Raw genomic sequence first — 461,373 nt, 5'->3', positions numbered from 1 at the left:
TTTCACCTTCTTGAAAAAAGAACCGACGGTTATTTAATCCCGTTAACATATCCGTAGAGGCTTGCTTAATAAGCCCCAATTCATGCTTCTCAATTTGTTTACTAAATAAAGTCAGCGCCAATATAATAGCGAACATATCAACTAAAAAAGCCGATTGGGACAATAAATGATTCGCAGCTTCACTAAATACATGTAACGGATTTTCATTAAGGGTATTTTCACAATATAAAAATAATGATGCGGCTACCAAACTTAAAGTAGTTTTAAGCTTTTTTTCTTTTAATTCAAATAATAATAACGCGCCAATAGGCACTAAGAAATAATAAAAATGAAAGCCACTTTCTTGAGTAAAAAAGAGATTACCACACACAAATAAATGCAGCATAATCAAGGAAAAATACCAAGTTTTAGCTGCTTTATGATGGTGTTGATAACTAAAAAAAAGTGAGAGGAAGTAACCACTGGTCAAAACAAGGTTGAACAAAGCAACCAAAGGTTCATTTAATACGTACATATAACTAACGGAATAAACTATCGCAATCAAGATGGTCAAAAGAACGAGCATATTTAGCATTCGAGTCTTTTGTACAGCGCTTGAATGTTCATTTTTAGTGCCAAGTGCCACAATAGATGAGAAAAGATCAAACATAATATTAAGCACTCTTAGGCATAAAAATCAGGCAAACATTTAGCAATAAAACCGTAATAACTTATCGTTTTTTATTCACCATCCGACATACGCTCTAGGCGATCTAATTCCTCTTCACGTGCAGCATTTATTTCATGTAAAACAGTATCAACGTCAGCACTGATTTCTGAATCGATAAATTTCCCTGTTAATACTGTTTTAGGGGTTAATTCACCCGTTTCAAATATGGCCCAAATCTCATCACCATAACGAGTAGACGCAAGGCTAGGAGCAAACTGTGAGTAATATTGAGTCATATTATTGACATCGCGTAGTAACATTTTCTTTGCATTGTTATTACCAGCAGCATCAACTGCTTGTGGTAAATCAATGATCACGGGACCTTCCTCATCAACTAATACGTTAAATTCAGATAAATCCCCATGAATAACACCAACACTTAACATGCGCACGACATAATCCATTACTTTCGCGTGATCAATTAGCGCTTTTTCTTCTGGCATAGTGACATCATTTAAACGTGGTGCAGCAAAGCCATCAGCATCAGTAATGAGTTCCATAATCAAAACACCACCAAAACATCCAAAAGGCGTTGGTACTCTTATACCTGCATCTGCAAATTTATATAAAGCATCAACTTCAGTACTTTGCCAAATTTCTTCTTGTTGCTCACGACCAAATTTAGAACCTTTTTGCATTGCTCTAGCATTTCGGCCATTACGGACCTTTCGTCCTTCATTATACAAAACAGCATTTTTAAAACTACGCTTGCTAGCTTCTTTATAAACCTTTGCACAACGTACTTCATCGCCACATTGAACAACATAAACCGTTGCTTCCTTGCCGCTCATTAATTGTCGTAAAACACTATCTACAATGCCATCGTCAACTAATGGCTGGATTCTTTTAGGTATTTTCATTTATATAATTAAGTTTTCTAATATTTGGTTGAAATAGCTGAATGCTAAGTAAATTTGTAAGCTGATTTAACAGAAACAATGATAGGCCATAATACTATAGTTAGGTAAATAGATAAGCATTGTTTCTTTTTTATTCAACTATAGTCATTAAAAATAAATTTAAGTTCATTTGAAATAGACCAAGTATATTTTTAAATCATTCATTTATGCCGTATTAGTTCATTTTATGATGTTGAACGGTATTTTATGTATTTAAATAATCATCTAGTAAAAGATCAAAATCTTACTGCTTTTTTTTACTGCCAAAAACGTTAACCAACGCTCCTAAAATGATCAATATGCCGCCTATTAATGTCCAAAAAGAAGGAACTTCATTAAAGATAATCACACCTAATATAGTTGAGAATATAATTTGAACATAAGAAAAAGCACTGACTTTAGCGGCAACTTCACTTTGCATCGCTTTGGTTAAACCGACCTGTCCCATCTGGGTAAATATCCCCACAAATAACAATAATATTAGCGCTTCTGTATCAGGCATCACAAAATTATCGCCTAACAAAATAATGGATAACGGTAATGCAATCAGAGGAAAATAAAAGATAATCACCGAACTATCTTCGCATTTACTTAATCGTTTTACGATCACATATGCGGTACCACTGCCTAATGCCCCCAATAAAGCAATAAAAACACTAAACCAAGGTAGTACAACTTCACTATTAAGCGATAGATTCGGTTTAACCATCGCAAACAAGCCTAACAGACACAATAAAATACAAATCAAGGTTGAACGTTGAATTCTTTCTTTTAAAAATAAAAACGCCAAAATAGCAGTAAATACAGGATAGAGATACTGTAATAACGTTGCTTCTACTAAAGGTAATGTTGTCACCGCGTAATACACACACAGCAAAGCAAGTGTTCCAACAACTCCACGGGCTATTAATAGAACTTTATTGTTTCCCCATATCGGTATTTTTTTTCTTTTAATATCAACATAACTAATGATTAATGATACTAAACCACGTGCAGCAACAATTTCAAAAACAGGAATATTGTGAGTACTGACTAATTTCACACAAGCCGTCATTAATGCAAAAGAAAATGCAGATAACAGCATAAATCGTAAACTAATAGGTATCGACAGGAAAAATTTTTGAAACATACTGACACTAATTTGATTAAGAACAATAGAAGTTTAGTTTATCGTATTCTTATCGTTACTAGCTATTTATTTGAGCTTTTAATTTCAATATGATGGGCCTAAATTATAGTCAAAAATCATCATGTACAGCACTAATAAACAACAACAACAACAACAACAACCAGTATTTTTAACATTTAAACATGCTCGATTTAAAGTAGAGCTTTCACTATACCAATTACATTAAATAAGTGTTCTAAATTTTGCGCAATAAAAATGGCTTAGCTTAAGGCATAAGTTAAGGCCTTTCGAAGATTAACTTCGTTAATCGTCTGTCGGAGAATTAACTAAAAGAGTTTAATGCTTTAATGGTTGCTCCCTTTACGAAACTTATAACGAAACAATCAGTTATTTTAAGCAGCAAAATAGATCTGTTAATTTGTGTGATTGGTATTAAAAACGGAAATACAAAGATGAATAAATACATAGTACTATTGTGTACAACAGTAACACTACTGCCTTTTTCAATAGCTAATGCGCAACATAATGAACATCAAGTATCTGATCAAGTAATACAGGCACAACGACTTGAACTTAAAAGTAATACTCAAGATAAAGACTTTGGGCCACAATCACCTCGTAACATTGACCATATAGCAGGTACAAACCCTCAATCTTTTAGCATTGCACCTCTTTATACAAAAATGAATTTATGTAACATTCACTTCCATAAAAATGCAGAACATAAAGGAGGTGAGTTCACACAATATGCAGGTAATGGAGACGGTAAAGGAAATAATAGTGGTTATAAATATTCAGGAACATTAACTGAAGCAGAACTTACACCAACCAGTGAAAAAATTGGAGAAAGTGAACATAGTAATTTAATACCAGGCGATACTATTGAAGTGCATTACGTACACTCAACAGCAAACGTTAAACCTGGACCTACGTTAGCCTCTTGTTTAACAGATACAACAAAAACACCTTTACTACGTGTAGAGACGCAGGTTTACGTATTAGTAAATGACCCTCATGCACTCGATTTTATAGCATTAACAGCGAATGCAGAAAAAGAAGGTTACCAACAGGCATTACACATTCCTGATAATTCAGGCAATGCGATTCAATACAGAGGTTCAACAACAGGACCAAGTTATAATGAAGTGGGATCTCCTTATCAGGTGACTTGGAACGTTCGTCCCGAGGTACTTAAGGTTGACATAAATACAGTTGGTAGATGGTTACAAGGTAATATATATGATGAAAATCATGCTCATGGAGTAAGGAATTTAGTGATTAATCCGACATTATTATCTGCAAATTAAAAATTGTTACTGAAAGTTCACCTATGCAATTTATTATAGAAAGTTCACTTTAAGAAACACAAAGCAACTTCTTTAGGTGATACAGCTAAGTTTTTAAATTTCATCATTCATTTAGAACGATAGCGATAGGTCATGGATCGCTATCGTCCAAACTATAAAACAGATATCGCCTTTTATACCCGTTACCCTTCAAGGTGCAAAATTCAGTAAGCAGTGAAGTGAACAAACAATGAAAGTGTTTACTTCACCGCTTGCCCTCTAAGTCACTAGTTTGAAAACCAACTCTACATTGCAACCTTCGACAATGACTAGTCATTGTCATCATGTTACGCCTTATACCAATCACACTAATTAACTGATCTATTTTACTTGTTAAAATAACTTATTTCTTCGTTGTAAATTTCGTAAAGGGAACAGCCATTTAGCTCAATTTACGCCTTAAACTAAGTCATTTTTCCTGCACAAAATTTAGATCACTTATTTAATGTAATCGGTATTAATTTAGAGTCGAAACTAACGACTGACCAAAGTACCTTGAACGGTAACGGACATAAGCGAGAAAACTTAGTTATTAGGTAATACAGGCGTTAATTTACTTAAAAACTCGACTAATGACTCAGCGAGTACTGACTCTTGTTTCTTACCCAAGGTTTCTAGTTGTATTTGCCCTGTTTCATTCAAAATTGAAATAACTTGCATCTCATCGCTACAAGTAGCGATAAACATCGATGCAGGTTTTTTAAGGCGTTTTTGCATCATAAAATGCGCAATCATATTTTCTTGTAAAATTAAAAAATCCTGCTCATTCCATACTTGAATGAGTTCAATAGGATGGCCTTCAAATTCACAAGCGATGTGCTCACTGTAAGCACTACAAAATAAATCTTCAATAGAAGGATGTAATGTAACTTCAAGTGCTTCCTCAATGTTATTTAAGGTTACTTTTTTATCTCGTACGAGGGCTTTCCAGGTGATCTTTTGATCGACAACATCGCCGACTTGGCATGGAGAAATCCACTCTGCGTCAAATGCTTGAGTAGGTAAAGTCTGATGTGTTGATTGCCACAATTGTTGATGACGTTGGTACAAAGCAAATAGCTCAATTTGGATATCTGTATTCATAGCTCGAATAATTCTTCTATTTAGTTACAATACTCCATATTGTAACGATTCAGGCACTGTTGTCTTGTATTTATAACAAACCTTGCCTTTTAAAAATGAGAAACACCATGTCAGATTCAAGTTTATACAGCCAAAACGATGCTTTAAAAAACCTATCATTGGGTAAAGTCACGGAATATAAATGTCATTATGATAATTCGTTATTACAGGCTGTACCTCGCAGTTTAAACCGTAACGAACTAGGATTAGAGGCAACTTCGTTGCCTTTCTATGGTGTCGATTTATGGAATATTTATGAGCTTTCTTGGTTAAATAAAAAAGGAAAGCCTGTTGTTGCAACTGGCGTGATAAAAGTCCCATTCGATAGTGAATTTTTAATTGAATCAAAATCTTTCAAATTATATTTAAATAGCTTTAATCAAAGTCATTTTGATTCAGTTGAAGCTGTACAGGAAGTATTAACTAAAGATCTTAGCGCTTGTGCAACCAAACCAGTTGAAGTAACGCTCAATGCAACATTGGATAAAATAACTGACACGCTAGGCACATTTACAGGCATTAACTTAGACGAGTTAGATATTGAAGTCTCCGAGTATCAACTTTCACCAGTGCTTTTAAAAGAGATTAGTTTAGCAGAAACGGTAACAGAGACTTTATACTCCCATCTGCTAAAATCAAATTGCTTGATCACCAGCCAACCAGATTGGGCAAGTGTTGAAATTAGCTATACTGGTAAACAGTTAGATCGCGAAAAGTTACTACGGTATTTAATTTCTTTCCGTCAACATAATGAATTTCATGAACAATGTGTAGAACGCATTTTTTGTGATTTAATGGCCTATGGTTCATTAACATCGTTAACGGTCTACGCAAGATATACTCGTCGAGGAGGATTAGATATTAACCCCCTACGAAGTACTTCTACATCATCAACTATTCAAAATGTGCGTTTAATAAGACAGTAATGTTATATTTGTTACAATAACGAACATTTAAATAGCAATAAGATTTAATATCTTAATAGGGTTTAAAGTATTAATGAATTTTTTTTCACGTGCACTTTTAAGTGGCTTACTACTTTCTATTAGTCATTCTGCCTCAGCCATCGGGCTAGTGGATACACTGATCCCTGCATCAATAAAAAAGAGTTATAAAACACGCCAACTTGAGCCGCTAACCTGTATAAAATCAGTCACTCAATTTATAGAAAAAGTAGCCGCATTACCGCCACCAGTAAATACTAGAAGCAGTGAAAACCTACTAACCAATAATAAAAGAGTGGTTAATAATGCTCCTACGCATTTACTAGCCTCTTGCTATATTGAATTAGAGGACTATGAGAAAAGCTTAGCGTTGTTAATGCCGCTGTTGAAAAACCCGAGCGTGACACCTGATGAAATTAGAACGTTAAACTTAATTTCGAGTGAAATACCAGAATCGGAGCGCCCACAATTAAGCAATAAAACACTCATTAATATGATGCAAAACTCACTTAAATTAATGAAAGAAGAAAAACGTAAGAACAAAAATAATTTAGATGAGATATTAAACTTATCGATTACCAAACTAGCGCTCGAGACACATCAATATCAACTTGCAAATGAATCGTTAAGTAAAGTTAAACAAAGCCTGAAAAACTCTAAAGAAACAGAGTTATTAGCTTGGTTAGCTTATTTTTATGGGCACTATTACGATCAGATAAATCAACAACAGCTATCAATAACTAACTTTCAAAATGCTAACTCAATGGCAGACAAACTAAAGCTGATTAAATTAAGCAGCTTGGTAAAAGAAAGTTTATCTAACCTATACCAACAAAAACATCGTTATAAACGTGCCATCGATTTCGCTAGTCAACGTGTAGAATTATTATTACCAACAGAAAACTACGTAGAACAGGCTGATAGCCTATTAAAATTTGCCATTTTGAAACGTCAAAATAAAGAATTTAACCAATCATTAATTTATTTATTTAATGCGATGGAATTAGTAGAGAGAAAAAATAAAACCTTACTAGCCTATATTTATTTAGAGCTGGGACGTACTTATGCCTCTATTCCTTACGATCTGCAAAAGAATACCGATCTTGCTCAGAAATATTTACAAAATGCGCGTCATCATTTTCAAAAGCTAAACAAGCTAGAACAGCAAACTGCAAGCATCTTATTACTGGCGCAGCTCAATATACGCAGTCAAGACACCGGCCTCGCTATCTTACAATTAGAGAATGTACTGACTCTTGCAAAAGATGAATTTCCAGAGTTACGTGTAAAAGCCTTTGAAATGTTAGCATTAAGTTATGAGCTTTCAGGTGACCATCAACAAGCGAATTTCCATTTTAAAAATTTCCACTCTTTACAAAATGCAATCAAAGAAAAACAGTTTGCCTTACAACAATTAAAAATTAACGAACAATTTCAATTGATTGAACAAACTCAACAACAGATACAATTAGAAACAAAAAATAATGAATTGCTATTAAAGAACAATCGCTTTAAGAATGTCGCTTATGTAGCGACTCTTTTGCTATTAGTTTCCTTTTTAATTATTTTTGCTGTTCTACGCCGCACTAAAAAATTGGTAATTTCTGAGCAAATAACACGTAAGAAACTACAATTACATCCAAGAACCAAATTGCCATCGCACCAAGTACAAGTTCAAAACAACGATCTTCAGTATCAAGGTAAACCACTTTTTTATGCATTAGTCTATGTCCCCTTCTTAAGTAACTTAAATGGTTCAAAGGGGCTATTTAGTTCAGAGAAAATTGAAACTGCTTTAGGCGAAGAGTTAAAAAATAATTTTCCAGAACATACAATGATTACTCAAGTTCGCGATAACCAATTATTATTTATTTCCGAACAAGCTCATCATGGCGAAGCTAAGAAGTTTGCACAGGAGATAGAAGTATTCTTTAAATCTTTTGCAGATACTTACTCACTTGATGGACAAGTTGCCAGTGGCGTTGTTGCTTTTCCTTTTTTACATAATGTTTCACGAGCAATTGCACCAGAAAGAATGCTTAACTTAACAAGCTTGGCATTATTTGGTGCTTGTAAAATACGAGAAACAGTAGGTGAAAGTAGCTGGTTAGAGTTATATGCAATTGAGAAAATACAACCCGCATTTTTTGACGGTGACTTATGGATACTGGGTCAAGCAGGTATAGATAAAGGAATTGTAAAGTTAAAATGTAGTCACCCAGGTACTACAATCAGTTGGCCAGAGCTAAATCGTTAATGATTTAAGTATTTAAATTTGACTTATCACGCTTGTACTTGTTCCTTAACTGATTGATAATTAATAAGACATTATTAAAAGGAATCAACTAATGGCATCATCTATCGCAATAGTTCGATTATTGCAGCAATTATTGAAACTAAGTCATCGTCAAAATAAAACGATTGATAAGTATCAAGTGAAGTTTTTAAAAAAATTGCAATCTACTTCAACTGTTGCAGCTGAAATAGAACTTTTTGATGAATATACCCAACAGCTTGAAAGCATTCCAAATAATTTAGATGATAAGCTTTTAGAAGGTCATTTAGTTTCTCGCCAATCTCAAGCTCAACTGCAACAGATACAGTCACTTTCAGGTTCTATTAAAAGTAGAATTGAAGAGATGAAAAGCTGCCCTGAGCCTTACACTGTTATTGAATATCATTCTGAATTAAAAGAGCTCATTAAAATTTATCAACGAGCGGTTATTGAGCTAAGCAAAAATGTAACAAAACCTGAAATTGATAATAAAGCTGACGTTGAATTTATTAATGATGAATTGCAATTACTCATTCTTGAGTTAGATGTAGGTCAAGCTTTTGTTAAAAAGCTTGACCAGGTTCGTCTTAAAATACGTAATGAAAATGACCCTTTTAGTTTACCTCATCACTGCTTAGAAGTTATTACGATCATTATTGATAGCACGCGTGAGGAACGACGATCTTCACGACACTTTTTATACACATTAAATGACAGCCTAACGCAATTTTATTTAAACTTTGCACAAACCTTAAAGATAACTGAAACTGATTTTGAAAAGCAAAAAGAAGCCTTTCTTGCGATAAAAAATAATGCTGAATTATTAAAAGAAACCAGTGAAAAAGAACAAAGTATCGAAACCTTACGTGAGCATATTTCAGAATATGTTACTGATGTACAGGAAGCGATGGCTGAACAAGAAAAACAACAAGAAGAAAAATTCCGCTGTAAATTTCAAGGAATGGTTAGGCAAATTAAAGAATTACAAAATGAAACTCAAAGTTATCAAAAAACACTTAAACAACAAAACAAACAATTACATATTGATTTTTTAACTAAAATCCCAAATCGTGCAGCGTGGAGCGAACGTTTAAAGATTGAAGTGACACGTTTTAAACGTTATAAAAATACGCTTAATATTGCCGTTATTGATATTGATAATTTTAAATCTATTAACGACAGCTTTGGCCATTTAGCTGGTGATAAAGTACTTAATGTAATTGCACAAACATTGCAAAAATCTATTCGTAATGCCGATTATATTGCCCGTTATGGTGGTGAAGAATTTGCTTTATTATTACCAGAGATATCTCCAGCACAAACAGAGTTGGCATTAAATAAGTTACGTGATCGTATTAAAAAAATCCCTTTTCAATTCAAAAAAGAAAATTTATCAATCACCATCTCTATTGGTTTTACTACATTTCTACTTTCAGATGACGCAGATGATGCTTTCGAACGTGCGGATACAGCGTTATATCAAGCTAAAAATACAGGTCGCGATAAAGTTATCTTTTTACCAAAAGATAATGAATAAGCTTTCATTAGGAATAATTAAAACACTTTAGTTTATTTTTATTTCAATTATTTATAATAAATTAATGCTTTTAGATAGCTTATCAACCTCACTAAGTTAGTCTTAACAGACAGTTAAAAGGAGAAGCTATGATTTCACATATTAGTCCCGTTGGTAGTATGGCACTACTTTCTCAATTAGAAGTAAATCAACTTAAATACAGTGCCTCTTGCGAAACTTATCAATTATTCAGACAGTGCTCTTTAGCCGTATTAAAATCAGGTAGTCATACGGATAGCAGTAAAGAGATACTAGAAAAACATAAAGATTTTGAAATTAATGTACTTCATCAAGAACGTGGCGTTATTTTAGAGCTGCTAAACCCACCTGAAGATGCTTATATAGATGGTTCTCTCATTAGGGGCATGCAAGATCACTTGTTTTCTGTATTGCGGGATCTATTGTATGTAAATACACAATTACAACCCGCTGCTTCATCAGAATTTAATAGCGAGCAAGCCACCAGTTTAGTGTTTTCAATCCTACGTAATGCCAATGTATTAAAAGCGGGTGTTGGGCCTAGTGTTGTTGTTTGCTGGGGTGGTCATTCAATCAATGATATTGAATTTGCTTACACACGAGAAGTAGGTAATCAATTAGGTCTAAGAGAGCTCAATATCTGTACAGGCTGTGGGCCTGGCGCAATGGAAGGCCCGATGAAAGGTGCGGCAGTTGGCCATGCAAAACAGCGTGTTAGCAGCGGTCGTTATATTGGTTTAACAGAGCCCGGAATTATTGCGGCTGAACCACCTAACCCGATAGTGAATGAACTGGTTATTTTACCTGATATCGAAAAACGTTTAGAAGCTTTTGTTCGTTTTACCCATAGTATTGTTATCTTCCCTGGTGGTCCAGGTACAGCAGAAGAGCTGTTATATATTTTAGGGATCATGATGCATCCTGAAAATAAACGTCAGCCCTTACCTATTGTATTAACCGGTCCAGCAAGTAGCGTAGATTATTTCAAAGCAATTGATGATTTTATTGTTAATACTTTAGGCACAGAAGCACAAGCGCATTATCAAATCATTATCGATGATGCTCCATTAGTGGCGAAACTGATTAAAAAATCAATGCATCGTGTTAAAGAGTATCGAAAAGCGATCGGTGATGCTTACTCATTCAACTGGACACTAAAGATTGCTGAAGACTTCCAAGTTCCTTTTATTCCTAACCATGAAAATATGGCTAATTTAGTTTTACATCGCGACCAACCAAAAGAGCAATTAGCATCAAACTTACGACGTGTATTTTCAGGTATTGTAGGGGGTAACGTTAAGGATGAAGGCATCAAATCAATTGAAGAAAATGGCCCATTTTTACTCACAGGTGAAAAAGATTTAATGTTACGCGTTGATAAACTATTAAAAAGCTTTATTGAACAAGGTCGCATGAAACTACCAGGCTCTGTTTACACTCCTTGTTATAAGATAAAAACATAATATGAGTGCTTCCTTATTAATCATAGATGCAATGAATTTAATTCGTCGTATCTATGCAGTCCAAGAAAAGCAAAATGCTAAACAAGAGTTTGCCTTGAGTGCTACCAACAACACCGCCTGTAATGCGTTACAAAAAATGTTGCGAGCACACCAACCGACTCATGTTATTTGTGTTTTTGATAGTCACCAAGAAAGCTGGCGCCATCAACTATTACCTGAATATAAACAAGGTCGAAAACCAATTCCCCCAGCATTAAAAGCATATTTACCGACCATCCAAGATGCTTTTTATGAAATGGGTATCGAATCTTTAGTCACAGAACAAGATGAAGCGGATGACTTAATTGCAACGCTTGCTTGCAAAATAACAGACAGACAACAACGTTGTATTATTGTCTCAACGGATAAAGGCTTCTACCAACTGCTGAATGCTTACACCAGCATTTATGATTATTTTCAGTCGTTACATATGGACAGCTATTATGTAGAGCATAAGTTAGGGCTTAAAATTAATCAGTTAACTGATTATTGGGCGATCACTGGTATTAGTAGTAGTCATATCAAAGGAGTAGAAGGTGTGGGTAATAAAGGCGCATTAGCATTGTTACAACAATATCAAAGTTTAGATACCATGTTAGCTTACACGCAAACAGAATCAGTTGATAAGCGCTTGTTAAAAGTACAACAACATCATGATGATGCTTTATTATCAAAACAATTAGTGTCATTAAAAACACAAATTAAACTTGGTTTTAATTTGAAAGACTTACGTTACCAAAAGAAATAATGTTTTAGACTTTAAGCAATGGCTAGAAGTGCAAATATTGAGTTATTTTAATGAACATTATATCAAATTAGATGACCAATAGACTTACCCCCCTGAAATACGCGATATGAGTTAGCACTATATGCATTAATATGCTCCTCGATAGCGTTATTTAACATCAGTTGGATTATAAAAGATCTTAATGTCACCAAGGGAAAATGGCTTAATTAAAGATATAGGTTGCCGTAAATAGTTACTCACTTTACTAAACTTATATCACCGAAGTAAGTTATGTTAACCAGTAAAATAGATCCGCTATTTATTCGGATTGATAGTATATTTTTATAAAGTGAAAGTGACTAATAATTAGTCACCATACTCATAAATGAATGATGGAGTTTTAACCGTGAAAAAATTATTAATCCCTATCGCTGTAGTTGCCGTTGGTGCTTCTGCTTACATATATCAACAACAACAAAGCTCAGATGATAATAATGTATTAAGCTACGTACCTTCGGATACTCCATTATTTACAGGGCAATTAACACCATTTCCTATTAAAGACTACATTGCTTCTTCTCCACATTTAATTGATCCGTCAGATCAAGCTCAAATAGAAGCTTTACATGATCAAGAAACACCATCATTGCACTTCTTAGCTAATTTAATGAAAGCTTATCAAGATGGTTTAAAAGATGCCGACTTATTAGTTAAAACTTTTGGTTTAGCAGATCAAGTACGAGGTTACTTTTATACTTTAGGTTTATTACCTGTTTTTAAACTTGAAGTTGTAAATCCACAAGCTATCTGGGATCTATTAGATAAAAATGAACAAGAAACAGGTTTCATACATAAAGAAGGCAAGCTTAAGGATGTGACTTACCGTACTTATCCGCTGACAGAAAACAATAATGGTAAATCAATCAACCTACTAGTTGCACAATCAAATGGCATATTAACCATCACTATCGAAGGTGATTTTGTATCTGAAGATCTTTTAGCAATGGCACTCGGTTTAGAAAAGCCAAGTAAATCTTTAGCTGATACAACCACTATTTCAGATATCATTGAACAACACCAATTCTCAGATGCAAGTGTTGGTTTCATTAATAATATTGAAATTATTAAGGGCTTAACCAGTAAAGATGGCAACCAACTTGCTAAACAATTAACTGAACTTAGTAAAGAAGAGGGTCAAAACCCATTTGAAATGCTACAAACAGAAGTCTGTAAAAATGAGTTAAATAGCATTGCACAAAACTGGCCTCGTACTGCCTTCGGTTATACTCAAGTAGATATCAGTAAAGATGAATCAACGTTAGGCTTTTCAGCTATAATCGAAAGCAAAAACCAAGCAATATTAGGTGCCCTTAAAGCATTACGCGGTTTTATTCCAAACTATACTCAAAACTTTGAAAATAACGTCATCGCAACGTCAATTGGATTAGATGTTAGTCAACTATCTAACTCTCTAACCACTATTTTATCCGATCTAACAACACCAAGCTTTCAATGCGCTCCGCTTGCAGATATTCAATATCAAATTAAAGCCAGTGGACAGTCTTTGGCAATGTTAGGTATGGGTGCAAATATGGCGGCAGGCGTTAAAGGGATCAGTGCGGCAATCTTTGATTACAGTATTTCTGAAAATAATGACCAAGCACAACTTGATAGTTTTGATTCATTACTAGCAATCCATCTTGATAATCCAGTCGCTACTTTTAACTCACTAAAAATGTTTGTTCCTCAATTACAACAAATTGAATTAACCGATAATGGCCCAGCTGTTTCGTTAAACAAGCTATTCCCTACACCACCGGAGTTAAACCTAGATGCAAAATTAGCGATCAAAGGTAACCATTTAGTTATTTATAATGGAAACAAAGGTTTACAGGAAGCTGAAAAATTAGCACTTGAGAAGTTATCAGCTAATGGTATTTATCAATTATCTTTTGATGCGAAGAAAATATTAACGCCAATTTCAGATGCAGCGAAATTAGCAGGTGAAATCATCCCAGAAGAGGCAATGTTCTTAATGGATTATGATGCGCGTATGAATATCACTTTAGAGATTAACGACCAAGGCATACGCTTTGACTCAACCGTTAACAATAAATCACCGCAAAAGTAGAGTCTGTATTTTTAATAATACCTTTTCCATTATTTAAAACTGGCTTCGGCCAGTTTTTTCTTTCTAACACTATTTTATTTCTACCTCTAATACCAATAGAATTAAATAAGTGATCAGAGATTGCGCAGGAAAAATTAACACTAATAAGGCGTGAGTTGTAGGAGATAGTTGTTCTCACTCCAAAATTCACAACGCAGTTAGGGGTGATTTTAACCAGCAAGAATGATCACTTTATTAATTCTTTTGGTATAGTTACTCTTGTTCATTTAATGATTACAGTGATCATTAAAATCAGTTATTCTACGCGCTTAATAAATTTACACTCTATTATACCAATCACAATAAATAGCTTATCTATTTTACTGGTTAAAACAGCCCACTTCCTCGTTGTAAACTTCGTAAAGGGAACGGCCATTAAAGTATTAACATCTTTTGGTTAATTCTCGATTAACGAAGTTAATCTTCGAAAGGCTCAATTTTCGCCTTGAATTGAACTGTTTTCTCTGCGCAAAATATAGATAAAAAATTTAATATAATCGGTATTATTAACCTCATAGGCTTCAAGGAATCAGGCCTTCAAACCAGCTAGTAACGGAAAAATTATGTTAGAAAAATTATTTAAACTAAGCGCGAACAACAGCAATGTAAAAACAGAAATTGTTGCTGGCTTTACCACTTTCTTAACCATGGCTTATATCATTTTTGTTAACCCATCAATGTTATCAGCAACCGGTATGGACTCAGGTGCCGTATTTGTAGCAACATGTTTAGCAGCCGCGTTAGGTTGTTTTATCATGGGTTTTTACGCTAATTACCCTGTCGCATTAGCACCTGGAATGGGGCTTAATGCCTTCTTCTCGTACACAGTTGTTTTACACATGGGATACACTTGGGAAGTAGCATTAGGTGCGGTATTCCTATCGGGTGTTTGCTTTACTTTATTAAGTTTATTTAAAATTCGTGAGTGGATAATCAATTCAATTCCATTACCAATGCGTAAAGGTATTGCAGCAGGTATCGGTTTATTCCTTGCTCTTATCGCACTTAAAAATGCAGGAATTGTTGTTGCTAACCCAGCCACATTAGTGAGCTTAGGTGATTTAACCGCATTACCAGCAGCATTAGCTTGTTTAGCGTTTATCGCTACGATCGCATTAGCACATTACCGTGTTAAAGGCGGTGTAATGATCGCTATTTTAGGTGTGACGATTATTGGCTTGTTAATGGGTGACGTTCAATACACTGGTATTATGTCTATGCCGCCAAGTATTGCCCCTACTTTCATGCAAATGGATATCGCTGGTGCATTTAATGTTGGCATGATTAGTATTGTTTTTGCCTTCTTGTTCGTCGATTTATTTGATACGTCAGGCACATTAATTGCCGTAGCAGATAAAGCAAAACTATTAGATAAAGACGGCAATTTACCACGCTTAAGCCGTGCTTTATTAGCCGATAGTGGTGCATCGATTGCAGGTTCAATGTTAGGTACTTCTACTACAACAAGTTACATCGAAAGCGTATCTGGTGTTGCTGAAGGTGGTCGAACTGGTTTAACTGCTGTTGTTGTCGGTGTGTTATTTTTATTAGCGTTATTTTTTGCACCATTGGCTGGTATGGTACCCGCTTATGCTACGGCAGGTGCTCTGTTATATGTTGCGGTATTAATGGTCGGTGGGCTAAAAAGTATCGATTGGGATGATATTACTGAATCTGCACCAGTAGTGATTGTTGCGTTGATGATGCCATTAACATTCTCAATCGCAAACGGTATCGCAATTGGTTTTATCGCTTACGCAGCGATTAAGGTTGCAAGCGGCAAGTCAAAAGACTTAAGTCTCAGTGTTTGGTTCTTAGCTATTTTATTCCTAGCTAAACTTATTTTCTTCCCTGGTTAAGCGAACACTAAGATTATTGATGAGCATTCATAATCTATAATTAACAATTAACAATCGACATTAAAAAGCCCCGCTTTATATCTATAAAGCGGGGCTTTTCTTTACTTACTTTTCAATGAACCGATGAGATAGCAAAAAATATCTGTATTGTTCTTCTACAAACACTGTTCTACTGGTTATCGACGAAACTGTTAATATTATCCACGACTTTACCTAGTAAACATTCACGTGCTTCTACACTTGCCCAAGCGGTATGAGGCGTTACGACTAAACGGTGTGATGCTTTTAATGATAAATAAGGATGATTTTCTGCCATAGGTTCAACGGCTAAAACGTCTGTTGCGTGATAGATATCTCGAGTCTCTAACGCCTCTGCCATCGCAACTTCATCAATAATACCACCTCGTCCTAAATTCATGATCACAGCCCCCGCTTTTAACTGTTTTAGCTGATTGGCACCAATCAGGTTTTCAGTTTGCGCATTAAATGGGGCATGAATAGAAATAACATCACACTCACTTAATAACGTTTCTAAGCTAACTTGTGAAATGCTTTGTTGTGTATTTTTACCTGACGTCGAGTAATAACAAACATCACAACCAAATGCAGCAGCAAGTTCAGCAACACGTTGTCCAATAGTACCCATTGCAATAATGCCCCAACGCTTACCTTTTAGTTCATAAAAAGGACGTTCTATATGCGTAAATATTGGACTATCACACCATTGTTTGTCTGCAATATATTGATCGTAATAACGACTTTGGTGAATTAACTGAAATAATAAAGAGAAAGTAGACTGGCTAACACTTTCAGTGGAATAACCAGATACATTTTTCACTTCTATGCCGGCTTTTTCAGCAGCCACTAAATCAACATTATTAGTGCCTGTTGCTGAAATACAAATTAGTTTTAAATCAGGATTATTCGCCATATGCTCAGCAGTAATCACCACTTTATTAGTGATCGCTATCTCTTGCCCTGCAAGTCTTTCTGATGTTTCTTCTGAACTCGTTGTTTCATAAACAGTTAACTCACCTACCCCATCAAAAACAGATAAATCACTATCACCTAACGTTAATGCATCTAATAAAACAATATTCATTTCTATTCCTTAATACAAAAAAGCTAATAAATTGAGAGTCTTAGATATACAGGATTTTTAAGTAGAAGTACAAATTGTAAATATTAAAAGGTCAGAAGAGAGAGGAGCATTAAATTATTAAAATTAACCGTAGTAGTAATAAATCAACCAAAGATAAGCGCATAGTTAAATACTTAAGTGCTTAAGTGCTTAAGTTTATAGATCGACTTTATTTATTAGCTATATCCTTACAAATAAAACAGACGCTGAATAAACACATCGATTGCTGTACTATTCGCGCATATTTTCTAAAATCATGTCAACGATAAGCTAACATAAGTCATGGTAAGCCAAAACAACGTGGTCAATAGTCAATACCATCACTAACATAATCAGTAATCACATGATTAGTAATAACATTGAATAAATGAGTAGTAAGAATGAGTGAAGATAACGAATCACATTTAGTGAAAAATCGAGAGTGTGGCGAATGTACAGCCTGTTGTGTTGAACTGCTTATTGATGATAAAAATTTCAAGAAACCAGCTAACCAAGCTTGCGAAAATTTAATGGAAGCTGGCGGTTGCAAAATTTATCAGCAACGCCCTTCTGTTTGCCAAGACTGGTACTGTGCATGGCGCTTTATGGGGCAATTAGATGACAGTTGGCGCCCAGATCTGTCAGGCATCATGTTACGTTCTGATGAAAACGGCATTATTTTTCAGCCAATACAAGATCCTAAGGTTGTTTTAATTAGAGATCGTGCAATAGAACTGATTGGTGGAGGTGTGGCACAGGGTATTCCGATGTCATTATCTATCCCAACAAAAGCGGGATACCGTAGTTATGGGCTGTCTTTAAATGAACCGTTAGAAGAAGCGGTACAGTCTAGAAATTTAGTTATCATCCAAGACAAGCTACTAGAACTGATCGACTTTGCCGCATCACAAAATACGAGTCCGATTCCCATTCTTGAAGTTTAACGTTGAAATCTAAAACTGAAGTCTAAAATTAAAGCTAAAGCATAAGGCTGAAGGTTTAGCTTTAATTATTCTTAAATAATAAAAAAGGTAATCATGCTTAATGCAGGATTACCTTTTTTAGTTTTAATTTATTAAGTGTCTTTTATAAAAAGTAAATAAATTAAGCTTCTAAATCAGCCAACATTTTTAACGCCACTGCTTCAGCTATTTTAATACCATCAATACCCGCAGATAAAATACCACCAGCATAACCAGCACCTTCACCACCAGGGTATAAACCTTGTGTGTTAATACTTTGGAAATCATCACCACGTTTAATTTGGATTGGTGATGAAGTCCGTGTTTCAACACCGGTTAGCATCGCATCTTTACTGTCAAAACCACGAATTTTCTTAGCAAAAGCAGGTAATGCTTCACGAATGGCATCAATAGCAAACTGTGGTAGTGCTTCGCTTAAATCGGTCATTTTTACGTTTGGTTTATAAGATGGTTCAACATTCTCATAAGGTTTACCGCTACCTGCAGCAAGAAAGTCGCCCACCATTTGAGCAGGTGCATCGTAATTGCTGCCACCCATGATATAAGCATGGCGTTCTAGTTTACGCTGCAGCGCAACCCCTTGCATTGGGTCGTTATTAAAATCTTCAGGTGAAATACCAACAACAATCGCACTATTCGCATTACGCTCACTACGTGAATACTGGCTCATACCATTCGTTACAACAGCATGTTCTTCAGACGTTGCTGCAACAACAACGCCACCAGGGCACATACAAAAACTATAAACACTACGGCCATTTTTACAATGATGTACAAGTTTGTAATCGGCAGCGCCTAAAATGGGATGCCCTGCATTAAGACCAAATCGAGCTTGGTCAATCATCTCTTGTTTATGCTCGATACGGAAACCAATAGAGAATGACTGTGCGTCCATGTGTACGCCTTTGTCATGTAACATTTGGAAAGTATCACGGGCACTATGACCAATCGCTGCGGTGACATAACGAGAGTGAATCACTTCGCCACCGTTTAACGTCACACCAGTAACTTGTTTATGGCCGTCAACCTCTTCCATATTAATTTCTTCAACACGTGTTTCGAAGCGGATCTCACCACCCAACTCGATGATTTGGCGACGCATTTTTTCTACCATGGTCACAAGCTTATAAGTACCAATATGTGGTTTACTTACATAGATAATTTCAGCAGGTGCGCCCGCTGCAACAAATTCTTGTTTTACCTTTAAGCCTTTGAAACCAGGATCTTTAACTTGACTATACAATTTACCGTCAGAGAAAGTACCCGCCCCACCTTCACCAAACTGTACATTTGATTCAGTATTTAACTCACTGGTACGCCAAAAACGGAATGTATCTTTTGCACGTTCATGAACAGATTTTCCGCGTTCTAATACGATCGGCTTAAAGCCCATTTGTGCCAACATTAACGCTACGAATAAACCACAAGGACCCATACCAATAACAAGTGGACGCTCAGTTAAACCGGCAGGCGCTGTCGCAACGTATTTATAATCGGTATCTGGAGAAACACGTACGTTTTGATCTGTTTCAAAATCACTCAACAATTGTGCTTCGTCAACATCAATTAACGTGATATCGAGCGTATAAATAAGCGTAATGTGATTCTTCTTACGGGCATCATAACCACGTTTAAATACATGAATATTAACCAATTGCTGTGCTGTAATATTTAGCTTTGTTAAGACAAACTGCTGCAACGCATCTTCATTGTGGTCGAGCGGTAATTTAACTTGGTTGAGACGTATCATGATTCACCTGAAAAGTGGCTTAAAAAATAAGCGCGTAGTTTACGTGATCTGTTTAGGAAATGTAATAATAGCCAGCATATTAAATAGCGATTTAATCATATTCGTTTAGTGAAATTTGAGGAAACCTTTAAACAACGACTTGCTTAACGGCTTTTATCTGACAACAGTAATAAAAAAGACCAACATCTATATTAAGCCCTCTATACAGGGCGTAAGTTAAAACAAGCAATCTAACATTTAAATAAGATCCCTTAAGATCATTAATAAATGCAAAGAGCTAGTGTGCTTGTTTATACATAGCAATAGGGATATTACAGGTAATTGTTTTTAGACGTTTAGAACAACTAGTAAGGCATAACTTAGAGACTTGTTGCTTTGACTCACTATTTAAACAACGAAAATCAGAAGCGCATAACACGCCCAGCTCGAATAAGTGCATTAACTTTTCTTCGTCTATTTCAATTTGAATCGTCATATCTGACTCCTCCATTTCCATGTGCTTTAATACTCCCTTATGAAAAAATATCTTATCGTCGCTTTAAATAAACTCGCCACACGTCATTCCCTACTCCATGTAATGATAATCACTATCATTTAAATAGTAAAGAGAGAATAATTGAAATGTGACTAAATTGTTAAGTAATTGCTGGTAAACTATTAAAAATAAGTCGTTAATAGATTAAAAATAATCAGCTAAATCATAAAGGTATAAATATAAAATGATATTTGAAACTCCTCTAAAAAAAGCAATATTAATAAAACGCTATAAACGGTTTTTAGCTGATGTAATCCTTGAAGATGGCACTGAAACCACCATTTATTGTGCAAATACAGGGGCAATGACCGGCTGTGCAGAACCAGGAGACAGTGTTTTTTACAGCACCTCTAATAATAAAAAACGTAAATACCAATACACATGGGAATTTACACTCACTCAAGCTGGCCATTGGATATGTGTGAACACCGCTAAGGCCAATGCATTGGTTGCAGAAGCGATTGAACAAAAAAAGATTCCAGAATTACTCGACTACCAACACTGTAAAGCTGAAGTGAAATATGGTGAAGAAAATAGTCGTATCGACTTTTTATTAACCGATGACCATAAAGCGAACTGTTATGTGGAAGTGAAGAGCTGCACCTTATTAGACGAGCGCAATCAAATTGGAGATGGATACTTTCCTGATGCAGTAACCACACGCGGGCAAAAGCATTTACGTGAATTAATTGAAATGAAACAACAAGGTTATCGCAGTATTCTTTTATTTGCAGTGTTACATTCAGGTATTGAACGAGTACAAGCAGCAGACTTTATTGATAAAAAATATGCAGACTTGTTTGAGCAAGCTAAAGAAGCTGGCGTGGAAGTGATTTGTTATTTCCCAGATTTAAGCGATGTTGTTAATCCATTAATCTAATTTAGATTAATGTTTTAGAGCAATGTTATAAAGGGTGATGCTATAAAGGGTGATGTTATTCACCGTTTAAAGGTAAATTATCAACGTGATTAACAGCTATGAAAACAATTAAAAGAACAACGACTGGAAACCTATTGGAGTAGCTGAAAAATCCTGCCTACCAACTGATTATTTTACCTCTATTTTTTTAAAAAAATAAAAAACAATAAAAACGGAAGCTCAGCGTCCGTTTTTAGATACTTTTTTAGAGCCGATACTGGACTTAAAATACTATAGTTAAAATAGTATCGTTAAAATCATAGCGTTAACTAAACGATTAAAGCGCAGCCAATACCGTTTCAGCAGTACTTGCTTCAAACTCACCAGCAGCTTCAACATTTAATAACGTCACTGTACCGTCTTCAATTACCATTGCGTAACGTTGTGAACGAATACCACCGAAACCTTCAGTGTCCATTGATAATCCTAATGCTTTAGTGAAGCTTGCATCACCGTCACCTAACATTAACAATTCAGAGGCATTATGTACTTCACCCCATGCTTTCATAACAAAGGCATCATTAACCGCAACACAAGCAATTAAATCAACGCCTTTTGCTTGTAACTTATCGGCAAGGACAACATAACCTGGTAAATGCGCTTCAGAACAAGTGGGGGTAAATGCACCTGGTACAGCAAATAAGACGACTTTTTTTCCAGCAAAAAGTTCTGTCACGTCATGCTTAACCATACCATCAGCAGTTAATTGGCTTAATGTTGCAGCGGGTAATTTTTGGCCTAATTCGATCATGTTATATCCTTTAATTGTGTTAACAATATTAGAGTAGAGAATATCTATTTAAATAATCATTAAACAGACGATGAAATTGTTCCTTTATAGGTCACAGTTTATCCTTAAAGTGACTCAATAAACACAGAATAAAATAAAGGCTATTATGCTCCAAACAATAAAATCATCACTAAAATAAACGCTTATTAATTCTACAGTAGAGATAGCATAGTAAAACGCCAAGGATAAGGGTAAACTCGCGCCTCAAAATAAAAATGAATCAAATAGATGGTGAAAAGTTATGAGTAGAAAAATCGAATTATTAGCCCCAGGTGGCGATGTTGACGCAATCAAAGCGGCGATAATTGCTGGCGCTAATGCCATTTATTGTGGTTTAGATATTTTTAATGCTCGTAACCGTGCTGCTAATCTTTCCTTTGATGATTTAGTCGGCATTATTAAGCTGGCACACGAATATGAATGTGAGGTTTTTCTCACACTAAACGTGGTGATTTTAGAGCATGAAATTCCAACGCTCACTAAACTATTAAACCAACTCGTGAACACCGGTATCGATGGCATCATTGTTCAGGACTTAGGCATTTTTAACTTGGTTAAAAAGTTTTTCCCAAGTTTACATATTCACGCATCAACACAGCTCACTACACACAATGAAGGGCAAATTTTATTCCTTGCTAAAATTGGGGCAACACGCGCTAATTTATCACGCGAATTGAACCTCACTGAGATCAAGATCCTCACTGCATTAGCACACGATAACGAAGTATTAACCGAAGTGTTTGTACACGGTGCATTATGTATCGCATTTTCAGGCCAATGTTACTCAAGCTCAGTAAGTGTTGGTAACTCAGGTAACCGTGGTCGCTGTAGCCAAGCTTGTCGTGATGAATATGAAGTCACTGCAGCAGGCAATAAATTCCCGCTTAATTTAAAAGATAACTCCGCGTGGTTTGATTTACCTGATTTAGTAGAAGCAGGCGTTGACTCATTAAAAATTGAAGGTCGTATTAAAGGCGCACAATACGTGCATACCGTCGTCGATAGCTGGCGCCAACAAATCAATACGTTTGTTGATACCGGTAAACTCTTAGCCGATGACTCTGCTTTATATAAAGTATTTAACCGTGATTTCACTAACTCATTTTTGAAAGGCAATTTAACTAAAGACATGTTTATCGACAATCCACGCGATAACAGCTTTACGCATGCCAATGAAAAAAATAATGCAATTTCAGTCGTACAAATTCAAGAAGTACAACAAGACTTACGTGACGATAAAAATAAAATTGTTGATGAAGTGGCCGCTAAAGTCGCCACCTTGAATATCGATAAAAGCGATTTATCATTAAGCTTCTCAGGGCAGTTGGATAAACCGTTCACCGTCACTATCGTGATTGATGAAAAAACCTTTATTGTAGAATCTAACTCAAAAATGATTGCTTCAGAGCAATCAGCAGTCACCTCAGACGCGATTGCTAAACGCTTTAAAAGCTTTAAAAATAGCCGCTATAACGTTGCTGAGTTTGATTTCTCACAACTGGCTGACAGCTTAACCATTCCATTTAAAGAATTAACAGACGTTAAAAACAAAGTGGCTTACTACCTTAATGGTGAGAAAGACGTGATTTCAGCGGTAACACTTCCACCGTTAACGTCGCACCCTAAATTAAATGAAACGCCTACGTTATCAATATTAATTAGCGATGAAAAAGATGCACACTTAGGTGACGTAACGAACGCAGATATCTACTTCAAACTACCTGAAAGCTTTAAAAAACGCTGTAACAAACAACGTGACATTTTAGCGCGTAATCCACGCTTTATTCCATGGTTTCCTGCGGTATTAATTGGTAAAGACTACATTGAAGCCGTGCGTATTTTAGAAGAACTAAAACCAGAACGCATCGTAACCAATAATACGGGTATCGCTTATAAAGCCTTTGAAATGGGTATTGAATGGATTGCAGGCCCGTTTTTAAACACCACTAACTCTTACGCATTATTAACCATGCAAGAAGAACTTAATTGTGCTGGTGCGTTTATTTCTAACGAGATAAACCGCAACCAAATCAAAAACATCAAACGCCCTGCTAACTTTAAAATGCTATACAGCATTTACCACCCAATATTGATGATGACTAGCCGTCAGTGTTTCTTCCAACAAACCGTTGGCTGTAACAAACCAAGCATTGAAGATGGTTGTATGCTGAAATGTCAAAAAGCGACAACGATTACCAACGTTAAAGGTATCTCTTTCGCCGTTGATAAGCAGTTAGGTGGTTACCCAAGCATTTACAACCACGAGCAGTTCTTGAATTTTGATGCAGTAAAAGACTTCTCTCATTTATTTGACGAGTTCTTTATCGACCTAACTGATATTGGTTCAGGCTCAAAAGAGAAACAAGATAAAGTGCAACTGATCAAACATTTTGAAGATTTCTTAGCGGGCGACCAGCAAGCAGCAGCAACGGTGACTGGCATGGTAACTGTCTCGACTAATGCGCAATATCAACAAGGTTTGTAAGCCAAGCTTAATAATATCAGCGTGCTAAACAATCTAATGAAGTTAATCGATAATAAGTCGATTAACTTCATACTTGCTTCTGTTGAGGGGTATCTGAAAGGGAAACTTGAGAGCGACGAGATTGAGTCATAAAAACTACCTCCTAGATGCAAAATAAGCATTTATAAAAGATAGTTTGAGAAGTTACATCTGCCAAAAGTTTAAGGCTGCCCAAAACTTTTTCAACTAATTAAGCGTAATAACATAAACGTCGGCCTACGTCGAAATTGCAACAGAAAATCGAACAGATAAGGCGACTGCAAAGGGCAAAGCAGCAGTTTGTGATGGAGATGTTAGATACGGACGGTGAGACCCAACAAGCGGTGTATTAAAAAGCCCGCGAATACGGGCTTTAATATCAAACGTTTAATTTACACTTATAGTTTTGAAAGTCACCAACTACATGAAGATATGAATTTGTGCCGTCTTTCAAATCAACACCTTCAAGGTACAAAATAGCGTCCCAGATCTCTTGCTCTTTTGATGCCGGCTCATATTCTAATTTGCCAACATCTTCAGCAACCTGCCGTTTCCTTGCCCAATCAGAAACATCCTCTCTTGAAAGCTTTCCACTAATCAAGTTATCTAAGACATTAATTACTTCGAGTAAACTAACTTTCATCTAAAACTTACCTATGTGATTACCGTTAGCGTCAAACTCATAATGGGTCTTAACATTATCAGCCCTTTGCGGCCTGACAATTCGAACTTTACCATTATGATCTACTGTTTCATGCCAAGTTCTTTTACTGCCTGTTGACGGTTCCCATTCTCGAACAACCCTTCGACCTGCCATCTCACCAGCTTTGTTAGCTGGAGATATATTCCCTGAGTAGCGAATTTTTCCGTTCTGTAATTCCTTAACTCCGCCTTGGCCATATTTCTTTGCTTGGTGAAGATGCTCTTTTAAATTAGATCCCTGTTTAGCACTGAAGGCTCCTCTATTTGTAACATCAGAACACCCTGACGTTCATCGTAGACAACAAAGCACATAACCCTAGTGATATCAGTATCTTAAAGCACTACACCACAGTACTTTAATTATATTATCTATTTTAAGCCCTAGGTGCACTTCTAGCTTAAAATGACGTACTTGTGCGTCTAATCAAGTATCAGTCCAGAAGCAGGGATTCTGGAAGACAAGCGGCTAAGAGATAAAGTAAAGCCCGCGACTGCGGACTCCAATAACTACAAAGTAATATCGTCAAGAATTTTTTGAAGCTTATCGGGATCAGCAGCATTACCAAAGTAATACTCTTTCCCGCCATCAGCTCTAAATTCTTCCGGAGTTTTCATCTCATAGAGGACATCATATTTTCCAGACAACAAATCCTCCAACTCATCAGCATCATTCCAAGTTGACACTCTAATGTAAGGGCCTGACTCACCGTTAATTAATACAACGATTCGCTCTCCTGTTTTTGAATCAATCATAATTTCACCAGTCAATGCTATCAAACCAATCTCGTTCTTCCTGAGTTGGTGCTCTTTTAGTACCTTTTTTATCCAAGGCATCATCAAACCGTTTTGGTCTCGTACGATCTGGCTTATAAGGATTAACTTCCGTTTCCTTAACTCGAGTTCTTGTCATATCGAACTCTGTGCCATCTCTATTTGTAATTTTCACACCAGGTTCGCCTGGCTGGCCGCCTAATCGAGTTGTATTGTTTGTTGTTCGGGTCGTGATTGTTCCAATTTTTACCTTGTTTGTAACAAATGACTAAGACATCATTTCTACATGTATACAAGCTCTAGTAAAAGCTAAGTCAATGTATTTATTGTCTAACGTATTTGCAACTATAAGTATAGTTCCCTCATCTTTGGTGATGTTTAATATCAAACTAATCACGCCCAAATTTGACTCCAATGAATTATAAGTATTTGAATCATGAAGCTTGCTTTTAGCTTGAACCCACTTTTCTATAACTAACTTGCATGGCTTCTCAACGAATTTGCCATTACAAAAACGATTCAGCAACTTCGTCAGAAAAATCGTATGTAAAAGAGTCCATTATAAAAACCTTTGTGTCATTGGATAGATATATGCGCGTCTAAACTTTTATGTGAGACTGGATTTAAATTCTTGTCAAAAGTACTTTTGTTACCACCTCGGTTAATGTGCATATGGTTGAATTTGGTTTTACCATGAGGTGGGTCAAGCCTAACTTTCCATTTCCCTCTCTGGAAATATTTCATTCCATTTCCATCAAAAATCTTTTTAAATCCTGCTCCTTCAAAACAAAAGTTTTGGCTGTCCAAAACTTTTACATTACACTCGTTAATAGTTAAAAATTTATTCAGAGTTGTTGATGTATCAACACTAACTGCGAATATTAATACATCACATCATTAGCGTTAACAAAAGCTAATAAGTTGTGACACCATCAAAACCTTCGTGATTTTGCATCCCTTCTTCAAAATCAGCGACTTTAATAAAATGAACACCCGTATATTTCATTTCACGGATATAATCAACAATACGTTGATGAAAAAAGATATGAAGTCCATCAAGCTTATCTATTTTAAATATTAACCGTTCATCTTCTGGTATTGCATTTAAAGCAGTTTCGGAAAGAGATGGTTTATCAACAGTATGATCATCGCCGTCTTCCCAATATTCTAAATCATCATCTATTACACTTTTATCAAAATCTAAACAATCTAGTCTTTTATAACAATGAATCACCGATAAATTTTCATGCCAGTTATCATCATCATCAATATAAACAGCAGGAAACACTTGGATACCAGGAATATTAAAATTTCGCAAAAATTTCATCATATCACTAGGTATAATCATTTCCCTTGAAATCAACATTATGTCAGGAATAGGCAGTTTAATTCCTTCTTTTTTATCCTCTTCCTTGTAGGCATTATGAAAAAACATCGGTCCATCAACAAGGTTTAGCTTTTTATGTCCACCACGGCGCATTGCAGATTTTTTATCCATCCCAACAAATAATTTACTGTCATCCATGGCTGCGAACGGGAGATAGTATTCTTGATCGTATTTACTCATTTTCCAGGCTCCAATTTGTAATTTTTTTTCTGTATATCTATTAACTGATCTTTAGGCGTTTTTAAGGCGTAATGATCTCGATTGCATGAACACACTTGGCCTTTACCATTATTCTTACGGTGATCGCCGACATTGCTTGCATTTGCACAACCAACATTACTTTTTGGTTTAAAAGCGACAGCTATATCTGTTAAATGAACCTCATAATCGATAACATATGAAATAACTAGACATCCATAAACTTTCACTCGCCTTGTAATGCTATTTTCATTGCTAGCAAATCAAAATACTAACTAAAATAGTTGGCGCTTTAGCGGTAAAATTTAAAATTAAATAAGGAATGAGAGTAATATTGATTTTTCAGACATGGAAAACATTGGCTGTTGCCAATAACAAATAATTGAGAGATTAACGAGGCAATGGGTTAATGCGTTCGTCGCAATTGGTTTTTACTGGCTATCCAACGTTTACCTGTATGGCTAGCAAATAAAGCTAATGCTTCCAAAGAGCCCACGGCACCTTGGTATTCCTTACCAAAGCTGCTCGCGAGTGATATCCAGGTGTCACCATCTAAACCGAGTTTGGTTAATAATCGGGGATGCTGGCTTGAAATTGCCCCCCGTTTATCTTCTCTGATAATTCGTCCACTCCAATCAACTAATTCAATATAATCCAATAATGAAAATGGCATACCTTGTGGGTTATCCTCATGTTCATCACCAACAAAACCAAATAGTGGCTTTTTATTAAATACCGGCTCAACATGTCACTCCTTTTGTGCGCGGTAATAAGAATGACAGTAACGATACACTCGCTATTTTTGAAGCCTCTTGCCGTCCATTTATTCGTTTTGTTCCTATTAAAACCATGGCACAACAAGAAGTATTAATACTGCATCGTTTACGTGAAAGATTATTGGGCACTCGAATAGCAACAAGCAATCAGTTACGCGGCGTACTCACTGATTTTGGTATTATCTTCCCAGTAGGCCATAAGGGATTTAATGAAAAACTCATTGATTTATGCTCAGATGAATCATTATCAGCGACATTGAGATGGTTAGTTAACGATGTTTATAGCGAATACCCACTGTTAAATAATCGTATTAAAACAATTGAAAAGAAATTAAAGTCAGAAATAGAGCGACATCCTTTAGGTAAGATTGTACTAAGTATACCTGGTATCGGTTATCTCAATGCCTCTGCTTTTATTGCCTCAATCGGTAACGGGCAAGCCTTTGCTAGTGCGAAAGATTTTGCCGTGTGGTTAGGTCTTACACCGAAACAATTTGCCTCTGGTAATAAAAGCATCATGACTGGCATCAGTAAACGAGGTGACCAGTATTTACGAACATTATTAATTCATGGTGCGCGTGCGATGATTAACCATGCAGGTAAAAAGCAAGATGCATTAAACCAATGGGTTTGCCAATTAAGAGAGCGAAAAAGCTTCAATTGCACAGCGGTTGCCACAGCACATAAGCTAGCACGCATTATGTGGACGTTGCTTCAAAAAAACAGTTATTACACGCCACAAATAGCAAAAGAAATAACACAATGATTCACCCGTTTTACTCTCTAGCGAAACCTGTTGTGGACAAAGGCCATGAGCCTGAATGGCTGTTTAGGTCGCTAGAGAGTGCTTAATTAAAAAGTATTAACTTCTCTAACCGTAGTTTAAAGATGAAAAGAAAAGGCTCAAGCTCGAATATATGTCAGAACGGTTTATTCAATAAACCCATTGAGTCAGTCATCGCAAGCGAGTTAATGAGAAGTATTTAAGGTTATAAAGTCTGACGAATATGAAACTATTTTCGTGTTCTGTATTAACTCGTCTTGACTACGAGAGAGCGTCCATATATGTCCAAAACTTTCTTTCAACTAATTAAGCGTAATAACATAAACGTCGGCCTGCGTCGAAATTGCAACAGCAAATCGAACAGGTAAGGCAATTGCCAAGAGCAAAGCAGCAGTTTGTGATGGAGATGCTAGATACGGTGATCCAACAAGCAGCGCATTAAAAAGCCCACTAATGCGGGCTTAGATATACTATTTAAGGCTTTTTAAGAAATCAGGATCTATCCAAGCAGATTCCACTTGGCCTTCCTTAAGCTCTACACTATCAGGGTCAAAAGGTTTCAATTTAGATAAAAAATCATAAACATCACTCCCTAGAAAGGTTTGATTTTCAGGCTCTTCGTGATCCCAAAAATAAATAGATGCATTTTTATCAAAATCAACAACCACATAGTTACCACCTTCTGCCCATGCGATTGGAAAAACATTTTCTCCAACATTATCTAAGTACTTTTGTTCCTCAATCATTTGAGAAATAGGAATCAACTTATTAACTCCTGATTCGTTTTTCTCATCAATTGAAAAAACATTCGTTTCTGGCTGAGCACCATTAAATTCTTGCAAATACTTCTTAAATTTTTCCGGCACAATAATACCGGTGCTTTGGACAAAGTAATCTATCTCACCTTGCAACAAAGCAACTGGATTCGAAAAATTAACACTCATAAATCACACTCCAACCCTATTGATTCCGCAAAATCGCTGCTCCCCCAGTATGACGAGCAGCGTTATGTATATCTTTAGATACTAATTGCATCGTCTTGGCATTTTCAACATGGTGCCAAACGTGCCCACTTGGAGTACTTTTCAGACCTACGGCTTTATTAGCCATTGCCGCATCTTTAGCGTAGTTACCAGTCAACCCTTTAATATCTACTTGAGCTTTAGCATGAGGTGAAAAATCTGGGAATCCTTGCTCATTAAATTTCACGCCAGAAGGATGAGTCTTACCAACATACTTACTATTAATTGGTTTCCGACCATTTATGAGCTTAACACCTCCACTCTTTGTAACATCGAAAAAATCACTTGGTTTAGGGGGTTTTCTTCCTATGAATCCAATGACTATACTACTAGTATACCAAGGATTAGCTTTAAATACAGCTACTCCTCTCTCTTCTTCTGGCGCAATTGATAGTCCTGGGTACTCTGTTGGGGTTGGTATACCATATTTTTCATTTATATACTTTCCGTACGGGTCATCCCCCAAAATACTTTTCAAAAAATCATTAAAAAGAGCTTTTGAATAACCTGTAAGATCATCAGTTATATTTGCACTATCAGTTTGTTCACTAGCACCTAAATTACCATTAGCGCCACCAGCCTGATTATTTTTTGAGCCTGTATTGTCACTTGCTGACGTACTTGTACCACCAAAGCTATTTTTGAATGAACTCCAAGCGCGAGAAACAGCGCTAGTAACAGCGTTAGAAAAAGACTCCCAACTGAACCCTGTCGGGTCGGTATATTTCAAGGGATTGTTCATCACATAAGAATAGCGATTAAAGCTGTTCGTCATAAACGGTGCTTGGATTTCTGGATCGGCGCTCATGAACCGCCCTAAAGTTTGGTCGTAAATACGCCCATTCATGTGGATCAACCCAACCTCTTCAATGTGTTCATGCCCTGTAAAACCACGGTTGGTAATTAAACGTAGATCCAATGCTCCTTTGTCATCCCAACGTATTGAACGTTTTTTACCCCATGGGTCAAAGCTACGCCGCTCTACTACGGCACCATAACCATCTGTGATTAAATCAACTGACCCAAGTGCATCGTAATGTAAATAACGAACTTGCTTATCTTTAAGTTTATTCGCCTTATCACGTACCTGTGTATTAAGTGCAATTAATTTACCATCGGCATAAATAAAATGCTTATGTTCTACTTCACCGTTAGTGAGATTGGTATTACGCTCATACAGTTTTTTAAAGTAGAGAGTTTCAATCGTTTCACCTTCTGTCACACTCTTTTTATAATAACGATCGTGATTGGCATCGTATTTGAATTCAACCGTGTTGTCATTACGAGTTATTTTTAGCGGTTTATTAAAATCACTCCATTCTAATTCACGCTCAATATCAGCAATTGACTCGGTACCTTGCTTTTCTTTTGTTGCAGATAATAAGTTACCTACTTTATCGTAATGATAATCTAGGTTATTGGCATTACTAACTGCATGAGGCGCCGTTCCACGATACTGGTAAGCACCAACATTACTTTTGTTCGTGATATTACCTAGTTTATCGTAACTAATTTTATTATTAACATTAAAGTCAGGATTGCTAATCCCGTGTAAATTAGGACTATCTAACACAATTTTATTATTGGTAAGCCTGTCAAGCCCATCATAATAAAAAGTATCTTGAATCCCTAACTCGCTGTCATAACGATACGTTACATTATTATGGTTATCATAACGATATTGTAACAAGCGAATGTTACTGCCTTTATTTGTTGTTTCTTTAATCCGATGATCAAAAACTTGGCTACCTTTATGTGTTGCAATATAGTCAGGACGCCCTGTTTTTTGGTTATGTTGGTAGGTATTTACTAACCCGTTCCCTAATGTTTCGGATAATGTATGGTCATAAGCATCGGTATCTTGGCGTTGCCAATAAGTGATATAAGCGGCATTGCTTTTTTCAGCATTTTTAGATTCGTTAAGTAGATTATCCAAATGCTGCCATTGACTATTTTCTTTCTTATTTGTGCACCCTTCTTGTTGTGAAGAATTCAATTCATCCCCAACAAGACGATCAGCTTGTTCGCAATATAAGCCACTAACCTTGCTTATTTCAACCAATAACGAAGTGATCTGCTCAGCTAAATCGGCATAATACTTATAACGTTCATTAGCAATAGCAGTCGCATTACTTACTTCTGTCGCAAGTGATAATAACGATGTTCGAGTTGTTTTATCTGCCTTTGCTGCAAATAACTGATTGTTAGTTATTAGTTCTTTTTGTCCGTTGTTATCACTATCAATAAACAGTGTATCATCAGCTTTCGTCAAATTAGCATTATTAAAAATGTCTAAAGAAACGGCATCGATTTCTGCATCATATAAACGTTTACCTGGTGTACTGCTATTATATTGGGTTTCAAGCCGATATACTTCATCACCAACCAGCATTTTCACAGGAACAGAGATAGGCCCATGAAGCGATAACCAAACTGATGGCCTTAAATAACAAACACCATCATCCGAACACCATTTTTGATATTGTTCATTGTTAGCCAAGAGCTGTTGACCTGTTTCATCTAACCTATGTACCTCTATTTTATCAACGTTGTATTCTTTCGCTTTATTCTTTAAAAAATTTTCTTCATTTTTATAATAGGTTGCTTTACCAACATACTCTTTTGCAACAATTAACGCATCATCCATTAACTGCTTAATACTATTGCGATATTTTGCACTCGCAAATGTGTTATCAGCCGCTGTTTTGGGACTACGTACCCGTGTCATATACCCCATTGAGTTATATGTATATTGCAAATTAAGTTGGTCATCGTCACTATCACCATTTGGACGAAGTTCACTTCTCAGGCGACCATAGTTATCATATTGGTATTCAGTTGAAAGGGTTTCACTAGAACTAGTCATGCTGACTTTATTAACAAGTTCAAATTTCCCATAGGTATATTTAGTTAAATTACCATGACCACTATGCGAACTTAATGTACCGAGAATCGGTTTATCATAACTCCAATGAGATGTTTGCTTGTCTTCATTTTGCGCAGTTTTACGTCCAAGTTTATCATAGACAATATTAGTTACTTTACCGTTAGCATCCTTTTTATATAACAACTCCCCTGCAGCATTATATTTATAAGTCCAATTCCCCATATCAGGATCAATCAATTGACTTCGATGTCCTAAATTATCGTATTTGATTTGTGTTTTGTTGTTACTTGAATCAGTACTTGTTTTAAGTTTTCCATCTGGATAATAAGAATAGGTTTGAGATGCGCCGTGTGGTTCAATCTTTGTTAAAATATAGCCTAAAACGTTTTTAATCGTTGTATGTTTGTAACCACGTGCATCAGTTATTACGGTTTTTAACCTATCGTAATTTGTTGTATAGGTTGCACTTCCGCCATTAGCCGCAGGTTCCGTTTTTTTTATTTCCCTATTACGTTCATCATATTCAAAATAAACAGTCGCTTCGATACTATTTTTTTTGAAGCTAGGTCTTGTTGTACTTAACTTGCGACCATTTCTATCCCATTGGGTATCTTGATAAATCCAACGACCATTAAATCCTTGGTGGGCATTTCTTATTTCTTTACCTTCATAATCAAACTGAGTAACCATATCACCTTGGCTAGCAGATTTTGCAATAATACAGCTAACCGTTTGTTTATGTACATTAGGGCAATTGGCACCTAATTTATAAGTGTATGTAAGTGTATTACCAAAGCCCTGTTTACTCTCTTCAATAACCCTATCAAATTTATCATACTTCCAAGTACTTACTTTTTTACCACTAGGACTGACTTGTTTGACGAGTTGACCATTACGTTGTTCGTATTCTAATAACGTTTTATGCCCTAACGCGTTAATACTTGCTCGAGGATTAACACCAGATCCAGCATAAAGGGTAGATATTGTCCGAGGTGTTAAACCAGTACCACTAAAGGTTTCTGAAATAACATTACCATATTCATCATAGCCATAACTGCTTTTAGCATATTTCCCGTTACTTCCCCCATAACTACCACCATGGTTATAAACAGAGGATAAAAGCCCATTTTTTAGGTATTCCATAGTGTTCTTAAAGGTAATATTTCCTTCACCACTATTAATTGACACAATACTACTTTTTAGTGCACCTAATTTCCAAAAATCATTCGAAGACTCTGTGATTAGCTCTTGAGTGATGAAGGAGTTTTGAGTTGACTCTAATTGTTTTGATGAATCATTTTGTAAATTAAAATTACCGCATGGATAAACATTATCATGTAGGGCATCATTTAGATTAGATTTTTGTAAATCGCCTGAAATGATGGTATTTTCGGGAAAAGTGTTATTAGAAGATATTTTCTTAAATTGGTAGTATTGAGGGTAACGCTTAACAACTATCGGTATATTGATGATGCCAGCTATAATATTGACTTTATCTTTAGCTTTTAAATAAATATTGCCACTATCTGAACAAAACTTTTCAATGCCTGCTTCAGATTGTGGAATGGTTTTAAAATTAATTACAGATGTTGGGGATAATTTTAAAATTTGATGATATGTATTTTCTCCTTTTGACTCGAAAGTATTAATTATTTTTTTAATATAAGGAGCATCAGATTTACCACCTACTATTGTCATAGTATTTTCAGTTTTATTACCAAAAATATCCATTAATATTTCTTCTGTTATTTTTTTTTCAATAGCTCCATTTAAAGCAAAAAATTCTGTGCCAACTTTATTAGGGTAAACTTGATAATAATTTGCATTAACACCTTTTTTTCTAAGAACTCGGTAGCCAATGTTTTGTCTTGAAATTAACTTATTATTTCGTCTAATACTTACTTTAGACAGTTCCCCTATTTTTGCTAGATCTAATTGTTCGAATTCACGTGTTGTCACCGTTGTCATCTCAGCTTTCTCAGTTTCAACAATGCTAGAAAAACCTAAAAAACCACCACCTTTTAAATGACTTTTTGCCCCCGTGTATTGATAATCATAAATAATGTTACTATAGCCTTTCGGTGTTTTAACAACATTGGAAACAACATATTTTTGAGGAGTGCTATTCACAAAAGGAAATTTATAATACTTAACTTGTTTATGCACAGTCTGATCGACTAACGGTTTGTAATTAATGTTGTAATGCTTACTATATTCACTAATAGTAATTATTTTGTCTTGCACACTCGCGATAGATTTACGTAATACTGTTTTACCGTTAAACGTACGAATAATATCTAACCAACCATCACTGTTGATGTCTGAAAATTGCATTGCACCTGTTTTACCTGCAGAATAATTTAAACCACTCCAAGCTTCTCTTCCATTTATAGTACCGAATTTATTCAGATAGAATTGGCCGTTATAATAAAGTTCTGGGTAACCATCATTATTCATATCTGCAAAATATGAATTAATTTTTTCAGAAGCGTTCATTTTTTTGAATGCGAAACTTTGATGTTTTACGAATTGTTTACCATTAAATAAATAAATAACTTTTGCAAGAGGGTTATTAGTTATAACATCTAGATAGCCATCGTTATTAATATCAATAAAATCCAAGTCCTTATTGATATTCGGAGATATTATAAGGCGGTTAGTACCCGCTAATTTAAGATTAATCTGACCATTTTTAATAGTTAATATATCAGCCCGCCCATCACCATTAAAGTCAACAACAGTATTTGAAGCTGATGTTGCTGTTTCTTTACCATCACCATTAAAGTCAGCATAGGCATGTAAATCACAAACAGCAGTCAGAATTCCATCATTATATTTACGATAATATTTCGCTTGACAACCGTGTCTAAAGGTTTTGTAAGAAGGGTTATTCATTACTCCTGATAATGCATGATTGCGAGTAGCAGTTTTACGCGTTCTAGATCTATTAGGGGCAATTAAGTTCATAATTACATCATTATTTCGTGATTCACGATTAATAATTCCGTATATTGAGAAAAAACCATCACCATTCCTATCAATAAAATGAGGTTCAAAAAACGATTTTTCTTCATTGATGAAAGAGCCTGCTTTTTTTGTTTTCCAATCGAAACTAATCTCTGAACTACAACCATCAGAAACACACAAGTCAATCGCACTTATTAAACTTCGATTGGTAGCATCTGAATAGATATATTTAATATTATAACTTTTAACTAATTCATTATTTTGATCTCTACTAACAATACTTTTGATTCGTTTATTACGAGTTAATTTCTGCCCTGCCAAGTATTGAGTAACCTTGTCTGCGCGTGTTTCATAGTTAAACTTAATCTCCCCACCTTCATAGGTGATGAGATCTAAATGATGGCTTTTACCTACAGTTATATTATTAAAGCTCTCGTCATAATGATAAAAAATATGATTTTCGCCACTAATATCGGTACTTTTATTAAGTGCCCATTTATAAATATTTTTCGTTGTAGGGAGCTCTACTTTAGCATCTGATGTAACGCCATATTCTAAAACCCCCCCTGTTTTAGGCCATATTTTAAAATAGCTAGGACCACTACCCGAATTACCATAAGAAACAATTTTTGCATAGCCATTCTTTTCTACTCGATATTCTGTTGAGTTGGCACCATTGTAACCTGTAATTGCAATTAAGCGCTGCCCGTCTAAACAGTATCTATCTTCTGCATCGAAGTTAACTCCACCCCACACGCCATCTTTTTCTAAATTTTGTCCACAATGAGTGATTACAGAACTAGCTTGTAATTGCCATCCCATGCCTAAGTAACCGTTGCTCATATCACTATTATAAACCAAACTAATATGAGGTGTGTGCCCTGCTCTTCCAGGAATTATTTCTATAGGTAATTCATATATTGCCTTTCCTCCTTCCACCATCAAATTTCCTGACAGTTCAAATTGAGCACTTCCCGAAGAAGTATAATTAACTGCATTTGCACTTGAGATAAAAAATACTACAGCACAGAGAGAGACAACTCTTAATAATAAAATTTTCCCAATAAAGCTCCCCAAATAATTAGAGCTAAAAGGTAACATCTGTTTATTAAAATTAAACATAATACAATCCATTGTTTATGATATTGAAGTGCTATTTAAAAGCAGTATTCGAAATATTTTTTTCTAATTTTTTTATTTCAAATAAAAGTTGCTGTAGCTTTTCATCTTCATTTGTATTGGTAAATTCTTGACGTTCTAGAGAAGTAATAAAAGTTTCATGTGAAATATTATCTTTCGGCTCTTCAATTGGTTCTAGGATAGAAAAAGACTGTGCCATTAATTGTTGTAACTTTATAACTGGCGACGGATAATTCGCTTCATCGCTTAGTTCTTTTAATTTTTCTATTTTAAGCTCTTTACTTTCATTAAGTGGCACTATTTCTTCCCTTACAACTGTATTTGAATATAGAAAACAAACTACTCCGAAAGAAATAATAATAGCGACAATAAATATATAACGTATATGTTTATTTATTTGCATATAGAGCCTAAAATATTAATTAATTAAAGCTTTAAATATTATCGAGATAAACGGATATAATCACCATCGATACGATATATAATTGAACCTTTAGCTACACCACAAACAGTAAATGCATTATCCCAGTTGCCTGAAGCTTTGATTTTAATAACACTCTCTTGCGAATAAGCCATATAGATCAATGAAGTGGCAATATTATTATCATAAGAATTCCCTGTTTTAAAATAATCAGCATAGATACCAAACCATTGATTATTCACTTTAAATTGTAATGTTTTTACCCACTTATCTCCTCCCAATTCACACAATATAATTTCATCTATAGTGCCAACTGTTTCTGCTGAGTGACTCAATGAGCTAAATGCACTGAAAGTCATTGTAATTAACGCTAATACTTTAAATTTCATCAACAATATCCTTATTATTATTAGATTTTCTAGAATATTACAAATATGCAAGAAATGTGCAAGAAATATAAATAAAACATATAAAAAAAAGACAAAGAGCCGTAAAAAAGTGACGTGAGTCACTAAAAAATTAAAATAAAAAAGGCCAAGTACGAAGTAGTTGGCCTGTTGTTAATATTAGTTACTTATTAACTCAGTAACTATAAACTAAGCTACTTCTGCAATTTTAGCGACAGGAGCAGGTGTTCTGATCAAGTGTTCAAAGGCACTTAGACTTGCTTTTGAACCTTCGCCCATTGCAATAATGATTTGCTTGTAAGGTACCGTTGTTAAGTAACCAAAAATAGCTGGACATAGAAAAAATGGACATCCATAAACTTTCACTCGCCTCATAATGCTATTTTCATTGCTAGCAAATCAAAATACTAACTAAAATAGTTGGCACTTTAGCGGTAAAACTTAAAATTAAATAAGGGGTGGGAGTAATATTGATTTTTCAGGCATGGAAAACATTGGCCGTTGCCAATAACAAATAATTGAGAGATTACCGAGGCGATTGGTTAATGTGTTCGTCGCAATTGGTTTTTACTGGCTATCCAACGTTTACCTGTATGGCTAGCAAATAAAGCTAATGCTTCCAAAGAGCCCACGGCACCTTGGTATTCCTTACCAAAGCTGCTCGCGAGTGATATCCAGGTGTCACCATCTAAACCGAGTTTGGTTAATAATCGGGGATGCTGGCTTGAAATTGCCCCCCGTTTATCTTCTCTGATAATTCGTCCACTCCAATCAACTAATTCAATATAATCCAATAATGAAAATGGCATACCTTGTGGGTTATCCTCATGTTCATCACCAACAAAACCAAATAGTGGCTTTTTCTTAACATGGTAGCTTAATAGTTCTTCTTGTTGCTGAGCAACACCAACTTTTTTGCAAGGTAATAGGCGCTCATAAGCGGATGTATATTCTGACGTTTCGACACTATCACTCATTTTGGCGCGGACAGGGTTTAAATCGACATAAGCCATACAAGCTAACAAAGCATCTTCATCAAGGAGTGCTTGAGACTTAAACCTTCCTTCCCAAAATCGACCTGAGCATGCATCTTCTTTATTCGCTTTGCGCGCAACAAATTCATTTAAACAACGCATAAACCATGAAATATCAGCTAACCGCCCTCTCCACCCATTAATAACCTCAAGTGCGGCTTTATTTTCTGCTTCTGACACCGTTAACGCATTTTGCCAACGTTCAATTAAAACGGGCTTTGAATACAGCTGACACCAACGTTCACACACATCTTCATGACTTAAATTTTCATTAAGTATTTCATCAACATGCAATACAAGATGATAGTGATTCGACATAATAGCGTAAGCACAAATATCAATATTAAAGAGTGAGGCAAGGCAATGCATTCGCTCAACAACCCACTGCCGCCTATGTTCAAATGATTTTTCGGTGTATTTATCTTCTCCGCATAAATAAGCACGACGAACACAGCGTGAAATACAGTGATAGTAAGGGGTATCTGAAAGGGAAACTTGAGAGCTGCGAGATTGAGTCATAAAACTACCTCCTAGATGCAAAATAAGCATCTATAAAAGATAGTTTGAGAAGTTACATTAGTCAAAAGTTTATGGCTGTCCAGAACTTTTGTTTCAGGTTCAAAAGAGAAGCAAGATAAAGTGCAATTAATTAAGCACTTTGAAGATTTCTTAGCGGGAGATCAGCAAGCAGCAGCAACGGTGACTGGCATGGTTACAGTCTCGACTAATGCGCAATATCAGCAAGGTTTGTAAGCTAAGCTTAATAATATCAGCGTGCTAAACAATCTAATGAAGTTAATCGATAATAAGTCGATTAACTTCATACTTGCTTCTGTTGAGGGCTATCTGAAAGGGAAACTTGAGAGCGACGAGATTGAGTCATAAAAACTAACTCCTAGATGCAAAATAAGCATCTATAAAAGATAGTTTGAGCAGTTACATCAGTCAAAAGTTTATGGCTGTCCAGAATTTTAACACAAGCCTTGCTGGTATTGCCTTTACTTCATGCCCCTGAGCTTTCGCAAAACGAGCCCAGTAATGTGTACCACCACATGACTCCATTGCAACAAGAGATTTTTTTTCTAGAGTTAAAATTTCTTTTAATCTTTTACGATTAACAGCTTTATTGTAAATAACATTTCCAAAACTATCTGTTTTACAAACTTGAAAAACTGTTTTAGCTAAATCGATCGCGAGAACACCATACTTATTCATATAAGACTCCTTTAATTGCTACAAATCAGATCACTTAAATCTTAGTAGATAAGGTTAGGGAGTCCATACATCTTGTTTGTTAACTATCGTTTCCCACCATATAAATCTAATAGCTTTTGCGCAATGTCAGAAGTGGTTTTGTCTTTTAATTCATGTTTAGAGTCATCTAATGTTTCTAGAATTTGTACTGACATACCAACAGCATTAATTCTTTCGATTATTCCCATATACTCTTGGGCTTGGGACATTGTAGATTTAAACACTACGAGAAATGTTGCTCCGATAAAATTCACAATCAATCCGCTACATGCTGTTAAAATTGATGGTGCTAACAAATCAGGGGTTTCAAAAGCTTTAAACACACCGTAACTAATTAATGCGAACCCAAATAACATAACGAAAACAGTTAACCAAAAAATTGAACGTACTTGACTCAAATTTCGGTTTATATATGTTTCGAGTTTGGTTTGTGCCAACTCCCAAGCAGCTTGTGTTTCTTTGGGATTATCTCTAAACCGCTCTTCTACAGCTTCAATCTTTTCAGCCGTTCTTGTTCTTTCTAAAGCGTTTTGATAACCAATAACTCCGAAGGTAAGAATTATTGAAATTGCAAAGAAAGTTCCAGCAACTACATCTTTGAATTGTTTTTCTAAGTCTATTAAACCGCCTAAACTAAGAGTAATAACTGCAATGCCTAGCGATGCTATGGCAAGCCCCAAAACTACCCTTAAAGACTTACTACCTTTTAGCCAGCTTTCAATTAGATCTGTTGCTATCGAGATTGGTTCAAGTAACACAATAAATCCTTAGATTAGGTTAGATAGTTAACTCCGCATTAAGCGGACTAAAATAGTGGGTTATAACGTATAGAGAAACCTAAACCACTGTTTTTGTTACGTTTAACGCCCTTGTTAGGAGTTTTCAGGCCATTCCATTGATGTTTACGAAACAATTCCCTATCTGACCGGAGTCCCCTGACGTGTGAAACCCTAAATAGCTAAGGTATGCTTTAGGTTCTTCACCTTTCACATAATTTAGAGTTGAATAAGGATGAAAGCCTGAAGAGTCACAAATACCCATTTGTATATGACCGCCTACTGTTTCATATTTATCTGTTTGCACAATTTCTTTTAGTACAGTCTGTGGCGCTCTTTGCCATAAAATATGATCCGAAGAGTAACTTGTGCGCTTATTGTTTATTTCTTCGTTAATTTCATGCTTTTTGTCTCCTAGTAATAATACGAAGTCATTATCAACTTCGCTTTCTAGGTATGTAATTATTTCTATATCAAACATACCACTGCTCAAATCTGGTTTTAAGTGATACATTTTTAATTCATTATCTACATGACAATAGCCGAACATCGAGAACTCGCACAATGCCCCTCTATCTGCACTTACGGCTAATGTACTTATATAGCTTTTAATAATGTTTTTTGAGAACTCAACAATAGAATCCATACTTGGAGCTATCCCAGTCCCACCCAAATTCGCAAATACTGTCGTTAAAGCAGCTTGAACATTTAATCCAACTAAAGAACTACCTGCGTATGCCAAACCAATTTTAGTTTCTAAAAAAGTTGAATCAAGAAAACCTGACTTACCAACCCCCTTACAAATTAGTGGAATACTAAAAATTTTTGCACCAATATCTATTAACATAGAACTAGTATTTGTAATTTTTGAGTCACCAACGACCCATATTGAATCATGCCCTTCATTATGGAACCAACTTGCTATTGATGTCATCTCATATATTCCTAACAGCGCAACTAACCCAATTTATTCCGTATTTACGGTGGAAAGGCGGAATAGTTTAATTTGATAAATTAGGTGTTACTTTAGTGTAATAAAACATTAAATCAAACGATTAAATAAAAAATATAAAAACTTACTCAGCGTGGCTACAATAAGGTCACCGTTAAGCTTTCCCAAGCAATTGATAACTTCCAGCAACAGCAGAAAGTGATTCGGTGTCAGTCTTTTTAACAGTTGTGGGCAAGAAGTTTCTTGTGACCAAGGACAAGTAAAGTCACCAACAGGGCGAAAACACTGCTAAACAATATAAAAATGAAAAGGTAAGCGCAGACGAACCTAAAACACAAAAGAGCAACCTAACCTCCCTGTACAAAAATAAAACAAAAAATAATCTGCTTTTACTCACATAATTCGACATTTTAATTGCTTAATCTGTATACTTCGCGACCTTATTATTTCTGCAACGTTGTTGACAGCCAATTGGCAAATGACCGCTTGCTCTAAACTGATGGAATCTTTACTTTGATATCTACCGCAAACATTACGATGCAATTTGGCGCAGAGCCTTTATTTGAAAATATCTCTGCTAAATTTGGTAACTTTAACCGCTACGGGTTAATTGGTGCTAATGGTTGTGGAAAATCAACGTTCATGAAGATTTTGACTGGTGCACAAGAGCCAAGCTCAGGTAACGTATCATTAGACCCAGGTGTTAAAGTCGGTACATTAAGCCAAGACCAGTTTGCTTTTGAAGAGTTCACTGTTATTGACGCGGTTATCATGGGCGACAAAGCATTATGGGAAATCAAAAAAGAGCGTGACCGTATTTACGGCTTACCAGAAATGACTGAAGAAGACGGCATGAAAGTTGGTGAGCTTGAAAGTGAGTTTGCTGAAATGGATGGTTACACTGCTGAAAGTCGTGCTGGTGACATCTTATTAGATGCAGGCATCGAAGAAGAGTTTCACTTTGGTTTGATGAAACAAGTTGCACCGGGTTGGAAGTTACGAGTGCTATTAGCACAAGCGTTATTCGCAAACCCTGACTTATTATTACTCGATGAGCCAACCAATAACTTGGATATTAATACTATCAACTGGTTATCTGATGAGCTAAACAAACGTCGTTGTACTATGGTTATTATCTCGCATGACCGTCACTTCTTAAACTCTGTTTGTACGCACATGGCAGACATTGATTACGGTGAATTACGTATTTACCCTGGTAACTACGAATATTTCCTTGAAGCATCTTCACTCATTCGTGAACAACTATTAGCAGAAAATGCAAAGAAAAGTGCTGAAATCGATGAACTACAAGACTTTGTAAACCGTTTTGGTGCTAATGCCTCTAAAGCGAAACAAGCAAGTTCACGCGCTAAGAAAATGGATAAAATAAAACTGGATGAAGTTAAATCGACCAGTCGTATGCACCCTTCTTTAGCTTTTGATGAAGGCAAGAAGATGCACCGTCAAGCATTGGTGTTAGAAGGCCTAGGCCACGGTTTTGAAGACGGCCCATTATTTAGTGGTGGTGACATCATTTTAGAAGCAGGCGCTAAACTGGCTATTATTGGTGAAAATGGTGTTGGTAAAACGACCTTCATGCGTTGTTTAGTGAATGACCTTGCTCACAATGAAGGTGTTGTTAAATGGTCTGAAAATGCATCTATCGGTTACTGCCCGCAAGACAGCACCGATGATTTTGACAACGATTTAACCTTGATGGACTGGATGGGTCAATGGCGTACTAGCAAGCACAGTGATTTAATCGTTCGTGGTATGTTAGGTCGTTTATTATTTACCGATGACGATGCAAACAAAAAAGCACGTAACTGTTCGGGTGGTGAGAAAAACCGTCTATTATTTGGTAAGTTAATGATGCAAGATATTAACGTATTAGTCATGGATGAACCAACCAACCACATGGACTTAGAAGCGATTGATGCATTAAACAATGCATTAAAAGAATTCAAAGGTACGTTAATCTTTGTGAGTCATGACCGTGAGTTTGTCTCTTCATTAGCAACGCGTATTGTTGATATTAAAGATAAAAAAGTAATTGATTTTCAAGGTACTTATAACGAGTACCTATCAAGTCAGGAAGAAGCTAAAAAATTAGCGTAACTTCTACAGAGTCAAATGTGTAACGCCTCTATCAGTGTATAAAAATATAGACGCTGATAGAGGAAAGTTTAAAATACATAAACAGTATTTTTAAAAATAAAAAATTAAATAGAATATTAAGCAACGTATAATTAACGAATGATTTAACTAACTATTTAACTAACTATTAAACTAACTATTAAACTAACTATTAAACCAGTAATGTAATTAATAACAAACCCATAAAACCTGTCACTTTTCCATTTCTGTCATACATCTCACCGTTGATTTTCAAAAGCAGTGAAATACGTTTGATACTTTACTTATGTAAAAATGTGGCCGTTTTATACCATTTTAACTTGATAAGTAGAGACAAAAAATGACATTTTCATCCCTTGGTTTAAGTGATCCAATTGTACAAGCTGTAACAGAACAAGGTTACGAAGCACCAACGCCGATCCAAGAAAAAGCGATTCCTGTTGTATTAAAAGGCAAAAACCTGATTGCCGCTGCGCAAACAGGGACAGGTAAAACCGCGAGTTTTGTATTACCTATCTTACAAAAATTAATTGATGCGCCTTTAGTTCGCCCTAAACGTGTTCATGCCATGATTTTAACGCCAACACGAGAGCTAGCCATTCAAGTTGAAGAGAATATTCAACATTATGCTAAGCACCTGAGTATTACCTCAATGGCAATGTATGGTGGTATCGATGCTGAACCACAAAAACAACGTCTTATTGAAGGGGTTGATATTTTAGTCGCAACACCAGGTCGTTTATTAGATATGTACACTAGCCGCTCTATTCACTTCGATGAAACTAGCATCCTAGTGATCGATGAAGCTGACCGTATGTTGGACATGGGCTTCATCAGCGACATCAATAAAATCGTTGAGAAGTTGCCGTTAGAGCGTCAAAATTTATTATTCTCAGCAACACTTTCTAAGCAAGTACGCTTTTTAGCAAGAACAGCGGTAACGGATGCCGTTGAGATTTCAATTACACCTGAAAATGTTACCGTACCAAAGATTGAGCAACACTTGATCACGGTAGATAAAGAATTTAAATCGGCATTATTAAGTCATTTAATTCATGAGAATAAATGGCAACAAGCGTTAATTTTCATTGAAACTAAACGTGGCGCCGCTAAATTAGTAAGCCAATTAGAGAAGCGTGAAATAGCAGCGGAATCTTTCCATAGTGGACGAAGCCAAGCAGTACGTGAACAATTAATGGCAGACTTTAAAGAAGGTAAAATTCAGTTCTTAGTAGCAACAGGTATCGCGGCACGTGGTATTGATATTGACGATCTAGAACGTGTTGTTAACTATGATTTACCTGATGAAGCTGAAGATTACGTTCACCGTATTGGTCGTACTGGCCGAGCTGGTGCTGCAGGTGAAGCGATTTCATTAGTTTCACGTGATGACTTCAGAAACCTATGTGCTATCGAACGCCATTTAGGTTATTTCATTAAACGAGATGTTGTTGAAGGTTTTGAGCCAAAGTTAGTTGTACCTGATTCAAATGCAGCGCATGCACCTAAAACGGCACAAAAAGGCCGTCGTCGCCAATCTAACAAACGTTAAATCAATAAGCATTAGTTTAGTCATTTAATAGATAAAGCGAGCCCAGTATTTACTGGGTTCCCTTCGTTTCAAGCTTTCAAGTTTAACGTCTATAAATTCAAACAGCTCAATTGAAAAGTAATTTCAAACATCCATTTAAAAATATCAGAAACGTGAATCCCCTTCACAAGGAATGCCATCATAATCCCCATCCATTTTGGTGTTTGGACAGTTATTAATAAAGAATTCAGCTTCAGATCTTGATGTCATTTGACTGCAATACATTCGCCCGTCACATTGAAATTCTGAATATTGAAACCCTGAATTAATATTGTCACTTTTTTGGTTAGATGTTTTATTACTGGTTTTCTTATCACTTGAAAGTATAACGATTGAGGCTTTAACTGATTCTCGCCTTTCACATACGACGTCGTCAGGTACCTTCCCATATAAAATACGCCCTTCTTTAGTAATGCATTTAATCTTGTCGTCAATCGAGACACTTGATGAAGATGTTTGTATAAAAGGTAATTGATTATTTTTATACAGTTCATTGCCATACCAACCAGCTGCTAGCACGATACAGATTATTAGTATTTTTCTCATTTTAGCCTTGTTTTATTAATGTCTTTTCATTATTTGACGTTATTAGCCATTATTAATCTAATTGCAATGGTTTAAGCACATTCAACATCATCTCAACTATTATCAACTTCAAATGCTCTCTTAGCAGTTTTAAGTAGCTTAGTTTATCGGTAGCCCGTGATTTATTAAAAAATAATTGAAATATTTTTTAAAAATGTGAAATAAAATGAATTTAATGACGGTCTTTGTTATCTCTGTACTAAAACCATTATATTTTATTTAAGGAAAAACCATGTCACAAGCTTTATCAACAGATACAAAGAATCGTCTTCAGTGTGCTCTTGTTGCACTGCGCTTAGGTGTTTTTATCGTTATGTTTATGTGGACTATGGATAAGTTTGTTAATCCAGGTCATACCGCTAAAGTGTTTGAAATATTTTATGGTATAGGAAGTAGTACAACGATTGTCTACATTCTCGGCGCTTTACAGCTAATCCTAGTACTTTCATTTTTGGCAGGCATTAAAAAACGCATCACTTACGGCATTATATTACTAATGCATGCCGCATCAACATTCTCTGCTTACAATCAATATATGGATGGTTTTAACAACCTACTATTCTTTGCTGCTTGGCCAATGTTAGCAGCATGTTTTGCACTTTATCTATTACGTGATGAAGATGTGAAATTCACTATCAAATAGTTAATCATGATACCCAGCTTTTTAGCTGGGTTTTTTTATTTGTATTAATAAAACTAATTTTTTTAATCCCTCTATAAAAAAACCTAAAAGGAAAATTCAATGTCTCAGTCTATTTCACCAGCTTTAACAGATCGTCTACAAAATAGTTTACTCGCACTTCGCCTAGGTGTTTTTATTGTTATGTTTATTTGGACCATGGATAAGTTTGTTAACCCTGCTCATTCAATTGGCGTACTTGATAAATTCTATGGTATTGGTGGCTCTAGCCACATGATCACCTACTTACTAGGTGCATTACAGCTATTATTAGTACTTGCTTTTGTAGCCGGTATTAAAAAACGTTTTACCTACGGTCTTATCTTTTTAATGCACGGTGGTTCAACATTATCTGCATTTGCAAAATATGCAGACCCATTTAACAGCCTATTATTTTTTGCCGCTTGGCCAATGTGGGCAGCATGTTTTGCACTTTATTTATTACGTGATGCTGACGTTAAATTTACAATAAAATAGTGTTATTTAACCCAGTGATAATAAGCTGGGTTTTACTTCTGTCACTATTCTCAAGCTTCCTATTTTATAATCTTCTAGTTATCTACTTCTTTATTTCTCTATTTCTCTATTTCTCTATTTCTCTATTTCTCTATTTGATGAAAATTAATCTTATAAAAATAATATTATTTCATTTTTATTTTTATAAGATGCTATTTTATAAAATAAAAATTTATAAGTCGTCATTTTGTCAGGTTGCAATTTTGTGAGGTAAAACATTCATTAGGTAGATTTTTTGTGATCTAAACATACTTTAATTTATTTGTATGACTATATCTTATTGAGCCATAACTAACTCAAACAAGAAGGCAGTCACCATGAAGGTTAACATTAAAATATTAGTTGCTAGTGTTGCAATTGCTTTATCAAGCCAAGTCATCGCCAGTGAATTTGTTCAAATAGATCCAGCCTCATTAGACCAGTTAAAAACAGAACTCAGCCAAAAAAAAGCCTCTGAAGAAACAACTAAAAAATATCAACAGGTAATAAAACAAGCAGACACTGATTTAAATATGAAAAATCCAACGGTAATGGATAAAACGTTCATACCACCCAGTAAAGATAAGCATGATTATTTAAGCTTGAGCCGTTACTGGTGGCCTGATCCAACTAAAGAAGATGGTCTTCCTTGGATCCGTAAAGACGGTCAAACCAATCCTAAAACACAAACTGATGATGTCGATCGCCCTAGAATAAGTGTTATGGGTAATGCTGTTTATGGACTTGCTCTTGCTTATTACCTATCAGGTGATGATAAATATGCTGAAAAATCAGCAAGCATGATAAAAACTTGGTTTTTAGATCCAGAAACAAAAATGAACCCAAATTTAAATTATGCACAAAGTGTCCCAGGTAATAATAAAGGTCGTCGAGCAGGTATTTTGGATGGTCGATTCGTACAAACAATGGTACTAGATGCTGTAAAAATGCTTGAAAAGTCAAAGGCGTGGAGCAGTGATGATGACAAACAAATGGATGAATGGTTAGCAGCTCATTTAGAATGGTTAACAAAAAGTAAAATAGGTATTGATGGCGCAACACAAGAAAATAACCATGGCACCTGGTACCGATTCCAAGTGAGCTCTATTGCTTATTATTTAGGTGATAAAACGATAGCTCAAGAAAGTATTAACGCAACCAAAGACAGCATGAACAGCCAGTTTGCAGAAGATGGTTCTCAACCTGAAGAATTAGCTCGAACACGTGCCTTCTTTTATAGCTGTTTCAACTTAGATGCACTCGGCCGTGTTGCGATTGTGGCCGATAAACTAGGAGATCCTATTTGGCAATACCAACCAAGTAAAGGTAAAGGCATTAAGGCGGGATTTGATTTCCTAAAGCCTGTGATACATGGTGCAGAGTGGGACTATCCAAACCAAGCGTTAAAATTTGAAGATTGTATTCCAGCGTTAGTGAAATATAACCAATTTAACCCCGACAATAACTATGTTGAAGAGCTACAAATTGCAACCCAATTCCAAGGTAAAGATGTCCAGAAAGTCTATAATCAAATGTTTATCTTAGAAAATAATGAAATGTGATTTGTGTATTAATTAATAATAATTGTGATGATTAATGATGACAATAATTAATAGTTAAGAGTTAAGAGTTAAGTAGCTTATCAATACAAAAAAGCCCATTCAACTTAAAAGTGAATGGGCTTTTTAATAGATCCAATATTGTCAGCGAGAGTACTATTTAGTAGTAACCCACAGCGCATGGATAATCCCCGGAACCCAAAAGAAAATACTCAATACTAAGTTAATGAGGAAATCCTTTCCTAATCCAAATTTTAAAAATACCGCTAGTGGTGGTAAAAAAATACAGATAATAATATTGATTAATTGACTCAAAACATTCTCCTATTTAAAAGTAATGATAATGAGTAAAGCACAAATAAATTGAAGTATGTATATAAAGATTTCAAATACTTATTAACAAACACAAAAAAGGCCAACTACATATGTAGTTGGCCTGCTGTTAATATTCGTTACTTATTAACTTAGTAACGATAACAAAATTGTTATGCTTGTTTATTTTTATAAACTAAGCAACCTATATAAACTAAGCTACTTCTGCAATTTTAGCGACAGGAGCAGGTGTTCTGATCAAGTGGTCAAAGGCACTTAGACTTGCTTTTGAACCTTCACCCATTGCAATGATGATTTGCTTGTAAGGTACCGTTGTTACGTCACCTGCGGCAAATACACCTGGTAATGAAGTTTCACCTTTTGCATTCACTTCGATTTCACCACGTGGTGATAAAGCAACACCACTGTCTTTTAAGAAATCACTGTTTGGTACTAAACCAATTTGAACAAAAATACCTGCAAGCTCAACTTCATTTTCTTCATTACTGACACGGTCAAGGTATTTAAGCGAAGTAACACGCGTACCATCACCAATCACTTCAGTTGTTTGCGCACTTTTGATAATAGTTACGTTACCTAGGCTGTTTGCTTTATTTACTAGTACTTGGTCAGCACGTAATGTATCTGCAAACTCTAATACTGTAACGTGCTCAACTAACCCTGCTAAGTCTATCGCAGCTTCAATACCTGAGTTACCGCCACCAATAACCGCTACTTTTTTGCCTTTAAATAATGGTCCGTCACAGTGAGGACAGTAAGCAACACCTTTGTTGCTGTATTGCTCTTCACCTGGTACGTTCATTTTTCTCCAACGAGCGCCCGTTGAAAGAATAACACTGCGACTTTTTAATATTGCGCCACTTTCAAGCTCAACATGGATGTACCCATCTTCTGTTTTTTCAGCGGCAACCACTGCGCCAGCACGTTGCTCGTTCATGATATCAACGTCGTATTCTTTAACGTGTTCTTCAAGTGCAGCAGCTAATTTAGGACCTTGTGTTTCTTTTACCGAAATAAAGTTTTCAATCGCCATGGTATCCATTACTTGTCCACCAAAACGTTCAGCAACCACACCAGTACGAATACCTTTACGTGCAGCGTAGATTGCAGCTGATGCACCAGCAGGGCCTCCACCAACAACTAATACTTCATACGGTTCTTTTTCATTTAATGCAGCCGCTTGTTTTTTCGCTGCGCCAGTATCAACTTTGCTTAAGATTTCAGTTAGTGTAATACGGCCTTGCGTAAACACTTCACCATTTAAGTAAACACTTGGTACTGCCATGATGTTACGTTCAGCGACTTCAGCTTGGAATGCGCCACCGTCAATCATCGTTGCTTTAATGTTAGGGTTAATCGCCGCCATCATGTTCAACGCTTGCACTACATCAGGGCAATTTTGACAACTTAAAGAGATGAACACTTCAAAGTTAAATTCACCTTCTAAGTTTCTGACTTGTTCAATAACTTCAGCATCAATCTTCATAGGGTGTCCACCACTATGAAGTAACGCTAATACTAATGATGTGAATTCGTGTCCCATAGGTAAACCAGCAAATCCAATAGCAGTATTTTTAGTTGGATTAACTACTTGCATAATAGGCTGACGTGCACTTGCTGATGGGTCTTCAATCACTGTCACTTTATCGTGTAATGAAGCAATATCAGTTGCTAAAGCCTGTAATTTTTTAGCGGTTTCACTATCGTCTAAGCTAAGAACAAGCTGTACTTCTGTTTTTAAGTTTTCTAAGTATGCTTTTAATTGGGCTTTCATATTTTGGTCTAACATAACGGTACCTTTATAATATTTTTTAGCTGTGTTTATTTACGCTTAGTTAAAAACGTAATGAGCAATTTGGGTTAATTTAAAAATCGACTCTCTCGTCAATAAGGCTTTATAAAAATCTATTTTTAAATGACCTCGGCTACATGGCCAAGGTCTATTTATGACTAAACAGTTAAATAATTAAGCTGCTTAGTTTTTTTAGACTTAGATTTTACCTACTAGGTCTAGTGAAGGAGCTAGTGTTTCTTCGCCTTCTTTCCATTTAGCAGGACATACTTCACCTGGGTGAGCAGCAACATATTGTGCAGCTTTAACTTTACGCATTAGGTCTTCAGCGTCACGGCCAACACCTTCAGCAGTTACTTCTAGTGCTTGTACAACACCTTCTGGATCCATCAAGAATGTACCACGGTTTGCAAGGCCTTGACCTTCACGCATCATACCGAAGTTGTTTGTGATAGCGCCTGATTGGTCACCAACCATGAAGTAGTTGATTTTACCAATTGTGTCTGAACTATCGTGCCATGCTTTATGAGTGAAGTGAGTATCAGTAGAAACTGAGAAAACTTCAACGCCACGTTTTTGTAGCTCTTCATAATGATCAGCAACATCGCCTAATTCAGTAGGACAAACAAATGTAAAGTCAGCTGGGTAGAAGAAGAAGATAGACCATTTACCTAGTACGTCTTTTTCAGAAATCTCTACGAATTCACCAGCTTTAAATGCAGTTGCGTTGAATGGTTTAAGTTTAGAATTGATCATTTTTTTATTCCTAATAAGTGAGTTAAATAATTACTATTGAGACTCTCTGCGAGTCCATGGAAAGCATTATGTAACAAATAACTTAATAGGTGAAATTGTTAGTTTCGATTGAATCAATAGCTAAATACTATAGATAGAGGTGTGTAGGTGATTAATTAATGATATAGAGATCACCGCTGAAGGCAGCTGCCAATTTAAGTAAGGTATTGTAGAGATAGTGATAGTAATAGTAATGCGACTAATTTTAACAATTCATTATGCTAATGATTAAGACTTGAAATGGTGTTAACTTGTTTTAAGTCGTTAATAATTTTGATCATTGAATAACGTAAATTGATATTACCGTATTTATTGAACACCATCTATAAAGAATATGTCACTTTAAATAAGTTTATATTCAAACTAATATGAGTAAGAATAAAGCATAGATTGCATTAAAATAAAGCACTTAATGCCTCTTTAATAATGACTGAACTTTTACAAATCAAAACAGTCTATTTTATTAGAGCAAAAAACAATCAAAATAAAAATGTAATTATGTTACACTATGTTAATCACTTGATAAATAATTGTATTTATTTATGTGATTCATCTTTAAATCAACCATCTTTAAACCAACTTAGTAAGGCAGGACGTAGAGTAATGGCTCTCATGAGAAATTATCATATATCAACAAACCTTCCCCCTCCTAGATCGACCAGTTCCCACACTTAATTAATAAAAACAGTTATTTATACAGCAAATCGCTTTTTACTCTTGCGGTTAGTGTTGTGCATAAAAAAAAGAGTAATGCAGTAAAGTTAAAAGAGAAAATATGAAAAATCATAAATGGAATCGAATTGTACTTAAAGTCGGTAGCGCCCTAATTGCACCAGAAAGAAAAGGTTGTAGTTCACGCTACTTATTACATATCGCCAAATTTATATTACAGTGCAGAGATATGGGAATAGAAGTTATTCTTGTTTCTTCAGGTTCAGTTGCGGCAGGTGCACACTTTTTTGGTAATATCGAAAATCCCACTCTCCCAATTAAAAAAGCAATGGCGGCAGCCGGACAAAATGAGATGATGGCCGCATGGGATCGATTCTTTGATTTCCCATCAGCACAAATTCTATTAACACATGGTGATTTCCAAGATAGAGAAAGATACGACAGTGTGCGTGAAACTATCTTTGCATTACTTGACCATGGTATTTTACCTGTTGTTAATGAAAATGATGTAGTGACAACAGATGCGTTAAAAGTAGGCGACAATGATAATTTATCAGCAATGGTAGCAGCGGCAGCAGATGCTGATGCGTTGATCATTTGTTCAGATATTGATGGTTTATATAATAAAAACCCACATACTAATGACGATGCAGTGATGATTAAAAACGTTAATACTATCGATCAAAGTATTTACGATATGGCGGGTGGCGCACATAGTAGTGTTGGTACTGGTGGCATGCAAACTAAAATAGAAGCTGCTGAGAAAGCGACATCGCATGGCCTTACAACTTATATTATCAATGGCTTTAAAGAAAGTTCATTTGAACAGTTAATACTTGGCAATAACCCAGGTACTGTATTTGCCCCTTATGCAAAACCAATGGAAGAAGATTTACATTGGATGACACATACGTCGAGAGCACAAGGTGAAGTGGTTATTGGAGATGGATTTGAATATCCTCTTGATGAAAACAGTGATCAATTAACCAGTAATGAAATAGTTGAAGTATTAGGCGAATTCTCTGCTGGTGATACTATTTTAATACGCAGTGATGATGGTAAACATCTCGCTAAAGCTGAAGCAAATTACAGTAGTTGTCTGCTCAACTTTATTTCAGATCACGATAACAATGATGATGATAATGAATTCCTACATCAGACAGGTCCATTAGTATCTGATAAAAATATTGCTGTTTTAGACCAAGAAGATAAGTAACATTTTAGCATCAAGTTATAACCTCAAAATAACGCTATAAACTAAAAGTAACGTTATAAAAAAGGGAGTTTACGATTAATATCGTAAACTCCCTTTTTATTATTTAGCCTTTAACTTTTAACTAGGCTTATCAAAGCTAAATCTATTATCATCAAGTTTGCTTAAATACGGATTAAGCAACAACAGCTTCTTTCATTTCTTCTTTATTTTTCAAGAAAGCATAAGTAAAACCAGTCACCGCGGTGCCAGCAGCAATTGCCACTAAGTATAGTAAGACCGGTGAGATAGCATTAGGAATCAACAATACAAATAAACCACCGTGCGGCGCAAGTAATTGGGCACCAAACAACATTGAAAGTCCCCCTGTTAATGCCCCACCTGCCATACAACTAGGGATAACACGCATTGGATCTTTTGCTGCAAATGGAATGGCACCTTCAGAAATAAAACATAAACCTAACACAAATGAGGCTTTACCGGCTTCACGTTCACTATCAATGAATTTTTTCTTCGCAAGGAACGTCGCCAATCCCATACCTAGCGCAGGTACCATACCCGCTGCCATAATCGCAGCCATCGGACCATATGATTGAGAAGCTAATAGACCTACACCAAAAGTATATGCCGCTTTATTTACTGGGCCACCTAAGTCGAAACACATCATACAACCTAATACGATACCTAACAGAACAGCATTGGTTGACCCCATATTAGTTAAGAATTCAGTTAATGCTGCCATAATACTTGCGACGGGACCGCCAACAACATAGATCATCACCAAACCAGTAAATAAACTCGCCACAAAAGGAATAATCAGAATAGGTTTAAGAGCTTCCATTGATTGTGGCAGTGAGACTTTATCCGCAATAAATTTCGCCGCGTAACCTGCAATGAAACCCGCTGCGATGCCCCCTAAGAAACCAGCGCCCAATTGACTTGCTAACATACCACCAATTAAACCAGGGGCTAAACCAGGACGGTCAGCAATCGAGAATGCAATAAAACCAGCTAATACCGGAATCATTAGTGCAAACGCAGCACCACCACCGATGTCCATTAACGCTGCTGCGAAGGTGCCTTTTTCTTTAAAGGCTTCTATACCAAATACAAAAGACAGTGCAATCAATAAACCACCAGCAATAACCACAGGCAGCATATGTGATACGCCCGTCATAAGGTGTTTATATACCCCCTTCTTCTCTTCATTTTGAGATGAGCTAGCATTGCCAGTTGCTTGAAAAACTGTCGCTTGTGCCAATGCTTTTGTCACCTCTTGTTCGGTTTTCTTAAGTGCTAATCCAGTACTGGTTTTATACAGACGCTTGCCGTTAAAACGATCTAATGACACTTCAATATCAGCGGCAATAATCACTAAATCTGCATCAGCAATATCTTGATCAGTTAATTGATTTTTTGCACCGACCGAACCACGAGTTTCAACTTTAATGCGATGCCCTTGACGCTTAGCCTCGCTTTCTAACGCTTCAGCAGCCATGAAAGTATGAGCAACACCAGTTGGACAAGCCGTGATAGCAACAATTTTCTTAGCACTAGACTCGTTAGTAACACTATTAACTGTACTTACATTGACCACAGTGCCTTTACTTGCTTTATCAGCCGTTAGTTCATGAGCACTATTAATTGCACTGTCTAACCAGGCTTGTGGGTTTTCAGTGCAATCAGAAATCGCACCTTGATACACTTTTTTACCAACAAAACGGGTCGTATCAATATCGCTATTTGTTGCAATAATAATAGCATCGGCAGCAGCAATATCAGCAGCGCTTAAGACTTCAACAGGTAATACCGTTGATTGACACTCTATTGATGCATTAATGTTTAACTTTTCACTTGCTTGCTTTAATAAACCAGCAGCAATGATGCTGTTTGCAACGCCACTTGGACATGCAGTTACAATCGCTATATTTTTCATATTCAGTCCTTAAATAAGTTATTCACGCGTTTACACGTTTGTTGAAATAGGGTTACTGTGAGTGATCTGTTTTTGTAAATCAGTTACTACTTGAACATTGGGCACACCGACACCAACTTGCGACACAGCTAAAGCGGAGAGTGATGTCGCAAAAGATAGTGTCTGTTCTGCTTGCCACTGTTTCATGTGTCCCCAACAAAAACCTGCCACTAAGGTATCGCCAGCACCTACAGTACTCACCACATTCATTTTTGGTGGCTGAGCGTAGCGCCATAACGAGTCATTTTGTTTATTTTTACCTAACCACATCACACCTTTAGAGCCCAATGAAACAACGATATTTTCAATACCTTTACTTGCTAGATCCTGCGCGGCTTGTTGGCAAGCTTCTGGTGTATCGAGTTCACGCCCAACAAATTCAGACAACTCTTCATCATTGGGTTTAATTAACCATGGATGAGCATCTAAGCCAGCTGCCAAGGCTGCTCGGCTACTATCAAAAATAACTTTTTTACCCAATTGATGCAGTTTTTCTATCCAACTTGCACACAATTCAGGTGAAATGCCTTTAGGTAAACTTCCCGCCAGTACAAAAAAGTGATGCGTTTCAGCTAACGTAAATAAACACCTTTCAAAGTCAGTGATCGCTTGTTCAGACACTTCAACACCAGGGAAATTAATATCACTAACTTGCCCATCTTTTTCGACTAATTTGACATTAATTCGGGTTGAACCGTCAACGCGGATAAACTCATCTTGAGCATTCATCTCACTAAATAATGCACAAAATAACGCATCATTATCTCGCCCTAAAAACCCTGTGACCGTGACTTCAGCACCTAAATCAGAAAGTACTTTTGCAACGTTAACGCCTTTGCCTGCAGCATGTAGTGAACCTGTATTCACTAAACTTACTGAACCAACATTTAAGGAATCTAAACTCCCTGTTAAATCTAATGCTGGGTTTAATGTAATAGTGACCACTTTATTATGAACAGTGGCATCTTGATTATGAATAATAGTCTGTTGGTCGCTCATTGTTTATCCCTCACTCAAGCCAGAAGCAATCGCTTCGCCAATGCCCACTAATGCTTCTTTAGCATCAGGTCCGTCAGCACTAAATTGTAATGAGTCGCCATGTTTAACCCCTAAACCAATGACCTTCATTAAACTTTTAGCATCAACAAATTTATTTTCGCCATCAATATTTGAAACTTTAATTGTGGATTTATATTTCTTCACGGCAGCTACCAACATCGCACTTGGACGAGCATGTAAACCATGCGTATTGTTAATTTTAAATGTCGCTACGTTATCTTCATCACCAACCATTTGTTGAGTTGAACTTGTAAACAACTCAACTAATTCCGCCGTAGTTGAAGTCAATATTTTTGTTTGTTGTTGCCCAAAGACTAACTGACTAATGGTGCTTAACAATGAGCTGTGTGTACTATTACATGCCGCAATAGCAATCAGACCTTTTACAGGCAAACCTTTAAACTCACAGGTTTCGTTAGTCGTTAAAATAGACATTGCAGAACGTTTAACGCCTTTATTTCCACTGACTAACCATAAGCCACTGCCTAAGTGTGTGGCTTCTTTAGTCACTAATTCAGCAACAAATTGATTTTCAACATTGCCACGATTTTTTAATAACCCACCAGCAACCGCGCTCATTTGGATCATGTCAGTCGCAGGGAAGTTTAATTGTATTAATGCTGGTGAAAAATCAGCTTCGAACTGCACTTCACCATTCAATAACTTAATAATGTCTTCTTTGGTTCGAGCTTGTTTTAATTTGTCTTCTACATCATCAGCAGATAACACTTTAGTTAATTGTTTTAAGATGCCTAGGTGCTCGTCAGACTTAGCAGCAATACCAATCGCAACATAAGCTATATTCCCATCACCCCAATTCACACCTTCAGGGAAATGATGTACAACAACACCGGTCTTATTCACCAAATCTCGTGTATCTGTTGTGCCATGTGGAATCGCAATGCCATTACCTAAAAACGTTGAATTTTGTTTTTCTCGGTTAAGCATACCTGTGACATATTGATCAGCTACTAAACCATTATCAGTCAGTTGCCTAGCAATCGCTTTAATTGCAGTGGTTTTATCAGCAGCACTTTGTTGTAAGGTTATATCGTTATTAGTTAGTCTCAGCATCGGTCTTAACCTCTCGCTATATTAATGAGTTATCAATTACTTAATGTTTTACTGAATCGATTCAGCAAATCATTCAAAAAAAAGTTCAGCAAGTACTCATTAAATTTATAAACCAATAATTGATAGGTTATATTGCTCTCAATTATTATAAACTTTAAGTGTTACTGAATCGTTTCAGCTTTTATAGTGAATCGATTCAGCATACAATGCAAATACTAAACAAAATAGACTTCCATTAATTTGATCTTGTCGACATAAATAAGGATCTTGACCGTGACATTAGATAACATTGCCAAATTAGCAGGCGTATCAAAAACCACTGCAAGCTATGTCATTAATGGTAAAGCTAAGAAATATAGAATCAGTGAAAAAACCCAACTGAAGGTAATGGCGGTGGTTAATGAACATAACTACAGCCCTGACCATGCAGCTTCTGCACTACGTGCTGGTAGCAGCCGGTCCTTTGGATTGATCATTCCAGATCTTGAAAATAGCAGTTATACAAAACTTGCTAAATTATTGGAATGTAATTCCCGTAAAGCCGGATATCAAATTCTTATTGGTTGTTCTGATGACGATCCTGAAACAGAGAAAAACTTAGTAAAAGCATTATTAAGTCGTCGTATCGATGCACTTTTTGTAGCCAGCGCTTTACCTGATGGCAGCGATTATTATCTAAAAATACAACAACAAGGTACGCCTATTATCGCACTCGACCGTGCATTAGATGATGAGCATTTTGGATGTGTTATTAGTGAAGATTTTGATGGTGCTTACGAGTTAACTGGCTCGGTCATTACAGAGAATATTAAATCGATTGGTTTGATTGGTGCTTTACCTACATTAAATATCTCTCGCCAACGTCATGCAGGATTTGAAGCTCAAGCTAAAAAACAAGGGATAACTTGTACTTCCATTTATGGAGAGCACTTTAATAGTGAATCCGGAAAAGCTGTTTTTAAACAATGGCTAAAAGAAGACAAGATACCCGATGCCATTATTGTCACGTCTTATACTATGTTAGAAGGTATTTTAGATGTGCTTATTGAGCAACCTGAACTGATGAAAACGGTCAAACTAGGTACCTTTGGTGATAACCGTTTATTAGACTTCTTACCGATTAAAATTAACTCATTAGCACAGCAATTCGAACTGATTGCGGATAGTGCATTAGCATTGGGTTTGAATGCGTCTGCTAAACGCTATCAAGCTGGATTAGAGCTAATACCAAGAAAAATTGTGATTAGGAAGTAAAGTATTCACAGAATATTAAATAGCTAAAAACTAAGCAATAAAAAGCACTATATTGATAGATAGTGCTTTTTAAATTTCACAGTACGGTATTAAGCTTGTTTTTTAGAACGACTATAAGCAAATCCAGCTAACGCTAAGCCGAAAATAGCCATTGTAGAAGGTGCAGGGACTGCAGTGATTGCTGTTGAAAAATAAACATGTGTCGCAGTGTCATCTTCAGACCAAATCCATTCAGCGGCAGAAGTAACATCTATAGCAGGTCTTGTATTTGCATACCAAGGATAAGCAGTATTATCTCCGTATGAACTTGTATTACCGTAATTCCCCCACCCTGTTGTACTTACACTCCAATCAATCGTATTAGTTAACAATTGAGCAATATTATTGCTAAATAAATGGTCAGCACTATCTAAACTAAAGTTACCTAAAAAACCTTCAAACCCACCGGTGTCAACTCCTTCAACATGCAAAAAATAATCCGTTCCAGCAGCTAAAGTCGCAGTAAAAACCTCAGACTCATACCAACTATTATCTGAAGATACTAAAATGCCTTGAGCATTATCATTTGTGCTTAAATAAACATTATATTCATTATCAACCGTTACATTCCCTGTCAGCACACTTGCATTTACAACACTAAGTAAGCTCACTATTGATAGTGCGCCGCCTAAAAAGACACGTCTCATTATTTTATATTTCATATTAGTACTCCTTTACATTTATTTTAAGGTACCTATAAAAACCAATTTTTTAATGGGCCTTAATATGAAAGAGCAATAACTATTCCAACAACAAAGATCACAGAGATATCAACAAGATGTAAAATTACATTTAATTAGTGGTGTTTTTATTGTAAAATAACCCGACGATAAAACTCGTTAATAAAATTAATGTACCATTATCTTTCATACGTATAAGTATTCATAACTAGCATTACCCCCTTATAAAACGGCTATATTATTTAATGCGCTTTGCTTTACCTACTTGTGCACTTAGAAAATGAGCTAAATGTTTGTTTGGATGAGACACTTTAAGTTGATCTATTGTTTCAACAGTGAGTGCTTTTCCATGATCAACAAAAATAAAGTCAGAAGCCACTGCTAATGCATCTTCAATATGATGCGTTACCATTAGTACGGTGACATTTTCTAACTTTGCTAAAGACTGGACTCTTTCCAACATTGCCACTCTTAATATGGGATCTAATGCAGAAAAAGGTTCATCGAGTAATAAAATAGGTTTATCTTGTACAAAACATCGAGCTAGTGCAACGCGTTGTTGCTCTCCACCAGAAAGTTCAGCAGGAAAACGTGCCAACAAGTCCTCTACTCCAACTTGTAAGGCGACAGTTTGTACATACTCATTTTGTTGTCCTGTTAACTTTAAGCCTGGGTGTAAGCCTAAACCGATATTGTCATAAGCAGACAGGTGAGTGAATAAGTTATTATCTTGAAATAAAATAGAGAGCGGGCGTTGATAAGGTACTTGCTTTAAAATGGACTGTTCATTTATTTTAATATCTCCTTCAATAGGCGAAATAAACCCCGCTAATAAATTCAATAAGGTACTTTTACCGGTCCCACTAGGCCCTAAAATAGCAACTAGGCTACCTTGCTTGATTTGCAAATTAAAATGAAATTGCTGCTGTTGGTAATTATAATTTACCTTCGAAAATTCAATCATGGTCTACTCTTTTACCTTAACGACTTTTTCTTTAAAGACACTTTCAACCACCATGAAAACACCAACACTTAATACTAACAAAACCAACGCAACAACGGCTGCCGATTCCATTTGATAGCTGCCTAAAAGCTGAAAAAGATATAGTGGCAAAGTACTAAAGGAATGACTACCAAATAAAGCAATGGCGCTCAAGTCCCCTATTGAAAGCACAAAGCTTAAGCATAGCGCTTGTAATATTGGTTTTCTCAATGACTTCCACTCAACCCAATAAAATCGATTTAATGAAAAGATACCTAAGCTAGCACACAATAACTCATATTTTTGAGCATTTTGTAACATAGGTTGCGCTAGACTTTTTAAAGCAAAGGGTAATGCCATCAAGGCATTTACAGCAATCACAATATACAGCGACATTGAAGAAAGACTACCAAATTCACGTAGCAACAAAAATAAGCCCGTGCTGATCACAAGCCCGGGCGTCACTAATATAATGGTCGCTAACATTTCAATTTTGTCAGCTCGCCCGTTAAGCCCTATTAAACGCCATTGGCGACTGGCTAATAAAATAAAAAAAGCACAACACACAGCAATGAGCCCTGCAAAAAAAGCAATCAATAATGAATTTTTAAATGCGTACCAAAAGTTAATATCACTTAACACAACAAAAAATTTGAAATTAATACCCGATATTAACACCATGAATAACGGTGGTAGCACTAACAATCCAGTTAAACTTATCCAGCTAAAGTCCCAACAACGAGAGAATAGTGAGTCATGTATAAATGTATTTTTAGTACCATGGAAGTTACTACTTAATAATACAGAGCCTGATATTTTCTGAATAAATACGGCTAATACGGCACATAAACAGATTTGCCAGAGTGCCAGTAAGGCCCCAACTTGAAGGTCAAAATCAAACTTTATGGCCTGATAGATAGCGAGCTCAATGGTGGTGGATTTAGGACCGCCGCCCAATGCCATTACCGTCGCAAAACTGGTAAAACAGAGCATAAAAATCAATCCTGCAATATGTGGTAATTGCCCACGAATATAAGGCCATTCTACGAAACGAAATTTATACCAATTTTTTAATCCTAAATGAATCGCTAACTGATGTTGTTTATCTGGAATGGAGCCTAGTGCTTGTAAAAATAAACGACAAGCAAAAGGTAAATTAAAAAAGACATGCGCTAACAAGATGCCGTTTAGCCCAAAAATAGAAAAAGGTAATTTAAGATCAAAATAAGCAAAAACAGAGGCTAATAAGCCACTGTTACCGTAAATAGCAAGTAACCCAAATACAGCAACTAAAATGGGCAAGACTAAGGTAGTAGCAAATAATTTCAGTAATAATGTTTTCCCCCAAAACTCGCGTCGAGATAACGCATGGCTAATGGGGATTGCTAATACAACGCTTAATAGCGTCGATAAAAAAGCCTGATAAAAACTAAATAAGGTGATGTGTCGATAATAAGCATCGGACCATATATCTTTGATATCTAAACTAGAAGAGTGTGTTAATAATGCAGTCACTGCCATCAATACAAAAGTAAAAATACCGATCGACAGTAAAATGCCAGGAATCTGGACACGTTTTATCTGTTTTATTACCACACTCAAAGTCTCTCTATATAATGATAATGGTTAATCCGTTAATGAAATTAACCATTCTCTCGTCCATGCTTTACGATTTTTAGCGACTTCTTTACTTGGAAATGAAAGCGTTTTAACAGGTAAGGTTAATTGATCAAACTCAGTAGGCAGTAACACATCAGTCACAGGATACATCCAGTTACCTGTTGCGATTTGAGATTGGAAACTATCACTCAACATAAAATTCATAAACTGTGTTGCTAGTTTTTTATGTTGACTGCTTTTAACTATCGCCGCGACTTCTGTTTGTCTGTAATGTCCTTCACTAAAACTTGCAGCAACATACTGTTCTTTGCCTTCAGCAATGATGTGATAAGCAGGAGACGTAGTATATGACAACACCATATCCGCCTCTCCATTTAAAAACATGCTATATGCTTCAGACCAGCCTTTAGTTACCGTAACAGTTTTGGCTGCTAACTTTTTCCAAGCTTCATTGGCTTTTTCACCATAGACTGACTTCATCCATAACATTAAACCTAAACCCGGTGTTGATGTACGTGGGTCTTGATAAATAACCTTAAGATCATCGCGTTGTTCAACTAACTCTTTAAGACTTTTAGGTGGATTCTTTAATTTTTCACTATTATAAATAAAAGCGAAATAACCATAATCAAAAGGAACAAATGTTTTATCTTTCCAACCATTCTCTACATTAACCGCGCTTAAATCGAGATTATGTTTATCAAGTAATCCGGTGTTACTAGCCGTTGCCATCAAGCTATCATCCAACCCAAGTAGAATATCCGCTTCACTACTTTTACCTTCTAAGCGTAAGCGATTCAATATAGTGACACCGTCATCTAAAGCAATGAACTCAAGGTCACATTGGCAAGACTTCTCGAATGCAGCCTCAATTTTAGGACCAGGTCCCCACTCCGATGCAAATGAACTATAGGTATAAATAGTTAATTTCTCAGGTGTGGTCGAAGCGGCTAAAGCAGGCATTGCGATTGCTGCAGCCAATGTCATTAAAGCAGTTATTTTCTTTTTCACTATGTCATCCATTTTATAGTTATTGAAAAGAGTATCGAACACTCAACCGATATGAATATGATCAGTTTTCGTTAAAAGTTCATAGGTGTGCATTGTGATAGATTACTTTTACATGAGCAATCTAAAGATCTATTTAAGTCGCCCTGAATGAACTGATAGAGTGTTTTTATTAAAAAAAGTTTACTTGTAGATAAAAATATCATGATAGGAAAATATATAATTAAAATTAATCGATAATAAAAAATAGCAAATAGCAAATAGCAGCAGTTAAAAGTGATGGTTAAAAGAACCATTTACAATGGTCTAATATTAACGAGGTTTAGTATCGGTTTTATCCTCTCTCAATAAAGGCCTAAATTTTTTATTCGCACAAATACAAAAAAGGACTTTACCTACTAATTTATTGGGTGTGATCCATCCCAACTCCTCTGGTTTTAAGCTACTTTCATTTTCGCCACCAATCCAAAGTAATCCATTACAATCAATCTCGAGAACTCTCTTAATAATGAATCGATATAAAGCATGATCAACAACAACGAGATCGCCCACTTTTAAGGAGCGCTGCCAATGACTAATAAAAACAAAATCTCCATGTTGTAAACGAGGAACCATACTTGTTCCTTGTACTTTAATCATGCTAAACATAACAACTCCAGTGAACTTAAATAATCCCAATTGCATTACATAAGTAATAAGGAGCCTAGATAAAGTAAAAAGACTTACAGTCCTTAATACGGTTAAACCCCTCTTAATTTAACCTTTTAAGTCAGGGTAAACAGTTTCCAACATTGGAGGGTAAGGACAAGCAGCGCTATAAGTTGCTACACCTTTAGTTAACCAAAAAGCAGCTGCAAATTCATTGACTAAACTGACTAGCTTCTCACCTTCTTCTCTATCAATGCTTTGCTTACATTTTGATGCTTGTAACATAATGCTATGAGTAAGCTGATGTGCATTAGGTAACTGTTCAAATTGTGGTGTTTTAAAGTAGTCGCCCCAAATAATACGAATCGCTTCTTTTACTTCTGTACTAGCAGATTCTTTCTCATTCACTAAACGAGCAACCTGCGCATAGTCTGCGACATTCAATATGCCTTTATCTTCAACTTCTTTTATTAAGTCCATTAAACGAACACAACTTAAGGCAGCAAGCTGCGCTGTTGATGGATCATAAATTTTACATGGAATATCACAATGTGCTTGTGCTGTTTTAAAGTTAAGCATTTTATCGAGGTTTTTAATCAGGTTATGTAACATGGTTATTCCCCTTTAGTAGAAATAGTAGAAACATTTTTACGACGACGAATAACTTGTTTATAAACGAGTCCAGCGACAATCACTGAAGCAATAGCGGCAACAGTAAGGAGATGGATAGAATTACTTGCCCAATGTGCATGGTCATGACCTGGGTGTGCTTGAGCCACTTGGCTGAAAGCCAACATTAAGCTTAAGATAATTGAATGATTAAATATTTTTTTCATATTTTCTTCCTTGGTTTTAACGTAAAACACCTTCTTTGAAGGCAGTGATAAAAATCATTTATATTTTTACAAAACTTTTAAATAGATAGGCCATTAATGATGAATTACTTTTTTAGGAGCAGAAACAACATTTGAAAATGTTTCCATTAAGGGGTGACTTTGCGAAGGTAATTCTGAGAAATGACTTTGGCTAAACAGTTGCCACTCGCAACGAATGCGAGTGAGAGTACGTATAATAATACTGTATTGTTGGTCGCTTACATCTGATCGCGTCATCGCAACTTGAAGAAAGTTAATTGCATTTTCATACTGGGCATTTGCTAATACAAACTCCCCTAATACCGTATAAGATTCAGCAAGATTTAAAAAGCTAACAGTGGCAGCTGTAATAGTTGATTCAACATCACGATTAAAATCATCGTCAAATGAAATCTCTAATAGTGATAATGCTTGTTTATTTAAATTAACGGCATCGTCAAAAGCATGGTTTGAATAAGCAGCAATCGCTTCTTTCGTTAAGCATTCCCAATTGTGATTCAGCATGATTTTCCCTATTTTAACCAAACACCAAAGTAATAGGAATCATTATCATTTAATTGAAAAGATAAATCCACTCTATTTGATAATTATTATCATTAAATGCGCGACTGGTTGAGTAATTATTTGAATGTTTGTCGGTTGCTTTAAATTTAAAGAGATAAATGAAAGTGGAGTAATGGTGGATTGATAATTAAAAAAAGATATGAAAAGAGCAGTAAGATTAGCCATTATTTTATGAACATTAAACTATCGATTAGAAGATGCGCTTTGAATTGAACCGTGCTATTAAAAAGAACCTCTATCATGAAATTCTTTCTATTTAAATTTGAAGATGGTTTATTTAGGAAATTTATCGAATGTTTTGGCGTTAATTGCTTTGTCATACCAAGTTGCTTTCTCTGAACAGAAAATATGACTATCTGGTTCTATATTAGGAGATCCATTTAAACTCCCCGCAGGGACAACCAACGCTTTCCCAGTACGCGAGATATATGGCACATTACTACCACAGTTATTACAAAAAGCACTAGAGATTGCACGACCAGGTACATCAAAGCGTTTTACTGAGTCTAAACCACTTAACCATGTAATATTATTTGGTGTTGTAAATAAGTTAGACGCATGAGCTGATCCCGTTGCTTTTTGACATTGAATACAATGACAAAGGTGAAATTTTTTAAAGTCATCTTCACTTTCAAATGACACTTTTCCACATAAACAACTACCTGAGATTGTAGACATATTAGTAACCTTAAGTTTTATATTTAATATTTATTGAACGTTAATTTGACGGTTGAAACTAGCTTCATCTCTAATACCTATACGGTTACCATCTGGATCGTAAATATTAATTGTTGAACCCCACTCACTTTCTATCAATTCAGTAGGTATTCCAAAACGCTTCATTCTTTTCATTGCGGCATTAATATCCGCCACATTAAAACGCAATTTAGATGGGCAAGACTTTATTGACTTCCCATTTGGCTCTGCAAAGCCCTCTGTTTCTATCATTAAATATCCAGCGCCAAATTCTACACAAGTGAGTTTAAAGTCACCTTCAATTTTGGAAAACATAATCCTGAGATCTAGAACATCGCGATAGAAAGCGACACACTCATTATAGTTTTCAACATTTAAAATAATACCATAACGTTGAGTATCCACTTAAGTCCTTACTGGTTAAATTACGCTAAAAGAAGTGAATTAAAAGCTTCCATTACCAAAAAACAATAGAATTTGATATTAAGGTTGAATAATAAAGTTGAGTAATAAAACTGAATAATAAAACTGAATAATAAAACTGAATAATAAAACTGAATAATAAAACTGAATAATAAAAGTCAGCAATAGAAATTGCACTTATTATGCGAATTTAGGAATGGAATTAAATAAGTGATCAGAGATCGTACAGGAAAAATTAACACTAATAAGGCGTGAGTTGTAGGAGATAGTTGTTCTCACTTCAAAACTCACAACGCAGTTAGGGGGGATTTTAACCAGCAAGAATGATCACCTTATTAATTCTTTTGCTATTAATAATAGAAGAAAACAACATAAATCGACATTGTTATTTCTAGCCCTTATCTTTATGACTTTACATTATTGATAAGTTCGACCTTGATGCTTTAACCACCCCCCAATATGATAGCCATTAGGATCCTTGTGTGTCCAATGAACCACACCCCCTCGCTTATTCCATTCATACTCACCATAAAACTCAACTCGGTCACCCTGTGATATTGAATTGAGACGAGGTGCTAAATCAATATTATGTGCAATTAAAATGGTTTGCCCAGAGCCTAGACGTAAAATAAACTTTTGATGGCGAGAACCTTTATTATCATCCTTTAATAACTTAGTAACAGTGCCTGTTCCATTGACTTGAACATCACTACGTCTATCTTGATAAGCACTTTCTGCACTTTCGCTAACTGAATTAGTAGTAACATTATTCTCAGTGACCACATTTGAATTTTTAACAAAAACGGACACATTACTGTGATTAAATGACCATTGATAAAATACAATTCCAATAATGATTCCAATAACAGTAAAAACTAATATCTTTTTCATTTTAAACTCTCATTCTTTTTAAAAAAAATCATTAAAAGCAGTTCATTAAAAACGGTTCATTAAAAACATTTTATGCTTAATCCACCAGCGAGAAATTAAACTAACATTAACGCAGTGCAAGCTAATAAGGCAGGTAAGCCCTGCACTAAAAGAATAGATTTTTTAACGGTAAACGCACCGTATAAGGCAGCAACAATAACGCATAAGACAAAGAAGATTTGAATTTGACTGCCTATGAGTGAATCAGGGTGTAGTAATCCCCATAATAAACCTGCAGATAAAAAACCGTTATAAAGGCCTTGGTTGGCTGCCATCACTTTAGTCGCTTCAATATCTTCTTTTTTAATACCAAACACTTTTTGAGTACGGGGCTTTTCCCATAAAAACATCTCTAATATTAAAATGTATAGGTGTTCAACTGCGACTAAAGTGACCAGTATAATTGATAAGGTTTCCATGATGATATCCTGTCATAAGTGAATAGAATTTAAAAATAACAATCTAGCTTATTTATGATTTTACTATATCTATTAATTAACCATCATTTTAAGACTTTTTAAAATTGAGTCATCTGCACTTTCAAGTTAAACGTTAGACAATTTCATCCTCTAAATGAAACTGATTATGGATAATATCATCCATATTAATTGGATCTATTCACTCTTTTTCTATTCGTTAACATAAAGCAAAATAATACCGATTACATTAAATAAGTGTTCTAAATTTTGTGCAGGAAAAATGACTTAGTTTAAGGCGTAAATTGAGGCCTTTCGAAGATTAACTTCGTTAATCGTCTGTCGGTGAATTAACTAAAACATGTTAATTCATTAATGGCTGTTCCCTTTACGAAATTTACAACGAAGAAATAAGTTAATTAGTGTGATTGGTATAAATATTCATTGAATGAGCAATACAACAAAAAATGACTATAGGCTATTTATGACTACAGCTCCCTTTAACAGTCTTCATAAAAATAAAGTATTCTCGCCCAAAATAGGAATTAAAATGATCGTACAAGTCATTAAGTTTGATATAAAACCAACTCATATCGCATTATTTAAAGCACTGCTTGAAGATGATAAACAAGGATCAAAAAATGAAGCCGGTTTATTGGAAATGCGCTTATATCAAGATAAGAATTTACCTAATATATTTTTTGCCTATGAACGATTCGATAATCAAAGTGCAATAGACCATCACTCAACACAACAATACACAAAAGCATTACTTGATGCATTGCCAACAATCAGCAATAAAGCGCCAGAAATATTTTACTTAAATGGTACAACACCAGCGCCTCTTTTCGAAAAAAATCCTAAAACAGTTAATACTGAAGATGAATTATTTATTATGTTCTGTATTTTAAAAATAGACACACACTATAAAGCAGAATTATTAACTCAGTTTGAAGAGCATATAACGCAAACTCGTCAACAAGAACAAGGCAACTTACTCTTTGATTTATATACAGTAGAAAACCAAGAAGATACGTTAGTAATATATGAACATTGGCGTAAAGAGTCTGACTTATGGGACATTCACTTTAGTCAGCCTTACGTAATAGAAACAGCTAAGTTAATGGAAAAAGCAGTAATAGGTGAGATTAAGCAATATATGAGTTTTGTCACTGAAATTTAAAATAATGTGAAATAACCAGAAATCCACTTCTTAAATTCAAGTGATAAGTCGACTAATGAGAAGCAGAGTGTTTAACTATCATCTGCTTCCCTAAAGTCAGTTTCCACTTAACGACTTAAAGCCTAAGTGTAAGTGTAATAAAGAATAAACTTACTTTATAAAGACTAACTACAGCTACCAGTAAGTGTCCATGATGCATCACTTCCTGGAATACTGTTTGTATACCAGTTAGCAGTATAGGCATTACCACCGTATTGCATCGAATCTCCTGATTCATTATGCGTGTACGAACCTTCTGAATAGTCTTTTTTAACCCAATCAGGATAAGTATTGATACTAGAGCAATCAACATCAGCAGTAGTCACTGTATCAGTGCTATCAAGTGTGTCGATACTGTCTACTACAGTGTTAGTATTATTTTCTATATCTGTACTGTCTGTTGTATCAATTGTTTCCTCAGCAGTGTCAGTATTCTCTGTTGTTTCTGTACTGCCTGCAGAACGAGTACTACTGTCCCAACCTTGAACGATCTCTTTTACTTTAGTGCCAGAGTCAGTTAAAGAATCCCAATCACCGCCTTCAGTAAAGGTTGATGCACCTTCATTTTTATCATTAAGTGCCCAATTAGCGTGGCTGATATTATTCGTTTGCAAGAACGTCATCCAAGCATTAGTTTCAGATGTATTGACGCTACCGTTACCATCAGAGTTTACCGTTCCCCATTCAGTTGCAAATAAAGCAATACCATTATCTAAAGCAGTTTGTGCTTTATCTCGATATGATTGCCCATGAGTACCTGCATAAAAATGTAACGTATAAGCGATATTGATACGATCGATAGGATCTTCAGAAGCAACATCTACATCTTGAGACCATGTTGGGGTCCCGACGACAATCAAATTATCAGGATCTATTTCGCGAATTTTATCGATCACTGTTTCTGCATAAGGTTTAATATCACTAGACCAAGAAACACTTAAAGGCTCGTTATAAATTTCATAAATGACATTATCGTAATTCCCATACTTAGCAGCAACTTCCTCAAAAAAGGCAATCGCAGTTGCTTGGTCTGTATGCGCATTATGGCTATGTAAATCAATAATAACGTACATATCTTCCGCGATAGCAGCATCAACAACTGTATAAAGTCGTTCCATATTGCCATCCCAATCATAATTCAAGCTGCCGCTGTAATCAGTGCCGTGACCAATAGCAGCACGAATGATATTGGCACCAAACTCTGACTTGGCATTATTAACAATATCAGCGGTATAAAAATCTTCGCCTCCCCAACCAGTATTACTCCAAAATAAGCTAAGGCCGGCAAAGCTAGTATTCTCTCCACCTGCTAACACTTGGTTCCCAGTAACGGTTAATGGTTCAACTGCAGCGCTGGCCATCGTCGTCATTCCTACTAACAAAGCTAAAGACAAGTAACTTTTCTTAAATACTCCTTTTGTTTGGTTATTTAAAACGTAATTCATAATATTTCCTTTAAATTAATTTATTATCCATTTTTAAAGTGAACTCATATAAGGTTAGTTTTCATCTTTTTTGACCAAAACCTCCTCATATTTGTCATCAATAAATACCGAAAATTCATCATTTAAAAGCACCTAATCAATAAAGTCTATGATAGGACTAAGAAGTAAAATTAAACTTTTAACAGTAAATTTCGCTTTGAATAGCTGCCTTTAAAATTCAGAGAGAAAAGTAAAACTAAGGCTTAACAACAACCAAAGCTTCTATATAACTTTTTAATGTATAAAGCTTACACATCAAAAATTGATAACGATTATCAATGTCATATAAAAGTTTAAGTCTATAAAGATCAAATAAAGTTCAATCATGATTTTTAACACAATGTTTTATAAATAAAAAAGATAGGAAAAGATTGGAAGAATAAAGAGCAAAGGGAATATAAAATGTAATCTAAGAGTCTATTATACCAAAATAATTAATAAGGAGATCATTCTTGCTGGTTAAAATCACCCCTAACTGCGTTGTGAGTTTTGAAGTGAGAACAACTATCTCCTACAACTCACGCCTTATTAGTGTTAATTTTTACTGCGCAATCTCTGATCACTTATTTAATTCCATTGGTATTACGAGTATTTTAAATAATGCCAATGACACTAATTAGCTGATCTATTTTACTTATAAAATAACTTATTACTTCATTGTTAATTCAGTAAAGAGAACAACTAAGTACAGGTGGAGATAAGTGAAACAATAAGATATTAACGCATTTGAACAACTAATTAAGTGAGCAAATTGATTAAACGGGGAAACTATCTACAGACTTAACAAAACCCGGTTAAGGTTATATCGACCCAATTCCAATCATGGAACAAGGCCGAGATTAATGGTGATTTATTAAAATGAATTGTTGCTATAAATTGTTGCTATGATCGGTTTATCACGAGGCGACTTATAACTTAAACTCACTAAAATTAACTATTGCTGGTTAACGCCACTTTTACACCAAAACCAATTAATACACTACCGACCACTTTCTCTATTTTTTGTTTATGTGTATTAAACTTCTTAACCAACGCAGGGTGGCTAAAGAATAGAGAAACAATACTAAACCAGACAACATGTGCTAAGCAGATAATTAGTCCATATAACAATTGCACCCACACAGGGGTTGACGGATTGACCACTTGTGTAAATAAACTAAGGAAAAACAATGTGGTTTTAGGGTTTAACGCATTAGTGATAAAGCCTAATTTGACAGCACCAAAACGCGATAATTTAGCTTCACTCGTCACCCCTTCTGCACTTAACTTACTTTTTGAAGTAAACGTTTTATAACCAATATAAATTAAGTACGCCGCCCCCATATATTTAATCAATGAAAACAATACGATTGATTTTGAAATAATAATCGCCAATCCAGCAATCGAATAAGCAACGTGTATCCAAATAGCTAATCCAATACCTAATGCCGAATATAATCCACTTTGTCTTCCGTGAAACATACTATTACGAGAGATCATAATGAAATCAACACCAGGACTAATCGCCATGAAAATAGCAATAACACTCACTGAGATCAATTCAGGTAAATAATTTAAAATATCCATTGTTAACGTCCTGTTTTTGGATTGCTAGTAAGGTGACGGCAGTAAGGAAAAAAGGCCTTATAAATTTTTAATGCCTACATTCAATAAGTGAATGAAGACATTTAATTCGATTCGGTTTTTATATCTGTTTCTGATATTACATTATAAAACTAAATACAACGTACAAAGTTTCAGATAAATTATGACAAAAGACATATCAATAAAAAGAAAGGATAAAAATGGCATTTCTACAAGAAGAGAATATAAGTTGTCCGTATTGCGGAGAAACAATCACTATATTACTTGATCCGTCAGATACTGACCAAGATTACATCGAGGACTGTCAAGTTTGCTGCCAACCTATTAACTTTTCAGTGGTAGCGAATGAACTAGATGAGCTTGAAGTGATCGTCAGTAGTGATTATTAGCAGCGGTGATTATTAGCAATAGTTATCGACATTAATTTACTTTAAGGGCGAACACTTCTGAACAGAGAAAATTTACACATAAAAAAAGCCACAATGAACAACTCAGTAGAGTTATTGCATGTGGCTCTCAATAAAAACGAAGCATTAAATTAAATAGGTAATACTTCATTAGTTTTCAAAAAAAAGCTTTGAAATAGAAGCTTGAAAAATTAAGCGTTTAAATGTGTCACTAATTTTTCAGCTACTAATTCAGAACTTGCAGGATTTTGACCTGAGATGATCAAGCCATCTTGTACTGCAAATGCAGCAAAATCATCTACTTTTTGGTAATCCGCACCGCGCTTAATTAACTCGTCTTCCACTAAGAAAGGTACGATATCAGTTAATTGTACTGCATCTTCTTCACTATTAGTGAAGCCAGCAACAGCTTTACCTTTAATAACAAACTCACCGCTAGCATCTTTAATATCTAATAATACTGCGCTTGCATGACATACTGCGCCAACAGGTTTATTAGCAGCTAAGAAGCTTTCAATCAATTTAATTGAATCAGCGTTATATGCAAGATCCCATAATGGTCCGTGACCACCAGGGTAGAATACTGAATCATAATCGCTTTCATTAACCGATGATAGAACAACGGTGTTAGCTAATTCTTTTTTTACAACTTCATCTTGGTCATAGCGTTTCGTTGCATCTGTTTCAAAGTCAGATAATTGACTTGTTGGATCAATCGGTGGTTGACCGCCTAATGGAGATGCTAATGTAATATCGAACCCCGCATCTTTAAATACGTAATACGGTGCAGCAAACTCTTCAACCCAAAAACCTGTTTTATGGTCTGTATCGCCTAATTTATCGTGTGATGTTAAAACCATTAATATTTTTTTGCTCATGATAATGCCCTTAATACTGAGAGTGTTTGATAGCCAACTAATGGCTGATGTAAACAGTATAGGCTCACTTAAGAATTGAACAATGCATACTTTATGAATTTCATTGTTCTAACTATTGATACAATGATCAATACAAGAGTACAAGTAACTGTTAATATACCGTTTATATTAGTGTAAATAGCCCATTCACCTTTTAAATGGACATATCGACAACACAAACTAAAAGAGGCATTAATGGAGCTGTCATTTGAGCAACTAAAAAGCATGGTCGTTTTTGCTCAGGTTATTGAACAAGGCAACTTGAGTGCAGCGGCTAAACACGTTGGGTTATCTCGAGCTGTCGTCAGCTATCATATTAAAAAGCTTGAAACACAGTTAGGCATAAAACTACTTAATCGTTCTACACGTAGCATTGCATTAACTGAAGCCGGTAGCCAATACTACGAACGTTGTAAAGTGATTGTTGAGCAAGCATTAGCGGCTAACCAACAAATCGAAAACCTTAAGAATAACCCTACTGGTTTAATTAAAATTGCTTGTCCTGTCAGTGTCGGATTGCACACCATCGTCCCAGCATTAAATTCATTTCGTCAACTTTATCCAAATATACAATTAGAAATAAACCTCAGCGATGAAGTGGTGAATATTATTAAAGATGGATTTGATATTGCCATTCGTGGGGCTGCTTTAGCCGATTCAAGCTTACAAGCCACTAAACTATCTACTTTAAGTACCTGTTTATGTGCCTCACCTGAATACTTATTAAAATACGGTCGCCCTAATACACCTGCACAATTAGCAAGTCATGATTGGGTAGTTTATAAATTAGCTGCTAGTGTATTAGAACTTAAAAAAGGTAATCGTTCTTATAGCGTTAAGTTAAAAGGTAATATTAGTACTAATAACGCAGCAGCTAGAACGGCTTTTGTTGAAGGTGGCCACGGTTTAGGACGTATTCCTACCTATGATGCAGCCCCTAAAATAAAAACAGGTAGCTTAGTGCAATTACTAGATGACTATCAATTAAACGATATTGATGTTTATGCGGTATTTCCTCCGGGCGCTGCGGAGTCTAAAAAACTGCGATTATTAATCGATTACTTAAAAGATTACTTTAAAAAAAATAAACTTACATTAAGCTAACAAAAATTTAAAAACTTTAACGTTATTTAATGAATAAGTAACAGTATTTTTATAAGATAAAACTTAAAATACAATGACTGTTCCCTATTAGTTAAATTGTTAAATGAATGACTACTAAATTAATTGTTAATTAGATTTCAAATAGCGACGAACAAAAAATTAGTTTTGAACCAACTTATCCGATGCCTTTATCTACAGAGAAGATTTTATTATGCCGAACAAACGTCCTCTATATATTCCCTTTGCTGGGCCCGCATTATTAGAAGCACCACTATTAAATAAAGGCAGCGCTTTCTCATCTGAAGAACGTGATAATTTTAATTTAACGGGTTTATTGCCTCACAATATTGAAACCATTGAGGAGCAGTCACTTCGTGCTTATCAACAATTATCATCTTTCTCTAGCGACTTAGATAAGCATATCTATTTACGTAATATTCAAGATACTAATGAAACATTATTTCATCATTTGATTGAGCAACACATCGAAGAAGTAATGCCATTAATTTATACCCCTACCGTTGGTCAGGCATGTGAGAAATTTTCTAAAATATACCGTCGTAAACGTGGCTTATTTATCTCTTACCCTGAGCGTGACAAAATTGATGACATGTTACAAAATGCCACTAAGCAAAATGTAAAAGTTATCGTAGTGACCGATGGCGAACGTATTTTAGGATTAGGCGACCAAGGTATCGGCGGCATGGGTATTCCGATTGGTAAACTAGCTTTATACACGGCTTGTGGTGGTATCAGTCCCGCGCATTGTCTTCCTATTTTGTTAGATGTAGGTACAAACAATAGCCAACTACTGAATGATCCTATGTACATGGGATGGCGTAATCCACGTATTACTGGTGAAGAATACAATGAATTTGTCGATTTATTTATTCAAGCTGTTAAACGTCGCTGGCCTGAAGTGTTATTACAATTTGAAGATTTCGCACAAACTAATGCAACGCCACTATTAAATAAATACCGTGATCAATTATGTTGTTTTAATGATGATATTCAAGGTACGGCTGCTGTTTCGGTAGGTACGTTAATTGCTGCTTGTTTGAATAAAGGGCAAAAACTTAGCCAACAAAATATTGCCTTTTTAGGTGCAGGATCTGCGGGTTGTGGTATTGCAGAACATATTATTAGACAAATGCAACGCGAAGGTTTGACTGAAGAGCAAGCTCGTAAACAAGTATTCATGGTTGACCGTTATGGTTTATTAACAGATAACATGACTGAACTACAAAGCTTCCAAGCGCCACTTGTTCAAAAAGAAACTGATATCGCAAGTTGGGATAAGACTCAGAAATTAGGGTTAGAGCAAGTTGCCAAACAAGCTAAAATTACCGTATTGTTCGGTGTAAGCGGTCAAAAAGGATTATTCACTCAAGGCGTTATTGAAGCGTTATGTGAAAATACTGAAAATCCAATCGTATTACCACTGTCAAACCCAACATCTCGTGTAGAAGCAACACCACAAGAGATAACAAACTGGAGTAAAGGTAAAGCCATTATTGCAACGGGTAGTCCTTTCCCAAATACACTTTACGAAGGTCAATCTTTTGAAGTTTCTCAATGTAATAACAGTTATATTTTCCCTGGTATTGGCTTAGGTGTATTAGCAGCACGTGCAACGGGTATAAGTGATAATATGTTAATGGTGGCAAGCCAAGCATTAGCGGATGCATCAATGGAATATGAAAAAGCACCTGGTGCATTGTTACCACCATTAAAAGTCATTAAGCAGATCAGTGAAAAGATCGCTTGTGCTGTTGCCCAACAAGCAATTGAAGATAAATTAGCACTACCGGTTACGGATGAAAACATGCATCGCCGTTTAGAGGCTAATTTCTGGTTACCTAAATACCGAAACTACCGTCGTACTTCTTTCTAATAAAATAGAAATAAATTAGGCTATAAACAATCTAAAACAGATACTTAAAATCACTGTTTTAAAGCGCAATAAAAAGCCGTGTAGTAACTTAATGAGAGCAATTTAAGTTACTACACGGCTTTTTAATACGTGATAATTATATTTCTATAGCAGATATTCTATGACGAGATGTTTTATCGCTCGTTAATTAATGCCCATTGCATAGCGCATGACACGATTTTTAACTTGCCCTGATTGTTGCGCAAGCCCCAAGAAACTTTTTCGTAATACGCGTATTAAATCAGAATCTGATTTACTGACTTTATAAAATACATCCATACCCGTTTGCATTAATAAGTTGGCAGGTCGACGTTGACATTGATAGCGCTTTAACATTTCTGGTATCGATAAGTCACTGCATTGAATTAATAGTTCAACAAGACATTGGACATCTTTAAAACCTAAATTAACGCCCTGTCCTGCTAATGGATTAATGGTATGTGCGGCATCTCCTAGCAGCACTACACGGCCTTGATAGTAATGTTTAGCATGGCGACGCGTTAATGGAAAACCACCTTTAGCATCCACTTCAAAATCAAAATCTAATTTAGGAAATTCAGCTAATATAGTTTGTTTGAGCTGTTGATTAGTTAAACTTTGTAAATGCTTTATCTTTTGTGGGCTGTGGTACCACACTAAACTGGCATTATTGCCCGCAAGTGGTAAAAAGGCACAAGGGCCAGTCTCCCTAAACTCTTGCCAAGTGACGGTTTGTTGTGGGCAATCAGTAGTAATATTAATGAGTAAACAATGTTGACGATAATCCCAACTTGTCACCGGAATATGTAAGTAATTACGTACCCCTGAGTTAGCACCATCACAGGCCAGTAGCAATTCAGCCGTAATCACTTGTTGGTCAGACAAAGTGACTGTTACTTGTTGTTCATTTTGCTCAATATCAGTTACTTCACAATTTTCATAAAAATGAACATTATTTAATTGTTTTAAACGTTTCCACAATACCGCTTGAATCCAACGATTTTCAGCAATATAACCTAATTGTTCAGCACCAATATCATCACTTGAAAACATGAGCTTTTGGCTACCTTGCTCCCAAGTATGTAATCCTTGATAAGCACAAAGTCTGTTTAATGGGATATCTTCCCATACACCAGCTTGCTCAAGTAAGTGTTTACTTTGTGCGCTGAACGCGGAAACTCGGAGATCAAAGTCATCTTCACTCAATGGCATCGTAAAACAAGACTTTTCAACTAAGTGTAATGTATCACCTTGTTTAGCAAGCAATAACGCCGACAATGCGCCTACCATTCCCCCGCCAACAACGATAATTTCTCTATTTGCCATTACACCCTCAACTATTTGTCTTATATGGAATGAATGATTGTACGTAAAAGATGCCTTGTTGGGAAAATTAACCTAATATTTTGATGTCATAAAACTAAGATATTTGGATCACCATCAATAAAAGCAAAGCGAGCAAACAAAAAGTAGCATGATTGCTTTGATGTGCGTAAAATGCGACCTCTTTTAAAGAAACAAACAAATTAGTCTCAACTAATAGCAACAATGGTAGGCAGTGAATATGAGTATGAAATTACACGTTAAAACTTGGGGTTGTCAGATGAATGAGTACGATTCATCGAAAATGGCAGACCTTTTAAATGCCAGCAATGGATATGTTTCCGTTGATGAAGCAGAAGATGCAGATGTAATTTTATTAAATACCTGTTCTATTCGTGAAAAAGCACAGGAAAAAGTATTCCACCAACTTGGTCGTTGGAGAAAACTAAAAGAAAAAAATCCTAGCATCATTATTGGTGTTGGTGGTTGTGTTGCTTCACAGGAAGGTAAAGCGATTCGACGTCGTGCACCTTATGTCGATATTGTTTTTGGACCGCAAACGTTACATCGTTTACCAAAAATGATTCAAGACGTGAAAGACAATAAAGGTAATGTGGTCGATGTCAGTTTTCCTGAAATTGAAAAATTTGACTCTATGCCAGAACCTAGAGCTGAAGGCGCAACTGCTTTCGTCTCTATTATGGAAGGTTGTTCAAAATACTGTACTTTCTGTGTTGTACCTTACACACGTGGCGAAGAAGTTAGCCGCCCATTAGATGACATTCTATTAGAAGTTGCACAACTTGCAGAACAAGGTGTACGTGAAATCAACCTATTAGGTCAAAACGTAAACTCATACATTGGTGATATGCACGATGGTGAAGAATGTAGTTTCTCTGAATTACTACGTTACGTTGCTTCTATCGATGGTATTGATCGCTTACGTTACACAACCAGTAACCCAATTGATTTCACTGATGAAATCATTGATGTTTACCGCGACACACCAGAATTAGTCGATTTCTTACACCTCCCAGTACAAGCGGGTGCAGATCGTATTTTAACCATGATGAAACGAGGCCATAATGTAGCGCAATACAAAGAAAAAATTGCAGCATTAAAATTGGTTCGTCCTAATTTAACGATCAGTTCTGACTTCATTGTTGGTTTTCCAAATGAAACAGATGAAGATTTCCAACAAACAATGGATCTGATTAACTATATTGGTTTTGATACCAGTTATAGTTTCATTTATAGCCAACGTCCTGGTACGCCAGCGGCAGATATGCCAGATGATGTCACACTAGAGACGAAGAAAAAACGCTTAGCAATATTACAAGATAGAATACATCAGCATTCTCAATTAATTGGTCGTCGTATGGTCGGCTCTGTGCAACGTATTTTAGTTGAAGGCCCTTCTCGTAAAAACATCATGGAATTATGTGGTCGTACTGAGAATAACCGAATTGTAAACTTTGAAGGAGACCATCGTTCGATTGGTGGTTTTGTTGATGTTGAAATTACTGAAGTACATACCAACTCAATTCGTGGTAAGTTTATCCGTGGTGAATCAGAAATGAATCTACGTGAATCAATTCGCCCAAGTGATATTGTAAAAAGCAAAGCAAAAAAATTAGGTGTTGAAACGTTTATTCCAGCATAAGCTTTGCTTAGAATAACTTTTTATCCAAAATAAATAAGGCGTTAAAATTTGACCACAAAATTAACTACATTACACCTTGATTTAGAGCCTGCAGATAAAGATCGCCTAGCGGTTTTATGTGGTTCTTTCGATGATAATATAAAACAAATAGAACGCCGTTTAGGTGTTGAAGTTATCTATAAAGATGCACACTTTCAAATAGTGGGTGAAGAACGTTACGCTCAAGCAGGCAGTGAATTGATCAATGATTTATACATTGAAACTCAATCTATAAAAGGTAAAGCCGCACGTTTATCTGATGAAGATGTGCATTTAGCACTGCAAAATGTAATTAGTGAACATCGCTTATTAGAAGTGAGTGTAGCCTCTGAAGAAGTTGGTTTTAAAAGCTTAACCATTAAAACTAAACGTGGTGTTATTAAACCTCGTGGTGAAAACCAAACAAAATACGTTAGCAACATTTTACGTAACGATATTAGCTTTGGCGTTGGCCCTGCTGGTACCGGTAAAACCTATTTAGCAGTTGCTTGCGCTGTAGAAGCACTAGAGCGTCAAGAAGTACGTCGTATTCTATTGACGCGCCCAGCTGTTGAAGCAGGGGAAAAGTTAGGTTTCTTACCTGGTGATTTATCACAAAAAGTAGATCCTTACTTACGTCCACTTTATGACGCTTTATTTGAAATGTTAGGTTTCGAGAAAGTTGAAAAATTAATTGAGAAAAACATTATTGAAATTGCACCACTTGCTTATATGCGTGGACGTACTTTAAATGATGCATTTATTATTTTAGATGAAAGCCAAAATACGACGACAGAACAAATGAAAATGTTCTTAACGCGTATTGGTTTTAACTCTACCGCCGTTATTACCGGTGATATTACACAAATTGATTTACCTCGCCATCAAAAGTCTGGTTTACGCCATGCAATTGAAGTATTAGGTGAAGTCGATGACGGTATCAGCTTTAACTTTTTCTTAGCAGACGACGTAGTGCGCCATCCAGTGGTCGCTCGTATTGTTAAAGCCTATGATGCTTTTGATAGAAAAGCTGAAATAGCAGAAAGCGAAGCGAGAAACGCTTAATGGAATTGTACGTTGATTTACAGCTTGCTAGTGAAAACCAGCAAGCCTTACCTGAACTCGCACAATTTGAAGCTTGGGTTAGCGCAACTATCATTGCGGCTAGCGAGCAAATCCGTGATGAAGCTGAACTGACCATCCGTATTGTAGACAGTGAAGAAAGTCAGCAATTAAATCACCAATATAGAGGAAAAGATAAATCAACAAACGTATTATCTTTTCCTTTTCAGAATCCACCGGGGATCACATTGCCTTTGTTAGGGGATCTGGTAGTCTGTAAAGAAGTGGTTGAAAAAGAAGCAACGGAACAAGAAAAACCGTTGATTTCACATTGGGCACATATGACAATTCACGGCACACTACATCTTCTCGGTTTCGACCATATTGAAGAAGATGAAGCAGAAGCGATGGAAAGTATTGAAACCAAACTCATGATTGAGTTAGGTTATAGTGACCCTTATTTAAGCGAAAAAGAGTAAATAAAATTAATGTCGGAAGATTCTCAGTCTAGTAACGAACAGCCTAAAGAAGGTCTGTTCGATAAAATCGGTAACCTATTTCAAGGTGAACCTAAAAGCCAAGATGAATTATTAGATGTGATTGATAGCGCTAAACAGCGTCAAGTTATCGATCAAAAAACCAAAGAAATGATAAAAGGTGTTATCGACGTATCTAAAATGCGCGTTCGAGACATTATGATTCCACGCTCACAAATGGTGACATTGGGGTTACACCAACCAGTTGAAGAGCTGCTACCTGAAATTATTAACTCAGCTCACTCCCGCTTCCCAGTTATTACTGAAGATAAAGACCATGTTGTTGGATTATTATTAGCAAAAGACCTTATTCAATATGGTTTTAGCTCTGATCCTGATGATTTCAAAATAGAAGATATTCTTAGAGAAGCCGTTGTTGTTCCTGAAAGTAAACGACTAGATACTTTATTAAAAGAATTTCGTAGTCAACGTTACCATATGGCGATTGTTGTTGATGAATATGGTGGTGTATCAGGTTTAGTGACTATCGAAGATATTTTAGAAGTGATTGTTGGTGAAATTGAAGATGAATTTGATTACGAAGAAGAAGATGAAATTCGTAAAATAGGTAAACGTACTTTTACCGTAAGTGCATTAACAACATTAACTGATTTTAATGAATTTTTCGAAACTGATTATAATATTGATATTCAGGATACGATTGGTGGTTTAATCTTGCATGAACTAGGGCACTTGCCTAGTCGTGGTGAGAAAATAACCATTAATGAGCATAAATTTAAAGTCACTAATGCTGATAATCGTCGTTTGGTACAACTACAAGTACGCGTTCCAAAAGAATTGAAAAAAGAGCTTAAAAAAGATTGAAAAAATACCTGAGCAAACTGCTAAATAAAACAACGTCTTCTTTATCAGCGCAATTATTAACGGCTGCCTTTTTAGGGGCGATACAAGTATTTGCTTTTGCTCCTTTTCAACAATGGTGGGTTTTATATCCATCATTTATTGGCATTTTTTTATTGCTCAAAAAAACACAACAGCAACATAAGAAGCTGTTTTTAGTCAGTTTTGTTTTCAACCTATCGATGTTTGTGGCCACCTTACATTGGATCTATGTCAGCATGGATCTTTTTGGTGGCATGCCGCTTATCATCAGCGCGTTATTAATTGTATTGTTGTGTGCTTACTTAGCGTTATTTCCTTCCCTTGCACTATGGCTGACTTACAAAATCCCAACTCAATCGTCAGTTATTCGATTATTGCTTATTATGCCTAGTGTGTGGTTAATTACCGATTGGCTGAGAGGCTGGGTATTAACTGGTTTCCCTTGGGCTTATTTAGGTTATAGCCACGCAGATACAGTACTGGTTGGTTTTGCTCCTATTGTCGGCGTTCAAGGCATCACCTTAGCCATACTACTTATTTGTGCTTGCCTTACTCTCCTCATTCTTAAAAAGTCACAAAAATTAGCGTCATTATTAATATTGGCTTTAGTAATGAGTGGTTATAGCTTAAAAAAACTTACTTTTACTGAATTACAACCTGCAATTAAAGTGGCTTTGGTACAAGGTAATATAGATCAGAACAAAAAATGGGAGCCAAACGAGCTCTACCCTTCTATATTAAAATATTTAGAATTATCAGGGGTTAAAAACAGTAAAGATAACAGCGGAAATGACCTTATTACCGCTAAAAAACCGGCAGAAACTGAACTTGTTATTTGGCCAGAATCAGCAATTGCAGGCCTTGAAGTTGATATGCAACGCTTCTTACAATCTTTGTCTTTAAAGTTTACAGAGGAAAATAAAGCATTATTAACAGGTATTATTAATTATGATGTTAATAACAAAGACTATTACAATAGCATCATCATGTTAGGAAAATTACCTCCAGGCCAAGGTTACTCGCAAACTAGCCCTAATCGCTACGCTAAACATCAATTATTACCGATTGGTGAATTTGTTCCCTTTGAAGATCTTTTACGTCCTTTAGCACCGTATTTTAATTTGCCAATGTCGAGCTTTCAGCGTGGCGGTGCAATACAGGAAAACTTGAAGTTTTCAAACAGTACACTCGCACCAGCGTTATGTTACGAAATTGCTTTTCCTGAATTATTACGTAAAAACGTTCATGAAAAAACTGGATTAATCATTACCCTAAGTAATGATGCTTGGTTTGGTGACTCAATCGGTCCAGCTCAGCATTTAGAAATAGCAAGAATGCGCGCCATTGAGCTAGGTCGTCCATTATTACGTAGTACTAACAATGGTATTACTGCTATTTATGACAGCCTTGGCAATGAACTTGGTCGCTTACCTTCTAATACCGATGCGGTATTACGACGCACAGTTCAACCCGCTTATGGGCAAACACCTTATCAACAAGTAGGTCAAACTCCCTTATTTATTTTCTGCCTATTATCATTAATATCAGCATTTATTTTAATTAAAAGAAAAGCTGCTTAATCGTAACGCCTTAGTGAACCATTACTTTCATGACTATTTATATAAATAAGTTTATTAAGGTGTTTTATGAAAAATAAAATAATAACTTTTCAAAACAAAACCTTTCAGAAAAAGCTTTGGACCATTGCTCTGCCAATTACTCTTCAATCATTACTATATTCCTTTTTAGGCTTAGTCGATATATTAATGGTTAGCCAATTAGGCGAAGCTGAAATTGCAGCGGTAGGCTTAGGTAATAAAGTATTTTTCTTCAATTTATTAATGATGGTTGGCGTTAGTCATGCAGGAGGTGTACTCGCAGCTCAATATTATGGAGCCAAAGAACTTTCTGGTTTACGCCGCAGTTTAATCACCTCTTTATTAATTAGTCTATTAGTTACCCTTCCCTTTGTTGTTTTTTATGTGCTTTCACCAAATACAGTGACAGAATTGGCGAGTAACGATGTTGAACTGTTAAATTATGCAGATCAATATTTAAAAATCACTGCTTATAGCTTTCTATTTATTGCTGTTGTATTGCCTTTAGAAACAGCCTTACGCTCAGCAGGAGACACCAAAACAGCGATGAACATTAGCTTTTTAGTGTTACCGCTTAATGCATTCTTTAATTACCTTCTTATTTTTGGACACTGGGGCATACCAGCAATGGGCGTAGAAGGAAGTGCTTGGGGAACTTTTTTAGCTCGCGCCATTCAAATGATATTATTAATGCTGTTTATTGCTAAATGGCGAACCTTTGTTATCGCAAGTATTGAAGAAATTAAAGCAGCACTTTCTATTCTTGATATACGCCGTTATTTAAAACTAGCCATTCCAATGGTATTACATGACAGTGGATGGGCATTAGGTGTTTTCGTATACACTTTAATATTTGCAATGATAGGCGTACAAGAATTAGCAGTAATAAGTATGGTGTCGACTATTGAACAAACTGTGTTTGCACTATTTATTGGTGTCGCTATTGCCAGTGGAACAATGATCGGCCATGAATTAGGTGCAAAGGCCTTTGATAGAGCATGGCAACAAGCTTGGACTTTTATTTTATTTGTTCCTGTTTTAGCGTTTATATTTGTTCCGTTAATTATCTATTTCAGAGAGCCAGTATTATCTTTTTTTCCAACACTCTCTGAATCAGCAACAACAAGTGCTTCGCAAGTTTTATTAGTACTTGCCTGTGCTTTATTTATACGAGTTATAAACTTTATTGGCATTATCGGCGTATTACGTAGCGGAGGTGATATAAATTACAGTACATTCATGGATATTTTTTGCATGTGGTGTGTCGGAATACCATTAACCTTTATCGCAGTGAAATATTATAACTTCACTTTAGTTGAGGCTTATATTATCGCGTTATCAGAAGAATTAATTAAAGTATTAATGGTATTACACCGAGTTCATAAAAAACATTGGCTTAAAAATGTTTTACCTACTTAATTAAAGGTATTTTAATTCATAAACAAACAATCATGATCATAATTTATCACTGCTATTTATAATGCAAACTGATACCATATTTTTTTAATTTTTAACGTCTATCAAAGGAACCTTCATGCTTTTTAAGAGAACGGCCATCATTACACTTTCAACCTTATTTTTGACCGTTGGATGTATTTCTATTTCAACAGATGAAGAAGCGCAAAAAGTACAAACAACGCTTCAAGAACAAGCAAATAAAATTACCGATTTAGAAACGGCTTTAATAGAATCTAAAGCAGATATTGAAGAAAAACAAAAAGCATTAGAAAAAAATAAAACAGATTTAGAGAAAGTACAACAAGAAAAATTAGAACTTGATGAAAAGTTAAAGCAGAAAGTAGCTGCAAAACCTGTAATAAGAAGGACTAACATTGCAGCTAAAAACACAACAAAACGAACTAGCTCAGATAAAACTATTTTAGGTCAAACCGAATGGATTTATGTAACAAAAGCAAAGGAAAACTTTAAAGCTCGTATCGATACTGGAGCAGCAACTTCATCTATCAACGCATTAGATATTCAAGAGTTTGAACGTGATGGAAAGAACTGGGTTAGATTCAATATTTCTCACGATCAAGACCAAAAAGAACAAATAATTGAAGCCCGTGTCCTTCGCTATGTAAGAATACTTCAATCCAGTGAGCCTGGTGAATATGACCGACGACCTGTTGTCGAATTACATGTACAAATTGGTGGTGTCGCACATCGTTCAGAATTTACCTTAACCAATCGTCAACATATGGAATATGCCGTTTTAATTGGCCGCAGTTTTATGCAAGATGTGATTATGGTAGATGTAAGTAAAGATTATATTTATCCAAAATATCAACCCCAAGATACAAAATAGGAATCATTTATGAATGCTCGTATTTTCTTTTTTACCTTAGTTGCAGGGTTGTTTTTTCTAGGGGTATTTCAAACAGTACAACGTCATTTAGCATTTGACATTCCTTGGATGCCAGGTGAAACACGTTCTGTTTGGAACATAGATGCAAAGGTTGAGTTTGAAGCAACAGGAAAGCCTGTACTAGCTTCATTAACGACACCCAATAGCCAAGCAGGTTATACACAAATAAGTCAAAATGCAGCATCACCAGGTTATGGGTTATCTTTCTTATATGAAAATAATAACCCTCAGGCGCAATGGACTATTCGAGAAATAAACGGCCCACAGACTCTTTATTATAATATTCAATTATTAGTTGATGATGGAAGCACTGATCAAACCATTAATAAAATGCCTGAACTTCATGAAGTTGAATATGGCGCAGCGGGTGTTGCAGCCGACCTAGCAGCAGGTTCAGATATCATAAAAGATGCGTTGAAAACCAGTGCCGATGCATTTAGTTTTACACGCGAAGTATTGAAGCAACTTAATGCAGATGATCCTAATCAAAACGTTAGTTTAGTATTAGCAGGTAAAGCATCAAAAACTGATATTTTAATTACGTTGTTAAATGAAGCTAAAATTCCAACAAAAAGAATTGGTGCTCTCGTTTTAGAGGATGGACGTCGCCGCCAACACTTGCAACCATTAGTCGAAGTTTTTCAGGAAAAAGACGGCAAAATTGAATCTCATTTGTTCGATGCTTCCTCAGTAAAAGATGTTGATCGTAGTGATCTATTACTATGGGATCAAAGTGGTAAAGCTTTATTAGAATTAACCGGTGGTGTTAACTCAAAAGTAAGTTTCTCAATGATCCAACAGGATCAACCAGCATTAGCTGCTATCTTACAAAAAACCGATAATGAACACTTATTTAACTTCTCAATTCATAGCTTACCTGTTGAAGATCAATCACTATTTAAAGGTATCTTAATGATCCCGCTAGGCGTATTAATTGTCGTCATCATGCGTGTTTTGATAGGTTTAAAAACATCAGGTACTTTTATGCCAGTGTTAATCGCGATGGCCTTTATACAAACTAGCTTAATCACGGGTTTAGTTGGTTTCATTTTGTTAGTAGCAGTTGGACTATTTATCCGTTCTTACCTATCACACCTCAATTTACTCTTGGTATCCCGAATATCAACCGTGATCATTATGGTTATTTTATTGATCGCACTATTTGGTGTTCTGTCTTACAAATTAGGTTTAACCGAAGGGTTAAAAGTGACTTTCTTTCCGATGATCATCCTATCTTGGACGATTGAACGTATGTCTGTTTTATGGGAAGAAGAAGGGCCAAAAGAAGTCTTTACACAAGGTGGTGGTAGTTTAGTCGTTGCAGTATTCGCTTATTTTATTATGAGTAATGAATTGGCTCGACATCTAATGTTTAACTTTATTGGCTTACAGTTTGTGGTGATGTCATTTGTCTTGGTATTAGGTAGCTATACAGGCTATCGCTTGTTAGAGCTACGTCGTTTCAAACCTCTAGCGGACAAGGAATAAAGTATGTTTTTTTCTAGTCCTTTTAAGTTAAAAAAGAAAGGCATTATGGGGATGAACCAACGTAACAGCGGATATATTGGCCGTTATAATCCCCGTCGTTTATATCCTTTAGTAGATAATAAGCTAAAAACTAAAATCATTGCACGTGAAGCAAATGTGACCACACCTGCCCTACTTGGTGTTATTTCTATGCAAGCTGAAGTGGAAACCGTTGAACAGTTTATTATAGACACGCCAGGATTTGTTATTAAACCCGCAAAAGGCAGCGGTGGTAAAGGCATTTTAGTTATTACTAAAATCAAAAATGGGCGTTACTACAAACCTAATGGCAATGAAGAAACATTAGCAGATATAAAACGTCATGTTACTGATATTTTAGCAGGCTTATTTAGTCTTGGTGGTAGTGCCGACGTAGCGGTTGTAGAAGGTTTAATTCAATTTGATAGTGCCTTTGATGGATTCAGCTTTGAAGGTGTGCCTGATGTACGAGTGATCGTGTTTAAAGGCTTCCCTGTTATGGCGATGATGCGTTTATCAACAGCGGCTTCCGATGGTAAAGCCAATTTGCATCAAGGAGCTGTTGGTGTCGGTATTGATATAGCAACAGGCAAAGCCGTTAATGCTGTTCAATTCGATTTACCTATTGAACGTCACCCAGACACAGATAAAGAGTTAAAGCTGCTTAACGTGCCTAAATGGGAGCGTTTAATCTATCTAGCAGCAAGCTGTTATGAAATGTCAGGTATGGGTTATCTGGGAACGGATATGGTACTCGATCGTGATTTAGGTCCTATGCTGTTAGAACTCAATGCTCGCCCTGGATTAGCGATTCAAATTGCAAACGGGACAGGTATTCTGCCGCGTTTAAAACTCATTGAGAGTTTAACCAATGCCGATCAAATGACAGTGGAAGAACGGGTCGCTTTTTGTAAAAAACATTTTGCAGAAACACCGTTAGTTGAAGTCGATTCTTAACTTAGCCACAACTCATTATCTTATAGAGCCCATCTTGGTTTACCCAGATGGGCTTTTTTATAAATACTGATTATGTTGTTGTAATACCAATCACAATAAATAGCTTATCTATTTTATTTGTTAAAATAACTTATTTCTTCGTTGTAAATTCGTAAAGCGAATAACCAGTTATACCAATGGAATTAAATAAATGTTCAGAGATTGCGTAGGAAAAATTAACACTAATAAGGCGTGAGTTGTAGGAGATAGTTGTTCTCACTTCAAAACTCACAACGCAGTTAGGGGGGGTTAACCAGCAAAAATGATCACCTTATTAATTCTTTTGGTATTAGCTCAATTTTCGCCTTAAACTAAGTCATTTTTCCAGCGCAAAATTTAGATAACATATTTAATGTAATCGGTATAATTATTTAATGTAATTTTAATTGCTAAAAGACAAAAACCGAGCAAAGCTCGGTTTTTTAATTAAATATTGATTGCTATTTAATGCATTATTTAACGACAGTTAACGTAGGCTTTTTACCTGAACCTTTACCACTTTGTTTTACGTCTTTATTGTCTTCAATAGACTGTAAAGGCATATCAAATTTTTCGTAAGCAGGTTCATCAGGGAAAATAGTGCCAGCGCCATTCTCGCGTGCATATATGCCTTCGATAGCATATAAAGGAATATACACTTGCATAGGTTGACCAGAGAATCTTGCATTAAAGGATAATGCTTCATCATCTAAGGAAAAAGCAACCACTGAGTTAGGCGCTATATTTAATACGATCTTACCGTTTTCTATAAACTGCTGTGGTACATCAACATGTGGTTTTGTTGCATCAACAATTACATGAGGCGTGCATTCACTATCAACTATCCAGTTGTAGAAAGCGCGCATTAAATAAGGGCGTTGTACTAACATTTCCGACATTTTAAATACCTACCAATTTAAAGAATTAACCGCCAATGCGAATTTCACGTTCAGTTTCAGTCATTGATGCTTGGAACGATTCACGCTCAAACACTTTAACCATATAACTTTTTAATCCAGTTACATTGTCATAGCCTAGATCAATTTTCAATTCAGGTAAACGCCATAATAGCGGAGCCATGTAACAATCAACAATCGTAAACTCTTCAGACATAAAGTAAGAGAAGTGATCAAACACTGGTGCAACTTCAAGAATTTTAGCACGTAATTTAATACGAGCAGCTTCAGCTTTAGCGGCATCATCAGACATCACGATAGCAACTAATGGATACCATTCACTTTCAATACGTTGCATTAATAAACGGCTTTTAGCACGTTCAACTGGGTAGACAGGCATTAATGGCGGATGAGGGAAACGCTCATCTAAATATTCCATAATGATTCGAGAGTTATACAAAACTAATTCACGATCAACTAATGTAGGAACGTCACTATTTGGTGTTAATTCAGCTAACTCCTCAGATGGGTTCTCTTCGTCAACAGTCGTAATGTCGACATTAACGCCTTTTTCAGCCAACACGATACGTGTTTGGTGACTATATAAATCAGATGGTCCTGAGAACAACGTCATTACTGAACGTTTATTTGCAGCTACAGCCATGGAATACCCCTAGTAGTTAAAAATGTGTGCTTAAAAAACACAAACGGCAATGATGTCATAATGACACCATTGCCGAGAAGATAATAGAAAAAGTGTTAGTGCTTAGTGAATATCGCGCCAGTACTCTTTCTTCAATAAGTAACTCAGTATAAATAAGATTATTAAGAAACCGATTACCCAAAAACCTAAGCTTTGACGTTCAAGTTTATTCGGCTCTCCTGAATAGACTAGGAAGTTTACCAGATCTAGTACCGCTTCGTCATACTCATCGGATGACATCTCACCTGTACCACTACTTTCAAGTCCGACAACAGTAACATGTTCTACACCTTGATCATCGACATGAGTTTCAGTAATAGCCGTTGGTATACCTTGTAACTCTTCTAACACATGTGGCATACCCACATCTTTAAAGACAACATTATTCACACCAAATGGGCGAGTAGGATCTTTATAGAAAGAACGTAAGTAAGTGTAAATCCAATCAGGTCCACGTAAACGAGCTTCTAATGTCAAATCTAATGGAGGGTTGCCAAACCATTTAGCAGCATCTTTTTTCTCCATGCTGTTAATCATTAGCTCACCAATTTTACTATCTGTAAAAATCAGATTATCTTTCATTAACTGATCTGGAATACCTAAATCAGTTGCCACACGTTGGTAGCGTTGATGTGCTGTAGAATGACAAGCTGAACAATAGTTCATGAATAATTTTGCACCATTTTGTAATGACGCTTTATCCGACAAATCATAATTAGCTTTATCTAAATGAACTGCTGCACCACTGGCAAATGCCAAACTAGGTAAAAGTGCCACTAAGGCTATCAATAATTTTTTCATTAGTGTTTCAACCTCGTTGGTAGTGGCTTAGTTTTTTCATTTTTACTGTAAATAAACAGTGCAATAAAGAAGCCGAAATATCCGACAGATGCAATTTGAGCAATCAATGTATATAAAGGCGTTGCAACTAAAGTACCTAACACACCCAATACAATGAAACAGATAATGAATTGTGTAATATTTAGTTTATGTTTCCAACTACGGTAACGTATTGATTTTACTTTACAACGATCTAACCATGGCAATAAGAACAGAATTGCAATAGAACCACCAAAGAAGACAACACCAATTAGTTTGTCAGGAATCGCACGTAAAATTGCATAGTAAGGCGTGTAATACCAAACTGGAGCAATATGATCTGGTGTTTTCAAACCATTTGCAGCTTCAAAGTTAGGCGCTTCAAGTAAGTAACCACCACCTTCTGGAATGAAGAAAAGCACAGCACAAAAACAAATCAAAAAGAATGAGACACCCATGATATCTTTCACCGTAAAATACGGATGGAAAGGAATAGCATCAACAATATCTTTCTTACCACTGTATTGCTTATGGAAAGTAAATTTACCTTTTTCTTCTTCTGTTGCTGAACCTTTTTTACGTTTAATCTCAACGCCATCGGGATTATTAGAACCCACTTCGTGTAAAGCAACAATGTGTAAAAAGACCAATGCCACTAATGCTAATGGTAACGCCACAACATGTAATGCAAAGAAACGGTTAAGTGTTGCACCAGAGATAACATAATCACCACGTATCCATAGTGTTAAGTCATCACCAATAATTGGAATAGCACCAAATAGTGAGATAATTACTTGTGCTCCCCAGAAAGACATTTGTCCCCAAGGTAGTAAGTAACCCATGAATGCTTCAGCCATTAACACTAAGAAGATCAACATACCGAAGATCCAAATAAGCTCACGTGGTTTTTGGTATGAACCGTAAATTAATCCACGGAACATATGCAAGTAAACAACAACAAAAAATGCAGAAGCACCAGTGGAATGCATATAACGTAATAACCAACCATAAGGCACATCGCGCATGATGTACTCAACAGAAGCAAATGCACCTGCAGCAGATGGGTTATAATGCATAGTTAACCAGATACCTGTTAGAAGTTGGTTAACTAGCACTAACATTGCTAAAGAACCAAAAAAGTACCAAAAGTTAAAGTTAACGGGTGTCGGATATTGTGCAAGATGTTTATTCCACGTTTCCGTCATTGGGATACGAGTATCGATCCAATCGATGCCGCCCATCACTAATTTTTTAAGCATTAGGCATCTCCTTTGTCTACGCCAATTAGGATATTTGTCTCATCCACATAATGATGCGGAGGTATCACTAAGTTTAATGGTGCTGGTACATTTTGAAATACGCGCCCTGCCATATCAAATTTTGAACCGTGACATGGGCAGAAAAATCCAGATTCAACACCTTCAACTTGCTCACTAAAAGAATCTGGCAAATAAGTTGGTGAACAACCTAAATGAGTACAGATACCAACAGCAAGAAATAAATCAGGTTTTAAAGAACGGCCTGCATTAGTCGCATATTCAGGTTGTTGGGGTTCTTTAGACTCAGGATCACGTAATTTACTATCTAATGTAGCTAGTTCTTCAATTACTTTTTGTGTGCGCGATACGACCCATACAGGTTTACCTCGCCATTCGACACGAATTAGTTGTCCTGGTTGAATTTTGCTAATATCAACACTAACTGGCGCACCAGCAGCTTTAGCTTTTTCACTTGGACTCCAAGATTTCACAAAAGGAACTGCTACTGCGGCAGCTCCTACAGCACCAACAACTCCCGTTGTTAGCGTTAGAAACTTGCGACGACCAGAATTAACAGGCACATTGCTCATTTAACCATCTCCATTGTGAGCTACTAAAAAAGCAGTTCAAAAAATACAAAACTGGGGGGTTTACATCAATCCGTTGAAACATGAATTACGAATGTACATAAAAACTGGCTGAATTTTAAAGAAATCATCCCTCATTTACAAGCCATTACCATTACTTTTGACGGGGAAATACAAAAAAAGCACGGCTTAATTGACCATGCTCTCATTAGAATTGCTTTACGTCAAAAAGACTGATTAATATTGTAGGTTTAAACTGCTGAATCCATAATTGATGTTGATCCAGATTTTGCAATTTCAGCAAGATCTTTATCAATCCAATACAGTGCTTTACCATCTTCACCAACTAAAGAAATTTTATCTAAAATACCTTTAAACAGTTTCTCTTCTTCATGCTGTTCTGCTACATACCACTGTAAGAAATTGAACGTAGAATAATCATGTGTAGTAAATGCAACATGAGTTAATTCATTAATTTCTTTAGTAATTAAACATTCATGCTCATAAGTTGCTTGAAACACATCTTTCAATGATTCAAAGTCAACAGGAGGAGCATCAATTGAACCTAGGATAGGTAATGCACCGGTTTCGCTAACATAAGTGAACAAACGATTCATGTGTTCCATTTCTTCTGTTGCATGCGTACGCAACATAGTCGCAGCGCCTTCATAGCCTTTGTCTTCACACCAAGCACTCATTTGCAAATACAAATTTGAAGAGTAAAACTCTAAATTAATTTGTTCATTCAACTTTTCAACCATGGTCTCATTCAGCATGACCTTCTCCTATTATAATTAATTTATTAACCTTAAAGCCCGCTTCACTAAAAAACAAGTAAAAAAAAGCCCAGTAAAAACTGGGCTTTTTTGCAATTCGTAAAAACGAAATTAACGTTTAGAGAACTGTGGACGTTTACGTGCTTTATGTAAACCGACTTTCTTACGTTCAACTTTACGAGCATCACGTGTTACGAAGCCTGCACCACGTAATTCAGAACGTAGTGTCTCATCAAACTGCATTAATGCACGAGTGATACCTAAACGGATTGCACCAGATTGACCAGTTGTACCACCACCTTTAACAGTGATGTTTAGGTCGAATTTTTCAGCTGAATCTACTAACACTAATGGTTGACGAACAACCATACATGCAGTTTCACGACCGAAGTATTCATCTAAGTTACGTTTGTTGATAGTGATTTGACCACTACCTGCTTTCATAAACACACGAGCTGTAGAGCTTTTGCGACGACCTGTGCCGTAGTATTGATTTGCCATTGTTTTATATTCCTATTAGATGTCTAAAACTTGTGGTTGCTGTGCAGAATGTTGATGCTCAGTACCAGCATAAACTTTCAATTTACGGTACATTGCGCGACCTAAAGGTCCACGTGGTAACATACCATTTACAGCTTTTTCAATAACACGCTCAGGAGCACGTACGATCAAGTCTTCAAAGCTAATTGCTTTAATGCCACCGATGAAACCTGTGTGGTGGTAGTAAATTTTACCTTTAGCTTTGTTACCAGTTACAGTAACTTTCTCAGCATTGATAACGATGATGTAATCACCAGTATCTACGTGAGGTGTGTATTCAGCTTTGTGTTTACCACGTAAACGTAAAGCGATTTCAGTAGCTAAACGACCTAGTGTTTTGCCTTCAGCGTCAACTACGAACCAGTCGCGTTTTACTTCAGCTGGTTTTGCAACAAAAGTTTTCATTAAGTTATACCCAAATTAATGATTTAAAAAAAATATGACTACATAAATTGTAGCCAAAAATGTATTTTTCGCCTTTCCGTATCCCTTCGAATACGTCTAGCGTAAACAGATCCACCATAACTATCTGGGGAGGTGGATAACGTGGGCGGCCAGATTATATAGAAAACTGAGCCAGAGATCACCTGTTTATTGCAACTTTATGAACAAGTTTCTCACAGCCTGTAAATAGTTGTTAACAATCAGTGTAATTAAGTGTTCCACTCATGTTAATTAACAAAATAACAGAAGATGAAGATAACTATTATATATCGAGATGATGGGCTTTACTTAAGTAAGTTTTACTTTGCATTTCTAGCAAGCGAGAAACACAACGCTGAAACTCAAAAGCAAGACGAGTGCCTTTATACAATTCCAATACACTGACTTCAGCAGACATGATTAGAACAACATTTCGGTCGTAAAATTCATCAACCATTGCAATAAAGCGCCTACTTAAATCATTATGTTGTTCAGTCATTTGTGGAATATTAGACACTAATACAGTGCGGTATAGGATGGCTAATTCAATATAGTCATGTACGCTACGCGGCCCATCACACAATTCACTGAATTCTATACTAAGTGTGTCAGTACTCTTAGCAATAATATTGAGAGGACGATCATTAATAGTAATTGTTTGATCGTATTCTTTATCACCAGAGGAAAAAGTTTCAAAACTATTTTTAATCTGCAATGTTGCTTGTTGATTAAGAGGGTAATGGTAAATTTCAGCGTCAATTAAACGACCTAAACGATAATCTTTACCACCATCTAAGTTAAATATTTCACAATGTTGATTAATAAGATCAATCGCAGGTAAAAAACGTGCTCTTTGTAAACCATTTCGATAAAGGTGATCAGGATGGATATTAGACGTTGCAACTAATACAACTCCTTCAGCAAATAATGCTTCAAACATGCCTGCTAAAATCATTGCATCTGTTATGTCTTCAACAAAAAATTCATCGAAACAAATAATGTCAGTTTCACTGGCAAATTGTTTCGCTATTTCCTTTAACGGGTCGACTTGTCCTTGTAATAAGGTTAGTTGTTTATGTACCTGTAACATGAAGTGGTGAAAATGCAGACGTTTTTTACGTTTACCTTGGATGCTATGAAAGAATAGATCAACAAGGTAGGTTTTTCCTCGTCCAACCCCACCATAAAAATAAAGACCTTTTATGGTGCTTTTAGGTTTAGGTGCTGAATTAAACAAACGCTTAAATAGAGAACTTTTTGGCGGAGTTTCAGTCTGATTTATTAACAATTCATCATATAATCGTTGTAGCATAGTAATTGCTTGCAACTGTGCGTCGTCAGCAAAAAAGGTAGGTTTTAATAAATCTGCTTGATATAAAGAAAGTGGCGTCACATTAATGTCTTAATAAATCAGTAAATTAATCTTTTATATAACATATTTACAAGTATTTTATACAGAGACATTTAAAATGTTAAATAATTTTTGAGGCATATCTCGCGAAAAACAGCAGAAATAAATACTTTAAAAAAGTTTAGCTATTATTATACAGGGCTTACTTTTATGAAGAGTAACAAATTAATACAACGAATAAATTCTGTAATAATGCATAAGGAGTTAAAATGAGTGGTTTTATACAAGCCCTACTGCTTTCAATTCTAATATTGACCAGTGTTAATGTTAGCGCAGTGTTACCAACTGCAATTGATGGAAATAATTTACCTAGCCTTGCTCCCCTTATAAAAAAGGTCAGTCCAGCAGTTGTAGATATTTCAGTTTCAGGAGGTAATAAAATATCATCTCAAAACCCAAAGAATTTATTAGATTTCTTAACGCCTAACTCTTCAGTACAAACTAAATCTCAACCTTTTTCAGGATTAGGTTCAGGTGTGATAATTGATGCCGATAAAGGTTACATCATTACTAATTACCATGTAATTGAACATGCAGATAAGATAATTATCAGCCTTATCTCTGGTCGTCAATATGAAGCGACAGTAGTTGGACAAGATCCGCAAAGTGATGTTGCATTACTGCAAATAAAAAGTAAATATCCTTTAGTCGAAATCACATTCGCAGATTCAGACAAATTACAGGTTGGCGACTTTACCATTGCGATAGGCAACCCATTTGGTTTAGGACAAACAGTGACTTCGGGTATTGTCAGCGCACTCGGTCGTAGTGGACTTAACTTACAAAACTTAGAAAATTATATCCAAACCGATGCTGCTATTAACAGCGGAAACTCAGGTGGTGCATTATTAAACTTAAAAGGCGAGCTGATCGGCATTAACACCGCTATTTTAGGTCCTAATGGTGGAAATATTGGAATTGCCTTTGCCATTCCAGCCAATATGGTAAAAAACTTATCACAACAATTATTAGAATTTGGAGAAATTCGCCGTGGAATATTAGGTATAAAAGGTGGAGAAGTAACACCTGAGTTAGCAAAAAGTTTTGAGTTAGAGATCAATCATGGCGCATTCATCTATCAAGTAACACCAAATTCAGCCGCGGATAAAGCAGGGCTAAAAGCGGGTGATGTGATCACTTCCGTTAACGGTACCAATATAAGATCGTTTGCTGCGTTGCGCGCTAAAATAGGTACGTTAAGCGCAGGGAAAAAAGTCACCTTAGATGTTATGCAAGACGATCAAGAAAAAACAATTATCGTGACTTTAGGTGGTAAAGGCTCAACATTATCAACAGTAACTCCCTCCCCTACTATCATATTTGAAGGTGCGATATTAAAAGACGCAGAAAAAGGACAGCTTATTCCTGGAGTCAATGTAGCTCGAGTCGAAATAAATTCGGAAGCAGATCGTTTAGGAATCATTAAAGGAGACGTCATTATTGCAGTAAACCGTACTAAAGTTACAAATCAGCAACAACTTATGACTGAACTTAAGAAAGCTAAAAACATGAGAGCCTTAAATATCATGCGTAATAACCGCCCCATTTACATAATACTCGACTGAGATCACATAAAAATGTAATAAATTTACACAAATATGCGTTTAATAAGCCTTTATTGATTATAAATAATTTTTTATTCGATAATTTCTTGTAAAATGCACGCCATAAATTATAAAAATGAAAGTTACAATAAAATTTGTAAGTAAAAGTAAGTAAAAAAGCACAATCACTCTTGGAGAAAAGACGGTGAGAAAAACTAAAATAGTATGTACGATAGGCCCAAAATCAGAATCTAAAGAAATGTTAACAAAACTAGTTGAGAACGGCATGAATGTAATGCGTCTTAACTTTTCACATGGTGACTTCGTTGAACATGGAACTCGTATCACGCGTATCCGCGAAGTATGTGAAGAAACAGGCAAAAATGTTGCGGTACTACTAGATACTAAAGGCCCAGAAATCCGTACTGTTAAATTAGAGAACGGTAACGATGTATTATTAACTGCAGGTCAAGAGTTCACACTTTCTACTGACCAAACAATCGTTGGTGATAACACTATCGTAGCAGTAACTTACGAAAACCTAACAAAAGATCTAGTGATTGGTAACACTGTATTATTAGACGATGGTCTAATCGAAATGACAGTTAAAAGCATCACAGATACAAACGTTGTTTGTACTGTAATGAACACGGGTGAGTTAGGTGAAAACAAAGGCGTTAACCTACCAGGTGTTAAAGTTCAACTACCTGCTTTATCTAAGAAAGATAAAGGTGATTTAATCTTTGGTTGTGAACAAGATGTCGACTTCATTGCAGCATCATTTATTCGTAAGAAAGAAGACGTATTAGAAATTCGTGAGCTATTAAAAGCAAACGGCGGTGAAAAGATTCAAATTATCTCTAAAATTGAAAACCAAGAAGGTGTTGATAACTTTGATGAAATCCTAGCGGTTTCTGACGCTATCATGGTTGCTCGTGGTGATTTAGGTGTTGAAATTCCTGTTGAAGAAGTAATCTTTGCACAGAAAATGATGATCGAAAAAGCGAATAAAGCTCGTAAGCCTGTTATTACAGCAACACAAATGCTTGATTCTATGATCAAAAATCCTCGTCCAACTCGTGCTGAAGCTGGCGATGTTGCAAATGCAATCATCGATGGTACTGATGCAGTAATGCTTTCAGGTGAATCTGCTAAAGGCAAATACCCTGCAGAAGCAGTTGAAATTATGGCTTCTATCTGTGCACGTACAGACAGTGTTTTACACTCAGTAACGGATGAGAAAGAGACTGATCTTCGTATTACAGAAGCAGTATGTAGCGGTGCAGTAAAAAATGCAGAGCAATTAGGTGCTAAATTAATTATCGTTGCAACTGGTGCAGGTAAATCTGCTCGTTCACTTCGTAAATACTTCCCATCAATGCCTATCTTAGCATTAACTAGTAACCCTAAAACACGCCAACAATTAGCGTTAACTAAAGGTGTTTCAGCTAAAGTTGTTGAGCAACAAGCTTCAATGGAAGATTTCTACAAACTAGGTATGGATGTAGCAAAAGAACAAGGCTTAGTAGTTGTAGGCGATAAAGTAGTAATGGTAACAGGTGCATTAGTTGACTCAGGTACAACTAATACTTCTTCTGTACACGTTATTTCTTAATATCTTCACCAATTACAACTGACAATAATTTTATAATTTATTGTTTTTAGCATTACAAAACATCGCTTTAGGGCGATGTTTTTTTTTGCGCGATGTTGGTAAAATAAAAAGTAATTTTCCGTCAGCGATTAGTTTTCTATATACTGAACTTCAATTTTTTTGTATCCATTACGTATAAATAAAAATATATGAAGCTGAAACTCTATTCAAATTATTTAATTAAACCTATTCTGTGTGGATTATTCCTTGCTGGAATAATTATTTATAGTCCACTTATATTTAAAAGTTTAAGTAATAAAACCAGCTATCAACCAGAGGTTATTAGCTACTCTGAAGCCGTTAAAAAATCAGCACCTTCCGTTGTAAATATTTACTCTCAGCAATATATTGATTCTAGTGTAGGGAATAAACAACAACTACAACCTACAGGCTTAGGTTCAGGTATTATTCTTGATGCGAAAGGCTACATTCTAACAAACTACCATGTTATCTCTAAAGCAGATCAAATTCTGATTGCTTTACAAGATGGACGCTTATTTACTGCAACGATTATCGGCAGTGACATCATTACTGACCTAGCCGTGTTACAAATTGATGGTGAAGATCTCCCTGTTATGCCACAAAACCCTGATTACTCTCCTGAAATAGGTGATCTAGTATTAGCGATAGGAAACCCTTATAACCTTGGTCAAACAATTACTCAAGGAGTGATCAGCGCATTGGGGAGAAGCGGCATGAGTAGCACTGGTCGTCAAGATTTTATCCAGACAGACGCTGCCATTAATGAAGGTAACTCAGGTGGTGCATTGATTAATAGTCGTGGCGAGTTAGTTGGTATTAACACCTCAGAGTTCTACACAGGCACCAGTAACGTTACTTATGGTATCAGTTTTGCTATTCCTTATCGTTTAGTGACCCATGTAATGAAAAGTATTATAAAAGATGGACGCGTTATTCGTGGCTCATTAGGTATTGAAGCTGAAAACTTAGATCCTTTAGTTGCTCGTTTATGGGGATTAGAAGCTAAAAATAGTATTATAGTTAAAAAAATAACCGAAGGTGGCCCAGCTCAAAAATCAGGTATGCAGAAAAATGATATTATTTTAAAAATAGGTGATGAAGATGCTATCAACCTAATTGTAACAATGGATAAAATAGCTAAAATCAAACCCGGAAACAATACAAAAATCACTATACTAAGGCAAGGTAAAGAACAAATACTTGATGTAGAAATAGGTGAATTACAACAATAGTGAGCTATTAGTATGATGGTGCTGCGATAAAAAACACATATCAAAAGAGACTTTTAATAATTAATAACTAAAATAATTAAGTGACTTAAAAATAGTAAAATTACTTTAATTTTACGGTATCTTTCAGCCTTATTTCCATCCTCCTAATTCCATAAAGATTAGGTTTATAGCTCTTAAACTTTTTAATATCAATCACACCGAGATTCATAAACTTCAGATACAAAAAAAGAAAGCAAAAGCTTTCTTTTTTATCTACTGATTATAAATAATCTATTCGGTAAAATTTCTTAGGCTAAGATTCTACTCGACGCATTTTAGCACCTAGTGGAATAAGCTTGTCTTCTATAGCTTCATAACCACGGTCGATATGATAAATTTCATCTACTGTTGTTTCGCCATGTGCGATTAAACCAGCAATCACTAAACTTGCAGAGGCACGTAAATCAGTTGCCATTACAGTTGCGCCACTTAACTTATCATTGTCACCACAAATAGCTAAATTACCATCCAATTCGATATTAGCACCCATACGGATTAACTCAGGGACATGCATAAAACGGTTTTCAAAGATGTTCTCTTTAATACGACCAGTTCCTGGGGCAACGGTATTCAATAAAGTAAATTGAGCTTGCATATCAGTAGGAAAAGCGGGATGTGGTGCTGTTGTAATATTAACTGACTTTAAAGTACGGCCTGTCATATCAAACTTCAATCCAATCATCTCCAGTAGTCACTAATGCACCAGCTTCTTCTAATTTAGATAATAGCAGTCAATAATAATGGATCAGTTTTAACACAACGCACTTTACCGCCACTAACAACACCAGCAACTAAAAAAGTACCTGTTTCAATACGATCAGGTTGGACTTGATAAGCACAATCACCTAATTTTTCAACACCTTCGATAATGATTGTATCAGTACCAGCGCCTGTGATTTTACCACCCATACCGTTAATAAAGTTAGCAAGATCTACTATTTCAGGCTCTTTAGCAGCATTTTCAATAGTAGTAATGCCTTCTGCAAGTGATGCAGCCATCATTAAGTTACCAGTCCCCGTAACACTTACAAGGTCCATATATAGGTGACAACCTTTTAGGCGACCATCAACACGGGCCTTAATAAAGCCATCTTCTACTTTAATAGTAGCGCCCATTTGCTCTAAACCATGAATATGTAAATTCACTGGACGCGCACCAATTGCACAACCACCAGGTAATGAGATATCAGCTTCGCCAAAACGAGCAACTAAAGGGCCTAATGCTAAAATCGAAGCACGCATACTTCTTACTAATTCATAAGAAGCGGTGTAATTTTTAACATCTTTAGCATTAATATGAACTGTATGCTGGTCTTGGCTAGCAGTAGCACCTAACTCTTTTAATAGCTCAAGTGTTGTAGATATGTCTTTTAAAAGCGGTACATTACTTAAATTGATATCACCTTCTGATAACAAAGTAGCAAATAAAATTGGTAAAGCTGCATTCTTTGCACCAGAAATAGTAACCTCACCATTTAATTGGCAGCCACCTTGAATAATAAATTGACCCATGAAAATCCCTATAAACTTACTAAATAAAATGTTTTTGTTTTTGCCATTCATCTGGTGTTAACGCTTTAATTGTTAACGCATGAATAGCATTAGTTGCTATCTCTTCAGACAAATGAGCATAGATACTTTGTTGTTTTTTAACGCGGCTCATATCAATAAACATGTCACTCACAGCAATCACTTGAAAAGTACCATTTTCGCCTTTAACAATACAAACGTCCAATGTCAGGGCTTGTTCTAATTTTTCTTTAATTATTTCAGTATTCATAATAAACCATTATTTTTCAAAAAAATTTTCTACACCATAAAGTTCAGCTAAAACAAGCAATTTTGCTGAAGCATTAACTAATTGTAATGCAGGATATTGTGTTTTAATTTGTACTAAATAAGCTACCCCAGCAGAGTCAACGTTATTTAGTTGCGATAAATCTAAGTTTTCAACTGCTTTATAAGTATCTAGAGCGGGATAGGTTTGCTCGCTTAAATTAGCAAGCAATAAGTCTTGTTCAAGCAACATGCTGTTACTCATGATTTAAACTCATCATTTTTTTGTAGTAGCAGTTTAATCACTTCATCAATTCCTTCTTTCTGAATTAATGAACCAAACTCTGATCGCTTAGTATCTAACATACTGACACCTTCTGCGATCACATCAAACACTTTCCATTCACCTGTTTTTTTATTTTTACGCAATTTAAAATCTAGTTGGGTTACTTGCCCATTATTGTCGCGCATTCTAACAGGAACACTAACAATTTTCTTATCCTTAAAATTATTATTATCGAGTATTGTGAGCGTTTGTTGATCATATTTAATCAATATATGACCATAAGCATTAATTAAGTAAGTACGAAATGCTTCTACAAAGCTATCCCGTTGTTCTGCAGTTGTATCTCTTAGGTGAGGTCCAACGACACTATAAGCTGCATATTTGTAATCAAAATAAGGAATAAGCTCCTCGTTGATGATCACTTTAATATACTCAGGATCTTTAACTAGCCTTTCTTTTTCGCTAGTTAAACGTTCAAAAGTATTAGTAGATAAAGTATGTAAGGTTTTATTCGGATCAGTTAAATCATGTTCACTTGCCATCAGTGAAAATGAAAGAGAATATAAAAAAGCAAAAATATAAATAAATAAACGCATTAGTCGTCCTTATTAATAGAATAAATAAACTGTCCGATGAGGTCTTCAAGTACTAATGCAGACTTAGTATCTTCAATGACATCACCATTACCTAACATTTCAGTCTCATCAGTAATAAAACCAGGTTTAATGCCAACATACTGCTCTCCTAATAACCCAGAGGTTAAAATAGCCAGAGAAGAGGTTTCAGGGTAAAAGCCTTGTTTTTCGAACATCGAAAGCGTAACTAAAGGGGTATAAGTTTTAGTATCTAAAGAAATAGATTCAACACGACCAACCACCACACCGCCTAATTTAACAGGAGCACGTGGTTTTAACCCACCAATATTACTAAAGTTAGCTTGTAACGTATAACTACCGCCCTCACCTTTAAAAGATAAGCCTGCAACACTAAACGCTAAAACAATAAAAGAGGCGATTGCTGCAACAACAAATAACCCAACCCAAATTTCTAATTTTTTTTGTGGCATGTTAGCCTCCAAACATAATAACAGTCAGTAAAAAGTCCATCGCTAAAACAAGTAACGAAGCTAATACCACGGTTTTGGTTGTTGCTCTGCTGATCCCTTGTGCATTAGGAATCACATGAAAACCATTATATAAAGCAACCCAAGTAACAATAAAAGCAAAGATAAGACTTTTAATCATACCATTCACAACATCTGGAACGAAATGAACACTGCCTTCCATTACAGACCAAAAAGAACCACCATCGATTCCCATCCAACTCACACCAACCAAAAATCCTCCCCAGATAGCCACTAGGTTAAATATTAAAGTTAATAGCGGTAAAGTTAGGATACCTGCAATCAAACGAGGTGCAATGACTCGCTTTAAAGGAGAAACGGCCATCATTTCCATACTGGCAATTTGCTCTGTACTTTGCATCAACCCTATTTCAGCGGTTAATGCCGAACCTGCTCGCCCAGCAAATAATAAAGCAGCAACAACAGGCCCAAGTTCACGTAAAAGTGACAAGGCAACCATACTGCCTAAACTTTCTTCCGCAGCATAGTCTACCAAAACATAATAACCTTGTAAGCTCAGTACCATACCAATAAAAAGACCAGCAGTTATAATAATAGGTAATGACAAAATCCCTAACTGATAAACTTGTGCAACACATAAATGAAATAGTTTAGGATGGGGTTTCGCGAATAAGGTGCGGTAAAACATTACCGCTGACTTCCCGATACCTTGTATGGATTGCAAAGTATAGGCACCAGTATTTTGTAATACTTGTGTAAGGTATTGATACATTATCGATTTACCTCTTCTAAATCTGCTCGGTAATCATTAGCAGGCATATGAAATGGAACTGGTCCTTGAACCGCTCCCGCTAAAAACTGTTGTAATAATGCATTATCTTTTTGTGCTAACACTTCATCTACAGTGCCTTCAGCAATAATTTTTTTATCAGCAAACACGTAAACGTTATCTGCAATCGATAAAACTTCATTAACATCATGTGAAACAATAATAGATGTTAAACCTAATGTATCGTTAAGCTGTTTAACTAACTTTAACAATACATTCATTGAGATAGGATCTTGTCCTGTAAAAGGTTCGTCATACATAATGACCTCAGGATCTAAAGCAATCGCGCGGGCTAGTGCAACACGTCGAGCCATTCCTCCTGATAACTGAGAAGGATATAAATCTTTAGCACCACGTAAACCAACTGCATTAAGCTTCATCAATACTAATGTTGATAACAGTTTCTCGTCTAGGTGGGTATGTTCACGTAATGGGAACGCCACATTTTCAAATACGCTTAAATCATTAAACAACGCGCCACTTTGAAATAACATGCCCATTTTTTTACGTGCTTGATAAAGCGCTTTTTCAGAACATTCATGAATTGAAGTGCCATTGAAGATAACTTCTCCACTATCGACAGGAATTTGCCCACCAATCAGTTTTAGTAAAGTCGTTTTACCAATGCCACTTGGTCCAAGCACAGCGGTGATTTTACCTTGTTCAAATTGCATATCGAGCTTATCAAAAATTTTCTTTTGTTGGCGCGTAAAGCTAAGTTGATTAATTACAATGTGTTGTGTTGGCATAAATACATTTTTCTCTAAGAAAAAGAAAGCTCAGTCTAATAACTCCACCATGAAAGGCAATTAATAATCGGACTAAATCGTAGTAAAATAGTAATTTAGATTGGATTTTACCTATAAAAAGGTAAATAAGCTAAATTTAGCAAGCGTCTAATGTTACTTGTGACTCTTTTCTGACAAACTATCTTTATGATAGTTTCGATAATTATGACATTAATAACGACATTAATACTGTTTAATCTATTTAATGGTAAGTAGTCTTGTTATGATTGGCACATATTTTGAATTTGAAATAAACAATGCTCGCCTTACTGTGTGTACTTTGATATTTTCATAATAAATTACTAGCATCTTAAAAAGAGTCGATAAATGATTGATACCCCTTATGGAAAAATCAGCACCGAGGTTTTTCAACAAGCGAAAAAAATAAAGCTCTTTGTCTGTGATGTTGATGGTGTATTTTCTGATGGTCGAATTTATTTAGGCAATGATGGTGAAGAACTTAAAGCATTCCATACAAAAGATGGATTTGGACTTAAAGCTATAATGCAGCAAGGTATAGAAGTAGCTATCATTACTGGTCGACAATCTAATATAGTTGAAAATAGAATGTCTGCTCTAGGTATTAAACACATTTATCAAGGCAAAGATGATAAGTTAAGTGTTTACAACTCATTATTAGAAAAACTCAATCTAACACCCGAGCAAACGGCTTACATCGGTGACGATGTTGTAGACTTACCAGTCATGGAACAGTCAGGCTTAGGAATAGCGGTTAATGACGCTCATCCATTGGTTTTACAAAAGGCGGATCTAGTGACAACCGTTAAAGGTGGATTTGGAGCAGTACGTGAAATTTGTGACTTATTTTTACAATGCCATGGACAACTTTCAATGACTCAAGGTAAAAGCGAATAAATGAACAAACGCAAGAGCATTCCTTTTATAGCCCTATTAGTTGCATTTATAGTATGGATATATGTAAAACCAGATACAGAACTTCCATCTCTTCCTGATCATCATCCTAGTTATATTGCTGACGATGTACAAAGTAACCATTACGATGAGTTTGGCTTTAATGATTATCGTGTGTTTGCAGAGAAAATGACTAATTACCCTGAAAATGACACCACTTTATTTGAATATCCTAAAGTGATTGTTTATACCAAAGATAAAAAAACAGATGTTATAACAACATGGCAATTAACCAGTAAAACAGGCACATTGACAGAAAAATATAACTTACTATTATCAGGAGACGTTTTAGTTGAGAATCTCAGTAAAGATCAATTAGTACAAACAATGTCTACAGCTCAAGCAACATTGCAACTGGATAGTAAAGAAATTAGCAGCGACCAAAAAGTCACATGGACAGGACCACAAGTTAAACAAGAAGGTGTTGGATTTTGGGCATCAATGGTCACAGAAGAAATGAAACTTAATTCTAATATAAAAGCGGTATACCTTAATGAATCTAAATAAATTAACAGTTTTACTTACTATTTCGCTGTTTAATGTAAATGCTTCAGCATTAGAGTCTGATTTCGATCAACCTATTCATGTTTCTTCTATAAAACAACATGCAAGTTTGAAAACTAACACAGTCGTTTTTACTGATGAGGTTTTACTTACGCAAGGCTCCATTAAAATTACGGCAGATAAACTAACGGTTATCCGTGGTACTAAACCCAATCATGAAATTATGATTGCAGAAGGTAATGTAGCAACATTTCATCAAATACAAGATGATGGAAAACCACTTGATGCAGAAGCAAAAAATATCAGTTATGAAGTCGCAAAAGGCAAAATAACATTATCTAAAAGCGCACAAGTGAAACAATTAGATAGTCAGGTAAATGGTGGTGAAATAGTTTATTTCTTAGAAAGCCAAGAACTGAATGTCACGACCGATCAAAGCAAAAAAGAACGTGTACAAACAGTCTTTTTGCCGGCTCAGTTTGAAAAAGACAAAAGCACAGATTCAACTAAATCTTCTACTCCAAAAACGACTGGAGAACAGTAAATATGGCAGAATTACGAGCAAGCGGATTAGTTAAAAGTTATAAAGGACGTACTGTTGTAAATGGTGTCGGCCTAACAGTTAAAACAGGCGAGATAGTTGGTTTATTAGGTCCCAATGGAGCGGGAAAAACAACCTCTTTTTATATGGTTGTTGGGCTCGTTAAACAAGACCATGGCAGTATCGTTATCGATGACGAAGATATCTCTAGCGATCCGATGCATATTCGAGCACAAAAAGGTATTGGCTACCTACCACAAGAAGCCTCTATATTCCGCCGCTTAACCGTGACTGAAAATATTATGGGGATTTTGCAGACTCGTAAAGAACTAACGCAGCCACAACGAGATGAAAAGCTAAATACACTGTTAGAAGAATTTCACATCACCCATATCCGTAACAGTAAAGGAATGAGTTTATCTGGTGGTGAACGACGACGTGTAGAAATTGCACGAGCACTAGCAACTGAGCCAAAATTTATCTTGTTAGATGAGCCCTTTGCAGGGGTTGACCCTATATCGGTCATTGATATAAAAAATATTATTCAACAATTACGTGATCGCGGTCTAGGCGTACTGATTACAGACCATAATGTAAGAGAAACATTAGATGTTTGTGAGCATTCATATATAGTGAGCCACGGAGAAATCATAGCCGTAGGCACACAAGACGAGATATTAGCAAACGACCATGTGAAGCGCGTTTATCTAGGTGAAGAGTTTAAACTTTAAATCGTAACCATACGTTCAGGAAGATATGTTTTGATGAAACAGGGTTTACAATTGAAAATGGGTCAGCAATTAGCGATGACCCCTCAATTACAGCAAGCAATAAAACTATTGCAGCTATCAACGCTCGATCTCCAACAGGAGATTCAAAACGCATTAGATTCAAATCCTCTTTTAGAGCAAGATGATCAAACGGGTACTGAAGAGTTAGTCAAAGAAGCTGATAGCAGTGAAGTTGATACTTCAGAAGCCATTTCCCAACAAGAATTTTCAGATGATCTTCCTGCAGAAAAAGAATGGGAAGAATCTTATAACTCTACGCCTATTACAGGTAACACCTCTAGTGCTGTTGCTTATGACGGTGAAAGTACAGTCTATCAGGGAGAATCTTCGACTTCTCTACAAGACCATTTATTATGGCAAATGCAATTAACGCCTTTTACTGAAACGGATCAAGTCATTGCAATGGCAATTATCGATTCTATTGATGAGTCAGGATATTTGACCACTGACTGTGAAAGTATTTTAGATAGCTTAAAAGCTGATTTAGAAGATTTGGAATTAGATGAAGTAGAGGTAGTATTAAAACGAATCCAACATTTCGATCCACTAGGTGTCGCGGCTCGTACCACTCAAGAGTGTTTACAAATTCAACTTCGCCAATTACCGAATACAACGCAATGGCGTGACGAAGCTATTCAAATACTTGAACAGTACATGGATCTTCTTGGTAACAGGGATTACAGAACACTTGCACGTAAAAGTAAATTCAAAGAAGCACAACTTGCAGAAATCATGCGCTTAATTCAAAGCTTAGAACCTCGACCAGGTAATGGTGTTGAAACAAGTGAAACACAATATATTATTCCAGATGTCTATGTTAAAAAGATTCAAGGACAATGGCGAGTTTCATTAAATCAAGATTGCGATCCTAATTTATCGATTAACCAACAATACGCAAATATGTGCTCAGGTAACATCAGTAAAACCGATTCTCAATTCATTAAAGGCCATTTGCAAGAAGCGAAATGGTTCATCAAAAGCTTAGAAAACCGCAATGAAACACTATTAAAAGTATCGAACTGTATTGTGCAACAACAACAAGCTTTCTTTGAATACGGCGATGAGTCGATGAAACCAATGGTTTTAAATGATGTTGCCTTTGAAGTCGAAATGCATGAATCAACCATTTCTCGAGTGACTACGCAGAAGTTTATGCATACTCCTCGTGGCATTTATGAATTGAAGTTTTTCTTTTCGAGTCATGTTGCAACCGATGGCGGTGGTGAATGTTCATCAACAGCTATCCGTGCTTTAATTAAAAAGCTCGTTGCCGCAGAATTAACGACTAAACCTTTAAGTGATAACAAAATAACGCAGTTATTAGAAGAAAAAGGTATTCAAGTAGCAAGACGTACTATTGCTAAGTACCGAGAATCATTAGGTATTCCACCTTCTAACCAGCGAAAGCAATTACTTTAATTAGTGAGCAACGCAAATAAAATTGGGATTAACTATAGTTATTTAATGCTAACCTGCTAAACTCGCGCGTCCATTAAGTACAGTTAAACTATATATTATGAAAATATCTACTTTATTAAATAAAGATTCAGTATTCTGCCAAACTGCCTGCACTAGTAAAAAAGGTGCTTTAGAAAAAATCAGTCTTATTGCGGCTAAAGAATTAAACTTAGATGCGCAAGAGTTATTCGAAAGCTTGATTGCACGAGAGAAAATTGGGTCGACGGGAGTAGGCTCAGGTATCGCTATTCCTCACGTCAAAATTTCTAGTGAATTACCAGCAACAGCAGTCTTTCTACAATGTGAAACAGGCATTGATTATGATTCATATGACGGTAATAAAGTCGATATATTATTTGCTATATTCGTGCCAGAAGATCTTTGTAAGCAATACCTTTCTGCCTTATCAGAAATAAGTCAAAAGTTACTAGATAAACAGTTTTTACGCCAATTACGAAGTGCGCAAAGCAACCAAGAGTTATTTGAATTACTGACGTTATAAAATCACAGGAGTAGATATGAAGTTAATTGTTATTAGCGGTCGTTCAGGATCAGGAAAAACAATTGCCCTCCATGTACTTGAAGATTTAGGTTACAACTGTATTGACGGTGTCCCGTATCAATTACTAGAACAATTAATTGATACGGTCGACCCAAAAGATAATAAAGTAGCGGTCACCTTAGATATACGTAATATGCCAACTAAAGTTGATGAAATTAAGCACCTTGTTGAATCATTGCAAAAAAAAGTAGAATTAGAAATCATCTATATAGATGCGCTAACCAGTGAATTAATTCGCCGATATAGTGAGACTCGCCGTTTACACCCTCTTTCTAAACAAAAACACTCTTTATCTCAAGCCTTAGAATTGGAAAAAGAGATGTTAGCACCACTACAAGCACTCTCTGCTTTTTCAATTGATACAACAGCCCTATCTGTTCATAATTTAAATGAACACCTAAAAATATACTTGCAAGGCTCGACTAAGAGTAATTTATTAGTTATTTTCCAATCTTTTGGTTTTAAACATATACACCCGCAAGATGCCGATTATATTTTTGATGTGCGTTTTTTGCCTAACCCATACTGGGAAAAAAACTTAAAAGAATACTCAGGCAAAGATAAACTTATTCAAGACTATTTAAGTGCCTTCCCATTAGTCAAAGAAACTATCACTAATATCGAAAACCTCTTTTTAACTTGGCTGCCGCATCTAGAGCAAAACAACCGCAACTATGTCACCATAGCTATTGGTTGTACTGGCGGTAGACATCGTTCTGTCTATGTCACAGAACAAATAGCGGCACGTTTTAAACATAAGTACCAAATACAAATTGAACATAAATGTTTAAAGGAGTAATTCCTGTTGGATAAAATTAAGCAAACAATTACAATACAAAACAAACTCGGTTTGCACACACGTGCAACAATAAAACTAGTCGAATTAGTTAATGCTTTTGATGCGCAAATCACCATCACACACAATGAAAAAAAAGCAGATGCTGGTAGCGTACTTGGTTTATTAGTGTTAGAAACTTGTTTTGGTCAAGAAATTGAAATAGAAGCGCAAGGTGCACAAGCACAAGAAGCGATGTTAGCCGTTACTGAGCTCATCGAAAATAAGTTTTTAGAAGAAGAATAATACTAGGGGCAAGTATGCTGGAAAACACTAAAGTTGATAATACCCAGCTACGACTTCAAGAAGTAAAAAAAGCACTTGAACACGGTATGTTTGTTTTAGCACGCAGCATTTTAGATAAAATGCCTGCTTGTGATGTCGCCTTTTTATTAGAATCCTCCCCTCCTGCAGATCGTAAAGTATTATGGAACTTAACAGACCATGATCAACACGGTGAAATCCTAGAAGAATTAAACGAAGATGCGAAAGATGGCATCATTAATTTAATGGGAACAGATAACCTTGTCGCAGCAACAGAAGGCATGGAAACCGATGGTTTAGCTTATGTATTAAGAGGCATCCCTGACAGTGTCTATAGAGCTGTATTAGAACAAATGGATACACAGGACAGGCAAAGAGTTGAACTGGCTTTAGCATTTCCTGAAGACACTGCTGGCTCGATGATGAATACCGATACAGTTACGGTTCGTCCTGATGTAACCATTGAAGTCGTACTGCGCTATTTACGTTTAAAAGGTTCGTTACCCGATACGACTGATGCATTATATGTCGTTGATACTGATAATAAGCTACTCGGTGACGTTTCTTTATCAACTTTATTAACAGTAGAACCCACTTCTATCATCAGTGATGTAATGAAGCATGATACAGAACCGCTTCAAGTATTAATGGAAGAAAATGAAATAGCCAAACTATTTGAACGACATGACTGGATTTCAGCCCCTGTTATTGATGATAACAAACAATTATTAGGCCGTATAACGATTGATGATGTCGTAGACATTATTCGAGAAAATGCAGAACACTCGATGATGGGTATGGCAGGTATGGATGATGACGAAGATACCTTCGCCCCTATTTTGCCTAGTGCTAAACGTCGTACGGTATGGTTATCTGTTAATTTAATTGCCGCTTTTATTGCCGCCTCTGTTTCCAATATGTTCGAAGCTACTCTAGAGCAAGTAGCAACATTAGCCGTCTTAATGACCATCGTACCGAGTATGGGCGGTATTGCCGGTAATCAAACATTAGCCTTAGTTATTCGTGGTATTGCAGTTGGCCATATCAGCAGCAGTAATACACGTTGGTTAATTGGTAAAGAAGCGGCCATTGGCCTGTTAAACGGTATGATTTGGGCTGTTTTAGTCGCCACAGCCGTCGTCTTGTGGAAAGGAGATATGCAAGTTGGTTATATCATTGCAGGTGCGATGTTCATTAACCTTTCTATTGCAGGGATTGCAGGCGTTTGTATCCCATTGTTAATGCACAAATATAAAATAGATCCTGCGCTTGCGGGTGGTATGGCATTAACAACTGTTACTGATGTTATTGGCCTATTTTCATTTTTAGGGATGGCAACACTAGTCCTACGTCATTAAACCTTACATATGAATATCATGACTAATCATCTAGTTTATATTATTACTAAAGATAGATAGATGGTTAGTTTGCTATTACCCAATGAACTCTAACCATGACTCCAATAGATTCAAGAAGTCCTCTAAACCACACTCAGCTTGAATCTCTTGATCATAAAAACTTAAATCGTTAGCATCTTCTAATTCAGATTCAGATTGATGCAAGCTATGGTTACTAATAATAGCTTCTTCGGTATTTAAGTCTAAAGCAAACTCATCGCCGACTAATTTATATTCAGTTATCTCACGTCGTTGTAACTGACCGATAACCGTAAGTAAAACTTCAACCCAGCTTTTTTTTTGACCTTCTTGCTCTAACCAAGTACCAAAAGCTTCATGTCCCATTGATAGTTTTACCGTTGCTTTATCGCTGAAATAATCTTTTTTAAAGTCAAATTCCATTACATTCATCTCTATTATTGAATTATGCCCGCAGTATAAACAGGTTTTAATATTATACCAATTCACTAGGACGAAAGAATTGAGGCACTATAGAAAAGAGACTAAAAAACAATCAGTGTTATTAAGGTGAGAAAGAATAATATTATTTTTTATTTTCAGTTGTTAGATAATACCAATCACATTAATTAACTAAAATCATTTATAGGCAGATTTACAAAAACTAAAGACGTGATAAATATCAATCATAAAAAGAAAATAACTAATAGATAACTTGGATTCAAGAAATAATAGATAGGAATGAGAATGAGATAAAAGAAAATAAAAAAGCCCTTATAAATATATAAGGGCTTTCTAATAGTCGAGCAAATTATTAATTAAGAATTAACTGCTACTTTTAGTTCAGCAGTAGCAACAACATTTGTTGGTACTAATTCATAAGCTGCTTGTGGTTTTAATACCACATTAGATTTACTTGCAACCATCAACATTTGTTTAAGACGATTTGATTCAAAAGGTTTTAGTAGCAAACCTTGAACATCTAATAAGCTATTTAAACCTAATAATTCACGTTGTACATCGTGATGAGAGTTTAAAATACTGATATCAGCTGACGCTGATGTTTGACCTGTACGGATTGATTTAATCAGCTCAATACCTGAACATTCAGGTAATAAAGCATCGACGATAATTAAGTCAAAATCTTGTAGTGCAATTGAGCGTTCCGCTTCAAGTGTTGTAGCAACACCTTCAACGTAAGAAACGTTTAACGCTTCTAATTGGTCAATTAACTGTATACGGCCTTCAGCAGAACCTTCAACAATTAACACTTTCATATTAGTGATTGCATTAGTAATGATTTCACCCTGTGCCATTGGTGAAACAGTATTTTCAGAAACAGTTAAACCTTCCATACGTGCGATGTAACCACGTTTAGGAATAGTAGATATATTTAAGCCATGAAGGCTTAATGTGCCTACGCTTTTACGTAACTGAGAGATATGTTGGTTGATTGTATGGTCTGTTACTAAACGACCCCAAACGTGTTGTGCAAGATCTTCACGTGTAACAACAGTGTTTACATTTTTGCATAAAAAGTGCAAAAGTGAAGTACGTAAAGGACCTAAATAAACTTTACGGCTGCCATGAATTAAACTATTTTGGCTCGTATCAATGTGGAATTCGCCCACAACTAAACTTTTTTCTAACATAATAATAGTACCCATTTTTGTTTTAATATAAGTGCCAGTTCCAATGGATAGGCAATTTTTTATTTTAATTTTCGGACTACTTAGGCAGTCTCTTATATATTTTCGCAATCATATTATCAAATTAACATAAAAACACAAACGTATTCCTACTCAGTCATTAATTTATAAAAATAAAATCACTATTCATTACTATAGAGTAGTTTTTTTATCATGCAAAGAAAAATCGACATAAAATATATTTAATAATAGATATTTTCATTTATTTACTTGGAATTTAGTTAAATAAATGATAACAAGTATCATTATTAAAAGTAAGCTTTATCTTTTTAAAGATCACCATCAATATTGTGCTAAGTATTTCCATATGTTTAATAACCGAAGATGCCCACTATAATAATAAGTTCTAATCAATTTTACCTACTTTAAATTTCACTACTTTATAAAGTTATATTATAAAAACAATATGAGGATTATCATTTTTACATACTAGGCAGAATCATAGTAGATTAAATATTTAATAACGCTTTATCTCCTCCCATGTCATCAATGAAAAACTCTATTCGATAATTAACCCAATGAGGAGCTATAGAGAGATAATTGAATATAATAACGGAAGAAAATAGCGATCTAGCATTGCTTATGCTACTTGATTGGCAATAGATTTTATAACGAATAAATCAATTTTAGGCAGAGTAGATACAAAAAAGGCAACTCAATGAGTTGCCTTAACATTAACAATTAACTTGTTAAATTATTTACGTTTTACCGCTTTTGCATTTGGTAAATCAGTAATTGAACCTTCATAAATCTCAGCAGCTAAGCCAACTGATTCATGTAATGTTGGATGTGCATGAATTGTTAATGCAATATCTTCAGCATCACAACCCATTTCAATTGCTAGGCCGATTTCACCTAGTAATTCACCAGCATTAGTACCAACAACAGAGCCACCAATGATACGGTGTGTATCTTTATCAAAGATCAGTTTAGTCATACCATCTGAACAATCAGATGCGATCGCACGACCAGAAGCTGCCCAAGGGAATACTGATTTTTCGTAGTTAAGACCTTGCTCTTTCGCTTCTTTCTCTGTCACACCAACCCAAGCCATTTCTGGCTCAGTGTAAGCGATTGAAGGAATTGTTTTAGGATCAAAATAATGTTTTTTACCAGCAATAACTTCAGCAGCAACATGCGCTTCATGCACACCTTTATGCGCAAGCATTGGTTGGCCAACGATATCACCTACTGCGTGAATATGCGGTACGTTAGTATGCATTTGCTTATCAACTTCGATAAAACCACGTTCAGTTACCGTAATACCTGCTTTTTCAGCATCTAACGATAAGCCATTTGGCACACGACCAACAGCCACTAAGACTGCATCGTAAGCTTTTGCTTCTGCAGGTGCATTTTTACCTTCAAAAGAAACGTATAACGCATCTTCTTTAGCTTCAACGCCAGTCACTTTAGTTTCAAGCATGATATTGAATTTGTTTTTTACTTTCTTAGTATAAACTTGCACGATATCTTTATCGGCAGCAGGTACTAATTGGTCAGCAAACTCAACAACATCAACATCTGAACCTAGAGATTTGTACACTGTACCCATTTCTAGACCGATGATACCACCACCTAATACAAGTAAACGTTTTGGTACAGATTTAAGTTCTAATGCATCTGTAGAATCCCAAACACGTGGGTCATCATGTGGAATGAATGGTAATTTGATAGGACGAGAACCAGCAGCGATAACTGCGTTGTCAAACGTAATAGTCGTTACTTCACCATCAAGATCTGTTGCTTCAATCGTATTTGGACCAGTGAAACGACCCATGCCAGTAACAGATGTTACTTTACGCATTTTAGCCATGCCTTGTAGGCCACCAGTTAACTGTGAAACTACTTTTTCTTTCCAGATACGGATTTTATCGATATCTGTAGAAGGCTCACCAAATAATACACCGTGTTCAGAAAGCGCTTTTGCTTCTTCAATTACTTTAGAAACATGTAGAAGTGCTTTTGATGGGATACAACCTACGTTTAAACAAACACCGCCTAATGTGCTGTATTTTTCGATTAGAACTGTTTCTAACCCTAAATCTGCTGCACGAAATGCTGCAGAATACCCTGCAGGGCCAGAACCTAATACAACAACCTGCGTTTTAATTTCTTTACTCATGACGACCTCTATAAATAAGAACACTCGAATAGGATTTGTAGTCTATTCAAATGTTAATAGAATGTAAATAAATGGTCGACATAACTGCCGACCTGCTTAACAAAGATTATAGGATTAACGTACGTAAATCAGATAAGTGCTTATTAACGGCAGTAATAAAGCGTGCACCGTCAGCACCATCAATTACACGATGGTCATATGAAAGAGCAAGAGGAACCATCATACGAGGTTCAAATTCTTTACCATTCCATTGTGGTTTAATTGCTGATTTAGACACACCTAAAATAGCAACTTCTGGCGCGTTCACGATTGGTGTAAATTGAGTACCACCGATACCACCAAGGCTAGAGATAGTCATACTACCACCTTGCATATCTTTAGATGTTAATTTACCAGCACGTGCTTTCTTAGAAATTTCAGCGATGTCACGACAGATATCAAAAATACCTTTGTTTAGTACATCTTTAACTACTGGCACAACTAGACCGTTTGGTGTGTCTACTGCGATACCAATATTGAAGTATTTCTTAAGGATCAAGCTTTGACCATCTTCAGATAGAGATGAGTTAAAGTTAGGGTATTGTTGTAATGCTTTAGCTACCGCTTTCATCATAAACACTAATGGGCTAATTTTAACACCCAGATCTTGTTTAAGTGCGATTGCATTTTGTTCTTTACGGAACTCTTCTAATTCAGTGATATCAGCTTCATCGAATTGCGTAACGTGTGGGATAGTTACCCAGTTACGGTGTAGAGCAGGACCAGATATTTTTTGGATGCGAGAAAGTTCTTTCACTTCCACTTCACCAAATTTAGCAAAATCTACTTTAGGTGAAGCTGCAACAGCTAAACCACCAGCACCACCAGATTTAGCAGCTTGTAGCTGTGCTTTAACGTATTTTTGTACGTCATCTTTTGTAGTGCGGCCTTTAGGTCCAGTAGAAGCAATTGCATTTAAGTCTAAATCAAACTCACGCGCAATACGACGAACTGATGGAGAAGCTTTAATATCTTTGCTTACAGCAACTTCAACTTTAGCTGCTTTTGCAGGAGCTGGAGCCGCTGCAGGTGCTGCTTTAGGTGCTTCAGCTGCAGGAGCAGCTACAGGTGCCGCAGCGCCTTGAGCTTCAACCAATAAGATTAATGTGCCTTCAGATACTTTATCGCCAGTCGCGATTTTAATTTCTTTAACAACACCACCGAATGGAGCGGGTACGTCCATTGATGCTTTGTCGCCTTCAACAGTAATAATATCTTGATCTTCAGTAATGGTATCGCCAACAGCAACTAGAATATCAGTTACTTCAACTTCATCACCGCCGATATCTGGAACGCATAGTTCTTTAACTGCAGTTGCCGCTTGTGCAACTGGCGCAGCAGCTTCAGCTGGTGCAGGCGTTTCAGCAGCAGGAGCTTCTGCAGGTGCGGCAGCTGAACCAGCTACTTCAACGATTAATACTAAGTTACCTTCAGAAACGCTGTCACCAACATTTACTTTAATTTCTTTAACAACACCAGCAACTGATGAAGGTACGTCCATTGACGCTTTATCGCCTTCAATAGTTAATACATCTTGGTCTTCAGCAATAGTATCGCCAACTGCAACTAAGATATCAGTAATATCAGCCGCATCAGCACCAATATCAGGTAGTAAAAATTCTTTTAATTCAGACATAATAATTTTCCTAATCAATAAAAGTCGGTGTTAGTTTGTACTAACACCGAGACTGATTTATGCAAATAATGGGTTGATTTTGTTTACATCGATATCAAACTTAGCAATCGCTTCAGTAACCACTTTACGTTCAACATCACCACGTTTTGCTAATTCAGTTAAGGCAGCTACAACAACGTAACCCGCATTAACTTCGAAGTGACGACGTAAGTTTTCACGGCTATCACTACGACCGAAACCATCAGTACCAAGTACTTTGTATGAATCAGCAGGAATAAACGCACGTACTTGCTCAGCATAGTTTTTCATGTAATCCGTTGCAGCAATTGTTGGCTCATCACCTAATACAGACGTAATGTATGGTGTTTTTTGCTCTGCTTCAGGGTTTAACATGTTGTAACGTTCAACGTCTTGGCCATCACGTGTTAATTCATTGAATGAAGTAACAGAGAAGATGTCAGAAGCAACGCCATATTCTTCACTTAGTATCGCCGCAGCAGCACGTACTTCGTTCATGATTGTGCCTGAACTTAGTAGTTGTACTTTGCTCTTACCTGGTAGTGAAGCAAACTTGTAAATACCTTTACGAATACCTTCTTCAACGCCTTCTGGCATTGCTGGCATTGCATAGTTTTCATTCATTACTGTTAAGTAATAGAACACATTTTCTTGTTTCTCGCCGTACATACGCTCAATACCATGTTGAACGATAACTGCTAGTTCATAAGCAAATGTAGGGTCGTAAGAAACACAGTTAGGGATAGTATTTGCTTGAATATGGCTGTGACCATCTTCGTGCTGTAGACCTTCACCATTTAGCGTAGTACGACCAGCAGTAGCGCCTAATAGGAAACCACGTGCTTGTTGGTCACCCGCCATCCATGCCATATCACCAATGCGTTGGAAACCAAACATAGAGTAATAGATATAGAATGGAATCATTGGTAAGTCATTAGTACTGTATGATGTTGCAGCAGCAACCCAAGAAGACATTGAACCTAGTTCATTAATACCTTCTTGCAATACTTGTCCCGATGTTGCTTCTTTGTAGTAAGAAACGACGCCGCGATCTTCTGGTGTGTATTCTTGACCATGTGGGTTGTAAATACCAACTTGACGGAATAAACCTTCCATACCAAACGTACGCGCTTCATCGGCAATAATTGGTACGATGTTTTTACCAATACCTTTGTCTTTCAACAATACATTTAGGATACGTACGTAAGCCATTGTTGTTGAAATTTCACGTTTCTGCTCACCTAATAGTGCTGAGAATTTATCTAATTCTGGCACGGCTAGTTTTTCAGTAAACTTTGGTAGACGTTTAGGTGTGTAACCTAATAACGCTTCACGATGCCCATGCAGATATTTGTACTCTTCAGAACCTTCTTCAAGCGTTAAGTAAGGCAGTGTTGCAGCTTGCTCATCACTTAATAGGTCTTGTAGGCCTAAACGATCGCGTAAACTTTCGATATGCTCTTCAGTCATTTTCTTCACGCCGTGAGCAATATTTTTCCCCTCAGCGGCAGCACCCATACCGTAACCTTTAACAGTTTTAGCTAGGATGACAGTCGGTTTACCCGCTGTATCTTCTGCGTTTTTGAATGCAGCGTACAGTTTAGATGAATCGTGACCACCACGTTTAAGCGCAAAGATTTCTTCATCAGTCATATCTGCAACTAGTGCAGCAGTTTCAGGGTATTTACCGAAGAAATGCTCACGAACATAAGCACCATCTTTAGATTTGAATGTTTGGTAATCACCATCAACAGTTTCTTCCATTAATTGTAATAATTTACCAGACGTATCTTTCGCGATTAATGCATCCCAGTTACCGCCCCAGATAACTTTAACAACATTCCAACCAGCACCTGTAAATAGGCCTTCTAGTTCTTGAATGATGCTACCGTTACCCATTACAGGTCCATCAAGACGTTGTAAGTTGCAGTTAACTAAGAAACATAAGTTATCTAGTTTTTCACGTGAAGCGAATGATAATGAACCACGAGATTCTGGCTCATCCATCTCACCATCACCTAAGAAAGCGTAAACACGTTGTGCAGAAGTTGGCTTTAAACCACGACCGTCAAGATATTTTAAGAAACGTGCTTGGTAAATAGCAGCGATTGGACCAAGCCCCATCGATACAGTAGGAAACTGCCAAAATTCAGGAAGTAGTTTTGGATGCGGGTAAGATGGTAAACCTTTACCGTCTACTTCTTGGCGGAAGTTATCTAACTGCTCAGCAGTTAAGCGACCTTCAAGAAATGCACGAGCATAAATACCAGGAGAAATGTGGCCTTGGTAATAAACTAAATCACCGCCATCTGTTTCATTGGGTGCACGGAAGAAGTGGTTAAAACATACTTCGTAAAATGCAGCTGCTGACTGATAAGAAGCCATGTGGCCACCCAAGTCTAAATCTTTCTTAGAAGCGCGCATAACGATCATGATCGCATTCCAACGAATAATTGAACGAATACGTTGTTCTATTTTCAGATCGCCAGGGTAAGCAGGTTGCTCACTTGTAGGAATAGTATTTACGTAGTTAGTGTTAATGCCAGTTGGCAAGTTAACACCTTCAACGCGTGCTTTTTCAATCACTTGTTCAAGGACAAATTGAGCACGTTCAGAGCCCTCATCTTCAAGAATGGTTGTTAATGCTTCAAGCCATTCAGAAGTTTCTTGTGCATCAATATCTTTTAAGATGTCAGTCATGACACTTTCCTTCTATATCACTAGATAATCTCAGCTCGAAAGCTAAGCGTTTTGTTATAATTATTTACATTAACCACTACCTGCTTTACAGCACGTTTGCATGCCATTTCGGCAATAAGTAATCTAAATAGTTATGTATATAAGTATGTTTCACATTGTTGATTGTGTCCGCCACACTATAAAACGGAGGTTACTTTTTAAAAACCACCTAACTCACGTTTAAAGGCGCTTTCTTCACGCAACATAACCAAGCGTGTTTCTTCGATATAATTAAGGTGTTTATCCGATGCTTCTTTCGCTTTCATGGGTTGCTTAGACAAAATAGCATCAACCAATTGTAAACGATGTTCATGTATTTTTTTCGCGACTTCTGGATACAAATACAACTGTTTAACATTATCAGAAATATTCTTTTGCAATAAAGGTTTGATGCCACGAGCTAAATGCAAAAAGACCACATTATGCGATGCTTCTATAACGGCTAAATAAAACTCCGCAACCGATGCTATTTCAAGTTCAATATTACCAGTTGTATTTGCCATATCAATAGCACTGAAACTTGTTTTTATTTTTTTGAAATCTTCTGAAGTACCACGTAAAGCAGCATAATAAGCAGAGAACCCTTCTATAGCATGACGAAACTCGAGTAGGTCATATTTAGATTCTGGGTGTGAATTTAATAATTCAAATAAAGGATCGGTTAACTGCTCTCGCAATTCTTCTTTAACGTATGTCCCGCCACCTTGACGACGAGTTAATAGGCCTTTTGACTCTAAACGCTGAATAGCTTCACGTAATGAAGGACGTGAAACATCAAATTGCTTAGCTAATTCCCGCTCTGGTAATAACTTTTCGCCAAGCTCTAAACTACCTTCTAAGATCATGCTTTCAAGCTGTGATTCAATCACATCGGCAAGCTTAGGTTGTTTAATTTTTGCGTAAGTCATAACAGCCTTAATTTAGTTAAACTTGATACTCTACTACAACGAGTAATTCACAGTAAATGTAAAATGGTATTACCAATTTAATATTTAACTATAGAAATTAACAAAATTAACAATTTATGTCTAGATTTTTATCGTTTTAAATGACCTCATTAAGTTGATGGTTATTGCATTAATAAGGGATAAAGACTGTTTATCTATTGATAAAAACCTTTGTTTCTTAAAAGCTATCATTTCGACTATTTAATATGTATGACTTATTGACCAATTTTTTATTTAATTAAATAAAATATTTGTTTGTTAGATGTTTTAAGATCATAAAAATAACACTAATCAATTAACAACTTTAAATAATGGTCCCAATTAAAGCCATTACCAGGGTCTGTTTTACGGCCAGGCGCAATATCACTATGCCCGACAATGCGATCCTTTGTAATTAAAGGATAACGAACTTGAATGTGCTTAGTGGTATCAGCTAACGCTAGATATTGAGCTTCAGTATAAGCCGTACAATCAGTTCCTTCCAATTCAATGCCGATAGAAAAATCATTACATCCTTCTGCACCTCGAAAAGAGGAGACACCCGCATGCCATGCACGTTGCTCAAATGGCACATACTGTTCTATTGCTCCATCTCTACGTATAACGCAATGAGCAGATACTTCTAGCCCTTGTAAATCAGCAAAACTCGGGTCTGCGCAGCAATCCAAGCACCCAGTGAATAAGTTTTGAATATGTTCTGTTGCAAAGTGCCCTTCTGGCAAACTAATACAATGAATCACCAATAAACTAATGTCCGTTGAAGTTGGTCGTTTATTATAGAAGGGACTTTTAATAAAAGTGGCGCTGCTCAGTAAGCCAAGTGTATCGATCATTAGCAATCCTTATCAAAAAATAAAATGAAAAACTAAAAACAAAAAAGGTGGCTTATAAGCCACCTTTTAATATTAAAGTACTGTCATTATTTAAACAGTAATTAACGATTAATGATTATTCCCATTCAATCGTTGCAGGCGGTTTACCTGATACATCGTACACAACACGTGAGATACCATCAATTTCATTGATAATACGGTTTGAAACGTGACCAATTAACTCATATGGTAAGTGAGACCAACGCGCCGTCATAAAGTCAATAGTTTCAACACAACGAAGTGAAACAACCCAATCATATTTACGACAATCACCCATTACACCTACAGAGCGAACCGGTAAGAACACAACAAATGCTTGGCTTACTTTATGATATAAATCAGCTTTGTGTAACTCTTCAATGAAGATAGCATCTGCACGACGTAATAAATCACAGTATTCTTTCTTCACTTCACCTAAAACACGCACACCTAGACCAGGTCCAGGAAATGGGTGACGGTATAACATGTTATATGGCAAACCAAGCTCTAAACCAATTTTACGTACTTCATCTTTAAAGAGTTCACGTAGAGGCTCAACTAACCCCATTTCCATATCGTCAGGTAACCCACCTACGTTATGGTGAGATTTAATAACATGCGCTTTACCGTTTTTAGAAGCCGCTGACTCAATAACATCAGGGTAAATAGTGCCCTGAGCAAGCCATTTTGCATTTGCTAATTTCTTAGATTCTTCATCAAATATTTCAACAAAAACACGACCAATTATTTTACGCTTAGCTTCTGGATCGTTTTCACCGGCCATTTGCTCAAGGAAGCGATGTTCAGCATTAACATGGACAATATTTAATCCAAATTTATCACCAAACATTTCCATTACTTGTGCGCCTTCATTCAAACGTAATAAACCGTTATCAACAAATACACATGTTAACTTATCGCCAATAGCACGTTGCAATAACATCGCAACAACAGATGAATCTACACCGCCAGATAAACCAAGAATAACTTCATCATCACCTACTTGCTCTTTCATTCGAGCAACCGCATCATCAATAATTGATGCTGGGGTCCATAACGTTTCACAACCACAAATATCCACAACAAAGTTGCGTAACATGCCTTCACCTTGAGTTGTGTGTGTAACTTCAGGGTGGAATTGAACACCATAAAAACGTTTTTCTTCATTTGCGATAACAGCAAATTGACAAGTAGCTGTATTAGCAACCGTCGTAAAGTCAGCAGGAATAGCTGACACTTTATCACCATGACTCATCCATACATCTAGTAATGGGTTTCCGTCTGCAGATAATGTGTCTTGGATACCTTTAAGGAATGCAGATTCAGCTTGCACTTCAACTTTAGCATAACCAAACTCGCCTTCGCCTTCACCTTTGATGACTGCACCACCTAATTGGTGAGACATCGTTTGCATGCCGTAACAAATACCTAACACTGGCACCCCAGCTGTAAATACGTATTCGGCTGCGCGTGGAGATCCTTCTGCTATAACGCTTTCAGGACCACCAGCAAGAATAATACCGTTAGGATTAAACTCTTTGATGTCCTCTTCATTAACATCCCAGCTCCAAAGTTCACAATAAACACCAATTTCACGGATACGACGCGCGATTAATTGTGTGTATTGAGAACCAAAATCTAATATTAGAATACGCTGTTCATGAATGTTCTTACTCATTATATTGTCCTTTAATTTTCTTTATTCAGTTTCTAAAAATAATAAAAGACGATATATATCGTCTTTTATTTATAACTTAAGGAAGCTGAGCTAAGTGCTTATTTACAAAAAGATTTATCAATAAAACTTTTTATTCTCAATAGATAGTTACATTTCTATTTGCACAAAAGACTCATTGCTTTACTTAACTACCGCTACGGTAATTAGGTGCTTCTTTAGTAATAGCAACGTCATGTACATGGCTTTCACCCATGCCAGCGCTTGTAATTTTCACAAACATTGCTTTTGTATTCATTTCTTTAATCGTTGCACAACCCGTTAAGCCCATAGATGAACGTACGCCACCCATTTGCTGATGGATAATTTCTTTTACTTTGCCTTTATAAGCAACACGACCTTCAATACCTTCAGGTACTAATTTGTCAGCAGCATTATCAGACTGGAAGTAACGATCCGATGATCCTTGAGACATTGCGCCTAAAGACCCCATACCACGGTATGATTTGTACGAACGACCTTGGAATAAAATAATTTCACCAGGAGACTCTTCCGTACCAGCAAACATACTCCCCATCATGACACATGATGCGCCAGCTGCTAATGCTTTTGCGATATCACCTGAGAAACGAATACCGCCATCAGCAATAACAGGAATACCTGTACCTTCTAATGCATCAACCGCATCAGAAATAGCAGTAATCTGCGGAACACCAACACCTGTTACGATACGAGTAGTACAGATTGAACCAGGGCCGATGCCTACTTTAACTGCACTACAACCAGCTGCGACTAATGCTTTAGCACCATCGCCAGTTGCAATGTTACCACCAATAATTTCTAGGTTTGGGTATGCAGCACGTGTTGCTTTAATTCGGTCTAATACACCTTGAGAATGACCATGTGATGAATCAATTAATAACACATCAACACCCGCTTCTACTAATGCATCAACACGTTCTTCATTACCAGCACCTGCGCCAACAGCGGCACCTACACGTAAACGACCTAACTCGTCTTTACATGCATTAGGTTTTTGTTCTGCTTTACGGAAATCTTTAACAGTGATCATACCTTTCAATTTAAAGTTATCATCTGTTAATAATACTTTTTCGATACGATGTTTATGCATTAATGCTTCAACTTCGTCACGAGGTGTATTTGGTTTAGCAGTCACAAGTTCAGCTTTTGGTGTCATAACAGCAGAAGCTGGACGTGTCATATCAGTTTCAAATAAAACATCACGTCCAGTAATGATACCCACTAATTCGCCTGATGCTTCAACAACAGGATAACCGGCAAAGCCATGTTGCTCAGTGAGTTCTTTGATTTCACCTAAAGTAGTAGATGGTGATACAGTCACTGGCGTAGCAACAACACCGCTTTCATGAATTTTTACTAAACGAACTTGTTCTGCTTGTACTTCAATAGACATGTTTTTATGAATAAAACCAATACCGCCTTCTTGAGCCAAAGCAATAGCAAAACGCGCCTCTGTTACTGTATCCATAGCAGCGGAAACAACAGGGATATTTAACGATATGTTTTCTGTTAATTGGGTTCTTAGATCGGCAGTGTTTGGTAGTACAGTCGAATGGGCTGGTACTAATAATACATCGTCAAATGTTAACGCATCTTTTGCGATTCTTAGCATTGCAATATCTCACTTATAGTTGGGAGCATTTTTAGATATACCCAAAATAGCTTGGGTATGATATTGCGGTGGGATTTTAATCGTAATCAGCAATAAGTACAATACAATTTATGTTTTTATACTGAGTTTTTACTGTGTTAATATTTAGGCCCTGATTTATTTGGTAAAAAACTCTGTTATGGCGACTCAAAACAAAAATATATACAGTGTAAGTTCACTTAACCGTGCTGCAAAATCCTTACTTGAAACTGGATTAGGTGTTATTTGGTTATCCGGTGAAATTTCAAATCTGACCATCGCTGTTTCAGGACATTGGTACTTCACACTCAAGGATCATAATGCACAAATCAAATGTGCTATGTTTCGTGGTAATAATAGCCGAGCAGGATTTACGCCAAAACATGGTCAACAAGTATTAGTACGTGCCAAACTCAGCTTGTATGAAGCACGTGGTGATTATCAATTAATTGTTGAGACCATGGCACCAGAAGGTGATGGTTTATTAAAGCAACAATTTGAAGAGTTAAAGTGCCAATTAGCAGCGCAAGGTTTGTTTTCTGAATCTTTAAAAAAGCCATTACCTGAAATCATCAAACGCGTTGGTATTATCACCTCTTCAACAGGTGCCGCTTTGCATGACATACTGAGTGTATTACAGCGTCGAGATCCTCGTTTACAAGTTATTATCTACCCAAGCCAAGTTCAAGGACAAGGTAGTGCTTTATCGGTTGCATCTCAGATAGCATTAGCGAATGCTCGCCATGAATGTGATGTGTTAATTGTAGGACGTGGCGGTGGTTCTTTAGAAGATTTATGGTGTTTTAACGAACCTGAAGTGGCTTATGCGATTTACCATAGTCAATTACCAGTGATCAGTGCCGTAGGCCATGAGATAGATGTGACTATTAGTGACTTTGTTGCCGACGTGCGAGCAGCAACTCCTTCAGCAGCAGCTGAATTGGTTAGCCAACACAAAACCTTTGTTTCAACTCAGTTAACAACGTTAGTTAACCGTCTTAAACAATCTATGCTTAATACCATGCAACATAAAACCCACCAGCAAAGTGTATTAAAGCAAACCTTATTACAGCACGATCCAAAACATAAGTTACAACAACAAGCACAGCACCTAGATGAATTAAGTTTGCGCTTACAATACGCAATGCAGCAAAAAATGCAGGTTCAAAATAACTTAACCTCACAGCTGAAGAATCGATTGCAACAAGCAAGCCCTACACATCACATTAATATTGAATTACAAAAACAACAGCAATTAAGTCGTCAGCTTACTCAAGCAATGGCGGCGAAGTTAACTCATTCAGAACAAAATCTACATCATCAAATACAACAACTTAATGCCTTTAGTCCATTAGCAACGCTGGCTCGTGGTTACGCAATTGTTAAAGATGAAAGTGGTAAAGTCAGCACTGACCCGGCAATGCTTAAAGTCGGCGAAACGATTCAAGTAACATTAGATAAAGGTCTGTTTAATGCGCAGGTTATTTAATAATACCGATTACATTAAATATGTTATCTAAATTTTGCGCAGGAAAAACAGTTCAATTCAAGGCGTAAATTGACGTAAATGGCTGTTCCCTTTATGAAATTTACAACGAGGAAGTGGGCTGTTTTAACAAGTAAAATAGATAAGCTATTTATTGTGATTGGTATAATAACTAATAGTAAAAATGCTTAACCATTCTCTAATGCACGGGCTATAAATTCCCCCCCTAAATTAATAAGCATAAAAAAGTAATAAACATAAAAAAGGGCTTGATACGTTATGTATCAAGCCCTTTTTAGTGTTTTAGCTTGTTAACTAAAACAATTAGTAACTAGTTAGCTTAAGAACGAATTAAGTTATCGCCTATACCAATCCATTTATAAGTCGTTAGCTCAGGTAATCCCATTGGACCACGAGCATGTAACTTCTGAGTTGATACTGCAACTTCAGCACCTAAACCAAATTGACTGCCATCAGTAAAGCGCGTACTTGTATTTACATAAACTGCAGCAGAGTTAACGGCATTGATAAATTTGTTAGCCACTGTAAAGTCATTAGTCAAAATACCGTCAGAATGCTCTGAGCTATGTTCACGTATATGCGCTAATGCTTCACTTAAATCTGCAACAACTTTTACACCTAGGTTTAAAGATAACCATTCACGAGAAAAGTCACCTTCCTGTGCAAGTTTTGCATCATCACCTAATATTGCTTTTGCTTTTTCTTCCGCTACTAACGTCACACCTAATGGTAATAAATGTGCAGCAAGTTTAGGTAAAAATGTTTCAGCAATCTCAGCATCTACTAATAATGTATCTAAAGCATTACATACACTTGGGCGTTGCACTTTAGCATTTTCAATAATCGCTAATGCTTTTTCAACATTGACTGATTTTTCAGCAAATAGATGACAAATACCTATGCCACCAATAATTACAGGAATAGTACTATTTTCTTTACAGAATTTTTGTAGGCCAGAGTTACCACGAGGAATAATCATATCCACGTACTTATCTAGTTTTAATAACTCACCAACTAAGGCACGATCTGTATTTTCTATGTACTGTACTGATGTTGTTGGTAAACCTACTTTTGCTAATGCAGCTTGAATCAATTTAACTAGCACAAGGTTAGAATTAATGGTTTCTTTACCGCCACGTAAAATACTTGCATTACCTGTTTTTAAACTTAATGCCGCGATGTCAATTGTTACATTTGGGCGAGCTTCATAAATAACACCCAATACGCCTACCGGTACACGGCGTTTACAAAGTTTTAAGCCATTTTCTAGTACTTTGCCATCGAACTCTTCGCCAACAGGATCTGCAAGACCTATTACGCTGCGTAAATCAGCAATCACACCCGCTAAACGTTCTTCATTTAATAATAGGCGATCTAATAATGCATCGGTTAATCCAGCAGCTTTACCTGCTTCGATATCTTTATTATTTGCCGCAACAATTTCTGCAACATTAGCTTCTAGTTCAATTGCAATTGCCTCAAGTGCGGCATTTTTTGTAGTCGTATCAGTGATTGCCAACTCGTAACTTGCATCTTTCGCTTGTTGACCTATTTGTTGTAAATTCATTTCTACTCCTTTGAACAGATCCTACAGTAGATAGGATCTTAATTATAAAATAACTAGGTCATCTCGATGTATTACCACCGTGCCATGTTCATAACCTAATATTTCTTCAATTTTATCTGAGTGTTGACCTTTTATTTTTTCGATATCTGTACTTTTATAACGAACGATACCACGTGCGATCTCTTTACCTTTTTGATTATTAACTGAAACCACATAACCACGTAAAAAGTGAGATTCAATAGATAGAATACCTTTCGCGAGTAAACTACTACCGCCATTAAGAATGGCTTTCTCTGCACCTTGATCAACCACTAAAACACCTGCAGAACGAGATCCTGCAAATATCCAATTTTTTCTAGCTTCTAAACGATTATTTTCAGACACAAATCGTGTGCCAACCGACATGCCATTTGCAGCATCGATGATAACATCTTTACGCTGCCCTGAAGCGATCACCACTTCAATACCTGCTCGGTTAGCTACTGTAGCAGACTCTATTTTTGTCGCCATGCCACCTGTGCCTAAACCACCAACACTTCCACCAGCAAGGTTATGAATAGCATCGGTTATCTCTGTGACTTCTGTGATTAATTTAGCATCAGGGTTATTGCGTGGATCAGCTGTAAATAAACCTTGTTGGTCGGTCAATAATATAAGCTGGTCCGCATCGGCTAATAACGCAACCAATGCCGATAAATTATCATTATCACCCACTTTTATTTCACGGGTAGCAACGGCATCATTCTCATTTATTAATGGAATAATACGATGCTTTAACAATGTATTAAGTGTGTCACGCGCATTAAGAAAACGCCCTTTATCACCTAAATCAGCTCGTGTTAATAACATTTGACCAACATGCAAACCGTATATCTTAAACAGATTTTCCCATTCTCTTATTAATTGCCCTTGACCAACAGCAGCTAACATTTGTTTATTGGCAACGGTAGGTTCAATATCTGGCATATTCAGATGTTCTTTACCAGCAGCAATTGCACCAGAGGTAACAACAATAATGGGGTGACCTTGTTTATGCAACATTGCACACTGTCTAACGATTTCGAGCATTTGAGCTCGGTCGAGCTTAGTGGTACCACTAGTTAAAACACTAGTGCCTAATTTAACTACAATTGTTTTTTTATTCGCATTCATTCGTTTATGCTTCGTTTCAAAAAATAAAAAAGGCTCAATTTATCAAGAGATGTATTAATAATAACCGCTATTGAGCTCAAAAAAAAACAGCAACTAAGTGAGTTGCTGTTTCTAGTATACCATTATTGCAGTAATGAAAGAGTCAAAATAAATATTCACCTATAATCAGGTTGAACATTATAAAATAAATAGCTAACTAGTTTTTAGTTTGCAACCGACTTCCACATCAATTAAATCAGTTAACTTTACGATAAACGCATCAAAAGATTCATCGAGCTGTTTCATTTGCTTTTTATTTATTTTTTGAGCAACCCAATTCCCTTCAATATCATATAAGCCATTAAAACGTTGGTAAGTAAATTCATTGTCGTCACGCGTTACAATCATCCACCAACCTAAAAATATTCTATTTTCAGGCTCTTCCTCTGCATCAACACATATTTCTAAACAATCGAAGAAGAATTTATTCTCATCAGATTGTAATTTACGAAAGTAAGGGCCCATATCAGTAAATAACTTAAACAAACGACCACGCGATGGCCCTTTTATTAGGGTCTCAGGCATATCAGAAGATTCCTTTCATTGTTTTTTATGAGTAGTAAATAGTTTACCTATCATTTACTCTTGTAAATGTTTTGTCAACCATTTAGCAGAGTATTCTAAAGATTCCAAGTAAGAATCAAAAATAGGCGGTTTACTAATGATCTTAGATTCGCTTTCCCAACTCGCTCTTGCTATCAACTTCAAGTCCTGTTCATTACACATAAGATCTTCTGCGTGGCCAATACTCAATAATGGTGTTTGAATACGTTTTCGTCCAAGCAACCCTTGTTTAACTAATGAAAATGGAACACAAAGTTGATATAAATTATTCACGTCTGAATTATTTAATTGCATTCGACTCGCTAAACAATCTAAGGTCATCACCGGTAGTTTTTTGAAATTATTAATATCATCAAAAATACTCCCTACGGCAGCTCCGACACTAACCCCAGCTCGGACTAATTTAGGTTCAACATAAGCAAGACGAGTAAGGGCATTCCCACCCATACGCATTCCCATCAAAGCAACGCGAGACTGATCTACCCAAGGTACTTCACTCATATACTTTAAAACGGCTTGATGTAAACGAGAGGTATCTTGCTCTAATTTTAAGTGATTAGAAAACCCTACGCCAGGCATATCAACAGTTAGCATTGCAATGTTCGCTGGTTTTAGTTGTTTTTCAAACAAAGGTAAAACATCACATTGCAAAGCATCAAGACCTGAACTAACAATCACTACAGGGTGAATTACATGATCATTAGGTAGGTGTAAATAACAACGAATGCTTTTACCTTCAAAAGGGACATGAATTTCTTTTAATAAAGCATGGTCATCATGTTCAAATGCATTTCGATAATTACTATAAGCCAACGTTTGAGCTTGAATACTATTCTCATCACCTTTTAAATGTGGATAACTCGCTACACTGTAATATTGTGATGCCAAGTAATAATATTTTTTAGCTTTTTCTTTATTGCCATTGGTCGCAAATTTATTTGCTTGCTTCTGGTATCGCATGGCTTTGCTTGACCATTCATAGCTCCAATTACCTGAACGAAATCCAATCACTGTATCTAACAACTCGGGATCACTCCGCTGGTTAGTAGAAGCGCTTATTTTTGCTAAGACTTCATAGCAGTCAATGATATCTAAACCTTGCCAAGCCCACTGCAATAATTTAAGCAATCGATACCAACCAGCTTGCTCCCCACCGTCCATTGTTGAGTTATGTAATTTTTTGTTCTTTTTAGAACAACTATTGGCAATTAGGGTAGAGGTTTCTTGAATATTATATTTTTCAGAAAAGAGAACTTCAGATAGGTTTTTCGACATAAGTTCCTCGTTTAATAATAGGGTTTAACTTATCATTTCAATCTAATCGATATAAGTCAGTTCAGTAAGGTAGAGAATAACATGATCCAGATAAGCGACAATGCTAAAGAACAACAATTAATACCTGTATTTAGATTAGGCTTTAGACCTTTTTTTTTAGCAGGAACAATTTTCAGTGTTATTAGTGCATTGTTATGGGTTTTATTATTAACAGGCAAAATGGCTTTACCTTCGCAAATATCAATCAGTTTTTGGCACGCACATGAAATGTTATTTGGTTTTACAGGGGCGATCATACTCGGTTTCTTACTAACCGCAGTGCAGAACTGGACTGGTTCACCGGGCTTAAAAGGCAAAAAATTAGCAATACTATTTACAATATGGTTACTTTCACGCTTAGCTTTATTTTTTCTTCCCCCATCATTATTTTGGATCACCTTTATACTAGAAGTAAGTTGGATGCCTCTCGCAACGATTGCCTTAGCAACATCTGTTATTTCAGCCAAGCAATGGAAAAACTTATTTTTTGTGCCACTACTGATCATGATGAGTATATTAAATGCCGTTAGCTTATTAGCCGTGCACTCTTATCAATACATAACATCACAACAAGCAATATGGTGTATGTTCTTTTTAGTGTTATTTATTATTGCAGTGATGGGTGGGCGAGTGATTCCATTTTTTACTGCAAAAGGAACCAATACTGAAAAACCTGTGGTTATACTTGGCTTAGAGTATTTATGCCTTGCTCCTTTATTATTGCTAGCAATTATAATTTGGTTTCCATCATTAACCGCCTTCTCTGTTCCGTTAACCTTAATATGTGGGCTTGCTCACTTAATGAGATTATTACGCTGGAAACCATTAACCACTTTACCAGTCCCTCTATTATGGTCATTGCATCTCAGCTACTTCCTACTTGCCATTGGTTTGATTTTTTATCCTTTAGGCATATTAGTACCCGGATTAGATAGCACGAGCATGATTCACCTATCTGCTATTGGTGGTATTGGTGGGGTAATACTAGCAATGATAAGTCGCGTTTCTTTAGGCCATACAGGTAGACCTTTAAACCCATCGAAATGGATGAACATAGCTTTTATCGCAACAGCCCTCTCTGCATTAGCACGTGGCTTTTTACCGTACTTTTTACCTAATTTCCCCTTAATGGCTTATGCAGTTAGTGCACTTTTTTGGTGTAGTGCATTTATATTATTTATTATTTTTTATGCAAAAATGTTACTTTCAGCTCGTCTTGATAAACGTCCTGGTTAAGTTACTTTATAGTTAACATCATTTTACCCTTTGATTATAGTAACAAACTGCTTTTCAAAGGGTATTGATTTACTCACTGCTTTACTCAAAAATGACTTAGAAAATTTAACTAAAATATTGTTTTTATTTCATTTAACTCCTCTGACTCAAAAGACATAAAATAAACAACAAAATTTAAGTCAAATAGAAAATTAATCAACAAAAAAAACTCAAACCATTGATTAAATTACTTAATTTTTTCTAGATAACATTCTAAGAAATTATTTCAATCTGAGTAAAACGATCTTCTTTTTTAATAACTGGCACGAATCTAGCTTAGTAATAGAGCTATCTAAGCAGATGACAAATTACTGTCATTAACGTAATAAAAAAGGAAATCATATGGAAACCATCCATAATAATAAACACAGTAATTTAGGACACCGCACACCGGTTTTCACTGTTTTTTCCAATGAACCTTTATTAAGCGTTAAAGATAAATTGCTCACACTAGAAACATTACAGCAAAGTTTAGACTTAAAAGAGATGATGGACAATTTTGCCACCCTTGTGGCAACATTTAGCCGCCCTTTTAATATTCGTTTTCAATCTGCTTTTGGATTCTTTAGCTTACCTAAATTACAACACAATAATTTCACTAAAAACTTTAATTTAGGATCTTCAGGGCAGTCGCCAAGATTGGGCACAATGACATATCAAAGCGAAACGCCATTTACAGTCAATGAAGACAAATTATTAACTGAATTACATACGTTATTGATACCTAACTTAAAGCATGCATTACGATTTTCTGAATTAAATTCCATGGTATACAAGGATCATTTAACTAATATAGGTAACCGAGCATACTATGAAGAAACCATTTTTCATGCAATCGAACAAAGTAATCGAGCTAATTTAGGCTTGTCATTAATGGTACTAGACATCAATCACTTCAAAGTGATTAATGATACTTATGGCCACTTAAAAGGCGACCAAGTGCTAAATCAGTTTGCACAAGTTTTAACAAAAAGTATTCGTACATCAGATATCGTATTTCGATTAGGCGGTGATGAATTTGTGGTTATTTTACAACCATCAGCACCTTGCTCAATTGATAAGGTTCATCAGCGTATTAAAGAAGAAATAGGCAATAATATAAGTTTAAAAGAAATTAACTTTTCAGCAAGCATTGGTTATAGCCATTGGGAAATAGGAACCAGTGCAACGCAGTTATTTGAGTTAGCAGATCAAAACCTTTATGAAAATAAAGCCTTAGCGAGAATACAACGATAACTCCATTACAGGAACATTTGATACAATAGAGGCATTAGGTTGGCAGCGCCATAAACCAAGTGCTTCAATTAACTGATTATCCATCAAGATAAATACAACTTGGTCTCGTAACCATGGCGGTACTTGGTATTCATGTAGCAACTTTTTAATACTTCTTGCTTTATTACGCCCTTCAGGCAAACACGTTAACTTTGCGTCAAGGTGTTGACGTAAACAACACTGTATTTGATGTTGTTTAGCCAAAGCAGGGTCTACCTCAGAAAAATCAACTCCTAACCGATCTTTATCTAACCATAAAAAAGACTCACCTGACCAAGTTAAAGGCTCTTCAAGTGTTTTTATCGATTGTATAGGAACAATGTAAAGTGCCTCTTGATAACGACAAATAGTATTAGATGCTAACTGTAACTTAGGTTGTTTATCGGCGTCAGCAAGCGCAACTTCTTCCCACAATACTGTCAGTTGTTTACTACTTGGATATTGTAACCCGTTAGACTTAAGCCAAAAGCGAATAATGTTATTACGTCTTACGCTACTAAATGCAGCAAGCGAAGCAATATCCAATGTTTGACAAGATAGACGCTTAACCAAACATTGACCTAAATCTTGCTGTGCAACTTCGTTTAATAACGTTTGCTGCTCTTGGCATAATTGTGCGGTTCTAGAAGCGGATTGAGCCATTGCAGGCCAACGCTGTATTAATAGAGGTGATATTTGATGACGAATAAAATTACGGTCAAAATCTATATCTTGATTACTTTCATCTTCAATCCATTGCAATTGATAAGACTCTGCATAATCGATTAATTCTTGACGAGAAAAAGTTAATAATGGCCTCACTAAATACCCATTAAAAAAGGATTGAATACTTCTAATTCCTTGTAATCCAGTACTACCCGAACCTCTTTTTAATGCCAGCAACAATGTTTCAAGCTGGTCGTCTTGATGATGTCCTGTCAAAATAACATCGTTTTCTAGCATGTTATCTTTAAAACATTGATAACGAGCATCCCGAGCAAGTGCCTCTAAACTACTTCTTGATTTTTTTTCGATCTTAACTGTAGAACTTATAAACGGAACATTTAATTTTTGACAAAGTTCATCACAAAATATCCCCCCAATGGTCTGCATTATCACTCAGTCCATGATTAACATTATGTGCTAAAACGATATAAGCAGGGTGACATTTTTTAAAGTTTGCCAGTAAATGTAATAGCACAACTGAATCAACGCCACCACTTAATGCAACGACAAGTCTTGGTGTTGAATTTGATACACATTCAGATGAGGTAGCTGAAACATTTATAGATAAGTTATTTAATAACTCATTCAAATATTGATTAAATTTAGCCTCTATCTTATTGTGCATTTTTCATTTAACCTTGATCAAAATGTAAGACTACGTTTTCTTCACCTAATAGACGCCCAAGCTCAAATAATAGATCGTCACTAGGTGTAATAGACCACTCAATACCAAGTTCAATTTCTGTCTGTGCTTGATGGTTTTGATAATTAATAAACACAGGACACAAACCACCAGAAGCAGGCGTTAAAATACTTTTTAAACGAGATTCAAATTCTGGCATTGATTGACGTTGTAAGATATTTGATGAAATATTCAACCGTAATTTACTCGCAAACCTTTCTCTTGCTTGGTCGATACTCATTACTTCACGCGCATTCATTTTCAAACCGCCATTGAAATAATCTTCACTAACTTGCCCTTGCAATACCACGATATTATCAGTAAATAATAACGCTTCATGTTGGTCCAATAAATCAGCAAAAACGGTCACATCCATTCGAGCGCTTTTATCGTCGAGAGTCAAAATTCCCATACGTTTACCGGCTTTTGTTACCATTACTCGCATCGCTAAGACGAGTCCGCAAACTCGGCTATTTTGACCTCGTCCGTTTACCGCTAAATTAACTAGCTTAAGGCAGTTAATGGCGCGTAAATGAGGCTCATATTGGTTAATAGGATGTCCCGTTAAATATAATCCAAGCGTATCTTTTTCACCTTTTAACCATTGTTTTTCAGGCCATTTTTCTACTACCGAAAATTTATTCTCAATTTCATCATCATCGGTTGTTAATACACCGAATAAATCAGTTTGACCTGATGACTCAGCTTTTTTATATTGTGCAGCAGCGGTTAATGCATCACTTAAGTTAGCCATTAAGGCAGCACGATGTGGCCCCAAATTATCTAATGCCCCCGCTAGGATGAGTTTTTCAATAATACGTTTACCACAACGTTTCAAATCAACACGCGTACAAAAATCAAATAAGTCTTTAAATTTTCCGCCTTCAGTTCTGGCCTCAATAATGGCATCTATTGGGCCTTCGCCTACCCCTTTAATCGCGCCGATACCGTAAATAATACGTAGATCTTTATCGACGTTAAATTTAAATAAGCCTTCATTCACATCAGGTGGACATAGCGTTAACCCCATGTTCTGACATTCATCGACTAAGATAACTACTTTATCAGTGTTATCCATATCGGCAGACATAACCGCAGCCATGAAGTAAGACGGATAAAAGGTTTTCATCCATAGGGTTTGGTAAGATACCAGAGCATAAGCAGCAGAGTGAGATTTGTTAAACCCATAACCGGCAAACTTCTCTACTAAGTCAAATATTTTCATGGCAAGCTCGCCATCAATACCATTCTCGATCGCACCAGATTCAAAAGTAGCACGTTGCTTTGCCATCTCTTCTGGCTTTTTCTTCCCCATTGCACGACGTAACATATCGGCACCACCTAATGTGTAGCCAGATAATACCTGTGCAATCTGCATAACTTGTTCTTGGTATAAAATAATGCCGTAGGTGGGTGACAGAATTTCTTTTAATGATTCATGCTGCCACTTTTCATCTGGATAAGATACTACCTCACGGCCATGCTTACGTTCGATGAAGTTATCTACCATGCCTGATTGAAGTGGGCCCGGACGGAACAAGGCCACTAATGCGATCATATCTTCAAAACAGTCAGGCTGTAGGCGACGGATTAGATCCTTCATACCGCGGGACTCTAACTGGAAAACAGCCGTTGTTTCATAACGCTTTAGCAGTTCAAAACAAGCCGGTTCAGTGAGATCTATTTTTTCAATATAAATAGGTTCTTCACCACGTTCATGTTTATGTGCATTAGCCATATCTAATGCCCACTGAACGATGGTCAATGTTCTTAACCCTAAGAAGTCGAACTTAACTAAACCAGCGGTTTCGACATCATTTTTATCAAATTGTGTTACTGGATTATTACCTTCATCGTCACAATATAATGGAGCAAAGTCTGTAATGGTGGTTGGTGATATAACCACACCACCAGCATGCTTACCTGCATTACGGATAGTCCCTTCAAGTGTGCGGCACATATCAATTAAAGCGCGAACATCTTCACTTGAGTCGTAACGTTCTTGTAAACGAGGCTCTTCTTCAAACGCTTTGGTTAGTGTCATGCCTGGCGTTGGCGGCACTAATTTAGAAATGCTATCAACAAAGCCATAAGCGTGACCTAACACTCGCCCTACATCTCGAATAACCGCTTTTGCAGCCATCGTACCGAAGGTAATGATTTGCGATACCGCATCACGCCCATACAATTGTGCAACGTGATCGATTACTTCATCACGTCTATCCATGCAGAAATCGATATCAAAATCGGGCATAGAAACACGCTCAGGGTTTAAAAATCGTTCAAAAAGTAATTCGAATTCTAATGGGTCTAAATCGGTAATTTTTAAAGCATAAGCTACCAGTGAACCAGCACCTGAACCACGGCCGGGTCCAACAGGAATATTGTTATCTTTACTCCATTGAATAAATTCCATTACGATCAAGAAGTAACCAGGAAAGCCCATTTTGTTAATAACGCCTAATTCAATCTCTAAACGTTCATCGTAAGGTTTTCTTATGGCAGCAAACTCTGGACTGTCTTTATCAAACAGGAATTCTAGACGTGCTTCTAGCCCCTCACGTGATGCTTCACAGAAGAACTCATCCATTGGCATGCCATTGGTTGGAAAGTCAGGTAAAAAATACTCTCCTAAGCGTAAAGTAACGTTACAACGTTTGGCTATTTCAACACTATTTTGTAGGGCTTCAGGAATATCAGAAAAGAGTTCACACATCTCTTCTTCACTACGTAAATATTGCTCTGGGCTGTAATCTTTAGGACGTTTCTCATCACCTAATGCATAACCTTGGTTAATACAGACACGAATATCATGCGCATCAAACAATGATTGTTCAGCAAAGATAACTTCATTAGTGGCAACAACAGGCAATCCTTGTTGGGCCGCCAAATCAATGGCTAAATGCAAATAATCTTCTTCTTGAGCTCGATTAGTGCGAATCAGCTCTAAATAATAACGATTTGGAAAATGTGTTTTATAAAATGCAGTAATTTCAGCAACGGCAACTTGGTTCCCTTTTAATAGCATTTTACCTAGGTCACCGTCTTTGGCTCCCGATAATAAAATAACACCTTCTTGATGATCTATTAACCAAGATTGTTCTATTACCGCTCGCCCTTTAACATGCCCGCGTAAATAAGCTTTAGAGATAAGCTCAGTCACATTTTTATAACCTTCGGCATTCATAGCTAATGCTGTTAAACGAAATTGTTGGTCGCCTAACAACTCACTTTTAACCCAAAAATCAGCACCAATAATAGGTTTAACACCAGCACCATGCGCAGCACTATAAAATTTGACCAAACCACAAAAGTTAGTTTGATCGGTTATCGCAAGCGCAGGCATTTTTAGTGCTGCCGTTTTTGCAACGAGCGGTTTAACTTTAGTTAAACCATCAACCATTGAAAAGTCACTATGTACTCGTAGATGTACAAATTTAGGTGAGTTTTCCGATGTGGTCATTATAGATACTTCATTGCTCATTTCTGGCATAACACTCTACTTTGAAGTCAAAGCTAAAATAGCTTTAACTGGTTTAAAACTTTGTCGATATTCAGCGGTAACACCATGAGCTTCTATCGCCTCAAAATGTGCTTTTGTTGGATAACCTTTATGCTTCGCAAAACCATATTGTGGGTAAAGCTTATCTAACTCAACCATTTCACGGTCACGTGTCACTTTAGCAATAATAGAAGCAGCACTTATTTCAGCAACACGTAAATCACCTTTAACAATGGCTTCACTAGGCATTGCTAAAACAGGGCAACGGTTTCCATCAATAAATACAAAATCAGGCGTTACAGAAAGACCTTCTACTGCTCTTTGCATTGCCAACATAGTGGCATGCAGAATATTTAACTGATCTATTTCTGATGGAGAAGCTCGTCCGATACTAACAGATAATGCATTTTCATTAATCGCATCAAATAATAACGCTAACTTTTTTTCACTTAATTTCTTTGAATCCGTTAAGCCTGTAATCGGTTTATTAGGATCTAAAATAACCGCTGCCGTAACAACATCGCCTACTAATGGACCGCGTCCTACTTCATCGACTCCAGCAATATACTGCAAGTCAGGATAAATAACGTCAGGAAAATCTACTTTCATTTTTAATTGTCTCAATTGTTGGAGCAAATATTTGTTAAAAGATTAACGATTTAATAGCTTAATTACAGCATTAGCAGCTTGTGTATCTGCGTCACAGCGAATTAACTGATGTAATTCAGTAAAAGTTTCAATCATCTTCTGTGCATCATGATCAATTAAACGTTGTAGCTCTTCTACAATTTTATCAACAGTACAGTCATGTTGATTAAGTTCTTTTACCACTTCTCTATCAGCAATTAAATTAGGCAGTGACGTGTATTTAATATTAGCTAATGATTTAGCGATTAAATACGTAATAGGTTTTACTTTATAAGCCACAACCATTGGCGCTTTGGCTAACATAGCTTCTAATGCTGCGGTACCAGAAGCTAATAAAACCATATCCGCAGATTGTAAAATGGCACTGGATTGTCCATCAAATAAAGTAATTGGCAATGCAGGTGTAAATTCATCTATTTGTGCTTGAAATTGCTCTTTACGACGATCGTTGACCATTGGTACTGTAAATCGATAATCAGGGTATTTTTGATGAATAATCTCAGCAGCTTGTAAAAAGATAGGGCCAAGCATTTCAATTTCGGCTTTACGGCTACCAGGTAAAATAGCTAGAACTTTATCATTTAGTGGAATATTAAGTTGCTCGCGTGCACCTGATTTATCACGAATCAGAGGTAACTGATCCGCAAGTGTATGCCCAATGAACTGACATGGTACATCGAATTTATCGTAGAAAGCTTTTTCAAAGGGCAAAAATGCTAACACTAAATCAGTCGCTTTAGCTATTTTATGAATACGCCATTGCTTCCAAGCCCAAACAGAGGGACTAACGTAATGGATAGTTTTAATGCCCTGTTGTTTTAATTTAAGCTCAACTGTTAAATTAAAATCAGGTGCATCGATACCAATAAATATATCAGGTGGATTATTAATGAAATGTTGGGTAATTGATTTTCGAATGCGTAAAATACTACGTAATTTACCTAACACTTCAACAAACCCCATCACAGACAATGCTTCGAGAGGATGTAAAGCGGTACAACCTTGCGCAATCATACGAGGCCCAGCAATGCCTTCAAAAATAGCATCAGGATATTGCTTTTTGAGTGCTTTAATTAAACCTTCACCCAGAATATCACCGGATGTTTCACCTGCTATTAATCCAATACGTAATGGTTTAGTCATTATTTTCTTCTTTTGTGTAAGTAACGCAACAGCGTATTTATTTTCATATATTAAAATAAAAATCAGATAAAAAAAAAGGCTCAAAAGAGCCTAGTTTTTTAGACGCTATAAGCAAATGCTTTAACGAACAATACCGCGATTTTCATCTGAAATAAAATCCAACAATATTTTTAACTCAGGGCAATCAGCAACATTTTCTGCTATTTCAGCTTTTGCTTCCGCTAACGTATTACCATTACGACATAGTGATTTATATGCACGTTTGATTTCCATAATCGTCGCACTACTAAATCCATGACGCTTCAAGCCAACAGAGTTAATCCCTTGAGCTTGTACGTAATTACCTGATGCCATAAAGTAAGGAGGAATATCTTTATTCACAGCAGAACAACCACCGATCATTGCATACTCGCCTACTCGAGTGAATTGATGCAAGGCAGTTAACCCACCAATAATAACATTATTAGCCAGTTTACTATGCCCCGCTAACGTTGCATTATTTGACAAGATAATGTTATTACCAAGTATGCAATCATGAGCGACATGTACGTAAGCCATTAACAAACAATTATTACCAATTTTAGTCAGACTTTCATCTTGAGCAGTACCACGATGAATAGTACAACTTTCACGAAAAACATTATTATCGCCAATTTCTAAAAAAGTTGTTTCGCCGTTATATTTTAAATCTTGGCAATCTTCGCCCACTGAAGCAAATTGGTAAATTTTATTACCTTTACCCATTTTAGTGGTGCCTTTAACGACAACATGTGGACCAATCCAGCAATCATCACCAATTTCAACATTATCGCCGATGATGCTATAAGGACCGACCTCTACGTTCTTTCCAATAATCGCATTCTCATGAATTATTGCAGTTGGATGAATTTTTGCTGTTGAATCAATCATTAAATCTCTCTTCTTGCGCACATAATCATTGCTTGGCAGACTATGTCACCGTCAACTTTTGCAACACATTCAAATTTACCCATTCCACGTCGTTCTTTAAGGTAAATAACTTCTAAGTCAAGTCTATCACCAGGTACAACTGGTTTTCTAAAGCGTACTTTATCAATAGAGGCTAAAAAATATAGTTCATTTTCAGCAGGTTTTCCATATGTAGCAAAAGCTAAAACCCCTGTTGCTTGTGCTAAAGCTTCTAAGATCATGACACCAGGAAAAACTGGCGTGCCTGGAAAATGTCCTGTGAACTGAGGTTCATTAAAAGAGACATTTTTGTAACCAGATAATGTTTCACCAGGTACATAATCAACTACACGATCGATTAATAAAAATGGGTAACGATGCGGTAGAAGATCCATGATCTCCTTAATATCAAGACTATTTAATTCGTTAGACACGATTGATTTCCTTAGTTTTTATCTTCAATTTGTTTCTCAAGCGATTTAACTCGTTTGAATAACTCTTCGATTTTTAATGTATAAGCCGCCGTTTTACGCCACGCTTTATTTTCTTGAGTAGGAATACCTGAAGAGTAAATCCCTGCTTTCTTAATACTACGCATAACCATACTGTCACCAGTAATGATAACATTATCAACAATGGAGATATGACCATTCATTGCCACACTGCCACCAATAATACAATGTTTACCAATAGTAGTACTACCTGCGATATTACTGCCGCCAGCAATAGCTGTATGTTCGCCAATTTGTACGTTATGTGCAATTTGACATTGATTATCAATTCTCACACCACTACCAATGATTGTATCTGATAATGCACCTCTATCAATGGAGGTACATGAACCAATCTCAACATCATCACCGATAATCACTTTACCAATTTGTGGAATTTTAACCCAAGTTCCTTGATACGGTGCATTACCGAAACCATCAGAACCAATTACCGTATTCGCATGGATAATAACATCGTTGCCAATTTGACTATTATGATAAATAGAAACATTAGGATAAATTTTACAAGCTTTACCTAACTCAGTCCCTTGTGCAATCACAGTATTAGCAAAGATTTGGCTGTTATCACCAACTTTAACATTCTCTCCAATCACTACATTTTCGGCAATCGCGACATTTTCACCGATAATAGCTGATTCATGTATTTGAGCTGAATCTGCAATCATAACCGAAAGGTTTGGCGTGGTATCAAATAAACGAGCTAATAACGCATACCCAACATAAGGGTTATCCATGAATAAAGCATTACCTTGATACGTCTCTTTTAATGCAGTAGGTAATACAATTGCGCTTGCTTGACACTCACTTAGGCGCGTCAGTAGTTTTTTATCCGAGACAAAAGTAATGTCTCCTTGCTTAGCACCATCAAAGGTAGCTAAACGCAGTATTTCTAATTCTCCGTCACCACCCAATTGAGCAGATAACTGAGTTGCTAAACTTGCTAATGAATAAGCCATAATTAAACCTATTTAGTACTGATTTCTTGAATAACTTTGTCTGAAATATCTAAACCTGGTTTTGAAAATACAATTTGCTCACCATTTAAAATAAGATCATATTGACCTTCTTTAGCAATAGTGTTGATAACATCACGAACGACTGCTAATGATTTTTGCTGCTCTTCACTTTGACGACGACGCTGGTCTTCTTCAAATGCTTTACGGCTTAATTTGTATTCAGATACTTTAACTTCAATTTGGCGTTGTAACCCAGTGACTTCATTCTTACCTAATAACTCACCATCTTTTTTGATTTTAGTTTGCAGATTTTTTATTTCTTTTTCTAAAGACTGAAGTTTTTCATAACGACCTTTAAATTCAGACTCTAATTTTTTAATGATACGTTCACGTTGTGGAGACTCTTGCATCACTTTTGATGGAAATACCACACCAATTTTTTGTACATCAGCAGCATTAGCCGCAGACATTGTACCCATTGCAGTTGCTAATGTAATAACTTTAAAAAAGGTCTTCATGTTGTAACTCCGTATTAATAAAATTGTTATTTAAATAAAAAAGAAGTGTGAAATAAAGCACACTATTTGAGCTTAAAGCTAGCCTATAATTTAACTAGAACGTATCACCGATATTGAATGAGAATATTTCAGTTGTATCACCTGCATAGTCTTTTAATGGAACCGCTAAAGTAAATACAAGCGGCCCTAGAGGAGAAACCCAAGTTAACTGGGTACCCAATGATGCTCGAATACGCCCAGGCTTAGAAAAATCACCTGCAAAATCACAATTGAATGAACAAATGTCTTTAAAAGCATCATAATCAAACTCTGTATCCCATACTTCACCAGCATCAACAAACAAACTACTTCTCACTTGGCGGGAATAAGCTTCATCTAAGAACGGCACTGGGAAGATAAGTTCCGCACTTAATGTATATTTTGCATTTCCGCCTATCGAGCTATCGCTATAACTTGCAGTAGCAATACCACTATCTCTGCCAGTATTAATCGCACGAGGTCCAATACTATTGCTTGCGAAACCACGTACTGTTCGATAACCACCGACATAATAGTTTTCAAAAAAGGGTAAAATTTGGTCACTACCTTCAAATTTACCATAACCATTCCCGTAGCCTAAACTACCTCTTAATAGGGTTGTCCAATCACCATCATCACTTAAACGTTGGTAATTACGAATATCGAAATTAAGTTTAAAGTATTGAAGATCAGAACCAGGTACAGTTACTTTAGCGCGTAATGTATGAGACATACCTTGCGTAGCAAGCTGACCTCTATCGAGATTATTACGGGACCAAGTTCCGGTTAAATCAAAGTTTTTAAAGTTTGCACTGCCGTCAGAGTCTTGTAATGAACCATAGATTTCCCAAAATTTATCTAATTGTGCAAAGCCATTTACTCGTGAAATCCCGTTATTTTCCCACCCGACACTAAGACCCAAGCGATTAATTTCATTGATAGGAAAGCCAGAGCTGAGACGCAGGCCATAAGTTGTATTAGTAAAGTCTACGATATTAGCGTCGGCAGCTTCAAACTTATCGTAATAAAGACGAATACCACCACTTACACCATCTTTAGTTAAGTAAGGTGTATCATAACTAAGATCGGTACTGACACTAAAGTCATTAAGTTTAGTTTGTAATGAAACCTTATCACCACTACCTAAAAAGTTACTTTGTTGAATTCCACCACTTAAACTAATGCCAGAATCAGTACCAAAACCAACACCAGCATTAAAACTACCAGAAGATTGTTCTTCAACATTTACATTAACATCCACAAGATCATCACTAACACGATCAGTTTTGATATCTACAGTTGAAAAGAAACCTAAACGATTTAAACGTGCACGAGATGTCTCAAGTGCTTCGCTAGATAACCATCCTCCTTCCATTTGACGCATTTCACGGCGTAAAACAACATCTTTTGTCGTTGTATTACCGGAAATATTAATATAACGCACGTAACCTCTTTGACCTGGGTCAACAGAAAAGTTAACCACTACCGTATTAGTTTCATCATCAATCTCAGGATAAGCATTAATTTCTGGGAAGGCGTAGCCTAAACGGCCAAAATATTTACGAATACTTTGCTCTGAAGCAGACACATCTGATGCTGCATAAATATCTCCTTTTGAGAATGCAACCAAACTCTTAATATCTTCATCATGACCAAGTAGATCACCAATAAAAGTAACATCGTTAACTTTATAAATATCACCTTCGTTAACGTTTACTGTTACATAAACACCTTTTTTATTTGGTCTTAAGGACACTTGTGTTTCATCAATTTTAAAGCGAATATAACCGCGATCTAAGTAATAACTATTAATGACTTCTAAATCACCAGCTAACTTTTGCTTTTGGTAATTATCATCTGCAAATAGATCCCACCAGCCTCCAGAATCACTTAAAGTTAATCGTTTTAATAACTGAGTATCTGAATAAACGTTATTACCAACAATATTAATTTGTTCTATTTTTGCTGTTAAACCTTCACGAAATACAAATTGCACTGAAACACGGTTTCTTGGTAAAGAGGTAATAATTGTTTCAACCTGTGCACTGTATTTACCAACACTGTGGTAGAAATCTTCTAAGCTTTTTTCAATACTGGTTAATGTTGTTCTATCGAGCGTGTCACCCACCTTAATAGAAGAAGACTTAAGTGAATCTAATATTTGTTCTTCAGATAATTTATTATTACCTGTTAATTCTATTGCGCTGATCGTTGGACGTTCTTTTACTTTAAAAATAAGAACAGAATCATCTCTAAATAATTGAATAGATTCAAAGTAACTAGTGCTATATAACTTTTTAATGGCTTGTGACAAATCATAGTCATCAACTACATCACCTTCACGTATTGGTAAGCTTAATAATGCAGCACCAATCGTCACACGTTGAAGTCCTTTGAATTGTAAATCAGAGACAGTAAATTCTTCCGCCGAAGCAAGACCCGTAAAGCACCCTGTAACAGTTAGCGTTATAGCCAATAAATATTTCTTAAACATTATCTACAAAATCCTTTAGTGCACTTCGTGCAAAAATAGTTTAAATGCACTCGTAATCGAGCTAATAACAACACAATTAAATGATAACAGCTATCATTAAAATTCTATTCGTATTTTATAATAAATTAAAGTCGTTCAATATCGCGATTGACATAAATGTCATTAATACAGCGGCACCTATTTTAAAACCAACTTCTTGTATTTTTTCAGACACAGGTTTACCCGTTATCGCTTCGATAAAGTAGTACATTAAATGTCCACCATCTAACACGGGTAATGGAATCAAATTCATTATGCCTAAATTAACGCTGATTAGGGCAATAAACCCAAGGAAGTAAGCTACCCCATAATCAGCACTCATTCCAGCACCTTTTGCAATACCAACCGGACCACTTAAATTTTTAACAGACAAATCACCTGTTACCAACTTAACGAGGGTAGAAAAAGTTAGTTCCGTTAACTGCCATGTTTTATCGAGGCCTTTAGTAAACGCTTCTACTAAACCGTATTTTAAGCTTACTCTAAACTCATCAGGATATACGTCGACCTTAGGAGCAAGACCAATATAACCTTGAATTTGACCATCAGATACTTCACGAGAGTCTGGTACGAGCGTTAATACTTTATGACTACTATTTCTTTCAATCGTCAGTTGCAGTGGATTGTTTGCATTTTTCTGAATGATTTTAACAAATTGTTGCCAGTCATTTAGTTTAATACCGTCAATTGAAATAAGTTTATCACCGACCGTTAAACCACTACGTTGTGATGCACTATCATCAGCAACAGAATCAGCGACTAGATACACTTTAGGAGAATAAGGTACAAAACCTAAGCTCCTAATAACCGATTCTTTTTTAGGATCAAACTTCCAATTGTCTAATGAGACTGTATAAGTTTGGCTTGGTTCATTAACTATTTGTGAGTTTGTACTCATAAATGGTGTAATACTTAAATCAAAATTAGACTCACCTATTTGAGCCACAAGCATTAGATTTAAAGCTTCCCAGTCGTTAACGTCTTGACCATTTACAGCTGTAATTTGGAATTTCTTTTGTTCTGAGATAACACTTGCAGGAGAGTTTTCAGCGACATCACTGATAATTGGTTTAGCACTGTTTACACCTATCGTATACATCAAGAAGAATGCAACAATCGCCAATAAGAAGTTTGCAATCGGTCCTGCAGCAACAATAGCAATACGTTGCCACACTGTTTTTTTATCAAAGGCAAATTCAGATAATTCTTCAGGTACTTCTTCAACACGACCATCAAGCATTTTAACGTAACCGCCTAACGGAATAGCAGCAATAACAAACTCAGTCCCCTGTTTATCTAACTTTTTAAAAAGTACTTTGCCGAAACCAATGGAAAAACGATGTACTTTAACGTTACAACGACGGGCTACCCAGAAATGACCATATTCATGAATGGCAACTAAAATACTTAAGGCAATAATAAATGAAGCAGTATTCCAAATAAAATCTAACAAACGATACCTCTATTAATCAATTCAACCGCTGAGTCTCTTGCCATTTTATCTATAACTAATAACTCGTCAATCGACGATACGGCTTGATGCGTTAATTGATTCAACACATGTTCAACAATCGTAGATATATTAGTAAATTTAATACGTTCATCTAAGAAAGCTTGTACTGCAATCTCATTAGCAGCATTAAGTGTGGTTGTTGCATGTTGACCTTCATAACAAGCTTGTATTGCTAACTTTAAACAAGGATAGCGATTATAATCTGGCTCCACAAAAGTAAAGTTTGCACTGTTGAAGAAATCAAAGCCTTCTGCACCACTTATAATTCGCTTTTCGCCCCCCATCACATGCGCAATAGGAATACGCATATCAGCATTACCCATTTGAGAAATAACACTACCGTCTTTGTATTGAACCATTGAATGGATAACTGATTGAGGGTGTATGATAACTTTGAGCTGTTCTTTATTGGTGTTAAATAACCATCTTGCTTCAATGTACTCAAGGCCTTTATTCATCATGGTAGCCGAGTCAATTGAGATCTTAGGTCCCATCGACCAGTTAGGATGTTTAATGGCAGCATCGGGGGTAATACTAGTAAATTCATTTAATGCTTTATTTAAGAAAGGCCCGCCAGATCCGGTTAGTAAGATTTTTGATACGCCACCAGCGTTTAAATCACAATGTCCGATATTTTCTTGCAACATTGGCGACATTGATTGATATATGGCATTGTGCTCGCTATCTACTGGCCACAATTTTGCTCCAGATTGCTTAACGGCATCAATGAATAATGCACCAGACATCACTAATGACTCTTTATTTGCTAAGAAAATTTCTTTTCCTGCATAAACCGCTGCAAGTGTCGTTTTTAAACCAGCAGCACCGACTATCGCAGCCATCACAGAATCTATTTCAGGACTTCCCAACAAAGACAGTACTTCAGTTTCAGGTAACACTTGGCAATTGAGTTTGCGATCTTGCAATTGTTGTTTTAACTGCAAAGAAGCTAGATCATTAGATAAGGCAACATAAGCTGGTTCAAATTCAATACACAGCGCTAACATCTTATCGACATTAGTTGCTGCATATAAAAATTCAACATTGTATAAGCCAGGGTTATGACGACATACACTTAACGTACTATCTCCAATAGACCCTGTCGCACCTAATACCGCTAAATTCTTCATGGTTAAATTAACCAATAGATATATATAAAGGCAAATACGGGAACAGCGGCGGTTAAACTATCAATACGGTCTAATATCCCACCATGTCCCGGTAATAAGTTACTACTGTCTTTTAAGCCAGCTTCACGCTTAAACACACTTTCAGTTAAATCACCTAAAGCCGAGACTAAAGTCGTTATTAGTGAAGCAGCAAAAAACAAGGTCATTTTGTCAGCCGATATAGCAAAGAAAGAACTGGCAAAGTAAGCAACAATCATTGCACTTAATAAACCACCAACAAGTCCTTCAATAGTCTTACCTGGGCTTACGTTAGGGGCTAATTTATGTTTACCAAACTGTTTACCAGCAAAGTAAGCGCCAGAATCAGCAGCCCACACCAATAAACAAACATACATCACCAACTGTGCTCCAAAGTAAAAGTCATGGTGCATATTCATTGAACGTAATACAACCAGCCCCCAAAAAAATGGAATTAACGTTAATAAACCAAAAATACTTTTGAGCACTTTATTTGATCGCCAAAGCGTGGCAGAAGTTGGATAACGAACTACCATCACTAAAGCAATACACCACCAGACGGCAGCAACCGAGAGGCCCGAAATAATGTATTGATTAGGTAATTCAGACACCCAAATAGCACCGGCAGGCATTAGCATTAGTGTAATACCTAGGATTAAACCAAAAATATAGAGAGTCGCTGAAGAAGGTTCTTTACTAACAAAGCCAGCCCATTCTTTACTTGCTAGTAAAAACACACCTGCAGCAAATAACATAAAGAATTTAAGTGGTAAAAAGAAAATAGCCGCAATGGCTAATGGCGCTAATACAAGCGCAGTTATAATTCGTTGCTTCACAGAAAATTCCCGTTTTTTATCTGTAGGCTAAAAGTTGTCTTCCGGTAAAATTAGCAGTTTACTTGCGCGCTAGTTTGTCCAAAACGTCGCTCTTTACCTGAAAATACATCTAATGCTAATTGGAAGGCTTCACCATCAAAATCTGGCCATAATACGTCAGTAAAATACATTTCAGCATAAGCAAGTTGCCACAATAAAAAATTACTAATACGATAATCGCCGCCAGTACGAATCATTAAATCAACATCGGGTAAGTCACCTAATGTTAATGTCTGACCGACTAACTCTTCATCGATATCATCAATATTTAATTCGCCACTTTGAACCTGAGCAGCAATTTTTCTAGTCGCATTAGTCATATCCCAACGTCCACCGTAATTCGCAGCAACATTGAGTGCTAAACCAGTATTATTTTTTGTTAACTCTTGTCCTTCATGTACTTTTTTTTGTAATCGGTCACTAAAACCAGATATATCACCAATAATGTTTAGCTTGATATTACTTTTATGCAGTTTTTTTATTTCGCGCCCTAGCACAATAAAAAACAACTCCATTAACATACTGACTTCTTGTTCAGGACGTTTCCAATTTTCACTACTAAAAGCAAAAATAGTCAATGCTTCAAGTTTATTATCTCTTGCGAAAGTAATTGTTTTACGCAGCGCTTTTACACCGTGTTTGTGACCAAAAATACGGTGTTTTCCTTGTCTTTCAGACCAACGGCCATTGCCATCCATAATGATCGCAACATGCTTAGGGAAATTATTTTCAAACGTCACAGTAATCCTTTACAAAAAATAAAATGCACCAAATACTTAGTAGGAGGTGCATTAATTGAATATGAGTTAAAATTAAACTTCTAACAATTCAGCTTCTTTAACCGCTAATACTTCATCTACTTTCTTGATGCTTTCATTAGTGACTTTTTGTACTAACTCTTCACCTTGACGCTGCTGATCTTCACTGATTTCTTTTTCTTTTTCTAGGTCTTTAAAATCGCCATTTGCATCACGACGAATATTACGAATCGCAACACGAGTACTTTCTGCTTCACCACGAACAACTTTAATAAGGTCTTTACGACGTTCTTCAGTTAACGGTGGTAAAGGAATACGAATAACGGTACCAGCAGACATCGGGTTCAAACCTAAGTTAGATCCCATGATCGCTTTTTCAACAGCTGCGATTAATGTCGCATCAAATACTGTAATTGTTAATGTACGTGCATCTTCAGTAGATACATTACCCACTTGACGTAATGGTGTATTTGAACCGTAATATGGCACCATAATACCATCAAGTAAACTCGGGTGAGCTCGGCCAGTACGTACTTTCGCTAATTGGCTTTTAAATGACTCGATGCTTTTATTCATTCGCGTTTGTGCATCATCTTTGATTTCGTTAATCATATCTACTTTCCTAACTTATTGGTTCATTATCAAACTTTGTTACTCAATATGGCAACAAGAATTATTAATAGTTACATATCTTAATTATTAGTTACTCGAATAAGAATATATTTAATTAAATATTTTCTTCAGCATGAGTGATAGTTGTACCTTCATCACCACCCAATACCACACGACTTAATGCACCCGGTTTATTCATGTTAAATACACGAATCGGTAAACTATGGTCTCTTGCTAATGTAAAGGCAGCTAAATCCATTACTTGTAATTCTTTTTCTAAAACGGTTTGGTAATCTAAAACACTGTATAATTTAGCATCTGGATTTTTAACTGGATCTGCGTCATAAACACCATCTACTTTTGTGCCTTTCAATACTGCATCAGCCTCTATCTCAATACCACGTAAACAAGCTGCTGAGTCAGTAGTAAAAAATGGGTTACCTGTACCTGCAGCAAAAATAACTACTGTACCTAACTTCAAATACTTAATCGCTTCAGCCCAGTTGTAATCATCACACACACCATTTAATGGTATTGCAGACATTAAACGAGAATTCACATGTGAACGGTGTAATGCATCACGCATTGCTAACCCATTCATTACGGTTGCTAGCATTCCCATATGGTCGCCAACAACACGGTTCATACCAGCTTGTGCTAGCCCTGCACCACGGAAGATATTACCACCACCAATTACTAAACCAACTTGTACACCAGATTCGATCAGAGATTTAATCTCTAATGCCATACGATCCAATACTTTAGGATCAATACCGAACCCCTCTTCACCAACGAGTGCTTCGCCACTCAATTTTAATAAAATACGACGATAAGCAGATTTAGGGTTAGTGCTCATAATTTCATTCCTTAAGTTGAAATAATACCGATTTTTTTAAAAAAATTATAAAAATAAATTTAAAAAATAGGTCTTAAATTGGCCATTTAACAGGCAAATTATCTTACTTTTTAATATAAAAGAACCGCAGCTAAGCCGCGGTTCTTTTTACAATGGATCAATGCTAAAAACATCACCTATTGCGCCTGAATAAAATTACTTAGCAGCAGCCATTGTTGCAGCAACTTCAGCAGCAAAATCTTCAGTTTTCTTTTCAATACCTTCACCAACTTCTAAACGGATGAAAGAGACAACGTCTGCACTCGCACCTTTAAGAAGTTTAGCAACAGAAATTGATGGGTCTTTAATGAAAGATTGACCAGTTAAACTTACTTCACCAGTAAATTTAGCCATACGACCATTAACCATCTTCTCTGCGATCTCAGCAGGTTTACCGCTTTCGATTGCAATTTGTAATTGAATTTCTTTTTCTTTAGCAACTACGTCTGCAGGTACATCTTCAGGTTTAACAAACTGAGGAGATGCAGCAGCAACGTGCATTGCGATATCTTTAGCTAGATCAGCGTCGCCGCCAGTTAGCACAGAAACAACACCGATTTTACGGCCATGTACGTAAGCGCCAAGGTTTTCACCTTCAACGATTTGTAAACGACGTACAGAAATGTTTTCACCAATTTTAGCAACTAAAAGTTCACGCGCTTCTTCAACAGTAGTGTCATCGAACGCTTGTGAGCTAAGAGCTTCAACAGTATCAATTTTGTTTGCAAGTGCGATATCAGCTACTTTTTCAGCAAATGCTAAGAAGCTTTTATCCATAGCAACGAAGTCTGTTTCACAGTTAACTTCGATGATTAGCGCAGTAGAGCCATTTGTTTTTGCAAAAATAGCACCTTCAGCAGCAATACGGCCTGCTTTTTTAGCTGCTTTGATTGCACCTGATTTACGCATGTTTTCAATTGCAAGCTCGATGTCGCCATCTGCTTCAACTAATGCTTTTTTACAATCCATCATACCCGCAGCTGTGCGGTCACGAAGTTCTTTAACTTGCTGAGCTGTAATAGCCATTGTTTGATTTCCTATTTTAATTCTATAAAAAAGGGGTCATATAGACCCCTGATAACCAACCAATGATTGGTTAATAAGAGCTTCTATTATTAGAAGGACTTATTTTTCAGCTGTTTCTTCTTCAACGAAGCCTTCAGCTACTACTACTTCTACAGTACGGCCTTCTTTAACAGCTTCAGCAGCTGCATTTAAGTAAAGCTTAACTGCACGGATAGCATCATCATTACCAGGTACGATGTAATCGATGTTATCAGGACAAGAGTTAGTATCTACAACAGCGATAACAGGAATTCCTAGGTTATTCGCTTCTTTAATTGCAATGTGCTCGTGATCAGCATCGATTACGAAGATTACATCTGGGATACCGCCCATGTTTTTGATACCACCAAGTGTTTTTTCAAGTTTCTCTAATTCACGAGTACGCATAAGCGCTTCTTTCTTAGTTAACTTGTCAAAAGTACCGTCTTGGCTTTGAACTTCAAGATCTTTCAAACGCTTGATTGATTGACGAACTGTTTTCCAGTTAGTCAACATACCACCTAACCAGCGGTGATCAACGTAGAATTGGTCACATGCGATTGCAGCTTCTTTAACAGCTTCTGAAGCTGCGCGTTTAGTACCAACAAAAAGGATTTTACCTTTTTTAGATGCTTTAGCTTCTAGGAAGTTAAGCGCTTGGTTAAACATAGGAACTGTTTTTTCAAGGTTGATGATATGAACTTTATTACGAGCACCAAAAATGAATGGTTTCATTTTTGGGTTCCAGTAACGAGTTTGGTGACCGAAGTGAACGCCTGCTTGTAGCATATCGCGCATTGATACTGTTGCCATTTGAATTTCCTTTTAGGGGGTTAGGCCTCCACACATCCCATACACTCGACCATTAATTTCTTAAACAGAAAAAGGCACCCCGAGTGACGTGTCGATGCGTGTGTGTTATTTAAGTAATAATCCTTTAAATTCAACACATTAAATATGATGAATGGATTATCCTGATTATTTAAGAAAGCGACTAAAAAATTAATCTATCAATCTCGGAGCGCTTTATACCACAGCGAAGCAAATATCTCAATAAATAGTGTATTAATTACCATATTTTTAAACATCCTTTTCTGAGATGAAATCCACGTTCGCTGTGGGGGTTTGTTAGTGTTATTTTATCTAGCACCAGAGACTAAAACTCTTTATAGTTACGGTATAAACATTTTATTCAAAGTATAGAGATATGACATGTCTGGACTAATTAAAACTGCTCAAGAAATAGAAAAAATGCGTATTGCTGGCCAACAAGCTGCAGATGTATTAACCATGATTGAACCTTATGTTAAAAAAGGGGTTACCACTAACGAACTAAATCAACTATGCCATGATTTTATTGTTAATGAGCAAGGAGGGATTCCAGCTCCATTGAATTACCACGGTTTTCCTAAATCTATTTGTACTTCATTAAACTATGTCGTATGCCATGGCATTCCCAACGATAAACCTTTAAAAGAAGGTGATGTATTAAATATTGATATCACTGTTATTAAAGATGGTTATCACGGTGACACGTCTAAAATGTTTATGGTTGGAAAACCATCTATCTTAGCTGATCGTTTAGCGCGTGTAACACAAGAATGTTTATACATCGGTATTAAAATGGTTAAGCCTGGTGCTCGTTTAGGCGATATCGGTGCGGCTATCCAAAAACACGCAGAAAATCACAACTATTCAATCGTACGTGAATATTGTGGACACGGTATTGGCGCTGGATTCCATGAAGAACCGCAAGTATTGCACTACGGTAAGAAAGGCACTGGCGAAGTATTAAAAGCGGGTCAATGTTTTACTATTGAACCAATGCTTAATGCTGGTAAACGTGATTGTAAAGTATTAAAAGATGAATGGACTGTTGTAACCAAAGATAAAAAATTATCTATGCAATGGGAGCATACATTATTAGTGACTGAAACAGGTGTTGAGATTTTGACACTGCGCCCAGAAGAAACAATTGAGCGTATCATTAACCCAGAATAAATATGAATTAAGCCTGCTTTCTTAACGTAAGTAATGCAGGCTTCAACATTGAGGCTTTAAATGGACTTTGAACACTATTCCCCGCTACATATTCAGCAACAAGATCTCACCATTTCTTTTATCAAACAACACCTACAACAATTTTCAGACTGGCAACTTGAACAATTCAAAGCTAAAAAGCACATTAATGATATCGTATCAATGCGTGCACTTTATGTGGACGAATTATTAAGCCGTTTATGGGATCTAGTTGGGTTAAATGAAAGCTTTGATTTAAGTCTACTTGCGGTTGGCGGATATGGTCGAGGTGAATTACATCCAAAGTCTGATATCGACTTATTAATTTTATCTGATCATGGTTTTAGTAAAGAGTCTGAAGAAAAAATAGGACAACTGATCACCCTACTATGGGATTTAAAACTTGATGTTGGTAATAGTGTTCGCACAATAAATGATTGCATAGAACAAGGTAAAGCAGACATTACCATCGCAACCAGCATGATCGAATCACGCTTAATTAAAGGTAATGAAAAAACCTTTGAAAAATTACAAAACGTCATTGGTGAAAGTGACTTCTGGCCATCAGCACAATTTTTTACCGTAAAAAAAGAAGAACAGTTTGGACGTCATAAAAACTGCCGAGGCGATGGTTACAATCTAGAACCTGATATTAAAAATGGCTGTGGTGGACTACGTGATATACAAACTATTGCGTGGGTTTCAAAACGTCATTTTGATGCACATAGCCTTTTAGAGTTAACGTCATATGGTTATATTACTCAGGCTGAATATCATGAAATAAGTGATTGTCAGTCGCAATTATGGACAATTCGATTTGCCCTGCATACTGTTACAAACCGCCCTGATAACCGTTTACTTTTCGATTTCCAAAGTGATGTTGCTAAACTGCTAGGTTATACCGGTCAACGTAATGAAGCCGTAGAACAAATGATGAAAATGTTCTATCAAACCATTCGCCGAGTGAAAGAGCTTAATGAAATGTTATTACAATATTTTAATGAGGCTATTTTAGGTAATGTCGCGACAGAGTTTCATGAGATAGATGAACACTTTAGAATCCGAGGTAATAAGATAGAGCTAACCTCTTCTGGTTATTTCCAGGATAACCCTGAATCTATTTTACAATTATTTGTACACATTGCCGATGATAAACGCATTAAAGGAATTTACTCGAGCACTTTACGTGAGCTTCGAGAAGCAAGACGTTGTTTAACACACTGGCTACAAAATATTCCAGAGTGTCGCACTATTTTTATGGAAATTATTAAGCATCCTCGCGGTATGGGACTGCCTTTCACATTAATGTATGAATACGGTGTATTAGCCGCTTATATCCCACAGTGGAGCCGTATTGTGGGGCAAATGCAATTTGATCTATTCCATGCTTATACCGTAGATGCGCATACACATAAACTTGTAAATTTATTTATAATTATCCAAAAAGTAAAAGCGATCACCCTTTAGCACATGAAATATTTCGATCATTAGAAAAACCTGAGTTATTGTTTTTAGCGGCTATATTTCATGATATTGCCAAAGGGCAACAAGGCGATCATTCAACTTTAGGTGCCGTCGATGCACTCGCCTTTTGTGGGTTGCATGGCCTTAGCCGTTATGAAAGTAAAGCGGTTGCTTGGTTAGTTGAACATCACTTAACCATGTCAGTGACTGCTCAACGTCGAGATATTAGTGATCCAAATGTGATCATTGAATTTGCTAAAACAGTCAGAGATGAAAAACACCTTAACTTATTATATTGCTTAACCGTTGCCGATATTTGTGCAACCAATGAAGACACATGGAATAGTTGGAAAGCTTCTCTATTAAGAGATTTATATTATAAGACACTCACCATGTTACGACGTGGTTTAGAAAACCCACCAGATATTCGCGATCGTATTCGCGATCGTCAGCTTAAGGCGCTTGGTATTTTAGCAGGGTTAGGGATTAGTGAAGATAAAGTTAAACCGTTGTGGAAACGTTTTAGATTAAACTACTTTTTCCGTTATACCTCGGCACAAATTTGCTGGCACACGCAGCACTTGTTAGAGCATAAAGATCATAGCAAGCCTATGGTATTAATAAGTACTAAAAATGCACGCGGTGGTAGCGAGATCTTTGTCTATCATAAAGATATGCCGATCTTGTTCTCTTCTGTTGTGACTGAAATCGATAATAAAAAGCTCAGTGTTCATGATGCAAAAATTCTATCCAGTCGAGATAACTATGCGCTAAGCACTTTTACAGTATTGGAAGAAGATGGCGAACATATTGATGACGATAAAATCCAACGTTTACGTGAAGCCATTATTGATACATTATTAAAACCTGATGTGATTAACTCAAACTTAATTCGATTAGAGCGTGTTAAACGTCCCTTTAAATTTGAACCTAAAATCACCTTCTTACCAACGCGTCGTAAACGTACACAAATCGAAGTTGTCGCATTTGATGCACCAGGTATTTTAGCCAATATTGGAACGGTTTTTGTAGATCATGGTTTAATGCTTGATACCGCGAAAATATCGACTATAGGTGAACGAGCAGAGGATTTATTTATTGTCTCTACAGCTGATGGCGATTCATTAACTAAAGAGCAAGAAGAAAGTTTAAAAGCGAGTTTGATGTATGAATTGAGTCCAAGCACTTAATTTTCTAAATAGCTTATTTAAATGAAAGCGTTTAGTTCAAATCACAAAAAAGCCCATTATGTTTTCCACATAACGGGCTTTTTAATGATGAATCATTTCATTAATATTATTCAGTATTAGTTTCAGACTCAAAGGTTACAAAGTCATGGTTTAAGACCGTTAAAGTGACTTTATCACCAACCTCAAACTGTAAACAATCATTACAGTGATTACTATGCCTAACAATGAAACTCTGTTGATTAAACTGAACCGTAATTTGTTGCATTGCCCCTTGAAAATCGACTTGTTTAACCATCGCTAAACCATTTAAGTCAGGCACAATATTAATATGCTCAGGACGAAGCAATAAACGCAGTTGCTTACCAATACTATGCTCAATGACACTATTACTGCCTAATAAACCAAAACAGCCCTGATAACTGAATTTATCAACGACAGTGACATCTATATAATTTGATTGCCCCATAAAGTCCGCAACGTACGCTGAATTAGGTTGGCGATATAATTTTTGTGCCGTGTCTATTTGTACAATTTTTCCCGCTTGCATTAATGCAATACGATCCGCAAAAGCAAAACCTTCTTCTTTCGAGTGGGTGACAAATAATGCACTCATTTGATGTTGTTTAAATAGTTGGCGGATTTCATTAATAAGTTGAAAACGAACATGTTGATCTAAGTTAGAAAAGGGTTCGTCTAATAACATTAATTCAGGTTGATAAGCGAGAGCTCGTGCAATAGCAATACGTTGCTGTTGCCCACCCGATAACTGATGTGGAAAGCGTTTAGCCAACTCACTCAATTGAACTAATGATAAAACACTGTCAACACGCTGCTGTTTCTCTGCTTTAGAGAGCTTATTAGTCAGTGAGAAAGCCACATTATCAAATACATTCAAATGCGGGAAAAGTGCATAATCTTGAAAGATCAGCCCTATTTTTCTTTGCTCTGGTGGTGTATAAGTTTTTTCATCGTTTAACACTTTTTGTCGAATACTAATTTTGCCTGTTAGTTCTGTTTGTAAGCCGGCAACAGCTCTTAGCAATGTTGTTTTCCCGCAGCCACTCTCACCCAGTAAACACACTATTTCATTATCATTTAAAGTTAAATCTAAGGCTTCTAAAACAGCTGTTTTTTGATATGAACAACTGAGGTTTTCAATTTTTAACGCACTCATTAACGCTTTTTCTCCAGCAAACGATTCACAACAATAAATGGAATTAAGCCTAATGCGATTATCATCAAAGCAGGCAATGCTGCGTATTCTATCATTTCGTCAGAAACAAATTGATAAACATAAGTTGCTAATGTTTCAAAATTAAATGGGCGCAAAAGTAACGCGGCAGGTAACTCTTTCATTGCTTCGATAAATACCAAAATAAATGCGGTTAACATACCTTTTTTAATTAAAGGAATATTAACTCGCCACAATGTTTTAATAGGTCCATTGCCTAATGTTCTAGAAGCCAGTTCCAGAGAAGGTGAAACCTGCACTAAACTACTATCCACACTGCCTACCGCAATTGCGCTGAAGCGTACTAAATAACCAAGTACTAAAATAACTAATGAACCTGATAGTATTAAGCCTACGGGAGGTAAATCCCAACTTAATAAGAAATCGTTTAACAATAAATCAAAACTGGTTAACGGTATCAAAACACCAATCGCAACGACCGTGCCAGGTACGGCATAACCAAGAGAAGATAAGCGTATCGCTGATTTAGCAGCAAACCCGGGGCTTAAACGTTGATAAAAATTAACAATGAGTGCAACTGCTAACGCTAAGATAGCGACGAGAAAAGCGAGCCATAAACTGTTCATCGTATAATTAATTAAGTCATCATTTAACGACTCTGTAAAATAGTGAACGGCATAATATACTAAAGTAGCAATAGGAATAAACAGCGAAAAACTGACTAAAGACCAAGTAAAACCCAATACGCCCCACTTCTTCCAACCGGTTAAGGTAAAACGAAGGTCTACACTGCCATTACTATTACGTTGATAAACTTGTTGTTTACGGCGACTATAGTTTTCTAAAGAGATAAGAACCACAATAGCTAATAACATCATTGAAGATATTTTGGCAGCCGTAGTTAAACTTCCGAGTTCCAACCAAGTGTCGTATATTGCAGTGGTTAGAGTATGCACAGCAAAATAATTCACCGTCGCAAAATCACCTAAGGTTTCCATCGCAATTAATGAAACACCGACCGCCATAGCAGAACGAGAGAGAGGAATACTGACTCGCCAAAATGCTTGGATTGGAGATAAACCCAGTGTTCTAGCCGCTTGAAACAAGCCTGCAGATTGCGTTAAAAAAGCACTACGTAATAACAAATATAAATAAGGGAAAAGTGATAACGCCAAAATGACAGAAGCACCAAAAATGGTGCGAATATCAGGAAAGTAATAATCATCAATAGACTGCCAGCTAAACAACTCCCGTAAAGCAAGTTGTACTGGTCCGGTAAAATCTAATAAATCGGTATAAACGATAGCAATAATATAAGGCGGCATCGCCAGAGGCAGCATTAACGCCCATTGGAGTTTTTCACGAGAAGGGAAATCACAACAAGCGACAAACCAAGCGCAAGGCATCGCAAATAAAATACTCAGTAAAACAACGAATAAAATAACGAGAATGGAATTGCTAATGTAGGTGAGTAAAACGGTATCAATAAGATGTGAAAAGCTACCACTTTCATCGATGACAAAAGCACTTAAAAAAATAGCAATGATTGGACATAACAAAATACAAGTTACCGCCCAAGGCAGTAACTTGTATAAATATGAAGACTTAGAGATCAAATTTCACTTCATCCATTAACTTAATAGCCGTTTTATGTTGTGCAGCTATATCAGATAATTTGATATCGTCTTGCTTAAACTCGCCCCAAGATGCAACCAATTTAGAAGGTTTTACGTCTTCTTTAACAGGATATTCATAGTTAATCTCAGCATACATTCCTTGTGCTACATCACCCGATAAAAATTCCATCAGCTTAATTGCATTTTCTTTATTAGGAGCATATTTAGCTAAAGAAATACCACTTACATTTACGTGTGTACCCGTAGTTGCTTGATTAGGGAAGTTAATGTGAACGGCTTCAGCCCAAGAAACTTGTTTAGGATCGTTTAACATTTTACCTAAGTAGTAGCTGTTAGTTAATGCGTAATCACATAAACCTTCTTTAACTGCTTTCACTTGAGCACGATCATTACCTTGTGGTTTACGTGCTAAGTTAGCTTTTAAACCTTCTAACCATGTTTTTGCTTTAGCTTCGCCTTCATGAGCGATAATTGATGCTAATAGCGAGATATTGTAAGGATGTTTACCTGAACGCATACATACCTTGCCTTTAAAAGCAGGTGTTGCTAAATCTTGGTACGTAATATTCGGTGTAGGGCCAACACGCTCAACTGAAGAGTAAATAGTACGAGCTCGGCTAGTTAATGCAAACCATTCTTTTGTCGCACCATGGAATTTACTTGGGATATTTTTATCTAACACATCGCTCTCAACTGGTTGCGCTAAGCCATCTTCAGTAAATAAAGCTAAACGACTGAAGTCTGACGTTAACATAAGGTCAGCTTTAGATAACTCTCCTTCACGTTTAATGCGTTCAATTAAGCCTTTTTTAGCGAATAAAACATTTACTTTGACGCCTGTTTCAGCAGTGAACTCTTTCATCATTGGTTCAATTAAAAACGGTTGACGGTAAGAGTAAACATTCACTTCTTCAGCAGCAAAAGACATTGAACTTGTTAGCACAGACGCACCTGCAAGTAAGATAGTTAAACCTTTTTGAATAGACATCAATTATTCCTTTAAATAGCATAATTATTAAGAACTGGCATTGTAATGATAACAATTACTATTTACAAGTTTAATTTTTATAACTATTTGCGATAAGAAATAAAATAAATCAACAGGAAATTCAAAAGGCTAAAAATCAACAGCTTGATGTCAATGTTTAGAATTTCCCTTCAGAATTTACAATCTATAATTAATGATAAAAAACTAAACAGGCAATGCGATACCTTGTTCTTTCATACGTGCAATTTTATAACGTAAAGTACGAGGGCTAATTCCTAATAATTCAGCGACATCTTTGCGTTTACCTCGGCAAGTTTGCAATGCATCTAAAATGATTTTTTGCTCTTGTTGTTTTAAGCCTTGCCCTAATACTTCCTCAATAATGGGTTGAGTTGTAGGAATAGTATTTATAGGGGTATTTTTTATGACGCTATCCACTACTGGCACACATTCAGCTGCATGCTTAATAACATCGGTAGTAAACGCAGAACTATCAGCCTCACTCTTCTCATCAAAAGAAGTATCATCACTCACTGACTGTAAAATATGCTCAAATTGCTGATCTTCTAAAATCAATGCATCACAACCAATGGTTTGACTGCTCGATAAAATCAATGCGCGCTGCATGACATTATCAAGTTCACGTACATTGCCAGGCCAAGCATAAGAGGATAAACGTTGCTTCGCTTGTTCAGATAACACAGGAATAGCCGATGATTGCTCCATCGCATGATGTGCTAACAAATGCTCTGCAAGTGGAAGAATATCGCCTTTGCGTTGTTGTAATGGTAACCACTGTAATGGGAATACATTAAGACGATAATATAAATCTTCACGAAAAGTGCCTGCCTCGACTGCTTTTTTTAGGTCACGGTTACTTGTCGCTAACACTCGTACATTTAATTTAATGGTTTTACGAGAGCCTAAACGCTCGACTTCTTTTTCTTGTAAAACACGTAATAATTTTACCTGAAGCTCTAGTGGCATTTCAGTGATTTCATCTAATAAAATAGTCCCGTTTTGTGCTTGTTCAAATTTACCAGGGCACGCTTGAATTGCACCAGTAAAGGCCCCTTTTTCATACCCAAATAAAGTAGATTCGAGCATAGTATCTGGAATTGCACCACAGTTAATGGCAACAAAAGCTTCGTCTTTTCGCGATGATTTATCATGTAAATAGCGCGACAACACTTCTTTCCCTGACCCACTTGGGCCAGTTATCATAACCGATGCATCAGTCGCAGCGACTTTATCAGCCACTTTAAATAAAGCCGCCGTACTCGAATCACCGAAAACAGGCGTGCGTGACGACACCTTATAAACAGGCGCATAACGACTAACTTGATTTAATAAAACTTCCGGTGAAAAGGGTTTAGCAAGGTAATCAATTGCCCCATCACGAATTGCTTTAACAGCGTCATCAATAGTCGCATAAGCCGTCATTAATAAAACAGGTATTTCAGGGTACTTGTTCTTAATATTTTTTAATAGCGTTAAGCCACTCATACCACCCATTTGAATATCACTAATCACTAAATCGTAGCAAGCGTTATTGACCTTCGCATTATTAAGCTCAACTAATGCAGACTCTGCACTATCAACTTCTTCACAGTCATAACCCGCTAATAATAACGTATCAATTAAAGCCTCACGTAAACCAGCATCATCTTCAACAACTAACAATTTACCCTGAGATTTAGCATTCAACATATTAAGCTCCTATCACTTTATTCATTTGAGCATTAAATTGATTAGTTTTACTACCAATACGGTGTAACGGTAATACGAGTGTAAAACAGCTACCTTTGCCCACTTCAGATTTCACCTCTACGCTACCTTTATGTGACTGGACAACCCCTTGTACAACAGCTAAACCTAATCCTGTACCCTGTGACTTGGTGGTATAAAAAGCTTCCATCACTTTGGCTAGACGTTGTTTTTCAATTCCTGGGCCATTATCCATAACAGATATTTCTAATTTATCGTGCCCTCTCTGAACCGCACTAATGTAGAGTTGAGCACCTTTACCCGTTGCTTCAACTGCATTGGATATTAAATTAGTCATCGCGCTAGTTAAGGCATTTTTATTCGCTAGAATGAATAAATCAGGATCAGGCAACTTGCATTGTAAGTTACCTTCAACATTAGAGATCATCGCATCACTTGCCTCTTGCACTTGTTCTAACAATGTGGCAACAGAGACCTCCTCAACTATTTTTTGCTCACCACTTCTAGCAAATAACAACATGTCGTTTACCTGCGTTTCTAAATCTTGCAAACGATTCATTAACTTACCCTGAAATCGTAAACGAGAACTTTCATTAAGTGTTTTATTAGCTAAGTTTGCGCCATACAACATAGCAGCAGATAATGGAGTGCGGATTTGGTGTGCTAATGAAGCCACCATTTTCCCTAAAGAAGATAAACGCTTTAAGGTTGCAACATGCTCTTGTAATTGACGGGTATGTGTTAAATCCGTTAATAAAATAAGCTGGCCAGGTTGGCCCTCTAAAGAAGAAATTGATAATTGAATACGACGGCCATTTTTTAACGATATTTCATGACCATCATCATTTTTAGGGCTAAATGAACGCTTAATGACATCACTCCAGCGCATATTTTCTAATGGCTCACCTAATAATTGCACGGCAACTCGATTTGCTTGACCAACAATACCGTTACCATCTATGACAATAAGCCCAGAAGGTAGCTCATTATACAATTGCCCCATGTAATTGGCTTGAGCACGTAACTGCTGAAGCTCACCGACATAGCTCTCTGTTTCTAATGATGGATTGTTTGTTGATTGATGAACTGTCATAGCAACACCTAAAAATGAGTATAGATATCACTACTAAGCACTTATTATGCCAACCAAAAAATACTATTACTTAACAGTAAGATAACAGAAAAATAAAAGTAACCCGCCATAAAAATGACAGCAAAAATCCGTGTAATCTATTAACATTACACGGCTTTTTAGGGGTCAAGAAAAACGAACTACCCCTCTTTGTTTAATCCATATTTTTTCATCTTTTCAACTAATGTCGTGCGGCGCATAGATAACAACTCAGCGGCATGTGACACCACACCATCTTGTGAATCAATTGCTTGGCGAATCATTTCCATTTCAAACTCAACCAATTTATTTTTTAAATTCATCCCTTCAGCAGGTAAGTTCCCTAAAAAACCTTGTGACTCTTCATCACTTTCGTCAGATAAAATAGGCGCATCTCCAAACATACCCGATAAAGCATCACGTTCCAGTAGCGCTTCTTCTTCTGGGTTATATTGAATATGCTCAACCATTTCGCCTTGTTCATCAAGGTAACGATATTTAACAGGTAACTCATTAATATCAATAATTTTATTACTATGTAATATCAACAGACGCTCTAATAAATTAGATAACTCACGTATATTACCAGGCCAGCTATGCTGCATTAATGACTCTAAAGCGCGCTGAGTAAAACGCAGTGTTGCTTTATGCTCAACTTCTAAACGAGATAAAAGCTCTTGTAATAGTAAAGGAATATCTTCTTGGCGATCGCGTAATGCAGGCTTTTCTATTGGGAATACATTTAAGCGATAGAATAAATCCTCGCGGAATGTCCCAGCGATGATCATATCTTCTAAGTGACGATGTGTAGCCGCAATAATACGCACATCAGCTTGTAATGATTTAGTACCACCAACGCGTTCGAAGGTTCTTTCTTGTAACACTCGTAATAATTTAACTTGCATTGGCATTGGCATATCACCAATTTCATCCAGAAATAGCGTACCGCCTTCTGCTAATTCAAAACGACCTTTTCTAGCAGAAAAAGCACCGGTGAAGGCCCCTTTTTCATGTCCAAATAATTCACTCTCTAAAAGTTCAGCTGGAATAGCGCCACAGTTAACGGGCACAAAAGGTCCTTTACTACGGTTAGAAACTTCATGGATAGCACGTGCGACAACTTCTTTACCCGTTCCCGATTCACCTAAGACCAACACATTGGCATTACTTTCAGCAACTTGCTCCACTAAGTAACGAATCTCTTGAATGCGCAATCCTTTACCAACTAAAGAAGAAATGAGGTATTTATTTGCTTTATTCAACTGATGTTGAGGGTTCTGAAAGGTTTGACAGTAATGCAATAATTGCGTTAATTCTGCATAAACAATAGGTAAATTAAGCATACCTATATGGTTACTATGAATATTATCAACTTCTCCTGATAAGCTAATAAATGGCACCTTCGGAAAATCGCTTGCGATTGCAGAGAGATTATTATCTTGATTACTCAAAATAACAGCCAAAGGCAATGATTGATTTACATGTGTGCTTAGATCATCAATATTAACAGTTAGATAAGATTCGCCAACAAAGTGTAAAACCGTTTGTAATATTTCTGTTTGTTGTGCTGTCATATCAACTAAATAAATCGGTGGGCGCAGTGTCATAATCAATACTCATAAAAATAAACTACGGTTATAATAGAACATTTTTTACGGTTTGCATTGAAAATTAGTCAAAAAGATGACAATGACTATAAAATGACACATTTTCTCTAACTAAAACTTTAGTGGTAGAGCATATAATAGTATTAGCTCTGTAATAAATCCCAACTGACATGCACTTCTATCGCTGCTGGACTTATTTTGGTAAAACGACCTTTAAAAGGCTCATATAAACTATCGTGAACAGCAAACGAGCTACCATCTTGCAATACAATACTTTTAAAAGCAGATAGTTCTGTTTTTTGTCGCCTGTACTTGCTGTTGCCATTCTTTCATAGCAACGCTGAGCAATGATTTTATGAAATCAACAAATTCAGGCTTGCTAAGCTGATTATGAAAGGGCTTATAGTGCACATCAGTGTCTGTTAGTTTCACAAAATAACGGTGCAAATCAGTGACGATATCTACTGATTTATCACCCAGTGACATCATTAACTCAAAGGGTTTGATAACCCTTTGACGATTGCAAAAATTAACATGCTTACCTATGTCATTAATTTTTAATTCTCCAAGGACTTTTGTTATTTGTTGTAACTCAGTATTATCTATACGCATACTCTGATTTACTATTGATATTGGTTTGGCGATTACTATCAGATCAAATTCAGAACATGTTTTCAATTTGTTTTTTTCTTAAGATCCAACCTATGAGCAGATATTAAATAATTAATTAAATTTAGAATCAAAAACATAAGTTAGCTAAAGGGACTTTATGACTCGTTCATCGATCAGACAATCTCGAAATACGGCTTGTCACAAGTTGAAAATGCAGATCCACATACGCTTATTTCATTGATAATGCAGCATGTTATAGGCTCGCAGCGGCAGATAAAGGTGCGATTGAGCGTAAAGATTTTGAAAATAAAAATCGTATGCTTAAAAAAAGTAATTGGACTTATTGGGGGGTTGCAAAATAGTTTAGATATGGAAAAAGGCGGTGAAATATTTGAAAATATTTATAACTTATACGCTTATATAATTTCACAAGTCACTCAGGTAAATATCAAAAATAATTGTGAGTCATTAACTGAAATAATAAGCTTAATCAGCGAAATAAAATCAGGTTGGGATGGTATTCCACAAGATATACGTCAGCAATATAATCGTTAATAACAGGATTTAGGCAGAGACTTAAATAACCAACACCCAACACCCAACACCCAAGTTAAGCTTGAATCTTATTTGGATTTTAAAAAAACTTAACCAACTGCTTGATGAAGAAGAATATGAATTATTTCTATAACAGCAAAACCTGTTTGGCGATCAACTTAAAAATTTTCTTAATAACCATTCAGAAGATGAACTAATTAATGTTATTGAGCATCTTAAACGCCTTAAAAGCATGGTAGAATCATTGCAACAACGAGTTGTTATTTATACTAAACTGTTGAAAGAAAAGTCTTTAAAATTACATTGTAATAAAAAAAGATACAAGCATATAAATAAAATATTTAGCTACTTAGTTATTTAAATACTTAAAATACGTGAAAAGGTCATTATGTTCAATAATCAATCAATATTGATAACCGGTGGTACGGGCTCTTTTGGCAGAAAATATGTCAAAACCTTACTCGAGCGTTACCAACCTAAAAAAATAATTATCTTTTCTCGTGATGAACTTAAACAATTTGAAATGCAGCAAGAGTTCAATGCCCCTTGCATGCGTTACTTTATTGGTGATGTACGTGATAAAGAGCGCTTAACACAAGCAATGAATGGTGTTGACTATGTTATTCATGCAGCAGCCATGAAGCATGTCCCTGCATCAGAATACAATCCGACTGAGTGCATAAAGACAAATATCAATGGTGCTGAGAATGTCATTCATGCAGCACTCACTAATAATGTGAAAAAAGTCATCGCTCTTTCTACTGACAAAGCAGCAAACCCAATCAATTTATATGGCGCGACTAAATTGGCTTCCGATAAGCTTTTTGTTGCGGCTAATAATATGTCAGGTGGCCATCAAACCCTTTTCTCTGTAGTACGTTACGGTAATGTAGCTGGTTCTCGTGGTAGTGTTGTACCTTTCTTTGATAAATTAATTAATGACGGTGTAACAGAAATCCCAATCACCCATCCTGATATGACTCGTTTCTGGATAACATTACAAGATGGCGTAGACTTTGTATTAAAGAATTTTGCACGCATGCTTGGAGGAGAAATATTTGTACCTAAAATCCCGTCTATGCGCATACTTGATCTAGCTAAAGCGATGGCTCCTAATCTAGAAATAAAAATAGTAGGTATTCGACCAGGTGAAAAACTGCATGAAATAATGTGTCCTGCTGATGACTCATACCATACCTACGAATATCAAGACCATTTCATTATTGCGCCGGCTATTAAGTTTTTTAACCGTAGCAATGACTTCACCACGAACAACCTACAAGAAGAGGGCGAGCTTGTTGAGCATGGTTATGAATATAACTCTCTTACTAATAAGCACTTTCTGACCAAAGAAGAACTATTAACATTAAATGAGTTAGCAGAGGAATGATCCCTTACGGTAAACAAGATATTAATCAGCAAGATATCGAAGCTGTGGTTAAAGTATTGCAGTCTGACTTCCTAACGCAAGGACCTCAAGTACCTCTTTTTGAAGCAGCAATTAACCGAACCGTCAACTCACAATATGCTGTAGCAGTAAATTCAGCGACGTCTGCATTACATATTGCTTGCTTAGCGTTAGGTGTAGGCAAAGGCGATATCGTCTGGACCAGTCCTATCACTTTTGTTGCAAGTGCTAACTGTGCGTTATATTGCGGCGCTTCCGTTGATTTTGTGGATATTGACTCAGAGACTTATAACCTATCCCCAATAGAACTTGAAAAAAAGTTAATCGTAGCCAAACAACAGAACAAACTACCTAAAGTCGTCATCCCCGTACACCTCGCAGGCCAATCTTGCGAAATGCAAAAAATCCATCAGCTGAGTCTAGAATACAATTTTAAAATAATCGAAGATGCAGCACATGGGATTGGCGGAAAATATCAAGATAAACCTATTGGTAATTGTCGTTATAGCGACATAACAGTCTTTAGCTTTCACCCAGTCAAAATAGTGACAACCGCAGAAGGTGGAGTAGCCACCACTAATTGTCCGAACTTATCTGCATCAATGCAGCGATTGCGCTCTCACGGCATTACAAGAGATGAATCATTGATGACAGAACCATCACATGGAGATTGGTACTACCAACAACTTGAACTCGGCTTTAATTATCGGATGAGTGACTTACATGCAGCATTAGGGATTAGTCAACTAGAGCGATTAACAGAGTTCATCTATAAAAGAAATAAGCTAGCAAAAGATTACAGCGAAGCGTTTTTAGGGCTTCCGCTGACCTTGCCACAACAGCATTTCGATACCAACTCTTCATGGCATCTTTATATCATTAGATTACAACTTTCTGATGTATCCCAAACACATCGAGAGGTATTCTCTAAATTAAGGCGGGCAGGAATACTCGTCAACCTACATTATATCCCAATATATAAACAGCCCTACTACAAAAAAATTAGCAGTGTAAATACAGCTCTTCCTCAAGCAGAACACTATTATGAAGAAGCAATTAGCATCCCGATTTATCCAGCAATGAGTACATCACAACAACAAAAAATAATCGAGGCATTAAAAAATATAATAAAGTGATTCGGATAGCTATTTTGCCACATAATTTGCTCTTTTTTAATGGTAGTGTGGAAAATAGTTATCTCGAACTGATAAAAATTAAATTGGAATAATGATGATAAATATTACTAGCCCGTACCTGCCCAACAAAGAAAAATATAAAGAATATGTTGATGAGATATATAAAAATGGCTGGATAACGAATAATGGTCCTATGGTCCAAAAGCTTGAGCGAAGATTAGCGGTATATTTAGGCGTGAAGAACATTGTTTTGGTGGCCAACGGTACAATAGCGCTAGAGATAGCTTATAGAGCTTTAAGCCTCAAAGGAGATGTAATCACTACCCCATTTAGCTTTGTTGCGACCACAAGCTCATTGGTAACTAATAATCTAAATCCTATTTTTTGTGATATTCATGAGGAAACATTAAACATAGATGAAACAAAATTAGAAGGACTTATTACCCCAAACACCTCTGCGATTGTGCCAGTTCATATTTTTGGAAATAGCTGTAATATTGAAGAAATTAAAAAGATTTCAAAAAAGCACAGCTTAAAAGTTATTTACGATGCAGCCCATGCTTTTGGTGTGACATATAAAGGTAAAAGCATATTGAATCATGGTGACATTTCAACGTTAAGCTTCCATGCAACTAAGCTATTTCAGACAATTGAAGGGGGGGCATTAGTTATTAATGATGATTCTCTGGTAAAAAAAACTCGTGAGTTAATAAATTTTGGAATAGAGAGCCAAGAGTCAATCCCTAGCTTGGGGACAAATGCAAAAATGAATGAGTTTGAAGCTGCAATGGGATTATGTGTTCTCGACGATATTGACTTTATTTTCAAACAGCGAAAAACAATCTATAAAAACTACATAAATAAACTCAATGGGTCTGTTGAGTTCCCAGTGCAAAACAAGCAAGCAACTTTAAATTATAGTTATTTCCCACTTCTGTTAGAAAATAAAGAACAAATGCAGGCGTTACAACAAGCCCTAAATAGCGAAGACATATTCCCCAGACGCTATTTTTGTCCATCTTTAGATACGTTAAATTATATTGAGCCGAAACAATATTCGCCTATTTCAAGAAGTATCTCAGCAAGGATACTCTGCTTGCCAATTTATCCGGGATTATCACTAGATATGCAAAATAAAATTATTGAAATAGTAATAAATACAATAAATATAAACACCAAGGAATAAATATAAATCATCTCAAAGCTGGTAAATTTCTTGACTAGCAAAACGAAAGCACAGTTAGATCATATGCAGTGAGCCGCCATGAAAACTTGGTTGATTCGAATAATCTTAATCGAGTTATTTTGCCGCAAACAATATTTGATAGCGTATTAATTGGTGCGGTCACTATTCCAAATAACACTTTTTTTAACAGTAATGTTGAGGAATATATCCTTTGAATTACTTCATACAACATTCGTAATTTAACGACGATTAGTTATGAAAGTTGACAAAGTCGAGTGTGCGGCTGGGGCTGACGAGAATTGGCTTACTTGCTAAAAACCGCTCCCCTGTAGCGGTTAAATGAATTAATGTGAATAAAGGTAAGTTAATCATAAACAAAAGCAACTGGTTAATACTACAACGATAGGGCTGTATTTTCGCCTGTTATTTTGTAGTAGTTGAATAACAGGGAATAAATATCAATCTTTCACTTCATCATAACAATGAAAATAGGAAATAAGAGGTGAGCATTTTTCTATCTATACACAATGTGGTATGAAATGTGCTCATGGTGATTTTATAAAGATTACTATTGGCTTAAACAACTAAGGAAAAGTAAATGTTTAAAACACTAACAAAGCGATTGTTGTTAACAGTGGGATTGAAAATTAATAGAGTACCAAGTCATCAACAAAAAATAACGGAAAGAGAGCCGCAGTTGAAAGCAGAAACTATTGCTAAGTTTATGATGAGATTAAAAAAGCACCCCCTTAACGCTAATGAACATTTAGACTATGCAAATTATTTATTTGAGATCAACAGAAATTTTCTAGCATATGCTGAGTTTAAAACAGCCAAGTATTTGGGAGCTGTTATTAATGAAGATAAATTATTTGAAGAAAAGTTACGAGATGCAATACCAGAGCATAAAAACATCCCTCACAATCAATACTTTAGGTTTAAGACCTTGTGTAATGAACTTATTTTGAGGGCTGAAAATAAAAATATATCAGTATTAGATGTTGGGGGTAGTGAAGGACAACTTGCTTCGTTTCTCCCTGAGGCCACGCATTATTGTTTGGCTGAGCCAACAACTAATTGTATTTCAGGAACAGACTTACCATTTGAAGATAAATCATTTGATTACGTTGTCGCTTGCCATGTGTTAGAACATATTCCGGTTGAGAGACGAACTCTATTTCTTAACCAACTAATGTCAAAAGCAAAGAATGGTGTTATTTTATTAAATCCATTTCATATTGATGGCACGTTTGTACGTGAAAGATTGGAGTTATTCATAGAAATAACCAACGCAGAGTGGGCAAAAGAGCATTTAGAGTGCTCACTTCCCAAGCTTGATGATATAAAAGCCTTTGCTGTAGCTCAAAATATTGACATTTCGATGAAGCCTAGCGGTACACTAACAACAGGCTTAGCTTTTGCTTTTCTTGATCATTTTTCAGGTAAAGCAGATCTTAGAGATGATAGAGATAAAGTAAGCGCTTTTTTCAACAACAATTACTTTGATATTTCAGATTCAGATGAATACCCTATAGCATACTTGGTCTATTTAAAGTGTAAAAAGTAAGCTGCTAGTGATTATTTATCTGATGAAGAGCGTTATTAAATTTTAAGTTATTACAGGAATAGACTAGGGATCCAACGGTTAGCTTGCTTTAACTCGAAGCTCTAAAAAGGTTGAGCGGTAGCTGTCATAGCGCTCCCACCTTTTTCTGGATGGCTTGACCACAAAAGGTTACAAAATACATATAAGCTATCATGATAAAAATGGAAGCCTCTTTAAACTGTCAACACACTTGCAGAAATAAAATTTTAATTGGAATTTATTGCGGAATACTATTAGTCTCAAATATATGCGATCAAATTATTAAATCAATACACTAGCAACCTTTACTTTAGGATTAATTAACATTGAAAATTGGTATAATGCAACCCTATTTTTTTCCTTATTTGGGCTATTTACAATTAATTCAACATACTGATAAATGGATTGTTTTTGACAGTATTCAGTTTTCATCAAAAAGCTGGGTTAATCGCAATAGAATACTACACCCAGAGCAAAGCAAAGATTGGCAATATGTAACTATCCCATTAAAAAAACATTCCAATTTATCCCAGATTAATGAAATAGATATAAATAATAATATTACTTGGCAAAAACAAATACTTGGGAAGTTAACGCATTATAAAAAAATTGCGCCTTTTTATAATCAAACAATTGAAATAGTAAAAGAAAGTATTCTTCCACCCCATACAAAACTTAATAATGTATTAGTTAACTCTTTAGTAAACACCTGTGATTATCTAGGAATAGATTTTCAATATAGTTTATTTTCAGAAATGAATTTTGATGACAGCATCATTACTTCACCTGGTGATTGGGCGCTGAATATTGCTAAAGCTCATCATGCTTCGGAATATGTTAACCCTCCTAGTGGTTTCAAGATATTTAATGAAGAAGCATTCATCAAGAATAATATCCAACTCTCTTTTTTAACATCTGACTTACCAACATATTCTCAAAGTAGATCCCCATTTAGCGTCGGGTTATCGATCATTGATATTATGATGTGGAATAGTCCGCACGATATAAAGCTTATGCTTAATAAATACAGAATTAACTCTTACAAAGAATTAGATCAACAGGTTATTGCCAAATAAAACCAAAAAAATAGTACTTGAAGGCAAGAAAAAAATGAAAAATCTAAAATATGGGAAAGATCTTCATCAGCAATATCCTAAAACCTGTGATCCTAAAGATTTTTGGGGACAAATATGCAGAACAGTCAACGGAGAGGCGATTAGTGAAGAACAAATTTCATTAATTTATGAACAGATATGTACACAGTTAAAGTTTATAAAAAAAGATAATATATTAGATCTAGGGTGTGGAAATGGTGCGTTATCGACATTATTTTTTGAAAAAATTGAAAGTTTCCTCGGAATAGACTTCTCTGAATATTTAATTGACATCGCAAAAGATAACTTTGAAAAAAATGAATTTGTATTTCAAGTTGAAGATGCCGTTGATTTTTGTTCCACATCATTAAGTACAGAAAAATTTAACAAAGTACTCTGTTATGGTGCTTTCGCTTATTTTGACGATACGCAAGCAATACAAGTATTAACTAGCTTAAATAAAAGATTCAATAATGTGGATCTTATTTTTATTGGTAACTTACCTGATCGTGATAAAGCTGATAGCTTTTATCATACAAAAGAATTAAAAAATAAATACTTAGATGATCCACAATCATCAATTGGTCACTGGCGAAGCAAAAATAAATTTAAAGTATTAGCAGAATCCTGCGGTTGGCATACTGAGTTTATACACATGCCTACACATTTTTATGCTGCTCATTACCGTTATGATGTTTTACTTACTAGAATAAATATAGAGAAATGAATGAAATTTGAAGATATTTTTATTAAAAGCTCAACTCCTATATTTTCTGAAATTAAGTCAACATCAAACTTAGTTAAACCTAATTTTGATAATTTCATTGAAAAAGTAAAACAAAGTTATGAAAACAAAAATTTTAAGCAGGGGAAGCAAGTACTAGATTTTGAAAACAAGCTTTCAAAAATACATGGAACCAATGAATGTATTGCATTCTGTAATGGGTTGTGGGGGATGGTACTAACTATTCAAGCCTTATGCTTACCGCATAAAACAGAAGTTATTATGCCAACAATGACTTATAGACGACTCGCAGATATTACTGCATGGCTAAATTTAACTCCTCATTTTTGTGATATCGACCCCAAAGGGTTAGGCGCGACAGTTGCAACGGTTGAGTCTTGTATCAATTCAGATACAGGCTTATTACTTATTGCACAACCTATTGTTAAAGTCTGTGATATGCACGCTTTCGAGCGTTTAGGCAAAAAGTATAGTATCCCCGTTTTATTCGATTCTGTTGAAGCGGGTGTAGGCACATTAAAAAATAAAAAAATTGGAAGTTTTGGGGCCGCTGAATGTTTTTCTATGCATGCCAGTAAACTAATTAATGGCTTTGAAGCAGGTTACATCACAACAAATGATACACAACTTGCAGAAAAATTAAGAGAGTTAAGGTGCAATGGCTTAAATAACAATAATGCAATAATATCTAATGGACTCAATACAGAGTTAAATGAAGTACATGCAGCAATGGGGTTAATCGGCCTTGCAGAACTAGGACCACAGATAGAGCGTAACAAAGCGCGATATTATTTATATAAACAATTATTAAAAACATTACCATCAGTTACACTGGTTGAATATGATGAGCAAGAAGCAAGAGGCTATAAAAACATATTAATTAAGTTAGAAGATAACTGGCCTTTAAGTCGCCAAGAAACGCTTACTTTAATGCATCAAGATAATATATTAGCCAGACCCTATTATTGGCCAGTATTGCATACAAAAGAAACAGATTACCCGACAATATCAGGCAACATTATTCATGCCAACAATGTATCTGAGCAATATATACTAATGCCAAGTGGGGAGTTTCTTTCATTAGAGGATATACATAAAGTAGTTCATTACCTTAAGATTATTCATTACAACTCACAAGAAATCAAAGAGAGATTATAAATATGAACCTTAATGATATTGACTCGCTTGGACAGAATAATTTTCCTAAATGGGAGAAATTGGAAGCTTCACTCTCCACTATTTTTTCTAATCGATACTACACCAACCATGGCCCCTTCACGCAGAAACTTGAAAGTACAGTAGAGGAGTTGCTCGAAGTGAAGCATGCTATTGCGATGACAAATGATGCTATTGCGTTAGTTATTTCAGCTAAAGCACTCAATTTATCAGGCAAAGTAATATGCTCTCCGTTTATATCACCTTCTGCGTTAAACTCATTATATTGGAATAATTTAACACCAATTGTCTGTGAAGTTGATGAACAAACTTTAGCAATAAAAACGTCAACTATTGAACATTACATTGATGATGAAGTCTCTGCGATTTTAGGTAATCATTTAATGATGGAAGCAGACGAAGCTAAAGCTCTGCAAGAAATAGCCAAAAAAAATAATATTAAATTATATTTTGATGCCAGATCCTCATTCGGAGAGAAGCTAAATAACGTGAAAATAGGATCTTTTGGTGCTTTAGAAGTATTTTCATTTTCACAAAGTGAGTTAATTAATGGGGCAGAAAGCGCTATCGTTTGTACTAATGATGACGAGCTTGCCAAAAAAATAAGAAACATCAGAAGTAGCTATGGTGCAGGAGAAGTGGTTAGCGTTCCCATAACAGGAAACGGGAGAATATCAGAAGCACAAGCAGCGATTGCATTGTTGAGCATTGAAGATATGGATAAAAATAGAGAAAGAAATATACTTCAACACGCCCATTACGCACAATGTTTTTCACAAATGAAAGGCTTCAATATAGTGAATTCAAGCGATAATGAGGATAAAAACTATAGCTCAATAGTCGTTAAAGTAGAAAATTTAACACTCTCACCCAACTTAAAAAACATAAAAATAACCTCGCCATTTAACCATGGTATAAATCATAATTTTCAGAACAAAGTCATTGAACATAACCTTAATAACTCCTTATTCATTAATGTGCCAGTAGGTAATCATATTGATAAAATAAAAATTGATGCAATATGCAATACCTTAGAAAAAGCATCGATTCAAAAGTAGCGTCTATTGGTTATCAGAAAGGTTTACACATGCAAAATTTAGCCCCTATTGCAATAGGTACTTACAATCGCCTTAGCCACCTCAAGTTGACTATTAGAGCGTTACAATCAAACCATCTAGCTCAACTAAGTACACTATATATTTTTTCTGATGCCGCTCAGGAAGGAGATGAGGAAGGGGTAAATAGATTAAGGGAATATTTAACAACAATAACAGGATTTAAAGAAGTCATAGCGTTTAAGCGCCTTGTAAATGATCGCGTTGCTAATAATCGAGGCGGTATTCAATATTTATTAAAAAAATATGGAAAAGTCATATTTTTAGAAGATGATAATATTACATCCGCACACTTCATAACATTTATGAATGAGAGTTTAAATTTCTACCAAGACTTCCCAAGTGTTCTTAGTATATGCGGATACACACCAGACTTTAAACTGACTGAAACTCAAAAACAACATGATGTCATCGCACTTCCTAGGCTAGTCGGTTGGGGAGTTGGTATGTGGGAGGATAAAGTTGAGTTAATACCTGAAATAACGAGTAATGATTATCAAAAAATAATTAACAATCCTTCTGCTATCGACCATATCAACCAAAACCATGGGCGAGACCTCATTAATCGTTTTAGAGCAGAGTCACTTGGACATATTGATGGTCTAGATAACAAAGCATGCTTTTTACAAACCCAAACCAATATGTTCAGTGTTCACCCTAAGCAATCACTGGTACAAAATATAGGTAATGATGGTAGTGGAGTTCACTCCAGTAAAAATAATAAGTATGACGTTCAACTCTGGCATAAAGAGGATGCTTTTATGTTCGATAAAAACATCAAATTGGAAAAAAACATTGTTTCACAGAGTGTGGAATTTTTCTCTCCCAACGAACAAGATATGTCCTCAGAGGTACTAGTTAATGTTTTTGCTCAATTGCAACATAAAGGTATTACAGCATGCTCACTTTGGGGTATCGATATACTGTCTAAATTATTTATTCAGTCTATGCCAGACTCATTAACAGTGAACTATATGCTCGATTCCTGGGCTAATGAAGGTACTATTTTTGAAGGACGCGATGTCATTACACCGCAACAGGCCTATGAAAAAGGTGAAAAGAATATTGTTATTATGTCTTATGCCTCTCGTTTTAAAATGCTAGATGCAGGAAAAAAAATATCGGAAGTTTTAGATTTCACTTATTACCAAGAGTGAGCGATTACTCTTAGTAATGAACTAAGAGAATTCTATCTGAACTTTGTATTTATCAAACACTAATAAATTCTGATTTATCGGTCGCGGTAGGAATGGTCATTACCGCCGCATAGTTCAGTCGGCCTGACATTATAACCTGTTGATATAAAGCGATAAGCTTCATTAAAATCATCTTGTTTCCTTTCGAATATGCAGGAGTCATCAGGTTGACCTCACGTCCAGCCATGATTACGAAGTGACAAAGCAAGCTGACAAAGTTCATCATCGTCAGTGAGCAACACTCCCTCTTCCATTGTCGAAATATGATGCCAAAAGAAAAAGCTAAAGGTACCAATATCGCCGAATGTACCAGTTTTTTGATTGTTTAACTCAGCATCAAGTGATTCACAATTATCTTCTAAAAAATATAACTATATTTATCTGCAAATCTTCGCAACACATCTAACGCAGTAGGGTTACCTAGAATACTGACGCCTACAATCATTTTGGTAACTTTAGTTAATGCTTTCTCTAATTGGTTAATATCGATATTTAAGTTGTTTAACTGCACATCTACAAATTTTAACTTTAAGTCATTTTGCTGTAGTGGATGGTAAGTATTCACCCAAGAAATAGCAGGCACAATGACTTCATCTCCAAGTTTTATGGGCTATCTTTTTTGTAACACAGCGTAGCGGTCGCAATTAAATTTGTGATGAACCAGAGTTCACCATTACTGCATATTTTTTATCATGATATTCAGCAAATTGTTTTTCGAATTCAGCGACGTATTTTCCCATAGAAAAAAAGCCACTTTCTATCACTTTGTTTAAAGCTGCATGTTCTTCATCTCCAAATGTTGGCGATGCTAACTCGTAAAACATAGGTTCTCCTGAATGTTATGATGTTAAATTTTCAATCAAATTGACACCATCCCATAGATGGGAAAATGCCAATGCCTGCCCCGCTGGGACTATCCGTTTCAGTGGTTGTAACGTCGTACTTTGCCAATGCTTACATTGTGATTTATCAAATCCTGACACGGTCATTGTTTGGCAATGTTCAAACAATTCAATATCACCTAAACTATTAATTTGTAAGCTTAATAACACCCAAAGACCACTATGTGACTTTATGCTATTAAGGCTGATGGATTCAATCTCCAACACCTGCAATAGATCATATTTTTTTAATAAACATTTATTTTTATCAACTTTATCTGCACTAAGTAACAATGGTAGTCGTTGTATATACAATAACTGCGCAATCAGTTCTGTTGCTTCTAAGCTCTTTTGTTGGCTTAATCGTTGATCTAATAACAACCAAAACTTATCTTGCAAGCTATGTGCCGTATTTAACCAATAAACCACTTTAGGCGATGAGCACGCTTGTTGGTGATAGGGTTTTATATCGCGTAATAAATTATCTACTGCGCTATTAATCTCCACTTCATCTTTAAGTTGTATAACAGCAACGGAATATCTATCAGGAAAACAAATATTGTCAGAATTCCCGTTTACGAGAGGAAACTGACAAATATGATCGATACTTTCGTTTCCGCCCCATATCACTCGGCTATCACAAGCACTGGATATTTTGGCAGTAATAATGTCATCACGTTGATATTGAATAACAGTTAATAGTGAGGCAATGACATGCTCTGTTTCTAATTGAGCATTAAATTGATTCAAGAGATCTAACAACGTTTGCGCTTCCGCACTGACATTATTACTTACTCTTAAAATAGTTTGATTACCGCATAAGACAGAGATGATCATGGAATAAAAAAACAAGGTATCCACATTGCCGGGCGCAATATGAAACACAGCCCCTTTTGCTTTTAATTGTGAGATTGGATACTCCGCTTTAATACTTAGCAAATGGCTTTTACGTAACCAATAACCTGCGGCAACAATACTCGGCTCAGCACGTCCATTCGTCATTAAAAACTCGCCCAATTGAATGAGTTGTGACATTAATGGCTCAGAAAATGGAGATCTCGTTATAGACGAATCAATTTGATAGGAGTGATTATTCGGAAATAAAACGTTAATTTCAAATTCTTTAAGATTGAGTATCACTACAGCCCCTTACTTCCGCTTTGGCTAAGCGGCCGTTGACTAAAAAATATTTACCATGACGACCACAAGTACAGTCATCCTCTCCTAGCATCACGCCGAGATCTTCCGTTAATAAACGGTGCCCTGGATAACTAGTGGGTAATAATGAGCTCACTTGAATAATACCTTCAATCCCATGTATTTCCGGCTTGAGCGTTTTTTTATTGAGAATAGTGACATCACTCCAAACAGGGCAATGTAAGTACCCCGACTCACATTCAACATAAATAGTGCCAGTTTGCTCTACCATGCCATAAAAATTATGTACTTGAACTGAACCTAGCGTTGTTTGAACTTGCTGTTTAAAAGCATCATTGGACACAGCTTGATCGAGTAGCTTTTTCCATCCTCCACTATGTAATAAAACAGCTTCATTGACTTGGAAACTAGTTTGCTGCAAAGCAAGTTGTTTAATAAAGTATTGCCAGACTACAAAGGTAAAACCAAAGATAAATACCTTTTGATCTTTATACTTGTCAAAAAATTGACTGACAGCGCCAATATTAATGGTCATGTCTTCATTAAGTGCATAAGTATGATCATGACCAAACAACGACATACCTTGTATACCAACGCCACGAGCAGAATAGGAGAATTTATCTTTAATTACATTAGGATGATCGATGATCAACATTGGTAGGCGTTTGCTACCCAACCAATGCTTAAGGATGGTCGCTAATATTTTTTGCTGACGTAATGTATTCTCTTTGTCTAATACGATTTGGGAAACTTGCTGTGACGTAGTGCCTGAGGAGGTAGTGATCCTAAATATATTCTCAATCGGAATGCTTTTAAGGAGATGGTGCTTAAATAATCCTACGTTTAAAGCAGGAACTTCACCTTGCTCAAAAACCTCTTTATATAATGAATCAATAATTAAACGGTAATCTTCGCTGTGAGTATAATGATGTTGTGATAGCGCCATTAATGCAGGCGTAAATACATTGGCTTTGTCTTGCGAATTTAAATCATAAGCAGGTAGCGTCATTAATTGTTCCCAATTCATTTTTGCTCCTTTTGGGAAGCATCACTCTCAAACCGTAATTGCTTAAGTCGGGGATAATTTATCTTGCCTGAACTGAGATAAGGGATCTCTTCAATCACTGTCCACTGGCTATAATTTGAATGCACGGAAAGGTGATTGTTTAATGACTGTTGGCACTTACTCAGTTGCAGTTTGTTTTGCAAGCTATTGATAAGATAACAAAAAATCATATCGTCTTCGCCCGTACAAATAACCGACTGACTTTTATCACTAAAAAATCGTTCTATTTCATCTAAATTAATACGATGCCCTAGCACTTTAATCATGCGTTTTAAACGCCCAACAATTTGATAATCACCTTCCTTATCAACAATGCCTACATCACCGGTTTTTAATACTGAAGTGTGCGCCGGTAATAATAAGTCTGCTTTTTCTTGTGCTATACCCATCATGACATTATCACCTTGATAGCACAGCTCTCCTTTACTATCAGTCTGTTCAATGACATTGCCTTGTCCATCTTCCAACCATAATTTACCTGCGATGGGTTGTCCGATCGACATCGGTTTTATTTTCGCTTTTTCAGGCGCTAATACGGTCATTCTGGCACTGGCTTCTGTTTGCCCATACATCACGTAAAATTCACAGTTTTTACTCAGGCAATAATCATTCACCAAGGTCACTTTATCTGCACTCAACTTCCCCCCTGCAACCGCCATAAAACGTAACGACTTAAACGGTAAGCGAGGCAACGATAGCTTTAATAACATCTCAAAAGTGTAAGGCACACCATATAAACATTTGATTGGATAGGCTTTGAATAGAGACCAAAAATCACGACTCATTAAAGAAGCGTCAGTCAATATTATTGTACTGCCCGCATTTAAGTGAGTGTTGAGAATAGAAAGCCCAAAACTATATTGCAAAGGTAAAGTGGTGACCGTCATATCAGAAGCGGTTAATGTGAGCGCTTTGCCGATAGCAACACAGTTACTATGAATATTCTGATAACTTAGTTTAACCAGTGTTGGGCTACCTGTACTACCAGAGGTCGTGATTAATAACGCTAAATCATCATGTAGTGCAACAGGTGTTGAATCTAATACTTGAATTTTCCCATTATTAATTAGTAAATTAACACCGTAGTGTGTTTGTAACGAGTGTAATCGTTCTTTTTCACTGTCTTTTTCTACCCACCAAATGGACTGCCCGAGTTGTAAAGCAGCAAGATAATAAACCACACTTTCAATAGAATTATTCGCCACCAGCATGATCAATAGTTTGTTATTTAATTCGCTGTGGTAACTAGACAGTTTTTGTTTAGCTTCGATGACTAAGTGCTCTAATTCTTGATAACTAACTGTTCGGACATTTTCTACTTCGTTTTCAATGAAAGCGATATGATTACCATAACACTTTGCTAATCGGCTAGTATTCCAAAAAGTTAATTCTCCTTGTTCCACTAAACTCACAAAGCTAATCCTCCATCTACAGCGATCACTTGCCCTGTAATATAACGTGCGCCATTTGATGATAAGAAAGTAACAACCGGAGCGATATCTTCCACTTCACCGATCCTTTTTAAACAGGTTTTTTCTGCTAATAATTGTTTTTCTTGCTCGTCATAATTGGCCACTAATTCGGAATTAATAAAACCCGGTGCTAATGCGTTAATACGAATGCCAATAGAGCCTAACTCTTTAGCGAGGGATTTAACTAAGCCCTCAATGCCTGCTTTAGAAGCTCCATAGACACTTTGCCCCGCACTACCTTGCGAAGCAATAATTGAACTTATTAAGGTGATCACGCCAGACTTGTTACGAAGCATTAATTTACTGGCTTGCTGACAAAATAAAATACTGCTGAGCAAGTTAGTATTGAGATCCTGCTGCATCTCACTGAGTCTGGTTAACATAAGAGTTTTTTGCGTTAAAATGCCTGCACAATGAACGAGTACATCTAATCTTTTTTTCTGCGTTGCAATCTGTTTAAACATGGCAGATATTTGTACTTCATCGGTCACGTCAGCCACTATCGCGATAATATTAATATCGGAGATATGTTGTAGCTCCAATAACAAGGCATCAAGCTTAATTGGATCTCGACCTGAAATAATTAACGTCGTTGCTTGCTTTAAATATGCAATACATACACTACGCCCTATACCGCCATAAGCACCCGTTACCAGAACAATCATTCAACATTTCCTATCGATTTATAACGACAAATCAGCGTTATATTTTTTCAAAATAAGTTTAGCTTGCACAAATGAACTCATATCAATGATGTCATCAATATCAAACATCACATCAAACTCACCTTCTAATTGTGCAATTAGAATCATATGAGCCATCGAATCCCAACGTTTATGTTGGTCATATTTCAAATCGTCATTGACTTCACTTTCAGGTATTTCTAACGCGGTTACAAAAACGTTCACCAATCTGTTTGTATCTGTCATAAAAATCTCAGTTTATTCTGCGAATATAAGTTACTTTAAAATCGTAATATTTTACTTAATTTATCTTTTGCACTTTCAAAGTCGATAATATTAAGCGTCATGGTTAATAGGCCTTGGTCATCCACAACACCCTCCTTATATCCAAGCATTTTATTGTAACGAATAGCACTTTCATTATGCTCAAACACCTGTGCCTCTAACTCTGTACAACAACCTTGTTTAAATAAGTATTCAATAAAAACAAGGGATGGGCTAAATGCTAAGACACTATTTTTATATTTACTATTTGGTTCAATATACAGACCTGGTGCAATTTTTTCTGCCTGTGACAGAGGTAAATTTTGTGGTTTTGAGTCAGTGCTAACATTATTTGGGGTTACAGACAAAGCGGAGATCATGCCGATATCCTCACCCTTGTAGCTGATCAATAAATATAAGCGATCGTTTTTACAGGCTAACGAGTCAAACCAAGCCAGTTGCTGAGTAGGCGTTATCTCCGTTTTATCTAACATTACACTCGCGATGTCAGGGTGATTACGCCAGAGACGTATTTTTTCAATTTTATCTTCTGTTACTTCAGATAATTCGATGCCATAGCCTTGTAACTTCATATCAGTAAGTCCTTGATCGCAGAGCAGATCCGTTTAACACCTTTCCCATCAATCAGGTTGATCGCGATCTCCAACAACTTCATTAATTCTGATGGCGCACTCCATAATTGAGAAAGATGCAATAAAGCATGCTCAATCCCCTGATTTTCTAATCCATTCTCAACTTTACACCAGCCAATATTTTGATGGGCTTGTGCGGATAACAATTGATTATCTGCCACAGTTAAAAAGATGCTCGGCACACCGCAAAAAGCTAATTCATAAACAATCGAACCGGGAGCACAAATAGCCAATTTACATTGAGGTAGTATTTCAGCCATATTTTGGCAGTTATGAATGTGTTGGAAGCCAAATTTCAACGCTAATAAATTCATTTTTTCAGGGGAAGAATAAGCGCCTCCCGTGATCACGATAATATCCTCAGGACTATCGATTAGCTCCAGATCCAACAGTTTAGTGACCAGTGAAAATGTTAAATTAGCAACATCACTGCCACCAAAGTTAACTAATAGTTTGTTTCGTTTTTTAAAAGTAATGACTTCTTGTTGTAAGAATTCTTGGCGGATAATGCTGTATTCCAGCCCTAATAAATGAGTTGCCTGAGGCGCACTTTTCTCATAACCAATCGAAGAAGCAAAAGGTAACGCGTTGATCACTAAGTCACAATATAGATTTTCTAACTCATTCGAGTCATCAAAGGCAATGACATGTAGATTTGAAGCATAAAGCGCTTGTCTATATTGAACATCAAATTGATAACCATCTAAAACAATCGCTGTCACTTGATGTTGTGAAGCGAATTTTTTTATAGAGTCTATTTCAAATGTTAATTCGACATCATTATCTAACATCAACAACTTTGCTTTTAAAGCTTCTAATTTTTTAATAATAAAGTCAGGCAATGATCGTGCAATAACAAAACAAGTAATATTGTCCTGTAAACTCAACACTTCGATAAGCGCCATACATCTGAATGCATGGCCTATTCCTATTTGGCCAGAGGCATCAAATCTAAATAAGAGGCTTACCTTGGTATTTGACTGAGTAGTAGTTATAAAGCTAGTCACTTTTAAGTAATTCCCAGCTTAATGCAGTCCCTAATGGTACATCTTTAACTAATTTCTGACCGAGTGCCATCTCATAATATTTAGGCGCTAAACCTAAACCGGGGCGGACAATTTTGATATTATCAACAGATAAAATATCGCCAGCTTTTAAATCCTGTGAAATATAGATTGAGCGACGATATTTTTTAGATGCTTGCTCGCTAGCACCTCCACCGTACACAATATTTCCACCCGCTAAAGCGGCTGAACGACTTTCAGTCACTAATAATGTTAACTCGTCAGGTTGCAATGAAAATGCGGCATCGACGCCACCAGCATCACGTGATAAAACAAAATGTTTTTCAATCACTGAAGCACCTAGGGCAACGCCCGCCAAAGCAACACCTATACCTAATGTATGGTCTGAAATACCCACTTCACATTTGAAAGTATCGCGTAAATGCTGAATAGTTTTCAAATTGGCTTGCGCAGCTGAGGCGGGATAAGCACTGGTGCACTTTAATAAAATAATTTGTGAACAGCCATTTTCACGCAGTGTATCAACAGCTTCAGAGATTTCTGTTAGAGAAGCCATACCTGTCGAAATAATGACTGGTTTTCCCGTCTGAGCGATACGTTTAATAAGCGGAATATCATTATTTTCAAAAGAAGCAATTTTATAACAAGGCACGTTTAATGTTTCTAAAAAATCCACCGCGCTAATATCAAAAGGCGAACTAAATGCAATGAGACCTAATTCGTTCGCTTTTTCAAATAGTGCTTGATGCCATTCCCATGGGGTATGGGCTTTTTCATATAATTTATAAAGCGAGTTACCTTTCCATATATTGTCATCATCTGCTATTTGAAAATCATCTAACTCACAATCTAAGGTCATTGTATCGGCAGTATAAGTTTGTAACTTAATTGCGTCAGCACCTGATTCAGCGGCGGCTTCTATCATTTTAAAGGCGAGTTCTAAAGATTGATTATGGTTTCCAGATAATTCTGCAATCACAAAAGGAGGCTGATCTAACCCGATTTTTCTATTTTGAATATGCACTTCATTATTTGATTTTTCTAACATTTTTTAAGTCCTTACACATAACGTCAGCATTCAGTTTTTCATTGTCAGCGATAAATGCCTGATACATATATTCAGCTCTTCGCCAATCATCTTGATCGTCAATATCTTGCACTAAATAATGTGGCAGAATAATAGGAATAGAGGTTTCAGAGAAAATGTTAAAGGATTGATTCAAAAAATCATCTGCTTTGGCAATATAAAATTGTCCTGCATCATGGTAGACATCCGGTAGATCTTGGGAGCGTTTAGGAAGTGATGATGCATCGACGGGAGTCACGTTACTGTCTGATGATTCAATCGTAAATGAACGTTGAATAGGATAATTAAATTTACACACAGTAAATGCTGAACGTTTAGTTGCATGTGCTTTTAAGCGATTAATTGCATCTACAATGTATTTTTTTTGTAAAAAGGGTGCAGTTGCATAAATGCAGCAAGCGAGGTTGATTTTATTACCGAGATTTTGCCACTCTGTAATAGCATGTTCAATCACATCGGTTGTACCCGTATGATCGTCCGCTAAATAATCTGGTCGGATAAAAGGAACTTCAGCGCCATATTGCTTTGCAATATTTGCAATCGCCTCACTATCTGTTGACACTAAAACAGCATCAAAAACGCCAGATTGCAACGCAGCTTCAATGCTATAAGCAATAATGGGCTTGCCACAAAATAACTTTATATTTTTGTTCGAAATCCGCTTACTACCACCGCGAGCTGGAATAATGGCAATATTGCTCATGATAACTCACTCTGTGCTGAGACTTCTGGTAGCGCTTTCAGTTCACTACAAAAATCTTCAACTACCTGTTCCCATGATTTCGCTAACTCTTTATAAAATACCCGCTGATTTTTAATCGCTAACGAATCTTGGTTTCGATTCATCTTTATACCTTTCGATTTACCTGGTAAAAACATCCACGTTTTCACCCCTAAACGAGAGGCGAGCATCAATGCTGCATTACTGGCAGAAATCACTAAATCTAAATTGGCAATTAACGAACCATATTGATTAAAGTCACCTGCCGCAGTACAGGTTTCAAGATGAGTAATCGGGATATGGTATTTTTCTTCAATATTTTTCACTTCTTTCTGCCACTCACCAAACTGTAGATTTACCCATTCAATACCTGGTATTTTTAGCATAGGTAGTAGTACTTCGAGTGGCATGGAATGCGCATTTCCATCATTTATACGCCCATGAAACCATGAAATACCGATGCGTAATTTGTTATTTGATAATTGGCGTCCAGTTTCCTCAATTACCTCTTTTGCAATAGTTAATGATCTCTGATTTGCAAACGAAGCGGGAGTATCACGATATAAATAAGGCAAAGAGCCAACGAGGATCTGTAGATCAAGCTCTGCACCAATCGTTTGAGCCTGATTAACATCATCGTACGAGTGTATAACGGCACTCGGAAAGTTATGCTGATAAAGCGTTTTTAAGCGATTATCGCAGACGATGTGACTTTGCTTTGCATCTGCAATCGCTTCAGCAAAACAAGCAGTGTAATGAAGATTATCACCAATCCCCTGCTCAGGATAAATAAGAATATTTTTGCCGACTAATGATTCGCCGCTCCACTTTGGTGCAAACCAATGTACTTGGTCTTTTATCTCTTGTCGTTCGAGGCGACTATGGAAACAAACCCAAGCATTTTTGAAGTCTTGAAAGTGTAATAAGATGGGGTATAAATTAAATTTAGCTTGATGGTTATTTGGCTCTAATTCGATTAACTTTAAATAAACATCTCGCGCATTCTCATAATCACCTAAATTAAAATACACTAATGCAATATCTAATAATATTTTACTATCACCCGTTTTGTTAAATAAAGACTCTAGTAAAGTAAGGGCTTCATTATGCTTGCCCTGACTGAGATAATTACAACCTAATAAATGTATCAGAGGGTATGATTCCTCTTCGCTAACTATTTTAATTACTTTTTTTAATGTAATTTCTACTTCTGAAAATCGATTTAACTTAATTAAATTAGTGGCAAGCAACTTATAAGCAGCAGAACTATTTTTTTCTTTATTAATAACTGATTTACATAAAGAGATAGACTTTAAATAATTCTCTTTTTTAGCTTCAGCACTTGCTTTATTTAACTTATTGATCGATTTTTGAGAGCCCATTATTTTCCCTTTAATTCCTATATTTTAGAATGATACTGTATCTGAATAACCCTATCATTATTTAGAGTTTCTTAATAAAAAGAACAATTTTTACTGATTTCCAGTAATAGCGACAAAGCAAATCAATAAGCCTATCAATTTTGAGACTGGGGCGACTAAATATTGTCGTTTATGTTACCTACACAAGTCATATATGTCATTTGATTTTATAAGAGGAATGTTATTAGATAGTTTAATTAAACAATAGGTTGCATGATAGATTCAGCAACCATTTTTAGTTTTTATTATATGAAGCATTAATTATTCTCGGTATATCCAGATAACGCATCTAATGCACTGGTTGAGTAACTCATAGTATTATTTAACGTTGAGATAGCGATATCCATCGCATTAAATTCTTTATATAAACGAGTTTCAAGTTTATCTGTACGGTATATTAGCGCTTCTTTTTGCTCTTCTAATGTGGTGATTTTTTTATAAAGAGAATCTATTTTTCCATCAATAGAGTCCTGACTTGAGCTAACATCACCACTAGATTCGGAAACATTAGTATCAATGATACTGTCTAATAAATCATTCATCACGGCTGTCAAACCGTCAGGATAAGTGGCATTACTTTCAGCAACTTGCTCTACTAAGTAACGAATCTATTGAATGCGCAATCCTTTACCAACTAAAGAAGAAATGAGGTATTTATTTGCTTTATTCAACTGATGTTGAGGGTTCTGAAAGGTTTGACAGTAATGCAATAATTGCGTTAATTCTGCATAAACAATAGGTAAATTAAGTATACCTATATGGCTACTAGGAATATTATCAACTTCTCCTGACAAGTTAATAAATGGCACCTTCGAAAAATCGATTGCGATTGCAGAGAGATTATTATCTTGATTACTGAGAAAATAACAGCCAAAGGCAATTATTAATCTATATATACGCTTAGATCATCAATATTAACAGTTAGATAAGATTCGCCAACAAAGTGTAAAACCGTTTGTAATATTTCTGTTTGTTGCGCTGTCATATCAACTAAATAAATCGGTGGTCTCTGCTGCATAATCAATATCCATAAAAATTAAACTAACTTGAGTGTAGAGTGTTTTTTTATATTTGCATTTAAAATCGTCAAAAATATGACAATGACTATAAAGTGGCACTTTAATTTTAGCATTTAACAAAATACTTCTAAAGTAATAGGAGAAATAACCGATAAAAAATAGTAGGCTCAAATATTGCTTAGTTATTAATATTGCTATTTATATAGCCATAAAAATGACGATGTTGAGTTATTAAATAAGCTAGAGACAAAGAATCTCAATAAGACAAAAAGCAATAACAAATAAAAGTGCATTTACAAACTGTAAAAGCATGCTGATAACAATAGATTCAATTTTTGCAAGGAAAGTACTATGCGCGGCTCGGTCCAAAAATACCAAAACTCAAACCTGAATAATATCGAACAAGCAGATCCACATACTTTAATTTCCTTAATAATGCAGCATATACAAGGAAATTTAGCAGGTGCTAAAGGTGCTATTGAGCGTAAAGATATAGAAAGTAGAAATAAGATGTTAACGAGGGTTATCGGCTTAATTGGTGAGCTACAAAACAGTTTAGACATGAAAAAAGGTGGCGACATATCCACTAATCTTTATGATCTATACGCTTATATGATACGTCAAGTTAACCAAGCAACGCGAAAAAACAGCGCAGAGCCTTTAACCGAAGTACTTAAACTCATTACAGAAATAAAATCGGGTTGGGACGGTATTCCTCTAGATGTACGTCAACAGTATAGTCGTTAATAGACAGTCGCATCGTTAAAAGATCATCGCTAACAAAGCGCGTTAGCAGAGGTAACAATGACTAATATCCAAGCTAAAATTGAAATCTTATTCGAGTTTGATAAAAAGCTAAATCAACTACTTGATGATGAAGAGCATGAACGTTTTTTGCAACAGCAAAATCTTTTTGGAGATCAAGTTAAAGACTGTTTAAATAGCTACTCAGAAGAGGACTTATTAACCGTCATTGAGTCATTGAAACGTTTGAAAGTAATGGTAAAAAAGTTACAAAATAGAGCAGACCAATACACCAAGCAACTTAAAGAAAAATCATTAACGTTGCAACGTAACAAAAAGAAGATAAAAGCTTATAAATAGCATTGTTTTACTATATTTTGAATATATTAAAAATATTAAAAATCCAATGCTAGCTTTAATATTTAATACGAGTAGAGGGATTGAATCAATATTTATTACCCCTATCAATAATTATCTTTACTCGTTTTATCAAATTCGCCAAAAAGATGATTAGTTATTATTTGTATAGCCAGGTAATGAGTCTAAGGCAGAATCTAAGTAATCCATTAACGAGTTCAAGTTAGACACCGCAATATCCATGGCATTAAACTGCGTATATAAACGTTCTTCTAAGTTATCCATTCTATAATTTAAGGTGACCTCTTGCTCTTCCAATGAGGTAATTTCTTTGTATAACGAATCTAACTTACTATCAATAGTCGACCCACTATTACTGATATCACCATCGGTTGCACTAACATTAGAGTCAATAATGCCATCTAACGTATTGTCTAATAATGAACTTATTCCTTGAGAATAAGAGACAGTCCCTCTATCACCTAAGCCGCCACCAGTAATAACGGCTTGCAGGCCTTTTGAATCCCCTATATCAGATAACAGCGACTGCCCATCACCTAATGCAACATTTCCATCAATTAACCCTTCTACATCCTCACCATTAATGCCTCCAGCAACGGATAAACCTAATGCTGAAGCAAAAAAGCTAGCGTCTTCAATTTCGGTTATTGCAACTGTTGAAGAGGAGCCGTAACTATTAGAGGTCATTGACAACATACCTGCACTTTCAAGAATGCTCGCATTGAGCCCATTCTCTACAAAATTAGTATCTGAATTAATTTTAGACTGAAGCTCAGTGGTAAACTCTTCAATGGTGTTATACGTTTTCGACGTTAATATAATATCATCAGATAAAAAGCCATCTAAACGCATTTTAAAAGTATCATTACTTGAATCTATCGTTAATGGCACAGAAAAAGAAGATGACCCCGTTAATGCACCTTGAGTCGCTAATTTAGTAACCTCGATATCGTAGGCGCCTGGTATCGTAAAGCTACTTTTACTTTCATAATCAATAAATGAATCTGATGCGCCACCTGACGCAGTAAAGAATTCGGCAAGGCTTTCCATATCAGAAGCCATCACATTACTTAATGTTTCCGAATCGATTGATAACGTTCCATCTCGATTGGTTAGCATGCCGATATCAGCAAAACTACGCACTGCACCATCAAGATGAGATATAGAAGTATTTAAAATACCACGCATTTGATTTTTAATATTACGTACCGTTGAATCGCCACTTAGTATGCCATTGCTTTCTGAGTCCGCACCATAGGCGCTCAAGGTATTCATTTGTGCGATCGTGCTATTATAGTTTTCAACAAATGCATTAATTTGCTCTTCAACGGTACTGTTATCTGGGCTAATAGTTAAAGAAACAGTGCTTCCCACTTCAGTTTTACCGCCAACATTGAGGGTCACCCCTTCGATCACGTTTGCTATATCATTGGTTGGTCGAGTAATTTCAATGCCATTCATCATGATTTTAGCATCTTGAGCGACAGTGGTTTCGTCCATATGCTTGACACTACTAGAGTAAGTCAACGAAGAAAGACCTGAGGCATCTACATTATCACCATCATCATCAGCAACGGTTATTTGTAAAGCGTTCTCTGCGCCGGTTTCTTTATTGGTTAATATTAAACGGTAATTAGTACCATCATTAATAATAGAAGCTGACACACTATAATCCCCCTCGTTAATCGCATCTCGCATTTTATCAAGCGAGTTATTAGCGGGATCAATGGTTAAGGTTTCAACCGCTTTATCAGGGTTAATTGAGAAAGAACCATCATCTTCATAAGTGCCGTAGCTAAAACTAATGGTGCCAGTGCCAATTTCAGACGTTGCTTCAGAATAAGAATTGGCAGACGAGGAAACAATACTTTGTGCTTGAGCTTGTTGTTCAACCTCAAAACTCCAGCTACCCGTTGCAGCACCGATACCGAGTGTTGCACTTATAATAGACTCATCACTACTCGTTGAACTAGTAGCAGAAAAAGTGGACGCTCGAGACAGGTCTGAATAGGAATCTTGAAAATCAGACAACGCACTGTTAATAGTACCAAAAGCTGAAATCATTTCGGTCGCTTCAGTGGCATCCGCTAATAAAGAAGCGGCAGCGGGATCTTGCTCGGCGGCAACAATGGCTGTGACAATACTATTGATATCAAGTCCAGAGCCTAAACCTGTTGATGTAATTGAAGTCATTGTTGTTCCTTAATCATTCATTGAATCTAATGTATTATTTCTTTGTGCGTTATTGATGTTATTAACTTTTTATTATTTATGCTTATAAAGCAGTTAAGTTATTAACTTGATATGAAATGCAAAAAACAAGCCACCTTACTAACTGTAAAGTCAATTTAACTTAGTTCAGTAACCTCATTAACGAATTAATATGAACGCTTAATGTAGTGGTTAATATAGCTACTAATATAGCTACTTAATATAGCGCTGTAATATCAAACCAAGGTAAAAACTAAAATCTATCGCATAAAATAACTAAGAGAAATGAAAGCTAAAACGTAATGCTAAAAGTCAAACCTTAGTATCAAATAAAATACCGGCAACATCATCCATTTTTTTACGTAATACCATTAAATCTTCTGATGGAATCTGGCGAATAACTTCATCATTTTCAGTGTCTTTAACCGTAATAACATTTTTACCTAAATCCTCATCCACCGAAAAAGATAAGTTTCGCTTCATTTCCTGTAAAAAACTATTCATCTCTTCTACTGTTTCAGATATTTCATCTGCAGTGAGCACCTTGGTTTCTTCATTATTTTCACGCTGATCAGAAGCAGCAGTCGCTTTTTCTATTTTATCTACATCATTACCTATTGTTAAAACGGAAGATGCAGCAGATTCTTTTGTCGATGATGCTGTTGATTGTATTGTAGCGTCTATTGGTTTTTCGGTGTTTACCGTTTGATTTCCCATGACAGGATTAGTGATATTGAGTTCTGACATAATCAACCTCTTTCAGTATCTCTATTAAGCAAAAAAGCCCCCTATCACTAGGGGGCTTTAAATCAATTACTTAGCTTACCCTAGTGGCTTAACCAAGTAGTGAAAGTACACTTTGTGCAGATGAGTTAGCTTGTGAAAGGATTGACGTACCCGCTTGTTGTAAGATTTGTGCTTTACTCATATTAGAGGTTTCAGCAGCAAAATCGGCATCTTGAATACGAGAGTTAGAGGCAGATAGATTTTGAGAAACATTCTCTAAGTTAGAAATCGTTGAATCTAAACGGTTTTGTATCGCACCTAAGCCTGCACGTGACGCACTGATTTGAGCTAACGCATCATCAACTTTAGTGATCGTACTTGAAGCACCAGCCATCGTTGATACGTTTGTGCCTAGTGAATCGATAACTTTACCACCCATTTCACTATCCATACCTAGTTTTTTTAAAGCTCCTGAAGTCCCCGTTCTTGCTGTTTCAGTTGCTGCATTTGATGTTATTTCCACGCCTCTTCCAGGTTCAGCAGAAAATTGGTATCCTGCTGCTGCACTTCCTGTTACAGTCACTCCAGTTTGATCTGAATATGAATTAAGATGTTCAAGCATTTTTATATCAGTCGTCGTATCTGCAGCGGCTATAGATACACCATTAATCTCTAATTTATCTGCATCTGTAATTCCAGCTGTAATTGTTGCAACACCACCAGTTACTGAATCAGCACCATTAGATATTAAAAACCCTGCACTTGCAGGCGCTGTACCACCAGTTTTAATCGGTGAATCATCTGCACTGTCTAGCGCAACATAACCACCATTTGCGCCCAAAGTTAAACCAGAGTTCGTAACAGCCCCACCTATAGTGATTGTTTCACCTGTATCGTTAGTCAATAATAATTCACCATCATCACCTTGAGAAGCTGTTACACCTTCTACATCACGATTGATAGTTTCAACAAGATTACCCATTGAAGATGTTGCACCTAAAGTAACAGCAGCACCAGTTCCAACAGTAATTTGAAGACCAGAAGTTACGCCTGTGGCGTCATGATCACCTTGAACTACGTTATATGCACTGGCTGTTACACCAGTTTCATCTGTTTTTAGATTGATAGCATCAACTAACGCAGGGGCACCTGCAGCGGAAGCCGCCCCAATATCTGTACCATTTAAAGAAAGAGCTTTATCGACAACAGCAGTCGTAGCATTAACTCGGCCACCATTTAATTCTTCTTTATTTAAACCGCCGTTCAAACCTAGGTCATTAGTGGTTACAGAATCAATTGAAAAGCTTAATGTTTGCCCTTCGTTAGCACCAATTTGTAAGGTAGTTGATCCCATAGAGCCATCTAATAATTTTTTACCATTAAACTCTGTTGTATCTGCGATACGGTCAAGCTCACTGCTTAATTGATCGACTTCTTCTTGAATTGCACTACGGTTTTCTGCAGAGTTTGTATCATTGGCAGATTGAACCGATAGTTCACGCATACGTTGCAGGATATTGGTCATTTCATCCATCGCACCCTCGGCAGTTTGCGCCATTGATATACCATCATTTGAGTTACGTACTGCTTGGTTCAAACCTGTGATTTGAGAATTCATACTAGTTGAAATCGCAAGGCCGGCTGCATCATCTTTTGCGCTGTTAATACGCAAACCAGAAGATAGACGTTCCATTGCTTCGTTAGACGCCATTTGTGTTTTGCCTAATTGACGTTGTGCATTAAGCGACATTACATTTGTGTTTACTACTGATGCCATGATGAGCTCCTTGGTTTATTTGTTACCTAACTTCTCTTAATAAAGTTAGGATTAAGTATTTGTTGGTGCATATATTCTTTATCGACCGCTTAAAAAATAACTTTAATGTTTTTCAACTATTTTTTTAAACTATGCTTTTAAACTATGTTTTTAAATTATTGTTTATTTTGCTTACTTTCTGTTGTTGATATTAATGAAGTAAAGCAACGGTTCATTTTTAAAACAGTCGATGTTCAGACTTAATAACTATATCGACCGCTAAAAAAATAGCTTTAGGGCTTTTTGGAAATAAAGTGGTATTTTTTAAAAGAAATAAAAAAGGCGTTAGATCTTTTTAAATCTAACGCCTTTTTCAAGTTCAGTGGTTTATCAAAAATAAAACACTAACTTATTGAATTTAAAAATAAACTCGGACAACGGAAACAGCAACACAACCCGGGCGGCGTGTTCCTTGGATTTCTACGGAGATCTCTTTTTCAATCTCTAAACCACGTTTGATAGGTGAAACTTTAATTAGACGACTGTGCGCACGTATCACACTACCCGTTTTAACAGGATACGGAAAACGTACTTGGTTAAGACCATAGTTAACAGTCATTTTAGCATTCGCATAAGCGGGACGGCTTGCATCAACGCTGTCAGTTAAGTAAGGCAACAAGGACAATGTTAAAAAGCCATGTGCAATGGTGGTTTTAAAAGGCGATTCTTTTTCAGCACGCTCAACATCGTTGTGTAACCATTGGTGGTCTCGAGTGACATTGGCAAACTGGTCAACACAATTCTGGCTGATCGTTAACCACTCACCTACGTGCACTTCATCACCAATTCTTGATTGAAGACATAAATAGAGTTCACGCGCTTCCGATGAAACTTGAATAGGTTTTTGAGCAACTTTAACTGAGCGACCATTTTCTAAAACTGAATATTCTTTCACCCATGACAATAAATGAGCACGTTTGTAATGCGCATTTTTAAGAAAAAGAGAGTAATAGTCACGAATAGCAGGAGACATCCACTGCTTAAAATCAAAAGCAAACTTTTGCATAAAGTCCGCTTTGTATTTAGTAATATCTAGTTTTTTCATAAAAAAAGATCTTTCCTTAACTCACTAGCATTAACTGAGTGATGCGTTAATGTCGTTTAATACTGTAACAGGATCTGCTGCTTGTGTTATAGGGCGACCAATCACTAAATAATCAGAACCACTATCGATTGCTTGTTTTGGTGTTTTAATACGACGTTGGTCTCCTGCATCTGATCCTGCAGGTCGAATACCTGGTGTAATCAATTTAAATGAGGAACCTAACAGTGCTTTAAGCTCCTCAGCCTCATGTGAAGAGCAAACTACACCATCTAAGCCTGATGACTTAGTTAATATAGCAAGACGCTTGACTTGCTCTGCAGGAGTTAGATTGATACCTAATTCCGTTAAGTCACTTTGGTCCATACTCGTTAAAACAGTGACTGCAATTAGTAAAGGTGCTTTATCACCATAGGGTTCTAAAATTGCTTTAGCGGCTTCCATCATACGTCGCCCACCACTGGCATGTACGTTAACCATCCACACACCGAGATCAGCAGCCGCTTTAACCGCTTTAGCCACTGTATTTGGAATATCATGAAATTTTAAATCTAAAAATACGTCAAATCCTTTTGCGACAACAAGCTGTACAAATTCAGGTCCAAAATGTGTAAACATTTCTTTACCGATTTTTAGGCGACATGTAGCAGGATCTAATTGCTCTATAAAAGCCAATGCTTGTTGTTTGTCATCATAATCTAATGCAATAACAACTTTAGGATCAGTTAGCTGATTCATTTTTTTTCCTATCTAAACAGTGTGTAAGCGATGTTAGGTTTTGTAAGTAATGTTGCTTTTTATAATAAATGTTACGTTTTATAGTAAATGTTACGTTTTATAATCGATATCACGTTAAAATATTTTATTCGCCGTCTAAGCCTCTGATCGGCTTAATTCTTCCCCAGCTTTTACAGGATGGGCATTGCCAAAATAATTTTTTAGTTGAATAACCGCATTTTTGACAACGATATTGTGGCCTCAATGTAATTTGTTCACTTACTAATTTATGTAAAAATACTAAACTTTCTTTTTCGTTATCAGACTGGGCTAGTTGCAAATGATAGGTCATTAAATGATTAAAGCCTTTCATAGTCGGATTACGACGTAATTCTTGTAACATAAAGTTTTGCGCTTTCTCGACACTATTAAACTCAGCAATTAATTTGGCTAATAGGATAACGGCGCTAGCTCCAGCTCCTAAATTAACAATACGTTGTAAATAGGCAATTAATTTTTGTTCCGTATTCAGTTGCTTATGTAACGCATATAAGTTTTCTAAAATGACTTCTGTGAAGTCAATATCTAACTCAGGCACTTGCTCTAAAATACTAAGTGCTTTTTCTGGTTGCTGGTTTTGTTCATAATATTCAGCCATCGCTAAACAGGCTCGAATACATTTAGGGAAAGTCACTAATGCTTTTTGATATAACTTAATGGCTTGTTTTTGTTGCTCTGGCTTTTTCATTTCACAAGCCAAACTACAGTACAAATAAGATAGCGTTCTGGGTTTCGCTTTTGATTTATCGATCTTATTCATTAATTCAGTGCAATTAATCGCTTCTTGCCAATCTTTTAACTGTTGGTAAATAAGCAATAAATTCTCTAATGCCGCTTGTTTATATTCAGGAGACTCTTTAAGTTGAATGAAAATTTCTTCACTGCGATCAAACAATCCAGATTGATAAAAGTCTTTACCCAATTGAAACATTGCTAAATCACGCTGCTCCAATGTTAGAGAAGGACGAGCAATAAGGTTTTGATGGATACGAATGGCACGGTCTACTTCACCGCTTTGACGAAATAGGTTACCTAATGCAAGGTGCGTTTCAATAGTTTCATCATCTACATCTAACAATGCAATAAAATGATCCACCGCTTTATCGGGTTGCTCATTTAATAAAAAGTTTAAACCTTGGACATAATCCCGGCTTAATTGATTGCCTTTTTTTTGCTTTTTTTGATAAACACTGCGCACACCCATATACCAACCATAAAAGGCTGCAACGGGCAGTAATAGGAAAAAAATCTCTTGCACTAAGAATTAATCTTTTTCGATGCTATCACGTAGATCATTAAGCTCTCTACGTTGCTTTACATTCAATTTTGTTAATTGACGAATTTTCATTTTCTGCGCTAGGTAAAAATAGCTAGCGAAGCATAATGCAATAGCAAATCCCACGGAAAATATAATCGCCATCAAAGTAGATAGACGTAGTTCATTTTGCGCAATAAGATAGTTTACTGTAACGAGTTGTTGGTTTTGTAATCCCAATACAATCACGATAATAAAAAATACTACTGTGATTAATATAGCTAGAAAACGTTTCATACTGATACCTACACAAGAATAAGAAGTGATGAGTGTATTATAAATCAATCAGGGAATAAATCATTGATATGAATCGTTTAACATTATCGACTCAGATAGTGATCAAATTAATATAGTTAACAGATAAATACTCAGAAAAGAGTAGATAGAAATTAAAATTAAAAAAATGGTGCTTTTCAGCACCATTTGTATTTAGACATTTAACGCATTAACACGTTCTCTCAATGCTTTACCCGGTTTGAAGTGAGGAACATATTTCCCGCCCAGTTCAACCTTGTCCCCTGTTTTAGGGTTACGGCCAACGCGTGGGGCACGATAATGTAGTGAAAAACTACCAAAACCTCTAACTTCAATTCTTTCGCCAGAAGCGAGTGAATTAGTCATCAGCGTTAGCGTTTCTTTCACGCTATCTTCAACTTCTTTAACCGACAATTGAAAGTGTTTGCTGGTTAGTCTTTCGATCAAATCAGACTTAGTCATAACTTACCTCGTATTATGTGAATACAAATTAAAAAGACTCCAGTTAATGCTTTAAATGTGGCTGCGACCAGCCACATTTAATTATTTGCCTTTAGCAGCGTTAAACGCGTCAAGCATTGCATTACCCATGCTTGCTTCGTCTTGTTGCTTCAAGCTATCGATAGCATCTTTCTCATCTGCTTCATCTTTAGCTTTGATAGACAGGCTAATTACGCGGTTTTTACGATCAACACCAACGTATTTAGCTTCAACAGGCTCACCAGCTTTTAGTACTGTAGATGCATCTTCGATACGATCACGTGAAATATCAGCAACACGGATGTAACCTTCAACGCCTTCAGTAAGAGTAACAGTTGCACCCTTAGCATCAACTTCAGAAATAGTACCATTAACAATAGTACCTTTCTTGAATTCTGCTAGGTAGTTGTTGAATGGGTCAGCAGCAATTTGCTTGATACCTAGAGAGATACGTTCGCGCTCTGGGTCAACTTGTAATACAACAGCTTCGATTTCGTCGCCTTTTTTGTAATCAAGTACTGCTTTTTCGCCTTCAACTTCCCAGCTAATGTCAGAAAGGTGAACTAGACCGTCGATGTTGCCATCAAGACCGATGAAGATACCGAAGTCAGTGATAGATTTAATCTTACCAGAAACTTTTTGACCTTTATCGTGTGTTGAAGAGAACTCTTCCCACGGGTTAGCTTTACACTGTTTAAGACCTAGAGAGATACGACGACGTTCTTCATCGATATCTAGAACCATAACTTCAGCCATATCACCTAAGTTAACAACTTTAGATGGGTGGATGTTTTTATTAGTCCAATCCATTTCAGAAACGTGAACAAGACCTTCTACGCCTTCTTCAATTTCTACGAAACAACCGTAATCAGTTAAGTTAGTTACTTTACCAGTTAGACGAGTTGATTCAGGGTAACGCTTAGCGATTGCAACCCATGGATCTTCACCTAATTGCTTAAGACCTAGAGATACACGAGTGCGCTCACGGTCAAACTTAAGGATTTTAACGTTGATTTCTTCGCCAACAGTTACGATTTCACTTGGGTGTTTAACACGTTTCCAAGCCATATCTGTGATATGTAGTAGGCCGTCTACGCCGCCTAAGTCTACGAACGCGCCGTAGTCAGTTAGGTTTTTAACGATACCTTTAACTTCTTGACCTTCTTGAAGATTTTCAAGAAGCTCATCACGTTCAACACTGTTTTCAGTTTCGATAACAGCACGACGAGATACAACAACATTGTTGCGTTTTTGGTCTAGCTTGATCACTTTGAATTCAATATCTTTGTTTTCAAGGTGAGCAGTGTCACGTACCGGACGTACGTCAACTAATGAGCCAGGTAGGAAAGCACGGATACCGTTTAATTCAACAGTGAAACCACCTTTAACTTTACCGTTGATAACACCGATAACAGTTTCTTGGTCTTCGTACGCTTTTTCTAACTGGATCCAAGCTTCGTGACGTTTAGCTTTTTCGCGAGAAAGTTTAGTTTCACCGAAACCATCTTCTACAGCGTCTAGAGCTACATCACAAACATCGCCAACTTCAACTTCAATTTCGCCAGCAGCGTTCTTGAATTCTTCAACTGGGATAGCAGCTTCAGATTTAAGACCAGCGTCAACGAATACTAAGTTGTTGCTAATACGTACGATTGTACCTTTAACAATTGTACCTGGGCGAGTTTCTACTTGTTGAAGAGATTCTTCAAATAGTTCAGCAAAAGATTCCATCATCTATTTATTCACACTTATTTTATACAACCACATACAATCCATTCGTACGGGAGGCAAGAAAGATTACCACTTCATCCTTGAAGCAGCTTTATTCACAACTGATTATTCAGTTGAAATTTTTAATTTAAGTTCAGTTAAAGTCAGGATTTGTTCGACCACTTCATTAATGGTTAATTCAGTAGAATCGATAACAAATGCATCATCTGCAGGCTGTAATGGAGCAATTGCTCGATTACGGTCTCGATAATCACGTTCTTTAATCTCGCTTAAAATTTGCGCGATGCTAACATTAAAGCCCTTATCTTGCAACTGATTAAAACGGCGCTGGGCGCGCTCTTCGGCGCTCGCATCTAGGAAAATTTTAACTTTAGCCTCAGGAAACACAACGGTTCCCATATCTCTGCCATCGGCAATTAAACCCGGTTTTTGCAAGAATGCTTTTTGTCTTGCCAGTAATGCAGATCGTACCAGCTCAATCGAAGCGACTTCAGATGCTGCGGTGCCAACGACTTCAGTACGCAATTTATCACCGATATTCTTCCCCGCTAATAAGGTATCAACGCCAGTGCCGTTAGAGACAAAAGAGACGTCAAGCGTTAAGGCTAAATCAGCTAACTTTTTTGAGTCATTTAACAGTATATTTTTTTGTAATGCAGCGTAAGCCAGAATACGATAAAGCGCACCACTATCTAACAGATGCCATTGTAACTTTTTAGCTAAGATATGGCATACCGTACCTTTGCCTGAACCACTTGGGCCATCGATAGTTATTAAATTTGAAACTGACATGGTCACTCCGAATCTGAGATTAAATATTTTATTGTTGTATTATAAGGTTAATGTCTTAATCAATTTCATCTAAGAAATCACTAAGGTTTTCGTCGGTTTTTTTCTGAGACTCTTGTTGTTTTAACAAAATAAACTCATCAGTGCCTTGCCCATTAGCATTAAACTTAAATGCTTCAAATTGCATGTAAGCTTCTTTAACAAAAGTATAAGGGTCTAATGATTGCTCAAGTAATATTTCTTGTCCTAATAAACCTTCACGAACATCTAAACCATTAAGTCCCATGACAACACCTGTTTGCCACAGTTCAAAATAACTGTAAGGAAAATATAAACTATCAACAACACTACCGACTAAAATACGCGTACTACGAGGCCCTATAAAAGGCACCATTAAATAAGGTCCATGTGGAACAGACCAACGACCTAATACGTTACTAAAACTTTCCCTACGTCTCTCTACACCACCATACTTTGCAACATCAAACAAACCTAACAAACCAAAGGTTGAATTAAATGTAAAACGGAAGAAAGCATCTGTTGCTCGCCCGAACTCTAGTTGTAATAGGTTATTCACAATAGTGGAAGGTTCGTCTAGATTTAACACCATGTTATTAATAGCAACTCGCCCTGCTTTAGGCACCCAATCAACATAGGTTTCTGTGACGGGTTTATAGATATAACCATCTAATACATAATAGTTAAAGTCCCAAACTAAACGATTCACAGGTTCTATTGGGTCGCTCATATAAGTTGAATCATTACCCTGAATAGTTTGGGCAGAAACACTCAAGCTAGCAAACAGTAAAAAAATAGAGAATAAATGTCGTGTAAGCATATCAAGTATCCAAATAGTGTTTTTAATAATTAATTGTCAATATTGTTTAATGTCATTATTAATTTATTTTTAACTAATATTAAAACTATAAACAAAGCTAACGTAGAATAATAAAAGTTTAAGCCAACAGTACCTATTTAACAGAAATGCTGTTGGCTATTTATTAACGAGATTTGTTAATTATCCATTAACAAATCTAAATAGAATTTAAGATTGCTGATCAATTTCAATATTAATAGCGCTCTTTTCTCCGGCGTTAATAACGGTACTTGTACCAATCCATTGGCTAGCGTTTTTATTTACTGAGCCATCTGCAGAGATACGCGCTTTAATGATAAATTGAGAATGATCACTTAATTTAATGCCTTTAACCATCTCATTGGCATCTGATAAAATCACCTTAACGGGAAATGTGCTAATAGGTAATTTAATGGCTGCAATCGGCATGGAAGACCCACTGACAGGTTGTGCATAGACAAACAAAGTACTGTTTTGTGTATAATTGACCTGATCAGATAAAGTAATATTCACTTCGTACGCTGGCCCTACAATAGCAGGTTTATCAGTGTTTTGATCAGGCGAACTTTGTTCAACCATTGCTGTTTTTGTTTCAGGTTGTTTTTGCAGTGCTAATTGTTCTTGAGCATAAGCAATACTGTTTTTTAACATGCTTGCTTTTTCACTATTTTGACCAACTAATGCTAACATTTTTTGCCAACGTTCAATTGCCCCTAAAAAGTTCTCTTGTTGCAATGCCATAAAACCATACATTGACCAACCTTCATAATTATCAGGGTACCTCTGTAAAAAACGATTTAACATCAATTCAGCTGTTGCTTGCGAGTGTTCATCACCGATTTTCATTTTTAGTTCGATATATTCGAGTTCAATTTCAGCATTATTAGGAGCTGCTTCAATCGCTTTTTGAATTGCACCTAACGCTAACTCTTTATCTTTAAATACTCGTCCTAACCGACTGTATAAAACCCAGCCTTGAGCATCACCAGGTTCACTTGCTAAATGAGTACGTAAACCTAACATCAAATCTTCCAATTCTTTTTCATTAGGCGTGGCATCATTGTCTTCAAATAATTTTTTATGGATTTCAGGATAACGTTGCAATGTTCCCTGCCAGTCATTTACTTCTTTAAATGCACCTACTGACCAATATAAAGCAATGGTTGCTAGTATTAAAAAGATAACACCAGGTATCCAAATTCGTGGTGAATTATTTTGCTTAGTTTCTGTACTTGAATTCTTATCATCAACATCGTCAATGTCATCAAGTAAGTTATATTGAAGCTCCGCAATCATGGTTTCTTTATCAAGCACCACACCTTGTTGAATATCATCCTCAACTTCTTTAACTCGAATATCATAAAGCTCGTGATTAAGCTGATTACGGCGTTCTTGAGTCGTATTTTTATTCGCTTTATCACGAATAAAATGAATGGCTACCACGACACTGAAAATAACCAACAATAACAAAGCGGCAATAACAAACTGTAAAATCATGATTTTGTATCCTTAACATGCTGCTTTAATAGTTTCTGTAATTTTTCCTGCTCTTGCGCATCTAACTGAGAGCCTTTAGCTGGTTGTTTTTTAATTTGTCTCAATAATACTAATAAGCCAAACACAATAAACAATAAAGGACCTAGCCATAAAAAAATGGTTAGAGGCGTTACAGGGGGATCATAACGAACAAAATTACCAAAGCGCGCAACCATGTAATCAATAACTTGTTCTTTGGTTTGTCCCTGAGTCACTAACTCGTAGGTTTTATTACGCAAGTCTTTTGCTAATTCGGCATTAGAGTCAGCGATATTATTGTTTTGACATTTAGGGCAACGTAATAGCTTGGTCAACTCATGAAAGGTCTGCTCTTGCTGAGCATTATCAAATTCGAAGGTCTCTATTGCTGCTTGGCTGTTATGGCTAAATAACATTAGGCTGGTAGCAATCATTAGCGCGATTAATAGATTGCTTTTATTAAAGGTTATCATTCCATCCCCTCATAAATCGCAAGTAATTTGTTATTCCAAACTTTGTCATTCAAATCACCTACATGACGATATTGAATAATACCTTTACTATCAATTAAAAACGTCTCGGGAGCACCGTAAACGCCTAGATCCATACCTAACATACCATTTTGATCAAATAAGCTGATTTGATAAGGGTCATTCAGATCATTTAGCCAACGAATGGCTTTTTTACGATCATCTTTATAATTCATACCAACAATATACAAACCTTGTTTAGCCAATTTATTAAGATACGTGTGCTCTGCATAACAAGTAGGGCACCATGTAGCCCAGACGTTCAACAACATTTTTTGACCTTTAAAAATACTTGCGTCATATTGTTTATTTTCGTCGTAAATATCTTGCAAAGTAAAAGCTGGAACCGCTTGCCCCACTAATGCAGAATCCAATTTACTTGGGTCACTGCCTTTTAATAGTGGTGTTGCCAGTAACACAGCACCAATGATAAAAATAATAAAAGGGACTAACAGTGTTAATACTCGACGTTTGTTAAGCATTCTACGCTCCTTCTTTTTCAGTCGTAGGTGCACTTTCATTACCATTTTCTTTTTTACTACGGTAACGCCTATCACAAATCATCAATAAACCACCAAAGGCCATAATTAATGGACCTAACCAAATCCAACGAATAAAGGGTTTATAATAAATTCGTACCGCCCATGCGCCATCAGGTAATTGTTCACCCATTGCAATATATAAATCACGAGTGATACCGGCATCAATCGCCGCTTCTGTCATTGGCATACGCTGTACTGTATAAATTCGTTTTTCAGCATGCATTACAGCAATTTGTTTTTGATCTTGCTTAACCGTAAAGATACCTACTGATCCCGTATAGTTTGGACCATTAAGCGGTTTAACTTGACCGAAATGGAAGTCGTAGTGCTCGAAGGTAATATGGTCTCCTACCGCTAACTTAATATCTTTTTCGATAGAAAAGTTTTGTGTCATGGTGATCCCAATGATCATTACCGCTAAACCAAGGTGACCGAAGCTCATTGCCCAATGACTATTACCTAATTTCATCACACCCTTACTAAATGCATGGCGATGCGTTGAACGTAAATAAATTTCGTAAGCAACTGCTACGATGATCCAAAAACCTAAGAAGGTGCCTAATACCGCTAACCAAGTAAGGAATGGTGCAAATATAAATAAGAAAAGTACCGTCGATAACACACTTAAAATCAAAATAAGTGTTAAAGGTTTTTTCAAATCATTTAATTGCTGACGCTTCCAACGGAACAATGAACCGACACCTAGAAATAATGCAAATGGCACAATTAAAATGGTAAACATACGATTAAAAAATGGTTCGCCAATTGAGATACTGCCTAAACCAATTTCTTTATGTACCAGTGGTAACAAAGTCCCTAGTAAAACCACAATCAAAGCAGCGATTAACAAGATATTATTAATCAGCAACATGCTTTCTCGCGACGCTAATTCATAACGACCACGGCTTTTTACTTTTGATGCTTGAATAGCATAAAGCAATAATGAGCCGCCAATCACTAAGACTAAAAATCCTAAAATAAACAAACCACGCGTAGGGTCACTAGCAAAAGCATGTACTGAAACCAATACACCTGAACGAACTAAGAAAGTGCCTAATAAACTTAAAGAAAAAGCACTAAGCGCTAGTAATACAGTCCAAGATTTAAAGACGCCACGCTTTTCACTCACCGCTAATGAATGAATTAAAGCCGTTCCTGCTAACCAAGGCATAAATGAAGCATTTTCAACGGGATCCCAGAACCACCATCCACCCCAACCTAATTCGTAATAAGCCCACCAACTACCAAGAGCAATACCAACGGTTAAGAACATCCATGCTGCCATTGTCCAAGGACGGGACCATTTAGCCCAAGCACTATCTAAACGACCTTCAAGCAATGCTGCAATAGCAAATGCAAATGCAACAGAAAAACCTACGTATCCCATGTAAAGCATAGGAGGATGAATAACCAAGCCAAAATCTTGCAATAACGGATTTAAGTCACGACCATCGATAGGGAAATACGGCAAGGTACGTTCGAAAGGATTAGATGTTAAAATAACAAATAGATAAAATCCAAAAGATAATAAACCTAATACAGCAAGCACTCGAGCCACTGATTCAATCGGCAAACGCTTACTCATTAAGGCAACGGCAATACTCCACCCTGCTAAAAGGAAAACCCACAGTAATAATGATCCTTCATGTGCTCCCCATACGGCAGACAATCGAAAATACCATGGCATCGCAGAGTTTGAGTTGGTCGCAATATAACCAACCGTGAAATCATTAATTAGAAAGGAATAAGCTAAAATTGCAAAAGAAGAAGCAACCGCTATAAACTGTAAAATCGTAAGAATTCTAGCACTACGAATAGCACCTTGGTGACCAGTTTGTACTCCATATAATGGATAAACCATTTGTAAAAATGACAGAATACACGCCAAAATCAACGTAAATTGACCAATTTCAGGAAGCATTAATCTAACCCTTTTTTATGAATTAAGTGGTATTAGCTTTATTTTGCTAATTCACTTTCTGTTTTTAAATGTTCCATACCTTTCAGTGCATCAGCAACTTCTGGTGGCATATATTCTTCATCGTGTTTAGCAAGCACTTCAAATGCATCAATGGAGTTTTCTGATTTTAAAACACCTTGCGCCACGATCCCCTGACCTTCACGAAATAAATCTGGCAAAATACCATCAAAGTAGACCGTGACTTGCCCTGCTTTATTGTCTATTAAATCAAAACTTACTTTAAGACTTTCAGGATCACGTTGAACAGAACCATTTAATACCATGCCACCGACACGTAAACGTTGACCGATTTCAGGTTTGATACCCGTTTCATTTTTACCATTGAGGATTTCATTTGGCGTGTAAAATAAATCAATATTTTGCTGTAAAGCATATAGCGTTAAACCAATTGCTAATGACAATCCTGCAATTAATGAAGAAGTGATTAATAAACGTTTTTTACGTCTTGGATTCATAAAATATCTTCTCTATTTTCAGCTGCTTTAATACGTTGTTCACGCTGTATACGTTGTTCAACTTGATGGAATATTTTTTTACGTTTAACGATGCTATTAGTGATGAGTAAAATCACACTCAGAAATGACACACCATAAGCTAACCAAACATAAAAACTATAACCGCCCATGGCGATAAAATCTGACAGTGATGTAAATGCCATATTAACCTCTCTTATTCGTTTTCAAGGATTGCTTCACTAATGCAATCACCCATGGACGATGACTTTCCCGTTGTAGTATTTCATTACGAAAACGATATAAAATCATAAAACCTAAGAAACTCGCAAAACTCACAATCATAATCAACAAAGGAATAAGCATTTCCATCGCCATTGAAGGTTGATCAAACTTAGTGATCGTTGCACCTTGATGTAAGGTATTCCACCATACAACCGAAAAGTGAATAATAGGTAAATTAATCACGCCAACTAACGTCAAAATAGAAGCTGCACGACCTGCTAATATTTTATCCGAAAAAGCATTATATAAAGCGATAATCCCTAAATAAACAAATAATAAAATCAATTCAGAGGTTAGCCGAGCATCCCAAACCCACCAAGCTCCCCACATTGGTTTTCCCCATGCAGCACCGGTAAATAAAGCAATAAAAGTATAAACAGCACCAATCGGTGCAGTCGCTGCTACCGTCATTTCAGCTAAACGAATTTGCCAAACTAAACCAATAAAAGCAGCTACAGCCATTGTTGAGTATGCTCCCATTGCCATCATTGCAGCAGGGACATGTATGTAGATAATACGAAAACTATCACCTTGCTGGTAATCAGCAGGTGCGAAAGCGAGGCCCCATACAATACCGACAAGGAATGTTGGTATTGCAATGACTAAAAACCAAGGCATTAATTTCCCAGATAACGCATAGCTTTTCTCTGCCTTTGCATAGGGGTGTAACCATTTCCACATAATTGTATCTCTATTTATATCTTTATTTTCAATAAGTAAGAATAGCTTAAACGAATTAACTGACACTAACTCGTAATGAAGCAGCAATTGCAAAAGGCGCTAACGTAATCGCGCCGACTAACATAGCGCCTAATAACGCCAATAAACCAAGGTAAGGTTGCCCAAATGAAGCTGCATCAATCGCCATGGTTGAAAAAATCAAAATCGGAATACTTAGAGGGAGCATAATTAAACTTAATAAGACACCGCCCTTACGTAAACCAATTGTCAGTGCGACGCCAATAGCACCTAACAAGCTTAATATTGGGGTGCCAATTAAAAGGGTTAAAAATAATGCCCAAAACGTATTTTCTTCAAGTGATAAAAAAACAGCTAATAAAGGAGACACTAATAAAATAGGTAAGCCTGTTAGTAACCAATGAGTGAACACTTTGGCACACACTAACCAGGTTAAAGAATGAGGAGCAAGCATCATTTGTTCTAACGAGCCATCAATATAATCATCTTTAAATAAACGCTCAAAAGATAACAATGCCGCTAGCAATGCTGCTACCCAAATAATGCCCGGGGCAATACGCGCTAATAAAGCAGGGTCAGTTCCTATCCCTAAAGGAAATAAAGTCACCACGATAACAAAAAACCAAATCGGATTTAAAATATCACTTTGTTGACGAAATGCGCCTAATAAATCTTTACGTACAATTTGCCCAAAAGCATCAAACATATTGTTCTCCAACAGCAGGCTTTTGTAGTACAAGTTTTTTATAGAGTTCAATAGGAAGTGATAAATCTTGATGAGTGGTTAAAATTATCATTCCACCATTTTGAGCATGTTTAATTAATAAATTCTCGATGACTTTGACACCGTGTTTATCGATAGCAGTAAAAGGCTCATCCAAAATCCATAAAGGACAATCACTAAACCACATTCTTGCTAATGCAACTCGTCTCTGTTGACCTGCAGAAAGTTGTGCCGTTGGTATATTTTCATAGCCAACAAGCCCAACTAAGGTAAGGATATCTAACAGATCTAATTCAACACTAGGATTATATAATTGATGAAAAAATTGTAGATTTTCAAGTGCTGTCAGCTCTGGTTTTACACCTGATTTGTGGCCAAGGTAAAGCATATTTTGATAATAAGATTCACGATCTGACATTATATTTTGTTGTTGCCAATGAATATCGCCAGAATAAGGGGAAGACAAACCAACAAGTAAGCGAAATAAACTGGTTTTTCCGATGCCATTAGGACCTTCGACATGCAAAATTTCACCAGGGGAAAGTACAAAGTTTAGATTATTGAACAAAACTCGCTCTTCACGCACACAAGTTAAGTTTTTGCACTCAAGCATTCAGACTTACCTTTACTAATAAATAACACACAACAAAGTAGAATCGTCATATTATGCCATTTAATGTCATAAAATGTGAGCGGATCCTAACATAGAAAAAGCTTATGAGTAACTATCAGAAAGAGACAACAGGTGAAAATAAAATACAAAAGTCAAAATACTTTGTTTAAGCTCAAGTTCTGTTGTCTTATTTATCTGTAAATAATGGGTATTATTTACGATGTAAATTCAGTAAAAGCTCTGCTTCAGCACGAGGTAACTCACACTCAGACATAAGCTCTTCAATACTTGCACCTAATTCGACCATTTTTGTCGCACGTGTATAAAGTCTATTTTCAGGCGCAGAAGCCACTAAATTAACTTGGTTTTCTTGCGTTTTTTTCACTTCAGTATCCAATTGCTGTAACTTTTTACTTAAGCCTACAGCACCAGAGTGAACTTCTGTGAATTGTTTTTTCGTTGTTTCTTGCTGTACCAATAATGATTTAATTAATACTTCAAGACTGTGATTTTTTTTATTCACTCTCTTTAAGAAAATAAGCGTAGTGATAAAAAAACCAATGGTTAACACTAAGGCTAACCAAGCAATATATTCTGTAAACATGTTCAACTCGATACTAATAATGAGAGTAAATTATAGTAGATTTAGTTCGTCCCATTCATCGTCACTTAATAATTTGTTTAAATCTACTAAAATTAACAAGCCATCATCACGATTACACACACCTTGGATAAATTGCGAACTTTCTTCTGTACCAACATGTGGTGCAGGCTCGATTTCTGATTTTTTCAAATAAACTACTTCAGCAACACTGTCGACTAAAATGCCAATGACTTGTTTTTCAGACTCAATGATCACAATGCGACTGCTATCTGTTATATCAGCTGGCATTAAACCAAAACGAGTGCGTGTATCTATCACTGTAACAACGTTACCACGTAAATTGATAATGCCTAATACATAGTCCGGTGCACCTGGCACAGCAGCAATTTCACTATATCGCAAAATTTCTTGAACTTGCATTACGTTAATACCGTAAGTTTCATTGTCTAATAAAAAAGTAACGCGTTGTAATATTTCATCATTAGACGCTTTTTTTGAAGAATTAGTTTCTCTATTCATTTTATCCCTACTTAAATTATTGGTTATTTTAAATTCAGCCTAATTAGCCGCGAATATCCATTCCTTGATCTAATAGCTTCACGAGTTCTTTTGCATGGATCAAAGCACACATCTTTTGCTTAACCATACCCGCTAGCCATGGGCGAGATCCTTTCTTATCACGCCACCTAATTTGATCTTTGTTGAGGTTTTCAGTACCTAACAACTTTTCACAAGACAATCCCCAAGCAGTATCACCTAGTAAAATAAAATGAGTATAATTAAGATCGGTAGCATTACGACCAAGTTGCAACCATGATGAAGTATCTACAATATTATATAACCGCTCATTGTGGCTCATTACACCACGAAACCATGCCGGTTTACCCATTAAAAAATTAAGTGAATCTGTTAAATGATAAATCCCCCCCAAATCAGTTAATGGTATGGCAAAGGTAATATGGTTGAGTTCAAAGAACAATACTTGAAACTGATCTGCTACAACCAAATTTTCCCATTCATCATCTTTTTCAACTGACTCTATTTCAGGCTCTTTTTGAATATTAATTGTCGGGCTAGAAAATACTAACTGTTCATTTAATTCACTAGGCTCTGCAAATTCAGGTGACTCTTCATTCGATTTATCATCATTACGCAGCATTGAGTCAAAATAGTTTTTCATTGCGTCGTTGTTATTATTTTTCATTTAATTGTGCTCAGTTTGTAGCAAATAATTTAACAATGTTTCATAAGCAAAGGAACCTCTAGAACTCTTAATATAAAGAGAGATAGGTAAATGAGCCAAGCTTGCATCCCTAAATTTAGTATCGATAGGAATAACGCCATTCCAAACTTTACCTTTATAAGTATTTTTTAACTCTTCTAAAGTATTAATTGAAGCTCTTGTCCTTTTATCAAACATAGTAGGGATAATGCAATAATTAAAATCATCACCTCTAGAATGCTGCATAATGCCAAGCGTTTGCACCATTCTTTGTAAGCCTTTAGAAGCTAAGAACTCTGTTTGTACTGGAATTAAAATTCGTTCGCAAGCTGCTAATGCATTAACCATCATTACACCTAGTACCGGTGGACAGTCAATAAGTACAAAATCATAATCGTCTTTTACTAATTTTAGCTGCTTATGTAAAAAAAGCCCCATGCCTTCTTGATTTCCTAATACTCTATCTAATGTTGCTAAAGACATAGAAGCGGGGATCAATGATAAATTAGCAATTTCCGTAGGTAGTATAACTTGATCTAATTCCGCTTTAGTTGTTGCAGGATCTTGAAACAAATCGTATAAACTAACAGGCAACTGGTCTGAATCGTACTGTAAGTAACTGGTTAAAGAGGCATGAGGATCTGTATCAATCAATAAAACACGAAAACCTCGATCGACTAAAAGACCCGCCATTGAAATTACAGTTGTGGTTTTTCCAACACCACCCTTCTGATTTGAAATAGTCCAAATTTTCACCGTCACTCCTGCCTTGTTGTAATGATGATTCGCCCATCTGGGTGATATATTTCGCGTATTTCATCACTATCAGGTTTTGGCGTACGCGGTACGTCCGTTGTTTCTTTTTTTATTGGTTTTATGCTACTTGAATTCTCATTAGATTGTTGAGCTTTGAACACTGCAAATTTAGAGATAGCAATAACAACTCGTCGGCTTTTTAATTTATCTTCTTTGCCATTACTATTTAGTATAGGTTGAAACTTTCCATAACCTTCTATAACCATTCGCTCGCCAGTAATGCCAAGTTTATTAAAAGCATGTAATACGCTAATAGCCCGTAATGCAGAGAGCTCCCAATTTGACTTGTATATTTCATTAGCAACCGTATCTACATCAGTATAACCGCGTAACCGGAGCATATTGTTGACTGGTTTTAAAACTGCAGCGATTTGCTCTATTTGATGCTTGGCGCCATTTAATAAAGTATGGCTCTCACCAGCAAATAATAAAGGTCCACTCATTTTAATCGTCAACCAATCACCATCTAAATCAACACTAAAAGCGCCTGTTTCTAATTCGGGCTGCAATGCAGATTGTAAAGATAATTGTATCTCTTCTAATGACTTTCCGGTGTAGCTTTGATCTGGGTCTGATAACTTTTCACTTTCTAATTCACTAACATACCCCAAGTTATGGCTCTCTCCATCACTTATTAATGCAGGCCCTGTCTCGTCTTTAATATCATTGCTACGTTTAGTTAATATACCTTTTGCATCTGAACCACTATTATTGGCTCGTACAAAATGGCTAGCGCTTTGAATGACTTCAATCACTTCTTGGTATTTTTCTTCATTATTTAGTGACACAGCATAAAGCACCACAAACAACGCAAACATCAAGGTCATATAATCAGCATAAGACACAGTCCAACGATGAACATGGTTATTATGTGGCTTATGAGCATGACGACGATTATAAATTGGCATTAAAAAGCAGCTCTAGATAAATACCCATTCAGACGTCGCTCTAATAATAAACTGTTTTCTCCATGTGCAATGGCAATAATCCCTACCATCGACATCTCTTCAAACAACGCTTGATGTTGATAATTTAAACGAATTTTGTTGGCGATAGGTAAAAAAATAAAATTAGCAAAAGCAACACCGTATATTGTTGCCACAAAGGCAATAGCAATACCTTGCCCTAATAACTCTGGTTGATCTAAAAATGCCATCGCTTGTATTAAACCTAATACGGCACCAATAATCCCGATCGTCGGGCTATAACCTCCCATCGCATCAAAAACTTGTGCACCGCGTTCATTTTGATCTATTTCTAATTCAATTTCCTGCTGTAAAATTTCTTGTAAAGTAACTGGATCGCATCCATCTACCAGCATAGATAATGACTTTTCGGTAAAACTATCTAAATTTTCTATATTTTCTTTTTCTAAGCTTAATAAACCATCTTGACGAGAGATAACAGACCATCGTTTAATCAATGATATTTGTTCTTCTAATTGATACCGAGGTTTAGCAAATAAATTGGCTAATTGCTTACATGCATGGCCAAGCTGTTTACTTGAAGACTGAATTAAAATTGCGCCAACAGTGCCACCAAAAACAATTAAAAAGGCAGAAAAATCTAATAAGCCGCTAAGAGGTGCATTATGATAAAGCTGCGCAGAAATAATGCTTACAGCAATAATAATAAAGCCGATCAGCCCAATTTTACTCATGCTTTAATTCCACCAAGATGCGTTTAGCAACTTGATCAAGAGCGATTGATTCGGTCGCAATTCCAGCTTTGGTGACTGCTTGCGGCATACCATAAACGACACAACTTGCTTCATCTTGAGCCCAAATTTCAGAGCCTTTACTTTTTAGTAAACGAGCACCATCACGGCCATCAGCCCCCATTCCTGTTAATATAATAGCCAAGACTTTATTGGTATAAGATTTAGCAAGTGATGCAAAAGTAATATCAACGCTTGGTTTATAGTTCAAGGCTTCATTACCTTCATGTATTTTTATTTGGCCATTAGCAGCAATTAACATTTGTTTACCACCAGGCGCTAAATAAGCACAACCAGGTTTTAATATATCGCCTGTTTCTGCTTCTTTAACAGTGATCTTACAATTGCTGTTTAGACGTTCAGAAAAAGCTTTAGTGAAGGTACCAGGCATATGCTGCACTAATACGATAGGTAATTTAAAGTTTTGAGGTAATGCAGTTAATATTTTTTGTAATGCAACGGGGCCACCTGTTGAAGTCCCAATTGCCAGTACATTATAAGACTTTCCAGAGGCTTTATTACGATGATTCGTAGATTTAACCGCCACTTCATGACCGTCATTTTTTGGCGGTAATCTCGATAAAGTAGGCTTTATTGTTGTTGCAACATTAGCGACAGGTTTAGCTAATCCAGATTTTTTTTCTGGTACTCTCTGTACGCGTCGTCTAGCGATCATTTGAATACGTTGTTGTAATAAAGTGATAGCTTCTTGTTTGTCACGAGCAATATCTTCAAACTTCTTAGGTAAAAAGTCACATGCTCCAGCATCTAACGCATCTAACGTTGCGCTGGCACCTTGATGAGTTAATGATGAAAACATTAAAATAGGTGTTGGCAGGAGATCCATTATCTTTTGAACCGCCGTAATGCCATCCATTACTGGCATTTCAACATCCATCGTAATCACATCAGGTTTATGTTTGACCACCATATCAATGGCTTCTTTACCATTATTTGCTGTAGCAATTACCTCTAAGTAAGGTGATGCATTGATTATTTCACTAACTCGACGACGAAAAAAATTCGAATCATCAACCACTAAGACTTTAATCGTCATCTACTTTCCTTTATGCGTAATGTTTTAATAAGCTTGGTAAATCTAAAATTAAAGCAATGCCACCATCACTTGTGATAGTCGCACCTGCCATTCCAGGTGTACCAGAAAGTAATTTATCTAATGCTTTAATAACAACTTCTTCTTGGCCAAGTAAACCATCAACAACAAAGCCGACTTGTTGCATACCAAGCTGAACAATAACAACGTGCCCTTTACCCTTACCTTTATCAGATAAAGGCGATTTAGGTGCTAGCCACTCCCGTAGATAAAATAATGGGATAGCATGGTCACGAATAACCACCGTTAATTGTCCATTAACAATATTGGTTTTAGCTAAGTCAAAATGGAATATCTCATTAACATTGGTTAGTGGTAATGCAAATGTTTGCTTAGCAACAACTATCATTAAAGTCGGTAAAATAGCTAACGTTAACGGTACTTTAATTTCTAATCGAGTTCCTTTACCAATCGCAGAATCGATTGAGATGGTACCATTTAGCTTAGTAATACTAGTTTTAACAACATCCATACCAACGCCACGACCAGATATATCAGAAATTTCAACTTTAGTTGAGAAACCAGGAGCGAAAATTAATGAGTAGGCTTCAGTATCAGTCATGCGATCTGCACCATCTTGATCTAAGATGCCTTTATTGATCGCTATCTGTTTTAATTTTTCTGCATCCATACCTGCGCCATCATCTTCAATGACTAACAAAATATGGTCTCCCTCTTGAGCTGCAGATAATAAAACACGCCCTTGTGTTTCTTTCCCAGCTTGCATTCGAATATCAGGCATTTCAATACCATGATCTACCGAATTACGGACTAAATGCACTAATGGGTCAGCTAAGGCCTCCACTAGGTTTTTATCTAAATCTGTTTCTTCACCGACCAATTCTAAACGAATATCTTTACCAAGCTGACGAGCTAAATCCCTGACTACACGAGGAAACTTACCAAAAACTTTCTTAATAGGCTGCATGCGAGTTTTCATAACAGAGCCTTGCAAGTCGCTTGTTACAATCGCTAAATTAGCAACTGCACGAGAAATTTCTTCATTTTCTGAAGTTGACTCTAAACTGACTAAACGATTACGTACTAAAACTAACTCTCCGACCATGTTCATAATTTCATCAAGCGTACTCGTGTCAACTCTGACACTTTGCTCCGCTTGATTTACTTTATTAGGTGTCGTTTTTGCTGGTGCAGTCGTAGCAGCCTTTTGTACTGGATTCGCATGTTGTTTAACAGGCTCAGCTTGAGACGACGCAGTTTTTGTAGGTTGATTACTTTTCACTTCTGCAGTACTAACTGAGGAAACTGAATTCGGTACTTTGTCTGTAGCAGCTTTTGCACTAACTTTTCCGACGCCGTGTAATTCATCTAGTAATGATTCAAATTCGTCATCTGTAATATCATCTGAAGGTTTTTTATCTTCAGAAAGGTCATTCTTATGCATGCCTTTACCATGAAGATCATCCAACAAACTTTCAAATTCGTCATCAGTTATTTCATCACTAGCAACTTCATTGCTAGCAGCCGTTGCGCCCACAGGAGATAAAGAATGCTTTCCAGCACCATGTAAGTCATCTAATAGCGATTCAAATTCATCTTCACTAATTTCATCACTAGCGATTGCATTATCTGCAACTGTCTCTTTTTCCATTACTGGCACAGAATGTTTTCCTGCACCATGTAAATCATCTAATAACGATTCAAATTCATCTTCAGTGATTTCATCACTTTCTGTTTCCGTAGAAGCGTTTTCAGTAGCTGAAAGTTTGGCAGGAGAATCTGAATTTGCATGTAGCTCATCTAATAACGCATCAAACTCAAATGCATCTATATCATCAATAGTTTTAGCTTGTGGTTCAACAACAGGCTCTGGAGGTTGTTCAATGATAGGTTCAGGAAGTTGCTCGGTAACAGGTTCATCTATAACCGCAGGTTTACTCAACCTATGTAATGCATCTAAAATATGATCAGGTGCTTTTACACCTTGCTCACCATTTTGAACTGCTGAAAATTGTTCATTAATAATATCTAATGTTGCTAAAATGGTATCCATAAGTTCAGAGTCAACGAGACGAGCCCCTTGACGCAATCCATCAAATACATTTTCTGCACCATGACACGTTTCAACAAGTTCATTTAGGGATAAAAAACCTCCACCGCCTTTAACGGTATGAAAGCCTCTAAAAATTGCATTTAGTAATTCGGAATCATTAGGATTATTCTCTAACTCTACAAGTTGTTCGGATAATAATTCTAAAATTTCTCCCGCTTCGACTAAGAAGTCCTGCAAGATTTCATCATCTATTTCAAATGTCATTCCAGGTTCCCTTTAAAATCCTAAGCTCGAAAGCAAATCATCCACTTCATCTTGTCCATTAACGACATCTAAACGGGACTCTGCGTCTATAATCGGTCCTTCTGCAACAGTACTTTGTGGTTCTTTTTTCTCTTTTTGCAGCCCAACAGAAGCATCTAATTCGGTTTGTTTACTACACACAGTCAGTATCACAACTAGTTTAGATTCAATCTCTTGCACTAAAGAAATAACTCTATTAATAATTTGCCCAGTTAAATCTTGAAACTCTTGAGCCATGAGTATTTCAGTTAATTTGTCGCGTAACTGCACCGAACTGCCTTTTGAGTAAGTTAAAAACTCATCAATGGAATGGCACAATACTTTAAATTCACCAACGTCTAAATTACGCGTCATCAAGCTTTCCCAGCTTGGCATTACGTTATCTAAATCATGGATTAATTTATCGGCAATAGGCAGGCAATGGTCAACAGCATCCATTGTTGTGTTAGCAGCTTTGTCTGTCATTTCAATAACATAATTTAAGCGATTTTTAGCATCGGGTAAATCATGACCAGCGAGATCCATCAAACGTGTATCATTATTAAAGCTTAATAAAGCCTCATGCAATTCACGTGTTAATTCACCGACTTGGCCAAAGAGAAGATGTTCCTTTGATACAGAAAAATCAACGCTCTCTACAATCTTATTAGCTTCATTAATTTGCTCGGCTTCTAAATGAGCCACTAGCGCTTTAGCTTGAGAAAGTGAGAGGTGTGGCATAACTTGATCAGCCATACTGTACTCCTTAAATTAAGCTAAACGCTCAAATATTTTGTCTAATTTTTCTTTCAATGTACCGGCGGTAAAAGGCTTAATAATATAACCGTTAACTCCAGCTTGAGCAGCTTCAATGATCTGCTCTCGTTTTGCTTCAGCTGTTACCATTAATACTGGCAAATGCTTTAATTTAGGATCTTTTCGTATCTCTTTTAATAGATCAATCCCTTCCATTATCGGCATATTCCAGTCAGTGACCACAAATTCGAAGTCGCCATTTTTTAATAGTGGCAAAGCAGTATGGCCATCATCAGCTTCAAATGTATTAGTGAAGCCTAAATCCCTTAATAAGTTCTTAATTATTCTTCTCATTGTTGAGAAATCATCAACAATTAATATTTTCATATTTTTATTCAAAACATTCCCTTAAGGCAAAAAAGTCGGCCTATTTTATATCTCTGTTATATATAGGTAAAAACTGCAAAAAAGACATTATTCTTTTACGTTATTTTATAGATTATTAGCAATATTGTGAGTCACCACAAACAATTACCCCTTATTGGTTATATTCTATCAGAATTAATTTTAGATTTCAGTCTATGTATAGCTTGGCTAAGAATTTGACTAACACGTGATTCACTCACCTCTAAAATTAGACCAATCTCCTTTAAATTCATCTCTTCGTCGTAATAAAGTGATAAAACTAAAGCTTCTCGTTGTGGTAATTGTTCAATTAATTGTGCTAATTGCTGAGTAAACTGATTATCTGCAACATCATCAAAAGTACTATCAAATGTTTTACTTGATTGCGCGAACATATCATCTGGATTTGGTAGGTCTTCATAGGCGATAAGTTTCCCGCAATTAACGTCTTGAAGCATTTTTTGATATTCAGTAAGTGAAATTTGAAGATAATTAGCAATATCAATCTCCTTTGCATCCTCTCCACTTTGTTTTTCGACTGCATCAATTGCACTAGCAATCGTTCTACTATTTTTATGTACCGAACGTGGAACCCAATCACCTTTGCGCATTTCATCTAACATTGCACCACGTATGCGAATACCTGCAAACGTTTCAAAGCTAGCGCCTTTAGAAGCATCAAAATTACGAGCCGCTTCTAATAAACCAATCATGCCAGATTGCACTAAATCATCTGCTAATACACTAGCAGGTAACCTAGCCATCAAATGATAAGCTATTTTATGTACTAGTTCTAAGTGCCGTGTTATCAGCTCTGATGTATCAGTTTGATATCCCTGCGCTTTAATCACTTATAGAGTTCCCCGCTTTATCAACACTTATAAAAGCTCTTTAATACTTTCGTCATTATCATTGAGTAATAGCTTTTCAATAAAGAACTCTAGATGGCCACCAGGTTGATGTGGAATAGGCCAATCACAAGCACGGTTAGCTAATGCTTTAAAGGCAAGTGAGGCTGGTGTTTTTGGGAACGCATCGACTACTGTTTTTTGTTTTCTCACTGCTTGGCGAACATTACCATCAAAAGGAATACACGCGACAAGCTCTAAAGAAACGTCTAAAAAACGATCCGTCACACGTGTTAACTTTGTAAATAGATCTTGTCCTTCACGTAAACTACGCACCATATTGGCGACAATTTTAAAGCGATAAACGCCATTTTGTTTACTAAGTATTTTAATTAAGGCATAAGCATCAGTAATTGATGTAGGCTCATCACACACCACCATTAATACGTCCTGTGCCGCTTGAGCGAAGCTGACTACCATATTTGAAATACCAGCAGCGGTATCAATTAATAAAATATCAATGGGAGTTTGTAATGAGCTAAAAGCTTGAATTAAACCTGCATGCTCAACGTCGGTTAATTCAACCATTGATTGAGTACCTGATGTGGCAGGAATGATCATAACGCCCTCTGGACCATGAACGATAACCTCATCCAAAGTACACTCACCAGATAAAACATGTGATAAATTTTTAATAACACGAATACCTAATAACACATCTACATTAGCAAGCCCTAAATCAGCATCAAGCACCATCACTCGTTTACCCATTTTAGCAAGCGAGACAGCCATATTAAGGGTAACATTAGTTTTACCAACACCGCCTTTACCGCCAGTGACTGCGATCACTTTGACTTGGTGATTGGTCATTTTTCTTAAACCACTTGCTTGATCTGCCATCATCTTACTTACTCATTTTTTGAATTAATTAAACTAATATAGTATGTACTATAACATCGATATTAATCGTCAGTACTGCTATACCATTGATGTTTATCTTCTTGTTCTTGGCTGTCCATCATTGCTAAAGTACTACTGATTAAATTTTCTACTTTAGCAATTTCAATATCTTCAGGTACACGTTGCCCTGTCGTAATATAACTAATCGGCAATGCATGTTTCATGGTGACACTTAATACTTCGCCTAAACCAATGCTTTCATCGATTTTAGTTAAAATACAACCCGATAACCGAATACGTTTAAAATGCTGCAATGCTTCTTCAACCACTCTACGTTGCGCAGTAGAAGGAACAACTAAATAACTTCTAATATTGACACCACTACTGCTCATCAATGTTTCTAACTGCTCAGAAAGACGAACATCTCGTTGTCCCATACCAGCGGTATCAATTAAGACTAATCGCTTTTCTCTGAACTGATATAGGATTTGTGATAATTCGTCAGCATCCTTAGCAACTCGTACAGCACAACCCATTATTTTTCCATAAGTTGCTAATTGCTCATGCGCGCCTATGCGGTAAGTATCAGTAGTAATTAAAGCAACTTGCTCGGGACCATATTTAATAGCAAATTGTGCAGCCAATTTAGCAATTGTGGTTGTTTTGCCTACTCCGGTTGGCCCTAATAATGCTATTGCTCCACCTTTTAGTAGGATTTCATTATTACCAATGGATATTTTATCTTGTAATAAAGCTTGTATGTAATGTTGCACCTCACTTGATGAGGCATCTTCAGGAACATAACTTGCTAAGTTATCGGCAATTTCATCTGAAAACCCAGCACTGTTTAGCCATTTAATAATCATTGCTCGAACCGGTTCTTTACGTTCCATTTCTTGCCACATTAAGCCTGAAACTTGATGCTCTAATAATTTACGTAAAGAGGCCACTTCCTCACTGATTTTAGCAATATCTTTATTTTCGCTATTACGATTTGCTTGTGAAGCACTTTTTAATGTTGAAGTACGACGATCTGGACCATTATTCCAGCTTTGCTGCTCAGCTAATGTCGCAGGTTGTGAAGATGCAAAAGGTTTTGGCCCCTTTTCAGCTTGCTCTTGAAATGAAAAAGCAGGCAATTCTTCACGTTTTTTTAAAGTAGGTTTTTTATTTTGGTGAGCATTAACTTTACCAAAAAATGAATTCAATGATTTAGCGAAATCTTCACCACTTTCTTTACGATTACTGCGAATACTATTAGGCAATTTTATTTTTGGTGTTTTTTCAGTACTTTTTGAAGACAACTGCACACTGTCTTCCTTAAGCTGAGACAGTGCATCAGATTTATCTGATTTTGGTTCAGTCGTTGGTTTTGATTGATAATCAACTGCCGCCACAATCTCAATGCCACCCACTACTTTTTTATTAGACATGATTACAGCATCTGGGCCTAACACCTCTTTAACTTCAACCATTGCTGTACGCATGTCTTTTGCAAAAAATCGCTTAATTTTCATTCATTACAACCGTTATTGCCCAATTGAGCTAATTATTTTAATCTGTTTATCATCTGGTATTTCTTGATAAGACAGTATGTGTAAACTCGGTATTGTATTTTTAACAAATCGAGCTAAGGTACCGCGTAATACACCTGATGTTAATAATACTGCTGGCTGACCTAGCAACTCTTGTTGTTGTGATGCTTCAATCAATGAGTTCTGAATACGCTCAGCTAACCCAGGTTCGATACCTGCTCCATCTGCTCCACCAGCCTGTATAGACTTATGCAATATCTGCTCCAACTCTGAAGATAGCGTAATAACAGGTATCTCAGGCTCATTACCAATAATTTCTTGAACAATCATACGTTTTAATGAAATTCGGCATGCTGCCGTCAAAACTTCGGCATCTTGACTACGTGGACCGTAATCGACTAGTGTTTGGACAATTGAACGAATATCTCTAATCGCAACATTTTCATTTAATAGGCTTTGCAGTACTTTCACTACGGTGCTTAACGACAAGATTTCGGGAATTAAACCTTCGACCAATTTTGGATGTTTTTTAGCCAACATGTCTAATAGATTTTGAGCTTCTTCATGCCCTAATAACTGTGCAGCATGATTACTGAGTATTTGACTGAGGTGTGTTGCAACCACTGTTGCAGTATCAACAACGGTGTAACCTAATGCTTGCGCTTGCTCTCGTTGAGCTTCTTCGATCCATACGGCTTCTAATCCAAATGCAGGATCGATACCCGTAACGCCATCAATAGGACCAAAAACTTGTCCTGGATTGATCGCCATGTCTTTATCATGATAGATATCAGCGTGACCGCAGGTAACCCCCATTAAAGAGATAGAATAATTATTCGGAGCCAGATCCAAATTATCACGAATATGAACAGGCGGAATTAAAAAACCCATTTGTTGAGAGAGCTTTTTACGTACTCCTTTAATACGATCTAATAACTGCCCACCCTGCGCTTTATCCACTAGCGGAATTAATCGATATCCCACTTCTAAGCCAATAGTGTCAACACTACGAACATCATCCCAACCTAATTCTTTGACTTCAGCAGGGCCGTCATTTGTAATACCGCCATTTTCTTTAATCGCTAATGCCGTTTCTTCTTTATTTTTTAAGCGATGTAACTGCCAATAAGCACCACCAGCAGCGATCCCACCTAACGTTAAAAAGGCAAGATGTGGCATGCCAGGAACAATACCCATGACTAATAAAATACCTGCAGTGATCATTAATGCTTTAGGGTCATCAAACATTTGTCCAAGCATGCGACTACCCATGTCTGCTGAGGTATTTTCACGCGTCACAGTGATTGCAGCAGCAATAGACAATAATAACGAAGGAATTTGTGCAACTAAGCCATCACCAATCGTTAATAAGGTATAAATTTCAGCCGCCTGTGAAAAAGGTAAATCGTATTGCACCATACCAATAACAAAACCACCAATGATATTAATGAATAGGATCATGATTCCAGCAATCGCATCACCTTTAACAAATTTACTCGCACCGTCCATTGACCCGTAAAAGTCGGCTTCCATGGTCACTTCTTGTCGACGTAAACGGGCTTCTTCTTGATTAATTAAACCTGCATTCAAATCGGCATCAATCGCCATTTGTTTACCTGGCATTGCATCCAAGGTAAAACGCGCACTCACTTCTGAAATACGTCCAGCACCTTTTGTGATAACCACAAAGTTAATAATCATTAAGATGATAAATACAATTAAACCAACGGCTAAGTTACCACCAATCACAACCGAACCAAATGCTTCGATAACGTTACCAGCAGCATCACCACCCTCATGGCCTTCCAATAGAACCACTCGAGTTGATGCTACGTTTAAAGCAAGGCGTAATAATGTGGCAATTAAAAGTACGGTAGGGAAAGCAGCAAAGTCTAATGGGCGTTTAGTATAAATAGAGACAAGTAACACAACTAATGCAAGTGCAATATTAAATGTGAATAAAATATCCAATAGCAGGGTCGGCATAGGCAAAATAACCATACCTAATGCAGCTAACACTATAATTGGCGTGCCTAAACCACCGAGTACAACGGAGCGTTTAGACCATAGCGATGTTAAAATACTGTTGATAGAGCCACCTAAAAATGAATGTGATAACGTTTATTTAGCGATAATTATATTTTTCTAATCCATATCTAATTAGTTTAACTTATTAATATAAAGATAATTGCAATCAATTACTAACCACAAAGTAATAAAAGCTAAATAATAGTAAAAAATAAACTTATCCGTTAATACTTTTGATACTTATTCAATTAATCCTTATTAATCAAACATATTAGTTGAATTTACTACTTATATTTTAGTGCTTAAACATCAACAATACTACACAGTAAATGAAAATGCCTTAGTTAGGATAAATAAACCCTTCAGGGACAGGAATCTCTGTTGGTAAGGCTTTAGGCCGCCCTGACTTACCTTTCCTAAATTGTTCTAATTGATAGATATAAGCTAATATTTTTGCAATTGCGATAAATAGTTCTTCAGGAACATCTTCGCCTATTTCAGTAGAGTGATAAACCGCACGACACAGTTGTGGTGACTGCATCACTGGGATTTCATTCTCACGGCCAACTTCACGAATTTTAAGCGCCATAAAATCGACACCTTTAGCAACAACATATGGCGGTCTATCGCCTTCTTTATCATATTTTAATGCAACGGAATAATGAGTTGGGTTTGTCACAATAACATCAGCATCTGGAACATCCTGCATCATAGTTCGTTGTGACATCTCATATTGTAATTGACGGATACGCTGTTTAACTTCGGGTTTCCCTTCAGAGTTACGATATTCATCTTTAACTTCTTGTTTTGTCATTTTCAATTCATCACTATGCTTATAGATCTGGTAAGGCACATCCACGGCCACAATAATTAATAATGATAAACACAATAAAAGAAACATCCATCTCAACATATCTAATGCTTCAAACGCACTCCCTGGCAATTGACTAACAGATAAATGTAATATGTGTTCAAAAGTTGCCGCTAAAATAGCCCAAGCACCACAAATAACCACTGCAACTTTTAAAATAGACTTTAATAACTCAACCCAGGCTTGCATCCCAAACATTCGCTTAAAACCGGCTTTAGGGCTCATGCGACTGAACTTAGGCATCATTGCTTTAGTACTAAAAATCATGCCTCCTAATAATGAACTTCCTAATATTGAAATAATAAACAACATCAATAGAATGAAGAACATTGGCATGCCTAACCCACTAAAGCCCTCCACTAAGGCGTGCCACATCTGTTCTGGGGAAAATATATCAGCACGCTCAAAAGTAAAGGCACGCTTCATCATGATAGATAATTCGTAAGCTAACCTATCACCAAATATAAAAATAGAAAGTGCAGCTGCAATTAAAACAGAAGCTGTTGCTAATTCTTTAGATCTTGCAACCTGCCCTTTATCTTTGGATTTACGTAGTTTGTCGGGTGTGGCTTCCTCAGTCTTTTCACTACCGTTTTCATTTTCAGCCATCGATTAACCTTTTAATGTCGCGTTAGCAGAAACCATTGCTATTATGGTTTTACACAAGGGTTATTGAGTACTTCACACATAGTCGTAATCCCTTTAATCCATTGGTTTTCAAAATGAAATGGTACATTTAATAACGTAATCCATAGAACAAATAAACCAAATACCATACTAATTGAAAAACCTAAGCTGAAAATATTCAACTGAGGAGCTGCTTTGGTCATGATTCCAAAAGATAAATTAACCAATAACATAGCAACCATTGAGGCGATAGAAAATGCCAAAGCAGCATGAAACATAATCGAAAACCAACCAGCCACTTTATAATAGTCTAAAGCGAGCAAACCACTTTCAGAAATCGGTAACGTTTCAAAACTATTAATAATCATTTCTATCATTAATAGATGCCCATCCACACCTAAAAACAATAAAGTCACTAACAATACATAAAATTGCCCTACAACAGGTGATGTTTGACCACTCATAGGGTCAGCCATAGAAGCAAAGCCTAAACTGGTTTGCATTGCAATGATTTGACCTGCGATTACAAATGTTTGCACCACAAAAACTGAAATAGTACCAATCGCGACACCAATTAATATTTGTTGCATCACTACGATGAAGCTTCCGAGTGAAAACAGCTCTATATTATCAGGGGCTGGCGGTAACGAAGGTAAAGCAAGAAGGGTGACACTTAACGCATAAAATAAACGGATGCGAGTAGGTACCGTATTGGAACCAACCGCGACCATAACCATTAACATCGCGGCAATACGGCTGAATGCCCATAAATAACTGGCAATAAAATCTAATATAAGATCAGCCGAAAAAAACATCACCCCACCACTTGTGGGATTTGATTAATCATGGCTATAAAAAATTCCATTAACTTACCAAATCCCCAATGGGCTCCGAAAGCTAATGCAAATAAAGTCATGATTAAACGCGGTAAAAAACTCAATGTTTGTTCATTAATAGAAGTGGCCGCTTGAAATACAGCCACGACTAGCCCAATTAATAAACTAGGAATAATAACCGCTGATACTAGAATCATCACTAGCCATAAAGCTTGTCTAAAAATATTTACAAAAACTTCCGGTTCCATAAGCCCCCTTATAACCCGAAACTATTAGCTAAACTGCCCATTACTAAATTCCAGCCATCGACTAACACAAATAACATGAGTTTAAAGGGTAATGAAATAATCATTGGCGATAACATCATCATACCCATCGCCATTAAAATACTTGCGACAACTAAATCAATAATAAGGAAAGGGATAAATAGCATGAAACCAATTTGAAAAGCAGTTTTTAACTCACTCGTGACAAAAGCAGGTATTAACACGGTAATAGGCACTTCTTCAGGCGTATCCACTTGGATATCAGCAATTTCCATGAAGGTTTCTAAGTCTTTTAAACGTGTTTGCGACAACATAAATTTCATCATCGGCTTTTTGCCCTGCTCAAGTGCTTGAACGATGGTCATTTCTTCATTCAAATACGGCTGTAATGCAGTTTCATTAACACGGTCAAATACGGGTGCCATAATAAAAAAAGTAAGAAATAAAGCGATACCATTAATCACTTGATTTGAAGGAGAACTTTGTAGGCCAAGCGCTTGTCGTAAAATTGACATAACAATCACAATACGCGTGAAAGAGGTCATTAAAATCAACATCGCAGGCAAGAAACTCAGCGCAGTCATAAACGCAAGTACTTGCAACGTCACACTGTATTCTTGATCACCAGAAGCACTGGTTGTAACAGTAACTGCTGATAAAGCGCTAGGTTCTGCAATCGCATTAGAGGCAAAAAGGAATAAGCCTGTACATAATAAAAGGAGCAGTTTATTCATCATTTTTTCTTCCCTGCTTTCGATAATACACTAGCAAAAGCAGCTGTGAATGACGGTGTACTTTGAACTTCCATGGCAGATTCATTATCTATGATAGGCGTTTCTAATTGATCGAGTAAATTAACCGACTGATCACTTACGCCTAATAAATACTGTTTACCATGTACTTCAATAATTTGAACTCTACTTTTATTAGTTAGTGGCTGCGTTGCAATGATCTTTATTGGATTTTTATGGCCACCATGACGCAATAAATTACTTTTTTTCATTAAAAATGCAAATAAGAAAATACAAGCAAGTACCAATATTAGAGAACCAAGCATGGTACCGATTTCTAGCTCAGGCCGTTTGCTGGTTTCTTCTAGCGCCATCACAGGTAGGCTTAATGTGCTGATAAACAGCAGCTTAATTAACTTAGCTATTATTTGACTCATTTTAATTTTTTAATACGTTCAGTTTGACTAATAACATCAGTTAAACGAATACCAAATTTATCATTTACAACCACGACTTCACCGTGAGCAATCAACGTACCATTAACTAATACATCTAAAGGCTCGCCAGCAATTCGCTCTAATTCAACAACTGAGCCTTGGTTAAGCTGTAATAAGTTACGAATATTAATTTTACTACGCCCCACTTCCATGGAAATGGTAACAGGGATATCTAAGATGCTGTCTAAACGAGATAACTCTTCTTCACTCATTGGTTTTGCAGTATCTTTTAACTCATCAAGATCAATTGTTTTAGCACTTGAATCTGCATCTCCTGATTCTTCTAATGCTGCGGCCCAATCATCCGCCATATCTTGTTCTGTGCTCATACTTTAATTCCTATCTATTTGGGAAACTAATAATTTAGATAACGAGTCATTTGAATAACTAATCATTTAATAATAGTAACTACTTGGTTGTTTCTTTTAAATCTTCTAAATGAATTTGTGTTTTTTGCATTTCAGGACGTTTAATTTTTTCAGTTATTTTTAATGCATAGTTATCACTGATTTTACCTAGTGTTGCTCTAAACGAAGGTAACCCCTCTACAGAAACTAATAAGCTATCAGGTAGATCAATAGGGATGATATCACCCGCTTTAAAGTCCATCATATCTCGTAGCTTGATTTCTTTTTCAACTAAGCGAGCTTCAATTTCAACTTCAACATCCATAATTTCGTCTTCAAGCGCTTGAGACCAACGCTGATCTGTATCCTCTTTATCGCTTTGAACGCCTGCATCTAATAACTCTCGAATAGGTTCTAGCATTGAATATGGCATTGCGATATGAAAATCACCACCACCACCATCAAGTTCAATATGAAAAGAATTAACTACAATAACTTCTGTTGGACTGACAATGTTAGCCATTGCAGGATTTACTTCAGAATCTAAATACTCAAATTCAGCATCCATTACTGGAGCCCAAGCATTATGGTAATCTTCAAAGACTATTTTTAATAACATTTGAATAATACGGCGCTCTGTAGGCGTGAATTCTCTACCTTCTATTTTAGAGTGATAACGGCCATCGCCGCCAAAGAAATTCTCAACAAGAATGAAAACTAAGCGAGCTTCCATAGTAATCAACGCAGTGCCTTTTAATGGGCGAAAACGTACCATGTTAAGACTAGTGGGAACAAATAAAGTATGGACGTACTCTCCAAATTTAAGCATTTGAACGCCATTGATCGAAACCTCAGCAGTATGACGTAACATATTAAATAAACTAATCCGTAAATGACGAGCGAAACGTTCATTCACCAACTCTAAAGTTGGCATACGTCCACGTACGATACGGTCTTGTGATGAAAAATCGAAATGCGCATGAGAATCGCCCGAACTCATTTCATTATTTTCAATCATCTCCTCATCAACGTCGTCAACACCATGCAATAGCGCGTCAATTTCATCTTGAGATAATAAATCCATGCTTAACCCTTATCGATTACTGTAATACAAAGCCGGTGAATAATACCGTATGGATAAGTGCACGCTTTTCAACCATAGTGGTTGCTTTATTAAGTGCTTCAAGTGCCGTTTCTCGTAATTCATTTTTACCCTGTGGACTACGTAATTGTTCAGCAGAAGCCTCTCCAAAAACGCTAACGAGCGTACTTTCTAATAAAGGAATATGTTTTCGAACTAAGGCTTCACTACTTTTATCAATGACCATTAACTGCACTTTAATTTGAGCAGTTCTATCACGATTACCTTCTAACACATTAAAAACTAAAGGTCTTGGCATAGGAACGTAGTTCGCTGACATAGTCGGAGCATCTGCCACAACCTCTTCATTTGTTTGCATTGCATTTTCATCTGCACTTGCATCGTCACCACTAAAAAAAATAAAGAAAACAGCCGCACCAATAATGGAAAGAATAAGTACTGCAGCCACAATTATAATAATCAACTTCTTTTTACCCGCTGGTTTGGGATTGGTTCCATCTAATGATTCATTTTCTTCAGGCATTTAAATTTACCTCCTTCATTACTTTATGATTAACTCGCGGCGTATTTATTTGAATAATACACTGATTTTAATTGTTATTTTGCTGTTAGCCAGTAACTATTAAAAATTTACGCATAATAATCAATTCCTTGATCTTTAGAAGCTATTTGTGAAGGCATCCACATTGCAGTTTGGTTGTCTTCAACGGCCTCTAAATTATTAGGACCGAGCCCTGACATAGTATTTATTTGACCGTTACTATTTTGTTGATTTTGTTGCGGGGATTGCTGAGATTGTTGCTCTACATTTGCTTCGCCAAGTTGAATCCCCTGTTGAGCTAGTTGTTCACGTAAACGAGGCATATTTTGTTCAATAATGTCTTTACTCATTGCCGCTTGAGTTTGAATATTAAGTTGTACTTGATCTTGTTGAATTTGTACTTTAACAAACATAGAGCCTAATTCAGCCGGGTCTAAGCGAATTTGAACCTCTTGCTTACCCTGTGAAATCATCATCATGACTCGTTCACCCATTGCTGATGCTGCCTGTTTTGATTGGATATCTAAGGGTTGATCTAATAAGTTATTATTTGCTTGTGCTTGTTGATTAACAGCAACTAATTTATCTGTTTGCATAAAGTTCGTTTGAATCGGTTTTGCACCATTAACATCAACTACAGCTTGAGAAATAGAAGTATCGACTTTTAAGGTGTTAGGTAACCCTTCACTTTTTTCAGGCTTCAACATTTGTGTCACGTTATTATCGTTTTCATTTGCAGTTAACAACTTAAGGTCGTCACTTATATCGTCAGCATTATTGTTCGTATTATCGTTTTCCAAAATATTATTCTTTTCAATTGAATTACTTTGGTTAGCTTTATCTGTTAATACTTGCTCTGCTTTGTCTGCTAAAGCCAACGAGTTAACTTTATTTGTTTCATTATTCTTAACAAATTGTTCCGTTACTGTAGCTTTAGCGTTTATAGCGTCATTCTCTTCTGCGTTATCACTGGTATTTTTTACATTCGTATTAACTTGTTGTGCAGCTTGAATACTTGATAATAATTGCTCTTGTTGTAAGCTTGAACCTTGGTTTTTTTGGATATTAATATCGCTATTTTCAACGTCAAAACCAGCTGTTTCTAGCAAATAATCTTCACTAGTGGTTGTATTATCAATCTCATTTATTTCCTGCTCATGAGCGAGCTGTTGAGCTTCTATATTTGAACTAATATTATTGTCCGAATATGCTACTTGTTCAATTAATGGCTGTTGTAAGCTTTCCTTCGATAACTTTTCCTGATTTTCACTTAATAATGCCTGTGAGTCATCACTTTGCGCTTCCTCTACAGGTTTATTTACAAGTAAAAGATCATTTAATTCATTTTCAATACTTTCACTAGCAATGCTTTCTTCAGTGCTCATTATAAGACTTTTGGTTTGTTTAATTGATGTTTCTTCTAGCGCTGAAATTTTAGTCTTACTTTCTTTTTCAATACTTTCTTTTAATACTTCAGAAAAGTTCTGTTGTTTATCCGTAAGCTCATTTGGCTTTATTTCACCCTCACTTTTCTTCACAGTGTCGTTATCTTTGTGTGTTTTCAATTCGCTATTTTTCAAGCTTGTTGAATTATTTAGTAACAAGGACTGAACCATAAAATATTCTCTCTCATTTTTATGTTTACTTAATCATATTGATTACGTAACAAGATTAAGTAAGTAAAATGCTCATAAGCCTATTATTGAGTAACTGATAAGACTTAATATATAACTACATTTGAGATGTAAGTTATTGCCGCTTTTATAAGACTCAATGAATCACTTTAAATAAGCAATTTATAGTCCAAAAAATCAATTAAAAATTTTGTTCTGTTTGCTTTTTTCTAAAAAACTGGAAAGTGGAAAATTCATCTAATAATTGTTGTTCTTTTCTATCTGCTAATTTAATTTTTTCGTTTGCCTTTTTTTCTAATAATAACCCCATCGCTTTATGGGCTATTTGGCTATCTGTCCATTTACGTTTTGTATTGCGTACAGCATACTCAAATTTAACTAAAGCAGATTGTTGATTGGATAAGCCTTGATCTATTTGTACAATAAATTGTTGGTATTTACTTAATGTAGAAATAGTTAACCCTTGGGACCCTTTTTCACTTAATTGGGCAATATATTGACGGCGATATTGATGTAAATTTTGTAATTGATTACGCTGATCGAACAATTCTTTTTGAGCTTGCTGATAAGTATGCAAAGCTTGTTCAACCTGTTTTTCTCTTTGCTCATAAACAAGCTGTAATGCATTAACGGCCATGGTTTAATTCCTTTAACTATTTACAAACTCCTGCGTTAATACAGCAAGCTGTGTCAAACAATCGTTGTAACTAATACTGTCTTTCATTCCTTGTTGCAAGAAGTGATCCAACCTAGGCTTAATAAGAATTGCTTTGTCAATACGAGGATCACTGCCACGTGAATAAGCACCGATCGTTATTAGCTCTTTATTTTCTTCATATAAAGAATATGCCTGTTTCAGTACACGAGCTAATGTTTGGTGTTCATCAGAAGTGACCATTGGCATTACTCGGCTAATTGATTTACTAACATCAATAGCGGGGAAATGACCAGAGTCAGCTAACGGTCGAGATAATACGATATGCCCATCTAAAATAGCTCGCGATGCGTCAGCAATAGGGTCTTGAAGATCGTCTCCTTCTGTTAACACAGTAAAAAAGGCACTTATTGATCCTTGATTATCATTGCCATTACCCGCGCGTTCTACTAAAGCGGGCAATTTGGCAAACACTGAAGGTGGATATCCTTTGGTTGCCGGCGGCTCACCAATCGCTAATGCAATTTCACGTTGCGCTTGAGCAAAACGAGTTAACGAGTCCATTAGCAATAACACATTCATGCCTTGATCTCGGAAATATTCAGCGATCGTGAGTGAGGTTTCACATCCCTTTAAACGCATCAATGGTGAAGCATCAGCAGGGGCTGCAATCACTACGGCACGAGCCCGGCCTTCTTCACCTAAAATCTCTTCAATGAATTCTTTTACTTCTCGCCCACGTTCACCAATTAAACCAACCACAACCACATCGGCATTAGTACCGCGAGTCATCATACCTAACAAGACACTTTTACCCACACCAGAACCAGCAAATAAGCCCATACGCTGTCCTTGACCTACAGTGAGTAAGGCATTAATAGCTTTAATTCCTGTATCAAGTGGTTGTTTAATGGCTTTACGTGAAAGCGGGTTAATACGTGTATTACTGTAACCACTCATGGAGTTAGTTTTCACTTCTCCTTTGCCATCAATAGGATTACCCATACCATCTAAAACACGTCCTAATAATTCCATACCCACCGGAATACCTACCTCTGTTGTTTGAGGTATGACTTTAGCACCAGGTAATACACCCGTTAGACGTTCACTAGGCATTAGGAATAATCGATCATTTGAAAAGCCAACGACTTCAGCATCAATATAGCCATCGTTAGTTTCTACCTTACACATGCTGCCCACCGCCGCACTACAACCAATCGCTTCTAAAGTAAGACCAACTACACGCACCAATTTACCTGCGACAACAGGATGTGTAATGGATTCCCCAACTTGATATTGAGCAATACGTTGCGATAAGTTGTTCATATTAACGTTTCACTGTATCAGTATCGGCAATAAGCCCTGTATCAATATCCGGTTTTTCTTCTGATTGATTTAACTCAGAAGGTGTTGACTTTAAAGAGTCTACTTCAGGGTTATTTAGTCTATTTTCAGCCTTAGCCGAATCAGATTCAGAAGGTTCTGTTTTATTAGCTATATTTTCATCACTTGCAGCTTTTTCAGCTTCCAATAACGCTTGTAACTCATCTTCTGTTTTCATTTCATAATCAAGTGGTTGATCATTATTGATATCACCATCATTACTAACTTCAGGCGTATTTTGATAATTTTCTTTAAGGAAGTTTTTTAATACTTGTTCAATTCGCATTGAGAAGGTGTAATCGATACTAGAAGCTTGTGTATTTATCTGACAATCACCACGTAACAAAGTAGGCTCGGTACGTAAGTCCCAACCTCTCTTTTTACACTCTTCTTCAGAAAAAGCATTTTGTACAAAAATAAGATCGTCTGGGTTAAGTGATATGACAATGATCTGTTCATTAACAGGTAATGCCTCTACGCCTTGTTTTAATGCTTGTAGAATAATTTTAGGATTTACAGTCACTTCACATCTCGCTATTTGCTCAGCAAGATTTGTCGCTAATTTAATTAATTGAAACTCAACACTGTCATCTAATTTTTCAAGTGGATTATGTAATCGAGAAACAAGCTGCTGCCAATGTAGCGTTTGCGCCTCTACTTTTACTTTACCTTCCATTAAACCTTGTTCTACACCTTGAGCAAGTCCTTGTTCATGGCCTTCACTCAAACCTTGTAGGGTTCCATCTTCTATCCCTTTCACAAAACCAGATTCTTTACCTTCATTAAAGCCATCTTCATAGGCAGATGCTCGAATTGACTCTATATCTTCTAATGTTAACGGTTTTGGCGCTTCTTCATTTGATTCGATATTTTCTGGTTGTTGTTTGTGATACCAACTAGCAGGCCGACCAAATAAATCAATTTCACCTTGATCTTGAGAGTCATTGTTTTCAAAATCAGGTAAAACCCATTCTTGAAATTCTTTATCTGTATCAGCAGCCATTCATATACCTTATGCCATTAAAGTGATGCTTAAAAATAGTGATTCAATATTTATTTAAAGTGTTAGATTATAAAAATTCATCTCCACCGCCACCACTTAACATTAACTCTCCAGCATCAGATAACCGACGAGCAATGGTGAGGATCTCTTTTTGTGCACCTTCCACTTCACTAATTCTAATGGGTCCCATTGCTTCAATATCATCAGCCAACATTTCAGCTGCCCGTTTAGACATATTAGCCAATACTTTATTTTTAAGTAGCTCATCAGCCCCTTTCAATGCTAATTGCAATTGATCTGGTGGTACTTCTCGTAATAATGTTTGAATGCCTCGATCATCAACATCAATAAGATTATCAAATACAAACATAAGATCTTGTATTTGTTGACTCATATCTTCATCAGACTCACGTATAGAGTCCATTAAAGGTCCTTCGATAGCCGTATCTAAATAGTTCATGATATTGGCAGCAGCTTTAGCACCACCCATTTTCGCAGCTTGTGCGCCCGCTTGGCCAGCAAACTGTTTCTCCATAATTTCATTTAGTTCTTGTAACGCGGCAGGTTGTACTTCTTCTAAATCAGCAATACGCATCATTAGGTCTAAACGTACTTTTTCTGGGAATTGCGTTAAAATTTCAGCAGATTGTTCTGGATCTAAATAAGATAAAACAATGGTTTGAATCTGCGGATGCTCATTAAGAATGATGCTGGCAACTTGACGAGCGTCCATCCATTTCAACGAATCTAGACCTTTAGAGCCACTACCCAAAATAATTTGATCGACTAAGTTACCCGCTTTATCTTCACCTAAAGCCTCAATCAATGAAGTACGTACAAAGTTTTCACTGTCTAAACCAATGTTGCTGAATTTTTGAATGTCCTCGATAAAAGCACGATGGACACTGCTTACCTTAGCTTGTGATGAATCTTCCAATGAAGCCATTTTCATACCTAATTTCTGTACTTGCTTAGGCTCTAAATTCCTAAAAATTTGGGCGGCATCTGCAGGCGTTAAACTCAACATTAATAACGCAGACTTCTCTACTCCGCTTAGTTCAGTAACATCAAAAGTAACTACTTTAGTTGACTCTTTATTTTTATCGTTATCACTCATCTTCTACCAACCATTCTCTAATAACTTGTGCTGACAACCCTGGCTCATTTGCAACTAAGGCTCTAACGGCTTTTAATAAATCTTCATCTTTATGCAAATCAGGTAATTGTATTTGCCCATTACTAATCCCGAAATCAAGACTTTCATTATTTTCATCAGACAATAACTGTAAATTATCATTTCCTACTGAGCCAATTGCGCCACCTAATTCATAATCTTCAGCTTTTTCTATCGCATCTGGATATAGTAGTTTTTTCATAATTGGACGAACAATTAATAACAAGGTCAAAATAATGACAAACAAGCTACCGCCAAATCTTACGTAACCTTGAAATGTTTCCGTTTCCCAAAAAGCTTCTTCAGCCACAGCTTCCATTTCAGGGCGATTAAAGCTAACAGAAGCCAGTGCCAAAATATCGCCACGCTCTACATTAATACCTAATCCACCTAACAATAACTGTTTAATATTTTCTACTTCTTCAACACTTCTTGGCGAATAAACGACTTCACCAGCATCATTGACTGATTTAATATAATCAAGCGCCACAGAAACAGCGAGGCGATCTACCTTTCCAACTTTATGTTTTGTATGCGTAATAGTAGTATCAACTTCATAGTTTCGTGTTGACTCAGTACGAGAGCTACCATTATTGTTATTATTCGTATTTTCTTCCGCAGCTTCCAACTCTTCAGGAATGGCTCCATTAGCCGGTGGTTGGTTAGATAAAGCACCTGGAACAGAGCCAAAAGACGATGATAATGATGAGGTATCCTCAATTAGCATTTCACTACGTATTGCTTGGTTAGAAGGATTAAAGGTCTTTTTCGTTTCTTCAACAACGGTGAAATCCATGGCTAAATCAACTTCAGAGGCATAATTTGCAATGCCTAAAACAGGGATTAAAATAGCGTCTATTTTTGATTTATACTCTTCTTCACGCTCACGTTGCATACTAAATTCTTTACTTGTTTGCGCAGAGCTTCCGGTACTACTACCTGAATGCAATAAACGACCACGTTGATCGGTTACTGTTACACTATTTGGGGATAACCCTTGTACCGCTGAAGCAACTAAATCAACGATAGAATCAACTTCTTGTCCTGATAATGCATACGATCGCGCTGTAGTAACAACAACAGTCGCACTGGCTTGACGCTCTTTACGTGCAAATACACTTTCTTTTGGAATGGCTAATAAAACTTGAGCATTAGTGACATTTTTCATTTCTTTAATTGCTAATGCTAATTGGCGTTCACGACTTAGTTTTAATCTTTCTTTTTCAACACGTTGACTTACACCAAACCCCATGTCTTGCAATAAAATATCATCGCCATTTTCAGTATTATCGTTTACCAAACCAGCTCGTGTCATTAGCAGTTTAACTTTTTGATATTGATCTGACATAACTGAAACATTATTCCCTTCTAGCTTATAAGGGATTTTTTGTTGATCTAAAAAATCTAACGTAGAAATAAGCTCATCTGTTTGGTAGGTACCTAAAGGGCGATAATCTGCTTCTTTACCCCAAGACCAGATAATGACAACGATAGCTAACACAATTAATAAGCCAATAATCATACTGATTTGTCGCAACACATCCACATTAGAGAAAAATGTCGATATCGATCCTTTTTGTGGTGCTGTTGAGGCACTATCATTATTATCTAACAATAAATTTGCATTATTTTCTGTATCAGGCACAGAGCTTCCTTTTGGCGATTATGTTTAAAGTCATAGGGGATTAAACTGGCATGCTCATTACTTCTTTATAGGCTTCAACCATTTTGTTACGAACTTGTACTGTCGCATCAAATGCTAAGCCTGATTTGTTAGAAGCAATCATGACGTCTGATAAACTAACGTTCTGATCTCCCATCTCAAAACTATTACGCAGTGCTGACGAACTTTGCTGTAAGCCATTAACGTTATCAATTGCTTGTTTAAGCATGGCAGAAAAGTCAGCAGGAGCAGGATTGGTCGCTTTAGAACTTAACTCATTATTTAAGCCTTTTGCTTCTAGGCTTTGTGTTTGTAACTCTTGAAACATTGATGCAGCATTTATATTCATTGTATTTAACCTATTTTTGACACTGATAGTAATAAATAGCAATAACTATGCCAGTTGACTTTTTTAAGACTTGAATGAGTATATTACAAAAAACACATTAACACCTCTAAAGTGGTAACTTATGTTTTATATGAAAAATAATTAAAAAAAAAGACATTAACAACTGTTAATGTCTTTTGAAAAATACAGTGGTTATAAAGAATATTTATTTTGCGTTAACTTTTTCTAATTCTTTATCAAGTTGAAGATCTGCACGTTGTGCTTTGAATTCTTGATATAACAAATCTTTTTGGCCTGAATTCATAGGGCGTTCAGAAGCGTTGACTAAATTTTCAAAAATAGCTTTAGTCGACTCTTGTCCAACACCAACTAATACACATAAGTTATTTTTGTCTGCGATTTTAACGATATCTGTTTTAAGTGAACTTGTACCAATCAATGTTTGTTGTGTAATCTGCTTAGATACACTAGAAAAAGTGGAACCCGATTCAGCGGCTGAAGCCACTTCTATTTTATCTCGATACGTTTTATCCATTCCATTAACACGTGTTTCGATACGCTGTGCTAATGATGCACGTGCATTGGCAATAGCTTGTTGCTTATCAATAGACATATTACCAGACCATAAAACACACTCAGAGACTGCAATACCATCTTCGACTTGAGGGTTTAATATCCAACTTGGGATGTCACCAACAACTGTTTCTTGGATTGGTTCGCTGCTAGAACACGCACTCAACAATACGATCGCAGAAAGACTTAATAAATGAAACTTTTTAGACATAATCATTCCTTAATTAAAATAAAAGTACGCACTCAATAAAGCGAGTTTAGATTGATTCATAAAAATTTAATATAAAAAAATCCCTACCTTAATGAATAAGATAGGGATTTTTATTTGATTTACAATTAACTCATACTGTTAAGGTATGAGTTATAATTTGTAATTAGTCTTTAAATTCAGGGTAAGCTTCAACACCACAATCGTGTAAATCCATACCTGCGTCTTCTTGCTCAGCCGTAACACGAATACCCATTGTTACTTTAATTACATACCAAACAATCCAAGATGCTGCGAATACGAATCCGAAGATAACTGCTGCACCGTATAACTGAGCTGATAATGATGCACCGTCATTTGACATCGGAACAACTAACAGACCAAATAGACCACATACACCGTGTACAGATAAAGCACCTACTGGATCATCAATTTTCAATTTATCAAAAGTAATGATGCTGTAAACAACAATCACACCAGCAACTGCGCCAATCAATGCTGCAAATAGTGGCGATGGAGATAGAGGATCTGCTGTGATAGCAACTAAACCTGCTAATGCACCATTAAGAATCATTGTTAAATCTGCTTTACCCCATTTGAATTTACTTACTAACAATGCTGCGATTGCACCTGTTGCTGCTGCCGCGTTAGTGTTAAGGAAGATAAGGCCTACAGCTGATGCGTTTTCAGCGTCAGAAATTAGTAGTTGAGAACCACCGTTAAAACCAAACCAACCCATCCATAGAATAAATGTACCTAATGTAGCAAGAGGCATGTTTGAACCAGGAATTGGATGAACACTACCGTCTTTGCCGTATTTACCGCGACGTGCGCCTAGTAATAATACCGCTGCTAATGCTGCTGCTGCTCCGGCCATGTGTACGATACCTGAACCAGCGAAATCACTAAAGCCAGCTTCGCTTAAGAAACCACCACCCCAAGTCCAGTAACCTTCCATTGGGTAAATAAAGCCCGTTAGGAATACTGTAAACACTAAGAATGCCCATAGCTTCATACGTTCAGCTACTGCACCAGATACGATAGACATTGCCGTTGCAACGAATACCACTTGGAAAAAGAAATCAGACTCTAAAGAATGATCTGCACCTTCAGCTTGTGTACCGATTAAAGAACCTAAAGAAGGTAACCAACCGCCTGCACTGTTATCAACATACATAATGTTGTAACCCACTAATAAAAACATCGTACAAGCGATTGCATATAACACGATATTTTTAGTTAGAATTTCAGTGGTATTTTTAGAGCGAACTAAACCTGCTTCTAACATGGCAAAACCTGCTGCCATCCACATAACAAGGACACCTGATATTAAAAAATAAAAGGTATCCAACGCAAATCGTAGTTCTGTAACTGTTGTTTCCATAATAGTAATCCTTAACTTATTAAATTTGGTTTAAAGTGCTTCTTCGTCGAATTCGCCAGTACGAATACGAACAACTTGCTCTAATGGCTGAATGAAAATTTTACCATCACCTACTTTCCCTGTATTAGCTGCGCTGATAATAGCTTCAACTAAACGTTCGATATCGTCATCTTTAACCGCAATTTCTAATTTTACTTTTGGTAAAAAATCAACTTGGTACTCAGCACCACGGTATAACTCTGTGTGCCCTTTTTGACGACCAAAACCTTTAACTTCAGAAACCGTCACACCCGCTATGCCGATACTCATTACAGCTTCGCGTACTTCATCTAATTTAAATGGTTTAATAATTGCGGTTAACATTTTCATCATATATTCCTTCAAGGTGTAATTAACGTTAGTTTATGTGTATCTATTAACAACTAACGTGCCAAAAAATATAAACATTAAATAACAATAACTTACAATTAAATTTATAATTCACATTAATTTTATCGCACCAGTTTGGTGCAGTAATCATAATTGGAACGCACTGATATGTAACAATTAAATGATCTTCTCCAAAACCAAGATAGAACTTAATCAATATTTGTTTGCCTAAACTTGTTATGCCAATAAAAATGCCCAAACAATTATTTAAAAATATAAAAAGGCATTAAAATTAATCAACTAATCTACTTAGCCCCTTAGCAAATAAAGCTTCATCTGCTATAGTGCGTAACAATTTTTCGACTTAACAACCTTGAAGGTATGTAACATGAAAAAAATAAGCCTACTGCTTATCACTTTCCTATTTAGTATTAATGTGTTTGCCGCTCCGATGATCATCCCTAAAGCTCCATCAATTGCAGCAAAAGGATATTTACTGATCGACTTTGACTCTGGAAAAGTACTGTCTGAAAATAATAGTGAAGAAACATTAGAGCCTGCTTCATTAACTAAAATGATGACTAGCTATATCATTGGACAAGAGCTGAAATCAGGAAACCTCAAACTGACTGATAAAGTCACTATTTCTAATAATGCATGGTCAAAGAATTTCCCTGATTCTTCAAAAATGTTTATCGAGATTGGTAAAGAAGTAACAGTAGAAGATTTAAACCGTGGCATTATTATCCAGTCAGGTAATGACGCTTGTGTTGCAATGGCTGAGCATATTGCTGGTAGTGAGCCTGCTTTCGCAGATTTAATGAATTCTTGGGCATTACAGTTAGGCATGAATGATACGCACTTTGTAAATAGTCACGGTTTACACGCAGATGGACACCATACCACTGCGAAAGATATGGCTACATTAGCCAAAGCGATTATTACTGACGTCCCAAACGAGTATAAAATTTATAGCGAAAAATCATTTAAATACAATGGTATCGTACAATACAACCGTAACGGTTTATTATGGGACAAAAGTTTAAATGTAGATGGTATGAAAACAGGTCACACTAGTGCCGCGGGTTACAGTTTAGTATCATCTGCAACAAAAGATGGTATGCGTTTGATCAGTGTTGTTATGGGTACTCGTTCTGATGATTCACGTAAAGTGGAAAGTAAAAAATTACTTAACTGGGGTTTCCGTTTTTTCGAAACAATTACGCCATATAAAGCAAATGATCAATTAGCGAGTGAACGCATCTGGATGGGTACACAAGCAAATATTCGTTTAGGTGTTCCTGTAGATACACCATTAACTTTACCGCGTAATCAATCTCAAAATTTAAAAGCTGATTTCGTTATTAACAATGAACTACGTGCCCCTATTCAAAAAGGCGATAAAGTTGGCCAAGTAAATTATACTTTAGGTGATGAAGCTATCGCTACTTACGACTTAATTGCACTAGAAACAGTAGAAGAAGGTGGCATTTTCAGTCGTATTATTGATTATGTTAAATTGTTATTTATTGGTTGGTTTGGTTAAAAAAGTCCCCATATATACCTATAGTGTTGATGGTATAGCATTAACCAAATAATCTGAAGTGAGGATAAACCTCACTTTTTAGTTTCAAAGTCTATTTTGCTCAGGAGGCAAGCATGGCATTAAATACTAAATTTGATGAATTATTAGAATTTCCATGTAGTTTGTCATTTAAAGTAATGGGTGTAGCTCATCCACAACTAGTTCCTGACGTTATAAGCGTTATTCAGCTAATAGCGCCAGGTGATTACTCACCTACTGTAAAACCCAGTTCTAAAGGTACTTACCACTCTTTAGCTGTTCCGGTTATTGTAAATAGCAAAGAACATATAGAAGAGATTTATACCGAATTAAATAAACTTGAACATGTTCGTTTTATTTTATAAACCAGCATCTTTATAAGCCAACATAATGACAGCAATCCAAGATAAATTAATCATTCGCTATTTAGGGATTACTCCTTACCAAGAAACGTGGCAAGCGATGAGTAATTTCACTGAACAACGTGATCAAAATACTATCGATGAAATATGGCTAGTTGAGCATTCACCTGTATTTACTCAAGGGTTAGCAGGAAAAGCTGAACATTTACTGACTAATAGCAACATACCGGTCGTAAAAAGTGATCGTGGAGGACAAATCACCTACCACGCTCCCGGCCAATTAATTGCATACTTACTGATTAATATTCGTCGTAAAGATTTTAATGTACGTAGCCTAGTGACCATTATCGAACAAGCAATTATTGATGTTTTAGCCGATCACAATGTCAACGCAACTGCCAAGCCTGATGCGCCAGGTGTTTATGTTGATGGAAGAAAAATTGCATCATTAGGATTAAAAATCCGTAAAGGCTGTTCATTTCATGGTTTAGCGTTAAATGTGGATATGGACCTTTCACCTTTTTTACAAATTAACCCATGTGGTTATGCTGGATTAGAAATGACCCAGTGTCGCGATCTAGGAATAACATCTTCTGTCGCAGAATTATCGCCGTTATTGATTGAAAAATTAAATCAAAATTTACAATACACACAGATAGAGAGCTTCATTAATGAACACTAAGCCAAGCCAATTAACAGCCGGCAACAAACTGCGTGATGCAGATAAAATGTCTCATATTCCAATTAAAGTAATTCCATCTGATAAAGGCACTATCTTAAAGAAACCATCTTGGATGAAGATAAAGCTGGCTGCGGATAACACTCGCGTTAACGAAATTAAAGCTGCGTTACGAAAGAATAAATTACATTCGGTGTGTGAAGAAGCTTCTTGCCCTAACTTAAATGAATGCTTTAACCACGGTACAGCAACCTTTATGATTTTAGGTGACATCTGTACTCGTCGTTGTCCTTTCTGTGATGTTGGCCATGGTAAACCACTTGCTGTTGATGAAAACGAACCTAAAAAACTAGCTGAAACGATAAAAGACATGAAGCTAAAGTATGTAGTGATTACTTCTGTTGACCGTGATGATTTACGAGATGGTGGTGCACAACACTTTGCTGATTGTATTCGTGAAATTCGTCTATTGAATCCAGCTATTAAAATTGAAATTCTAGTGCCTGATTTTAAAGGCCGTATGGATAAAGCATTAGCTTGTTTTGAGAAAGACGTACCTGATGTATTTAACCATAACTTAGAGACAGCACCACACTTGTACAAACAAGTACGTCCCGGTGCTGATTACAAATGGTCATTACAACTATTACAAAAGTTTAAAGAGCAACATCCAACAATCCCGACTAAATCAGGTGTCATGATGGGCTTGGGTGAAACTAATGAACATATTGAAGTTGTGATCAAAGATTTAGCCGCTCACGGTGTGACAATGCTAACTCTAGGCCAATATTTGCAACCTAGCTTACAGCATCTTGCAGTTGAACGTTACGTTCCACCAGCAGAGTTTGATGCTTTAGGTGAAATGGCAAAGTCTGTTGGTTTTGAACATGCTGCTTGTGGTCCATTAGTACGCTCTTCATACCACGCTGACTTACAAGCATCTGGTAAAGAAGTAAAATAAGATAAATGAACGTATCATTATAGAAAGCCTGTTTTGAACAGGCTTTTTATATTAAATCCCCATGAAATATAAATGTATTAACGCAATATCTTCGAATCAAAACAACCCCTTCCAATGAAAAATTTACGCGAATAAAGTTAATACTTTAGAGACTTAACTTATGATGCTTAGAGCTCTACTATCAATTCGCCTACTAACCTAAAAAATAATAATCGAATAAAACACTTCGATTAGAATATTGAACTCAATAAATTTAATGTTCTGTATTTAACTCTTCAATATTTAATAAAAATATTTAAGAGCAATATTTAACAAAAGTTACCGAGTGATTAAGGTATCAATAAAATAGTTTATAAAACTTGTGTGTTTGTATTGTCAAATAATACCGATTACATTAAATATGTTATCTAAATTTTGCGCTGGAAAAAAGTTCAATTCAAGGCTTAAATTGAACCTTTCGAAGGTTAACTTCGTTAATCGTCTATCGGAGAATTAACCAAAAGATATTAATACTTTAATGACGGCTCCCTTTACGAAATTTACAACGAGAAAGTGGGCAGCTTTAACCAGTAAAATAGATACACTATTTATTGTGATGATATAAGTATCTAAATCGACGAAAAAAGCCGTTTAACGAGTAAGTCAACGTATGCTATAGGTTACCTATTTCTTATAAGGGTTAAGCAGATAGCGATTAAGGCGGCTATTGGTGGATATGCTTACAACTTGCTCAACGTTATAAAACGATGCTTTAAAATAGACTTTAAAATATAATAAGAAAATAGTTAATGAGAATAAATAAAGCCTCTACGAGAGAGGCTTTATGAGTTATTAATAGATTATTGTGATCATAATGGCTTATGCATTAAATGCCTTTATGCGTTAGTCAACTTCACCTTATTATTCGAAGCCATAAAAGCCGGGAAAAACAACAATTGAAGCTAATACTAATAACTGCAATCCAATAAACGGAATAACACCTTTGTAAATATCCATCGTTTTGACTTCGGGCGGGGCGACCCCTTTTAGATAAAAGAGACTGAAGCCAAAGGGGGGCGTTAAGAAGGATGTTTGTAGATTCATTGCGATTAAGATAGCAAACCACGTTAAATCAATTCCCATCATTTCAGCGATTGGGTACAGCATAGGAACGACAATAAATGAAATCTCTACAAAATCGATAAAGAAACCAAGTACTAAAATAACCAGCATGGTAATAATTAAAAAGCCCCATTTTTCACCAGGTAAACTAAACATTAACTCTTCAATTAACTCTTCACCACCCGTATAAGAAAATACCATTGAAAAAGCAGTTGCTCCAATAAAGATAGCAAATACCATCGCAGTCACTTTGACCGTTTCAATCGAGGATTCCCACAAGATCTTCCATGAGCATTGTTTATATAAAAGAGCTAATAAAATAGCCCCCACACCACCAATGGCAGATGACTCTGTCGGTGTAGCAATACCGTAAAAGATTGAACCTAATACGGAGAAAATTAACACTAGAGGTGGCGCAATAGCTTTAAACGCAACCAAATAAGGTGCAAATCCTCCAGGACCAGAAAACTCAGACTCAGGTAATGCAGGCGCGGCTTCCGGTTTAAAGTAAGCATAAATTAAAACATATAATATAAACGCACCAACCAATATTGCACCAGGTAATACCGCCGCTCTAAATAGGTCACCAACAGGTACCCCCATTACATCGCCAAGAATAATTAAGATAATAGAAGGAGGTATGATTTGTCCTAATGTACCAGACGCACAAATAACGCCCGTTGCAAGTTTCTTATCGTAGTTGTACTTGAGCATAACAGGCAGAGAAATAACGCCCATTGCAACAACGGAAGCACCAACCACACCTGTTGAAGCTGCTAGCAAACAACCTACGAGAATAGTTGAAACTGCAACACCACCTCTAACACGGCCAAATAACTGCCCCATTGCTTCTAATAATTGCTCTGCTAATTTAGTTTTTTGTAATACGTTTCCCATGAAGATAAACATAGGTACCGCCATCATGATCGAGTTTTCCATGATGCTCATAATACGGTATGGCATAAAGGCGAATAATTCAAAACCCTCAGCAAATACCCCAAAAATTAAGGCTACGCCGCCAAATACAAATGCGACGGGAAAACCCGTTAGTAGTAGCAATAACGCCACACCAAACATTATAATGCCAATCATAAAAAGTCCCTTTTAAATGTCTTGTTTAAGAATGCAGCGAAGATTTTTTATCAACATGCCTAACCCACTAAAAGTAAGTGCGAGAGCAGAAAGAGGGATCATTGCTTTAATTAGCCAGCGATGTGATAACCCACCAGGGTCTCCGCTCACTTCATTCAAACTATAAGATTCCAGTGTAAAGTCATAGCCATACCAAATAACTAGACCACAAAAAGGGAGGAGAAAGAAAATACACCCTAAGCTATTAATCCAAGCTTTGTTTTTATTACTGAGCTTTTCATAAATAATATCAACACGTACATGCCCTTCTTCTTTTAATGTATAAGCAATCCCGAGTAAAAACATTGATGCAAAAATATGCCATTCTAATTCTTGAAAAGCGATAGAACTAGATTTGAAAAAATAACGAGCAACTACATCATAAAAAACATTAATTAATAATAAAATCATCAATGCAGCAGCTATTTTGCCGATAACATCAGAAAAGCGATCGAAGACGTTTTGCAGACTTTCCATTTAAGATAATTCCTTCTAGGAGACAGGCGAGAAAAGAAAAAGGCTACGATAAGTAGCCTTAGTATTACTAGTTAGCTAGTTCTTTGGTACTTTTAATATAACCATATTCAGATATATCAGTCCAAACTCGTACTAGTTTTAAATAGTCTTCTTGTGACTTGATTATTTTGGCAGCCATTGGGTCATTACTTGCTTTCTCTTTAAGAATTTCATCATTAGCTTTTTTCATCGCACTTAATACAGCAGGCGGGAAAGTTTTAACTTGAATATCAGGGTATTCAGTTTTCATTACAGCCCAGTTTTCAGCACTTAATGCATAAGACTGTACATACATATCGTATGATGCTTTACGCATAGCCACTTTTAAAATAGCTTGTAAATCGTCAGGAAGCTTTTCTAATTTCTTTTTATTAACGATGAACATTAACTCTGTTGCAGGTTCATGCCACCCCATGTAATAAATAGGTGCAATTTTATGGAACCCCATACGTAAATCTAATGATGGACCAACCCACTCTAACGCATCAATCGTATTGCGCTCTAACGACGTGTAAAGCTCACCAGGTGGAATATTTACTGGTGTCGCACCTAGCTTAGCTAACACTTCTCCAGCAAAACCAGGAATACGCATTTTTAAGTTCTTAAGATCTTCAACAGTATTGATTTCTTTACGGAACCACCCCCCCATTTGCACACCGGTATTACCACCAGGGAAAGGTACTAAATTATGAGCACTATACACCTCATCCATTAGTTCTTGACCACCACCATATTGGAACCAAGCATATTGCTCACTCGCCGTCATACCAAATGGCATTGTTGTGAAATACAAAGTATTAGGTACTTTACCGTTATAATAATAACTAGCAGAATGACCTATATCGTACTGCCCCATTTTCACCATATCAAACACACCAAATGGTGACTTATGTTTGTTAGCTGAATCAACTCGAATTTTCAAACGGCCGTTAGACATTTCCTCTGCCATTTTGACCATATTTTTAACAGAATCGCCAAACACTGGAAAATTTGGCCCCCACGTTTCTGCTAATTTTAATCGATATACTTTATCTGCTGCAAAAGCGTTAGCGCTTGTCACTAAGACTACAGCGGCTATTAAGGTACTTTTATAAAAGGACTTCAGCATTTTAAACTCCATGTAAGGTTAGGATTGAATGATTTGTCATCTAAGCAATAAAGTAAGATATGAAACGATTAATTTAAATAGCTTAAATATGTTTCAAATATCAATATGTTGTTGCTAAGTTGTTAACAGACTGCCATTACACGCAAAAATAAGAATCTCTTTAATGATTAATTTGTAACTTGCATCACAGGCTCGCTTTTTTTTTAATCATTAAAGTGCGGTTGCGCAATAAAAAAACAGAAAGGTTGAATTCCAGCTTTAAGTTGAAAGAAACAAACATAATTTTCTAACGAGAAAAAACATAAATATGAAAGAGTGACGAATGGAAGGCCTACGAAGAATAACGAAATGATGGCTAAGGGACAGCTAAATGATAACGAGAGGGCAAAGATTTTATCAACGACAGTTTGAATAGAAACTGTAATAAAAGGTGTGTTAAAAACGCTGTTAATCGCTTTGCCTGTTATGTAAATTTTTAAAATAGAGTAAATATAGCGTTGTAATATCAATTACATTAAATCAGAGTTCTAAATTTTGCTCAGAAAAAATGACTTAGTTTAAGGCATTAAGTTGAGCCTTTCGAAGTGAGAACAACTATCTCCTACAACTCACGCCTTATTAGTGTTAATTTTTCCTGCGCAATCTCTGATCACTTATTTAATTCCATTGGTATAACTAAAAGAGGTTAATGCTTTAATGATTGTTTCCTTTACGAAACTTACAATGAAGAAGTTCACTTAAATACCATTACAACCCTTTTTCGACCATCTTTTTAATAACCTTTGCTTTCACAAAATGATCTAATTTATGGACTTGAATCCACCACGTTGCAGCTTCCATCAATAGATCAGGGTTGTCATTTTTATTGGCAAAGAAAGCATAAAAAGAAAGACCTACTTTGTCACCTTTAAGCATTATTTTTTTATCACACACTGTAATGATCTTAGCTCTTAAAGATTCTCTCATTGTTTACTCCAAATAATAATCATGAACTTTTCGGCGAAAACATAATAATTGCCATGCCAATAAGCGCAATTGATGTGCCTACCAGATCCCATAGCGTTGGTTTTACACCATCAACCGTCCAAAGCCATATCATTGCAACAAAAATGTAAACGCCACCGTATGCTGCATAAACCCGACCTGAAGCTGCTGGATGTAAGGACAATAACCAAGCAAATAAAGCGAGACTGAAGGCAGCAGGGATCAAAAGCAAAATACTTTTTTCTTGCTTAAGCCAAAGGTAAGGTAAATAACACCCTACTATTTCAGCAATGGCCGTCACTATAAATAATGCGATGGTTTTAAACTCAAACATAATATTCCTTAAGTATTGCTGAATGACATGCGGTTTAATTTTTTAATTTTAAGCATTATTATAAATCATGATCTTAGTCTTCCATCATTGTTGCAAGCTTAGCGTCTTACTTAAACAGCAATAACAAAATCTACTCTGAATAAATAAAAACTAAATATATTCAACTATAAGGTAAAATATAAGGAAAAATAGCTACTTTAAATATAGCAGGAAAAGAGATGAGTTTTATAGAAAGCACTTTATATCGAACAATGGGGCACAGCCCTTTGCAAGTACTTACTCACCCGCTACTTACTGAAAAATCTATTACCTTGTCGGTTAAACGTGATGATTTATTACATCCAGATATTTCAGGGAACAAATGGCGAAAATTAAAATATAACTTACTTTATGCAGAAGCTAATAATAAAAACCACCTAATTAGCTTTGGTGGTGCGTTCTCAAACCACATTCATGCTCTAGCTGCAGCCTGCAATCATTTTCAATTTAAAGCAACGGGTATTATTAGAGGAGAACAACACTATGCATCCAACCCTACTTTATCTCAAGTTCAAAAATGGGGGATGCAATTACAATTTGTGGATAGAAAAACCTATCGATTGAAAGAAGAAGATGAATATTTAACGATGTTACAGAAACAATATCCCAATGCTTATATTATTCCTGAAGGCGGGAGCAATAACCTAGCGATACCAGGCGTAGAAGAAGTCATAAAAGAATTAACACACCAATGTAAACAACCAATTGGTCATATTTTTACAGCAACAGGAAGCGCAGGAACTTTAGCAGGCCTTATTAGCGGGGCACTTAAATATAGCCCTACGACGGTTGTTCATGGTATTGCAGTGCTCAAGAATGGACAATATTTAGAAGAAACAGTTAAAGGTTTTGTGCAAGAAGAAAGTCAAATAAATTGGCATTTACATACCGACTTTCATGGGGGGGGGTATGGGAAAGTATCACTAACAATAGCTGAATTTTGTCGACAATTTACATTAGATACCAATATTCCTATTGAGCCAATCTATAGCGGTAAAATGTTTTATGCATTATGGAATTTAATCGAACAAGACTATTTTCCAGCTGGTACTCACATTGTTGCGTTACATACTGGTGGTTTACAAGGGTTAGCTGGGTTAAAAGAGCAAAAAAAGTTTTAACATGCCTTGAGCCATCAATGACTACTTTTTAGATAACATTTCTATTGTGCATATCCTTAGTCCGGTTTATTTACACTTTCATTTGTTTTGGTGTTGAGAACAAAGTGCCCTGCCCCCCACATACACCCAAGCGAAGTAAACACTTCCATTCCTCTTCGGTTTCAATACCAACTGCGATAACTTGAGCATGGCTATTTAAACAACTTGCCATTAAACTTTGTATTGCGACCTGGTTAGTACTGCGAATATGAATATCTCTAATTAAGCTTGCATGTAGCTTTAAATAATCAATATTAAAATCGAGTATATATTGAGTATTCACAACAGATTTACCAACATTATCGACTGCTATTTTGCAGCCTATTTTTTGTAAGGCAATCAAAGCAAAACGCATAGGTGAATAATGTTGTTCAATTAAATGTTCAGATATTTCAATGACTAAGTTATTACGAATCTTTTTAGTTTTTTGCATTAATTCAAACATCAACCATTTACGATTTTCTTTATTCATTAAAAATCGAGAACCTAAATTGACCCCAATGGGTTTACAAGACTCACCTCGAACTACTAACAATGCCAACACTTTTTCTAGCATTTGCTTATCTATTTGACCACACAATCCACACTTTTCAGCCATTGGCATAAACGTACCTGCAGCAATAACTTCTTTATCATAGCCTATAATCCGAGACCATAACTCTGAATATAAGATATTAGTAGGATCACGCTTTACAACATGTTGTCGATATAATAACAACGCGTCTTTGTTTAAAACATCTGTTAATAGCCCTCGCCAATGGACGGTTCCCTTACTGATCACATTTTTCTTTAAGTTTTCTTCAGATAAATGCCATCCACTTATTTTTTGATGTTCAGCTACCAATAAAGCACGATTCGCATCATCAATAATATGACTGACTTCTTTGCCAAAGGGGAAATTAACTACACCAATATGAAAAAAAGTCTCAATAAGAGAGGGATCTGGGAGCTGTAATTGATATAACGCTTTTGTTAATTGTTTTGCTACTACTTTTGTTTCTTCGTAGGCCATTTGTGGCAATAAAATAACAAATTCAGGCTTCTTAACACTGCCATAAAAACTATCATCATAGCGACTACAAAAACTTTTCAATAAATCAACCATTTGCTGAATGACTTTATCGGCTTGTTCAGCACCAAACTGGTACTTCAGCGTACTTAATTCAGTCAAACTGATTAATATTAATGTATTTGAGGCATAACTTTCATCGTTCGTCACCGTATCTAACATATTATCAAATGCTAAACGGTTACCAAGCCCAGTATCTTCGTCTAAAAAAGCCTTTCCTCTGATATGGATATCAAAAATACTACGCTCTTTAAGGCTGTTTTCTAATCGCTCTGATAGTACATCCAGAGCTTGGCTTGCCGCTTTAGGCCACTCTCCCTCTTGGGCAAAGCGTGCAGTCGGGTTGTTTTGTAATAAATAATGAGCACGGCGCTCTAATAGTTCGGCACCATAAAACGATTTTTTTATCCAACGTAATGCAAAATATAACAAACTTAAACTCAACAAGATGGCAGTACCAACCCCTGCGAGAGGCCAAAAGGTGAATTTAAGTTCAGAAAAAGGCTGGCGGGTATGCAATATCAAGCGAACATCGGGATATTTATCTAATTCGTAGGAGTAACGAAGCAACAATCGCATTGGATAATATTGGCGACTGGCATAATAGTTTTGATATACCGTCACATCACCACGCTTAACTTGTAAACGAACAATACCTGATGCATCAAGTAAATCGGGTAACCAAGAGTCAAATTGAGTTTCAACAGTTTGCTTATCAATTTGCTTTTCAATCACTTCAATAACACTGCCAATAAGCTGCTGGTGATGTTTTAATGATAGTGATCGCAAACTTACCATACCACCGATTAATACCAAAGTAATACAGGTCAACACAATAGCACTAGTAATAAACGTAAATTTATTAGTGAACTTCATAACATCCTTGTGACAAACTATTTTTCATGTGTAGGTGAGTAATCGCTAAAATAACAATATAATACCCATCGAAATATTAGCTCATATACTAATTACGATTGGTATAATGCTTTTCCTTGCACTTTGCATCATCATTTAAGCTTCGAATAATAAGCTGTAACAGGAATTTATAATGGCACTTAATCAAGTATTTTCAAATCCGAGCCAAGTTTTACAGCGTAATGAAGCGTTATTTACAGGAAAGTCTATCTTAGTCGCAGGTAATATCGACGACAGTTATCCAATTAACCTTGAAAGAATAGCATCATCAAGCTGCTTTTGTTTTAATGATTTTCGTTATTATGACAAATTAAAAGACAAATTAACGACATCTGATGTCCATTTTACAGCGAATTATCAAGGGAAAGAAAACCAAGAAAAATTCGACTTATTATTAGTTTATATCCCTAAAGCAAAAAACGAAATTGAATATTTACTTGCCAACCTCACCCCTCACCTTAAAGAAAATGCAGATATCATTCTAGTAGGTGAAAAAAAATGTGGCATCAAAAGCGTTGCAACATTATTAGTCCCTTACTCAGAATATAGTAATGCGATCGACTCAGCTCGACATTGCAGTGTTATTTATGCTCAATTAAGTAAACCTGTTGCAACTTTTAACCAACAACAATGGATAAAAGACTATCAGCTTAATATTAATGACATTTCACTTACAATTCGTTCCTTACCTGGTGTATTTAGTTTTGGCGAATTAGATAAAGGTAGCGAGTTGTTATTGAACAATTTACCTGATGAATTAAGCGGACAAGGTTTAGATTTTGGTTGTGGTGCAGGAGTGCTTTCTTGTTACCTCCTGAAAAAACATCAACAATTACAACTAGATTTAATTGATGTAAATGTCTATGCTTTAGAGAGCGCAAAACTCACTTTAGAAAAAAATGCACTACAGGCAAATGTGTTTGCATCGGACGTGTTCTCAAATGTAAATAAAGAATATGATTTATTGCTTTCAAATCCACCGTTTCATTCTGGTCAAAAAACAAACTATGATGCAGCAGAAGAGTTCATCAGCAAGTCTGTTAACTTTTTGAAGAAAAAAGGAAAATTAACGATTGTAGCAAATAAGTTTTTACGTTATGAGCCACTTTTAACGATTACTTATAAAAAATTCTTTGAAGATGCTCAAAACAATAAGTTTAAAGTATTGAGCTGCCTCAAATAACCATCAAGTAAACGTGTCATAATTTTCACTTTATTGTTAGGGTCAAAGGAAGATATTTAAAAATCAACTCATCAATGGAATAAAAGCTATGTAACGTAAACATAGCTTTCTAATATAAAAATGTGGAGGCTCTATGTCTGGTATTTTAGCTATGATTCTTGCGGGAGGTGAAGGGTCTCGGCTTTTTCCGTTAACCCAGAACCGAACCAAACCCGCGGTGCCTTTTGGTGGTAATTATAGATTAGTAGATTTTGCATTAAATAACTTCGTCAATGCAGACTTAATGAAAATTTATGTTCTGACCCAATTCAAATCCCAATCCCTCAATATTCATTTACGTCGCGCATGGCGTTTATCAGGCATTTCAGATCGTTTTATTGAGGCGATCCCTGCACAACAGCGTGTTAATAAAAACTGGTACTCAGGTACGGCTGATGCCATTTATCAAAATTATCGTTTTATTGAAAAAAGCAAAGCAGATCATGTATGTATTTTTGGTAGTGACCACATCTATAAAATGGATGTTCAACAAATGGTTGATTACCATAAAAAAATGGGTGGAGCATTAACAGTTGCAGCGATTAGAGTACAAAAAAGCCAAGCCCACCACTTCGGTATTATAGAAATCAATGAAACAGGTCACATGATTGGCTTTACCGAAAAACCTTCTGTTGAAGAAGCTAAAACTATTCCAGGTGACCCAGAACATGTGCTTGCTTCTATGGGGAACTACATTTTTAAAGCAGATACATTAATCGAAGAACTAGAAAAAGATGCCTTCGAAGAAAATTCTAGTCATGATTTTGGTAAAGATATTATTCCTAAGTTATTTCCTCAAGGGAAAGTGTATGTGTATAACTTTAGTGACAATAAAATACCAGGCGAACCAGAACATGCATATTGGCGTGATGTAGGGACGATTGATTCCTACTGGGAAGCCCATATGGATTTATTAAACGATGACCAACCTATTTCTTTATACAATAAACATTGGCCATTACACACCTATCACCCACCATTACCCCCAGCCACCTTTCGAGACCAAGGTGATTCTGTAACCAATGTCTCTAAATCTCATATCGGAGCAGGTTCTTATATTAATGGCGCCAATATAGAGAATTCTATTCTCGGTTTTAGAAGTCATCTATGTACCCATGTAAAAATAAAAGGGTGCGTATTTTTAGGTAATGTAAAAGTTGGTAAAGGTGCACGCTTAACCAATGTCATTCTCGACAAAAATGTTGAAATTGCACCCAATACTATTATTGGTGAAAATATAGAAGAAGATCGCAAACACTTTACCGTTTCTGAAAAAGGTATTGTTGTTATTGCAAAAGGAAGTCGAGTGGGGTTTGAGTAAACTTTTTAACGGTTACTAATGATGAGTTTTCATATTATTTAGGTGGGTTTTTATAATGGCAAAAGTTCTCTCTATGATTTTAGCAGGTGGTGAAGGTTCACGCCTTTACCCCTTAACACAATCTCGTACCAAACCTTCTGTTCCATTTGGGGGAAGTTACCGTCTTATCGACTGTGTACTTAATAACTTTGTTAACTCTGATTTATTGAGGATTTATGTATTAACACAGTTTAAATCTCAATCGCTCAACTCTCATTTACGCCAAGCTTGGGAATTAAACAGCTTCACAGATACTTTTATTGATGCTATTCCTGCACAAATGCGTACAGGGAAACATTGGTATAGTGGTACTGCTGATGCAATTTATCAAAACTTACAATTTATTGAAGTAGATGATGCTCCAATAGTGTGTATTTTTGGTAGTGATCATATCTACAAAATGGATATACGACAGAAGATTAGCTATCACAAAGAAAAAGACGCTATTTTAACCGTCTCAGCGATTCGTTTGCCTAAAGAACAAGCTTACCACTTTGGTATTATTGAAGTAGATACTGACGGGCGTATGATCAGTTTTGTTGAAAAGCCTTCAGTGGAAGACGCAAAGACGATTCCAGGTGATCCTGATAATGTATTAGCGTCAATGGGTAACTATGTTTTTAATTCTCAAGAGCTACAAAGAGAATTAATTCGAGATGCAGCCGATGAAGCATCAAGTCATGATTTCGGTAAAGATATCATTCCGCACCTAATGCCAACAGGTAAAGTGTTTGTATATGATTTCACTACTAATAAAATACTGAATGAAGATGGTGAAGCTTATTGGCGTGATGTGGGTACAATAGAGTCGTATTGGGAAGCTAATATGGATCTGATCAAATCAACTCCTCCAATCTCTTTTTATAATAGAGCATGGCCGATGCATACCCACTACCCTGCGTTACCAGCAGCAAACTTTCAGAATGATGGTGATATCACTTGTTCGATCAGACGATCTCTCATTTCCGACGGTGCTTTAATCATTGGCGCTACAATCAAAAAATCGGTGTTAGGCTTTAATTGCTTTGTTGGTCAACGTAGTAATGTTTATAAATCTGTTCTATTAGGTGACACTAAAATCGGTAAAGATTGTGAAATAATCAAAACAATTATTGATAAAGATGTTGAAATAGCCGATGGTGTAAAGATTGGCGTTAATCTAGAAAATGATAAAAAACGGTTTACTGTTTCTGATGAAGGAATAGTCGTTATACCCAAAGGTTCCAGAATCGGCTTCTAATTATTAACTTAATTTTAAAAGCTACTGCATTAAGTAGCTTTTTTGTTGCTCATATTCTTAGTCAAAGGAGTTTCCAATGGATTCTCATAAATTGAAAATTTTATTTATCTCATCTGAAGTTGAAGGTTTCTCTAAAACCGGTGGTCTTGCTGATGTAGCAAAGTCTCTTCCACTTGAGCTTCGTAATTTAGGTCACGAAATAGTTATTGTGACTCCATTTTATCGAACACTTAATCACAGAGAACATGCCCAACAAACTCATTTATTAAACTTGCATACTGATAGCTCACGCCCAGATATTCAATTTTCAGTACAAGAACTCTCATTAGATGGTATCAAAGTATTAGGCATTGATAACGCACATTATTTTGATCGTCCTGGTCTATATGGTGAAGACAACAATGCTTATCCTGATAATGGAGAACGTTTTGCATTTTTTAGTTTAGCCGCTTTACTGACCACTTTAGCTGAAGATTTTTCACCAGATATTATCCATTGTAATGATTGGCATACTGGATTAGTTCCCTATTTATTAAAAACTCGTTTCTATAACAACTCTTTCTTTACTAACAGTAAAACAGTTATCACTAGTCATAACTCAGCGTTTCAAGGCATTTTTGAAAAATCTCAATTAAACCTTATTCCAGAAGTAAGCGCATGTATGGATGAACGTGTATTAGAGAATTATAGCTATATTAACTTTTTAAAAGTAGGCGTTCTTTATGCTGATAAAGTCAATACTGTAAGTCCAAACTATGCCAGTGAGTTACTAACAACCTTAGGCTCTCACGGTATGTCAAATCACTTTATTGAACGTATTCATGACTTTCAAGGGATATTAAATGGCTGTGATTATAATGATTGGAGTCCTGAGACAGATAAATTAATCCCATTTAATTTCGATAGTAATGATCTTTCGGGTAAAGATAAATGTAAAGCAGCATTACAAAAAGAAGTTGGACTGGAAGCGATAGATGTTCCAGTGTATGGGATGGTTTGTCGTTTAACAGATCAAAAAGGCTTTGGGTTAATTATTCCTATCCTAGATCGTTTTTTGAAACATAACGTACAATTGATCATTGTTGGATCTGGAGATCCTAGCATTACAGGCCATTTAACGGCACTAGCTAGTCATTATAAAGATAAATTTAAATTTATTGATGCTTATAGCAATGAATTATCACACTTGATTGAAGCAGGCTCAGACTTCTTTATGATGCCATCTATATTCGAACCTTGTGGTTTGAACCAACTCTATAGTTTAGCTTATGGCACCTTACCTATTGTACGTGCTGTGGGAGGACTAAAAGATACCGTCATTGACTACGACCAAGACCCAGATAATGCAAATGGGTTTATGTTTTATGACCCCAATCCCAACCAGTTACTAAATATACTTCGTCGCGCTTTATTACTTTATATCGAGCAACCAGAAGAAATGTTGCGCTTACAAAAACAAGCAATGAAATCTCACTTCTATTGGTCTGACTCAGCTAAGCACTATGAACGTTTGTATCAAGATGCATTACACTTAGACCAACATTGGGAAAATTAAGCTTTCTACTTAAAAAATATATTTAAAAACTATCTTTAAAAACGACACTTAAAAATATAGTTTAAAAGCTTAAAACTAAAAAGCCTGATTATAAATCAGGCTTTTTTATTGGTGGGATATTAATTGGTTATAAATAATCTAAGATAAGTTAACTAAAAACGGGTCTCGTGATAGTTTTTTATTATTGTCAGGATTAAACCAATTAAGCTTAGAAGATAACTGTACAACCTCACCTACAATCATAAGCGTCGGCCCTTCCAAACCACCACCTAATTTAGATAGTTCTGATAAAGTTCCTGTAATAACTTGCTGTTCGTTACTGGTTCCTTTATTGATTAAGGCAACAGGTGTGTTCGCATCGCGTCCATTCACTAATAGATTAGTTTCTATTTCTTGAGCTTGTAATAAGCCCATGTAGACCACTAAGGTTTGATGTGGAATAGCTAACGCTTTCCAATCTAATGCTTTGCCATCTTTCTTTCTGTGACCAGTAACAAAAGTAACCGATTGTGCATAATCACGATGGGTTAAAGGAATACCCGCATAAGCACTACAGCCTGAAGCAGACGTGATACCCGGCACAACTTGGAAAGCAACGCCAGCTTCTACAAGCTCTTCTAATTCTTCTCCACCGCGTCCGAAGATAAAGGAATCACCACCTTTTAAACGCACTACTTTTTTACCTTGTTGCGCTAATTCAACCAACATTTGATTCGTTCGAGATTGCTCAACTTCATGCTTACCTGCCGCTTTACCAACCGAAATTAAATCCGCATCACGACGTACTAAATCTAGAATTTCTTTCGATACTAAACGGTCATATAAAACAACATCTGCTTGTTGCATCAATTGCAATGCTTTTAAAGTCAACAATGATGGGTCGCCAGGGCCTGCTCCAACTAATGCAACATCACCTTGAGCAACTTCATCAGTCAGATTGTCTTCCATAAACTGTTGCGCTTTTTCAATTTGACCTTTTTGTAATAGGCTTGCTAAATCGCCATTACCAAATAACTTTTCCCAATAACGACGGCGCAAAGACTCTTTAGTGATCACTTGTTTAACACGATGCCTAAACTCGCCTGAAATTTTTGCCAAACGCCCGAGATGCATTGGTAATAAGGCTTCTAAACGTTCACGTATTAAACGAGCTAGTACAGGTGCTTTACCGCCACTAGAGATAGCAACAACGATTGGAGAGCGATCAACAATAGAAGGCATAATGAAACTACATAACTTAGGCTCATCAACTACATTAACCAGAATCTGTTTTTGTTCAGCTAGTTGTGCAATATGTTCATTAATATGATGTTGATTGGTTGCAGCAACAACTAACCATTTACCTTCGATCAGTTCATCACTAAACGCTTCATTAATGATTGTAAGCTGATTATTTTTAGCTTTTTCTAATAATGAATCACAAATATCAGGAGCACAAATAGTGATTGATGCATTTGCTTTTAATAATAAATGTACTTTACGTGCAGCAATATCACCACCACCAACAACAAGGCAATGACGATTTTTTAATTTGGTAAAAATAGGAAGATAATCCATATATATCTCAGTTTAACTAGTCTAGGTCGACACTATAAAGAATAACAGGTGCAATATAAAAGATTTAAAGCACATTATTTATCACGTTTATGCATATCAATCCTGTCTATTTTATTCATTAAACAATCCTTTTTAACAAATAAAATGAGGCAGTAATAAAATAGGGGGCACAAAGGATAGCAATATCATCAATGTATTTAACGAAGATATTGGAGTAATTATACGCTAGTTCTTATTAAATAAGCGACCTTACTCCATCATGAATAGTAAATATACCAACAATATTATCGCCATCGAGCACAGGTAAACAACTAATATCATGCGTCAACATTAAGGTTAATGCATCTTTTACTAAAGTATTTGGCTCTATGGTAATGGGAGACCGGGTCATTATTTGATGAGCGGGTCGTTGTGCAGTTTCTGAATCACGTACAGATTCTGTTTCTGTATTTAAAAAAGGGCTTAATGTCCGTAATAAATCACGATCACTAATAACACCTTGTAACTTTCCCTCCTCCACCACCAATAAATGATGGAAACCAGCTTGTGATAAAATATTTTGAAGAACTGGCATGCGGTCATCCATATCAACGGTGACAACTCTTGAAGTCATTGCCTCTAATACTTTCATATCACTCCCTATACACAAAATGAATTCATGTTTTATTATAGACACAAAAAAGGTCAGCATAGCTGACCTTATCAATAATTTACAAAAAAACTAAAAGTAGATTAGCTATTTATAAAATCAACACCTTCTTGGATGTCTTTGTTAAGTGTTACTAACATATCGTTTTTAGCTTTTTCTTCAAAGGCTGATAATTTACCGTATGATAAAATTTCAACTACACCGTTAACACCCAAGCGTACCGGATGAGCAAAGTAAGGAGCATCGCCACCATCAATATCAACGTATGCGTAATCTACAACGTCTTCGCCTTGTAAACCTTTAACTAAAGATAAACAAAAACGAGCAGCAGCAGCACCCATAGATAAAGTAGCAGAACCGCCACCAGCTTTAGCATTTACAACTTCAGTACCCGCATTTTGGATACGTGGAGTTAATGCAGCAACTTCTTCTTCAGTGAACGTTACACCTTCAACTTGAGAAAGAAGTGGTAAAATAGTTGTACCTGAGTGACCGCCAATGACTGGCACTTTAACTTCAGCAACGTTGAGACCTTTAAGTTCAGCAACAAATGCTTCACTACGGATAACATCAAGCGTTGTTACACCAAATATACGGTTTTTATCATAAACACCCGCTTTTTTGAACACTTCAGCAACGATTGGAACAGTACCATTTACTGGGTTAGTGATAACACCAACTAATGCTTTAGGGCAGTTAGCAACAATGCCTTCAGCTAACGTTTTGATAATACCAGCATTCACTGCGAATAAATCAGCACGGTCCATACCTGGTTTACGTGGCATGCCCGCAGGGATAATAACAATATCAGCACCTGTTAATGCAGCGCCTAACGCATCAGCACCAAAACCTTCAACTTTAACTGCTGTTGGGATGTGTGATAAATCAACCGCTACACCAGGAACAACTGGAGCAACATCGTATAATGCTAGTTCAGAACCAGCTGGTAGTTGAGTTTTTAATAATAACGACAACGCTTGACCGATACCACCTGCAGCACCAAGAACAGCAACTTTCATATTTTTCTCCAATGAAATAAAATGTTTAAGTATTTAAGAATAACCGTATACATTCTAAAGTGAATAAATACGCATGTGTGAAAAATGTTAAATAATTGTGATGAATGTAAAATAGTAGCTTATTTTAAGGAATGATTACCACTACTTTGTGAGTCGTTTTAAGAACTATTTTAAGGGAAATATTCCTGAAAAATCTTTGCATAGGTACCATTTTCAACAATCTGCTTCAAACCGAGGTTTAAACGTTGGCGTAAAATGTGATTATTTTTCTTAACGGCAATACCATAGCCTTTAGAAAACTGCTCAACAAACACAGCTTCAGTTCTACTAATCACCAGTTCATTATCTTGTTCCTGTTTACTTAAAAAGTCATTTACAACAGCAAAATCAGCAAACACAGCATCAATTCTTTGCAGTTTCAAATCCTTTAAAGCCGCTTGGGATGAATAGTAAGGCACGATATAACTATTTTCTTTTGCAAATTGAATAAGATAACTTTGATTAGATGTATTTGCCTGAACGCCAATAAATTTACCTTCTAATGAAAACTCTCCTTGTAGTTGCTCTTTACTGATAAAAACTGGCGGTACTTTATAGTAGCTATCACTGAAGTCGACTTTCTCTAATCGCTCACTGGTGATATCTAATGCTGCAATGACTGCATCATAACGGCCAAAAGGTAAGGTAAGTAACAAACCATCAAAACGATGATGTTCAAAGCTACATTTTAAATTGGCTTGCTCACAGATCGCTTTAGCAATATCAATATCAAAGCCTTGAATTTCTTTATCGTCAGACAAGTATTCAAAAGGGAAATAATTAGCATCAGTCGCAAACTTAACTTGCAGTTGTTTTGAAGTGTTTGCACTCAATGAAGTTGACAATAAGAGGCAGATAAGTGCGAGTTGACGAGAAAAAGAAATCATAATGAATCATCCTGATAATATTAATTTCGTTCAAATTTTACCAGAACTGCATTAAAGAAAGTAGCGATGCTTATACAAATACACTTATTTAGAAAAAAACGAATAAATATGCAAAAAAAGTGACATTTAATCTATTAACGCAACGATGATTTAGATTAAGATACGAGCTTTATAATAATTTATCTATGGGATCACCAATGCGACAGACTTCTGAACTAATGGACTTTTTTAAATGCCTTCTTAAAGAAGAGCATTTGAGCTCACAAAGTGAGATTGTCGATGCTTTAATAGAAGCTGGATTTACGCATATCAACCAATCTAAAGTGTCACGTATGTTAAGTAAAACAGGCGCAGTTAGAACACGAAATGCCACAGGTGAAATGGTTTATTGTTTACCTGCCGAGTTAGGTATCCCAGCAACCACCAGTCCGCTTAAAAACTTAGTGGTAGATATAGATAGAAATGACAGTTTAATCGTTATACGTACTAGCCCTGGAGCTGCGCAATTGATAGCCCGCTTATTAGACTCGATGGGTAAAGCAGAAGGAATTTTAGGTACAATCGCGGGAGATGATACTATTTATATTGCACCCAGTAATACTCAAGAAATTGAAGCAACACTAGCAGTTGTGCATAAACTATTTGATTAACCTCCTTCAAGCTCCGTCCCTTCCAAATTAATCCAATATATCAGTGATATGAGAGCGAATGATAATGCTCTCTTACTGATGAACTTAATGTAATACATTACTAATGGCTATAGATCCTTCATACACATAAGCAATATCATTTAATTAGAAATAATGAAATTTAGAAATGCTTTTCTATACTTAATAACGCTCTCATTAAATAACTAATTAATCGAACAGGTTAAAGCAAGCGACCATTTCACCAATATTTGATTACATATTTAATGAGTTAAATTGAATATAAAGTTAAATAGATGAGGCTGATATGAATAAACTAGACTTTAGAGAGAATAAACTTCGCGGTTTTACTTTAATTGAATTACTTGTTTGTCTTGTGGTTATCGGAATATTAGCCGGTATTGCTTACCCTTCTTACCAAAGCTTTGTGATAACAACACGACGAGGAGATGCACAAACTGAATTAATAAAGGCTCAAATGGAGCAAAGTAGCTACCGTATTCTGCAGCCAATTTACATTAGTAATCCAGCCTCAGCAGGCTTACCGTTAAATAGCGAATATTACACATTTAGTATTGTTTCAGCGGCCGCACACACCTATGTTATGAAGGCAGTCGCTAAAATAAGTAGTTCTCAAAATAATGATAAAGCCGCATGTAAGGCACTATTTATTGATCAGAATAATGTTAAAACCAGTGATGGTAGTCAAGACAATGCTTTTTGTTGGCATCAATAGTTAGTCTTTGTAAAACAAAGCTATCTACAATGTACAACAAAAAGCTTGTCGATCATTGACTAGCATACCGATAGATATCGTCAGCAGAGCTAATCATTGTTTATTAAATAGCTTAAAGGCTTAATAATCGCCTAAAAGCTCTTCATTTTTAAGAAACTGCAAAGGTTTACCTAAAACATGCTGATAAATAACATTGTAAGCTAATACATTTTGTACATAAGCACGTGTTTCATAAAAAGGAATAGTGTCTACCCAACTATCAATTTCGATACCTTTATTACCTTTCTTCTTCTCAGCACTAACCCATCTGTCTACTCGATGAGGCCCTGCATTATAAGCAGCCGTTGCTAGAACACGATTACCATCGTAACGCTCTAATAATTCATTAAAGTAACCAGCGCCTAACTGAACATTAATTTCACCTTGGTCAAGTTGAGAAATATCTTTGTACGACGTTAACCCAATTTTTTTAGCCGTTTCTTCTGCAGTTTTAGGCATTAATTGCATATAACCACTTGCTCCCACTGGGGATTTAGCATGTTGATCAAAGCTACTTTCTCTACGCGTAATCGCATAAATATACGTTTCTTCTATATTGTATTGTTTCGCAGCACCAACAAATAATTCTTTTTTAGCATTAGGGAAACGGATACCCAGTGCATTCCAACTTTTAGAGCTAATACTTGCTAATACAGATAAATACGGCCAGTTATTATTAAAAGCATACAACCCTAATTGCTGTTGTTTTGCTACGCTTTGCTTACTAAGAATACGGTACCACTGCCCTTTAGCTTGTTTATTTAAGTTATGAAATAACATCTCATTGATAACCGCTAAATCACCTTTTAGAGCACTTAAACCATTAACTTCCTCTTTAATAACTTGTTCATTAAGTGAAAAATTAACACCTAGTTTTTGAGATGCCATAAAACCATGAAAGTTACGATTCTTCGCGACTTGTTGATATAACACTTTAGCTTTATCTGTTTCTCCAGATTGCTCTAAAACACGTGCTTGCCAGTATTTCCATGCAGATGAATTACGTTCTGATTTAGGTAATTGAGAAATCCAAAATTCGATATTTTTCCAATCTCCACGTTTAATAGCATAACGAATACGTTGTTCGATTAACGAAACATTACCTAACGCGCCTAATTCTTTATCTAACCATGAAAAATATTTGCTTTTATTACGTTGCACAACAACACTAGCAAATTGAGTTTTAATGCGTTTATTCTCAGCAGCAGTGAAAGGTACTTGTTTATCAAATTTAGCATAAGCTTGCATCGCTAAATCAATATCGATCTTCGCTAAACGTTGAATTGTTGGCACCAAGAAACCAAAACTAGCCTCTTTACGAGAAGAGAATAGTTGGCTATTTAATACATTTTTCGGATTTTGTTGAAGTTCGTATAATTCAGTAGCCACTGCTGCCGTTTTTTTATCCATTCGGGCGATTAAAAAACGCATTAAACCTTGCTTGTTTTTCACATAGGCTAATTGAAAACGCTGCCATATATGTTGTTTAGTTAATTGCTTATCATTCTGGTAAAACACAAACACATCATCACAAGCATTAGGTAGTGAAGTACTAGACAACCAATATTGTTGAGCATCAGACCAAGCTTGCTGGCTTTTGCCTGTTGCGATAGAAGCTTGTAAATAATGGCATTTCAACGTTTTATTATTTGGCATTCTAGGGAAAGCAGTTAAGAACTGTGACCAATTTTTCTGTTTAGAAAGCGAAAATAAATAACTACGTTGTAAATCATCAGTAACGACTTTACCTTTATTATTTTTGATAAAACTTAATACTTCTTGATCGCTAACTTCGTCAATATTCGCTTTTAAATAATTATATTCTGCAATATAAGCGAGTGGATAATCAGTTATTTTCTCAATATTTTGATTGGCTTTTTGCCATTCTTTTTTTTCTTGTAAATCTAAAGTATCAGTAAAAATTTCACGCTGAACATCTAAACTTAATGCACTACTCATGCCTGATGCAGAAAACAGCAAGCAGCCTAAAATTAATTTTCTCATAAGTTCCTAATGTAAATAATAGATAATTTAAACATCATTTCACAAAATGGTCGATGATAGCAACTCTTGTGTATAAGGATGTTGTGCATTTTCAAATATAGTTGAGGTAAGACCTTGTTCAACTATTTCACCCGCCTTCATTACCAACACTCTATGACTCACCGCTTTAACCACTGATAGGTCATGGCTGATAAATAAATAGCTTAATGAAAATTCTTTTTGTAATGCTTTTAATAATTCAATAATTTGTTTTTGAATACTTCTATCTAAGGCAGATGTTGGCTCATCTAATACAATAAGCTTTGGTTTTAATATCAAGGCTCTTGCAATAGCAATTCGCTGACGCTGCCCGCCTGAAAATTGGTGCGGGTATCGATTAGCGGCACTTTCATCTAAACCAACTTTAATCAGTACCTGTGAAACTTGCTCATTAATATCTTGGTCACTTAAGGCTTTATCGGTATTAAATACATGTACACCTTCTGCAATGATATCTTGCACTGACATTCTCGGGCTCAAGCTGGCGTAAGGATCTTGAAATACAATTTGCAACTCCTGACGAAGTGCTTGTAAATCATCTTTTGCTAGCCCATTAATACTTTGACCTAGATAGACAACCTGACCAGTATGCTTATTCAAATGTAATAATGCTTGGGCTAAAGTACTTTTCCCTGAGCCACTTTCACCCACCAACGCTAACGTTTCTGCTTCATGTATTTTTAATGAAACATTTTTAACCACATCTAATGATTTTGTTGTTTTCCCCCAAAAATTCTTTTTGACAGGAAAGCTTACATTCATATTTTCTGCTTCAAGAATCACTTTAGGATCAACGAGAGAAGCCATTTCCCCTGTTGGAACCGCGTTTAATAATTTCTTAGTATATGGGTGGTCAGGTGAATCAAAAAGCGCCTGTGTTGCTTGATACTCCACTTGCTGACCTTTACACATCACTAATACATGATCCGAAAATTGCTGAACAATATTAAGGTCATGAGTGATCAACAAAATCGCCATATTTAAACGTTGCTGTAATGATTTTAATAACGTTAGAATTTGTTTTTGAATCGTTGCATCTAAAGCCGTTGTTGGTTCGTCAGCAATTAATAGATTAGGTTCATTAGCAAGTGCCATCGCAATCATGACACGTTGACGTTGCCCTCCAGATAATTCATGAGGATAAGCTTTTAAACGTGAAGCAGGATTGTCTATACCCACTAACTCTAATAACTCAAGGGTACGTAATTGTGCTTTTTTACCCGTTAACCCTTTATGTAATAACAACGTCTCTTCGATCTGTTTCTCAATACTATGTAATGGATTTAACGACGTCATTGGTTCTTGAAAAATCATACTTATTTTATTACCGCGAACCGCTTCTAAGACAGCATCTGACTTCCCCATCAGAGACTCACCTTCAAAGATAATATCGCCACTAGGATGATGTGCATGTGGGTAAGGTAATAATTGCAGTATTGAGAGTGCCGTCAATGATTTTCCAGATCCACTTTCACCAACAATAGCTAATGTTTTACCTTGCTCTAAACTAAAGCTAATACCAGATAAGATATTTTGCTCTGCAAAGCTAACCGCTAAATTATCGACTTTTAAAAGACACGATTGTTCACTCATAATGTTTTCCTCGGGTCAAAAGCATCACGCGCGGCTTCACCAATAAAGACTAATAACACTAAAATACTCGATAAAGAGATAAAAGCAGTAATGGCTAACCAAGGCGCATGTAAGTTTTCTTTACCTTGGGAAATCATTTCACCTAAAGAAGCAGATCCCAGCGGTAACCCAAAGCCTAAAAAGTCCAATGACGTTAACGTGGTCAATGCTCCAGTAAATAAATAAGGCATGAAGGTTAAGGTTGCAATCATTGCGTTCGGGAGAATATGTTTGAACATAATTTTACTGTCTTTTACACCTAACGCTTTTGCCGCTTTTACATATTCTAAATGGCGCCCACGCAAAAACTCAGCACGCACCACGCTCACTAAACTAGGCCAGCTAAAGAGAATCATTAACCCTAATAACCAAGTGAAGGTAGGCTCTACAAAACTCGCTAAAATAATCAACATAAAGAGCATTGGCAACCCTTCCCATATTTCTAGTAAACGTTGACCAATTAAATCAATTTTACCGCCATAATAACCTTGTATGGCGCCGACAATAACGCCAATAATTGAGCTTACTATGGTGAGCGATAATGCAAAAAAAACTGAAATACGAAAACCATACACCAAACGAGCAACTACATCTCGCCCTTGGTCATCTGTTCCTAACCAATTCACTGCATCTGGCGCCGAAGGTGCTGCACTGGTTAATTCATAATTAATGGAGTCGTAATAAAATGGGATGAGCGGCCAAATCATCCACCCTTCTTTATTAATTTGTTGGACCATATAAGGATCACGATAATCCGTGTTGATATCAAAATCACCACCCAATTGATCTTCCGGAATATCTTGTACAATTGGAAAATACCAGTTCGATTGGTAAGACACCATAATCGGTTTGTCATTTACCCAGACTTCCCCAATCAAGCTTAATAAAAACAAAATACTAAAAATCCATAATGAATAATAACCACGTTTATTCGCTTTAAATTGTGCCCATCGTTGATGGTTGCTTGGATTTTTTTTGATGCGTTGCCAAGTGAGTAATAACGACATTATTGACCCTCGAATGTAATACGTGGATCGATTAAGGTATAGGTAACATCACTGATTAACTTAAGCACTAAACCGACTAAAGTGAAGATATAAAGAGAACCAAAAATAACCGGGTAGTCACGCGTTATTACCGATTCGAAACTCAACAAACCTAATCCATCTAATGAGAAAATAACTTCAATCAACATTGAGCCAGTAAAGAAAATACCAATTAACGCAGCAGGTAAACCCGCTAAGACTAATAACATTGCATTACGGAATATGTGCCCATATAAAACACGATTTTTAGAACAACCTTTAGCCCGAGCGGTAATGACGTATTGTTTATTGATTTCATCTAGAAAGGAGTTTTTAGTTAACATGGTGAGTGTTGCAAAGCTTGCTAATACACTTGCTAATATTGGTAAAACTAAATGCCAAAAATAATCTTTTATTTGCCCAAATAAAGTTAATTGATCAAAGTTGTCAGACGTTAAACCTCGTAATGGAAACCAACTAACGTAGGATCCACCAGCAAATAAAACCACAAGAATAATCGCAAAAATAAAGGCAGGAATAGCATAACCGACGGTAACGATGGTACTGGTCCACACATCAAATTTAGTACCGTGCGCCGTTGCTTTTTTTATACCTAGCGGAATAGAAATTAAATAAGCGAGTAACGTCGTCCATAAACCTAAAGAAATAGACACTGGCATTTTTTCGTAAATTAAATCAATTACGCTCTTATCTCGGTAAAAACTATCACCAAAATCAAAGTTAATATAACGCCATAGCATTGAAAAGTAACGTTCTACGAGGGGTTTATCAAAGCCATATAACTTTTCTAATCTTGCGATATATTCAGGGTCTACTCCCTGTGCACCACGATATTGACTACCGCTGTTTGAGCTTTGTTTTATCTCACTATTCGTACTCGACGTCACACGAGACGTTGCTTCAGAATCAATACCTTGATATTTGGCAATGGCTTGTTCAACAGGGCCGCCTGGGGCGACTTGGACAATAAAAAAGTTGAGCGTCATGATGCCAATCAAGGTTGGAATAATCAGTAACAGCCTTTTTAAAATGTATTGGTGCATTATTGACTCTCTTGTTCAGTAACTGATTTTTCTGGTTGTTTGCTCCACCAAGTATCTAAGCCGATATCATAATAAGGCGACACTTTAGGTCGAGAAAACTTATCCCAATAGGCTATGCGATAGGCAGGTAAATACCATTGAGGGATCACTATATGTTCAGATAATAAAACACGATCTAATGCTTTAGTTACATTCACTAACTGCTCTCGCGTTGATGCGGTTATTAATTGTTTTGTTAATTCATCAATAGCTGAAGAACAAATCCCAGCCCAATTTGAAGTGCCAACCTGATTGGCAGTATCACATCCCCAAAAAGAAGCTTGCTCATTGCCAGGTGAAATAGACTGACCTTTACGTAATGACAACATATCAAACTCAAAATTGTTTAATCGATTAATAAATTGAGACACATCGACTAAACGAATATCAGTTTTAATACCTATCCGTTGAAGGTTACGACGAAATGGGTGAATAACCCGTTCAAAGTCTTTGCTATACAATAAAAATTCAAAGTTTAACTGCTCACCCTGTTTGTTTTGCATTTTACTGTCTTTTAATTCGTAACCGGCCTCTGACAATAATGTAACCGCTTGTCGCATTTGTTCTCTAACATTGCCGTTTCCTGCTGTTTTATTACTTTCTATCGGCTTAAAAACAGATGCAGGAAGTTGATCTTTATAAGGTAACAATATTTTCTTTTCTGCTTCACTGATATTTATTTCAGTTGCTAATTCAGATCCAGAATAAAAACTATCTATGCGTGTATAAGCGCCATAAAACAAGGTCTTATTCGCCCATTCAAAATCAAACAATAATGAGATCGCTTCTCGTACTTTAGGATCTTTAAATTTATCTCGACGTAAATTAAACCAAAAACCTTGCATACCTTGAGGATTTTTATCCGCGATAGTTTCTAATATAATGTCATTAGTCTTAAATTGCTCACCAACATAACCAGTAGACCAGCGCTTTGAAGAGGTTTCGTATCGGTAATCAAAAGCACCCGATTTAAACGCTTCGAATGCGACAGCGTCATCACGATAATAATCAATAATGATCTGTTCGAAATTATGACGACCTTTATTCACGGCAAGATCTTTTGCCCAATAATCAGTAACCCGCTCATATATAATTTGCTTACCTGCATCAAAGTTTTTTACTTGGTAGGGCCCAGAACCTAATGGAATCACCAAACCACTTTTAGCAAAATCTTTATCTGCCCAAAAGTGCTTTGATAAAATAGGGATTTGCCCAATAATTAAAGGTAATTCACGATTACCGATTTCTTTAAAATGAAAAGTCACTTTCAATAATGAGTCTACGGTGACTCTTTCAACTCCTGAATAATATGAGCGAAAGTGCGGCGCCCCTTCATTCACTAACAAGTCAAAACTAAACTTAACATCGTCTGCCGTAATCGCTACACCATCATGAAATTTGGCATGAGGGTTAATTAAAAAACTAACTGCACTATAGTCATCTGCAACTTTTACTTTTTCAGCAACCAATGCATATAAGCTAAAAGGCTCATCGGTAGATTGCTCTAATAATGTATCGTAAATACGCGTGATACCAGCGGCTGCGTTACCTTTCACAATAAATGGATTTAACGAATCAAAACTACCGACACTCGCTTGTTTAAAAGCCCCTCCTTTAGGTGCATCTGGGTTCGCATATTCAAAATATTTAAAATTATTTTTATATTTGAGATCACCATACATACTAATAGCATCACGCCAAGATTCACTATGAGCAAAGAAACTTATTGGCAATAGAGCGCAAAATATCAAAATGCGTATACACTTAATTATATTCATAATAGTAAAACTCAAATCAGACTTAAAAAATAGAAGAGAAGTAAAGATAACAAATGCTTAAGTTAATAAAAGGTTTTTAAATATAAAAAGGAGATATAAAGAAGAAGTAATAAAAAGCACGGAACTTATCACCACTAAAATGGACTAATTAGTAGCATTCAACAAGTAAAAGTTGAAATATTTTTAAGAAAATATAGCTAGTTCAAAGAATAAATCTGTTTATCTAAAAGGCTTAATTAATGTGATCTAGATCACTTGTAAATCACTTCGAAAAGCCTAATCTATTAATGAACACGATAAAGTGTATAACAAAAAGGTGTCCTATATGAGAATTGAAATTACTAGCAAACAAATTACTATCACAGACACAATGCGCGCAAAAGTAGAAGAACGTTTCGAGAAACTACAGAAACTTCAAATTTCATTAATCAATCCCCATTTCATTATCACTAAAGAACCTAAAGGCGTAAAAATAGAAGGTACTATTGGCGTTCCAAACGGTAAAGTTTTTGCTCACGCTGAGCACGACGACTTATATGTGGGAATCAATCAGTTATTCTCAAAAATCGAACGTCAGCTAAATAAACATACCCATAAAGATGAAGCAAACCGTGCCAAAAATAATGGTAAAGACTTATGTCGTAACGGAGAAATTTCAGGAGAGGCTATTGAAGAGCCAGAAATTGAAATTGAATCAGATGCTGAGATCAAATTAAATAAAGAGTTTGTGGCTTAGTCATTTACTACTCACTAGAGCACTTAGATAACGGTTCATAAATAACTGCTCGTAAAGAAAAAAGGAGGTTAATAACCTCCTTTTTTGATCCTGCTTTTTACGAAGATCTACCTTTGAGAAAGTAGTTATAAAGTGCCCTTCACAGAGCACTAAATAAATAGATTACTTCTCTTCGTAATGGCGATTGTCATGCACTTGTTGCAACATTACTCGACTTTCATTTAAGAATAACTCCGAGTAATCTCCCATCCAATTCGTCACAGACTTAAAGCGAGCAATAAACTCTTCACGATTGTTGTTTTCTAACAGTTCAATCGCATCAGCAAAGTGTTTATGGTAACGCTTTATCATGGTTAGGTTATTTTTTTGCGATAAGATAATGTCAGCATATAAAGCTGGCTCTTGTGCAAATAAACGCCCTACCATTGCTAGTTCTAAGCGATAAATAGGCGAACTTAGGTCTAACAACTGTTCTAAGTCTGCATCGACTTCTTGTAAATGCACACCGTAAACAAAGCTCGTAAAGTGACGTAATGCTTGAATCAAAGTCATTGACTCATCATGCGTTGGTGCTGCCACAGGGTATAAATGTGCACCCCAAATTTTCATTTGATCAATTAACCATTGGTATTTTTCAGGATTACGCCCATCACAGTAAACAATGACTTGTTTTGCAAAGCTTGAGATATCAGGACCAAACATAGGGTGTAAACCGACAACAGGACCTTTATGTACTGCTAACATCTCAGTTAAAGGAGCGTCTTTGATGCTAGTGATATCGGTTAAAATACAATCGTCAGGTAAGAAAGTAAGTTGTTTGATAACATCAACAGTCACATCAATTGGCGAACCAACAATAACTAATCCCGCTTTACTACAAATTGCTTCAGCTTGATCCCAGTTTGCTCGGCCTAAAATATCAACGTCATAACCAGATAATTTAAACATTTCAACAAAACGCTGACCTAATAAACCATTACCACCAATGATAACAATACGTTTCATAGCAGGATTAACTGTTTTGAAACCCGTCTCATTTTCACTAGCATATGACTCACGCATAGTACGACGTAAGATATCTTCAATCAGGTTCGCAGGAACGCCTTTCTTTTCAGCTTCTTCACGGCGCTTAGCTAACATCGCAGCTTCACGTTCAGGCACATAAATAGGCAAGCCATGCTTAGTTTTTACTTCACCGACTTCACCTACTAGACGTAAACGCTCAGCTAATAAATCAATTATTTGCTGATCTACAGCATCAATCTGATCTCTTAATTTACTTAAAGGCATAATTTACTTCTTATTTATTCTGGACAGTATCTTTTAATAATACGGCCGCTTGCTCTAATAATTCACAGGTCGTTTGCCAATCAATACACGCATCCGTTACTGACATACCGTATTGCAGTTTATCAGCAGGTAATGACGCAGGTTGGTTACCCGCATTAATATGACTTTCTAGCATAATACCGATGATAGATGTATTGCCATCAACTACTTGGCGGAATACATTTTTTGCTACTAATGGCTGTAGTTCATGATTCTTATTAGAGTTCTCATGGCTACAATCAACAATAAGAATGCTTTCCATTTTAGCTTTAACTAAAGCTTGCTCAGCTAATGCGACATTGATTGAATCATAATTTGGTTTACCACCGCCGCCACGTAAAATAACGTGACCGTCTTTATTACCAGCAGTTTGTAATAAAGCACTTTGTCCTGCTTGATTAATGCCCATAAAACGATGTGGTGCAGAAGCTGATTGCATTGCATTAACTGCAGTAGATAGGCTACCGTCAGTACCGTTTTTAAAACCAACTGGCATTGATAAGCCACTCGCCATTTCACGGTGTGTTTGTGATTCTGTAGTACGAGCGCCGATTGCAGCCCAACTAAATAAATCACCGATGTATTGTGGGCTAATTGGATCTAATGCTTCAGTAGCAATAGGTAAACCTAGTTCAGCAATCCATAACAATAATTCACGTGCTCTTTTAAGACCTGTTTCGATATCGAATGAATCATCCATATGAGGGTCGTTAATTAAACCTTTCCAACCAACAGTGGTACGTGGTTTTTCAAAATAAACTCGCATTACAATATATAAAGTATCTTTATATTGATCACGTAACTCTTTCAAACGCGTTGCATAATCTTTAGCAGCTTCGATATCATGAATTGAACAAGGACCGCAGATCACTAAAAAACGAGGGTCTTTTTTGTGCACGATATTAGATATAGTTTGACGAGATTCGTTAATGAATTGATACACACTATCAGAAGCGGGCAAAGACGCTTTAAGCTCTGCAGGTGTGATTAAAACGGTTTCTGATTCGATGTGAATATTTTCATTTGTTTGCGTAGTCATTTTACTCTCATTGACAATTAATAGTGAAAACATAATAGCATAGCAAAATAATAGATCATGCGATTAAGCGATAGTGGTTAAATAAATGCAGTTTTAATCAAATTAACACCTAAATTATCGTACTTTGTTTTACAATAAAGCTCAGAAATCATTTATTTAGTTCTCTCTACTAACGTTCATAACCAAAGGTGTTTAATATCAATATGCAGACAATTACTCCCCATATTATGACGTCATGGTCTGAAATAGAAAAACTAAAGGAAGATTGGAACCCATTATTACAACAATCTGATGCTGATAATATTTTCTTAACATGGCAATGGATAGAGAGTTGGAAGAAGACTTGCTCACCTAACACCAAGCCATTTTTTGTAGTACTAAAACGAGCACAGCAAGTTATCGCTATTGCTCCCTTTTATATTCAACCTTATAGCTTATTCAAATTTTTCACTTATCAAGTATTAAGGTTTGCTGGAGATCAAGGTATCGGGTCTGAATATTCTAATTTTATCGTCAAACAAGAACAGACAATTGAATTAAAAACTTTGCTGTGGTCAACCTTATTAACTAGCGATCAAGCATCACACTGGGATCTTATTTGGTATAGCAATGTTGCCAGCTGGAGTAAAGGAGGGGAAACGTTACTGACTTCACTACAAAAAACGCCGCAGCTCAATATGAAATCTCGCGCTGTAGAATTTGCAAATACTGAACTCAAAAACGTGTCAGAGCAAATCTTGCCTTCGCTCTCTAAAAGTTTACGCTCCAATATAAAACAAACACAAAACTATTTAAGTCGACAAGGTGATTGGCAGGTGAGCTTTTGTGATGATCCATCATTACTTGAAAAAGAGTTAAATCGACTATTTGAATTGCATAATTTACGTTGGCAAAATGTAGGCTTACAAGGCTCATTTGAAAGACGCCCTGAGATGGCCGCTTTTTATCAAGACTTTGCAGCTAAAGCACTGCAGCAAGGTTGGTTGCGATTAGCAAAATTACAATGTGGAGGTGTCACGCAAGCAATGCAAATCGGTTACGTTTACCAAGATCAATTTTTTGCATTACAAGAAGGATTTAATGCTGATTTTCAGAATGGTGTGGGGCAGGTATTACGTTATCATGTTTTTCAACAATGTTTAAAAGAACAACTCACTGATTATGACTTTTTAGGCGTATATACTAATCATAAAAGACGTTGGTTAGCACAAAAACGAGAAGGTCAAAATTTACTTATTTGGCCAAATAAAATCAAAAACGTATTGTTTAGATTAATGACTATTTGGCCAACGGGTAAATATTTTAAACCTCAAAAGATGTAGTATTTGAAAGGCACTTTTAGCCACTTTATTAATATTTAACGTTTAAAAATGTCTAATCTTTCAAATTAGCTTTCACACTTATAAGTAAACACTAACTCCAAGAGATAGCGGTAATGAACTCTTTATCTTCACTGATATGTGCAGATAACGCTAAGGTAGTAATCGGCACTTTTTGATGATATCCACGACTCAACCACCCTAATGACGGTGTTTGTTGATCATCTGATACTTCACCTTTAATTAACGCCGCTTGCATTTTTTCAGGTAATTTAATAACCACCAAATTATCAGCTAACGTTAAAGTACAAATCCCTTCTTTGATTTCTATATTTTGACAATCTTCTGAAAAGTGGAAATAAATAACAGCGTCATGCTGACCTTGTGTTGCTAAAGAATCTACAATATTAATTTGTTTTTTCTGCACATCTAAATCGATACTACGTTGATGATTTACTGGAGAGCCTAAACGTTTGTAACCGTCATGCTCAGCGATGATTTTACCGCCAAACTCAGTAGGAGACCAAACTGAACATACAGACTGAGCATGTGACTCCCACATAAAGGGCCCTGTCATTACAGATTGGTCAAGACCATCAATCTCGATAGTATTATGTGCTCTCGTTTTTCGGAAATGGTTACGCCATTGTGGAAAGCTAAAGTAATCATAAGTGCCTGTATCAACAAATAAATCCTGTTGATTAATACGAACAACACAACTCAATGCATCAGCATGACCATGAGCAGCGATTGCTGTATAACCTAATTCAGCGACATCCATTAAAATACTGGCCTGGTTTTTATCACTCAATTTACCCGCTTGTAACAGATAATACCCAGAGTCAGTAAAGGCGACGGGGCTTAATTCTCTTTCATTTGGGTTAATCTGATTAAGAGGTTGTTGTCTGTTATTAAACAGCCAAAATGAAGACTCACTTGTTTGCTTTAAACCTTGTGTAAAGATGGTGTCATCATATAAATGACTCACGACATCACACAACGCATTGATATCATGCACATCGTCACCAAGATCTAAAACGTAACCATCATCTTGATCGCCTAACATAGGGTAATGTTGACCGCCTTCTGCAATAGTTGCAATAAAATGACTTAAACGATTAAGCGTTTGCCAATAAGCAGGCGAAAACGAATCATCACTCCATTTCCCCGTTAAACCAGTTAATAAGTAAAATTGAAATACAAAAAACTGATAGCTAAAAGCATGTTCTTTAGTACAGCCGTCAGCAAAGGTTTGTGCTTGTATTTCTTTTTCTAATACTTTCTTACTTTGCTCTTGCCATTGCTTGGCATCTTTAAGCATTGAAAAGTAACAAGCAGCAATATAAACGCCTGCCGCTTCGCCCACTAAATGATTATTTGCAGAAGTACCTTGTGAAAACTTCCCACTCACGTCACGACAATGTAAAAAAACACTTTCTAATAATCTTTGCTTAAAATCACCGATAAATAATCCAGAATCTTTGATTAAATCGATTGTCCATACCCAGCTAATTAGTCGAATAGCCAACTCTAATGGGCTACGCCAATTCATCCCTTTGCCGTATGGGTTTTCATCTAACCAATGCGCCATTTGCTCTACGGCTGCTTGTGCGTATTTAATATCACCAGATACTTTATATGCTCGCGCTAACACCACCATCTGATGATGACGATTTGGTTCCCATACTAATTTACAATCGCCATTATTTTCAAAATCTCGGTAATTAACTGACAGTATATGCCCAAGTTTTGAATAAATACCTGCACTATGATCTTTATGCCAATTAATAGGCGACTCTAAATGGTGATCTTTTAAATCAAAATAACTAAGCTTATGCTCCATAATAGACTCAGCTTGAGTGAGTAAAGGCGTTAACCACTGTTCGTCATAATGATCGACTTGCCCTTCAAAAACACTAAACCCAGGTTTAAAGCTAGATTCAGCATCATAGGAATCAACAAATTCAGCTTTAGGTACTTTATTAAGTTGAACCCGTGCTCGTTCAACCCAAGCATCACTTAAGGAAGTCACTCGCCATTTGATCTCGCTAACAGACATCATTTGAATTCGTTTAATATACCAAGTAAGAGATTGCATAATTATTTAGTCTCGCAAATTATTATTCAGATGGATGAAGGTAAGCATAAACAAATTCACTTAATTGCATTTCAGCAGCTGCTATATCTTTACCATCAAAATCAAGGCTAACGGCAACCAGTGTTGCGCCAGGTTGCCCTTGTAATGCAGATTTCACTTCAGCCAATTTAGCTATTTTTTTATCACTTGTTAGTACACCATTGATGACATACCAAGAAGCTATCATTCGATACCGGTGTGAAGATTTTTTTAAGAGTAAAAAATTAGTTTCTTGTAAGTTTTCACTATTTAACACTGCTAATTTTTTATCTTCAACTCGATCCCAAAATTGCTTATCAAAAAGATAATTTTCCACATAAATCATCTCACTTGCTTGTTCCTGTTTAATATAGTCAGCAAGATAAACTTGAAAGCCTAATGCGTCCTTAGTGTAATAAAAGAAGCGCTCTTTAGTGACTCCTTGTGAGTAAGGTTTCCAATTTGGGCTGTAGCTTTTATCGCTACTCACCATCTCATAGTTTTTTACATTAGGTACTGTTAATGCATAGTTTTCATCATATCGAGAAGGGATCCAATATGAAGCACCAACGAATAAAACTAAGATTGAAAGAGTCGTTATAATTTGAGATTTATTAACTTGCTTAATCTGAGGAGATGCCGCATCTAATGTCTCATTCGTTCGATTAGCAATGCTTTGATTCGGCTCTTTTTGAGAGCCATCAAAATACGTGCGTGCAATATAAATAAGCGGCAATAAACAAATAGCAAAAACAATCCAACCGAAGGTTAGGTGATCATGCACAATAAAGTGATTCATTTCAGTGTAAGTACCCACCACAATGATAATAATGATACGTAACCAATTGGCTATAATGGCAATAGCCAAACAAATGAACAAAAACCAAAGTGTTTTTTTAGTACTTAACTTATTGAAATAGCCAACGCAAAAAGCCAACAGAGCAGATACCATAAAAAAGCCTAAACCAGAACAAGCAGGCTCAACATCAAACATCCCACCAGCGGTAGATAATCTAAAATGATCGCGGTCTACGGCAATACCGATTAACTCAGGTCCCCATTGCCCAGCTTGTGTCGATAACTCCCTTAAAGGAAACTGTAAAACATTCCAAACAGGTAAAATAAGCAGCAACATCAATAAAGGCACAAAGAAAGACTTAACAACGCTCCAACCATAAAAACAGAAAATTAAAGAGAGCATTGAACTGAAAAAAGCTAATTGTTGCAACTGTTGAATACTAGAAAGTTGAGCAACTAATGCAATCAGGAGACTCGCCACTAAACAACATAAACCAAAACCGTATTGTTGTTTTGATAAAGTGGTAGCAGATAGATTTTTACGCTGTAAATAAAAGACATAACAAACAACGATAATGCCTAAAAAACCATGGCTGTAAGGTCCATCACTATTCCATTCATCAAAGATACTCAACAATACTGATACGTTAACCGTTGACAGTAAAATCAATGAAGCAATAAATAAAAAATGCTCTGAAATACGCTTAAACAAAATACTATCCTTTTAGCCAATTAATGACTGTAATACTACATTAATATTTCTTGATAGACTGCGACGGTTCTTTCCGCTACACGCTCTGAATGGTATAAATCAAGCGCTAATTTTTTAGATTTATCATGCATCTTTTTCGACAAGTCAGGATTTGTTAAAATACGTTCACATTTATTAGCAATATCTTGTGCATCGAAAGGGTTTATTAAAAAGCCCGTTTCACCATTTTTAACCATATACGGCATACCACAGCGATTCGAGGTAACAACAGGAACGCCTACGGCCATTGCTTCTTCAATTCCCATTGGTGAATTTTCCTCAAGAGAGGCCAGTGCATATATAGAAGCATGACATAGCTCAGCTTGCACTTCCGTTGTGGTAATACGCCCTAATAGGGTGACATTTTTTTGTAAATGATTCACTTCAATAATATCTTTAAGCTTATTAGCGTAATCTTGATCAACAATACCACCCGCAATACGTAACTCTACTTTAATTCCTTTTTTAACCATTAAAGCCACTGCATTCACTAACTGAATGATATTTTTACGAGGTGCAATAACTGCAGACGTAAAAATAGTACCTGCGACTTCTTCTCTAACTAACTTAAAAAATGCATCTGAGATTGGATTATCAATATCAAAAATATTAGCTTGAGTAATACCGCTTAATCTTTCTCTAACATAAGGACTAATCGAAATGATATTAGGTTGTTTGGCCCAACTACTCTTTTCAATAAACTCCCACACTTTAGACCGTAAAAGCTTAAACTTTCCATTCGCTAACAAAGTATCACCATAAATAAAGCCATGTACTGTAAACACTTTAGGAATAATTAAATCTTTCACCATAATACCGTAGGTATCATGGGCATGAATTAAATCGGGGGAAAGGCTTATTATTTTATTTTCAATGAGCTTTTTACTAGTACCAATTGCATTTTTAAGCTCGCTCCCTGAAGGTTTAGGTATACGATGTATGGTCACGTTATCATTGTATACAATAGTCGTTTTTTCAGTATCAGGACATAAAGTTAAAACGTGAATATCATACTCTGAATATTGCGATAACGATGAAACCAGATTAACGCTGACTGCTTCCACACCGCCATGAGGTCTATTTACATCAATTGGGAATTGAGTAACAAATGCTAATTTTATGCTCATCATTAAATCTCTTTAATTTGACAGTTCAGTAAAGATAGCTTCAAACCTTTCCATTACCTGATCAACAGAATGGTTTTCCTGATAATAGTGACGAGCATTATCTGAATATTGTTGCCATAGTACTTGGTCTGAACAAAGCTTTTTGATCCCTAAAACTAAATCGTCTTTAGTTACTGCATCAAAGCCTAATTTCCGTTTTCTTATCAAGTGATCAGGGTCAAAGGTAGAAACAATTGGTAAGCCATGGCTCCATGCTTCTAAAAATGTATTGGGAAAACCTTCATATTCGGATGTACAACAAAAAAGAGAAGCTGAACGATAAAGAGCAGGCATTTCCTCACGAGCGACCATTCCTAAATATTTAACATTACTTAATTGAGATATTTTCGTAAATAACATTTGATAATACTTATCTTCAACAACAGGGCTCCCGCCAACAATAAAATCTACTTCTGGTAATTCAGAAGCGACTTCTAATAATAGCTCAAGACGTTTACAAACATGAATACGAGCCGCCCATAAAATAGTAAATTTATTTTGTGAATATTGAGCTAATTGGCCTTCACTTTTATCAGGGCAAGGCATCGGCATGATAGAAGACTCTAATGAAAATCCACTTTTTAATAACTTTCTTTGTTGTTCAGTTTGAGCAAGAATTTGACTCGCATTGTTTAACCCATAACGGTATAGGACTCGTTCTCGCCACTTTTTCATTATTGGTAAAGATACATCAGCATCAGCGTCACTGGCTAATGAATATAGAAAACGTTTATTATTAGCCTTGCACCACATTGCGACTTGGCCAGTAATATATTCGCCGCAGTTTTGATAATAAACATCTGCATTAGCTCTTTTCATTGCTTTAATTAGCCCAGTCCAACGAGGTGTAAAAAAACGAACACCAGGCAAACCTGAATCTTGCCTACAAATTTTTATAATTTTGACACCATTTATTATTTCATCTTCAACAGAATCTTCAGACCAAGTTAATAATGAAACATTATGTCCTCTGCTAGCTAACCATTGAGCCATCAAACTAGTCTGCCTCTCAACACCACCAATTGAACCATTACTACCACCATTGATGGCTCCATATGCAAAGTGAGCAACAAGACAAACATTTAAAATCATTATTAACCTTTATTATTCTAAATTGACAACATAAAATATTAAGCCTTTAAAAGCTTATATTAATTACATCCGAGGAAGATCATAAATTACAATTTTAACGCACTACTAATATACAAAAAGCATTAGAGAGTAGTACTTTGGAATGAAAGAAGAGTATTTTTTGCTCTTTAAATAAAATATCTACATTCTATTAACAATTAATACACTTTGCTTTAGATCTAAAAAAAGAACTACGATTAAGTAAATACAACAATTCATTCTCATTTTTGTTGGCAGGAAAATTAAACCGTTTCAAAGTCATTTTTTCATCATTTACACTACACATTCCTACGTCTGTTGTAAAAGCAGCACGATAACCAGCTTCTTTAAGCTTCTTAATTGAAAGATCATTATAGCTTCCATTAGGATAACAAAAATAATTACATTTTATTTCTAACTCTTGCTCTATACGTAGTTTTGATTTTTTTAATTGGGATAAAATATTTAGTTCATCTATGCGATCTAGCCTCAAATGTTCCACTGTATGACTAGCGACATCTAAGTTGCCTTCTTTAGTCTCCTTTCTTAACATTTCCCAAGAAACGAGTGCAGACCAATCATCATTTTGACAAATATTTTGAAGTGATTTTCCAGATTTTTTTTCAATAATTTCAGCAAGTCTATTAAATAATTGATTCATTTTGATATCATCAAAAAACTTATCTTTACAATCATCCCTAAAATATTTATAGCTTTTTTGTAATGATTTTCTAGAGCGAGTATCAAATTCATATAGCTTACCTGCATAGTTTATTGAAAGTGAGTTGCCTAGATGCTGTTGTAATGCATAGTCTAAGCGATCAACCATAAAGGGTAGCCCTGAATCAACATTACCAGTCACTACAAATAGAACAGGTTTAATACCAAACGAGCCAAAAATAGGCAGAGCATAATCAAGATTATTTCTATAGCCATCATCGAGAGTAATTAACATCGCATTTTTAATTACAGGTACTTTTCCTTCAATAATACCGACAGCTTGATCTACTGTGATGAACTGATAAAACTCAGATAATATAGTTAGTGTTCGCTTTAATTCATGGGGAGATAACTGAGGTCTTAAAGGATTCCAACTTGCTTTGTGATCATTATCCATAACACCATGTAACATTAGCACACAAATTTTATGACGGTTTTTCCAATGTAGATATTTTAAAAAACCTAATTTAGAGAAAAAACTTAACAATATTTTTTTAACTAAAAACTTATTTATCATAAATAAAAAATCCAACATAAAGCATGTACTTATCATGCTTTAATTTATCATTACAGTAACCAACATTTGCTATCGACATTTAATCAGAATAACAATGTAAACGGCTAAATTTTTAAAGAAAAATTGATCACAAGCGAATATCGACTTCGTTTTTTGGGAAAATATATTTCAGGTCATAAAGCACATGATTGTCATTTCCTAATTCACGTATTTCACTTACCCCCATGACTTTGAATTGATTATGTGCAACAGCCAAAATAATTGCATCATATGTCCCTTTTTTGGGTGTTTTAGTTAAAGTTAAACCATACTCAAATTCTGCTTCTTCGCTTGAACACCAAGGGTCAAAAATATCTGGGGTAATATCGTATTCTTTTAACCCTTTAACAATATCTACAACCTTCGTATTTCGTATATCAGGACAGTTTTCTTTAAAAGTTAACCCCATTAATAAAACTTTAGCATCACGGATATGAATTCTTTTACTCAACATTTTTTTTACTAGTTGAGAAACAACAAAATCTCCCATACCATCATTAATACGACGACCAGCAAGTATCATATCAGGGTAATACCCTGCAGACTCGGCTTTGTGAGTAAGATAATATGGGTCAACACCGATGCAATGACCACCAACAAGACCAGGCCTAAATGGCAAGAAGTTCCACTTAGTACCCGCAGCTTCTAATACATCTAAAGTATCTATGCCTAGCTTATTAAAGATGATAGAAAACTCATTAATTAATGCAATATTCACATCACGTTGAGTGTTTTCAATAACTTTAGCAGCCTCTGCAACTTTAATTGAACTTGCTTTATGTGTTCCAGCCGTAATAATTGTTTTATAAATCTGATCTACTTTTTCAGCTACTTCTGGTGTAGAACCAGCCGTCACTTTTAAAATATTTGTAACACGGTGCTCTTTATCTCCTGGGTTAATGCGTTCAGGGCTATACCCAGCAAAAAAGTCTTTATTAAAAGTAAGTCCAGAAACTCTTTCAACAACTGGAATACAATCCTCTTCGGTCGCACCAGGATAAACTGTCGACTCGTAAATAATCGTATCCCCAATGTTAATAACCTTGCCTAACATCTCACTCGCTTTAATCAGAGGAGACAAATCCGGCTGTTTATCTTTATCAACAGGAGTTGGAACTGTAATTATGTAGGTATTGTATTGCTTTAAATCTTCAATCTCAGAGCTATAGTTTAAAAGTGGAGTTTCTTGTAGTTCTTCAGAGGAACACTCTAATGTAGAGTCGAAACCAGAGGATAACTCAGAGACTCGTTTCTGATTAATATCAAAACCAAGCGTACTAAATTTTTTGCCAAACTCAACTGCAAGTGGTAAGCCTACATAACCAAGACCAATAATTGCTATTTTTGTATTTGAGATGTCAAACATCTATAAAATCCCTTTCTAAAGTATCGTGTTTTATTTGATAACATATAATAATTTTTTAGCTAACAATTTAACCCTAGATTTATACTTATATTAAATAAATTAACTGCCGCGATTATCAATCAAACCCAGCAAACTCTGATAATGAGAAAATACATTATTTACATAAGTATCAATAGTGTATTTATCTAACCCTAGATGCCCAGCTTCAATAAAATCAGCTTTTAATTTTGTATCTGATAAAATTATAATAATTTTTTCAGCAAGCTCTGTTATATTTTCCCGTTCAAATAAAAAACCATTAACGCCATCTTCAATAACTTCCGGGATGCCTCCTGCATTAGTAGCTACACACGCTAATCCTGCAGCTCTTGCTTCTATCAACGCAGCCCCCACACCTTCAGAGCGAGAAGGAAAAATAAATAGGTCACTTGCTTTAAGAATATTTTCAATATCACTACGGCTTCCAGCAAAGGTAACTCGATTATCTAAACCATTATTATTAACCAATGCACAAAGTTTTTTATGGAACGAGACTGAAGTATGTTTTCCTACTAATAACAATTTTGCACGAGGTACTTGTTTAGCAACTAAAGCAAACGCTTGTATAGCAATATCCCAACCTTTGACTTCCACGCTATGCCCAACAGCGGTAATGACAATATCATCAGCTAAGAAGTTAAGCTCTTCTCTTATGTTCATGGCCTTAGCTGAAATGTATTTATCAACGGGAACAGGGGCATCAACGACTGCTATTTTATGATCAAAACCAACTTGTTTTGCTAACTCATATTTTACAGCATGACTAATTGCCAAAACCTTATCAGCAAGAAAAGTAGTTGCCCTAAGACTAGGCATTAACTTATGAAGTCCAGTAGGTTCAGTACCTAATTCATAATATGACGACATAGCAAGTTTTGACCAAAGACTAATGGGGACTCGAGCAAGCTTTGCAGCAATAATAGGGCTAGTATGGTCATTATTACAATGAAATATAGTGCAATTCATACTACGAAGAAATTTGAAATTTCGGTACATACTACTGAAATCGAAATTTCCTTTAGATCTTGGTTGGTAAATTATTTTGCAACCGGCTTCCAAAAAAGGGTTAACCAAAGTAGCATCAGCAGGCGGTTTTGATAATACTAACCAATTATTCCAACCAAACTCTGAACACTTTTCAATTAGTTTTAAAGTTCGCCACCACTTTGAATTACGAAGAATTGGCGAACCAGCCCAATAATGGACTACATTTACTATACTGTTCAACTGCAACCACCTATCATAGAACGATTTAAATATTTATATAGTATATCATTTATACATTGGCCCTCATTTTGCCACAGATATAATCACCTCCCTAATCAATCAAAAAAAAACCACAAAAAACAGCTCTTTTTAGGTACTTAAATTCAGAAAATGAAACAATATATTTATTTAAAATAACCATTTATCTCTTCAGTTAATAAAATTGCAGTGATATTGCATATAGAGACTGTAAAAGATCACTGATAAAAATTTGGTTCATCAAACAGTCCAAATTTCAAATAAAATAAAAAAGTATTATGGTTTTCATGCTCAAAACTAGGATTTATCGAAATTAGCTCTATAATCATCTAAAATAAAGCTTAGTAAATTCAGTTACCATTGATTTTTTACAGGTTAAAAATTTAATACTTTGTAAGCAATAAAAACCTATCAGTTATGGTTCTTGATCCGGTACCTACGCTTCCAGAAAACACAAAAAAATCAAATAACAATTAATTTTATATGTACATGAGGTTGTAATGACTTGGTTTAAATAGTAAATACCAGAAATCAACTTCAACATATTATTTTGCATTAAATATTACTACATGGAGTAAAGATGAACAGTTTATTAAAATACGCAACGTATTGCATATTTTCACTTTCAACAGTTAATACTGCTTGGGCGTTTGAATATCCAACAGGCATACCGGATGCATGGATTTCTCCAGATACAGAAGCTCCCTCTCCTCCCTCTCCTTGGACATCAGAGATCACTAATAAGTATTATATTGATGCATCTGATTCTAATTGCTCTACAAAAGTAACTTATGGTTCTATAACTGAACCAAGGTGTCGCTTCCCTTCGTTATTAGCAGCTGATTCCTATGTGGAAGTACATGGAGGCCCATATAACTACACAAGTACTATATACCTTCAGTCAGAAGGCACAGGAGCGGAGCCAGTATGGATAGTGGGCGCTGAAAATAACCTGTTAAATATGTCAGTTGTTCTTTATGGAACATATTTATATGTGGATGGATTAAATATAGAAGGCGATAAAGGCATGTCCGCCCGACCTTATCATGATATACAAACAGACCATATAATGGTGCGTAATACTGTCATAACAGGTACCGGTTCTTTAGCTACAGGAACAACTGGCATTTCAGCAACTGGAGGAAATGGATTACAGCTAGAAGGATTCATTGCTTACAACAATACGATATCGTATATGGGTGACTCTGAATCGGAAACTGAAAACGATCGACATGCATTGCAAACAGGCTCATATATTAATGATGTATGGCATTTATACAATACCACTCATCACAATGGTGGTGATGGAGTTCAATATTCTCATGGAGGCGTAGATGCTCACCACTTCTATTATGGTGGGAATATTAGCCATGACGAACGAGAAAACTGTGTAGATATTAAACAGGCAAATGATGTCGTTATTAGTGGAAATACTTGTTATAACATTGAGTACTCATCATCTTCTCCTGGAGAATGCATGGTCGTTCATTATAACCCTAGTAGAATTTGGTTTATTAATAACGATGTATCAGAATGTATCTACGGGATAATGTCTACAGGAGCTTTTGACTTGCATGTAATTGGTAATAATATTCATGGAATGAAAGAAAGTTCGAAAGAGTCACATGGTGACATATCAAGCTACCAAACGGGTGGAGGTATCGTTGCATACAGTACAGGAAATACATACATTAGTAATAATACAATTACTGATGCAGTACGAGGTATTGCGTATGAAGCACTTGCTGGATACGAAGCAGATATAACAGGGAATATAATAGCAAATTTACACAGTGGTGAATTCACAAGTAATAATGCATATTCAATTATGTTAAAAGGTGAAAACACTACTGTAGCAAACTCAGATATTGAAAATAACTTATTTTATAACCCTATGCAACTTCATATCGACGGAACCACCTATACAGATTTAACAACGTTAATTACATCAGGAAAATGTGATGAAAATGGTGGAAGTTGTTTAAATGCAGATCCATCATTTATTGACTCGACAAGTGATTACAGAATAGCATCAGATTCTATTGCGTTAGATACAGGCAAAGTTTCTAGTTCTTATGCTGTTTATGAAACCCTTTATGGTGAGACTTTATCAAAAGATATACTTGCGAATGATCGAACTCTTGATATGAAATGGGATATTGGTGCTTATGAGAATGTAGGTGGCTCACAAGCGGAGTTATCTGAATATAATCTTCCAGATAGCCCATCAATACTTTCAATCGAAGTAATCTCAGCTGAATAATTTACAATAATACAATCAAGCTAACAACTGCGATTTTGACTGTATTCAATGTGTTTTTATTGTTGATTATACTTACAATGAAGACTAAATATCAAAGATAAGATAGAACAAATAAAATATAGAGTAAAACGGCAACTGTAACCAATGTAAAATTATACATTGGTATTCTCTATTAATTTGAAAAGTTCTAAAAACTCTATTTTGTCAAAAATTTAAAAATTAATGAGAAAAACGAATATTTTATATCGACTATCTAACAGTGTTCCGAATTCAGATGCATCTCTCATCGAACCTACTTAACCTCAATTCTGCTTAAGGAATTGAACTAAATGCCCACCTAGCGATCAGATATTTCGACAAAGAACGATTTGAAAGCAACATAAGGTGGGTAGATGGATAACTTAGTGGAATTATTTTGTGATGTCGATGATTTTTGTCATCAATTTATACCTCAATGGGAAACACAACTCATTACTGATGGGACTCGTAAGCGAAAACGCAGTTCGGCAATGTCTTTCGGTGAGAGAATGACTATTACGATCTCACTTCATTAATAAAACAACATATATTTCAACAACTTACACAAAGATCATCTAGCGAAGCACACCTAGCATCGATATCCTGATTATCTAAAAACACCTGCTCAATAATAAATTCGGAGCAGATAATGCAAACTTACAGAACAAGCGTACAGTGGCAACAACTCTTTCAACAACGTAGCCATTTCAGCGGCACTAATGTTGAATTCTGCCAACACCATAATGTCTCTATTACCACTTACTATAAACAGCGAACTTTATTGACAGAGGGCTTGCCTAAAGCATCTTTACTAACACAAACGCCAAGACCCACAGCATCACGCTTTATCCAGGTAAAACAAACTACTGAAATCAGCGCTCAAACTCATCAAAACAACATACAATTTGATACGCGTACAGGTCAACTTACCCTGCCAGTCGATTTAGCAACAGACAACATCGTAGCCATCATTAAAGGGGTAGCAGTATGAGGATGTTTGTCGATGTGCCCACCGTTTATTTATGTGCCGATGCCGTCGATTTTCGTAAATCGATTAATGGCTTAGCGGCCTTGGTGGAAGCTGAGCTTGAATTACCTGTGCTCAGTGGGGCGCTATTTGTGTTTTGTAATAAAGTCCGTGACAAACTCAAACTACTTTATTGGGATAATACCGGCTTTGCACTCTGGTATAAGCGGTTAGATAAGCATAAGTTCAAATGGCCCAAACTTATATCTCCCACCATGACCTTAAGTCAGCAACAATTACATTGGTTATTATCGGGTTATGACGTCATCGGTCATCGCAATATTGATGTTACCGGTAAGAAAGTACTCTAATTAAAAGGATCAATTGATGATCATCAACACTTGTTCACTTAATACTGTAAAGCCTGCCGTGATGCCTTAATATAGACGTCATGAAAAATGAACTTGCCCTTAAACAGCGTATTGCTGATCTTGAAAGTCTACTCGACTATGAACGACAATTATCTTTACAGAAAGATGCCCACATTGCGGCATTGGAAGAGCGCTGGCGTTTAGCCCAACAAAAGCAATTCGGCAAAAGTGCTGAAGGCTTTGTTGGCCAAGGGGAATTATTTAATGAAGTAGAAGAGATTGTTGAAGCCGTGAAGGCTGAGCAACAATCCGTTAACGCGCCCCGCTCAAATTAAAGTGATTTGAACATATTCGTCCTAAATACGCCTGTCGTCACTGTGATAAATCGTCGACTCACACACCGATTAAACAAGCTGTCATGCCCGCGGTGCCGATAAATAAAGGGATAGCAACGGCGAGTTTGTTAGCTCAACTTATTACTAGTAAATACCAATATGGTTTACCGCTTTATCGCCAAGAAGCGATGTTCAGCAATACGGTATCGAGCTCAGTCGCCAAACCATGAGCAGTTGGATAGACAAATCAGCCACCCGCTTCGCCCCATTAGTTGAAAGACTGAAAGACGAGCAGCTAAAGCAGCCCACGCTGTTTGCCGATGAAACGCCATTAAAAGTGGTCAAATCTGATAAAGTGAATAGTTACATGTGGGTCTATTGCTCAGGGCAAGACTCACCAGTCCCGAATCATTCTATCCCTAATATCGTGCTTTACGACTTCCACAATAGTCGCGCAGCCACCTGCGTGGTCGATTATCTTAATGGTTATCGAGACTACTTGCATGTTGATGGCTATCAAGCTTATGGTAAAACACAGGCTACCCTCGTAGGTTGTTGGGCGCATGCTAGACGCAAATTCATTGAAGCGAAAAAGCTACAAGGTAAACATAAAGCAGGTAAAGCCGATGTAGTATTGAGTCTCATCCAGAAACTGTATGGCGTTGAATCCCGTATTAAAGATAAAAGTATCGATGAAAAATACACAGTAAGGCAAGCAGGTAGTTTGCCTATTCTTAATAAGCTAAACACATGGCTTGAACAGAATCAGCGGCATTTAGTCGGTAACAGCAAGCTAATAGAAGCCGCTAACTACCTAGCCAATCAATGGCACAAGCTGATACGCTATCTAGATAATGGTCAATTAAGTATTGATAACAATCGGGCTGAGCATGCAGTCAAACCGTTTGTGATAGGACGAAAGAATTGGTTATTTAGCCAAACGACCAATGGTGCCCATGCTAGTGCGACACTTTACAGTATTGTAGAAACCGCCAAGGCAAATGGTCTGATCCCATTTGATTACGTCAATGCTTGCCTCGATGAACTGTGTAAACCAGAGCCCGATATCGATAGCTTGTTATCATGGAATATTAAAATGTAGGTGTGGTTCGCTAGACGCTTACGATTTATGTAGAAATCTAACGGGTAAGTTATATGCAGATAAGGGATATATTGACAATAAGTTAACAGAAAAACTAAAGAGGTCTGATATTGATTTAGTCACTACTGTCCGTAAGAATATGAAAAGAAAAGTAATGTCAGCTTTCGATAGAGCTATGTTATCAAAGAGATACATAATAGAAACAGTTAATGACCAACTAAAAAACATATCTCAAATAGAGCATAGCCGCCACCGAAGTGAAACAGGGTTCATGCTCAATATTATTTCAGGAATAGTGGCCTATTGTTTAAAAAAGCAAAAGGCACGTATTAAGGCATCTAAAAGTGAATTAGAGACGATGGCAGTCTAATAAATGCTATTGCTCATCCAGAACTCAGATTAGATAAGGAGTGTACATTGTGTATTACTATGTATTATTCTCATTTTTATCTTCAAATTTAAGTGAAGAGTTAAGGTATCTGAGATTGAATGTTAAGGGCAGCGACTGTTAGCTAGACGCTTGCGTTTAACCTTTGATATAGATCACTCAATTAACCAGTTTATTTGAATAACTATATTTTTATAAACAATTTACTAGTGCAACCGTCTTCAGGTGAAATCAAAATACTTTGTCCACCTTTACGAATTTTGTCTCTCTCTACGTATACACGTAACATTAAAGCAATAGATACCCACATCCCTACAGCCCCCTCTCTGGGATAAAACGTTTGACTTCCTGTTGAAGCGATTAAAAAAGCCAATAATAGAGCTAATGAAAAACTTCCTGTAACTACGTATATTCTTTCTGAATTATCACGAAATAAGCTCGATGAGTACTTTAAAAATAAAATAAATAATAAAAAAACTGGAAAAGCTCCCACAAAGCCATTATCTTGAATCCATTGTAAATAAGCATTATGTGGATGCGGAAAACTTTCTCCCTTAAACGCCTGCTTTATTTGCAAAGTGATTCCAATATTTATCATCGCATCTCGTCCATAACCAAAAAAAGGGGCTTTTTTAATTGACTCCCAAACGGGAGGCCATGCTAAATTTCGCCCAGAAGTGACAGAATAAAGATCCACACTAGATTCTTCAAAGTCTATATTTTGTGTGACGCTAGAGTTTTGAATGTCGTCAGTCCCCTCACCTGAAAAACCAGAACTGAGACGCTCAATTGCAGAAGGAGCAAAAATTGTTATTGCTAAAAATATTAATGGCGCCAAAAAAATATATTTTCGCCATTTAAATAAGAGAAAAAACAATCCTAGAACTGCCCAAGTTCCATAACCAGTTCGCCCTCCTGTTAAGGCCATCGCGGTAAAAATAGTTAAACAACTTGGTAAAATAAGTAACCAATAATATTTCGTACTAACAAACTCTTTTAAAGAAAAAACCCCCCAAAAAGCACCACTCATGATCATTGATATATTTACACGATGGAAGCCTACACTATCTGAGATGATTTTTAGTGCTTTATGTTGCAGAGCATCTCCCCCCATCGTAAGCGAGCCCAATTTCATCGCTTTTACCACTTGCCATGCTAAGAATATAAGCATTAATGCCAAAGTTCCAATAGCAAAGTTGTATTGTTTGCGATTGCGGCAACCATCAAAAATAATAACTCCCGGTAAAACCCATTTAAAACAGTTAATTAATTGTTCATTGATAATGCTTAACTTCCCAGGGGGCGTACTCTCCATATACTCAAACAATTCAATAACACCACTGTTATCTAAAAAGTATCGATACACTCCAATAACAATAAATAGTGCATATAAAAAGCTTAATAAACTGATAAATTTTGGCATTTCCCAAGCTAATTTTTCTTTTTTTCTATTAGAAAGCCAAGATAATACTGTATTCAAAAACAAAAAATTCCAATGGTTTAATCCAGGAACTCCTCCAATAGCTTTTGGCATGTCAGGGTGCTGAAAAACAGACATTAACAATACCAACCAACAAGCAGTACGAAACCAATCTTTCCAAGCATAAGCACTTAAATAAGCGATGAGTAGTGTTAATAATGTGATTCTAATCATAGGTAATAAACTTTATTTTTTAATTGAATAGAGCAGTATATATTTTCTGCCAATGCAATGTTACTTGAGATACAGAAAACTTTTGACTACTTATAAGTGCGCAGTTAGAAAACTCGGTCAAATTACCTTCTGAATTAAACATCAATTGATAGGCATTAGAAAAATTTTCATTGGTTAAAGGGTGCACGAGATAACCATTTTTTCCGTTATCAATTAAATCGCCTAAATCACCTACATTAGAGTTAATAGCAGGTATGCCACACATCATTGATTGAATTAACGCTTGTGATAACCCCTCAGAATCAGAAGTCAAAACAAAACAACGAGATTGTTGGATCCAATGTTCAACATTATTCTGCCAACCAACAAGATAAACATCCTTAGCAATCCCCAATTGAACAGCCATTTTTTGTAGTTTATCTTTATCTGGGCCATCGCCTACAATCACTGCATTTAAGTTTGGGAGTTGCTTTTTTGCTTCTTGTATAGATTCTAAAAAACGGTCAACTCTTTTTACTTCCGATAAACGCCCGATTAAAATTAAATCATATTTTTTCTGAATATTGGAGTCAGGCCGAAAAACTGTCTCATCAAAGCCTCCGGGTACAATTTCGAAATGAGTAGTGACTCCCTTATTTTTAAAGTAACGGATAGCAGAGGTACCCATTGAAATAACTAAATCCATTTCATTAACAGATTTAATTAACATTTTCTCAATAAAAAGATCTGTTAGTTTAATACGATTAAATATTCTATTTTCTGTATTAACTCCTCCTCCCATAACTTCTCTAGGTCCTCCTCCACAAATGTAAACGGATTTAGCACCAATAAGTTTGGCTAATACAACAACAAATAAACCATTCACTAACAAGTGAAAACCCACTAGTACATCGGGTCTTTTAGTTATTGCTAGCCATGTGAAATATAATAAACGAGCACCAACTTGGCCAAAGAGTTTGCTCAGTAATCGAGGAGTATAAGCACCGAACACTTTATCCATTTCAGGAACTGGAATAGCAGAAACCATTGTCAATTTTTCACAATTTAATGCACTTGCCATTGGACGTAAATGTGTCACCAACCAATGGTCAGAATAAAAAGTGCCTGTCGCGAGAATTTTAAGAGATTTCACTTTCTTTTTTTTATAAGGTAAGCACTTAAATGCTTTTACCAATATATAATGAATAATTAAAATAACTCTCAAAATCCATCGATAACAATGTGTAGCAGGACTTAATTTTTTATTAACTGTCATCTGATTTACCTATCCTTGGAAATATTAAGTAGTCCCATTTTATTGAAATACTCGCTTGTTCACTTTCACTTTGATCATTAATCACGAGCTCTGTACATTTGACATTATTAATATATAAATTTGTTAACTCTGGCCTGTCCACGTACCAAGTTAAACCATTCAAATCTTTTCCAATATAAGCAGTTGTTAAATAAATATTAGTTTCACCCAACTCTTTTTTAACTTCAAAGCTTAGCTCATTAATGGTTCGATTATACCCTAGCAAGCGACGTGTTGTTGTCACTAGAATACGCTTGTTATTATTGTAATCAGCCAATAATTCAAAAGTTCGACGAGTTTCACTGGTAAAAGGTTGTGCAACTGAATGAACTTTTCCTAAATGGCTATAAAGAATACTACAACCTTGCTTTTTGACTAAAGTATCTAAGACTTCCTTGGTTAGTACAAAATGTATTCCTCGAGCTTGATCAAAGCAGGAAACACCTCCCCAAGAAGGATTACAACGCATAAATTCATTTATTTCTGTGCCATCAACCAATTCAGATTTGCGTAACACTTTATTATCTTTATGCATCGCATACTTTTTATTGCCTAACCTTGCAAACCAACCTTTAGCGAACTCTAACGCAATCGTTTTAAGAGAAGCTTTAATTTGCTTTTTATTAAGCAGTGCTTGGTAACTTCTTTTAGCATTTTGGGCAACACAGCTAGTTACGCGCCCTTTCCAAATAAAAGGCAACATGCCAGATTGTACTGTTAAGTCACTATGGTAAGCAGATTTACCGACCTCTGCTCCTTGCCCTTGCATAATATCATTGTCTAGGTTGGTTGGTGCTTGAGCATGGTCAACCCAGACCTCTATTTTTCTTTTTCCCGCTTGAATAGCATTCCAGTGTTTTTCAATTAACGCTCTATCTTTAACAAAGTCACCAAAAGAATGCAGACAATCGATATGACCTGAGTCAATCAGTTGATGAATTTTTTGTCGTCCGTCATCATCCGTATTGGTATATGAAAAATTATGTTCAGGCATATCAAAATAGATAGTATTGCCGACCTCTAACCCGACACCTTTACCTAAAGACGTTTCTTCCGTGGTATTTAAATATCGCGCGGTTTCAAAATAAATTTCTTTATTAGGCGTTTCATCTAAATCACTACAAATAGCTAACATTGCTTGGTAGGGGTAAGGGTATTTTCGTAAACTAACGCTCATGCTCAATAACCCCTTGGTAAATGAATATATTTAAACACTATCATGAAGAAATTCTCAATCGGCGGAACAAGTTTTGTTGCATTTTTATGGGTACTAAATAGACAAAGTAGATAATAATAGTGACGAGGCCAGCGCCAATAAAAGTAGCCATTGCAGTTACGGAATCATTCAACTCATAGGCATGGCGTGACCATGTAAGCAAACCTAAAAATGGCATAATATAGAGTAATGGCTTAATAAAACTACTTTGAACATAACCTATCCATGACAGCTTCAGTTGCTGGCAGGTATAAATGGGTACAATAAAACCGTATACAATATTCATCGGGACCACAAATAATAAAGCGGCTGTGGTTAACTCCCAATTATTAACGCCTAAAAACAGAATACTAATAGCAAAGATAACGAAGACAGCAATGAAAGCAAATATAGAGATTTTTCCATGTTGATTCAGGCCCATTAGTATGCGGATAGAAGTGTCTTGCGCCATTGGTAATAATTGTCCGAGTGCAAGTATCATCATTAAAGGCCATAGTGCATAGTCATTACCCATCCAATATTGCAAAACCACATCACCATAAATAAATAAGAAACCTAAACTCGGTAAGGCAAATGCAAAGCTAAGCTTGGTGGTATTAACAAAAAGAGTCTGAATAGCTTTATCATCTCCCGCCCCTTGCATCGAGCCTGTTGTCGGGGTTAACATTAATGTGAATTTAGTCATAAACGTTTTTATTTGCCGAGTCAGTGCCATCGGCCTTGCAAAGACAGCTAAGGCCGCAGGCCCAATCGCACTGACCAATATGATATTAATGCTTTGTAATAAAAGAATCGGAGGAAGGTTTGATAACATGCTTTTTATACTAAAAATCAACATTTCTTTGCAGGTTGCCAAGTTTGCCATTTTTAGATTAAATTGAAACTCTTTGCAGAGTCTAGCCACAAAAACAAACCGAATTGTTTCAAAAACGATTGTTGAAATTAAGTAACCTATCGCCATTCCTATCACGCCAAGATCGGTAAAAAAAAGTAGCGTAACCATCAGTGCCAATGAGAAAAGACTATCACCAGCATGCAATGAATTATGAATATCCCAACGGTGATAACCTGTCAATAATCCCTTGGCAGAGCCTGCTGCCATTCCAACTGACAAACTGAACCCTAAAAAAAGCACAACCCATTGTGCCATTTCAGTATTTTCTTTTAATGACTCACTAAAAAAAACCGGCAGTAAAAAGTAAAATAAAATGGTACATAGTGTAACTGCTGAAGACACAACTAACTGCACAAAGACTGCAGAATTTGCTACCTCATTCAATTTGACAAAATCACCCGCTGAGCGATATTTTGCAATATAACGGTTAAAACAAGCCCCCATTCCAAATCCAAGTAGCGCCAAATAACTAACAAAAGACCAACCAAAATCCCAAATACCTAACGCCACTTGGCCTACTTTTTCATCAACTAAACGAGGCATTATAAAACCTGAAAAAACAAGAACAAGCTGGCTTGCCCAGCTCACCATTAAATTCCATGTAAAGCGATCTTGTCCGCTTAAATCAACTTTTTTGCTTTTATCGATATTTTGAGTCACTAATATTTATTCCGTATAACCGAGCGATTTATGATATTCACCGGTGATTTGCTGGTATGTTGCAAGCTCGTTTTCACTGAGTAGTGCTTTCCAGCGATCATCTAACTTAATCACTTCAGAGTCATCTAAACGCATGCCATTACCAACTACATGATGATCAACAGTTTTAAAATCTAAGCGTTTCAGAGAAGGGTCAACCCCTATAAATTCAAACAATTTATCTAATGTCTTTTCCGTATTACTGCATATATCTTCATAGTGCACTTGCATCCAACTCTCTTTTGGCATTGTTGCAAGTACAGCTTCGGTTTCTTGATTGCAACGCACCCACTCTTCAGCGCCAACTTCAACACCTCTATTATGTTCTTGGGTCGTTCCTGCACCACCGCCACGCAGCTTTGGATCCTTAGCGTCAGCAAATTCGGAAGGGTTTTTATAAGCCAAAGAAACACCTCGACCATCACGCACAACCCAGATAACTTTGACATCTAATTCCGGGTTTTTAAGTAAGTATTTTAAACGAATGCCTATTTTTGAAGAGTCAATGACCGTTTCTACACCAGCTTGCTCGGCTATTGCACGAGCATAATCAACATTACGTTGTTGAAGAAGGGGAAGCTGCTTTCGCCATACGGGAGATAAACTTAGCAAACCGTCTCGGATCCACTCCATCATTGGTTTTCGTACCAATGGTCTTAGCAACCTCAACATATAAGGTGTGGCACCAGTGCGAATATCAGTGCCGGCATTGGAGATACAGAAATCTTGACCTTTTACCGCCATTTTAGTGGTGACACCTTGCCAAAACTCACAATCGCCAACTAATTTTTTACAGGAACATAAATAACTATTTTTATCACCCAAATTAATGGCTTTTAGTTCTCCAACACTACAAAGATCCGGATGCGCACCTAATAACATGGCGGTCATGGTTGAGCCTGAATGACTTGCAGCTGCTAGATAAACTAATTTTTGTTTTTTATTCTTCATATAAATCACTTCATATCTTTAACGGGTATGCTGTATCAATAAAAAAGTTACATGTAATATGCTCTGAAAATAGACTTATCTTAAATACTTTTAAGTAAACGATATTATGTGTATGGAACCAAAGGTTGTGAGATCACATAAGTCAAAAAATAATAAGCGTCTACGTTCCAATTAAATTCATACATTAAGAGCTTTAAAACTGAAAATATATAAATGGAGAGCTATTTAACGGTACGAACAAAAGTAAAGCCAATATTACGAAACTGATTACTAATTGCGGGTACAAACGGTCTAATTTTAATAGTGGGAATTGTAGTAAACTATTGCTCTTAACAATAAAAAGAAAATGCCAGAATATTATGCATAAAAGTACAACTAAGACATTAGGATTAATCCATGAAATACCTTCATGAGAAAATGAGAACATTCCAATAAAATAATTTAATGTAATAGTAAAATTTTCAGCCCGAAAAGGAATCCATAAAAGTAAAACAAATATGAAAGTAGAAGCCCAAGCTATTACTTTATAATAAATAGATTTTTTTATTGAATGACACCAACTCCTTGTTCTTTTTTCCCAAAACTTATGAACAATAAGAGCAAGACCATGAGCACTTCCCCAAATAACAAAGTTCCAGCTAGCACCATGCCACAATCCACCTAATATCATAGTAATTAATAAATTAAAATCTTGACGTATTTTTCCTTTTCGATTTCCACCAAGAGAGATATATAAATAATCTCGCAACCAAAAAGAAAGGGTTTTATGCCAACGCCTCCAAAATTCAGTCACCGAGAGAGAAATATAAGGCATTCTAAAATTCTCTGGCAAATGGAACCCAAGCGTTTTAGCAATACCTATAGCCATCAAAGAGTAGCCAGAAAAATCACAAAAAATTTGCATCGCATATGCAATAGCTGATAACCACAAAGTTCCTGTAGAAAACAATTCCGGTTGAGAAAAAACTGTATCAGCATACGAGCTTAAGTTATCAGAAAAGATAACTTTTTGTATTGCCCCGCCTAAAAATAATTGCCCTCCAATGAGTAGATTGGGCAAAGTAATTTTAATTTTTTCTGATAATTGAGGAATGAACTCTGTTGCTCTGACTATTGGGCCAGCAACAAGCTGAGGAAAAAAAGCAACAAAAAGCATATATTTAGGAAGACTTTTGCATACAGGAATATTTCCTCTTTTCAAATCTATACTGTAACTCATTGTTTGAAAAGTAAAAAATGAAATTCCAACAGGTAAAATAATACCTAGGTTACTTTCCCATTCATATCCTATCAAGGAGAATAAATTCTCTAACAAAAATTCAGTATATTTATAATAAACAAGCATACTAATGCTAAGAACAATGCTTATTGACAGGTAGAATATTTTCTTAGATTCCGTAGTTGCTCTATCCATCAACAAGCCTAAGTACCAACTCCACAAGCTTGATGCCACAATAAGGACAATAAAGACAGGATTCCACCAACCATAAAAGATATAGCTACTACCTAGCAATATATATAAACGCATATTATTATTTTTTATAAAATACAAAAAACATAATAATAAAAGATAAAAGACGAGAAATGTAATAGACGTAAATATCATCTAATCACGCCTTTTCAACATTGATATCAAAAGGTATGCATGTTTGTGGTATTAGATCCATGATGCCAGATGCAACTATTCGATGGCCGGAATGATTAATGTGCCCCTGTAAAATATTGTAATTAGCATATCCGATAGGAGGTTGTTTATTTTTAATATAGTATTCCGTCAGATCTTTTTTTAAAGATTTAAATGGTATATTTTTATTTTTTAACACGTTTTTAATAATCATCTCGAATTGCTCACCATTAGCTTCATATTTGACCATTCCTTTATGCATATATTTTAACCTTGGTATAAAAACTACAGATAAAGGAGTTTTAGAATTAATTTTATCAAAGACGAAGCTTAGTGTTTCACTGATTTTCTGTACTTCTTGCTCATTAAATTTTTCCTCTATACGGGTCGGCATTAATTTTTTTTTCTGAAGTGCTAATTTCAACCTGTCCTTAAGGTAAGTAGCCAATGCAGACTTTCCAACCACATAAAGCAATTTATCTTTAATCGGACTTCGTTTTTTTTCCCTCAAAGTAATTCCAATTATATCATCACTAAATTTATCTCTACTTATCTCCGCATTATTAGTCAATATATCTTTAGCATCACTACCAGTCAGAACCATTACAACAGAGTTGATAGGTGATACTTCACTAAACCTTTCAAAAACGACAGGGTATTGAACAGGAGATAAACCTGATCGGCCAGCATTTATAATGTCCAAACATGGTAAACTTGATTCAATGATAGATGTAAAATTAATTTTTTGCGGGAGCTCTAAAGCCTCAGTAAAAGAATCTCCAAGAACCAATATATGATTTTCATACCCTTCAGATGGAATATCTCTATCATTAAACCCCATTGAATTAAATTTATTTTTTGCCCACCCTTCTTTTGTATAAAAAACCATTGAATTTGGTCTATTTATCCAACCAAGATCACTATCAGAAATAGCCCCTGCGTTATAGCCAATAAAGCACATCACAACAACTTCACCACAGATCAGAGTTATGGTAATTACAATTAACCATCTCAACATAAAAAAATCACTATCATAAATTTAATACTCACAGCTCACACAATTAGTAAACACGTTAGTCTAATGAATCAATAAAACCATTTCGCTGATATTAATTATCAACTATTAAAATAATTAATAATGTCACCTTGGAGAAAAAAATTCTTTCACCAACATGCCAATGAATAAGGTATTAGTGATTAAGTAACGTTTCCATAACCTACCAGGCTCTTGTAAAACTCTATATAACCACTCCATTCCCATTTTTTGCCATAGAAGCGGAGCACGCTTTACTTTGCCAGCAAACACATCAAAAGAACCGCCAACACCGTGGACGACAGGGACACGCATGATTTCTCCCCATTTAGCCATAAATTGTTCTTTTTTAGGGGAAGTAATGGCAACAAACAATACATCAGCATGACTTGCTGCAATATTTTCTGCAACTTCGGCCTGTTGCTCTTCAGAGAAATAACCATTCTGACGTCCGGCAATGATCACACCAGGGTAATTTTTATTGATTTGACGCTCAATTTCTTCTGAGATTTCTTCCGTTGCCCCAAGGCAAAATACGCGATAACCTAATTTATTACCGCGATCTAAAATACCATGCATAAGATCAATACCAGCGACACGCTCAGGCAGTTTTTTATTGAGTATTTTACTCGCTAACACAACAGCACTACCATCAGCCAAAATCAAATTAGATGACGTAACATCTTCGCCTAATGCAGGGTTTCTTTTCATATTGACCACTTTGGCCGCATTTAGCATACCAACGTGTAAAGATTGCTTAGAAGTGATGCATTCATTAACCACATCTAATGCTGCTGACATGCCCATCGGGTGAATATCAATTCCAAACATTTTAATGGTATCTTGCTTTACTTTATATCGTTTGAAAGGTTGATTTGAAGAGTAATTTTCATCGGTCACTTAGCCTCTCCTTAGCATTGTGGTGATCATAGCCGCGTAACATAACAATAGTTTTTTAGGTTGTAAATGTTAGTATATTTTTATACCATTTTTTCCGCATAAAAATATAAAAAACTAGCCTTAATAGGTATGAAATCGCTTTAACAGGAAGTACAAATGCAAAAAGTAAATTATTTAATTAGCTTAGATTATGAGCTTTTTTTCGGTAAAAATCCTGGCTCAGTCGAAAACTGCATGTTACGTCCGACTAACTTACTCATTGACGTTTTAAATAAATATAACAGTAAAGTTTGTTTATTCGTTGATGCGGGCTTTCTCGTTAAATTAAAAGACTATTCGACTGACTTTCCAGAGTTAGCTGAACAATATCAAAAAATCCAAGAACAACTGCTGACATTATCAAAAGCAGGACACGATATACAACTTCATATTCATCCACATTGGTTTGATAGTACTTATGATGAAAACGGTTGGCAGATTAATACTGAACGTTACCGATTACATGATTTTTCAGTCGCGGAAATTGATGAAATAGTACGCTCATACAAGGCTGAGTTACAACACTGTACAGAACAACCTATTTTTGCCTATCGTGCAGGAGGATGGTGTTTACAGCCCTTTAACAAGATAAAAGAGGCACTATTAAATAATGGTATTTGGTTAGACAGTACGGTGTTTAATCAAGGTTATTCAACGGACCCCACTCGCCACTTTGACTTTAAAAGCATGCCTCAATTGCCTCATTGGCGATTTGCAACTGATCCACTAGAAACTAATGCATCAGGTGAGTTTATTGAACTGCCTATTAGCGCCTTTAAAACCTCTCCATTATTTTTCTGGAAACTTGCCTTTCATAAAAAGTTTTCAAGTCAACAATTTAAATCATTTGGTGACGGACAAGCAATGGTTGCCAACAATCAATATTATTTTGAGCGTCTAACACAAAGTACTTACGGTCCAGTGATGATTGATGGTGCAAAAGCTGGACAATTACAAAGCGCATTAGATAAACACGTAAAAGAACAAAAGACCGATGCTTTTTTTAATATTATGGGTCACCCCAAAAGCCTTGCTCCTTACTCTTTAGCTAAGCTCGATCTTTTTTTAAAAAACAACACTCAATTACACTGCAAAACATTCCAAGATTTAATGTATTTACAGCATTAGTGTATTCATTTAACTAACCTCAATTCTGGTTAATGAAAGTGGAATTATATTTAAAATCATAAGGTTATACTTTTACTAGTCAGTGCAGTTAGTTTTGCGTAGTTCAAGGCGAATTATTGAAGCAATAACAGGTTATTGAGACATAATTTAACGCAGAAATAGCGGTATTGTATCGCTTTGCTTATCCAGAGCTGGGGTTAACTAATACGATTGAACTGATATTTGAATATGTAGTGATACAGTGATTTAATGAAAAAACCTTAACTCAATGAAGCCTAAGCCGCACAGAGTCAAGGTTTATAATAAGAGACATGATTTTATATAAAGGCTTCTTGTTACCCTTTCTCGAGTATCTAATTATTTAGAAAGCTCAGACCAGTGCTTTTGTATTTCTACATCATCAGGCGAAAGTTCAAGTGCTTTCTCTATTAATGGCGTTGCTTCAGCAACTTTGCCGTTCTTAAACAAGACCCAACCATACGTATCTAAAACAGCTGCATTATTAGGGGCAACTTTATAGGCTCTTAATGCAAACTCTTCAGCTTTAGGATCGTTACTTAATAAATATAACCAAGCGATATTATTTAGGCTTCTTAATTCATTAGGTACAATAGCAAGTACCTTTTCATAGGCTAGAATCGCTTCTTTGTTATCGCCCTTAGCTTGTAAATACATTGCATCATTTAAGTTAGCATACACACTTGCTGGAGCTTGTAATAACCATTTTTCAAGAAATGCCTGAGCTTTGTCTGTATCGCTTTCTTGATAAAGTTTATAAAGCTCAACGGCCACTTCTTCCTGTGCGTTTTTATCCCACTCAACTCTTAATAATTGTTCTGCTTTTTCAACATTTTTTTGAGAAAATGCAAGTCGTGATTTTAACAATACAACTTGGTAGCTATTCGGTAGCATAGTCTCTATTTGTTTTAAGACTTTATCAGCTTCTGCATATTGACCAGAAAGTGTTTCAATTGTTGCTAAACGTATTAAGAATAAAGGTTGTGTAGGTGTTAACTGTAACTGTGCTAACACTAAATCTCGCGCAATAGAATAATCTTGAGTTCTAATCGCTGCAATAATTCTTTCGTTACTTATTTTTTCTTGTAAATTTTCGGCTTTGTCTTTTAATTCAACAGGTAAGTTTACTGCTGTTTTAATTAATTTATCAGCTTTTATGAATTGTTTATTTTGGTATTGATAATCAGCCAGCACTAGCGCTAGAACATCTGAGTTATGTTTACTTGATAAATAAGAAGCCACATTTAATGGGTCTTTATTTTGCTGTTTAAGGCTTATAACCGCACCGTAATATGCACGTAGTTCTTCTGGGTATAAATCAATTATTCGAGCATACTCATTAAATGCCTCACTCCATTTTAACTGAAGTTGCTTACTTTGCGCTAAACCAAAATAAGCTTGAATATTATCATCTGACGCTTTAATCATGTCATTAAAATGTTGTTCAGCCACAGTGAATTGTTTTCTATACAAGTAATAATTAGCAATCAATAAATGAGTACCAACCGCATTGTTTTTTTCACTTGCTTGTTTCTCTACAAATTCATCTGCTTTATTTAACTCTTTTAATTCAATGAGTTTTTTTAAATAAGCAGTTTGGAGTGATAAATCAGTGCTATGTTTAGATAAGCCTTGCTCTAAGACGGCAAGTATCTGTGAGTTATCTTCCGGTGATTTAGCACTAATGTAGCTACTTTTTAATATCGCTAATTTAGACGAATTAGGAAACAATTCTTCAATACGTTTCATTGATACATCAGCTTTATCAAATTGCTTTTCAGAAATAGCAGCAATAGTGTAAAGCGTTAATGTGTCTAAACGTTTTTCGTAATCAATTACGTTATCTAAAATAGCTAGCACATCATTACTTTGATTTAGTTTAAGCTGCGTCATTGCATAGATTTGTGTTAGTTGAGGGGCATTAGTTTCAGGATCGATCATTCCTGATAGGTATTTTTCAGCACCATTAATGTCACCTTCTGTATATAAAATAACCCCTAACATCGTTGATGCTTTTTTATTATGGGCATCGACTTTAAGTATTTTATATAACTCAGCTTTTGCTAAATCCGTTTGCTTTCTTTTGTAATACTGTTGTGCAGAGGCGTAATATTCATTAACCGTTGTTGCTGTAGGGAACTCATCACTTAATATACGAGAATATAATAAAGCCTCAGAGCTACGACCTTGTGAGGTTAATATTGAAGTAAGTGCTTTTAATATATTAATACGCTCAGGTGTGAAAATATCTGATGATGGCACTACGGTTAAGGCAAAAGATAAGGTTTTTTCAGCCTTTTCTATGTCACCTTTTTCCATTAATAAAAAGCCTTTTAGGATTAACGCTTCAACATTTTTATCATTAGTTTGTATGGCTTTATCAAGTAATACTAATGCATTTTCTTTTTCATTATTAGCAGCCGCAATTCTTGCTTCACCAATAAAGCCTTCACTTTCAAAATCAGCTACATTTTGTAATTCTTTAAAACTGGCTAATGCGCTTATTTGATTATTTTCTAATAGAAATAGCTTTGCTTGCAGTAATTTAAACTGGTTTTCATTTTTCGATAAAAGATCTGAATGTTCTGCAATTAATCGATTAGCTGAAATAGCTTTCTTGCTACGTTGATATGACTCTAATAGTAGTAGGTAATAATTTGAATCTTTAACACCTTTATATTTAATTAAAGTATCAATCGCTTGGCTAGACTGGCCTAATTTATTAAATGTCTTCGCTAAAAGCATATAACCATCAAGATGATCAGGGTAAAGTAAAACAGCATTATTAGCAGAGTTGATCGCCGCTTTAAATTGACTTTGATCTAAGTAAGTCTGCGCTTGTTGTGTGTATTGCGACAATTCAGCAACATTACTTGTTTCACTATCCCCATTACAAGCTGTTAATAATAGAGTGCTCGCTAATACTAATGAGTTGAAAATCACAGTCGTTTGTTTTTTCATGTTTTTCCCTTTTACGAAAGGTAGCTGAAAATAGTGTTACGATTATTACATATCATATTTTTTCATTAGGTCATAAAGCGTTGGCCTAGTAATACCTAATGATTTAGCCGCTGCGCTAATATTATTATCAGAGGATATTAAAGCTTGCTTCAATGCGCTAACTTCAGCATTTCGTCTAATTTCTTTTAAATTTAATGGTGCCACATCTTCATTTACAAAGCCTAAGTCAAGCGCACTTATATATTTCAAATCACACATAATAGCCGCTCGTTTGATTTTGTTTTCCATCTCACGAACGTTACCTGGCCAAGCATGTGTTTCAATACCATTAATCGCATCTTCAGAAAAACCAATAATAGGCAGCTTTTGTTTTTTGACATACTTGTTGAGCAAGTATTTAGCCAATAGAATTTTATCTGAACCACGTTCTCTCAAAGGAGGAATATCAATTTGTATTTCAGCAATTCGATAAAAAAGATCTTCTCTAAACTCGCCTGTTTCAACTAGCTTATCTAAGTCTTTATGAGTTGCACATATAATACGAGTATCGATATTTATTTGATTTCTTCCTCCGACTCGCTCAATAACGCGCTCTTGCAAGAAACGCAATAATTTAGCTTGTAAGTGCAATGGCATATCACCTATTTCATCAAGAAATAAAGTACCTTTATGCGCCATTTCAATTTTACCTACCGTACTTTTTACTGCACCAGTAAATGCCCCTTTTTCATATCCAAATAACTCACTTTCAATGAGGTTCTCAGGGATCGCTGCACAATTAATGGCAATCATTTTATTATCTTTTCGTAAACTAAGCTGGTGCAAAGAGTTAGCAATCACTTCTTTACCTGTGCCGCTCTCACCAATTAATAAACAAGATGCATCCGTTGGCGCAATTTTTTCAACCATTTTGCAAATTTTAAGCATCTTAGTATCACTAGCAATCAAACCATTCAACATTGATTCTTGTTGGCTATTAAGTTGGCGATTTTTTTCTTCTAAATGATAAATATGAAAAGCACGTTGAACAATTAAATCCAACGTATCCGCATCAACAGGTTTAGCGTAAAAATCATAAGAGCCTAACTTAACGGCTTTCATTGCATGCTCATTACCTTCGTTTCCGGTCATCACAATAATTTTCATGTGTGGACGCAAATGCAATGCTTGTTGTAATAACTCAAAACCTTCCGTCACACCATCTTCATCTGGTGGTAACCCCAAGTCTTGGATCATTACCTTAGGTTCATGTAAACGTATAGCAGATATAGCCTCTTTTTGATTAGTTGCAATGACCACATTATAATCGGCAAAATGCCACTTTAATTGGGTTTGTAAACCCAAGTCATCTTCAACGATCAGTAATGTATCTGCTTTGTTATTTTTCAATCTTTAATCCTTAATACCTGCATTTAGTACTTAAATTCAATTCTAGCTGTATAGCTTAATTCGTCATAACTTGAATCTTCATCATCATCGATAGATTGATCTTCATAGTTTGCTTGTAGTGATAAACTTAATTGAGGGCGAATTAAATATCGCCCTCCGATCGTTGCATTTATAACTTGTTTATCGAAGTCTGTAGAAATAGTTGATTCACTGTAATCTAAAGATATAAATGAACTAATTTTTTTAGTATTTTGAAAATCTAAAGAAACTGAAGCTCCCCAACGAGGATCCGTCTCATCCGTCGTAACAGATGTTTCTTGTTGATAATATAACGTATTACTATTACTTAAACGGTTAGTAATAATAAATCGGTGTTGTAAATCTACTCTATCTATCCACAATACTTCATTATCGTCAAATGAATCATCTTCGTTATCAAGGTTATCAGTTCCTAACCCTAAAGAAGAATCGCTTAACTCTCGTTGTAAGTTCACAGATAAGTTATGTCGATCAAATTGATAACCGTAAGATAACTTAAATATCCCACCTTCTTCATCACCAGCATCTAATATTACGCGGCTATAACCTAATAGCACTAAATATGTTCCTGCGAGTAACTCTCCATCAATAGAGGCATCAACGGTGACTTCTTTGTAATCAAACCCTGTGTTTCTAAAATTGACTTGACTTAAATTGGTTGATAATTCAAAGCGAGCTTTAGGCGTTAATTTGTTATACCACGTCACACCTACGCCATTTCTATCAGTTTCTTCGTCTTCGTCATCACTATAACGAGTCGCTGTATAGTCGTAACTTAGCTCAAATCCAGCTCGGCGAGAATAAGGTATATTCCATACAGGATTAATAGTAAAAACATCTCTGCTTCCACTATTTGCTGGGTTATCCACACCTGACTGGTCTAGTAAATATTGACGTCTAAAATGGTTCAAATTCAGTAATAAATTAGGGCTAAATATCTCTTGTGTAATGCTCAAGCTCCCTGACACATCACTATCATCATCAAGCTCATCACCATTAGACGTTGAGTAATACACAGAATAATCTAACGCGGTAAAGTTGGTCGCAGTTTGATTAAAATAGCCAATACCAATATCAGCACGTTGCTCAAACCCAGACTGCTCATTATCCGAGGACTGGTTAATATTATTACTCTGAATATGTTCAAGCCCAAAGGAGATATAACTTTCACTAATAGAGCCAGGCAAATCATTAGCAATAGCGGTGCTTGGCAATAATATCACCAAGCTTGCTTCTATAAATTTAAAACACTGTTTTTTTAATTTCATATTTACACTATTGATTATTAAGAATTAACCCTGCCAGTTTATCTTTGCCTATCGCATCAATTCCAGCTTCGACTTGTGAAGAGTTCGATTGACCATAACCAACAACCAATATAGCTGTATCACAAATTGAAGCTAATATTTGCGTTTCTGCATATAACCCTATTGGTGGCGTATCAATGATGATGAAACGATCAGGATAACGATTTTTAATTGAATTAATAAAGTTTTGCATTTTGTTTGAAGAAAAAAGCTCCGCTGCATGGATAGTGTTATTACCAACAGGGATAACCCTTACTCTAGGAATACCTGAAGGATAAATAATATCCGTAATAGCATCAGTATCTTTAGCTAAAAAATTAGTTAAACCAATCGTTGGTTGTTCTTTTAAATAAGAGGCAATACGTGGTTTATAGATATTACAGTCAATAACTAACGCAGTTTTACCTTGGTCTAAGGCAATACTTGTCGCTAAATTCATACTGACATGGCTAGTACCTGATTGTTGAGAAATACCCGTCACCATACAAATAAAATTATTGTGATTCATTTTATTAAGTAAATTAGTGCGTAACTCACGATAAGCATTAAGCGTTTTATAATCATCTAACCCAGGGTAAATGATTTTACGCTCATCTAGTTCTTTAGCCGATAATAAAGGTGCTTCTGTCATCTCTGTTATTTGATTAGCATTAACGGTTTCTAACATAGATGAATCATTGTTTTTTAATGCGGTATCATTTTTTAAAGTATCGTCAGATAAAGGCATATTAAAACCCTCCCAAAGCAATAATATTTTCTAAAGAAGCACCATATTTATAAGCAAGTGCAATAGCGACATAGCCAAACATACAAACAATGCAATAAAGTAATAAGAAAGTGTTATGAACACGACGCGTTCTATTCTCTGCACTAGAGGTTGCATGAGGGATCCCAGCTAATAAAGTCACTCCTTCAATTTCTTTAATTTGAGATGAAAATCTGATCTTCGAATCGACCAATATTTTAGCCACAAAGATAGCAATCACAATCAACAATGCGACAAGAGGCCCGGCTGCAAAGAAGTGAATAAAACGAGCACCTATGGGCTTGTTTGGATACGTCGCAGCTTCTTGTAATTTGTAATTAACACCTTGACCTTGAATATCCAATACCATTGAAATTCGAGCTTTCTCTTTCTTGGTCAACATCTCTTCATATTGCGTTTGAAATACACTGTAATCTCGCGTTAGTTCAGAGAGCTCCGCTTTATTATTAGCAATACGTTTACGTCGCTCATAGGCTTCATCTAATAATCGATTAAAGGCTTTAAGACGATTTAATAATGTACGATGTTCAATTTGAGCCGCTGATGACAAACTCCTTAACTCTTCGTATAAAGGGTTAAAGTCCGCATTAACCGCTTTTTGTGAACTCTTTTTAGTCCCAACTTCTGAAATCACTTTTTCTAGATCATTAATTTGATAGTTAATGTCTACGATAGCTGGATAGCTATCTTCATAGTTTATTTGTAAAGCGGCTTTTTGCTTTTTAAGCTCTCTTAATTGAGTATTATATACGGCACTTTCATAATCATTACTGGCATATTTATTTTCTCTAGAGAGCTGTTTTTTCAAACTAGCAGTACGCGTGTTACTTTCTTGTATTTGAATGTTTAGCTCTTCAATTGAAGATCTAAGAGTCGCAATTCGACTATTGACTTCAGCTTCAGTTCCATCAAAATTAGTTGATTGAAAGCTTTTTAATTTATCTTCTGCTTTTAATAATAAAGCCTTATATGAAGCCGCTTGTTGGTCAATAAAGTTAAACGCACTTCGGCTTTCTTCGCGTTTAGTATCTGCACTATCTTCTATAAAGACCGCCACCACTTTATTTAGAATTTCAAAGGTTCTTTCTGCGCTATCATCTTTATAAGAAACTTGAATATAGTTACCAGATCTCCCTTCAACACTTATATTACTGCGAACTTGGCTCATTTTAATATCTTTTGATAGCGGTGTAGAAAAAGCACTCTCCCCATAAACACTATCAACGACCTCAGACAAAATACGTGGTGAATAAATAATATCACGTACCTGGTTACTTCTATTTTGCTTTAACTCGGTGACAGCCGCTTTAGCACCTAACAAAGGCTTAATAATATTCTGATTATCAGCAAATATCGTAATTGAACTAGAATAACTAGGCGGACGTAAAATACCGACAAACATAATAGCAAAGCTTATAATCGTAACTACAAAGGCAACTTTAAACTTTCGCTGACACATTTCACGCCATACTACAGCTACGTACTTAAAAATTTCTGTAATATCCATTGTTAAAATACACTCTCAGGAATAATTAAAATATCAGATGGTCGAAGGGTATAGTTAGTATCTAAAATACCTTTGTTAAGGATATCATCGACATTCACATGATAAGGTTTGATACCATCAGGTGTTTTTCTGTATAAAATCGATTCGTCTGCATTGGCAAACTCAGTTAAACCACCCGCTTCTAACACTAGGTCGAGCACATTTAAGTCAGTGTAGTAGGGAATAGATAATTGCCCATTCACAGCGCCAGTAATACGGACTCGGCTTGAATAAGAAGCACTGTTAGCACCAAGTACAATCACTGTGACATTAGGCCCACGAATATACTTACTTAATTTATCTGCCAATTCAGATGCTAATGCTTCTGGTGATAAGCCTTGTGCTTGTGCATCACCAACAAGTGGCATAGATATTTTCCCATCAGGACGAACAGGTACATTAATTGAAAGCTCTTGATTCTTCCAAACACTGATCATTAATTGATCATTGTTACCTATTTTATATTCAGAAAATTTTACTTTTTCAGAATAAGGTTCTTCATTCAAAACAACCGTCTTTGCACAACCACTGATCATCACTGCACAGAGAAGTCCTAAAAGGTAATTATTCATATTTTTCTCTCTTTTAAAATTTAACTAAAATACTGTTTTAGAGTAAATCATTTAACAAACTATGATCACCCAAGCCAACTAAAACAAACATTATCCATGTTGTAGCCCGTTCTAAACCTTAACTTGCCATTGGTAAATAAATTGAAAATTTACTCCCTTCTTTAGGCTTACTCTCAACGATTAATTCTCCATTTAATGAATGGATAATTTCACGAATTTGGTACGCCCCTATTCCCATTCCTTCATTTTTCTTTGTACTATTAAAAGGTTGAAATAATTTATTTTTAATAAAATCTTGATCCATACCAGTTCCTGAATCAATAATCTCAAGCCAAATTTCATCGTTTTTACAGTTTAAATTTAACTGAACATTTCCATCATCATGCGTAGCATCTTGAGCATTTTTAATGAGATGATTAATCGCCATTAATAACTTATCACTATCGCCATTAATCAAAGCGTTAGAACATGAACTAGTTAATACTGGCTGTGGATATCCATTCATATTCATCTCAACCGCTTGTGTTAACAAATCACATACATCAATCGTTTTAGATTCAGTCTTGCCTTTCATTTTTTTTAATAATTGATCCATCTTACTGACTGAATTAGCAATCGTAGCAATAACATCATCAACAAACTCAGGATGATGTTTATATTTTTCAGCGTTTTTAACCACTAATCCCTGTTGAGCAATTAAGTTTTTAATATCATGAATTGCAAAGGCAGAGATTTTATTAAACATATCAAATTGTTGATTTTGAATAAGCTTTTCAGATGTTTGCTCTTTACTAATGTAACTCGCTACTTGTCGACCAGTAAGCTTAAGTAAATCAAGATCTTCCCACGTTAATTTTTCTTTCTCATTTAAATTATTTTTACACAACACAGCAAAACCAATCAAACCAGATGATGTATTCAATGGTAATACTATCCATGCGTTATCAACATAGGAAATCCATTCTGGTAAATCAAAGTTATATTGTGGATCATATTTACTTGCAGACTCGCTAACTTGAAAAACCCACTCTTCTTGTTCTAATTTCTGTATAAAATCAGTTTGATTTGATTCAATAGGTAAACGTCCAGTAAATGCTAGTTTATCCGTCGCAACCGACGTATAAAACTGCTGACCTTTAACCCATATACCGCCTCCACTGCAATTGAAAATAGTACTTAATGCATTTAAGGAAATATCGTAACAATTTTGATTTTTATGTTGTTCAGATAATAAGAGATCTAACTTGATCCATTGTTTTTTATAATCATATTTATGTGCAAAAAAATGTTTACTCGTCCACACAACAAAACTATCGCGAATTCTTTCAGAAAGTGAAAGCGCAATAATAGAAAATACTGCAAAGACATACAGCATCACTTTAGAAGCACTTAACCAACTGATATTAAAATAATCAAGTGCAGAAGCCACTAAAGCAATAACGATTAAGAAACCACCTACTAGCGTTAAACTAGTGTTAAATATAATAACACTATTAGAAAGCTTAAAACTGCTACGCTCCTTCAATTGTCCGGCATAAAAAATAATGCTAATTGCAAGAATTAATGAAGTAACAGAACTGATAACAGTTCTTGCTTCCCAAAACGATTTGTCTAAATCACTGTTTAATAGCAACAATGAAAATACAATAATATCGTAAGCAAAAATGATAAAAGCAACGAGTGCAACAAGCTTTGTCATTCGACTAGAATGATCATTTCGTATCAATTGTTCACATACAACAAAACCAAATAATCCAAGCATAATTTTAAGATATAGTGCTAAAATTGGCGACGGAAAAAGCCCTGTATTAGCGTTAAAGCTATAGATAAATAACGATAAAGTCACAAGTAATGCTGTATATAAACTATACGCCCAAATATTGGGTAATTTAGCCCCTCTAGTAAGCATTAACAAATAAAGTAAAACAATAACCCAAGATAGGTAGCGCAAGGTTTCTAATAAGAAAAAAGACCAAGATAAGGAGCTAGCAGAAATAACATCAGGAACAGAAACATGCCAAATAATGGAAATAATGGCACAAGTAAATAAGCTTATTTTTATACGCGTAATAGAAATATTAAAAAGGATAATGATCGCTAGTGCTATTTCAACACAGCTATTTAGCCAGTTTCCTTGATTTAAAATCAGGTTTAATTCCATTTATAACGTCTCTGATGTGTATAAAATAAAAACAATTAAATCAAAAATAAGTACTAAGTCATTAAATTTTATCAATTATAGCTTTTATGATAAAAGGAAAGCAAACCTTGATATGGCATAACATCGCCACACGTGAAATAAAGCTTTATTAATATTATCCTTATCATCCATTACTCATCAACAATCCCAGCCCGAATAAGTAAATCAGTACAGCACCGTTACTTTTTCTATTCATTTTTTTGAACGACATAAAACTAACTACGCCGCATGACATAAAACCATAACCAATTGATATTTGAATCTATTTTAATAAAGTCATCCAGAGTGAGGTTCAATAAGTAAAATAATCATAATTATCATAATTATCATAATTATCAATGTTTTACTATTAATTTTTCAAAATATATCTGAAACCCTCGAGAGTTGAAGTAAATAGTAAATATTCAATGTTCAATGTTCAATGTTCAATGTTCAATGTTGTAACTTATACCAACCACACTAATACCGATTATATTAAATATGTTATCTAAATTTTTTGCTGGGAAAACAGTTCAATTCAAGGCCTAAATTGAGCCATTCGAAGATTAACTTCGTTAATCGTCTACCGGAGAATTAACCAAAAGAGGTTAATGCTTTGATGGCGGTTCCCTTTACAAAATTCACAACGAGGAAGTGGCCTGTTTTAACCAGTAAAATAGATAAGCTATTTATTCTAATTGGTATAATTAACTGTTCTCTTTTACTGATAAATAAAAAGGCACTGACGGGATACCCCACTCAGTGCCTTTAAAGTTAAGCTGATGCTTATATGTTGATAGTAGAAGCCAACTGAACTAATACTTATCATTGAACAAGGTACTAAATAACAAAAACTAAGTACTCGTATTTCTCACATCAACTAACACTTTCAGTTTTTGTCCTGGTTTAATGTATTTACTGTTTTTAATATTATTCCAACGAATTAGATCTGCTGTTTTAACATTAAATTTCTGTGCAATTTCTCCAAGCGAATCACCGGAGCGAACGTGGTAAGTTACGTTACGTGTAATTTTATTTGTATCCGCAATAGCAAGCGTCGAACTTGGCTTCCAAATAATCAATTCTTGCCCTAAACGCAACATTTTTTGGGGATGAAAACCATTCCATTTAGCAATTTGTTTCGACGTTACTTTGTAATCTCGACTAATATCCCACAACGTATCTCCATCAACAACTTTATGGATAACCTTTTCATTAGCTTTGCTACTTTTAGCGGTTTCTAGTTCAAACTTTTTAGCTTGTTGGGACAGTGCTAGTTGCTGCGCCTTACTTGCAATAGGGATTAAAAGGGGCTGTCCAATTTTAATAAATGAGCTATCTAAATCGTTTATTTGTTTTAACACTTGAGTTGTTGTTTGCTTATTTTTTGCAATTACGCTCAAACTGTCCCCTGCTTTAACTAAATAACGATCCCAACGAACACGTTTACTTTTATCGATCTTATCAAGTTTATTAGTAAACTCTCCAGCAATCGTAGTCGGAAGTAAAAGCTTATGAGGGCCATTCGGTGAAGTAGCCCAATGATTGAAAGCAGGATTTAATAACTGAAGCTCAGAAAGGCTTAGATCAGCAAGTTCCGCTGCGTAGGCGAGATCCATTTGAGAACCGATATCGACATATGTTAAGGCTTTTTGGTTTGGTATATGTGGTAATTCGATATCATATTTTTCATGATTACGCAGAATATCGATGAGAGCTAAAAACTTAGGTACGTATTTTTGGGTTTCTTTAGGTAATGATAAACTCCAGTAATCAACAGCTTTACCTTCTTTTTTATTTTTTTTAATCGCTCGCTCTACTCTGCCTTCTCCTGAGTTATATGCAGCAAAAGCATACAACCAATCTTCTCCTAAATAACGATGCAAGAATTGCATATATTTAAGCGCACCACGGGTTGAGGCATAAACATCTCTTCGTCCGTCGTACCACCAGTCTTGATTTAAGCCAAAACGAAGTCCAGACGCAGGCATAAATTGCCATAAACCAGATGCGCCGGCATAAGAATAAGCAAAGGGGTCAAAAGTACTTTCTACAATAGGCAATAATGCTAATTCAAGTGGTAAATTATTAGCTTCTATTTGCTCTACAATTAACCACAAAAAAGGTTCTGCTCGTTTTGATACTCTTTTTAAGTATGCAGGATGTTTTAAGTAATAATCACGTTGTACTGCAATACGAGAGTTATCAGGTACTTCAAAGTTAAACCCTTCAGCCAACTTTAACCACAGATTGTCATAGGATTTATCAACTACGGGACCAAGTTGTTGATTAGTTTTATCTTTGGTTAAATTAACGACTCCTTCGCCATCAGCATGATTAACTGCTTTTTTATGGGGTGTAATTTCATTTGAAACTTCAATGAATTCGGGCGCTTGTGAAGTAGTACTTTGACAAGCACTCAGTAATACAATTAAAAATAAAGGCAAAAAAAGTTTCATAGTTTGACCATTTGCAAAATTAAAGTCCGTATTCTATGTTTTTTTGCCCATGCAATCAAAAATGATCTTTATGAAGACGAAGTTCTTTAAAGCATTGTAATCCCGACGTAATTTTTTTTGCTAAGATATTTTGTAAGTTATTAAGTAATGACTCGTCATTAAACCTAAGAAAAGGATTTACTAACTTCTGGCATTTAATAGTAGTAGGGATACTTGGCAATCCCTGCTGACGTAATTTACTGACTTGTTTAATATAAGCGAGTAGATCATTGTTGTGAGGGTCAACATGTAAAGCAAAAATAAGATTGTTTTGTGTATATTCGTGCGCACAATAGACGTTAATGTTTTCATCTAATGTTGCTAAACGCGATAACGCATCATACATTTGTTGATGAGTTCCTTCAAAAACTCGTCCGCACCCTGCAGAAAATAAAGTATCTCCGCAAAATAACATTTCCTCATTAAAATAAACAATATGGTCAAGTGTATGGCCTGCTACCTGCCAAATTTTGAATGTTAACTTGTCATCAAAAAAAGAAACTTCGTCTCCCTCATCAACTAAATAAGCATTTTCGAAAAGAGGATTTTTACTGAAAACTTTAATTTGTGGGTTATCTAAAATTAATGCTTTTACGCCACCAGTATGATCTTGATGATGATGGGTAATAATAATCGCTTCAATAGTGAGTTGTTGTGATTCTAATATTTCAAGGACGGGCGTTGCGTCACCAGGATCAACTACAACACAACGCTTGCTTTGACTATCTTTAATAAGCCAAATATAGTTATCATCAAAGGCTGGAATGGTTAAAACACTAAACATAATTTTTCTCAACTTTTAAAGTTTGGGGTGGAGGCATATGAAAATAGCAAAAACATCACGCATCTTAACTCCGATTACTGATTGGTTACAATTAAGTAATGGTGAACATTTACAAGCACAGACTCAACAACTTGTTAATAACGCAATATCACATTGTTTCGGCTATCATCTATTAAAGTTAGGACATTTAAGTACACAATTAAAAACCGATAAATGCCCTATTCGCCATCAAATAAACTGTGCAGAAGACGGTACCGATATCGGTTTAAAAAGTGATTTACATGACTTACCTTTTCAAGACTCTACTATCGATTTGTGTATTTTGGTACATGAACTCGATTTTTCGAGTGATCCTCATCAGCTATTACGAGAAATAGATCGCATATTAACATTGGATGGTACGTTAGTGATCAGCGGCTATAACCCTTATAGTTTCTTTGGGTTACGTTCATTATTAACGCCTCAAAACACTCAAACTGCACGCTTATTCTCACCCAACCGAGTCATTGATTGGCTACATTTATTAGGGTTCGAAATAAAAAACAAACAACACTTTGACTATATTTCAGCGCAGCCTGAAGGCCCATTATTATCGCTGATAGAAAATACAGGGCAACGCTATTTATCTTTTTTCTGTAGTGTTTATTTTATCGTAGCAAAAAAACGTACGACTCCTATGACACCTGTTAAATCTAGCTTTGAATTCAGAAGAACTATTATTAATAATCAGCCCGTCGCCACAAAACAATCTCATTCAAAAAAGCTAAATTAACTTAATAACGAGGCAACCTTAGTTCATTCTTTGAATGCTTAACCATCAAAACCTTCATCAGGTTGAGTTGGATTTGCTTCTGCAGCTTCACGAGCTAAGTCATCACAACGTTCATTTTCAGGGTGACCTGAATGGCCTTTAACCCAATGCCATCTTACAGTATGTTTCTCTTGTGCAGCATCTAACGCTTTCCATAAATCAACATTTTTCACCGGTGCTTTAGCCGCTGTCTTCCAACCACGTTTTTTCCAATTATGTATCCATTGTGTGATACCTTGGCGAACATATTGACTATCGGTGGTAACATCAACCTCACAAACTTCTGTTAAACTCTCTAAGCCTTTTACACATGCCAACATTTCCATTCTATTATTAGTGGTTCTTTCGTAACCTTCTGACAATTCACGACGATGTTCGTTAAACACTAAAATTGCGCCATAACCACCTGGCCCTGGATTACCAAGACATGAACCATCTGTATAAAGTTGAATTTTTTTCATTAATATCATCACATAAATTTTGTTAGACTAGTCAGCAGAAAATTCTGCAGCTTAAGCAGCTAAAATACGCAACAACTATAAATAGAGATATCAATGAACACAAGTAAACTCACCCGACAAGTTGTATTAGATACTGAAACAACAGGTATGAATAAAGATGGGCTCATTTATGTAGGACATCGCATTATTGAAATAGGTTGTGTTGAAGTCATTAATCGCCGTTTAACTGGTCGTCATTACCATGTGTATATTCAACCGGATATGTTGATTGATCCAGAGGCAATGGCGGTTCATGGTATTACAGATGAGTTTTTATACGACAAACCTCGCTTTGCAGAAATAGCAGATGAGTTCATTGATTTTATTAAAGGTGCAGATTTAGTCATTCATAACGCGCCCTTTGATGTTGGTTTCATGGATCAAGAGTTCCGTTTTTTAAATAAAAAGACCCAACCCACTGAAGAAATTGCGACAGTGACCGATACATTAGCAATGGCTAAAAGAATGTTCCCCGGTAAACGGAACAATCTTGATATTTTATGTGACCGTTACGGTATTGATACTAAACACCGAGTATTACACGGCGCTTTATTAGATGCGGAAATTTTGGCAGATGTTTATTTACTGATGTCAGGCGGCCAAAAGGACTTAAACTTAGCGAATAATGAATCAGGTAAAAATAATACTGGTCGACGCTTACGTCAAAATTTATCACCTTTATCAATCATTCATGCTAGCCAAGAAGAGTTAACCGAGCATGAATCACGTTTAGATTTAGTACAAAAATCAGGAAATTGTTTATGGCGATAATCAGTAAAAAGTGGATAGTATTTACATTACTCATTCTCACAACGATGAGTACAATGGCACATACCATTTATGCACCAAATGATATCCCTTTACTTGATAATCGCTTTAGAATTGATCCTAATACTCAACAAGTCACGATTATATTAAATCATCCATCTCATGCACAAAAAATCGTGCTTGTTAAACCCGATGGTAGTAAGTGGTATGCACAACGCCATCCACCAGAAACAGTGGCATGGTTTAACAATAGAAACCAAGACATTATTACAATACAGAACCCTATGCCGGGGCCATGGCAAGCAATCGCCACACTAAATGGTGAGAACCGAATTCAGTTATTAAACCCAACCACTTTAAAAGTAGAAAAACTACCACTCAAAGTTTATAACAAGGAATACCTTACTTCTTATATTTCTTTAATAAATGATGGTCAGGTAATGACTGATAAAGATTTATTAAATAACGCGCGATTAACCGTTTCACTAATTAACAGTGATAAGTTATCGAATGACACTCAAAAATCCATCGCACTTTATAAAGATGATGGTCAATCTTATGATTCATTGCCTTTCGATGGCAAGCTCAGTACTCGCTTGTTTATGGATTTAACCCCAGGGCGTTATTTAGTTAATATTAAAACCAAGAATAATATTTTTATACGTACTTTTAATGCTGATATGGTTGTTTTCCCTCAACCGCTTAGTTATAAAATAGAACAACTTAGTGATAATCAAAGCAGTGTAGAGTTTACTTTTGTTGTTGACCCATTAGAAATAGATCCAAATTCAGTGGTGATAGATAGTTTAATTACTGGAAATAATGAAAGTGATACGAAACAATTAATTGTACACCTTGCCGATCAAATATTAGAAAATGATACAACAACCATTAAAGTAAAACTGCCCTATAAAAATTACACCTATTCAGGCGAAGTATTTGCAACAGCAATAGATGGACGAGAGCTAAGCTTTCAACTACCAGAATATAAATTTGAAGTAGCGAGAGCACCGGTTAAGGTGATTGAAAGCACAATAGCAACTTCAGCAGCAGAACCAACTATAACGGACTTAGAATCAAAAACTATTGAATCAGAAGAAATCGAAATAGCACAAACATTTCAGTACTTATGGATTTTCGTTTTAATTTTAATCGTCATCATTATTATCAGTATCTTTGTCGTTTTATTTATTCTCAAAAGAAAACGAAAGAAATTACTAGAAAATGGCGAACTATCATTAGACGATTTATCTACTGAACATCTAAAACCATTAGAAATAGATGAAAATAATGCTAAAAAATAAACGCTATGAGCATAAAATGAGCAGTCAGACGCGTTAGCCTATAAATATTGTGCTTTTTTTGTTTTTCGTTATTGACTCAGTACCTGCAACTCCGTATTATCTGCGCCTCAACGGAGTTGCATATTATGTAACGTTGATTTTGCTGGAGTGGTAGTTCAGTTGGTTAGAATACCGGCCTGTCACGCCGGGGGTCGCGGGTTCGAGTCCCGTCCACTCCGCCAACACTTTTTTTATAAATTCAGTTTTATAAATTTAGAATTGGCAATACTATCTAGCAAAATCTAAAGTTGAACTGATGATTATCACGTGGAGTGGTAGTTCAGTTGGTTAGAATACCGGCCTGTCACGCCGGGGGTCGCGGGTTCGAGTCCCGTCCACTCCGCCAACTCATTTGCTTGCAAATGTAATAGATAATTATCAAAGCTTGAACTGTAATACTCCAGTGGAGTGGTAGTTCAGTTGGTTAGAATACCGGCCTGTCACGCCGGGGGTCGCGGGTTCGAGTCCCGTCCACTCCGCCAACAGTATTATATAAAAGCTAAATGGTTTATTTCACCAGTAATAATTTACAAAGAAATAACTGTAACACACTCGTGGAGTGGTAGTTCAGTTGGTTAGAATACCGGCCTGTCACGCCGGGGGTCGCGGGTTCGAGTCCCGTCCACTCCGCCAACAGTGTGTTAAATCGTTACCACAACGATCTAAAATAAAGTGGTTAAGCGGTCTGTCACACCGACGGTTATAAACCGAAAAGCGATAAAACTGTTATACACTCGGAGGAGTGGTAGTTCAGTTGGTTAGAATACCGGCCTGTCACGCCGGGGGTCGCGGGTTCGAGTCCCGTCCACTCCGCCAACAGTGTATAAAAGTTATTTTTATCTTATCTAAACTTTTTAATTCTCTGCAAAATAAAGATTAAAATATCATCTAATTCTTCTTTCTCTATATTCTCTATATTCTCTATATTCTCTATATTCTCTATATTCTCTATATTCTCTATATTCTCTATATTTTAAAATAACGAACAGCCCCCAACAGTAATTAGTTACTTAATTAAATAAATCTAAAATCGGCTATAAATTGCTAGTAATACCATTCCGCCTAATTAGTTGATCAGATTCATCCAATCCCTAGTGCACATTTTTATTACTCTTTGACTATCACTTACAAAGTCATTCCATGCATAACAAACCGCATCCACAATTGATTCATAACCATTAAAACAACGATTAGCTAAATGATGTTGACGCAACCAGCTCCACACTTGTTCTATCGGATTTAGTTCTGGAGAGTACGGAGGAAGCTTAATTACGCTAACATTATTAAAGTCTGTCGCAAGATCTTCTGTATGCCAACCAGCTCCATCCATAATAATGACTGCATGCCGATCTTCGGCGGTACTCATGGATATTTGTTTCAGGTGAGCATACATAATGTCTTTATTTACATAAGGCATTACCATCGCTTGTGATTGCCCATTAGTGACACAAACGGAGCCAAATAAATATGCATATTCAAACTGTTGCTGTTTCACAGCTAATGGTCTGCTACCTGTTTTAGCCCATAGCTTTGTTGTTGTATTTTGTTGTCCAAAACGTGCTTCATCTTGTAACCAGATATCGACTCTATCTAATGAGATATGGCCAGGGATCTTAAGGATCATTTTTATTTGGAATTTTTTTAAAATCTTCTTGAACTTCAAGGGACTGTTTTGGGTGCTTAGAGCGAGAGGTTATCCATGAAAAACCTAAACGGTGAAGTAATTTGTAGACACTTGAAAGGTGGTATTGATGGCCAAAATTATCAGCAATAAACAACTGGATATCAGTGCCTACTAATCGGCCACCCTTATCATTTTTTGTATATTCATTAATATATTGAATTAGTTGAAGTGATTGGATTTCAGATAATCGTAAGGAACGTCCAGTTGTCTTTTTATCAATTAATCCATCCAATCCATTTTGATGATATTGAGATATCCATTTATTAACACTAGTACGGCTCACTTTAAGAAATTTAGCGATATCGGTACGAGAGCTGCCTTCTTGAAAGTGCGCTAGAGCAGAATAACGCAGTCTCATACGAACACTTTTATGTGTTTTGGCCAATTCAGAAAAATCATGTTTTTTCATACGTCACCAAGAGAATATAATCAGTTAATAATTAAATACATTAGATCACATAATTAGGCGGAATGGTATAAGTATTTTATGCGCTTATTATTAAATTTTTTATAATAAAAAAGCGCCGAAGCGCTTATTTTTAGATAGATAATTAATGATAGATTATGAAAAAGTGAGATCATTTATATCAGGCATACTAGGACGTTCTTCTTCAAGGCTTAAACTACTCGCTTGTTTTTTATTATCCTCTTCGTCATCTTCGCCATTGCCTTTATCCAACTTAAATTTAAGTGCTAAGTTGGTCGGAGAGTCAGAGTTTTTAATCGCTTCTTCTTTAGTAATCAAACCTTCATTCACTAATTCAAATAATGCACCATCAAAAGTTTGCATACCTAACTCTTTAGATTTTTCCATTATTTCTTTTAGCTTTTCAAATTGACCTCTTTTGATCATATCTCGAATAGTTAATGTGCCCATCATAACTTCAATAGCAGCACATCTTTTACCGTCAATAGTTCGAACCAAACGTTGTGAAACAAAAGATCGAAGATTATTGCCTAAATCAATTAATAATTGTAAACGTCGTTCTTCAGGAAAAAAGTTAATGATGCGATCTATTGCTTGGTTTGCATTATTCGCATGCAATGTAGAAAGCACTAGATGCCCTGTTTCAGAAAAAGCTAAAGCATGCTCCATTGTTTCTTTATCACGTATTTCACCAATCAAAATAACGTCAGGTGCTTGGCGCAAAGTATTCTTTAATGCGGCATGAAAGCTGCGCGTATCGACTCCTACTTCTCTTTGATTAATAATACTTTTTTTATGTCTATGTACAAACTCAACAGGATCTTCGATAGTAATAATATGGCCAGAAGAGTTAGTATTACGATGGTCTATTAATGCAGCTAATGATGTTGATTTACCAGACCCCGTCGCACCAACAAACAAAACCAAACCGTTTTTAGACATGATCACTTCTTTTAATACTTCAGGTAATCTCAAATCTTCAAACTTCGGAATTTCAATTTTGATATTACGAGCAACAATCGAAATATCATTTCGCTGTTTGAATATGTTGACACGAAAGCGCCCTATGCCCGCGAGTGAAATGGCAAGATTCATTTCTAATGTATGGGCAAACTCTACTTTTTGTTCTTCATCCATTATTGCATTAGCGATTTCACCAACTTCACCCGGTTTAAAACAAACATCGCTTAAAGGCATAAGTGATCCCTGAAATTTAGCAGAAGGCGGTGCACCAGTAGCTAAGTAAAGATCAGATCCATCTTTACTTGCTAACTCGTTTAACATTGTCTCAAATTCCATATCTTATTTATCCATCTAAAATCTATATATGCTGTATTGCTATATGACTTTTTATTTTATTAATAATTTAATTGCTATTGATTTAATCCTAGCACGTAACCTGATTTTATATTTTTTCTGCATAACAGCCTAGTCAATCTACTACTAATTACATACATATGAATTTAAAATCAAAAATAGTGCATAAAAAATCATATTTAATAACTTTTAATAGCCCCATAAAAAAGGTGAGTTATTTATTCATCCACGTAATAAAAAATTATAGAGAAACAACCTGTGTTCACAAAAACAATATTATAGATAACTAATGTGATGAGATGCTCACTTTTTATTCAGTAAAACATGATCTAGCTCTTTGTCCCTCCATAGCAAAGTAAATAAATTAACATAGTATTAACAACACATTTACTTAGAAGATAAATAACTTTCTCAGTAAAACTAATAAGTGATTAAAAGTGAATGCTTATTTTTTGTTTAATTGATGGTTAATTAAAATACAAAATAATGTAATTAGCTTTAGTTTCTTTCTCATTAGTAAGATTAAGGAGAGTGGCAGTGAGCTTTGAAGATTCAGATAAAGCAAAGGGATATTGGAACGAAAACCTCAAACTGGTAATCAAATTATTGGTTATTTGGGCTTTTGTTTCATTTGGGTGCGGCATATTACTCGTTGATATATTAAATGAATTCAGTTTTATGGGATTTAAATTAGGATTTTGGTTCGCTCAACAAGGTTCCATTTACGTCTTTTTAATATTGATTTTTGTCTATGTAAAAAAATCAAATACCCTCGACAAAAAATATGGTGTTGACGAATAATAAGGAGTAAAAAAATGGATGTTCAAACATTAACCTATTTGGTAGTTGGGGTTACATTTGCTGTTTATATCGGCATTGCAATTAAGACACGAGCGGGTTCAACAAAAGAGTTTTATGTAGCAGGCGGAGGTGTTCCGCCAATTTTAAATGGTATGGCAACCGCGGCGGATTGGATGTCAGCCGCTTCATTTATATCACTTGCGGGGATTGTTTCTTTCGTTGGTTATGATGGTAGTGTATACATTATGGGGTGGACTGGCGGCTATGTACTGCTTGCACTCTTGATGGTTCCTTATCTTCGTAAATTTGGCAAATTTACCGTGCCAGATTTTATTGGTGATCGTTACTATTCTCAATCAGCACGTACTGTTGCTGTTATCTGTGCAATCTTCATCAGTTTTACCTATATTGCGGGTCAAATGCGCGGTGTAGGTGTTGTATTTTCTCGCTTCCTAGAAGTAGAAGTTGATACCGGCGTTTATATCGGTATGTGTGTGGTATTTTTCTATGCTGTTTTAGGTGGCATGAAAGGGATTACTTATACTCAGGTAGCGCAATACTGTGTCATGATTTTTGCTTTCATGGTACCTGCTGTTTTTCTTTCAATCATGATGACAGGCCATATCTTCCCTCAATTAGGGTTCGGTGCAGAATTACTGGATGCAACGGGTAATAGTTCAAGTATTTACTTACTAGATAAATTGGATGGTCTTTCTACAGAATTAGGGTTTGCTCAGTATACTGAAGGCTCTAAAGACATGATTGATGTACTGTTTATTACAGGTGCATTAATGTTTGGTACGGCCGGTTTACCCCATGTAATCGTTCGTTTCTTCACAGTACCAAGAGTAAGGGATGCACGTAGTTCTGCTGGTTGGACATTATTATTTATCGCGATTATGTACACCACTATTCCTGCATTAGCTTCTTTTTCACGTGTAAACATGATTCAGTCAATCAACGGTCCAGAAAGCCAAGGTGTACCACATGCCGAAGCACCACTATGGATTGAAAACTGGGAAAAAACAGGTTTAATCAAATGGGACGATAAGAATAGCGATGGTAAAATGTTCTACTCAAATGATGAAAGAAATGAGATGAATGTTGACCGTGACATCATAGTATTGGCAACACCAGAGATGGCAAACTTACCAGCATGGGTGATTGCGTTAATGGCTGCAGGTGGTCTGGCAGCGGCGTTATCAACATCCGCAGGTCTACTATTAGTTATTTCAACGTCTGTTTCTCATGATTTATTGAAAAAGAACTTAATGCCCAATATCTCTGATAATAAGGAGTTAATGTATGCACGTATGGCATCAGGTGCCGGTATTATTATGGCAGGTTACTTTGGTATTAATCCACCAGGATTTGTAGCCGCCGTCGTGGCCATCGCCTTTGGCCTTGCCGCCTCCTCTTTATTCCCAGCTATTACGATGGGTATCTTCTCAACGAAAATGAATAAAGAAGGCGCTATCGCTGGCATGCTAGCAGGTTTATCATTTACGACTATTTACATTGTTTACTTTAAATTTGTAAACCCTGCTGCAAATGTATCTGAGAATTGGTTATTTGGCGTATCGCCAGAAGGCATAGGTATGTTAGGTATGGTGATTAACTTTGTAGTCGCGATTCTAGTCTGCAGAATGACAGCACCAACACCGCAAGCCGTGGTTGATATGGTCGAATCAATTCGTTTCCCTAAAGGAGCAGGTGAAGCACAAGATCATTAAAATCGATTGAATGTTAAAAGCGCTTCGGCGCTTTTTTTTTCATTAATTTTTATAATAGTATTTTTATAGGAGCTCCTTTATAAAAGAAGATAAACGGAGCAACTATTAGCTAAATGACCATTTATAAAGTGACTTTTACCATGCACTTTTAAAGAGATACCGCTTCATCAAACATCTTTTTATTAAGTACTGTTATGAGTTAACTATCAGCCCACATAATAGGTAATTAGGTACATATGGATAATAGTGAATTACAGCCAATCTTTGATTTCATGCGTAAGTTAGCACCTTTCGATTCATTGCAAGAACAAACGCTTAAACAATGTTGCAAGGTATTAAGCATTGCCTATTACGGTCAACAACAAAAGTTGGTACATGTTGATAGTAACGAACCACAACTTTATATTGTACGCAGCGGTGCTTTTGAAGTGACCACCCAACAAGGAGAGTTAATTGATCGTATTGGTGAAGGCCAATACTTCGGATTTAGTGGGATGCTTTCTGGAGAGAAAGTCGTTAATCAAGTACATATTTTAGAGGATGGTTTGGTTTATCATCTGCCCGCAGTTATGTTCGATCAATTACGAGCTAATTGTCACTCATTTGATCGGTTCTTTAATCAAGCTTTTGCCAAGCGTCTGCGTAACCAAGGATCACTCAACCATAACCATATTAGTACCGCTCGTATAACGAGCATCATGTCACGAGAGCTAACAACTATTACACGTGAGGCAACTATCCACCAAGCTGCATTATTAATGTCAGAAAAGCGTCTTTCATCTCTGATTGTGGTTAATGAAGACAAACTCTGTGGTATTTTAACCGATAGAGATCTACGTAACCGTGTACTAGCGAAAGGTCTAACAGGTGACTTATTAGTCAAAGAAGCAATGACAAAAAACCCAACCACGATTGAACCTGAAGCATTGATTTTTGAAGCAATGCTAAAAATGAGTGAAAAAAATATTCATCATTTACCCGTCGTAAACGGTGATAAACCGATTGCTATCATTACGAGCACTGATTTAATCAGGAGCCAAAGCTCCCAACCTTTATTGTTAATTGGCCAAATAGATCGTCAAAATAGTTTAGAGTCACTGATTCAAGTCAGCCAAAAAATACCAGACTTATTATTTAACTTGATTAGTAGTGACGCTAAAGCAATGGAAATAGGCCGAGTCCTTACTTCTGTGACAGACTCCTTAACACGTCGCTTAATTGTATTAAAACAAGAGCAATTAGGACCTGCACCCATGGCATTCTGTTGGCTTGCTTTTGGTTCGCAAGGCCGTCAAGATCAAATGGCAGGATCAGATCAAGACAATGCATTAATATTAGAAAGAGAAGCAACTAAAGTAGAAAAAGACTATTTCAAACAATTATCTGAATATGTCTGTAGTGCACTCAATGAATGTGGGTTTCCATTTTGTCCAGGTAATATCATGGCACAAAACCCAAAGTGGCAATTAACATTACAACAATGGTTACAAGCATTTTCTAAATGGATTAAAACACCCGATCCCAGTGCCTTATTAAATGCAACGATCTTCTTTGATATGAGACCTGTATTTGGTGATCTAAGTTTATTTAAGCAATTACAAACAACGGTATTAAAGAATACAAAGAATAACGATATATTCATTGCGGCGCTTAGCCAAAATGCATTGCAATCAACTCCTCCGTTAGGCTTTTTCCGAAGTTTTGTACTCGAACGAGATGGTAGTGAAGTAAAAGGAATCGATCTAAAACATAAAGGTAATGCATTAATTAATGATATTGTCAGAATATATGCTTTATCCGTAGGGTTAGAGGAAGTAAATACAATCAAGCGTATTGAAGCGTTAATTACGTTGTCAGCCATAGATAAGGATATTGCAATGAACTTATTAGATGCTTGGGAGTTTATTGCCCATAAACGCCTTACGAACCAAGGACAGCAATTTAATAACACGCAACCCGTCTCTAATTATATTTTGCCTGATAGCCTTTCATCATTAGTCAGGCACCAATTAAAAGATGCCTTTAAAGTCATTCATGAAGCCCAAGGTACCGTGAAACATAAATTTTTAAGACAATTTTAATGTTGCAGCAATGGTGGTTAAATAACAAATTAAAACGACTTATTAAAAATAATAAGTTAGGGAAACCTGATCACTTACAAACCCATTATCAATATCTATTAACAAACCTTAACCAACCTATTTCCAAAACTGATTTACTCGCATTAGATATTGAAATGACAGGATTAAACCCGAAGAAAGATCAAATGGTCAGCATAGGTGTTATTCCTATTATTAATGGTCAAATACAACCTAAATTTGCACAACATAAATTCATAAAGATTCAAGGTAGTGTTGGTCAAAGTGCTGTTATTCATGGTGTTTTAGATAAAGACTTAAACAATGCTTTAACACAACAAGAGGCGCTAGAGTGGCTCTTTGAACAATGCCAACATAAAGTGTTAGTCGCACATCATGCACCTTTAGATTTGCAATTCTTACAACAATCATTACGGACAATAGGTAAGCAATCGTTTCCTTTGTTTGCAATCGATACATTGATGATTGATAAAAAAAGACAACTTCGTAAACACCAATTTTTAAATACAGGCAGCTTACGTTTAAACGCCTGTAGAGAACGCTACAATTTACCTATATATAATGCACATAATGCATTAACAGACGCATTAGCTTGCGCTGAATTACTATTGGCTCAATTAAATAAGATGGGAGGATTAAACAATATAACGTTAGCTCAATTACTTGGAAGTCATTGATCGCTTCACTTTCAAAAAAGACTTATTTAATTTAGTAACGAGTCAAAATCATCGAAAAAACGAGTCAATATTCAGTAGTATAAGACAAACCACCAGCACCAATTTATAGGCATAAAAAAAGGCTTACTTTTCAGTAAACCTTTTTTCAGAATTGAGGTTAGTTTAAATTAACCAGTCCAAGAGTCACGTAATGCAACTGTGCGGTTAAATACCAGTTTAGCAGCACTTGAATCTTTATTATCTGCACAGAAGTAACCTTCTCGCTCAAATTGATACGCCACTTCAGCTTTAGCATCGATTAAACTATTTTCTACAAAACCTTGTTTAATCACTAATGAGTCAGGGTAAATAACAGTATGAATATCTTCAACTGCCGCAGGGTTCTCTACCGTAAATAAACGATCATAAATACGGAATTCAGCAGGATGGTTTGATGCCGCACTCACCCAGTGGATAACCCCTTTTGGCTTACGGCCATCTTCAGGATTTTTACCCAATGTTGTCGGATCATATGAACAAAGGATTTCAGTAATGTTACCTGCATCATCCTTAATAACCTCTTCCGCTTTGATCATGTAAGCATTACGTAAACGTACTTCTTTACCAAGTACTAAACGCTTATACTTTTTATTTGCTTCTTCACGGAAATCAGCAGCATCAATATATAACTCACGAGAAAATGGAACAACACGTGTGCCCATGCTTTCATCTTTAGGATGAGCAGGTGCATTTAATTGCTCTAACTTGCCTTCTTCATAGTTAGTAATAGTCACTTTGATTGGATCAAGTACTGCCATCGCACGTGCGCCGTTAGCTTCTAAGTCTTCACGAACACAAGCTTCTAATGAAGCAAATTCAACCGTATTTTCCTGCTTTGTTACACCAATACGTTTTGAAAATTCACGTAGTGAAGCAGCAGGATAACCACGACGACGCATACCTGAAATAGTCGGCATACGAGGATCATCCCAACCTGTTACAATATTTTCTTCAATTAATGCATTTAGCTTACGCTTAGACGTTAATGTGTACTGTAAATTTAAACGAGAGAACTCAATTTGACGTGGTTTACACTCAATACTGATATTCGCTAAAACCCAATCATATAATGGACGATGGTCTTCAAACTCTAACGTACATAAACTGTGTGTAATGCCTTCGATTGCATCCGAAATACAATGTGTAAAATCGTACATTGGGTAAATGCACCATTTATCACCCGTTTGATGATGATGTGCAAAGCGAATACGGTAAATAACCGGATCACGCATTTTCATGTTAGGCGAAGCCATATCGATTTTAGCACGTAGCATCATCGAGCCTTCTTCAAACTCACCTGCACGCATACGATTAAATAGATCTAAATTTTCTGCAATTGAACGGTCGCGGAATGGACTATCTTTACCTGCAGACGTTAATGTGCCTCGATATTCACGTGTTTGTTCAGCATTTAACTCACAAACATACGCTTTATTATTTTCAATTAACTCAATAGCATAATCAAAAAGCTGTTCAAAGTAGTTAGACGAATAACGTACATCACCTTGCCACTCAAAACCTAACCAAGTTACGTCTTTTTCAATAGCAGCAACATAGTCAGCATCTTCTTTAACCGGGTTTGTATCATCAAAACGTAGGTTACAGGCTGCATTGGGGTAATCACGTGCTAAACCAAAGTTTAAGCAGATAGATTTAGCATGGCCAATATGTAAATAACCATTCGGTTCAGGAGGAAAGCGTGTATGGATTGTCTGGTGTTTACCACTCTCAAGATCGTTTTCAATAATAGTGCGAATAAAATTACTTGGGCGTGTTTCCAGTTCAGACATTGTGACCTCTAAAATACATGATTCATAAAGGGGCAATCATCGTATATTCTAGCGCTAAGCTCAAGTGAAATAATAACAAATGGGAGGTATCGTAGGGATATAGGGTAATAATACCAACCAGAATAAATGGCGAGTCTATTTTGAAGGTTAAAATAGCTTACTTTTGTATTGTAAGTTTAATGAAAAGAGTACGTATTCACTATATTTACGTCTCAAATTAAGGCACTTTTCTTTCGTAAAACAGCCCACTTCCTCGTTGTAAATTTCGTAAAGGGAGCAGCCATTAAAGAATTAACCTCTTTTGGTTAATTCTCCGATAGAAGATTAACGAAGTTAATTTTCAATAGGCTCAATTTATGCCTTGAATTGAACTGCTTTTCCAGCGCAAAATTTAGATAACACATTTAATGTAATCGTCATAACAGGCTTAATACAATGAGTATTACTGGCTTAGAAGCAAAAAAGACACTCAATGAGTGCCTATTGAATAAACTAGTTAACTACTACTTTGAAAGCTTCATACGATTTGCAATACTTTCCGCTTGTGGTCCGATGATAACTTGAAGATTATTTTCTCCTAGTTTCACGACACCCATTGCCCCTAAGCTTTTTAGATCGGATTCTTTAATAGTACTGCGATCTTTTAGCGTGAGACGTAAACGAGTAATACAAGCATCAATAACTTCAATATTCTGCATTCCACCTAATGCCACCACATATGCATTGGCTAAACTATCACTATCGTCACGACTCTCAGCAACGACATTGATAGCTTCATCGTCAGCATCTTCACGTCCAGGAGTTTTAAGGTTAAGCCCTTTAATTAATGCTAAGAAAACAAAATAATAAATAGCAAAGAAAGCAACACCTTGTGCAAGCAACATATACCATTGTTTGGCTAATGGATTTTGCGAAGATAGTACCATATCAACTAAACCAGCAGAGAAACCAAAACCAGCTATCCATTCCATATTAGCGGCAATAAAGACTGATACGCCTGTTAAAATTGCGTGCACAACATAGAGCAATGGCGCAACAAACATAAATGAAAACTCTAACGGTTCCGTTACGCCTGTAAAAAACGAAGCTAAAGAAGCTGCTAACATGATAGAAGCGACTTTCTGCTTATGTTCTGCTCTTGCCGTTGTGTAAATAGCTAACGCCGCGCCAGGCAAGCCAAACATCATAATAGGAAAGAAACCTGCTTGATACATCCCAACAGTACCCATCGCCGTTTTACCTTCAGCAGCAAACTTAGTAATAGTGTCCTGACCCGCTAAAAAGTTCGGGATATCATTAATACCTGCCACATCAAACCAAAATACGGAGTTTAACGCATGGTGCAGACCAACTGGAATCAATAAACGGTTAAAGAAAGCGTAAATGCCTGCACCAATATCCCCCATACCAGCAATCGTTTCACCAAAGTGTTGTAGGCCAGAGAAAATAAGTGGCCAAATAGCCATTAAGACAAATGACACTGCAATCATCACTATAGAAACGACGATAGGCACTAAACGACGACCAGAAAAGAAAGCTAATGTGTTATGCAGCTCAACATCTGAAAATCGATTATATAATTCAGCAGAAATAATACCGACTAAAATCCCAACAAATTGGTTTTCAATTTTACCGAAAGAAGCATCCGCAGCAACACCGGTAATTTGTTCAACAGCGCCAGGAGATAATAAAGTAGTCACCACTAACCAACCCACTAATCCTGAAAGAGCCGCTGCACCGTCTTTATCTTTAGACAGTCCATAGGCAACACCAACAGCAAATAACAACGCCATATTATCGATGACCGCCGCGCCTGCTTTAATTAAAAAAGCAGCAAGCTGAGAGTCACCTCCCCAACCATTAGGGTCAATCCAATAACCAATCCCCATTAAAATGGCGGCAGCAGGTAAGACGGCTACTGGTACCATCAAGGCTCTACCTACTTTCTGCATATAACCTAAAATATTCATTGTCACTCTCCCTTGAGATGTAAACTTAATTCACATTGATTATTATCCATTTTAACTGGTTAAAGAAAGCCTCTAAATACAAAGACTTTAATAATCTAGCTAAATTATGACTCTAAAGTTTTTATCAAAGCCCGCAAACTCGATGAGCTTATTATGTGACACAGATCACTCAAGGTTCAACTTGAAAAAAACCAATACAAGCATTACCATTAAACTTAACTCACAAGAAGAATTAAGCTTAAATTTTAACTATTTGGAGAAAAAATGCGTTTAATTCCACTTAAAAATTTATCCGATGTTGGTCGTTGGTCCGCTCAATATATTGTGAACAAAATTAACAAATTCTCTCCAACAAAAGATCGTCCATTTATATTAGGCTTACCGACTGGTAGTTCTCCATTAGCAACTTATGAGCATTTGATTGCATTATATAAAGCAGAAAAAGTTAGCTTTAAGCATGTAGTGACTTTTAATATGGACGAATACGTCGGTATCGAACCTTCACATTCAGAAAGCTATTACAGCTTTATGCACAATAATTTTTTCAACCATGTAAATATACAACCACACAATATTAACTTATTAAATGGCTTAGCCGACGATTTAGAAGCAGAATGCCAACGCTACGAAGATAAAATAAAAAGCTACGGTAAAATTAATCTCTTTATGGGAGGTGTAGGGAGCGATGGTCATATTGCATTTAATGAACCCGGCTCATCATTAGCTTCTCGCACACGAATTAAAACACTAACGCAAGAAACTAGGATTGCTAACTCCCGATTTTTTGATAGCGATATCGATAAAGTGCCCAAGTTAGCGTTAACCATTGGCGTTGCTACGTTATTAGATGCAACGGAAGTATTAACACTTGTCACTGGTCGCCATAAAGCACTAGCGCTACAAGCCGCAGTTGAAGGCTGTGTTAATCATTTGTGGACGGTTAGCGCCTTACAATTACATCAAAAAGCAATTATTGTCTGCGATGCGGAATCAACCATGGAGCTTAAAGTTAAAACCCTTAAGTATTTTCAGGAATTAGAAGCTGAACATATTCATGGCTTATAGCTCAACCCCATTAAATGACTTAGAACATGCCTATTTCAGTGCTTACTAAATCATTGAACATATCAATTTGCTTTATTAAACGGAGCTATTTTCCATGTATGCACTCACTAATTGCGTGATCTACACAACTGAATCCATTCTTGTTGATCATGCAGTCATTGTTGAAGATGAAGTGATCAAAGCCATCATTCCTATCAATGAACTTCCTTCCGATACTCGTTGCATAGATTTAAATGGCGACAACTTAACACCAGGCTTTATCGACTTACAGCTCAATGGTTGCGGTGGCGTTATGTTTAATGGTGCGGAAACACAACAAACATTGTTAACAATGCAGGCTGCCAATTTAAAATCTGGTACAACTAGCTACCTTCCTACTTTTATCACAGACAGCGATGAAAGAATGAAAAAGGCTTTAGATGTAGTACGCGATTATATGCAAACAACAGATAATGAAGTCTTAGGTTTACATCTTGAAGGTCCTTATATTAACTTGGTAAAAAAAGGTATTCACCGAGCAGAGTTTATTCGAAAGCCCAACACTGAAATGATTGATCTTATCTGTGATAATGCAGACATCATTAGTCAAATAACTCTTGCTCCCGAAATGACGCCTGATAATGTGATTACTCAGTTAAGCAATGCAGGTATTGTGGTTTCTTTAGGTCATAGCAACGGTACTTACCAGCAAGCAACAAACGCAATCAAACATGGTGCTTCTTGTGCTACACATTTATTCAATGCTATGTCGTCAATCACAGGTCGAGAGCCTGGCATAGTAGGTGCCGTTTATGATAACAACATCTACGCAGGTATTATCGTTGATGGATTTCATGTTGATTATGTAAATGTGCGGCTGTCTAAAAAAATCATGGGAGATAAATTAATATTAGTAACCGATGCAACTGCACCTGCAGGGGCTGATATCGATTTATTCGGCAACCAATTCGATTTTGTTGGCACCACTGTTTATTATAAAGACGGTAAATGTTTTGGTGAAGATGGCACCTTGGGTGGATCCGCGGTCACGATGATTGAATCAATACAACAATGCGTTAAGTTTGTTGGTATACCATTAGATGAGGCTATTCGAATGGCTACGCTATACCCTGCTAAAGCGATTTCAGTCGAACATAAATTAGGTAGTATCCATTCAGGTAAAATAGCTAACCTAGCTATTTTCAATAATGATTACCAAGTCACTGCTACCGTGGTAAATGGCCTATATACCCGTCACCATTCAAGATGAAAAATCAGCAAGTCGTGTGATAAACAAATTATCGACATAAAGGTAAGGTTCTAACAGGTTAAATCGAGACGTTATAACGGCGAAAGTGGTTGGCTCACGGCTTGCCCTGCAGGTCGCCAACTCGAAAAATCAATACTGCGTTGTAACACTCTATAACAACTAGCCATTGGTTTCATTACGACAAGATTTACTTTAAAAAATAAATTAAGCTAGTTTTAAAAATGGTTTGGGCTTTACTTTGCGATCTGAGATCTTTAGTCATAATTTTTAACTTAATTTTAATTTTAATTCTCATTTTCATTAACCTCAACTCTGGCTAATGAAAGCGGAACTATATTTAAAATCAGAAGGTACTATTTTTTACTATGCAGTGCCGTTAGTTTTGCGTAGTTCAAGGCGAATTATTGAAGCAATAACGGGTTATTGAGAAATAATGTAACGCAGAGATCTGCAGAAATAGTGGTGTTGTATCGCTTTGCTTATCCAGAGCTGAAGTTAGTTAACTAAAAAATTCAATACTGGATATTAGAAAGACAAAAAGGAGCTGCCTAAGCAGCTCCGATTGATAACGTCAGTCATGGTTACTTTATGACTGTACAAACACTATTTTTCCATCTTCTACATCAGCTAGAATATTATTACCTACACTTAACTCTCCTGATAATATTTTCTGCGCTAATGCATTTTCTAGTAGTTGTTGTACCGCTCTTTTTAATGGACGAGCGCCATACATAGGGTCATAACCAGCTTCGACCAACAATTCTATTGAAGCATCGTTAAATGTAAGTAAATAACCTCTTTCTTTAAGACGTGCTTGCAATGCATGAAGTTGAATCGTCGCAATAGATTTAATGTGTTTTTCACTTAAAGGATGAAAAACTACCGTTTCATCAATACGATTCAAAAACTCAGGTTTAAATTGTTTTGCTAATATCCCTAATAATGTATTTTTAACGTCATCATAAGAAGCTCGAGGGAATGCTTCTTGAATAATTTCTGATCCAATGTTCGACGTCATAATAATAACGGTATTACGAAAATCAACAGTACGACCTTTACCATCAGTTAAACGACCATCATCTAATACCTGTAATAAAATATTAAAGACATCTGGATGTGCTTTCTCTATTTCATCTAATAAAATAACCGAATAAGGTTTGCGACGAACCGCCTCAGTTAAGTAACCACCCTCTTCATAGCCTACATAACCAGGAGGGGCACCGACTAAACGAGAAACCGCATGTTTTTCCATAAATTCAGACATATCGATACGTACCATATTATCGACACTATCAAATAGGAAATTGGCCAAGGCTTTACAAGACTCTGTTTTACCAACACCGGTAGGCCCTAAGAATAAGAACGAACCAATAGGACGATCAGGGTCGCTTAAGCCAGCACGACTACGACGAATCGCATTTGAGACGGCTTCAATCGCTTCATTTTGTCCAACCACTTGAGAATGTAAATATTTTTCCATTTTCAATAGTTTATCTCGCTCTCCCTCGAGCATTTTAGACACAGGGATACCTGTCCAATGAGCAAGAATATCGGCGATTTCATTTTCTGTTACTGAATGTTTTAACAGTGTCATTTCTTGCATTTCAACTTGAGATGCAAGGTCTAATTGTTTTTCTAAGTCTGGAATTCGACCATATTGCAATTCAGACATACGCGTTAAATCAGATGCGCGACTAGCGACTTCCAAATCTAAACGGGCTTGCTCTAAAGCTTGCTTAATATTTTGGGTACCAGATAACGCCGCTTTTTCGGTTTTCCAAATTTCATCTAACTCTTTGTACTCTGTACCTTTTGATTTTAGAGTTTGCTCTAAGTCATTTAAACGCTTGATGCTCGCTTCATCAGATGAGTTTTGTAGTGATTTTTGCTCCACGGTTAATTGGATAATTTTACGTCCAAGTTTGTCTAAGCTTTCAGGTTTAGAGTCTATTTGTAAACGAATACTAGATGCAGCCTCATCAATTAAGTCAATTGCTTTATCGGGTAACTGACGGTCTGAAATATAACGATGTGATAACGTGGCCGCGGCAACAATGGCAGGGTCTGTTATTTGCACTTTATGATGTAACTCATAACGCTCTTTCAGACCACGTAATATTGCAATAGTGTCTTCTACACTCGGTTCATCAACTATTACTTTTTGAAAACGACGCTCTAATGCCGCATCTTTTTCAATATATTGGCGGTACTCATCCAATGTAGTGGCACCAACACAATGTAATTCACCACGAGCAAGTGCAGGTTTAAGCATATTGCTCGCATCCATTGCACCATCGCCTTTACCGGCGCCAACCATCGTGTGTAATTCATCAATAAAGAGAATCACTTGTCCTTCTTCTTTATTGAGCTCTGCTAAAACAGCTTTTAAACGTTCTTCGAATTCACCTCTGTACTTAGCGCCCGCAATGAGAGAGCCCATATCTAAAGATAAAACACGTTTACCTTTTAAACCTTCTGGGACTTCACCATTAATAATACGTTGTGCCAATCCTTCTACAATGGCCGTTTTACCAACGCCTGGTTCACCAATAATAACGGGGTTATTTTTAGTACGACGTTGTAATACTTGTACAATACGGCGTACTTCATCATCTCGACCAATAACAGGATCGAGCTTACCTGCAGCAGCACGTTCCGTTAAATCTATAGTGTATTTTTCTAGTGCTTGTTCAGGACCGTCACCATTTACATCAGTAACTGTTTGTCCTTGACGAATTTTCTTTAAAGAGCTTTCAACTTTACTTTTAGTTAACCCAAGTTTATTTAATACTTGGCCTAATTCGCCTTTATCTTCACATACCGCGACTAAAAATATTTCCGATGAAATAAATTTATCTTTCGCTTTTTGTGCATATTTATCACAAAGATTAAAGGTATTACCAAGCTGACTAGAAACTTGAATCTCGCCACCTATACCAGATACTTTAGGCAGCCTATCTAAAATAGTTGATAGCTGTGAACGCAGTAGATTTATATTAATTTCAAGATCAGACAAGATACTACGCATTGCGCCACCATCTTGATTAAGCATGGCCAGCAATACATGTGTCGCCTCTATATATTGGTGATCTCGACCTAATGCAATAGATTGAGCATCGGACAAAGCTAATTGAAATTTACTAGTTAATTTATCTAAACGCATACTAATTTCTCCCGAAATGATTACACCTATATAGATGGGGGTTTAGCAATAAATATCAAGGTCACAAGAAGAATATATTGAATAAATTATGAACAATTAAAAGTATTAGTTCTTCCAAGCACGAAGCACTAACAAAGGATCTAATAAGAAGTATTATAGGAAATAATTAAAGAATCTAATAGAGCATCTAAAAAAGGGTAATGATATAAAGGAAATCATCAAAAGAAAGGTTCAATCATAAAATACTAATCACAACATATTTAATACCAGCTACTTAGTTCAACATTTTTGCTTCAACAAGATGTTAATCTAACCAAATAAAAGTAGCTAAGCGGCCTGTTTTTCCATCTCTTCGATAAGAATAAAATAACCCTGGTTCATTAAAAGTACATGATTCATTTTCGGTGATAGTGACACCTTTAAAATCAGCAAGTCTTAGTTTGGCTAATAAATGTAAATTTGCTAACCATTTCTCATTAGAAGCAACAAAAGCACTGCTCGCGTTAATATCATGAGCAATAAACTCTTCGCGTACTTCATTACCCACTTCAAAAGCTGTAGGACCGATACAAGGGCCTAACCAAACTAATAATTGTTCACTTTTAATCGCTAATTCATCACTGACTTTCTGAATGCTTTTTTCAATAATACCGTCACACAAACCACGCCAACCAGCATGAATAGCAATAACAAAACTACCTTTTTTATCAGTAACTAATACAGGTAAACAATCTGCTGTCATCACCACGCAGGTTCGTTGATTAGTATCAATCCAACTAGCATCAGCATCTAGCTTTTGAATAGAGGAAGCTGATAACTTAATCAAATCATGGCTATGAATTTGATTTAACCAGCAAAAATCAGGTGCATTAGTAAACTGGTTAGATAATAACAAACGATTTTGAAACACATGTTGAGGATTATCATTAACATGTGTTCCTAAATTTAACCCTTCAAACTCACCTTCACTAACACCTTCTAAGCGTGTCGTTGAATAAGCATGAACATGGGCAGGTGCTGCCCAATTAGGTTTAATTAATTGCATATAAACAGATTATAAGTCGAGTTCATTTTCATGCGAAATAGTATCAGCACGTAATGCGGCAGCTAGCACTTTAAAGTCTTCTGGTGGTTCCGCATGCCATTCCATCTCATCACCTGTGATTGGGTGATCCAAACGCAACATAGTTGCATGTAGTGCTTGGCGTCTAAAACCACGTAATACTTCACTTAATTCTGCTGAAGCACCTTTTGGTGGACGAGGACGACCACCGTATACAGGGTCACCTGCTAATACATGTCCAACAGACATCATATGTACACGAATTTGGTGAGTACGCCCTGTTTCTAAACGTAAACGTAAACGTGTGTGAGCTCGGTATTTTTCAGCAATTCGGTAATGTGTTATTGCATCTTTACCAGACGTTGGATTAACAGCCATTTTAGTACGGTGTACTTTATCACGACCAATAGGTGCATCAACTTTACCGCCGGCAGTAAAACAACCTGAAGCAATAGCATCATATTCACGTGTCATTTGACGTGCTTGTAAACTTGTCACTAAATGCGTTTGTGCTGGTACTGTTTTAGCCACCACCATCAAACCAGATGTTTCTTTATCTAATCGATGAACGATACCTGCACGCGGTACTTCTGCAATGCTTGGGTAATGGTATAACAAGGCATTTAATAATGTGCCACTTGCGTTACCAGCACCTGGGTGAACAACTAACCCAGCAGGTTTATTGATAACTAAAATATCATCGTCTTCATAAACGATGTTAATTTCAATTTTTTGTGCAACAAAAGTTACTTCATCTTCCAATACCGCATTTACTTCTAACATTTGGCCAGTAAATACTTTTTCACGCGGCGTTAAAGAAACTGTGCCATCAATTTGTACCAGGCCCGCTAAAATCCATTCTTTTATACGTGAACGAGAATAATCAGGGAACAATGCGGCAACCGCTTGGTCTAATCGAAATCCTAACTGTTCATCTGTAACTTCTGCAGTTAGGTTTATTGCTTGGCTCATAGTGCTCTCTTCTTTGTATTTTGTGCTATTGTAATTGATTTTTAAAAAGTATTTAGTCTGACAGTATTATCTTGTCACATTTTATCTTTTTTTACTTTTATTTCTTTCGACGATAGTCGATACTGTACTTTTTAATATTGGCCGACATTATAACACTTATGAATAAGATCCTTAGACTAATAACGACCAGTTTTTTCATCGCCATTGTCATTAGTGGCTGCTCATCTAAAAAAAATAGTAAACCAAAGGTTGCAGATAAGCCTCCCGTTGCATTATATCAAGACGCATCCTTAGCATTAGAGTCAGCTAATTTTGAAAAAGCATCTGAAATCCTTGAAGCACTAGATAGCCGCTATCCATTTGGTCCACACTCAGACCAAGTGCAATTAGACTTAATTTACACTTACTATAAACGTAATGAAATGGCCTTAGCATTAGCTAATATCGATAAGTTTATTCGTTTAAACCCAACACATAAAGATTTGGATTATGTCTATTATATACGTGGTTTAACTAACTTAACCGTTGATGATCAATTCTTCCAAAATTTATTTGGTATAGATCGTTTCAACCGCGATCAAAGCTATTCTCAAAGAGCCTTTAAAGACTTCAACCACGTTTTAAAATACTACCCACAAAGTGAATATGCAAAAGATGCGCATCAACGTATGATCTACCTTAAAGATCGTGTTGCGCGTTATGAAGTAGCTATTGCAGAGTGGTATATTAAACGCGAAGCTTATATTGCGGCGATTAACCGAAGTAAAATAGTCTTAAACAACTACTCTGATACTAAATCAGTACAAGACGCATTAGAAATAATGATTCAAGCATACGATGAACTAGGTTTAGAAACACCTAAAAAGAATGCATTATCAGTGCTGAAACTAAATTACCCAGACAGTAAAGTGGTTAGAAGAAGCGAATCATTTAGCATTTTTGACTGGTAATTATACAAAATAAAAATCAACAGCAATTTTTGCTATCAATGGGCAATAAAAAAGGAGAACTCAGTTCTCCTTTTTTATTGCCCATTTAAGCGAAAAATCAATTCATAAAAGATTAAACCGCTTCACCATCTTCTTCGCCTGTACGAATACGAATAACACGTTCAACAGAAGTAACGAAGATTTTACCATCGCCAATCTTACCTGTTTGTGCTGTCTTCATAATTGCTTCAATACAGCGATCTACATATTCTTTTTTTACTACTAGCTCAATTTTCACTTTTGGTAAGAAGTCGACCATATACTCTGCACCACGATATAACTCAGTATGCCCTTTCTGACGACCAAAGCCTTTTACTTCTGAGACTGTCATACCTGTGATATCAATATCCGCAAGTGCTTCACGTACATCGTCCATTTTAAATGGTTTAATGATTGCTTCTATTTTTTTCATAATAAACTCTTAATGTTGATTTCAAAGTAAAATGATCTCAATCTCGAAAAGATCTCAATAAATCACTCTGTGCCATGATCTTCAGGCTGAATATGATCTCTAATGTTACACTATTAACAAATCAATAAAAAACAAACTTTCATCGTTAATTTAACCTACTTCATTGTATCAATCATTATTATTAAAAGTTTGTCGTATGTATCACTGACAGATAACAATATAAATAAAATACTTGTTAGAAGCTCGATTCTCTCCCTTATTTACATATTACGTAAATAACCTCTGTTCTGGATAAGCAAAGCAATACAACACCGCTATTTCCGCAGATTTTTGAGTTAAATTATCTGTCAATAACCAATTATCTGTCAATAATTCGTCTTGAACTACGCAAAACTAACAGCACTGTATAGTCAAAAATAGTACTTTTGATTTTAAATATAATTCCACTTCATTAACCAGAATTAAGGTTAAATAACAATTAAAGGCGATATCCTTAAAGAATAAAAAGAAATAAAAGTGAGTACTTACTCAAGATTAATTTTATAGAGTACAAACAAAACTTCCCAGATATAAGTACTATAGCGCCTATTAATACTCATATAGGCCCAAAATTTTGGTTACATGTTATGTTTTTTATATTTGTAATAATTGGGCTTTATGTGGTGAGAATAAAAAAGGGTGTAAGATATTACCGATTACATTAAATATGTTATCTAAATTTTGCACTGGAAAAAAAGTTCAATTCAAGGCGTAAGTTGAGCCTTTCAAAGATTAACTAAAAGATATTAATTCTTTAATGCCTGTTCTCTTTACGAAATTTACAACGAGGAAGTGGGCTGTTTTAACAAATAAAATAGATAAGCTATTTATTGTGATTGCTATAATATCCTCAGAATAAATAAAGAAATATATACACGTTACCTTTCAATGTGCTTTGTTCAGTCGTTAGCTCGGACTCCAAATCAAGGCGCAACATAATGACAATGGCTAGGCCTATCGAAGGTTGCAACGTAGAGTTGGTTTTCAAGCTAACGACCCAGAGGGCAAGCGGTGAATTTTGCACTTTGAATGGTAACCGGTATAAATACCACAATTAAACACGCAATAAACAAAAAGACAGTCTTGATTAATTTTTACATTAAACAGGAGTGTCTTTTTTAAAGTTTATATTAGTTAATAACTAATATAAATTTCTCCAGCTTTGTGGCCCCGTTATATTGAGATCATCATCGTAACAAGTTTGTTTATTTGTACTAAGCGTAATACAAGTTAAACCGATTGCACTTTCAAATATAGTAATATCTTCTGTTGTACCATCTGCATTAGTGATCGTTTCCGTACTTGTTGTTACAGAAGCAACTGATGATATCCCTGTCGCGACACCATCAATAAACTGATTGGAACTATCGGTAGGTATTTCTTCAGACTCATCTTCTGCAGTTGATGGGTCATCCTCAACTTCTGTTCCGGTATTCCAAGTTTGACCGGTATACAAATTCAACTCCATATACCATCCTGTACCGCCAGCAACACATGGATCTGTACCTGGTATTAAAGTCACAAAGCTAACCTTAGTCCCTAAAATAGTGCTAGCGACGACTTGTTTCTCACCATAGTTTTCAGTATTACCATCTTCAGTATTGACTAAGTCAATATAGAAGCCACTAATCTCATTCCAATTAAGAGGGTGACTTGAAAGTAAACGATTGGTACTACTTTCCTTGATAATAGATTGCTTTTGTAAATTACTAAAACCAGATGAATTACGTGTAGCATTAATACTAGAAGTGCCCAGTTTGTCTTCAATTACATAAAAACTCTGAGTGGCTTGATCCGTCGTAGAAATATCATGTGACTCTACATACTTACCAGTTCCGAATGCAACTAACACACCGACACCATCAGGATGACGTACTACAGTTGGTCTTGTAGTAATCGATTGGGATCTATATTCAACGCCATTCAATGTTGGACTGATTGCAGTAAATAATGGAGCCCCGCCTATTTTTTTAATTCCCCAGTCATTAGGATCATCACTAGAGATATCAAATACCCACATATTTCCAAAAAGATCACCTGCGTAGATATAATCAGCAATACCATCACTATTATTATCGATCAATAACGGTTGAGCGAGCGCATTAGGTCTATCCAAACCTGTCGGGTCAGTTTGTGCGCCGACACTAAGCTTTTTAATTAAACTACCATCACTAAGATCCGCAATATAAATCGCACCATCATCATCAATTGAGTTATAACCATTTGCAAAAACAACACTAGCTCTATCGTTAGCAAGCGTTACAATTGTTGGCGCTGAAACACTATAACCTATACCTTCAAACCCAGTGGTGTCCGAAGTAATTTCCCATCTCATCATATCGGTAGTAGGAGTAGTCAAATCTGACACATCGATAGCATAAAGCCCTTTAGCACCCAAGCCTAAACGACCGACTAGTGTTGTTCTTGCTACTTCAATAGAGGTTCCATCAAGATTAATATCAACTAAGTCATTTTCATCAGAGTAAGCATTTAGCCCACCATCAACTGAATACTCATGAATATAAGCATTATCTACTATATTGCCTAAAGCTTCATAAACAGTACTTGGAATGTAGGCGACAACTTCTGTACCGTCATCGGCATCAACAATATGAACCATGCCATCGTTAGCTGCAAATGCAACCACCTCTTTGCCTACTGTATGCCCTTTAGATATCGATACATAATAAGGCGTTGAATTAATAATATCGCCTAAAAGACTCGTTCGTTCTCTAAAGCCATCACCAATAATCGAGGTTTCATTATCACGATCACCACGAATATAACTAACTGCATTTTGTATATAAGTCGCTTTCTCTGTGTCAGATCCAGATGTGCTACCTAATAAACCTACTAATTGACTCTCTGACAGAAGAGGTGAAGAGCTAAAATTACTTAATACAAACTCAAACACGCTACCGTCAGTACTACGAGTAAAAATAAAACGGTCGTCTGGATCCATCGCATCTAATTGTGTAGCTGCACTCCATGATTCTGTCGACGAATACTCACCATCAGAATTAACCGTATAAGCAGTAACATTCCCATTCCAACTTTCTTCTTCAAATGAAGATTTATAAGCAAGTGTACCGCTAGTTAATAAGTTAGAAGAATAAACGGGAGATGATCCGGTCAACAAGCCGTCATAAGCTAAGTCAAATGCGGCTGCTATTTGATCTTTTAATTCACCTGCATTAGTTACAGGGAAGTAGTTATCTGGATCGCCGTCCGCCCCACCATCATCAGCACCACTAGTATCCCATTCACTTTCTAAGTTAGGAGTTCCACTGTCATCTGAATCGACAAATCCTCCCCACTTAGCAGCATACCAAAGTGGTGATGGTAAAAAGTCTGCAGCTTTAGTGGCACTTGGGAAGAAATTACGAGTAGATGTTAACCCTAGCTTTACATTACTATTGCTTTCTTTTCTGTTTCTATAGTCGTAACTAACAGGGGTATCTAAGTGGTATTTTACATTAGCACCACCAACATCTTTAACTTCTAAATATGTATTATCATTTGTTGTTCCAGAAATAATATAACCAGCATGTTGATTAATACTACCTGCTGCAAAAGTAGAATCGACAGTAACTTCTACACCTTTAGCTGTAGAAGTACAATTGCCATCAACATCGTATACACAAAGATTATCTTTCACTTCATAAGTATATTTAGCAATCATATCCATATCATGATCGGCACCTTGTTCAACATCTTCAAAATTAATTCTAAAAATACCTCTGGTTGAAGAAATTGATTCAACATACCAATCGACAATAGTATTTGTTGGTTGAAAATCATCTTCGCCAGAGCTAATTCCATACCCAGAAACAGACTTGGCAAAGGGAACAATTTTGATTATATCGCCATCAACATCAACTTCAATTTCAGGCAAAGTGGAAGCCAACGCAACAACCATCGTTGTCACATTTTGGTCTTCATCTTTACTAAGATGAATATCATTTTTATGTCCATAATAAGCAACCGCAGCAGAACTATAACTGCCTTTTTTAGTTGGCTCAGCTGGCGCTAGGCCACGAACATAAGCAAGGCCTGTAATCTCTTTTGCCGATGGAATTCCATCGCTCTCTGTCCCAGATTGGCCAATAAAGAATTCGCCCGAGGTTTTACCTTCTGTAGTAGAAATAATCGATAGCAAATCACTTACACTAAAGCTTGGTAAGGTTGTGCCTGAATAACTTTCATCTTGATTTGTGCTTTGAGTAAATTGACTATATGCCCCTGGTAATTGATCAGAATCATAAGAAGGACTGATATCACTGATTAAAAGTACATTCGGATTAGCACAAGTACCACGAGTATCGTATGGGTCATCCCAAGCAGGAGCGGTTAACCCGATTTCTTCATCATAATCGCCAGTAGTGGCATAACTTGGACTTGCAGATCCAGCGCCTGAAAAGTAACGCATCGCTTCATATAACATTTCGCCAGCAGGATTACCCCAAGATGCACACTCTCCATCGCTAATTGCTCGATCAACTACCCAACCACAATTAGTTTCATAAGCTTTATCTGCATAGCCAAATCCATGAATTCTTAATTTATTAATTGTTGCAACAATCCCTTCACTTGTAGAGGTGAATTGTCCAGTATTACTATTGATTTCAGTTGAAAATTCGCTAATAGCTCTTCTTAACACACCACCAGATAGATTTTTATTGTAGCTACCCGTTAGCAAACCAAACAACATTTGGTCACTTTCTCCATAATCATGTAATAACCCCGTTGGCTTATAACTTCCATTAGGGTAAGACTCACAATTAGTCCCATCGATAAAACCATCGACACAAGCTTTAACTCTAACGACAAAATCGCTACCGCCATTATTAAGTACAGGGCGCCCTGTAGATGCCCAGCTCCAGACTCCCCAATCATCTTCTGAATAGCTGACATTTTGCCTTACACGTAAAATAGGATCTTCACCGAATCCAGTGTAAGTTACCGTACCAAAAAAATGCTGTTTGCCTGAATTAGGTATAGAGTAAGGAGTGTAATCTGCAATATCATATCCATCAACGGCTTCAGATTCATAAGCTTTGGCCCAACTATGCGCATCTTGAGGGATAAAAACACGCTCTAATACAGTTTCACTATCAGTGTCAATACTACGTGTTCCGCCATAAAGTACTTTGCGTAAAACATCCATACGCGTCATGGTGAGATAATTAAGAAAGTTACCACTCCACTCATTACTCGTTGTACACGTAGATGCCGTACGCTTGGGAACAAAAACACTATTTTCTTGCTCATAACAAAGTGCTGAGTCAAAATAACCTTCGTAGGCATAATTGGGGTTAAATTTAGTATCGATAACACCATCACCATCTAGATCTGAAGCATCATTATAAGCTTCATAAAAAAGAGTATGATCTCGTCCCATAGTCAACATCATCATTGGTGCTTCTGTGGTGCCGGTATAAAGCGGTTTAGTGGCTAAATCCAAATTACCTGCATAAACAGAGACAATTGAAAACAAGTAACTTGATGACAATATAAAACTATTTAATAATATTTTTTTCACAAGAATATCCTTATTCACTACCAACAATCAGAGGTATCTGCACCAGTGCTACCAGTATGTGTTATTGTTAATGTCCCACATTCATCATCACTCTGCACGCCAGTCGTTATCGGTGTTGCTGATAATGTATAAGATGATGAGCCTGCTACCGCAACACCAGTTAACGTATATAATTCGCTAAAGTCATCATTCTCTGTAAATGAAGTAATGACTCCACCCGATATTGCACCACTATAATTTAAGTTCATTGCATAGTAACTTTCCATTAATTGTGATGCTTCTAATAACGTTCTTATTGCTTCTTGCCTTCTTGTTTTTTCTAACACACCTTTATAACTAGGATAGGCAATGGAAGCTAAAATACCAACAATCGCAATAGCAATTAACAATTCAATTAACGTAAATCCCATACTTTTTATTTTATTAAATCGAAGCATATTTACATTACTCCAAGGTCACATAATAACTTTGTAAAAAAGCAACGGAATCGCCTTTACCTTTTGCTTTCACGGTAACACGATAATAACGCTTTGAAAGCGCTCCTGTACCTACCGCAAGTCCGCCAGTACCATCGTTCTCAATTAAATAAGAAGGTGTCACACTACCTTCCGATATAGTGCTACTTAACGTCGTTGCACTACTCCAATTGGCATCACTTCGCCACCAAGTTACGTCGGTATTAATATCATTAGCCAATGATAAAAGCGTTGATGGTTCTAAAAAATTTTCCGCAATAACACTATGTGCGGCAGCCAATGTTGACTCTGCGCTATTAAAACTTAAGGTTTGATCGTAATTAGCTGTGCTAACTTTTCTTAAGGCAATAACTTGTTGGCTAACTGCCACACCTAAAATAGAAATCACTAACACCATTAGTAAGGAAGTAATTAATGCAGCTCCATGTTCTGATTTTTTATTTATTTTTATCACATCACCCTCCTTGGTTGCCAATAAGCACGGTTTCCATGACAACAGATCTATAATTAGTATCGTTAGCAGCATCAATCGTTTTATTAAAAATAGTATAACTATTACTGTTCGTTAAACCATGAGCACTTACTTCCGTTGATAACAACAAACCTATCTTAACTCTATTTACATCTGCCCAATCAGTGACTTCAGAAGCAGTAAAGTAACGATAATCATCTTCAGTACCATACAGAACCTCTAAAAACTCAACACCTTCGTCTAAAACTTCAGCGTCGTCATCATTATCTTTACACATCAATTGGTCACTAGTGTTTACATACAATGTCACTTCATTATTTGTGCTTTCATCTAAATCCTCACCAATACAGGATACAATCCCTATCTCAGCTGCACCTAAAAATCTAACAACTAAAATATCTGAGTCTATTTTTTCATCATCAATATCAACGGAATTGGTCATTCCTTGCACTACTTGACCATAATCCCAAGTGCCTCCTACATTAGAGGTTCCCGCACTAAAGGTTGTTTCATTTTTTAAAGCAGTAATATCTCTAAAACCTGCTTGTTGTATATAAAGTCTCAATGTTTGTACAGCCATGCGGCCTTTTGTGACTAGCTCTTGAGAACTTCGAGCTGACTCATAAGAGCGCATATCACCCATCACAGAATAAAATAAACCAGCCAAAATAAACAAAGACACAATCATTGCGATCATTAATTCAACTAAGCTAAAGCCTTTATTTAATTTATTTACAGAACCCATACAGACATGCTCCCACATTGATATGAGTTTAATGCTGTTGTATCACAAGTCGCACTACCCACACCGGTTTTTGCTGCATCCCAAATTAACATTAAGTTGTAAAGGTTAACGTCCGAGGAATCAACTGCAATAGAAAAGCGAGGTGAAGGTAAGTTATTTTGTAGATGATCAAACCATTCAGCTAATTCTGCTGTGGCAAACTCACTTTCAGTACAAGTGCTCGTGGAACAGTTTTTATTAGAGGTAATATCATCCCCACTAGATAAATTACTATAAATAAAGCTATCAGCTAGGTCTGAATTAGAACGTATCCGTTGTGCTAGATCTAATAAAGCGGTATTAGCAGTTTGGGCAAAAAAGTTTTGCTGTACTAAGCTCATTGACTTCGCCTGCATTTTTGCATGGCCCAGTACTCCGATCGCGACAACAATTAACGCAACTAACACTTCAATAAGACTAAAGCCTTTATCTTTATTCATTATTAACAATCCCCTGCAGCGTTTTCATGACTAACACGCCCCATTCGGTTCAATTTTATTTCATAAACAACACTGTTGTCAGTATTACTGCATATTTGAAATGTATTAGCTGATGAGTGACCTGTAGGTGTAAATTTCACCTGATTTTCTGTACTTTTAATTAAACTAGTTTTAGAACTACTATTAATAATAATAGTGTCACCGTTATTCAAACCACCATTGCTGTCACTATCTTCATAAACCAACCAATCGGTTCCCCAACTTGTCGTCGTTAAACAACTAGTACCATTTGACGAGGAGCATAGATAAACATTAACGCGTTCACTTTGAGATTGTTGTTTAGCAGCATAAATTGAACTGATCAAGCTGTCACGCGTAGTACGTGCTTTGCTGGATTCTATAAGGCTAGTAAAAGAAGGGACAACGATGCTTAATAAGATAGCAGCAATGGCAATCGTAATGAGTATTTCAATTAATGTGAAGCCATGCTTGAATTTTGTGGGTTGAAAACAATTCATAACATCCTTTGTTATAGAGAGAGTATTCTGGATAATGCTGCTTAGATTACTCCTTATACAATGATTTTTATATAAAAAAAATATCGTATTATCTATTTAAAAACATCATCGTAATTAATGAGATCATGATCAAATTATATAAACGAAGAATAATAAATATCTTTACTTTTTCTTTATAAAACAAAAGCTTTTAATAGGCATAAAAGATTAACTTTACACCTATTAAGTAGTAATGGCGGGGGATAGAGCGGTTTTTTATTTGGTTAATCTATTTGTTTAATACGCAATTCAGCAGGCACTTCAAACACAGTATTTTCTTCTACACCTGGGTTTTCAACAACAACATCACCGCCCATTTTTTGTAATTTTTTAATCACAGCTTGCACTAAAATATCAGGAGCAGAAGCTCCAGCAGTCACTCCAACACTTGCTACATTTTCAAACCATTCACTTTGAATATCAAACTCATTATCGATCAAATAAGCATTCACGCCGGCGCTATTTGCTTTCTCTCGTAAACGATTTGAGTTTGATGAATTGGTAGAACCCACGACTAAAACTAAGTCCGTTTTATCAGCAAGATCTTTAACAGCATCTTGGCGATTTTGTGTCGCATAACAAATATCGTTCTTACGTGGTCCTTCAATCATAGGAAATTTCACACGTAAAGCATCGATAACATGTGCAGTGTCATCTACCGATAAAGTCGTTTGAGAGCTATAACATAAACTTTCAGCGTTTTTAACGTCAAGCAATGCAACATCTTCCGCTGACTCAACTAAGTAAATGCCACCTTTTTTACTATCGTATTGCCCCATTGTACCCACCACTTCAGGGTGACCATGATGACCAATCAAAATACATTCTTGATCACGGCGACTAGCACGCGTCACTTCCATATGGACTTTTGTGACTAACGGACAAGTTGCATCGAATACTTTCAATTCACGACGTTTAGCTTCTTCACGTACACTCTGTGCTACGCCATGTGCACTGAAAATAACAATATTATCGTCAGGCACTTCATCAAGTTCTTCTACAAAAATAGCACCACGCGCTTTTAAATCATCAACGACATATTGGTTATGTACAACTTCATGTCGCACATAAATTGGCGTAGGAAATAGCTCTAATGCACGCTCAACAATATTGATCGCACGATGTACACCGGCACAAAAGCCACGTGGGTTAGCTAAAATAATTTTCATAACACTCTCAATATAACATTTTGATTAATAAGGTAATGGACAGATTTTATTAATAATATACCGAAGAATATGACTAGCACATCACTAGAAAATACTTAAGCACATAACGAATAACAACTACTTTTGTAAAACTTCTAACACATCAACTTCAAAAGTAACTGTTTGGCCTGCTAAAGGATGATTGAAATCAACTGTCACGCTATCAGCCACTATTTCACGAATAATACCAGGCAGTTCAGTACCGTCTGGTTGATTAAAGGTAATGATGGTGCCAATTTCTGCCGGTACGTCCGTTGAGAATTTACTGAGATCTACATAATGAAAATTATCAGGGTTAGACAAACCAAAAGCAGACTCTGGCGCTAAAGTGAAGCTTTCAGATGTACCTTCAACTAAACCTAATAAACACTCTTCAAAACCAGGCGTTAGGCTGCCGTCACCCATTACAAATTTAGCAGGCTTATTATCAACTTTAGTACTATCAACTGCAGAACCATCAGATAATTTAATTGAAAAGTGCATTAACACTTCACTATCTGCACCGATAGTTTTGCTTTCACTGTTATTAACTACTTCATTTGCCATTTTAACTGTCATTACTGCTGTCCTTAATTTTTTGTTTTTCGCGCTTTTCAGCCCAAAATAATGAGTCGATAATAATCATTGCCGCACCGATAAAAATAGCAATATCTGCAACATTAAAGGTTGGCCAACGGTAAAAACCTAAATCAAAATCTAAGAAGTCGACAACATAACCAAAGATTAAACGATCTAATACATTGCCTATAGCACCCGATAACACTAATGCATAAGCACTATTCATCCAACGTTGTTTAGCACTAGTTGTTTTCATGGAATATAATAAATAAGCTGAAACAACAAATGCAATGCCACTAAACAAGTATTTTTGCCAACCGCCTGCATCACCTAAAAAACTAAAAGCAGCACCATAATTACGCGCATAAGTGAAATTGAAAAAGGATAGCACTTCGTATGACTGGTATAAATCGAGCATTTCTACCGTCAAATATTTAGTTAATTGATCGAGCAATAAAACCACTATTGTTAGCCATAACCAAGGTAAACCTGAACGCGGTTTTAAGATAGCGGGTGATGATGTTTGAGTCATAGTATTTCCAATAAAAAGTTTAAAAAAAACGCCTTAAATCATTTTCATAACTAAGGCGTTTAATAAAAACTAATTCACAAAGTCATTACTTAATTAAGCAAACTGACGCGTTTCACCTTCGCCGTCAACGTTAGTAATACAACGTCCACATAACTCAGGGTGCTTCTCATCTTGGCCAACTTCTTCACGATGATGCCAACAACGGTCACATTTAGCGGCTTCAGTTTTCAATACGAGTACAGATAAACCTTTAAGTTCAGTTGCAATTGCTTCAGCAGGTGCATCTGCTAATGGTTTAACAGCGGCTTGTGAGGTGATTAAGACAAAACGTAACTCATCATCTAACGTACTTAATAATGTATTGATTTCTTCAGAAGCATATAAAGTAACTTCAGCTTCTAGTCCGCCACCAATCACTGTTTCTTTACGAGCAAGTTCTAGTGTTTTATTGACTTCAGCACGTACCGCAATGATTTGAGTCCATTTATCGTTATCTAAGACTTCATTCTCAGTTAAACCAAACAAACCTTCATACCATGTTTCAGTGAAAACAAACTCGTTACGCTCACCCGGTAAACGTCCCCAGATTTCATCAGCAGTAAAGCTTAAGATAGGCGCGATTAAACGCACTAATGATTCAACGATATGATAAAGCGCAGTCTGACAACTTAAGTGAGCATTGCTGCCTGTTTTCGCTGTGTATTGACGGTCTTTAATAATATCTAAGTAGAAACTACCTAAGTCAATTGAACAGAAGTGCATTAGTTTTTGGTAAACAACATGCAGATTGTAGTTATCGTAGGCTTCAATCACTTCATTTTGCATCGTTAATGCTTTCGCCACGATCCAACGATCTAGCGCAACCATTTCTTCTGGTGCCACTAAATCAGTTTGCGGATCAAAACCATTTAAGTTTGATAATAAGAAACGTGACGTATTACGAATACGACGGTAGCTATCTGCACTACGGTTTAGGATTTCATCAGAAACGGTGATTTCACCCGTATAATCCGTTGAAGCAACCCATAAACGTAAAATATCCGCACCTAGGTCATTCATCACTGTTTGTGGCGACATTACGTTACCCAGTGATTTAGACATTTTCTTGCCATCACCATCCACTACAAAACCGTGCGTTAACACTTCTTTGTAAGGAGCAACGCCATTGATTGCAGTGCTAGTTAATAGTGAAGATTGGAACCAACCGCGATGTTGATCTGAACCTTCTAAATACAAATCAGCTGTTGCTTGTGTGCCATCTTCTTTAGTGTATTCATCACGAACCGCAACAACAGAGGCGTGAGTTGTACCAGAGTCAAACCAAACATCTAATGTATCAGTTACTTTGCGGTATTGTTCTGCTTCAAAACCTAAAATAGATTCAGGCTCTAAATCGAACCAAGCTTGAATGCCTTCTTTTTCGATTTTCTGTGCAATCAGTTCCATCATTTCAATAGAGTTTTCGTGCAATTCGTCAGTTTCTTTATTCACAAATAACGTGATTGGCACACCCCATGTACGTTGGCGTGAAACACACCAGTCAGGGCGACCTTCAATCATTTTTTCAATGCGGTTTTGGCCCCAGCTTGGGATCCATTTAACATCTTTGATCTCTGCTAATGCACTGTCACGTAACCCTTTTTGATCCATAGAGATGAACCATTGTGGCGTTGCACGGAAGATGATTGGTGTTTTATGTCTCCAACAATGTGGGTAACTGTGCTTAATATTAACGTGATGGATTAATGCATTACGTTCAGTCAATACTTCTAATACTTTATCGTTTGCTTTAAATACATGTAGACCTGCAAAGAATTCAGTATCGTCACGGAACACACCATTATCGCCAACAGGGTTCGCCACTTCTAAGTCATATTTCAAACCAGCAGAATAATCGTCTTGACCATGCCCAGGAGCAGTATGTACACAACCCGTACCGGCATCGATAGTCACGTGGTCAGCAACAATCGCTGGTACTTGTAAATCTAAGAATGGATGTTGGAATAATTGTTTCTCTAACGCAGCACCTGTTGCGATAGCTAACGTCGTAAAATCTTCAATGCCGTAACGTGTCATACAATCAGCAACAAGATCAGTCGCTAAGATAAAACGACGTCCACCACCGGCTACCAGTGAGTATTCAACTTTTGCAGCTAATGCAATGGCACGGTTAGCAGGCAATGTCCAAGGCGTTGTTGTCCAAATAACAGCAGAGATAACACCTTGACCAAAGTCATCAGCTTGCTTATCGAAACAAGCAAGTAATGCATCACTATCAACTGCATTAAAGGCCACATCGATTGCTGGAGATAATTTATCTTCGTACTCAACTTCAGCTTCTGCTAATGCAGAACCACAATCGGTACACCAATGAACTGGTTTAGACCCTTTGTGTAGATGATCATTTTTAATGATATTAGCTAATGCACGAACAATATTTGCTTCCGTTTTAAAGTTCATGGTTAGGTATGGGTTATCCCACTCACCTAACACACCTAAACGTTTAAAGTCTTTGCGTTGGCCATCAACTTGACGCGCAGCGTATTCACGACACTTAACACGGAACTCAGCAGCGGTTAGCTTTTTACCCGGTTTACCGTGCTTTTGCTCAACTTTAAGTTCGATAGGTAGACCATGACAATCCCAACCTGGAATGTAAGGTGCGTCAAAATCAGATAATGTTTTAGATTTAACAATAATATCTTTTAGAATTTTATTAACCGAGTGACCGATATGAATATCGCCATTTGCATAAGGAGGACCATCATGCAGAATAAATGTTTTTTTACCTTTTTTGGCAGCACGAATCTTTCCGTAAAGATCCTGTTTGTACCAATTTTTAAGCATGTTAGGCTCACGATTAGCCAAGTTTGCACGCATCGGGAAACCAGTTTTTGGTAAATTTAATGTACTTTTGTAATCACTCATCGGTTTTATTCCATCTAACGTTCTATTAATTAAGCTGATGCCATTGTCTAGCTTGCTGAATATCTTTATCAATCTGTACTTTTAGTTCCGCGAATGAATCAAAACGAACTTCATCACGTAATTTTTTCTCAAGTAACACTTCAAGCTGACGGCCATATAAATCACCTTCGAACTCAAATATATGTACTTCTAACTGTTGTCTTTCACCATTAACGGTTGGGCGACAACCAATATTTGCAACGCCACGATAAACTTGTTTATCAATACCAGCTTCATCAACACCAAGCACTGATACCACAAACACACCCGATACAGGTGAAACGCGACGTTTTAAAAATAAATTTGCAGTCGGAACGCCTATTGTACGACCCAACTTCTTACCATGTCCAACACGACCAGCAATACTATATTTTCTACCTAGCATTTGCTCTGCTTGTTGTAATTGACCTTTTGCTAATGCACTGCGTATCCGAGTGCTACTAACACGACAAGCATCTTGCGACAGGCTTTTAGTATCAACGACTTCAAAGCCATATTTTTCACCTGCTTCTTTTAACAGAGCAAAATCACCTAAACGTTGGTAACCAAAGTGAAAATCATCTCCAATCACTAGGAACTTAACATTTAATTTTTTAATTAATAGCTGCTCAATAAAATCATTCGCACTAAGGTTGGCAAATTTATGCGTGAAAGACACACACAGTAAGCTATCCAAGCCTAGTTTTTCAAGCTGTACGAACTTATCACGCAAACGGCTTAGTCGACCAGGCGCATTTTTACCTGCAAACAATTCAGCAGGTTGAGGCTCAAAGGTCATTACCGTCGCAGGCACTTGTAAGCGTTTAGCTTCCTTTAACAGGCGAGACAAAACAGCATGATGGCCAAGATGAATGCCATCGAAATTGCCAATACTTAACACACAACCTTGAGGTTGATGTTGTAGATTATGAATTCCGCGTATTAATTCCATGATAATGTCATAAATAATTGCCAAAAATAGCGTTGAAAATATAAAAGAGCTGATTATATATTAAGGCCGCAAAGTAATCAGCTTTCATTTTAACGGTTTAACATTAATTCTAACGACTTACTTTAAATTAACGACCGACTTTAAAGTGACGTAGACGCAATCCAAAAATAAAATTACTCACCAAGTAAATAGCGGCACCACCTAAAATCAAAGCAATTAATTGCATTATTGACTCAAGTAAACCAAAACCAACCCACATAACAAGACTCGGCGTCATATATAACAACGCAGCGACCATCACTAAACCTGACGCAATAATACGTATTAATACAGCCAAGCTACCCTTTTGTACTTGATAAACACCGCTCTTATAAAGACCAAACCATAATAAGCCAGCGTTTAAAGTCGCAGATAATGAGGTTGCAATAGCTAACCCAACATAACCAAAAGGCACAGCAAAAATAACATTTAACACCATATTACTTACCATCGCGATCACACCAAATTTAACCGGTGTTTTCGTATCTTGGCGTGAGTAATAACCTGGCGCGAGTACTTTAACTAACATAAAACTTAATAAACCGCTGGCATAAGCCCATAAACTCATCGCCGACATACTGACATCTTGCATATCAAACTCGCCACGCATAAATAAAACACGCAACATTGGCTCCGCTAACACCATTAAACCGAGCATGGCAGGGAAACCTAAAAAGCATACGCTACGAATGCCCCAATCTAAGGTTTTAGAAAAACCTTCAGAAGACTTATTAACATGAGAAGAAGACAAACTTGGCAGAATAACCGTCGCAATCGCAATGCCAAACAGCCCTAACGGGAACTCTAGTAAACGGTCAGCGTAATATAACCAACTGATTGAGCCCGTTTGCAAAAAGCTGGCAATAAAAGTATCTAACAACAAGTTTATTTGACTGACTGACACACCAAACAAGGCAGGAATCATTAAGGTACGAATTTTTACGACACCAGGGTGATGCCATTGCCAGCTTGGTTTCACTAACAATTTTTCTTTTTTCAAAAAGGGAATTTGAAATAGGAACTGTATTAAACCACCAATAAAAACACCGATCGCCAAACCAATTTCAGGTTGGGCGAGTTGCGGAGAAAGAAACACAGCACAGGAAATAATGGCAATATTTAAAAATACCGGTGTAAAAGCCGCGACGGCGAATTTCCCTAATGTATTAAGAATCGCGCCAGATAAGGCAGTAAAAGTGATAAACCATAAATACGGGAAAGTGATTTTTAACATGTCTGACGCTAATACAAATTTATAGGCTTCAGGGCCGCCATTCCACCACTCTAAAAACCAACCAAAGCCAAATAATGCAGTGATCACTGAAGAACCAATAACTCCTAAAATGGTAATAATAGTGATGATGGTGCCTAAAGTACCTGAAACAGCAGAAATGAGTTCTTTTACCTTATCTCGAGACTGTGTTTTTTCATATTCGGTTAATACAGGAACAAAAGCTTGTGCAAATGCACCTTCTGCAAACAAACGACGTAAAAAGTTAGGAATTTTATTAGCAAAGAAAAATAAATCTGCAGCAGCCCCTGCTCCCATCAAATTTGCAATAACGATATCGCGAACTAATCCTAAAATACGAGATACTAAGGTCATAGAACTTACGATCATGCCTGATTTTATTAGCTTTTTACTCACACTTGATTTCCTAAAGACTAAAATGGAATAACACTCAACGCACTAAAAGATGAGATTCAGAATGACAAAATACACGCTTTAGTTAAATTTAATAGATTTAACAGGCAATATATCGTCAAAACATTCGACTCTGCATTTGCATCTGTAATGGGTTGAGTATAAAATGCGCGCAGTTTAACCATCCACCTGGTTCGTTACCAGTTATTTTATTGGTTAATAAGAAACCATTTGACAATATACGTGTTACAAGGCATATTCCACGACCTTTGATTATCCCTTGTTATACAGAATTTAGGAGTTAAGGTCTTGGCTAATATCAAGTCTGCTAAAAAACGTGCTTTATTATCTGAAAAAAGCCGTAAACATAATGCAAGTCGTCGTACAATGATGCGTACTTTCATCAAGAAAGTTGTTGTTGCAATCGAAGCTGCAAACAAAGAACTAGCTACGGCTGAGTTCGTTAAATTACAATCAGTTTTAGATGCTTACGCAACTAAAGGTCTGATCAGCAAAAATATGGCTGCTCGTAAGAAAAGCCGTCTTTCTGCTAAAATTAAAGCGCTTTAATTCTTATTTAAGAATTTGCCTTTTATTTAAAATATTAAAAAACCGACCTAGTGTCGGTTTTTTTATGTCTATATTTTCAGAATTACTTGTTTTGTATATTTAAATATTCACTTTAAATATAAAACCTTAAAGAGCTATCTTTCAAGAAAGACTTCTCAAAAGATAGATTTCAATTAAATGCCCATTCCAGATAATGCATTAATTAAATCTTTAACAACTTTACCAACAACTGGGTTTGTTTCTTCAAACATTAACAATTGTTGTGATATTTTCTTATCTCGAATCAATTGAGCGGGATCGCCAGACATGATGGCTTGTTGTAATTGGTCATGTACTTTTTGTAATTCACCTGCAGTACATTCATCTGCAACTAAACCTTCAGATAACACATCAGATAATTTCTTAAATTCAGATTGTACTTTTTTGATTGGCATACACACCTCAGTTTTAAATAATAGATAGTGATACGAAACATGGTTAAGTGATTAGCATTTTTACACTGAACACTTAAACTGCTTATTTTCATTGTAGCATCAGTCCTTTACAGGCACCTTTAAAAATCGGTCGATAAAACGAGTGAACACTAAAAAGATGATCACAAACAAAATACTGATCACTATCAATCCAACTTTAAACCAGCTTTGATCTTGATAAGCTTGCAAAAACAGGCTTGATAAATAAATCGCCATCAACCAATAAGCAATACGTAAAACATAGCTCCAAATAGGATAGCTTTTATCCGTTAGCCATAACCTTGCCATTTTAATCCCTTATCTTATCGACGGTTTTAATGTAATACGTTTACGCATTATCAACACTAAAGCTTAATACATCATTAATATGCTTTTGTTCAGTAGAGAGCATTAACAATCTATCTAAGCCTAAAGCAACACCTGCACAATCAGGTAAATGATCTAAACAAGCGACAAATTTATGATCTATCGGCATTTCCGGCAGACCCATTGTTACTCGTAATTGATTATCCGCTTGAAAACGCTTTAATTGCTCTTCACTGTTATTGAGTTCATGAAAGCCATTCGCTAACTCAACACTTTTATAATACACCTCAAAACGATCAGCAACACGATCATCTTGTGTATTAATTCTAGCGAGAGCCGCTTGTGAGGCAGGAAAATCATAAACAAAACAAGGTTCGTCTTGGCCTATTTTAGATTCTATCGCGATACAAAATAACAGTTGTAAAATCGTGTCTTTGTCCGTTTCATTATCAAGTACTTCACCTAGCTGTAAATGTGCACCTGCCAATTTTAACTCTTCGATACTTGCCGTTAATGGATCAACTTGCAAAATAGATAAAAAGGCCTCTTGGTAACTACACCGCGTTGGCGTATTACACTTCAGAATCAACATTAATAACGTCGCCATTTCGTCCATTAATTGGTGATGGTCAAAACCAACTTTATACCACTCTAATAAAGAAAACTCAGGGTTGTGAAAACGTCCCGACTCTTCATTTCGATATACTTTTGATATTTGATAAATTGAGCCGCTGCCAGCTGCTAATAGACGCTTCATCTGAAACTCTGGTGAAGTTTGTAAATATAATGGCACACCACCGTCTACTAACGGCTTATCACTAATATTACGACCAACAAACTGTGTTTTAAAACATTGAAGATGCACATCGGTCACTGCGGCTTGACTGAGAGAAGGCGTTTCAACTTCTAAAACTTGTAAGTCGCTAAAAAAATCTCGAATCGTTTTTAACATCGTCGCACGCGCACTTAATTGTGCCAGCGAAGCACTTGGTAACCAGTTCATTGGAACTCCTTTTTTAAAAGCCTAGTTTACCTAACCTTTGGCATTTCTGGAATCTATACCCGCTATCATTCAAAGTGTAAAATTTAACAATTTTATTAACGAGTTAAGCACTAAATTTATATTGTTCATAAGAGTTTTAACTTAACCTTGTTTCGATCAAAGTTTTCCCCAAGCTAACTGATAGACTAAATATTAAGCAGTTTGTCATTTTGTTGGAGAAAATTATGCAAATAATCAAAACAGACGTCGCTATTATCGGTGCAGGAGGTTCAGGGTTAAGAGCCGCTATCGAAATCGCTGAAAACTACCCACAGCTTAATATCGCGCTTATATCCAAAGTTTATCCCATGCGCAGCCACACTGTTGCAGCTGAAGGCGGAGCAGCCGGTGTAGTGCAAGATAGTGACTCATTAGATCAACATTTCGATGACACCGTATCTGGTGGCGACTGGTTGTGTGAGCAAGATGTGGTGCAATACTTTGTAGAAAATGCAGCGAAACAATTAACACAATTAGAACACTGGGGTTGCCCTTGGAGCCGTAAAGCCGACGGTAATATTAATGTACGCGCTTTTGGTGGAATGAAAAAAGAACGGACTTGGTTTGCCGCTGATAAAAGTGGCTTTCATATTCTACACACGCTTTTTCAAACATCGCTTAAACACCCTAAAATAACTCGGTTTGATGAACACTTTTGTCTTGATTTAATTGTTGAAGATAACAAAATTCAAGGCGTGGTCATTCTTGATATTGCAGAGGGTGAAGCAAAATTAATTCAAGCAAAATCAGTGATCATGGCGACCGGCGGTGCAGGGCGAGTATATACCTATAACACTAACGGCGGCATCGTCACCGGAGATGGAATGTCTCTCGCCTACCGACACGGTGTCGCATTGCGAGATATGGAATTCATACAATACCACCCTACTGGTTTACCAGGTTCAGGCATTTTAATGACGGAAGGTTGCCGTGGTGAAGGTGGTGTATTAATCAATAAAAATGGATACCGTTACTTACAAGATTACGGCTTAGGGCCTGAAACACCGCTTGGTCATCCTAAAAATAAACACATGGAATTAGGTCCAAGAGACAAAATAAGCCAATGTTTCTGGCAGGAACAACAAAAAGGTAATGTGATCAGTGGCGATCGTGGTGATGTGGTTTATCTTGATTTACGTCATTTAGGCGAAACCAAAATTGACGAGCGATTACCCTTTATTCGAGAACTCGCTAAAGCTTATGTAGGCGTTGACCCTGTGCATGAGCCAATCCCTGTTCGACCAACGGTGCATTATACGATGGGTGGTATTGCCACTAACGCTAAAACGGCCACCAGCTTAGCGGGATTATATGCCATTGGAGAATGTGCTTCAGTCGGCTTACATGGTGCAAATCGCTTAGGCTCTAACTCACTATCAGAACTAGCCGTCTTTGGCCACTTAGCAGGCCAACAAGCAGCAGAATACGCTCAACAAACAGAACATCAAGCTATCCAACCACTACAAGAAAAAGCTGAAAAGATAATCGCAACAACAGAGGCGTTATTAAACAGTAATGGAACGGAAAAAATGGCTGATATACGTCAAGAAATGGGCGATTGTATGGAAGAAGGTGTTGGTATCTATCGAACACAAGCATCAATGCAACAAACCATTGATAAATTAGCCGAATTAAAAGTGCGTTATCAACATATTAAAATCAATGATAAATCCAGCGTCTTCAATACAGAATTTTTATATGCCATTGAGTTAGGTTATTTATTAGATACCGCAGAAGCGATTGCCCATAGTGCGATTGCTCGCCAAGAATCACGTGGTTCACATCAACGTATTGATGAGTTTAATACACGCAATGATGTGCATTTTTTAAAACACTCATTAGCCTATTATCAAGCCAAACAAGCACCCATTATAAAATACTCCGATGTCACTATCACCAAAAGCAAACCTGCTGAACGAGTATACGGTGCCGCTTCTGAAACGAAGGAGAAATGATTATGTCAGCTCAAGCCAGCCCAGCGAAACAAAAAGTAGTCGATAAAGTCATCGAAATAGAGATCCTTCGTTATCGTCCAGAGCAAGATGAAAAGCCCTTTCCTCAATTGTTCGAAGTGCCTTATCACCCAGATATGTCGATCTTAGAGGCACTGCAATATATTAAAGATCATTTAGATAGCAGCATCAGCTTCAGATGGTCTTGCAGAATGGCTATCTGCGGCAGTTGCGGGTTGATGGTTAATAACATACCAAAACTAGGTTGTAAGGCGTTCCTACGAGACTATTATCCACAAAAAGTGACACTTGAAGCTTTAGCTAACTTCCCGATCGAACGTGATCTTGTTGTGGTAATGGATGATTTCATTAAAAAACTAGAAGAAATTAAACCTTACATTATTCCTGCAAGCGATGATAAATGCCTATCGGAAGGCACTTACCAACAAACCCCTGAACAAATGGAAAAATATGCAAAATTTTCCATGTGTATTAACTGTGGCCTCTGCTACTCGGCTTGCCCACAGTATGGGCTAGATAAAAAATTCATAGGCCCTGCTGCATTAGCTTTATTAGCACGATATAACCGAGATAGCAGAGATGCAGGAAGTGTTGAGCGAATGAAAATAGTAAACCAAGAGCAAGGCGTATGGTCATGTACTTTTGTTGGTTATTGCTCAGTAGTTTGCCCTAAAGGAGTTGACCCTGCTGCTGCGATCCAATTATTAAAAGTCGAAAGCAGCAAAGACTACTTAATTGGTATGTTCAAGCCTGATTAATATGACAAGCACATTGCTAATATTAGAGACAATAAAAAAGCGAATGCTTTTAACGTGAAGTTATTTTGGAGTAAATAAAATGAGTAAACGTAAACCTTATCAACGTGAAATGAACAATGACTGGTGGTTAAAAAACATATTTTACAGCAAATATATGATTCGAGAAGGCAGTAGTATTTTCATCACACTCTATAGCCTTATTTTAGCTTGGGGAGTTTTCCGTTTAAGCCAAGGAGAAATGGCTTTCAATGCATGGTTAAGTGCCTTGCAACACCCAGTTTCAATCGTTTTCCATTTGCTAGTGCTATTGATTGCTTTGTATCACACCATCACTTGGTTTTCATTAGCACCTAAAGCAGTAGATCTCTATATCAAAGGAAAATCACTGGATGGAAAACTAATTGTTACAGGTCATTACATAACATTCGCTATTGTCACTGTCTTTTGCTTAGTAATCATCATGCTCTAAAGGAGGTTTCATGAACATTCAACAAACAACAGAACCATTAAAAGAGAAAAAGTATATTCGCTCAAATGAACCTGTCTTTTGGGGATTGTTTGGTGCTGGCGGCATGCTAACAGCATTTCTAACACCAGTGATGGTATTAGTGACAGGGTTATTGATTCCATTAGGCATAATTGATGCTGAACACCTAAGTTATGATAAGTTGCATCAATTTGCTAGTAGTTGGTATGGCGCAGCTATCATCTTGGTATTAGTCGCATTACCTTTATGGCATACGCTACACCGTATCTTTCATTCATTGCATGATTTAGGCATTAAACGAGGTCGAGATTGGCAACAGGTGATTTGCTATGGATTTGCATTCGCCGTCAGTGTGTTTGTATTTACTTTGTTATTGCAGATGCTAACTCAGTAGCTTTGCATTAAAAAAGCGATCATTAAAAAACACCACACATAAAAAAACCAGCTGAATGCTGGTTTTCCTTTTTCGATGAAACATTAACAATTGTTAATGCATTCAATCGATTATTTTTTTACACGACCAACATATTCGCCGCTGCGTGTGTCAACTTTAATCGTTTCACCAATTTGAATGAATAAAGGAACACGAACAACTGCGCCTGTTGATAACGTAGCAGGTTTACCGCCAGTACCAGCAGTATCGCCTTTAAGACCTGGGTCTGTTTCAGTCACTTCTAACTCAACAAAGTTAGGTGGCATAACAGCAATCGGTGCATCGTTCCAAGTAGTGATAGTACAAATATTTTGTTCTACTAACCATTTGTCCATATCGCCTACCGCATTTGCATCAGCAGCAATCTGTTCAAATGTATCGTTATCCATAAAATGGAAGAACTCACCATCGTTATAAAGATAAGCTAAGTCAAAATCCATGACATCAGCAGATTCAACTGATTCATTTGATTTGAATGTTTTATCTACCACTTTGCCAGATATTAGCTTACGATATTTAACACGACTAAATGCTTGGCCTTTACCAGGTTTAACATACTCGTTTTCCATGATCACACATGGCTCATTATCGAGCATGAATTTTAGCCCGCCTTTAAAATCACTGGTACTATATGTTGCCATTATAACCTCTATTACTAAACTGATAAAAAATGCCTGAAATAATTAACGTGAATAATACCGCTGACTTGCCAACATGGCAAAAGGAACTCGCGAATGCGGTTAAAAATCCACTACAACTATTGGAAATATTGGAGATTGAGCAGGAAAATGACCTAATTAGTCAACTTGCGAGAAAACAATTCCCAATGTTAGTGCCTTTACCGTTCATAAAGAAAATGCAAAAAGGCAATATTAACGATCCTTTATTAAAACAAGTCCTACCGATTAACGACGAAGAATTGCTCGTATCGGGTTATACAATGGATCCGCTCGTTGAACAAAATAACAATCAACAGGGCTTATTACACAAATATAAAAGCCGTGTTTTACTTATTTTAAAAACAGGATGTGCGGTTAATTGTCGCTATTGTTTTAGACGTCACTTTCCTTACGCTGACAATAATATTAACAAATCTCAGATAATCGAGATTATAAATTACATACAAGCACATCCTGACGTCAATGAAGTGATCCTCAGTGGTGGCGATCCACTAATGAGTAAAGATAAACAGTTATTTGAATTATTAACACAACTGGAAGCATTGCCGCAATTAACACGTTTACGTATTCATACTCGACTACCTGTCGTAATTCCATCTCGCATCACTCAAGCGTTAGCCGATCGTTTACAACAAAGCCGCTTTAAGATTGTGATAGTACTGCATATTAACCATCAGCAAGAAATTGACGCTGATTTTGCACAAGCGATGCAACGTTGTCACCAAGCAGGTATCCAGTTATTAAACCAAAGTGTACTGTTAAAAGATGTTAATGATGATGTTGGCTCACTCGTCGCACTCAGTGAAGCTTTATTTTCAGTCAATATCTTGCCTTACTACCTGTTTTTACTTGATAAAGTTCAAGGTGCTGCACATTTTGATATCGCTGAAAAACAAGCACAGCAATTACACAAAGCCATGCAAAGTGAATTACCCGGTTATTTAGTACCGCGCTTAAGTAGAGAAATCGCAGGACAACAAAGCAAAACCTTAATACATTCGTTATAATGACCAGTATTATTAAATGACCAAGTTAAATGACTGAATTAAGTGGCTAAGTTAAAGGACTAAGTTAAATGACTAAGTTCAATAACTCAGTTCAATGACTAAATTGCACAGGAGACAATGATGAGCAAAGAAAGCGTGCAAGCACAGCTTCAAGAAAACATTAAAATAATTTACCACCGAGCGGTAGATGCCGACCAAGCATTAGGTGAGTTACGCAAACAAAAAACGGCAGGTTTTGCACATATTTTTGCAGACGATACACCGTTTACGAAACATGCAGATACATTTTTGCCTTATGTAGAAGAATTAGCAGCAGACTTACAAGCTATTCAAACGGACACAGAAGAGCACTATATGAAGCAACTACCCGCTATTGTCGTTAAAATTGAATTACTATTTAAAATGCTCAATGCATTTAAAGAAAACTTAAAAGAAAAATAGCGATTTGAAGTAGCCATTTAAAATGACGATTTTAAGTGGCTCATTAGATAAGGTTTATATAACCGTTACCAATCAAGATGCATTATTCAGTCGCTAAGGCCTAACATGATGGCAATGTGATGACAATGTGATGATAATGGCGAGTCCTTATCGAATGTTACAACGCAGTATTGGTTTTCGAGTTGGCGACTTGCTGATTTTTGCACCTTGAATGATGACGGTTATAGTAGAAGCATAACGATGTAAACGTCTATGCTCTTTGTGGAGTAATCAACTGCTCACTTTGATAAACATTAACCCTATTTCGTCCTGTTCTTTTCGCCTCATACAAGGCTTTATCAGCCAAAGCCAGTTGCTTCAACACATCATGCATGTCATTAATTTCTTTGACTTCAACTAACCCAATACTCACCGAATAATTAATACGAAAATTATTAACAACACACGGTATAGATTGAATATGGTTTCTAATTCGCTCCATCAGTATGACAGCATTGATCTCAGAGGTAAGTGGCATTAATAAACCAAATTCTTCCCCACCTAAACGCGCAAAAAGATCTGTTTCTCTCAATTGTTTAGTGACTCGAGCCGTAAAATCAATTAAGACTTTATCGCCTATATCATGCCCATAAGTATCATTAACTTTTTTAAAGAAATCCAAATCCAGCATGGCTAAACAATAAGGCTCTTTATATCGTAAATAACGTATATGTTCCTGTTCAAGTTTGGCATCGAAATAACGACGATTATAAATCCCCGTTAACCCATCATGCATCGCTAAGTGCTCTAATTTTTTATTTGTTTCAGAAACTTGTTGTTCTTTTTTTAATATTTCTTCGATATAGCTTTTAACTGACTTAGCCATTTCACTGATTTCATCCCTTCCCTTAATAGGAATTTGAAATTGACTTTTGGCATCACCTGCATCAATGATTTTACGAATAAGATGCACTCGACGTAAAAAGCCTATTTGTAAAAATACTAACACCAATGCAATAGCAAAAGAGATGAACATAAGCACATACAAATCAGACTTGCGTGACAATATTTTTTCTTCTACTTTATTCAAATTATTTAAAAAGTTTTTCTCTGCCATTAAAATCGCTTCACCAGTAACAGAAGCAATCGATTTACTCAGTTGTGCATGTTCTGATTTAAGTACGTTGAGCACTTCAAGTTGTTCTAAATAGCGTTGATAAGTAGAAGTTAGAGAAGGTTGCTCAAGAAATAATGCCGTTATATGTTTATATTCTTGCTCTGGAATGATGTCTTTAAGTGGTGAAATAAATTGTTTAACTTCCTCTGTATTAGGTTTTTCCTGGCTTAATAGGCTTTTTTGATCCATTGAATTAAAAAGCGACATGATATTATCAACCGCCAATGCAATATCTGAATTACCTTCTTTTATTTGTGATCGCTTATACTTTTCCACTTTTTTATATTCAATTAATAACGCATCTGATAACGCCATTTTATTAAGGATCTCATCAGAAATAACTTGTACTTGTGTATATAAACGAGACTTAAAAATAAATAATTCTTGAACATTATCGACACGATCAGCAAGCTCTTCTGATAGTTTATCTATCCAAGCCATCCTTCCATCGATATAAAAATTGAGTATTTGTAGGTCAGTTTCATGTTCAGCTAAAAACATATCTGCAGTGGCCGTTAGCACTTCATTACTTTGAACTTTTAACTTGGTCATATTAAGCAGCATTTCAAAGTTATGATCTTTTACTTTTCCATAGTCTTCCTGAAATTCTTCTAATGTAAAAATGCCAGCCCCCCCTACGATCGCAGTCATAATCGCTAATGTAATAGTAAGAGTCACTACTCTAAGGCTTAATCTATGTCGTAAGCGGGGCATATCATCCTTGAACTTGATTCTGTATCCGCTTCATTAGAGGCTAAACTTATAAAATACAAGCAAAGGGTCAATGAAGTTAAATTGAAATGGATTCATAATTAAAAGACATTATACATTAAACATCAACACAATTGATTAAATAATAAACACGAAGTGAATTTTTTCATCAGATATTTGTGATTAAAAGCCCTCTATTAATACAAAAAAGCTAAAAATATTAAGCGTTATCTATTTCAATACCAATACGAATATAAAGTTCATCACAGGCATCAACACCAATCGATATAACCTTCACAACACTTTTACCACGCAAACACTTTTCTTATCTTTGCAGTTTTTACAAAATAAGAGCAAATAATAAGCACTTAATTAAGTAAGGCTTCTCTTAAACATAAAAATAAGCAAATCAACATCATATTTGCTAATATCACGCGCTTGTTCATTATCCAATTGCGTTTTAATAATTTAAAGGGACTCGCGCAATATAATAAAAAGGTATCCTTATGTTAACGCTTCTCAATACTTTGAATGGTTTATTATGGGGGCAAATCCTCGTTTATTTATTAATCGGAACAGGGATTTATTTCACAATAAGATTAGGTTTTATTCAATTCCGTCATTTTTTTCATACTTTTACTGTCATGAAAGGAAGTCGCAAATCCGACAAAGAAGGCATTTCTTCTTTCCAAGCATTATCCACCAGCTTAGCAGCACGAGTCGGTACAGGTAACTTAGCAGGTGTAGCGATCGCGATTACCGTTGGTGGTCCCGGTGCTATTTTCTGGATGTGGTTAATTGCTTTATTAGGGATGGCAACCAGCTTCGCTGAAAGTACACTGGCTCAAGCCTATAAAGTACATGACGAAGAAGGTAACTTCCGAGGCGGTCCTGCTTATTATATGGAACGCGGTTTAAATGCACGTTGGATGGGTAGCTTATTTGCTATTTTCTTAATCATTGCATTCGGCTTAGTATTTAATGCAGTGCAAGCAAACTCAATTACAGCCGCATTACATGAGTCATTCCAATTTGATAAGTTAACTGTCGGTATTATCTTAGCACTTATTTCGGCAGCGGTTATTTTTACCGGTATTCGTGGTATTGCAAAAGTAGCTGAAAAAATTGTGCCAGCAATGGCATTAGTTTACTTACTTATCGCTGCTTATGTTGTATTAATCAACATCACTGAATTACCTGGTATTTTTGGTCTTATTTTTGACTCAGCCTTTGGTTGGCAAGAAGCGGCTGGTGGTGCATTTGGCGCAATGATCATGACCGGTGTTCAACGTGGCTTATTCTCAAATGAAGCGGGTATGGGTAGCGCAGCAAATGCAGCTGCAACCGCTTCTCCTTATCCACCTCACCCAGCATCACAAGGTTATGTACAAATGTTAGGTGTATTTATTGATACGCTTATTATCTGTACTGCAACGGCGTCGATTATCTTGTTATCAGGTGGTTTAGAGTCATTCTCTGGAATGGGCGGTGTTGAAATAACACAACGTGCACTGGATATTCAAGTTGGTGATTGGGGCGGTTCTTTTGTTGCGATTGCATTACTCTTTTTTGCCTTCACATCAATCATTGCAAATTACTCTTACGCAGAAACAAACCTCGTATTTTTACAACATAAAAATACACGCGGTCTGATCATTTTACGTATTGCAGTACTAGGTATGATTTTGTTTGGCGCAACACAAAGTAATAACGTTATCTGGTCTTTAGCTGACGTATCAATGGGTTTGATGGCGATTGTTAACTTGGTTGCTATTTTATTACTGTCTAATGAAGTGATTAAATTAGCGAAGGATTACAATCAACAACTTGCCGCAGGCAAAGTACCTACTTTCGACCGAACTAAAATACCAGAACTAGATAAAAAGATAGAGCCAGGAATATGGGAAGCTAAAAAGTAGCAACTACTCCTCCACTTTATTTTGAATACAACTAAAATCAGAGCAATGGATTCTCTGGTTTTAGTTGATAACAGACAACCTTCAACAAAAAAATCACAACAAAGCAGCCTAATTCCCAATTAAAAAATCACAATAAAACTGTATAACCTCCAATTAAAATATAGCAACAAAACTGCCTAATCCTAAATTAAAAAATCACAACAAAACTGTCTAATCTCCAATTAAAAAATCGCAATAAAACTACCTAATATCCAATTAAAAAATCACAACAAAGCAGCCTAATTTCCAATCCTAAAATCGCAACAAAACTGCCTAACCTTCAATTAAAAATACTCAACTACATTGACGTACTCTCCACAAAATAACACGATGGCTAAGCCCCCACTTTTTCCTACCAGTCCTCTACTTTCAATAGCGTTCGATTCTCTCTACCTTTCTCTGTATTGACCAAGGTTAGATATTGATTAATAACAGGGATATATTAGAAATATCACTATAAATTCTGGATTTTAGAGAATAAGAATTGATATTTTTTCGTGATAGTTCACACTAAAGACAAATAAACTACTATCGAAAATATACTTAAGGAGAAGTTATGTATCCAAATCTTAGAGACATCGGGATCCGCAATCCAGAAAATATCAAACGCTATTCGTTACGCAAAGAAGGCGATAAAGATATTTTAAAAGTATATTTCCGTAAAAGCACTGGCATGTTGATAGGCCGTAGCAGCAAATATAAATTTCAGCGTCAAATAAAAACAGTAAGTGGTGGCCAGCACAACCAACATATCCAAGGCACAGCTGAATTATCTGAAATCAACCCAACGCTGCATAAGATAATTAAAGAGTTAGACAGCTTAAGCTTACAAGTAAGTACTGAAAAAGAGCTAAAACAACAGGTTCTATCGGACTTGAAACACTTACAATCAGTGGTAGATAACAAGATCCAAGATATAGAAAACAAATTAGATAAATTATCATAAAAGAATCTTAACATTACGACTCTTTTAATATGAAAAGCGAACTTAATTGTTCGCTTGTTTGTTTTTAGTGGAATTGAGATAACGGCTAAAATACCTATCTCATTAAGATAAAACCATCAAAATACCACCATCAATATACAAATGCTCCTTTACCTACTCATCATCTTACAAACGACTGCGAATGACTTTCAAACCTCTTTCTAAGCAACTTCTAAACAACCTCTAAACAACCTCTAAACAACCTCTAAACAACTTCCAAATAGTTTCCGAACCGTTTTCAAACAAAGATCAAACAAGCTCAAATATTGAGTCTTAATGAACTGCTTTTTATATCTCTATTCCCTCCTTGTGATCGACCCCTAAAATTGCAATTGAACAACACTCACATTATTGTAATTAAGTAATACAAATGATATAAATTAGCTATCGCTAAGACCGTGATTGCTACAGGTCTTATCATTACAGCTAAAGCTTGTTGCTCTACAATAGAGCGCGTTTTAACACATAAAACCTGCTTTCCAACGCTCGTTTAGACTGTATATTTAATTTAAATACCTTTAAATACGACGTTCAAAAAACGTTATTTAAAGGCACGTAAAAGTTTATTAATTTCATAAGTAGAGGTTTTAAATGTCTAACAAGTCTTTTGACGCCATTAAAGCGATCAAACTAGAAAACGACAAGTCTGCAGGTAATCTGATTGATGTGATGCCAGTTAAAGTCGAAAAAGCTACAATTGATCTTTCTTTCCTTGATAACTTAAGCGTTGATCACCCTCGCCTATTAGTTCAAAGCAAAGATCTTCCAGCATTCAAAGCGAACCTTAAAAACGATGCAGGCTACTGCAAATTTGATGCGTTCATGAACAACTCTACGAATAAATTCTTAGACGTCGCGCCTTATCCAGAACCACAAGCTTACCCAGAAGAAACCGTTGGTAAGGCTTCATTATGGCGTCCTTACTGGCGTCAAATGTACGTTAGCTGTCAAGAAGCGTTCAATGCTACCCGTAACCTGTCAATCGCAGGTATCGTGTTAGAAGATGAAGCAATCATCGCAAAAGCAAAAGCATGGACATTAACCTTAGCGTCTTACGATCCAGAAGGCGTAACATCTCGTGGTTACAACGATGAAGCGGCTTTCCGTGTTATCGCTTCAATGGCTTGGGGTTTTGACTGGTTACACGCTTATTTTACAGATGAAGAACGTGAAACAGTAAAACAAGCACTGATCGTGCGTTTAGAAGAAATCATGCATCACCTTAAAGTGACTGTAGATTTATTAGCTAACCCACTAAACAGCCACGGCGTTCGTAGTATCAGTTCAGCGGTTATTCCAACTTGTATCGCGTTATACAACGAATACCCTAAAGCACGTGAATACATCGAATACGGTATTGAATACTATGCAACGCATTACCCACCATGGGGCGGTAAAGACGGCGCATGGGCTGAAGGTCCAGATTACTGGAACACACAAATGGCCTTCTTAGGTGAGTCTTTTGATTTATTAAAAAGCTACACCTCTATCAACATGTTTAACAAAGAGTTCTACAAAAATACAGGTGATTTCATCATGTACTGTATGCCTGTTCACTCTAAACGTGCCAGCTTCTGTGACCAATCAAGTATTGGTGATTTCCCAGGTCTAAAACTCGCTTACAACATCAAACATTTTGCGGGCATAAACAACAAACCTGAATACATTTGGTACTACAACCAATTAAAAGCACGTGATACTGAAGCACATACAAAATTCTACAACTTCGGTTGGTGGGACTTTGGTTACGATGACTTACGTTTTGATTACCTATGGAACGACATGCCTGAAGTTGCGCCTTCTAATAAGCCGTTACTAAAAGTATTCCCAATCACTGGTTGGGCAGCATTCCACAGCAACATGACAAACCGTGAAGAGCATATCCACATGGTTTACAAATGTAGCCCATTTGGTTCAATCAGCCATTCACACGGTGACCAAAACGCATACACGTTGCATGCATTTGGCGACACGTTAGCGTCTATCACAGGTTACTACGGTGGTTTCGGTGTAGACATGCACATCAAATGGCGTCGTCGTACCTTCTCTAAAAACCTACCATTATTTGATGGAAAAGGTCAGTACGCAGAGAACACAACAACGAAATTTGAAGGCGAACACCAAGATCGTTACTGTATTGAAGCTGGCGGTAAAATCACTGATTACGATACAGAATCTGACGTGTTATTTGTTGAAGGTGATGCATCTACTTCATACCAATTCCACAACCCAGATCTTGAATCTTACAAACGTAAAATCTGGTTTGCTAAAGGTAAAGTCTTTGTAATGCGTGATACTGCAACGATTAAATCAGAACAAGATCTGACTTGGTTATTGCACACCACATTCAAAACTGAAACAGCAGTGGATGCTTTCAAAATCATTGGTGAAAACGCAACATTAGACGTGTCATTCATCAACGATTGTAAAGACGACCTACTTTCAATTGAAAACGTAGAAGGTTTTGGTGAAGTTGACCCAGCTGAATACGCTGACCTTGAAGTGCACCGCCATGTTGAAGCTAAGTTTAAAGCGAAAAAAGAACACAACATTTTAACGCTGTTAGTACCAAGTAAATTGAACGGCCCTAAAACTGAAGTGTCACATAAATTAGTGGGTAATTCTTTAGAGTTAACGATTGATGGTGAAGTGGTAGTGATTGAGCTTTAAGCTAATCACTATAGAGATATAACACCATAACGTTATATTTCTGGCTTAGTTTTAATACAACTTAGTTTCAATACGACTGAGTTGTAATATGACTTAGCTTCTCTGTATTAAGAAGGCTGCTTATAGTGATATAAGCAGCCTTTTTTATTATGAAAAAACGGTGCTTTTCTGCCGTTATTAACGGTTTAATAAAGCTTATCATTAGCTTTTTAATAAACCTTAATCATCAGGTTCATCTATGCCATTGGAGCGGTATACATTTAATTAAAAAACTAAACTCAACAATCACAGCCATTTTCTCATTACGATTGTTATCAGCATGAATTATCCCACTGAATGGAACTAACTAGTCCTAAAACTCAAGATAGAACTACTCATAACCTAAGGATATAAATGACATGATAGTCAAAAAGAGAATGCAAACCGTGATACCAATGTTACTTGTTTTACTGTGTAGCTTTTTCATTAGTAAAGTCACCGCTCAAACATTACCCCTTCCCTACGTCATCAATAATATTTCAGAGTTTAGCGATGAAAAAGTCTATGTCGCCCTTGTGGGTAAAGTAGATGATACCGACGTTTGGATAGATATGGCCACTGGTGAAGTGAATGAAATGTCAGTGGAGAACAACACATTAAAAGGGCCTGTTTATAATGGTAATTATGGTCCAGGTGCAAACGCGATGTATGCAGATGTTTTCACTTTACTCAGCGAGATCCCAGATAAAACCATTAACATGCCACTTATTTCTTCAGTGCGCATTTTCATCTCATTTGAATCACCGCTTTACCTCTACTTTTTCGGTGATGGCGGCGGTTATTCAGCCCCTTCATTATCAAATGATTCAGATCCGAACCTAAACCTCAGATATGAATTAGTTGAATTAACCTATGGTGATAATGGCCTTTGGACAAATACAACGCGTGTAGATGCATATCAATACCCAATGGGCCTTGAAGTTTGGGGTACAGACGGTTTCTATAAACGTGTTGGTGAAGTATTAGCCCATGAAGATATTCTTGAAGAATGGACTTCACGTGTAGGAGAGGCTTTTCAAGGTTCGCTTGACGAAGACCTAGGCATTATTTTAAACCCATCAAAAAGCACCTCTTTCCAAGATGGAGAAAGCTACAGCGACTATTTCTCAGATTATGTTGATGCTGTATGGGCTCGTTATACCGATGAACCTATGTACTTAAGCATTGGTGATGCTGGCGTTTGGTCTGGCATTGTTGTTGATGATCAATTCATCTTTACCAATGAAAGTGATGGCACCATCGGCATGATCTCCGCAAAACCAGATACGCTTGAGATTTTAGAAGCCAGTGGCGTATTAGCTGAAGATGTAGAAAGTACTGGAGATGTTAATGCTGATTTAAATATTCAAAAACACTTTAGTGCGGCATTCAACCGTGGTGCTATCGATCTTGATGCTGAAAGTGGGGAACTATTAGAATGGTCAGATCTTAGTACTTACTTTGGCGACACCACCACGCACAACGAATATGTTGCCTTCTTCCACTCTGAAGACATTAGCTTTGAAGGTGAGACCTATGCTTTTGCTTATGATGATGTATTTGATTACTCATCAACAATACAAAGCACAACGCCTGAATCAGTAAAAATCACTATTGGTGGATTTGTTGATGACCCTTATGTCGCACCTGAATCAATTACCTTATCTGAAAGTAGCTTAAGCCTTAGCAGTGACGAAACATCACAACTAGAATCAACTTTATTACCTACTGATGTAGATAATGATGCCATCGTTTGGGAATCAAGTGATACCGCAGTGGCGACAGTAGTAGATGGTCTTGTGACAGCACTAACAACAGGCACATCGACCATCACCGTCAGTAGCTATGATGGAACTGTGTCAGCGAGTATTACCGTTGAAGTTAATGATGGTGATTACAGTAATGACACAACCGTGCGTATTCAAGCAGAAGATTACAGCGCGATGTCTGGCATTCAAACACAAACCACCACTGACAGCAGTGGTGACTTAAATGTAGGCTGGATTGACGCTGGCGATTACATGGAATACAGCCTGACGATAGACACAGCAGGTGATTACACCATTGCCTACCGTATCTCGAGTATTGATGCTGAAGGCGCTGTAGAAGTTCAAGTAGATGGCGAAACAGTGCTCACCACCACCTTTGAATCAACAGGGAGTTGGGACATTTGGACAACACAATTAGACACGCTTACCTTACCTGCAGGTAATATCACCCTTCGTTTACTTGCAACAGATGATAACTGGAACATTAACTGGATAGATCTTACCTTAGATGAAACCACTAGCAGTTCTGAAAGTAGTTTTGATGAACAAGGCTATGCACGTATTCAAGCTGAAGATTACAGCGCAATGTCTGGAATTCAAACAGAGACAACCATTGATAGTGACGGAGACCTAAATGTAGGTTGGATTGATAGCGGTGATTATATGGAATATCAAATAACCGTAGCAACAGCAGGCACCTACACTATTGAATATCGTATCGCGAGCATTGATGACAGCGCAGTCAATATTCAAGTAGATGGCGTGACAGAAATCTCAACTACCCTTCAATCAACAGGTGGTTGGGCTAATTGGGAAACCCAGTCAGACAGCATCACCTTACCAGCAGGCGAGGTAACATTACGTTTAATAGCAACAGATGATGATTGGAATCTGAACTGGATAAATTTAACGTTAAGTTAGCCCAACATAAGCTTAAACTTGAAATTGAAAATAAGATTAACGTATTGAGTTAGTTTTAGCTTTAGCTTTAGCTTTATTTTTTAACGCAAGGCCTTCTATAGCGATATAGCAGGCTTTTTTTATTGTCAGCCCAAACTTACACCTTTTTATTTTGTTCGAGTTCATTTAAAAGTGGGTTCATCTGCCTCATCTCTGTGCCATTAAGTCAGAATAATGCCATTCTTCCAACTATCTTCTATTTCAACTATCTTCCTTATTCAGTAAGCGTTAAAATCTGCCCGCTAATTTAACTTAGCAATTCTCAGGGCGGGGCGAAATTCCCCACCGGCGGTAAACCTTTTAGGTGAGCCCGCGAGCGCTTTATTGACTGTTTAACGTAATAATAAACGTAGTAATAGTAGCAATGAAGGTCAGCAGATCTGGTTTAATTCCAGAGCCGACGGTTAAAGTCCGGATGAAAGAGAAACCAAAGCACTACAGTTGTAGTGCTAATTGACATCATCTAATTGTTGGATGATGCCATTCTCAATGCCCTGATTCTGGTAACTATTCAAAGGAAATACCATGAGTCAGTCTCTATTAAGTTTATTCGGTGATGCACATTCTCGTGTATTAAATGCAATTCAATCAATCAAAAACGGCTCAGGCGTGTTAGTGGTAGATGATGAAGACAGAGAAAATGAAGGTGACTTTATTTTTGCTGCTGAAACATTAACAACCCCACAAATGGCGATGATGATCCGTGAAGGCAGTGGCATAGTGTGTTTATGCTTACCAACAAAAACCACTCAAAAGCTACAACTTCCACAAATGGTCAGCAACAACACCAGCCAAAATACCACCGCTTATACTGTCAGTATCGAAGCGAAGCACGGCGTGACAACAGGTGTTTCTGCAGCAGATCGTGTCACTACCATTAAAACCGCAGTCGCACCCAACGCAACAGCAGATGACCTATCTCGACCAGGCCATGTTTTCCCACTACAAGCAGTTGAAGGTGGCGTATTAGTACGAAGAGGACATACGGAAGCAGCCGTTGATTTAGCGACATTAGCAGGGTTTGCTCCCGCCGGTGTTATTTGTGAATTAAGTAATGAAGATGGCTCGATGGCACGTTTACCGGAAGTGGTGAAGTTTGCACAGCAGCACGATATGCCAGTGGTGAGTATTGATGATTTGGTGAATTATATTAAAGCAGAGCAGGTAGCTTAATTCATATATAGCTAGGTGTAGTTTTGGATTGCCAAAACTTTTAAAACTGAAGTGAGTTATAGCTTTGTGGGCTGTCTGTAGAAATATAGACGGTCTTTTTTTTGTCGCAACAATTGTGCTTTTGGTTTAGTTTGTATTTGAATAAAGTAAGATTCGTCTGCGCTCATGGAGGCTGTCTGATATTTATTAGCTTTGATTTCGCCCTGTCGGCGACTTTACTTTTTCTGAACAGCAGAAAAAGTAAGCAAAAAGACTGTCACCGAACCGCTTTCTTATCCAAACAATAAACGCATTTTAAACGTACCGTTTCGTACGTGCATCCATGCACTAGCCTCAACTAATCCAAACATCCTGTTTGGCTTTACTAAAATACATTGATTGCTTGGGAAAGCTCAACGGCGGGAATTTGTAGCCATGATGAGTATTGGTTCGTCTGTGCTCATTGGAGCAGCATGATTATTCTTTACTTGGTGTTTCGCCCTGTCGGCGTTTAGCGTTAGAAAAACCGAAGCACAGTTTCGCAGTATGAATAAGCAAGATTCTTTATACGAACAAAGAAAAGCTATATCTATGAAAATCGAAAAGAAATTCGCCCATATCGTTTTTTAATCTCCTCTTTTGAAAATATAGCAATAACTGCCTTCTTAACGCACCGTTCATACGCCACATCCCTGTGGCGCTCTGAACTAGCAACGGCATCCCTGCCTAACCTTGCTAAAGGCAGATATTGATTCAGAAAAACGAAAATGGAAAATTGATGCAGCCGTGTTGAGCGTCCTAGTAAGTCGATGCACCTTAAAGCCTCAACTAATCCAAACATCTAATTTGGCTTTACTAAAATGAGTTAATTGCTTGGGAAAGTTCAACGGCGAGGAGTTGTACCCATAGTGACTGTCGCATTACGAATAATCAGGGCTTAAAACTAGGCTGGCTGTAAATAAACTAACACTATTCTTCCTTTCCGTTGTTAATAAAGAATTATCCCACCTTTCCACATCATTAAATTTTGACGTTTTATTCTAAACATTTGATTTACTGTTAATTGAGCCTATTATTAATTGATTTTTAACAAATTAAACTATTCCGTATTTCCACCAGAAATATGGAATTTTTCGGTTTAATAAACTGTTATATTTTTATGGGGTCCGTATGGTGGATTTGAAAGATCTTGGTTTTATTTCTAGTGAAAATAGCGCGCAAAAACCAATAAATAATATGTTTGATGATGTTTTTGAATCTCAACAACAGAAAATGGACGATTTGGTGAGAAATACACCACCACATCCCCCAAACCCAGGTAACGAAACTAACGAAAAATTGGAAGATTTACAATTAACTATTAAAGATGGAGTATCTGAAAGTTCGAAGTCATCAAACTACTGGAATAGAGTTATGCTTTTCGTAAGTTTGATTGCACTTGCAACTTCTGCTTTATTTTCTATTTTGTCTTTTAATTCATCTAATGAAGCATCCGTCCGATTACAGAAACTGATATCAGAGCAAAATCAACTATTAAGAGCGAATATCGAAAGGAATAAAGAAATACAAAGCAATCCAGTTAAAAAAGCACTTGAAATGAATAATCTTTTAAATAAAAAAACACAAAACAGGTAGATGTAATAAATAAAATATAACAAGCTAATAAACTCGGACGCATAACTCCAATTTATAAATTTACGGTAAATTGTGATTTATAAGTCATTATTTTAAAATGTAATAAAAATACGAGAATATGTATTTTTTCTTAAAAAAAGAAAAATTCTACAGCCTCGTTATGTTTATAAGGAGGATTGTTCACTTGAGCAACGCTGAAAATAAAAATAAAGAGAAAATCTCTCCAGAAGTTCTTTTTAGGTGTACAGAGGATCTCCGAGATTCCCTTGAAAAACAATCTGACGCAACACGGAAAGTAAGTACTGCATTAGAAAACTTAAACACTAAAATAGATGGTCTAGAAAAAGCGTTTAAAGATTCATCAACAAGCTCTGGTCGTGTAACTAAAGCATTAAATTGGTTAACTTTTGCTTTGGTTTTAATTGGTGTTGCACAACTAATTATTGCATAAACAGAAATAAATATAACAAGCTAATCAACTGAAAATAGAACGGTTGTCAGCGCAGGCGAATCAACACTACAATCAATAATTATAAGGTCAGTTCTTATTTTTTATTTTTAAAATATGCCTATCAAAAAGCTACAGATAATCGATGTTCAATGTGGCTACAACTCCCCTACCGTTGAGCTTTCCCAAGCGATAAATGACTTTCAGCAACAGCAAACAGGACGTTTGCTGTAAGTTCATTCAGCACATGGACGTGCTGTATGAACTGGTGCGTTAAGAAAGGCAATTAGCGTTTGGATAAGAAAGTGATCCGGTGGCCAGTTTCTTTGCATCCTTTCTTTTCTGGTAAAAGAAAGGGTGTCGCCGACAGGGCGAAAACACTGCCAATAAAAATTAAACGGCCATGATGAGCGCAGACGAACCAAAACTCAAAACGGCTAAAAAGAGTGGGCTTAGATTTTTTGCCTTTTAAAAATTTATCCACAAAACCCCAACAAAAACAAAGCTCAATGTGGCTACAACTCCCCTACCGTTGAGCTTTCCCAAGCGATAAATGACTTTCAGCAACAGCAAACAGGACGTTTGCTGTAAGTTCATTCAGCACATGGACGTGCTGTATGAACTGGTGCGTTAAGAAAGGCTGTTAGCGTTTGGATAAGAAAGTGATCCGGTGGCCAGTTTCTTTGCATCCTTTCTTTTCTGGTAAAAGAAAGGATGTCGCCGACAGGGCGAAAACACTGCTAATAAAAGTCAAACGGCCACGATGAGCGCAGACGAACCAAAAAACAAAGACAAAGTACGGGACACCCAAACATTATTAACGCAAGGGTTAAGCCCTTAACTCAATAAATCCCTCATGTTTAGCCCTCTAATCCCATTTATGACTCAATTTAATCAATTAGTTAATAAAAGAAAAATAATCTATTTGATCTAAAGTAAATGTAAGCTACTGTCATTTTTATTTAAAATAAACAGGCTGAAAATGAGAAATTCTACAGCCTCGTTATGTTTATAAAAGAGGGGTAGCAGCAATATGAAGAAAAAGCAGGATTTACGAGATCCCACGGGTACTTTAATCCCTGAACTTAGCTCTGAGTGGACTTTAAATGTAGAGGCAAATAAATATATAAAAGAGTTTTATTTAAATGGGGAAAAATGCCCTTCATATGAAGTTTCATGGAAAAAATCTGAAATTTTAGCGCGCTACTCTTTAATTCAAAAAGATCTTAAACAATTAATTGAAATGCTTTCCATTGCAATAAATTTGGCTTCTGATATTCCAGATATCCAAGGTGAGAAAAATGGTTATATCTTTGATTCCTGTAATGAAACTGCCTTGATTAGAAAGTCCCTTTATATTTCGTTAGTTATTACATATGGTAAATGTTTCGCGTCAGCGAATGGACGTCGCCTCAAGTTGGATAAGTCTGCTGTGTTTAATAAAGAAACTGATGATCTGAAAGTACTACATGAACAGTTAATTGAGGCGCGAAATGAGTATATTGCTCATGGTGGGAATACAGACTTAGAATCATCGTCTGTTAGCTTAGTATTCCATCCAGATTTAAGAAATAAAGTTCCACCAATTATGAGTATTGATAGTTATTATGTGAACTCCTTGTCAAAGTCTTCGTTTGAAAAGTATCAAAAATTAATTGTATATTTAAATGATTTTGTCATTAACAAAATAAATGTACTTTACGAAAAAGTATACGAAGAACATATAATAAGTAACGTTGCTGATTTATATAATCAAATATAAACATACAAGTTGTTTAACAAGGACGTTATGTTCAGGTTTGATCTTTCCCGTATATTTAAAAGGAATTGAAAGAGAAATGGTTGACACGATCAAAAAATATTTAGAATTTATGATAAAGCAGAATTTCATTGTTAGATATATATTTCTATCTTTATTAGGGACACTTGGTGGGGCAACATATGTAGGAAAGTTAAGTGAATATGCTACTTATTATTATGCTTGGTCTAATGGGTTCAGAGTTCCTGCGGAGGGAGTTCCATATTTAAACTTAACTGTATTTGGTGCAAGTTTCAGTATTATTATTTTAGCAATTATTGCTTTCACTGCGATATATTTTTTTGGAAAGCTCATCTATAACTATATTCAGAATGACATCATACTTAAGGGAGCAACTTCTATTTTACAGGTCCTAGTAAAAGATAAAAAAAATCAACTGTTATTCTATTCTGTATTGTTATCGCTCTATTTTTATCAGTAATTGTATTTACTCTTCCATATTTATCTTTTGTAGTCACCATAAGTAGATGGATAATCGTCCCCTTGGTCTTTTTTGTAACATTTATTACTTTGATGGTTCTCTGGAATAGAAAAACACTTTTCATTTTGGCTGTAGTTATATCATTTTCTTTTGCAGTTATTACGCCATCTATTTTATTTAATGCTTCTCTGTACAGTAATTTATTAGGTGCTTTAGGGTACGGTGGGGGAATAAATATAACAATTGAATCAGGCAAAAAAAACTACATCAATAACAAACTCTTACTAAGAACATCAAAATATTTTATTCTTATAAAGAACAACAAAATTATTGAAATTCCAAGTAACAAAATAGACCGCATAATATACGATTGATGAGAAAATGGAGTCAACTCTTGTTTTTACCTTTTAAAAATACTTTCCCACAAACCCCCAAGCAAAACGATGCTCAATGTGGCTACAACCACCTCACCGTTGAGCTTTCCCAAGCGATAAATGACTTTCAGCAACAGCAAACAGGACGTTTGCTGTAAGTTCATTCAGCACATGGATGTGCTGTATGAACTGGTGCGTTAAGAAAGGCAGTTAGCGTTTAGATAAGAAAGTGATTCGGTGGCCAGTTTCTTTGCATCCTTTCTTTTCTGGTAAAAGAAAGGATGTCGCCGACAGGGCGAAAATACTGCCAATAAAAATCAAACTGCCACGATGAGCGCAGACGAACCAAAACTAAAATCGGTTAAAAAACGGGATTAGGTATTTTTTTGCCTTTTAAAAATACTTTTCTACAAAACCCTAAGAAAAACGATACTCAATGTGGCTACAACTCCCCTACCGTTGAGCTTTCCAAACGATAAATGACTTTCAGCAACAGCAAACAGGACGTTTGCTGTAAGTTAATTCAGCACATGGATGTGCTGTATGAACTGGTGCGTTAAGAAAGGCAATTAGCGGTTGGATAAGAAAGCGATCCGGTGGCCAGTTTCTTTGCACCCTTTCTTTTCTGGTAAAAGAAAGGGTGTTGCCGACAGGGCGAAAATACTGCTAATAAAAGTCAAACAGCCACGACGAGCGCAGACGAATCAAAAGAAAATCTAGCTTTCTCAATCAACCTTAAATATCAAAAAAAGCATAGGTTCTTGTTTCAATGCTTTGTCTTGGTTTACCACTATCGCCCTGCCCTAATAACGGGAAAGCGGTGTGCATGGCAAAGCGTGAATAAGAGGAGTCACTATCAAAGCCTTTGATTAAAACGGCTTCTGTTCCATTCATTCTTGGATAGTAATACCATTTTTGATTGTTATTCTTTTTAAGGGCAAAAATCTCGCCTTGATGCTTGTCCGTTGAATGCATATCGTTAAATGATATTTTAGCTTTGACTAAATCTTTTGAATCTAACGTTGAAAAATCTAAAAATGCTAAGGGATCTTTCTCTACTACACCGGCGATAGAACGCCATACGTTTATCTGGATCATTCTTTTCCCAGCAAAGCGTTTTAAGATGGCTTCGTCTAATACTGATTGTGCCCTTATTGGCCCTGTTTCATGTGTGTAGTCGTTATGAACATGGTAAGCAGGATGACGATTAGAGTTTTTAATGCCACGGCGTACGGTATGGTCAAAGGCGAAGACATCGGTTGCCCCGGTTTGCTTTTTAATAAGCGATTCAACCTGTGGATAATAATCTGATTTAACGATTTCTGGCGTTAAGAAGTCAACTTCGTTTGGTGTAAAGCTGGCGAGTTCAAAACCTTCTTTATTTAAACTAAAGGTTTGTGCAGGGTTGGCTAACCGAGCATCAATCACTTCTGTTTCCTGAAAGATATAATCATCACTGTATTCTTGCTGTTCATCGAAACCAGAGTAATTAATAACGGGCACCGCTGTTGATTCAGCTTTAATAAAATGAAGCTTTGTTTTTTCAGTGATGTAATTGCTCATACCTTTCTCCAGAATAATGTAAAAAACACAACCTATCATTAGATAGGTAGGTTGCGATATTAGCCGTTCACTGTCAACTTAATTTTTATAGAAAGTCTTTTCGGTTTATTCTTTAACATAAAGAATAAAAAGGTAAGCAAATGAAAGTTAAGTAAAAAAAGAAGGATGTATGATGATATTGAAAAAAGAAATATTAAATTTTTAGAATCTATTCTTAAGATGATAAGTAGATAGCTAAGTCGATAAACTTAAATAAAGGAAATGTTTAATAGTTGTTTCGATATAAGAACCTTATATAAAAGGTCTTATATAAAGAGCTTATATAAAAAGCTGGAGAAGACGTTATACAAAGAAGGAAGTTGCACTTAACGTATTAAATCGACGAATCATTAAGTGCAAATAAAAGGAGATTTATAGGTTATTGGGTCGCCAGTTTAAAGTAGCTATGGTCGTTCAGCGCTTTGCTGATCATCATTGCGCCTTCTAACAAGCTAACCGTTAAGATAGCTGCATGTGAGGGTTCACTTTCACCGTTGGCAATATGTGCTTTCTCTAACCATGCTAAGTTTAAGTCAAAGAAGCGTTTTACTTCTAAGCGCACTTTATCCGGTAAACTTTCATTTTGTGCGCCTAATAAACCACATAAACACATTTTGTTATCGGTTAATAAAGCGTTTCTAAATAATTGGGTGTAAACATCAATAGGATTTTGATTGTTAGCTTTTATTTCATCCACCTCACCTAACGCACCTAAAAAGGCATTAGTGTATTGATGAGCCAGTTCAGCACCTAAATCTGCTTTAGTAGGAAAATGGTAATGAACACTCGCACTTTTAATGCCAACTTCATTGGCAATTTCTCGAAAGCTAAAATTATTATAGCCACCAAGACGAACTTTATCTTCAGCAGCTTTTAGTAATGCTTCTTTTTTGGACATGTTTATATTTCCTATCAATGAACCTGAAATTATCAAGCAGTGCATTGTTATTTACAAGTATTATTACACATCACTGAATACCTGAAGCAATAATAATTAATGCTCAAAGTTGACTTATTATACGCTAGATAATATAACTATCTACTGATAGATACATTTTAGTTGTATACTTGAAAAATATTAAGTAAGACTTTGGGAGAACAAGATGAAAATAGCGGCGGATTTTAGTCAACGTGCAGTTGTGCACAGTCAATCACAAGAGTGGATAGCCTCACCAATGGTAGGCGTTAACCGAAAACCTCTTGATAGAGTGGGTGCAGAAGTAGCAAGGGCTACGACGATTGTAAGTTACGATCCTGGCAGTGAATTTACTGAGCATGTGCATACAGGCGGAGAAGAATTTATTGTATTAGAAGGAATATTTCAAGATGAGCATGGCAGCTTCCCAGTAGGCTCTTACATAAGAAATCCACCACAATCAAAACATCAGCCTGGTTCAGAACAAGGTTGCGTCATGTTAGTAAAACTTTGGCAGTTTCAACCAAAAGATAGAACCCACGTACGATTACAAATGAATAAGATGGGCCAAGTACCCTTACCTAATAATAAGGGAGTGTCGATAACACCTTTGTATAAAGACGATATTGAAGAAGTGAGTTTATTACATTTTGACGTAACATCAGAATACACGTTAGATGCTTTAGGTGGCGCAGAGTTATTTATACTTGAAGGTTCAATCCAAGAAGGTGATGATATTTTATTTAAACATAGTTGGTTACGTACGCCAGTAGAAACTCAGCTCACTATTAAAGCAGGTAAAAATGGCGCTAAAGTCTGGGTTAAATCAGGCCATCTAACGGATGTTGAAAATCAAATTACACGTGTACAAAATGCTTAAAACGACTGCATGCAAGTCAGTTAAACATTAATATGAATCTACATAAATAGTTGTTCTTTTTAACGACTCAACATAGCTTACTTATTGTTTGTAACTGGTAAGTTAATGACAGTTTGAGTCAATGACATTAAAGAACAACTACTTTCCTAGCTACGCTATAAAACCCAACTATCATAACAATCCAACTTCATCTACGCCGTTGACCAACAGTTATCACAACATCTCCTATAAAGACTAAAACATTCATAATGTTGGCATACATATCGGCTAGCTTTGAAATAGATTTACGTAGAGTTGAATTGATAAGGTGGAGTATTGCTTAGATTAGTAATGACTAGATTAGTAATGCTTAGGGAGTTTAATTATTTAACCTCAACTCTAGTTAATGAAAGCGGAATTATATTTAAAATCAGAAGGTACTATTTTTTACTGTTTATTTTTTACTATAAAGTGCCGTTAATTTTACGTAATTCAAGGCGAATTATCGAAGCAATAACGGGTTATTGAGAAATAATTTAACGCAGAAATCCGCAGAAATAGCGGTGTTGTATCGCTTTGCTTATCCAGAGCTGAGGTTATTTAGGGTTGAGGTATTGTTTCTAATCAGAAAGGTAAGCCGATATTGCTTTAAAATATAGTGTTAGATATTGAATAATGTAGGTTTAGAGATCGGGTAAAGGTGGATTTAAAAACACAGAAAAAGGACAAGGACGATGACGATGACGATGACGCTATAGGTTACATAAACTAATGATATAAACTAGTGACGTAAACTGTATAACTTATCGTCCTTGTACAAGGTGATTTAAAGTGACTCAAATTACTTTATATCAGCTACTTTGGCGCTGATGTTATGTCATGTGGAAGAAACAAAGTTTGTTTCCATCTAGATCATAAACATATGAACCATAGAAGAAGTCAAAACGTTGACCAGGTTCACCGGCACAAGTAGCACCTAATTCAATCGCTTTATTGTACAACGCTTGTGCACCTTCAATTGAACCACCAGGGATAGCAACTTGTTGTCCGTTACCGGCACTTTGCAGGTTATTATCATGAGGAGTACATACCGCTAGCATTGCGCCACCAGCGTCTGTTCCATAAAATTTAATTCTATCCATTTCTAATAAAATTTTACCGCCGACTAATTCAAGCAATTCATTGTAAAAAGAAACCGCTTTGTCTAAGTCTTTTGAACCAATCGTTGTATATCCAATCATTGTCTTAATCCCTGTTTTAAAAATTATAAAGTTGGTGTTTAGCCTGTAACAAATATCAGCAAAAAATAGCAGTCTATTAGAAGGTGCTTCACTTGCTAAGTGCCTATAAATTTATATACCTACCGATAGATAGTCAACAGTTATTTTAAAATAATATGACAGTCAATGACAAAAAGTCACAATAGCTCTTGAGGGAAACGATTGGAAATAGTGATATAGGAACAGATCTTAACAGGTCAACAATAATTTAATTTATTATTAATTAACAAATAGTTACACTAATTTATATGGCAATATAAAAAGACAAACTCGACATTTAAAGACATTTTTTATTGGCGATGAAGCGGGCGAACTTATTTTAAAAAATTATTTAAAAGAATAATTAAAGTGAATAATTAAAGTGGAAAATTTGAGTGAAAAATGAAGCCGATTAAATATTAAGAGAATAAAAAAGTGGGTAATAACATTATTTATAACGCTATTTTATACGTCATTTTGCACATAGATTTATGAGGGAAATAAGGTTCATTAAACAAACTAATAAACCCTATTACGCTAAAAATAAGTACTTTTTAATGTTAATTTTTTAGGCTTGTTGCACCAAGTTATAACCATAGGCTAGGATAATTAATACTAAGGCACCTAATCCTTTTAGTAAGGTTTTCTGGTTTGCTTTAACGTCTATTTTACACAATTTACTAAACCAAAAATGCCCTACTACGCCCGCTAAAAGTGCATAGATTAACGTGACTTGTTCTGTTTCTTTTACAACATCAAACGCACTATACAAATAACCGATTAACTGACTCGTCAACGAAGAGATATAACCTAATGGGGTATGGGTTAATGCCATGTAGGCAATAAAGAAAACAAAAATAGATAGCGGTAATCGGTATGGTAATAATTTAGATTGAGTCATGGTGGTCTTCTTTAATGTGTAAAGTTATATTTTGAACCTAAACTTCCTAAACAATTGTTTTTATTGTTTAAAAAATTAAGTGTTATAAGCGCTGATTAAAATAAACTGATTTTAATGATCAAATAAGTTATTGGACGATATTACAACACAAGACCTCTTTTGTATTGATTTTACCTAATTTCTGATAACCAAACTCACAATAACTTTAATGGGCAAATGAACCTTTAATTTCACAATAGCCAAATACTATCAACTTAAGAAAATAAAACGATTTAACCTATTTATTGAATTTGAGTATATTGTGCGAAACAAATAGGGAAATCTCATGAAACCAGTACAAGAAAGTAAATTACTTAATACACCAAACTGTATCGCAACATCACCGATTAAAGGCACAGCCTTAGTTGTTGAAGGTGGTGGACAACGTGGCATCTTTACAGCCGGTGTATTAGATAGCTGGTTAGCACAAGACTTTAATCCTTTTTCATTATTAATTGGGACGTCAGCTGGCGCTCAAAACCTCTCAACTTATATGACACGACAAGCGGGATACGCTAAACGTTCTATCATGCAATTATCGAGACATCCTGATTTCTTTAGTATGAAACGCTCTTTTTCAAAGCGTAATGCAATGGATTTAGATTGGTATTTTGATCGCGTAGGTGAACCTGAATACCAATTGAATATGAATTGCGCACAAAATCAATTACAGGGTCGCCAACTGCTTTTTTCTGCCACCAATATGGAAGGGTTTCGCCCTGCTTTTCTTGAACCAACGACAGACAGTTGGTTGACTATGCTTAAAGCATCCAGCGCTTTGCCTTACTTATACAAAAAAGGCGTCACTATTGGCGATGCAAATTATGTGGACGGTGGCGTGGCTATCCCTATTCCTATTCAAGAGGCTTATGATCGAGGAGCAAAGAATATCATTGTATTACGCACTGCCCCTGCTAATCGTAGTATTCGTTCTCCTTGGGCGCACAAGTTGAAATCTTGGGTATGTAAAAGCAATAATTGCCCTAAAGTGTTGGATATTATTACTGGCCATGAAAATGCTTACAATGATGCCATTAGGTTTATTCACACTCCGCCAGAAGATGCACAAATTTTCGAAATTGCACCACCACAGAAGTTAGCAAGCCGTATATTAGGCAGCAGCGATCAAGCTTTAATCGCTGACTATAAAATGGGTTATGAAATGGGCACTGCATTTTTAGAGAGCCAGTCTGCTCAACAATTTAAAATACATTAAAGTTTATTCTACTGAGTAGACAAACTTAATCATTGTTCATGGGGACAGATAGCCACTTATTAATGATTAATGAATCTGCAATGTATTTACTATCTGTGTTTGTATTGAGTAGAACAATACGCTCTGTCTATATCAGGCGATCTTAATTTTAAGTGTTTGGTTTTTCTGCCTGTCACTCTACTTCGCCATAACTTGAAGCTTCCCGACTTCAACTTATTACGCATAAAGCTAATCAAGGCTTTTTCATCTAGACCAAATTGATCGTCAATCGCTTCAAAAGGAGTCCTATCTTCCCATGCCATTTCAATCACTCTAGACTCTTCACTGTCACTCAACACCATTATCAACATCCCATTCAGTTTTCATTTAAAAAAACTAATACGTTAATAACAAGATTAGGGTTTACTACTTATTTAATTTATATGGATTGTTTATTCATAGCATTTATTTATATTAATTATGCAGATGAAAAGATAAATAAAACCACTAACAAAATCTAATAAGATCCAATTAATCAAGCGTAATAAACCTGTCATATTTCTGCTTTAGTCTAAAGCTCGTTTTTACTTATACCCATTATATTAATAAGAGTTCTATATTTTACGTAGAAAAAATAACTTAGTTTAAAGCGTAAGTTTCGTCATGGATTATGTCCTTTACGAAAATGACTGCGAAAAAATAAATTATTTTAACCTGTAAAGTAGATCGGTTAATTGGTGTGATTGGTATTGTTCCCCCCAATAAATAAGGCAATACGATGACGGATTTATTAGATAAAGAAACTGATTTTAGTAACATGATTGATGCACGCTTATCACGCCGTAGCTTCCTAATGGGCACTGCTGCTATGGGTGCAGGAGCATTTTTAGCATTGAACCCAGTCGCTAAAGCAATCGCAGCGAATATGGACAGTAAGCTATTAAACTTCATGCAAGTGCCAGCTTCTACTAGTGATACCGTCATCGTGCCTAAGGGTTACAGCACCAGTAACTTAATGTCATGGGGTGACCCAATCTTTGCTAATGCGCCTGCATTCAATGCGAATGGCAAACAAGATTCAACAGCACAGACGATGCAATTTGGTGACAATACCGATGGGATGAGTGTATTTCCTCTCTCAAAAGACCATGCCATTCTTGCTGTGAATAACGAATACACTAACTACCAATACCTATTTGATCATCAAGGTAAAGCAATGACCGCTGATGACGTTAAAAAAGCACAGGCTGCATTGGGTGTAACGGTTGTTGAGCTAGTGAGAAAAGACGGTAAATGGATAATGGATCCTAAGGGTAAAGTTAACCGTCGTATTACAGCCAATACAGAAATGCACGTAACAGGCCCAGCTGCAGGACATGACTTATTAAAAACCAAAGCGGATCCAACGGGTAAAAAAGTACTAGGCACTATTAATAACTGTTCAAACGGGCACACTCCATGGGGCACTTACTTAACTTGTGAAGAGAACTTTAATGGTTTCTTTGGTGCAGAAGAGAACGTTGCTCTGGATGACAACTACAAGCGTTACGGTATCGAAGCGACTCAAAGCAAGTACCAATGGCATAACTTTGATGAGCGTTTTGACCTTGCTAAAAACCCAAATGAACCAAACCGTTTTGGTTGGATCGTAGAGATTGATCCTAAAGATCCAACATCAACTCCATTAAAACGTACGGCACTAGGTCGCTTCAAACACGAAAATGCTGCTTTTGTTATCAATGATGATGGTCATGCTATCGTTTATTTAGGTGATGATGAACGTGGCGAGCATATCTACAAATTTGTTTCTAAAAATAAATACCAAGCAGGTAACGACAGTGCTAACCGTCAATTGCTTGATGAAGGTACTTTGTATGTGGCTAAGTTCAACATGCATGCCGACAAACTAGAGGGTGACGGTGAATGGATTGAGTTAACTTACGGTAAAAACGGCTTAACCAAAGAAAATGGCTTTAATAGCCAAGCTGAAGTAATGATTTTTGCACGTAAAGCTGCAACACAAGTGTCAGCAACCACCATGGATAGACCTGAATGGATTGCCGTTCACCCAGACAATAAACATGTTTTCTGTACACTGACTAACAATAAAAACCGTGGTGTTAAAGAAGGCCAAGATGTAGATGGACCAAACCCTCGTGCTGAAAACCACTATGGACAAATAGTACGTTGGATGCCGACTAATGGTAACCATGCAGACAATACGTTCAAGTGGGATTTATACTTGATTGCAGGTAACCCAACTGTTCATAAAGGTGATTTATACGCAGGCAGTGCCAACATCAATGAAGATAATATGTTTAACAGTCCTGACGGTATTGGCTTTGATAAAGCAGGTCGTTTATGGATTCAAACAGACGGTAACTTTTCAAATGAAGGTGATTTTGCAGGTCAAGGTAACAACCAAATGTTATGTGGCGACCCAATGACAGGTGAAGTGCGTCGTTTCTTAACTGGCCCAATAGGTTCAGAAGTAACAGGCTTAACTTTCTCTGAAGATGAAAAAACTATGTTTGTGGGTATTCAACACCCTACAGGTCACTTCCCAGCTGGTGGAGATAATAAGCCTCGCTCAACGATTATGGCAATCACAAAAGATGATGGTGGTGTGATTGGTAGTTAAGGTTAGTAAGGTCTAGTTAAAGTTGTCTCGGTTTAGTTAAAGTTAGCGAGGCTTTTTATAAATAGCAGTCAATAAAAAAAGGCATCAACAGCGTTCTGTTGATGCCTTTTATATTTTGCTACTACTTCAGAGCCTTTACGCCAATAAGTTTATGGCGATGTCTTTGTAACAAGACATTTGAACAATATTTTTATATCACTCAATTAACGCAACAATCAATAAATCAACGGGTGACGTATTAACAAGCCCACCGACTGTCGGACTTAAACGACTCCAAAAGTGATGATGATGTCCACATACGATTAAATCGATACCCGCTTCTTGCACAGGCCCTTCTAAACTATGCTTTATATCGCCATTAACCACGTATTTATGTTTCACTTTATAATCAATGCTGTCCGCTAACTTGTTTAGCCTTGCGCTTAAATCATCAACACTATAGTGTGAAGATAAATTAGCCACATCCAAATCCATCAACCCAGTGAATCCAATTTCATTAATGACTTCATTAACATGCACTAGCGACAGATCAGCATTTAAAGGTTTTGCTAATTTAACAGCCCTATCGATAACCTGTTGGTTATCTTCTTCAAAATCAACGGCAACTAAAATATGACCATAACTCATCAGTATTCTCCTTAGTTAACTCTACCTTAATCATTTTAGTCCTAAAACTGACCTCAACATCATACTAAGAGCACATTTATTGATAAATTTAGACATTTTTAAGGGTTGGATGATCTAAATCAAGAGTCCATTAAATCGCTAAGCACGTGTTAAGAATTAGGCCTAGCATTAAAGGTTAAAGTTAAATATTAGACTTAAAGCTAAGGGTTAAGCCTATTATTTATGACTAAGGTATTTATGACTCAGGTATTTATGACTAAGGTCTAACGCTAAGGTTTAGATTTAGATTTAGATTTAGATTTATTATTAACGATATTATCCAACTCTTTAGCAATGCCCTCTGCCGCTAACATACCGCGATTAAGAGACCAAAGTGCAGATGAAACTTCTACCATTTGATGGGTTTTGCTAATTTTTAATAGTTTAAATAATGGATTATGTTCCCAACTTTCGAGCACGGTGACGGGTTTACTTCTTACGTAAAACAACCAGTCTGGGTTAACGCGTAATAACACTTCTAAATTCGCTTGAACTAAGTGGCTATCTTTTAAATCAGGTAATGCCGATTTAAGTCCAAGATAATTAAATAAACTACCAGTAAAAGATAATGGTCCATGCATCCACATCCCACGTTCATTAACCGTCGTAAATTGCATCGTCTCAGCATTATTAAATCGTAGGCGATAATCATCCATTAACTGTTTATGTTGCGCTATACGCTCAAGCATTTCCTGCTCTTTGCCGACGGCTTTACCAATAATTTCAGCTGATTTAAGTGCATCCAAATAACTTTCACCTCGGCTTTTTAATAAAATAGTCGGCGCAATTTTAGAAAGATCCTCATAGCTGACTCGGTGACGATAAACATCACCAATGATCAAATCTGGTTTTAACCTAGCAATCACTTCTAAGCTAGGTTGTGAGCGCATACCAACCGACGTCCAAGGCTCTAGTAAATCTCGCACCTCTGGAATAATACGCTCAGGATCTAAATCATCAGCAACGCCGATCGGTGACATGCCAATAGCCGCTAACGCATCAATAAAAGAATATTCTAATACGACAATACGTCTAGGCGCGTCAGGTAATACCAAGGTACCTAACTCATGCTTCACTTCAATACTGGCTTGCACCGAAAATACGCTACAAGTCAGTATCAACGTTAAAATAATTCGCTGAATAGCGGCTACCAACATAACTAGAATTTACCCGATAAACTAAAGGTAATATTACGAGGATCACCTCCGTAAATACGACTATCTGAAGAACCTGCAATGTAATAGGTTTCATCAAATACATTTTCAACATTAAGCGATGCACGATATTGCTTAATTTCATAATGCAGACCAAGGTCAAAAGTAGTATAACCAGGTAGCTTAACGCGATCGGTAGAGTCCTCATCGGTATAACGAGAACTTTCATAGTTAGCACCTAATGTAGTGCCGACAGTGCCGTTAGCAATTTGGTATGGGAAGTTATATTTAGTCCAAACATACGCATCATGCAATGCACTTGCTGGAGTGCGATTACCCTCGATATTGTCATCTGGATTATCAGAGATTCGTGCATCGACGTAAGCATAACCTAGTTTAATCTGCCAATTTTCCACCGGCATCATTAACAGTTCGACTTCAACACCTGTACTTTTAATCCCACCTAATAGCTCATCTTCACCAGTCACTAAATTTTCTTCAACAACGTTGGTCTTTTTAATATCGAAATAAGCAATGGTTAGGTTCGTTTTATCATTAAATAGGTTAGTTTTAGCCCCAACTTCATATTGACGTCCTTCTTCAGGATCAAAGTTATCGCCATTTACATCTTTGTCTTCAATGCTATTTGGGTTAAAGCTTTCTCCGTAACTCGCGTACAATGAAGTCGCTTCAGTTAGGTGATAGACAATACCGCCTTGCGACACAAATGCATCACTTGAGCTAGAATCTGTAAATCCTGTATCTACTCTTTCAAAATCAACATCTTGGCGTGAATAACGTAAACCGGCCATCAACGTCCAAGATTCATTTAAATAGATAGTGTCTTGCAAGTAAGCACCGTAGTTAACAAATTCAGTCACGCGGTGGTTTAAAGTGGTGTAATTACCTGTTCGGCTGGTTAAATCATCTGGGTCAAAGAAATCAACGTCGCTTGTCGGATTCGTTTGACGTTTAAAATCTCGCTCTTCGTACCCAATATTAACACCAGCTAATAATTGATGCTCTACATCACCCCACCATAAACTACCTGTGGTTCTTGCATCAACAAAATGATATTGGCGTTCGTTTTCATTATCACGGTCACGAAGTGTGACGGTATTTGTATCGTTATCTACGCCTCTTGTTTCATACACTGAACGTGTGTCTTCATGCCACACGCTTCGCCAATCCACGGTCACATCAAAATTATCCGTGACCATCGTATTGAAAGTCGCAAAAGCCACCAACCCTTTATCTTCAGCAGTATCATCAGCGGATTGGTAATGTGTATCAAAAGATGAAATTTGGTTGATATCATTATTTAACACAGCTAAGCCATCATCAGGTACACGCGTTTCCGACTGTAGCTCTAAGCCAAAAGTTACTTCAGTGTCGGTATTCGGACGATAGGTTAATGTTGGGAATAAGTAGTAATTTTGAGTATCAACATCTTGACGGTATGAGTTAGTATCTTCAGCGCTCACAATAAAACGGTATAACCAGGTTTTTTGATCGTTAAGTGGCCCTGTTGCATCGACGGTCCCAGTAAAGCTGTTATCCTCACCGAATTCACTTACCCCAGTGCTATAACTGTTACTAGAGACATCAAAACGAAGAGAAGCAACATCTTGTGGTTTTTTAGTGATGATATTAACCAAACCACCCGGTTGAATTTGTCCGTATAAAATCGAAGCAGGACCTTTTAGTATTTCAACTTGTTCCACATTAGCAGTGGTAGGTGAACCAAAACGAGAAGCTAAACCAGGTAACCCATTCACTTGGATAGAGTTAAGATCAGAGCCAATACCACGTAGAGTAAAACTATTCGCGTTAGTCCCCGAACGACTTAAGCCAGTAGTGTAACCATAAGCATCTTCCAATGACTCAGCTCTAATATCTTCTAAAAATTGCTGATTAATAACGTTAACTGTTAGTGGTGTATCTAATGGATCAACATTGCTTTTAGTCGCCGTGCTAACTTCTGGATTTAGATAAGAATTTTGTTGACCAACAACCACTATGGGATCGAGTTCTGTTACTTCGTCAGCATAGCTGTACGACGATAATCCTAAAATCAGGACAAGACTTTGGGTGACAGGGTTAATAGCAAATTTCATTGAGGCTGCTCATTGTTATAGTGTAAGTTGAGAGAAAATCCGTTTACGGCCTTCTACATAAGATATTCGGGTTCATTTAATTTATTTCAATATGACGACCCAGTTGCGAATGATATTGATAAGCTATATCATCTGCAAGACCCAAAAGCCTTTTTGCTTGAGATAATACTTTTATTTGATATTGATTGTTATTTTCATTTAAAATAGAATGCTTAACCTATGGGTGATGCTGATTTTTATCGTTGCGCCTTAACAAATAATGACGATTAAATCTTATGTAAGGTAAACCACAGAACATGCTCCTCTCTACTCGTCATTACAGTGCATTGCTGTTTGTGCCTATCCTTTTAGTATTAACATTCAGTTATTCACTAATAGCATGGTCAAGCTTTCCGCTAAATTTCTCACATGTATACGCTTACTTATTTCACTTTGATGACACCAGCATCGAACAGCAAATACTGGCGACAACCCGTGTTCCTAGATTATTAACAGGCATGTTAATTGGCACAAATCTCGCTGTCGCGGGTGTGTTAATGCAAGGGCTAACACGCAATCCTCTCGCCTCACCTTCTGTTTTAGGCATTAATTCAGGCGCAGCTTGTTTCATTGCTTTATCGAGCATTGGTATACATATTTTAGGGGACGTTTCGAGTTTACTTGCTGCGGCAGTTGGAGGAGTGGTGAGTGGAGGTTTAGTTATTTTATTAGGTGGTTTTTTCTCTGATCGTGCGAACCCTTTAAAATTGGTATTAGCAGGTATTGCCATTAACGCATTATTAATTGGTGTCACCCGTGCCGCGGTTATTTTAGCCGATGACAGAGCTTATAGTGTGATCACTTGGTTATCAGGTTCGCTGGCTAATATAGATTGGCAAGATTGGCAGTCATTATGGCCCACCAGCTTGTTGGGTTTGTTGATTGCATTTTATGTTGCTAAAAACTTAAATCTCTTAGCGTTAGGTAATGATATTGCCGTTAGTTTAGGTATCAATATTAGGCTCACCCGCTTTTTATCCTGTATCGCTATTGTTTTACTCACTGCGTCGAGCGTTGCTGTTGTCGGGCCGATTGGATTTATTGGTCTAATAGTGCCGCATATTGCGAGACGGTTGGTTAATAATAACTTTCTATTACTCATACCTGTTAGTGCATTAATTGGAAGCTGTCTGATTGCTTGGGCTGACTCATTGGCACGTGGCATTGCTTTTCCTGCAGAAACACCCGTTGGCGTGATCACTGCTTTAATTGGCACTCCTTTCTTTGTGTACCTTACCATTCGGAATAAGATGTCATGAAAACGATAAAGTTACCGCTATTGTATTTTGTCATTTTATCTTCATTGGTTCTGTTATTTTCTATGACCAGTTTATTTGTTGGTGCATCAGATATTTCAATGGCAGATATAATTCACACCTTATTCGAGCGAGGTGAATATGACTTCATTATTAACCAATACCGTTTACCAAGAATTTTTCTCGCACTGGGTGTCGGTGCAGGATTAGGGTTATCAGGCGCATTAATTCAAGGTGTGATTAGAAACCCGCTCGCCTCTCCCGACTTAATGGGTATTAGCGCAGGTGCTGGATTAGCTGCAACGACTTTATTAGTTTTTTATGCTGCGGCGCCTGTTTATTTATTATTATTAACGGCACTGTCTGGTGGATTAATCGCCGCCGCAATCATTTTATTCATAGCCTACAAAACCCGCCCTACGCCGATGAGACTGGCACTGATTGGTATCGCGATCAGTACTTTTTTATCAAGCGGAATCGATTTTTTAATGATTGTAAATCCTATTGAAATTAATACGGCAATGGTGTGGTTAACAGGTAGTTTATGGGGACGAAACTGGACACAAGTCCCTCTTATTTGGGGAACATTAGCGGTCATTATCCCCTTTGCTTTTTGGCTCGCGTGGCGCCTTGATGTGATGGGGCTCGGTGAAGATTGTGCTACGTCTTTAGGTATTCGCCCATCAAAACTACAATTAATGGCATTGTTAACCGCGGTGATACTAGCCAGCATCAGTGTTGCTGTCGCAGGGACCATCGCCTTTATTGGTTTATTAGCACCACATCTTGCACGCATGTTATTTGGGCATCACCATAAATATCTTATCCCAAGTTCAGCGCTACTTGGTGGCTTAATGTTGATTATTGCTGATACGTTAGCGCGGGGTTTACAACCTCCTTTAGAATTACCTGCGGGTGTATTAACGTCCTTAATCGGTGCGCCCTACTTTATTTTTTTACTGCAACGCTATAAGGCCTGGTAATGATTTCAACTGAAAACCTCACGATTGCATACGCTGATAAAGTCATCATCAACGATCTTAACCTGACACTACAAAAGGGCAAGATTACGGCATTAATTGGCCCTAACGGCTGCGGTAAATCTACTTTATTAAAAGCACTAGCTCGCATTAATAAAGCCAATGCAGGGCAAGTTTTGCTCAACAACCAACCATTAAGTAGTTATGCCGATAAACAGTTGGCACAAAAGATGTCTTTATTACCGCAAATATTAATTACCCCAGAAGGCATTACGGTACAGCGTTTAGTTGAATACGGACGCTCACCTTATATCTCTCATTGGGGGAAATTAGGTGACCAAGATAAGAGTATCGTCAACGCGGCAATGCAAGAAACGCAAGTCAGTGAATTTGCCACACAAGCCGTAGAGTCACTGTCAGGTGGTCAAAGACAACGCGCATGGATAGCGATGATCCTCGCACAAGACACTGACATCATCATGCTTGATGAGCCAACCACTTATTTAGATTTATCCCATCAAATTGAATTAATGAAGTTAATGCAAGCAATGAAAAATAAAGGAAAAACCGTGATAGTGGTATTACACGACCTTAACCAAGCTTGCCGATATAGTGATCATTTAGTGGTGATGAAAGAAGGTGCCGTGATAGCAGAAGGTGAACCTGAAGAAGTATTTACAGAGCAGCTTTTACGCGATGTATTTTCACTTGAAGCAAAAGTCATTAAAGATCCCATCGCTAACACACCAATGTGTGTCGCTTATTAAGCGTTAATAGCCACTTTTAAATATCCTTAATTATTTTTAACTTCTCTTAGCTATTTTTAGGCATTCTTAATTTATTTCCACTGCTCTTAGTGCTTCTGAATAGCTGTTAAGCATGGTTTTAAAAGAGTTTAAAAATAACATTTAATTTCAACTTGATAGGCTAATGATATAGCGTAAAGTATTTATTTTAAAATCTATTCAATACCATTGGCGCTTCTCTTCAAATAAATAGAAAAGGAACATTCTGTGAATAAATTACTACTTGCCGCCTTAATATCTTCCACTTTTTCCATAGTAGGTTGTGATACCACTAATGATAGTTACTCAGCTACATTACGTATCCTTGAAACATCTGATATTCATGCCAATGTCATGGATTATGATTATTACCAAACAAAGCAAGATATCACTATCGGCCTTGCCCGAACGGCTAGCCTTATTAACATCGCTCGTACTGAAACAGACAATACATTACTAGTTGATAACGGTGATTTATTACAAGGTAGTCCAATGGGAGACTATGTTGCCAGTGAATTTAAGGAAGGCCGTGAGTTTTCGATTCACCCTAGTTATAAAGCAATGAATTTACTTAATTATGAAGTCGGTAATATAGGAAACCATGAGTTTAATTACGGGTTAGATTTTCTTAAAAAAGCGATTAGTAGCGCTAACTTCCCATACATCAATGCCAATGTTTATTGCCAATCAGACTGTTGGGAAAATAAAAAACAAGGTGATAATTTATTCACACCTTATCTGATTAAACAGACAAATATTATCGACAACCAAGGCGTAGACCGTACCATTAACATTGGTTATATCGGTTTTGTTCCTCCACAAATTTTACAATGGGATAAACAAAATCTAACAGGAAAAGTGACTGTTAAAGGAATTGTCGAAACCGCTAAGAAATTTATACCTGACATGCAAAAAGCAGGTGCTGATATTATTATCGCAATCCCTCATTCTGGCATAGGCTCAAGTGAAAACCCAAATGATATACACGCAGAAAATGCGACTTATGCGTTAACCACTGTCGATGGTATTGATGCCATTATGTTTGGTCATAGTCATTCAGTATTTCCAAGCGCACAATTTGCAAGCATCCCTAATGTTGATATCGAAAAAGGGCTAATCAATGGAGTTCCTGCCGTTATGCCTGGGCGATGGGGTGATAACCTTGGTGTGATAGATTTTGAGTTAGAACATAATGGCCAAAAGTGGACTGTCAAAAGTGCGAGGTCTGAATCTCGTCAAATATTCAAACGCGATGAAAAAGGTAGTAAAGTTGCTTTAGTCGATGCAGATGAACGTATTCATAAAGCAGTTACAGAAGATCATCAAGGTACTTTGGATTTTGTGAATGCACCGATCGGAAAAGCAAATCATGATATGTATAGCTTTTTGACCTTAGTACAAGATGATCCTACCGTACAAATTGTATCTAATGCTCAATTACAATATATCAAAGATCAAGTCGCTGCTTCTGATAATCCAGTTTTAAAAGGGTTACCAATATTGTCTGCAGCAGCCCCCTTTAAAGCAGGTGGTCGCCACAGCACCTCTTCAGATGTTGATGCTTATGTTCAAGTTGCTAAAGGTGACCTTACCTATAAAAATGCCGCTGATTTATATCTTTACCCAAACACAGTTGTTGCATTAAAAATAACCGGAGCACAGTTAAAAGATTGGTTAGAGTGCAGCGCAAATCAGTTTAACCAAATTGATAAAAACTCCTCTGAACCACAATATTTAATTAATTGGCAAGATCATCGCACTTATAATTTTGATGTCATCGATGGTGTTAGTTATAAGGTGGATGTAACACAACCGAGCAGGTTTAATAGCGACTGTGTGGCGGTTAACCCAGATGCACAACGCATTGTTGAGTTAACTTATACTGATGGTAAAAATATTACCCTTACTGGTGATGTGTTAATGAAACAAGACTTTATTATTGCCACTAATAACTACAGAGCATTCGGAGGCAAGTTCGCTGGTACAGGTTCTGAATATGTTGTGATGGAACAACCAGATACTAACCGTGACGTGTTAGCGGCTTACATTACCAATGAAACCAACGAAAAAGGTGCAGTTGATCCATCAGCCGATAATAACTGGGGTTTCTTAGGCATTAAGACTCCAACAACCTTGGATATACGTTTTGAAACGCAAGACAGTGAAATAGCAAACCGCTTTATTGCAGAAAATGCACAACGTAAGTTAACCAAACGTAATGAAAAAGATGCGCTAGGCTTTGCGGTTTATAACATTGATTTAAAAGATAAAGAGATTTAGATTTAGATTTAGATTTAGAAATAATATAAAGCCTCAATTGAGGCTTTATATTATTTAATGTTATTTTTATTTCGTATCAGAATAGGATTTAAGAATAATAGATTCTAACCGTTTAGATAATGATAGTAGATTGTTGTCATCACCATTACTAGCCGTCAACATTACGCCAATATGATCACCTTGATATTGATATGGTAAAGAGATACTACAACCGTCCAACACATTTGCTAACGTGGTGTTACGCAAACATAAAAGGTTAATGCGGTCATAATCTTCATCAGCGCTTAACTCTGCTAATTTAGGCGGTAATATCGCAACAGTAGGTAGTAATAATACAGCCCCTTTTTCTTCTGTTTTGTACCTTTCTATTAATAACTTTCTTTGTTGACAGGTAGCTAAAAATTGTTTTTCATCAATCGAATTTGCTCGCTTTAAACGACTAGCGACTCTCGGATCAAGCTCATCAAGATCGATACTATAATTTTCAGTATAATAATTCATTGCTTCGAAAGCAGAGAATTGCCACACAGGAAGTAATTTGTAACTGTCTAAAAAAGGTAAAGATCTCTCTTCAACTCGCACTCCAGGAGTCTGCTTTAAAATGTTAACGACTTCTAAAAATGCTTTTTTTACCTTCTCGTCAAGTAAATCCATACCAAAATTACTAGGTATAACAAAATAAGCCTGTTCTGCTACAGGATTATTAACGACAGCATTAGACATAACTCCCCATGCTATTTCACACTCAGATACTGTATTAGCAATCGGTCCGATACTATCTAAACTTGAAGAGAGCGGTAAACTGCCTTTTCTAGAAACACTATTTTGAGAAGGTTTAAACCCCGTTACACCACAAAAAGCTGAAGGGATTCGTAAAGAACCTCCCGTATCACTGCCTAAAGCAATATCTACAATTTTTAAAGCAACTGAAACGGCTCCTCCGCTAGTTGAGCCCCCTGCAATACGGTCCTCATCTTTATAAAGCGGTGTTATTGGCGTGCCGTAATGTGGATTTACCCCTAACCCAGAATAAGCGAGTTCGGTCATATTAGTATGGCCAAGAAAAACAGCACCCGCTTTACGTAAACTTTTTACTGCGTCCGCATCTTCACTTGCAATATCGACATCATTTAAAAAAGTAGAACCCGCTTTTGTTTTATAACCTTTCACATCAAACAAATCTTTAACCGACACTATTGCATTGTTTAAATACTGCTCATTGATTAAATGATGAGATGACTTGCGACCATTAGCATACTCAGTCACGTCAAACAGTTCGGTAAAAACATTACTAGCCTGATGCTCAATAAGCTTTTTCGATTTGGTTAATTGTTGTGCTAAATCACGTTCTTCCCAAGGGAATTTAGATAAATTTTTCATTATAAAACTCTCTGAAATAGATAATGTTAGGACAATTTATTTTACCGAAGGTAATTCAACCGTATCGTATTGCGCTTCGATCGTACGTCCCAAAATAGGATCAACAAGGGACATTTTGAACTTAGGTGTTTTGCGAACACCACCAATTGCAGCAAAAGTCCCACATAACATTGCACTATTTTCTTTCAAAGCTGCTTTTTCAATAAGCTCAATTAAAGGTCGAATAGACGCCAATGTACCAGTCTGATACAAGGCCCACCCTTTTCCTTCATCTAACCATGATTGCATCTCAAGCTTATCAATATGATCTTTGACTTCTTCAAAATCCCACAGTTGGTTAGAGACGGGTTTAGGACAAATTTGCTTAGAAAAGGCAACTGACTGTACCTCTAATTCTCTATCAGTATGATCAGAGCCGATACCTAAAAATAATTTACCACCTGATTTAATGATCAATGGTTCAACTTCTCCTGATGACCCTTCTCCAACTACTTCAACCAAATCATCCTGAGTGACTAATAAATTAGAAGCACGATAATAAAGCGGCACATTTGAAGGTGGAGCAACACCTATTTCAGCTAATTCATCAATGTGCTCCTGCACAGCTTTTTGATCTCTTGCTGTCCAACCTGCAATAACAAGATGATTAATTTTAAAGTCACTTTCAATTCCATTAATAGTAAATAACATATAAATCCTTAATAGTTGTTTGGTAAATATAAAGCAAGACTAGGGAACATGATGAGTAAGAAAACCATAAACAACATGATTAGGACGTAAGGAATACTACCTATAATCACATCCATCATTTTTCCTTTTTTACGAGCTGAATTGACGACATATAAGTTCAATCCGACAGGAGGGGTTATTAAAGCCATTTCAACTAAAATAATCATTAATATGCCAAACCAAATTGGGTCATAGCCTATTTGAATAATGATTGGAACAACGATAGGAATTGTCGCTACCATTAGTGACAGCGTTTCAATAAAAAATCCCAATATAATATAAGTTAATATAATAACTAATAAAGTACCGATAGGGCTTAACCCCAATCCTTGTAACAGCTCTTGTAGAGCTCTCCCAAATCCTGAAGCTGTTAATGCAAAGTTAAGTACATAAGCACCAATAACGACTAACATAATCATTGATGTTATTTTAACCGTTCCAACTAAGCTTTTGATTAACATTTCAGTTGATATAACAGAGTAAGCAAACGAAATCACTAATGAAATAACGACGCCAATAGCAGCAGCTTCAGTTGGCGTAGCCCACCCCATATAAATAGAGCCGACAACACTTAAAAATAGAAAAAGAATGGGTGAAAGAGATTTGAGAGCAACAATTTTTTCAGACCAAGAGCTATGTTGTTTTGGACCGCCTAATTTAGGATAAAGACTACATAACACAATAGTAATGGCCATAAAAAGTAGCGCCATCATCATACCAGGGATAATACCAGCCAAAAATAATTTAGGAACAGAGCTTTCAGTTAAGAAACCATAAACAATTAAGTTAATTGAAGGAGGAATTAAAATACCTAAAGTACCGCCAGCGGCTATAGAGCCAGTAAAAAGTCTAGGGTCGTAACCTAACTTTTCACCTTGTGGTGTAGCCACCGTTGCGACTGTAGCAGCTGTAGCGACAGAAGAACCAGAGGTCGCAGAGAACATTGTTGCGGTAGCAATATTGGCATGTATCAATCCACCCGGTAACCAAGATACCCATGTATTCAAGGCAGCATAAGTTCTTTGAGCCACCCCACTACGAAGTAAAATTTCACCAATTAAGACAAAAAAAGGAATCGCTATCAATGTTGAATTATTTGATGATGACCAGACTATTTGTCCTAACCCCCTCATTAAAGGAAAGGGACTAAAAAAAGTATCTACGCCAAAAGCCAATAAAAACAATACAATACCAACTGGGATAGAAAGAGCTAATAATCCCAACAGTCCCATTGAAGTAAATAAAATCATAAATCACCTCCAGTGCCGATATTCTTATCCACAATCTCATATTTCCCTTGGATAACTAATATTATTGATATGATTAACAGTACAGAAGAAGAAATAGCAAACCAGATCCATCCAGCTAACCAAATGCTTTGAGGTAAATAAAGAGGGATCTCCATTGCCGTGTTTGATAACGCACCGGATTTAAGAGTTTTACTTAATACTGGTATCGCATAATATGCTAAATAAACTGCCACGTAAGATAGTGCAGCTAAAGCGATTAAATCGAATAAAGAGCTAATTAATAAATTGCCTTTTTCACGTAAAAAATCAATTCGAACATGCGCTTTAACGGTCAATCCATAACATATACCCCAGCTAGTAACCGCAGCCATTACATAACCAGAAATTTCTTCTGAACCACTAAAAGAAATTCCGATCTCTCTTAATACAATATCAAGGATAATAAGAGTAATGCAGGCTAACAAAGCTAGACCTGCAATAACTGCTATCCCATTATTAATTTTCTTTAAAAAAGAAATAATGCGAATCATACTATTGAGCCTTATTCACTGAAATTTCTATACCCGCTGCATGCCCAACAGTTTTATTCCATCGTTGAATCCACTCACTTCCCGCGCGTTCAGCCCACTCTGGTAGCACTTTACTTTCTAAAATACCTTTAGCTTTTAGCATGTCTGACTCAGATATTTCGACTAACGTTAAGTTTCTAACATCTCCTTTAGAACAATTATCGTTGCCTGTTAAACAAGCAATATCATCATTTAACGCACTTTGAGCAGAGTCCCATACTGGTTTTTCAAATTTACTTTTAACTGACTCTTGAATAAAGTTTTGATTTTTTTCGCTTAATGAATCCCATTTATCCAGATTCATAGCAGTTACAACAGGATCCCATCCACCAAGTGGTAAATTCATCAAGTGTGTAGTAACTTCCCACCAGCCAGCGCTATAACCAGATCCAGCACCTGTTACGGCACAATCAATAACACCACGTTGTAATGCGCCAGGCACTTCCCCAAACCCAATATTGACACTTTGAGCATTAAGCGCTTCTAAAAATTTTGCAGTCATACGCCCGGACGCTCTAATTTTCAAACCCGCTAAATCACTTAATGATTTAACTTCTGCATTACAGAAAACAACTTGAGGAGGATAAGGAACAATAGCTAAGACTTTAGCATTGAAAGTATCTTTAAAAATGTCATCTATCATTGGTCTAGCTGCGTCGACGAGCTCTTTCGCTTTAGAGGCTGTATTTGCAATTAACGGAACATCTAATCCTTCCAGAGCAGGTGTATCCGAAACAGCATAATCGGCAGAAGTCATACCTATATCAAAAACACCATCTGCAAGCATTCGAAATACATCAGAACCGCCAATACCCATTTGATCAAGAGTTGTCATCGTAACTTTAAATTCACCTTTACTATCAGCCGGGATGGTTTCATTCCAAAAAGGATTCTCGTAAAGTTTATTAAGCGGTAAACTACTCCAGCTTCCTACTATAGAAAGTGTCTCATTTGCACTTACGTTCATGGATAATATCGCACTAAAAACTGAACCAGCTATAATTTTTTTTGAATTCCATTTGGTCATAATATTCTCTTCCTTTATCAATAGTTTTTTAAAATATTAACTTTACTCTGAGTGTTTTCTAACCTCTTTAAGACTCGAATTCAGTTTCGAGTTTAAACGTGATAATGTCAAACTATATTATTTTATCATTATTGATAACTTAATACTTTCACATAAATATTTAATAAAATTAGATAATGAGAAAAAATATGACATTCGATCAATTAAAAACATTTTTATGGGTCGCAAAGCTTGGTGTAATTAGACGAGCAGCACATGAAATGAATTTATCTCAACCAGCTATTTCAGCTCGTATATATGCACTAGAAAATGAGTTAGGAGTACAACTTTTTGAACGTCATAAAACAGGTGTTGTTTTGACTACAGAAGGCATTTTATTAAGGTCTCATGCAGAAAAAATAGAATCTTATATGGAGTTAATAAAATCAGAGTTAACACCAACTGAAGAAGTGAAAGGCCTTATTCGTATTGGGGTTGCAGAAACGGTTGCACAATCATGGCTATCCGATTTTCTAGCTGCATTAAGAAAACTGTACCCTAAACTAGTTATCGAGCTTTCAGTCGATGTAACAATTAATTTAAGAGAACAATTATTATCTAGGAATATAGATTTAGCTTTTTTGATGGGGCCACTACCCGAAGGTAATATTGAAAATATTACACTTCCTAGATTTAAATTAAACTGGTTTTGTAGTATTAATGAGGAATCTCCAGACCTTTCTAAATCGCCTATATTTTCATTTTCTCGACTCTCCCGACCTTATCAAGATATTGTATCGGAACTAATGCATCGTAATGGTTCCTTAGGGCAAATATTTCCTTCGAATTCTCTTTCAACGAGCTTCGAAATGATTGCCTCTGGAATTGGTATTGGTGCATTACCTACTCAACTTGCACAACGTTTTATAAATGATCAACGAATTAAAGTATTTGATCCTGGATGGGTACCCAACGATATACTTTTTACCGCATCGTATTTAAATGATCCACGATCCGAAATTACACACAAAACAGCTATTTTGGCTGAAGAAATTGCGAGTAAGTATTCGAATTGTACGACAAAATAGTTGATTTTAACGGATACAATCTGAATTAAATTAATCAAAATGCGCTTTTAATATCGTTAATACACCAATGCACGTAACTTATTAACAGTCGCTTTCAAAAATTTAATATAATCAAAACCAAAGATATCTAGGCTCACTATCTGACTACTAAATAGGCATAATTATTTTTCTTATCAGATCAAAAAAGCGAACTTCATTAGTTCGCTTTAGTGGCTAATAATTGAATTATTAATTATTACTTCTTTTTAGATTGCTCTAAAAGGTAACTAATAAAGTTTTTAATACTCGTTAAATTAAGTTCGGCACTCATCATATGATGATCTAAATCACTAATTTCATGTTCTTGCTTTAAATGTTCTCGACGTACAACCTCAGCTTTAAGCTCGGTTAAGGTACTTTGTGTTTCATCAATTAGTTTATTTAATCTTTCAGTGGTTAGTACTTGTAAATTACTCATTATATCTTCCTTAATACTTAACTTTATTTCATTTTAATCAATGTATTATTATCGATGTATTACTAATGAAAATGGCCTTTAAAAAGTTAAAGCATGCTACTCACGCTTAAACATACTGCAGGCACAATAAAGAACACGCCTAGAATATATGCTAATGCAGCAAACTTGTTTTCCGCTGCAGTCGCTCCTAATGCTTCTGCCGCTTTTACTGGCAAATTACGTAATGCAGGGATACCATAAATCACCAACACACCTAATATATTGTAAACAAGATGGATAAATGCAATTTGTAATGCAGCTTCAGCATTGCCTGTCACAGCAGTTGCAGCTAATACCGCCGTCACACAAGTACCAATATTGGCACCTAAGGTAAATGGATAAATTTCTTTTAATTTAAATGCTCCAGATCCTGCTAATGGAATCATTAATGAGGTTGTTGTAGAAGAAGATTGTACTAAAACAGTAACTAACGTACCCGAAGCAATACCAGATATTGGGCCACGTCCAATTGCTGTATGCATAATATCTTTGGCTTTACCTACCATTAATTTTTTCAATAATTTGCCAACCAAAGTAATCGAAACAAAAATCAGGATAATCCCCGCAATGATTAATACCCCCCCTCCAACTTGATCACCTAAAGAACTACCAACGTTTTTAAATGTATCAACGACAGGTGCTGTAGCTGCTTTTACAAAGTTAAAACCTTTAATTGACGTGTCACCTGCACCGTAAAATAAGTGTGCTAACGAGCCACCTATTTTTTCTAAGAAACCAAAAGCAATTTCTAATGGTAAAAAGATAACGACTGATAATAGGTTGAAAAAATCATGTACAGTGGCAGCTGAAAAGGCTCTTTTAAACTCTTCTTTGGCACGAACATGACCTAACGATACAATAGTATTCGTGATAGATGTGCCAACGTTTGCCCCCATCACCATAGGTACCGCAAGTTCTACAGGCAAACCACCAGCCACTAAACCAACAATAATAGAGGTAACGGTAGAAGATGATTGAATTAAGGCAGTGGCAACAATACCAACCACTAACCCTGCAAATGGGTTACTTGCAAAGGCAAATAGTTCTTTTGCATGTCCACCAACAGACATTTTAAAACCACTACCAATAATACCAACAGCACAAATTAATAGATAAATAAGTAATGCTACGGTTATCCACTTTATATAGTTATTAGATTTTTCCGATTCACTTCTGTTTGGAAGCACTGTTTGAACATTTTCCATAATATACTTTCCCTAAATGTCATTTTGTTATAGGGATGCTAATGATAATTCCTTACAGAAATATGACTAAATTATGACGTTTTAAATTCAGTTTTGAGTTATAGAAAAAGTTAAATAGTAACTTATTTCAATTTAAATTAAGTAGGCTTGGAAGGACGGATGATAACGTTAGATTAAATAAGTATTCTAAATTTTGCGTAGAAAAAATGGCTTAGTTTAAAGCATAAGTTTAGCCTTTCGAAGATTAACTTCGTTAGTCGTCTGTCGGAGAATTAACAAAAAGAGGTTAATTCTTTAATGGTCACTCCCTTTACAAAACTTATTAACGAAGAAATAAGTTATTTATGATCTAAATCCAAGAAGTAAAATGGATCCGTTAATTAGTGTGATTGGTATAAACCTAGTAGTAAATTATGCATTAGTTACTGGTAAGCATAAGGAACAATACAAAGCAATCACATTGGCTTTATATACCCGTTACCAATTGAGACACATTATTCAGTGGTTAACTTGGATACCTAGACAAGGCGTAACATAATGACAATGACTAGTGCTTATCAATGTTATCAATGTTATCAATGTTACAAGGCAGTATTGTCTTTCGAGTTGACGATTCGAAAGGCAATCCTTTCGTTGTTATAAAGCCTCGATTTAACCCGTTAGATCTTTACCTTTATCCCTATAACCTATTTACCTCACGACTTGCTGATTGTTGCACCTTGAACGGTGACGCGTATACAAGCGATGTTCAATAAAAGTATCGGCGTTTTACACTAACTATAGCCAATAAGAATAAAATCATAAAACCTAAACTACCACCGCTAGAGCTGCTCGATGACGTTGTAGTAACATCCGTTGATTCCGTTACATCACTGTCTATTGAGTCATCATCAGAACTGTCACTTGAACTATCATCTGAAACAATAACCTCATCATCACTTGAGTCATCTTGCACTATTACTTCACTATCGTCGTTCACTAGTAAGGTGGCTGTAAACAAAGCATCTTCGTCAATCACATCCGTTAAATCGAATGTCATTTGACAACTTGCTTCGTTTTCTACAGTTGAATATAGGTAAGTATTACTACAATGATCACTAACGCTTAAGTTATCTGTATAAGTCTCATCATCAAACGTTAAATCACTAATATCTAAGTAACTTTCTAGATCTGAACCGTATTGATAAACGCTGATCAAACCTTCAGAAAAAGTACCTTGATCAGTATCGTAGCTAGCAACACCTTCTTCAACAACTTGCAATCCGTCAATATTCTCTAAAATCCAGCTGCGTAAGTTACTAATATTGGTATAAACCCCAGGATTGTCTGAACAAGTTGAAGCCCCCCAACTAACCAAACCCACTAAGCTTAATTGCCCATCAAGCGTTTTAAATACAGGACCGCCACTGTCACCTGAACAGCTATCAATATCCGTATCGTCTGAATAACCTGCACAAAACATGTTGTCTGTCGTCCTATTATATGAACTCCAATAACATTGGTTTTCAGGTACATAAGGTAAATCAGCTTCTTGTAAGGTTGTTGGAGTTTTTTCTGCTGGTGTTGCATTATCATCTACCGACAAAACACCATAACCAAGCGTAGTCAGTAAATCGCCTTCCTCAATCGCATTAAATTGAGTCGCTATCGTAAGGGCAGGTCCAGGCTGGTAATAAGAAGCATCTAATTCAAGTAATGCAACATCATAATCAACCGTATCGTCATCATAATTAGGTTGAATGACAACACGACTCAAATTATGAACTGTAACACCCGCAGACTCCGCTGAACTTGTTGATGAGTAATGCGTAGACTCGCCAATAACAAGGCTATAATAGGACGCGTCGTAAGCCGTTGCATTACCATCTTCGTCATCACTTTCATAAACACAATGGGCAGCTGTTGCTACCCAATTAGAGCTAATTAATACGCCACCACAAATAAAATTACCCGATTTGTAAAGCGCCACCATCCAAGGATATTCTCGAACAGCATCGTCTCCACCAATGATGTAAGTGGAAATACTCGTAGAATAACTACTACTATCAGTATCTGTTGTGTTATCAACTTCAGTAGAAAACCTTAATGAATAACTTTGATAATTATCTTCAGCAAAAGATGGAGATGAAAATATTAATACAAAACTGAATAAACAGGTAAAAAACGAATATATTTTAGTGGATAACGCCATAGTAGTATTACTCATTGTATGTAATGTTTCATATAAGGACGGTAAAAGAGTCTAGTTCATCATGACAAAATGACACATTTAATTACCTTTAATCAGTAAGTCGTTATTAATAAAGCGTATGTTAGCAAAAAAATGAACTCATTACGTTTAATAGCTCTCAGTTAATAGCTCATTGGTATTGCTTACTTTTTCTGTAGTTCCCTTGAGTTTGACTGAATCTTTCTTAAGTAAAAGGTTTATCACCCTCAGCTAATACGGACATCTTTATCATATCGAATAAACCAAGAATCTACTGATAAAGCGAAAAACTTATGTTTATATACGGCCATCGCTATCGTAATAAGTGAATAAGTAAATAAATTTTAGTAATGAAACCATTGTCATTTTGCTTATTGTAAAGGTAGTTTGATATGAAGCATTCTATGGTAATACTAGCGATTAAAACTTATTAGTTCGAATTATACAGACGTAGATCATAGCACTAAGAAAACCCAAAATTGTGCAAAAAAAAAGGAAATTTTAAAGAATTAAGTGGCCCTGTAAATAATTCTGTGTAACTACGCTATTCTTTTAACACTTGCCATGCTTCACAGGCTTTCAGGAACTTTTCTTTGTTTCCTCTGACTCTATCAGGATGTAACTCAAGCGCTAATCGTCGCCATTGTTGGCGTATCTGTTGTGGTGAGGCATCATGATTCAATCCAAATACCTTGAATGCATTCGCTTTATCAATTGAGTTGATAGCAGGAGTCATAGTTTGATGATAACGATTCCAAAAACCAGTCAACATCGCTTCTATCTCATCAGCGTTTGTTTCAAAATTATGCCAATCTAAATAATAACTACGTAATGCACTTTCTTTATCTAATGCAATAGCGATATTAGAGGGGGGATGTTCAAGTAGCAGGATATTCATTACTTCAACTTGCAACCATTTTGCAGGTAATAGTATTTCTTGTAATTGATACAAGGCATTCATTAACAAGAAGTTTCTTTTGAACAAGGCTTTATTCGGATCATTATCTAAATCGTTTAATAACCCTTCTTTTTGTAACTCGTTCGCTAAATGATGAATTTGACAACTTTCTTGTGCCTCTTTAATTAAAGTTAATAACGGCCAAATTAACGGGTTTTCAATATGATGATTCATCGTCATTTTCAACAACCTAAAAGTAAACAATAAAAAAGCGAGCATTGATAATGAACAATACTCGCTTAACTTGTCAACTTTTAAGTAGACGCTGAATTAATATAGATATTACTTTGATATATACCCGATATCGTTCAAGGTGCTTTGTTCAGTCGTTAGCGTTGACTCTTTCTGCCTAGAATCGGTTCACTTCACCGTTTACTAAATGCTGCACCTTGAATGGTAACGAGTATAGTTTAGCTAACACGCTCAAACAGTAAATCCCATACGCCATGACCTAAACGGTGGCCACGAGACTCGAACTTAGTCAGCGGGCGCCAATCTGGGCGAGGTGCATAATCACCTTCTGTGCTGGTATTTTTAAAGTTTGTTGCTGCTTTTAATACTTCTAACATGTGCTCTGCGTAGTTTTCCCAATCTGTTGCCATATGGATAACACCACCAATCGCTAATTTAGGACGCATATTTTCAATGAACTCTGGTTGCACAATACGGCGTTTATGGTGACGCGCTTTATGCCACGGATCAGGGAAGTATAATTGGAATGTAGATAAGCTTTTATCCGGGATCATGAACTCTAATACTTCAACCGCATCATGATTCATTACACGTAAATTAGTTACGCCAGCTTCACCAGCATCGGCTAAACAAGCACCAACACCAGGACCATGTACTTCAATACCTAAAAAGTTTTTCTCTGGTGCTGTTTGTGCCATTTCAATTAATGACTTGCCCATACCAAAACCAATTTCTAATACAACAGGGTTATCATTACCAAATAACTCACTAAAATTGATTTGTTTTTCTTGGTAATCAATGCCCATTGTAGGCCATAGATCATCAATTGCAGTTTGCTGACGTTTAGTCATGCGCCCTTCACGTTTAACAAAAGAACGAATTTTACGAATATATTTCTCTTTCGTGTTTTCAGTGTGGTTTTCTTCTGTTCCATTATCTGTCGCAGACTGGTCATGCTCTGTCATTTTTTTACCTTTAAATTGATCGGCTATAACTGTAATTGGGCTAATTAGCAGTGCATTATGCAATGTTATATTAATTGTGCAACTCTGCTAGACTATAGCCCCCCCATTATTATCGAAGAGTTTCTAGTGAGTGAGTTGCATTTTAGCCAAAGAATCAATGATTGGCACCAACAACATGGCCGTAAAACCTTACCATGGCAGTTAGATAAAAGTTTGTATAAAACATGGGTTAGTGAAGTCATGTTACAACAAACGCAAGTAGCGACCGTGATCCCTTATTTTAATAAGTTTATGCGATCTTTTCCTTCAATTTCATATTTAGCTAATGCCCCTATTGATGAAGTATTACATCATTGGACTGGTTTAGGTTATTACGCACGCGCTCGCAACTTGCATAAAGCGGCACAAATCGTTCGTGACCAATTTGACGGTAAATTCCCAGAAGAATTTGATGATGTGATTGCATTACCCGGTATCGGGCGATCTACTGCAGGTGCAGTCTTGTCATTAACCTTAAATAAACACTTCTCTATTTTAGACGGTAACGTAAAACGCGTGTTAACTCGCCATCAAAAAATTGAAGGTTGGACAGGTGAAAAGAAAGTTGAAAACCAACTTTGGACATTAGCCGATAAACTTACGCCTAAAACAGATACGAAAGTATTTAACCAAGCGATGATGGATATGGGTGCAATGATTTGTACACGCAGCAAACCTAAATGCGATCAATGCCCTGTCTCTACTGATTGTTTAGCTTTGGCTGATGATTGTATGACGGCATATCCAACACCTAAATCAAAGAAAAAAATACCCACTAAAACAGCGGTAATGTTGGTATTAAAGAATAAACAGCAATCAATACAGCTTATTCAACGTCCTCCGACAGGTATTTGGGGTGGTCTTTGGTGTTTCCCTGAATTTATCGATAGTGAATCGGCCCTAAATAGCTTAGAAACAATCGGTATTACAGACTACCAAGCAACAGAATTAGCGACTTTCCGTCATACATTTAGTCATTATCATTTTGATATTTCTCCGATATTAGTTGAATTTAACGAACAACAAATTGAACAAGTCATGGAACAAAATGGTCAGCTTTGGTATAACTTACAACAACCACAAAAAGTTGGGTTAGCGGCGGCGACGAAGAAAATATTAAACACCGTTAATAAAATCACGAACAAGGAATAAATAATGTCTCGTACTGTATTTTGTACTTATTTAAAAAAAGAAGCGCCAGGTTTAGCATTTCAATTAATTCCAGGTGAAACTGGTAAACGTATTTTTGATAACATTAGCCAAGAAGCATGGGCAAAATGGCAACACAAGCAAACAATGCTGATTAACGAAAAGAAATTAAACCTAATGAAAGCAGAAGATCGTGCACTTATTCAAGAAGCAATGGTCGGTTACTTGTTTGAAGATAAAGATGTAGAGATCGAGGGTTTCACACCTAAAGATTAACTAAACTTAACGAGGTGTTCAGATTTAAAGCATTTAACGTTCAAAGCACAAGCAAACACGTTAAAAAATAAATAAATCTGTAAAAATAGGTTGACGATAGACTCTAAAATCTATTTAATACGCCTCGTTCCTGCTTCATTGGTTCGGTCTGAAAAAATAGACAGAGTTAATTAAGAATGAAACAATACTTTATTAGCTCAGTCGAAAAGATTTAGACAGAGTTGAAAAGTAAAAAAGATGCTTCGTTAGCTCAGTCGGTAGAGCAGAGGATTGAAAATCCTCGTGTCCTTGGTTCAATTCCGAGACGAAGCACCATTATTTAAAATATTATTGAAAAGATTTATTTCAATCAATAATAAGGGCGAAAGCTCAGAACGGTTTATGTGCCGACTTAGCTCAGTAGGTAGAGCAACTGACTTGTAATCAGTAGGTCACCAGTTCGACTCCGGTAGTCGGCACCATTTACAACTCATCGTAAGATGATAAAAGTTATGCTTCGTTAGCTCAGTCGGTAGAGCAGAGGATTGAAAATCCTCGTGTCCTTGGTTCAATTCCGAGACGAAGCACCATCATTCAAGCCACAATTATTAATTTAATTGTGGCTTTTTTGTATCTACAACGGACCAGTCCTTGGTTTAGCTCTTTGTTGAAAGTCAGCGAGGCGAAGCACCATCATTAAAGCCCTAAGTATGAAAATACTTAGGGCTTTTTTGTATTCGCACGGAAAGTCCTTGGTTTAACTTTTTATTTAAACCCTCGAGACGAAGCACCATAATTTAAGCCACAATTATTAATTTAATTGTGGCTTTTTTGTATCTACAACGGACGAGTCCTTGGTTTAGCTCTTTGTTGAAAGTCAGCGAGACGAAGCACCATCATTAAAGGATCGGCTTCAACATTATTTGCGCTTTTGTTTTCAAAATAGCCAGTCATTTAAGGCTTTTTGAGAACACTTTAGCGCAAGTTATTTTGTAACGATTCCTAAGCCACAATTATTAATTTAATTGTGGCTTTTTTGTATCTACAACGGACGAGTCCTTGGTTTAACTCTTTGTTGAAAGTCAGCGAGACGAACCACCATCATTAAAGGATCGGCTTCAACATTATTTGCGCTTTTGTTTTCAAAATAGCCAGTCATTTAAGGCTTTTTGAGAACAATTTAGCGCAAGTTATTTTGTAACGATTCCTAAGCCACAATTATTAATCTAATTGTGGCTTTTTTTTATCTGTACGGAATGTCCTTGGTTTAACTTTTTATTTAAACCCTCGAGACGAAGCTCCATCATTAAAGGATCGGCTTCAACATTATTTGCGCTTTTGTTTTCAAAATAGCCAGTCATTTAAGGCTTTTTGAGAACACTTTAGCGCAAGTTATTTTGTAACGATTCCTAAGCCACAATTATTAATTTAATTGTGGCTTTTTTGTATCTACAACGGACGAGTCCTTGGTTTAGCTCTTTGTTGAAAGTCAGCGAGACGAACCACCATCATTAAAGGATCGGCTTCAACATTATTTGCGCTTTTGTTTTCAAAATAGCCAGTCATTTAAGGCTTTTTGAGAACAATTTAGCGCAAGTTATTTTGTAACGATTCCTAAGCCACAATTATTAATCTAATTGTGGCTTTTTTTTATCTGTACGGAATGTCCTTGGTTTAACTTTTTATTTAAACCCTCGAGACGAAGCTCCATCATTAAAGGATCGGCTTCAACATTATTTGCGCTTTTGTTTTCAAAATAGCCAGTCATTTAAGGCTTTTTGAGAACACTTTAGCGCAAGTTATTTTGTAACGATTCCTAAGCCACAATTATTAATTTAATTGTGGCTTTTTTGTATCTACAACGGACGAGTCCTTGGTTTAGCTCTTTGTTGAAAGTCAGCGAGACGAAGCACCATCATTAAAGCCCTAAGTATGAAAATACTTAGGGCTTTTTTGTATCTGCACGAAAAATCCTTGGTTTAGCTTTTAGTTTAAACTCAGAGATAGAAGAATCTCACAATAAAACCACCCTGCTACATCAAAAAAGCAATGAAACTATTAAAAGCTAAAGTTATAAAAACAGAGAATATAAGGTCAACTAATAAAATTCGATAGCCAGCCTTTAGTTTTGTTATTATTTGAATTCTCAATCAAAACGGTTAGTGCGCTTATTATACCAATGGAAGTAAATAAGTGATCGGGGATTGCGTAGGAAAAATTAACACTAATAAGGCGTGAGTTTAGGAGATAGTCGTTCTCACTTCAAAACTCACAACGTAGTTAGAGGTGATTTTAACCAGCAAGAATGATCACCTTATTAATTCTTTTGGTATTAGTAGGCAACATTAGTAGTTAACATTAGCAACTAACAAGATTTATATCAGTCCTATGAAATATATGATGGTTATTATCAAGCAGGGAAAGCAATTGAATCAGTTAATACAGCGATGCAATATTAATACTTTAAAAATAGTCACTTTAGTACTTAGTCTATTATTTCTTTCTGCATGCACACCTGTGCCAGAAAGGTTTTCTAACGATAGCGAAGATTACTGTAAAGATATTAGTTTTCAGAAGAGCACTACGCTCACTAAGCAACTTGCGCCCTACACTCACTATATCGAAGATGGAAAAACCGGTGTTTATGTCTTAGAGCAAGGCACAGAAGCGATGTTCACAAGAGCTTGGTTAAGTGAACATGCAGAAAAAACAATTGATGTGCAATATTTTATATTTTCTACGGATAACATTGGTTTATTAGCTATCGATTATTTGGTTAGAGCGGCGGAACGTGGCGTTAAAGTACGGATATTAGTTGATGACATCATGTTAGATGCTAAAGGTGATGAGCTATTAATACTCAATGCACATCCTAATATTACTATTAAAATTTATAACCCGCTTGTGAACACTGGTAAAAATATCGTGCAAAAACTCACTAACCTAGTAACTGACTTTCATGCCTTTAATCAGCGTATGCATAATAAAACCTTTACCGTTGACAGCGCTGTTTCAATTACTGGTGGACGGAACGTAGCAGATGAATATTTTGGTTATGATCATGAATATAATTTCAGAGATAGGGATACATTATTAGTAGGCCCAACAGCCAATAATATTGAAGAATCATTTAATGAATTTTGGCAGCATAGTTTAAGTGTGCCTGTTACCGATTTATTAACAGATAAAGAAACTGAAAAAACACTTCAAAAAGAAGCGCCCAACTTTCAAAAACTCCATCAATACGCTTGTAATCCAACAAACTTTCTACCTGAAGTCAGAGCACAAATTGAAGCAATGCCAGCCGCCTTTAAAAAAGCAGTGGATGATGGTGACGTTCATTGGTTAGATAACATTGAATACGTTTCAGATGCACCAGGTAAGAATGACGGAGAGGTCTTTTTAGGCGGAGGTGGTATCGCAACCAGCAAGTTAATTGCATTAATTACGCAAGCGAAGAAATCAGTCACTATTCAAACGCCTTATTTGATCACCACCGATTTAAGCAAAGGCATTTTAAAAACCTTAGTTGATAATGGAGTAGAGGTGAAAATATTAACCAATAGCCTCGCTTCAAACGATAACTTAGAGGCTTTTAGCGGCTATCAAAGAGATCGCGATGCTTTACTGAAGACTGGCGTTAACATCTATGAATTTAAACCTGATGCCCAAATAAGACAGAAAGTGATGTCGCAAGAGATGTCCAAGCAGTTAGCGCAGGCGCCTATATTTGGTTTACATGCTAAATCAATGGTGATCGATGGCAATTTAACTGTGATTGGTACTTTCAATCTAGACCCTCGCAGTGCCAACTTAAATACAGAAAGCATTGTCATAATCCCATCTACAACGGTTGCTAAGAAAGTTGAAGGGGCCATGCTCGTTGAAATGCAGCCTGAAAATGCTTGGCAAGTAACACTAGATTGGAATCCTGATCATCAAGTTGATTTAACTAAACGTTTAAAAGTTAAATCTCGAATAGTGGTGCCTAAAAGCATTTTATAAAGAGTTGAAGCGCTAAAATAATAAGTAAGCTTTAACTATTTTAACAAAACCTTAAGAATACGTTAGACTGCGCGTCTCATCATTTTATTATGTAGATAAACAATGGCTTACCAATTTCAGTTTAACCTTATGGTTAACGCAGCAGATAAGGTTAATTAGATGTTTTACGAAGGTACTGAAAAACGTTTATTAATCTGTACTAAAAGCCTTAATTTATTTGATTTTGACGATCAATTTTGGCAACAGTTAGTGGCTAACTGCGGTGCTGAAATATTATCAAAAATTCAAAATAGCCAACTTAAAGCTTATCTACTATCTGAATCAAGCTTGTTTGTTTGGCAAGATAAATTGTTATTAATTACTTGTGGTAATACACAATTGGTCAAAGCCGCTTTATTTATTCAACAAAAATTTACTAAGCAGCAAATAAGCACCTTGATTTTCCAACGCCACCAAGCGCTAAAACCACAGCTACAGAGCTCTAACTTCCAGCAAGACACCTTATTACTAGAAAAACAGTTTACTGGCCAACAGCAACACTGGAAAGACGGTTATCAAGGTGATTTATTTGTATTTGGTGAAATATCAGAAAAAAGAGTTACAACCCAAAGCATTTATATGTTGCATGGGTTAAATGGCAAGCTCGCGACGCAGTTACAAACTGAAACTTTAGATAAACAACAAATCCTAGAAAAATTAAAGCTTGAAATATTCTTTGATGATTTAGTGTTCGACCATTTTAGTTTTGAACCAAAAGGCTATTCTTTGAATGCTATTTGTGGTGAAGACTACCTAGCTATTCATTTAACACCTGAACAGCTAAGTACCTATTTAAGCGTTGAAACCAGCTTATCTGCACAGCAGTGCGCTGATTTCATTGCCTATTTAAAGCAGCTTTTTTTGCCTAATAATATTAAGCAACTGCATTTCAAGTCTGATAGTAAACAGTTAAATATCAGTGCTTTTTAATAGCTTAATAAAAAGACGGCATCCACTTGTTCAGTAATGATTATTTCATTATTTTGATAGCTTGGCACCATTTGGTCACTCTCAACCATACGCATTAAAACGGGTTGTGCATTATTCGTTTGATAATGAATAGAGTACACCTCACCTAAAGAGGTTTGATAACTTTTAGCTAATCCTTTCGCTTTATTAATTGAGTCTTTTACTGCTAAGTCGCGTGCCTTTAATTGCCATTGAACAGGCTCCTTTAACGCATAATTAATTTGACCAATATTAGAGATATCACTCTTAACCAAGATTTGTAAAAATTCATTTACCTTGGTGACATCACCTAATTGATAACTTAGATTACGTGTTGCTTTAACACCAACTGGAGTCCGTTTTTTTTCAATGTATTCATACTCAGGACGCATTTGAAGATCAGATCGCTTTAATAGCGCTTGGTCAAAACCACCCTTTTGTAACTTAGAAAGAATTTGTTGTACTTGTTTATCCACTTCTCGCTTTGCATCATCGCTATCGTTTTCAACAGCAATTGATTGGAATTCTATTTTTACTGTGTCTGGTTTTACTTGAATTTTAGCGATGCCTGAAACAGATACATGTGCTTTTTCTGGTAAATTACTGGCACTTACCCATGGTGTAACAACAACTAAACAACTTACTAATAAAACGTTAAATATTTTCATTTTCTCTCTCGGATTAACAACAACCATTTATCACTAACTAATTGACTTATTTTTCACTAAAAAGTTTCATTAAGTTATTAATAACAAAATAAACTTTAAATAATAGCTCTATAAGTCAGTAATATTAACGATCTAACTTTAAAATAGAACAATCTACACACTAAGATAAGTATAAATTAATTATCTACCGTACGCTTTATTAATATTGATTTAACTAATATTAATAAATATATATTGAGTTTAATAACACACTAATTAAAATCTTAATGATAATCATTTGCAAATAAGAAAAATGATATATATATTGAAGTGACGATAATTAACCTTCTGAGATTTAGCCATGCAAACATTTGAAAAACAACTTAATAGATTTAAAACAGAATTAGGATTTATTGCCGCATTGGATCAAAGCGGCGGTAGCACACCTACTGCACTTAAAACTTACGGTGTGAACGAAGATGCCTATAGCACTGATCAAGAGATGTTTGATTTAGTCCATGAAATGCGCTCTCGCATTATTACTAGCCCTTCATTTAATGGAGATAAAGTGATTGGCTCTATTTTATTTGAAAACACCTTAGACAGAGAAATTGAAGGTAAACCCTCTTCTCTCTATTTATGGCAAGAGAAGAATATAGTGCCCTTCCTTAAAGTCGACAAAGGTTTAGAAGCACAAGCTGATGGTGTGCAATTAATGAAGGCTATTCCTGGGTTAGATACTTTATTAAAAAAAGCAAAAACGAAAGATGTATTTGGTACCAAAATGCGCTCAGTGATAAAACTGGCAAATTCAATCGGCATACAGAAATTAGTTGAGCAACAATTTAAAGTCGCTAAACAAATTTGTGGAGCAGGTTTGGTTCCAATTATTGAACCGGAAATTGATATTCACAGTCCAGAAAAAGCAGCTGCTGAGGCACTATTAAAAACAGAACTTCTAAAGCAATTGGATCTTCTAAATGGCGATGAATTGGTGATGCTTAAAATATCTCTGCCTGAGTCAGCAAACTTCTATCAAGAGTGTATTGATCATCCTAATGTAGTTAAAGTCGTTGCTTTGTCTGGTGGTTATCCAATTGAAGAAGCAAATCGTCGATTAACTGATAATAATGGCGTGATTGCTAGTTTCTCAAGAGTATTGACTAACAATTTATTTTCAGGGCAAGCAGACGACGATTTTAACGCAGCATTATCTGCAACAATTGAACCCATTTATATTGCTTCAAAAACCTAAGCTTCTTATGAGAATCTAGGATAGGAAAATGAAGCCCAAAAAATGGCAAAAAAAAAGCCAGCAATTAAGCTGGCTCTATTTACTTATAAAATTAACTCATAAAACGGTTAAATTATAGTACGTCTACTGCGTTAAGGTCAGAGAATGCTTTCTCTAAACGTGTAACCATTGATGCTTGGCCTGCACGTAACCATACACGTGGATCGTAGTATTTTTTGTTAGGAGCATCAGGACCCGTTGGGTTACCGATTTGACCTTGTAGGAAGTCACGGTTAGCAGCTTCGTAAACACGAACGCCATCCCAACATGCCCACTGTGTATCTGTATCGATGTTCATTTTGATAACACCGTAACCGATAGACTCTTGGATTTCTGCTTCAGAAGAACCAGAACCACCGTGGAATACGAAGTTTAATGAGTTCTCAACAAGACCGTGTTTTTCAGAAACGAATTTTTGAGAATCACGTAAAATAGTAGGTGTTAGTTTAACGTTACCTGGCTTGTATACACCGTGTACGTTACCAAAAGAAGCAGCGATAGTGAAACGAGGGCTGATTTTTGATAATTCAACGTATGCGTAATCAACTTCAGATGGTTGAGTGTAAAGTAAAGACTCATCCATATCAGAGTTATCAACGCCGTCTTCTTCACCACCAGTACAACCTAGTTCGATTTCTAACGTCATGCCCATTTTAGCCATACGCGCTAGGTAACGACCACAGATTTCGATGTTTTCTTCTAGAGGCTCTTCAGAAAGATCGATCATGTGAGAAGAGAATAATGGCTTACCAGTTTCTGCAAAGTGTGCTTCAGAAGCATCTAGTAATCCGTCAATCCATGGTAGTAATTTTTTAGCAGCGTGGTCAGTATGTAGAATAACTGGAACACCGTAAGCAGCAGCCATTGCATGTACATGCTTAGCACCAGAAACAGCACCAAGAACAGCAGCTTCTTGACCGTCAAGTTTAAGGCCTTTACCAGCGTTAAATACAGCGCCACCGTTAGAGAACTGGATTACAACCGGTGCTTTAACTTTAGCAGCAGCTTCAAGTACAGCATTGATTGAATCAGAACCAACAACGTTTACCGCTGGAAGTGCAAATTTATGTTCTTTTGCAACTGCAAATACTTTTTGAAGATCATCACCAGTGATAACACCAGGTTGTACAACGTCTAAAATCTTAGTCATGAGATATATCCTATCTATTGTTAAAAATTAAATTGAGTCTAATTTTTTCTAATTCTTAGTTAATTATGTCACAAAGAATTAGTATAAAAAAGCGAGATAAAAATCTCGCTATAAACATTTGATTAATCGTTGGCACGTAATTCTAACATTGCCACAGCAGGTAACTCTTTACCTTCAACAAACTCAAGGAAAGCACCGCCACCCGTTGAGATGTAAGAAACGTCAGCTGTGATATTAAATTTATCAATTGCAGCCAATGTATCACCACCACCAGCAACTGAGAATGCATCTGATTCTGCAATTGCTTTAGCGATTCCAGCAGTACCTGCTTGGAAGTTTTTAAACTCAAAAACACCCACTGGGCCATTCCAAAGAATTGTTTTTGCATCTTTTAAAATAGCCGCTAGTACAGCTGTTGAGTCAGGACCTAAGTCAAAAATCATGTCGTCATCTTGTACATCAGCAACATTTTTGATTTCAGCTTCAGCGTTTTCATCGAATGCTTTTGCACAGGCAACGTCAGTGGCAACAGGAATTGCACACTCAACCATTAATCTTTTAGCCGTTTCTACTAAATCAGCTTCGTATAATGATTTACCAACGTTATGGCCTTGTGCAGCAATAAATGTATTTGCGATACCACCACCAACAACCAATTGGTCAGCAATTTTAGATAAAGACTCTAAAACCGTTAATTTAGTTGATACTTTAGAACCACCAACAATTGCAACTAATGGACGAGCAGGGTTATCCATTGCTTTACCTAGCGCTTCAAGTTCTGCAGCCAATAAAGGACCTGCACAAGCAACAGGAGCAAATAGACCAGCACCGTTAGTAGAAGATTGAGCACGGTGAGCCGTACCAAATGCATCCATTACGTAAACGTCACATAACGCAGCAAGTTGCTTAGATAATGTTTCATCGTTTTTCTTTTCGCCTTTATTAAAGCGAACATTTTCAAGCACAACAACTTCACCAGCATTTACTTCTACGCCGTTTAGGTAATCAGTAGCTAGACGTACAGGCACATCTAATGCTTCATTTAAGTAATCAACAACAGGTTGTAGAGAGAATGCTGCATTTTCTTCAGCTGAAGCACCTTCAGTAGGGCGACCTAGGTGAGAAGTAATCATTAGTTTCGCACCTTTTTCTAGTGCTAACTTGATTGTTGGGATAGAAGCACGAATACGCGCATCAGATGTAACTTTGCCGTCCTTAATTGGAACATTAAGATCTTGACGGATAAATACACGTTTACCGGCTAAATCTAGATCAACCATTTTTTTTACTGACATGATGTGTCCTCTCATTTTATTTGAAAACTATAGAATTCTTATTTCTTACCTGCCAATTAGCAGGCTCAGCTATCACACAGTCTGAAGTGCAACATTGTCGAGCTGTTCTTTAATACCGAGCGCATTATAAACCAAAGTGTTTGTTACATCGATCACAAATAACAGTGGGGTGTAATTTACCTTTTTAATGCGCAGCAATGGTTTGATTTGAATCATTTAATAAGTCGCTTTTTATGAAAGATAACAAAACGAATTAGAAGTACTAAATATAAAACAACCTTTTATGTAAGAAATTGTTCTTTATTATTAAAAGGTTAACGTCACAGTTATTTATTTTAGTTAATAAAATTAATTAGCTAATGAATGGAATGGATATTACAACGTTGGTTAGTTTTAATCTCGAACTGGAATAATGACTAAATAATAATAATTTATTTACCCATTATTTCGGAGTGTTTGCCTTAATAACTATTGTTTATAATGCGTTTAGCTCAGCTTTAACAAAATTTTGAACAGGATTATTAGAATTTCCAACACATTACTCAGTTTGAATTTATAACGACAGACAAACTTAAAACAGCCTAAATCGCAAAATATTCTTTAATACCACCCAGAACATTAGCAACTGCAACAGAAGCTAACACCATGCCCATCACACGACTAATCAAACTCGCTCCCGCATTACCAATAACGCGATGAATATGACTAGCCAGTAACATTAATATAAGCGTAATAATTAAGACTAGGATCATCACTAAAGCAGTTTGTGTTTGTTCCCAAAGGGAGTAACTCGCATTTTCAGTTAACAAAACAACCGCTAGCATTGCACCGGGACTTGCGATTGAAGGTGTCGCTAGTGGGAAGATCGCCGTTTCACTTTCTTTAGGTGCAATCTTAAGTTCAGTATCAGGTTTACTTTCCCCAAAGATCATGGACAGTGCAAATAGGAATAAAATAATCCCACCAGCAATTTGAAATGCCGATAAAGGTATCTCAATTGACGTTAAAATATATTCTCCTGCGACCAAGAAAAAAAGCAAAATAATAGCTGCATATAAAGATGCTTTTATTGCAACTTTTCTTTTCTCTTTTTTATTAAAACGGCTTGTTACTGCAATAAAAACAGGGATAGTCCCGATGGGGTCTATGACGGCAAACAAAAAAATAAAAGTAGCAACGTAATCAATCATATCGGTTCCATCTCAGTAAAGGGTTAGTTGTCATCATTACATCTATTTTCAATAATTCGCGATTCATAATAATCTAACACACAAGCTTATTATTTGAAGCCAAGCTGCATTATGAGAAGGCTTTATTACAAGTATAAATCAATTATTTTCACCCGCTAAATAAAACCATTATTTATTCGGATTACACATGTTCAACACTCATAGCCTAAAGAGAGGGAAGTCAAGGTAACGAGCTCAATGAATGCACACACAATAATTTTAAAATAGATGGATTAACCTACTGCCATTGGCTTTATTAATAAGATCATAAAAATATTAACAATAAAGACCTAGAGAAGATGACATAGAAATTCCAATAGAAATATAGCGAATCGATTAAAGGTTGGAGTATTGAAGTTTAAAAATGGGAAATTTAGAAGTGAACAGTTTAGAAATAGATAAGCTAGAAACGAAAAAACCCTAACGATTTCTCGTTAGGGTTTCATCTAAATGTGGCAGGGGTGGAGAGATTCGAACTCCCAACATACGGATTTGGAATCCGTCGTTCTGCCGTTGGAACTACACCCCTGCAGACGGGATGGATAATACCTAAGCCAATTTTAAAGTAAAGCGCTTTTTTTACAAACTCAAATGACTGCTTGTAAAACAAACAATAATTCAAATGTTCGTCATAATTAACCACCTGTTGTTCAGTATTCACTCTCAAATTAACTTAAAAAAGCGTTCACCTCATCTTGGTTTGGAACTGAGCCAGAATGCACTAATTGATCATCAACTGCTACGGCAGGCGTACTCATTACCCCTGCTTCCATGATCGCTTGTAAATCAGTAACTTTGTCAAGGGAGATGTCCAAGGACATCTGTTTTGCCGTTTGTTTAATTAACTCAGCGGTGTTGATACAGTTTTTACAACCTGATCCGTATATTTTAATTGCTTTCATTTTATATCTCCATGTTGACGAACAGATTAAGGTTAAAGATTAATTGCGTTAAATAACCAGCCTAACAGGCTCAGTGCAATCAATAGATAAGCAGCAATGAGCCCTAATAAACGTTTACTCATCACTTGTTTTAACATCATAAATTCAGGCAAGCTAACCGCGACCGCACTCATACAAAAGGCGAGTGTTGTGCCAAGTGGTACGCCTTTTAGTAATAAGCTTTCTAATATAGGTACGATTGCAGTCGCGTTAATATACATAGGGATAGCCAGTACGGTTGCAAGCGGGACAGACCACCATTGTTTAGCGCCTAAATGTTCACTAAACCATTCCGCAGGAATTGCACCGTGAATTAAGGCACCAATACCCACACCAATAATGACCCACTTCCAAATACGTTTAAAAATATTGAGTGTCTCTTCTTTAGCAAAGTCATGGCGTTCTTTTAGGGTCATTTTTTTATGTGCATATTCAAGTGCGGTAATCGCCTGATCATTTGCATATTGTTTGGCTAAAAATGGCACGAGAAATCGCTCGCCTTTTATTAAGTCAACTAGGTAACCAGCAAACATGCCAAGCAATAAACCAATGCTGATATAAATAATGGTAAATTTAAGCCCTAATAAAGAACCGAGCATAACCACGACAACTTCATTGATTAAAGGCGAGGTCAATAAAAAGGCGATAGTCACGCCAAGGGGAATACGCGCAGACACAAAGCCCATAAAAAGTGGGATTGAGCTACAAGAACAAAACGGGGTGACAGAGCCAAAAAAAGAACCCAGTAGATAACCGATAAAACGGTTCTTCCCTTGCAAGTAATAACGTACTTTTTCTGGGTTAAGTGTTGCTCGAACAATGGCAATCAAATAGATAAGGACTAATAACAATACCAGTATTTTACTAGTGTCTTCAATAAAGAAATGGATACCTTCAGCATACTGGCTGTCGGTAGAAAAACCGAAAAGGACATAAGTTATCCAATCGGCAAGATAAGTGAACCAAACTAACATCTTTTTTCTCCTCTTGTTGTGCTTATAGGATTAACACGTTCGAGGGGCTAAAAAGATGCAGCTTTTTTTAATTATGTTCGAGGAGTAAAACTACAGACCTTATTTTCTTCGAATTGGACTTTACACGCGGTGACCATTTGCTCACGTAGTTTTTTACGTGCTCTTTGTAACCTTGATTTAGTGGCGCTTAAAGAAAGTTGGTTTAAGCGAGCATAATCAGCTTGATGCAGCCCTTGCATATCACACTGCACAATAATATCTTTATCTACTACATCTAGTTCATGCATCACGCGAAGCAGGCAATGTTGTAAATCAGTTAGAGGGCTAGCATTCTCTTCTATCGGTTTTTCTTCAATGTCATCAAATAATATGTCCACTGAATGCTTTAATTTTCTGTAGTCATCAATCAATGCATTTTTAGCGACTTTAAATAACCAACTTTTAGCATCGTCAGTATTACAAAAAATATCTTTGTGCTGCATTGCTTTAATAAACAGATCTTGAAGCAGATCTTCTGCTTTATCTTGATGGCCCGTTTGTTTAATCAGCCAACTTTTTATCAGCGGCTCATTTTCATGCCACGCATCCATTAAACATTGCACACATCCCCCTTCTTCAAAATGAAGTTCAAAAAGAATAAATTAAAATAAAACTGTACAGCCTAGCTAAATAACATTACTTTTTGTTTTCTAGATAAGCTTAATAATACGCTTAGCTTTTAGTGCAATATAGCACCATGCCACGAAATTGTTTTTTAAAAGGACCTGAACGAATGAGCCGCCCACAACCTACGATTAAACCAACGACCCCTAACTTCTCATCTGGCCCCTGTGCTAAACGTCCTGGCTACGATATTAACAAATTAGATTTAAGTACGTTAGGCCGCTCACATCGTTCTAATATTGGTAAAAATGCACTACAACAGGTGATCACAGATACTGCTGAGTTATTAGGCTTACCAGAGGGTTACCGTGTGGGCATTGTTCCAGCTTCTGATACTGGCGCGATGGAAATGATTATGTGGTCAATGTTAGGTCCTCGTGCAGTTGATATTTGTTACTGGGAGTCTTTTGGTCAAGGTTGGTATGCAGATATCACTAAACAATTAAAACTGCCTAACGTAAATGAAATTAAAGCCGATTACGGTCAGCTACCAGACTTAACACAAGTGAAACCAGAGAATGATTGTATCTTCACTTGGAACGGTACAACCTCTGGCGTGAAAGTAGAAAATGCAGACTTTATTAGTGATAACCGTGAAGGTTTAACAATTTGTGATGCGACATCAGCTGTGTTTGCGATGGAAATGCCATGGGAAAAGTTAGATGTCACTACGTTTAGCTGGCAAAAAGTGTTGGGCGGCGAAGGTGGACATGGTGTGATTATATTAAGTCCTCGTGCCGTTGAACGTTTAGAGAGTTACACACCGAGCTGGCCATTGCCTAAAATATTTAGATTAACCGCTGGCGGTAAACTCATTGACGGTATCTTTACTGGCGCGACGATCAACACCCCTTCAATGCTCTGTGTTGCAGATTATCAAGATGCATTAAATTGGGTCAAATCTATTGGCGGCGTCGCGGCAAGTATTAAAAAATCGCAAGATAACTTAGCAGTGCTATCATCATTTGTAGACAATAATGAATGGATTAACTTCTTAGCAGAAAAAGAAAGTAGTCGTTCTAATACGAGTGTTTGTCTATCAGTTAACTTATCAAACGATCAATTAAAGCAATTCATCAAATTACTAACAGATAAAGAAGTGGCCTTTGATATTGCTGCTTACAAAGACGCACCAAGTGGCTTGCGTATTTGGTGTGGTAGTACGGTAGAAAAAAGCGATTTAGAGGCCCTAATGCCATGGTTAACATGGGCTTATCAAACGGTTACTAACGCTTAGCTTTTAAATCAAAACCGTTTAACCACGAAGGTACTAAAGATAAAGAAGTTAAGGCCAAAAGCTAAAGTCATAAAATAGCTTTTTCATTATCAGCTTTTCTTCGTATCCTTCGTGAAGCATAGCGCTTCGTGGTGATTTAGGTTTTAAGTCAAACGCAATTTAACCACGAAGAAACGAAGGATAAAGAAGTTAAGGTCAAAAGCTAAAAACCATAAAATAGCTTTTTCATTATTAGCTTTTCTTCGCGTCCTTCGTGAAGCGTAGCGCTTCGTGGTAATTTAGGTTTTAAGTCAAACGCAATTTAACCACGAAGCCACAAAGGATAAAGAAGTTAAGGTCAAAAGCTAAAACCATAAAATAGCTTTTTCATTATTAGCTTTTCTTCGTGTCCTTCGTGAAGCGTAGCGCTTCGTGGTCGTTTGGTTTTAAGTCAAAAGCAATTTAACCACGAAGAAACGAAGGATAAGGAAGTTAAAGGAAATGGCTAAAAGTATAAAAAAATTATTCTTAACCATTAGATTTTCTTCGTGTCCTTCGTGAAGCGTAGCACTTCGTGGTCGTTTGATTTTTAAGTCAAAACCGTTTGACCACGAAGGCACGAAGGATAGAGAAGTTAAGGTCAAAAGCTAAAAACCATAAAATAGCTTTTCTTTGTGCCATTCGTGAAGCATAGCGCTTCGTGGTGATTTAGGTTTTAAGTCAAAAGCAATTTAACCACGAAGAAACGAAGGATAAAGAAGTTAAGGTCAAAAGCTAAAAACCATAAAATAGCTTTTTCATTATTAGCTTTTCTTCGCGTCTTTCGTGAAGCGTAGCACTTCGTGGTGATTTAGGTTTTAAGTCAAACGCAATTTAACCACGAAGAGACGAAGGGTAAAGACAATGGCTAAAAATATAAAAACTTATTCTTAACCATTAGATTTTCTTCGTGTCCTTCGTGAAGCGAAGCGCTTCGTGGTGATTTAGGTTTTAAGTCAAACGCAATTTAACCACGAAGCCACGAAGGATAAAGAAGTTAAGGTCAAAAGCTAAAACCATAAAATAGCTTTTAAATCAAACGCAATTTAACCACGAATACTGAAAATACACATTTAACATACAATAAATTTGTCTCCATAAAACACAAAATTAATTACAAACTCTATAGTTTTTTACTGCAATGCTGTAACTTACTCTTCATAAAAATAATTAAACCAGTCTTACTACCTAACATACAACACTAGAAAAAATGAGGTGCACCATGAGCAACAAACAATTCGATTTTGATTACATTTGTATCGGTGGCGGAAGTGGCGGCATTGCTTCAGCCAATCGAGCATCAATGTACGGTGCAAAAGCAGCGATAATTGAAGCTAAAGATCTAGGTGGCACCTGTGTAAATGTTGGTTGTGTTCCTAAAAAAGTAATGTGGCATGGTGCACAAGTTGCTGAAGCAATTAACCTTTATGCTGAAGATTATGGTTTTGATTTAGATGTTAAAGGATTTAACTGGGCAAAAATGGTTGAAAATCGCCAAGCTTATATCGGACGTATCCATGAATCTTACGATCGTGTTCTAGGTAGTAATAACGTTGAAGTGATTAAAGGTTTTGCCACTTTTGTTGATAAAAATACAATAGAAGTGAATGGTAAGCAGATCACAGCTCAGCATATTACTATCGCAACAGGTGGCCGCCCTACTATTCCTAACGTACCAGGTGCTGAGCTAGGCATTGATTCTAATGGTTTCTTCGATATTGTTGAGCAACCTAAGCGTGTCGCTATTGTTGGTGCGGGTTATATCGCAGTGGAAATTGCAGGCGTATTAAGTGCATTGGGAACAGAAACGCATCTATTTGTACGTAAAGAATCGCCACTACGTAGTTTTGATCCGCTAATAGTAGAGACTTTAGTTGAAGTAATGGCTGCAGAAGGCCCTACTCTTCATACTCATTCAACACCTAAAAAGGTAACTAAAGAAGCAGATGGCAGTATTACCCTGCATCTTGAAAATGGACAAAGCCAAAATGTTGATACCTTAATTTGGGCAATTGGTCGTCATCCAGCAACAGACTCTATTAATCTAGCTGCGACAGGTGTTGAAACGAATTCAGCAGGTTATATCAAAGTAGATGAATACCAAGAAACAAACATCCCGGGTATTTATTGTGTTGGTGACATTATGGAAGGCGGTGTTGAATTGACACCTGTTGCCGTTAAAGCAGGACGTCAACTTTCTGAACGTTTATTCAATAACAAGCCAGATGCAAAAATGGATTATGATTTAATTCCAACGGTTGTATTTAGCCACCCACCTATCGGCACTATCGGCTTAACAGAACAAGAAGCCATTGAGCAGTACGGTGAGAAGAGCGTAAAAGTATATCAATCAGGTTTTACTGCAATGTACTCCGCTATCACTAAACACCGCCAGCCTTGTAAAATGAAACTAGTTTGTGCTGGTGAGAATGAGGTTGTTGTTGGTTTACACGGTATTGGCTTTGCTGTTGATGAAATGATCCAAGGCTTTAGTATTGCAATGAAGATGGGGGCAACTAAAGCAGACTTTGATAGTGTTGTAGCAATACATCCGACGGGTTCTGAAGAGTTCGTTACTATGCGCTAAAGCAGCGATAAGTAAAATCTTATTGTAAATATCGACTTTAATTTAAATATTTAAAAGTAACGCAAACGAAGCTTACCTTGCTCTTATGCGTTACTTTTTAACTGCCTTTACAGAATAACTTTCATTAGCCTTATCTCTTCCCTACCTTCAAAAACAAACGAGCTAACACTTTGAATAAACTTCTAGCTCAATAATGGATGAAATTTATAGCGAATAAAAATTTATTTTCTTATTTATTATCTTGCCTTTAATTATTCATTAGCTGGATAAGGCACCATTGATTTCACCACCTTAATAATAAAATTCAACTTAACTTTACTCAATCATTCGATTAGCAGTTTCTTCTTAACTCTATTAAATTAATAAACTGAAACTTATTGTTAAGTATAAAGGTTGCCAAAAGAATATATTATAAGTTACTGATCTGTATTAAAACTTTATCAATTTAAATAGATAGCTGAGAAGCCTATTACTCATACAAAACTATAAATAGTAACACTTCATTAAAATACTTTAATTTAAATTTAACAACAAAATGAAACCTATATAAAAATAAACTAAGACACTGATTTAAAACAATTTAAATAAAAAAGTTAAATAAAAGTTAATTTTCAAAAAAGAATAAAAAATATAACCTAATAATATAAAATCGATTTTATATGTCAAAAACTTCCAAATAAACATACAAATAAATTTCAAAAGACTCTAAAAAGTGATGTCTAGATCTACTTTATGATACATATAAAAAGACTAATGAGAGCAAGATCATTTTATCGTATCCTCGAGTTTGACCCTTTTTAGCTATTCCTTAACAATAAAATTAATAAATAAAGAAATAATTCATTTAAGGAGCGATACATGAGTAAAATTAAGAAGGGACAAAAAATGAAATTAACTAAAATAGCAGCTGCAGTACTAAGCACGAGTTTAGTATTTGGTTGTGGTAGTGATTTAGAATTCCAGGAACCAAACGTAGATTCAGGTGGCACTGGCGGCGAAACTGATAATGGTGATAACACTGGCGGTGAAACAGGTGGCGAAACAACGGCAAACCTTTTTGCATCTATTACAGACACCTCCGATTCTACAGCTGGCAACTTAAGATACACCCTAGCTGATGACGGGCAAGAAGACTTAGTGGCTGGAGCATTAAGCGTTGATGTACTTTACCCTGCAGGACAAGATCAAGATTTCTCTATCGGTCTTTATGATGAGTCTGGTAACACAAGTGCTATGGTTGCAGATATTATTTTAAAATCAGACGGTAGAGTACAAACAAGGGTTGCAGGTTCAGGTACTACACTGAGCGGCGTCACTCATACACCAGGTACAGAAACAAACTTCACTGTAACTTGGGATGCTGCAAATACAACCTACACTGCAATGATGGATGGAGTAGAAATATTTACTGGTGAATTCAATAACACAGCAGCTGTAGCAGTTGCTTCTTTTGGTGTTAAATTAGGTTCAAATTCTAAGATTGCTGCTGAAGCGTCAACGATAGATAATATTAAAATTTATTCTGATACAGAGATGTCAACACTGATATTTGAAGATGATTTTGAAAGTTTTACTATTAATGATGATTTAGCGGGCGGTGCAGCAGTATTCTACAGTGGTGTAGAGGCTGTTATTGGTGGAGTTGAAAGTTCAGAAGAAACAGATACTGAAACAGATACTGGAGATAATGCATCTCAATTTGCGATAATCGCCGATACACTTGATTCAGATACTGGTGAGTTAAGATATCAACTGTCTGATGCACTTGCTGTTGGCCAAGCTAATGTATCTTTTTTATACCCTGCAGGTGAAACAGAAACAGCTGCATTTACTGTATTTTCTACTGGTGGTACCTCTACTTCAAGCTCAGAACATATTGCTGATTTACAATTAGACTCTGGCACTATTTCACTAAGAAATCAGGGTGACATTTCAACATTTACACCAGGTGAATGGGTAGATTTGCAAATTAATTGGTCTACAAATGGCACAGAATCTGCTGAAGTAACAATAACGGTTGATGGTACAGTAATCGGTACATACACTAATGCATACAGTGCTGATGGTAATGAAGATACTGGCGCACAAGATATTCAAATTAGATACGCTGGCGGAAGTGCAACAACTGAATTTGTATTAAATGTTGATGATTTGGCAATTTACTCAGATGAAGGCACAACTGAAGTATTCTCTGATGACTTTGAAAGCTATGAAATTGGCGCTGTTCTTGATGAAATAGATGGCACGGTTTACCATTCAAATAGTTCAGAAGCAACTGTTGGCGGTACTGAAGCAACTGAAACTGAAGTAGAAGAAGAAACAGGCACAGACTCAACTCAAGTTGCAGCTATTGCTGATACTCTTGACTCAGATACTGGTGAGCTAAGATATCAACTGTCTGATGCCCTTGCCGTTGGTCAAGTTAATATGTCTTTCTTATACAACGAAAGTGAAACAGAAACGGCAGCTTTAACAGTATTCTCTAATGGTGGGACTTCAACTTCAAGAGGAGAGCACATTGCTGACTTACAATTGGACTCAGGTACTATTTCACTTAGAAATGTAGGTGAAATCTCAACATTTACACCAGGTGAGTGGGTAGACCTACAAATTAATTGGTCTACCGATGGTAGTGAAACAGCTGATGTTACCGTCACAATTGATGGTGTAGAAGTTCACTCTTATAACACGCCTTACAGCGCTGGCGACAATGTAGATACAGGTGCAAAAAATATCCAAGTTCGATACGCAGGTGGAAGTGCGACAACTGAATTTACTTTATACGCAGATGACTTAACAATTTACTCTGATGCAGGAACAACTGAAGTATTTTCAGATGACTTTGAGAGTTACGAAATTGGCGCTGTTCTTGATGAAATAGACGGTGCGGTTTATCATGCAAACAGTTCAGAAGCGACTGTTGCTGCTCAACCAACAATTGCGCAATAAAATTTAGAAAGTAATTAAACTCTAATTTTTATCAAATACCGTTCATGCAAATGAACGGTATTTTTTTATCTAAATGTTAAGCCAGTGATCTAAATTTTACGCAGAGAAAAATTTAATTTAAGACAAAATACCAACCACATTAACAAAAATATACCTCTATAATTAATCATATTTACATCAATATTAACTATCAACTTATCACTTTTAATACATTATAATTTGCCCTATTTTTATTTGTATTATAATTGAATCTGAATACGGTTAACCACTCAAAATAGAGAGATAACGCTAGCCTGAAACAGCGCTCATTACCCCCTTATTAAATGGAATTTTTACTGTGAAATATAAATTAACAAGCACTCTTTTATTAACATTATTACTCAGCGCTTGTGGCGGAGGAGGTGGTAGCTCTTCTGACTCAAGTGCAACAGATACAAACTCAACTAACACTGGTTCTACTGATTCAGAATCTAACGTTGAATATACTGGCGTACCTTATGATTACTCTCAGTATGTAGATGCACTTGATAATGCAAATTTACAACAAACAGACCTATCTGATTGTACTGATGATGACATTAATAATACTTGCTCAAAATCTGATGTTGTTGATGCAGGAGAATATGCAAATTACGACAGTGAATATTTTTATATTGATGCAGATTCTGGTTGGTTAACTTTTGAAATGGAAGGTGATAGTAATCGTACTGAACTTCGCTTCACAGAAAACTTTTTAACTAACTCGGCAGATACAAAATATACGTTAACTGCTGATATATTGCCTATTTCACCATCTACATCAGTTGCCAATAGTACCGATGGTGAAGAGATCACTTTATTACAAGTACACAATAAAGGTGAGAATGGTGTCACTGATGATACGGTTTTATCACATCCTTTATTACGCGTTGTCTGGGATGGAGAAAGCCGAACAGACGATGCTACTGATAATTCATATAGCAATGCTTATTGGGCCATCATTAAAACAAATGCTTACGAGTGTAAGAATGAAAGTAACCCTAACTACAATAATAATTGCCCAGACTCGTATGACTTCTATTACTTGAGTGATTACGATGCAAATAGCCCCACTAATTTTGAAATTATAGTAGGTAATGAAACATTAATTATTAATGTAAATGATGGCAATAAAGTTAATATTAGCATCGATTACTGGGCAAATTTATACAGCTATTTTAAAGCCGGTGTTTATAACCAATATACAAATGGTAATAGTGTCGTACAGTTTAAGACAATCACTTATAGTGAAAGCGATTATAATGATGAAACAACATCACTAGACATGAATGCACTAGACCCAGACCTTCCACCGTCAGATAACTTCGACCTTTCGACATGGAACCTAAGTGTGCCGATTGATAATGGTGAAGGTGACGGTTATGCAAAAGCAACGACAATCACAGTAGAAGAATTAAATGATGGTTATGAGTTAGAAAACTATTTTTGGACTGATACAACCGATGGCGGTATGGTTTTTAGAGATTATATAGGAGGAGCCCGCACATCTTCAGGCACTTCATACTCTCGAACAGAATTCCGTGAGATGTTGCGAGGTGAAAATACTCGCATTAATACTCAAGGCGTTAATGAAAACAACTGGGTATTCAGTAATGCCCCGGAAGATCAACAAGATGATGCAGGTGGTGTAGATGGTAATATGGTCGCAACATTAGCCGTTAATCATGTAACAAGTACAGGTAATAGTTCTCATCAGGGTCGTGTCATTATTGGTCAAATTCATGCAGCAAGCGATGAGCCAGTTCGTGTATATTACCGTTTATTAGATGGTCACACTAAAGGGTCCATTTACATTGCTCATGAACCAAGTAATGGTAACAGTGAACAATGGTACAACATGATTGGTTCAAGAAGTAATAGTGCAAGTGAGCCTGAAGATGGTATTGAACTGGACGAAAAATTCAGTTTTGAAATTGATGTTGTTGGCAATACTCTGAACGTTAGCATTATGCGAGATGGCAAAGATACCATTACTCAAACTGTCAATATGGAAAACAGTGGTTATGATGGATACTATGTAAAAGATGGAGAAACACTCGAAGATTACATGTACTTCAAAGCAGGAGCTTATAACCAAAATAACTCAGGCGATACTTCTGATTATGTACAGGTAACCTTCTATGCTTTAAGTAAAACACATTAACAAAAGATCTAAGCATTAACTTTTTAAACATCTTGTTAAATTTACTTATTTAGCCAATTATTAAGCAATTAATAATTGGCTTTTTTATACAGTAAGTTCCCCATAAAAAAACACTCTAAGTCATAACCACTGACCTAACCGTTGAGACTTCATCACACTAAAACCTCCTTATTGTTACTACCCTTTTCTGTATTCAAACAGCCTATACCCGTTACCAATCCAGATGTATTATTCAATCGTTAACTCGGACACCAATACAAGACGTAACATGACGACAATGACGAGTCCTTATCGAATGTTACACACTGTAGTAGCTTGCTGAGTTGGCAATCCACAGGATAAGCCATAAGGCACTAACTTCGTTGTTATAAAGTGTCGATTTAACCCAGTAGATCTTTACCTTTATGCCTAGAATCTGTTTACGTCACAATTTGCTGATTTTTGCACTTTGAATGGAGACGGGTATATATGATGAAAAAATACAATAAATAACCTCAGTCCTGGATAAGCAAAGCGATACAACATCGCTATTTCCGTGGATTTCTGCGTTAAATTATTTCTCAATAACCCGTTATTACTTAAACAATTCGCCTGAACTACGTAAAACGAATGACACTCACTAGTAAAAAATAGTACCTTATTATTTTAAATACAATTCCGCTTTCATTAACCATAATTGATGTTAACTGCTTAAAATATTTCAAATACTCCCTCAAATTCTATTCGACTTGAAAAACCATAGATAATACATAAGGCTAATTATGGAGTAATGTATTCTACTCAAACTTATAGGTTTAATGATAAATCATAAGGTAAATAAAGCTTACAACTATAGTTAGAGTTATTGGGATGAGTGGTACTGCAAGTTTATATTCTTTCAAAGGGAAGCGTTTTATTAGAAAACTAATAATGGCGGTAGTTTAAGCGAGTGAGGATAAAATAACATAGCCTCAATGAAAGGGCCTAGATAGCCGGTCACACAATAATCCTATCTAGTACCAATAAGGTATAAACCAATGACAGAGAACCGTTATGTAGTTATAAACAAGGTGTAATGTATCTGGTTAACTATAATACAGAAAAGCTTCCAACGATTGTATTAGCAGCACTTACCTTTCTATTGCTCACCTTAAATTTACTAATGCCTCATTCATTAATGACCATCAAATAAAGCCTGTGGTCGATACATCAAGATAGAGGACGCCTATTTATAGGGATAGTTATAGGCTTGATGATAAATAAAAAGCAAAAAAAAACGGTTAGATAAACTAACCGTTTTTATTAACTGATGTTAATCAGAGTAAAGAGAGATTAATTTGTTTCAGGTAATCTATCTTTATCTTCATCATCGTCGTCATCACTTACATTGCTATCAACCGCATTAACTAACAGTAAACCGATAGCTAGTACAATGCCGCCACATAATACAAAGATTAAACTTTGCATGAATGGGTTTGGTAGGAAGAACATTGTCATAATACCAACACCAGCGAAGCTAATTAATAGACCAAGCATTTTACGTTGTTTGTTATCAAGACGTTGTTGAGCGTTAGACTCGTTGTGTAGAGGAGTCGCTAAGTTGTTGAAGAAAGTATCAACATCTTTTTCACGTTCAGGTGATAGTTTTTTGTAGAACAACATAGTACTACAGAAGAAACCACCAGTAATAACGATGTGACCTAGTAAACCAAGACCAACTTTAAGGTCTTTCCACTCACGGCCAGTTAATGCTGTATCTAAGTTGAACCAGTTTTGGATATCAGCTGCAGAGATAACTAAACCTACGTAGTAAGATACAACAGCACCAACAATCAATGTTGCCCAAGCTGCCCAATCCGGTGTTTTACGAATAAAGAATCCACAGAACGCTGGTACAGTCATAGGGAAGCTGATTAACGCACCTACATACATCATTGTATCGAATAGGCTCAGACCTTTTAGTGAGTTAATAAATAACGCGACTAAAATGATGATGATACCAAATACTGTTGACGTAATTTTAGAACAAGTTACTAACTCTTTTTCAGTTGCCTTTGGACGTAAAACAACTTGATAGAAGTTTTTAACAAAGATACCTGAGTTACGGTTTAGACCTGAGTCCATTGAAGACATAGTCGCCGCAAACATTGCAGAAATAAGTAAACCAACCATACCTACAGGCATGTATTCATCTACGAAGTAAAGGTAAGCGTAATCGGCTGCTTTTTTACCAGCTTCAGGGTACATAGCTGTTAAATCAACACCAGTAGATGCTAAGAACCAACTTGGTAAGAACCAAATGATTGGACCAATCGTCATTAAGATACAAGCTAGTAATGCCGCTTTACGTGCATTTTTTGAATCTTTAGCCGCAAGGTAACGGTAAGAGTTAAGCATGTTATTAGTAATACTGAATTGCTTAACAAAGATAAAGAAAGACCATAAAGCAAAGATACTGAAGTAATTGATTTCCGTACCAACAAGGAAAGTAACTTCTCTTGTTTGCTCAAAACCTTCAATGATGTTTGAAATACCACCACCTTGGTTCAGCGCCACAATTGCACAAGTAATCGTTACAGACATGATGATAACCATCTGCATAAAGTCAGATGCGATTACCGCCCATGACCCGCCAGTTACCGACATAACTAATACAACAATACCTGTTGCCCAAATAGTTGTTTCAATATCTACACCGAAGATACCAGAAGCAATGATAGCAAGACCATTCAGCCAGATACCCGCGTTAATAACACTGTTTGGCATACCCGTCCAAGTAAATACTTGTTCGTTTTTGCTACCAAAACGTTGGCGTACCGCTTGAATTACCGTTACAACACGTAGTTGACGGAATTTAGGAGCGAAGTACAAGAAGTTCATCAAGTAACCGAATGCGTTAGCAATAAAGATAATCGCAACAGTGAAACCATCGTTGTATGCTTTACCAGCAGCACCAGTAAATGTCCAAGCACTAAATTGGGTCATGAAGGCAGTAGAACCTACCATCCACCAGAGCATGTTACCGCCCCCACGAAAGTAATCACTTGTATTTGTGGTGAATGTTCTGAACATCCATCCGATGGCAATAAGGAATAGAAAATAAACCCCTACCACTAATATATTAAAATCCATATCAAGACCCTTTGTGTTATTAAGATTGGCACGACCATATCTCAGAGAGAGGATTAATTGTATTACAATAATAAAAGTATGTGATTGAAATCATATTTAATGAACAGTGATGATAAAGAACTTAATCTAGATCAGATTTAACTGATCAATACAGTGTCATCAAGAATAAGTGGCAAGTAGCACAAAATCGATAAAATAGAAGAAGGAATCAGATAAAATTAAAACTAAATAAACCCTATTATAACCAATAAAAACAATAGATAAGATACTTTTACTGATTGGATTAATATCAAATCATCAAGATCTTCGCTAATAACATATCTAATTAAAAGCCTCTATAAAGTAATGCCTTATTAAATTTATAAAATATGTATTTTAATGTCTTGCCACAGAGTAAATGGAAAAACAACAAAGTACTGAAAAATAAAGTCACAAAAAGAACAAATATGTTACCTAGCTCTCTATACGAACTAATAAGTTAGTTTAAAAAAACAACAAAACCATAATAAGTACATGATAATAAACAACAAATAATTTTTAAGTTTGACTTGTTAAATTTTGGCACAAAAAAGTTAGAGCGAACTCACAGAACAAAACCGCAATAATTATGTATTCTATTTGTATTATGAAATGCCAATATAAATCAGGTGTGGCATAAAAAGTCTTTCGGTTTTAATGCTTGTCATAGGGAAGATTGATTGTTTAAAAGTGAACACAACACCCTAATATATACAGCAATAAAATCAAAACGTAAAATTAAAGTCAAATTGGATGATAAAAATGAAATTACAAAACAAATTAATTTTTGCCGTTGCAACAACCGTATTAGCAAGTGCTGCTTCTGCTGCACAAATTGACTTCCGTCATGAGTGGAGAGCGAATGATCATAGAGAAAAAAGTCGAGTTAAATTAGGTACAGGTTTCAAGATAGAAAGCGTTGATAATTTGAAAGCCAACATTGGCATGGAAATGAAATTTGAGAGCACTGATAGAACAAAAACACTTAGTGAAATAACACTTACAGAGACAGAGTTAGATTTAGGTTTAACGTATAAAATAGGTAAATGGCAAATCAAACCAGGCATGCCGATAGCCCTTACAGACCGTAAAATCACCTACAAACCTCAACTTCGTGTTGTTTATAAATCAGACTTTGGTTTAATAACTGCATTACGTTACCGTCATGAGTTTGCAAACTACTCAGATCCAACTGATGGCGATACCAATGTTGAAACAGGCAAGACAATAAATCGACCAACTAAATCTAAAGTAACATTAACAGGTGCTTATAAAATTGATTCCCTTCCTAACCTTAAACTAAGTTATGAAGCAAACTACATAAAATCATGGGATAAAGTAAGACAATTTAATAACAAAGATTGGGAATATGATGCAGGTATCGTTGTCGGCTACCAATTTGGTGACTGGCGTCCATTTGCGGAGATCTGGACTGTTGATGAAAGCTCAAAAACAAGCTCAAGACAAGCACGTTACCGTGCTGGTATTAAATACAAATTCTAAACCTTAAAATGATTAATTGAGTCTAATCATAAAAGCCGCTTAGGAAACTAAGTGGTTTTTTTTCACCTATAATTCACTCTAAAATGTGTTTAATACCAAAATAATTAATAAGGTGATCATTCTTGCTGGTTAAAATCCCCACTAACTGCGTTGTGAGTTTTGAAGTGAGAACAACTATCTCCTACAACTCACGCCTTATTAGTGTTAATTTTTCCTGCGTAATCTCTGATCACTTATTTAATTCCATTGGTATAACAAAAATACGTACATAAGAAAACTTGGTTTGTTGTTAATACCAATAATAATATATCGATCTCCCTCTAGCCTATGACTCAACCTTACCTTTGATATCAATTAAATCTAATTTACTAAATAAATTTAACAACCTATCAACTATACCTATCAATTATAAATAATTAAAAAAATATACTTTATCAATATTAAAAATATGATTGAATTTTATACTAAAAAATTCATTTGTATTACTTTATAAGAGGATTTGTTGTAATTGCTAAATGTAGGTAAAGAATTGTTTACAAAGACGTCAAAAGCCTCTCAATAGTTTCATTATTGAGAGGCTTTTTAAAGAGAAATAACGGAAACAGTGATAAGTGCTTATAGCGCTCTTGTATAATCAAACTTCATGTAGCGTACGCTCGAATCTGTTCCTTCAAAGTGTATTTTAAGTAATGCTAAATAAAGTTCACCTGTCGCTAAAGAATCAACCAAAGCACCATGAGCGGAGTATTCAGGGAGGTTATGACGCGCTCTAATAGAGCCTAAACGAAAGTCATCTGTTGCAGAATCATCTTTATACATATGTAATGACTTTTCCATCTGCAAGGTATCAACCCACAATAAAGGCAGAGGAGGTAATTTATATTGCTTAGCAATGTAATGATTCAAAAAACGTTTCTCAACTACACTGCCATGCACAATAAGTACTTTACCTACCGCTTCAGCTAATAAGGTATCCATGACTTCAGCCCATGGCTTACCCTGTTCAAGCATTTCAGGAACGATATGGTTTATAACAGCCGTTTCAGCTTTTATATTTTCAGCTGATTGAATCAATGTTTCTACTGCTTCACTGAGTAACAACTGTTGATTTATTAAAGGTAAATAACCAACACTCAATAACGAGTCATTTTTAGGGTCAAAACCAGAGGTTTCAAAATCTACTGACAAATAATCCAAGGAAAATATATCATCGTCTAAACTTGGTAAAGGAGTCGATAATAACGTTTTTATCTTATCAGGTACGTCATGGTTAGCTAAATACCGTTCACGTTCGCGCTTTAATTTATTTAATGGATGGAAATGGTTGAAAATTGCACGCATACATTCTCTCTTTTACTCAAATAATTGATTACTGACGATCAAACTTCAACTTTGTATATTCCTGTAGATCAGCAATAATTCTAAATGCATCTTTTAAATGCTTTCTTTCAAAGCTGCCGAAGGTATCTGGAATGATATTATTATCTGGCACTTTTCCTTCTTTTAATGCACTTAGTTGATGAGATAAACGCACTTGCGTTAGGAATTGAAACGATCCTTGTACGTTTTTCAGCATCTCTTCACTTAATAAATTATTTTCATAAGCATGATTGAAACGCGCCATGGTTTCTGCTTTCTCTGATCCCGATGACAAACCATAAATACGTGCTAAATCAACCAATAAATTAATAGCAAACTTCTTAATATTCAGTGTTTTAGAGTTCTCACCACTTTTTTCCAATACAAGAGAGTTAAAAATGCCCAATGGAGGGTTAACCGAGACAGAATCTCGTACCATAGAAGATAAAAATACATGTGAATCTTTTATACTGGAAAATAAATGAGCTTGAAGTTCTTTATTAAAGCTTTCATTGCCGTATAACCAACGCGTCTCTAAAAATACCGTAACATTTAATAAACTTTCATATTCAGGATTTGCTACCCATTTACTATAAGAGGCTTTCCATACTTTTAGAGGCATACACCATTTTGGATTAACGGCCATAAACTTACCGCTACATAATGGATAAGCACAGGCATCTAGGGAATTACATACCCACATAGCGAGACCTTGGAAGTAAATGCGATCTGCTGCAGTTGCAGTATCAGCTAAGATAATCGCGTTATCTTGGTCCGATAACATATGCACTTCATTTCGAGCATGAGATCCAGCAACAATCCAAGCAAACTCACAAGGTGGCTTGCCAAAATGTCCTTCAGCCATTTGCAATAGTTTACGATTATAGGCATCCATTATCATGGTCATTACATGGCCAATGATGTCACCACTTACTTTGCCTTCTACTAATGCCTCAAATATCGCTTGGCGCTCTGGCGTTAACTTAGTGAGGTCGGCAACTGTGTTTGCATATTTAATTTTTTCAATTAAAAAAACAGCTTGAATTCTATTGTTACGTACTAAGTGAGTTGTTGTTAATACCCCTAGAACATTATTACCTTCAACAACCGGTAAACTACGCACGTTATTTTGCATCATAATAGATGACGCTTTTAACACTAAATCATTAGGTCCTACCGTCAATGGATTAGGTGTCATGATCTCTTTTACTGGTCGGTTATAATCTAACCCAGCCACGATCACACGCTTGGTCATATCGCGGTCAGTTACCAAACCAACAATTTTTCCATTTTCAGTAATAACGGCAGTCGGAGAACAAACCGCCATGATCTCTTCAGCTACTTTTCTAATGGGAGTACTTGAGTCAACTACTACAATTTTATCACTCGATACTTCGGATACTTTTTTAACAAACACCCCTTTTTCACTGTCTGACCACACAACATCTAATGCCGAATGCAAACGTACTTGTACATTACTGGCAAAATGCTCTGCAAAGTCTGGATATTCATCTAAGAGATTCAACAAATCTGAATGAGGAACTAAGTATAATAAAGTGTTTTCTATTGCGATTGCGCTGTAGTCTTCTTGCGATTCTTTGTGTTCATCAAGGAAAGTAAAACCAAATAAATCTTCAGCGCCTAGCTTCGCTCGCAGCATGCCATTATGTTTTCGTTGTTCCATCGAGCCAGTTCGAATCACATATAGATAACGTAATTCGTGCTCTCCACCAAAATGAACTTGCTCACCTTTAGCTAAGTAAGAAATTTTAATACAGCAGGCTATTTTGCGTTGTAGATCTTGTGGTAACTTATCAAAAGGATCGATTTTCGATATGAAATCATGAATATTGGGAATTAATGTTTGAGGCATAAATAATCCTTTAAAATAGAGCCATTTAATGTAAAAAAGCCATTCTCCATTACTAGAGGATGGCTACTATATTAACCTTAGTCTAGACATCAACAAACCGAATATAAGTGATTCAATAATGAAGACTTCAATATTGAATGTACCTTTCAGAGCGAGTACGACTTTAACGATTATCTGGTTTTACAATAGAGCAGAATACAGGGCTTACTTATACAAATATCAAATTAATATTCATTAACGTAAGTACAGCAATATAATATGCTCAATTATTTGTAATACAATAAAATGCAATAGCATTTACTATAAATACAGCCGTAAAAAGACCAAAAATGTATTACAACGTCATTATTAATTTGAATTAAATGTAAGGTTTAAGGCTATTTCCTTAAACACCTTTCAACATCATTAATACAGCTCAGTTTTATTTGCCTGACAACATCGAAAAGTTAAGCGTGACTATTAATCACTGCTTGGTAAACGACGCTTACTCTTATTCAACAAATCAACATTTGCTTGTCGCGCTTTAACTGAGTCGCCAGCCATAATGGCTGAGTAAATAGCCCTATGTTCATTGATACAAGTACTGCCTCTAACCGATGAATGTGTAATAAAGCTTTTAAACATAGTGCACAAGACATTAGCAAAAGGTAAATAGAAGCTGTTACCTGTAGATAAGAAAATTAAACGATGAAACTCCATATCGGCTTCAGTCCAGCTTTCAAGATCAAAGTTCTTAGAGATATCGTCCATTTTCTGAAAAGTCGCGGATAATAAAATACGTTGTTGTGCAGTAGCATTTTCAGCAGCTAATGCTGCAGCTTCAGGCTCTAATGCATTACGTAGAGAGAGGAAATCTCGGTAAACAGCATTATTATCACCAATATCAATTAACCAATCTAATAACTGAGAATCTAAAAAATTCCAATTTTCGCGATCAGTAACGCGTGTTCCAACTTTTGGCTTTGATTCTAATAAGCCTTTTGATGTCAGTAGCTTAATTGCTTCTCTTAATGAAGTTCTGCTAACCTTAAACTGCTCACATAGCGTCATTTCACCAGGAATTATTTCATTCTGAGCGACTTCCCCTGAAAGTATTTTACGAGCAATCTCACGTGCAACTTGCACATGTAAACTACGTTTTACTCCAGCGATTTCTACAAATGCGTTCTGCATAAGGACCCTTACTTTTATTATAATAATTTAATAGTAATACAAATAAAGTGGGTTTGATATACGATCAATGAGGTCACTTTATCTTCTGTGATTTATATAGATAAATAATAGTGTTCTTTTGTATTATATGTGAACCAATACCCAATCACATTAAGAGCCAAAAAGTCATAAGAACAATGATCATTTTTGTTGGGCTACAGGTTGTAGTACAATATTTGTTCACATATTGAATAAAATAATAAGATAGGTACCACTAAAATTACCTGTTATACCAATGGAATTAAATAAATGATCAGAGATTGCGCAGAAAAAATTAACACTAATAAGGCGTGAGTTGTAGGAGATAGTTGTTCTCACTTCAAAACTCACAACGCAGTTAGGGATGATTTTAACCAGCAAGAATGATCACCTTATTAATTCTTTTGGTATTATTACCAAATAAGGGATTATAATGAAAACGATGTCATGTAAACAACTTGGTGGTGCATGCGAGCAATCTTTTCAAGCAAACACGTTTGAAGAATTAGTAGAACAAAGTAAATTGCATGCAATGGAAATGTTTATGCAACAAGATGAAGGGCACCTAGAGGCAATGCAAAAAGTTCAAGCATTAATGAAAGACCCAGAAGCAACTAAAGCTTGGTATGACGCTAAAGAACAAGTATTTAATAGCTTAGCAGAAGATTAATTAAAATCTATATAGGTAGCTTACTGGATACAATAAGCTATTTTTTCATTAAAAATCAAACAACTATATTTATCTTTAAAAAGACTTGATTTTTTAGACGATTAATTATTACGAGTTAACTTCTTAAGGCACCTTAAACTGCTACATAAAATAACTTTTAAACATAAAAATCAGTCAGTTATAAAAAGAACGAGATTGTCTACAACTTGACGTTTACTGGTAAATATCACTCCTTTTAGCTTATAAAAAAGTCCCACTGATAAAGTATATCAGTGGGACTTTTTTGCTCATTAAGCACAATAAAAGTATGAAATTTAGACCGAAAATGGGTACTTAATTGGATCATGGCATTGGTAACCAACGACTTCAAAATCATCCATTGTTACCCATGTTTCTAAATCTTCTAGTGAAGTAATTTTAGGATTAATTTTTAATTGTGGTGAGGCGAAAGGTTCACGTTTCAGCTGTACATTTTGCATCAACTCTAATTGATCTTCATAGATATGGGCATTAACAATTTTATGGTATGCCTTACCTGCTTTTTTACCTGTTATCTGTGCCATTAATGCCAAGAAAGCAAATACTTGAACTTGGTTAAAATTCAGTCCTAACGGGACATCGCACGACCTTTGATAACTAGTCAGGTGCAATGTATCACCCAATAGAGAAAACGTATGAGTATGCATACAAGGACGCAAACAACCTAACTCAAACTCACCTGGATTGTAAAATGTCAGTATTTCTGCGCGATCATCGATGCCATTTTTTAAGTTATCAACAATCTTTTTTAATTGATCCAAGGTGGTGCCATCAGGCTTCATCCAAGAACGACCTTGAACGCCGTAAACACGCCCCATATCATCTTCGCTCTTACGATGTGCACTGTTCAACCAAACTTCATTTAAGTTAGCATTGGCATCCCATGTTTTTGTCCCTAACGCACGGAAGTCTGCAGCATTATCGTAACCACGGATATAACCTAAAAATTCAGCAATCGCCGATTTATAAAAGCTTTTACGTGTTGTGATCATCGGAAATTGATTATTGCCTACATCGTATTCTAAATCGGCATTGATAACCGTTAAGCAACGTTTACCAGTACGTTCATTTTCAATCCAAGTACCTTCATCAATAATGCGTTGGCATAACTGTAAATACTGTTTCATTATTTCTTACCTTTATTATTTTTTGCTTTGCTTGGTACTGCTTGAACAGGGTTATTCTTATAAGCATAAAACATTAAAGCAGATCCAATGATGATCATTGGCAACGATAGAATTTGTCCCATACTCATATTAAATGTCAGTAAGCCTAACTGTGCATCTGGTTCACGAGCAAATTCAATAATAAATCGGAATGTACCGTAACCGAGTAAGAATAAACCAGCCACTGAACCAGCCGGTTTAGGTTTACGGATAAACAAGATTAAGATAATAAATAACACCACACCTTCTAATGCAAACTCATATAACTGTGAAGGATGGCGAGGAAGCGGACCTGCATTGTGAAAAATAACGCCGAATGGAGAATCAGTTACTCTTCCCCATAATTCAGAGTTAATAAAGTTACCAATACGTCCAGCTCCTAAACCAACTGGTAATAATGGCACAATAAAATCACCTACCGATAAGATAGAGCGTTGGTGACGTTTTGCATAAATAATGATAGCAGTCAGCACCCCTAACACGCCGCCATGGAATGACATGCCACCTTCCCATATTCTAAATAAGTACATTGGGTTATCGATGAAAGTTGGGAATTGATAAAAGAATACGTAGCCAATACGTCCACCTAAAATCACCCCCATAAACCCTGCAAACAAAAGGTCACTTGCTTGTTCGCGAGTCCATACTCCATTAGATTTATCACAAGCACGGTTTGCCATCCAAAATGCACAAGCAAAACCAACAAGGTACATTAATCCATACCAGCGAATATCTATAGGGCCGAGGCTAATCGCAATCGGGTCAATCTGGGGTAATACATAAGGAGATGAGGACATATTTTACTCTAATTGATGATGTTAATGGCGGTATCATAACGTAATTTACACATATATTTAAATACGGCTTAAGGATTAAAATTTTTATATTTTAAATTCCAAATAAACAATCAAATTAAATGCTCTTTTCTAACACTTTTTTGTTTAATATTAAAAAATAACAATTACTGAATTAATTTATGATTAATTATGCTATTTTCTGCGCCAAATTATGATCTGTATTAATTCTTATATGAGATTAGTTATTACAATCACCTTGTAGTCACCATACCAAAATAGCGTTTGCTTCTACTAAGCGTTAAATCATTAATCACAGTGTCAGTAAGACCATTTATCAGCACTGTTAATAATAAAAAAGATAGGACATATTTATGAGTTCAAACCCCACCCTTATTCAACGAATGATGAACGGTAGCTTAGTTTTACAAATTGTTATTGGTATTATTGCAGGCGTTTGTCTTGCAACTATCTCTCCAAGCACAGCTACATCAGTTTCATTTCTTGGTGGATTTTTTGTTAGCGCTTTAAAAGCAGTTGCACCCATTCTTGTTTTTATATTAGTAGCATCATCAATAGCAAACCAAAGTAAAGGTGCGCATACCAATCTTAAACCTGTTATTCATTTATATTTAATCGGTACTTTATTAGCTTCTATTACTGCCGTTCTATTTAGTTACGTTTTCCCAACAGAACTTGTATTAATAACGACTGATATCGTTGCATCCCCACCTGAAGGTATTTTAGAAGTATTAAATACACTGTTATTTAAAATTGTAGATAACCCAGTCAATGCATTAGTGACAGGTAACTTCATTGGTATTTTAGCGTGGGCTGTCGGTTTAGGCTTAGCCCTTCGACATGCAAATGAATCGACTAAGAATATGTTACATGACCTATCACATGGCGTTTCTAAAATAGTACAACTAGTGATTCGATTAGCACCGATCGGTATTTTCGGTTTAGTCGCAACGACGTTTGCAGAAACGGGCTTTGATTCATTAATTGGCTACTCTCACTTATTAGCAGTGTTAGTTGGTTCAATGTTATTTATTGCATTGGTTGTTAATCCAATCATTGTTTATATTAAGCTAGGTTCGAACCCTTACCCGTTAATATTCCAATGTCTACGTGAGTCAGGTGTTACCGCTTTCTTCACTCGTAGCTCTGCAGCTAACATCCCAGTGAACATGGCATTATGTGAAAAATTAGATTTACATGAAGATACTTACTCAGTTTCTATCCCACTGGGTGCAACCATCAATATGGCGGGTGCGGCAATTACGATTACAGTATTAACATTAGCAGCTGTTCATACCTTAGGAATTGAGTTTGATATTTTAACGGCTATTTTATTAAGTGTTGTTGCAGCGGTATCAGCTTGTGGAGCATCTGGTGTAGCAGGTGGTTCACTACTATTGATTCCACTAGCATGTAGCTTATTTGGTGTGCCGAATGAAATAGCAATGCAAGTTGTTGCGATTGGCTTCATTATCGGTGTTGTACAAGATTCAGCTGAAACAGCATTAAATAGCTCAACTGATGTTATCTTTACCACTGCGGCTTGTCGTGCTGAAGAAGCAAAAGAGTTAGCAGCTAAAAGCTAAACGAATTAATCGTTAACTTTAAAATATAAAAACCGATCAAATGATCGGTTTTTTTATAGATGAAAGACTTGGCAATAAAGTTAATCCCAATTCATAATAATACTGATTACATTAAATAAGTGATCTAAATTTTGCGCCGGAAAAACAGTTCAACTCAAGGCGTAAATTAAGCCTTTCGAAGATTAATTCCGTTAATCGTCTGTCGGAGAATGAACCCAAAAATGTTAATGCTTTAATGGTTATTCCCTTTACGAAATTTACAACGAAAAAATCAGAGATGTTAATCAGTTAATTAGTGTGATTGGTATAACTAAACTTATTTCTTACCTGCTCGTACAAACCCACCTAAGCCTTTTTCATCTAAGTAATTAATAAAGGTTTGCTTTATAAATGCCCCATCATGCCCTTTTAACGCAATTTGAGTACAAGCCTCTAACTCAGGGATGGTAACTTTATTAAGTAAATATTTAACTTTATTAATATTAAATGCATTCATGCTTAGCTTACGGTAACCAAGCCCTAACAGCATGAGTAAACCGATAGGATCACCTGCTAACTCGCCACAAATACTCACTTCAATATTATTCTTTTTACTCTGTTCCAATATTAAACGCATCGCTTGTAATACAGCAGGATGATAACTATCAAATAGGTCAGCTACACGACTGTTGTTACGATCTACCGCTAATAAATATTGTGTTAAGTCATTGGTACCAATTGACAGAAAGTCCACCAGCGGTGCTAACTGATCAATAATAAAAATAGCAGAAGGCACCTCAATCATGACACCAATATCGGGCAATGGAAATTGCTCTTCTGTGATATGTTGCTCCCAACAAATCTCTTGCCATGCTTGAACAATTAATCGTTTAGACTCTTCAACCTCACCAACAGATCCCACCATAGGCAGCATAATACGTAGATTCTGCGTGTTAATATTGGCACGTAACATAGCTCGTATTTGAACTAGAAAAATCTCTGGGTGATCTAAGGTTAAACGAATGCCTCGCCACCCTAAAAATGGATTTTCTTCAGTAATAGGAAAATAACTTAACTGTTTATCACCACCAATATCCAATGTTCGCATGGTAACGGGCAAGTCTTTATATTCTTCCAATAAATGCTGATAAGCACTCACCTGTTCTTGCTCGGTCGGAAAAGCACTGTTGAGCATAAAAGGTAATTCACTACGGTATAAACCAATACCAGAGAAGTTCTGTTCTTTAAAAACATCAGGCGTCGTATTTAAGCCGGTATTGAGTAACACTTCAATTTCACAACCATCTTTAGTGATGGCTGCTTGATTTGCTTCTAATTCAACTAACGCCTTCATCTCATTTTCTTCATCAAGCAGAATTTGATATTCCGCAATCAGAGAAGCTTCAGGCTCAATAATGATCGTACCCGCATAGCCATTGATGATGATATTTTTATGCGCTATATTTTTTAATCTTAAAGGAACGCCTAATACAGCAGGGATCCCAAGAGCACGAGACAAGATCGCCACGTGAGAGCTTAAACCGCCACGTACCGACACTATCCCTTTTAATTTATCTGGCGGAATCATCGCCAGCATCGAAATAGTCACTTCTTCTGCTACTAAGATAATCTCATCAGGAAAGTCATGTTTTTCATCATCACGATTTGAGAGATGGTATAAAAGACGTTGGCCTACATCGCGAATTTCAACAGCACGTTCTCTTAAATATGGGTCACTCATGCTTTCGAACTGTTCGATATACCTTTCAGCAACACGTTTTACCGCACTCTTGGCAGTTAATTTATCTTCTCTAATTTGCAGTTCAATAGCAGACAGTAGCGCTTTATCTTTTAACAAGTGCCCATACACATCGAATAACATAAAGGCATCTTTAGATACTTGTTCTTTCAGCGTTATTGAAACTTTAGAAAACTCATCGGCACATGCTTGAACAGCATTAGTAAACGACTCCATTTCACTATTAGGTTTATCACTTAATTCAATGCCAACATCGCTCAATAAAAGGTGAGCTTGTAAAACATGCGCCTTGTTAATAGAAATTCCCGAACTCGCTGGACTACCTTGTAAATGAAGTGAATGTTTTTTGGGCGCTTTTTCATCAGGAAGATCTAATAAGGTTCCACCTAATACACTGCCTAAATGCACCGCTAGCGTAACCAGAAATGATTCTTCAAGCTCATTGAATAAACGAGGTAATCTTTGTTGTGCGACGAGTACACCGAGTACCTCACGCTTGTGAATAATCGGTACACCTAAAAATGATTTAAATTGTTCTTCATTGCTAGAAGGAAGGTATTTGAACCGAGGGTGTTCAGACACGTTTGCTAAATTAATTGGTTCACCTTTTTGATAAACCAACCCAACAATACCTTCGTCAAGATTGAAGTGTGTTGCACCGACCACTTGGTTATCTAAACCCTCACTGGCCATCAGTGATAATTTTTTAGTTTCTTTATTGGTCACAAAAATAGAACAACAATCTAAGATCATTGTGCTTTTAGTTTGTTCTACCAATAAATTCATAGCATCAGAAAGTGTACTGGCCTCACCGAATTGTTCTACAATCTGACGAAGTTGGCTGAACATAAAACACTCCTATTAATGAGGGAAGACAGTACTTATTATTTGAAAGAACCTCGACGAGGCCGTTTATTTCTTTTTTTATCTGATTTATGCATTAATGAAAAAGCAGCATGACAAAATTCAGCCAATGCTCTTCTATATACATCACGTTTAAATGACACCACTTGCCGTACTGGATACCAATAAGTTACCCAGCGCCAATCATCAAACTCAGGATGTCCACAAGTCTCAAACCCAATTTGCTCTTCTTCTGCGATCAATTGTAATAAAAACCAGCGTTGTTTTTGGCCAATACAAATAGGTGCGGGAGACTCCCAACGCACTAGACGTTTAGGTAATTTATATCGTAACCATTGACGGCTACTCGCAACTACTTTTACATGTTCAGGTTTTAGACCTACTTCTTCATACAATTCACGGTACATCGCTTTTTCAGGCGTTTCACCTTCTTTAATTCCACCCTGTGGAAATTGCCATGAATGTTGACCGAAGCGTTTAGCCCATAAAACTTGACCATTTTTATTACAAATAATGATACCTACATTGGAACGATAGCCGTCAGCATCAATCATTAAAAACCTTAGTCAGGTTAAGATCTATTCCTATTTATACACAAGTAAATAGACGAAAAAATAGAATAGATGGAATTATAATTATTAATGCATTCTTTCACAGAACCCCTTTACCATCAAACCGATAAACTATAAAAAGGTTAAACGATAGTACTTACATCACGTTTACAGAAAATTGCTGATAAAATATATCCACTAAATCTGTGCATAACTATGTGCACAATTAAGCATAAATAAGAAAATAAAGAAACAACACAAACTACAAGATCTTTATTCGGTTATTTATACTATGATTATCACATTAAAAAACAGTAAGTTGAACTTAAAATATAATAAAATTTCTTTTGACCCTGTGATTAGATCCAGTGTTTTTAATTCACAATCGAATGTGAATATCTTCTGCGTTTAAAAAATAGTCATTGTCAATTTCAACGACACTTTTTGTTTAAAAAATAAACATAAAAACCAATTTTCAAGATATTTACATGCCTTTTTAAAAATGAACATTAAGATCTTACGATCTATTCACTTATCCACTAAAATTGTGCATAACTCTGTGTAAGTTCATTTTACAACTATGAATAACCTCAAATAAGAAAAGTGCGTACAATAAAAGCATCTATTTATTATTATCGATTAAAGGAAGTAACCATGCAGGCTACACCACAATCTGAAGCTCAGTTATTAGAATATTGTGAAGCCATTGCAGGTTATTCTTTATCGGAACTTGCTGATATCGCAAATATCGAAACGCCGGAAAACTTGCGAAAGAATAAAGGATGGGTTGGACAACTTATTGAGTGGCACTTAGGGGCGACAGCAGGTAGCAAACCTGAACAAGACTTTAAACATTTAGGGATTGAATTAAAAACGATTCCCATTGATAGCAAAGGTAAGGTATTAGAAACCACTTTTGTGTGTAGTACGCCTATATTACATACAACGCACTTAACCTGGCAGAACAGCAATATACGTAATAAATTAAGTAAAGTGTTGTGGTTACCTGTACAAGGCGAGCGAACAATCCCCCTTTCTGACCGACTTGTTGGTAATGGCTTCTTATGGACGGCTTCTTCTCAGCAAGAGCAATTAATGCAACAAGATTGGGATGAATTAATGGAAAAAATCGCACTAGGAAAAATAGAACAGATTAGTGCACGTGATGGACAAGTACTTCAACTCCGTCCTAAGGCAGCAAACGGTCAAGTGGTTACCGATGCCTACGGTGAAAATGGTGAACTCATTAAAGTACGCCCTCGTGGTTTTTACCTGAAAAAAGTATTCACTCAGGAAATTATTAACCAACAATTTAATTTAAATTAAGTTTCAATGATTATCTGACTAGAATTTGTACAGCGTTTGCAGTAGATTGAATACGAAATAATATTTTTTGAGGATCTAACATGAGCATTAAAAAGCAATTTTTAAAAAATAAACCAATGGTTAAAGTAACCTTTGAAGTTAGTAAAGAAATAGCAAATGATGCAACAAGCATTAATTTATTATCTGAGCATAACCAATGGCAGCCTATTGAATTTAAAAAATTTAAAAATGGTAAATTTAAAGTAGCAGAAAATATCTCATCTGAAGATCGCCAAGGCTTTCAATTTATTTATCAAGTGACCTCTGAAACAGGTATTCAATCAACACTATTGCCTGATGATGTAGATAGCTATGTTGATAATGGAATGAATGATGGTGGCAAAAATGCAGTCCTGTTACTGTCAGAATAATAAAGTCGAGCTTTAACACTGTATTTTAAAGATCAGTTTATACATTAAAACATCTTTAAAATGATGATTAAAAATATATGGTTCACCATAGGTATTTTTTCACTCTATTATTAACCGCCGAACCTTACGATACTCCTATTTTTAAAAGTATTTTCGTAAAAATGGATACTGTCTTTGAGTTTTATTCTTTACCACTTATTGAGAGCTCAAATCATCATTGAAATATTTGCCTGATATAAAAGACACTGATATCGACTTTGCCAATATGATCGATATTAAATAAATGAACGTATTATTGATAAAGTGTCGCTCAAAACTTATAACTAACACTAATATAGCCTCTTCGTTAGCTACTCCAAAGTATGTAAAATAAAATACCTCGCTAAGACAGATTTTTAGCGGAAAAATTATTTATGTAGAAATAGAGTTCATAGGATTTAACAGGCACTACCACTGTAATAATTTACAGTGTACTATGTTTTACAACTGCATGATTATTATAAAGAATGCTTTCAGACCACTAGAATACTTATATTCGAATGTATTAATGAGTGAGAAATAATGAACAATATTGAAATACGCGGTGCAAAAACACATAACTTAAAAAATATTAGCTTAACGATCCCACGTGATAAATTAGTCGTGATCACAGGCCTTTCTGGTTCAGGAAAGTCTTCATTAGCATTTGATACTTTATACGCTGAAGGTCAACGCCGTTATGTTGAATCATTATCAGCTTATGCTCGTCAATTTTTATCATTAATGGAGAAACCTGATGTTGAACATATAGAGGGGCTTTCTCCCGCTATTTCTATCGAACAAAAATCAACATCTCATAATCCACGCTCAACCGTTGGCACGATTACCGAAATATCTGATTATTTACGATTATTATTTGCCCGTATCGGAGATCCTCGCTGCCCAACGCACGGTGTCACATTACATGCTCAAACCGTCAGCCAAATGGTCGACTCTATCTTAGATAGTCCGGAAGGTAGTAAAATGATGTTACTTGCTCCGATTGTGAAAGGCCGTAAAGGTGAGCATGTTAAAACATTCGAAAGCTTAGCCGCACAAGGTTTTTTACGAGCACGAATTGACGGGGATATTTGTGACTTAAGCGATCCACCAAAGCTAGAGCTTCATAAAAAACACAATATCGAAGTCGTGGTTGACCGATTTAAAGTGCGTGATGACTTAAAACAACGCCTTGCGGAGTCGGTAGAAACGACGTTAGATCTGAGTAACGGTTCTGCTATTTTAGCTTATATGGATGATAGTCAACCAGAGCAATTATTTTCAGCGAATTTCTCTTGCCCACACTGTGGCTATAGTATTTCAGAATTAGAACCGCGTATATTTTCTTTCAACAGCCCTGCTGGTGCTTGTGAAACCTGTGATGGCTTAGGCGTAGAACAATATTTCGATGAAGCACGTGTTGTAACCGATAACTCGCTAAGTTTAGCCGACGGGGCGATCGAAGGTTGGAGTAGTAAATCAAATTATTACTATCAAATATTAAGAGCCGTAGCCGCACATTACGATTTTTCACTGACTAAACCATTTAAATCCTTAGCTAAAAAATACCAACAGTACGTTTTAAATGGGACAGGCTCAGAAAAAATATCTTTTACTTACAGTAATGATAAAGGTGACCAAGTTTCTCGTTTACATGCATTTGAAGGTGTTATCCCTAATCGCGCACGCCGCTATAAAGAAACAGAATCACCTGCGATGCGTGAATACCTAAGTAAATACATGAATCGTCAATCTTGTTCTAGCTGTGGTGGTTCACGTTTAAAAGAATCGTCTCGCAATGTGTTCATTAATGACGTTAATCTTGCTTATGTTTCTGAATTATCTATTTCAGATGCAGAACAATTTTTCAAAGAGATTAAATTAGTTGGACAAAAAGCCAAAATAGCCGAAAAAATACTAAAAGAAATTTTAGAGCGACTTAGTTTTTTAGTTAATGTGGGTTTGAATTATCTAAGCTTAGAACGTAGTGCAGAAACATTATCTGGCGGTGAAGCACAACGTATTCGTTTAGCGAGTCAGATCGGTGCGGGTTTAATGGGCGTTATGTATGTTTTAGATGAACCTTCAATCGGTTTGCATCAACGTGATAACGAACGCTTATTGAAAACGTTAACGCATTTACGTGACCTAGGTAATACCGTTATTGTTGTAGAGCACGACGAAGACGCCATTCGTCAAGCAGATCATATTATTGATATTGGCCCCGGCGCAGGTATTCACGGGGGCGAGATCATTGCCGAAGGTAACTACCAAAAAATACTAAAATCTAAAAACTCGCTAACAGCAGACTACTTGAGTGGCCGTAAAGAAATAAGTATTCCAGCTCAACGTACGCCATTAACAGGTAACTGGGTCAAATTAAAAGCAGCCAGTGCAAATAACTTAAAATCAGTCAATTTAGACTTGCCATTGGGTGTATTAACCTGTGTTACTGGTGTGTCAGGCTCAGGTAAATCAACGTTAATTAACGATACCTTATTTCCATTGGCGCAAACTAAACTCAACAAAGCCAGTACAGCAGAAGCATTAGCGCATAAGAGTATCTCTGGTTTATCACAGTTAGACAAAGTCGTTGATATTAACCAAAGTCCAATTGGTAGAACACCGCGTTCAAACCCAGCAACCTATACTGGGATTTTCACGCCAATACGTGAGCTATTTGCAGCGACACCTGAGTCACGGTCTCGTGGTTATAAACCAGGTCGTTTCAGCTTTAATGTTAAAGGTGGACGTTGTGAAGCTTGCCAAGGTGATGGCATGATCAAAGTTGAAATGCATTTTTTACCTGATGTTTATGTCCCATGTGACGTGTGTAAAGGTCAACGCTATAACCGTGAAACCTTATCGGTCAAATACAAAGGTAAAAATATTCACGAAACATTAGATATGACCGTAGAAGACGCCTTTAAATTCTTCGAACCCGTACCTGTTATAGCCAGAAAATTACAAACCTTAATGGATGTTGGTCTTTCTTATATTCGTTTAGGTCAAGCGGCAACAACACTGTCAGGTGGTGAAGCACAACGTGTAAAACTAGCAAAAGAGTTATCTAAAAGAGATACGGGTAAAACATTGTATATCTTAGATGAACCGACGACAGGGCTTCATTTCCATGATATTGCTCAGTTATTAAAAGTCATCCATACGTTACGTGATAAAGGCAATACGTTAGTCATTATTGAGCATAACTTAGATGTGATTAAAACAGCTGACTGGATCATTGATCTAGGTCCCGAAGGTGGTAATGGTGGTGGAGAGATCATCGCGACTGGCACTCCAGAAGAGGTAATAAAAGTAAAAGGTAGTTATACTGGACAATTCTTAAAGCCGATTTTAGAAAAAAACAGTAAAAAGAACAGTAAATTGTAACAACTGTTTAATCATAAAAAAGATAATCAATAAAATTTAAAAGTATGAGAGATAAATGGACTTACAACAAAAGCTAACACGTGCCTTCTTTATTAGTTTTGCACTGTTAATGGGGTTAGGCGCGCACTACTTCCAACATAATCAAGGTGGTAGTGGCTTACAAATAGCGGTTAATAATGTTGTTTGGGTATTTTTCTCTCTATTGATTGGTTTAGGTTTATGGAGAATAACAGCACAGCAAAAAATTATTTATTCAAAATATACGGCGATCATATTCATCGCATTAGGATTATTTTTTGTCCCTCTTTTTTACCCTAATAATGAGTTTGCAGATCAAAGCTACACGCGTTTATTAGGTCTTTTTGCCGGTATTCTGCTCTTTTTGAGCTTGCAACAATTTAGCTTTACTCGTCAGCAGATTGAAAAGCTTCTGTTATTGATTGTATTGGCGGGATTTATTCAAGCCTGTTACAGCTTAATGCAAGACTACTTGTTACCAGCAAGCAACTATTTTGGCTATAACGTCGGTTATGGTCGTCCTTACGGTATATTCCAACAGCCCAATGTATTAGCTAGCTTTATGGCAACCACCTTGATATTAAGTGGTTACTTATTACAGCAAGTAAACAATAAAAAGCTACAAGGCTGGTTATTGCTCACCGCTATGCTCAATATCTGGGTGATTAGTGTTGCCATGTCTCGCACTGGCTACCTCGGTGCCTTAATTGGCTTATTATTACTAACGCCTTGGGCTTGGCAAAGTAATAAAAAGCGCTTTATGTTATTCGGGTTAGCCGTTTTATTAGGTATCGGTTTTGCTTCAATGAAAGGCGATGCGTTAGGTGCCCGTAACGTCGAAGCAATGAAGGAAGGCGGTGCCCGCATCGAAATGTACCAACATGGTTGGCACATGATAAAAGCAAAACCATTGTTCGGTTATGGTTACGGCGGTTTTGAAAAAGCGTATTTAACAACGCATGCAGAACGCGTTGAAAAAGGCGAGTTGAAAAAGTTTTCACAAGTATTAACACACCCTCATAACGACCTTATCTTTTGGGCAATTGAAGGTGGAATAGCACCGATATTAGGTATGTTGCTATTAGTGCTCACCTTTTTCCATCGATTAAGTTCCTTCAAATGGCCAAAAGCATTGGCGTTATTAGCCTTGGTCATTCCTATAGGGCTACATACTCAAACAGAATACCCTTTGTATCACTCAGCACTGCATTGGTTAGTGTTAATGGTACTGGTATTTTATGTTGATTCAGAATCACAAAAAGTCAGTGAGAAGCGCTTTACGCCAACGTTCTTTTTACGTATTGCAGGTACTTTAATTCCGTTATTCACTGCCATTTTTATGATCACTAATTTATTTACTATCCACACAATGACCCATTTCGAACGAAGTAGAACACCAGATATTCGAGAACTTCTTAGTATTGTTAATCCGTTGGTATTCGACAATAACATTTCGTTTCATTTATATAATTTCAGACTAACAAGTGCGATGAATACGGGGAATACAGAAGAACTTAAGCAAGTAACATTAGCATTAGAACAAACTGTTTATAACACACCGAAACCTTTCTTTTATCATCTATTGTACCTAGCTTATAAACATAATAATCAACCAGAGCAAGCGGTTAAAGTACTCAATTATGCACGTTACTTATTCCCTGGTGACAAAGGCTTAAGAAATGCGGATAAGCCGAAAGAAATAACTTCTGAAGCTACCTCAACAGCGGAAAAAACAATAAATAACAGCGCTGCAGATAGCAATAACAAGGATCAATGATGGGGTTCTATAATATATTTCCATCTATGCTACGCTCGATTTTTTCTTTTACATTGTTATGTTTAAGTGGCATTCCTTTAATAGCTACCGCCGATATTTATATGTATATCGATAAGAAAGGAAATAAACATTTTTCTGAACGAAAGGAAGATAAAAATTACACGTTATTATTACGCAGTGATACTAACAAAAAACCGCATAGTTTTAGAAATTGGAAAGCGAAAAGCTATACTAATATTTCAATTCCTCGAAATAAAACACTACAAAGAAAATACCATCCTATTATTATAAAAGCGGCAGAAAAGAACCAACTGGATCCGGCTTTTTTACATGCCATCATTACCGCAGAATCTGCTTATCAAAGCAAAGCAGTATCTTCCGCTGGAGCACAAGGATTAATGCAACTGATGCCTGAAACCGCTAAACGTTTTTCAGTTACCGATTCATTTGATCCGATACAAAACATCTATGCAGGTGCTTTATATTTAAAAATATTATTAAAAGAATTTAAGACCAGAGAACTAGCGGCAGCGGCTTATAATGCAGGGGAAGGTGCAGTAAGAAAATACAAAAGGCAAATTCCTCCGTATCCTGAAACACAAAAATATGTGTCTAAAGTACTGACTTTTTACCAATATTACCAACATAATTTATGATTTTAAAATTCAAAAAATCTTAGTATTGGCAAATAACACAAGCTTAACTAATTAATGTTATTCTAGAATAATATTAATTAGTTTCTTTACATCATTGCATGAGTAGCACCAAAAAATGTATAAAATCAAACAATTACTCTCTAACAAATACATTTCTTATGGTATTGGCGTTGCATTGATTTATGCTTTTATCGATATCCTAATGCCACTTTCATTCACGACTGTTTACAATAGCTTACTGATCACTATTGCAGTGTATTCAAGCACGGTTATTGTCTTACCAAGAATTACTAAATACCTGTTAGTTGATAAAAGTTTATATATTTTACCCGTCCTATTATCAACCTATAGCATTGCTATTATTGCCATTGTTTTATTGCGCATTGAGTATTCACGCCCTACTTTACTTTATGGTTTTAGTATTGTTTTGTGTTGGTTATTCTTTAGCACATTATTAAACCGTAAATCCGCTATTTTAAAATTACAGGCCATTGATAATTTCTCACTTTCTTCTCTGAGCACGAATCAACATATTGAAATAAAAACGATTACAGCGCCTTATCACCTCAATCAAATTGAGCAAGGCTTGGTCGTCAATTTACATAATCAATTAACACCTGAACAAGAGAAGTTTATTGCCGACTGTAGTATCAATAATATCGTTGTTTACCACTCTGAAACCATTAGAGAAATGATTGAAGGTAAAGTCCCCAATACACACCTATCTGAAAGTGCATTAAATGCTTTAAATACCAATCCCAGTTACCGCTTAATAAAACGGATAATAGAATCCACCCTTATAATAGCGAGCTTACCTCTACTATTACCACTATTGATGATAGTCAGCATTGCAATTAAATTAGAAAACAAAGGCCCTATTTTTTATACACAAAATAGAGTGGGCCAAGCCGGAAAAGTATTTAAAATATATAAACTAAGAAGTATGGAAGTAACTTGCTCAAAAGC

At 36.3% G+C, this 461,373-nt stretch carries 392 protein-coding genes, 9 tRNA genes, 9 pseudogenes and 1 riboswitch (2 of these 411 cut by a window edge); of the genes and pseudogenes, 142 read left to right on the top strand and 268 right to left on the bottom strand.

Features of this window, described 5'->3' with window-relative positions; all coding sequences use genetic code 11:
• The 3 genes from GQR59_RS02760 to GQR59_RS02750 form a co-directional block, all read right to left on the bottom strand.
• A protein-coding gene (locus tag GQR59_RS02760) for a GGDEF domain-containing protein (RefSeq protein WP_160060611.1) crosses the window boundary here: on the bottom strand, positions 1–649 show its 5' portion. 449 nt of this gene lie to the left of the window's left edge; the window shows 649 of its 1,098 coding nt (coding positions 1–649); its start codon is at positions 647–649; its stop codon lies off the left edge, out of view.
• A 71-nt stretch (positions 650–720) separates the two neighbouring features.
• Positions 721–1,569 (bottom strand): PA4780 family RIO1-like protein kinase, encoded by an 849-nt coding sequence (locus GQR59_RS02755; protein WP_160060610.1) that lies wholly within the window; start codon positions 1,567–1,569, stop codon positions 721–723.
• Positions 1,570–1,852: 283 nt separating this feature from the next.
• A complete protein-coding gene (locus GQR59_RS02750) occupies positions 1,853–2,737 on the bottom strand; it encodes a DMT family transporter (protein WP_236546630.1) in 885 nt (294 codons plus the stop codon).
• A 452-nt stretch (positions 2,738–3,189) separates the two neighbouring features.
• On the opposite strand from GQR59_RS02750, the gene GQR59_RS02745 reads away from it, so the two are divergent.
• Positions 3,190–4,044, top strand: coding sequence for a delta-class carbonic anhydrase (locus GQR59_RS02745; protein ID WP_160060609.1), 855 nt, complete (start codon positions 3,190–3,192; stop codon positions 4,042–4,044).
• A 564-nt stretch (positions 4,045–4,608) separates the two neighbouring features.
• On the opposite strand, the gene syd is transcribed toward GQR59_RS02745, so the two are convergent.
• Complete coding sequence (gene syd, locus GQR59_RS02740; protein WP_160060608.1) at positions 4,609–5,166, bottom strand: SecY-interacting protein; 558 nt, start codon at positions 5,164–5,166, stop codon at positions 4,609–4,611.
• Between the two features lie 107 nt (positions 5,167–5,273).
• Here syd and queF point away from each other — a divergent pair, with 107 nt between their 5' ends.
• The 7 genes from queF to GQR59_RS02705 all read left to right on the top strand — a co-directional run bounded on the left by queF (position 5,274) and on the right by GQR59_RS02705 (position 16,237).
• Positions 5,274–6,131: an NADPH-dependent 7-cyano-7-deazaguanine reductase QueF gene (queF, locus tag GQR59_RS02735; RefSeq protein ID WP_201288004.1), complete on the top strand. Its 858-nt coding sequence runs from the start codon at positions 5,274–5,276 to the stop codon at positions 6,129–6,131.
• 73 nt (positions 6,132–6,204) lie between these two features.
• Entirely contained in the window at positions 6,205–8,406 is a 2,202-nt protein-coding gene (locus tag GQR59_RS02730) for a tetratricopeptide repeat protein (RefSeq protein WP_160060606.1), read from the top strand.
• A 91-nt stretch (positions 8,407–8,497) separates the two neighbouring features.
• Entirely contained in the window at positions 8,498–9,961 is a 1,464-nt protein-coding gene (locus GQR59_RS02725) for a GGDEF domain-containing protein (protein WP_160060605.1), read from the top strand.
• A gap of 128 nt (positions 9,962–10,089) precedes the next feature.
• A complete protein-coding gene (ppnN, locus tag GQR59_RS02720; protein ID WP_160060604.1) occupies positions 10,090–11,442 on the top strand; it encodes a nucleotide 5'-monophosphate nucleosidase PpnN in 1,353 nt (450 codons plus the stop codon).
• A gap of 1 nt (position 11,443) precedes the next feature.
• On the top strand, positions 11,444–12,229 hold the full coding sequence (gene xni / locus GQR59_RS02715; protein WP_160060603.1) for a flap endonuclease Xni: 786 nt from the start codon (positions 11,444–11,446) through the stop codon (positions 12,227–12,229).
• Between the two features lie 385 nt (positions 12,230–12,614).
• Entirely contained in the window at positions 12,615–14,339 is a 1,725-nt protein-coding gene (locus GQR59_RS02710) for a hypothetical protein (protein ID WP_160060602.1), read from the top strand.
• Positions 14,340–14,941: 602 nt separating this feature from the next.
• Positions 14,942–16,237 carry an NCS2 family permease gene (locus tag GQR59_RS02705; RefSeq protein WP_160060601.1) on the top strand — a complete coding sequence of 432 codons (1,296 nt, stop codon included), beginning with the start codon at positions 14,942–14,944 and terminating at the stop codon, positions 16,235–16,237.
• Between the two features lie 169 nt (positions 16,238–16,406).
• On the opposite strand, the gene GQR59_RS02700 is transcribed toward GQR59_RS02705, so the two are convergent.
• The gene (locus GQR59_RS02700; RefSeq protein WP_160060600.1) at positions 16,407–17,339 is read right to left on the bottom strand and encodes a D-2-hydroxyacid dehydrogenase; all 933 of its coding nucleotides are present in this window, start codon (positions 17,337–17,339) and stop codon (positions 16,407–16,409) included.
• A gap of 419 nt (positions 17,340–17,758) precedes the next feature.
• On the opposite strand from GQR59_RS02700, the gene GQR59_RS02695 reads away from it, so the two are divergent.
• Positions 17,759–18,301 (top strand): hypothetical protein, encoded by a 543-nt coding sequence (locus GQR59_RS02695; protein WP_160060599.1) that lies wholly within the window; start codon positions 17,759–17,761, stop codon positions 18,299–18,301.
• A 160-nt stretch (positions 18,302–18,461) separates the two neighbouring features.
• Here GQR59_RS02695 and GQR59_RS02690 read toward each other — a convergent pair whose 3' ends face one another.
• Complete coding sequence (locus GQR59_RS02690) at positions 18,462–20,090, bottom strand: NAD(P)/FAD-dependent oxidoreductase (protein WP_160060598.1); 1,629 nt, start codon at positions 20,088–20,090, stop codon at positions 18,462–18,464.
• Positions 20,091–20,367: 277 nt separating this feature from the next.
• Complete coding sequence (locus GQR59_RS02685) at positions 20,368–20,565, bottom strand: hypothetical protein (protein ID WP_081695375.1); 198 nt, start codon at positions 20,563–20,565, stop codon at positions 20,368–20,370.
• Between the two features lie 244 nt (positions 20,566–20,809).
• On the opposite strand from GQR59_RS02685, the gene sfsA reads away from it, so the two are divergent.
• Positions 20,810–21,505 carry a DNA/RNA nuclease SfsA gene (gene sfsA, locus GQR59_RS02680; RefSeq protein ID WP_160060597.1) on the top strand — a complete coding sequence of 232 codons (696 nt, stop codon included), beginning with the start codon at positions 20,810–20,812 and terminating at the stop codon, positions 21,503–21,505.
• A 316-nt stretch (positions 21,506–21,821) separates the two neighbouring features.
• Here sfsA and GQR59_RS02675 read toward each other — a convergent pair whose 3' ends face one another.
• Positions 21,822–22,295, bottom strand: coding sequence for a peroxiredoxin (locus GQR59_RS02675; protein ID WP_160060596.1), 474 nt, complete (start codon positions 22,293–22,295; stop codon positions 21,822–21,824).
• Positions 22,296–22,575: 280 nt separating this feature from the next.
• Between GQR59_RS02675 and GQR59_RS02670 the strand changes: the two genes are divergently transcribed.
• Positions 22,576–24,819, top strand: coding sequence for a peptidase U32 family protein (locus GQR59_RS02670; RefSeq protein ID WP_160060595.1), 2,244 nt, complete (start codon positions 22,576–22,578; stop codon positions 24,817–24,819).
• Between the two features lie 397 nt (positions 24,820–25,216).
• On the opposite strand, the gene GQR59_RS02665 is transcribed toward GQR59_RS02670, so the two are convergent.
• The 5 genes from GQR59_RS02665 to GQR59_RS02645 all read right to left on the bottom strand — a co-directional run bounded on the left by GQR59_RS02665 (position 25,217) and on the right by GQR59_RS02645 (position 28,568).
• Complete coding sequence (locus GQR59_RS02665) at positions 25,217–25,480, bottom strand: hypothetical protein (protein ID WP_160060594.1); 264 nt, start codon at positions 25,478–25,480, stop codon at positions 25,217–25,219.
• 566 nt (positions 25,481–26,046) lie between these two features.
• Entirely contained in the window at positions 26,047–26,292 is a 246-nt protein-coding gene (locus GQR59_RS02660) for a hypothetical protein (protein ID WP_160060593.1), read from the bottom strand.
• Between the two features lie 4 nt (positions 26,293–26,296).
• A complete protein-coding gene (locus GQR59_RS18440; RefSeq protein ID WP_201288003.1) occupies positions 26,297–26,449 on the bottom strand; it encodes a hypothetical protein in 153 nt (50 codons plus the stop codon).
• A 774-nt stretch (positions 26,450–27,223) separates the two neighbouring features.
• Positions 27,224–27,877, bottom strand: coding sequence for a hypothetical protein (locus tag GQR59_RS02650; protein WP_160060592.1), 654 nt, complete (start codon positions 27,875–27,877; stop codon positions 27,224–27,226).
• 424 nt (positions 27,878–28,301) lie between these two features.
• Positions 28,302–28,568 (bottom strand): hypothetical protein, encoded by a 267-nt coding sequence (locus tag GQR59_RS02645; RefSeq protein WP_160060591.1) that lies wholly within the window; start codon positions 28,566–28,568, stop codon positions 28,302–28,304.
• Between the two features lie 59 nt (positions 28,569–28,627).
• Here GQR59_RS02645 and GQR59_RS02640 point away from each other — a divergent pair.
• A pseudogene (locus GQR59_RS02640) lies at positions 28,628–29,437 on the top strand (IS110 family transposase); the annotation flags it as partial.
• Between the two features lie 488 nt (positions 29,438–29,925).
• Here GQR59_RS02640 and GQR59_RS02635 read toward each other — a convergent pair.
• From GQR59_RS02635 to GQR59_RS02595, 9 genes are all read right to left on the bottom strand, one after another.
• Positions 29,926–30,399 (bottom strand): SMI1/KNR4 family protein, encoded by a 474-nt coding sequence (locus tag GQR59_RS02635; protein ID WP_160060589.1) that lies wholly within the window; start codon positions 30,397–30,399, stop codon positions 29,926–29,928.
• A 16-nt stretch (positions 30,400–30,415) separates the two neighbouring features.
• Entirely contained in the window at positions 30,416–37,453 is a 7,038-nt protein-coding gene (locus GQR59_RS02630; protein WP_160060588.1) for an RHS repeat-associated core domain-containing protein, read from the bottom strand.
• Positions 37,454–37,484: 31 nt separating this feature from the next.
• The gene (locus GQR59_RS02625; RefSeq protein WP_160060587.1) at positions 37,485–37,874 is read right to left on the bottom strand and encodes a hypothetical protein; all 390 of its coding nucleotides are present in this window, start codon (positions 37,872–37,874) and stop codon (positions 37,485–37,487) included.
• Positions 37,875–37,912: 38 nt separating this feature from the next.
• Entirely contained in the window at positions 37,913–38,281 is a 369-nt protein-coding gene (locus tag GQR59_RS02620) for a hypothetical protein (RefSeq protein WP_160060586.1), read from the bottom strand.
• A 207-nt stretch (positions 38,282–38,488) separates the two neighbouring features.
• Positions 38,489–38,665: a hypothetical protein gene (locus tag GQR59_RS02615; protein ID WP_160060585.1), complete on the bottom strand. Its 177-nt coding sequence runs from the start codon at positions 38,663–38,665 to the stop codon at positions 38,489–38,491.
• 176 nt (positions 38,666–38,841) lie between these two features.
• Positions 38,842–39,852: a transposase gene (locus GQR59_RS02610; protein ID WP_160060584.1), complete on the bottom strand. Its 1,011-nt coding sequence runs from the start codon at positions 39,850–39,852 to the stop codon at positions 38,842–38,844.
• 426 nt (positions 39,853–40,278) lie between these two features.
• Positions 40,279–40,548, bottom strand: coding sequence for a hypothetical protein (locus tag GQR59_RS02605; protein WP_160060583.1), 270 nt, complete (start codon positions 40,546–40,548; stop codon positions 40,279–40,281).
• Between the two features lie 83 nt (positions 40,549–40,631).
• Positions 40,632–41,345, bottom strand: coding sequence for a TRADD-N-associated membrane domain-containing protein (locus GQR59_RS02600; RefSeq protein WP_160060582.1), 714 nt, complete (start codon positions 41,343–41,345; stop codon positions 40,632–40,634).
• A 124-nt stretch (positions 41,346–41,469) separates the two neighbouring features.
• On the bottom strand, positions 41,470–42,297 hold the full coding sequence (locus tag GQR59_RS02595) for a hypothetical protein (protein ID WP_160060581.1): 828 nt from the start codon (positions 42,295–42,297) through the stop codon (positions 41,470–41,472).
• 531 nt (positions 42,298–42,828) lie between these two features.
• On the opposite strand from GQR59_RS02595, the gene GQR59_RS02590 reads away from it, so the two are divergent.
• On the top strand, positions 42,829–44,433 hold the full coding sequence (locus GQR59_RS02590; protein ID WP_160060580.1) for an ABC-F family ATPase: 1,605 nt from the start codon (positions 42,829–42,831) through the stop codon (positions 44,431–44,433).
• Positions 44,434–44,791: 358 nt separating this feature from the next.
• Positions 44,792–46,003 carry a DEAD/DEAH box helicase gene (locus GQR59_RS02585; protein WP_160060579.1) on the top strand — a complete coding sequence of 404 codons (1,212 nt, stop codon included), beginning with the start codon at positions 44,792–44,794 and terminating at the stop codon, positions 46,001–46,003.
• A gap of 144 nt (positions 46,004–46,147) precedes the next feature.
• Here the strand turns inward: GQR59_RS02585 and GQR59_RS18580 are convergent.
• Positions 46,148–46,285, bottom strand: a pseudogene (locus GQR59_RS18580) (excalibur calcium-binding domain-containing protein); the annotation flags it as partial.
• A 574-nt stretch (positions 46,286–46,859) separates the two neighbouring features.
• On the opposite strand from GQR59_RS18580, the gene GQR59_RS02575 reads away from it, so the two are divergent.
• The 3 genes from GQR59_RS02575 to GQR59_RS02565 all read left to right on the top strand — a co-directional run bounded on the left by GQR59_RS02575 (position 46,860) and on the right by GQR59_RS02565 (position 49,363).
• Positions 46,860–47,270, top strand: a complete 411-nt coding sequence (locus GQR59_RS02575) for a hypothetical protein (RefSeq protein ID WP_160060578.1) — start codon at positions 46,860–46,862, stop codon at positions 47,268–47,270.
• 99 nt (positions 47,271–47,369) lie between these two features.
• On the top strand, positions 47,370–47,783 hold the full coding sequence (locus tag GQR59_RS02570) for a hypothetical protein (protein WP_025565830.1): 414 nt from the start codon (positions 47,370–47,372) through the stop codon (positions 47,781–47,783).
• A 356-nt stretch (positions 47,784–48,139) separates the two neighbouring features.
• Positions 48,140–49,363, top strand: a complete 1,224-nt coding sequence (locus tag GQR59_RS02565) for an alginate lyase family protein (protein ID WP_160060577.1) — start codon at positions 48,140–48,142, stop codon at positions 49,361–49,363.
• Between the two features lie 153 nt (positions 49,364–49,516).
• On the opposite strand, the gene GQR59_RS02560 is transcribed toward GQR59_RS02565, so the two are convergent.
• The 3 genes from GQR59_RS02560 to ahpC all read right to left on the bottom strand — a co-directional run bounded on the left by GQR59_RS02560 (position 49,517) and on the right by ahpC (position 52,241).
• Positions 49,517–49,675 carry a YqaE/Pmp3 family membrane protein gene (locus GQR59_RS02560; RefSeq protein ID WP_160060576.1) on the bottom strand — a complete coding sequence of 53 codons (159 nt, stop codon included), beginning with the start codon at positions 49,673–49,675 and terminating at the stop codon, positions 49,517–49,519.
• Between the two features lie 211 nt (positions 49,676–49,886).
• Positions 49,887–51,482, bottom strand: a complete 1,596-nt coding sequence (gene ahpF, locus GQR59_RS02555) for an alkyl hydroperoxide reductase subunit F (protein WP_160060575.1) — start codon at positions 51,480–51,482, stop codon at positions 49,887–49,889.
• Positions 51,483–51,683: 201 nt separating this feature from the next.
• Complete coding sequence (gene ahpC, locus GQR59_RS02550; protein WP_160060574.1) at positions 51,684–52,241, bottom strand: alkyl hydroperoxide reductase subunit C; 558 nt, start codon at positions 52,239–52,241, stop codon at positions 51,684–51,686.
• Positions 52,242–53,055: 814 nt separating this feature from the next.
• Between ahpC and proB (GQR59_RS02545) the strand changes: the two genes are divergently transcribed.
• The gene (gene proB / locus GQR59_RS02545) at positions 53,056–54,168 is read left to right on the top strand and encodes a glutamate 5-kinase (RefSeq protein ID WP_160060573.1); all 1,113 of its coding nucleotides are present in this window, start codon (positions 53,056–53,058) and stop codon (positions 54,166–54,168) included.
• Positions 54,169–54,340: 172 nt separating this feature from the next.
• Here the strand turns inward: proB (GQR59_RS02545) and fruA are convergent, their stop codons facing one another.
• Genes fruA through fruB form a run of 3 tightly spaced genes read right to left on the bottom strand, consistent with a single transcriptional unit; the run spans position 54,341 to position 58,273 of the window.
• Complete coding sequence (gene fruA, locus GQR59_RS02540; RefSeq protein ID WP_160060572.1) at positions 54,341–56,101, bottom strand: PTS fructose transporter subunit IIBC; 1,761 nt, start codon at positions 56,099–56,101, stop codon at positions 54,341–54,343.
• 30 nt (positions 56,102–56,131) lie between these two features.
• Positions 56,132–57,139 carry a 1-phosphofructokinase gene (gene pfkB, locus GQR59_RS02535; RefSeq protein ID WP_160060571.1) on the bottom strand — a complete coding sequence of 336 codons (1,008 nt, stop codon included), beginning with the start codon at positions 57,137–57,139 and terminating at the stop codon, positions 56,132–56,134.
• A gap of 3 nt (positions 57,140–57,142) precedes the next feature.
• Complete coding sequence (gene fruB / locus GQR59_RS02530) at positions 57,143–58,273, bottom strand: fused PTS fructose transporter subunit IIA/HPr protein (RefSeq protein ID WP_160060570.1); 1,131 nt, start codon at positions 58,271–58,273, stop codon at positions 57,143–57,145.
• A 273-nt stretch (positions 58,274–58,546) separates the two neighbouring features.
• Between fruB and cra the strand changes: the two genes are divergently transcribed.
• Positions 58,547–59,527: a catabolite repressor/activator gene (gene cra, locus GQR59_RS02525; protein WP_160060569.1), complete on the top strand. Its 981-nt coding sequence runs from the start codon at positions 58,547–58,549 to the stop codon at positions 59,525–59,527.
• 89 nt (positions 59,528–59,616) lie between these two features.
• On the opposite strand, the gene GQR59_RS02520 is transcribed toward cra, so the two are convergent.
• The 12 genes from GQR59_RS02520 to GQR59_RS02465 form a co-directional block, all read right to left on the bottom strand.
• A complete protein-coding gene (locus GQR59_RS02520) occupies positions 59,617–60,228 on the bottom strand; it encodes a PEP-CTERM sorting domain-containing protein (protein ID WP_160060568.1) in 612 nt (203 codons plus the stop codon).
• Between the two features lie 256 nt (positions 60,229–60,484).
• Complete coding sequence (thiQ, locus tag GQR59_RS02515) at positions 60,485–61,210, bottom strand: thiamine ABC transporter ATP-binding protein (protein ID WP_160060567.1); 726 nt, start codon at positions 61,208–61,210, stop codon at positions 60,485–60,487.
• Between the two features lie 3 nt (positions 61,211–61,213).
• Entirely contained in the window at positions 61,214–62,824 is a 1,611-nt protein-coding gene (gene thiP, locus GQR59_RS02510; protein WP_236546721.1) for a thiamine/thiamine pyrophosphate ABC transporter permease ThiP, read from the bottom strand.
• 30 nt (positions 62,825–62,854) lie between these two features.
• Entirely contained in the window at positions 62,855–63,859 is a 1,005-nt protein-coding gene (gene thiB / locus GQR59_RS02505; protein ID WP_236546629.1) for a thiamine ABC transporter substrate binding subunit, read from the bottom strand.
• A gap of 309 nt (positions 63,860–64,168) precedes the next feature.
• On the bottom strand, positions 64,169–64,552 hold the full coding sequence (locus GQR59_RS02500) for a S24 family peptidase (RefSeq protein WP_268892990.1): 384 nt from the start codon (positions 64,550–64,552) through the stop codon (positions 64,169–64,171).
• Positions 64,553–64,612: 60 nt separating this feature from the next.
• Positions 64,613–65,116 (bottom strand): superoxide dismutase, Ni, encoded by a 504-nt coding sequence (sodN, locus tag GQR59_RS02495; protein WP_160060564.1) that lies wholly within the window; start codon positions 65,114–65,116, stop codon positions 64,613–64,615.
• Between the two features lie 2 nt (positions 65,117–65,118).
• Positions 65,119–65,340, bottom strand: a complete 222-nt coding sequence (locus GQR59_RS02490) for a hypothetical protein (RefSeq protein WP_025565059.1) — start codon at positions 65,338–65,340, stop codon at positions 65,119–65,121.
• A gap of 93 nt (positions 65,341–65,433) precedes the next feature.
• Complete coding sequence (locus GQR59_RS02485) at positions 65,434–65,883, bottom strand: tetratricopeptide repeat protein (protein WP_160060563.1); 450 nt, start codon at positions 65,881–65,883, stop codon at positions 65,434–65,436.
• Positions 65,884–66,216: 333 nt separating this feature from the next.
• Positions 66,217–66,621, bottom strand: a complete 405-nt coding sequence (locus GQR59_RS02480) for a GFA family protein (protein ID WP_025565061.1) — start codon at positions 66,619–66,621, stop codon at positions 66,217–66,219.
• Positions 66,622–66,651: 30 nt separating this feature from the next.
• A complete protein-coding gene (locus tag GQR59_RS02475) occupies positions 66,652–67,044 on the bottom strand; it encodes a VOC family protein (RefSeq protein WP_160060562.1) in 393 nt (130 codons plus the stop codon).
• 435 nt (positions 67,045–67,479) lie between these two features.
• Positions 67,480–67,953 (bottom strand): DUF3465 domain-containing protein, encoded by a 474-nt coding sequence (locus GQR59_RS02470; RefSeq protein ID WP_160060561.1) that lies wholly within the window; start codon positions 67,951–67,953, stop codon positions 67,480–67,482.
• Positions 67,954–68,048: 95 nt separating this feature from the next.
• Positions 68,049–68,411 carry a DUF1304 domain-containing protein gene (locus tag GQR59_RS02465; protein WP_160060560.1) on the bottom strand — a complete coding sequence of 121 codons (363 nt, stop codon included), beginning with the start codon at positions 68,409–68,411 and terminating at the stop codon, positions 68,049–68,051.
• Positions 68,412–68,958: 547 nt separating this feature from the next.
• Between GQR59_RS02465 and GQR59_RS02460 the strand changes: the two genes are divergently transcribed.
• Complete coding sequence (locus tag GQR59_RS02460) at positions 68,959–69,591, top strand: putative quinol monooxygenase (protein ID WP_160060559.1); 633 nt, start codon at positions 68,959–68,961, stop codon at positions 69,589–69,591.
• 164 nt (positions 69,592–69,755) lie between these two features.
• Here the strand turns inward: GQR59_RS02460 and GQR59_RS02455 are convergent, their stop codons facing one another.
• Both GQR59_RS02455 and GQR59_RS02450 read right to left on the bottom strand, forming a co-directional pair.
• Positions 69,756–71,075 carry a cellulase family glycosylhydrolase gene (locus GQR59_RS02455; protein WP_236546628.1) on the bottom strand — a complete coding sequence of 440 codons (1,320 nt, stop codon included), beginning with the start codon at positions 71,073–71,075 and terminating at the stop codon, positions 69,756–69,758.
• A gap of 969 nt (positions 71,076–72,044) precedes the next feature.
• Complete coding sequence (locus tag GQR59_RS02450) at positions 72,045–72,680, bottom strand: LysE family translocator (RefSeq protein WP_160060558.1); 636 nt, start codon at positions 72,678–72,680, stop codon at positions 72,045–72,047.
• 218 nt (positions 72,681–72,898) lie between these two features.
• On the opposite strand from GQR59_RS02450, the gene GQR59_RS02445 reads away from it, so the two are divergent.
• Entirely contained in the window at positions 72,899–73,087 is a 189-nt protein-coding gene (locus tag GQR59_RS02445; RefSeq protein ID WP_025565068.1) for a CPXCG motif-containing cysteine-rich protein, read from the top strand.
• A gap of 209 nt (positions 73,088–73,296) precedes the next feature.
• On the opposite strand, the gene GQR59_RS02440 is transcribed toward GQR59_RS02445, so the two are convergent.
• Positions 73,297–73,983 carry a type 1 glutamine amidotransferase domain-containing protein gene (locus GQR59_RS02440; RefSeq protein WP_160060557.1) on the bottom strand — a complete coding sequence of 229 codons (687 nt, stop codon included), beginning with the start codon at positions 73,981–73,983 and terminating at the stop codon, positions 73,297–73,299.
• A gap of 234 nt (positions 73,984–74,217) precedes the next feature.
• Here GQR59_RS02440 and GQR59_RS02435 point away from each other — a divergent pair, with 234 nt between their 5' ends.
• The gene (locus GQR59_RS02435) at positions 74,218–75,126 is read left to right on the top strand and encodes a LysR family transcriptional regulator (RefSeq protein ID WP_160060556.1); all 909 of its coding nucleotides are present in this window, start codon (positions 74,218–74,220) and stop codon (positions 75,124–75,126) included.
• A gap of 208 nt (positions 75,127–75,334) precedes the next feature.
• Positions 75,335–77,020 (top strand): NAD-dependent malic enzyme, encoded by a 1,686-nt coding sequence (locus GQR59_RS02430; RefSeq protein ID WP_201288057.1) that lies wholly within the window; start codon positions 75,335–75,337, stop codon positions 77,018–77,020.
• Between the two features lie 183 nt (positions 77,021–77,203).
• Here GQR59_RS02430 and GQR59_RS02425 read toward each other — a convergent pair whose 3' ends face one another.
• Complete coding sequence (locus tag GQR59_RS02425; RefSeq protein WP_160060554.1) at positions 77,204–78,364, bottom strand: FAD-dependent monooxygenase; 1,161 nt, start codon at positions 78,362–78,364, stop codon at positions 77,204–77,206.
• A 238-nt stretch (positions 78,365–78,602) separates the two neighbouring features.
• Between GQR59_RS02425 and miaB the strand changes: the two genes are divergently transcribed.
• The 9 genes from miaB to GQR59_RS02380 all read left to right on the top strand — a co-directional run bounded on the left by miaB (position 78,603) and on the right by GQR59_RS02380 (position 88,912).
• Positions 78,603–80,024, top strand: a complete 1,422-nt coding sequence (gene miaB, locus GQR59_RS02420; RefSeq protein ID WP_160060553.1) for a tRNA (N6-isopentenyl adenosine(37)-C2)-methylthiotransferase MiaB — start codon at positions 78,603–78,605, stop codon at positions 80,022–80,024.
• A gap of 48 nt (positions 80,025–80,072) precedes the next feature.
• On the top strand, positions 80,073–81,107 hold the full coding sequence (locus GQR59_RS02415) for a PhoH family protein (RefSeq protein ID WP_160060552.1): 1,035 nt from the start codon (positions 80,073–80,075) through the stop codon (positions 81,105–81,107).
• Positions 81,107–81,583: an rRNA maturation RNase YbeY gene (ybeY, locus tag GQR59_RS02410; RefSeq protein WP_160060551.1), complete on the top strand. Its 477-nt coding sequence runs from the start codon at positions 81,107–81,109 to the stop codon at positions 81,581–81,583. Before GQR59_RS02415 ends, ybeY begins: the two co-directional genes overlap by 1 nt.
• A gap of 9 nt (positions 81,584–81,592) precedes the next feature.
• Positions 81,593–82,465, top strand: a complete 873-nt coding sequence (gene corC / locus GQR59_RS02405) for a CNNM family magnesium/cobalt transport protein CorC (protein ID WP_160060550.1) — start codon at positions 81,593–81,595, stop codon at positions 82,463–82,465.
• Positions 82,462–84,063 carry an apolipoprotein N-acyltransferase gene (lnt, locus tag GQR59_RS02400; RefSeq protein ID WP_236546627.1) on the top strand — a complete coding sequence of 534 codons (1,602 nt, stop codon included), beginning with the start codon at positions 82,462–82,464 and terminating at the stop codon, positions 84,061–84,063. Before corC ends, lnt begins: the two co-directional genes overlap by 4 nt.
• A gap of 66 nt (positions 84,064–84,129) precedes the next feature.
• On the top strand, positions 84,130–85,500 hold the full coding sequence (locus GQR59_RS02395) for an MATE family efflux transporter (RefSeq protein WP_160060549.1): 1,371 nt from the start codon (positions 84,130–84,132) through the stop codon (positions 85,498–85,500).
• A 115-nt stretch (positions 85,501–85,615) separates the two neighbouring features.
• Positions 85,616–86,389: an ATP-dependent zinc protease family protein gene (locus tag GQR59_RS02390; protein WP_160060548.1), complete on the top strand. Its 774-nt coding sequence runs from the start codon at positions 85,616–85,618 to the stop codon at positions 86,387–86,389.
• A gap of 9 nt (positions 86,390–86,398) precedes the next feature.
• Entirely contained in the window at positions 86,399–87,937 is a 1,539-nt protein-coding gene (locus tag GQR59_RS02385) for an inactive transglutaminase family protein (RefSeq protein ID WP_160060547.1), read from the top strand.
• A gap of 3 nt (positions 87,938–87,940) precedes the next feature.
• Complete coding sequence (locus tag GQR59_RS02380) at positions 87,941–88,912, top strand: alpha-L-glutamate ligase-like protein (RefSeq protein ID WP_160060546.1); 972 nt, start codon at positions 87,941–87,943, stop codon at positions 88,910–88,912.
• 491 nt (positions 88,913–89,403) lie between these two features.
• Here GQR59_RS02380 and GQR59_RS02375 read toward each other — a convergent pair whose 3' ends face one another.
• The 9 genes from GQR59_RS02375 to zapE all read right to left on the bottom strand — a co-directional run bounded on the left by GQR59_RS02375 (position 89,404) and on the right by zapE (position 96,326).
• Complete coding sequence (locus GQR59_RS02375; RefSeq protein ID WP_201288056.1) at positions 89,404–89,820, bottom strand: ClpXP protease specificity-enhancing factor; 417 nt, start codon at positions 89,818–89,820, stop codon at positions 89,404–89,406.
• A gap of 34 nt (positions 89,821–89,854) precedes the next feature.
• Positions 89,855–90,490: a stringent starvation protein SspA gene (gene sspA, locus GQR59_RS02370; RefSeq protein WP_160060544.1), complete on the bottom strand. Its 636-nt coding sequence runs from the start codon at positions 90,488–90,490 to the stop codon at positions 89,855–89,857.
• 102 nt (positions 90,491–90,592) lie between these two features.
• Positions 90,593–91,330: a cytochrome c1 gene (locus GQR59_RS02365; protein WP_160060543.1), complete on the bottom strand. Its 738-nt coding sequence runs from the start codon at positions 91,328–91,330 to the stop codon at positions 90,593–90,595.
• Positions 91,330–92,607, bottom strand: coding sequence for a cytochrome b (locus GQR59_RS02360; protein ID WP_201288002.1), 1,278 nt, complete (start codon positions 92,605–92,607; stop codon positions 91,330–91,332). The genes GQR59_RS02365 and GQR59_RS02360 overlap by 1 nt, the downstream gene beginning before the upstream one ends.
• Entirely contained in the window at positions 92,607–93,197 is a 591-nt protein-coding gene (gene petA, locus GQR59_RS02355) for a ubiquinol-cytochrome c reductase iron-sulfur subunit (protein ID WP_160060542.1), read from the bottom strand. Before petA ends, GQR59_RS02360 begins: the two co-directional genes overlap by 1 nt.
• A 248-nt stretch (positions 93,198–93,445) precedes the next feature.
• Positions 93,446–93,970 (bottom strand): non-heme ferritin, encoded by a 525-nt coding sequence (ftnA, locus tag GQR59_RS02350; RefSeq protein ID WP_160060541.1) that lies wholly within the window; start codon positions 93,968–93,970, stop codon positions 93,446–93,448.
• 111 nt (positions 93,971–94,081) lie between these two features.
• Positions 94,082–94,471: a 30S ribosomal protein S9 gene (rpsI, locus tag GQR59_RS02345; RefSeq protein ID WP_025565144.1), complete on the bottom strand. Its 390-nt coding sequence runs from the start codon at positions 94,469–94,471 to the stop codon at positions 94,082–94,084.
• A gap of 15 nt (positions 94,472–94,486) precedes the next feature.
• Positions 94,487–94,915 (bottom strand): 50S ribosomal protein L13, encoded by a 429-nt coding sequence (gene rplM, locus GQR59_RS02340; protein WP_025565146.1) that lies wholly within the window; start codon positions 94,913–94,915, stop codon positions 94,487–94,489.
• Positions 94,916–95,216: 301 nt separating this feature from the next.
• On the bottom strand, positions 95,217–96,326 hold the full coding sequence (gene zapE / locus GQR59_RS02335; protein WP_160060540.1) for a cell division protein ZapE: 1,110 nt from the start codon (positions 96,324–96,326) through the stop codon (positions 95,217–95,219).
• Positions 96,327–96,553: 227 nt separating this feature from the next.
• Here zapE and GQR59_RS02330 point away from each other — a divergent pair, with 227 nt between their 5' ends.
• From GQR59_RS02330 to degS, 3 genes are all read left to right on the top strand, one after another.
• Entirely contained in the window at positions 96,554–97,909 is a 1,356-nt protein-coding gene (locus GQR59_RS02330; protein ID WP_160060539.1) for a Do family serine endopeptidase, read from the top strand.
• A gap of 184 nt (positions 97,910–98,093) precedes the next feature.
• Complete coding sequence (pykF, locus tag GQR59_RS02325) at positions 98,094–99,503, top strand: pyruvate kinase PykF (RefSeq protein WP_160060538.1); 1,410 nt, start codon at positions 98,094–98,096, stop codon at positions 99,501–99,503.
• Positions 99,504–99,691: 188 nt separating this feature from the next.
• Positions 99,692–100,756 (top strand): outer membrane-stress sensor serine endopeptidase DegS, encoded by a 1,065-nt coding sequence (gene degS / locus GQR59_RS02320; protein WP_160060537.1) that lies wholly within the window; start codon positions 99,692–99,694, stop codon positions 100,754–100,756.
• 292 nt (positions 100,757–101,048) lie between these two features.
• Here degS and murA read toward each other — a convergent pair.
• The 7 genes and pseudogenes from murA to GQR59_RS02285 all read right to left on the bottom strand — a co-directional run bounded on the left by murA (position 101,049) and on the right by GQR59_RS02285 (position 105,519).
• A pseudogene (murA, locus tag GQR59_RS02315) lies at positions 101,049–102,307 on the bottom strand (UDP-N-acetylglucosamine 1-carboxyvinyltransferase).
• 19 nt (positions 102,308–102,326) lie between these two features.
• Positions 102,327–102,575, bottom strand: a complete 249-nt coding sequence (locus GQR59_RS02310; RefSeq protein ID WP_160060536.1) for a BolA family protein — start codon at positions 102,573–102,575, stop codon at positions 102,327–102,329.
• A 9-nt stretch (positions 102,576–102,584) separates the two neighbouring features.
• Complete coding sequence (locus GQR59_RS02305; protein ID WP_160060535.1) at positions 102,585–102,836, bottom strand: STAS domain-containing protein; 252 nt, start codon at positions 102,834–102,836, stop codon at positions 102,585–102,587.
• Positions 102,833–103,453 (bottom strand): MlaC/ttg2D family ABC transporter substrate-binding protein, encoded by a 621-nt coding sequence (locus tag GQR59_RS02300; RefSeq protein ID WP_160060534.1) that lies wholly within the window; start codon positions 103,451–103,453, stop codon positions 102,833–102,835. The genes GQR59_RS02305 and GQR59_RS02300 overlap by 4 nt, the downstream gene beginning before the upstream one ends.
• Positions 103,453–103,923 carry an outer membrane lipid asymmetry maintenance protein MlaD gene (gene mlaD / locus GQR59_RS02295; RefSeq protein ID WP_160060533.1) on the bottom strand — a complete coding sequence of 157 codons (471 nt, stop codon included), beginning with the start codon at positions 103,921–103,923 and terminating at the stop codon, positions 103,453–103,455. Before mlaD ends, GQR59_RS02300 begins: the two co-directional genes overlap by 1 nt.
• A 1-nt stretch (position 103,924) precedes the next feature.
• The gene (gene mlaE, locus GQR59_RS02290) at positions 103,925–104,713 is read right to left on the bottom strand and encodes a lipid asymmetry maintenance ABC transporter permease subunit MlaE (protein ID WP_160060532.1); all 789 of its coding nucleotides are present in this window, start codon (positions 104,711–104,713) and stop codon (positions 103,925–103,927) included.
• Entirely contained in the window at positions 104,713–105,519 is an 807-nt protein-coding gene (locus tag GQR59_RS02285; RefSeq protein ID WP_160060531.1) for an ATP-binding cassette domain-containing protein, read from the bottom strand. The genes mlaE and GQR59_RS02285 overlap by 1 nt, the downstream gene beginning before the upstream one ends.
• A 366-nt stretch (positions 105,520–105,885) precedes the next feature.
• On the opposite strand from GQR59_RS02285, the gene kdsC reads away from it, so the two are divergent.
• The 9 genes from kdsC (at position 105,886) to mgtE (ending at position 112,804) form a co-directional block, all read left to right on the top strand.
• Entirely contained in the window at positions 105,886–106,434 is a 549-nt protein-coding gene (kdsC, locus tag GQR59_RS02280) for a 3-deoxy-manno-octulosonate-8-phosphatase KdsC (RefSeq protein ID WP_160060530.1), read from the top strand.
• Positions 106,435–106,998 (top strand): LPS export ABC transporter periplasmic protein LptC, encoded by a 564-nt coding sequence (gene lptC, locus GQR59_RS02275; RefSeq protein WP_160060529.1) that lies wholly within the window; start codon positions 106,435–106,437, stop codon positions 106,996–106,998. It begins immediately after the preceding gene.
• The gene (gene lptA, locus GQR59_RS02270; RefSeq protein ID WP_160060528.1) at positions 106,985–107,539 is read left to right on the top strand and encodes a lipopolysaccharide transport periplasmic protein LptA; all 555 of its coding nucleotides are present in this window, start codon (positions 106,985–106,987) and stop codon (positions 107,537–107,539) included. Before lptC ends, lptA begins: the two co-directional genes overlap by 14 nt.
• 2 nt (positions 107,540–107,541) lie before the next feature.
• On the top strand, positions 107,542–108,267 hold the full coding sequence (lptB, locus tag GQR59_RS02265; RefSeq protein ID WP_160060527.1) for an LPS export ABC transporter ATP-binding protein: 726 nt from the start codon (positions 107,542–107,544) through the stop codon (positions 108,265–108,267).
• A gap of 33 nt (positions 108,268–108,300) precedes the next feature.
• Positions 108,301–109,746 (top strand): RNA polymerase factor sigma-54, encoded by a 1,446-nt coding sequence (locus GQR59_RS02260; RefSeq protein ID WP_160060526.1) that lies wholly within the window; start codon positions 108,301–108,303, stop codon positions 109,744–109,746.
• A 97-nt stretch (positions 109,747–109,843) separates the two neighbouring features.
• Entirely contained in the window at positions 109,844–110,287 is a 444-nt protein-coding gene (gene ptsN / locus GQR59_RS02255; RefSeq protein ID WP_160060525.1) for a PTS IIA-like nitrogen regulatory protein PtsN, read from the top strand.
• 16 nt (positions 110,288–110,303) lie between these two features.
• A complete protein-coding gene (gene rapZ / locus GQR59_RS02250) occupies positions 110,304–111,146 on the top strand; it encodes an RNase adapter RapZ (protein ID WP_160060524.1) in 843 nt (280 codons plus the stop codon).
• A gap of 6 nt (positions 111,147–111,152) precedes the next feature.
• Positions 111,153–111,428, top strand: a complete 276-nt coding sequence (locus GQR59_RS02245; protein WP_160060523.1) for an HPr family phosphocarrier protein — start codon at positions 111,153–111,155, stop codon at positions 111,426–111,428.
• Between the two features lie 14 nt (positions 111,429–111,442).
• Positions 111,443–112,804 carry a magnesium transporter gene (gene mgtE, locus GQR59_RS02240; protein ID WP_160060522.1) on the top strand — a complete coding sequence of 454 codons (1,362 nt, stop codon included), beginning with the start codon at positions 111,443–111,445 and terminating at the stop codon, positions 112,802–112,804.
• A gap of 75 nt (positions 112,805–112,879) precedes the next feature.
• Here the strand turns inward: mgtE and GQR59_RS02235 are convergent, their stop codons facing one another.
• From GQR59_RS02235 to guaB, 9 genes are all read right to left on the bottom strand, one after another.
• Positions 112,880–113,245, bottom strand: coding sequence for a YacL family protein (locus GQR59_RS02235; protein WP_160060521.1), 366 nt, complete (start codon positions 113,243–113,245; stop codon positions 112,880–112,882).
• A gap of 374 nt (positions 113,246–113,619) precedes the next feature.
• Positions 113,620–114,453, bottom strand: coding sequence for a winged helix-turn-helix domain-containing protein (locus GQR59_RS02230; protein ID WP_160060520.1), 834 nt, complete (start codon positions 114,451–114,453; stop codon positions 113,620–113,622).
• Between the two features lie 751 nt (positions 114,454–115,204).
• Positions 115,205–116,635, bottom strand: coding sequence for a dihydrolipoyl dehydrogenase (gene lpdA, locus GQR59_RS02225; protein WP_160060519.1), 1,431 nt, complete (start codon positions 116,633–116,635; stop codon positions 115,205–115,207).
• A 106-nt stretch (positions 116,636–116,741) separates the two neighbouring features.
• Positions 116,742–118,310 carry a dihydrolipoyllysine-residue acetyltransferase gene (aceF, locus tag GQR59_RS02220; RefSeq protein ID WP_160060518.1) on the bottom strand — a complete coding sequence of 523 codons (1,569 nt, stop codon included), beginning with the start codon at positions 118,308–118,310 and terminating at the stop codon, positions 116,742–116,744.
• 57 nt (positions 118,311–118,367) lie between these two features.
• Positions 118,368–121,028, bottom strand: a complete 2,661-nt coding sequence (aceE, locus tag GQR59_RS02215; RefSeq protein WP_160060517.1) for a pyruvate dehydrogenase (acetyl-transferring), homodimeric type — start codon at positions 121,026–121,028, stop codon at positions 118,368–118,370.
• A gap of 197 nt (positions 121,029–121,225) precedes the next feature.
• A complete protein-coding gene (gene pdhR, locus GQR59_RS02210) occupies positions 121,226–121,975 on the bottom strand; it encodes a pyruvate dehydrogenase complex transcriptional repressor PdhR (RefSeq protein ID WP_160060516.1) in 750 nt (249 codons plus the stop codon).
• Positions 121,976–122,301: 326 nt separating this feature from the next.
• A complete protein-coding gene (ampD, locus tag GQR59_RS02205; protein ID WP_160060515.1) occupies positions 122,302–122,847 on the bottom strand; it encodes a 1,6-anhydro-N-acetylmuramyl-L-alanine amidase AmpD in 546 nt (181 codons plus the stop codon).
• Between the two features lie 115 nt (positions 122,848–122,962).
• The gene (guaA, locus tag GQR59_RS02200; RefSeq protein ID WP_160060514.1) at positions 122,963–124,543 is read right to left on the bottom strand and encodes a glutamine-hydrolyzing GMP synthase; all 1,581 of its coding nucleotides are present in this window, start codon (positions 124,541–124,543) and stop codon (positions 122,963–122,965) included.
• A 184-nt stretch (positions 124,544–124,727) separates the two neighbouring features.
• Complete coding sequence (guaB, locus tag GQR59_RS02195; protein ID WP_160060513.1) at positions 124,728–126,194, bottom strand: IMP dehydrogenase; 1,467 nt, start codon at positions 126,192–126,194, stop codon at positions 124,728–124,730.
• Between the two features lie 178 nt (positions 126,195–126,372).
• Here guaB and xseA point away from each other — a divergent pair, with 178 nt between their 5' ends.
• Entirely contained in the window at positions 126,373–127,701 is a 1,329-nt protein-coding gene (gene xseA, locus GQR59_RS02190; protein ID WP_160060512.1) for an exodeoxyribonuclease VII large subunit, read from the top strand.
• Between the two features lie 337 nt (positions 127,702–128,038).
• Here the strand turns inward: xseA and GQR59_RS02185 are convergent, their stop codons facing one another.
• The 4 genes from GQR59_RS02185 to frsA all read right to left on the bottom strand — a co-directional run bounded on the left by GQR59_RS02185 (position 128,039) and on the right by frsA (position 132,316).
• The gene (locus tag GQR59_RS02185; protein WP_160060511.1) at positions 128,039–129,286 is read right to left on the bottom strand and encodes a glutamate-5-semialdehyde dehydrogenase; all 1,248 of its coding nucleotides are present in this window, start codon (positions 129,284–129,286) and stop codon (positions 128,039–128,041) included.
• Positions 129,287–129,328: 42 nt separating this feature from the next.
• A complete protein-coding gene (gene proB, locus GQR59_RS02180; RefSeq protein ID WP_160060510.1) occupies positions 129,329–130,438 on the bottom strand; it encodes a glutamate 5-kinase in 1,110 nt (369 codons plus the stop codon).
• A 192-nt stretch (positions 130,439–130,630) separates the two neighbouring features.
• Positions 130,631–131,002 carry a sigma factor-binding protein Crl gene (gene crl, locus GQR59_RS02175; protein ID WP_160060509.1) on the bottom strand — a complete coding sequence of 124 codons (372 nt, stop codon included), beginning with the start codon at positions 131,000–131,002 and terminating at the stop codon, positions 130,631–130,633.
• Positions 131,003–131,056: 54 nt separating this feature from the next.
• Positions 131,057–132,316, bottom strand: a complete 1,260-nt coding sequence (gene frsA / locus GQR59_RS02170) for an esterase FrsA (protein WP_160060508.1) — start codon at positions 132,314–132,316, stop codon at positions 131,057–131,059.
• A gap of 81 nt (positions 132,317–132,397) precedes the next feature.
• On the opposite strand from frsA, the gene GQR59_RS02165 reads away from it, so the two are divergent.
• The gene (locus tag GQR59_RS02165) at positions 132,398–133,591 is read left to right on the top strand and encodes an NnrS family protein (protein ID WP_160060507.1); all 1,194 of its coding nucleotides are present in this window, start codon (positions 132,398–132,400) and stop codon (positions 133,589–133,591) included.
• Positions 133,592–133,972: 381 nt separating this feature from the next.
• On the top strand, positions 133,973–134,866 hold the full coding sequence (locus GQR59_RS02160; protein WP_160060506.1) for a GGDEF domain-containing protein: 894 nt from the start codon (positions 133,973–133,975) through the stop codon (positions 134,864–134,866).
• On the opposite strand, the gene tilS is transcribed toward GQR59_RS02160, so the two are convergent.
• The 18 genes from tilS to rpsB all read right to left on the bottom strand — a co-directional run bounded on the left by tilS (position 134,846) and on the right by rpsB (position 154,707).
• The gene (tilS, locus tag GQR59_RS18805; RefSeq protein WP_160060505.1) at positions 134,846–135,997 is read right to left on the bottom strand and encodes a tRNA lysidine(34) synthetase TilS; all 1,152 of its coding nucleotides are present in this window, start codon (positions 135,995–135,997) and stop codon (positions 134,846–134,848) included. The two genes, GQR59_RS02160 and tilS, sit on opposite strands and share 21 nt — an antisense overlap.
• On the bottom strand, positions 135,969–136,235 hold the full coding sequence (locus GQR59_RS18800) for an ATP-binding protein (RefSeq protein ID WP_160060504.1): 267 nt from the start codon (positions 136,233–136,235) through the stop codon (positions 135,969–135,971). The genes tilS and GQR59_RS18800 overlap by 29 nt, the downstream gene beginning before the upstream one ends.
• Before the next feature lie 7 nt (positions 136,236–136,242).
• Positions 136,243–139,755 carry a DNA polymerase III subunit alpha gene (gene dnaE, locus GQR59_RS02145; RefSeq protein WP_160062332.1) on the bottom strand — a complete coding sequence of 1,171 codons (3,513 nt, stop codon included), beginning with the start codon at positions 139,753–139,755 and terminating at the stop codon, positions 136,243–136,245.
• Between the two features lie 36 nt (positions 139,756–139,791).
• On the bottom strand, positions 139,792–140,403 hold the full coding sequence (rnhB, locus tag GQR59_RS02140) for a ribonuclease HII (protein WP_160060503.1): 612 nt from the start codon (positions 140,401–140,403) through the stop codon (positions 139,792–139,794).
• A gap of 42 nt (positions 140,404–140,445) precedes the next feature.
• Positions 140,446–141,585: a lipid-A-disaccharide synthase gene (gene lpxB / locus GQR59_RS02135; RefSeq protein ID WP_160060502.1), complete on the bottom strand. Its 1,140-nt coding sequence runs from the start codon at positions 141,583–141,585 to the stop codon at positions 140,446–140,448.
• Between the two features lie 120 nt (positions 141,586–141,705).
• Complete coding sequence (gene lpxA / locus GQR59_RS02130; protein ID WP_137297505.1) at positions 141,706–142,494, bottom strand: acyl-ACP--UDP-N-acetylglucosamine O-acyltransferase; 789 nt, start codon at positions 142,492–142,494, stop codon at positions 141,706–141,708.
• A complete protein-coding gene (gene fabZ, locus GQR59_RS02125; protein WP_160060501.1) occupies positions 142,494–142,946 on the bottom strand; it encodes a 3-hydroxyacyl-ACP dehydratase FabZ in 453 nt (150 codons plus the stop codon). Before fabZ ends, lpxA begins: the two co-directional genes overlap by 1 nt.
• An 11-nt stretch (positions 142,947–142,957) precedes the next feature.
• Positions 142,958–143,980 (bottom strand): UDP-3-O-(3-hydroxymyristoyl)glucosamine N-acyltransferase, encoded by a 1,023-nt coding sequence (lpxD, locus tag GQR59_RS02120; RefSeq protein ID WP_201288001.1) that lies wholly within the window; start codon positions 143,978–143,980, stop codon positions 142,958–142,960.
• 8 nt (positions 143,981–143,988) lie between these two features.
• Positions 143,989–144,498, bottom strand: a complete 510-nt coding sequence (locus GQR59_RS02115; RefSeq protein WP_160060500.1) for an OmpH family outer membrane protein — start codon at positions 144,496–144,498, stop codon at positions 143,989–143,991.
• A 94-nt stretch (positions 144,499–144,592) separates the two neighbouring features.
• Positions 144,593–147,010: an outer membrane protein assembly factor BamA gene (bamA, locus tag GQR59_RS02110; protein ID WP_160060499.1), complete on the bottom strand. Its 2,418-nt coding sequence runs from the start codon at positions 147,008–147,010 to the stop codon at positions 144,593–144,595.
• 115 nt (positions 147,011–147,125) lie between these two features.
• Complete coding sequence (gene rseP, locus GQR59_RS02105) at positions 147,126–148,502, bottom strand: sigma E protease regulator RseP (protein ID WP_160060498.1); 1,377 nt, start codon at positions 148,500–148,502, stop codon at positions 147,126–147,128.
• Positions 148,496–149,692 carry a 1-deoxy-D-xylulose-5-phosphate reductoisomerase gene (gene ispC, locus GQR59_RS02100; RefSeq protein ID WP_160060497.1) on the bottom strand — a complete coding sequence of 399 codons (1,197 nt, stop codon included), beginning with the start codon at positions 149,690–149,692 and terminating at the stop codon, positions 148,496–148,498. Before ispC ends, rseP begins: the two co-directional genes overlap by 7 nt.
• A 2-nt stretch (positions 149,693–149,694) precedes the next feature.
• Complete coding sequence (locus GQR59_RS02095; RefSeq protein WP_160060496.1) at positions 149,695–150,546, bottom strand: phosphatidate cytidylyltransferase; 852 nt, start codon at positions 150,544–150,546, stop codon at positions 149,695–149,697.
• A 50-nt stretch (positions 150,547–150,596) separates the two neighbouring features.
• Positions 150,597–151,283, bottom strand: coding sequence for a polyprenyl diphosphate synthase (uppS, locus tag GQR59_RS02090; protein WP_160062328.1), 687 nt, complete (start codon positions 151,281–151,283; stop codon positions 150,597–150,599).
• Positions 151,284–151,397: 114 nt separating this feature from the next.
• Entirely contained in the window at positions 151,398–151,955 is a 558-nt protein-coding gene (gene frr / locus GQR59_RS02085) for a ribosome recycling factor (protein ID WP_160060495.1), read from the bottom strand.
• Positions 151,956–152,070: 115 nt separating this feature from the next.
• Positions 152,071–152,811 (bottom strand): UMP kinase, encoded by a 741-nt coding sequence (pyrH, locus tag GQR59_RS02080; protein ID WP_160060494.1) that lies wholly within the window; start codon positions 152,809–152,811, stop codon positions 152,071–152,073.
• A 195-nt stretch (positions 152,812–153,006) separates the two neighbouring features.
• Positions 153,007–153,876 carry a translation elongation factor Ts gene (gene tsf, locus GQR59_RS02075; RefSeq protein ID WP_160060493.1) on the bottom strand — a complete coding sequence of 290 codons (870 nt, stop codon included), beginning with the start codon at positions 153,874–153,876 and terminating at the stop codon, positions 153,007–153,009.
• Positions 153,877–153,975: 99 nt separating this feature from the next.
• Positions 153,976–154,707 (bottom strand): 30S ribosomal protein S2, encoded by a 732-nt coding sequence (gene rpsB, locus GQR59_RS02070; protein ID WP_025563186.1) that lies wholly within the window; start codon positions 154,705–154,707, stop codon positions 153,976–153,978.
• Positions 154,708–155,106: 399 nt separating this feature from the next.
• Here rpsB and map point away from each other — a divergent pair, with 399 nt between their 5' ends.
• Entirely contained in the window at positions 155,107–155,895 is a 789-nt protein-coding gene (gene map / locus GQR59_RS02065) for a type I methionyl aminopeptidase (RefSeq protein WP_025563185.1), read from the top strand.
• A 60-nt stretch (positions 155,896–155,955) separates the two neighbouring features.
• Positions 155,956–158,567: pseudogene (glnD, locus tag GQR59_RS02060) on the top strand ([protein-PII] uridylyltransferase).
• A 106-nt stretch (positions 158,568–158,673) separates the two neighbouring features.
• On the opposite strand, the gene GQR59_RS02055 reads toward glnD, so the two are convergent.
• The 7 genes and pseudogenes from GQR59_RS02055 to GQR59_RS02025 form a co-directional block, all read right to left on the bottom strand.
• Complete coding sequence (locus GQR59_RS02055) at positions 158,674–159,741, bottom strand: ABC transporter ATP-binding protein (RefSeq protein ID WP_160060492.1); 1,068 nt, start codon at positions 159,739–159,741, stop codon at positions 158,674–158,676.
• Entirely contained in the window at positions 159,741–161,375 is a 1,635-nt protein-coding gene (locus tag GQR59_RS02050; protein ID WP_160060491.1) for an ABC transporter permease, read from the bottom strand. Before GQR59_RS02050 ends, GQR59_RS02055 begins: the two co-directional genes overlap by 1 nt.
• A complete protein-coding gene (locus GQR59_RS02045; RefSeq protein ID WP_160060490.1) occupies positions 161,365–162,384 on the bottom strand; it encodes a Fe(3+) ABC transporter substrate-binding protein in 1,020 nt (339 codons plus the stop codon). Before GQR59_RS02045 ends, GQR59_RS02050 begins: the two co-directional genes overlap by 11 nt.
• 204 nt (positions 162,385–162,588) lie before the next feature.
• Positions 162,589–164,094, bottom strand: a complete 1,506-nt coding sequence (locus GQR59_RS02040; protein ID WP_160060489.1) for a sigma-54-dependent transcriptional regulator — start codon at positions 164,092–164,094, stop codon at positions 162,589–162,591.
• Between the two features lies 1 nt (position 164,095).
• The gene (locus GQR59_RS02035) at positions 164,096–165,205 is read right to left on the bottom strand and encodes a sensor histidine kinase (protein WP_160060488.1); all 1,110 of its coding nucleotides are present in this window, start codon (positions 165,203–165,205) and stop codon (positions 164,096–164,098) included.
• Between the two features lie 179 nt (positions 165,206–165,384).
• On the bottom strand, positions 165,385–166,830 hold the full coding sequence (locus GQR59_RS02030; RefSeq protein ID WP_160060487.1) for a sigma-54 dependent transcriptional regulator: 1,446 nt from the start codon (positions 166,828–166,830) through the stop codon (positions 165,385–165,387).
• A 149-nt stretch (positions 166,831–166,979) separates the two neighbouring features.
• Positions 166,980–167,442, bottom strand: a pseudogene (locus tag GQR59_RS02025) (IS4-like element ISMps1 family transposase); the annotation flags it as partial.
• A 195-nt stretch (positions 167,443–167,637) separates the two neighbouring features.
• Between GQR59_RS02025 and fliS (GQR59_RS02020) the strand changes: the two are divergent.
• The 10 genes from fliS (GQR59_RS02020) to GQR59_RS01975 all read left to right on the top strand — a co-directional run bounded on the left by fliS (GQR59_RS02020) (position 167,638) and on the right by GQR59_RS01975 (position 178,599).
• Positions 167,638–167,997: a flagellar export chaperone FliS gene (gene fliS / locus GQR59_RS02020; RefSeq protein WP_160060486.1), complete on the top strand. Its 360-nt coding sequence runs from the start codon at positions 167,638–167,640 to the stop codon at positions 167,995–167,997.
• Between the two features lie 388 nt (positions 167,998–168,385).
• Positions 168,386–169,387, top strand: a complete 1,002-nt coding sequence (gene pseB / locus GQR59_RS02015; protein WP_160060485.1) for a UDP-N-acetylglucosamine 4,6-dehydratase (inverting) — start codon at positions 168,386–168,388, stop codon at positions 169,385–169,387.
• Positions 169,384–170,541, top strand: coding sequence for a UDP-4-amino-4,6-dideoxy-N-acetyl-beta-L-altrosamine transaminase (gene pseC / locus GQR59_RS02010; RefSeq protein ID WP_160060484.1), 1,158 nt, complete (start codon positions 169,384–169,386; stop codon positions 170,539–170,541). The genes pseB and pseC overlap by 4 nt, the downstream gene beginning before the upstream one ends.
• A gap of 94 nt (positions 170,542–170,635) precedes the next feature.
• Positions 170,636–171,727: a DegT/DnrJ/EryC1/StrS family aminotransferase gene (locus GQR59_RS02005; RefSeq protein ID WP_160060483.1), complete on the top strand. Its 1,092-nt coding sequence runs from the start codon at positions 170,636–170,638 to the stop codon at positions 171,725–171,727.
• A gap of 598 nt (positions 171,728–172,325) precedes the next feature.
• The gene (locus tag GQR59_RS02000; RefSeq protein ID WP_160060482.1) at positions 172,326–173,294 is read left to right on the top strand and encodes a class I SAM-dependent methyltransferase; all 969 of its coding nucleotides are present in this window, start codon (positions 172,326–172,328) and stop codon (positions 173,292–173,294) included.
• A gap of 344 nt (positions 173,295–173,638) precedes the next feature.
• The gene (locus tag GQR59_RS01995; RefSeq protein ID WP_160060481.1) at positions 173,639–174,388 is read left to right on the top strand and encodes a WbqC family protein; all 750 of its coding nucleotides are present in this window, start codon (positions 173,639–173,641) and stop codon (positions 174,386–174,388) included.
• A 34-nt stretch (positions 174,389–174,422) separates the two neighbouring features.
• Positions 174,423–175,133: a class I SAM-dependent methyltransferase gene (locus tag GQR59_RS01990; RefSeq protein ID WP_160060480.1), complete on the top strand. Its 711-nt coding sequence runs from the start codon at positions 174,423–174,425 to the stop codon at positions 175,131–175,133.
• A complete protein-coding gene (locus GQR59_RS01985; protein WP_160060479.1) occupies positions 175,134–176,309 on the top strand; it encodes a DegT/DnrJ/EryC1/StrS family aminotransferase in 1,176 nt (391 codons plus the stop codon).
• Positions 176,310–176,311: 2 nt separating this feature from the next.
• Entirely contained in the window at positions 176,312–177,385 is a 1,074-nt protein-coding gene (locus GQR59_RS01980) for a DegT/DnrJ/EryC1/StrS family aminotransferase (RefSeq protein ID WP_160060478.1), read from the top strand.
• A 29-nt stretch (positions 177,386–177,414) separates the two neighbouring features.
• Entirely contained in the window at positions 177,415–178,599 is a 1,185-nt protein-coding gene (locus tag GQR59_RS01975; RefSeq protein ID WP_160060477.1) for a hypothetical protein, read from the top strand.
• A 212-nt stretch (positions 178,600–178,811) separates the two neighbouring features.
• Here GQR59_RS01975 and GQR59_RS18955 read toward each other — a convergent pair.
• The 15 genes and pseudogenes from GQR59_RS18955 to GQR59_RS18785 form a co-directional block, all read right to left on the bottom strand.
• Positions 178,812–179,224, bottom strand: a pseudogene (locus GQR59_RS18955) (DegT/DnrJ/EryC1/StrS family aminotransferase).
• Between the two features lie 58 nt (positions 179,225–179,282).
• Positions 179,283–179,462: a DegT/DnrJ/EryC1/StrS family aminotransferase gene (locus tag GQR59_RS18790; protein ID WP_201287998.1), complete on the bottom strand. Its 180-nt coding sequence runs from the start codon at positions 179,460–179,462 to the stop codon at positions 179,283–179,285.
• Between the two features lie 15 nt (positions 179,463–179,477).
• Positions 179,478–180,554 (bottom strand): acyl-CoA reductase, encoded by a 1,077-nt coding sequence (locus GQR59_RS01965; RefSeq protein ID WP_160060476.1) that lies wholly within the window; start codon positions 180,552–180,554, stop codon positions 179,478–179,480.
• Positions 180,555–180,642: 88 nt separating this feature from the next.
• Positions 180,643–181,704: a LuxE/PaaK family acyltransferase gene (locus GQR59_RS01960; RefSeq protein WP_160060475.1), complete on the bottom strand. Its 1,062-nt coding sequence runs from the start codon at positions 181,702–181,704 to the stop codon at positions 180,643–180,645.
• Complete coding sequence (locus GQR59_RS01955; protein ID WP_160060474.1) at positions 181,701–183,155, bottom strand: AMP-binding protein; 1,455 nt, start codon at positions 183,153–183,155, stop codon at positions 181,701–181,703. The genes GQR59_RS01960 and GQR59_RS01955 overlap by 4 nt, the downstream gene beginning before the upstream one ends.
• Complete coding sequence (locus GQR59_RS01950; RefSeq protein ID WP_160060473.1) at positions 183,152–183,880, bottom strand: SDR family NAD(P)-dependent oxidoreductase; 729 nt, start codon at positions 183,878–183,880, stop codon at positions 183,152–183,154. Before GQR59_RS01950 ends, GQR59_RS01955 begins: the two co-directional genes overlap by 4 nt.
• Before the next feature lie 18 nt (positions 183,881–183,898).
• Positions 183,899–184,144: an acyl carrier protein gene (locus GQR59_RS01945; protein WP_160060472.1), complete on the bottom strand. Its 246-nt coding sequence runs from the start codon at positions 184,142–184,144 to the stop codon at positions 183,899–183,901.
• A 35-nt stretch (positions 184,145–184,179) separates the two neighbouring features.
• Positions 184,180–184,755, bottom strand: coding sequence for a hypothetical protein (locus tag GQR59_RS01940; RefSeq protein WP_160060471.1), 576 nt, complete (start codon positions 184,753–184,755; stop codon positions 184,180–184,182).
• On the bottom strand, positions 184,752–185,822 hold the full coding sequence (gene pseG, locus GQR59_RS01935; RefSeq protein WP_160060470.1) for a UDP-2,4-diacetamido-2,4,6-trideoxy-beta-L-altropyranose hydrolase: 1,071 nt from the start codon (positions 185,820–185,822) through the stop codon (positions 184,752–184,754). The genes GQR59_RS01940 and pseG overlap by 4 nt, the downstream gene beginning before the upstream one ends.
• Positions 185,815–186,888, bottom strand: coding sequence for a pseudaminic acid synthase (pseI, locus tag GQR59_RS01930; RefSeq protein ID WP_160060469.1), 1,074 nt, complete (start codon positions 186,886–186,888; stop codon positions 185,815–185,817). The genes pseG and pseI overlap by 8 nt, the downstream gene beginning before the upstream one ends.
• The gene (pseF, locus tag GQR59_RS01925) at positions 186,869–187,630 is read right to left on the bottom strand and encodes a pseudaminic acid cytidylyltransferase (RefSeq protein WP_160060468.1); all 762 of its coding nucleotides are present in this window, start codon (positions 187,628–187,630) and stop codon (positions 186,869–186,871) included. The genes pseI and pseF overlap by 20 nt, the downstream gene beginning before the upstream one ends.
• The gene (locus GQR59_RS01920; protein WP_160060467.1) at positions 187,627–189,030 is read right to left on the bottom strand and encodes a tetratricopeptide repeat protein; all 1,404 of its coding nucleotides are present in this window, start codon (positions 189,028–189,030) and stop codon (positions 187,627–187,629) included. The genes pseF and GQR59_RS01920 overlap by 4 nt, the downstream gene beginning before the upstream one ends.
• 296 nt (positions 189,031–189,326) lie before the next feature.
• On the bottom strand, positions 189,327–189,623 hold the full coding sequence (gene fliD, locus GQR59_RS01915; protein WP_328600575.1) for a flagellar filament capping protein FliD: 297 nt from the start codon (positions 189,621–189,623) through the stop codon (positions 189,327–189,329).
• A gap of 54 nt (positions 189,624–189,677) precedes the next feature.
• Positions 189,678–189,950 carry a hypothetical protein gene (locus tag GQR59_RS01910; RefSeq protein WP_268892987.1) on the bottom strand — a complete coding sequence of 91 codons (273 nt, stop codon included), beginning with the start codon at positions 189,948–189,950 and terminating at the stop codon, positions 189,678–189,680.
• A 2-nt stretch (positions 189,951–189,952) separates the two neighbouring features.
• Complete coding sequence (locus GQR59_RS18785; protein ID WP_160060465.1) at positions 189,953–190,087, bottom strand: hypothetical protein; 135 nt, start codon at positions 190,085–190,087, stop codon at positions 189,953–189,955.
• Positions 190,088–190,439: 352 nt separating this feature from the next.
• Here GQR59_RS18785 and fliS (GQR59_RS01900) point away from each other — a divergent pair, with 352 nt between their 5' ends.
• Complete coding sequence (gene fliS / locus GQR59_RS01900) at positions 190,440–190,835, top strand: flagellar export chaperone FliS (RefSeq protein ID WP_160060464.1); 396 nt, start codon at positions 190,440–190,442, stop codon at positions 190,833–190,835.
• A 57-nt stretch (positions 190,836–190,892) separates the two neighbouring features.
• Positions 190,893–191,192, top strand: a complete 300-nt coding sequence (locus GQR59_RS01895; protein ID WP_160060463.1) for a hypothetical protein — start codon at positions 190,893–190,895, stop codon at positions 191,190–191,192.
• Positions 191,193–191,342: 150 nt separating this feature from the next.
• Here the strand turns inward: GQR59_RS01895 and fliD (GQR59_RS01890) are convergent, their stop codons facing one another.
• From fliD (GQR59_RS01890) to GQR59_RS01635, 52 genes are all read right to left on the bottom strand, one after another.
• Entirely contained in the window at positions 191,343–193,403 is a 2,061-nt protein-coding gene (fliD, locus tag GQR59_RS01890; protein WP_160060462.1) for a flagellar filament capping protein FliD, read from the bottom strand.
• Between the two features lie 330 nt (positions 193,404–193,733).
• Entirely contained in the window at positions 193,734–194,168 is a 435-nt protein-coding gene (locus GQR59_RS01885) for a flagellar protein FlaG (RefSeq protein WP_025563174.1), read from the bottom strand.
• An 88-nt stretch (positions 194,169–194,256) separates the two neighbouring features.
• Entirely contained in the window at positions 194,257–195,924 is a 1,668-nt protein-coding gene (locus tag GQR59_RS18885; protein ID WP_160060461.1) for a flagellin N-terminal helical domain-containing protein, read from the bottom strand.
• Between the two features lie 397 nt (positions 195,925–196,321).
• Positions 196,322–197,008, bottom strand: coding sequence for a MaoC family dehydratase (locus tag GQR59_RS01875; RefSeq protein WP_160060460.1), 687 nt, complete (start codon positions 197,006–197,008; stop codon positions 196,322–196,324).
• Between the two features lie 30 nt (positions 197,009–197,038).
• The gene (gene pyrF, locus GQR59_RS01870; RefSeq protein ID WP_160060459.1) at positions 197,039–197,743 is read right to left on the bottom strand and encodes an orotidine-5'-phosphate decarboxylase; all 705 of its coding nucleotides are present in this window, start codon (positions 197,741–197,743) and stop codon (positions 197,039–197,041) included.
• Positions 197,744–197,867: 124 nt separating this feature from the next.
• Positions 197,868–199,040 (bottom strand): lipopolysaccharide assembly protein LapB, encoded by a 1,173-nt coding sequence (gene lapB / locus GQR59_RS01865; protein WP_160060458.1) that lies wholly within the window; start codon positions 199,038–199,040, stop codon positions 197,868–197,870.
• Between the two features lie 6 nt (positions 199,041–199,046).
• Positions 199,047–199,334, bottom strand: a complete 288-nt coding sequence (locus tag GQR59_RS01860) for a LapA family protein (RefSeq protein ID WP_160060457.1) — start codon at positions 199,332–199,334, stop codon at positions 199,047–199,049.
• Positions 199,335–199,526: 192 nt separating this feature from the next.
• On the bottom strand, positions 199,527–199,814 hold the full coding sequence (gene ihfB / locus GQR59_RS01855) for an integration host factor subunit beta (RefSeq protein ID WP_025564957.1): 288 nt from the start codon (positions 199,812–199,814) through the stop codon (positions 199,527–199,529).
• 81 nt (positions 199,815–199,895) lie between these two features.
• Positions 199,896–201,566 carry a 30S ribosomal protein S1 gene (gene rpsA / locus GQR59_RS01850; RefSeq protein WP_025564958.1) on the bottom strand — a complete coding sequence of 557 codons (1,671 nt, stop codon included), beginning with the start codon at positions 201,564–201,566 and terminating at the stop codon, positions 199,896–199,898.
• Between the two features lie 102 nt (positions 201,567–201,668).
• On the bottom strand, positions 201,669–202,355 hold the full coding sequence (gene cmk / locus GQR59_RS01845) for a (d)CMP kinase (protein WP_160060456.1): 687 nt from the start codon (positions 202,353–202,355) through the stop codon (positions 201,669–201,671).
• Between the two features lie 55 nt (positions 202,356–202,410).
• Positions 202,411–203,190, bottom strand: a complete 780-nt coding sequence (locus GQR59_RS01840) for an MlaA family lipoprotein (protein WP_160060455.1) — start codon at positions 203,188–203,190, stop codon at positions 202,411–202,413.
• A 207-nt stretch (positions 203,191–203,397) separates the two neighbouring features.
• Positions 203,398–204,705 carry a c-type cytochrome biogenesis protein CcmI gene (gene ccmI, locus GQR59_RS01835; protein ID WP_160060454.1) on the bottom strand — a complete coding sequence of 436 codons (1,308 nt, stop codon included), beginning with the start codon at positions 204,703–204,705 and terminating at the stop codon, positions 203,398–203,400.
• Positions 204,702–205,196 carry a cytochrome c-type biogenesis protein gene (locus GQR59_RS01830; RefSeq protein ID WP_160060453.1) on the bottom strand — a complete coding sequence of 165 codons (495 nt, stop codon included), beginning with the start codon at positions 205,194–205,196 and terminating at the stop codon, positions 204,702–204,704. The genes ccmI and GQR59_RS01830 overlap by 4 nt, the downstream gene beginning before the upstream one ends.
• Positions 205,193–205,735 (bottom strand): DsbE family thiol:disulfide interchange protein, encoded by a 543-nt coding sequence (locus tag GQR59_RS01825; protein WP_160060452.1) that lies wholly within the window; start codon positions 205,733–205,735, stop codon positions 205,193–205,195. Before GQR59_RS01825 ends, GQR59_RS01830 begins: the two co-directional genes overlap by 4 nt.
• 1 nt (position 205,736) lies before the next feature.
• Complete coding sequence (locus tag GQR59_RS01820) at positions 205,737–207,716, bottom strand: heme lyase CcmF/NrfE family subunit (RefSeq protein WP_160060451.1); 1,980 nt, start codon at positions 207,714–207,716, stop codon at positions 205,737–205,739.
• Between the two features lie 38 nt (positions 207,717–207,754).
• Positions 207,755–208,231: a cytochrome c maturation protein CcmE gene (gene ccmE / locus GQR59_RS01815; RefSeq protein WP_160060450.1), complete on the bottom strand. Its 477-nt coding sequence runs from the start codon at positions 208,229–208,231 to the stop codon at positions 207,755–207,757.
• Positions 208,228–208,434, bottom strand: coding sequence for a heme exporter protein CcmD (ccmD, locus tag GQR59_RS01810; RefSeq protein ID WP_160060449.1), 207 nt, complete (start codon positions 208,432–208,434; stop codon positions 208,228–208,230). The genes ccmE and ccmD overlap by 4 nt, the downstream gene beginning before the upstream one ends.
• Before the next feature lies 1 nt (position 208,435).
• Positions 208,436–209,194: a heme ABC transporter permease gene (locus GQR59_RS01805; RefSeq protein WP_160060448.1), complete on the bottom strand. Its 759-nt coding sequence runs from the start codon at positions 209,192–209,194 to the stop codon at positions 208,436–208,438.
• A 55-nt stretch (positions 209,195–209,249) separates the two neighbouring features.
• Positions 209,250–209,918, bottom strand: a complete 669-nt coding sequence (gene ccmB / locus GQR59_RS01800; protein ID WP_160060447.1) for a heme exporter protein CcmB — start codon at positions 209,916–209,918, stop codon at positions 209,250–209,252.
• Positions 209,911–210,549, bottom strand: a complete 639-nt coding sequence (gene ccmA / locus GQR59_RS01795) for a cytochrome c biogenesis heme-transporting ATPase CcmA (RefSeq protein ID WP_160060446.1) — start codon at positions 210,547–210,549, stop codon at positions 209,911–209,913. Before ccmA ends, ccmB begins: the two co-directional genes overlap by 8 nt.
• 211 nt (positions 210,550–210,760) lie before the next feature.
• The gene (locus GQR59_RS01790; RefSeq protein ID WP_160060445.1) at positions 210,761–211,153 is read right to left on the bottom strand and encodes a DUF2802 domain-containing protein; all 393 of its coding nucleotides are present in this window, start codon (positions 211,151–211,153) and stop codon (positions 210,761–210,763) included.
• A gap of 30 nt (positions 211,154–211,183) precedes the next feature.
• Positions 211,184–211,672, bottom strand: a complete 489-nt coding sequence (locus GQR59_RS01785) for a chemotaxis protein CheW (protein ID WP_160060444.1) — start codon at positions 211,670–211,672, stop codon at positions 211,184–211,186.
• A 43-nt stretch (positions 211,673–211,715) separates the two neighbouring features.
• Positions 211,716–212,357, bottom strand: a complete 642-nt coding sequence (locus GQR59_RS01780) for a chemotaxis protein CheW (RefSeq protein WP_160060443.1) — start codon at positions 212,355–212,357, stop codon at positions 211,716–211,718.
• The gene (locus tag GQR59_RS01775; protein WP_160060442.1) at positions 212,358–213,131 is read right to left on the bottom strand and encodes a ParA family protein; all 774 of its coding nucleotides are present in this window, start codon (positions 213,129–213,131) and stop codon (positions 212,358–212,360) included. It lies immediately after the preceding gene.
• Between the two features lie 2 nt (positions 213,132–213,133).
• Entirely contained in the window at positions 213,134–214,099 is a 966-nt protein-coding gene (locus GQR59_RS01770; protein ID WP_160060441.1) for a flagellar motor protein MotB, read from the bottom strand.
• Positions 214,099–214,851: a flagellar motor protein gene (locus tag GQR59_RS01765; protein WP_160060440.1), complete on the bottom strand. Its 753-nt coding sequence runs from the start codon at positions 214,849–214,851 to the stop codon at positions 214,099–214,101. The genes GQR59_RS01770 and GQR59_RS01765 overlap by 1 nt, the downstream gene beginning before the upstream one ends.
• Complete coding sequence (locus GQR59_RS01760; protein ID WP_160060439.1) at positions 214,844–215,965, bottom strand: protein-glutamate methylesterase/protein-glutamine glutaminase; 1,122 nt, start codon at positions 215,963–215,965, stop codon at positions 214,844–214,846. Before GQR59_RS01760 ends, GQR59_RS01765 begins: the two co-directional genes overlap by 8 nt.
• Positions 215,966–215,975: 10 nt before the next feature.
• A complete protein-coding gene (locus tag GQR59_RS01755; protein WP_160060438.1) occupies positions 215,976–218,300 on the bottom strand; it encodes a chemotaxis protein CheA in 2,325 nt (774 codons plus the stop codon).
• 12 nt (positions 218,301–218,312) lie between these two features.
• On the bottom strand, positions 218,313–219,074 hold the full coding sequence (locus GQR59_RS01750) for a protein phosphatase CheZ (RefSeq protein WP_160060437.1): 762 nt from the start codon (positions 219,072–219,074) through the stop codon (positions 218,313–218,315).
• 15 nt (positions 219,075–219,089) lie between these two features.
• Positions 219,090–219,473: a chemotaxis response regulator CheY gene (cheY, locus tag GQR59_RS01745; RefSeq protein WP_160060436.1), complete on the bottom strand. Its 384-nt coding sequence runs from the start codon at positions 219,471–219,473 to the stop codon at positions 219,090–219,092.
• 146 nt (positions 219,474–219,619) lie between these two features.
• Positions 219,620–220,330, bottom strand: a complete 711-nt coding sequence (locus GQR59_RS01740) for an RNA polymerase sigma factor FliA (RefSeq protein ID WP_160060435.1) — start codon at positions 220,328–220,330, stop codon at positions 219,620–219,622.
• Positions 220,331–220,357: 27 nt separating this feature from the next.
• Positions 220,358–221,230 carry a MinD/ParA family protein gene (locus GQR59_RS01735; protein WP_160060434.1) on the bottom strand — a complete coding sequence of 291 codons (873 nt, stop codon included), beginning with the start codon at positions 221,228–221,230 and terminating at the stop codon, positions 220,358–220,360.
• Between the two features lie 59 nt (positions 221,231–221,289).
• Complete coding sequence (flhF, locus tag GQR59_RS01730; protein WP_160060433.1) at positions 221,290–222,744, bottom strand: flagellar biosynthesis protein FlhF; 1,455 nt, start codon at positions 222,742–222,744, stop codon at positions 221,290–221,292.
• A gap of 12 nt (positions 222,745–222,756) precedes the next feature.
• Complete coding sequence (gene flhA / locus GQR59_RS01725) at positions 222,757–224,853, bottom strand: flagellar biosynthesis protein FlhA (protein ID WP_160062324.1); 2,097 nt, start codon at positions 224,851–224,853, stop codon at positions 222,757–222,759.
• A 277-nt stretch (positions 224,854–225,130) separates the two neighbouring features.
• Positions 225,131–226,270 (bottom strand): flagellar biosynthesis protein FlhB, encoded by a 1,140-nt coding sequence (flhB, locus tag GQR59_RS01720; RefSeq protein WP_160060432.1) that lies wholly within the window; start codon positions 226,268–226,270, stop codon positions 225,131–225,133.
• 41 nt (positions 226,271–226,311) lie between these two features.
• Positions 226,312–227,103: a flagellar biosynthetic protein FliR gene (gene fliR / locus GQR59_RS01715; protein WP_201287997.1), complete on the bottom strand. Its 792-nt coding sequence runs from the start codon at positions 227,101–227,103 to the stop codon at positions 226,312–226,314.
• Entirely contained in the window at positions 227,103–227,372 is a 270-nt protein-coding gene (gene fliQ, locus GQR59_RS01710; RefSeq protein WP_160060430.1) for a flagellar biosynthesis protein FliQ, read from the bottom strand. The genes fliR and fliQ overlap by 1 nt, the downstream gene beginning before the upstream one ends.
• An 8-nt stretch (positions 227,373–227,380) precedes the next feature.
• Complete coding sequence (fliP, locus tag GQR59_RS01705) at positions 227,381–228,124, bottom strand: flagellar type III secretion system pore protein FliP (RefSeq protein ID WP_201288052.1); 744 nt, start codon at positions 228,122–228,124, stop codon at positions 227,381–227,383.
• Positions 228,124–228,558, bottom strand: a complete 435-nt coding sequence (gene fliO / locus GQR59_RS01700) for a flagellar biosynthetic protein FliO (RefSeq protein WP_160060428.1) — start codon at positions 228,556–228,558, stop codon at positions 228,124–228,126. Before fliO ends, fliP begins: the two co-directional genes overlap by 1 nt.
• Positions 228,555–228,947 carry a flagellar motor switch protein FliN gene (gene fliN / locus GQR59_RS01695; RefSeq protein WP_160060427.1) on the bottom strand — a complete coding sequence of 131 codons (393 nt, stop codon included), beginning with the start codon at positions 228,945–228,947 and terminating at the stop codon, positions 228,555–228,557. The genes fliO and fliN overlap by 4 nt, the downstream gene beginning before the upstream one ends.
• Before the next feature lie 79 nt (positions 228,948–229,026).
• Positions 229,027–230,049 carry a flagellar motor switch protein FliM gene (gene fliM / locus GQR59_RS01690; RefSeq protein ID WP_160060426.1) on the bottom strand — a complete coding sequence of 341 codons (1,023 nt, stop codon included), beginning with the start codon at positions 230,047–230,049 and terminating at the stop codon, positions 229,027–229,029.
• A 16-nt stretch (positions 230,050–230,065) separates the two neighbouring features.
• Positions 230,066–230,590: a flagellar basal body-associated FliL family protein gene (locus GQR59_RS01685; protein ID WP_160060425.1), complete on the bottom strand. Its 525-nt coding sequence runs from the start codon at positions 230,588–230,590 to the stop codon at positions 230,066–230,068.
• A 107-nt stretch (positions 230,591–230,697) separates the two neighbouring features.
• A complete protein-coding gene (locus GQR59_RS01680; RefSeq protein ID WP_160060424.1) occupies positions 230,698–232,224 on the bottom strand; it encodes a flagellar hook-length control protein FliK in 1,527 nt (508 codons plus the stop codon).
• 199 nt (positions 232,225–232,423) lie between these two features.
• The gene (fliJ, locus tag GQR59_RS01675) at positions 232,424–232,879 is read right to left on the bottom strand and encodes a flagellar export protein FliJ (protein WP_160060423.1); all 456 of its coding nucleotides are present in this window, start codon (positions 232,877–232,879) and stop codon (positions 232,424–232,426) included.
• A 12-nt stretch (positions 232,880–232,891) separates the two neighbouring features.
• On the bottom strand, positions 232,892–234,223 hold the full coding sequence (gene fliI / locus GQR59_RS01670) for a flagellar protein export ATPase FliI (RefSeq protein ID WP_160060422.1): 1,332 nt from the start codon (positions 234,221–234,223) through the stop codon (positions 232,892–232,894).
• Between the two features lies 1 nt (position 234,224).
• The gene (gene fliH / locus GQR59_RS01665; RefSeq protein ID WP_160060421.1) at positions 234,225–235,283 is read right to left on the bottom strand and encodes a flagellar assembly protein FliH; all 1,059 of its coding nucleotides are present in this window, start codon (positions 235,281–235,283) and stop codon (positions 234,225–234,227) included.
• 67 nt (positions 235,284–235,350) lie between these two features.
• The gene (fliG, locus tag GQR59_RS01660; protein WP_160060420.1) at positions 235,351–236,400 is read right to left on the bottom strand and encodes a flagellar motor switch protein FliG; all 1,050 of its coding nucleotides are present in this window, start codon (positions 236,398–236,400) and stop codon (positions 235,351–235,353) included.
• Complete coding sequence (fliF, locus tag GQR59_RS01655) at positions 236,393–238,102, bottom strand: flagellar basal-body MS-ring/collar protein FliF (protein WP_160060419.1); 1,710 nt, start codon at positions 238,100–238,102, stop codon at positions 236,393–236,395. Before fliF ends, fliG begins: the two co-directional genes overlap by 8 nt.
• A 40-nt stretch (positions 238,103–238,142) precedes the next feature.
• Positions 238,143–238,469 carry a flagellar hook-basal body complex protein FliE gene (gene fliE, locus GQR59_RS01650; protein WP_160060418.1) on the bottom strand — a complete coding sequence of 109 codons (327 nt, stop codon included), beginning with the start codon at positions 238,467–238,469 and terminating at the stop codon, positions 238,143–238,145.
• A gap of 205 nt (positions 238,470–238,674) precedes the next feature.
• Complete coding sequence (locus GQR59_RS01645; RefSeq protein ID WP_160060417.1) at positions 238,675–239,253, bottom strand: hypothetical protein; 579 nt, start codon at positions 239,251–239,253, stop codon at positions 238,675–238,677.
• A 163-nt stretch (positions 239,254–239,416) separates the two neighbouring features.
• Positions 239,417–240,634, bottom strand: a complete 1,218-nt coding sequence (locus GQR59_RS01640; RefSeq protein WP_160060416.1) for an ammonium transporter — start codon at positions 240,632–240,634, stop codon at positions 239,417–239,419.
• 30 nt (positions 240,635–240,664) lie between these two features.
• Positions 240,665–241,003, bottom strand: coding sequence for a P-II family nitrogen regulator (locus GQR59_RS01635; protein ID WP_160062322.1), 339 nt, complete (start codon positions 241,001–241,003; stop codon positions 240,665–240,667).
• A 388-nt stretch (positions 241,004–241,391) separates the two neighbouring features.
• Here GQR59_RS01635 and GQR59_RS01630 point away from each other — a divergent pair, with 388 nt between their 5' ends.
• The 4 genes from GQR59_RS01630 to lipA all read left to right on the top strand — a co-directional run bounded on the left by GQR59_RS01630 (position 241,392) and on the right by lipA (position 244,569).
• Entirely contained in the window at positions 241,392–242,549 is a 1,158-nt protein-coding gene (locus GQR59_RS01630) for a D-alanyl-D-alanine carboxypeptidase family protein (protein ID WP_160060415.1), read from the top strand.
• A gap of 113 nt (positions 242,550–242,662) precedes the next feature.
• On the top strand, positions 242,663–242,932 hold the full coding sequence (gene ybeD / locus GQR59_RS01625) for a DUF493 family protein YbeD (RefSeq protein ID WP_160060414.1): 270 nt from the start codon (positions 242,663–242,665) through the stop codon (positions 242,930–242,932).
• Between the two features lie 25 nt (positions 242,933–242,957).
• Positions 242,958–243,611, top strand: coding sequence for a lipoyl(octanoyl) transferase LipB (gene lipB / locus GQR59_RS01620; protein WP_160060413.1), 654 nt, complete (start codon positions 242,958–242,960; stop codon positions 243,609–243,611).
• Positions 243,601–244,569, top strand: a complete 969-nt coding sequence (gene lipA, locus GQR59_RS01615) for a lipoyl synthase (RefSeq protein WP_137297521.1) — start codon at positions 243,601–243,603, stop codon at positions 244,567–244,569. The genes lipB and lipA overlap by 11 nt, the downstream gene beginning before the upstream one ends.
• Before the next feature lie 900 nt (positions 244,570–245,469).
• On the opposite strand, the gene GQR59_RS01610 is transcribed toward lipA, so the two are convergent.
• From GQR59_RS01610 to GQR59_RS01590, 5 genes are all read right to left on the bottom strand, one after another.
• Complete coding sequence (locus tag GQR59_RS01610) at positions 245,470–246,762, bottom strand: TRAP transporter large permease (RefSeq protein WP_160060412.1); 1,293 nt, start codon at positions 246,760–246,762, stop codon at positions 245,470–245,472.
• Between the two features lie 12 nt (positions 246,763–246,774).
• Positions 246,775–247,278 (bottom strand): TRAP transporter small permease subunit, encoded by a 504-nt coding sequence (locus GQR59_RS01605; RefSeq protein ID WP_160060411.1) that lies wholly within the window; start codon positions 247,276–247,278, stop codon positions 246,775–246,777.
• Between the two features lie 67 nt (positions 247,279–247,345).
• A complete protein-coding gene (locus tag GQR59_RS01600) occupies positions 247,346–248,425 on the bottom strand; it encodes a TRAP transporter substrate-binding protein (protein WP_160060410.1) in 1,080 nt (359 codons plus the stop codon).
• Positions 248,426–249,172: 747 nt separating this feature from the next.
• The gene (locus GQR59_RS01595; protein ID WP_160060409.1) at positions 249,173–249,391 is read right to left on the bottom strand and encodes a DUF6500 family protein; all 219 of its coding nucleotides are present in this window, start codon (positions 249,389–249,391) and stop codon (positions 249,173–249,175) included.
• Between the two features lie 19 nt (positions 249,392–249,410).
• The gene (locus GQR59_RS01590; RefSeq protein WP_160060408.1) at positions 249,411–249,743 is read right to left on the bottom strand and encodes a YnfA family protein; all 333 of its coding nucleotides are present in this window, start codon (positions 249,741–249,743) and stop codon (positions 249,411–249,413) included.
• 218 nt (positions 249,744–249,961) lie between these two features.
• On the opposite strand from GQR59_RS01590, the gene GQR59_RS01585 reads away from it, so the two are divergent.
• Positions 249,962–250,903: a 1-aminocyclopropane-1-carboxylate deaminase/D-cysteine desulfhydrase gene (locus GQR59_RS01585; RefSeq protein ID WP_236546626.1), complete on the top strand. Its 942-nt coding sequence runs from the start codon at positions 249,962–249,964 to the stop codon at positions 250,901–250,903.
• Positions 250,904–250,973: 70 nt separating this feature from the next.
• On the opposite strand, the gene GQR59_RS01580 is transcribed toward GQR59_RS01585, so the two are convergent.
• Positions 250,974–252,887 (bottom strand): EAL domain-containing protein, encoded by a 1,914-nt coding sequence (locus tag GQR59_RS01580; protein WP_160060407.1) that lies wholly within the window; start codon positions 252,885–252,887, stop codon positions 250,974–250,976.
• Positions 252,888–253,059: 172 nt separating this feature from the next.
• Between GQR59_RS01580 and rsmC the strand changes: the two genes are divergently transcribed.
• The 4 genes from rsmC (at position 253,060) to glgA (ending at position 258,303) form a co-directional block, all read left to right on the top strand.
• Positions 253,060–254,109: a 16S rRNA (guanine(1207)-N(2))-methyltransferase RsmC gene (gene rsmC, locus GQR59_RS01575; RefSeq protein ID WP_160060406.1), complete on the top strand. Its 1,050-nt coding sequence runs from the start codon at positions 253,060–253,062 to the stop codon at positions 254,107–254,109.
• A gap of 133 nt (positions 254,110–254,242) precedes the next feature.
• Positions 254,243–255,469: a glucose-1-phosphate adenylyltransferase gene (gene glgC / locus GQR59_RS01570; RefSeq protein ID WP_160060405.1), complete on the top strand. Its 1,227-nt coding sequence runs from the start codon at positions 254,243–254,245 to the stop codon at positions 255,467–255,469.
• A 55-nt stretch (positions 255,470–255,524) separates the two neighbouring features.
• Positions 255,525–256,748, top strand: a complete 1,224-nt coding sequence (glgC, locus tag GQR59_RS01565; protein ID WP_160060404.1) for a glucose-1-phosphate adenylyltransferase — start codon at positions 255,525–255,527, stop codon at positions 256,746–256,748.
• 76 nt (positions 256,749–256,824) lie between these two features.
• Positions 256,825–258,303 carry a glycogen synthase GlgA gene (gene glgA, locus GQR59_RS01560; RefSeq protein ID WP_160060403.1) on the top strand — a complete coding sequence of 493 codons (1,479 nt, stop codon included), beginning with the start codon at positions 256,825–256,827 and terminating at the stop codon, positions 258,301–258,303.
• Between the two features lie 138 nt (positions 258,304–258,441).
• Here the strand turns inward: glgA and cysG are convergent, their stop codons facing one another.
• The 4 genes from cysG to GQR59_RS01540 all read right to left on the bottom strand — a co-directional run bounded on the left by cysG (position 258,442) and on the right by GQR59_RS01540 (position 262,454).
• Positions 258,442–259,860: a siroheme synthase CysG gene (gene cysG, locus GQR59_RS01555; RefSeq protein WP_160060402.1), complete on the bottom strand. Its 1,419-nt coding sequence runs from the start codon at positions 259,858–259,860 to the stop codon at positions 258,442–258,444.
• A gap of 235 nt (positions 259,861–260,095) precedes the next feature.
• A complete protein-coding gene (locus GQR59_RS01550) occupies positions 260,096–260,491 on the bottom strand; it encodes a CBS domain-containing protein (RefSeq protein WP_160060401.1) in 396 nt (131 codons plus the stop codon).
• A gap of 101 nt (positions 260,492–260,592) precedes the next feature.
• Positions 260,593–261,528 (bottom strand): malate dehydrogenase, encoded by a 936-nt coding sequence (gene mdh, locus GQR59_RS01545; RefSeq protein WP_160060400.1) that lies wholly within the window; start codon positions 261,526–261,528, stop codon positions 260,593–260,595.
• A gap of 170 nt (positions 261,529–261,698) precedes the next feature.
• Complete coding sequence (locus GQR59_RS01540) at positions 261,699–262,454, bottom strand: transporter substrate-binding domain-containing protein (RefSeq protein ID WP_160060399.1); 756 nt, start codon at positions 262,452–262,454, stop codon at positions 261,699–261,701.
• A gap of 197 nt (positions 262,455–262,651) precedes the next feature.
• Here GQR59_RS01540 and argR point away from each other — a divergent pair, with 197 nt between their 5' ends.
• Positions 262,652–263,104 (top strand): transcriptional regulator ArgR, encoded by a 453-nt coding sequence (argR, locus tag GQR59_RS01535; protein ID WP_160060398.1) that lies wholly within the window; start codon positions 262,652–262,654, stop codon positions 263,102–263,104.
• Positions 263,105–263,408: 304 nt separating this feature from the next.
• Complete coding sequence (locus GQR59_RS01530) at positions 263,409–263,837, top strand: type IV pilin protein (protein WP_160060397.1); 429 nt, start codon at positions 263,409–263,411, stop codon at positions 263,835–263,837.
• A gap of 120 nt (positions 263,838–263,957) precedes the next feature.
• Here GQR59_RS01530 and GQR59_RS01525 read toward each other — a convergent pair whose 3' ends face one another.
• Genes GQR59_RS01525 through GQR59_RS01505 form a run of 5 tightly spaced genes read right to left on the bottom strand, consistent with a single transcriptional unit; the run spans position 263,958 to position 271,412 of the window.
• Positions 263,958–265,880, bottom strand: a complete 1,923-nt coding sequence (locus GQR59_RS01525; protein WP_160060396.1) for a transglycosylase SLT domain-containing protein — start codon at positions 265,878–265,880, stop codon at positions 263,958–263,960.
• A gap of 39 nt (positions 265,881–265,919) precedes the next feature.
• Positions 265,920–267,512 (bottom strand): ABC transporter ATP-binding protein, encoded by a 1,593-nt coding sequence (locus tag GQR59_RS01520; RefSeq protein ID WP_160060395.1) that lies wholly within the window; start codon positions 267,510–267,512, stop codon positions 265,920–265,922.
• Positions 267,509–268,558: an ABC transporter permease gene (locus GQR59_RS01515; protein ID WP_160060394.1), complete on the bottom strand. Its 1,050-nt coding sequence runs from the start codon at positions 268,556–268,558 to the stop codon at positions 267,509–267,511. The genes GQR59_RS01520 and GQR59_RS01515 overlap by 4 nt, the downstream gene beginning before the upstream one ends.
• Positions 268,558–269,640, bottom strand: coding sequence for a microcin C ABC transporter permease YejB (locus tag GQR59_RS01510; protein WP_160060393.1), 1,083 nt, complete (start codon positions 269,638–269,640; stop codon positions 268,558–268,560). The genes GQR59_RS01515 and GQR59_RS01510 overlap by 1 nt, the downstream gene beginning before the upstream one ends.
• A complete protein-coding gene (locus tag GQR59_RS01505) occupies positions 269,640–271,412 on the bottom strand; it encodes an extracellular solute-binding protein (protein WP_236546625.1) in 1,773 nt (590 codons plus the stop codon). Before GQR59_RS01505 ends, GQR59_RS01510 begins: the two co-directional genes overlap by 1 nt.
• Positions 271,413–271,782: 370 nt before the next feature.
• Here GQR59_RS01505 and hpf point away from each other — a divergent pair, with 370 nt between their 5' ends.
• Entirely contained in the window at positions 271,783–272,193 is a 411-nt protein-coding gene (gene hpf / locus GQR59_RS01500; protein WP_025566070.1) for a ribosome hibernation-promoting factor, HPF/YfiA family, read from the top strand.
• 162 nt (positions 272,194–272,355) lie between these two features.
• Here hpf and tyrA read toward each other — a convergent pair whose 3' ends face one another.
• Both tyrA and GQR59_RS01490 read right to left on the bottom strand, forming a co-directional pair.
• Positions 272,356–273,483: a bifunctional chorismate mutase/prephenate dehydrogenase gene (gene tyrA, locus GQR59_RS01495; protein WP_160060391.1), complete on the bottom strand. Its 1,128-nt coding sequence runs from the start codon at positions 273,481–273,483 to the stop codon at positions 272,356–272,358.
• Positions 273,484–273,493: 10 nt separating this feature from the next.
• Positions 273,494–274,561 carry a 3-deoxy-7-phosphoheptulonate synthase gene (locus tag GQR59_RS01490; protein ID WP_025566072.1) on the bottom strand — a complete coding sequence of 356 codons (1,068 nt, stop codon included), beginning with the start codon at positions 274,559–274,561 and terminating at the stop codon, positions 273,494–273,496.
• Between the two features lie 203 nt (positions 274,562–274,764).
• On the opposite strand from GQR59_RS01490, the gene GQR59_RS01485 reads away from it, so the two are divergent.
• Complete coding sequence (locus GQR59_RS01485) at positions 274,765–275,883, top strand: GNAT family N-acetyltransferase (RefSeq protein WP_160060390.1); 1,119 nt, start codon at positions 274,765–274,767, stop codon at positions 275,881–275,883.
• Between the two features lie 91 nt (positions 275,884–275,974).
• Here GQR59_RS01485 and GQR59_RS01480 read toward each other — a convergent pair whose 3' ends face one another.
• The 7 genes from GQR59_RS01480 to GQR59_RS01450 form a co-directional block, all read right to left on the bottom strand.
• Positions 275,975–277,978, bottom strand: a complete 2,004-nt coding sequence (locus GQR59_RS01480) for a heparinase II/III family protein (protein ID WP_160060389.1) — start codon at positions 277,976–277,978, stop codon at positions 275,975–275,977.
• Positions 277,979–278,000: 22 nt separating this feature from the next.
• Positions 278,001–279,506, bottom strand: a complete 1,506-nt coding sequence (locus tag GQR59_RS01475; protein WP_160060388.1) for an exosortase C-terminal domain/associated protein EpsI — start codon at positions 279,504–279,506, stop codon at positions 278,001–278,003.
• A 35-nt stretch (positions 279,507–279,541) separates the two neighbouring features.
• Positions 279,542–280,675 (bottom strand): glycosyltransferase family 4 protein, encoded by a 1,134-nt coding sequence (locus GQR59_RS01470; protein WP_160060387.1) that lies wholly within the window; start codon positions 280,673–280,675, stop codon positions 279,542–279,544.
• A gap of 9 nt (positions 280,676–280,684) precedes the next feature.
• The gene (locus tag GQR59_RS01465) at positions 280,685–281,803 is read right to left on the bottom strand and encodes a glycosyltransferase family 4 protein (RefSeq protein ID WP_236546624.1); all 1,119 of its coding nucleotides are present in this window, start codon (positions 281,801–281,803) and stop codon (positions 280,685–280,687) included.
• Positions 281,804–281,993: 190 nt separating this feature from the next.
• Positions 281,994–283,076, bottom strand: a complete 1,083-nt coding sequence (locus GQR59_RS01460; protein ID WP_236546623.1) for a polysaccharide deacetylase family protein — start codon at positions 283,074–283,076, stop codon at positions 281,994–281,996.
• A gap of 109 nt (positions 283,077–283,185) precedes the next feature.
• Entirely contained in the window at positions 283,186–284,463 is a 1,278-nt protein-coding gene (tviB, locus tag GQR59_RS01455) for a Vi polysaccharide biosynthesis UDP-N-acetylglucosamine C-6 dehydrogenase TviB (protein WP_160060385.1), read from the bottom strand.
• Between the two features lie 99 nt (positions 284,464–284,562).
• A complete protein-coding gene (locus GQR59_RS01450; protein WP_160060384.1) occupies positions 284,563–285,729 on the bottom strand; it encodes a glycosyltransferase family 4 protein in 1,167 nt (388 codons plus the stop codon).
• Positions 285,730–286,327: 598 nt separating this feature from the next.
• Between GQR59_RS01450 and GQR59_RS01445 the strand changes: the two genes are divergently transcribed.
• The 6 genes and pseudogenes from GQR59_RS01445 to GQR59_RS01420 all read left to right on the top strand — a co-directional run.
• The gene (locus GQR59_RS01445) at positions 286,328–288,010 is read left to right on the top strand and encodes a hypothetical protein (RefSeq protein ID WP_160060383.1); all 1,683 of its coding nucleotides are present in this window, start codon (positions 286,328–286,330) and stop codon (positions 288,008–288,010) included.
• Between the two features lie 404 nt (positions 288,011–288,414).
• Positions 288,415–288,552 (top strand): annotated as a pseudogene (locus GQR59_RS01440) (IS982 family transposase); the annotation flags it as partial.
• A 125-nt stretch (positions 288,553–288,677) separates the two neighbouring features.
• Positions 288,678–289,019: an IS66 family insertion sequence element accessory protein TnpB gene (locus GQR59_RS01435; protein ID WP_160060381.1), complete on the top strand. Its 342-nt coding sequence runs from the start codon at positions 288,678–288,680 to the stop codon at positions 289,017–289,019.
• On the top strand, positions 289,016–289,366 hold the full coding sequence (gene tnpB / locus GQR59_RS01430; RefSeq protein ID WP_160060380.1) for an IS66 family insertion sequence element accessory protein TnpB: 351 nt from the start codon (positions 289,016–289,018) through the stop codon (positions 289,364–289,366). Before GQR59_RS01435 ends, tnpB begins: the two co-directional genes overlap by 4 nt.
• An 80-nt stretch (positions 289,367–289,446) precedes the next feature.
• Positions 289,447–290,803, top strand: a pseudogene (gene tnpC, locus GQR59_RS01425) (IS66 family transposase).
• Positions 290,804–290,825: 22 nt separating this feature from the next.
• Positions 290,826–291,173, top strand: a pseudogene (locus GQR59_RS01420) (transposase); the annotation flags it as partial.
• A 202-nt stretch (positions 291,174–291,375) separates the two neighbouring features.
• Here GQR59_RS01420 and GQR59_RS01415 read toward each other — a convergent pair.
• The 8 genes from GQR59_RS01415 to GQR59_RS01380 form a co-directional block, all read right to left on the bottom strand.
• Complete coding sequence (locus GQR59_RS01415; protein ID WP_236546622.1) at positions 291,376–292,749, bottom strand: O-antigen ligase family protein; 1,374 nt, start codon at positions 292,747–292,749, stop codon at positions 291,376–291,378.
• Between the two features lie 115 nt (positions 292,750–292,864).
• Entirely contained in the window at positions 292,865–294,100 is a 1,236-nt protein-coding gene (locus GQR59_RS01410; protein WP_160060378.1) for a glycosyltransferase, read from the bottom strand.
• Positions 294,090–295,316, bottom strand: a complete 1,227-nt coding sequence (locus GQR59_RS01405) for a hypothetical protein (RefSeq protein ID WP_160060377.1) — start codon at positions 295,314–295,316, stop codon at positions 294,090–294,092. Before GQR59_RS01405 ends, GQR59_RS01410 begins: the two co-directional genes overlap by 11 nt.
• Positions 295,317–295,356: 40 nt before the next feature.
• Positions 295,357–296,910, bottom strand: coding sequence for a lipopolysaccharide biosynthesis protein (locus tag GQR59_RS01400; protein WP_236546621.1), 1,554 nt, complete (start codon positions 296,908–296,910; stop codon positions 295,357–295,359).
• 6 nt (positions 296,911–296,916) lie between these two features.
• Positions 296,917–297,900 carry a sulfotransferase gene (locus GQR59_RS01395; protein ID WP_160060376.1) on the bottom strand — a complete coding sequence of 328 codons (984 nt, stop codon included), beginning with the start codon at positions 297,898–297,900 and terminating at the stop codon, positions 296,917–296,919.
• Positions 297,901–298,093: 193 nt separating this feature from the next.
• Positions 298,094–299,314, bottom strand: coding sequence for an MBOAT family O-acyltransferase (locus tag GQR59_RS01390; protein ID WP_236546620.1), 1,221 nt, complete (start codon positions 299,312–299,314; stop codon positions 298,094–298,096).
• Between the two features lie 196 nt (positions 299,315–299,510).
• Positions 299,511–300,542 (bottom strand): hypothetical protein, encoded by a 1,032-nt coding sequence (locus tag GQR59_RS01385; RefSeq protein WP_160060374.1) that lies wholly within the window; start codon positions 300,540–300,542, stop codon positions 299,511–299,513.
• 123 nt (positions 300,543–300,665) lie between these two features.
• The gene (locus tag GQR59_RS01380) at positions 300,666–301,457 is read right to left on the bottom strand and encodes a WecB/TagA/CpsF family glycosyltransferase (protein ID WP_236546619.1); all 792 of its coding nucleotides are present in this window, start codon (positions 301,455–301,457) and stop codon (positions 300,666–300,668) included.
• Between the two features lie 156 nt (positions 301,458–301,613).
• Here GQR59_RS01380 and GQR59_RS01375 point away from each other — a divergent pair, with 156 nt between their 5' ends.
• Positions 301,614–302,624, top strand: a complete 1,011-nt coding sequence (locus GQR59_RS01375; protein WP_160060373.1) for a hypothetical protein — start codon at positions 301,614–301,616, stop codon at positions 302,622–302,624.
• A gap of 357 nt (positions 302,625–302,981) precedes the next feature.
• Here GQR59_RS01375 and GQR59_RS01370 read toward each other — a convergent pair whose 3' ends face one another.
• The 9 genes from GQR59_RS01370 to gloB form a co-directional block, all read right to left on the bottom strand.
• Positions 302,982–305,603, bottom strand: coding sequence for a tetratricopeptide repeat protein (locus GQR59_RS01370; RefSeq protein ID WP_160060372.1), 2,622 nt, complete (start codon positions 305,601–305,603; stop codon positions 302,982–302,984).
• A 45-nt stretch (positions 305,604–305,648) separates the two neighbouring features.
• On the bottom strand, positions 305,649–306,992 hold the full coding sequence (gene prsR / locus GQR59_RS01365; RefSeq protein WP_160060371.1) for a PEP-CTERM-box response regulator transcription factor: 1,344 nt from the start codon (positions 306,990–306,992) through the stop codon (positions 305,649–305,651).
• 23 nt (positions 306,993–307,015) lie between these two features.
• The gene (locus GQR59_RS01360) at positions 307,016–308,299 is read right to left on the bottom strand and encodes a hypothetical protein (protein WP_160060370.1); all 1,284 of its coding nucleotides are present in this window, start codon (positions 308,297–308,299) and stop codon (positions 307,016–307,018) included.
• Positions 308,300–308,306: 7 nt separating this feature from the next.
• Positions 308,307–309,065: an AAA family ATPase gene (locus tag GQR59_RS01355; RefSeq protein ID WP_160060369.1), complete on the bottom strand. Its 759-nt coding sequence runs from the start codon at positions 309,063–309,065 to the stop codon at positions 308,307–308,309.
• Position 309,066: 1 nt separating this feature from the next.
• Entirely contained in the window at positions 309,067–310,611 is a 1,545-nt protein-coding gene (locus GQR59_RS01350; RefSeq protein ID WP_160060368.1) for an XrtA system polysaccharide chain length determinant, read from the bottom strand.
• 2 nt (positions 310,612–310,613) lie between these two features.
• Positions 310,614–311,222, bottom strand: coding sequence for an XrtA/PEP-CTERM system exopolysaccharide export protein (locus GQR59_RS01345; RefSeq protein ID WP_160060367.1), 609 nt, complete (start codon positions 311,220–311,222; stop codon positions 310,614–310,616).
• 118 nt (positions 311,223–311,340) lie between these two features.
• Complete coding sequence (prsK, locus tag GQR59_RS01340) at positions 311,341–313,383, bottom strand: XrtA/PEP-CTERM system histidine kinase PrsK (protein ID WP_160060366.1); 2,043 nt, start codon at positions 313,381–313,383, stop codon at positions 311,341–311,343.
• A gap of 872 nt (positions 313,384–314,255) precedes the next feature.
• Positions 314,256–315,860 (bottom strand): LysM peptidoglycan-binding domain-containing protein, encoded by a 1,605-nt coding sequence (locus GQR59_RS01335; RefSeq protein ID WP_160060365.1) that lies wholly within the window; start codon positions 315,858–315,860, stop codon positions 314,256–314,258.
• A 55-nt stretch (positions 315,861–315,915) separates the two neighbouring features.
• Entirely contained in the window at positions 315,916–316,683 is a 768-nt protein-coding gene (gene gloB, locus GQR59_RS01330; RefSeq protein ID WP_160060364.1) for a hydroxyacylglutathione hydrolase, read from the bottom strand.
• 37 nt (positions 316,684–316,720) lie between these two features.
• Between gloB and GQR59_RS01325 the strand changes: the two genes are divergently transcribed.
• Positions 316,721–317,455 (top strand): class I SAM-dependent methyltransferase, encoded by a 735-nt coding sequence (locus GQR59_RS01325; RefSeq protein ID WP_160060363.1) that lies wholly within the window; start codon positions 316,721–316,723, stop codon positions 317,453–317,455.
• A 38-nt stretch (positions 317,456–317,493) separates the two neighbouring features.
• On the opposite strand, the gene rnhA is transcribed toward GQR59_RS01325, so the two are convergent.
• Positions 317,494–317,955, bottom strand: a complete 462-nt coding sequence (gene rnhA, locus GQR59_RS01320; RefSeq protein WP_160060362.1) for a ribonuclease HI — start codon at positions 317,953–317,955, stop codon at positions 317,494–317,496.
• Positions 317,956–318,048: 93 nt separating this feature from the next.
• Between rnhA and dnaQ the strand changes: the two genes are divergently transcribed.
• The 7 genes from dnaQ (at position 318,049) to GQR59_RS01285 (ending at position 320,921) form a co-directional block, all read left to right on the top strand.
• Entirely contained in the window at positions 318,049–318,765 is a 717-nt protein-coding gene (gene dnaQ / locus GQR59_RS01315; protein WP_160060361.1) for a DNA polymerase III subunit epsilon, read from the top strand.
• Positions 318,756–320,066, top strand: coding sequence for a hypothetical protein (locus GQR59_RS01310; protein WP_160060360.1), 1,311 nt, complete (start codon positions 318,756–318,758; stop codon positions 320,064–320,066). Before dnaQ ends, GQR59_RS01310 begins: the two co-directional genes overlap by 10 nt.
• A 144-nt stretch (positions 320,067–320,210) precedes the next feature.
• Positions 320,211–320,287, top strand: a tRNA-Asp gene (locus tag GQR59_RS01305).
• An 87-nt stretch (positions 320,288–320,374) separates the two neighbouring features.
• A tRNA-Asp gene (locus GQR59_RS01300) sits at positions 320,375–320,451 on the top strand.
• Positions 320,452–320,510: 59 nt separating this feature from the next.
• A tRNA-Asp gene (locus GQR59_RS01295) sits at positions 320,511–320,587 on the top strand.
• 74 nt (positions 320,588–320,661) lie between these two features.
• Positions 320,662–320,738, top strand: a tRNA-Asp gene (locus GQR59_RS01290).
• A gap of 106 nt (positions 320,739–320,844) precedes the next feature.
• Positions 320,845–320,921, top strand: a tRNA-Asp gene (locus tag GQR59_RS01285).
• A gap of 250 nt (positions 320,922–321,171) precedes the next feature.
• Here the strand turns inward: GQR59_RS01285 and GQR59_RS01280 are convergent.
• Together GQR59_RS01280 and GQR59_RS01275 are read right to left on the bottom strand one after the other, a co-directional pair.
• A protein-coding gene (locus GQR59_RS01280; protein WP_442966173.1) for an IS630 family transposase occupies positions 321,172–322,198 on the bottom strand; the annotation gives its coding sequence in 2 pieces (ribosomal slippage) (positions 321,172–321,747 and positions 321,749–322,198; 1,026 coding nt in all).
• A gap of 153 nt (positions 322,199–322,351) precedes the next feature.
• The gene (locus GQR59_RS01275) at positions 322,352–323,515 is read right to left on the bottom strand and encodes a PilT/PilU family type 4a pilus ATPase (protein WP_160060358.1); all 1,164 of its coding nucleotides are present in this window, start codon (positions 323,513–323,515) and stop codon (positions 322,352–322,354) included.
• Positions 323,516–324,070: 555 nt separating this feature from the next.
• Between GQR59_RS01275 and GQR59_RS01270 the strand changes: the two genes are divergently transcribed.
• From GQR59_RS01270 to GQR59_RS01255, 4 genes are all read left to right on the top strand, one after another.
• The gene (locus GQR59_RS01270; RefSeq protein ID WP_025564851.1) at positions 324,071–324,334 is read left to right on the top strand and encodes a DUF4212 domain-containing protein; all 264 of its coding nucleotides are present in this window, start codon (positions 324,071–324,073) and stop codon (positions 324,332–324,334) included.
• A gap of 14 nt (positions 324,335–324,348) precedes the next feature.
• Complete coding sequence (locus GQR59_RS01265) at positions 324,349–326,067, top strand: sodium:solute symporter family protein (RefSeq protein WP_160060357.1); 1,719 nt, start codon at positions 324,349–324,351, stop codon at positions 326,065–326,067.
• Between the two features lie 236 nt (positions 326,068–326,303).
• Positions 326,304–328,148 (top strand): DUF294 nucleotidyltransferase-like domain-containing protein, encoded by a 1,845-nt coding sequence (locus GQR59_RS01260; RefSeq protein ID WP_160060356.1) that lies wholly within the window; start codon positions 326,304–326,306, stop codon positions 328,146–328,148.
• Positions 328,148–328,843, top strand: coding sequence for an exonuclease domain-containing protein (locus GQR59_RS01255; RefSeq protein WP_160060355.1), 696 nt, complete (start codon positions 328,148–328,150; stop codon positions 328,841–328,843). The genes GQR59_RS01260 and GQR59_RS01255 overlap by 1 nt, the downstream gene beginning before the upstream one ends.
• 167 nt (positions 328,844–329,010) lie before the next feature.
• On the opposite strand, the gene glnS is transcribed toward GQR59_RS01255, so the two are convergent.
• Both glnS and nagE read right to left on the bottom strand, forming a co-directional pair.
• Positions 329,011–330,672 (bottom strand): glutamine--tRNA ligase, encoded by a 1,662-nt coding sequence (glnS, locus tag GQR59_RS01250; RefSeq protein ID WP_160060354.1) that lies wholly within the window; start codon positions 330,670–330,672, stop codon positions 329,011–329,013.
• Positions 330,673–331,175: 503 nt separating this feature from the next.
• Positions 331,176–332,642: an N-acetylglucosamine-specific PTS transporter subunit IIBC gene (gene nagE / locus GQR59_RS01245; protein ID WP_160060353.1), complete on the bottom strand. Its 1,467-nt coding sequence runs from the start codon at positions 332,640–332,642 to the stop codon at positions 331,176–331,178.
• 264 nt (positions 332,643–332,906) lie between these two features.
• Between nagE and nagB the strand changes: the two genes are divergently transcribed.
• A complete protein-coding gene (nagB, locus tag GQR59_RS01240; RefSeq protein WP_160060352.1) occupies positions 332,907–333,707 on the top strand; it encodes a glucosamine-6-phosphate deaminase in 801 nt (266 codons plus the stop codon).
• A gap of 94 nt (positions 333,708–333,801) precedes the next feature.
• Positions 333,802–334,956 (top strand): N-acetylglucosamine-6-phosphate deacetylase, encoded by a 1,155-nt coding sequence (nagA, locus tag GQR59_RS01235; protein ID WP_160060351.1) that lies wholly within the window; start codon positions 333,802–333,804, stop codon positions 334,954–334,956.
• A gap of 586 nt (positions 334,957–335,542) precedes the next feature.
• On the opposite strand, the gene clpB is transcribed toward nagA, so the two are convergent.
• The 3 genes from clpB to rluD form a co-directional block, all read right to left on the bottom strand.
• Positions 335,543–338,119, bottom strand: a complete 2,577-nt coding sequence (gene clpB / locus GQR59_RS01230; RefSeq protein WP_160060350.1) for an ATP-dependent chaperone ClpB — start codon at positions 338,117–338,119, stop codon at positions 335,543–335,545.
• A 304-nt stretch (positions 338,120–338,423) separates the two neighbouring features.
• On the bottom strand, positions 338,424–339,164 hold the full coding sequence (gene pgeF, locus GQR59_RS01225) for a peptidoglycan editing factor PgeF (protein ID WP_160060349.1): 741 nt from the start codon (positions 339,162–339,164) through the stop codon (positions 338,424–338,426).
• A gap of 9 nt (positions 339,165–339,173) precedes the next feature.
• Positions 339,174–340,154 (bottom strand): 23S rRNA pseudouridine(1911/1915/1917) synthase RluD, encoded by a 981-nt coding sequence (rluD, locus tag GQR59_RS01220; RefSeq protein WP_160060348.1) that lies wholly within the window; start codon positions 340,152–340,154, stop codon positions 339,174–339,176.
• Positions 340,155–340,312: 158 nt separating this feature from the next.
• Here rluD and GQR59_RS01215 point away from each other — a divergent pair, with 158 nt between their 5' ends.
• Complete coding sequence (locus GQR59_RS01215; RefSeq protein WP_160060347.1) at positions 340,313–341,104, top strand: outer membrane protein assembly factor BamD; 792 nt, start codon at positions 340,313–340,315, stop codon at positions 341,102–341,104.
• A 112-nt stretch (positions 341,105–341,216) separates the two neighbouring features.
• Here the strand turns inward: GQR59_RS01215 and glnB are convergent, their stop codons facing one another.
• From glnB to murJ, 13 genes are all read right to left on the bottom strand, one after another.
• A complete protein-coding gene (glnB, locus tag GQR59_RS01210; RefSeq protein WP_025564863.1) occupies positions 341,217–341,555 on the bottom strand; it encodes a nitrogen regulatory protein P-II in 339 nt (112 codons plus the stop codon).
• 1,180 nt (positions 341,556–342,735) lie between these two features.
• Complete coding sequence (locus GQR59_RS01205) at positions 342,736–347,136, bottom strand: pilus assembly protein (RefSeq protein WP_160060346.1); 4,401 nt, start codon at positions 347,134–347,136, stop codon at positions 342,736–342,738.
• A gap of 17 nt (positions 347,137–347,153) precedes the next feature.
• On the bottom strand, positions 347,154–347,573 hold the full coding sequence (locus GQR59_RS01200; RefSeq protein WP_160060345.1) for a type IV pilin protein: 420 nt from the start codon (positions 347,571–347,573) through the stop codon (positions 347,154–347,156).
• Between the two features lie 7 nt (positions 347,574–347,580).
• Positions 347,581–348,066 (bottom strand): pilus assembly PilX family protein, encoded by a 486-nt coding sequence (locus tag GQR59_RS01195; protein ID WP_160060344.1) that lies wholly within the window; start codon positions 348,064–348,066, stop codon positions 347,581–347,583.
• A 1-nt stretch (position 348,067) separates the two neighbouring features.
• Entirely contained in the window at positions 348,068–348,829 is a 762-nt protein-coding gene (locus GQR59_RS01190) for a PilW family protein (protein ID WP_160060343.1), read from the bottom strand.
• The gene (gene pilV, locus GQR59_RS01185) at positions 348,817–349,308 is read right to left on the bottom strand and encodes a type IV pilus modification protein PilV (protein WP_160060342.1); all 492 of its coding nucleotides are present in this window, start codon (positions 349,306–349,308) and stop codon (positions 348,817–348,819) included. The genes GQR59_RS01190 and pilV overlap by 13 nt, the downstream gene beginning before the upstream one ends.
• Positions 349,309–349,310: 2 nt before the next feature.
• Complete coding sequence (locus GQR59_RS01180; protein ID WP_160062312.1) at positions 349,311–349,826, bottom strand: GspH/FimT family protein; 516 nt, start codon at positions 349,824–349,826, stop codon at positions 349,311–349,313.
• A gap of 263 nt (positions 349,827–350,089) precedes the next feature.
• Complete coding sequence (gene ispH, locus GQR59_RS01175) at positions 350,090–351,034, bottom strand: 4-hydroxy-3-methylbut-2-enyl diphosphate reductase (protein ID WP_160060341.1); 945 nt, start codon at positions 351,032–351,034, stop codon at positions 350,090–350,092.
• A gap of 117 nt (positions 351,035–351,151) precedes the next feature.
• Positions 351,152–351,631, bottom strand: a complete 480-nt coding sequence (gene fkpB / locus GQR59_RS01170; protein ID WP_236546618.1) for an FKBP-type peptidyl-prolyl cis-trans isomerase — start codon at positions 351,629–351,631, stop codon at positions 351,152–351,154.
• Entirely contained in the window at positions 351,621–352,163 is a 543-nt protein-coding gene (lspA, locus tag GQR59_RS01165) for a signal peptidase II (protein ID WP_160060340.1), read from the bottom strand. The genes fkpB and lspA overlap by 11 nt, the downstream gene beginning before the upstream one ends.
• A 93-nt stretch (positions 352,164–352,256) precedes the next feature.
• Positions 352,257–355,091, bottom strand: coding sequence for an isoleucine--tRNA ligase (gene ileS, locus GQR59_RS01160; protein WP_160060339.1), 2,835 nt, complete (start codon positions 355,089–355,091; stop codon positions 352,257–352,259).
• Positions 355,092–355,116: 25 nt separating this feature from the next.
• Positions 355,117–356,061, bottom strand: coding sequence for a bifunctional riboflavin kinase/FAD synthetase (ribF, locus tag GQR59_RS01155; RefSeq protein ID WP_160060338.1), 945 nt, complete (start codon positions 356,059–356,061; stop codon positions 355,117–355,119).
• Between the two features lie 127 nt (positions 356,062–356,188).
• On the bottom strand, positions 356,189–357,748 hold the full coding sequence (gene murJ / locus GQR59_RS01150; protein ID WP_160060337.1) for a murein biosynthesis integral membrane protein MurJ: 1,560 nt from the start codon (positions 357,746–357,748) through the stop codon (positions 356,189–356,191).
• Positions 357,749–358,054: 306 nt separating this feature from the next.
• Between murJ and rpsT the strand changes: the two genes are divergently transcribed.
• Complete coding sequence (gene rpsT / locus GQR59_RS01145) at positions 358,055–358,315, top strand: 30S ribosomal protein S20 (protein ID WP_028867309.1); 261 nt, start codon at positions 358,055–358,057, stop codon at positions 358,313–358,315.
• Between the two features lie 173 nt (positions 358,316–358,488).
• Here rpsT and GQR59_RS01140 read toward each other — a convergent pair whose 3' ends face one another.
• From GQR59_RS01140 to epmA, 3 genes are all read right to left on the bottom strand, one after another.
• Positions 358,489–358,749: a DUF4404 family protein gene (locus GQR59_RS01140; protein WP_160060336.1), complete on the bottom strand. Its 261-nt coding sequence runs from the start codon at positions 358,747–358,749 to the stop codon at positions 358,489–358,491.
• A 99-nt stretch (positions 358,750–358,848) separates the two neighbouring features.
• Complete coding sequence (locus tag GQR59_RS01135) at positions 358,849–359,076, bottom strand: hypothetical protein (protein ID WP_137297692.1); 228 nt, start codon at positions 359,074–359,076, stop codon at positions 358,849–358,851.
• Between the two features lie 40 nt (positions 359,077–359,116).
• The gene (gene epmA / locus GQR59_RS01130) at positions 359,117–360,097 is read right to left on the bottom strand and encodes an elongation factor P--(R)-beta-lysine ligase (protein ID WP_160060335.1); all 981 of its coding nucleotides are present in this window, start codon (positions 360,095–360,097) and stop codon (positions 359,117–359,119) included.
• A 224-nt stretch (positions 360,098–360,321) separates the two neighbouring features.
• Here epmA and frdA point away from each other — a divergent pair, with 224 nt between their 5' ends.
• The 4 genes from frdA (at position 360,322) to frdD (ending at position 363,748) form a co-directional block, all read left to right on the top strand.
• Positions 360,322–362,091: a fumarate reductase (quinol) flavoprotein subunit gene (gene frdA, locus GQR59_RS01125; protein ID WP_160060334.1), complete on the top strand. Its 1,770-nt coding sequence runs from the start codon at positions 360,322–360,324 to the stop codon at positions 362,089–362,091.
• Between the two features lie 2 nt (positions 362,092–362,093).
• Positions 362,094–362,867 carry a succinate dehydrogenase/fumarate reductase iron-sulfur subunit gene (locus tag GQR59_RS01120; protein WP_160060333.1) on the top strand — a complete coding sequence of 258 codons (774 nt, stop codon included), beginning with the start codon at positions 362,094–362,096 and terminating at the stop codon, positions 362,865–362,867.
• A 79-nt stretch (positions 362,868–362,946) separates the two neighbouring features.
• The gene (locus tag GQR59_RS01115) at positions 362,947–363,336 is read left to right on the top strand and encodes a fumarate reductase subunit C (protein ID WP_160060332.1); all 390 of its coding nucleotides are present in this window, start codon (positions 362,947–362,949) and stop codon (positions 363,334–363,336) included.
• A 10-nt stretch (positions 363,337–363,346) separates the two neighbouring features.
• Complete coding sequence (gene frdD / locus GQR59_RS01110) at positions 363,347–363,748, top strand: fumarate reductase subunit FrdD (RefSeq protein ID WP_160060331.1); 402 nt, start codon at positions 363,347–363,349, stop codon at positions 363,746–363,748.
• Between the two features lie 110 nt (positions 363,749–363,858).
• Here frdD and efp read toward each other — a convergent pair whose 3' ends face one another.
• Positions 363,859–364,428, bottom strand: coding sequence for an elongation factor P (gene efp / locus GQR59_RS01105; protein ID WP_160060330.1), 570 nt, complete (start codon positions 364,426–364,428; stop codon positions 363,859–363,861).
• Positions 364,429–364,457: 29 nt separating this feature from the next.
• On the opposite strand from efp, the gene epmB reads away from it, so the two are divergent.
• Positions 364,458–365,474 (top strand): EF-P beta-lysylation protein EpmB, encoded by a 1,017-nt coding sequence (gene epmB / locus GQR59_RS01100; protein WP_160060329.1) that lies wholly within the window; start codon positions 364,458–364,460, stop codon positions 365,472–365,474.
• A 120-nt stretch (positions 365,475–365,594) separates the two neighbouring features.
• On the top strand, positions 365,595–365,915 hold the full coding sequence (locus GQR59_RS01095; protein WP_160060328.1) for a hypothetical protein: 321 nt from the start codon (positions 365,595–365,597) through the stop codon (positions 365,913–365,915).
• Between the two features lie 250 nt (positions 365,916–366,165).
• Here the strand turns inward: GQR59_RS01095 and GQR59_RS01090 are convergent, their stop codons facing one another.
• Positions 366,166–367,749, bottom strand: coding sequence for a GGDEF domain-containing protein (locus GQR59_RS01090; RefSeq protein WP_160060327.1), 1,584 nt, complete (start codon positions 367,747–367,749; stop codon positions 366,166–366,168).
• 539 nt (positions 367,750–368,288) lie between these two features.
• Here GQR59_RS01090 and GQR59_RS01085 point away from each other — a divergent pair.
• The 7 genes from GQR59_RS01085 (at position 368,289) to GQR59_RS01055 (ending at position 379,380) form a co-directional block, all read left to right on the top strand.
• On the top strand, positions 368,289–369,701 hold the full coding sequence (locus GQR59_RS01085; RefSeq protein WP_160060326.1) for an alanine/glycine:cation symporter family protein: 1,413 nt from the start codon (positions 368,289–368,291) through the stop codon (positions 369,699–369,701).
• Between the two features lie 595 nt (positions 369,702–370,296).
• Positions 370,297–370,686 (top strand): DUF3461 family protein, encoded by a 390-nt coding sequence (locus GQR59_RS01080; RefSeq protein WP_160060325.1) that lies wholly within the window; start codon positions 370,297–370,299, stop codon positions 370,684–370,686.
• A gap of 630 nt (positions 370,687–371,316) precedes the next feature.
• A complete protein-coding gene (locus GQR59_RS01075; protein ID WP_160060324.1) occupies positions 371,317–373,395 on the top strand; it encodes a DUF4962 domain-containing protein in 2,079 nt (692 codons plus the stop codon).
• A gap of 398 nt (positions 373,396–373,793) precedes the next feature.
• Positions 373,794–376,103, top strand: a complete 2,310-nt coding sequence (locus GQR59_RS01070; RefSeq protein ID WP_160060323.1) for a beta-1,3-glucanase family protein — start codon at positions 373,794–373,796, stop codon at positions 376,101–376,103.
• A gap of 293 nt (positions 376,104–376,396) precedes the next feature.
• A riboswitch (FMN riboswitch) is annotated at positions 376,397–376,573 on the top strand.
• Between the two features lie 94 nt (positions 376,574–376,667).
• Positions 376,668–377,315 (top strand): 3,4-dihydroxy-2-butanone-4-phosphate synthase, encoded by a 648-nt coding sequence (gene ribB, locus GQR59_RS01065; protein ID WP_160060322.1) that lies wholly within the window; start codon positions 376,668–376,670, stop codon positions 377,313–377,315.
• 1,149 nt (positions 377,316–378,464) lie between these two features.
• Positions 378,465–378,929: a hypothetical protein gene (locus tag GQR59_RS01060; protein ID WP_160060321.1), complete on the top strand. Its 465-nt coding sequence runs from the start codon at positions 378,465–378,467 to the stop codon at positions 378,927–378,929.
• Positions 378,930–379,113: 184 nt separating this feature from the next.
• On the top strand, positions 379,114–379,380 hold the full coding sequence (locus GQR59_RS01055; protein ID WP_160060320.1) for a hypothetical protein: 267 nt from the start codon (positions 379,114–379,116) through the stop codon (positions 379,378–379,380).
• Positions 379,381–379,663: 283 nt separating this feature from the next.
• Here GQR59_RS01055 and GQR59_RS01050 read toward each other — a convergent pair whose 3' ends face one another.
• Entirely contained in the window at positions 379,664–379,861 is a 198-nt protein-coding gene (locus GQR59_RS01050; protein ID WP_160060319.1) for a hypothetical protein, read from the bottom strand.
• A 549-nt stretch (positions 379,862–380,410) separates the two neighbouring features.
• Here GQR59_RS01050 and GQR59_RS01045 point away from each other — a divergent pair.
• Both GQR59_RS01045 and GQR59_RS18545 read left to right on the top strand, forming a co-directional pair.
• The gene (locus GQR59_RS01045; RefSeq protein ID WP_160060318.1) at positions 380,411–381,139 is read left to right on the top strand and encodes a hypothetical protein; all 729 of its coding nucleotides are present in this window, start codon (positions 380,411–380,413) and stop codon (positions 381,137–381,139) included.
• 76 nt (positions 381,140–381,215) lie between these two features.
• Complete coding sequence (locus GQR59_RS18545) at positions 381,216–381,617, top strand: hypothetical protein (RefSeq protein WP_236546617.1); 402 nt, start codon at positions 381,216–381,218, stop codon at positions 381,615–381,617.
• Between the two features lie 1,109 nt (positions 381,618–382,726).
• Here the strand turns inward: GQR59_RS18545 and GQR59_RS01030 are convergent.
• Together GQR59_RS01030 and GQR59_RS01025 are read right to left on the bottom strand one after the other, a co-directional pair.
• The gene (locus GQR59_RS01030; RefSeq protein WP_160060315.1) at positions 382,727–383,554 is read right to left on the bottom strand and encodes a CmcJ/NvfI family oxidoreductase; all 828 of its coding nucleotides are present in this window, start codon (positions 383,552–383,554) and stop codon (positions 382,727–382,729) included.
• Between the two features lie 418 nt (positions 383,555–383,972).
• Positions 383,973–384,491, bottom strand: a complete 519-nt coding sequence (locus GQR59_RS01025; protein ID WP_160060314.1) for a TetR/AcrR family transcriptional regulator — start codon at positions 384,489–384,491, stop codon at positions 383,973–383,975.
• 205 nt (positions 384,492–384,696) lie between these two features.
• Here GQR59_RS01025 and GQR59_RS01020 point away from each other — a divergent pair, with 205 nt between their 5' ends.
• Positions 384,697–385,389 (top strand): cupin domain-containing protein, encoded by a 693-nt coding sequence (locus GQR59_RS01020; protein WP_160060313.1) that lies wholly within the window; start codon positions 384,697–384,699, stop codon positions 385,387–385,389.
• An 851-nt stretch (positions 385,390–386,240) separates the two neighbouring features.
• Here the strand turns inward: GQR59_RS01020 and GQR59_RS01015 are convergent.
• Positions 386,241–386,609 carry a VOC family protein gene (locus tag GQR59_RS01015; protein ID WP_160060312.1) on the bottom strand — a complete coding sequence of 123 codons (369 nt, stop codon included), beginning with the start codon at positions 386,607–386,609 and terminating at the stop codon, positions 386,241–386,243.
• A gap of 586 nt (positions 386,610–387,195) precedes the next feature.
• The gene (locus GQR59_RS01010; RefSeq protein ID WP_160060311.1) at positions 387,196–387,528 is read right to left on the bottom strand and encodes a hypothetical protein; all 333 of its coding nucleotides are present in this window, start codon (positions 387,526–387,528) and stop codon (positions 387,196–387,198) included.
• Positions 387,529–387,853: 325 nt separating this feature from the next.
• Between GQR59_RS01010 and GQR59_RS01005 the strand changes: the two genes are divergently transcribed.
• On the top strand, positions 387,854–388,783 hold the full coding sequence (locus GQR59_RS01005; RefSeq protein WP_160060310.1) for a patatin-like phospholipase family protein: 930 nt from the start codon (positions 387,854–387,856) through the stop codon (positions 388,781–388,783).
• A gap of 89 nt (positions 388,784–388,872) precedes the next feature.
• On the opposite strand, the gene GQR59_RS01000 is transcribed toward GQR59_RS01005, so the two are convergent.
• Positions 388,873–389,124 (bottom strand): TIGR03643 family protein, encoded by a 252-nt coding sequence (locus tag GQR59_RS01000; protein ID WP_160060309.1) that lies wholly within the window; start codon positions 389,122–389,124, stop codon positions 388,873–388,875.
• A gap of 416 nt (positions 389,125–389,540) precedes the next feature.
• Between GQR59_RS01000 and GQR59_RS00995 the strand changes: the two genes are divergently transcribed.
• Entirely contained in the window at positions 389,541–391,403 is a 1,863-nt protein-coding gene (locus GQR59_RS00995; protein ID WP_160060308.1) for a PhoX family protein, read from the top strand.
• A gap of 195 nt (positions 391,404–391,598) precedes the next feature.
• Here the strand turns inward: GQR59_RS00995 and GQR59_RS00990 are convergent, their stop codons facing one another.
• From GQR59_RS00990 to GQR59_RS00980, 3 genes are all read right to left on the bottom strand, one after another.
• On the bottom strand, positions 391,599–392,030 hold the full coding sequence (locus GQR59_RS00990) for a universal stress protein (protein WP_160060307.1): 432 nt from the start codon (positions 392,028–392,030) through the stop codon (positions 391,599–391,601).
• Between the two features lie 269 nt (positions 392,031–392,299).
• The gene (locus GQR59_RS00985; RefSeq protein ID WP_160060306.1) at positions 392,300–393,226 is read right to left on the bottom strand and encodes a Fe(3+) dicitrate ABC transporter substrate-binding protein; all 927 of its coding nucleotides are present in this window, start codon (positions 393,224–393,226) and stop codon (positions 392,300–392,302) included.
• Between the two features lie 2 nt (positions 393,227–393,228).
• Positions 393,229–395,340: a TonB-dependent siderophore receptor gene (locus GQR59_RS00980; protein WP_160060305.1), complete on the bottom strand. Its 2,112-nt coding sequence runs from the start codon at positions 395,338–395,340 to the stop codon at positions 393,229–393,231.
• 296 nt (positions 395,341–395,636) lie between these two features.
• Here GQR59_RS00980 and GQR59_RS00975 point away from each other — a divergent pair, with 296 nt between their 5' ends.
• The 4 genes from GQR59_RS00975 (at position 395,637) to GQR59_RS00960 (ending at position 400,680) form a co-directional block, all read left to right on the top strand.
• The gene (locus GQR59_RS00975) at positions 395,637–396,638 is read left to right on the top strand and encodes a FecCD family ABC transporter permease (RefSeq protein WP_160060304.1); all 1,002 of its coding nucleotides are present in this window, start codon (positions 395,637–395,639) and stop codon (positions 396,636–396,638) included.
• Positions 396,635–397,618, top strand: coding sequence for a FecCD family ABC transporter permease (locus GQR59_RS00970; protein WP_160060303.1), 984 nt, complete (start codon positions 396,635–396,637; stop codon positions 397,616–397,618). Before GQR59_RS00975 ends, GQR59_RS00970 begins: the two co-directional genes overlap by 4 nt.
• Positions 397,618–398,382: a Fe(3+) dicitrate ABC transporter ATP-binding protein FecE gene (gene fecE, locus GQR59_RS00965; protein ID WP_160060302.1), complete on the top strand. Its 765-nt coding sequence runs from the start codon at positions 397,618–397,620 to the stop codon at positions 398,380–398,382. Before GQR59_RS00970 ends, fecE begins: the two co-directional genes overlap by 1 nt.
• Before the next feature lie 246 nt (positions 398,383–398,628).
• Positions 398,629–400,680, top strand: a complete 2,052-nt coding sequence (locus GQR59_RS00960) for a bifunctional 2',3'-cyclic-nucleotide 2'-phosphodiesterase/3'-nucleotidase (protein ID WP_160060301.1) — start codon at positions 398,629–398,631, stop codon at positions 400,678–400,680.
• Between the two features lie 66 nt (positions 400,681–400,746).
• Here the strand turns inward: GQR59_RS00960 and GQR59_RS00955 are convergent, their stop codons facing one another.
• From GQR59_RS00955 to GQR59_RS00935, 5 genes are read right to left on the bottom strand one after another with little or no spacing between them, the layout of a single operon-like run.
• Positions 400,747–402,060, bottom strand: coding sequence for an amidase family protein (locus GQR59_RS00955; protein ID WP_160060300.1), 1,314 nt, complete (start codon positions 402,058–402,060; stop codon positions 400,747–400,749).
• 36 nt (positions 402,061–402,096) lie between these two features.
• A complete protein-coding gene (locus GQR59_RS00950) occupies positions 402,097–402,750 on the bottom strand; it encodes a DUF2848 domain-containing protein (protein ID WP_025563355.1) in 654 nt (217 codons plus the stop codon).
• 8 nt (positions 402,751–402,758) lie between these two features.
• Positions 402,759–404,039, bottom strand: a complete 1,281-nt coding sequence (locus GQR59_RS00945; RefSeq protein WP_160060299.1) for a TRAP transporter large permease — start codon at positions 404,037–404,039, stop codon at positions 402,759–402,761.
• Positions 404,036–404,569, bottom strand: a complete 534-nt coding sequence (locus tag GQR59_RS00940) for a TRAP transporter small permease subunit (RefSeq protein WP_160060298.1) — start codon at positions 404,567–404,569, stop codon at positions 404,036–404,038. The genes GQR59_RS00945 and GQR59_RS00940 overlap by 4 nt, the downstream gene beginning before the upstream one ends.
• 1 nt (position 404,570) lies before the next feature.
• Entirely contained in the window at positions 404,571–405,635 is a 1,065-nt protein-coding gene (locus GQR59_RS00935; RefSeq protein ID WP_025563352.1) for a TRAP transporter substrate-binding protein, read from the bottom strand.
• A gap of 188 nt (positions 405,636–405,823) precedes the next feature.
• Here GQR59_RS00935 and GQR59_RS00930 point away from each other — a divergent pair, with 188 nt between their 5' ends.
• Positions 405,824–406,702: a LysR family transcriptional regulator gene (locus GQR59_RS00930; protein WP_160060297.1), complete on the top strand. Its 879-nt coding sequence runs from the start codon at positions 405,824–405,826 to the stop codon at positions 406,700–406,702.
• Between the two features lie 235 nt (positions 406,703–406,937).
• Here the strand turns inward: GQR59_RS00930 and GQR59_RS00925 are convergent, their stop codons facing one another.
• Both GQR59_RS00925 and GQR59_RS00920 read right to left on the bottom strand, forming a co-directional pair.
• Positions 406,938–407,159 (bottom strand): hypothetical protein, encoded by a 222-nt coding sequence (locus GQR59_RS00925; RefSeq protein WP_160060296.1) that lies wholly within the window; start codon positions 407,157–407,159, stop codon positions 406,938–406,940.
• A gap of 86 nt (positions 407,160–407,245) precedes the next feature.
• The gene (locus tag GQR59_RS00920) at positions 407,246–408,403 is read right to left on the bottom strand and encodes a Na/Pi symporter (protein WP_160060295.1); all 1,158 of its coding nucleotides are present in this window, start codon (positions 408,401–408,403) and stop codon (positions 407,246–407,248) included.
• A 367-nt stretch (positions 408,404–408,770) separates the two neighbouring features.
• Between GQR59_RS00920 and GQR59_RS00915 the strand changes: the two genes are divergently transcribed.
• Complete coding sequence (locus tag GQR59_RS00915; protein ID WP_160060294.1) at positions 408,771–408,941, top strand: hypothetical protein; 171 nt, start codon at positions 408,771–408,773, stop codon at positions 408,939–408,941.
• A gap of 210 nt (positions 408,942–409,151) precedes the next feature.
• Here GQR59_RS00915 and GQR59_RS00910 read toward each other — a convergent pair whose 3' ends face one another.
• The 3 genes from GQR59_RS00910 to trmB form a co-directional block, all read right to left on the bottom strand.
• Positions 409,152–410,609 carry a S1 family peptidase gene (locus GQR59_RS00910; protein ID WP_160060293.1) on the bottom strand — a complete coding sequence of 486 codons (1,458 nt, stop codon included), beginning with the start codon at positions 410,607–410,609 and terminating at the stop codon, positions 409,152–409,154.
• Positions 410,610–411,156: 547 nt separating this feature from the next.
• Positions 411,157–411,750: a DNA-J related domain-containing protein gene (locus GQR59_RS00905; RefSeq protein ID WP_160060292.1), complete on the bottom strand. Its 594-nt coding sequence runs from the start codon at positions 411,748–411,750 to the stop codon at positions 411,157–411,159.
• A 230-nt stretch (positions 411,751–411,980) separates the two neighbouring features.
• A complete protein-coding gene (trmB, locus tag GQR59_RS00900; RefSeq protein ID WP_160060291.1) occupies positions 411,981–412,727 on the bottom strand; it encodes a tRNA (guanosine(46)-N7)-methyltransferase TrmB in 747 nt (248 codons plus the stop codon).
• A 57-nt stretch (positions 412,728–412,784) separates the two neighbouring features.
• On the opposite strand from trmB, the gene mutY reads away from it, so the two are divergent.
• The 7 genes from mutY to GQR59_RS00865 all read left to right on the top strand — a co-directional run bounded on the left by mutY (position 412,785) and on the right by GQR59_RS00865 (position 419,144).
• Positions 412,785–413,918 carry an A/G-specific adenine glycosylase gene (gene mutY / locus GQR59_RS00895; protein WP_160060290.1) on the top strand — a complete coding sequence of 378 codons (1,134 nt, stop codon included), beginning with the start codon at positions 412,785–412,787 and terminating at the stop codon, positions 413,916–413,918.
• Positions 413,919–413,921: 3 nt separating this feature from the next.
• On the top strand, positions 413,922–414,191 hold the full coding sequence (locus tag GQR59_RS00890; RefSeq protein WP_160060289.1) for an oxidative damage protection protein: 270 nt from the start codon (positions 413,922–413,924) through the stop codon (positions 414,189–414,191).
• Positions 414,192–414,430: 239 nt separating this feature from the next.
• Positions 414,431–414,506 (top strand) — tRNA-Phe (locus tag GQR59_RS00885).
• 70 nt (positions 414,507–414,576) lie between these two features.
• Positions 414,577–414,652, top strand: a tRNA-Thr gene (locus GQR59_RS00880).
• A gap of 32 nt (positions 414,653–414,684) precedes the next feature.
• Positions 414,685–414,760, top strand: a tRNA-Phe gene (locus GQR59_RS00875).
• A gap of 1,837 nt (positions 414,761–416,597) precedes the next feature.
• Complete coding sequence (locus GQR59_RS00870; RefSeq protein WP_236546616.1) at positions 416,598–418,175, top strand: phospholipase D family protein; 1,578 nt, start codon at positions 416,598–416,600, stop codon at positions 418,173–418,175.
• A 159-nt stretch (positions 418,176–418,334) separates the two neighbouring features.
• Positions 418,335–419,144 carry an S-adenosylmethionine decarboxylase gene (locus GQR59_RS00865; RefSeq protein WP_160060288.1) on the top strand — a complete coding sequence of 270 codons (810 nt, stop codon included), beginning with the start codon at positions 418,335–418,337 and terminating at the stop codon, positions 419,142–419,144.
• Here the strand turns inward: GQR59_RS00865 and GQR59_RS00860 are convergent.
• Positions 419,141–419,830, bottom strand: coding sequence for an SIMPL domain-containing protein (locus GQR59_RS00860; protein ID WP_160060287.1), 690 nt, complete (start codon positions 419,828–419,830; stop codon positions 419,141–419,143). The two genes, GQR59_RS00865 and GQR59_RS00860, sit on opposite strands and share 4 nt — an antisense overlap.
• A gap of 340 nt (positions 419,831–420,170) precedes the next feature.
• Between GQR59_RS00860 and GQR59_RS00855 the strand changes: the two genes are divergently transcribed.
• Positions 420,171–421,064, top strand: coding sequence for a fructose bisphosphate aldolase (locus GQR59_RS00855; protein WP_160060286.1), 894 nt, complete (start codon positions 420,171–420,173; stop codon positions 421,062–421,064).
• Between the two features lie 112 nt (positions 421,065–421,176).
• Here the strand turns inward: GQR59_RS00855 and fbaA are convergent, their stop codons facing one another.
• The 7 genes from fbaA to GQR59_RS00820 all read right to left on the bottom strand — a co-directional run bounded on the left by fbaA (position 421,177) and on the right by GQR59_RS00820 (position 427,294).
• Positions 421,177–422,253: a class II fructose-bisphosphate aldolase gene (gene fbaA / locus GQR59_RS00850; RefSeq protein WP_160060285.1), complete on the bottom strand. Its 1,077-nt coding sequence runs from the start codon at positions 422,251–422,253 to the stop codon at positions 421,177–421,179.
• A 122-nt stretch (positions 422,254–422,375) separates the two neighbouring features.
• On the bottom strand, positions 422,376–423,548 hold the full coding sequence (locus GQR59_RS00845; RefSeq protein WP_160060284.1) for a phosphoglycerate kinase: 1,173 nt from the start codon (positions 423,546–423,548) through the stop codon (positions 422,376–422,378).
• 581 nt (positions 423,549–424,129) lie between these two features.
• A complete protein-coding gene (locus GQR59_RS00840) occupies positions 424,130–424,738 on the bottom strand; it encodes a MarC family protein (protein ID WP_160060283.1) in 609 nt (202 codons plus the stop codon).
• A gap of 492 nt (positions 424,739–425,230) precedes the next feature.
• A tRNA-Trp gene (locus tag GQR59_RS00835) sits at positions 425,231–425,306 on the bottom strand.
• A 139-nt stretch (positions 425,307–425,445) separates the two neighbouring features.
• Positions 425,446–425,679: a thioredoxin family protein gene (locus tag GQR59_RS00830; protein ID WP_160060282.1), complete on the bottom strand. Its 234-nt coding sequence runs from the start codon at positions 425,677–425,679 to the stop codon at positions 425,446–425,448.
• A gap of 32 nt (positions 425,680–425,711) precedes the next feature.
• Positions 425,712–426,692 carry a permease gene (locus GQR59_RS00825; protein ID WP_160060281.1) on the bottom strand — a complete coding sequence of 327 codons (981 nt, stop codon included), beginning with the start codon at positions 426,690–426,692 and terminating at the stop codon, positions 425,712–425,714.
• Between the two features lie 71 nt (positions 426,693–426,763).
• Entirely contained in the window at positions 426,764–427,294 is a 531-nt protein-coding gene (locus tag GQR59_RS00820; protein ID WP_160060280.1) for a sigma-70 family RNA polymerase sigma factor, read from the bottom strand.
• A gap of 170 nt (positions 427,295–427,464) precedes the next feature.
• Here GQR59_RS00820 and GQR59_RS00815 point away from each other — a divergent pair, with 170 nt between their 5' ends.
• The 4 genes from GQR59_RS00815 to GQR59_RS00800 all read left to right on the top strand — a co-directional run bounded on the left by GQR59_RS00815 (position 427,465) and on the right by GQR59_RS00800 (position 436,328).
• Complete coding sequence (locus tag GQR59_RS00815) at positions 427,465–428,592, top strand: phosphoserine transaminase (protein WP_160060279.1); 1,128 nt, start codon at positions 427,465–427,467, stop codon at positions 428,590–428,592.
• Positions 428,593–429,832: 1,240 nt separating this feature from the next.
• Complete coding sequence (gene gorA / locus GQR59_RS00810) at positions 429,833–431,197, top strand: glutathione-disulfide reductase (protein ID WP_160060278.1); 1,365 nt, start codon at positions 429,833–429,835, stop codon at positions 431,195–431,197.
• 858 nt (positions 431,198–432,055) lie between these two features.
• A complete protein-coding gene (locus GQR59_RS00805) occupies positions 432,056–434,146 on the top strand; it encodes a hypothetical protein (protein WP_160060277.1) in 2,091 nt (696 codons plus the stop codon).
• Between the two features lie 337 nt (positions 434,147–434,483).
• Positions 434,484–436,328 carry a polysaccharide lyase family 7 protein gene (locus GQR59_RS00800; protein ID WP_160060276.1) on the top strand — a complete coding sequence of 615 codons (1,845 nt, stop codon included), beginning with the start codon at positions 434,484–434,486 and terminating at the stop codon, positions 436,326–436,328.
• Between the two features lie 1,311 nt (positions 436,329–437,639).
• Here the strand turns inward: GQR59_RS00800 and GQR59_RS00795 are convergent.
• Positions 437,640–439,439: a sodium:solute symporter family transporter gene (locus GQR59_RS00795; RefSeq protein WP_160060275.1), complete on the bottom strand. Its 1,800-nt coding sequence runs from the start codon at positions 439,437–439,439 to the stop codon at positions 437,640–437,642.
• 780 nt (positions 439,440–440,219) lie between these two features.
• Between GQR59_RS00795 and GQR59_RS00790 the strand changes: the two genes are divergently transcribed.
• Positions 440,220–440,960 (top strand): oligogalacturonate-specific porin KdgM family protein, encoded by a 741-nt coding sequence (locus GQR59_RS00790; RefSeq protein ID WP_160060274.1) that lies wholly within the window; start codon positions 440,220–440,222, stop codon positions 440,958–440,960.
• Between the two features lie 615 nt (positions 440,961–441,575).
• On the opposite strand, the gene GQR59_RS00785 is transcribed toward GQR59_RS00790, so the two are convergent.
• From GQR59_RS00785 to GQR59_RS00775, 3 genes are all read right to left on the bottom strand, one after another.
• Positions 441,576–442,301 (bottom strand): 3'-5' exonuclease, encoded by a 726-nt coding sequence (locus tag GQR59_RS00785; protein ID WP_160060273.1) that lies wholly within the window; start codon positions 442,299–442,301, stop codon positions 441,576–441,578.
• A gap of 28 nt (positions 442,302–442,329) precedes the next feature.
• The gene (locus GQR59_RS00780) at positions 442,330–444,192 is read right to left on the bottom strand and encodes a putative nucleotidyltransferase substrate binding domain-containing protein (RefSeq protein WP_160060272.1); all 1,863 of its coding nucleotides are present in this window, start codon (positions 444,190–444,192) and stop codon (positions 442,330–442,332) included.
• Between the two features lie 459 nt (positions 444,193–444,651).
• Positions 444,652–445,365 carry a FadR/GntR family transcriptional regulator gene (locus GQR59_RS00775; protein WP_160060271.1) on the bottom strand — a complete coding sequence of 238 codons (714 nt, stop codon included), beginning with the start codon at positions 445,363–445,365 and terminating at the stop codon, positions 444,652–444,654.
• Between the two features lie 451 nt (positions 445,366–445,816).
• Here GQR59_RS00775 and GQR59_RS00770 point away from each other — a divergent pair, with 451 nt between their 5' ends.
• Complete coding sequence (locus GQR59_RS00770) at positions 445,817–446,053, top strand: DUF1059 domain-containing protein (RefSeq protein WP_160060270.1); 237 nt, start codon at positions 445,817–445,819, stop codon at positions 446,051–446,053.
• Between the two features lie 314 nt (positions 446,054–446,367).
• Here GQR59_RS00770 and GQR59_RS00765 read toward each other — a convergent pair whose 3' ends face one another.
• Positions 446,368–447,219: a thymidylate synthase gene (locus GQR59_RS00765; RefSeq protein WP_160060269.1), complete on the bottom strand. Its 852-nt coding sequence runs from the start codon at positions 447,217–447,219 to the stop codon at positions 446,368–446,370.
• Positions 447,219–448,055, bottom strand: coding sequence for a prolipoprotein diacylglyceryl transferase (gene lgt / locus GQR59_RS00760; RefSeq protein ID WP_160060268.1), 837 nt, complete (start codon positions 448,053–448,055; stop codon positions 447,219–447,221). Before lgt ends, GQR59_RS00765 begins: the two co-directional genes overlap by 1 nt.
• Before the next feature lie 371 nt (positions 448,056–448,426).
• On the opposite strand from lgt, the gene sstT reads away from it, so the two are divergent.
• Positions 448,427–449,659, top strand: coding sequence for a serine/threonine transporter SstT (gene sstT, locus GQR59_RS00755; RefSeq protein ID WP_160060267.1), 1,233 nt, complete (start codon positions 448,427–448,429; stop codon positions 449,657–449,659).
• A gap of 316 nt (positions 449,660–449,975) precedes the next feature.
• Here sstT and ptsP read toward each other — a convergent pair whose 3' ends face one another.
• Both ptsP and rppH read right to left on the bottom strand, forming a co-directional pair.
• On the bottom strand, positions 449,976–452,246 hold the full coding sequence (gene ptsP, locus GQR59_RS00750) for a phosphoenolpyruvate--protein phosphotransferase (RefSeq protein WP_160060266.1): 2,271 nt from the start codon (positions 452,244–452,246) through the stop codon (positions 449,976–449,978).
• Between the two features lie 35 nt (positions 452,247–452,281).
• Positions 452,282–452,815 carry an RNA pyrophosphohydrolase gene (rppH, locus tag GQR59_RS00745; RefSeq protein ID WP_160060265.1) on the bottom strand — a complete coding sequence of 178 codons (534 nt, stop codon included), beginning with the start codon at positions 452,813–452,815 and terminating at the stop codon, positions 452,282–452,284.
• A 651-nt stretch (positions 452,816–453,466) separates the two neighbouring features.
• On the opposite strand from rppH, the gene mutH reads away from it, so the two are divergent.
• From mutH to GQR59_RS00715, 6 genes are all read left to right on the top strand, one after another.
• Positions 453,467–454,138 (top strand): DNA mismatch repair endonuclease MutH, encoded by a 672-nt coding sequence (mutH, locus tag GQR59_RS00740; RefSeq protein WP_160060264.1) that lies wholly within the window; start codon positions 453,467–453,469, stop codon positions 454,136–454,138.
• An 80-nt stretch (positions 454,139–454,218) separates the two neighbouring features.
• Positions 454,219–454,548 (top strand): hypothetical protein, encoded by a 330-nt coding sequence (locus GQR59_RS00735; protein ID WP_160060263.1) that lies wholly within the window; start codon positions 454,219–454,221, stop codon positions 454,546–454,548.
• Between the two features lie 561 nt (positions 454,549–455,109).
• The gene (gene uvrA, locus GQR59_RS00730) at positions 455,110–457,956 is read left to right on the top strand and encodes an excinuclease ABC subunit UvrA (RefSeq protein WP_160060262.1); all 2,847 of its coding nucleotides are present in this window, start codon (positions 455,110–455,112) and stop codon (positions 457,954–457,956) included.
• Between the two features lie 55 nt (positions 457,957–458,011).
• Positions 458,012–459,751: a PglL family O-oligosaccharyltransferase gene (locus GQR59_RS00725; protein ID WP_160060261.1), complete on the top strand. Its 1,740-nt coding sequence runs from the start codon at positions 458,012–458,014 to the stop codon at positions 459,749–459,751.
• Positions 459,751–460,407 carry a transglycosylase SLT domain-containing protein gene (locus tag GQR59_RS00720; RefSeq protein ID WP_236546615.1) on the top strand — a complete coding sequence of 219 codons (657 nt, stop codon included), beginning with the start codon at positions 459,751–459,753 and terminating at the stop codon, positions 460,405–460,407. The genes GQR59_RS00725 and GQR59_RS00720 overlap by 1 nt, the downstream gene beginning before the upstream one ends.
• Before the next feature lie 115 nt (positions 460,408–460,522).
• Positions 460,523–461,373 carry the 5' portion of a sugar transferase gene (locus GQR59_RS00715; RefSeq protein WP_236546614.1) on the top strand. It continues 379 nt past the right edge of the window, so the window shows 851 of its 1,230 coding nt (coding positions 1–851); it begins with the start codon at positions 460,523–460,525; the stop codon falls past the right edge of the window.

The organism is Psychromonas sp. L1A2 (assembly GCF_009828855.1).
Taxonomy (GTDB): domain Bacteria; phylum Pseudomonadota; class Gammaproteobacteria; order Enterobacterales; family Psychromonadaceae; genus Psychromonas.
This window is presented reverse-complemented; position numbering and strand designations above follow the sequence as displayed.

Coding starts and splice junctions, on each gene's coding strand:
- GQR59_RS02755 (WP_160060610.1), bottom strand. CDS start 1,569: ATGAAAATACCTAAAAGAATCCAGCCATTAGTTGACGATGGCATTGTA.
- GQR59_RS02750 (WP_236546630.1), bottom strand. CDS start 2,737: ATGTTTCAAAAATTTTTCCTGTCGATACCTATTAGTTTACGATTTATG.
- GQR59_RS02745 (WP_160060609.1), top strand. CDS start 3,190: ATGAATAAATACATAGTACTATTGTGTACAACAGTAACACTACTGCCT.
- syd (WP_160060608.1), bottom strand. CDS start 5,166: ATGAATACAGATATCCAAATTGAGCTATTTGCTTTGTACCAACGTCAT.
- queF (WP_201288004.1), top strand. CDS start 5,274: ATGTCAGATTCAAGTTTATACAGCCAAAACGATGCTTTAAAAAACCTA.
- GQR59_RS02730 (WP_160060606.1), top strand. CDS start 6,205: ATGAATTTTTTTTCACGTGCACTTTTAAGTGGCTTACTACTTTCTATT.
- GQR59_RS02725 (WP_160060605.1), top strand. CDS start 8,498: ATGGCATCATCTATCGCAATAGTTCGATTATTGCAGCAATTATTGAAA.
- ppnN (WP_160060604.1), top strand. CDS start 10,090: ATGATTTCACATATTAGTCCCGTTGGTAGTATGGCACTACTTTCTCAA.
- xni (WP_160060603.1), top strand. CDS start 11,444: ATGAGTGCTTCCTTATTAATCATAGATGCAATGAATTTAATTCGTCGT.
- GQR59_RS02705 (WP_160060601.1), top strand. CDS start 14,942: ATGTTAGAAAAATTATTTAAACTAAGCGCGAACAACAGCAATGTAAAA.
- GQR59_RS02700 (WP_160060600.1), bottom strand. CDS start 17,339: ATGAATATTGTTTTATTAGATGCATTAACGTTAGGTGATAGTGATTTA.
- GQR59_RS02695 (WP_160060599.1), top strand. CDS start 17,759: ATGAGTGAAGATAACGAATCACATTTAGTGAAAAATCGAGAGTGTGGC.
- GQR59_RS02690 (WP_160060598.1), bottom strand. CDS start 20,090: ATGATACGTCTCAACCAAGTTAAATTACCGCTCGACCACAATGAAGAT.
- GQR59_RS02685 (WP_081695375.1), bottom strand. CDS start 20,565: ATGACGATTCAAATTGAAATAGACGAAGAAAAGTTAATGCACTTATTC.
- sfsA (WP_160060597.1), top strand. CDS start 20,810: ATGATATTTGAAACTCCTCTAAAAAAAGCAATATTAATAAAACGCTAT.
- GQR59_RS02675 (WP_160060596.1), bottom strand. CDS start 22,295: ATGATCGAATTAGGCCAAAAATTACCCGCTGCAACATTAAGCCAATTA.
- GQR59_RS02670 (WP_160060595.1), top strand. CDS start 22,576: ATGAGTAGAAAAATCGAATTATTAGCCCCAGGTGGCGATGTTGACGCA.
- GQR59_RS02665 (WP_160060594.1), bottom strand. CDS start 25,480: ATGAAAGTTAGTTTACTCGAAGTAATTAATGTCTTAGATAACTTGATT.
- GQR59_RS02660 (WP_160060593.1), bottom strand. CDS start 26,292: ATGATTGATTCAAAAACAGGAGAGCGAATCGTTGTATTAATTAACGGT.
- GQR59_RS18440 (WP_201288003.1), bottom strand. CDS start 26,449: ATGACAAGAACTCGAGTTAAGGAAACGGAAGTTAATCCTTATAAGCCA.
- GQR59_RS02650 (WP_160060592.1), bottom strand. CDS start 27,877: ATGAGTAAATACGATCAAGAATACTATCTCCCGTTCGCAGCCATGGAT.
- GQR59_RS02645 (WP_160060591.1), bottom strand. CDS start 28,568: ATGCCATTTTCATTATTGGATTATATTGAATTAGTTGATTGGAGTGGA.
- GQR59_RS02635 (WP_160060589.1), bottom strand. CDS start 30,399: ATGAGTGTTAATTTTTCGAATCCAGTTGCTTTGTTGCAAGGTGAGATA.
- GQR59_RS02630 (WP_160060588.1), bottom strand. CDS start 37,453: ATGTTTAATTTTAATAAACAGATGTTACCTTTTAGCTCTAATTATTTG.
- GQR59_RS02625 (WP_160060587.1), bottom strand. CDS start 37,874: ATGCAAATAAATAAACATATACGTTATATATTTATTGTCGCTATTATT.
- GQR59_RS02620 (WP_160060586.1), bottom strand. CDS start 38,281: ATGAAATTTAAAGTATTAGCGTTAATTACAATGACTTTCAGTGCATTT.
- GQR59_RS02610 (WP_160060584.1), bottom strand. CDS start 39,852: ATGACTCAATCTCGCAGCTCTCAAGTTTCCCTTTCAGATACCCCTTAC.
- GQR59_RS02605 (WP_160060583.1), bottom strand. CDS start 40,548: ATGAATAAGTATGGTGTTCTCGCGATCGATTTAGCTAAAACAGTTTTT.
- GQR59_RS02595 (WP_160060581.1), bottom strand. CDS start 42,297: ATGACATCAATAGCAAGTTGGTTCCATAATGAAGGGCATGATTCAATA.
- GQR59_RS02585 (WP_160060579.1), top strand. CDS start 44,792: ATGACATTTTCATCCCTTGGTTTAAGTGATCCAATTGTACAAGCTGTA.
- GQR59_RS02575 (WP_160060578.1), top strand. CDS start 46,860: ATGTCACAAGCTTTATCAACAGATACAAAGAATCGTCTTCAGTGTGCT.
- GQR59_RS02570 (WP_025565830.1), top strand. CDS start 47,370: ATGTCTCAGTCTATTTCACCAGCTTTAACAGATCGTCTACAAAATAGT.
- GQR59_RS02565 (WP_160060577.1), top strand. CDS start 48,140: ATGAAGGTTAACATTAAAATATTAGTTGCTAGTGTTGCAATTGCTTTA.
- ahpF (WP_160060575.1), bottom strand. CDS start 51,482: ATGTTAGACCAAAATATGAAAGCCCAATTAAAAGCATACTTAGAAAAC.
- ahpC (WP_160060574.1), bottom strand. CDS start 52,241: ATGATCAATTCTAAACTTAAACCATTCAACGCAACTGCATTTAAAGCT.
- proB (WP_160060573.1), top strand. CDS start 53,056: ATGAAAAATCATAAATGGAATCGAATTGTACTTAAAGTCGGTAGCGCC.
- fruA (WP_160060572.1), bottom strand. CDS start 56,101: ATGAAAAATATAGCGATTGTAACTGCATGTCCAAGTGGCGTTGCAAAC.
- pfkB (WP_160060571.1), bottom strand. CDS start 57,139: ATGAGCGACCAACAGACTATTATTCATAATCAAGATGCCACTGTTCAT.
- fruB (WP_160060570.1), bottom strand. CDS start 58,273: ATGCTGAGACTAACTAATAACGATATAACCTTACAACAAAGTGCTGCT.
- GQR59_RS02520 (WP_160060568.1), bottom strand. CDS start 60,228: ATGAAATATAAAATAATGAGACGTGTCTTTTTAGGCGGCGCACTATCA.
- thiQ (WP_160060567.1), bottom strand. CDS start 61,210: ATGATTGAATTTTCGAAGGTAAATTATAATTACCAACAGCAGCAATTT.
- sodN (WP_160060564.1), bottom strand. CDS start 65,116: ATGTTACATAACCTGATTAAAAACCTCGATAAAATGCTTAACTTTAAA.
- GQR59_RS02490 (WP_025565059.1), bottom strand. CDS start 65,340: ATGAAAAAAATATTTAATCATTCAATTATCTTAAGCTTAATGTTGGCT.
- GQR59_RS02485 (WP_160060563.1), bottom strand. CDS start 65,883: ATGCTGAATCACAATTGGGAATGCTTAACGAAAGAAGCGATTGCTGCT.
- GQR59_RS02480 (WP_025565061.1), bottom strand. CDS start 66,621: ATGTCTACAATCTCAGGTAGTTGTTTATGTGGAAAAGTGTCATTTGAA.
- GQR59_RS02470 (WP_160060561.1), bottom strand. CDS start 67,953: ATGAAAAAGATATTAGTTTTTACTGTTATTGGAATCATTATTGGAATT.
- GQR59_RS02465 (WP_160060560.1), bottom strand. CDS start 68,411: ATGGAAACCTTATCAATTATACTGGTCACTTTAGTCGCAGTTGAACAC.
- GQR59_RS02460 (WP_160060559.1), top strand. CDS start 68,959: ATGATCGTACAAGTCATTAAGTTTGATATAAAACCAACTCATATCGCA.
- GQR59_RS02455 (WP_236546628.1), bottom strand. CDS start 71,075: ATGAATTACGTTTTAAATAACCAAACAAAAGGAGTATTTAAGAAAAGT.
- GQR59_RS02450 (WP_160060558.1), bottom strand. CDS start 72,680: ATGGATATTTTAAATTATTTACCTGAATTGATCTCAGTGAGTGTTATT.
- GQR59_RS02445 (WP_025565068.1), top strand. CDS start 72,899: ATGGCATTTCTACAAGAAGAGAATATAAGTTGTCCGTATTGCGGAGAA.
- GQR59_RS02440 (WP_160060557.1), bottom strand. CDS start 73,983: ATGAGCAAAAAAATATTAATGGTTTTAACATCACACGATAAATTAGGC.
- GQR59_RS02435 (WP_160060556.1), top strand. CDS start 74,218: ATGGAGCTGTCATTTGAGCAACTAAAAAGCATGGTCGTTTTTGCTCAG.
- GQR59_RS02425 (WP_160060554.1), bottom strand. CDS start 78,364: ATGGCAAATAGAGAAATTATCGTTGTTGGCGGGGGAATGGTAGGCGCA.
- miaB (WP_160060553.1), top strand. CDS start 78,603: ATGAGTATGAAATTACACGTTAAAACTTGGGGTTGTCAGATGAATGAG.
- ybeY (WP_160060551.1), top strand. CDS start 81,107: ATGGAATTGTACGTTGATTTACAGCTTGCTAGTGAAAACCAGCAAGCC.
- corC (WP_160060550.1), top strand. CDS start 81,593: ATGTCGGAAGATTCTCAGTCTAGTAACGAACAGCCTAAAGAAGGTCTG.
- GQR59_RS02395 (WP_160060549.1), top strand. CDS start 84,130: ATGAAAAATAAAATAATAACTTTTCAAAACAAAACCTTTCAGAAAAAG.
- GQR59_RS02390 (WP_160060548.1), top strand. CDS start 85,616: ATGCTTTTTAAGAGAACGGCCATCATTACACTTTCAACCTTATTTTTG.
- GQR59_RS02385 (WP_160060547.1), top strand. CDS start 86,399: ATGAATGCTCGTATTTTCTTTTTTACCTTAGTTGCAGGGTTGTTTTTT.
- GQR59_RS02380 (WP_160060546.1), top strand. CDS start 87,941: ATGTTTTTTTCTAGTCCTTTTAAGTTAAAAAAGAAAGGCATTATGGGG.
- GQR59_RS02375 (WP_201288056.1), bottom strand. CDS start 89,820: ATGTTAGTACAACGCCCTTATTTAATGCGCGCTTTCTACAACTGGATA.
- sspA (WP_160060544.1), bottom strand. CDS start 90,490: ATGGCTGTAGCTGCAAATAAACGTTCAGTAATGACGTTGTTCTCAGGA.
- GQR59_RS02365 (WP_160060543.1), bottom strand. CDS start 91,330: ATGAAAAAATTATTGATAGCCTTAGTGGCACTTTTACCTAGTTTGGCA.
- GQR59_RS02360 (WP_201288002.1), bottom strand. CDS start 92,607: ATGCTTAAAAAATTAGTGATGGGCGGCATCGATTGGATCGATACTCGT.
- petA (WP_160060542.1), bottom strand. CDS start 93,197: ATGAGCAATGTGCCTGTTAATTCTGGTCGTCGCAAGTTTCTAACGCTA.
- ftnA (WP_160060541.1), bottom strand. CDS start 93,970: ATGCTGAATGAGACCATGGTTGAAAAGTTGAATGAACAAATTAATTTA.
- rpsI (WP_025565144.1), bottom strand. CDS start 94,471: ATGGCAAATCAATACTACGGCACAGGTCGTCGCAAAAGCTCTACAGCT.
- rplM (WP_025565146.1), bottom strand. CDS start 94,915: ATGAAAACTTTTGTTGCAAAACCAGCTGAAGTAAAACGCGACTGGTTC.
- GQR59_RS02330 (WP_160060539.1), top strand. CDS start 96,554: ATGAGTGGTTTTATACAAGCCCTACTGCTTTCAATTCTAATATTGACC.
- degS (WP_160060537.1), top strand. CDS start 99,692: ATGAAGCTGAAACTCTATTCAAATTATTTAATTAAACCTATTCTGTGT.
- GQR59_RS02310 (WP_160060536.1), bottom strand. CDS start 102,575: ATGAATACTGAAATAATTAAAGAAAAATTAGAACAAGCCCTGACATTG.
- GQR59_RS02305 (WP_160060535.1), bottom strand. CDS start 102,836: ATGAGTAACAGCATGTTGCTTGAACAAGACTTATTGCTTGCTAATTTA.
- GQR59_RS02300 (WP_160060534.1), bottom strand. CDS start 103,453: ATGCGTTTATTTATTTATATTTTTGCTTTTTTATATTCTCTTTCATTT.
- mlaD (WP_160060533.1), bottom strand. CDS start 103,923: ATGCCACAAAAAAAATTAGAAATTTGGGTTGGGTTATTTGTTGTTGCA.
- mlaE (WP_160060532.1), bottom strand. CDS start 104,713: ATGTATCAATACCTTACACAAGTATTACAAAATACTGGTGCCTATACT.
- GQR59_RS02285 (WP_160060531.1), bottom strand. CDS start 105,519: ATGCCAACACAACACATTGTAATTAATCAACTTAGCTTTACGCGCCAA.
- kdsC (WP_160060530.1), top strand. CDS start 105,886: ATGATTGATACCCCTTATGGAAAAATCAGCACCGAGGTTTTTCAACAA.
- lptC (WP_160060529.1), top strand. CDS start 106,435: ATGAACAAACGCAAGAGCATTCCTTTTATAGCCCTATTAGTTGCATTT.
- lptA (WP_160060528.1), top strand. CDS start 106,985: ATGAATCTAAATAAATTAACAGTTTTACTTACTATTTCGCTGTTTAAT.
- lptB (WP_160060527.1), top strand. CDS start 107,542: ATGGCAGAATTACGAGCAAGCGGATTAGTTAAAAGTTATAAAGGACGT.
- GQR59_RS02260 (WP_160060526.1), top strand. CDS start 108,301: ATGAAACAGGGTTTACAATTGAAAATGGGTCAGCAATTAGCGATGACC.
- ptsN (WP_160060525.1), top strand. CDS start 109,844: ATGAAAATATCTACTTTATTAAATAAAGATTCAGTATTCTGCCAAACT.
- rapZ (WP_160060524.1), top strand. CDS start 110,304: ATGAAGTTAATTGTTATTAGCGGTCGTTCAGGATCAGGAAAAACAATT.
- mgtE (WP_160060522.1), top strand. CDS start 111,443: ATGCTGGAAAACACTAAAGTTGATAATACCCAGCTACGACTTCAAGAA.
- GQR59_RS02235 (WP_160060521.1), bottom strand. CDS start 113,245: ATGGAATTTGACTTTAAAAAAGATTATTTCAGCGATAAAGCAACGGTA.
- GQR59_RS02230 (WP_160060520.1), bottom strand. CDS start 114,453: ATGTTAGAAAAAAGTTTAGTTGTGGGCGAATTCCACATTGATACGAGC.
- lpdA (WP_160060519.1), bottom strand. CDS start 116,635: ATGAGTAAAGAAATTAAAACGCAGGTTGTTGTATTAGGTTCTGGCCCT.
- aceF (WP_160060518.1), bottom strand. CDS start 118,310: ATGTCTGAATTAAAAGAATTTTTACTACCTGATATTGGTGCTGATGCG.
- aceE (WP_160060517.1), bottom strand. CDS start 121,028: ATGACTGACATCTTAAAAGATATTGATGCACAAGAAACTTCTGAATGG.
- pdhR (WP_160060516.1), bottom strand. CDS start 121,975: ATGACTTACGCAAAAATTAAACAACCTAAGCTTGCCGATGTGATTGAA.
- ampD (WP_160060515.1), bottom strand. CDS start 122,847: ATGATCGATACACTTGGCTTACTGAGCAGCGCCACTTTTATTAAAAGT.
- guaA (WP_160060514.1), bottom strand. CDS start 124,543: ATGAGTAAGAACATTCATGAACAGCGTATTCTAATATTAGATTTTGGT.
- guaB (WP_160060513.1), bottom strand. CDS start 126,194: ATGCTAAGAATCGCAAAAGATGCGTTAACATTTGACGATGTATTATTA.
- xseA (WP_160060512.1), top strand. CDS start 126,373: ATGGCGACTCAAAACAAAAATATATACAGTGTAAGTTCACTTAACCGT.
- GQR59_RS02185 (WP_160060511.1), bottom strand. CDS start 129,286: ATGAATTTACAACAAATAGGTCAACAAGCGAAAGATGCAAGTTACGAG.
- proB (WP_160060510.1), bottom strand. CDS start 130,438: ATGAATGCGAATAAAAAAACAATTGTAGTTAAATTAGGCACTAGTGTT.
- crl (WP_160060509.1), bottom strand. CDS start 131,002: ATGCCTGAGACCCTAATAAAAGGGCCATCGCGTGGTCGTTTGTTTAAG.
- frsA (WP_160060508.1), bottom strand. CDS start 132,316: ATGTCGAAAAACCTATCTGAAGTTCTCTTTTCTGAAAAATATAATATT.
- GQR59_RS02165 (WP_160060507.1), top strand. CDS start 132,398: ATGATCCAGATAAGCGACAATGCTAAAGAACAACAATTAATACCTGTA.
- GQR59_RS02160 (WP_160060506.1), top strand. CDS start 133,973: ATGGAAACCATCCATAATAATAAACACAGTAATTTAGGACACCGCACA.
- tilS (WP_160060505.1), bottom strand. CDS start 135,997: ATGCAGACCATTGGGGGGATATTTTGTGATGAACTTTGTCAAAAATTA.
- GQR59_RS18800 (WP_160060504.1), bottom strand. CDS start 136,235: ATGCACAATAAGATAGAGGCTAAATTTAATCAATATTTGAATGAGTTA.
- dnaE (WP_160062332.1), bottom strand. CDS start 139,755: ATGACCACATCGGAAAACTCACCTAAATTTGTACATCTACGAGTACAT.
- rnhB (WP_160060503.1), bottom strand. CDS start 140,403: ATGAAAGTAGATTTTCCTGACGTTATTTATCCTGACTTGCAGTATATT.
- lpxB (WP_160060502.1), bottom strand. CDS start 141,585: ATGACTAAACCATTACGTATTGGATTAATAGCAGGTGAAACATCCGGT.
- lpxA (WP_137297505.1), bottom strand. CDS start 142,494: ATGATTGATTCAACAGCAAAAATTCATCCAACTGCAATAATTCATGAG.
- lpxD (WP_201288001.1), bottom strand. CDS start 143,980: ATGGCTTATTCATTAGCAAGTTTAGCAACTCAGTTATCTGCTCAATTG.
- GQR59_RS02115 (WP_160060500.1), bottom strand. CDS start 144,498: ATGAAGACCTTTTTTAAAGTTATTACATTAGCAACTGCAATGGGTACA.
- bamA (WP_160060499.1), bottom strand. CDS start 147,010: ATGTTTAAGAAATATTTATTGGCTATAACGCTAACTGTTACAGGGTGC.
- ispC (WP_160060497.1), bottom strand. CDS start 149,692: ATGAAGAATTTAGCGGTATTAGGTGCGACAGGGTCTATTGGAGATAGT.
- uppS (WP_160062328.1), bottom strand. CDS start 151,283: ATGGATGGCAATGGCCGTTGGTCTGAAAGACAAGGAAAACACCGTATT.
- frr (WP_160060495.1), bottom strand. CDS start 151,955: ATGATTAACGAAATCAAAGATGATGCACAAACGCGAATGAATAAAAGC.
- pyrH (WP_160060494.1), bottom strand. CDS start 152,811: ATGAGCACTAACCCTAAATCTGCTTATCGTCGTATTTTATTAAAATTG.
- tsf (WP_160060493.1), bottom strand. CDS start 153,876: ATGGCTATTACAGCTCAGCAAGTTAAAGAACTTCGTGACCGCACAGCT.
- rpsB (WP_025563186.1), bottom strand. CDS start 154,707: ATGGCAACAGTATCAATGCGCGATATGCTACAAGCAGGCGTTCACTTC.
- map (WP_025563185.1), top strand. CDS start 155,107: ATGTCTGGACTAATTAAAACTGCTCAAGAAATAGAAAAAATGCGTATT.
- GQR59_RS02055 (WP_160060492.1), bottom strand. CDS start 159,741: ATGAGTGCGTTAAAAATTGAAAACCTCAGTTGTTCATATCAAAAAACA.
- GQR59_RS02045 (WP_160060490.1), bottom strand. CDS start 162,384: ATGTCTATTCAAAAAGGTTTAACTATCTTACTTGCAGGTGCGTCTGTG.
- GQR59_RS02040 (WP_160060489.1), bottom strand. CDS start 164,094: ATGTTGAATGCTAAATCTCAGGGTAAATTGTTAGTTGTTGAAGATGAT.
- GQR59_RS02035 (WP_160060488.1), bottom strand. CDS start 165,205: ATGACAGTTCATCAATCAACAAACAATCCATCATTAGAAACAGAGAGC.
- GQR59_RS02030 (WP_160060487.1), bottom strand. CDS start 166,830: ATGACACTGCGCCCACCGATTTATTTAGTTGATATGACAGCACAACAA.
- pseB (WP_160060485.1), top strand. CDS start 168,386: ATGTTCAATAATCAATCAATATTGATAACCGGTGGTACGGGCTCTTTT.
- pseC (WP_160060484.1), top strand. CDS start 169,384: ATGATCCCTTACGGTAAACAAGATATTAATCAGCAAGATATCGAAGCT.
- GQR59_RS02005 (WP_160060483.1), top strand. CDS start 170,636: ATGATAAATATTACTAGCCCGTACCTGCCCAACAAAGAAAAATATAAA.
- GQR59_RS02000 (WP_160060482.1), top strand. CDS start 172,326: ATGTTTAAAACACTAACAAAGCGATTGTTGTTAACAGTGGGATTGAAA.
- GQR59_RS01990 (WP_160060480.1), top strand. CDS start 174,423: ATGAAAAATCTAAAATATGGGAAAGATCTTCATCAGCAATATCCTAAA.
- GQR59_RS01985 (WP_160060479.1), top strand. CDS start 175,134: ATGAAATTTGAAGATATTTTTATTAAAAGCTCAACTCCTATATTTTCT.
- GQR59_RS01980 (WP_160060478.1), top strand. CDS start 176,312: ATGAACCTTAATGATATTGACTCGCTTGGACAGAATAATTTTCCTAAA.
- GQR59_RS01975 (WP_160060477.1), top strand. CDS start 177,415: ATGCAAAATTTAGCCCCTATTGCAATAGGTACTTACAATCGCCTTAGC.
- GQR59_RS18790 (WP_201287998.1), bottom strand. CDS start 179,462: ATGTTTTACGAGTTAGCATCGCCAACATTTGGAGATGAAGAACATGCA.
- GQR59_RS01965 (WP_160060476.1), bottom strand. CDS start 180,554: ATGTCACAACTCATTCAATTGGGCGAGTTTTTAATGACGAATGGACGT.
- GQR59_RS01960 (WP_160060475.1), bottom strand. CDS start 181,704: ATGAATTGGGAACAATTAATGACGCTACCTGCTTATGATTTAAATTCG.
- GQR59_RS01950 (WP_160060473.1), bottom strand. CDS start 183,880: ATGATTGTTCTGGTAACGGGTGCTTATGGCGGTATAGGGCGTAGTGTA.
- GQR59_RS01945 (WP_160060472.1), bottom strand. CDS start 184,144: ATGACAGATACAAACAGATTGGTGAACGTTTTTGTAACCGCGTTAGAA.
- GQR59_RS01940 (WP_160060471.1), bottom strand. CDS start 184,755: ATGAAGTTACAAGGCTATGGCATCGAATTATCTGAAGTAACAGAAGAT.
- pseI (WP_160060469.1), bottom strand. CDS start 186,888: ATGTTAGAAAAATCAAATAATGAAGTGCATATTCAAAATAGAAAAATC.
- pseF (WP_160060468.1), bottom strand. CDS start 187,630: ATGAGCAATATTGCCATTATTCCAGCTCGCGGTGGTAGTAAGCGGATT.
- GQR59_RS01920 (WP_160060467.1), bottom strand. CDS start 189,030: ATGGGCTCTCAAAAATCGATCAATAAGTTAAATAAAGCAAGTGCTGAA.
- GQR59_RS18785 (WP_160060465.1), bottom strand. CDS start 190,087: ATGCAGCAGAGACCACCGATTTATTTAGTTGATATGACAGCGCAACAA.
- fliS (WP_160060464.1), top strand. CDS start 190,440: ATGCGCGGCTCGGTCCAAAAATACCAAAACTCAAACCTGAATAATATC.
- GQR59_RS01895 (WP_160060463.1), top strand. CDS start 190,893: ATGACTAATATCCAAGCTAAAATTGAAATCTTATTCGAGTTTGATAAA.
- fliD (WP_160060462.1), bottom strand. CDS start 193,403: ATGACTTCAATTACATCAACAGGTTTAGGCTCTGGACTTGATATCAAT.
- GQR59_RS01885 (WP_025563174.1), bottom strand. CDS start 194,168: ATGTCAGAACTCAATATCACTAATCCTGTCATGGGAAATCAAACGGTA.
- GQR59_RS18885 (WP_160060461.1), bottom strand. CDS start 195,924: ATGGCATCAGTAGTAAACACAAATGTAATGTCGCTTAATGCACAACGT.
- GQR59_RS01875 (WP_160060460.1), bottom strand. CDS start 197,008: ATGAAAAAACTAGATATTACTAAATACAAAGCGGACTTTATGCAAAAG.
- pyrF (WP_160060459.1), bottom strand. CDS start 197,743: ATGAATCAGCTAACTGATCCTAAAGTTGTTATTGCATTAGATTATGAT.
- GQR59_RS01860 (WP_160060457.1), bottom strand. CDS start 199,334: ATGAAACGTTTTCTAGCTATATTAATCACAGTAGTATTTTTTATTATC.
- ihfB (WP_025564957.1), bottom strand. CDS start 199,814: ATGACTAAGTCTGATTTGATCGAAAGACTAACCAGCAAACACTTTCAA.
- rpsA (WP_025564958.1), bottom strand. CDS start 201,566: ATGATGGAATCTTTTGCTGAACTATTTGAAGAATCTCTTCAACAAGTA.
- cmk (WP_160060456.1), bottom strand. CDS start 202,355: ATGTCAGTTTCAAATTTAATAACTATCGATGGCCCAAGTGGTTCAGGC.
- GQR59_RS01840 (WP_160060455.1), bottom strand. CDS start 203,190: ATGCTTACACGACATTTATTCTCTATTTTTTTACTGTTTGCTAGCTTG.
- ccmI (WP_160060454.1), bottom strand. CDS start 204,705: ATGATTTTACAGTTTGTTATTGCCGCTTTGTTATTGTTGGTTATTTTC.
- GQR59_RS01830 (WP_160060453.1), bottom strand. CDS start 205,196: ATGATAACCTTTAATAAAAGCAATCTATTAATCGCGCTAATGATTGCT.
- GQR59_RS01825 (WP_160060452.1), bottom strand. CDS start 205,735: ATGCTTAACAAACGTCGAGTATTAACACTGTTAGTCCCTTTTATTATT.
- GQR59_RS01820 (WP_160060451.1), bottom strand. CDS start 207,716: ATGCTTCCTGAAATTGGTCAATTTACGTTGATTTTGGCGTGTATTCTG.
- ccmE (WP_160060450.1), bottom strand. CDS start 208,231: ATGAATCCAAGACGTAAAAAACGTTTATTAATCACTTCTTCATTAATT.
- ccmD (WP_160060449.1), bottom strand. CDS start 208,434: ATGGCATTTACATCACTGTCAGATTTTATCGCCATGGGCGGTTATAGT.
- GQR59_RS01805 (WP_160060448.1), bottom strand. CDS start 209,194: ATGTGGAAATGGTTACACCCCTATGCAAAGGCAGAGAAAAGCTATGCG.
- ccmB (WP_160060447.1), bottom strand. CDS start 209,918: ATGTTTGATGCTTTTGGGCAAATTGTACGTAAAGATTTATTAGGCGCA.
- ccmA (WP_160060446.1), bottom strand. CDS start 210,549: ATGCTTGAGTGCAAAAACTTAACTTGTGTGCGTGAAGAGCGAGTTTTG.
- GQR59_RS01790 (WP_160060445.1), bottom strand. CDS start 211,153: ATGTTTACAGAATATATTGCTTGGTTAGCCTTAGTGTTAACCATTGGT.
- GQR59_RS01785 (WP_160060444.1), bottom strand. CDS start 211,672: ATGAATAGAGAAACTAATTCTTCAAAAAAAGCGTCTAATGATGAAATA.
- GQR59_RS01780 (WP_160060443.1), bottom strand. CDS start 212,357: ATGAAAAATAATAACAACGACGCAATGAAAAACTATTTTGACTCAATG.
- GQR59_RS01770 (WP_160060441.1), bottom strand. CDS start 214,099: ATGCCAATTTATAATCGTCGTCATGCTCATAAGCCACATAATAACCAT.
- GQR59_RS01765 (WP_160060440.1), bottom strand. CDS start 214,851: ATGAGTAAAATTGGGCTGATCGGCTTTATTATTATTGCTGTAAGCATT.
- GQR59_RS01760 (WP_160060439.1), bottom strand. CDS start 215,965: ATGACGATTAAAGTCTTAGTGGTTGATGATTCGAATTTTTTTCGTCGT.
- GQR59_RS01755 (WP_160060438.1), bottom strand. CDS start 218,300: ATGACATTTGAAATAGATGATGAAATCTTGCAGGACTTCTTAGTCGAA.
- GQR59_RS01750 (WP_160060437.1), bottom strand. CDS start 219,074: ATGGCTGATCAAGTTATGCCACACCTCTCACTTTCTCAAGCTAAAGCG.
- GQR59_RS01735 (WP_160060434.1), bottom strand. CDS start 221,230: ATGATGGCAGATCAAGCAAGTGGTTTAAGAAAAATGACCAATCACCAA.
- flhF (WP_160060433.1), bottom strand. CDS start 222,744: ATGAAAATTAAGCGATTTTTTGCAAAAGACATGCGTACAGCAATGGTT.
- flhB (WP_160060432.1), bottom strand. CDS start 226,270: ATGGCTGAAAATGAAAACGGTAGTGAAAAGACTGAGGAAGCCACACCC.
- fliR (WP_201287997.1), bottom strand. CDS start 227,103: ATGTTTTTTTCGGCTGATCTTATATTAGATTTTATTGCCAGTTATTTA.
- fliQ (WP_160060430.1), bottom strand. CDS start 227,372: ATGGAACCGGAAGTTTTTGTAAATATTTTTAGACAAGCTTTATGGCTA.
- fliP (WP_201288052.1), bottom strand. CDS start 228,124: ATGAATAAACTGCTCCTTTTATTATGTACAGGCTTATTCCTTTTTGCC.
- fliO (WP_160060428.1), bottom strand. CDS start 228,558: ATGAGTCAAATAATAGCTAAGTTAATTAAGCTGCTGTTTATCAGCACA.
- fliN (WP_160060427.1), bottom strand. CDS start 228,947: ATGAGCACAGAACAAGATATGGCGGATGATTGGGCCGCAGCATTAGAA.
- fliM (WP_160060426.1), bottom strand. CDS start 230,049: ATGGATTTATTATCTCAAGATGAAATTGACGCGCTATTGCATGGTGTT.
- GQR59_RS01685 (WP_160060425.1), bottom strand. CDS start 230,590: ATGCCTGAAGAAAATGAATCATTAGATGGAACCAATCCCAAACCAGCG.
- GQR59_RS01680 (WP_160060424.1), bottom strand. CDS start 232,224: ATGGTTCAGTCCTTGTTACTAAATAATTCAACAAGCTTGAAAAATAGC.
- fliJ (WP_160060423.1), bottom strand. CDS start 232,879: ATGGCCGTTAATGCATTACAGCTTGTTTATGAGCAAAGAGAAAAACAG.
- fliI (WP_160060422.1), bottom strand. CDS start 234,223: ATGAACAACTTATCGCAACGTATTGCTCAATATCAAGTTGGGGAATCC.
- fliH (WP_160060421.1), bottom strand. CDS start 235,283: ATGGCTGCTGATACAGATAAAGAATTTCAAGAATGGGTTTTACCTGAT.
- fliG (WP_160060420.1), bottom strand. CDS start 236,400: ATGAGTGATAACGATAAAAATAAAGAGTCAACTAAAGTAGTTACTTTT.
- fliE (WP_160060418.1), bottom strand. CDS start 238,469: ATGAATATAAATGCTGCATCAATGTTTCAAGAGTTACAAACACAAAGC.
- GQR59_RS01645 (WP_160060417.1), bottom strand. CDS start 239,253: ATGTCTAAAAAGTTTCATTTATTAAGTCTTTCTGCGATCGTATTGTTG.
- GQR59_RS01640 (WP_160060416.1), bottom strand. CDS start 240,634: ATGGAAACAACAGTTACAGAACTACGATTTGCGTTGGATACCTTTTAT.
- GQR59_RS01635 (WP_160062322.1), bottom strand. CDS start 241,003: ATGAAAATGTTAACCGCAATTATTAAACCATTTAAATTAGATGAAGTA.
- GQR59_RS01630 (WP_160060415.1), top strand. CDS start 241,392: ATGAAAAAAATAAGCCTACTGCTTATCACTTTCCTATTTAGTATTAAT.
- ybeD (WP_160060414.1), top strand. CDS start 242,663: ATGGCATTAAATACTAAATTTGATGAATTATTAGAATTTCCATGTAGT.
- lipB (WP_160060413.1), top strand. CDS start 242,958: ATGACAGCAATCCAAGATAAATTAATCATTCGCTATTTAGGGATTACT.
- lipA (WP_137297521.1), top strand. CDS start 243,601: ATGAACACTAAGCCAAGCCAATTAACAGCCGGCAACAAACTGCGTGAT.
- GQR59_RS01610 (WP_160060412.1), bottom strand. CDS start 246,762: ATGATTGGCATTATAATGTTTGGTGTGGCGTTATTGCTACTACTAACG.
- GQR59_RS01605 (WP_160060411.1), bottom strand. CDS start 247,278: ATGGAAAGTCTGCAAAACGTCTTCGATCGCTTTTCTGATGTTATCGGC.
- GQR59_RS01600 (WP_160060410.1), bottom strand. CDS start 248,425: ATGCTGAAGTCCTTTTATAAAAGTACCTTAATAGCCGCTGTAGTCTTA.
- GQR59_RS01595 (WP_160060409.1), bottom strand. CDS start 249,391: ATGAGAGAATCTTTAAGAGCTAAGATCATTACAGTGTGTGATAAAAAA.
- GQR59_RS01590 (WP_160060408.1), bottom strand. CDS start 249,743: ATGTTTGAGTTTAAAACCATCGCATTATTTATAGTGACGGCCATTGCT.
- GQR59_RS01585 (WP_236546626.1), top strand. CDS start 249,962: ATGAGTTTTATAGAAAGCACTTTATATCGAACAATGGGGCACAGCCCT.
- GQR59_RS01580 (WP_160060407.1), bottom strand. CDS start 252,887: ATGAAGTTCACTAATAAATTTACGTTTATTACTAGTGCTATTGTGTTG.
- rsmC (WP_160060406.1), top strand. CDS start 253,060: ATGGCACTTAATCAAGTATTTTCAAATCCGAGCCAAGTTTTACAGCGT.
- glgC (WP_160060405.1), top strand. CDS start 254,243: ATGTCTGGTATTTTAGCTATGATTCTTGCGGGAGGTGAAGGGTCTCGG.
- glgC (WP_160060404.1), top strand. CDS start 255,525: ATGGCAAAAGTTCTCTCTATGATTTTAGCAGGTGGTGAAGGTTCACGC.
- glgA (WP_160060403.1), top strand. CDS start 256,825: ATGGATTCTCATAAATTGAAAATTTTATTTATCTCATCTGAAGTTGAA.
- cysG (WP_160060402.1), bottom strand. CDS start 259,860: ATGGATTATCTTCCTATTTTTACCAAATTAAAAAATCGTCATTGCCTT.
- GQR59_RS01550 (WP_160060401.1), bottom strand. CDS start 260,491: ATGAAAGTATTAGAGGCAATGACTTCAAGAGTTGTCACCGTTGATATG.
- mdh (WP_160060400.1), bottom strand. CDS start 261,528: ATGAAAGTTGCTGTTCTTGGTGCTGCAGGTGGTATCGGTCAAGCGTTG.
- GQR59_RS01540 (WP_160060399.1), bottom strand. CDS start 262,454: ATGATTTCTTTTTCTCGTCAACTCGCACTTATCTGCCTCTTATTGTCA.
- argR (WP_160060398.1), top strand. CDS start 262,652: ATGCGACAGACTTCTGAACTAATGGACTTTTTTAAATGCCTTCTTAAA.
- GQR59_RS01530 (WP_160060397.1), top strand. CDS start 263,409: ATGAATAAACTAGACTTTAGAGAGAATAAACTTCGCGGTTTTACTTTA.
- GQR59_RS01525 (WP_160060396.1), bottom strand. CDS start 265,880: ATGAGAAAATTAATTTTAGGCTGCTTGCTGTTTTCTGCATCAGGCATG.
- GQR59_RS01520 (WP_160060395.1), bottom strand. CDS start 267,512: ATGAGTGAACAATCGTGTCTTTTAAAAGTCGATAATTTAGCGGTTAGC.
- GQR59_RS01515 (WP_160060394.1), bottom strand. CDS start 268,558: ATGTCGTTATTACTCACTTGGCAACGCATCAAAAAAAATCCAAGCAAC.
- GQR59_RS01510 (WP_160060393.1), bottom strand. CDS start 269,640: ATGCACCAATACATTTTAAAAAGGCTGTTACTGATTATTCCAACCTTG.
- hpf (WP_025566070.1), top strand. CDS start 271,783: ATGAGAATTGAAATTACTAGCAAACAAATTACTATCACAGACACAATG.
- tyrA (WP_160060391.1), bottom strand. CDS start 273,483: ATGCCTTTAAGTAAATTAAGAGATCAGATTGATGCTGTAGATCAGCAA.
- GQR59_RS01490 (WP_025566072.1), bottom strand. CDS start 274,561: ATGACTACGCAAACAAATGAAAATATTCACATCGAATCAGAAACCGTT.
- GQR59_RS01485 (WP_160060390.1), top strand. CDS start 274,765: ATGCAGACAATTACTCCCCATATTATGACGTCATGGTCTGAAATAGAA.
- GQR59_RS01480 (WP_160060389.1), bottom strand. CDS start 277,978: ATGCAATCTCTTACTTGGTATATTAAACGAATTCAAATGATGTCTGTT.
- GQR59_RS01470 (WP_160060387.1), bottom strand. CDS start 280,675: ATGATGAGCATAAAATTAGCATTTGTTACTCAATTCCCAATTGATGTA.
- GQR59_RS01465 (WP_236546624.1), bottom strand. CDS start 281,803: ATGATTTTAAATGTTTGTCTTGTTGCTCACTTTGCATATGGAGCCATC.
- GQR59_RS01460 (WP_236546623.1), bottom strand. CDS start 283,076: ATGTTGGATTTTTTATTTATGATAAATAAGTTTTTAGTTAAAAAAATA.
- tviB (WP_160060385.1), bottom strand. CDS start 284,463: ATGTTTGACATCTCAAATACAAAAATAGCAATTATTGGTCTTGGTTAT.
- GQR59_RS01445 (WP_160060383.1), top strand. CDS start 286,328: ATGAACAGTTTATTAAAATACGCAACGTATTGCATATTTTCACTTTCA.
- GQR59_RS01435 (WP_160060381.1), top strand. CDS start 288,678: ATGCAAACTTACAGAACAAGCGTACAGTGGCAACAACTCTTTCAACAA.
- tnpB (WP_160060380.1), top strand. CDS start 289,016: ATGAGGATGTTTGTCGATGTGCCCACCGTTTATTTATGTGCCGATGCC.
- GQR59_RS01415 (WP_236546622.1), bottom strand. CDS start 292,749: ATGTCTGTTTTTCAGCACCCTGACATGCCAAAAGCTATTGGAGGAGTT.
- GQR59_RS01410 (WP_160060378.1), bottom strand. CDS start 294,100: ATGACAGTTAATAAAAAATTAAGTCCTGCTACACATTGTTATCGATGG.
- GQR59_RS01405 (WP_160060377.1), bottom strand. CDS start 295,316: ATGAGCGTTAGTTTACGAAAATACCCTTACCCCTACCAAGCAATGTTA.
- GQR59_RS01395 (WP_160060376.1), bottom strand. CDS start 297,900: ATGAAGAATAAAAAACAAAAATTAGTTTATCTAGCAGCTGCAAGTCAT.
- GQR59_RS01390 (WP_236546620.1), bottom strand. CDS start 299,314: ATGGATAGAGCAACTACGGAATCTAAGAAAATATTCTACCTGTCAATA.
- GQR59_RS01385 (WP_160060374.1), bottom strand. CDS start 300,542: ATGTTGAGATGGTTAATTGTAATTACCATAACTCTGATCTGTGGTGAA.
- GQR59_RS01375 (WP_160060373.1), top strand. CDS start 301,614: ATGCAAAAAGTAAATTATTTAATTAGCTTAGATTATGAGCTTTTTTTC.
- GQR59_RS01370 (WP_160060372.1), bottom strand. CDS start 305,603: ATGAAAAAACAAACGACTGTGATTTTCAACTCATTAGTATTAGCGAGC.
- GQR59_RS01360 (WP_160060370.1), bottom strand. CDS start 308,299: ATGAAATTAAAAAAACAGTGTTTTAAATTTATAGAAGCAAGCTTGGTG.
- GQR59_RS01355 (WP_160060369.1), bottom strand. CDS start 309,065: ATGCCTTTATCTGACGATACTTTAAAAAATGATACCGCATTAAAAAAC.
- GQR59_RS01350 (WP_160060368.1), bottom strand. CDS start 310,611: ATGGATATTACAGAAATTTTTAAGTACGTAGCTGTAGTATGGCGTGAA.
- GQR59_RS01345 (WP_160060367.1), bottom strand. CDS start 311,222: ATGAATAATTACCTTTTAGGACTTCTCTGTGCAGTGATGATCAGTGGT.
- prsK (WP_160060366.1), bottom strand. CDS start 313,383: ATGGAATTAAACCTGATTTTAAATCAAGGAAACTGGCTAAATAGCTGT.
- GQR59_RS01335 (WP_160060365.1), bottom strand. CDS start 315,860: ATGAAACTTTTTTTGCCTTTATTTTTAATTGTATTACTGAGTGCTTGT.
- gloB (WP_160060364.1), bottom strand. CDS start 316,683: ATGTTTAGTGTTTTAACCATTCCAGCCTTTGATGATAACTATATTTGG.
- GQR59_RS01325 (WP_160060363.1), top strand. CDS start 316,721: ATGAAAATAGCAAAAACATCACGCATCTTAACTCCGATTACTGATTGG.
- rnhA (WP_160060362.1), bottom strand. CDS start 317,955: ATGAAAAAAATTCAACTTTATACAGATGGTTCATGTCTTGGTAATCCA.
- dnaQ (WP_160060361.1), top strand. CDS start 318,049: ATGAACACAAGTAAACTCACCCGACAAGTTGTATTAGATACTGAAACA.
- GQR59_RS01310 (WP_160060360.1), top strand. CDS start 318,756: ATGGCGATAATCAGTAAAAAGTGGATAGTATTTACATTACTCATTCTC.
- GQR59_RS01275 (WP_160060358.1), bottom strand. CDS start 323,515: ATGGAATTTGAGACAATGTTAAACGAGTTAGCAAGTAAAGATGGATCT.
- GQR59_RS01265 (WP_160060357.1), top strand. CDS start 324,349: ATGGATGTTCAAACATTAACCTATTTGGTAGTTGGGGTTACATTTGCT.
- GQR59_RS01260 (WP_160060356.1), top strand. CDS start 326,304: ATGGATAATAGTGAATTACAGCCAATCTTTGATTTCATGCGTAAGTTA.
- GQR59_RS01255 (WP_160060355.1), top strand. CDS start 328,148: ATGTTGCAGCAATGGTGGTTAAATAACAAATTAAAACGACTTATTAAA.
- glnS (WP_160060354.1), bottom strand. CDS start 330,672: ATGTCTGAACTGGAAACACGCCCAAGTAATTTTATTCGCACTATTATT.
- nagE (WP_160060353.1), bottom strand. CDS start 332,642: ATGAATATTTTAGGTTATATGCAGAAAGTAGGTAGAGCCTTGATGGTA.
- nagB (WP_160060352.1), top strand. CDS start 332,907: ATGCGTTTAATTCCACTTAAAAATTTATCCGATGTTGGTCGTTGGTCC.
- nagA (WP_160060351.1), top strand. CDS start 333,802: ATGTATGCACTCACTAATTGCGTGATCTACACAACTGAATCCATTCTT.
- clpB (WP_160060350.1), bottom strand. CDS start 338,119: ATGCGTTTAGATAAATTAACTAGTAAATTTCAATTAGCTTTGTCCGAT.
- pgeF (WP_160060349.1), bottom strand. CDS start 339,164: ATGCAATTAATTAAACCTAATTGGGCAGCACCTGCCCATGTTCATGCT.
- rluD (WP_160060348.1), bottom strand. CDS start 340,154: ATGAGCCAAGCAATAAACCTAACTGCAGAAGTTACAGATGAACAGTTA.
- GQR59_RS01215 (WP_160060347.1), top strand. CDS start 340,313: ATGAATAAGATCCTTAGACTAATAACGACCAGTTTTTTCATCGCCATT.
- glnB (WP_025564863.1), bottom strand. CDS start 341,555: ATGAAAAAAATAGAAGCAATCATTAAACCATTTAAAATGGACGATGTA.
- GQR59_RS01200 (WP_160060345.1), bottom strand. CDS start 347,573: ATGCTTCGATTTAATAAAATAAAAAGTATGGGATTTACGTTAATTGAA.
- GQR59_RS01190 (WP_160060343.1), bottom strand. CDS start 348,829: ATGGGTTCTGTAAATAAATTAAATAAAGGCTTTAGCTTAGTTGAATTA.
- pilV (WP_160060342.1), bottom strand. CDS start 349,308: ATGAATAAAGATAAAGGCTTTAGTCTTATTGAAGTGTTAGTTGCGTTA.
- GQR59_RS01180 (WP_160062312.1), bottom strand. CDS start 349,826: ATGAATTGTTTTCAACCCACAAAATTCAAGCATGGCTTCACATTAATT.
- ispH (WP_160060341.1), bottom strand. CDS start 351,034: ATGAAAATTATTTTAGCTAACCCACGTGGCTTTTGTGCCGGTGTACAT.
- fkpB (WP_236546618.1), bottom strand. CDS start 351,631: ATGACAGTTAAAATGGCAAATGAAGTAGTTAATAACAGTGAAAGCAAA.
- lspA (WP_160060340.1), bottom strand. CDS start 352,163: ATGACTCAAACATCATCACCCGCTATCTTAAAACCGCGTTCAGGTTTA.
- ileS (WP_160060339.1), bottom strand. CDS start 355,091: ATGAGTGATTACAAAAGTACATTAAATTTACCAAAAACTGGTTTCCCG.
- ribF (WP_160060338.1), bottom strand. CDS start 356,061: ATGGAATTAATACGCGGAATTCATAATCTACAACATCAACCTCAAGGT.
- GQR59_RS01140 (WP_160060336.1), bottom strand. CDS start 358,749: ATGCCAATCAAAAAAGTACAATCTGAATTTAAGAAATTATCTGATGTG.
- GQR59_RS01135 (WP_137297692.1), bottom strand. CDS start 359,076: ATGGCAAGGTTATGGCTAACGGATAAAAGCTATCCTATTTGGAGCTAT.
- epmA (WP_160060335.1), bottom strand. CDS start 360,097: ATGAACTGGTTACCAAGTGCTTCGCTGGCACAATTAAGTGCGCGTGCG.
- frdA (WP_160060334.1), top strand. CDS start 360,322: ATGCAAATAATCAAAACAGACGTCGCTATTATCGGTGCAGGAGGTTCA.
- GQR59_RS01120 (WP_160060333.1), top strand. CDS start 362,094: ATGTCAGCTCAAGCCAGCCCAGCGAAACAAAAAGTAGTCGATAAAGTC.
- GQR59_RS01115 (WP_160060332.1), top strand. CDS start 362,947: ATGAGTAAACGTAAACCTTATCAACGTGAAATGAACAATGACTGGTGG.
- frdD (WP_160060331.1), top strand. CDS start 363,347: ATGAACATTCAACAAACAACAGAACCATTAAAAGAGAAAAAGTATATT.
- efp (WP_160060330.1), bottom strand. CDS start 364,428: ATGGCAACATATAGTACCAGTGATTTTAAAGGCGGGCTAAAATTCATG.
- epmB (WP_160060329.1), top strand. CDS start 364,458: ATGCCTGAAATAATTAACGTGAATAATACCGCTGACTTGCCAACATGG.
- GQR59_RS01095 (WP_160060328.1), top strand. CDS start 365,595: ATGAGCAAAGAAAGCGTGCAAGCACAGCTTCAAGAAAACATTAAAATA.
- GQR59_RS01085 (WP_160060326.1), top strand. CDS start 368,289: ATGTTAACGCTTCTCAATACTTTGAATGGTTTATTATGGGGGCAAATC.
- GQR59_RS01080 (WP_160060325.1), top strand. CDS start 370,297: ATGTATCCAAATCTTAGAGACATCGGGATCCGCAATCCAGAAAATATC.
- GQR59_RS01075 (WP_160060324.1), top strand. CDS start 371,317: ATGTCTAACAAGTCTTTTGACGCCATTAAAGCGATCAAACTAGAAAAC.
- GQR59_RS01070 (WP_160060323.1), top strand. CDS start 373,794: ATGATAGTCAAAAAGAGAATGCAAACCGTGATACCAATGTTACTTGTT.
- ribB (WP_160060322.1), top strand. CDS start 376,668: ATGAGTCAGTCTCTATTAAGTTTATTCGGTGATGCACATTCTCGTGTA.
- GQR59_RS01060 (WP_160060321.1), top strand. CDS start 378,465: ATGGTGGATTTGAAAGATCTTGGTTTTATTTCTAGTGAAAATAGCGCG.
- GQR59_RS01045 (WP_160060318.1), top strand. CDS start 380,411: ATGAAGAAAAAGCAGGATTTACGAGATCCCACGGGTACTTTAATCCCT.
- GQR59_RS18545 (WP_236546617.1), top strand. CDS start 381,216: ATGGTTGACACGATCAAAAAATATTTAGAATTTATGATAAAGCAGAAT.
- GQR59_RS01030 (WP_160060315.1), bottom strand. CDS start 383,554: ATGAGCAATTACATCACTGAAAAAACAAAGCTTCATTTTATTAAAGCT.
- GQR59_RS01025 (WP_160060314.1), bottom strand. CDS start 384,491: ATGTCCAAAAAAGAAGCATTACTAAAAGCTGCTGAAGATAAAGTTCGT.
- GQR59_RS01020 (WP_160060313.1), top strand. CDS start 384,697: ATGAAAATAGCGGCGGATTTTAGTCAACGTGCAGTTGTGCACAGTCAA.
- GQR59_RS01015 (WP_160060312.1), bottom strand. CDS start 386,609: ATGATTGGATATACAACGATTGGTTCAAAAGACTTAGACAAAGCGGTT.
- GQR59_RS01010 (WP_160060311.1), bottom strand. CDS start 387,528: ATGACTCAATCTAAATTATTACCATACCGATTACCGCTATCTATTTTT.
- GQR59_RS01005 (WP_160060310.1), top strand. CDS start 387,854: ATGAAACCAGTACAAGAAAGTAAATTACTTAATACACCAAACTGTATC.
- GQR59_RS01000 (WP_160060309.1), bottom strand. CDS start 389,124: ATGGTGTTGAGTGACAGTGAAGAGTCTAGAGTGATTGAAATGGCATGG.
- GQR59_RS00995 (WP_160060308.1), top strand. CDS start 389,541: ATGACGGATTTATTAGATAAAGAAACTGATTTTAGTAACATGATTGAT.
- GQR59_RS00990 (WP_160060307.1), bottom strand. CDS start 392,030: ATGAGTTATGGTCATATTTTAGTTGCCGTTGATTTTGAAGAAGATAAC.
- GQR59_RS00985 (WP_160060306.1), bottom strand. CDS start 393,226: ATGTTGGTAGCCGCTATTCAGCGAATTATTTTAACGTTGATACTGACT.
- GQR59_RS00980 (WP_160060305.1), bottom strand. CDS start 395,340: ATGAAATTTGCTATTAACCCTGTCACCCAAAGTCTTGTCCTGATTTTA.
- GQR59_RS00975 (WP_160060304.1), top strand. CDS start 395,637: ATGCTCCTCTCTACTCGTCATTACAGTGCATTGCTGTTTGTGCCTATC.
- GQR59_RS00970 (WP_160060303.1), top strand. CDS start 396,635: ATGAAAACGATAAAGTTACCGCTATTGTATTTTGTCATTTTATCTTCA.
- fecE (WP_160060302.1), top strand. CDS start 397,618: ATGATTTCAACTGAAAACCTCACGATTGCATACGCTGATAAAGTCATC.
- GQR59_RS00955 (WP_160060300.1), bottom strand. CDS start 402,060: ATGAAAAATTTATCTAAATTCCCTTGGGAAGAACGTGATTTAGCACAA.
- GQR59_RS00950 (WP_025563355.1), bottom strand. CDS start 402,750: ATGTTATTTACTATTAATGGAATTGAAAGTGACTTTAAAATTAATCAT.
- GQR59_RS00945 (WP_160060299.1), bottom strand. CDS start 404,039: ATGATTTTATTTACTTCAATGGGACTGTTGGGATTATTAGCTCTTTCT.
- GQR59_RS00940 (WP_160060298.1), bottom strand. CDS start 404,569: ATGATTCGCATTATTTCTTTTTTAAAGAAAATTAATAATGGGATAGCA.
- GQR59_RS00935 (WP_025563352.1), bottom strand. CDS start 405,635: ATGACCAAATGGAATTCAAAAAAAATTATAGCTGGTTCAGTTTTTAGT.
- GQR59_RS00930 (WP_160060297.1), top strand. CDS start 405,824: ATGACATTCGATCAATTAAAAACATTTTTATGGGTCGCAAAGCTTGGT.
- GQR59_RS00925 (WP_160060296.1), bottom strand. CDS start 407,159: ATGAGTAATTTACAAGTACTAACCACTGAAAGATTAAATAAACTAATT.
- GQR59_RS00920 (WP_160060295.1), bottom strand. CDS start 408,403: ATGGAAAATGTTCAAACAGTGCTTCCAAACAGAAGTGAATCGGAAAAA.
- GQR59_RS00915 (WP_160060294.1), top strand. CDS start 408,771: ATGGATCCGTTAATTAGTGTGATTGGTATAAACCTAGTAGTAAATTAT.
- GQR59_RS00910 (WP_160060293.1), bottom strand. CDS start 410,609: ATGAGTAATACTACTATGGCGTTATCCACTAAAATATATTCGTTTTTT.
- GQR59_RS00905 (WP_160060292.1), bottom strand. CDS start 411,750: ATGACGATGAATCATCATATTGAAAACCCGTTAATTTGGCCGTTATTA.
- trmB (WP_160060291.1), bottom strand. CDS start 412,727: ATGACAGAGCATGACCAGTCTGCGACAGATAATGGAACAGAAGAAAAC.
- mutY (WP_160060290.1), top strand. CDS start 412,785: ATGCAATGTTATATTAATTGTGCAACTCTGCTAGACTATAGCCCCCCC.
- GQR59_RS00890 (WP_160060289.1), top strand. CDS start 413,922: ATGTCTCGTACTGTATTTTGTACTTATTTAAAAAAAGAAGCGCCAGGT.
- GQR59_RS00865 (WP_160060288.1), top strand. CDS start 418,335: ATGTTTTACGAAGGTACTGAAAAACGTTTATTAATCTGTACTAAAAGC.
- GQR59_RS00860 (WP_160060287.1), bottom strand. CDS start 419,830: ATGAAAATATTTAACGTTTTATTAGTAAGTTGTTTAGTTGTTGTTACA.
- GQR59_RS00855 (WP_160060286.1), top strand. CDS start 420,171: ATGCAAACATTTGAAAAACAACTTAATAGATTTAAAACAGAATTAGGA.
- fbaA (WP_160060285.1), bottom strand. CDS start 422,253: ATGACTAAGATTTTAGACGTTGTACAACCTGGTGTTATCACTGGTGAT.
- GQR59_RS00845 (WP_160060284.1), bottom strand. CDS start 423,548: ATGTCAGTAAAAAAAATGGTTGATCTAGATTTAGCCGGTAAACGTGTA.
- GQR59_RS00840 (WP_160060283.1), bottom strand. CDS start 424,738: ATGATTGATTACGTTGCTACTTTTATTTTTTTGTTTGCCGTCATAGAC.
- GQR59_RS00830 (WP_160060282.1), bottom strand. CDS start 425,679: ATGAAAGCAATTAAAATATACGGATCAGGTTGTAAAAACTGTATCAAC.
- GQR59_RS00825 (WP_160060281.1), bottom strand. CDS start 426,692: ATGTTAGTTTGGTTCACTTATCTTGCCGATTGGATAACTTATGTCCTT.
- GQR59_RS00815 (WP_160060279.1), top strand. CDS start 427,465: ATGAGCCGCCCACAACCTACGATTAAACCAACGACCCCTAACTTCTCA.
- gorA (WP_160060278.1), top strand. CDS start 429,833: ATGAGCAACAAACAATTCGATTTTGATTACATTTGTATCGGTGGCGGA.
- GQR59_RS00805 (WP_160060277.1), top strand. CDS start 432,056: ATGAGTAAAATTAAGAAGGGACAAAAAATGAAATTAACTAAAATAGCA.
- GQR59_RS00795 (WP_160060275.1), bottom strand. CDS start 439,439: ATGGATTTTAATATATTAGTGGTAGGGGTTTATTTTCTATTCCTTATT.
- GQR59_RS00790 (WP_160060274.1), top strand. CDS start 440,220: ATGAAATTACAAAACAAATTAATTTTTGCCGTTGCAACAACCGTATTA.
- GQR59_RS00785 (WP_160060273.1), bottom strand. CDS start 442,301: ATGCGTGCAATTTTCAACCATTTCCATCCATTAAATAAATTAAAGCGC.
- GQR59_RS00780 (WP_160060272.1), bottom strand. CDS start 444,192: ATGCCTCAAACATTAATTCCCAATATTCATGATTTCATATCGAAAATC.
- GQR59_RS00775 (WP_160060271.1), bottom strand. CDS start 445,365: ATGCAGAACGCATTTGTAGAAATCGCTGGAGTAAAACGTAGTTTACAT.
- GQR59_RS00770 (WP_160060270.1), top strand. CDS start 445,817: ATGAAAACGATGTCATGTAAACAACTTGGTGGTGCATGCGAGCAATCT.
- GQR59_RS00765 (WP_160060269.1), bottom strand. CDS start 447,219: ATGAAACAGTATTTACAGTTATGCCAACGCATTATTGATGAAGGTACT.
- lgt (WP_160060268.1), bottom strand. CDS start 448,055: ATGTCCTCATCTCCTTATGTATTACCCCAGATTGACCCGATTGCGATT.
- sstT (WP_160060267.1), top strand. CDS start 448,427: ATGAGTTCAAACCCCACCCTTATTCAACGAATGATGAACGGTAGCTTA.
- ptsP (WP_160060266.1), bottom strand. CDS start 452,246: ATGTTCAGCCAACTTCGTCAGATTGTAGAACAATTCGGTGAGGCCAGT.
- rppH (WP_160060265.1), bottom strand. CDS start 452,815: ATGATTGATGCTGACGGCTATCGTTCCAATGTAGGTATCATTATTTGT.
- mutH (WP_160060264.1), top strand. CDS start 453,467: ATGCAGGCTACACCACAATCTGAAGCTCAGTTATTAGAATATTGTGAA.
- GQR59_RS00735 (WP_160060263.1), top strand. CDS start 454,219: ATGAGCATTAAAAAGCAATTTTTAAAAAATAAACCAATGGTTAAAGTA.
- uvrA (WP_160060262.1), top strand. CDS start 455,110: ATGAACAATATTGAAATACGCGGTGCAAAAACACATAACTTAAAAAAT.
- GQR59_RS00725 (WP_160060261.1), top strand. CDS start 458,012: ATGGACTTACAACAAAAGCTAACACGTGCCTTCTTTATTAGTTTTGCA.
- GQR59_RS00720 (WP_236546615.1), top strand. CDS start 459,751: ATGGGGTTCTATAATATATTTCCATCTATGCTACGCTCGATTTTTTCT.